Genomic DNA, 336107 nt, shown 5'->3' with positions numbered 1-336107 from the left:
CGTGCTCCTTCAATATGCCTATGATCTGTTCTTCGGAAAACCGGTTGCGCTTCATCTCTGGTCCTTCTCGTCGGGCCAGAGCCTACTTCAACCTGGATTAATTCACTGGGGCAACGTCACAATTTTTGGAAGTCATATGGTGGCTCCATTTTTAATAAATTGATGAATTGCGTGGAGTTAATCTTCACAGGTAAGGGATCTTCTAACTTTTTCAAAGTCGTCAATTGACATTCCTGGTGACACTTCCGGAACAGATATTTGCATAAGTCCAGTATCTTTTGTGAAGAGGAACATGTATTCATCCTCGTGGTTGGTGCGTACATATTCGGGCCCGGACAGAATTTCTAGGTTATTCAGACCAAGCCCCATCAATATTCCTGCGCGTATGCACGATCGCCCCTGATACCTTGCCTGTTTTGGATTCACCTCCACCAAAGTGCGCATAACACGATTTTTCCGGATGTGCCTTATGACGCGGCAACCAGGTACAGTCGACACATGCATATTTGTCTCGCGCGTGGTGAGTTCGCTCCAGTTCTTGGATAAGTCGTCTCGTGAACTAACAATCAAAATGTTTGCATCATCAATTCTAATTCCGGAGGGTGATTTATCTGGAATGGTCTTATAAATAATTTTTGGCGGATGAAATATGGAAATTACTTGGAATTCAAAATTTATCTCCGAGTCACTGTAAATTTCTAAATTGCTTAACACGGTGATTGTTTTTCTATTCGTGTTTTTATCTTTGGTGTACATATCATCTGGAGCGCGATTAATAGTATTTAGCCCGTTCTTGATGTCAAAAATAGCTGGGTATAGTTCCAAAATGGATTTTTCTTTTGAAAAGAAGGGGTAGCACTTAGATTTAGATTCGCCAGAATAAGCTAAATCTGGTACCAGAATGACCAAAGATAAGATAACTAGGAGCGGTTTAGCTAGCGCGTCAATGCGCACGAGGTAAAGGAGGTTATTCTGCAATGTCACCACTCCTTAACACAGAATTTTCCGTCCGCCATCGGTTCAAGGACTTGAACTGCTTGCCTTCAAATTTTTTTCGCATTTTTGATCATTTCGTCCTGCCCTCCACGGGGCGCTAAAGTCGATCAGCCACAGATCTTCGCCCGACTTCCAGTTGGCTACTAGGACCAGGCGATGGGTGTCTTTGTCGATGATGCGTTCCGCAGGTTCCTCGCCAAGGGAGGCCTAGCTGGCAAAGCCGACCGGCATGTGATTGTGTTGCCAAAACCGGAACTGGTTTAGCACAATCGGCGGAAGGAAGAACCAACCACTCGATGTCGGTTACCATCAGGTGCTTCTACATCGGCGAACGGCATTTCAATCAACAGACATGATCAACAGGTTTGATAAGAACAAAATTCTGCTTCACATTCTCGATTGTAGGTCGGGGGCTCTGATGAGCACGGGAGGCGATATTTAAGTTCTTCTGCGGCGTGAATCTGTTTTGGGTTTTTTATTCTGTTTGAATACGTATTTTGCGAGTAGTTCATTTTGTGCAATATGTCATTTTAACTTTGCCCGTCGGTTGATGCGTTTCTGCTGTGTGTGGGAGTTCAATGCCGGCCTACACAGGCGCTGATCGGAACCTTGCATCGCAGAAGCAGCCCCTCATTCCTTATCAGAGGTACAACTATTCAGTGTGTCGATTGCATTTAGCATACGACTTGTAAACCCGGAAAGTCGGTCATGCACTTGCGGTGTCTGAGGATGTCGTCGGTTCGGGTTTGGTGGGACTGCTTGAACAGCGGATCCGCACCGCGGGCCCTCTCGCGATTGATTGTCTGTCATCCGCAATTCCGAGTGCCGAGTGCGAGGCGGACAATATACTTGCAACGGTAAGCTGCCCCCCCTGTCGATGAGTTTGTAGGGCGAATTGGCATGATGCCGAACAACGGGGAGGAGGGGCTCATCTTGCCGTCTTTTGGCGTTCAAGGATTTCGAGCATCCGTTGGCGCGCTGCCGGCGGGAGATCGTCAGGAAGGTCGGCTTCGGTTGCCGGCGTGTCGCCGACCTGGATCAGCATGACCATCCCCATTGTGTAGTGCTGTGAACACTTGATGCCCCAAACGCCTTCCTGGGGCAGTGTTACCGTGATCTCTTCAAACGAACGTCGTTGCCCCTTCGGGGATCATGCCGTCGATGGTTGCCGCATTGTGGCCCGGAGATGCTGCGGCGAACCTGACAGTCTCTCCGGGCTGGACGAATATATAGTCGGGCTCGAACGGCATGGCGCCTGTCCGGTTGCGGTCTAGCATTTTCACTTCGTGGGTTTCGGCGAACGCCTGTGTCGCCAGAAGGACGAGAAGCAATGTCAGTCGCGTTGGCATGGGATGCTCCCTCAGGAGAGGCGTTGAAACGAGAAGACCGGGAGACCACCTGAGGGATGCGGAATGAGCTCGGCGTGAATGCGGAACACGTCTCGGACAAGGGCGGGCGTCAGCACCTCCGCCGGTGGCTCCAGGGCAATGCAACGGCCACTTTCCATGACCTGACGCCGATCGCAGCGTAGTGCGTGCTGCAGGTCATGAAGCGTGACCACGGTCGTCACCGCCAGGCTCGACGCAAGATCCGGAATTGCGAGCTGATGATGCACGTCGAGATGGTTTGTCGGTTTGTCCTGCCGCAGGATCTCGGGCCGCTGCGCATGGGCCCTGGCAATGTGCGCGGGCTGCCGTTCTCCGACGGAAAGCTTGGACCAGTCGCGCTTGGCCAAGCGGTCCACCGACACTGCGCCCAAGGCATTCGTCACGGCGAGGTCATCCTCGCAACTCCACCGGCGCAGCGAGCCCACCCAGGGGGTACGTCCGAGCTCCACCGCATCCCGTACCGTGATCCGCTCGCCCGTGTCGGAAGCCTGTTCGACGAGCGCGAGGCGTTGGGCGATTTCGCGCCGCCGCATCCGGGCCATCGACCGGCCCTGCAGGCGCACCTCACCTTCCGTAGGGGCGCGAAGGTAGGCCATCAGGCTGAGCAGCGTGGATTTTCAGGACCCATTGGGGCCGATCAGGCCCAGCGTTTCTCGTCGCTTCAGTCGAAGGTCGATAAAGGAGACAATCGATCGGTCCCGCGTAGCCCAGCTGACACCGGAGAACTCGAGTTCAGGACTGTCGTTCATCTCTGCCGCCCTCGGACCATGATCAGACCGAAGGCCGGTGCGCCGACCAGTGCCATGATAACCCCGATCGGCAGAACCTGACCGGGGATAACGATCCGCGAGACAACGTCGGACAGAACCAGGAACACCGCTCCGGCCAGCGTTTTCGCGGGGACAAGCCGGGTATGACGTGGGCCGACCAGGAGGCGCATCGCATGTGGAATGACCAGTCCCACGAAGCCGATCGCGCCGGCAATCGAGACAACGATTGCCGTCATGAAGGCAGCGGTCGCGATGAGGATGGCCTGCGCACGACGTACGTCGATGCGGAGCGAGGCGGCACTGTCAGAGCCGAACGTGAAGGTATCGAGCGTTCGCGCGTGCCAGAGGGATATCGCGATCCCGAGAAAGGCCATCGGCAGGGCCAGCTGTACATCTGGCCAGCGTACGTCGGAGAGGTTGCCGAGCAGCCAGAACATTATGCCGCGCGCCTGTTCCGCGCTGGCGGACTGAGCAATGATCAACGCCGTGAGAGCATTGAACATCTGCAATCCCGCAATGCCGGCGAGAATGATGATGCCGGTGCCCCGAACGCCGACCCCTCCGCAGGCCGCTTTCGCCACTACCGCAACAAGCGCGAAGGCGGCCAGCGCCCCGACAAATGCGCCTGCCGACATGCTGATGACGCCAGCTCCCACCCCCGCCAAGGTGACCGTGACAGCTCCGGTGTGCGCGCCGGTCGAGATACCTAGAAAGGTATGGCTCGGCCGGCGGATTGCGCAGCGGCGCCTGTAGGATCATCCGGACAGCGCAGCCCGGCTCCACCGCTGGCCGCGACAACGGCCCTGGGCAGGCGATAGTGCCAGATGACGCTGGCCTGAATGGGGTCGAGCGTCTGGTCGGAAAATCCGAGCTTTGCCGAAAGCACCTGGAGAACGGTCGAGAGCGGGATACGCGTTTCGCCAACAACCGTGGCAAGGAGAAGCGCAGCGGCCAGCAATGGGGTAGCCAGCCACAGCCATCTCACGGAGCGGATCGCTGCGCTGCCCGTCCTTGGGCGAGACCGTATCAGGACAGGGCTTGCGCCAACGCCTCAAGCGCGAATATGGAGCGCACCGACGGATCTATCGCGTTGGCGTCTATGACGATGATACGCCCTTCCTTCACGGCGTCCATTTCCCGCGTCAGAGGGTCGCTCGCGAGAAACGCCCGCTTGACCGCGATGTCATCGGCCGGCAAGCGGCGGCGTTCCATATCTGCCGCGACGATGAAGGCTGGGTCGGCGGTTGCAATCGTTTCCCAGCCCACTGTCGGCCATTCCTCGCGGGAGGTTACGGCGTTCGAGACACCCAGGGTGGAGAGCATCCAGCCGGGAACCGCATTGACGCCGGCGACATAGGGATCGATCGCGAGATCCGCGGACGAATACCAGAACACACCGGTGATGGGTGATCCGCACCGTATTCCCTTTTCATCCGCGCTCAATTGGCGGAACTTTGACACGTTTCTTTTAGGCGGGAGGGTGTTCGGAGAGGCAAGGGCCTTCATCTTCTGGTTGAAAAGGCTTGCGGGGATGCGCATTTCGCGATGCGCGTCAACTTCTGCCCGGCTGGCCTCGCGAGTATGAGGGGGGACGCGTCCAGTATCTCGCTGGCCCAAAAACTGTTCAGAAAAGAGAAACAAACCGATGCTGGGAAAGGCAGGAGTTGGAAGTCGTCCAAATTCACCAGCAAGAGCTCGCTGTGCCGGTAGATAAGGCGACTAGGAACGGCGTCGACAATACCGCGTTTCTATCTGGATTCACGGGAAAGTCAGGAAATATGCTTAAATGTCTTCAAATAATGGTCGGAGTGGCAGGATTTGAACCTGCGACCCCCTCGTCCCGAACGAGGTGCGCTACCAGGCTGCGCTACACTCCGACATTTTCAGAAAACCTGCCGTGTCGAGCGTCGCCGCCGCAGGCATTTCGTCTGTGTGGCGGGTTATTAGCACCATGATTTTGCGACTGCAAGCCCGACGTTGCCTCGAAATTGAATCAGCCTGTGGATGACAGGCGTTGTCGCCGGTAGGCGCTTGTTCGCGCCGTTGGGGAAGGTGGCCATGACAATGCCGTGCTTGCGTCTCCGATGGCTGCTGGCTATACAGGCGACCGCAAACGGTGGGGCGTCGCCAAGTGGTAAGGCAACGGTTTTTGGTACCGTCATGCGCAGGTTCGAATCCTGCCGCCCCAGCCAGTTTCCGAGCGCTGCCTCGGCCGGAGTTTCCACCGATGGCTTTGCCGGCATCGCGCCCTTAATTCCGTTTTATTGCGACATGAATTCGCTGTTGCAGATTTCCTGCTGCGATTGCAGGGGTTTTCTTTCATATTTAAATGAATATTTTCGGTAAATTGCGTAAATCTGCGGGTTTTTGATTTTCTGCGTCAGTATTCATTTTTTCGGGGATATCCTGGAACGCAGCGGCAGTGCGGCCTTCGGAGAGATTTTCGCGCGGGAATTTTGGGTCTCGCTTTTATGCATTTGATTTCAAAGGATTATTTTAATCTTCGTGCGATTGGCTGTTGTGGTTTGTTTTTTAAAAACCCTACGGAAGGGCTGGCAAAAATTAGTCGAATCTCAAGAAATATAGGGGACACTTGTTTTCGGAATTGAATAGAGGCCCCCCCAGATGTCGAAAACAGAAATTGAGCAAGTCGGGCGTCGCGTCTCCTTTGCCTGCATTACCGATGAAACCAGAGACTGCCTTCGCGCGCTCTGGCCTGTGGTGGAAGCGCATCTGGACGACATTTTGCGTCGCTTTTACAAGCACGTCATGTCCGAGCCTGCGTTGAAGAATCTGGTCGGCAGCCGACAAGCCTCGCTGGAGAGCGCGCAGAAAGCCCATTGGGGGCGTCTGTTTCACGCCGCGTTCGACCAGGAATATGTCGACAGCATCAACCGGATCGGGCGGGCTCACGTCCGTATCGGCCTCGAGCCGCGCTGGTACATCGCCGGCTATCAGTTTGTCCTGAACGAACTTGTCGCGATCGTGGTGCGAAAGTACCGCTTGTCGCCGAAGCGCCTGACGGTGACGATCCAGGCGATGAACCGTGCAGTCATGCTCGATCTCGACTATGCGATCTCTACCTATCAAGAGATTCTGATGGAGGCGCAGGAGAACCGGACCAAGACCCTGAAGGAAGCTGTCGACCGCTTCCAGGTCAAGGTGGATGGTGCGCTGCAGGCCGTCGGCAATACCGCCGATCAGGTCGGCGCCGGCGCCGGAAATCTGAAGGCTGTGGCAAACGCCGCGTCGGAGGAGGCCCTGTCCGCCTCTGCAGTGTCCGAGCAGACCAGTTGCAACGTCCAGACGGTTGCGGCCGCGGCCGAGGAGCTCGCCAGCTCGATCGTCGAGATCGCGCGTCAGATCTCCGGAGCTTCCGACGTTGCCCGCCGCGCCACCGGAATCACGGACAACGCCTCTTCCGAGGTCGGCCTGCTCTCGGTCACCGCCCAGAAGATCGGCGATGTGATCGGCCTGATCCAGGCGATTGCCGAGCAGACCAACCTGCTGGCGCTGAACGCCACCATCGAGGCGGCGCGCGCCGGCGAGGCGGGACGCGGTTTCGCCATCGTCGCGCAGGAGGTGAAGCAGCTGGCCGGCCAGACCTCCAAGGCAACCGAGGACATCGCCAAGCAGGTGTCGGAGGTGCAGGCCGCGACGACGCGCGCGGTTGCCACCATCGGGTCGATTGCCTCGACTGTGGGCGAGATCGACAGTCTTACCGCTGCAATTGCAGCCGCGGTCGAGGAGCAGGGTGCGGCGACGCGCGAGATCTCGATCAACGTGCAGCAGGCGGCCCAAGGAACCTCCACTCTCAACCGCAATGTCTCAAGTGTGAGCGATGCGATCGAGAAGACGGAGGGTGCGGCCACAAGTTTCCTTGTAGTCTCGTCCGACCTTCAGGGGCACGCCAAGTCCATCACTAAGGATATCCGCGACTTCTTCTCCGATATTCGACGGTTGCAGGGCGAGGACACGAAAGTGCACGTGGCCTGAGGCGATTGCCCGGGGCAGTCAGTTCGACAAAAAAAGACCACCCGCCGCGAGTATCGCGTGCGGGTGGCCGATCCTTCTGAATTTCCTCCCAAAAGCATCTACTGAAAACCCGTTGCCCGTCGAATGCGCAATTCCAGCGCTGCGTCGTCGGGCGATTCTGCTTCCCACAATTCTGGCGGCTTGCTCCGTGCCCAAAGCGATGACGGGCACCTTCCGCAAGCCCCCCGTTCCAGCCTCTTGTGCTGGTGGCGGGAAAAACGGGCCGGGGGAAATTCCCCGGCCCAGTTGGGTCACGTGTGAGCTGAAACCGAAAAGGCTTCCAAAGCTCGCCGTGCATCGAAACGGACGCCTCTCAACGAGGCCGGCCTCGACCTTGCCGTTCGATGGCACCTGTGCGGGGTTGGCCGAGCGGCCGACCCAAGAACGCGTCGTTCCTCCTGAAGGAGAAGGCAACAAACTGATTCATATGTCTTTTATGACTGCGGGGCCGGTCTCCCCGCGGTCGCATAGGCGCTTGTAGTCGATACCGATTGCAACAATTTCTTGTTATTCGGATGCAACACCAATTAGCGTTATCTGTCCGTGATTTTCTCAGCCTTGGGTGGAAGGGCGCATTTGGCAGGTGCGCCGCCCGACCGGGATGAGGCAACGTCGACCGGGTGTTCCAGGCTCGCGGCGAATTACGGGCGGCGGGGGGAAATAGCTTGGAAGACCGGCGAACCAGACGCGCGCAGGACGCGCCGTCGCGCTCTGAAACCGCTCGCAGTGGGCCGGTGCTCGATGTCGTCGTGCTTGGCGCTCCCCGGTTTGCCGTTGACGGAATTCCGGTCACCTTCCGCTCGCGCAAGGCCGAGGGGCTGCTGGCGCGCCTGTGCCTGTCGCCGGACGGCCACTTGCCGCGAGAAGCCGCAGCCAATCTGTTCTGGGAAGACAGTTCGGAGCACCACGCGCGGTCCTCGCTGCGTCAGACGCTGCTGATCCTCCGGCGCAATCTCGAAACCCTCGGTTTCGACGGACTGTCGAGCGACAAGCAGGCGATCGCCGTCGACCTGGCGCGGGTCAGAACGGACGTCGATGTCCTGCTCAAGCCGGGAGACAGGTTGCCTCCACGCCTGCTGCACGAGAGGCGGCTGTCCGAGCGGTTGTTCGAGGGAGGGGAGGTGCTGGCGGAACCGTTCACCGCATGGCTGCGGGTGCGGCGACAACAGTTGCACGACGAGTTGCGCGGCCTGCTGGAACCTCGCATCGCGGCGGTCGACGGCGACTTGAGTCGGGTCGAGGATGCGGCCCTCGCGCTTCTCAATCTGGATCCGACTCACGAACCGGCCTGCCGTGCCTTCATCAGGGCGCGTGCCGCGAACGGGGACTATGCGACGGCGCTTCGCGCCTACGAAGACCTCTGGAATGTCCTGGAGGAGGAATTCGACACCCAACCCTCCAGCGAGACCCAGGCGCTGATCGTCGAGATCAAGCTCGGGCGCTTCCCCGAACACTTCGATCTTGCGTCGGAGGCGACCGCCTCCGGGCAGCCGGGGTTCGCGGAGGCTCCCGCCGCCGCGCCTCTTCCTCCTGCGCGGCCGGCTGGCCGGTCTTCCGCCGGCCGTAGCGCTGACGGGCATCTTGTCGTGGTGGTCGATCCGGTGAGCGCGGTGATGCGCGCCGGCGGCGACGGACCGCTCGCGGAGATCTTCCGCTACGACCTCGTTGCCCGCCTCCTTCGCTTTCGCGAGTGGACGGTGATCGACACGGTGGATGACGAGTTGGAACGCTCGAGCATCCCTGTCTACCGCATCGGCGTCGCAGCCATGCGCGCCGAGGGCCGGGCTGCCTATACGGTGACCGTGAAGAACCACAGGACGGGCCACTATGTCTGGGGGCGGACTTCGGAAGTGCCTCTTGATGTCCTGATGTCGCGCCAGCTTTCGCTGCTCGGCGAGATCGCCATGGCCACCAATGCCCATATCTCGGCCGAGCGGCTTCAGGAACTGGCAAACCTGCCGGACGCGGAACTCGATGTTTACGACCGGCTGCTTCGCGGGCGCGGACTGCTGAATTCCATGCGTATCGAGGATTCGCTGCGTGCCGAGGCGGTCTTCAGCGCGTTGATCGAGGAACATCCGCGCTACGCTCCGGCTTACTCGGGCCTCGCCCAGGTTATCAATGCACGTCACCTGGTGTTTCCGGGCACGAGCTACTCCCATCGCTCGTTGGAGCGCGCGAGCGCACTTGCGGGAACCGCGCTCGGCCTCGATCCGTTCGATTGCCGCGCCCATTCCTGTTTTTCCTGGAGCGCCGCCTTGCAACGCCGGTTCGGCATTGCCGAACGCCATCACCGAAAGGCGCTCGATCTGAACGACAGCGACCCCTGGGTCGCATTGTCCGCTGCCTATGGCCTGGCCTGCAACGGGCATTCGGCGGAGGCGCTCAGCACCGCGCTTCGGGTGCGCGACCGCGGGCTTCCTTTTTCTCCGCTGCAGTGGAGCCTCTTCGCGGGAACTATGGTCTTGTGCGGGGAGGGAGCTGCGGCTGTGCGGGCCCAGGAAAAGGCGCATGGCGCCTGTCTCATCGGCGATGCCTGGCATCTGGCCGCGCTGGTCATGACGGGCGGCGTCGAGGGCGCGCGGCAGCAGGGGGAGCGCCTGTGCAAGCGTATCCGCGATCGATGGGTGCTGCCGAGCCGGCCGGAGAACGCGGATATCTTTCGTTGGATCGGAAACTGTCTTCCCATCGGTTCGCCCGAGGTCTGGGCGTCCCTGCGCGACAATCTCGCCCGGGCAGGCATCGTTCTTCCCGATGATCTCGCCCCAACGGATCCGCGGCAGCAGCCGTGAGGCGCCGCTTGGCGCCGGCGCGCCGCACCGGGGCGGTGCGTATGGTGAGAACTACCATTGCCTGAACGCTCTCAGGGCGGCGAATTGACGTTGGCATGTCAATTTTATTCGGGCTCTTCTGGCGTATACTTGCCTTCGCGCAAGCTGTTGGCCTTGCCGGGCGGCATGCCTTCTCGGGCACGATTTCGGGAGTTGGCTTGCGATCAGGGCATCGGCGCGCGGAGGAAACGCATGGCTTTATAGCCAAACTGGGAATTTCGGCTTCCGGGGTAATCCGGTAGAAACATGGATGGCTCGTCTCGAGACCCGCGCCAGGCGCTGGTCCTTGCTGACCGCACGAGAAAGCGGGCGTCCGCCGACAGGGGTGGTTTTTGAAGGGGATGACAGCGAACCGGCCCAAGGTCTTGCTGGTCGAGGACACACGTGCCCTCGCCGAGACCTATCGCGCCTATCTCGAGCCGCAGGACGTCGAGGTCCTGATCGCGCCTGACTGCGCCAGCGCCCTGGAGGCGGTCGAGGAGGCATGTCCTTCGGTCATCGTCATCGATGTCAACCTTCCCGACGGGAATGGCCTCGACCTGATGCGCGACATCAAGCGCCGCCGGGCGGCTTGTGAAGTTGTGCTCGTCACCGGTCAAGCGTCTGTCAAAATGGCCGTGGAGGCCATGCGCGAGGGGGCCTACGACTTTATCATGAAGCCGTTTTCCGCCGAGCGGCTGAGGGTCACCTTGCGCAATGCTCTCGACCGGGTGTGCATGGCTCACCGCATCGAGGAACTGGCTGCGGAGGCCGACGAAAGCGAGGAGCCGGACCGTCTGGCCGGCATGATCGGCCGTTCGCGCGCCATGCGCACCGTCTATCGCATCCTGCACAATGCCGCCCCCACCAACGCCACGATCTTCATCACCGGAGAGAGCGGAACGGGGAAGGAGCTGTGTGCCGCCGCGATCCATGGCATGAGCCGCAGGGCCAAGGGGCCGATGATCACGATCAATTGCGCGGCCATTCCGAAGGGAATGCTCGAAAGCGAGATCTTCGGCCATGGCCGCGGCGCTTTCACCGGTGCTGTGTCGGACAGGCTGGGAGCGATGTTGTCCGCCGACGGTGGGACGCTGTTTCTCGACGAGATTTGCGAGATGGACCTCGAGCTGCAGTCGAAGATGCTGCGCGTTCTCCAGGAGCGCTCGGTGCAGCGGGTGGGCGAGGATGCCGTGCGGCCGGTCGATGTGCGCATCGTCTGCGCCACCAACCGCAATCCCCAGGTCGAGGTCGAGGAAGGGCGTTTTCGCGAGGACCTTTTCTACCGCCTGCATGTGGTTCCGGTAGAGCTGCCTCCCTTGCGCGAACGTGAGGACGACGTACTGCTGATCGCGCGGGAGTTTCTGGCCGCCTTTTCGGCGGAGGATGACAAGCGGTTTCGCAGCTTCAGCGAAAGCTGCGAGCAGGCCCTGCTTGCCTGCGACTGGCCAGGCAACATCCGGCAGCTGCAAAACGCCATCCGCCGGGCCGTCGTCCTCAACGATGGCGAGGTCATGGATGAAACCATGCTGCCCGCCCTGGTCAGAGAGGCAGCGAGGGCCGTCGTCGCTCCGCTGGCCACCCTGCAGTCGGCCGGCGCGCCGCCCATCGTCGATGCGGAGCTGTCAGGCCTGTCCGCCCGGCATGCCATCGAACCGCTGGAAACGGTCATTCGCCGCACCATCGAACGCGCCATCGAGCAATGCGGTGGCAACATCCCACGCGCCGCCCAGGCGCTTCGGGTCAGTCCCTCGACGATCTATCGGCGTATCCAGATGTGGAGCGAGCGGGAGACCGGCGACGCACCGTCGTCCTGAGCCGACTGCCGGCGCGCGGCATGGTGATTACGACGAGCGACCGCATGGACTCGACTCGCGCGGTCCCTCATGTGTCCTCGGCTGCCGCGTCTTCCACTGCCTGCGCGTTCATCGCCTGGCGCTCGCGGACCATCACGCTCATCTGCGTCTGCAGATCTGGATCCCGGCGCAACAGTTCGCGGAAGTCGGAGCGCGTCAGCACCAGCAGATGACAATATCCGAGGGCGTGAACGTCCGCAGTCCGCAGCCCGCCAGTCAGGAGCGCGATCTCGCCGAAGACGTCGCCGCGGCCGAGGCGGATGCGCTGTTGCCCGGTGACCACCTCTACCGCGCCGGAGGAGATGAAATAGGCCGTGTCGCCGTGCTCCCCCTTGCGGATGATGGTCTCTCCGGGAACGGCAAAGCGCGGCTGCATCAGCTTCGAGATCGCGTGGACGCGCTCCGGCGAGAGATCGTGGAAGAGGGGGAGCTGGCCGGCAAGCTCCTCGGTATGCATGCCGAGGTCCAGCTTCGGACGGCGGTCGGCATGGGCGCGCTGATGGTGCGCGGTCTGTGCAAGATTGGAGAACAGCTCCGCGCCGATCAGGTTCTGCGAGAACAGCGTGCGGTATCCGTCCTCCTCGATGCGCAGGGCCGCCTTTTGCAGGAAACGCTGGTCGAGACTGTCGGCGTAGTCGGGATACTGGAGCCTGAGCGCCTCGAGCGCGGTCACGGTCGCTTCGCGCCGATGCAGCAGGATCTCCGTGAGGATCTCCGTCACACGGTGACCGAGCAGCGGCTCGATCTTCTCGCCGGTGAAGGCCAGCAACTCGTCGAGTACGATGCGTTTCAGCAGCAGCATCTCGTAGCGGTCGGCGAGCAGGCGGGCGAGCCAGCGGTCGTACATCAGACGCCGCTGGCACCATTGCGCCATCCGCATTGTCGCGGGGAAGGCGAGCGCGTCACGCGCGGCGCGGTTGTACTCGATGCGTCCGCCGGAGCGCGCGGCATCGCCGATCCGTCCGATCTTCGCGAGCATGACCTCCGCCGTGTGGCTTGAGGCGGTACGCTGGAGCAGGTGGCGCAGGACGATCTCGCGTTCCCGGTTCGACAGCGCGACCAGTCCGAGCGTGACCCGGTCTCTGTCGAGGATCTCGGCCGCGCCACTGGCCCCTTCCGCTTCGTTCGACAGGCGCTGGCGGTAGGGACGATCGACGTTTTCGGCGATCTCGGGAGCCATGCCATAGCTCTTGGCGGCACGAGAGATGCCCTCTCGCACCTCCGCCAGGGCGAGGGCGAGCACCTGAGAGCGCAGCGCCACGTCGATGGGGGCGAGCTTGTCGAGGCCGAAGATGCGGATGAGGGGTTTCAGTGTCGTGCCGTAGACGAGCAGCGTGAACAACACGAAACCGGTGGCAAGAACGGCGACGAAGCGCTGAACCTGCGGATCGATCGCCGCGTTCTCGGTGACGCCGAGCGCCAGCGTCAGGGTGATCGCGCCGCGCATGCCGCCCCACAGCATGACGGTCTTGAACGGTGTGCTCACCGGTTGCGACAGCTTCAACGCGGACATCAATGGCAACAGTCCGAAGAGCACGACGCCGCGTGCGACCAGCGCGGAGACGATGACGATGACAAGCAGACCGAGGTCCGACCAGCCGACATCGACCAGCAGTTTGGGGATCAGGATCGAGGCGAGCATGAAGATCAGCGACGAGGCCCAGAAGGCGATCTGGTTCCAGACGTCGTTGAGGTAAGTCCAGCCGTCGGGGCTCACACGCGTCGGTCCGACCAGATTGATGACGATGCCCGCAGCCACGACCGCGACGACACCGGAAACGCCTGCCACATGCTCGGCAAGCACATAGACGAGGTAGGGCAGCGCCACGCTCAACGTGACCTGCGCCAGGCGGAACTCGCGCACGACAGGCAGCAGGCGGACGAGCGTCTGGGCACCCAGATAGCCGAGTGTCAGGCCTCCGAGCAGGCTCCAGCCGAAGATTGACAATCCGTCGAGCACACTCGGCGTCTGGCCGCCAGTGAGAACGCCGAGCAGGATGACGAAAAGCGCGATCGCCGCCGCATCGTTGAGAAGGCTCTCACCCTCGACCAACCGCCCGAGGCGGGCCGGCGCGCCGATGTCGCGGAAGATGGCCACGACGGCGACGGGATCGGTCGTGGCGACGATGGAGCCGAGCAGCAGGCAGGCAACCAGGGAGAGACCGGCGAACGGGGCAAGGGCCGCGCCGATGAAGACTGTCGCCACCAGCACCGCCACCACCGCCATGGCGAAGATGACGCCTGCATCCTCCGCCATGCGCCGCACGTCGAGCGTCAGCGTGGTCTGGAACAGCAGCACCGGCAGGAACAGGTTCAAAATGCCGCTCGAGTTAAGCGGCAGATTGACGAAAACGCTCGCGATCTCGTTGAAAACGTCTGTGCGCGGCGTGTGGTAGAGCCAGGCCGAAGCAGCTCCGATGCCAACGCCGACCACGGCGAGAAGCACGGACGCCGCCAGCCCGAGACGTCGTGCAAGCGGTTCGATCAGCGATATGACGACAAGAAGGCCGGCTATGGCGGCGATGAAAAGTGGCGCTTGCATGGACCTCCTATCGGACCGCTCTGCGGCAAATCGATGGTGCGTCGGTCAAGCGTCGGCCCCTTTGCCTTGTGTCGTGGGCTTTCGGCGGGTGCGTTCCGAAAGCGCGATGCCGACCAGAACAAGGACGAGCGCCGCTGCGTGATAAAGATGGAATGGCTCGCCCAAAAGCCCCACCGCGAGCAGTGAAGAGAATATCGGAACGAGGTTGATAAAGACACCCGCACGTCCGGGCCCGATCAGTTCCACACCGCGCATGAAGAAGATCTGCGCGATGAAGGACGGAAAGATGGCGATATAGGCGACGATAAGCCAGCCCTTGGCGGTCGGCCATTGCACCGTGCCCTGGATGATCTCCGAAGCGACGACCGGAACCGACGAGATCGCCGCGACGACCGAGAGTGCGGCGAAGAACACCATCCCGGACACCGCCGGCCGGTTGCGCAGCAGGATCGCGTAGAGCGCGTAGAGCAGACAGGCGACGATCATCAGCCCGTCGCCCGGGTTGATCTGAAGGGCGGCGAGCCGGGCGAGATTGCCCTGGCTGGCGATCAGGGCGACGCCGGAAAGCGTGACCAGCGCTCCGACGATCTGCAGAACGCCGATGGGGGAGCGCAGGATGATGAAGGCCCCGATCAGGACGAAGACCGGCAGCGCGCCCTGGATGATGCCGAGATTGACCGCGGTCGTGCTGTGGGCAGCGACATAGAAAAGGGAGTTGAAGGCGGTGAAACCGCAAACACCCATCGCCACGATCATCGGCAGGTGACGCCGCAGCAAGGGCATCTCGGCGCGCAATTGCCGCCCATAGAGAACGAGCATCAGACCCGACACCGCTATCCAGCGCAGGAACACCACCGCAAGCGGCGAGACCTCGCCGATCACCAGCCGTCCCGCGACCGCGTTACCGCCCCAGAACAGCGTCGTGAGGAAGAGCAGCACGAGCGGCTGGGCGTAGAAGCGGGCGGTGAGGGACGTGCCTGACTGGGACATGGCGAATTGCGACCGGGTTTCTCGAGGAGGCGCAAGCGGATCGGCCGGCACCCCGGCGGTTCCAGGCCCTCGTCTTGGGGGATGCCCGCGCATCGGGCAACGTGAGGAGGAGGGGGCAGGCCGTGCGGCAGGTCCCCGGTTGCCATATCGTATGACCAATCGCCACGGGCGATGCAAGTCGGCCCGGTGTCTTGGCGCGCGTGATTTTTTCTCCTGTGGAGGAAGTCTTTTCGATTTGTGACGGATTGACCGGTAGGCGCTCTTTCTTCGATGATGCGCAAAACCGGATGCCGTGACCAATGGCATCCGCCGCGAAGCGCCCGGCGTTCGGCCGCGTGCCGCCTCGTACCCTTCACAAGGTTTCAGCAGACAGAGTCCCAGGAGCACGACGCATCATGGATCGCATCGAAATCGCCGGCCTGAAGATTGCCCCCGAATTGCGCGACTTCGTCGAGAAGGAGGCACTGCCGGGAACCGGCGTCGCAGCTGGTGACTTCTGGTCCGGGTTCGCGGACATTCTGCGCGACCTCGCGCCGGTGAACCGCGAGCTTCTTGCTCGCCGCGACGAGCTTCAGGCGAAGATCGACGACTGGCACCGTGCGCATCCCGGTCCTGTCGACCTAAAGGCCTACACCGCGTTCCTGCGCGAGATTGGTTATCTCGTGGAAGAGGGCGGCGACTTCGCCGTGACGACCGCCGATGTCGACCCGGAAATCTCCACGCTCGCAGGCCCGCAGCTCGTCGTTCCGATCACCAACGCCCGCTACGCGCTCAATGCGGCGAATGCGCGCTGGGGCTCGCTCTATGATGCGCTCTACGGCACGGATGCCATGGGCAGCCTGCCGAAGCCGGGCGGCTATGACGCCGCGCGCGGCGCAGAGGTGGTGGCCTATGCGCGCCAGGTTCTCGACGCGCGCGCCCCACTGTCCGGCTCCTGGGCGGAGGCCGCCGGGCTTTGCGTGCGTGACGGCACTCTTGTGGTCGCATCTTCCGCTGGCGGCGAGATGACGTTGAAGGACGCGGGCCAGTTCGCCGGCTATCGCGGCGATGCCGCCGCCCCCGACGCGGTGCTCCTCACCAAGAACGGCCTTCACCTGGAGATCGTGGTCGACCGCACGAGCCCGATCGGCAAGGCGGATGCCGCCGGCATCGCCGACGTGGTGCTGGAGGCGGCCGTCTCCACCATCATGGACTGCGAGGATTCCGTCGCCGCGGTTGATGCCGAGGACAAGGTCGTCGCCTATCGCAACTGGCTCGGCCTGCTGAAGGGCGATCTGTCCGCCAGTTTCGAGAAGGGCGGCAAGACGGTTACCCGGCGCATGGAAGGGGATCGGACCTACACCACCCCGCAAGGCGGCGCGCTCACCCTCCACGGCCGTTCGCTGATGCTTGTGCGCAACGTCGGTCACCTGATGACGACGCCGGCGGTTCTCGACGAGGATGGCGGGGAGATCCCAGAGGGCATTCTCGATGCCATGATGACGGCGCTGATCGCCAAGCACGACATCGGCAGCGGTGGCGCCAATGGCGGTGGCCTGCGCGCCAACTCGCGCGCGGGCTCGCTCTACATCGTCAAGCCGAAGATGCACGGGCCGGAGGAGGTCGCCTTCGCGCAGACGCTGTTCTCTCGCGTCGAGAAGGTGCTGGGCCTTGCCGCCAACACGCTCAAGATGGGCATCATGGACGAGGAGCGCCGCACCACGGTCAACCTCAAGGAGTGCATCCGCGCTGCATCCGCCCGCGTCTGCTTCATCAACACCGGCTTCCTCGACCGCACCGGAGACGAGATGCACACGTCGATGGAAGCTGGCCCGATGATTCGCAAGGGCGACATGAAGTCGGCTGCGTGGATCCAGGCCTATGAAAACTCGAATGTGGACGTGGGCCTCGAGTGCGGCCTGCCGGGGCACGCCCAGATCGGCAAGGGCATGTGGGCCATGCCCGATCTGATGCAGGCGATGCTGGAGCAGAAGATCGGCCATCCGAAGGCGGGCGCCACCACCGCCTGGGTGCCGTCGCCGACCGCCGCGACCCTTCATGCGCTGCACTATCATCTGGTCGATGTCGCCGCCCGGCAGAAGGAGCTGGCCACGCGCGGCCGCGCCAGCCTCGATGACATTCTCTCGATCCCGGTCGCCGAGCGGCCGAACTGGACGGCGGAAGAGATCCAGGCCGAGCTCGACAACAACGCCCAGGGCATCCTCGGCTACGTTGTGCGCTGGGTCGACCAGGGCGTCGGCTGTTCCAAGGTGCCGGACATCAACGATATCGGACTGATGGAGGACAGGGCGACGCTGCGCATTTCCTCGCAGCACATCGCCAACTGGCTGCGTCACGGTGTTTGCACTCAGGCGCAGGTCATGGAAACGATGAAGCGCATGGCGACCGTCGTCGACGGCCAGAACGCCGGAGACCCGCTCTATCGGCCGATGGCGAAGGACTATGACGCCTCCATTGCCTTCAAGGCGGCCTGCGATCTGGTGTTCAAGGGCACGAGCCAGCCGTCGGGCTACACCGAGCCGATCCTGCACGCCCGTCGTCTCGAGGTGAAGGCATCCGCGCGCGGCTGACTTTCGACCTTTCCGCCTCTGGTCCTGCCGCCCGCGCTCAGGCGCGGGTGGTGAAGGGGTGTGGGAAGCGCTCGGCGCGTCGCGGCAGGAGGGCGGAGAGCCGGGTCTGTTCCGTTTCGCTGTAGACGAAGCGCCAGCCCGACCTTGCGCCGTGCACCCAGCGCCGCTCGGCGCGCATCTCGAGCCCGTGCGCCAGAATCGCGATCCTGGCGTTGATGGCGAGTTTCGGAAGCTCGTCGGCCTCGATGCTGCACCCCGTCAGGCTCAGGTCGACAAGCGTGCCGGCGACCGGGCCGCGCATGGTCAGGACCATGACATCGGCTTCGCCTCTTGCACGCGGCGCACTGCGCCGTTCAGGCTTTTCGCCCTCGGATCGGCGGCGGGAATTCTCCTTGGAAAGTGGCGGTCGAAGCGGCTCGTCGGGTGATGTGCGGTTGCGTTCGAGAACCATCTGAATGAACGGACCGAAGTTGCTGCCCTGTGGGGGCTCTGCCATCTTCTCTCTCCCACCCGATAAGCGTGTCGACGAATCGTATCTTGCCAGAATTTCTGGGTTCTCTCGGAAATGAATGCAAGCCTTGGCGGGAACTCGCTCACGACATATCCGCGTCCGCCTGTCCGGTCGTTGCCGGGTGCCGCCATCCGCTTACGCGTTTACATGGTGCGTGCGGTGTCCCTCGCCAGGGGAGTCTTGAGCCGGACGCTCGCAGCGCCTGGATCACGCCGTCCGGCCCATCGGCAGGACGATGCGCGCCGAGAGCCCGCCCTCCGGCCTGTTGGACAACACCAGCGTGCCGCCGTGTGCGTGCACGATGGAGCGTGTGATCGACAGACCAAGCCCGATCCCTCCCGTTTCTTCCGAACGGGATTCCTCCAGCCGGACAAAGGGTTCGAACACGTCCTGAAGCCTGTCTTCCGGGATGCCTGGGCCATTGTCGAGGACTGTGATGGCGAGGGTGTCGGCGGTTGCCTCCAGCTTGATTTCAGTCCCCTTGCCGTAGCGCAGGGCGTTCTCGACAAGATTGCGCAGGGCGCGCTTGAGGCTAAGGGGGCGGAAGGACGAAACGATGCGTCGGCCCGGCTTTTCGAAGGAAACCGTCTGTCCGATATCGCGGTAGTCCTCGACGATGGCCTCCAGGAATTCGCCGAGGTCGATGCGGGCGACATCCTCGCGCGATGCTTCATCGCGTGCAAGCGCAAGCGTTGCCTCGACCATGCGTTGCATCTCGTCGAGTGTTTCGATCATCTTCTCGCGGTTCTCGTCGTCGTCGATGAACTCGGCGCGGATGCGCAAGGAGGTGATCGGGGTCCTGAGGTCGTGGCTGATCGCGCCAAGCATGCGGGTGCGGTCGCGCACGAAACGGGTCAGCCGGTCCTGCATGACGTTGAACGCGTGGATCGTGCCGCGAACTTCCGAGGGGCCGCGTTCGACGAGCGGATCGACGTCCTCCCCCCGCCCGAGTCGCTCGGCAGCCGCCGAGAGGTCGCGCAAGGGGCGCGTCAGCCGGCGCACGGTGAAGGCGATGACGAGAACGATGGCCGCGGCCATCAGGCCGGCGGTCACGAGAAGCGGCGTCAGTGTGTTGCGAGGCACGCGGAAACGGCTGACACCATTGAGCCAGCGCCCGTCGGAAAGCGACACCGACAGTGTGAGCAAGGTTGGCGCGTCCTTCCAGCGGTGATGGCGCTTTCCGCTCTTTTTCGGTGCATCCCTGTCAACATCGTCATCATCGGACTCACCGATCCGGTACATGCCCTTCGGGGGCATCGGCGGGCGTCGCACCACGTCGATCCTCACCTCGCGCCCGTCGCCGATTTCCTCGCTCAGCATTTCGGCCAGCCGCGTGTCGGTTTGGCGATCACCGCTGCGGGCAAGCGCCGGATCGCTGGAAACCCAGAACCGCAGGAAGGGGCTCGACACGGCCCCGAGAATGTCGTCGTGCATGTCGGGAGGCGAGGCGTCGATCCAGCGCACGAGCGAGCCCGTGCGCGACAGGATGACGTTGCGGGCAAGGTCCACCAGCGCGACGCGGCGCTCGTCGGTGAAGAGCCAGAGGGTGATGAGCTGCGCGCCGACGACGGCGATCAGCAGCAATGCGATAAGCTGGCCGGCCAGCGAGCGCGGCCAGAGGCGGAAGCGGGCGCGGGCGCTCATGCGGTGCTGTCCTCGACTTCAGCGGTGAATGTGTAGCCGCCGCCCCAGACGGTCTTGATCAGCTCCGGGGTCTTCGGATCTGCTTCGATCTTCCGCCGCAGCCGGCTGACCTGATTGTCGATCGACCTGTCGAAGACGCCGGGGCTGCGTCCGGAAGTGAGATCGAGAAGCTGGTCGCGCGACAGGACCATGCGGGGACGCTTCAGGAATGCCACGAGGAGCTGGAACTCGCCGGTGGAAAGCGGCACGGCGACGCCGTCCTCTCCGGTGAGCAGCCGCTTCGGCACGTCCAGTGTCCATCCGGCAAAGGCAAGTTGCTCCGCCTCCACCGGGTCGCGTTCCTTTGGCACCTGGGATGAGCGGCGCAGCACCGCGCGAACCCGTGCAAGCAGCTCGCGCGGATTGAAGGGCTTGGTCACGTAGTCATCTGCGCCGATCTCTAGGCCGATGATCCGGTCGGTTTCCTCCGCCATTGCAGTAAGCAGGATGACTGGCGTCGCCTCGCTCTCCATGAGATGGCGGCAGAGCGACAGGCCGTCCTCGCCGGGCATCATGATATCGAGCACGACAAGATCCACCGACGCCGCCTTGAGGAACTTGCGTGCCTGGGCGGCATTTTCCGCGACGGAGGCGCGCAGGCCATTCTTGCGCAGATAGCGCGCGAGCGATTCCCGGATGTCGCGATGGTCGTCGACGACGAGGATGTGGTGTCCGCTTTCGGTCATGTGTCTCGTATCCATAAGGCCTGCACCTTCTATCTATCGAGACCGCCGCCAGCTTGGAAATCCCAATTGTATCGAGGTGTAACGGAGCCGCGCAGGGCGACAGCTTGCGACACAACAGGGGCAATCCGGGCATAGTTCTGCGACAGGCGCCGCCTATCTCTTGCTCATCGATTTCACATTCGATGAGGAGTTTCGATATGAAAACCGTACGCAATCTGGCCCTCGTGGCGATCACCGCAGCCCTGACCGGCGCCTTCGCCATGCCCGCTTTCGCCGATCGTGACGGCAAGCGCAACGAGCAGGGCCAGGAGCGGTCCTGGATGCACAAGGGCGGGCATCACAACAAGGACGGCAAGCGCGGCTGGGGCAAGCGCCATGGTCACCACGGCCCGCAGCGCATGGGCATGATGATGACCTTCGCCGAGATTTTCGACACCGATGGCGACGGCAAGATCACCCAGGCTGAGATCGACGCCAAGCGCGAGGAACTCTTCAAGCTCGCCGACAAGGATGGCGACGGCCGCGTCACGCTCGAGGAATTCAGGGCAGCTTATGCCGAGGTCGTGGTCACGCCGCGCGTGCGGGCTTTCCAGCGCCTCGACCGCGACGGCGACGGCAAGGTCACCGAGGAGGAATACAACCGGCGTGCCGAGCGCATGCTGTCTCGCCTCGACCGGATGAACGAGCGTGATGACGACGAGGAGCGCGGCGACAAGCGCGGCCAGCGCTGGGGCAAGCGCAACGGCCCGGCCATGGAGCGCTTCGACACCGATGGTGACGGCAAGGTCACGTCTGATGAGGTTCGCGCCGCCCGTGCGGAGCGTTTCGCCAAGGCCGACGCCAATGGCGACAAGGTCCTGACGCTTGACGAGTTCTCCACGATCTGGCTGGAGCGCGCCGACGGTCGCATTGTCCGCATGTTCCAGTTCCTCGACCGCAACGGTGATCTCGCCGTGACCACGGACGAGGCGGAGCGCCCGACCAGGAACCTGGTGAGCCGCATGGACCGCAACGGCGACGGCGCGCTTTCCTTTGCCGACCGTCCGCGTGGCCGGCATGGCATGGGTATGGGCAAGGGCAGGCCGCACCATGGCATGCCGGGTGGACCGCGCATGCCGGGCGGCCCCGGTCAGCCGCCGGCGGCCGAGACCCGCTGACGCTTGCGGACAGCCACCTGTCCGGCAGTCGTCGCCGGAGCGGATTTCCGCTCCGGCGACGACGCGCGTCGGGGAGAGGGAAACCTTTGACGCCGCAACGTTTGCCGCTTGGCGCCGCCTTGGCGGCTGTCATAAAAAACATGAGGTGAAAAACGAGTTTTTCCTTGATTGTTACGGCCTCCTGATTCATATCTCCCCTTGCCCAAATTCGCACGTGCCCGTGGTCGTCCAACCGAAAGGTGGCAGCTGCTCATAGGGCCCGGATTATTCCGGAGAGAGCAGCAAAACGGACGGCTTAAAGCAACGACGTAAGAGGGCTTTTTTGGTCTCTGCCGGGTTTCCAAGTCCCGGGGTCACTGAAGAGGCACTTGTTACATCATTGCCCGCTGTGCGGTTCGGAAAACCCGATCCAATCCAAGGCATCAATCGCGGTACGGCCGTGCCATGGCATCATGCTGTGGTTTCGAGCCCGATCGCTCGCAAATGCAACGCGTGTTCTGTCCGTCTCCAAAGCGGACCGGCCGACGCCGTGCATTCGCGATCCTGTGACGCAGTTCGGAACGGGTGACTGACATGACCGAGCGCATTCGCAACTTTCTCCGCCAGCGACGAGACGACGAGCCTTGCGTCGTTGTTGACCTCGATATCGTGCACGACAACTATCTGGCCTTCGAGCGTGCCCTCCCGGATACGCGCGTGTTCTATGCCGTGAAGGCCAATCCCGAGCCGGAGATCCTTGAGCTCCTGGCGCGCCTGGGCTCGTCCTTCGACTGTGCCTCTGTCGCCGAGATCGAGATGGTCCTGGCGTCCGGCGCCGGCCCGGAGCGCATTTCCTTCGGCAACACCATCAAGAAGGAGCGCGATGTCGCGCGTGCCTTCGAGCTGGGCGTTCGCCTCTTTGCCGTCGACTGCGAGGCAGAGGTCGACAAGATCGCCCGCGCCGCCGCCGGTTCTCAGGTTTTCTGCCGCATTCTGTGCGACGGCGCCGGCGCCGACTGGCCGCTTTCGCGCAAGTTCGGCTGCGCGCCGGAGATGGCTCCGACCGTTCTCGAGCATGCTCATCGCTCGGGCCTGACCGCTCATGGCGTTTCCTTCCACGTCGGCTCCCAGCAGGCCAATGTGGATGCCTGGGACACGGCGCTCGCGTCGGCTGCCGGCATCTTCCGCGAGATGGCCGAGCGCGGCATCACGCTGTCCATGGTCAACCTCGGTGGCGGCTTCCCCGCACGCTACCTGAAGGATGTCCCTGGCGTGCCGCGGTACGGCGAGGCGATCCTGTGCGGCCTGTCGAAGCACTTCGGCAACCGCATTCCGCAGACGATCATCGAGCCCGGCCGTGGCCTGGTTGGCGATGCGGGCATGATCGAGGCCGAGGTGGTCCTGATCTCCAAGAAGTCCGCCAGCGAGGATGAGATCCGCTGGGTCTATCTCGACATTGGCAAGTTCAACGGCCTTGCGGAGACCATGGACGAGGCGATCCGCTATCCGATCCGCACGGACAAGGACGACGATCGCAAGACCCCTTGCGTGCTCGCCGGCCCGACCTGCGACAGCGTCGATGTGCTCTACGAGAAGACCCCCTATGAACTCCCGGTCAGCCTGTCCATTGGCGACAAGGTTCTGATCGAGGCCTGCGGCGCCTATACGACGACTTATTCTTCGGTCGCGTTCAACGGGTTCAAGCCGCTGCGCTCCTACGTCATCTGATTGACGCCATCATCCATCCATATCCAGCCGACCGGTCGCGAATGCGGCCGGTCGGCGCTATGTTCCCGATATGGCGGCGCCGTCGCGCGCCGCCGCAGCGAATTTCCACGACGAGAGGAAGCCCGCAATGACCGATGAGACGGCCACGGCCGCGAAAAAGCCCGCCAAGCGTGGCGCCAGCCGGAAGCCGGCGGCCGAGATCGCTTCCGGGCAGAGCCACCCTGTCTACGGAACCATTTCCGGCCCGATCGTCATGATCGGCTTCGGTTCGATCGGCCGCGGCACGCTGCCGCTGATCGAGCGGCATTTCAATTTCGACACCAAGCGCGTGACGATTGTCGATCCGGTTGATACCGACCGCGCTCTTGTCGACGAGCGCGGCTACCGCTTCGAGAAGGTCGCGATTACGCCGGAGAACTACCGCGAGGTGCTGTCACCGCTGCTCACGGAGGGCGAGGGCCAGGGCTTCTGCGTCAATCTCTCCGTCGACACATCGTCGCTCGACCTGATGAAGCTTTGCCGCGAACTCGGCGTGCTCTACATCGACACCGTCGTCGAGCCCTGGCTCGGCTTCTATTTCGACGAGAGTGCGGGCAACGAGGAGCGCACCAACTACGCGCTGCGCGAGACCGTGCGCCGCGAAAAGAAGAAGAACCCTGGCGGCACCACGGCCGTTTCCTGCTGTGGCGCAAACCCGGGAATGGTGTCCTGGTTCGTCAAGCAGGCGCTGGTCGACGTCGCCCGCGACACCGGGATCAAGTTCGAGGAGCCGACCAACCGCAAGGGCTGGGCGAAGCTCATGAAGAAGGTCGGCGTCAAGGGCGTGCACATCGCCGAGCGCGATACCCAGCGCGCCAAGAAGCCCAAGCCGATGGGCGCCTTCTGGAACACCTGGTCGGTCGAGGGGTTCCTCTCCGAAGGCTTCCAGCCTTCCGAGCTTGGCTGGGGCACCCATGAAACCTGGATGCCGAAGAACGCCCGCAGGCACAAGAAGGGCTGCAAGGCGGCGATCTATCTGGAGCAGCCGGGCGCCAACACCCGCGTGCGCACCTGGTGCCCGACGCCGGGCGCTCAGTATGGCTTCCTCGTCACGCACAATGAGTCGATCTCCATCGCCGACTATTTCACCGTGAAGGAAGACGGCAAGGTCAAGTATCGCCCGACCTGCCACTACGCCTACCATCCGGCGAACGATGCGGTGCTGTCGCTGCACGAGCTCTTCGGCGCGGCCGGCAAGGTTCAGGAGACGCTGCACGTCCTCACCGAGGACGAGATCATCGACGGCATCGACGAGCTTGGCGTGCTGCTCTACGGCCACGAGAAGAATGCCTATTGGTACGGCTCGCAGCTTTCCATTGAGGAGACGCGGGAAATCGCTCCCTATCAGAACGCCACCGGTCTGCAGGTGACGTCCGCCGTGCTCGCCGGCATGGTCTGGGCTCTGGAAAACCCGAAGGAAGGCATCGTCGAGGCGGACGAGATGGATTATCGCCGCTGCCTCGAGGTTCAGGGCCCCTACCTGGGGCCGGTCAAGGGATACTACACCGACTGGACCCCGCTTGACGGTCGTCCGGGGCTCTTCCCCGAAGACATCGACGAGAGCGATCCCTGGCAGTTCCGCAACATTCTGGTTCGCTGAAACGCGCCTGGATGAAACGAAGCGACCCCGGTGCAGGGCGCACCGGGGTCGGGTGGCGGCGCTTTCCTCCCGCAAGCCTGAGCCGGATCGGGTGACGGCAAGCAAGGGATGGAAGGCCTGCCAGGGTCTGGCAATTGGCCGGGGGGAACGGCTCGGCGCGATGCGCCACCTGACCCGTGAGCGACACTAGCGGAGTGGTCGGGCAATCCTGTGACCTCCGTCACGTATGGTGCGATCTTCGACCTGTTTTCACTTTTTATTCAATGTCTTACGTCGCGGAATCCGATGCGCGCGGGTTCCGCGCTCGACGCCGGCGCTGGGAGTGGCTACAAAGCCTCCGCGCCGCAATCGTCACGCGCGGCGCGTCAGGCGAGGAACCGAGCCAGATATGAAGCCGACCAATCCCGTATTCACCGGCCTGCCCACCACGATCTTCGAGACAATGTCGCGACTGGCCATGGCTCACGGCGCGATCAATCTCGGACAGGGCTTTCCGGATGTCGACGGTCCGGAAGACGTGCGCAGGATCGCGGCCGACTCATTGATCACCGGCCCCAACCAGTACCCGCCGATGCTGGGGCTGCCGGAGCTGCGACAGGCCGTTGCGCAGAGCAACAGCCGATTCTACGGGATCGACGTCGACTGGCAGAGCGAAGTGATGGTCACCTCCGGGGCGACCGAGGCGCTTGCCGACGTGCTCCTTGCGCTTCTGGAGCCGGGCGACGAAGTCATTCTCATCGAACCGCTTTACGACTGCTACCTGCCGCTGGTGAAGCGGGCGGGCGGCATTCCGGTGCGCCTGCGCGTCACCCCGCCGCAATGGCGGCTCGATCTGACGGCTCTCGAGAACGCCTTTACCGAAAACACCAAGGCGATCCTGCTCAACAACCCGATGAACCCGGCCGGCAAGGTCTTCGCCGAGGAGGAGCTCGCGGCGATCGCAAGACTGTGCAACGAGCACGGCGTCTATGCGATCTGCGACGAGGTCTACGAGCATCTGCTGTTCGACGGCCGTGTCCATCGCCCGCTGATGGCTTTCCCCGGTATGCGCGAGCGCAGCGTGCGCATTGGCTCTGCCGGCAAGACCTTCTCGCTGACCGGCTGGAAGGTCGGCTATGTGACGGCCGCGCCGAACCTGCTCGACCCGATTGCCAAGGCGCATCAGTTCGTCACCTTCACGACCCCGCCGAACCTGCAGCGCGCCGTTGCCTACGGTCTTGGCAAGGACGACAGCTATTTCGAGGACTTGGCCGGCTCGATGCAGGCCAAGCGCGACCGCATCCTGACCGGGCTTGCCGGCCTCGGTTTCGGTGTCCTTCCTTGCGAGGGCACCTATTTCGCGACCTGCGACGTGTCGACGCTCGGGCTCGAGGGCACCGACGTCGACATCTGCCGCCAGCTTGTGGAGGAGGCGGGCGTTGCCGCCGTTCCCGTCTCCGCCTTCTATGTCGCCGATGCGCCGACGAACTTCGTGCGCTTCTGCTTCTGCAAGCGCGACGAGGTGCTCGATGCCGCACTGGAGCGGCTGGGGACATGGGTCGAGGGACGCCGTCTGGCGGGCGTGTCCGCGCCTGCCGCCCGCGTCGCCGCCGGAGAGGACTGAGATGGAAAATCCCGTTCTGGTCGAGGTGCTGCGCGGCACTGCCGTCGAAAGTCGCCATCGCGGCACCGTCGCCGTGGTCGATGCAGCCGGCAAGATTATCACCGCCATTGGCGACGTATCGCGCCCCGTGTTCCCACGCTCGGCGGTGAAGGCCCTTCAGGCCTTACCGCTGGTGGAATCAGGGGCGGCGGACGCGCTCGATCTGAGCCCGGCGGAACTGGCGCTTGCCTGTTCGTCGCATAATGGCGAGGAGGTGCATGTCAATTCCGCGCGCGTGATGCTGGTCAAGGCCGGTCTGGACGAGGACGCGCTCGAGTGCGGCACGCACTGGCCGAAGCGGATGCAGGATGTCGCCCAATTGCACCGCGCCGACGTCTGCCCCTGCGCGCTACACAACAACTGCTCCGGCAAGCACGCCGGTTTTCTGGGACTCGCCCGTACGCTCGGCGTTGCCACCCGAGGCTACATCGAGCCGGATCATCCGGTGCAGATGGAGGCCCGTGCCGCCATGGAGGGCATGATCGGCATGTCGCTTTCCGACATGGCGCGCGGCACCGATGGCTGCTCTATCCCGACCTATGCCATGCCGCTCGACCGTCTGGCGCAAGGGTTCGCCTGTTTCGGCACCGGCGAGGGGCTCGAGCCGATCCGCGCCGATGCGACCGCCCGTCTTTATGACGCCTGCGTCGAGAATCCGTTCATGGTCGCCGGCACGGGGCGTTTCTGTTCGCAGGTGATGGGCGCATTGTCGGGCCGTGTCTTCGTCAAGACGGGCGCCGAAGGTGTGTTCATTGCCTCGATCCCGGAAAAGGGCCTGGGCGTTGCGCTCAAGTGCGAGGATGGCGCGACGCGTGCCTCCGAGACCATGATGGCTGCCGTCATCGAGGCGCTGATCGAGCTTGACGAGGACGAGAGCAAGGCGTTGGCGCCCTGGCTGCAGCCGAGGCTGGAGAACTGGAACGGCATACACGTGGGCGACGTGCGCCCCGTGCGCGAGGCTTTTCAGGGCATGCGCCGCGCTGCCGGATAGCCAAAGGCCTCAGCTCACGAGGTTTCCCGACAGCGACAGATGCGGGTAGGTCTTTGCGCATGCCTGCGTCAGGTCGTCGGTGACCGGGTCCTTCCAGCGATAGCCGACGACGCCGCCCGCGCTTGCACCCGAGATCAGATTGCTGGCGATGAGCGCGGGGCCGGCTTCCTCGACGACCGTGACCGCAATGCCCGTCGGGCAATCGCGGATTACGTTGGAGGTTGCCGCGACATCGCGCAGATACGGCCCCCAGCCCATGTGCAGTCCGATCCTCGCTGCCTTCTCGATGACATTGCCTGTCACTGCCGTATCGGCTTCCACGGCGATGCCGATGCCGAAGCCTTGCACCTCGGCAGGGTAGGGGCCTTCATTTGCAATATTGCGGATCACGTTGCCCGAGCAGGTGGCGAGCCGTCCACCGTCGAGAAAATTGGCTATGGAAATGCCGATGGCTCCGCCGTCGACGAGATTGTCGGCGATGACGGCGCCCTGGAAGGCGAATTCCGAGTAGATCGCCGTTTCGCCCGAACGCAGGCAGGAGTTGCCCTCGACAATGAGCGACGAACCGGAGTTCGAGCGGATCGCGGAGAAGGCGCAGTCGGCGACCCGGTTTCCGCGCACGATCACGCCATGGGCGCGGAAGACGTTGATGCCGTTCCCGTTCTGCCCTGTTCCTCCGTCGATGGCGGCGATCTTCTCGATCCGGTTCCCGGAAACGATGGTGCCGTCCTCGCCCTCGTTCCAGCGGTAGACGAGGATGCCGGCATTGCCGCAGTCGCGCACCAGGTTGTCGGTGATCGCGAGCCCCGTCGCCTCGATGGACCTGAGACCGGCCTGGCGCGCGCCCGAGATCGTGTTTGCATGGATGCGGCCCGACGTCCGGTCCAGGGCGATGCCAGCCTTGGCGCTGCCGGAAACCGTGCAGCCTGTCACCTCAAGGTCGCTTGCGTCGGCAAAATGCAGCAGGCCCGGCGTGTATTCGCCAAGCGCGCGGTTGCCGCCGTCGAAATGAATGCCCTCAAGGCCGATGGACTTGGCGCGTTCTCCGTAGATCAGATGTCCGCCGCCCTGATAGTCGAAACGGGTCTGTCCGGGCAGACCGACGAGCCGCGTGCCGGAGGGAAGGCGCAGGTTGGCGACCGCGTAGCGCCCGCCTGGCAGGAACAGGGCCCGGCCGCGTTTGGCGGCGGCATCGATTGCCCGCTGCAACAGTGCGCTCTGGTCGTCCGCAGCGCCGGGGCGCACGCCGAACTCGCCGGCGTCGATGGTTCCGCGAAGGTCCGCGATCCGCTGAGCCGCGGCCGGCTGGATCAGAAGCGTGGCGGTCGCTGCAAGCCCGCCGCCGAGCAGGGCTCGGCGGGTCATGGAATGCGCGACGGTTGACCTGTATCTTTTCTGGATCATGCACCTGTCCTTCACGGGACAGGCGCAATCCTCATGCCAGCATCGATGTCCCGTTTCGGGACGGCGTGCCTTAGCGGTTGTACCAGATGATGCGCTGAAGGGCAGCCTTGCGAAGCTGAGCCTCCGGCGGCAGCCGGTCGAACGGGCCGTCGTACTGCGAGATGGCATAGACGAGGGTGACGTTCTTCGTCCCCGCTGCCTGACAGATCGCCATGCCCCGCCACAGGTTGCGTCCATCGCGGCAGGAGCTGCGCGGCGTTCCGATCTCGTCGAAGGTCATGCCGATCCGCTCGCCGTTCGGGCCGGTCAGATGGTGGGTGACACCATGCACTTCACGGATCTTGCCGCCGTCTCCCTTGAAGATCTGGAGCACCTGGAAACCGTCGGAATTGAACGCGCCCATGGCCCATTCGGTTCGGTCTTCCGTTGCCGACTGAAAGCCTTCCGCCGTGAAGCCGGGCAGGGCCGCCTCGATCGCCTTCTTGGAGTAGGGCGTCTGCGCGTTAAGTCCGCCGGCGCCGCTTGCGGTGATCTGGACCAGCGTCACGTCGGAGGTGCGGGCAACCGTGATCGGTCCATCCATCTCCATCGTCGGGGAACAGGCCGCGAGCAGAAAGCTCGAGATGAGCGAAAGGGCCGCGACGGTTTTTTGAAGGGTCATGAAAACTCTCGGATCTTGCGTCAGGAGCTGCCCTCCGGCGCGCGAGGAGCGCGTGCGCTGCCGTGGGCGGGCGCTAAAGGGCGGGGCACGCGAGCGCTGCGGAGCGACGGTGATGGCATAGCATTCGCACCGGCGCTCGAAAAGGCCCAGTGTGGCAGGCGTCCCCGCCATTCGCTGTCGCCAGCCTGGTGCCGGACATCGGATCCCCAACATGCGCAGGGAGGTGTCTTTCTTGCGCGTTCAGGGCGGCTCTGGCGGATTTCAGGCAGTTTGCCTCATGTCGAAATCACCAAGGGGCGACAACCTTGGGTGTATTTGCTCGCTATTGCCCATTTTTTGGTTGCGACGATTGCCCGTAATTCGACATAAATAGACAAGGTAATGCAGGCAAAGCGGGAATCGGCCCGACGGTGGACGGTGCGGGGGCAGGAAGAGGCTCGGTCCTGTTCGCCTCCGGTCCCGAAGCCGCTGGCACGCTGCAGAAGTCCGCAGGGTGCTGCCCGCAAAAGTTGTTGCCGGCTGGTGAGACTCGAGCGAATCTGGCCGGGAAATGTGAGTTCTTCCGAGAGTAGACGTAGATTATACGTATTTAACGTTGTATCTTCTACTCTCTATCTCTTGGCCGGTAACGTGCCGTTTTCGGGTGGGAGGCGGGTCATCGGTGGGTGCGGTGCCTTTCCTGACGGAGCGTTGGGGCGCGATTGAACGCATGGCGGATCCGGGCGGCTGCAAAGAAGCTGTTCAGATTCTCGCCGTTAGCATGGCGGCTTCCGGCGCGTGACGGAAGGGCGCCTGGGTATGACGGAAAGGCGGAGACAGATGGCCGAACCGATGGAACTGCAGTCAAAGGCGCTGGCGATCGCGGAGGCCCAGTCGGCCAAGCATGTTCTCGACATCGTCGAAGCGCAGTTGCGCCGCATGGGGGCGACCCACATCCTGATCACGGGATTGCCGATGCCGAACCGGCCGATCAACGGCCTCGTGCACCGCTTCCGCTGGGCTGACGACCGTGCTGGCGGCATTGAGCGTTCCGAGCTCGACACGCATGACGGCGCGCTGATGCTTGGCCTGATGCGCAATCGTCCCTTCATCTGGGACGTGACCGCCGGAGAAACCAGCCATTCCGAGCTCTTTGCCTCGCTCGGCGGCGACACCCGTGTCGTCGTGGTGCCGGTGATGGAGGCTCAGCCCTTCCAGGCGCTCGTGCTGGGCGGCGGCGCCCATCTCGAGGGTGGCAAGATCGAGCTGGCCAATCTCGAGTTGATCTGCAACGCGGCCTTCCGCCGGCTGATCGAGCTTGGCGCGATCACCACGCAACGCCCGGGCGATCTCTCAGCCCGCGAGCGCCGGGTGCTCGAGCTGACCGCATTGGGCAATACTGCCAGCGACATTGCGGAGCTGCTCGACATTTCCCAGCGCACGGTTCACGCCCATCTGCAGAACGCTAGCGCCAAGCTCAACGCCTCGAACAAGACCCACACGGTCGTCGAGGCGCTGCGTTACGGTCAGATCCGCCTTTAGCGCGGCACTGGTCGTCCTGTTCCGGCCCGGCGCTTGCGTCGGGCCTTTTTCGTTGCGGTTGCTGCCGCAAGGGCATGCCTGCTTCCGTCTTTCACCCGGACAAAATCCCTTCTAGTCTGCAGGCCAACCATCCGGCTGTCGGCGCCCGCCGGCGACTACGGGAGCTTTCTCGCATCATGACAAACCCGGCAGTCTCGCCCTTCCGTCTCGCGATGGGCGGCTTCCTGTGCCTTGCGGCGGCCATGGGGATCGGTCGTTTCGTTCTCACACCGATCCTTCCCTATATGGCGGAGACGATACCGCTCACCGCCGCCCAGGGCGGTTTCGTCGCGTCCGCAAACTTCCTCGGCTATCTTCTGGGCGCGCTCGGCGCGACCGCCTTTCCCCGTCGCCATCTCCAGGCAGGCTTTGCTGTCGGCCTGGCCGGCAGCGTGCTGACGACCGGCATGATGGCGCTGGACGATGGCGTTGTCTTCCTTGCCGCGATCCGCTTCCTGGGTGGTCTGGCCAGCGCCGGCGTGCTGGTCTTTTCCTCGACCTTCGTGCTGGAGAACCTGGCCGCCGGCGGTAACGCGAAGCTTGGCGATGTGCATTTTGCCGGCGTCGGGATCGGTATTGCCCTCTCGGCGGTTGTCGTGGGCGGCCTTGCGCACGGAGGAGGGAACTGGCGCGGGCTGTGGGGGGGCTCGGGACTGCTCTCGCTCGCGCTTTGCTGCGGGGCATGGGTCTGTCTGGCGCCCGGCATGCGCGCGGAAGCGGAGGCCGCACGGGCTCCGGTCCCTGTGGGAGCGGATGCAGGCACGAAGCGCGGCTCCCATGCGCGCATTCCGCCGGCGCTGATGCGCATTGCGCTCGCCTACGGGCTCTTCGGCATCGGCTATGTCGTGACGGCGACCTTCCTGACAAGCATCCTGCGCGCCTCCGAGAGCCTTGCTCCGTTCGAAGCACCGGCCTGGGCCGCCGTCGGCCTTTCGGCAGCGATTTCGGTCTGGGTGTGGGGGCGTATTGCCGCTCGCATCGGCCTTGGTCGCGGGTTCGCGCTTGCCTGTGTTCTCGAGGCGATCGGTATCGCGGCAAGCGTGCTCGTTCCCGGCGTGGCGGGCCTTGCGATCGCCGCCATCCTGTTCGGCGGCACCTTCATGGGCATCACGTCGCTCGGCCTCGTCGAGGCGCGTCGCCTGTCCACCGGTGACCCGCGCCGCCTGCTTGGGGTCATGACCGCCTGCTTCGGCGTCGGCCAGATGGTGGGGCCGACGCTGGCCGGACTGATTGCCGATGCGACGGGCAGCTTCTACTGGCCTTCGCTCGGGGCGGCGGCGGTGCTTCTTCTCGCCGCGCTTCTCGTGGGGCCCTTCGCAGAACGCGCCTGAGGTTCCATCAAGGAAAAAGGCGGGCCGGATTTCTCCGCCCGCCTCTTCTTGTTGTTGTCCCGGTGCCGCGACCACGCTCAGCCGTGGGCGAAGTCCCAGTAAAGCTCTTTCGCGCGCGCCGCGATCGGGCCCGGCTGCATCTCCCGGTCCTCGATCCGCTTGACCGGCACCACCTTGTAGTAGTTGCCGGAGGAGAAGATCTCGTCGGCGTCCAGGAAGTCGCCATAGCCGAGCGTCCGCTCGTAGACGTCGACGCCGGCATCGCGCAGCAGCTTGATGGTGCGCTGGCGGGTGATGCCGTTCAGGAAGGTGCCGTTCCACGCCGGCGTATGCACCGCCCCGTCCTTGGCCATGAACACATTGGCCGTGGTCAGTTCCGCGACATTGCCGAGCATGTCGAGCACGATGGCATTGTCGAAGCCGCGCGACTTCGCCTCGACGATGGCGCGCGCGTTGTTCGGGTAGAGGCATCCGGCCTTGGCGTTGACGGGCATGGTCTCCAGCGTCGGCCGGCGGAACGGCGACAGCGTCAGGCTGATCGCCGTGTCCTTCGGCGCCATGCCGGCCTCGAACAGGCAAAGCGCGAAGCGCGTTCCCTCCGGATCGGCGGCGATGGTGCCGATGCCTTCGGTCTCGCCCCAGTACATCGGCTTGATGTAGACGGCGGCGTCGGAGGGGAACTTCTTCAGGCCTTCCCGAGCCAGCTCCATCATCTGCCCGACCTGCATCGTCGGCTTCAGGCCGAGAGCGCGGGCGGAATCGTTCACGCGCTGGCAGTGCAGGTCGAGATCCGGGGTCACGCCCTCGAATGCGCGCGCGCCGTCAAATACGCTGGAGCTCAGCCAGGCTGCATGGCTGCGGGTTCCCATGATCGGGGCGTTGCCCTCGATCCAGTCACCGTCGATCCAGTTCCAGGTCTGCGACCACTCGGCCATCTTCTTCTCCGATCCGTTGCGAGGTCATTTCGTGAAACGGATCGAACGCCCTTAGGCCGGCAAGGTCAAGCGTTTGCCCCCATCCGGTGGAAAAACGAATGGATTGTTTTTCAAGTCGCCTTGCATGGCTCTCACAGGGGCGTGAAACACCATACCGCGAGGAGAATTTTTCCTGCCCTTCCCTCGGCGGATCCGATGTCGCGCAAGCACGGCGGTTCTTCAAGGAAGGGCTCGGCTGGCGCGGGGCCTGCTTCGTCTGTAGGGGCGTTGCCGACGATGGGGGGCCATCCCGCGCCGTGACGGGCGATTTCACAAACAGGTGTTGGTTGCTGGCGGGACTGGGCCATTGACTTCGCGACTTGCGCGCGGTCACTCTGCGACGGTTTCCGGAAAACCGGCTTTCCCGCCAAGGACCTCTCATGTCGCATACCGCCGCCCGCCCGATCTCTGCCTATGTCTTCGACGCCTATGGAACGCTTTTCGACGTTCATGCCGCGGTGCGACGGCATGCGGGCGATCTTCCGCAGGCGCAGAGGCTGTCCGCGATCTGGCGCGAGAAGCAGCTCGAGTATTCCTGGACCCGGGCGCTGATGGGCCGCTATCTCGACTTCTGGGCGTTGACGGAACAGGCGCTCGATACGGCGATGTCGATCGTCGGCCACAGCGACGATGCGCTGCGGGCCCGGCTTCTGGAGGCCTACTGGAAGCTCGACTGTTATCAGGAGGTGCCGACCGTCCTCAAGCGGCTGAAGGATGACGGCCACCGGCTGGCGATCCTTTCGAACGGCTCGCCGGCGATGCTGGAAGCCGCCGTGAGCGCCGCCGGTATCGGCGATCTGCTTGACGAGGTCTTCTCGGTCGATCTGCTCAAGACCTACAAGACCAGTCAGGACGTCTATGAGATCGTCACCAATCACTTCCGGATTTATCCGGAGACGGTCTCCTTCCAGTCCTCGAACCGGTGGGACGTTGCCGGAGCGACAGCGTTCGGTTTCCGCACGGTATGGATCAACCGTGCAGGCGCGGCTGACGAATACGCCGACCTGCCGCCCGCCGCGGTGCTCAACGATCTGAACGGCCTGCTCGCGCTGGCCTGATCCGCTCCTCTGCCGACCACCCGTCCGCGCTGGCAGGCCGCGGTTGCCCGGTTCACTCTTCCGGTTCGGTCTCGAAGCGCAGCGGGAAGCCGTTGGCCTTGCCCGCGTCGGAGGCGCGCGAGGCCTTGGTCTCGGCGACGTCGCGCGGGAACACGGCAACGACGCAGACACCCTGCTGGTGCGCGGTGATCATGACGCGGGCCGCCTCGTCCTCGCTCATGCGGAACTCGGCCGCGAGCACGGCCACGACGAATTCGCGCGGCGTGAAATCATCGTTCAGCAGGAGAACCTTGTAGAGGCGCGGGCGCTCGACGCGGGTGCGCGCTTCCGGGTTCAGCGTGGTGGTGTTTCGGTCGCTCATGGCGGCGGCTCCGGAGCGGTGCGGCCTTCAGGGCGCGCGCGAACCGCTCGCTTCTTGCTGGAGGTGCCCGCGTCGGGCTCCCCGCGGTCTTCGGGTGCTGGAGGGGCCGGCCGTTCTGCGTGCGCAGGACGCCACCCACTCTTCGGGCAAGGCAATAGCACAGATCGGATTGGGGTGCATCCTGTCTTGCGCCGCAGCATCACCGCCAGCCCTTGCCAGACGTCCCGCGAATGACTAATTCCGCCCCATGCTCAAAGACACAGCCTCCCCAACGTCCGCCGCCCGTCCCGACGCCGCTTCCGAGAGCGCCGTTCCGCAGGCCCGCAAGCACCCGGTCACCCACGAGATCCACGGCATCTCGCGCGAGGACCCTTACGACTGGCTGCGCGCCGGCAACTGGCAGGAGGTCATGCGCGCACCGGAAACACTCGATCCGGAGATCCGTGCCTATCTCGAGGCGGAAAACGCCCATCTCGAAGCCGCCATGGCCGACACACAGGTCCTTCAGGACACGCTGTTTTCCGAGATGAAAGGCCGGATCAAGGAGGACGACAGCTCCGTTCCGATGCCTGACGGCCCCTTTGCCTACGGCATTTCCTACGTGGCCGGAGGCCAGCATCCGCGGCTGGTGCGCATCGAGCGCGACCGGCTCGGCGAGGATGCCAGCGCGGGTGCGGAAATCCTCATCGACGGTGACCGTGAGGCCGAGGGGAAAGCCTATTTCCGTCTTGCCGGCGCCATGCACGCGCCCGATCATGGCAGGCTCGCCTGGGCCTATGACGACAAGGGCTCGGAGTTCTTCACCCTGAAGATCCGCGACCTGAAGAGCGGTCGCGACCTCGACGACGTGATCGAGGACACCGGCGGCGGTGGCGTCTGGTCCGCCTGCGGACGTTATGTCTTCTATGTGCGGCTTGACGACAATCACCGGCCCTCGAAGCTGTTCCGCCACGAGATCGGCACGCCGACGAGCGAGGACGTTCTCGTCTACGAGGAGGCGGATGCGGGCTTCTTCATGGGTGTTGGCAAGACCCAGTCGGGCCGGTTCATCAGCATCGACATCCATGATCACGAAACGTCGGAAACCTGGCTGATTCCGTCCGACACGCCGACCGCCGAGCCGCGCCTGGTCGCTGCGCGCGAGACCGGCACGGAATACACGGTCGACGATGACGGTGCCGGCACGCTCTACATCCTGACCAATGCCGATGGCGCGGAGGACTTCCGCATCGCAACGGCCGCGGCCGAAGTTGTGCTGTCGAACCCGGGGCGCGATGCCTGGCAGGACCTGGTACCACACCGGAGCGGGCGGCTGATCCTGTCGCACACTGTGTACGCCAAGCACATGGTGCGGCTGGAGCGTGAGGACGGCCTGCCGCGCATCGTCGTCCGGCGCATTGCCGACGGCCTGGAACACGCCATTTCCTTCGACGAGGAGGCCTATTCGCTCGGTCTGTCGGATGGCTACGAGTTCAACACCAACCGCATCCGCTTTTCCTATTCGTCGATGACGACGCCGGCGCAGGTCTTCGACTACGACATGGAGACGCGCGAGCGAGCGCTGCGCAAGACCCAGGAAGTGCCCTCCGGCCATGACGCGGGCGACTATGTCACGCGCCGCATTCACGCGCCGGCCGCCGACGGCGAGACGGTTCCCGTGTCGCTCATCTACAGGAAGGACACGCCGCTCGATGGGTCGGCACCCTGCCTTCTCTATGGCTACGGCTCCTACGGCATTACCATTCCTGCGAGCTTCAACACCAATTGCCTCTCGCTGGTCGACCGCGGCTTTGTGTATGCCATTGCCCATGTGCGCGGCGGCAAGGACAAGGGGTTTCGCTGGTACAAGGACGGGCGACGGGCGCAGAAAGAAAATACCTTCAGGGATTTCATCACCGCCGCAAGGCATCTCGCCAGTGAGGGCTTCTCCTCTTCCGACCGGATCGTGGCGCAGGGTGGTTCCGCCGGCGGCATGCTGATGGGCGCGGTGGCCAACATGGCGCCGGAGGCCTTTGGCGGCATTATCGCGGAAGTGCCCTTCGTCGACGTGCTCAACACGATGCTCGACGAGACCCTGCCGCTGACCCCGCCGGAATGGCCGGAATGGGGCAATCCGCTCGCTTCGCTGGAGGACTACCGCACGATCGCGGCCTATTCGCCCTACGACAATGTCGCCGCGCAGGACTACCCGCCGATCCTTGCCGTTGGTGGCCTGACCGATCCGCGCGTCACCTACTGGGAGCCCGCCAAGTGGGTCGCCCGCCTGCGTGAGCTTCGCACCAACCAGGCGCCGCTCTACCTGAAGACCAACATGGAAGCCGGTCACGGCGGAGCCTCCGGCCGCTTCGACCGGCTGAAGGAAGTGGCCCTCGTCTATGCCTTCGCATTGAAGGTCGCGGGCCGGGCGGGCTGAAGAAGCAATCCACGATGGGCTCAGGCGCGTAGGAAAGGGAAGAGGCGGTGCGATGACGCCGCCTCTGTCCCTCAAGCGATCCGGGAGACCGTCGATGCCTGTTCTCGTCTTCTGCCAGGAAGCCGCGCGACGAAGCGTGCGCGCCTGGTTCGCCGTGCTTGCCGCGGTCTTCGTTCTCTCCCTGATCGCCGCGAGCGCCGCCTCGGCCGCCGGAGCCCGTCCGTTGGTTCTCGAGGAATTCTTCCAGGGTCGGACGGTGGGTGAAGGCGTGTTTGTCAGCGACTTTGCCGGCGTCAGGCGTCCCTTCACCGTGGTGACCCGGGGTACCTGGAACGCGAAGACCTTCACCCTGCGTCTGCGCGAGGATTTCCGCTACGCCGATGGCGAGCGGGACACGAAGGTCTGGTTCTTTCAAAAGGTCGCGGCCGACCGCTATATCGCCTCGCGGTCCGACGTGCTGACGCCGGTCAACATCCGCTCGGGCGGCTCTCGGCTACGCTTCGACTATCCTGCAACGGTCGAGACCGCCGACGGCCCCGTCGCGCTGCGGTTCTACGACACGCTGACGCAGGTCGACCGCAAGACGGTGCGAAACACGGCCAATGTGATGAAATACGGCTTCGTGATCGGAATGGTAGAGGTCACCTTCCACAAGCCGTGAGCCGGTATAACAAAGAAAGCGGGCGGAGCATGGCGCTCCGCCCGCTTTCCGGGTCCGGAATGTCCTCGTGCCATCCGCATGGGGCTCGCGGCTGGCACATCTCTCCGGATCCGGTTCACATCCGGGTGCCGGTCAGCTGGTGCTGCAGGTCTTGATGCCGAAGAGCGTATAGGCGGGGCACCAGCGAAAAAGCCCGGTCGCCAGCGGCACGACGCCGATGAAGCCGACCCATTTCCATGCGATATCCGCCGGGCCAAACAGTGCGAACGCGATCAGCGCCAGGCCGACCACGATCCTGAGAGCGCGGTCGACACCGCCGACATTGCTGGTAACGAGGGACATGATGGATCTCTTTCCTTGGCGAGGGCGTGACAACGCATAAGTGAATTCTATATTTCGAATATAATGATTAAATGAAATCATTTCAAGCGCATCGGTATTGGTGCGGAGGCGGCGAAAACAGTATGGACCCTTCGAAACCTGCCTCATGCGATAAGATTGCCGAAAGGGATGGGCGCTAGGCTGTCGCATGCGATTTCCCCCTTCTCCCGCCGCATTTTAGTTTGAAAAATGCCGGGAAGGCTCGTGAAAGCGCGGGATCACCTCATGAGGCGCCGGCACGCGGCCGGGCACCTTGCCCAACGAACAGACCAGAAGAGGCCACTATGCGAAACCGCCTGTCGAGGACGTCGACCGCCCTTTGTCTTGCCGTCGCCCTTGCCGCCGCGCAGGCCGTGCCGGCCAACGCCGGCATCCTGTCCGACCTGCTTTTCGCGCCGACCCATGACCCGGCCTATGTGCCCCAGACCTACGGCACCCAATACGACTGCAAGGCGATGTCGCAGAAATACGGGGCGCAGAACGTCTGGCGCGGCCTCATCGGCGGGCGCAAGCAGGTGGACCTTCGCGTGAGCCAGTATTCGCGCGAAGGCTGCTTCAAGACCCAGGCCGAGTGCCAGGCATTCCTCACCTATATGTCGGGCTACTTCCTGCAGGTGTTCACGCAGTCCTGCCGCAAGGGCGCGTGATCGCGCGCCTTCGGCAGGACTGCTTGGTAGATACGAAAAAGGCGGGACCCTTGGGTCCCGCCTTTTCTATCTGCGTGCTCCGGCTTTGCGTGCCGGGCGGACCTGATCAGGAGGCCTTCTGGAGCAGTTCCTCGACGTACTCCCAGTTGATCAGGTTGTCGACGAATGCCTCGAGGTACTTCGGGCGCGCGTTGCGGTAATCGATGTAGTAGGAGTGCTCCCACACATCGACGCCGAGCAGCGGCGCAGCGCCATGGACCAGCGGATTCTCGCCGTTCGGCGTCTTCATGATTTCCAGCTTGCCGTCCTTGAGGGCGAGCCAGGCCCAGCCGGAGCCGAACTGGCCGGCGCCGGCGGCGAGGAAGTCCTCACGGAACTTGGCATAGCCGCCGAGATCGGAATCGATCTTCGAGGCAACGGTGCCCGGAAGCTTGGTGCCGCCGCCATTCGGCTTCATCCACTTCCAGAAATGGATGTGGTTGAAGTGCTGCGCGGCGTTGTTGAAGAGGCCGGCGTTCTTGCCGAAGCTCTCCTTGATGACGTCCTCGAGAGACTTGCCCTCGAGACCCGATCCCTCGAGCAGCTTGTTGCCGTTGGTCACATAGGCCTGATGATGCTTGTCATGGTGATACTCGAGCGTCTCAGCCGACATGTAGGGGCCAAGCGCATCATAGGCGTAGGGAAGATCCGGGAGTTCAAAAGCCATAGTGACGTCCTCCGAGTAAGTCGGGCAGTTCGATGTGCAGGGCGAGCGCGGCTCGGCGGCCCGCAAGTGCGGCGGGCACGCGCAGCCGTTCACCTGCGCGAGTTAATTGAGATGACCCGTGCCGCGTGAGGCGGCTGGCGGGCCAGAGCGGCGACGCCGCGAGCGTGTGTCGCGGATGCCTGTCTCACAAGGGAAAATAGGCACCTGACCGGCAAACGGCAACGGGTGCCAGCGGAATTTCCCGTATGGATCGGCCGGGACGTCGCGGCGGCAAGGCACTCTCGCGTGAAATGGGGAGGCCTTGCAAAAACACAGCCGACGCCGGTGCTTGGAACAGCTTCAGTCGACAGCAGGGCAAAGACGCCAGGTTGACCCGGGCGCCCTTGCCAGGTCGCGTCAGTAGGTCATCATCGGGTCGAGCGACTTCGCCTGCTCCACCCATTTCTCGACCGCGCTTTCGCTCGGAAGCTGACGAACGAGCTTTTTCTCCTCGTTCACTTCCTTCATCTTGGCGGCCAGGTTCGCGGCGTTGCGGTGCTTCAGTTCCTTGACCGTGTCGACGCCCGCGGCTTCCAGCAGCTCGGAATATTCCTCGCCAACGCCGCTGATGCGCATCAGGTCGGCCATGTTCGCCCACTTCAGGATGCGCTTGTCATCGATGCCGGTTTCCTCGGCGAGTGCCTTGCGTCCCTTGGGATCCTTGGCCCGTTCCAGATAGGCTGCTGTGGTCTTGATCCCGATCGCGGTCAGCTTTTCCGCATAGACGGGGCCAATACCCTCAATCTCGTCGATGGAATAGGACATCTTCTTCTCCGTGGTGCCGGTCCTTGGACCATGATTGACGGACCTTCTGCGGATCGGCGCGCGTTGCCCCGGCGCGCCGCCGCTCCCTGCCTGTTCCTTGTTCGCCCGTGCCTAGACGATCTGGCCGAGGCCGGGAATTCCATCGATGACCTTGTCGACCAGCTCGTCGCCGGCGTGTTCGCGCGCCACTTTCACCAGTTCGCGCGTGACGGTCTGGATCTCGCCCATGTCGAGGCCGGCGCTGTTGAGCTTGTTGAGCGCGCCCATGGCGCCCATGGCTCCGCCAAACATGCCACCCAGCATGCCGCCGCCGCGCTCTTCCTCGGTGACGAGTGCCTCGGCGCCGGGCATGGCGGCAAGCACCTTGTCCACCTGCTCCTGCGGGCCGTCCTTCTTGAGGAAGTTGAGGATAATCGTGACGGCCTCACGCGCAACATCCTCGCTGATGCCGGCGGCCGAGGCGATGCGGCTGATGATTTCGTCCATTCGATCCTCCAGAATCAAGATATGAATTCGTGTATCTGACACCAGCGCGGGCCGATCCACAACAGCTATACACAACCCCTGCGGCACGTTACATGACAGGAGCGGCCGGCCGGAGCGGGCCGTGCGGAAGAAGTCCGGGCGCGTGCCGGGCTGTCGGGGCTGGAGTGCGATGCTGGAAGACGCGGGCAAGATCTTTATCGGCGGCTCTACGAAGCCGGAATACCTCACGCTCAAGCTGGCCAACCGGCACGGGCTGATCACGGGCGCCACCGGCACGGGCAAGACCGTATCGCTTCAGATCCTGGCCGAAGGCTTTTCCAGTGCCGGCGTTCCCGTCTTCTGCGCCGACGTGAAGGGCGACCTCTCCGGCATCGCGGCCGCCGGTGAGGAAAAGGACTTCCTTGAAAAGCGCGCCCGCCAGATCGGGTTCGAGGCCGATTATGTCTACGAGGACTTCCCGACGATCTTCTGGGACATCTTCGGCGAGAAGGGGCATCCGATCCGCGCGACGGTCTCCGAGATGGGGCCGCTGCTGCTGTCGCGCCTGATGGATCTCAACCCGACTCAGGAAGGTGTCCTCAACGTCGCTTTCGAGCTGGCCGACGACGAGGGCTTGCTGCTTCTCGATCTCAAGGACCTGCAATCGCTGCTCGCCCATGTGGCGGAGCGGGCTTCGGAACTGTCGCGGGTCTATGGCAATGTGTCCAAGGCCTCTGTCGGCGCGATCCAGCGCCAGCTTCTGGTGCTTGAGCGCCAGGGCGGAGAAGCGTTCTTCGGCGAGCCGGCGCTCGACATCCGCGACATGATGCGCACGACCCGCGATGGGCGCGGCGTCGTGTCGGTGCTGGCTGCCGACAAGCTGATGGGCGCGCCGCGCCTCTACGCGACATTCCTGCTCTGGCTGCTTTCCGAGCTCTTCGAGGAACTGCCCGAAGTGGGCGATCCCGAGAAGCCTCGCCTGGTCTTCTTCTTCGACGAGGCGCATCTGCTCTTCGACGAGGCGCCCAAGGCGCTGCTCGAGAAGGTCGAGCAGGTGGTTCGCCTGATCCGCTCCAAGGGCGTCGGCGTCTATTTTGTCACGCAGAATCCGCTCGATGTGCCCGAGACGGTGCTGTCCCAGCTCGGCAACCGCATCCAGCACGCGCTGCGCGCCTATACACCGCGCGAGCAGAAGGCGGTGAGGGCGGCGGCCGAGACGTTCCGTCCCAACCCGGATCTCGACACCAGCCAGGTCATCATGGAACTCGGTGTCGGCGAGGCTCTGGTCTCCACCCTGGAAGGCAAGGGCATCCCCTCCATCGTGCAGCGTACGCTGGTTCGCCCGCCGTCGTCGCGGCTTGGACCGATTGGCGACGCGGAGCGGCGCGAGATCCTTGCCGCGAGCCCGCTGGCGCATATCTACGACGATCCCATCGACCGGGTGTCGGCCTTCGAGGTGCTGCAGCGGCGGGCCGAGGAAGCCGCGCGGCTGGAAGAACGCCAGCAGATGCGCGAGGAACAGGAGGTTGCGCGTCGCGGGACGACGAAGCGCACCCGCTCCGGCTTCTCGATACCGGATTTCGGTCGCGACGACACACCCAAGCCTCGGCGCTCGCGTGCGCCCACGCGTCGCTCGCGCTCCGATTCCGTCGTCGAGACGGCAGCCAAGTCCGTTGCCCGTTCCGTCGGCTCGGCTCTCGGACGGGCGCTGGTTCGCGGTATCATGGGGTCCCTGAAACGCGGGTTTTGACAAGGGTGGGGAAAACGTGGGCAGCCGTGGGAGAGGGCATGGCTGTCTGCGCTCGCAATTGACGCTGCGTTCTGTAAGGCTTGTGTCCAAACGGATATAGCGACGCGATTTATCTTTTTAATACAATGGAAAAGCTACAATCATGAGTCATTGACTCATGTTTTTTGATCTTCTATCCGTGGCGCATCGCCGGTCCGACGGGCCGCGCGGAACCGCTCGGAATGACCTAGCCAGAGACGCAAGGCCACCTCCGTAAATCCTGCAATGCTAATCACGGAAACCGTGCGCGCATCCGGCGTGACGGCAGGGCTATCCTGTCGCTCGCCTGCCGGAGTGCCGCCCTGCGCCACCATGACCAGAAACGCTGACACAAGACGACACACCGCCCCCCGACGCGCCCGCACGAGCGGTGCGCGGTCCCGCTTCCTGCAGGCGACGGCTCTTTGCTCGCCGCTTCTTCTCGGTCTGCCGGCAATGGCGGACGAGGGTGCCAAATGGAGCGCGCATCTGGAAGTCGGCGGCAAGGTCGGCACCAAGACGGCCATTGGCGAGACCTCGCTCTTCGTGCCCCTGTTCCAGACCTTCGACAGGCTGATCTACACGGATATCCGTGGCGCCTTCGGCAAGCAGGGTTCGCAGGAGCTCAATGCCGGTCTCGGCATTCGCCAGATCATCGACAACCGGTGGATCCTTGGCGCCTACGGCTTCTTTGACTATCGCCGGTCCCAGTACAACAATCACTTCAAGCAGATCACGCTCGGTGCCGAGGCGATGACCGAAAGCCTGACGCTGCGCGCCAACGCCTATCTGCCGGTTGGCAAGACCCGCCAGACGCTCGCCTCCCATGACAGCGTCGCGGTCGGCTCGGGCGCGATCGCCGTGCGCGAGGGCCAGGAGCGGGCCATGCGCGGGTTTGACGCGGAAGCCGGCGCGCTTCTCAAGGGGCTCCAGCTCACCGCCGACGGCAAGGACCAGTTCTGGATCTACGGCGGCGGCTACGCTTTCTGGGAGGATCGCACGGAGACGGTCTGGGGGCCGCGCGTGCGCGCCGAGTACCGCATCGACGACGTGCTGTTCGAAGGCAGCCGCGTCAGCCTGCTTGCCGAGTACCAATATGACGAGCCCCGCGGCAACCAGGGCTTCTTCGGTGCGCGCCTGCGCCTGCCGCTGCAGCGTGTCTTCGGCGTCAACGGCGGCTCGAACCTGACGCCGCTGGAGATGCGGATGACGGAGACCGTGGTCCGCGACGTCGATGTGGTGACGCAGGCCGGCGCCTTTGGCGATGCCGTGACCGGGATCGATGCCGCCACCGGGACGGCCCTCGATAACCTCGAGATCCTCGATGCCTCGAGCGCGACGCTTGAGCAGGACATCGAGACCGCCGGTGCGGCCAAGCAGATCTTTGTCTATGGCGCGGGCGAGCGGATCGATGTGTCCGGCACGATCAGCCTCACGGCAAGCCAGCGTGTCGCGGGTGCCTTCAACGTGCGCAATCCGCTGACCGGCCGTACGATGCGCGTCGGCGACACCCGCATCAACGGCACGAGCACGACGACGGACATCTTCGAGATGGCCGAGGGCGCGCGCCTGACGGGCTTCACCCTGTCCGGCGGCCGGACGGCGGTCAATGCGGACGGAGCGAACAATGTCACGCTCGCCGACCTGACCATCACCGACGTTGGGTCGGGGGGCATCAACGTCGAGAACGCCTCCAACCTCACCATTTCCGGCGTCCGCTTCTCAAACGTCAGCTTCTCCGGCGCGGACGGCTTCAGCAACTTCAACCCGACCTCGACGGTCAAGGGCGTGGCCATCCGCCTCAACCGGGTTGATGGTGCGACGATCAGCGACGTGACCGCCGACACGGTCGGCATGGGCGTTTTCGCCAATGTTTCCGAGAATCTGGTGCTGACCAACGTCAACCTGTCGAACACGAGCAAGGAAGCGGTGGTCTTCCACTATGTCCACAACGCCGAGCTCGACGGCGTCAACATCGAGCGCACGGGCGCCGATGGCGTCGCCTTTGTCGCCTCGGGGGACATTGCCTACCGCAACTCCAGCCTGACCGGCCTCGGTGCGGTGACCAATGCCGGCAAGCGCAGCGGCATCAACATCAGCGGCTTCAGTGGCGACGGCTCGATCATCGTCGGTTCTGAATCGAACAAGGGCTATGCCTTCGAGAACCTGGTGATCGCGGGCGCCACCAACAGCGGCATGATGGTGCAGGAGGTGCGCGACTCCAGCTTCCGCAACATTGCCATCTCGGATGTGGATCTGATCGGCATCCAGCTCATGCAGATGCTCAATGCCTCGCAGAACCTGGAATTCGAGAACGTCACGATCGACAAGGCGGGCAATGCCGGCTTCTGGATGATGGGCGCCTTCAGCAATCTCAACGGCGGTATCACCACCACCGGCACCGACGTTCCCTGCGGCCGCTCGCCCTACATGGCGACCTCGCTGAACCAGGCGGCGGGTAACGTCTTCTCGGTGAACGGCACCGCGATTGACGGGGCGAATGTGTCCACCGCCTGCGTCGAGGCGAGCAACTTCTGAGCGTGTCGCCCTTCGGGGCGGCGCGACTTCCCCGCGGCCAGCGGCCTCCCGAACCTCTCGGGGGGCCGTTGGCGTGTCCGGCTTGCCTCCGAAGAAGAACTGTGGCCATCTTTGGCTCCCACAGCTTTGCGCCGTTCGCCGCGCAGGTTCGCAAAAATCACTCCGGAGCCTTCTTCCATGTCCGATCTCGACCGGGTTCTCTCCCGTATCGACGCCGACTTCGACGCCTCCCTCGACCGCCTGTTCGATCTGCTCAAGATCAAGAGCATCTCTACCGATCCCGCCTTCAAGCCGGATTGCCGGGCCGCCGCCGACTGGCTCGCCCGGGAGCTGACGGCGATCGGCATTCCCGCCGAGGTGCGCGACACGCACGGCCATCCGATGGTCGTCGGTCACCGCAAGGATGAGGGCAAGCCCGGCCCGCATGTGCTGTTCTACGGCCATTACGACGTGCAGCCGGTCGACCCGCTCGAGCTTTGGGAGCGCGATCCCTTCGAGCCGTCGATCGCCACCCGCGAGGACGGGTCCAAGGTCATCGTCGCGCGTGGCGCGGCGGACGACAAGGGCCAGCTCATGACCTTCGTCGAGGCGGCACGCGCCTGGATTGCCGAGACAGACGGCCTGCCGATTTCGGTCTCGATCCTGATCGAGGGCGAGGAGGAATCCGGTTCGCCCTCGCTCCATCCCTTCCTCGAGGCCAACAAGGACGAGCTGTCGCTCGACCTGGCCCTGGTCTGTGACACGGGCATGTGGGACCGCGAGACACCGGCCATCACCACCATGCTGCGTGGACTCGTCGGCGAGGAAATCACCGTCACGGCGGCGAACCGCGATCTGCATTCGGGCATGTACGGCGGCGCCGCGCTCAATCCGATTCACGCTCTGGTCAAGGTCCTCGACGGCCTGCACGACAAGGACGGCCGGGTGACGCTGCCGCATTTCTACGATGGGGTCATCGAGATGCCGGCGGACGTCACGGCGCTCTGGGACAAGCTCGGCTTCGACCATTCCACCTTCCTCGGTGGTGTCGGCCTGGAGACCCCGGCCGGTGAGACCGACCGCAAGGCTCTTGAGCAGATCTGGACGCGCCCGACCTGCGAGATCAACGGCATCTGGGGCGGCTACACAGGCGCAGGCTTCAAGACGGTGATCCCGTCCCAGGCCCATGCCAAGGTCTCGTTCCGCCTTGTCGGTGATCAGGACCCGGATCAGGTCCGGCTTGCCTTCCGCACCCATGTGCGCGAGCACCTGCCGGACGACTGCACGGTGAGTTTTTCCAAGCACGGCGGCGCGCCGGCGCTGCGCCTCGACTTCGACAGCCCTGCGCTCAACAAGGGCCGCAAGGCGCTGGCCGACGAATGGGGGCGCGAGGCGGCGCTGATCGGGTGCGGCGGTTCAATCCCGATCGTTGGCGACTTCAAGACCATGCTCGGCATGGATTCGCTGCTGATTGGCTTTGGCCTGGATGACGACAAGGTGCATTCGCCCAACGAGAAATACGACATGTCCAGCTACCACAAGGGCATCCGCTCCTGGGCCCGCGTGCTTGCCGAACTGGCAGAGGGCTGACCTGTGGCTGTATCTGTCTGCGTTTTCTGCGGTTCCAGCATGGGCCGGCTTCCGGTCTATGAGGAGATGGCGCGCGCGACCGGAGCGGCGATTGCCCGCACCGGTGGCCGCCTCGTCTACGGCGGAGCGAAGGTCGGGTTGATGGGGGCGGTCGCCGATGGCGCGCTCGCCGCCGGCGGCGAGGTCATCGGGGTGCTGCCCCGGGCCTTGCAGGAAAAGGAACTCGCTCACACCGGCCTTACGGAGCTGCACGTCGTCGGATCGATGCACGAGCGCAAGGCGAAGATGGCAGATCTTTCGGAGGCCTTCATCGCCCTGCCTGGCGGTGCCGGCACGCTGGAGGAACTGTTCGAGATCTGGACCTGGGGCCAGCTCGGCTATCATCGCAAGCCTTGCGGTTTCCTCAACGTCGCGGGCTTCTACGATGGCTTGCTGGCATTCCTCGACAAGCAACGGGACGAGGCCTTTGTCCGCGCCGAGATGCGCGACATGGTTCTGGTCGAGGAGAAGCCCGAGGCACTGCTTGCCGCCTTCGCCGCCTATGAGGCTCCGAAAACGCCCAAGTGGATCGAGCGTTCCGAAACATGAGATGCCGGGGGCGCCCCCGCGCGCCCCCGTTCACCTGTCTGCCCCGGTCATCATTGGGCGTCGGCGCGGATGAAATCCCGCGCAGTGGCGCTTTGACATCGCCCAGCCACCGGGCGGGCCTCGCCGGCATGGTGCCAATGCGGCGGGGAGGAATCCCGGTGCTAGTTCGGCAGGCAGGTAACGTCCCCGGCGCGGCCGGCGGGTGCGCCGCCGATGATCACATCCGCAGATCCGCCGCCGATGCAGCCTTCGCGTGGCGCCACCAGACGCACCGCCGGCTCGCCCTCGATTGAAACGCCGGCAACTGGTTCGAACATCCCCAGCGGGCAACTCGCCACATCCGAAAGCCGCAGGGCCGGCTTGCCGTTGATAATCACCGACGATGCTCCGCCGGTGGCACAGGTCGGCATCTGCTGCGCGCGTGCTGGAGGGGCAACAAGCGCGGCGACGAGGAGGAGAGGGCAGATCACAAGCATCTTCATGCGCCGAGTCTGCCCCAGCCGGGCCGCATGAACAATATCGCGATATGCCCGCCTGGCGAATCCGTGGTGAGCTTTGTTACTGCCCCGGGCGACCACTCTTCTTCGAGCGGCCGCGGCGGCGCTTTTCGTCCGCCGGATCCTCGTAGGACCCTGTGCCGATCTTGCCCCGCACCAGTGGTTTCGCGTCGTCCTCGGGGGCTCCGCCGGGTTTGGCCGGGAGGGGTCCCGAGGCAAGCGGCACTTCCGTCCGGCCAACGGTCATCTCGTCGAGCGTGTTCTTCCGCGCCTTTGACTTCGTCGGCATGTTGGCGCTTGCGCCGTACTTCTTGTCGCCCTTGTAGCCGCCTGTCTTGCCGTCCACGGCGGACTGGCGCGACAGCGGGTCGTCGGAGAGCGCCAGCTCCGTCTGCTGCAGGCGCTTGACCTCGTCGCGCAGGCGCGCGGCGGTCTCGAATTCGAGGTCGGCGGCCGCCTCGCGCATCTTCTTTTCCAGATCCTCGATGTGGGCCTTGAGGTTGTGGCCGACGAGATTGCCGTCCTCGGCGTAGCCGGCCTCGACCGTCACATGGTCCTGCTCGTAGACCGACTGCAGGATGTCACCGATGGTGCGGCGCACGCTCTCCGGCGTGATGCCATGCTCCACGTTGTAGGCTTCCTGCTTCTCCCGGCGGCGGTTGGTCTCGGCGATGGCGCGTTCCATCGAGCCGGTCTTGCGGTCGGCGTAGAGGATCACCTTGCCGTCGACGTTTCGCGCCGCACGGCCGATGGTCTGGATCAGCGAAGTCTCGGAACGCAGGAAGCCTTCCTTGTCGGCATCGAGAATGGCGACCAGCGCGCATTCGGGAATGTCGAGGCCCTCGCGCAAGAGGTTGATGCCGACCAGCACGTCGAAGGCGCCGAGGCGCAGGTCGCGGATGATCTCGATACGCTCCAGCGTGTCGATGTCGGAGTGCATGTAGCGCACGCGCACGCCGTTCTCGTGCAGATACTCGGTGAGATCCTCGGCCATGCGCTTGGTCAGCACGGTGACCAGCGTGCGGTAGCCCTTCGCCGCCATCTCGCGCACCTCGCCGAGCAGGTCGTCGACCTGAGATGTGGCGGGGCGAATGTCGATCGGCGGGTCGATGAGGCCGGTCGGGCGGATGACCTGCTCGGCGAAGACGCCGCCGGCCTCCTCCATCTCCCAGCCGCCCGGTGTCGCCGACACGCAGACGGTCTGGGGCCGCATCGCATCCCATTCCTCGAAACGCAGCGGCCGGTTGTCCATGCACGACGGCAGGCGGAAGCCATATTCCGCCAGCGTCGCCTTGCGGCGGAAGTCACCCCGGTACATGCCGCCAATCTGCGGAATGGTGACGTGGCTTTCGTCGGCGAAGACGATGGCATTGTCGGGCAGGTATTCGAACAGGGTGGGCGGCGGCTCGCCCGGCGCCCGCCCGGTGAGATAGCGCGAGTAGTTCTCGATGCCGGCGCAGGAGCCCGTCGCCTCGAGCATCTCCAGGTCGAACAGGGTGCGCTGTTCCAGCCGCTGCGCCTCGAGCAGCCGGCCGTGGGCGTTGAGCTCCTCAAGCCGCTGCTTCATCTCGCTCTTGATCGACTTGGCCGCCTGGGCAAGCGTCGGCTTGGGCGTCACGTAGTGCGAATTGGCGTAGACCTTGACCGACTTCATCTCGGCCTGCTTCTGGCCGGTGAGGGGATCGAACTCGGTGATCGTCTCGATCTCGTCGCCAAACAGCGACACGCGCCAGGCCCGGTCCTCGTAGTGGGCCGGGAAGATCTCCACCGTGTCGCCGCGAACGCGGAAGGTGCCGCGCTGGAAGGCGGCGTCATTGCGCTTGTATTGCAGTGCCACGAGATCGGCGAGCAACTGGCGCTGGTCGATGCGCTCTCCGACCTCCAGCGCGAAGGTCATGGCGGTGTATGTCTCGACCGAGCCGATACCGTAGATGCACGAGACCGAGGCGACGATGATCACGTCGTCGCGCTCGAGCAGCGCCCGGGTGGCCGAGTGGCGCATCCGGTCGATCTGCTCGTTCACCGAGCTTTCCTTCTCGATGTAGGTGTCCGTGCGCGGGACATAGGCCTCCGGCTGATAATAATCGTAGTAGGAGACGAAATACTCGACGGCGTTGTTGGGAAAGAAGCTCTTGAACTCGCCGTAGAGCTGGGCCGCCAGTGTCTTGTTGGGCGCCAGGATCAGCGCCGGGCGCTGGGTGCGGGCGATCACCTGCGCCATTGTGTAGGTCTTGCCCGAGCCGGTGACGCCAAGCAGCACCTGCGTCTTGTCCTGGGCCGACAGCCCCTCGACGAGATCGGCGATGGCGGTCGGCTGATCGCCCTTCGGCTCGTATTCAGAGACGAGCTTGATCTCCACGCCGCCTTCGGACTTCTCCGGCCGCGACGGGCGGTGCGGCACCCAGGCCTCGCCATTCTTGTGCAGCGGGTTGCCGCTCTCGATCAGCGCGGAAAGCGCCTCGACGGTGGCCGTGTGGCCGGTGGTGCCGTCGGACATCACCGGCGCGGCCGCCTTGCCCTTGCCTTTCCGCTTCTTCTTGTTCTCCGCGACCTGCTTGGCCAGCAGTGCTTCGGCCTCTTCAAGGCTCATGTCGAGCCCGGAGACCGGGTTCAGGCCGCCAGCGGCGCGCTCGCGCGGATCGCTGGTCGCCCCCATGGAGGTGCCACGCGCCGAGCGGGCGGGTTTCGCCGTCTTGCTCTTGCCGCCCGCGGGCTTCTGCGCTCCGGCCGCGGTGTCCTCCTCGATCTGCCGCGCCCAGTCGGACACGCCCCCGGAAAACGGCGCGCCCTCGAAAGCGGCCTGCGGTGCCTCGCCGAAGCCCGCAGGGCCGGCTTCGTCGCGGGCGTCGCGGGTCTCGGAATCAGGGGCGGAACGGGACGGGGAGGAGGGTCGCTTGGCCATGACCGCAATATGGTCCGAAACCCGGCGCGCGAAAACCCCGCGTTCCGCATTTGTCCGCCATAAAGGCGAGACATGCTGACAGCACGGTGTCAGGAGGAGGCTGATTGAAATTTTCCTCTTGACCTGGAGCGCGCTCCAGCTCCCAGGGTCCGAAGCTGGTTCCAACAGGAGACAGCTCCATGAGCGTCATTGAAGCGTTTTTCTCGGCCCTGACGGGCGGCGATGCGGAGAGGGTTCTGCCCTTCATCGCAGCGGACGCGACCATCGTCGGGGTTCGCGCGACATCCGATCCGCGCCTGCCGATCTACGGTACCTATCGCGGGCGGGAGGGGATGCGGGCCTTCCTTGGAGAGCTGCGCGCGGCCTTCGAAACGGAGGCTTTCGAGGTCGAGGACTTTCTGGAAAGCCCACAGCTCGGCTTCGCATCGGGGCACTTCCGGCACCGTGTTCGCCACACCGCACGCCTGTTCGTGTCCACTTGGGCCTTGCGAGCCAGGCTTTGCGACGGGAAGATCGAGCACTATCTGTTTTTCGAGGACACGGCCCGACTGGAAGCGGCCTTCGGGGTGTCGACGGCGGAGGCTGCGTGATGATGATCGGTGACCTTGCACAGCGGACCGGCCTGAGCGTCGATACCCTGCGCTACTACGAGAAGATCGGGCTCATTCCCGCGCCTCTGCGTGATTCTGGCGGGCGGCGGATCTACGACACGGCGATCCTCGGCTGGCTCGATTTCCTCGACCGGCTGAAGGCGACCGGGCTCGGCATGCGCGACCGACTGCGTTACGCGGACCTGCGCACCCACCCCGGCGTTGCCTCGGTGCGCGAACGCCGCGAGATGCTGGAGCGGCATCGCGAAAAGGTCGCGGCCGATCTGGACCGCCTGGGCGAAACGCTGAAGCTGCTCGATGACAAGGTTGATCTCTATCGCCGGATCGAGAGCGGAGAGGTCGATGACCCGGTCACGCCGCTCAGCGAGGCGCTGTCGTCCGCGGCAGGTCATCGGGGGAGGGCATCATGAGCGCCGCGCTGGATAAAGGGCGCGACCTCGCCGCGCGGTTGAACCCGGACCTCGAAGCCGTGCTCGCCGAGCGCTACGACGATCTGCTCCCGGGCTTCGCCGAGAGCCTGATCGAATGGGCCTACGGCCGCCACTATGCGCGCGGAGGACTCGATCTGAAGACACGCCAGCTTTGCACGGTAGCGGCGCTGACGGTTCTGGGTGGCCAGACGGGCCCGCAACTCAAGATCAACATCGAACACACGCTCGCCGCCGGCGCCAGCCGTACGGAGATCATCGAGGCGATCTGGCAGATGGCCGTCTACGGCGGCCTGCCCGCCGCCATCAACGGCCTCAACGCAGCCCAGGAAGTCTTTCAGGCCGTGGACCATGGCGGATAGACCGTCCGTCAATGTCCTGAAATGTGGCTCATGCGGATTGCCTTCTCCCGCTCACTCCTCCTGCTTGTGACCGTCTGAATGCCCCAGCGGGCGGTCAGGCCAGACGAGGTCGCGGACGCGTTGTTTCAAGTGTTTGGCGTCCGGGAAGCCGCCGTCGGTCTTGCGGTCCCAGACGGGCTGTCCGTCGCATGTGATGGTGAAGGTGCCGCCGGTCGCGGGAACGAGGGTGATGGAGCCGATCTCCTCCGAGAATGTCGACAGCAACTCCTGGGCCATCCACGCCGCGCGCAGCATCCAGCCGCACTGGCGGCAGTAGGTGATCGTCAGGGCGGGGCCGGGTGTCTCGGTCATGATGGGATAGGCTCACAAGAGGAAAAGGCCGGCGCGGGAACTCTCCGCGCCGGCTTTTGTCTATCATGTCCGGCGGATTACTGCGCTGAGGCGAGCGCCGTCTCGACCGCTGCCGCCAGCGTGCCGGTCGGCCGGCCGGCGAGGCGCGACAGCGTCCGGTCGTTGCTGAAGAGCGCGCCCTTCGCTGTTCCGGCATCGGAATCTGCGAGGATCGCGGCGAAGCCCTCCGGCAGGCCGACCTTTATGAGCAGGGCAGCATACTCGGCCTGCGACATGTCGTTGTAGACGACCGGCTTGCCGGACTGGCGGGCCACTTCCGCGGCGAGTTCCGCGCGGGTGAACGATGTATCGCCGGCCAGTTCGTAGACCGTCTGCGCTGTCGGCGGATCGCGCAGGACGCTGGCGGCGGCGGCCGCGTAGTCGGCGCGCAAGGCCGCGGAAATGCGTCCCTCTCCCGAGGCGCCGGCGATTGCGCCCAGCTCCGGGGCGGAGACGATGGCCGAATGGAAGTTCTCAAGGTACCAGCCGTTGCGCAGCATCGCGACCGGCACGGAAAGCTCCGCCAGCATGGTCTCCGTCGCGACGTGCTCTTCTGCGAGAGCGAGCGGGGACGTGTCGGCGCGGAGCAGGCTCGTGTAGGCGATGAAGCCGACGCCGGTCGCCTTCGCCGCCTCGATCACCGCCCGGTGCTGCGGCGTGCGCTTGCCGATCTCGCTTGAGGAAATGATGAGCAGCCTGTCGACCCCGGCGAGCGCCGTGCCGAGCGTTTCGGGCGCGTCATAGTCTCCGCGCACCACCTGGACGCCGCGTGCGGCAAGGTCTGCGACCTTCTCCGGCGAGCGGACGATGGCGCGGATGGAGGAGGGGGCTTCGGTCTCGAGCAGCGCATCTATGACATGGCGTCCGAGAGCGCCGCTGGCGCCGGTTACTGCGATCATGGAAAAGCTCCTTTCGGGCAACGTCGATACACCCCATATGAAGCAGGTACTTTCGATTTGTAAGTACGCACAAAAAGGTTAGTTTAAAAAGATGGCCTTCCTCCGGAACGTGCCACCGAAAGGAGACGCGGATGACGAAAGAGAACGCCGGGAAGACGGGAGCGCCCGCGCCTGGCTTCCAGGACGAAGCGCCTCTGCCGCTGTCGGAGCGGATGCGCCGGGGGGATCTGTTCAGCGTGGCTTGTCCCTCGCGCGAGGTTCTCAAGCATGCGACCAGCCGCTGGGGCGTGCTGGTTCTTCTCGGGTTGAGCGAGGGAACCTTCCGCTTCGCCGAACTCCGGCGCAAGGTCGGGGGCGTCAGCGAGAAGATGCTGTCGCAGACGCTGCAGCTGCTGGAAGCCGACGGGCTGGTCGCGCGCCGCTCCTATCCGGTGGTGCCGCCGCATGTCGAATACAGCCTCACGGAGCTCGGGTGCGAGGCGGGCGAGCGCGTGCGCGAACTTGCCGACTGGATCGAGGTCAACATGCCCCGCATCGCCGAGGCGCAGGCGCGCGTCCGGCCTTGCGAGGCGGCGGAGTGATGGGGGCAGGAGAGGGGATCGTCGCGGAGGGCGTTTGGGTTCGTGACAGGAGGGTCGGCCCGAACGGAGCCCACCGTTTCGCGCGCGAGTGGGCCTCGAAGGCGCTCGGGTCGACGGGCGCGCGAGGGCCTGCGCCGATCATTCTGTTTCATGAATCCCTTGGCTGTGTCGCGCTCTGGAAGAGCTTTCCGGAACGGCTCGCCATGGCAACGGGGCGGCGGATCATCGCCTTTGACCGGCTGGGGTTCGGCCGCTCGGATCCCTTGCATCATCGGCCCGGCTTCGACTTCATCGCCCGTGAGGGCCTCGATACGGTTCCGCTGCTGCAGGAGGCGTTCGGCTTCAGCCGCTTTGTCGCCTGCGGTCACAGCGTCGGCGGGGGCATGGCCGTGGAAACGGCGGCTCGGATGCGCGGCGCATGCGCCGCGCTGGTCACCATTGCCGCCCAGTCCTTTGTCGAGGAGCGCACGCTGAAGGGGGTGCGCGCGGCGGAGGCGGTGTTCCGAACGCCCGAGAGCCTCGCCCGGCTTGCGCGCCATCATGGCGACAAGGCCCGCTTCGTTGTCGAATTCTGGACCCGCACCTGGCTCGATCCGGCCTTCGCCGACTGGACACTGGATGCGGCTCTTGCGGAGGTGACCTGTCCGCTGCTCGCCATCCATGGCGTCGACGACGAGTACGGCTCACCCGCCCACGCCCGCCGCATTGCGGGCGCGCATGGGGAGCTGCTTTTGATGGCCGGGGCCGGACACATGCTGCATCGCATGCGCGAGGCCGAACTTGTCGCCGCCATCGCCGCGTTCCTGGCGCGTCTCGACGTCTGAGGGCCCGGCCCAAATCGCCCGAAAGATCCGCCGCCTTTGATCTCGCACCTCTCGAAAGTCAGCCTGCCGGGCCAAGCAGGGGTATATGACCGGACGCATGATTAATTCATTTGAATTGTTCATTCGGATGAATTACGAATTAGGCGTTCAACGTCTCCATGAGGATGTCATGAAACGCCGAGATTTTTTGGGACTGTCCGCGGCGGCCATGCTGAGCAATCTGCATTCGGCCAATGCCACCAGAGCAACCCCGACCACAAGTGAGGGTGCTGCGCCGCTGCACCTGGATGCGGCGCCACGTCTTTCGCTCGCCGAGCGTGACCGGCGATGGGGAACGGCACGTGAAATCATGAAGAAAGCCGGCGTCGAGGGGCTCATTGTCTATGGCGACAGAGAGTCCTCCGCTCCGGCCCCTTTCGCTCCCGACAGCTATTTTACCAATGATCGGCTGGGGTCCATTGTCGTCTTCAAGGGAGATGAGCCGCCGGTGGTGCTTGCGTTTGCTCCGATGGCCGTATCCGACCACATGCAAGCCCGCTTGCGTGGCGATCAGCAGTGGCTTGAGCCCGAGCAGATCTATGTGGGCAAGAGCGGCGCGCACCTGGTTTCGCTCCTGGATCGCATTGGCCTCACAGGGAAGGTCGGTGTGATCGGTCTGGAGCCCTATCCGCCCTTCTACTTCGACGGAGCCATTCCCTTCGGCATATGGAACGCAGTCCGAGAGGCGTTTCCCAAGGCCGAATTCAAGCCGGTATATCGCGAGTACTTTATGTTGACCGCGGCGCATAGCGCGGAGGAGCTGGCCCTCATTCGTCATGCCGCCGGGATCGGTGAAAAGATGTGCGAAGCGATGAGGGCCGCGACCAAGCCCGGCGTGAGTGAGGCTGATATCGTCGCCGCGACCACAGCCGAATGCCTGCGCAACGCCGGCTTTACCGCGGAGGTCCTTTTCGGGTCCGGACACGAGTTCATCGGCTGGGGACCGGCTCCCTGGACGTATCGCGCCCAACCACCCAGGGTGATCGAAGAAGGTGACGTGGTTCTTGCCGAGGTCTTCGCATTCTACGGCATGTACGAAACCCAGCACCAACCCGCGATAACGGTGGGAAGGGCGCATCCGGAGTTTGAACGCGCCGCGACCGTTGCCAGGGCCTGCTACGAGGAAGGGCTTCAGGCCCTGCGTCCCGGGCGCACATTCGGCGAAGTCGTGGACATCATGGAAGCGCCCTTGCTCGCCTCCGGCGGCTGGCATGTCCATCCGCTGATCCACAGCATCAATCCCTACGGGCCAATTGGCTTTGGATCGGCCCCTGGGCCGGAATCTCTGCCGGAAGCGTCGGCTTACGGTTCGATCGGGCGCCTTCCGACGACATGGCGCGACTTGCCGCTGCAGGAAGGCATGTCCTTCGCCTTTGAAACGAATTGCGCGTTTGGCAGGCATCTGGCAAATCTGGGTGGAACCGTTCTCGTTGGCGCCGATGGAGGCATTGAGCTCAATCAGAACTCGACCAACGTAATGAGAGCCGGTTGAAACAAGGCAGGCGCCTGACCGAATTCACGGTTGGGCGCTTTCCAATACATAAAAAGTCCAGACGATGAGCAGCAGGATCGAGAGCCAGAGCAAGTCTTCGGAAATTACACGCGCGAAACTGATTGATGCAGGACTAAAACTCTTTGCCGAGTTCGGCATGGACGGTGTGCGCACACGCACCCTGGCCGAAGCAGCGGGCGTCAATCAGGCCGCGATACCCTACCATTTTGGCGGCAAGGAAGGCGTTTACGCCGCCGTGCTCGAAGAAACCGCCAGGGAAATCGCGGATGGATTGGCCTCAACGGGCCTGCTGCAAATCTCCGCCGCAGAGATCGAAACGATGTCGCGGGCTCTGTGCCTGGAAAACCTGCGCGCCCTGATCCGCGCCTTCACGCTCCTGATCCTGTCGCCCGGCCGGTCGACCGATCGCACCATCTTGATCGTCAGGGAGCAGCTTCGGCCAACAGAAAACTTCGATCTCCTTTTCCGAAGCTTCATCGAGCCGATACACAAAGCCGTCAGCAGTATTGTTGCGCGACTGAACAACCATCGTGCGGACGATGGAATCATCATAATACGCGCGCATGCGATTATCGGTCAGGTTTTGGCATTTGCCGTTGCTCAACAGTCCTATCTGTTGCGATCGGGCAGCTCCGACATGTCGCTTGAGAACGTGGAAGAGATTGCAAACGTCATTTCCGAAATGGCTGTGATATCCGCAGGTTCCAGCGAAAACTGAGAGTGCCGACATCTCGTTGTCCGCAAGAGATCGCGCCCCCGCGGACTGGTCCTCCGAAACCGGCGCCGGGCGCGACTACGAGACCTTCAATCCGCTCTTTTACGCCGTCGACGTGGTGCTGCCGCTGGTCGATCTGGGACAGGAAGCGGCCTGGGCGCCGTCTCCGGCGCGCGGCGGATGGGGTGCTTTCACCCACACCGCCCAGAAGGTCTTCGTGATCCTGGGCTGGGTCGTCGCGGCGATCTTCGCCGGTGCGGTCACCGGCATCATCCGCCACGACGATTAAGGGGCGGGGCGCCGGGGAGGGATGTGACCTGGCCGCCCTCACTCCTCCTCGAAGGTCATTGCGGTGCCGTTCATGCAATAGCGCAGGCCGGTCGGCGGCGGGCCGTCGGGGAACACGTGGCCGAGGTGTCCGTCGCAGGTGGCGCAGCGGATTTCCGTGCGCACCATGCCGTGCGAGCGGTCGACGATCTCCGTGATCGCATCCGGCGTCACCGCCTCGAAGAAGCTCGGCCAGCCGCATCCGGCGTCGAACTTGGTGTCCGAGCGAAACAGCGGCGTGCCGCAGCCGGCGCAGGAATAGAGGCCGTTGGAGAAGGTGTTCCAGAAGGGGCCGGAAAAGGGCCGCTCGGTGCCGGCACGGCGCAGAACGTGGAATTGCTCGGGCGAAAGCTGCGCCTGCCATTCGGCTTCGCTCTTCTCGAGTTTCGGCTTGTTGGCAGCATCGGCCATGTCGAGCGTCCTCTTCGTCAAGGTGGGGGCGATCATCACAAATAGGAACGTATTTCCGCCCTCGCAATGGGGCGGCGCAAACTTCGGAAAAGCTTCGCGAAATGTGCCGATAATCGCTTGCCCGGGAAAGTGTGGCGGTTATATGTGAGGCGAATTTCTTAACCAGCGCGCCTTTACAAGGTCGTATCACGATCCTGTGCGCTCTCGTTGTGCGACCATTTTCCTGAGGAGGCCCATGCCGCTCCTAGGTTTCGAGGCGACTTTCATCGCCGTTCTGGCTCCGTTCGTGGCAGCTGCCGTCGCGCCGTTCCTGACGCGCGCCCTTGGCCACAACGCCGCCTGGCCACTGGCGCTGGTTCCGGCCGGCATCTTCCTCCATTTCGCGGGCCTGGCTCCCGAGGTCGCCGAAGGCGCCCGGTTCATGCCCGCGATATCCTGGGCACCCTACTACGGGGTGAACCTGTCGTTCCTGATCGATGGACTGTCGACGCTGTTCGCACTGCTCATCTCGGGCATCGGTACCTTCATCATTCTCTATGCGGGCGGCTATCTGAAGGGCCATCCGCATCAGGGGCGCTTCTTCTCCTTCCTGTTCCTGTTCATGGGCGCGATGCTCGGGCTGGTGCTCGGCAATGATCTGATCACGCTGTTCATCTTCTGGGAACTTACCTCGATCACCTCCTTCCTGCTGATCGGCTTCGATCATCTGCGCGCGGCCTCGCGCCGCGCCGCGCTGCAGGCGCTGGTGGTGACCGGCGGCGGCGGCCTTTCGCTGCTGGCGGGCTTCCTGCTGATCATCAACCTCACCGGCGAGACCTCGATGAGCGGCGTTCTCGCCTCCGGCGACATGCTGCGCGAGAACGGGCTCTATGCGCTGGTGCTGGTGCTGGTGCTCGGCGGCGCCTTCACCAAGTCGGCGCAGTTCCCGTTCCACTTCTGGCTGCCCAACGCCATGGAAGCGCCGACGCCCGTCTCCGCTTTCCTGCACTCCGCGACCATGGTGAAAGCCGGCGTCTATCTGCTGATGCGCATGCATCCGGTGCTTGGCGACACGATGCTCTGGACGACGATCCTGCCGTTGTTCGGCGGCGTGACGCTCATCATCGGCACGCTGCTCGCCATCCGCCAGACCGACCTGAAGCTGATGCTCGCCTACACGACAGTGGCCTCGCTCGGTCTGCTCGTCATGCTGACGGGCACGAGCTGGGACAAGGCAATCGAGGGCGCGGCGCTCTATCTGCTCGCCCACTCGCTGTTCAAGGGCGCGCTCTTCATGGTCGCCGGCACCGTCGACCATGAGGCCGGTACCCGCGACATCACCCGTCTCGGCGGCCTCAGAGGCGCCATGCCGGTGACCTTCGCCGCCGCCTGTCTCGCGGCGCTGTCGATGTGCGGCCTGCCGCCCTTCATCGGCTTCATCGCCAAGGAGTACATGTACGCTGGCACCTTCGAGGGCGCGGGCCTGCCGTCCACCGCGACGATGCTGATCACCGCCACCGCGGTGCTTGGCAACGCGATGATGCTGGTCATCGCCGCCGCTGTCGTCATCAAACCCTTCCTGGGGGCGAAGGTGGAGACGCCCAAGCATGCCCACGAAGGCCCGGTGCTGCTTTTCGCCGGCCCCGTCGTGCTGTCGCTCACGGGTCTTGCCGCCGCGCTGCTGGCCCATACGACGGGCGAGCTCTTCATTGCTCCGGTGGTGACCTCGATCCTTGGCGCGCCTTCCGGCGTGGTGCTGCACCTGGTGCCCGACCACATCGGCGCGCCGCTGATCCTGTCGCTGACGACGATTGCGCTCGGCGTGGTGCTCTATCTCTCGCTCGACCGGCTGCGGGCGGTCATCGCCGCCGTGCTTTCCGCCATCGGCTGGGGGCCGGACCGTGGGTTCGACCAGTTCATCGCCGGCATTGTCACACTGTCGACGCGCTTCACCCGGCTGGTTCAGGGCGGGCGCATGGACGTCTACATGACGCTGACGTTCCTGTTCGTGGCCGTGGCGCTGCTTGTGCCGCTGATCGCAACCGGAAACTGGCCGGCGGCGATCTCCATGCCGGGCTTCCGCTTCTACGAATGGGGCGTTCTGGCCATCGCCGCCTCGGGCCTCTATGCGGTGCTCATTGCCCGCACCCGCCTGACGGCCATCGTCTCGCTGGGCATCCAGGGCTTCGCGGTTGCGCTGATCTTCATGCTCTTCGGCGCGCCGGACCTGTCCTTCACCCAGTTCATGGTGGAGACGCTGTCGGTGGTGATCCTGGCCCTGGTCATGACCCGGCTCAACCTGCAGCCGCGCGACCATCGGCCGATGCTGCCGCGCGTCCTGCACGGCGTCATTGCCGCCGGTGTCGGCATCGGCTTCGCCGCGCTGCTGATCCGCATCACACAGATGCCGTTCGACCGCTCGCTGTCGGACTTCTTCGAGGCCTACAGCCGGACGATTGCCCACGGCCGCAACATCGTCAACGTGATCCTGGTCGACTTCCGCGGCTTCGATACCTTTGGCGAGATCTCGGTCGTGATGCTCGCCGGGCTTTGCGTGCTGGCGCTGATCCGCGTGCGGCCGAAACGGGAGCGCGCCTTCGCGCTCGACCGGGCGGCCGGCGACGAGGCGATTGAGAAGCACGAGGAGGCGCGCGTATGAGAACCGTCATCTTTCGCACCATCGCCCCCTATCTGGCGGCGCTGATGGTGCTCTTCTCGATCTTCGTGCTGTTGCGCGGCCATAACGAGCCTGGCGGCGGCTTCATCGGCGGCCTGATCGCCGCCTCGGCCTTCGCCATCTACGGCATCGCCTGTGGCGTGGCCGCGGTGCGGCGGGCGATCAGTTTTCACCCGATGAGCATTTCCGCCTCGGGTGTGTTTCTTGCCGGCATCTCCGGCCTGCCGTCGCTGTTCAGGGGGCAGCCCTTCATGACCAGCCAGTGGTGGTACGTGCAGGTGGCCGACGTGGAGGTGGCGCTGTCGACCCCGATGTTCTTCGACATCGGCGTCTATCTCGTCGTCGTCGGCTCGATCACGTCGATCGCGCTCGCGCTCGAGGAAAGGGAGAGCGACTGATGGAAGCCGCACTTTCGATCCTGATCGGCCTGTTCTTCACCGTCGCGGTCTATCTGCTGATGTCGCGTCAGCTGGTGCGCGTCCTGCTTGGCATCGCCATTCTCGGCAATGCGGTGAACCTGCTGATCTTCACCGCCGGGCGTCTTTTGCGGGAGGTTCCGCCGATCATTCCCGGGGACCAGATGGTTCCCGCCGAGACGATCGCCAACCCGCTGCCGCAGGCGCTGATCCTCACGGCCATCGTGATTTCCTTCTCCTTCTTCGCCTTCCTTCTGGTGCTGTCCTTCCGCGCCTACCAGGAGCTCGGCACGGATGACGCCAGCGAGATGCGCGTCGCCGAGCCGACCGGTGAAGCTTCGCCGCCGCAAGGGTACTGAGAATGGCAGCAACCGAACTCACCGTGGATATCTCCAATGCGATGAGCATGGAGCCGGTGGCCGCCGCCGACTGGCTGATGGTGGCCCCGCTCGTGCTCACCGCCATGGGTGGCGCGCTCTGCGTGATGACGCGCAAGAACACCAGGATCCAGCCGGCGATCGCCATCACCGTGCTGACGCTGCTGGTGGTTGTCTGCGCCAGCCTGCTCCTGCGGGTGCTCGATCATGGCGTTCTGACGATGGTCGCCGGCAACTGGCTCGCCCCCTTCGGCATCGCCTTCACCGTCGACGCGCTGGGCGCGACGCTTGCCCTGAGCGCCTCGGTTGTCGCGCTTTGCGCGGCCGTCTACGGCATCTCGGACGTGGATTCCTCCGGCCGGCGATACGGGTTCTATCCGTTCCTGATGCTGATGATGACGGGTGTCTGCGGGGCGTTCCTGACCGGCGACCTGTTCAACCTCTATGTCTGGTTCGAAGTGCTGCTGATTTCGTCCTTCGGCCTGATCGTGCTTGGCAATGAGCGCGCGCAGCTCGATGGCGCCGTCAAGTACGCGTTGCTCAACATCATCGCGACGACGTTGTTCCTGCTGGCGACGGGCCTGCTCTACGGCATCCTCGGCACGCTCAACATGGCCGACATCGCCATCAAGGCACGGGCCATCGGCACCAGCGGCCCGCTGATGACCGTCGCCGTTCTCTTCTTCCTGGCCTTTGCCATGAAGGCGGCGGCCTTCCCGGTGAACTTCTGGCTGCCGGCCTCCTACCACACGCCGCGCATCGTCGTGGCGGCGGTCTTCGCCGGCCTGCTCACCAAGGTCGGCGTCTATGCGCTGCTGCGCATCTTCGTGCTGCTGCTGCCGGACGCGCGCGTGGAGCTCGCCGATCTTATCGCGGTCGTCGCCATCGCCACCATGCTTACCGGCGTGCTTGGCGCGCTGGCGCAGACGGACCTGCGCCGGTTGCTTGGCTATCTGGTGATTTCCGGCATTGGCTCCATGCTCGCCGGTCTTGCCATCGGCACGGCGCCGGCGCTCTCGGGCGCGATCTTCTACGCCGTACATTCGATCGTGGTCATGACCGCGCTCTACATGGCGGCCGGCATGATGAACGCGCTCGGCGGTTCCTATTCGCTGCGTGAGCTCGGCGGTCTCTACCGGGTCAGCCCGGCTCTTGCCGCCGTGTTCCTGATGCTTGGCTTCGCGGTCTCGGGCCTGCCACCCTTCTCGGGCTTCTGGCCCAAGGTGATCCTCGTTGACGCCGCGTTGCGTGGCGGCCACGGCTGGATCGCCGCCGCCATTCTCGTGACCGGGCTGCTGACCACCATCGCCATCGGCCGGGTGTGGATCTATGCCTTCTGGCGCGGTGGCGCGGAAGGAACCGCAGACGGTACGGTGACCGCCTTCCATGTCCCCGAGCGGGGGGCGACGGCGGCCAATGTCTGGCTTCCGATCCTGCTGCTCCTGGCGATCGTCATCGTTCTGGGCGTCCAGCCCGAGCCGATGATGCAGCTTGCGGGCAAGGGCGCGGGAACGCTGATCGATCCCACCGGCTATATCCGTTCCGTCCTGGGAGTTGCAGCGCAATGACCGGTCTTTTCCTGATCAATCTGCTGATGGCGCTCGCCTGGGGCGCGGTGACCGGCAGCTTCTCCGTCGTCAACCTGGTGTTCGGCTTTGCCCTCGGCGCGCTCGCGCTCTACCTGATCCGCGAGCAGGTCGGCACCGTCAGATATGGCGAGCGCGTCTGGCGCGTCACCAGCCTGGCGCTTCTGTTCATCTATGAGCTTGTGCTTTCGGCGCTGCGTGTCGCGCGCATCGTCCTGTCGCCGAGCATGAACCTGAAGCCGGGCATCATCGCCTATCCGCTGACCGTCGACCGCGATTTCGAGATCACGATGCTTGCCAACCTGATCACGCTGACGCCGGGCACCCTGTCCGTCGACGTGTCCGAGGACCGCAAGGTCATCTACATCCATTGCATCGACGTGCCGGATCCGCAGGCGACGATCGACGACATCAAGAACGGGTTCGAGCGCAAGATTCTGGAGGCCTTCCGATGAGCAGTCTCGCGGCATTCTCCGGCCAGTTCCTCGATGCCTGCGTTGCGATCTCGCTGGCGGTGCTGACCGTGTCCTTCGCCCTGATCGTCGTGCGCATCGTGCGCGGGCCGACGCTGCCCGACAGGGTGGTTGCGCTCGACATGCTGGTCGCCGTCGGCATCGGCTTCATCGCCGCCATCGGCGTTCAGACCGACTATTATCTCTACCTCGACATTGCCATCGCGCTTGGACTGGTCGGGTTTCTGGCGACCGTCGCCTTCGCCCGTTTCGTGCTCAATCGCGGGCGCGCCAAGGACGCGACGATTGTCGACGAGGTCCGCGATACCGTCACCGAAAGGGAGGCTGGCCGATGAACCCGCTGTTCGAAATCGCCGTCGGTATCGTGCTGGTCGTCGGCTCGCTTTTCTCGCTGATCGCAGCCATCGGCCTGCTGCGGCTCAAGGATGTCTACATGCGCATGCATGCCGGCTCCAAGGCCGGCACGCTCGGCTCGGGACTGATGCTGATCGCGCTGGCGATCCATGCCCATGAGATCGACGTGGTGACCCGGGCGATTGCCGGCGTGGTCTTTTTCCTGCTGACCGCACCGGTGGCCGCCCATCTGCTCGCAAAAGCTGCGTTGGAGGTCGGTTACCGCCCCTGCGCGGATACGCATATCGATGAAATGCCGCGCGGCGAGGATTGACGCAGCGCCTTCATGGCACTGCTTTGCGGCAGTGCCATGAGCCATTTTCGTTTCTTGCCATGAATTCTTCGCAATCTGCTTGTGCAACCTGCGATGAAAACTAACACGTAGCGTTGATATCGCGCCGGAATGCGATTTCGTTCAATTGAAATCTGGAAGATTTCTCTTGTCGCCATTGAAGTGGCGATATATACGACTGCCATGCCTTTTGATCGGCAGAATCGTGGATGGAATCGTGGTTTTCGCAGTACTGCCACAGTACGCGGAGCCAATTTCCCGATCTTTTTTGTCGGTCTATTTCCTGTCTGTTCCGACATAACTGGTGGGTAGAAAATGACTGAGACAGTCGCCGACGACAACATCATTGACCTGACCGCCGATATCGTTTCGGCTTATGTGTCCAACAACACGGTCGCATCTGCCGATCTGGCAAGCCTTATCAACGAGGTTTACAACGCGCTGCACCGCACGAGCAGCGCGGCGGTCGAGCCTGAGCCGGAGCCGCTTCGCCCGGCAGTCGCGGTGAAGAAGTCGGTCACGCCCGACTACATCATCTGTCTCGAGGACGGCAAGAAGTTCAAGTCGCTGAAGCGTCACCTGCGTACGCACTACGACATGTCGCCGGAAGAATACCGCGAGAAGTGGGGCCTGCCGAGCGACTACCCGATGGTTGCTCCCAACTATGCGGCTGCCCGCTCGGAGCTGGCCAAGAAGATGGGTCTGGGCCAGCAGCGCAAGCGCGGCAAGTGATCCAGCAGGTCCCGGCCTTGGGGTAACCCGGCCGGAACACGATCGTCCAGAGAAGCCGTCGCGGCGCTGCCGCGACGGCTTCTCTGCGTTTTGACACAGGGGCGATCCGTGGCGTTCGCGCCCGCCACGGCGGCGGCTATCCGCCGTGAGGCTTTGGGTCGGTCACATTTTGCGTATGGCGTGCCAGGGCTTGTGCCTGTCGCAAGGCCACCAGGCGGTTGGCGTCGAACATCCACGACCCCGCGCGCCCGCGCTCCAGCTCGCGGCGCTCCTCCCTTGCCAGCCAGTCGAGCGTCGAGAGTGGATCCTTGTCGCCCGGATCTCCGCCGAGACGCGTGACGACGCGCCGATACAGCGCCCTTGCCGCCGCCGGCGAGGACGGCAGCGGCAATGGGCTGGCGTCTTTTCTTCCGGTCATGGTGGGCGGTTCCTTCTGTATCGCGGAAGGCTGGGGCAAGGCTGTGCCCCGGCACGGGACTGCGCGTGTCGCCCTCGGTTGCGGTTCCTGGAACAGACATCTTGGGCCCGTGCGTGCGGGCCGGGAATTTCCCGGCCGTGAGGCACGTCTGAGAGGCGGGCTACGGGGACTTATCCCCTTGCGCGAGAAATTCGCGTAATTGTATAGGAATATAAACCTAAGATTGTCTGGAGGGTGTGCAATGATTGGAGAGGGCCTGATCCTGGGCGGGGCATTGCCTGGACAGCCGGGAGCGCCGGCGGGTGGGGGGCGGCTTGTGAGGCCGCGTGGCGCGGGAACGATCATCGATGCCTATGTGATGTCGGCGTTCGATGTGGCGCGCGAGGATATCGAGCGGGCGAGCAGGGGGCCGGCCCATGTCGCGCTTGCCCGCCAGGTCGCGATGTATCTTCATCATGTGTTGCTGGGGCAGTCGCTGACGCAGGTCGCGGCGCGCTTCGGTCGCGACAGAACCACGGTCGCCCATGCCTGCCGGCTGGTGGAGGACCGCCGCGACGACGCAGCCTTCGACAGGCTTCTGGCGATACTTGAGGAAGGCATCGGAGCCAGCCTCGGCCACCTTCCTGCGCGCCGGGGGCATGCGTGATGGCGGACGGACTGTCGAGCGCGCGCTCGGGGGATGTTGGCGAGCGTGCGCTCGACCGGCTGCTTGGCAGGTTGCGGGCATCCGCCGGCTGGCGGCTCTCCCCCGAGGGCGCGAACCTGGCGCTCCACCCGCTCGAAGGCGGCGGCGGGCTTGCCTGCTCAAGGGCGCTGTTCGATCGGGCGGCGTCGGACGGGCTGGTCGAGCGCGCTGGGGCGGGGGTGCGGATCTCGGACCTGGGCCTTGCCCGTCTCGACCGGTTGCGGGGCGGGGCGGACGGCTTTCGCGTGCAACATCAGCTGCGGGGCACGCGCCGATTTGCAGAGCCCGGTGGCGCGGTCCTGATGGCCGAGGTCAACCTGGCCGAAAGCCCGCTCGCATGGCTGAGAACACGGCGCGGCCGTGATGGCCGCTCATTGATCGATGAGGCGCAGTTTGCCGCCGGAGAGCGCCTGCGGGCCGACCATGCCTTCGGCCAGATCGTGCCCGGTCTGGCGCGTCCGTCATGGGAGGGGATCGCCACCGGTCGGATCGATGGCGGGCGCGGCGCGGGGCGCGGCGGGGTCGCCGATCTCAGCGATCAGACTGTCGCCGCGCGCGAACGTGTGGAGCACGCGCTTCGCGCCGTCGGTCAGGAACTGACGCCGGTTCTTCTGGCGGTCTGTTGCGAGCTGAAGGGGCTGGAGCAGGTGGAAAAAGAGCGCGGCTGGCCGGCGCGCTCCGCCAAGATCATCCTGTCTCTGGCGCTGACGCGCCTTGCCCGCCACTACGGCTACGCCGAGCGGGCCTGACCTTGCGGCTGGCTCCCGCGCGCAGGCCCCCGAGGCTCAGGCGTGTGCCAGCGCGGCCCGGGCCTCCGCGCGGATGCGTTCGACCATCGACTTGAGGCCATTGGCGCGCTGCGGGGAGAGATGTTCCTTCAGGCCGATGCGGGCGAAGATTTCGTCGATGTCGGTTTCGGCGATTTCCGCGGCCGTCCGGCCCGAATAGGTGGCGAGCACGATGGCCACCAGCCCCTTGACGATATGGGCATCGCTGTCGCCCTGATAGACGAGAATCGGCGCGCTGTCGTTCCCGTTCTGGAGTGTCTTCGTGAGCCACACCTGCGACGCGCAGCCACGCACCTTGTTGGCATCGGTGCGTTCGCTCTCCGGGAATTCCGGCAGCATCCGGCCGAGCTCGATCACATAGCGATAGCGGTCGTCCCAGTCTTCGAGGAACTCGAAATTGTCGAGGATTTCGGAAAGGGGAGGGATCATCGTGCGCCGTTTGGTCAGGTGTCGGTTCGCGCTCTTATATAGAGGCAAGACAGCGTCTGGCAAACCGCGCGGGGACAGGGAAAAAGAAGACCCGCGGGCGAAAAGGGCAGCAATTCGCCCGCGGGGGCGGAGAACCCGCCAAGGGTTTGGCGCTTGCATCGGGACATGAGGCGCCGGCAAGTGCATGTCGGGTGAAGGATTTTTCTCCGCCCGGAAGATATCGGCCGCTTCTCCGTCAGCCCGAAAGGCCGGGCGGCGGGGAAGCGGCCGCAAGGGTCAGACCGGCCGGTCGCTGGCGCGGGGCTTGGGCCGGGGAAGCGCGACCGGGCCGTGCGGGACAAGCTGGTCCGGGGCCGCCGCGAGTGTGGTGGCCGGCGCGCCGGCCGGCTCGGTGTTGGCCGCGACCGGAACCAGCTTCCATTCGGGAGCAAGGTCCTCGGCCGTCAGCGTGTTGGTTCCGCCGGTGACCGTCGTATCCGGCGCGAGGCCGTCGCCGGTCTCCTCGTCGAGATAGTCATAGATCATGCGCGCGCTGACCCGGGCCTTGGCGCCGATGCGGGCGATGGCTTGGCCGCCGGTTTCGCAGGCGGCCGGGTTGCGGGTGCAAAAGCCGCTGAGGTCGCTGATCGTCGACTGTGCGGCGAAGAAGGCGTTGACCGGGTTGAGACCCGGCGTTTCCGTGCTTTCCGGTCCGGTGTCGATCGGCAGGATCAGGAGCACGAGCCCGATCCAGAAGGCCGACTTCAGAAGGAAGTACATGTTTGCTGCCCTTGATAACCTGTCACTGCGGAGGCGATCGCCGTTTCTCATTTGGCGGAACGGTCGTCGATCTCCGTCATGGCAGTCACTCTAGCACGCACCTTCCAACGCGCGGTTGAGCCAGCAGGCAGCATTTTCGGCAAATTAGAGTCGTGTTTTTCGAAAATTCGATTCAAATTTTATCTAAATTGTCGCAAGCCCGCGACGTCGGGGAAAAGTCGTGGAAATTCAGCGTATCCCCGTCTTCGGGCGCCCCGCGGCAGCGCCGCGTTTCACGCTTCCTTAAACCGTTCCTGTGACCATCGCGGCATGAAGTTTTCGATGGGCGGCAAGGGTGCCGACAGAACCGACATGACACCGGACCTTTCGCGCGGGCTGTCGTTCGCGCGCGGCTTTCTCGAAGGATTGGTGCACCCTCAGGTGGCCGGCGATGCGCTGGCCGGCCGACGTCACCGGCTGTTCATTCTCCGCCATCTGGCGCTCGGGGGGCTGGCGCTCGCGCTGCTGCCCCTTAGCCTTGCCTTCCATGGTGCGACGACACCGGCGCTGGCGCTGGCCTTCGCCTGGCTCACCGCCCACCTGCCGCTGGCCATGTATGTCTCGCGCACCGGCGAACTGGCGCGCGGTCAAGCGGTCTCGGCCGGGTTCTTCGCCCTCTTCATCGCCGCGCTTGCCGCCATGACCGGCGGGCTCGCCTCGCCGGTGCTTGCCTTCCTGGCGCTGGTGCCGCTGGAGGCGGTGCTGGCCGGGTCACGGCGCACGATCATGGCGCTGCTGGCTCTCGCGCTGGCGCTTCTCGCCGCCCTTGCCGTCTTCGCCGAAAGCGTGCCGGCTCTTGTCGGCCCTGCGCCCTCGGGCACGACGCTCGCCGCGATCGCCACCGCCGCCGCGCTTCTCTATGGAACGCTGCTGGCCCTGCGCGCCCGCGAGGAACTTGCCATGGAACGCCAGCGGGCGCAGGAAGCGGAAGCCCGGCACGAGCAGGTCGCAGCGCTTCGCGGCGACGCGGTGGCGGTGATTCTCTCCGGTGGCCGGCTCCAGTCGGTGACGCCCTCGGTGCGTGCGGTGCTGGGCCTGGGGCCGGTCGACATCCAGGGTGAGCGCTTCTTCGAACGGCTGCATGTCGCCGACCGCCCGCTCTACCTCAAGACCGTTTCCGACACATTGGCCGACGGCAGGCCGCGCACGCTGGAGCTGCGCCTGCGTCGGGGCAATGGCCGTCCGGGCGACCCGGGCCGTCCGGGTTACGGCTGGGTGGCGCTCGACTGCAACCCCGCGCCGGCGCCGGCCTTGCTGCCGCTGGCCGGTCTGCCCGCCGGGAGCAAGGCGCTTGTCTGTGCGCTGCGCGACATCGACGCGCGCAAGGTCGCGGAGGCCGAGCGCGACACGGCGCGCGCCGCCGCCGCGGACGCCTTGCAGGCACGCGCCCGCTTCCTTGCCACCGTCGGCGACGAGTTGCGCGCTCCGCTTTCCGCCATTCTCGGCTTTTCGGAGGTGATGCGGGCGATGCCGCGCGCCGGCCTCGACGAAGCCCGCATCGCCGACTACGCTGGCCTGATCCATCGTTCCGGCAGCCACCTGCTCGGATCTCTCGACGACATGCTGGAGATGGCGCGGCTGGAAGCGGGGGATGTCGCGCTTCATGCCGAAAGTTTCGACCTGCGCGCCTGCCTCGACGATTGCCGCCGCGCGCTGGAGCCGGACGCGGCCGCCCGTCGGCAGACCATCGCCACCGACATGCCGCTGCAGCTTGGCCCGGCGATTGCCGATCCGCGCGCCTGCCGGCAGATCGCGCTCAAGCTGATCTCGAATGCGCTCAAGTTCACGCCCGAGGGCGGCCGCGTCGTCGTCTTCGCCCGCAAGGGACCGGCCGGCCTCGTCTTCGGCGTTCGCGACACCGGCATCGGCATCGCTCCCGAGGACCGCGAGCGGGTCATGCAGCCCTTTGTCCGGCTGGCCGAGGCGGAGGAGCGCGAGGGCGCCGGCGTCGGCCTTGCCGTGGTCAATGCGCTGGCCGACCTGCACGGTGGCCATGTGGAGATTGAAAGCCGCCTTGGCGAGGGCGCCTGCATCTCCGTTCTGCTTCCCAATTTGCCGGAAGGCGCGATCCGGTCGCGTGGCACGGCGGCATGCGCGCCGCTGAAGGCGTCGACCACCACTGCGCGCGCCAATCGCGGCGCGCATCCGGGCGCGCGCCTTTCCGATGCCGCCGAAAGCGACGCCGGCAGGTCGTCCGCCGCCTGGAAGGACATCGCATGAGCGCGGAGCGCGGACGATGAGCCGATCCCGCAGGGGCGACGCCCCGAAGACCCCGAAGACGCAGGGACGACGCCCGGCGGGCGGCTCGGCGCGCGACGACGACCGTACGGGCATGGGCATGGGCTCGGGCATCGGCGCGGCGGCGCTTGACAATCCGGTGGCAGCCGGCGGAACGCTGGTGATGGCGCTGACCGCCTCGCTGATCGTCGCCAACGCCACCTTCTTCCAGACCACCCGCCATCAGGCCCCGCTGGTGCACACGCGTGACATGCCGGTATCGATGCAGGACGTGGGCCAGCAGACGCCGGACCCGACCGCGCTGCGCCGCCAGAAGCTGGTCCGCGAAGTGCAGATCGAACTGCGCCGCCTCGGCATGTATGAGGGAACGCTCGACGGGCTCGTCGGCCCTGCGACGGAGCGCGGCGTGCGCGCCTGGGAGCGCGCACGCGGCATTCCCGAAACAGGAGCCATCGACGACAGGCTGCTGGCCCGCCTGGCGATGGACGATGGGGTATCCGGCGGCGCGATCCCCGTGCCGCCGCTGCCGCCGCAGCAGGGGCAGTCGTCGTCGGCGGCTCCCGAAACCGCGCCGGCGACCCCGGCGTCCTCGGGACCGGGCGACATCGGCTCGCTGATCGCGGCAAGCGGCGGGGCCGCCGTGCCGCCGCAGAACCCGGCCGCCGTAAGCGCGGAGCGGGCGCGGATCTCGAAAGTGCAGGGGGCGCTTGCCGATCTCGGCTACGGCCCGATCACGGTGGACGGCTTCTTCGGCGAGCAGACCGCCAATGCCATCCGCCGCTTCGAACTCGACCGGGGCCTCGCGATCACCGGCGAGATCGGCCCGGTGCTCGAGCGCGAGCTGGACCGCGTGCGCAGAAGGTGACGCGGAGCGGGCGGGCCGCTAGGCTGCGTCCGCGCGAAAACCCGCCGCGATCCTCCGCGTGCGGCCAAACCGAACGGACCTTCTGTCATGCGACTGACCTCCGACTTCTGGGTCTCCGCGCTCGTGCGCCGATGCTACGGCGAGAATGCCTACGCCAGCGTTGCCGCGCGCGGCTCGCCGGAAGCCGGCGCCATCTACCTGATCGCCGACAGGCTGGACGGCACGCTCGACCTCTATGGTCCGGCCCCGCAGAGCTACTTCGACGAGACGACCGCCGGCGAGCGCCTGTTCGAGAAGCTGATCGCGCAGGGCGACAGGGAGGCGGTCGCGGCGCGCCTGGCGTCCGAGCGGCGGATGGATCCCGATATCTGGGTCGTGGAGATCGAGGACCGCGAGGCGCGGCTGTTCTGGGAAGTCGTGTCCGACAGCTGAGGGCGGGTACTGCCGAGATCAGATCGAAACTCTACGTTATTTCATTTTTTACGAGTCTAGAGAAATATGACGATTATCGGTGCGCGCCTGCTGCGTGTTTTAACGAGGTTTTCTCGGAGAAATACCACGATCTGCCGGATATCCGGCCGGGTGTCCGGTTGGTATCGCGGAAGCGGTGTCGGTTGCCCGTGCGCACGGGAGGCAAGGTAGCGGTCCGCTTTAGGGGCCCTGATGGAGAGCGGAATGTTCAAACGGATGAAGTCGAAGAGCGACGAACTCATTGAGGTTCTCGGGAATTTCTGCGGCGTTGGGCTGTGGGATGCGGTTCTCGTCAACGAGGATGCGCTTCATCCGAAGAGTAAGTGGACATGGACCAACGAGTTCCGCCGTCTTGTCGGCTACACCTCCGAGGCCGACTTCCCGAACAAGTGCGAGAGCTGGTCGGACAAGCTGCATCCCGATGATGTCGCGCCCACCTTTGCCGCCTTCGGCGGTGCGCTGAAGAAGGTTCCGGGCAAAAAGTCCTTTTACGACGTGACCTACCGGCTGAAGTGTGCGGATGGCGAGTATCGCTGGTTCCGCGCGACCGGCGGCATCGTGCATGACGCGAGCGGCAAGGCGATCCGTGCCTGTGGCTCGCTGGTCAATGTCCATGAGGCGACGCTTGCCGCCGAGACGTCCAAGCAGCGCGCCGAACTGCTCGCTCAGATGAGCTCCGAGTTCAATCGCCAGATGGACGCGCTGACCGGCACGCTCTCGGGAGCGGCGACCGAGCTGGAGGCGACCGCGCGCCAGCTCACCGACACGGCACAGCACACGTCCTCGCGCTCCGAGGCGGTGGTGCATGCCGCCGGCGAGGCGAGCGAGAATGTCGCCTCCGTCGCCGGCGCGGCCGAGGAACTCGGTCAGTCGGTTTCGGAAATCGGACGTCAGGTCCATCAGTCGGCAGCGCTGTCGAAGGGCGCCGTGCGCGAGGCGGAGACAACGGCTACAATCGTCTCTGAGCTGAGCACCGTTGCCGCCTCGATCGGTGGCGTCGTCGAGATGATTTCCGGCCTTGCCGCGCAAACCAACCTTCTGGCCCTCAACGCCACCATCGAGGCGGCCCGGGCCGGCGAGGCCGGCAAGGGCTTCGCGGTCGTCGCCGCCGAGGTGAAGCAGCTTGCCGACCAGACCGCGCGGGCGACCGCCGATATCTCGGACAAGGTTGCCGCGATCCAGTCCTCGACGGAACGGGCGGTCGACGTCATCGGCGGCATTTCGGAAACCATTCAGCGCATCGACGAGGCGTCCTCCTCGATCTCCTCCGCCGTCGAGCAGCAGACTGCCTCGACCCAGGAAATCGTCGGCGCGGTGGCGCGTGCCGCCGCCAGCGCCAGCGAGGTGACGTCGAACATCTCCGACGTCACCCGCGTCGCCAATGACACCGGCGCCGCCGCGGAGCAGGTGCTCTCCGCCTCGGGCGATCTGGCGGTGCAGGCGACGCAGCTGCGCAACCAGGTCGAGGACTTCGTCCGCAAGGTCGCAGCCGTCGCCTGAGGAGCGCGCGCCCCCGCGCTCGCGATCAAGGAAAAACACATCCGGCGGCGCCAGAAGGCGCCGCCGGATCCGTTTCAAGCGGGTGGTGAATGCTCATGTGCGACGGGGAGCGGGGCCCCGGCGGCTTCGGATCAAGGGGGCCCCGACGCGCTTGCGCTATTTCTGTGGGGGCGGGCGCTCCGTGCCCCAGTTCTTGTAGATGCGCGAAGGACGGGTCGGTTCTTCCTGGCCATAGCGGTTGCCGACGTCGCATCCCTTTTCGAGCTGCACGACCTCTGCGGCGAGTTTCTTCCAGGCGGAATTGGCGTCCCAGACCTTGTCATGAGAAGGGGTCTCGACCTCAAGCGAGTCGATGGCGTTGCGGTAGGACACCAGCCGGTAGCGCAGGGCCTGGCCGGCCCAGTCGATGTAGCGGCGGTTTTCCCAGACGCGCGCCTGGGCGCCGACAAGTTCCTCTTGCGAGGTGATGTCACGCCGGCCGAGCGCCCTGAGGCGCTCCTGGTCGGCCGCCATCACCCGTGTCGCCACTTCGCAGAAGGGAGGGACGAGATCGGCATCGCCGCGCGCGTCCGCGGCGACCTTGTCATAGCGCGCCTCGCTGGAGCGGTAGCGGTCCGAGCGCAGGTACTTGTAATAGAGGCCCGGGTCGGCGGTGCCGGTCTCCGGCAGGATCCGGGTTCGCATCAATTCGGTGCGAGAGCCCTCGATCCAGTCCTGTGTCGAGGGCGGGCGGATCAGCGTCCAGCCTCTTTCGCGCAACTCGCGCTCGTCGTCGGTGAGGTTGAACCGCGACACCGGTTCGCCGCGGTTGGCGGCAAGTTGCGCTCCGGCCTCCGGCATCAACAGGTCGTGAACGACGGACGGCGCGGCGCGGTCGAAGTCGCCCGTCGGGCGCTGGCAGCCGCCGGTCGCGGCACCAAGCGCCAGGGCCGCGAGGCCAAGTGCGAGCCGCTGCGCGCGGCGAGGCGCACGCGGTCGCAAGACGGCAGGGGCGGTGCGCGTGGCGGTGGTCACCCTTCAATCTTTCCCGTCCGGGCGCGTCCGGCCGCGGGGCTGCGGCGTGCGGGCCTCAAGCCCCCGAAAGCTCGGCTTCGGTCCTGTCGCGGGTCGTCAGTACGAAAAGCCCGGGTCGAGTTCCGCGCCGAGACGCGGGGCGCTTTCCTTGTTGCGCCCGATTCGTGCGGCCAGATCAAGGCCCGCGTCGCTTCCGTGGCGCTCCATGCGCACGCCGGGAAAGATCACGACCTCGCCCCGGCCCTCAGATCGCCGTGTTCCCGGGCGAAGCATGTTGCGCGCGGGACGACGGGAGAGATGGAAAATCAGAACTGTACCCATTGCATCCTCCATGAGTCTCGAAAGCCGGGCGGCAGGCCCGGGTTCCAACCCTGGCAGGTGACGAGGAACTATCTGCCGTTAGGTCAGTAGGAACGAGTCACGGTTAACAAGTCGCTAACGGTTTTGTGTCACTTTGAGGCAGTTGGCCGGGGCGTGCCCACCCGGCCGGCGTGTATGGCGTAACGTGGCACAAGCAAGCCCGGTCGTGTCGAAATCACCGAAGCATCCGGCCGCCGAAGGCGGCGAGCACTCCAGGAAGGCGATGGACGGCGTCGTGGATCTTCCCATGGAACCGGACGACGAGCGCAGGTCCCACCTTCTGCAGGCGGCGACGGAGCTCTATGTGTCTCGCTCTGGTCATGACCAGGGCGAGCAGCGCATCTATGTCGAGCTTTTCCGCCAGCTTCTGCCCGACACGCCGCCCGAGCTGCGGCTGTCGATTGCCGGTCTCGTCGCCAATTATCCGGAGACGCCCGTCGCCTGTCTCGAACAGCTTGTCGCCGACCCCAGCGTTCCCGTCGCAGCCCTTGCCCTTGCCAGCCCTAGGCCTCTGTCCGCCGTCGCCCTGATCGGTTGCGCCGCGCGCGGGCCGGAGCGCATTCGCGCCTGCGTCGCCCGCCGCGCCGAACTCGAGCCTTCCGTCGTCGTTGCGCTCATTCGCCACGCCGCGCCCGACACGGTCACCACCTTGCTGGCGCGCAAGGACGTGGCGCTCGACGAGGACGGGCTTGTCGCCGTGCTCGGCCGCGCCGACCTGCTGCCCGGCCTTGCCGCGCCGCTTGCGCGCCAGCATGTGCTGCCCGCGCGGCTGCTTTTCGCGCTGTTTCTCGATCTCGACGAGGGCGGGCGCATGGAAGCGCTCGCCGCGGCCGAAACCCGCGCCCTCGCGGATCTGGTGCGCAAGGGCGATCACTCCATTCTCAATGCCGCCTTCAAGCCGGCGGTGCTGAAGTCGCTGGTCGATGCCGCGCTTGCCGGCGGCGCGGCGGCCTTTGCCGCGCATCTGGCCTATGTGCTCGATCTGGACGGCGAGACGGCGGCGCGGATCGTCGAGGATCCGGGCGGCGAGGCGCTGATGGTGGCGCTCAAGGCGGTGGGCACCAGCGAGACGGAGACCGGGCGCATCGCCGTGCGCCTGCTCGGTCAGCGCCTGCGTCTCGACCGGCTGCGCCTGTTGCTGGCGCTGCACGACCGCATGACGCCGCGCGCCGCCTTCCACCTGATGCGCGGGCTCGCCGCCGGCGTCGCCGCCGCGCTCGAGGCGGAGGCGCGCGAGGCGGCCGCGGCCGCGCGCGAACAGTTTCGCGAGGCCGCCGGAGAGAGGACGGGAGAGCGGGCCGGCGCCCGCCATGTGTCGCTGTTCGAGGGGCAGCCGCGCAGCGAGGGCCGCGAGGCCGCGCGCACCGCTCCGCTGCAACCGGCGCGACGCGACCGCGACGCCGGCTAGCGGCGCGCGGCTAGCCGGGTGTGGCGCTTGCGCGTCTCACTCCACCGGCAGGGTCTTGCAACGCGCCTCTTCCATTGCCGTTCTCAGCAAGGTCTCGCGCGCCGGGTCGCCGTTGAACGCGCGCAGAAGCGCATAGCCGTAGCGCTCCTCCGTCTGGATCACGATCATGTCCTCGAGACCCACGGGCGGGTTCTCGCGCAGCATCGCCAGCTGCTCGGACGTGATGATCAGCACATCGAGGTGGCCGCCGTTGCCGGAGGTCCGGTCGTTGAGCGAGTAGATCGCCTCGCCCTTGGCGTTGAACAGGGCGAAGGACCAGAACGGCGGGGGCAGGGCGGCGGCGATCTCCACCGCGCCCTCGGCCAGGTCGAAGCGACAGGCTGCGTGCATCATCGCCGGATCGAGCATGGGCAGCGGCTCGGCGCCGGGCACGACCTTGGGCAGGAGATTGAAGCGCCCGTCAGGCCCGAAGGCGGCGATGCGCGCGTAGGCCGTCTGCGGCACCTGTGCCGGGATGCCCATGATCGCCGCCACATGAACAATGACGCCGAGCAGCAGCCCGGCGAGCAGGACGAGGCCGATGCGGGCCAGCGTCAGCCCGTCGGCGCGGTGGCGCCATGCGCTCCGGTGCGGCCGGGCGGACGTGTCGAGGCCGTTAGCGCTCACCGGCAGTCCCTCCGCTCGATCCGAGGCATCGGCACGTTGGCAAGGCCGGTGCCCGTCGTCAGCGGCGTGTCGTAGAGGCGCAGCGCCAGCACCAGACCGTCGGCGTCGCGCGCCGTCGGCAGCCAGTTGCCCGGCCGCGCGCGCGCCGCGGCGGTGACGGCGAAGGTGCCGTCCGGGCGGCGCAGGATCTGGCGGCTGTTGAGCCCGTGGCGCGGATGGCCCGAGCGCGGCAGGGCGAGACCGGCATCGAGCGCGGTCAGCGTCCACAGCCGCGCGGGAGCCGCCTGGCCGGAGACCTCGTAGTCACAGCCCGGATTGAGCGTTGCCCCGGTGCTGTCGTCGCGCGCCAGGAACAGCAGGCCTTCGCCGCTGGCCAGCGGCACGCGGCCGGTGCGCGCGTGGGTCGCCGCCGAATAGGGGTCGGCCTCCTCGGTGCCCTGGGTCGGCCGCGCCTCCCAGGCGCCGAGCTGCAGCCGGTCGAAGCCCGGCCCCCGCTCGACCGCGAGATAGGCGGTGAGGAACCCGCTCGAGACGCCGATGGCGAGGACGGCGAGAAGCGTGGCGAGGAAGCTCCGCCGCCGGGGCGACAGGATCGCGGGCAGGCGGTCCGGCGTCAGCCCGTCGGTCTCCGGATCGCGGTGAAGGGGCAGGGACGTCACCGGGCGAGGCTCGCCGGCTGGCCGGGGGCGGACGCCTCGGGCAGGGACGCGCGCTTGCCGATGGCGTCGAGCTGTGCGCCGATCTCCTGCAGCACCGCGATCGACGGTTCGCGCAGCAGGCGCGGGCGGTCACCGCCGCCGGCTCCCGCGCCGGCGACCAGAGCCGGATCGGCTGCGGCGGGCGCCGCGTCGACACCGGGCATTGGCCTCAACTCGATCCCGTTGTGGGCATATTCCATGATCGACTGCCAGGTCATTGCCGGCAGGCTGCCGCCGGTCATCCGTCCGGTGGAGGTGAAGTCGTCGTTGCCGAACCACACCGCCGCCGCGTAGTTGCCGGTATAGCCGACGAACCAGCCGTCGCGATAGGCCTGCGTCGTGCCGGTCTTGCCGGCCGCGGTGACGCCGGCCACCCGTGCCCGCCGGCCGGTGCCGTTCTCCACCACATTGACCAGTACCTGGTTCATCTGCTCGGCGTTTTCCTGCGGAATGACGCGCTCCGGCGCCGTGCGGTCGCGGGCGAAGTCGTAGATCACCTTGCCCTCGGAATCGCGGACCTCGAGGATCGCCGCCGGCGTCACCTTGTAGCCGCCGGTGGCGAAACTGGCGTAGGCGGTGGCCATGTCCAGCACCCGCACCTCGGCGACGCCGAGCGGCAGGGCGCGCGTGATCGGCAGCTCCGAGGTGATGCCCATGCGGTGGGCGTTCTCGACGATCTTGTCGCGCCCCAGCGACTGGGCAAGGCGCACCGGCACCGTGTTGATCGACTTGGTAAGCGCCGTGCGCAGCGTCACCGCGCCCGAGTAGCCGCGCGAGTAGTTGCGTGGGCTCCAGCCGCCGATGTTGATCGGCGCGTCCGGCACCACCGAGGCGGGCGTGTAGCCGTTCATGAAGGCGGTGATATAGACGAAGGGCTTGAAGGACGAGCCGGGCTGCCGCAGCGCGTCGACGGCGCGGTTGAACTGGCTGGCGCCATAATCCTTGCCGCCGACCATGGCGCGCACGGCCCCGGTTTGCGGAACGACGACGGCGACCGCGCCTTCCTCCACCCTGTAGCGTGCGCCGTGCTGGCGCAGACTGTCGAGCAGCGCGCGCTCCGTCTGGCGCTGCAGGCCCGGATCGAGCGTCGTGCGCACGGTGACGATGCGATCGGTGGCGAGACGCGGATGGGTACGGGCGAGTTGCTTGAGCTGGTCGAAGGCATAGTCGAGGAAATGGTCTGGCGAGCGTTCCTTGCTGCGGTCGACGGCGACCGCCGGGTTGCGCCTCGCGCCGATCACCTGCCCCTCGGTCATGAAGCCCGCCTGCACCATGTTGGTCAGCACGTCGTTGGCGCGCGCGCGCGCCGCCGGCAGGTTGATGTGGGGGGCGTATTTCGTCGGTGCCTTGAACAGGCCGGCGAGCATCGCCGCCTCGGCGAGGCTGAGCTCACGCACGTTCTTGCCGAAATAGAACTCCGAGGCGGCCGCCACGCCGAAGGTGCCGCCGCCCATATAGGCACGGTCGAGATACAGCTTCAGGATCTCGCGCTTGGAGAGGTTCATCTCCAGCCACAGCGCCAGGAAGGCTTCGTTGATCTTGCGCTCGAGCGTGCGCTCGTTGGACAGGAACAGGTTCTTGGCGAGCTGCTGGGTGAGCGATGAGCCGCCCTGCACGACGGTGCGCGCGCGCACGTTCTCGACCATGGCGCGGAACGTACCCATCACGTCGATGCCGAAATGCGAGAAGAAGCGCCGGTCCTCGGTGGCGAGCGTCGCCTTGATCAGATAGTCGGGAAGCTCCTCCAGCGGCACCGTGTCGTTGAGCAGGATGCCGCGGTGGCCGATCTCGTTGCCGAACCGGTCGAGGAAGGTGACGGAAAAATCCTCCGTCGTGCGCCAGTCGGCCCGCTCCGTCTGCTCGAAGGCGGGCTGGGCGAGCGTCAGCATGAGGATCAGGCCGAGCAACCCGAAGGTGGCGCCATCGGAGGCGAGTTCGGCGGCGACCCGGCGCGCGCCGCGCACCCGGAACCGCCGCAGCCAGGCCGAATAGCCCTCGCAGGCGATGCGAAGCGTGGTGAAGCCGCGCCACAGGATCGTGTCGAGCCAGGCGTCGAGCGACAGCAGCCGGGCACGAAGCCTCCCCCGCCGTCGCCCCTGAGGAACGGTCGGGCCGGCATGGTCATCGCCGGCCGCTCCTGCCGGCGCGGCCGTGTGCCGGGCCTGATCGTCGTGCGGGCCGCCGGATCGCTGGTTCACCTTGTCCGTCCGTTCTGCTATGGCGTGTCGTCCCGGCCTGCGTCGCGCGGCCGCGAAACATGCGACGATGCCAGCGCGCCCGCACCGGTCGGGGCGCGGCGACACCGATCCTGCCTCTTTTACTCCCGATCCGCCGGGTGTTTCAAGGAAAGCCGGACCGCGAGACGGATGGATGCCGACGATCCGGGACGGGCACGCCCGGGGCATCGAGGGAGACAGGAAAGACATGGGCGAACAGATTGACGAGAGCGGATCCCCGGCGGCGGACGAGCGCCCCTTCTGGCTGCGCAAGGGCCTCGACGAGCTGGACCCGGGCGAGTGGGAATCCCTGTGCGACGGCTGCGGCCGCTGCTGCCTCAACAAGCTCGAGGACTGGGACACCGGCGAGATCGTCTGGACCTCGCTCGCCTGCACGCTGTTCGACGATGGCAGCTGCCGCTGCCGGGACTACCCCAACCGGTTGGAGGTGGTGCCGGACTGCCTGCCGCTGACGCCGGAAACCGTGCCGGGACTGACCTGGCTGCCGCCCACCTGCGGCTACCGCCTCGTTGCCGAGGGGCGCGACCTCTACTGGTGGCACCCGCTCGTCTCCGGCGACCCGGACAGCGTCCACGCCGCCGGCATCTCCGTGCGCGGCCGCAGCTTCCCCGAGGACGGCATCGCGCTCGAGGAATACGAGCATTTCGTCGTCGACTGGCCGGCGGAAAATCCGATGGAGGACGGCGCACCGGAAGCGAAGACGCAGGCCGGCTTCATCGACTTCACGGCGAAGGGCTAGGCACGGCTTTCGCCTCCGAAGCCTTGTCCGCCGTCGCGGCGCGTTCCGACCGCCGGGCGTCTTCGGCGAAGACCACGTAATACTTGTAGATGTTGCCGACGTAGCGCACCGGCTCGCGGCTGACCCGCGCCCGCACGATCCATTCAACGTTGCCGAACCACTTGTCCGGATCGTAGCCCTTGTCGGCTGCCTCCTTGCGGAACCGCTCGAAGCGGCTCGGACCGGCGTTGTAGGCGGCGAGCGCGAAGAACGCCTGGTTGGGCGGATCGCCGGCGAGATCGGCGAAATAGGTGTCGGCGAGGAAGCGCAGGTACTTGGTGCCCGCCTCCACATTGCGGTCGGGGTCCTCGGCGACGCCGGTGATGGCGATGTTCGGATCGGCCGCGGTGGAGGGCTTGATCTGCATCAGTCCGACGGCGCCTGCCTTGCTGCGCAGGGACTGGTCCCAACGGCTTTCCTGGAACGACTGGGCCGAAACCAGCAGCCAGTCGACCAGATGCGCCTTGCCGTGCTTGACGAAGAGCGCGCGCGTGCTGTCGAAGCGACGGGCGCGATCAGGGTCGTCGAGCCGTGCCAGATAGGTGGCGTCCTTGAGGTATTTCTTCAGGATCATGTTGCCGATGAGCGTGCCCTTCCGGGCCGTGGCGACGAAGGCGTCGACCTCGGCCTTGAGCTTCGGTGTTCCCTTGCGCAAGGCGATCGAGATCGTGCCGCCCTCGCGCAGCGCTGCCTGGTCGTGCAGCGCCAGCCCACCGAGGACGCTGGCCCAGAAGGCGGCCTTGTGCGCGTCCATGACAATGAGGTCGATGCCGCCGGACAGCACCAGCTCGGCGAGATCCTCATCCTCCAGCGCGTCGTCGACCTCGACGATCTCGACCGGCGCGCGTCCGGACTTCGCTAGCCGCGTGTTGAGTGTCGTGAGACTGTCGAAATAGCTCGAGGAGCGGCGCACATGCACGCGCAGTCCGGACAGCGCTTCTGCCGAGGCGAGCGCGGGCATCTCCGCCCGGCTCACCGGGATCTCGCGCACGTCCTCATAGAGGGGATCGGAGAAGTCGACCAGTTCCCGCCGCGCCGGCGTTGCCGTCAGGTTGCCAAGGGCGATGTCGCCACGCCCCTCGGCCAGATCGGAGAACAGCCGCTCGCGCGGGGTCGGCAGAAAGACGATCTGATCGTTCGTCACCGCCTTGCCGTGGCGCTTGACGAGGAACTTGCCGAACTCGGCCATCATGTCGACGGTCGTGCCGCGCTGGGTGCCCTGGTCGATGAAATAGAAGGTACGCGAGAAGGGGACGAGCACGCGCAGGAAATTCCGCTCGGCGATTGCGTCGAAGTCGCCGGTGAAGGGCGCGCGCAGCGTCTGGGAGAGCGTGTCGGCAAGTGCTGGCTCCATCGCCCGCGCCGGGACGACGGCAAGCGCAAGCAGGGCTGCAAGGACAAGAAGGATGCGCGACAGGCGGGCGGGCAGGATCGGGAGCATGGCGACGGACCGTTCGTGGCGGCTGGAGGAAAAGTGCGCGAGTTTGCGCGTGACTCGCGCCTCCCGGCAAGAGGGAGCCGGCCCTTGCCGGCTCGGAAAGACAGGTCCGTGCGTCAGTCAAAAGAAAATAGGAAAATATTCTTGACAGCGTGACGCTGATCGACTAGGGTTGCTTCATGGTCGCAGAGGTGCGGCCGACGGGCGGTCGTTGACGTTGCCCGTGCGGCGGACGTTTTCGGAAAGGCTCTTCTCCCCTTGTGGAGGGACTTTCCGGACCGCTGATACGGAGTTTGAAGACCGCCGGCACAGCGTTTGCCGATGCAGACACAGAGTTCGAGAAAAGGCCTGGATCGCCCCTGCGGGGAGCTTGATCCGGGCCTTTTTTGTTTCGGGCGACGCCGGCCGGCATGTCGCGGAAACGAGGGGAGGGGGCATGTCGGGCACCACGCATGACGGGCCGGACGCCGCCGCCGCCGGGCGCACGCCGCCGGATGCGCCCCTGCGCAAGCGGGGGCGGCGAAAGCAGCCGGTGCATCTGTCGGCGCCGGCGTGGAAGGCGGCACGGCTTCTCTATGAGGACGGGGCGGCCGACTTCGACGCCATCGCGGAAAAGGTCGGGGTGACGCGGGCAACCGTGATCCGCCGGGCGAAGACCGAGGGCTGGGTGCGCCAGGGCGATCTTCGCGATCTGATCGACAGCGGCGACGCGCGCGGGCTGACCCGGATGGTGGCGCGGCTGACGGCGGCCTTCGAGGCGCAGATCCGCGCCGTCGAACTTCAGTTCAGGAAGGTCCGCGAGGATGCGGAGAACATGACTGAAATCGCCGATGCGGCAAGCGTCGAACGCAATGCCCGCACGCTCGGCAGCCTGGCCAAGACGCTCGACATCCTGATCGAGCTGAGAAGCGGGCTCTCGGGGCTCGAACCGCAGGAAAGGGACGAGGATGCACTCAGGCGAGAGCTTGCGCAGCGCCTTGATCGACTGCGCCGGAGCGGGCCGGCTGCCGGAGTTCCTGGCGGGACTCGGCCCGGCTGAACTGGGGTTTCTCCGCCACGACTGGGACCTGTGGGCGCATGCCCACCAGCGTCCGCCACCGGGCGACTGGCGGCTGTGGCTGCTGATGGGCGGGCGCGGCGCCGGCAAGACGCGGGCCGGCGCCGAATGGCTGCGGGCCTGCGTCAAGGCGGGCGCCGGACGCATCGCGCTCGTCGGCGAGACACTGCTCGACGCGCGCGAGGTGATGATCGAGGGCGTCTCGGGCCTGCTTGCCGTTCATCGCGAGCAGGAGCGGCCGCAATGGCTGCCCTCGCGCCGCAGGCTGGAGTGGCGCAACGGCGCGGTGGCGCAGGTGTTCTCCTCAGAGGATCCGGACGCTCTGCGCGGACCCCAGTTCGAGCTGGCCTGGTGCGATGAGCTGGCAAAATGGCGTCACCCGCAGGAAACCTGGGACATGCTGCAATTCGGCCTGCGGCTGGGCGCGCATCCGCGCCAGTTGGTGACGACGACGCCGCGGCCGATCCCGCTGCTGAAGCGGCTGGCGGGCGATCCGGCGACGCGCGTCGCGCGGGCGGCGACGGAGGCGAATGCGGCACATCTGGCCAAGGGCTTCGTTACCGCCGTGCGCGGCCGCTACGCCGGAACGCGGCTGGCGCGGCAGGAACTCGACGGCGAGATCGTCGACGAGCGTTCCGGCGCCATGTGGAGCCGCGACCGGCTGGAGGCGGCGCGCGCCGATGCGGCGCCGGGGCTGGTGCGGATCGTCGTCGCCGTCGACCCGCCGGCAAGTTCGGGGCGCAAGTCCGACGCCTGCGGCATCGTCGCCGCCGGGATCGATGCGGCTGGCATCGTCCATGTGCTGGCCGATGCCAGCGTTGCCGCCGCGACGCCGGCGCGCTGGGCCCGCGCCGCCGTCGCCCTGTGGCGGGAGCTGGAGGCGGACTGCCTGGTCGCCGAGGTCAACCAGGGCGGCGAGATGGTGGGCGCGGTGATCGCCGGCGTCGACGCCGGCGTGCCGGTGAAGCCTGTGCGGGCGCGGCGCGGCAAGTGGCTGAGGGCCGAGCCGGTCGCCATGCTCTACGACAAGGGACGCGTGCGCCATGTCGGGGCCTTCTGCGAACTCGAGGACGAGATGACGGACTTCACCAGCGAGGGGCTGTCGAACGGCCGCTCGCCCGACCGGCTCGACGCGCTGGTCTACGCCGTCCACGAACTGGCGCTGGGCACGCGCGGCGAGCCGCGCCTGCGCCACGTCTGAGTGGCGGAAGCTCAGGCTGAACTTCAGCAACTTGAATCGGTTTCGCAAGCGCCCGAGCATCGCGTCGGGCGGCGGAATCATTTTCTCGGCTTTTCAGGAAAAAGGATTCCCGATCATGGGCTTGCGATCCATGTTTGACTCGATCCTGCAGCGCCCGCGCGAGGCCAAGGCGTCACGCGCGGCGCCGCTGCTGGCGCTGCAGGGGACCGGCCGGCCGGTGTGGACGCCGCGCGACTACGCAGCGCTTGCCCGCGAGGGCTATGCGCGCAACCCGGTGGTCAACCGCTCGGTCAGGATGATCGCGGAAGCCGCCGCGAGCGTGACCTACACGCTCCACGAAGGCGAGCGGGAGCTGGACCGGCACCCGCTGCTGTCGCTGCTTGCCGCGCCCAATCCGGCGGCCTCCGGCGCGGCCTTCCTGGAGGAGGTCTACGGCCACCTGCTTGTCGCCGGCAACGCCTATGTCGAGGCCGTCTCCATCGACGGCACCCCGCGCGAGCTTCATGCGCTCCGGCCCGACCGGGTGCGCGTCGTGCCGGGGCGCGACGGCTGGCCGGAGGCTTTCGACTATACCGTCGCGGGGCGCACGGTGCGCTTCGCCGCCGTCGAGCCGGGTGGCCGGCCGCCGGTGCTGCATCTCAAGGTCTTCCATCCGCTCGACGACCACTACGGCTTCGCCCCCATCGAGGCGGCGCAGGTGAGCCTCGACCTGCACAACGCGGCCGGCGCCTGGAACAAGGCGCTGCTCGACAACGCCGCCCGCCCCTCCGGTGCGCTGGTCTATGGCGGCGGCGACGGAGCGAACCTCTCCGACGAGCAGTTCGAGCGGCTGAAGAAGGAACTGGAGGAGGGCTACCAGGGACCGCGCAACGCCGGCCGGCCGCTGCTGCTGGAGGGCGGGCTCGACTGGAAGCCGATGGGGCTGACGCCGCGCGACATGGACTTTATCGCCGCCAAGAACCAGGCGGCGCGCGAGATCGCGCTCGCCTTCGGCGTGCCGCCGATGCTGCTGGCGATCCCGGGCGACAACACCTACTCGAACTTCCAGGAGGCCAACCGCGCCTTCTGGCGCCAGACGGTGCTGCCGCTGGCCGCCCGCGTCGGCGAGGCCCTGGCCCGCTTCCTGACGCCGGCGGGCGAGGCGGGGCGGCACATGCCGCTGGTGCTGCGCCCGGATCTCGACCGGGTGGAGGCTCTGGCGGCCGAGCGCTCGGCGCTGTGGGAAAGGGTCGGGCGCGCTGCCTTCCTCACCACGGCGGAAAGGCGGATCGCCGTCGGCTACGGCCCCGCGCCTTCCGCCGACGACCCGCAGACCCTGCCCGCCGATGGCGGGGGGGAAGCGGAGGCCCGGGTATGATCGAGCCCCTCGGCCTTGCGCCCGCCGCCCGGCTGCTGGCCGGCGGTGGCGATCTCGCCCATCTGGTGCTGCTGCTGTGGGCGAGTTCCGCCTCCAGCCTGCTCGTCTGGGCGCTGCGCGAAATGGCCCGCGCCAACCGTCGGTTCGACGATTTCGTCGAGGCCATCGCGCGGCTCAACCGCATCTTCGCCGAGTTCGACGACTGACGGACGCGGCCTTTCCCTTCTGTCCACCGACAATCCGGAGACTGTCATGACGCGACCCGAAAGGGCCGGCGCGGCCGATCCCGCGCGCCCCAACCGTCCCGCTGAAATGCCGCCGGCGCCCCCTCGGCACCGGGCGGTCTTCGCCTGTTTCACGCACCGCCTCGGGGCGCTGATGCGACGTCTCGACCTGGACGCGACCGCATGAGCGCGGCATCCGCGCATGCGGGCGAGGGCACGCGCATTTCCGGCTATGCGAGCCTCTTCGGCGTGCCCGACGATGCCAGCGACGTGGTGGTGCGCGGTGCCTTTCGCCGCAGCCTCAACGAACGCGGCATCCAGGGCATCCGCATGCTCTGGCAGCATGATCCCGGCCGGCCCATCGGCATCTGGGACGAGGCGCGCGAGGACCGGCTGGGCCTGCGCATCACCGGGCGATTGCTCGCGGGAACGGCTACCGGGCGGGAGGCGGCGGTGCTTGTCGCCGCCGGCGCGCTCGACGGCCTGTCCATCGGCTTTCGCACCCGCTCCGCCCGCCGCGACCCGGCGACCGGCCTGCGCCGGATCTTCGACATCGACCTCTGGGAGGTGTCGCTCGTCACCTTCCCCTTGCACCCGGGCGCGCGCATCGACGTGCCCGGGCCCCGCCGGCCGGCCCCGACCGGCGTCCTTTCCTGAGCCCGCACACGGAGTGAACGACATGACCCGACACAGTGCATCCGCCGCGACCGGCGCCGGCGCCCGCATGGCGCCCGCCACCAAGGCAACCGACCCGCGCGACGACGGCGCCGACAGCCGCCCGCCGCGTGCGCCGGAAGCCAAGTCCGCGCCCGGGCGGGAGACAAAGGCGGCCACCGCGCAGGAGCCGTCGAGCCGCGAGATCGACGACATCCGCGCCACCTTCGCCGCCTTTCGCGAGGTCAACGACGAGCGGCTGTCGGAAATCGAGGCGCGCGGCGTATCCGATCCGCTGATGGGCGAGAAGCTCGCCCGCATCGATGCGGAGCTTGATCGCCAGCAGGCCCGGCTCGACCAGATGGCGCTGAAGGCCGCCCGCCCGGCGCGCGGCGGCCGCGAACACGGCGACGCCGGCTCGCCGGCGGCCACGGGCGAGCACCGCGCGGCTTTCGCCGCCTATATGCGCAAGGGCCAGGAGGAAGGCCTGCGCACGCTGGAGGCCAAGGCGCTTTCCGTCGGCTCCGACCCGGACGGCGGCTATCTGGTGCCCGACGAGACCGAGACGGCGATCCTGACGCGCATGGCCTCCGTCTCGCCGATCCGCGCCATCGCCGGCACCCGACAGGTGTCGGCGAGCGTCTTCAAGAAGCCCTTTTCGGTGGCCGGGCCGCAGGCGGGCTGGGCGGCGGAGGTGGCGGCGCGTCCGCAGACCGGCACGCCGACGCTTGCCGAACTCTCCTTCCCGACGATGGAGCTCTACGCCATGCCGGCCGCGACGCCTTCGCTGCTGGAGGATACGGCCGTCGACGTCGAGGCCTGGATCGCCGGCGAGGTGGAGCTGGCCTTCGCCGAACAGGAGGGCACGGCCTTCATCAACGGCGACGGGGTCAACCGTCCGCGCGGCTTTCTTGACTACCCCAAGGCGGCGGAGGCGGCCTGGAGCTGGGGCAAGCTCGGTACCGTGGCGACCGGTGTCAGCGCTGCCTTTCCGGCGAGCGATCCGGCCGACGTGCTTATCGATCTCGTCTACGCGCTGAAGAGCGGCTATCGCCAGAACGCCCGCTTCGTCATGAACCGCCGCACCCAGGCGGTGGTGCGCAAGATGAAGGACGCCGACGGCAATTACCTCTGGCAGCCGCCGGCAAGCCTCGGTGCTCCGGCGACGCTGATGAGCTTCCCGCTCACCGAGGCGGAGGACATGCCGGACATCGCCGGCGACGCGACGCCCATCGCCTTCGGCGATTTCCGGCGCGGCTATCTGGTCGTCGACCGCACCGGCTTGCGCATCCTGCGCGATCCCTATTCGGCCAAGCCCTATGTGCTCTTCTACACCACCAAGCGCGTCGGTGGCGGGGTGCAGGACTTCGACGCGATCAAGCTGCTGTCCTTCTCCGCCTGAGGCGGGAGCGGGGAGCGCTCCTGCAGCCCGCGGCCATGCTTCGGCTGGCCGCGGGCATGCCGGTCCCGCCCTTGCCCGACCTTCATCTTGCCAACCCAATCAAGGGAAACAATCGCATGACAGCACTTGTCACGAGGCCGCCGGCGGTGGAGCCGGTGACGCTGGCAGAAGCGCGCGCGCAGATGCGGGTGAGCGACGCGGGCGAGGATGCGCTGATCGAACGGCTAATCGCGGCGGCGCGCGCCCATGTCGAGCAGCTGACGCGGCGGGCGCTGATCTCGCAGAGCTGGCGGCTCTACCTCGACGACTGGCCGGCCGGGCGCATCGTGCATCTGCCCGTCGCGCCGGTCGTCTCCGTCGAGACAGTCATCGTCTACGACGACGACGGGCTGCCGGTGGTGCTCGATGACGGCGACGTCACGCTCGAGCGGGCCGGTGAGCCGCCGCGCCTGAAACTCGCTGCCGGCGCGCCAGCCGGTCTTCGCGGCTTCAACGGCATCGAGATCGACTTCACCGCGGGATACGGCGTGGCGGCGGGCGATGTGCCGGAGCCGCTGCGCCACGCGGTGCTCCTGCTCGCGGCCCACTGGTTCGACAACCGCGAGGCTTTTGCCGGTCTCGGGGGCGGGGAGGCCGCCGGCGCGCCGGCCGGGTTCATCGGCCTGCTTGCCGCCTATCGGCGGGTGCGGCTGTGATCGCCGCCGGCGCGCTGGACCGGCCAATGCGTCTCGAGCGCCCCGACAGGATCGAGGTCGGGGACGGCGAGGTGGCGATCCATTATGAGGACCTGGGGCCGGTCCACGTCCTGCTGGAGCCGGCGCGGCTTGCCGAACGTGAGCTTGCCGGAAGGCTTGACGGCACCGCGACCCATGCGGCGCGCTTGCGCCACCGCCCCGACATTCGCGGCGGCTGGCGGCTCGTCGACGACACGCGCGTCTTTCGCATTCTTGCGGTGGACGACGGCGCCAGGCGCAAGGGGCTTCTTACCTGCATGCTCGAGGAGGAGGGACGATGAGCGCCGCCGCGCTTCGCTCCGCCCTGGTCGCGACACTGGCCGCCGATCCCGGGATCCTGGCGCTTGCCGGCCCCTCCCGCGTTCACGATGGCGTGCCGCGCGGCGCGGCGCTGCCCTATCTGGCGGTCGGAGCGATCGAGACCCGTCTTCTCGTCGCCGATGCGGGCGAGGGCGAGGTTCACCGGGTCGAGATCCTTGCCTTCTCGCGCCGGCCGGCGCGCGGCGAGGTCGCCGGGCTGATCGTCGCCGCGCGCGATGCGCTTGCCGCCGGGACAGGGCTTGCCGCCCGTCTCGCCGGCCACCGTCTCGTCAATCTCGCGGGAAGCGAAATGACGAGCGAGCGGCAGGCGGACGGGCGGACCTGGCGCGCGCGGCTCCGGCTGCGCGTCGTTACCGAACCGGTTTGAAGACACAGACAAAGGACGGAGGACGTGTCATGGCCGCACAGGCGGGCAAGGACCTTTTGCTGAAATGCGATGCCGACGGGACCGGAAGCTTCGTCACCATGGCCGGCCTTCGCGCCCGCCGGATCGCGCTCAACCAGGCAAGTGTCGACGTTACCGATGCCGACAGCGCCGGGCGTTGGCGCGAGCTTCTGGCCGGTGGCGGAACCCGCTCGGCCAGCGTCTCCGGCGGCGGCATCTTCCGCGACGCGGCAGCGGACGAGACCGTGCGCGGGCTGTTCTTCGACGGCCTGATGCGAAACTGGCAGGTGGTGATCCCCGATTTCGGCACGATCACCGGGCCCTTCCAGATCGCAAGCCTCGACTACGCCGGCACCCATGATGGCGAAGTGACCTATGAGATCGCGCTGGAATCGGCCGGCGCGCTCGGCTTTTCGGGAGCATGACCATGGCCAACCGGCATCGCGGCGAGGTGGCGGCCGTTCTCGACGGTCGTCCGCGCACGCTGGTCCTCACCCTTGGCGCTCTCGCCGAGCTGGAGGACGCTTTCGGCGCTGAGGATCTCGCGGCGCTGGGTACGCGCTTCGAGACCGGGCGGCTCTCGGCGCGCGACCTGACGCGGATCCTGGGAGCGGGCCTGCGCGGCGCAGGCGAGGAGCTTGGCGACAGTGAGGTGTCGGCCATGCGGATCGACGGCGGCCTGCCGGCGATGGCGCGGCTGGCAGCGGAGCTTCTGCAGGCGACCTTCGGCGCTCCGCAGGAGGAAGGTGCGGTGCCGCCAAACCCTTGCGAGCCGCGGGCGGGGCACCGCTCGCGGGCGAACGAAGCGAAGCCGGCCGGCGCGCCTTCCCCTGGGGCGCGGTGATCCATCATTGCCTCGGCGTTCTGCGCTGGGCGCCTGAAACACTGTGGCGGGCGACGCCGCGCGAGGTCGCGCTGGCGGTCTCGCCAGTCGCTGGTGCCGGGCCTCTCGACAGGCACGCGCTTGCTGGGCTGATGCGCCGCTTTCCCGACCAGAACCACGGGACGACAACGATATGAGTGACACGGATGCGGACGGCGGACGCGGGTTTTTCGATGGGCTCGAGCAGGGGCGCGAGAGCGCGGCCGAGCTGGAGCGCGCCATGCAGCAGGTCGGCGCAAGCGCGCGGGGGATCTCCACGGCGCTGTCCAGCGGGCTGAAACAGGCGGTGGTCGACGGGCGCAAGCTCGACACAGTGTTCCGCTCGATTGCGCTGTCGCTGTCGCGGCGGGCGCTGACGGCGGCCCTTGCGCCGCTGGAAAAGGGCATCGCCAGCGGCATCGGCAGCCTGACCGACGGGCTTCTTTCGGGCGCATTCGGTGGCGGAGGATCGGGCGGGGTGATGCCCTTTGCCAAGGGGGGCGTGGTGGCGAGCCCCGGCTACTTCCCGGTTGGCGCGTCCGGAACGCTTGGACTGATGGGCGAGGCGGGGGCGGAGGCGATCCTGCCGCTTGCCCGCGATGCGAGCGGGCGGCTCGGCGTTTCGGCGGGGTCAGGCGGGGGAGGCGGCACCGGGCCGGCCATCGTCTTCAACATCGAGGCCCGCGACGCGGAGAGCTTCGCGCGCTCGCAGGCGCAGATCGAAACGATGGTAGCCCGCGCCGTCGGACGGGGACGGCGCGGGCTATAACGTCGGGCCTGAAGAGGAGGGGCTCAGGCGCCGGCGTATCAGGTTGCGGCGAGAAGCGCCGCGATCTGATCCTTGAGCGCGAGGCGCTTCTTCTTCATCTCCTCCAGCGCCTCGTCGGAGACGGGGGAGACGTCGGTCTCGGCGCGGTGAACCTCGCGATTCACCTCGTGGTATTCGTCGGCGAGCCGGGCGAAATGGGCATTGCCGAGCTTGAGCGAATGGAGTGCCTCGGTCTGATCCGGGAACTCTTCGTGCAACTCGTGCGGGACGTGGCTCATGTAGGTGTTTCCTCCGTTGTGAAGCGACATTGCCGCGTCGCCGGGCGGTGCGCCTTGAGGCAAATCAAACGATCGGAAAAACGTCCGGATCCGCGTACCCGGACCGGACTGCAGCAGGGAGGTGGCGATGGCGTCCTTCATCGAGGAACGCTTTCCGCTGGGCGTCGCCTTTGGCGCCAGCGGCGGGCCGGAATGGCGCACGGAGGTGGTGGCGCTCGCCTCGGGCGCCGAGCGGCGCAACGGGCGCTGGGCCCGCTCGCGGCGGCGCTATGACGCGGGCACGGGCGTGCGCTCGCTCGCGGACCTGCAGGCCGTCGCCGCCTTCTTCGAGCGTGCCAGGGGACGGCTGCACGGCTTTCGCTTTCGCGACCCCTTCGACAATTGCTCGCTGCCCGGCGGGGAGCCGACGGCCTTCGACTGCCGGATCGGCACTGGTGACGGCACGGCGACGGCTTTTCCCCTGATCCGGCCGGCGGGAGCGGACGCGCCGGCGCGGGCCATCGCGAAACCCGTCGGGGGAACGGTGCGTGTCGCGCTCGACGGGGTGGAGCTTGCCGAAGGAGCGGAATTCGCCTGCGATCCGGCAAGCGGTCTGGTCACGCTTCTCGGCGTTGCGCCGGGGGTGGACGTTGCGGTGACGGCGGGCTTTCGCTTCGACGTCCCGGTGCGCTTTGACACCGACCGGCTCGACATGAGCCTGACCCATTTCGAGGCGGGCCGGGTGCCGACGATCCCGCTCGTCGAGATCGATCCGGACGGCTGAGGGAGGAGGGAACATGAAAGACATCGATCCGCAGGTGCTCGCGCGCCTCGACGCACCGGTCGCCACCCGCGTCACCTGCTGGCGGCTGACGCGGCGCGACGGGGCCGTGTTCGGCTTCACCGATCATGACCGCGAGATCGCCTTCGGCGGCACCGTCTATCGTCCGGAACTCGGCTTCGAGGCGGGTGCGACAACGCTGGAGCCCGATTTCGCCGCCGGCAGCGCCGAGGTGGCGGGCATCCTCTCGTCCAGCGCGATCGGTGAAGCCGACCTCGCCGCCGGGCTGTGGGATGGCGGGCGCGTGGAGATCCACGCGGTCGACTGGCGCGCGCCCGACAACCGGGTGCTTCTGCGCCGGGCGACGATCGGCGAGGTCAGTCGGGCCGGAGGCGCGTTTCGCGCCGAGCTGCGCGGCCTCGCCCATCTTTTCGATGCGCCGCAGGGGCGCGTCTTCTCGCATCTGTGCGACGCCGATCTGGGCGATGGGCGCTGCCGCGCCGAGCTGTCCGGTGCCGGCATGGTCGCGACCGCGACGCTTTTGGAAGGCGGCGCCGCCGACCGGCCGGAGGTCACGGGTGTTGCGAGCGTCGAGGCCGACTGGTTCGCCGGCGGCAGGCTGGAGATCCTCGAGGGCGGGCTCGCCGGCGTGTCGGCGGAAATCGTCTCCGACCGCGAGGTGGGGGAGGTGCGTCGCCTGGCGCTGATGAGCCCGCTTGCCGGCCTGCCGCCGGCGGGAACCGCCGTGCGGCTCACCGCCGGCTGCGACAAGCGCTTTGCCACCTGCCGCGCGAAATTCTCCAATCATCTGAATTTCCAGGGTTTCCCGCACATGCCCGGCTCCGACCGGGCGCTGGCTTATCCAAGCCGCGGGGCGGCGGAAAACGACGGCGGCGTGCTGGTGCGCTGACGCGGTGGGGCGAGGGCGCCCCGGGGAGACCTCTCATGATCACACGCGACGACATCCTGCGCGAGGCGCGGGACTGGATCGGCACGCCCTATCGCCACCAGGCGAGCTGCAAGGGAGCAGGGGCGGATTGCCTTGGCCTGGTGCGCGGCGTCTGGCGGGCGTGCCTTGGAGAGGAGCCCGAGCCTCTGCCGCCCTACAGCCGTGACTGGGCGGAAGCGGGCGGCGCGGAGACGTTGCTGCTCGCCGCCCGGCGCCACATGCGCGAGGTGCCGGTGAAAGCCGCTGGCCCCGGTGACGTGCTGCTCTTCCGCTGGCGCGCCGGCGCGCCGGTCAAGCACGCCGGCATCCTCTGCACCGCGGACAGCTTCATTCATGCCTACGAGGGGCTTGCGGTTTCGCAAAGCCCGCTGGCGGGCGCATGGCGCAGACGCATCGTCGGCTGCTTTCTCTTTCCCGGAACAGACCCATGGCAACCCTGATCCTCGCCGCCGCCGGCAAATTCGCCGGCGCGGCCCTTTTCGGCGGCGCCGGCGCGATCCTCGGCCAGGCCGCGGGCGCCATCGCCGGCTCGCTGATCGATCAGCGGCTGTTTTCGACGAGCCGGACGGTGGAGGGCAACCGGCTCGGTGACCTCTCGGTCCAGTCATCGACGGAAGGGGCGGCACTGCCGAAGGTCTATGGCCGGGTAAGGCTCGCCGGGCAGATCATCTGGGCAACCCGCTTCGAGGAGGTGGTGCGCGAGGAAAGCGCCGGCGGCAAGGGCGGCGGCGGTGGCGGCACCACCACGGTGCGCAGCTACGACTACTACGCAAGCTTCGCTGTGGCGCTGTGCGAGGGACCGGTCTCGCGCGTCGGTGCGGTGTGGGCGGACGGCAAGCCGATGGACCTCGACGGCGTGACCTGGCGCGTCCACGAAGGCGCGGCCGATCAGCTTCCCGATCCGCTGATCGCCGCGCTCCAGGGCGAGGCGCCGGCCTATCGCAACACCGCCTACGTGGTCTTCGAGCGTCTGCCGCTGGCCATTTACGGCGACCGCCTGCCGCAGCTTTCCTTCGAGGTCATCCGCGCCGTCGAGCCGCTTGAGGAGATGGTGCGCGCCGTCACCGTCATTCCCGGCGCCGGAGAGTTCGTCTACCAGACGACGCCGGTCACCTGGACCGTGCGGCCGGGGGTTTCGGAAACGGCCAACCGCCACGTCACCCATGCGCCCTCCAACTGGGCCGCCTCGATGGATGAGCTGCAGGCGCTGTGTCCCAATCTCGAACGGGTGGCGCTGGTCGTTTCCTGGTTCGGCGAGAGCCTTGCCTGTCCCGATTGCACGATCCGTCCGAAGGTCGAGACGCACGGCCGGGTGACCTCCGGAGCGACATGGTCGGTTTCGGGCCTGTCCGGGGAAACGGCACAGGAGGTTTCGCGCCATGACGGGCGGCCCGCCTATGGCGGCACGCCGTCGGATGCGAGCGTCATCGCCGCAATCTCCGATCTGCGGGCGCGCGGTCTCCAGGTCGCGCTCTATCCCTTCCTGATGATGGATGTGCCCGCCGAAAACGGTCTCGTCGATCCCTATGGCGACGGAAACGGCCAGCAGCCCTACCCCTGGCGCGGCCGGATTACCGCGTCGAAGGCACCCGGCCAGCCGGGATCACCGGAAGCCACGGCGGCGATGGGAGCGGAGATCGCAGGGTTTGCAGGTTCCGCCGCACCGGCGCATTTTTCCTCCTCGGGCGGCGGTGTCACCTACGCCGGACCGGCGGAATGGAGCTACCGCCGCTTCATCCTTCATCACGCGGCGCTCGCCCGGGCGGCGGGCGGGGTCGATGCCTTCCTGATCGGCTCGGAGATGCGCGGGCTGACGCGGCTGCGCGACGACACCGGCGGCGCGCCCTTCGTCGGCGCGCTGAAACAGCTTGCCGGCGACGTCAGGGCCATGCTGCCGGAGACGGCGCTGACCTATGCCGCCGACTGGAGCGAATACGGCGCGCATCAGCCGGAGGAGGGCGAGCTACGCTTCCCCCTCGACCCGCTTTGGGCCGATCCGGCAATCGATGCGGTGGGGATCGATGCCTATTTCCCGCTCGCGGACCAGCGCGAGGGGGGCGACCCGGAGGGCAACCGCAACCCCTATGACCTGGCGTGCCTGGCCGCCCATGTCGCCGGCGGAGAGGACTTTGACTGGTACTATCTCAACGAGGCGGACCGGCGGGCGGGTATGCGCACGCCGATCTCGGACGGCGCCTACGGCAAGCCCTGGGTCTACCGCGCCAAGGATCTGGCGGGCTGGTGGGGCAACCCGCACCATGAGCGCGTCGGTGGGGTGGAACGCGTCGAGCCGACCTCCTGGGTGCCGGGGTCGAAACCGGTCTGGCTCACCGAACTGGGCGTGCCCGCGATCAGCCGTGGCGCCAACGAGCCGAATGTCTTCTTCGACGCCAAGTCCTCGGAAGCCGCATGGCCGCGGTTTTCCGACGGTGGACGCGACGACCTGATCCAGCGCCGGGCGCTGGAGGCGGTGATCGGCCGCTGGTCGGGCTGGCACCCGCAGGTGCAGGCCGGTGACAATCCGGTTTCGCCTGTCTATGGCGGGCCGATGGTCGATCCGGCGCATATCTTCCTGTGGAGCTGGGATGCACGACCGTACCCCGTCTTTCCCGGACAGACGGACCTTTGGGCCGACGGAGACAACTGGCGCGCCGGCCACTGGCTCAACGGCCGGTTCGGAGGCGTCTCGCTGAAGGGGCTGGTGCGCGCGCTCGCCGACGACTTTGCCATCCCGCAGGAGGCGCTCGCGGTCGGCGACATCGCGGGAACGCTGGACGGACTTGCCGTGGCCGGCCCAGTCGCCGCCCGCTCGGTGCTGGCGCCGCTTCTCCAGGCTCACGGCCTCGTCGCCGTTGATCTCGGCACGGCCATCGGGCTGCGTCCGGCCTGGTCGGAGCCGGTCGACAGTCTTGACGCGGAGACGGTCGTCGCCGGCTCGCGGGAGACGCCGGCGATTTCGACGGTGCGGGCGCAGGATGCCGACCTGCCGGCGGAGATCCGTCTTGCCGCCCGCGATCCGGCCCGCGACCACCGGCGTTACGTGGTCGCCTCGCGACGGCGCGAGGGGCTTGCAAGCCGTGTCGAGGAACTCGACCTTGGCGCGAGCCTCGACCCGGCGCTCGCGGCGACGCTCGCCGACCGGATGCTGATCCGCCAGTGGAGCGAGAGGGAGGAGGTAAGCCTCGCCCTGCCGCCCGGGAGGCTCGATATCGAACCTGGAGACGTGCTGACGCTGGCCGCCGACCCTCGTCTCGATGGCGCGGCGACACGGCAGATTCGCATCGTCTCGCTCGAGGACGGCGAAAGCCGGCGGGTGAACGGGCGCAGCGTGCGCGAACCCGTGCCCGTACGTGCAAGGATCCTGGGCGGTGAGGCGCGGCCGAGGACAGTCACGGCGACGACCGGCGCGCCCCAGGTGCTGGCTCTCGACCTGCCGCCGCTCCCCGGCGACAGCCAGCCGGAAGCGCCCCGCGTCGCCGCCTTCGCCAGTCCCTGGCCGGGTGCTTTTCAGATCTACCGGGCGCGGGCCGGCGTGCCGCTCGCCCCGCATGTGCTGGTCGAGACGCCGGCGCTGCTCGGCACGCTCGCGACCCCGCTTGCCGCGGGGCCGCTTGCCCGCTGGGATCGGGGCGGGACTGTCGAGGTCGAGATCTCGGGCGGCCTGCTTTCCTCCGTCAGCCCGGCAGAGGTTCTGGCCGGGGCGAACGCGCTGGCGGTGATCTCCCCGGACGGAGGTCTGGAGGTGCTGCAGTTCGCCGTTGCGGAGCTGGTCGCGCCGCGTCGATACCGGCTTTCCATGCTGCTGCGCGGGCTGCTTGGCACCGAAGCGGCCGCCGTTCGGGAGACGCCGGCGGGCGCCCGCATGGTGCTTCTCGACCAGAGCCTCGCGCCGCTCTCCCTGAAGCCCGACGAGATCGGCGTGCCCTTCGAGCTGGCACTGGTCCCGGCGGGCCGTCCGCTCGACGCGCCGGCCCGTGTCGACCTGCAGATCACCGCAGGCGCGCGCGGCCTGATGCCTTTCGCACCGGTGCATCTGAGCGCGCGGCGAGAGACGGGCGGCACGGTTCGCTTCGCCTGGATCCGCAGGACCCGGATCGGCGGCGACAGCTGGCGCGAGGGCGAGGTGCCGCTCGGCGAGGACCGGGAAGCCTATGTGGCCGAACTGCTCGCGCCGGGTGGTGAGGCGCTCGTCTCGCGCACGGTTGAAACGGCGGAGCTGGCACTGCTTCCCGAGGAGGAAATCTCCCTCTTCGGTACGCCGCAGGGCGCGTTCGAACTTCGTGTGCGGCAGGTCTCGGCTCTCGTCGGCCCGGGGGTTGCCGCGCGCGCGACCCTGTCCGTCTGAGCAGACGACTTTCGCGACAAGACGAGAAGATCACCAACAGCAGGGAGGAACGACATGCGCCTCAGCGACAGGGGAGCGGGGTTCATTGCCCGCCACGAGGGGTTCGTCGGCCATGCCTACCGCGACCCGGTCGGTGTGCTCACCATCGGCTACGGCTTCACCATGGCTTCGCGGGTTTTCGCGGATTATTGGCGAAGGCGGCACGGCCGGGCGCTCGCGGCGGGCGACCGGATCGACAAGACGGAGGCGCAAGGGCTGCTCGGGCGGATGGTCGAGGAGGAGTATGGCGCGGCGGTACGCGCGGCCTTCCCCGATCTGCCGCAACACCGCCATGACGCCTGCTGCTCGGTTGTCTACAACCTCGGCCCCCGCGCATTGGGCTGGCGCTGGGCCCGGGCACTGAAGGCGGGCGAGGTGGCGCAGGCGGCAGGGATCCTTGCGACGAACTACGCGACGGCGGGCGGCAAGCGGCTGCCCGGTCTCGTCCGTCGCCGCCGGGAGGAAGCCCGTCTGCTCGAGCATGGAGACTATGGCGCGGGAGGGGAGCTGTCGGTCGGTACGCGAAAGGCACCCTTGCCGCCGCCAAAGCCGCAGGAGCGGGCGGCGCGGCGGTCCGGCGGCGTGGCCGGGGCGTTGCTTGCAGCCGTTGCCGCCGCCGCCACCGTCCTTCACGACCGGCTGCAGGGGCTGCTCCTTCCCGGCCTTCTCCTTCTCTCGGTCCTCGCTGCGGGGCTTTTCGCCGTGCGCTTCCGGCAGGCGGCGAGGCAGGCGGTTGTGCGTCTCTTCCGCCGCATCTTCCCCCGACGCCCTTGAAAGGAGCCTGACATGCCTGGCTGGAAGACGTTTTTGCTGAATGCGCTTGCCGCGCTTGCGGTGGTCCTTCTCGAGGTCTTGAGAATGCTCGCCGGCATCGACTGGCAGGCGCATCTGCCCGGCGAGACGGCGGTCTGGGTGATCGTCGCCGTCAATGTGGCGAACATTCTGCTGCGCCACCTGACACAGGGGCCGGCCGGCTGGCGGGGACGGCGGCAATGAGCGGCCTTCTGGGCTTGCTCGCGGGGCCGCTGCTGGCGGCCATGGTCTCGCTGCTGGAAAAGCGAATCGATGCGCACACACGCGACAGGGATGTCTCGGCGGAACTGGCGGCGGAGGCGATCCGGGGAGAGATGGCGGCGCGCGCCGAGGCTCGCGCCGTGCTGATCGCGGAACAGGGACACCTCTTTTCCGCTGCCCGGATCGGGCGGCTTCTGTTCGTGCTGCCGCTCGGCCTGTGGTGGACGGCGGTTATCCTCGATTCGGTCTTCCGCTTCTCCTGGAACGTGGCGGCGCTGCCGCCGCCGCTCGACGACTGGGCGGGTGCGATCCTGCTGTCGCTGTTTCTGGTCGACGGGGTGAAGGGCGCGGTGCGGGCGGTGCGCCCGCCGGGAAAGCGGTGAGATGACGCCCCGATGCCGGACGTGCGGGTCATTCATGTGCTATTCAGGCTGGAAACGCTAGGAATCGCGCATGGTCGAAACCCGTCGCTCCCTTCTTCGCCGCCTGGTCGCCGTGCTCCTTGCCGGCACGCTGGGCAGTGTGCTTGTCGTCGCCGAGGCGCAGGCCGCGTGTCTCAGCCAGGGCGAGGCGCGCGCCGCCGTGCAAAACGGCGAGGCGCAGCCGCTTGGGCGTGTCGCCGGCGCCGTGGGCGGCGAGATCGTGCGCGCCGACCTGTGCCGCGAGGGCGGGCGGCTTGTCTATGTGCTGTCGGTGCTTTCCGGCGGCAGGGTGGCGAACCGCGTCGTCGACGCGCGCAGCGGCCAGGTTCTGAAGTGACGGGCAGGGGCAGGCAACGGGGCAAATGGAAACGATGAAGGCTCATGCGACTGCTTGTTGTTGAAGACGACCAGGATCTGAACCGCCAGCTCAAGGACGCTCTCGGCGAGGCCGGCTATGTGGTCGACACCGCGTTCGATGGCGAGGAGGGGCATTTCCTCGGCGATACCGAACCCTATGACGCGGTCGTGCTCGATCTCGGCCTGCCGGTGCTCGACGGGCTCAGCGTGCTTGAGCGCTGGCGCCGCGATGGACGCACCATGCCGGTGCTGATCCTGACCGCGCGTGACCGCTGGTCCGACAAGGTGGCGGGCATCGACGCCGGCGCTGACGACTATGTCGCCAAACCCTTTCACATGGAGGAGGTGGTCGCCCGCCTGCGCGCGCTGCTGCGCCGCGCTGCCGGACACGCCAGCAACGAGATCTCCGCCGGGACGCTGCGGCTCGATATTCGCGCCGGCAAGGTGACCCAGGACGGAGCGATGGTGAAACTCACCTCGCACGAGTTCCGCCTGCTCTCCTATCTGATGCACCACAAGGGCCGCGTGGTGTCCCGCACGGAGCTGATCGAGCATCTGTACGATCAGGACTTCGATCGGGATTCCAACACCATCGAGGTTTTCGTCGGACGCCTGCGCAAGAAGCTCGACGCCGACATGATCGAAACGGTGCGCGGTCTCGGCTACCGGCTGGGCGAGCCGGAGGCGTGAGCGCGAACACCGATCCGGCGGCACACGAAGACGCGCCGCCGGCGTCCGCCGTTCGTCGCGCGCCGAAATATGCGCTGTCCACCCGCCTCATTGCCGTCGCCGCCATCTGGTCGGTGATCGCGCTGCTTGTTGCCGGCTTCGTGCTCGTGGCGCTCTACCGCGAGGCGAGCGAGCGCGAGTTCGACGCCCGCCTCGACGTCTATCTCAAGGCGATTGTCGGCGAGATGGCGGGCGGCACGCCGGAAAAGCCGGCAAGCCCCGGGAACCTTGGCGAACCGCGGTTCGATCTGCCGGCCTCGGGCTGGTACTGGACGGTGATCGACGAGAAGACCGGCGAGGTGCGTTTCGCCTCGCAGTCGCTGTTCGGCGACAGGCTCGAGTTGCCGCCGCCTGACGCGGGCAACGTGACGCGGGCGACCATCGCCGGCCCGCGCGGCGCGGAATTGCGGGTGCTTCAGCGCACCATCATCTTCGGCGACAACGCGGCCTACCGGATCGCGGTTGCCGGCGCGGCCGAGGAACTGCGCGCCCGGGAGGCCGATTTCGCCGGCCAGACGGCATTGACGCTGCTGGTGCTTGGCCTCGGCCTGATCGGCGCGATCTTCCTGCAGGTGCGTGTCGGTCTGAGGCCGCTCGCCACGCTCGGCGCCTCGCTTGCCGCCGTGCGCCGGGGCGACGCGGAGAGGGTGGACGAGAACCTGCCGCCCGACATCAAGCCGCTGGCGCTCGAACTCAACGCGCTGGTGCGGTCCAATCGGGAGGTGGTGGAGCGCGCCCGCACGCACGTGGGCAATCTCGCGCATGCGCTGAAGACCCCGCTCAGCGTCATCCTCAACGAGGTGCGTGGCGAGCGCGCGCCCTTCGCCGCGAAGATCGGTGAGCAGGCGGAGGTGATGCGCACCCAGGTTTCGCATCATCTGGAGCGCGCCCGCATGGCCGCGCAACGCCGTGTGATCGGCGTTTCCACCGATGTCGAGCCTGTGCTTTCGCGCCTGGTTCGGGCGCTTCAGCGCATCCATCGGGGGCGCGACATCGAGATTTCCCTGGAGATCGATGGTGCCATCCGCTTTCGCGGCGAGGCGCAGGACCTGGAGGAGATGACCGGCAATCTCATCGACAATGCCTGCAAGTGGGCGGTGTCGAAGGTGGCCGTCACCGCCGTCCTGGCGGACGCGGGCGAGGGCGCGCGCAAGCTCACGGTGACGGTCTCCGACGACGGGCCGGGGCTTGGTCCCGACGAGATCGCCGATGCGCTGAAGCGCGGCAGGCGGCTTGACGAGACGGTGCCCGGTACCGGCCTCGGCCTCGCCATCGTCGTCGACCTCGCAGCGCTCTACGGCGGCGATCTGGTGCTTGCGCGGGGCGAGCGCGGCGGCCTCCGCGCCAGGCTGACGCTTCCCGCGCTTTAGGCGGAAAAGGCCATGGGATGTGGCGGTTCCGGACGCAGTTCGGCCACAAATTCATGGCCTTGATGACCAGGGCAGGCTGCACCTCCTGTCCGGTTCAACCCGCGCTCCCGCCGGAATTTTCGGTGGTCCCAGCGGTGTGGGAAAGGTGCGCGCGGGCGTTTTGTCTGCGATAGTTCGAAGGGGTGCCCACATTCGGAGCCAGCTTGCCGGGGGCACGGCAGCGGGAACCGAACGGGGCAACATGCGTTATGACTTGAGTGCGGTCGCGAGGCAGGATCGCCGCAACGGACGAGACGACGAGGTCACAACGGATGATGGGCAAGGGACGCGGCGCGGTGATCGCGCTCACGATCCTTCTCGGGGGATGCAGCACCGGCGGCACGATCGACACGGGCCCCGTGGTGGTTGGCGGCAGCCTGTTCGGCAGCGCCTTCAGCGCCGCGCCGGTTCCGCAATCGGAAGCGGATCTGGTGCTTGCGGATCTTCTGCGGTCCGACGCCGGCAGGGGGCTTTCCTCCGAGGACCGGCGCGCGGCGGCAACCGCATTGCGCGACGCGCTCGCCGCGAACCGCACCGGTGCGCGCATCGCATGGGAAAACCGCTCGAACGGCACCCATGGCCATGTGGTCACGGGTCCCAATTATCAGGTCAACAACATCGTCTGCCGCGATTACACCCATGTGATCCAGCAGGGCGAAAGCGAGAGCGAGCGCTCGATGCGCGGCTCCGCCTGCCGCGGCCGCGACGGAGCCTGGCAACCGATCACCTGAACCGCGTCGTCAGCCGGTGGAGGTGTCGGTGTCTGCCTTTTCCGGCGCGCCGTCATAGGCGGCAAGCGCCGGCGGCAGGCTCTGGATCACCGCGTTTCCGGCCGCCGGAAGACCGGCAAGAACGGCGCTGATCACATCCTCCCGAGAGGCGCCGAGCGCCTTGGCGCGCGCCGCGTGAAAGCCGATCCCGCTCTCCAGGCGCAGCGCCGCGAGGATGCCGAGATAGACAAGCTCGCCAGTGCGTGCGTCGAGCGACGATGCGCCTCCGAGTTTCTCGACCGCCTCCAGCCACGCTGCGGCATGGCCCTCGGCCTCGCGCGTGAAGGTCTGGAATGCGGTGCTGGGCAGGGTAGATTTGTCCATTGTCTTTCCTTCGGAAGGCCTGGGTGCCAAGTGCCAGTAAGCCCGGCCGCGCCGTGTCCGCACGGCGGCAAATCCCGATGTTTCGTCAAACGATTGCGGCTAATGGGATTGCCAATATTCGATTAAATCTTTTCTGGCAAAGTGGCGCCATGGAAAATCGACCTTCGAAGTTGAGCGATACGACATGCCGGACAGGCGCCACCTGACCGCAAAGATTCGCAGCTATCTCGACGAGCTGTCGCCCAGGGCCGTGCAAACGCTCCTGCGCAGCCTCGAGACGGCGCGCGACCGGGGATCGGAAGATCCAAACCTCGACCTGATCCTCGAGGCCTGCATGCGTGCGGCCCGCCATTCCGACTCGCTCATCTCCGAAATCGAGCCTCGCGACAATTGGTTGCAGCGCCTCTTCTTTTCGCCGGTCGAGGACCTGCTGGTGGACGCCGCGCTGTGCGGTCCCGAGCGTGGCCGCATCAAGCGCACGAGCCTTTCGCTGATCTGGGCCTGGCTGCAACGCGACGTGGCTCCGGACAAGGTCAGGGAGGCGCTGGACATTGCCCAGCGGTTGGAAACCGATCCCGAGGACATCGCAGCACTGGCCGAGGCCCTGCGCGAACATGTCGCCCCGACGGTACAGCAGCTCATCGACGGCGCCCACGCGACGGAGAAGGGCCGGCAGAAGCTCGCGATGCTCGTCGGCGGCGCGCGTGCCATGCGCGACCTTGAGGACGTCTTCGCCGCGTTCGCGTCACGGCCGTGGCTCGACGCCCTGCGCGAGAGCCTGCCGGAACGGCTGACCGAATGGGACTTCAAGGCGGACAGCCCGTCTCTGAAGCGCATCAAGTCGGTCACCGACCGCAATTCACGTTTCGCCTTCCTGGTCGCCGCCGTCGTTCTGCGCCGGGTCGAGGCACCGGAATCGATGATGTCGCTCGCCGCCGGACTTGCTGGATCCGTTTCCGTCAAGCGCATCGCCACCTCGGGCTATGCCGTCTTCGCCGAGGCCGCGCTCTCAGAGGTTGAGCGCTTCGCATTGATCGCCACCGGCGAATGCTCGAACACGGCGCTCGGCGAGGCGCTCAACGCCTATTGCCGGCTGGTCAGGGTCTTCGACAGGCAGTTCGAGTTCGAGGAAAAGCCGGAATGGCAAAAGCGTATCGCCGAGACGCGACGTGCGATGTCGGCGCTTGTCACACGCGAACTCGATGCGATGCTGGGCAATGTCCGCCGGCTGCTTTCCGTACCTGCGGTCGGCGAGAACGGTGAACCCATCCTCGATGCGGGTCTGATGGACGAGGCGTTGCGCGGCGTGATGCTGCTCAACAAGATGCGCGATTTCGCCGAGAGCCTCGCCGTCAACGAGATCACCGCGCGCAGCCGCCAGTCTCTGGAGCAGTCGCTCGAGTTCAAGACGCGTGCGCTTCTTTCGGGCCTCGCCGGTGCACAGGGACGCGCGCGCCGGGCGCATCAGGCGGCCGTCGATGCGGCGATAGAGCTGTGCGAAGCCTATTTCGGCAAGGACTACGCCGACCAGTTGCGCCGCAGCCGCCAGGCCGCTTTGGCGGTGAAGGCGAAGCCGGCACAAAAGGCCGCATCCTGAGGCGTTGATCCGGCCTCACATTCCGGGCACTGCCTGCCTTGAACGCGCGCGCGCTGGCGCGACCCCCTGTCACACCCCCCGGAATCCCTCGGTTTTCGTGACCGGTTTTGCTTGCGAATGCGCGCAAGTCACGGTCTATATGCGGCCATGGTGATTTGGATCGTATTCTCCGTCCTGACGGCACTTTCGGCGCTTGCGGTGCTTGTCCCGGTGACACGGGCACGCAAGCAGGCGGCCAGCGCGGCTGCCCATGACGCCGAGGTCTACAAGGCGCAGCTTGCGGAAGTCGACCGCGATCTGGACCGCGGGCTGGTTTCGCAGCAGGCCGCCGATGCCGCTCGGACCGAGATCGCGCGCCGGCTGATCGCCGCCAACCGCGAGGTCACGGCCGAAGGAGACAGCGCGAGCGTCGGCGATATGGCGCCGGCCACGTCCGCGCGTTTCAGGCTGCGGTTCGCTCAGGTCATCGCCATTCTGATCATTCCCGTTGCCGCGCTGCTGTTCTACCTGGAGGTCGGCTCGCCCGATCTGCCCGATCTGCCGTTGCAGGCGCGGCTCGAGGCCCCCGCAACCGGCCGCTCGCTGCCGGAACTTGTCGCGCGCGTCGAGCGCGAGTTGGCGAAGAACCCTTCCGATGGTCGTGGCTGGGACGTGCTGGCGCCGGTCTACATGCGGCTCGGTCGTGCCGAGGACGCCGCCGCTGCCTATGCCTCCGCGATCCGTCTGCTTGGCTCCGACGTGCGCCGCGAAACCGATATGGGCGAGGCGATGGTGATCGCCAACAGCGGCATTGTCGGCGCTGACGCGCGCGCTGCCTTCGAGCGGGCCGTGAAGCTCGATCCGACGGCGGTCAAGCCACGCTTCTTCCTGGCGCTGGCGCTCACCCAGGAAAACCGCTCGGACGACGCCATTTCCGCCTGGAAGGCGCTGTTGGCCGACGCCAGGGGCGGCGAGGCATGGGCCGAGGCGGTGCGTATCGAGCTATCCAAGTTGGGGGTCGAGGTGGAGACGCCGGGTGCTCCCGCAGTTGCCGGCGTGCCGGGTCCCGACAGGGAACAGGTCGCCGCCGCCGCCGCGATGAGCAACGAGGACCGCACGGCGATGATCCGTGGCATGGTCGATCAGCTCGACACCCGGTTGACGGACGAGGGCGGAACGCCGGAGGAATGGCTACGGCTGATCCGCGCGCTGTCCGTCCTCGGTGATGCCGAACGGCTTGGCGACACGGTGGCGCGGGCGCGTGTGGCGCTGAAGGACGACCCCGAGGCTGTGGCCGAGGTCGAGCGCGCGGCGCAGGAACTGGGCATCGGCGCGAATTGACCGGCGCGCCCCGGAAGTGGAGGCGCGACAACGACGCGAGGCGGGAATGACCCGAAAGCAAATGCGCATGACGATGATCGCGGCCGCAGGCGGCGTGCTTGCCGTTGCGGTCGGCCTGATCCTCTTTGCGCTCAACGATCAGATTGTCTTCTTCCAGAGCCCCAGCGACATCGTCGCGAAGTCGGTGCCGGAGGGGCAGCGCATCCGCCTGGGCGGTCTTGTCGAGGAAGGCAGTGTCGAGCGCAGCAAGAACGCCGAGGTGCGGTTTGCCGTGACAGACACGGTTGAACGCGTCAACGTCGTCTATGTCGGCCTGCTGCCTGACCTCTTCCGCGAGGGACAGGGCGTGGTGGCCGAGGGGCGGATGGAGCCGGACGGCGTCTTCCACGCCGACAACGTGCTGGCCAAGCACGACGAGACCTATATGCCCAAGGAAGTTGCCGACGCGCTCAAGGACAAGGGCGTCTGGCAGGGCAAGGAATAGGCGGCAGGAACGAACCGGGCGTGCCGCGTGCGCGCCGGCCCCTGCACAGCCGGTGTCGTCGTCCACGACGGGACCGCGGGAATGCCGAGAGAGGGAGACGCCAGGCATGATCGTCGAGATCGGACATTTTGCACTCATCCTGGCCTTCGTGCTGTCGATGGTGCAGTCCGTCGTGCCCGTGTGGGGCGCGATGACGCGCGACACGCGGCTGATGTCGGTGGCCCAGCCGGTCGCCGTCATGATGTTTCTGCTGGTCGGCATCTCCTTCGTGGCGCTGACCCATGCCTATCTGACATCCGATTTCTCGGTGTTGAACGTCATCGAGAATTCGCATTCGGCGAAGCCCCTGCTCTTCAAGCTCACGGGCGTCTGGGGCAACCACGAGGGGTCGGTGCTTCTGTGGGTGCTGATCCTGGTGCTTTTCGGCGCACTCGTCGCCGCCTTCGGCAGCAATATTCCCGCAGAGCTTCGTTCCGCCACGCTCGGCGTTCAAGGCTGGGTGACGGCCGCCTTCCTGTTGTTCGTGCTGGCGACGTCGAACCCGTTCACACGGGTCTCGCCCGCTCCGATGGAGGGACAGGACCTTAACCCGATCCTGCAGGACGTGGGGCTGGCGATCCATCCGCCACTCCTCTACATCGGCTATGTCGGCTTCTCCATCGTCTTCTCCTTTGCCATCGCCGCGCTGCTGCTTGGCCGGGTCGATGCCGCCTGGGCGCGCTGGGTGCGGCCGTGGACGCTGCTCGCCTGGATGTTCCTGACCCTCGGCATCGCCATGGGCTCCTACTGGGCCTACTACGAGCTCGGCTGGGGCGGATACTGGTTCTGGGATCCGGTCGAGAACGCCTCGTTCATGCCCTGGCTGACCGGCACCGCCTTGCTGCATTCGGCCATCGTCATGGAGAAGCGCGGGGCGCTGAAGGTCTGGACGGTGCTGCTTGCCATCCTCACCTTCTCGCTGTCGCTGCTCGGTACATTCCTTGTCCGCTCCGGCGTGCTGACGAGCGTGCATGCCTTCGCCACGGACCCGCTGCGCGGCAGTTTCATCCTCGGCATCCTCATTGTCTTCATCGGTGGTTCGCTGTCGCTCTATGCCTGGCGCGCGCCGATGCTCAGGCAGGGCGGGCTGTTTGCGCCGGTGAGCCGCGAGGGGGCGCTGGTGTTCAACAACCTGCTGCTGACGGTCGCCGCCGCAGCGGTTTTCGTCGGCACGCTCTATCCGCTGGCGCTCGAGGCGTTGACGGACGGCAAGATCTCCGTTGGCCCGCCGTTCTTCAACCTGACCTTCGGCCCGCTGATGGTGCCGCTGCTGATCGCCATTCCGTTCGGACCGCTGCTCGCCTGGAAGCGCGGCGATCTCGCCGGCGTGCTGGAGCGGCTGTACTGGGTGCTCGGCCTGGCCATCGCCACGACGCTTGTCATGGGCTGGCTGCAGGGTATCGATCACATGCTGGCCGCGCTCGGCTTCGGCCTCTCCGTCTGGGTGATCATGGGGGCGATCACCGAAATTCTGTCGCGGGCACGTTTCCGCCAGGTGGGCCTGTCGGTCGGCCTGTCCCGGCTCATCGGACTGCCGAGCTCGGCCTGGGGTACGACGCTCGGGCATGTCGGCATGGGGGTGACGCTGCTCGGCATTGTCGCCGTCTCCGCGCTGCAGCAGGAACGCGTCCTGACCGTTCATCCGGGCGAAAGCGTTGAAATCGGCGACTATGAGCTGACCTTCGGCGGGCTCGCCCGGCGCACCGGGCCGAACTACATCGACGACGTTGGTCATTTCGACATTGCACGCGGTGGCGTGAAGGTCGCCGAGGCCGATCCGGCCAAGCGCCTCTACACCGCGCGGCGCATGCCGACGACGGAGGCCGGCATCGTCACCTTCGGCTTGTCGCAGGTCTATATCTCCATCGGCGAAGTGCACGGCGACGGTTCGGCGGACGTGCGTGTCTTCTACAAGCCGCTGGTGACGCTGATCTGGATCGGCTGTCTGGTCATGGCTTTTGGAGCCGTGCTTTCGCTCGCCGACCGGCGCTTGCGCATCGGTGCGCCGAAGCCCGCCCGCCAGAAGCTGGTGGCGGCGGAATGAGCCCGCGTCCGAAGGAGAGGCCGATGTTGTCGCGTTTCGCTCCGCTGGTTGCCGTGTTCGTGCTCCTGCTGGCGACGGCGGGCCCGGCTTTCGCGGTCACCCCCGACGAAGTGCTCGACGATCCGAAGCTCGAGACCCGGGCCCGCGAGCTTTCCGCCGGCCTTCGCTGCATGGTCTGCCAGAACCAGTCGATCGACGACAGCGACGCGCCGCTCGCCAAGGATCTGCGTATCCTGGTGCGCGAGCGCATCGTTGCCGGTGACACCAACGAGGAAGTCGTCGACTTCCTCGTCGACCGCTATGGCGAGTTCGTGCTGCTGAAGCCGAGGATCGGCTGGAACACGATCCTGCTGTGGGCGTTGGCCCCGGCGACCCTGGTGATCGGCGCCATCGTGCTGCTGTTCGGCGCGCGCCGGCGGACACGCCAGATCGCCACCGCAGGCACGCCGCGCCTGTCGGAGGCGGAGCAGCTCGAGCTCGAGAAGATCCTCGAAGCGCAGGCGGGCGGGCGCGAGGGCAAGACCGGCACCGCGCGCTGAGACCGACACGACAGAGCTGCGACCGGGGGCGTCGCGCGCCCTTCGCGGCGGAAGAGAAACGCGAAGGGAGAGCAAGATGGCAAGTCCGGTCCGGCTGACGTTCAAGGGGCACGACGGGTCGGACCTGTCGGCGCGGCTCGACCTGCCGGCGGGACCGGTGCGCGCCTATGCTCTCTTTGCCCATTGTTTCACCTGTTCCAAGGACCTGACGGCGGCACGGCGTCTGGCCGAGGCATTGACCGGCGCGGGCATCGCTGTCCTGCGCTTCGACTTCACCGGGCTTGGCGGCTCGGGTGGCGATTTCGCCTCGACCAACTTCTCCTCCAATGTCGCCGACCTGCTGAAGGCTGCCGACCATCTGCGCGAACGTCACGAGGCACCGAAGCTGCTGATCGGCCATTCGCTGGGCGGGGCAGCGGTTCTGGCGGCGGCGCACGGCATTCCCGAGGCGGTCGCGGTCGCCACCATCGGCGCGCCGGCTGACGCGGAGCACGTTACCCGCAGCTTTCACGCGGATCTCGGCCGGATCCGGGAGGAGGGCAAGGCGACCGTTACGCTCGAAGGACGCGCATTCACCATCGAACGGCAGTTCCTGGAGGATGTCTCGGCGCAGAACCTGACCGACCGGATCGTGCATCTGCGCAAGGCGCTTCTCGTCCTGCATGCGCCGCGCGACGCGGTGGTGGGGATCGACAATGCCACCGGCATCTTCGTCGCCGCCCGTCATCCGAAGAGCTTCGTCTCGCTGGACAATGCCGACCATCTGCTTTCCGATCCGCGCGATGCAGCCTATGCGGCCGGCGTGATCGCCGCCTGGGCGGAGCGCTATCTGCAGAGCGAGCCCGCTCCGGCCGGCGAGGAGCCCGATCCGCAAGGCGTGCTGGTGTCGGAGACCGGACTTGGGCGCTATCAGGCGACGGCGAAGAGCGGTTCGCATCGCCTGATCGCCGACGAGCCGGAAGCGGTCGGCGGCCTCGACAGCGGCCCCTCGCCCTATGACTACCTGTCGGTTGCGCTCGGGGCCTGCACGGTGATGACGCTGCGCATGTACGCCGAGCACAAGGGGATCGCGGTCGGCCGGCTCTCGGCAAGGGTGATCCACGGCAAGGTGCATGCCAAGGATTGCGCCGATTGCTCGCAGGAGCAGAAGGCGCGCGGCGGCAAGGTCGATCGCTTCGAGCGTCGGATCCGGATCGAGGGCGAGGTGGACGACGCGACACGGGCGCGGCTGATCGAGATCGCCGACAAATGTCCGGTTCACCGCACGCTGGAGGCCGGCGCTGCCATCGTCACCCGCGAGGAAAGCGGAACGGATTGAGACGAAAGGCGGCTGGCCGCCGTCCGCTTTCCTTCAGACGCCGAGATAGGCTTCGCGCACCCGCTCGTCCGTGAGAAGCGCCTTTCCGGCGCCCTCCATGACGATCTCTCCGGTCTCGATGACATAGCCGCGGTTGGCGATGGAGAGCGCCGCGAAGGCGTTCTGCTCCACCAGGAAGACGGTGACGCCGTCCTCGTCGCGCAGCCGCGTCACGATCTCGAACACCTGGTCGACAAGCACCGGCGCCAGCCCCATGGACGGCTCGTCGAGAAGCAGCAGCTTCGGCTTGCTCATCAACGCGCGGCCGATGGCCAGCATCTGCTGCTGGCCGCCGGAGAGCCCGCCCGCCGCGTTGCGCCGGCGTTCCTTGAGAACAGGGAAGAGGTCGTAGACATGGGCAAGGTCGTCGGCGATTTCCGCATCCTTGCGCAGATAGGCCCCGAGGCGAAGATTGTCCTCGATTGCGAGCGGGGCGAATATCTGCCGCCCTTCGGGAACCTGGGCGATGCCTGTGGCGACACGGGCATGCGGCGAGAGGCGGGAGATGTCCTTGCCCTCGAAGCGGATCTCGCCGCCTGTTCTTGGCTGGACGCCGGAGAGCGTGCGCAGCAGCGTCGTCTTGCCCGCGCCGTTGCCGCCGACGAGCGCCACGATTTCGCCGGCGCGAACCTCGAGCGAGACGCCATGCAGCGCCTCGATGCGGCCGTAGGCCGAGCGCAGGCCGTTGACCGAGAGAAGCGGATCAGTCGAGCGCAAGGTTGGCCTCCCGCGTGCCGTGGGTTCCAAGATAGGCCTCGATGACCTTCGGGTTGCGGCGGATCTCCTCGCCGGTACCTTCCGCGAGCTGGCGGCCCTGGTCGAGGACGAGGATCCGGTCGGAAATTCGCATGACGAGCTTCATGTCATGCTCGACGAGCACGACAGCGACGCCCTCGTCGGCGATCCGGCGCACCAGCTTCTCGATTTCCTCGGTCTCCACCGGATTGCAGCCGGCCGCCGGCTCGTCAAGGAGCAGGACCTGAGGCTCGGCCGCAAGCGCGCGGGCGATTTCCAGGCGCTTCAGGGCGCCATAGGGCATGTTCGAGGCAAGCGTGTCGGCATAGTCCGTCAGTCCGACGCGGGCGAGCAGCCCGTCGGCGATAGCGGCGCTCTCCCGGTTCTGGCGTCCGGTCGAGGGCAGGGCGAAAAGATGGGCGAGCAGCCCGCGCTTCTCCTTCAGGTGGCGGCCGACCATGACGTTCTCCCGCGCGGTCATGCGGAAGAAGACCTGAAGATTCTGGAACGTGCGCGACATGCCGCGCTCGGCAAGCCGGTTGGGCGCAAGCGCGGTCACCTGTGCACCCGAGAGCGTGACCCGCCCCGTCTTCGGCTGGTAGACGCCCGAGACGAGGTTGAAGAGCGTGGTCTTGCCCGCGCCGTTTGGTCCTATGATCGACAGCACCTGGCCATCGTGGGCTGTGAAGGACACCCCGTCGACGGCCTTGACGCCACCGAAGGAGATGCCGATGCCGTCGACGGAAAGCCGTTCGGCCGCGACGTTTGCGTTCGTCATGTCCGCCTCCGCGATATGAGGGCGGCAAGGCCGGGAACGATGCCGCTGCGCAACACGATCATGATCACCATCATCAGCAAGCCGAGCATGATGTGCTCGTAGTCGTGGAGGCCGGTCAGGAGCTGCGGCAGCACCACGAGGATGGCCGCGCCGGCAACCGAGCCGAGCACCGATCCCATGCCGCCAAGTACCACCATCGTGACCAGTTCGATCGAATGCATGAAGTTGGCGCTGTCCGGCGTCACGAACCCGTTGACGAGGGCCAGCGCCGCACCGGCGACGGCCGCGTAGACAGCGGAGACGATGAAGACGATGAGCTTGGCCCTGGCGACATCGATGCCGGCCACGCGCGCGGCGACTTCGGAATCATGCAGCGCCCGCAAGGCCCGGCCCGTCGGACTTGCCACCAGGTTCACCGCGATCCAGGCCCCGATGACGAGCAGCCCGCCGGTTATCCAGTACCAGGTGTCCGCCCCGCGCACCCGCCAGCCGAACAGCGTCAGCCGGGTGACGGGCATGCCATCGGGACCGCCGGTAAGCCAGGCTTCGTTGGAAATCGCCATGGCGACGAGCATGCCGAAGCCGAGGGTCGCCACGGCGAGGTAGTGCCCCTTGAGGCGGAGGATCGGGCGCCCGACGAAGAAGGCGGTGGCGCCCGCGATAACCGCTCCGGCAAGGGCGGCGAGCAGCGGATGGAGGCCGAATTGCGCCGGCAGTACCGCCACGGCATAGGCGCCGATGCCGAAGAAGCCGGCGTGGCCGAGACTGACCTGTCCGGCGTAGCCCATCAGCAGGTTGAGCCCGATCACCGTCAGCGCCGAGATCCACACCAGCGCGGCGACCCGGAGATAGAAGTTGGAGGGAAGCGCGAAGGACAGCGCCACGACGACAAGCGCGATGAAGACCGGTACCGCGAGCCGGTTGGAAAGGATCTTGTCCAGCATCACACGCGCTCCACGCTGGCCCGGCCGAAGAGGCCTCCGGGCATGACGAAGAGAACCGCGAGGATGACGATGAAGGCGATTGCATCCTTGTAGGTCGACGAAAGGTAGCCTGCGCCGAGCGCCTCGAGAAGGCCCACGGTCAGCCCGCCAACGACCGCGCCAAGCGGATTGCCCATGCCGCCGAGCATGGCGGCGGCGAAGCCCTTGAGCGCCAGCAGCGTGCCGATGTCGTAGCTTGTCAGCGTGATCGGCGTGACCAGGATGCCGGCGACCGCGCCGATGCCGGCGGACACGACAAAGGAGAAGCCGACGACGAAGGAGGTGTTGATGCCGACGAGGCGGGCGGCGAGCCGGTTGGCGGCGGTGGCCAGCACTGCCTTGCCGAGCAGCGTGTGGTTGAAGAACGCCCACAGCGCCACGACGATCACGGCCGCGCCCCCGAGCACCCAGAAGCTCTGGGGCAGGATGGAGGCGCCGGCGAAGCGGATCGGTGCGTCGCCGGAAAAGGCGGGCAGGGAATGAAACTGCTTGTCGAACACCACCTGCGCGACGCCGCGCAAGAATATCGAGGCACCGATGGTGATGATGATCAGCGTCACCGGTGATGCGCCGCGCGCCGGCTCGATGGCGAGCCTGTGCAACAGCAGGCCGACGACCATGGCGACGATGACCGCGATCAGGCCCGCAACGGGCAGCGGTACGCCGGTGGCGGCGACGAAGACCGTTGTCATGCCGCCGAGCATCACGAATTCGCCCTGCGCGAAGTTCACGACCTCGGAAGCGTTGTAGATGATGGTGAAGCCGAGGGCGACCAGCGCGTAGACCGCGCCGACCGTCAGGCCGGAAATGCAGAATTGCAGGAACTCGGGCATGGGGCTCGGGCCTTGGGCGTCGTTATTGTCGGCGTGGCGTCATCGCCTTGCCGGTGGTCGTGCGGGTGTGATGCGTCGGCGCGGACGGGTTTCCCGGCATCCGCCCGCCGCCGCTGTGTGTCGCGGCGGCGGGCGGGGCGCTCGGGGGCGTCTCTTACTCGGCGAGGGCCCAGTCGCCGTCCTTGATCTCGAGCATGCGGAATGCCGTCAGGTCGAGACCGAGGTGATCCTCCGCCGACATGTTGACGACGCCGGCCGTGCCCATGAAGCCCGAGGTCTTCTCGATCTCGTCACGGATCGCCTTGGGATCCTCGGAGCCGGCACGCTTCATCGCCTCGACCAGAATCATCAGGCCGTCATAGGCGTGGCCGCCGAAGGTCGAGACCGGCTGGCCGGTGGAGGCCTCGTAGGTCGCCTTGTACTCGGTGACGACCGGCTTCTGGGCGTCGTCGTCCGGCAGCTTGTCAGCGACGAGAAGGGCGGAAGCGGGAAGCCGCACGCCGTTGGCCGCGTCACCGGCGAGGTCGATGAAGGACTTCGAGGCGACGCCGTGGCTCTGGTAAAGTGGCACCTCGATGCCGAGCTGGCGATAGTTGCGGGTCACGATCGCCGGCCCCTGGCCGAAGCCCGGGTTGACGACGGCCTGAAGGCCTTCGGCGTTCTTGATGTTGGTGAGCTGCGGCGTCATGTCGGAATCCTTGGGACCATAGGATTCGTCGGCCACGACCTCGATGCCGTAATCGCCGACCACCGCCATGCACTGCTCGCGCATCGACTTGCCGAAGCCGCCGGTGCCGGAGATCATGCCGATCTTGGTCATGCCGTGCGCCTTCAGGTCGGCGAAGATCTTTTCGCAGGCCATCTTGTCGGTGTGCGGGGTCTTGAAGGTGAACTCCTTCACCGGGTCGATGACCACGACCGCGCCGGCAAGCGAGATGAAGGGGATGCCGGCATCCTCGAACACCGGGATCATCGCCATTGTCGCGCCGGTGGTCGAACCGCCGACCACGGCGACCACGCCGTCGTCCTCGACAAGGCGGGTGGCGAAGGTGCGCGCCTTGTTGGCATCGCCGCCGTCGTCATAGACGACCAGCTCGAGGTCCTTGCCGTTCACGCCGCCGGCTTCGTTGATCTTCTTGACGTAGATCTCGAGCGTCTTGGCTTCCGGGTCGCCCAGGAAGGACGCCGGACCTGTCACGGACAGCGAGGCGCCGATCTTGATGTTCTCGGCCGCCGCCGGCGAGCCGGCGAAGATCGCAGCACCGGCCAGAAGCGCGGCGCCGCCAAGGATTTTTCCGTAAGTGCGCATGTGATTCCTCCCATTACAGTTCAAGGCAAGTGACCGGCCCCACCTCCATGGCGCCGGCGAACGCCAACCGGTCTATGCAGCGACCGGCCGACGCATGGCCGCCACGCGGAACCGGTTCGCGACGAACGCACTGTCGCACAGACAGGCGTTGCCGGCCGGGTTCGCTCCGGTGACGTGGTAGTCGGAGTAGGCGGCGGACTGGTTGACGAAGATGCCGCCGGTAAGATTGACGGAAAGGGCGACGCCGGCATCGGCGAAGGCATCGGCTGCCTTGTCGATCACGGCTTCGTCGGTGGCGTAGAGCGCCGCCGTGATCGCGCCATGCGTCCTGGCCGAGCCGGCCGCGCGGGCGATGGCATCGTCGACGCCGTCCGTCGCGATGATGAAGCTGATCGGACCGAAGCGCTCTTCCAGATAGGCGCTCTCGTCCCTGGCGTCGACGGCGAGAATGAGCGGCGTCGCCGAGCGCGCACCGTCCATGCCCTCGACCGGGGCGCTTTCGCGCAGCACCTTGCCGAGGCCGTGCGCGGCCGCGACACGCGCAAGGGTCGCTTCGCTTTGCACCGCGCCAAGCACGCCGGCGGCCCGTTGCGGATCGCCGAGGAGCTTGTCGACGGCGGTGGCGATGGCCTGCGCCACCTCGTCGAAAGTCTTGTGGCCGTCGTCGGTCTCGATGCCGTCGCGCGGAACGTAGATGTTTTGCGGCGCGGTGCACATCTGCCCCGAGTAGAGGGACAGCGAAAAGCCGATATTGCCGGTCATGCCGCGCAGGGTGTCGGTGCCGGTGACGACGATGGAATTGACGCCGGCCTCCTCGGTGTACACGAGCTTGCCCTTGGCATTCTCCCGCACCCAGGCGCCGAAGGCCGGGGAGCCGGTGAAGTCGATGATCGCCACGTCGGGATGGGTGACGAACTCCTTGGTGAGCGGCTTTTCGGCCGTATCGGCGGCAAGCTGCAGCACGTTCGGATCGAAGCCCGCCTCGACGAGGACCTCGCGGCCGATGCGCACCGTGAGCGCCAGCGGCAGGATCGCGGCCGGATGCGGCTTGACGATCACCGGGTTGCCGGTGGCAAGGCTCGCGAAGAGACCCGGATAGCTGTTCCAAGTCGGGAAGGTGGCGCAGCCGATGACCAGCGCCGGGCCGCGCGGAACGATGCGGAACACCTTGTCGAGCACAAGCGGCTCCTTCGGCCCCTGCGGCTTTTCCCAGCGCACGCTGCCCGGAATGCGGCTCATCTCGTCGTAGGCATAGGCAATCGCCTCGAGGCCGCGATCCTGGGCGTGGGGGCCGCCGGCCTGGAAGGCCATCATGAATGCCTGCCCGGAGGTGTGCATCACGGCGTTGGCGAAGAGGAAGCTCAGGGCATTGATCCGCGCAAGCATCTCCAGCAGAACGCCAGCGCGCGCCTCGGCCGAGGCCGAGCCCCAGCCCTTCATCGCCGTGCTGGCGGCCGCGACCGCCAGATCCGGCGTCGTCTCCGGGTAGCTCACGCCAAGATCGAGGCCATAGGGACTGATCTCATGGCCGACACGCTCGCCGGTCGATGGCTGGTCGATCTCGAACGGCTTGCCGAGAAGCGCCTTGAACGCCTCTTCCTGGTCGCCCTTGGCGGTTTCGCCATAAATCTTGCCGGAGGGCATTTCCGGGTAGGCGGACCAGTAGCCACGGCTGCGGATCGTCTCCACCGCCTTGTCGAGCGTTGCCTTGTGCTTGTCGAAGAATGCCGCCATTCCGGTCTCCCTGTCGCCCCGCCAAGGTTTGTCCGATCAAGCTTCGCCGGGCAGGCCTTCGCCCGCCGCCAGCGCGCCCGTCGCGGGGTCGTCTCTGGTCGTTGTCGCGTTTTCGGACGCGATTGACAGCGCCCATCTGACGATCATAATAATTTACCGACCGGTTGGTCAGTCAAGTTAAAAATCCACGTTTCGCCATTCGGTCCCTGGGCGGGTGAGGGCCTGGCCGGTGACGGCGAAACAATACGGATGGAACGAAAAGGGAGGTCTCATGGACCAGGCAGACACTGCCGCGCCGGTTCTCTCGACGCGGGACGGCGGCGTGCTCGTCGTCACGCTGAACCGGCCGGACAAGCTCAATTCCTTCAACGAGGCGATGCATGCGGCCCTGCGCGAGGCGCTTGACGTCGCCGAGGCCGACGCGGGCGTGCGCTGTGTGCTGCTGACGGGCGCCGGACGCGGCTTTTGCGCTGGACAGGATCTGTCCGATCGCGTCGTCGCGAACGACGGTCCGGCTCCCGACCTGACCAAGACCATCGAGGCCAACTACAATCCGCTGGTGCGTCGTCTGAAGGCGCTGCCGAAGCCGGTGATTTGCGCTGTGAACGGCGTTGCCGCAGGGGCCGGGGCCAACATCGCCCTTGCCTGCGACATCGTGCTGGCGGCCGAAAGCGCCAAGTTCATCCAGGCTTTCTCGAAAATCGGCCTGGTGCCGGACAGCGGTGGCACCTGGTCGCTGCCGCAGCTCGTCGGCCTTGCCCGCGCCAAGGCGCTCGCCATGCTCGCCACGCCCGTCCCGGCGAAACAGGCCGAGGATTGGGGCATGATCTGGCAGGCCGTTCCCGATGCCGAGCTCATGGAGCGGGCCATGGAACTCGCCACGGGGCTCGCCACCGCGCCGACCTATGGGCTCGGCCTGATCAAGCAGGCGATGGAGGCGGCAACCGTCAACGACCTGGACACGCAGCTCGACCTGGAGCGCGATCTCCAGGGGCGCGCCGGCCGCTCGCCCGACTACCGCGAGGGCGTGTCCGCCTTCATGGCGAAGCGGGCTCCGGCCTTTACTGGCTGCGCGCCGGACGACGGGGAGACGGGACGATGAGCGGTGGAACGATGGATGCGCGCGGCCTCGACCGCGACGCGCTGGCGCGTGCCTGCGCCGACGCCATGTGGGAAAACGACCGGGCGAGCCAGGGCCTCGGCATGGAAATCATCGAGGTCGGGCCGGGCCGCGCGGTTCTCGCCATGACCGTTGGCGAGACGATGGTCAACGGCCACGGCATCTGCCACGGCGGCTTCGTCTTCACGCTCGCGGATTCGGCCTTCGCCTTCGCCTGCAACAGTCACAACCAGAATACGGTCGCCAGCCATTGCTCGGTCAGCTTCCTGCGCCCCGGCCGGCTCGGCGAGCGGCTGGTGGCAACGGCTGTCGAGCGCTGGCGCGAGGGGCGCTCCGGCATCACCGATGTCACCGTGGTCAATGAAGCGGGGGAGACCGTGGCGGAGTTCCGCGGCAACTCACGCACGATTCGCGGCACGCTCCTGCCCGAGGGAGAGGCCGCAGCGGGAGGGCCGGCCGCCTGATCCGGCCGATATTTCACGAACAGAATATCCTTGCACGTTCCGGGAGGAAAACCATGCTTGACCTGTCGCCCAAGGCCGGCGATCTCGAACCCATCGAGACCGCTTCGCGCGACGAGATTTGCGCACTTCAGCTCGACCGGCTGAAGTGGTCTCTGCGCCACGCCTATGAAAACGTTGCCCACTACCGCAAGAGCTTCGATGACGCCGGAGTGCATCCGGACGATCTCAAGACGCTCACGGATCTGGCGAAGTTCCCCTTCACGCAGAAACAGACCCTGCGCGACAACTATCCCTTCGGCCTGTTTGCCGTGCCGCGCGAGGAAGTCTCGCGCGTCCATGCCTCCTCCGGCACGACCGGCAAGCCGACGGTGGTCGGCTACACGCGCAACGACATCCGCACCTGGTCGCAGGTGGTCGCCCGTTCGCTGCGGGCCGCCGGCGCCCGTCCGGGCATGATCTGTCATGTCGCCTACGGCTACGGCCTGTTCACCGGCGGCCTCGGGATCCACTACGGCGCCGAGGAACTCGGCATGACCGTCGTGCCGATCTCCGGCGGCATGACCGAGCGTCAGGTGACGCTGATCGAGGACTTCAAGCCCGACGTGATCATGGTGACACCGTCCTACATGCTGGCGATTCTCGATGAGTACAAGGCACGTGGCATCGATCCGCGCTCCTCGTCTCTCAAGATCGGCATCTTCGGCGCCGAGCCCTGGACCAACGCCATGCGTCAGGAAATCGAGCAGGCTTTCGACATGCATGCCGTCGATATCTACGGCCTGTCCGAGGTGATGGGGCCGGGTGTCGCCAACGAGTGCGTCGAAACCAAGGACGGACTCCACATCTGGGAGGATCACTTCTATCCGGAGGTGATCGACCCGGTGACGGGCGCGGTGCTGCCCGATGGGGAGGTGGGCGAGCTGGTCTTCACGTCGCTTACCAAGGAAGCGATGCCGGTCGTGCGCTACCGCACCCGCGACCTGACCCGCCTTATGCCGGGAACGGCCCGCTCAATGCGCCGCATGGAAAAGATCACCGGCCGGTCCGATGACATGATGATCGTGCGCGGTGTCAACGTCTTCCCGACACAGATCGAGGAGCAGCTGCTGCGCGTGGATGGCCTGTCGCCCCACTATCAGGTGGAATTGACACGCACCGGTCGCATGGACGAAATGACCGTCCATGTCGAGGCGCTCGCCTCGCACGCGGATGACGCGCATCGCGCCTCCGCCGCGGCGGAACTGCGCGCGCATCTGAAGAACGTCATTGGTGTCAGCGCCCGTATCCATGTCTCCGACCCGGAGACGATGGAGCGTTCGATGGGCAAGGCCCGGCGCGTCATCGACAATCGGCCCAAGGAAAGCTAGGGCAGCAACGAAACCGGCGCGATGGCGGGCGGAAGGCCCGTCGTCGCGCGAGAAACGGAGACGGCCATGGCTCGGCCGCGCGCTGACGACTACGACGAGAAGCGCAAGGCGATCCTGAAGACCTCGGCGGGACTCTTCGCCGAACATGGCTTCGATCGCGCGTCGATGAACCAGATTGCGCTTGCCTGCGGGGTTTCGAAGGCGCTGGTCTACCACTACTACGCCAACAAGGATGCTCTGCTTTTCGACATCATCCGCGACCACCTCGACGACCTGATCGGCGCGGTCGAGGATGCCGCGCCGAAGGATGGCGATGGCGAGGCGCGCCTGCGTGCCTATGTGAGCGCTCTGCTCGATGCCTATCGTGACGCCAACGCCGAGCACAAGATCCAGATCAACGAGATGAAACGCCTGCCGGCTGAGCAGCAGGAGGAACTGAAGGAGCGCGAGCGCGCATTGGTGAAGCAGTTCGCCGGAGCGCTCGTTGCCGCTGTGCCGTCACTGGGCAATGGTTCGACCTTGCTGATGCCGGTGACCATGAGCCTCTTCGGCATGATAAACTGGCACTATCTCTGGTTTCGCGAGGGAGGGCCGGTCAGTCGCGACGACTACGCGGGCATCGCCACACGGCTCATCCTCGATGGTGCGCGCAGCATCGCCGGGTAGCTCCCTTGCGTGCTGGCACGGCTTCTCCTTGAGCCGGGGCGAGGTTGACGCCATGATCGGCCGGCCGGCACGCCGGTCCGATCATCCCGCCACGACTTCCGAAAGGATGCCTTATGCTGCAACTCGACGAAACCGCGACACGCGAGGCTCTCGACTGGTCAGCCCTGATCGAGGCCCTGCGCGCGATGTTTCGCGACGGATGCGAGATGCCCGTCCGTCATCACCATGACTTCAAGGTGCCAGGAGAGGCTGACGGGACACTGCTGCTGATGCCGGCCTGGGTGCCGGGTCGCTACCTCGGGGTGAAGCTTGCGACGGTCATCCCCGGCAATGGCGCACGCGGGCTTCCCGCCGTGATGGCAAGCTACATGCTGTCCGATGCGACCACCGGGGAGATGCTGGCGCTCGTCGATGGTGGGGAACTGACCGCGCGGCGCACTGCCGCCGCCTCCGCGCTTGCAGCCGATTATCTCGCCCGACCGGGAGCGCGCCATCTGGTCATCGTCGGAACAGGCCGGCTTTCGACCAATCTCGCCGCCGCCCATGCCGCCGTTCGGCCGCTGTCGCGCATTTCCGTATGGGGGCGCGACCCCGAGAAGGCCGCCGCCGTCGCCGAGAAGATTTCCGAGGAACTCGATATCCTGACCAGGCCGGTGGAGGACCTGAAGAGCGCGGTTGCAACCGCCGACATCGTAAGCTGTGCAACCCTTTCGGAAGCTCCGGTCGTGCTCGGCGAGTGGCTGCCCAAGGGGTGCCATCTCGATCTCGTCGGCGCATTCAAGCCATCGATGCGCGAGAGCGATGACGAGGCTATCTCGCGGGCGCGCGTCTTCGTCGACACCCTTGCAGGGGCGACCAAGGAAGGCGGTGATATCGTCCAGGCGCTGGAATCGGGGGTGTTGTCGGAAGAGAAGATCGAGGGCGACTTGTTCGATCTCACCGGCGGACGGCTCGCTGTCCTGCGCGATGATGACGACATTACGCTCTTCAAGTCGGTTGGCGCGGCGCTCGAGGATCTCGCCGGAGCCATTCTCGCCTATGAGACCGCTGCGGGACACGGCGTTGGAAACGCCGAGGCGCCCGAAGCCCGACTGCCGCCGATCCCCTGATCGATCGACGACGGCATTTCGCAAGAAGAAGGGCAGGGCGGCATCGGCCGTCCTGCCCTTCTCCCGTTTTGGTGTTTGTGCGGTTAGCGGGGCGCGAACAGATCCTTGTGAAGACGGGGCTGCGCGCGCAGGTACTGCGGGGAGACACGAACCTGCGCGCCGAGGCGCGCCGCTGCATGCCACGGCCAGCGCGGGTCGTAGAGGATGCCGCGCGCGATACCGATCATGTCGGCGTCGCCGTTGCCCAGGATCGCTTCCGCATGCTCGGGTTCGGTGATCAGCCCGACGGCGATGACGGGCATGTCCACCGCCTGCCGGACAGCGCGGGCGAGCGGCACCTGATAGCCCGGGCCGATGGGGATCTTCTGCGCCGGATCGAGCCCGCCACTGGACACGTGGATCGCCGCACAGCCGCGCGCCTCCAGCGCCTTCGCAAAGGCGATGGTCTGCTCCGCGTTCCAGCCGCCGTCCGCCCAGTCACTGCCCGAGACGCGCACCGTCACCGGCCGGTCGGCGGGGAATGCCGCGCGCACCGCGTCGAACACTTCCAGCGGGAACCGCATCCGGTTTTCCAGGCTGCCACCGTAGTCATCCTCGCGTCGGTTGGAGAGCGGCGAGAGGAATTGGTGCAGCAGGTAGCCGTGGGCTGCGTGGATCTGGACAGCATCGATCCCGAGGCGCGCGGCGCGCCGTGCGCTGTCGGCAAAAGCCTCGCGCACTCGCTTCAGTCCCTCCGCGTCGAGCGGTGTGGACGCGGCAGTCCCCGGCAGGCGCGGTTCAGGGGAGGGGGCCTCCACCTGCCAGCCGTTGGCATGATCGGGCGCGAGCTGCCCCTCGCCACGCCAGGGGAGGTCGGTCGATGCCTTGCGCCCGGCATGGCCGAGCTGGATCGCCACAGGCATGTCCGACCAGCGGCGAACCGCTGAGAGAACCCGGCCCATGGCGGCTTCCGTCGCGTCGTTCCAAAGGCCGACGTCGGCAAAGCTGATACGGCCTTGCGGACAGACCGCGGTCGCCTCGATTGTCAGGATCCCGGCGCCCGACTGGGCAAGCTGGGACAGGTGGGCCAGGTGCCAGTCGTTCATCTCGCCGTTTTCGGCGCTGTACTGGCACATGGGAGCGATCACGATGCGGTTGGCGAGCGTGAGCCCGCCAACCGAGATCGGCTCAAAAAGCCTTGGCGTTGCCATGAGGTGCGTTACCAGCTCCCGGTGTTCGGCATCGTTTCCCAGGGCGCTGCCGGAGCCTTGGCTTCGCCGGCCTGGAGCAGCTCGACCGAGATGCCGTCCGGTGTCTTGACGAAGGCCATGTGGCCATCGCGCGGCGGGCGGTTGATCGTGACGCCAGCGTCCATCAGCGTCTGGCAGGTCGCGTAGATATCGTCCACCAGATAGGCGAGATGACCGAAGTTGCGGCCGCCCGAGTAGGTCTCCGCGGCGCTGCCGTCTTCCGCGGGCCAGTTGTAGGTGAGCTCGACTTCCGCCTTGGCCCGCTTGCCCTTCTCGGAAATATCTTCCGGCGTGGCCAGGAAGATCAGGGTGAAGCGGCCCTTTTCGCTCTCCATGCGCCGGGTCTCCTCGAGACCAAGCATGTTGAAGAAACGGATCGTCGCATCAGGGTCGGTGACGCGGATCATCGTGTGCAGGTACTGGGTGGTCATGCAGTTTTCCCTTCCTTCAGTGTCGTCATCAAGAGATCCGCGGTTATGCCGGCGGAGGCCGGGTTCTGGCCGGTGACCAGATTGCCGTCGCGGATCGCGAAAGGCTGGAAGTCGGGCGCCGATTCATGCCGGGCGCCGAGTTCCCTCAACCGACTTTCAAGCAGGAATGGCACCGCCTTGTCGAGGCCGACGGCTCGCTCCTCGCTGTCGGTGAAGGCCGCGACACGGCGGTCCGCAACGAACGGTGTGCCGTCTGCTTTGCGCGCACCGACCAGGCCGGCCGGACCGTGGCAGACCGCCGCGATGAACTTGCCGGCACTGTCCATCGTCTCGACGATACCGGCCAGCGCGGCGTTTTGCGGATAGTCGAACATCGTTCCGTGCCCGCCGGGCAGGAAAACAGCGTCAAAGTCGTTCGGGTCGAGTGCGTCGAATGCCGGTGTCTGCGAGACCTTGGCACGAAAGTCGTCGTCGGCCAGGTAGCGCTCGACGGAGGCATCGTTCTCGCCGGCAGGCTTGACGCTGCGCGGGTCGATTGGAACGGGGCCGCCTGCGATCGAGGCCAGCAGGACGTGGGCGCCACCGTCCTGGAAGGCATAATAGGGCGTCGTCAGTTCCTCCAGCCAGATGCCGGTCGGCTCGTCGGACGAGCCCATGGTCGATGCGGAGGTGGCGATCATGAGAATTCGAGGTGAGTGTCGCATTCGATCTCTCCTTGTGCTGCATCGGCATATGGTGGTGGAATGGCATGGAGCCACAGAAGGCAAATCGACAGCAGCCATAAAATATTTTATGGACTGCTCATGTCGATCCAGCATTTGAGAACCTTCGTCGAGGTCTACCGTCAGCGCTCCATCAGCGAGGCGGCGCGCGTTCTCGGCATGACCCAGCCCGCCGTCTCGCAGCATGTGGCCGCGCTGGAGGCCCAGCTCGCCCGCCCGCTGTTCGAGCGCCATGCCCGCGGTGTTCGCCCGACGATCATCGCCGAGGATCTCGCGGCGAACCTGGGCGATACGCTCAATGTCGCCGAGGCGGCGCTTGCCGGGGTCAAGGCGCGCTCGGCGCGGCTGTCGGGGACCGTCCACATCGCGGCCCCCTCCGATTACCTTGCGGAGAATATCGCGCCGTGTCTGGAAGCGCTGGTGACGGCAGGGCTCGACCTGCGCCTGCACATCGGCGGTCGCGAGGCGCTCTATGCGATGCTGTTGGAGGACCGTGTGCATCTGGCGCTGACAGCCTCGCGGCTGGAGGATCCGCGCCTCGCCTTCGAGCCGATCGGCGTGGAGAGGCTGCTCGCCGTGGCGGCTCCGGCGGTGGCCGCGCGCATCGCGGCTTGCGCCGATCTGGCGACCGCGCTTGGCGACACTGCCCATATCGCCTACGACCTCGACCGGCCGCTTCTGCGCGACTGGCTTTCGGTCAACGGCCTGTCGCTGCCCGGACGCGCGCCGGCGGTGACCGTTGCCGATCTGCGCGTCTTGCGGGCAATGCTGCTCAACAGGGTCGGCTGGACGGTGCTTCCCGACTATCTGACGATCGAGGAGCGCCGGGCAGGGCGTTTGGTCGTGATCCCCGCGCCGATCCGTTCTCCTGAAAACACCTTCCATCTTGTCTGGGAGAAGAGCGCTCTGCGCCACCCGCGCGTCGCCTTTGCCCGCGATGTGCTGCTGCGTGCGCTGTCGGTCCGGCGGGGATGAACGGCACCCCTGGCGCTAGGTGAACGCCCACCGCGCCAGAGTTGGTTCGATCTCGTCACGAAGCACGTCCTGCATCCAGTTGATCGGTGCGGACAGCTTCGAATGAAGCGGGGTGATCGCGGAAAACATCAGGCGAACGCGTGGCTTGAACGGCTTGATCACCGTTGCCTCCGACACGGTCGCCCGGGCCGAGAAAGGGTCCATGAGCGCGAGGCCTATGCCCTGCCGGACGAGGCTGCCGGCGGTTGCGGCGAAAAGGATCTCCGCGACGATGTTGGGAGCGATCTTGGCCCCGGAGAAGACGTCGTTGATCTGCGGGCGAATGCCGCCGCTCTGGCCGAGCACGATCAGCGACTCGTTCTTCAGATGTCGCGCCTGAACGACGTCATGGGTGGCAAGCGGGTGGTCCGCCGGCATCATGCAGACCGCGTCGACGCCGGTTTCGTGAATGATGCGCACGTCGGACGTGCCGCTGGGCAAGGTGCAGAAGCCGAGGTCGTGCTGGCCACGTCCGACCTGATCGGCGATCGCGATGGATGTGTCGGTGTGTATGCTGAAGGTCAGCTCTGGAAAACGGTGTTTTAGCGCCTTTACCACAACGGCAACGAAGCCTAGCGAAAGGAAGGGCGGAGCGGCGATGCGGATCAGCGCTTGCGGAAAACGGCGGATCTTCCGTGCCGCCTGCTCGACCTGGTGCAGGCCGAGGAAGACCCGTTCGACCTCCTCCATCAGGCGCAGGGCATCGTTGGTGGGGCGCAACTTCGGTCCGTTGCGCTCGAACAGCTTCAAGGAGAGCGAAAATTCGAGGTCGGCGATCAGCCGGCTGACCGCCGGTTGCGTGATCGACATCATCTGGGCGGCGGAGGTCATGCCGTTCGTTTGCATGACAGCGCGAAAAGCCTCGATTTGGCGGATGGTTATATGCGGTAGCTGATCGGTCGGGCCGGTTTCTTTCATAATTTCCACGCATGATTAAATGCCAAGGTGCAATTTGACATTATGATGATACGGCCCGACCCTCTGTCAACCACGGGGCTTTTGTCCCATGGCAAAATCACCAAGGGGACACTGAAGGAAAAGACGATGAGCACCATCGGCCGCCTGACCGCTATTTCTGCCCTCGCGATTGCGATGGCCTTGCCCGCGAGCGCTGAGACGCTGCGCCTTTCCACCCAGGCCAATGCGCCTCATCCGTGGCTCGACGCAGCAGAAGTGCTGCGCGAGGACATGCTCAAGGCGACGGACGGGCGCGTCGATATCCAGATCTTCAGCGGCGGCGCGCTTGGCAAGGACGCCACGGCGCTCGACGAGATGCGCATGGGCACTATCGACCTGCTGATCGGCGGAACGCAGGAGGCGACGCCCTTCTTCCCCGAGTACCAGCTCTTCAGCCTGAGCTACCTGTTCGCCAACGAGGAGGTGCTGCGCAAGGCGGTGGCTCCCGAGAGCGCTATCTCGGACTATTTCCAGAAGGTCTACGTGAAAGGCGGAACCGGCCTCAAGCTGCTCGCCCTGACGGGCGGCGGCGTGCGCAACCTCTCCAACAACACCCGTGCTGTCACCTCTATCAAGGACATTGCCGGAATGCGCATGCGCGTGCCTGGCTCGCGCATGGATGCGCTGATGTGGGAGACCTCGGGTGCGCTGCCGACCTCTCTTCCCTTCACCGAGCTCTATACCGGCATGCAGACCGGTGTGGTCGATGCATTCGAGAGCACCATCAGCGCCTATGTCGCCAACAAGCTCTATGAGGTCGCGCCCTATCACGCGCGCACCGAGCACCAGTTCATGGTGAGTCACATCACCATGAGCGAGGCGGCTTTCAACCGGCTGAGCGAGGACGACCAGGCGGCGCTGATGCGTGCGGCCGCGCATGCCTCGCAGGTCGCTATCGACGCCGGCATCAAATACGACCAGTCCCTGCTCGAGCCCTATGTCGCCGCGGGCCAGATCACGGTGACGGAGGTCGACAAGGCCCCGTTCATCGAGATCGTCAGGCCGCTTCACGATGAGGTCGCTGCCGACCTCGGCGTCACCGATCTGCTGGAACTGATCCGCAACATCGACTGATGGGCACGGCGAGGCGGCCGTAACTGGCCGCCTCGCCGCAAGGGGAGAAACAGTGTGCTTTCCAGGGTCAACTCAACAATTGAGAAAATTCTGACGACGGTCGGCGGGCTTCTGTTCGCGACCTTCATTGTCGTCATCCTGTTCCAGGTTTTCGCCCGGAACTTCATCGCCATGTCCTTCGTCTGGACGGATGAACTGGCGATGTTCTGCTTTATCTGGACGGTGTTCCTGGGGGCTGCGGTCGGCTACCGGCGCGGGCTCCACTACGTGGTGGAGATCTTTCCCGAGCATTTCGTCAGAACCAACGGCGTGCTGAAGCTGCTGGCCCTGGTGCTTGGCTTTCCGCTGATCTGGGTGCTGGCGACCAGCGGCTGGGATTACGCCCAGCTCGGCTGGCGGCGCTATTCCTTCTCCATCGGCTATCCGCTCTTCTACCAGAACATCTGCGTGGCGCTGAGCGGTGCGGTCATGATCCTCTTCACGGTCGAGATAGCGATCCGCGATCTGAAGGCCCTGCGGGCCGGCACCGTCATTCGCAGCGAGGTCGTGGAATGACCCCCATCATCGTCCTTCTCGGCAGCTTCCTCGCGTTGATTTCCCTGCGCGTGCCCATCGCCTTCGCCATTGGCGTCGCCTCGCTGCTGACCGTCCTGCTGCTCGGCCTGCCGCCGACGTCGGTGGTCAACCAGATGGTCTCCAACATCAACTCCTTCGCCCTACTTGCCGTTCCGTTCTTTCTGCTGCTCGGCCGGCTGATGAACGATAGCGGCATCACCGACCGGCTGATGACCTTCGCACAGACGATGGTGGGCCATATCCGCGGCGGGCTCGGCCACATCAATGTGCTGGTCAGCATGATGTTCGCCAGCATGTCGGGCTCGGCCGCCGCCGACACGGCGAGCGTCGGCGCGATCATGATCCCGGCGATGACAAAGGCCGGCTACCCCGCGCCCTTCGCGGTGGCTCTGACGGCGACGTCCTCGACGCTCGGCGTCATCATCCCGCCCTCGATCCTCTTCGTGATCTACGGTGCCTTCGGCAACATCTCGATCGCCGCGCTTTTCCTCGCCGGCCTGCTGCCGGGCGTCCTGATCGGCCTGACGCAGATGGGCTACACCTACTACGTCGCGACCCGCTACAACGTGGCCAACGCGGAGAAGGTGGACCTTTCTGGGAAGCTCAAGGCAGGTCGCCGCGCCGCGCCGGCCCTGCTCATTCCGATCATCATCCTGGGCGGCATCACCAGCGGCTTCTTCACCGCCACGGAGGCGGCCTCGGTTGCCGCCCTTGTTGGTCTGATACTGGCGGTGGTGCTTTACCGGACCGTCAAGGTCGGCCAGCTCTTCGAGCTTTTGTCTTCCACGGTCGTTGCCTATTCGCTGCCGATGTTCGCGGTTGCTGCCGCCGGCATCATGGGCTGGCTGATCGCCTACATGGGCATTGCCCGCGATGTCGCCGACTTCATCCTCTCGGTCTCCGACCAGCCGATCGCGGTTCTTGTGATGGTGATGATCTTCTGCCTGATCATCGGAACGGTGCTGAGCCCGATGACCGCGGTGATCATCTTCCTGCCGATCATCCAGGAACTGACGTCGATCGCCCATATCTCCGATATCCACATGGGGCTGGTGGTCTGCCTGTCGCTTGCCATGGGGCTCACCACGCCGCCCTACGGCATCTGCTTGCTGATCGCCGCCCAGATCGGAAATGTGCCCATGCCGCGCGCCTTCATGGCGGTGCTGCCGATCATCGGCCTGACGATCCTCGTCATCCTCGGCGTCGTCTTCCTGCCCGAGGTCTTCCTGTTCCTTCCCAAGACCTTCTTCCCGCAATCCTTCGCCCTCGCCGGCTGAGGATATCTGCCAGAATCGCGAGACAGAAATGAAAGTCGCCATCTTTGGTGGCGGGGCCATCGGCCTCGCCTACGCCGCCCTTTTGCTCAACGCCGGGCACGAGGTCCGGATCGCCACCCGCTCGTGCGGGACTGTTGGAGAAACCGCGCTTCGCGTAGAAGGCGCCGTCGCCTTCAGTGGCAGCGTGCACCACGCGCACAGCATCGGCGAGGCGGCGGACTGGGCCGACGTGCTGATCTGCACGCGCCGGGCACCGGGGGTGCAGGACCTGGTAGAGGCGTTGTTGCCGCACGTGCGTCCCTCCCAGACGCTGATTTTCAGCGCCGAGCTGTCCTTCAGTGCCTTTTACGCCCACCAGCGGTTCGCAGCCGCGGGCAGGGGGCTTCCCGTCGTGGCCTGGTCGACGACCGTGGCCACCGCGCAAAGGCGTCCCGACGGCCGCATCGTCTCCAGCACGCTGCGTGACCGGATCGACTACGCAACGGTCGGCGCGCGCACGCCCGACGACAGTGGCGAGATCTGCGAGGCCCTTTTCGGCAAGCGCTTTCATCGCCTGCCCGGGGCGCTCGCCGTTGCGCTCAGCAATCTCAACCCGCCGATCCATCTGGCAAACGGGCTCGCCAACCTGACCCGCATCGAAACGGGAGAGGACTGGGACAATTACGCCAATATCACGCCGGCGGTGGGACGGGTCATCGAGCGGCTCGATACGGAGCGGCTGGCGCTGGCCGAGCGCTTCGGGCTGAACGTGCGCAGCGTTTTCGAACACTATCTGCGCACCTTCCCCGGGATCTCGGCCGGCTCTGTCTCCGAGATGGCCTCGCAGGTCAGTGCGAAGGGACCGCGTACGCCCGGGCCGACATCGATCGACACCCGCTACCTCACCGAAGACATCCCCTTCGGACTGGTGCCGCTGGTCGAACTGGCCCGGCTCGCCGGTGTCCCGATGCCCCTGCACGAGGCTGGCATCGCCCTGGCGGGCGCTTATACGGGACGCGATTTCACGACGGAAAACACGATGCTGGCGAGCATTCGTGAAAGCTGGTCCGTCGAGCGGATGTCTGCTCTCTGACGCCTCGATACAACACAGCCGACAGGCTATCCAACGGGCGCATCGCAAGTCGGTGCGCCCGTTTTGCATTCGACATCAAGACATATCCACGAGAGGCGGTGTCCCCCAGCGTGAGGCAGCACCAGGCTGAGACATTCAGCGCGCGCAAGCGCCGCCTTGTCGGCGACACTGCCTGTGTCGCGAACACCGGCGCGGCGCAGGATCTGCATCGCGAGGCCGTACGCTGAAGAAATGCTTGGCGGGCCTGACGCTCGAAAACCGTCTGCTCAACAAAGCACGATCGCGAATGGGGGCGACGAAGAACGGGGTATCCTTCATCCGAGAAGCTGTAAATCGTCGGGGTTGTCTAGCGCTGGAACCACCAGCGTTGCCAGGAGAGCCTGAACAACGTGAGACCCGTCGATGCCTGCTTCGGCGGGTGCGCAAAACATCGCTCCGGCGCGTCCGCCTCCTCACGCGCGCCGCGATCATGCTCAACCGGTGCGGGGGCGAGCCAAGCCGCCCCGATCAGTCAGGGCGCTTGGGCTTGCGGCTCTTGTGTTTCGATGGTTTGCCGCGATCGGCCGCAGGGGCTTTGTGTTTGTTGGCCGGAGCGCCGTCCTTCTTGAATTTCGGCTTCGCCTGCCACGGCTTCCCGCGCATCTCACCGGCCGGGGCGATCATGATGCCTTTTTCAAGGCTGCCAGGCTGTTCGATCTGCTTCGCGTAGCTGGCGGCCTTGTCGGCGGAAATCTCGAAACGGGTTTCGGTATCGTCGATCTTGATCGCGCCGACATCACGTTTTGTCACGCCGCCAGCGTTACAGATCATCGGCAGCAAGAATTTCGGATCGGCGCGCTGCCGGCGCCCAAGCGAGATGGTGAACCAGACGCCGCCCTCCATGCTAGGGCCGCGGGGCTCGCGAACCGGCGCATGTTCGTCTGCGGAGCGACGCGCACGACTGGAATTCTTGCTTTGCAAGGCTTCATTGGGAAGCGGCAAGAGGTCCTCGGGAACGGGGTGAGTGGCCAGTTGCTGGCGAAGGAACGCCGCTGCAATGCGCTGCGGTCCGGCCCGCTCCAGCAACTCGGCCACAAAATCCGCTTCCAGCTCGTCAGGCGGCGCGGCCGAGGCGGCTGCATCGAGGATCTGCCGACGATAGCGCGCCTCGATCTCCGCAATGCCGGGTGCCGCGCGCACGGTCGCTGTCAGCTTGGCCAATGCAAGCACGCGCTGAGCAGCGCCTCGCCTGTTTTCCGGAACGATGAGCACGCAGATGCCCTTTCGTCCGGCGCGACCGGTCCGTCCGGAGCGGTGCAGCAGGGTTTCCGGGTTGCTTGGCAAGTCGGCGTGGACAACGAGGTCGAGGTTCGGAAGGTCGATGCCGCGCGCCGCGACATCGGTCGCCACGCAGACACGCGAGCGTCCGTCGCGCATGGATTGCAGCGCATTTGACCGCTCCGATTGCGCCATTTCACCCGAAAGCGAAACCACCGAGAAGCCGCGATTGACGAGGCGCGCCGTGAGATGGCGAACCGCTTCACGTGTGTGGCAGAACACCAGGGCGCTTTTGCTGTCGGACTCCAACAGCGCATTGATGATGGCGTGTTCCCGCTCGTCGCGCCGCACCAGCATCAGCTGATATTCGATGTCGGCATGCTGCTCGGTGGACGCGGTTGTCGCGACGCGCACCGCATTGGTCTGCACCGTCTTGGCCAGCTCGGCGATGCCGCGCCGTACGGTCGCCGAGAACAGCAGTGTCCGGCGGTCTTTTGGTGCCGCGCCGAGGATGAATTCCAGGTCGTCGCGAAACCCGAGGTCCAACATCTCGTCGGCTTCATCGAGCACCACCGCGCGAACGGCGCTGAGGTCCAGCGTCCCCCGCGTGATGTGATCGCGCAGGCGCCCAGGTGTGCCCACGACAAGATGAGCGCCACGTGCGAGTGCGCGGCGTTCGTTGCGGATGTCCATGCCGCCGACGCAGGTCGCGATCCTGATCTGCGCCGCCGCGTAGACCCAATCGAGTTCGCGCTGAACCTGAATGGCAAGTTCGCGCGTCGGAGCGATGATCAGGCCCAGCGGTGCGGCAGCTGCGTCAAAGCGCTCGGCACTACCAAGCAATGTCGGCGCGATCGCAATACCGAAGGCGACCGTTTTTCCCGAACCGGTCTGCGCGGATACGAGCAGATCGGCTTCGCCATACTCTTCATTCGTCATCGCCAACTGAACCGGAGTCAGCTGGCTATAGCCTTTGGCCATCAAGGCGGAAGAGAGGGCCGGATGTATGTCGGCGATCGGGGATGTGGAGGGGGAGTCGGTACTCAGCGTCATGGTCACCATCTTTGCGATGCCGCCAGATATCATAATGTGCGCGCTTTGGGCAGTGATAGTTTGCGGGCTTCCCCGCTACTTGGCGTGCGGGGCTGATGACGACACCACACATACGAACGACGCCACGGACACGCCAGCTGCAAGGCTGGCGGCCGATGGTTCGAATGCGGCCTCCCTTGATGCCAGCGGCGCGACGCAGGACGGTTTGCCGGCCGGCTCCCGGATCGCGGATGCGGTGAAAGGCCTCAACGCCGGCCTCGGCGAGATCGTGGCGCTGCTTGCGCGCGATCCCGTGTGGAAACACGCGGCGCTGGCCGATCTGGAATGGCTCGTCTATCCGCCCGGCACCTCAAATCAGTTGCTGACGCTGCGCGGCAAGGTGAAGGGCAGGGGCGGTCAGGACAGCGGCGTCACGGTACCGCTCGGCGTCGCCCTGTGGGCGAAGGTGTCGGAGGATGTCGACGCCAGGCTCAAGGCGCAGCAGGAGGCGGGAATCCCCTTTCGCATCGCACCCCGGGACTGGACGAGCGGCGAGATCCCCTGGGTCCTTGTCGTGTCCGGGCCGGAGGAGGTGCGCGAACGGCTGCACGCCAGACTTCGAAACGATTTGGGAGATCGTCTCAGGGTGTTTGGACCGCCCGTCGCCGGGGTGTCGCAATGACGGTGCTTGATTGGTCGGCAATTGAAATGGGAGCTTGCGGCAGGACGAGGCGCGCGGCGGTCGCAATTGCGTACCTGACAACCCTCAAGACGATGCATGCAGCTGGAGACGATTGAAATGCCGGATGAGATCTGGGTCGGCACTGTTGGCAGCAATTCTCAGCTTTTCGACAAGCTGGGCATTCGTGAAAAGCACTTTGGTCAGGACTGGGCGCCGCCGAAATTCGAGATGGGTACCCCGACAGAAGAACAAGCCAAGCGCTTCAATCGTCATGCGCGGGGTGAAAAACTCCGCCGGGATGAATTCGTCGAGGCGGCCTATGTGTTCGATCCGAAACGCTGGTCCCGGGTGAAGGACCTTTTTGCCGTCGACGGTTTTTTTTGCGTCAAGGGTAAGTTGGCTGAATTGCTCAAGCGATTCGATCTGGGCGACGGGGAGTTGGTGGAGTTTCCCATCTACGAAATGGACAAGACCACGCGACTCCCCGGCCCTTTCTACTTTCTCAATTTCGGATCACAGAAGGACTGCCTGCTGCCGGAAGAAAGCGAGAAACTCAGTCCAGGGCCGAAGAATCCGACGACCGGTTTTCGACGCTGGTGGGCAATAGAACCGAACAATGGGGACATTGTAGTATCGGCATCGGCATTAGATGGAGCTGACATTTGGATCGACCCCAAATTGAATTCGGTGATCTTCATGAGTGGTCCGCTGCATGACGCGATCGAGGCGGCCAAGCTTGGCATCGATTTCCGCTTTTCCAAGGCACGTATTGTCTAACCTGTATTCGGAGCGTTTCAGATGAGTAATTCTCGTTCCCCGTCAGCAGCTAACAGCTCATAGTCAGACACCGCACTCATTGGTCGCCAGTCCACTCTTTGGAGCCGTCGGCCTGCGGTAGAATGTCTGACATGGGGGCTCTGCTACCGCTTAGAGACAGCGTAGCGAAGGTCTGCTTCGAACCCGGATGACGGACGCTGTGTCCGGGCGCGGACGTCGGCTTTACGCAAATTTCGGTTCACCTATCGCCCCGCTCGCCTGGCATCCTGGTTTTTATGACCTTCTGAAGCAGTGCGACGAATTGACGTTTTTCATCTTCAGTGAGACCTGCCAGCCGCACCGCATTCTCTTCCTGCGCCGCCGCTATGGCCGGGCCCTGCAGTGCGCGGGCGTGCTCGGTCAGCCAGACGCGCTGAACCCGTCCGTCGTTCGCATCCTTCTTGCGGGCAACCAGACCATCTCTCTCCATACGCGCCAATGTGTTGGCCATTGTCGCTTGTTCGATGTCGAGCCGCTCGATGAGCTGCTTCTGGGTCAAACCGTCGGTCTCCCACAACTCCAGAAGCGCGGGGAAAGTGCCGGTGGTCAGACCCAGAGGCTTGATCCGCGCAGTTAGACCATGCGCGAAGATGCGCGCCATGTGGTTCGCGAGATACCCCGCTGACTGATTTTTCTCAAACGCCATGGAAGATTGATACCACTTGCATAGCTCGCTATTCAACTGATATATAGCTAGCTATTCATATTTCATCGGATCGAGGAATTTCGTCATGTCCAGAACCATCCATCCTATCGCCGGCGCCGTTGCGCTTCTTACGATCCTGTGTTTTTGGATCTCTACCGCCTTGTCCGAGGCATTTGCCGGAGAACAGGCTGTCACGACAGTCAAGACGTTGGTTCCTTACGGCTTTTTTATTCTTGTCCCTGCCCTGGTGGCCGCGGGCGGCTCGGGTTTCCAGTTGGGAAAACGAATGCGCGGTCCGTTGATCAACGCCAAGAAAAAACGGATGCCCTTCATTGCTGCCAATGGCATTCTGATCTTGATCCCCTCCGCGCTGTATCTGTCTTTCAAGGCGCAGGCGGGTGCATTCGATATGAGCTTCTATGTGGTGCAGGCGGTTGAGTTGATTGCAGGTGCCGTCAATATCATCTTGCTGGGACTTAACATGCGCGATGGACTGCGGTTGTCGCGCAGACGGACAGGACGTCCTGACGCAAGTGCCGGATAGGGCCTTTCATTGAGAGGCGATGCACCCAAACGGGCCTATTCTGATAGTCCCGTACGGCCGGCTCGCCCGCGCAACCGGCCTTGACGGGCACTGCGTCGAACGGCGGGTATTGGGCGCCAAGCTCTGGGGTGGGTAAACGTCCGACCTGGAGCGCGTTGCTGCTCCGCAGCTATCGCCATGCCCGGCAGGTCATCGAAGACTGGAAAAACGAGTACAATCTGAAATGACCACACACGAGCCTCGAAGGACTCACCCCGGACGATCGCAATCCGGGCGCGAAAGGCCTAAAACCAGAGCAGGGCTTATCAGCGCGGACAATCAGGGGAGCAGGTCAAGACGTTCGGAGATTCAGGGGTGAGTTTTGCCCAGAGCTGCCGTTTTTGCTTGGATTCGTGCCCGCCAAGCGCGCGGAAACCGCGCAGCTATCCGTTGGTAAACCCGAAAATGTAATTTGAAGGCAGGTGGTTGGCTGGGGAACCTGGATTCGAACCAGGACTAACGGAGTCAGAGTCCGTGGGTCTACCGTTAACCTATTCCCCAAAAGCCATGGAAACAGCGCATGACCGAAGGTCATAGAGAGTGGGCCGTGGCGGCCACCGCGTTTCCTTGGTGGGGTTTTTAGGAATCTCAGGCCGCGCTGTCAAGCCTCCTTGCGCAATCGTGATCCGGCCTGTGGATCTTTTTTTCGTCGAGGTGCCGAAGTTCCGTGACGTCGCCGGCGAATGACGGGGATCGTTGCGGGCGGAAAATATGATGGTAGACTGGGATTAACCCAACATAGGGGCCGGACGGCGCGGGAAGCGCCAACGGCGGGGTGACGGCCGGATTGGGTCGTCCGCGAGCAAGAGGCTTGCTCCTCCGCGAGGCCGGCCAGAGGCGCAATGGCGCCGGCGAGGAAAAGAAGTTGAGCGAATCGGGACCGACTGGGCCGGGCGACGGCCGGCCGGGGCCCGGTGCGATGCCGGTGAACGGCGGTCGAGGCAAGGGCCCGCGCCGCCGTTCCAGGAGAAAGCGCAGGCAATCCGCATCCGGTTCGGAAGCGATTGCGGCGCAGACGGAAGCCGCTTCGGTTTCCGGTTCGCGCCGGGACGGCACGATAGCGACATCCAATCCCGACGGCGAGGGCGGGAGCAGGAGAGGTGCGCGCCGGCTGCTCGCTGGCGGAGCCCCCCCTTGTCCGGGGGAAACGCGCCGCACGGAGGACGGGCCGTCCGGTCGCGAGACGCAATCACATCGACATGACGTGCCCGAGAAACCAGCCGCGTACACCGACGCTTTGCCGTGCGCACGGTCTGGCGGCGGTGCGGCAAGTGGGACGGCAAACGCTCAGCAGGACGAGGCCGCCCCGCGCGGCAACCGTAAGCGTGGCGGGCGCAAGCGGCATCGCCCGAACCGGGCCGAGCGGCGCGCCAGCGAGACCGGGCGGGCACCGGTGTCCGACCAGCGGGGCGGTTTTGCGGCCGACGAAACACGCGGCCGCCGGGCCCCAGGAGCCGGATCTCCGGGAGGGGCGGCGACAGGCTCCGGCATGCAGGGCGAGCCGGGCCGACGTGCGGCTGGCCCGCGCGGCAGCGCCCAGGGCAGCGGCCATGGCGCCTTGTCGCCACGCGGTCGCGCCGGCGGCGCAGAGCGTCCGGCCTTTCGCCGCGAGGACGAGGCTCTGCCCGAGCACCGGCGTCTCTATGCGGCGCTTGATCTTGGCACGAACAACTGCCGGCTTCTTGTCGCCAGACCCGAACAGCGCGGCTTTCGCGTCGTCGATGCCTTCTCGCGGATCGTCAGGCTGGGCGAGGGGCTTGGTCATACCAACCGGCTGTGCGAATCCGCCATGGACCGGGCGCTTGAAGCGCTGGCGTGTTGCCGCGACAAGCTGCTGGACAGGGGCGTTGAGCGTGCCCGGCTGATTGCAACGGAAGCCTGCCGTGCGGCCGAGAACGGCCCGCTTTTCATCGAGCGGGTGCGCCAGGAGACCGGCCTTTCGTTGGAGATTGCCACCCGGGAAACCGAGGCCCGGCTGGCGGTCGCCGGCTGTGCCTCGCTGGTCGATCCCGACGCCAACGGGGTCGTCCTGTTCGACATCGGCGGCGGTTCGTCCGAGATCGTCTGGCTTGACCTGCGCAACCGCTGCGGCGCGCGCGGCGTGGCGCTGACCCGGTTCATCCGTGCCTGGATCTCGCTTCCGGTGGGCGTGGTGAACCTTGCCGAGCGTCACGGCGGCCGCAATGTGTCGCCGGACGACTTTGAGGCGATGGTGGAGGATGCCCGCCACCATCTGGAGGATTTCTCCCTGGGCGAGGAGCTTTCGGCGGCGATCTGTGACGGCAGGGTTCACATGCTTGGAACCTCCGGCACCGTGACCACGCTTGCCGGCGTGCACTTCGGTCTCAAGCGCTACGACCGCCGCCGGGTCGATGGTGCCTGGATGGATTCCGAGGATGTGTCGGCTATGATTGAGCGGCTGCGCTCGATGCCCTATGAGGAGCGTTGCGACAACCCCTGCATCGGTGCCGACCGGGCGGACCTGGTGCTCGCCGGCTGCGCGATCCTCGAGGCGATCCGGCGTCGCTGGCCCTGCCAGCGCCTGCGTGTGGCGGACAGGGGCTTGCGCGAGGGAATGCTGATGGAGCTGATGGCGGCCGACAATGTCTGGCGGCGCAGCTCGGGGGCGCGCCACAGGGCGCGCGGAAGGAAAGACAGATGAGCACATCCGGCCGTGGCCGCGGCGATCGCGGCATGTTCGAGCGGGTCAAGACGGCCCGCCGACGGACCACGTCGTCTACGCGCTGGCTGCAACGGCAGCTCAACGACCCCTACGTCCGCCGCGCCAAGATCGATGGCTACCGCTCGCGCGCAGCCTACAAGATCCTGGAGATCGACGAGAAGCACAAGATCCTCAAGCCCGGCATGCGCATCGTCGACCTGGGCGCGGCTCCTGGCGGCTGGTGTCAGGTGGCGGCCACGGTCACCGGGTCCACCGACGAGGATCCGCTCATCGTGGGCATCGATTATCTGGAAGTCGAGGCCCTTCCCGGCGTGCGCCTGCTGCTCAAGGACTTTCTCGACGACGACGCGCCGGACGCGATCATGGCGGCGCTTGGCGGTCACGCGCCCGATCTCGTCATGTCCGACATGGCCGCGCCCACGACCGGCCATCGCCAGACCGACCACCTGAGAACCACCCACCTCTTCGAGGTGGCGGCAGAGTTCGCGCGCGAGACGCTGGCACCGGGCGGAGCCTTTCTGTCCAAGGTTTTCCGCGGCGGCACCGAGAATGAACTGCTGGCCACGCTGAAGCGTGACTACCAGACGGTGCAGCACATCAAGCCGCCGTCGAGCCGCAAGGAAAGCCCGGAGCTCTATGTGCTGGCCAAGGGGTTTCGCGGGCGAAAGGACTGACGCAAGCCCGTCGGGTGGGCGCACAGGCGGGCGAAGCGGGAGCAGCACCTGCGTCTTCCGCCCAGGGAGAGCAGGCGCTGCATCCGCCGTTCCCGTGATTCTCCCTTTCGCGTCGGACCTCCGGAGGGATGCGCGCATCCCGCGCGCCTGCCCGTGGCCGCCCCTGTGAGGCCGCACCGCGCAGAAGCTTGCTTTCACAGGACAACTTCGGGACGCGCCTTCGCAATTGCGGGAAATCGACATGCTGCATGCGCGAAGCGGCTTCCCATCCTGTCTCACGCATGTTATTGACCCGCGCCAACTTCTCCCATCTGAGACCGCCCTGCCGGAGGCTTCCTCGCTAGCCGGTTGGCCGTCCATTCCTGCAAAGGGGATTGGCACAATGTCAGCATTCTACCAGTCGATTCACGGCACCGAGGCGCTCACCTTCGATGACGTGTTGCTGATGCCCGGGCATTCGGAGGTTCTGCCTTCCGAGACCGACCTGCGCACACGCGTGACGCGCGGTCTGGAAGTCAACTTCCCCATCCTCTCCTCTGCCATGGACACGGTCACGGAATGGCGCCTCGCCATCGCGATGGCCCAGGCTGGCGGCATCGGCGTGATCCACCGCAACCTGACCATCGACCAGCAGGCCGAGCAGGTGCGCCAGGTGAAGAAGTTCGAATCCGGCATGGTGGTCAATCCGCTGGTGATCGGCCCGGATGCGACGCTGCAGGATGCGCTTGACCTGATGCAGCGGTTTTCGATCTCCGGCATTCCGGTTGTCGAGAATGGCGGCAAGGGCGGTCAGGTCGTAGGCCGGCTGGTCGGCATCCTCACCAACAGGGATGTGCGCTTCGCCTCGGATCCGGGCCAGCGCGTCGCCGAGCTGATGACCCACGAGAGGCTCGTCACGGTGGACGAGAGCGTCAGCCAGAGCGAGGCCAAGCGTCTCCTGCACCACCACCGCATCGAGAAGCTGCTCGTCGTCGACGAGAGCAACAAGTGCATCGGCCTGATCACCGTCAAGGACATGGAGAAGGCGCAGCTCAACCCGAACGCCTCCAAGGACGACCAGGGGCGCCTGCGTGTCGCCGCGGCCACGACCGTCGGGCCGGAGGGGTTTGAGCGGGCCGAGCGTCTGATCGATGCCGGCGTCGATCTGCTTGTCGTCGACACCGCCCATGGCCATTCCGAGCGCGTGCTGGAGATGGTACGGCGGGTGAAGTCCCAGTCCAACGCCGTTCAGGTGCTGGCAGGCAACGTTGCAACGGCCGACGGCACCCGCGCGCTCATCGATGCCGGGGCCGACGCGGTCAAGGTCGGCATCGGCCCGGGCTCGATCTGCACCACCCGCATCGTCGCCGGCGTCGGCGTTCCTCAGCTCACCGCGATCATGGAAGCCTGTTCGGTTGCCGAGAAGGATGGGGTTCCGATCGTCGCCGACGGCGGCATCAAGTACTCCGGCGATCTCGCCAAGGCGCTTGCCGGAGGCGCGTCGGCTGCGATGATCGGCTCGCTGCTGGCCGGCACGGACGAGAGCCCCGGCGAGGTCTATCTGCACCAGGGACGCTCGTACAAGTCCTACCGCGGCATGGGCTCGGTTGGCGCAATGGCGCGCGGTTCCGCCGACCGCTACTTCCAGGCGGAAGTGCGCGATGCCCTGAAGCTCGTCCCCGAGGGCATCGAGGGACAGGTGCCCTACAAGGGGCCGCTGGCCAGCGTGCTGCACCAGCTTGGCGGCGGCCTGCGGGCAGCCATGGGCTATGTCGGCGCGAAGACGATCACCGATTTCCAGGACAAGGCTCGCTTCGTCCGCATCTCCGGCGCCGCGCTGCGCGAAAGCCACGCCCATGACGTGACGATCACCCGCGAAAGCCCCAACTACCCCTCGAGCGTCTGAGGAGACGTGGCGGAGATACAATCTTCTCCGCCCACGACAAAACAACCAGCGCCCGGGAAGGGCGCTGGTTCTGGCGGAACATGGCTTCGTCCGTGAACGAGGTCATTGCGTGCACATCGCGCCTGAGCAGCCGCAGAACGGCTGGCGCGCCAGCGCCGAGGGTTAGTCTACCGGGCGAGGCTGTGGACGGCGCCGGCTGGACTTCTTGCTTTTCTGCGCCATCTCCAGGAGGCGATGGGCACAGGCAACCAGGATCTCCGGAGACTCCGTCTCGAGGTCCTGCGCAGCGTAAGCGAAATAGGCTTTCCAGGCTTGCAGTTCCTTGGCGGGATCAATCGTTCCTTCGAGCGTATCGTTCATGCTCTGCACCTCCGGTTTCACTCAGAAAACTGGAAGGAACGTTATGTAAACGTTATAAATTCCGGCCATTTTTGCACGCTTTGGTTGATTTTCGGTTGTATGCTGGCATTAATCACGAGGCGTTGCAATCAGTGGATGCTTATCCGGTTGGTATGCGCGTTATTTTTTCTTTTCCGGCAGAGAGGCGACTTCGGCGGCGCAGTGATTGGCAATGGCGCGCCTATCGGCTAAAGCAGCGGGAAGGGGATGCGCCAGCGACGGCTGGTCTTCCGCATTGCCCTTCGGATTTCGCGCGAGACGCGGATGCCGTGCCGGCAAGGACACCGGGCCGGGCACCGAGCTCTGTCGAGTTCGCGCATATTTGCATGATCGGGGACATGGAATGAAGGACGGAGGCCGTCTGGCCGCGGCAATCGAGATTCTCGGCGTTGTCGAGACACAGAGGCGACCGGTTCAGGACGCGCTGAAGGAGTGGGGGCACGGCCACCGCTTTGCCGGTTCCGGAGACCGGCTCGTCATCGCCAACCTCGTGTTCGATGCGTTGCGCCACCGCCTGTCGCTCGCCGCTCGCATGGGCGACGCGGATCCGCGCAGGCTGGTGCTTGCGACCTACGCCGGCGCCTGGGAATTTGGCATCGAGGGGCTGGAGAAGGCCTTCGAGGGCGACCGCTTCGCGCCCGAGCCGCTGTCCGACGCCGAGCGGACGCAGTTGCTTGCCGTGATGCCGGAGGATGCTGCGCCCAACGCCCGCGCCGATGTTCCCGACTGGCTCTGGCCCGAGTTCGAGGCTGCCTTCGGCGACGAGGCCGTCGCGGAAGGCCATGCGCTTGCCGAGCGCGCGCCGATTGATCTGCGTGTCAACCGGCTGAAGAACGACCGTGACAAGCTGACCCGCCGCCTGTCACATGTCGAACTCGGCCCGACGGCGACCTCGCCCGTGGGTCTTCGCATCGCACCGCCGCGCGGCAAGGTCCGCGCGCCGCATGTGCAGGCGGAGGAGGGGTTCCGGAAGGGCTGGTTCGAACTTCAGGACGAGGCGAGCCAGATTGCGTCTCTCGTCGCCGCCTCGGTGATGCCTGCCCAGGTGCTCGACTATTGCGCCGGAGGCGGCGGAAAGACGCTGGCGCTTGCCGGCGAACTCGAGAACCGCGGCCAGATCTATGCGCATGATGCGAGCAAGCTTCGGCTCGCTCCGATCTATGAGCGCCTGCAGCGCGCCGGCGCCCGCAACGTGCAGGTGCGCGATCCCGAGGCCGGTGGTCTTGAGGATCTCGAGGGCCGCATGGATCTTGTCTTCGTCGATGCGCCGTGCTCCGGGTCCGGCGTCTGGCGTCGCCGTCCGGATTCAAAGTGGCGCATCACCCCCAATGCACTTGCCGCGCGCCGGCAGGAGCAGGACGAGGTGCTGTCCGCCGCGCAGAGGTTCGTGCGTTCGGGCGGACATATGCTCTATGCGACCTGTTCGGTTCTGCCCTCGGAGAACGAAGAGCGTGTGCGCGCCTTTCTCGAGCGCGAGCCCGGCTTTGCCGCCGTCGACCTTTCCGCCCGTTGGGAGACGATCTTCGGCACCGAGGCGCCAAAGCCGCGGTTCTCGCGGGAAGGCTTCGCGACGCTGAGCCCGGCGCGGACGTCGACCGACGGCTTCTTCATCGCACTTCTGGAGCGGGGCGCCTGACGGCCCGTTCCAGTACATTACCAATTCTTAATTCCACCGACAGGCGCCTGTAAGGCGGCGTGCTCCATAAGGGATGGGCAAGCCGGCGACATCGCTTCCCCGCGTGACACGCCGGCACCAGGTTCCCGACCCGTCACGTGGAGACGAAACATGTCGAACATCCGTATCCCCCGCGCTTTTCGCCGCCTGCCGAGCCGCAAAGGCGTTGTCGCTGGCGCTCTCGCGCTCGGCTTGGCCGGCGCGCTGAGCGCTCAGACCGTCGTTCCCGGCCAGTTCGCCCTTGCCGATCCGGTGCGTGTCGATGCGCCGGCACCGGTGAACTTCGCGCCGGTCGTCGCCGCCGTGAAGCCGGCCGTCGTCAGTGTCCGCGTCGTCACCGACGAGACGCCGCAGATGATGTCCTCCCAGGGTGGCATTCCCGGCTTCGAGGATCTCCCGGACGGTCATCCGCTGAAGCGATTCTTCCGCCGCTTCGGGGGCGATCCCTCCGGCAACGGCGAGCAGCGCCAGCAGCCGCGCCGCCATGGCATGGCGCAGGGCTCCGGCTTCTTCATCACCGATGACGGCTATGTGGTTACCAACGAGCATGTTGTCGCCGATGGCAGCAAGTACACCGTTGTCGCCGATGACGGCACCGAGTACGACGCTCGCCTTGTCGGCGCCGACAAGCGCACCGACCTCGCCCTGCTGAAGATCGACGGCAAGAACGACTTCCCTTATGTGGAATTCGCCGATGACGCGCCGATGGTCGGCGAATGGGTTGTCGCCGTGGGCAATCCCTTCGGCCTTGGCGGGTCTGTGACCGCCGGCATTGTTTCGGCCCGTGGCCGCGACATCGGCGCCGGTCCCTATGACGACTTCATCCAGATCGACGCGCCGGTGAACCGGGGCAACTCGGGCGGTCCGGCCTTCAACGTCAAGGGCCAGGTCATCGGCATCAATGCGGCGATCTTTTCGCCCTCCGGCGGCAATGTCGGTATCGCTTTCGCGATCCCTGCCTCGACCGCTCGCGGCATTGTCGCCGACCTCAAGAACGACGGAACCGTCGTGCGCGGCTGGCTCGGCGTTCAGATCCAGCCGGTGACGAAGGACATCGCCGAGAGCATTGGTCTTGACCAGCCCAAGGGCGCGATCGTGGCCGAGGCCCAGGACGGAAGTCCGGCGCTCAAGGCTGGCGTGCGCACCGGTGATACGATCCTGTCCGTCGACGGCGAGAAGATCGACAGCCCGCGCGATCTGGCCCGCAAGATCGCCGGATATCCGCCGGAAACCGACGTCACCCTCGGCGTCTGGCGCGATGGGGCCAAGGAGACCGTCAAGGTCAAGCTCGGCACTCTTGAAGACAAGTCGACCGTCGCCTCGCTCAAGCCGACAGGCAAGGACACCGCCTTCGTCGACAGCCTCGGCATCGAGTTGGCAAGTGCCGCGAAGGTTGGGGCGGGCGACAAGGGCGTCGTCGTCACCGATGCGGTGGCCGATGGTCCGGCGGCCGAGAAGGGCCTCAAGCGCGGCGACGTGATCCTCGAAGTCGCCGGCAAATCGGTGAGCGAGCCGGGCGATGTTGCCAGTGCTGTGCTCGCGGCCAACGAGAACGGTCGCAAGGCGGTGCTCATGCGGGTGGAAAGCGACGGAGCGACGCGGTTCATCGCGGTGCCCGTCTCCAAGGGCTGATCCGTAGCACAACGCTCCGGCCCGCCTTCCGCCTCCCGAAAACGCGCCCGGGAGGCGGTCCCCGGCGGGCCGGTGACGGCCGGAGCTGACTGGGAAGGTCCGCAACCGCCGCAAGCCGGATCCGGTTGTCCCTGGCCCCGAAGCTCACGCTTCGGGGCCTTGTCGTTTCAGGCGAAGGTGCGTCCCGAACTTGGACCAGGGAGAGTTCCGATGCTATGCACGCCAGATGATGTTGCCGCCCGCCCGCGCGGGACGCAAAGCCCGGATGAGACGATGCGCATTCTGATTGTGGAGGACGATGTCGAGGCTGCCGGCTATCTCGCCAAGGCCTTGCGCGAGGCCGGCCATGTGGTCGATCACGCCGCCGATGGCGAAACGGGCTACGAACTGGCGACGACAGCGCCCTACGATGTTCTGGTGGTCGACCGGATGCTGCCGCGCCGCGACGGCCTTTCCGTGATCTCGGGGCTTCGGGCGGAGGGCTATCATACGCCCGTTCTGGTGCTCTCCGCGCTCGGTCAGGTCGATGATCGGGTGACGGGTCTGCGCGCCGGCGGTGACGACTATCTGCCGAAGCCCTATGCTTTTTCCGAGCTGCTCGCCCGTGTCGAGGCGCTCGGGCGGCGTCCGCGCCAGCAGGACGTGGAGACCGTCTACACGGTTGGCGACCTCACGCTCGACCGGCTGCGCCACACCGTGACACGCGCCGGCCGAGAAATTCCGCTGCAGCCGCGCGAGTTCAAGTTGCTCGAATACCTCATGCAGAACGCCGGCCAGGTGGTGACCCGCACCATGCTGCTTGAGCATGTGTGGGAGTATCATTTCGATCCGCAGACCAATGTCATCGACGTTCATATCTCGCGCCTGCGCGCCAAGATCGACAAGGACTTCGAGCGGCCGTTGCTGCATACCATCCGGGGCGCCGGCTACACGATCCGCGATGCCGGCCCGGCGGCCGCGTGAGCGGCAGGGACCCTGCCATGAGACAACTCTCTGCAACCGGACGTGTGTTCCGCACCACGGTCATCAGGCTGGCGCTGATCTATTTCATCGCCCTCACGCTCGCCTCCGGCGCGGTTCTGGTCTATCTGAGCCAGAACACCGCGATGGTGTTGCGCCAGCAGGCGGTCGAGACCATCGATGCGGAAATCTCCAGCCTCGCGGATCGCTACCGCATCGCCGGCATCCGGGGGCTGGTGGCAACCGTCGACGCCCGCTCCCGCCGCCCGGGCGCCAGTCTCTATCTTGTCGTCGATTTCGCCGCCAACCAGATCGCAGGCAACATCGAGAGCCTTGACGACCGGGTGCTGGCAAGTGCTGCCGGTGAGCTGCAGCAGGTCTCCTATGTTCCCATCGGCGATGGCGCCCGCCGCGAGGCGCTGGTGCGCGTGTTCGAGCTGCCCGGCGGGTTCCGCCTTCTGGTCGGGCGGGACCTCCAGGAGCAGATGCGGTTCCGCTCGCTCCTGTCGGAAGCGACGCGCTTCTGGCTCGTCGTCGTCGCCGTGCTTGGCATCGTCACTCTGGTTTTCGTCCGCCGCAGAGTCCTGAGGCGGATCGACGCGATGGCGGAAACCGGTCGTCGGATCATGGAGGGCGATCTTTCCGAGCGGCTTCCGGTGGAGGGATCGGGCGATGAGTTCGACCGGCTCGCCGTCGGCTTCAACGCCATGCTCGACCGCATCGAGGCGCTGATGCACGGTCTGAAGGACGTCTCCGACAACATCGCCCACGACCTCAAGACGCCGCTGACGCGCATGCGCAACCGCGTCGAGGAGGCGGTGCGCGGCGATGTCGGCGATCCGCTCGCCAGGGAGGCACTGAACCGGACGCTCGAGGATTGCGATGCCCTGATCCGCACCTTCGACGCGCTGCTGCGCATCGCCCGGCTCGAGGCCGGTTCAATGGGAGCCCAGTTCGAGCCGGTCGATCTCGGCGCACTGCTGGAGGAAGTCGGCGAACTCTACCAGCCGGTCGCCGAGGACGAGGGCGGGACGCTGGAAGTGCGTGCCGGCGAGAGGCTTTTCGCCGAGGCAAACCGCGAACTCATCGTCCAGGCGCTGATCAATCTTATCGAGAACGCCCTCAAATACGGACATTCGACCGACGCGGCGGGCGCGCGCATCGTTCTGGCCGCCGAACGCGAGGGCGACCAGGTGGCGCTGTCCGTGCGAGACTTTGGCAGCGGCATCGACGATGCCGACAAGGAGCGGGTGACGCACCGCTTCATCCGGCTGGAGGAAAGCCGCAACGCACCAGGCTCTGGCCTGGGGCTGAGCCTCGTCTCGGCGGTCGCCCATCTGCACAAGGGCACCCTCAGGCTCGAGGACGGAGACCCGGGGCTACGCGCGGTGCTGCGGCTTCCCGAGGGCGAGGCACCGGCTGCACCTCATTCGGCGGACGTCGCGGAGGGTACAGGAGGCGAGAGGGCAGGGGGCGACGATGCGCGCTCTCTTCCCGCGCCGGGCGTCTCGCGCTAAAGGGAGGCTGCGGAGCGCGAACGCGATCCGAAACGACAACAGGGCGCGGACACCGGTCCGCGCGGGGGGATGCGAGTGAGCGAGACACGGGACACGGCTTCGCGCGGCGGGCAGCGGAACGAGGCGGCGGACGCCAGCGGGCGGGCGCTGGCGCAGGTGATCGGCTGTGTGCCGGCGCCGGCCGATGCGGCTGCGGCCGAGGCGATCCTTGCCGATCTCGAGAGCGCTCTCGAGCGCACCGGAAGCACCTTCGGGGCGCAGACCCGCGCACGCGTCTCGGATTTTCTCGGCGGCGCCCTGTCGAACGCGCCCTATCTGCGCGATCTCGCTGCTTCGGCACCCGAGCGGCTGGCCGACATCCTCGAAAGCGTGCCCGCGGACCGGGTTGAACGCTTGATCGCGGCCACCCGCGATCTCGTCGCCGCCGACGAGGCCGCGCTGATGACGGGGCTGCGGGACCACAAGAAGGATCTGGCGCTGACGCTGGCACTCGCCGATATCGCCGGCGCGCTCGATCTGGACGCGGTGACGGCCGGTCTCAGTCGTTTCGCCGATGCCGCGCTCACCGCGGCGATCCGTTTCTGCCTTCGCGATCTTGAACGACGCGGCCGATTTACCCCGGTGAACCCGGCCGCGCCCGAGGAGGGCTCGGGGTTCACGGTCCTGGCGATGGGTAAATACGGCGCGCTCGAACTGAATTACTCCTCGGACATCGACCTGATCGTCCTCTACGACCCGGAGACCGCGCCCATTTCCGGCGATGCCGAGGCTCCGGTCGAGTTTGTCCGCGTGACCAAGCGCCTCGTCAAGTTGCTGAGCGATCGCACCGCCGACGGCTATGTCTTCCGCACCGACTTGCGGCTTCGCCCGGATCCGGGCGCGACGCCACTTGCCATGTCGATCCCCGCGGCGCTGGTCTACTACGAGAGCCTTGGCCAGAACTGGGAGCGCGCCGCGCTGATAAAGGCGCGTGCCTGTGCCGGCGACATCGCCTGCGGCGAGGCGTTCCTGCACGAGATCGAGCCCTTCATCTGGCGCAAGTATCTCGACTATGCCTCGATCGCGGACGTCCATTCCATCAAGCGTCAGATCCACATCCACAAGGGACACGGCGAGATCGCGGTCGCCGGGCACAACGTCAAGCTCGGACGCGGCGGCATCCGCGAGGTTGAGTTCTTCGCCCAGACCCAGCAGCTGATCGCCGGAGGTCGCATCAAGGCCCTGCGCGGCCGGCGCACGCTCGACATGCTCGTGACATTGTCCGAGCTGGACTGGATCGCGCCGGAAACCTGCAGCGAGCTGACCGAGGCCTACCGCTTCCTGCGCTCGGTCGAACACCGCATCCAGATGCTCAACGACGAGCAGACGCACATCCTGCCGGCCGATGACACCTCGCGCGCCCGCGTCGCGCGGCTGATGGGCTTCGACACGCTGGCAGACTTCGAGAACCGCCTGCGCGGTTACTTCCGCACCGTGCAGCGGCACTACTCGGCCCTTTTCGAGAACGAACCGGAGCTCGCCTCGGACCTTGGAAATCTGGTCTTCACGGGCGATGACGACGATCCCGACACGCTGGAGACTTTGTCGGGGCTCGGTTACAAGCGCCCGCGCGAGGCGGGCAAGATCATTCGCGCCTGGCATTTCGGCCGGTATCCGGCGGTGCGCTCGACACGCGCCCGCGAGCGGCTCACCGAGCTGCACCCGGCGCTCGTCGCCGCGCTTGCCTCCACCGACAATGCCGACCAGGCGCTTCTCGCCTTCGACGGCTTCCTGTCGAAGCTGCCGGCGGGTGTGCAGCTCTTCGCGTTGCTGCGCTCCAACCCGCAGTTGCTGCGCCTTCTGGCGACGGTGATGGGGTCCGCGCCGCGTCTGGCGGAACTCGTCTCGAAGCGGGTTCATGTCCTTGATGCGGTGATCGATCCGGCCTTCTTCGGCACGATGCCGACCTCGGCCGAATTCGAGGCGGGACTGAAGCGTACGCTCGATCTCGCCCGTTTCTACGAGGATGCGCTCGACCGCGCGCGCATCTTCGCGCAGGAGCAGCAGTTCCTGATCGGCCTGCGTCTGCTCACCGACACGATGACCGCGCATCAGGTGGGCGAGGCGCTTGCCCGACTGGCGGAGACGATCGTCGCCGGGCTTCTTCCTCATGTGGTCTCCCTGGTGGCTGAGAACCACGGACGGCTGCCGGGTGCCGAATGGGCGGTTCTGGCCATGGGCAAGCTCGGCGGGCGCGAGATGACGGCCTCGTCGGATCTCGATCTCATCCTGCTCTACGAACACCCCGAGGAGGTCACCCAGACGGACGGCGCGCGGCCGCTGCCCACCAGCCAGTATTTCATCCGCCTGACCCAGCGCCTGGTCTCGGCCCTTTCGGCGCCGACCGCCGAGGGGCAGCTTTACGAGGTCGACTTCCGCCTGCGGCCGTCCGGCAACGCCGGACCGCTGGCAACCCGCCTTTCGTCCTTCGAGGCCTATCAGTCGAGCGACGCCTGGACGTGGGAGCACATGGCATTGACCCGCGCCCGGGTGATTGCCTCGTCCTCGGAGGGGTTTGCTGCGCGCATCGGCGATTTCATCGAGGGCACGCTGTCGAAACAGCGCGATGCGAAAACGCTCGCCGGCGAAGTCGCGGCGATGCGGGGGCGTATCGAGGCGGACAAGGGCACGAAGGACATCTGGGAGATCAAGCAGGTCGCCGGCGGTCTGGTCGACATCGAGTTCATAGCCCAGTACCTCCAGCTCGCGCATGCGCACAAGGCGCCGGAAATACTGTCCCAGACGACCGAAACCGCTCTGGAACGCGCGCTCGAGGCCGGAGTCCTTAGCGCCGGCGACGCGGAGATCCTGTTGCCCGGCATTCGCCTCTATCATGCACTGACCCAGGTTCAGCGCCTTGCGCTCGAGGGGCGCTTCGATGCGGAGGCCGCTCCGAAGGGCGTGCGCCAGCTTCTCGCGCATGCCGGCGAGGCCCCCGATTTCGCCCATCTGGAGCTTCTCCTGCAGGAGCGCCAGGAGGCGGTGCGCCAGACTTTCGAGCGTCTGCTGGGCCCGGTCCGTGCGCCGGAAAAGAGCTGAGTCAGCGCGCCATCGCCGCTCACGCAATTGAAAAAAGGCCGCCGGATGTATCCGGCGGCCTTTCTCAATTGCTGTCTTCTCGCGCCTTTGCGAGGGGCTCAGGCGATCTGCCGGATCGCGGCCTTCGCCTTTTCCGCCGCATCGACGATCACCTCTTCGGGGACCTCCGGGCGGCCGATCGGGCGCGGCGCATGGAGCGGCAGGCGGACGGTGACGGCGGTGCCTTCGCCCACCTTGGAGCGGATGGTCATGGTGCCGCCATGCAGGCGCACCAGCGACTGGGCGATGGCCAGCCCCAGGCCGGATCCCTTGTGCGTCTTGGTGAACTGGTTCTCGACCTGGACGAAGGGCTTGGCGAGGCGGGCGATATCCGCATCCTTGATGCCGATGCCCGTGTCCTTGATGACGATCTCCACCGCTTCGTCCTTCTCCCGCGAGCGGTTGGCGGAAATCCGCACCTTGCCGCCGTCGGGGGTGAACTTCACGGCGTTGGAGAGCAGGTTCAGCAGCACCTGCTTCACCGCGCGGCGGTCGCCGGAGAGCGTCAGCCCCTCCGCGGTCTCGCTCTCCACGGCGATGCTCTTTTCGGCTGCCGTGGCGGAGATGATGCGGCTGACGTCGCTGACCATGGCGACAAGGTCGACCTCCTCGCGCTTCAGATCCATCCGGCCGGCCTCGATCTTCGACATGTCGAGAATGTCGTTGATCACGTTGAGCAGGTAGCGACCACTGTCATGAATGTCCGAGCAATACTCCGTGTACTTGTCGGAGCCCAGGGGGCCGAACATGCCCTTGTCCATGATCTCCGAGAAGCCGATGATCGCGTTCAGAGGTGTGCGCAGCTCGTGCGAGATATTGGCGAGGAATTCGGACTTGGCCTGGTTCGCTTCCTCGGCCTTGGTCTTTTCCTGCGAGTACTTCTCGGCCAACTCGACAAGCTGCTGGGCCTGCACCTCGAGTTTCTGGCGCGACTGGCGGAGGTCGGCGACGGTGGCCATCAGCCGCCGCTCGCTCTCCATCAGCTTTTCCTCATGGCGCTTCAGCGCGGTGATGTCGGTGCCGACCGAGACGAAGCCGCCGTCCTTGGTCCGCCGCTCGGAGATCTGCAGCCAGCGGCCGTCGGCGAGCTGTGCCTCGTAGCTGGAGGAGGGGTCCGAACCGTCGCTGCCGATGGTCGGGCTCGCCGAGACCACGGTCTGGCGCGCCGCGGACATGACGTCGGCATAGGCGGTGCCGGCCTTGATCGCCGACGTCGGCAGGTTGTGGAGCTTCTGGTAATTGGAATTGCACATCACCAGACGGTTTTCGGTGTCCCACAGGACGAAGGCTTCCGAGATCGTCTCGATGGCGTCGCGCAGGCGCAGGTCAGCGGTGCGGCTCTGCTCGGCGAGCTGACGCTGCTCGGTGATGTCGATGCAGATGCCGATCAGGTGCGGCTCGGAGAGGCCGGGCTCGCTCTGCACCTCGGCGCGTGCACGCAGCCACACCCAGTCGCCGTTGGCGTGGCGCATGCGGAACATACGGTCGACGGTCGTCTCGCCGGTTTCCAGCAGGCTTTCCGCCAGGTCGTAGAGGTCGATGTCGTCGGGATGGGTCAGCGCTGAAATCTCGGAAAAACCGAGGATGTCGTCGCGCGCTTTCATTCCGAGCATTTCGTAGAGGGATGCGGACCAGAAGATGCGTCCGCGCGACAGATCCCAGTCGAACAGGCCGCAGCGGCCGCGGTCGAGCGCGAGATCGATGCGTGCGCGCGTCGCGGCATAGATCTGGTCGGCCTGCTCGGCGCGGGTCGCCTGGGCGAAGAAGGCATAGATCAGCACGATCATGACGGAGGCGGTGCCGACGAAGAGCGTCACATTGGCCGAAACGCCAGTGCGCCACTCGGCGAAGATCATGTCCTTGTCCTGGATCAGCCCCACCATGCCGAGACGGCCGTTGAGGTGATGGACAGTCGCATAAGCTTCGGTGTCGCTACCGGAATCGATGGTCAGTACGCCGGCGCGGGCACCGAACACGGTGAGCGGCTGCCCGGCGCCGAGAAGCTCGGCGAGAAGACGTCCGTCGAGGTCGGAGCGCTGCGGCGCGGTGGCGACGATGCGGCCGTCGGCGTCGGCGACATAGATGCGGCGGCCGTCGCTGGTCGCGCGCGGCGGCAGGTTGTCGGCAAGGGCCGCCTGCAGCGCACTCTCGAAGCCCATCTCCGGCAGTTCGCCCTCGGCCGCGTCGAGGCGCGCCGTCAGCGTCGTGGCGATCATGGTGAGATCGTCGCGGGCGCGCTGGTCGGTCTCTTCATGGTCGTAGGAAAGGGTAAGGGCGCGGTAGGTCGCCAGCGTGGCGATGAAGACGATGCAGAGGATCGGAATGGCGCGACGGAAGAAGGGTTCCGCCGTCAGCAGGCGCTGATAGGCAGGCTGCGCGAGCAGTCGGATATGACCGGTCAGCGACTGCGTTTCGCGGTGTCGCCGAAGAATGTCCGCGAATCGACGCGCGGACGCTGAGCCTGCAAAGGCACGCGCCATGTTATTGGCCCCCGATGTGTCGATTAAGCCGCCAAACTGCACTCGAGCGCCGCTCGAATCGATTTCATTTGAATCGCATTCGCTTGATTTGTCCAGAGTCGGCCAAGAAAAATATGGTTAAGCAAAGATTAAGGCGAATTGCGGATTGCACAACTCTTGCGAGTCTCCGGCGCATATATTTGCGGGGGCGGATGCGCCGGAGACTCACCGCTTACTGAAGGCAGCGATCGACGATATCGCGCAGGTCGACGGAAAGGTCTTGCGCCTTCGCCAGCGCCTTGAGGCAGGTCTCGGCGCGTGTCCTGCGGTCCGGTTCCAGGGCGCGCCAGGAACGGAAGGCGGACATCAGCCGCGCCGCCGCCTGCGGGTTGCGCTTGTCGAGGTCCTGCACGAAGGCGGCGACGAAGGCGAAACCTTCGCCATCCACCCGGTTGAACTGGCTCTGGTTGCCTGTGGCAAAGGCACCGATCAGGGCACGCACCCGGTTGGGATTGCCAGCCGAGAAGCCAGGATGAGCGCACAGGGCCTTGACCCGGTCGAGGGTGTCGGCGGCCGGGGCGGTTGCCTGCACCATGAACCACTTGTCCATTGCCAGCGGTGTTGCGCGGTGGCGCTCCTCGAAGGCGGAGAGTGCTTCCTCATGCCCTGGCAGGTTGGCGTGGACCATCGTGGTCAGCGCGGCGAAGCGGTCCGTCATGTTGTCCGCGGCGCGGAACTGGGCGGCGACCAGTTCGGCGGCCTCGGGAACGGAGCCGTTGCCGAGATAGTCGAGAACCACGTTGCGCAGCGCGCGCCGGCCGGCGGCGGCTGCATCGGGCGAGAAGCCGCCGGAGGAGGCCATCTCGTTGTAGAGGCCGAGAAGCGCCGGGGTCAGCGCGTCGGAAAGGCTGCTTCGCAGCCAGGCGCGCGCCGCGCGTATCGCCTCCGGATCGATGTCACGGCCGATCTCGCGGGCAATGTCCGCCTCGCCCGGAAGTTGCAGGCACAGGGCGCGAAACGCTGGTTCGAGCGCCGCGTCGGTCGCATTGGCGCGGATCGCGGCCACAAGACTGCCATCGAGCACCGGCTCGCTCTGGCTGGCGATGGCAGCGGTTGCGGCGATCAGCGTCTTCGTCACCACCGTCTGCAAGGCCTCCCAGCGGTTGAACGGGTCGCTGTCGCGTGCCGACAGGAAGAGTTGATCGGTATCGGAAACGTCGCTTCTCAGGTTCACCGGGGCGGAGAAACCGCGAAGCAGCGAGGGGACGGGCTTTTCGGCGATGCCGGACAGCACGACCTCGTGGCGCTCGGCGACGATGTGGAGCACGTCGCCCGTCATCTCCGCGCCGGTCACGGTTTCGGGTGTCAGGTCGCGGCCGTCGCCGGCGACGAGGCCGAGCCGCAGCGGGATGTGCAGCGGTTGCTTGGCGGTCTGTCCAGGCGTCGGCGCGGTGCGCTGCTCGACGGCAAGCGTCAGCGTGCCGGCTGCGGCGTCATGGGTGCTGGAAACGGTTAGCGTCGGCGTGCCCGCCTGCTCGTACCACAGCGCGAACCGGGAGAGATCGCGACCGCTTGCCTCGGCGAAACAGGCGAGAAACGCCTCGATGGTCGTTGCCTCGCCGTCATGGCGGTCGAAATAGAGGTCCATGCCGTTACGGAAGGCGTCGTCGCCGACGACGGTCTTCAGCATGCGCACGACTTCCGACCCCTTCTCGTAGACGGTCGCGGTGTAGAAGTTGTTGATCTCATGGTAGAGGCGCGGGCGCACCGGATGGGCGAGCGGTCCCGCGTCCTCCGGGAACTGGTGCGACTTCAGCAGCCGGACGTCGGCGATGCGCTTGACCGCGCGCGAGCGCATGTCGGCGGAGAACTCCTGGTCGCGGAAGACCGTCAGGCCCTCTTTCAGGCAGAGCTGGAACCAGTCGCGGCAGGTGATCCTGTTGCCGGTCCAGTTATGGAAGTATTCGTGCGCGATTACCGCCTCGATGCCGGCATAGTCCTGGTCGGTCGCCGTGTCCGGGTTCGCCAGCACGTATTTGTCATTGAAGATGTTGAGGCCCTTGTTCTCCATCGCGCCCATGTTGAAGTCGGAGACGGCGACGATGTTGAACACGTCGAGATCGTAGACCCGCCCGAAGACCTCCTCGTCCCAGCGCATCGACCGCTTGAGACTGTCCATGGCCCAGCCGCAGGCATCCTGGTTGCCGTGCTCGACGAAGATGTTGAGCGCCACCTCGCGTCCGTCGGCGGCGGTGAAGGTATCGGGCATCACCGCGAGATCGCCGGCGACCATGGCGAAGAGATAGCTCGGCTTCGGGTGCGGGTCGTGCCAGACGGCGTAGTGCCGGTCGGTGCCCGGCACCGGGCCGGCGTCCACCGGATTGCCGTTGGCCAGAAGCACGGGTGCCTCGCTCGCCCGCGCCTCGATGCGCGTGGTGTAGAGCGCCAGGCAGTCCGGCCGGTCGAGGAAGTAGGTGATCCGGCGGAACCCTTCCGCCTCGCATTGCGTGCAATAGGTGCCGCTGGAGCGATAGAGGCCCATCAGCTTGGTGTTGGCGTCCGGATCGAGCCGGGTGTCGATGACGAGCGTGAAGGGGCCGTCCGGCACGCGGAAGATCTCCAGCCGGTCCGGCGTCACGACGTAATCGTCGCCGGCCAGCGCGCTGCCGTCGAGGGTGAGGCCGGTCAGCGCCAGCTCGTCGCCGTCGAGCACCAGCGGCGCGTCCGCGGGAGTGCCTTTGTTGCGGCGCACGGTCAGGCGGGCGGAGACCTTCGTCGCCTTCGGCGCGAGACGAATGTCGAGCTCGACCGTTTCGATCAGGAAGGCGGGCGGGCGGTAGTCCTCGAGACGGACGGGAGCGGTTGTTTCCGGGCGCATTGGCAGGTCCTCAAGGTCGGCGCGGTGGCCTCCGCGCGAAACAGGATGAAGGCGGCGAGGTCGTCTTGTCAGCAGATCTTGCGAGCCATCGAGACGAGTGTCCCGGTCAGATCGCTTTGCGGATCGGCAAGGGGAGCGATCACTGTGAAATGGTTGTCGTTTCCGCGGATGTCGAGCCTGGTGTCGACCCCGCCGCGTCCCCAGAGATCGGCGAAGACCCGCGACTGGCGGATGTACTCGCTGGACTCTCCGCCGCCGACGGCGGCCGTCAGGTGCAGGCCGACGGGCGGGGCGAGCGTCACCGGAGAGGCCTCGATCGCCTCCCTGCGATCAAGCCGCAGCTTCTCGTTGATCGAGGTGTCGAGCAACGGCTGCAGGTCGAAGAGGCCGGAGATGGAAAGGCCCGCCGGCACCAGACGCGGCGGCAGTCCGCGTGCGCCCCAGTCGGTGCCAAGCATCATGGCCGTGAGGTGACCGCCAGCGGAATGCCCATAGACAACGACGGGCTTGCGGTAGCGTTCCCATAGGTGGCCGACCAGGCGGCGCATCTCGCCGGTGATGTCGGCGACGCGCACATCCGGGCAGAGCGAGTAGTTGGCGACGGCGACGGGAATGCCATGCGCCACCGGGCCGCGCGCCATGTGCGAGAAGAAGCTGCGGTCGAGCGCCTGCCAGTAGCCGCCATGGATGAAGAGGCCGATAACGCCGGTCTCCGGCAGTCCGCCCTCGGGCAGGAAGACATCATAGGTGGTGCGCACCGAGAGCTCATAGGACACGCCGATCTCGCCGGCCGCGGTCTCGCGATAGGCGGCGGCGTCGCGGGCCCACCCCTCGATCAGCGTCGGATGCTCGGGCACCAGGGCCCGGTTGTTGTATTCAGCCTCATAGTCGGTCACGCAAAGATGCTCCCTTGTTGGACCCGTATTAGCCGGTGAGGGAAGGCGAGGACAAGAGAGCGGTGGGTCTGCCTTCTCCCGGTCGCACGCGGGCTCGCGTTTTGCCCGGATTCGGGATTAAGGTGCGAAAATCGAGACACCAGGGCGCAGAACCAGAAATCAGGCATGATCACCTCCTTGCGAAGATATGGGCGCGGACGCCTGCGCGGGATTTCCCTGACCGTTCTCGTCGGCATGGCGTTCGGCCTGCTGCTCACGCTGTCGATGAGCCTGGTGCTGGGGTTGGCCGTCTTCGCCAACGCCCGCAACACCTTCTCGCTTCTCAACGACAAGGCGATCTTGTCGACCAACGCGCTCGAGCGGCAGTTGCGCGACCATCTCGACCTGGCCTCGAGCGCCGTGGTCCATCTCAAGACCATGCTCGACGGGACCCCCGTCGGTCCCTCGGAGCAGGAGCGCCTGCGCCCGGTGCTGCTGGCCGCGATGAATGCCAATCCGGCCATCGACGTGCTTGTTGTCTCCGACGTTTCACACCGCGAGTTCGGTGTCTATCGGTCCAGCAGCGACAAGCTCTGGCCGTTCCAGCGCGACGACCTCCCGGAAGTGGCGCAGCGCTACATCCTGCCGAAGGTCTCGGCGACCTCGGCGGCAACCTGGGGTCCGCTGATCACATCCGGCGAGGTGACCTACGCGAATGTCACCGTGCCCATCGTCGAAAACGGGACGCTTACCGGCTACCTCACCGCCGCCGTCTCGCTGGAAGAGCTCGGCCGGACCGTCGCCCAGCTCGACGACGGCCCGGCTTCCACCGTCTTCATCATCGCCAACGGCGACGAGGTGATTGCCCACTCCGATCTCGACCGGCTTCCCGACTTCGAAGGGGCGGTTGCCAGGCTTCCGGCCAGCGTCACCTCCATCGGCGACCCGGTTCTCGCCGCTTTTGACGCGACGCCGACGCTCGACAATTTCAAGAAGGCAAATGCCGCCGGCATTCAGGTTCGTGAGTTCGATGTGAGCGGCGGTCCGGAATATCTGTCGATCACCAAGGTGATCGCCGGATACGGACCCGGCGTATGGACGGTCGGCCAGTATTTCGAGGCCTCGACCATCTCGCGAGAGATCCGCCGGCTGGTTGGTTCGGCGTCGGTCGGCCTTGCCTCGATCATCGTCGCCCTTGGCTTCGCCATCCTGCTCGCCCGGCGAACCGCCCGCCCGCTTGCCGAAATCGCCCGGCGCGCGGGCTTCGTCGGCAAGCTCGACTTCGACAGCGTTCAGCCGCTGCCGCGCAGCCGCATCCGCGAGCTCGATCAGGTCTATCAGTCGTTTAACGCGATGGTCGTCGGTCTCAAGGCGATGAACATCTACGTGCCTCGCTCACTGTTCAGCAAGCTGATGCGTCTCGGCGTTCATCAGGCGACGGCGAGCGAGCACGATGTCACGCTGGTCTTTACCGATATCGTCGGGTTTACTTCGCTGTCGGAAAACCTGAGCGCTGCGGAAACGGCCGCGCTTCTCAATGCACATTTTGCTCTTCTCGTCGCCGCCGTGGAGCGGGAGGCGGGGACGGTCGACAAGTTCATCGGCGATGGCATGCTGGCCTTCTGGGGCGCGCCAGACGCGCGGGCCGACCATGCGCCGGCGGCGTTGCGCGCCTGTCTGCGCATCGCCGAGGCCATGAAGGCGGCGAACCGCGAGGCGGAACGCCAGGGGCGTCCGGCGTTCAAGGTGCGCATTGGCCTGCACAGCGGCCGTGTTGTCGTTGGCAATGTCGGCGCGCTCGACCGCTGGAACTATACCGTCGTCGGCGATGCGGTGAACCTTTGCGAGAGGCTTCAGTCCCTGGGGCGTGAGGTTGCGCCGGAGGAAGAGACGGTCATCCTGGCAAGCGACGCCGCCATGTCGATGGTGGCCGTCGATGGTGTTTCGGCCCGCGCCCAGGCGGTCAGGCCCGACGCGCCGGCGCCGCTTGGGGTGCCGATCGGTTCCCACAGGTTGCGCGGGCGTTCCGGATCGGTGACCGTCTGGCAGGTCGAGACCTCGACGGACCCGGCATCGGTCGGCCTGTTTGACGAGACTGTGGAGCATCTGGGAAGAAGTGCCTAGTTGGTCAGGGAACGTTCATGCACTTGTGATGAGTGTCACATACCGGGTCACGTTGGCCGGGTAGTCGTTGTTGCGGGTGGGGATTTGCCCTGAATTGCCTTTTACGGCAGCTTGTCACACCTATGACGGCTCGGTTCTATTGCATCTGAGATCTCGCCGGGGGGAGGGCGTATCGCGTGAATGTGCTGTCGATCGATGGCTTGAGTGTCGATTTTAGGACCGGCGAGGGAACAACCCGCGCGGTGGACAACGTCTCCTTCGACGTGCCGCACAACCGTACCGTGGCTTTGGTTGGTGAATCCGGCTCCGGCAAGACGGTCATCTCCCAGACGATCATGGGGCTTCTGCCTCAAAGCGCGCATGTTGCCGGCGGTCGCGTGCTCTTCCGTGACAGCGCCTCCGCGGCGCCGGTCGACATTGCCTCGCTCGACCGCAAAGGGCCGGCGATGCGGGCCATTCGCGGCAATCGCATCGCCATCATCTTCCAGGAGCCGATGACCTCGCTCTCGCCGTTGCACACCATCGGCGACCAGATCGGCGAGGCGGCCGAGCTGCATCGCGGCGTCGGTGCCGCCGAGGCGCGTGAGCTGACCCGCGAGATGCTCCGCCTTGTGCGCTTTCCCGATCCCGAGAGGGGAGTGGATGCCTATCCGTTCGAGCTCTCCGGCGGCCTGCGCCAGCGCGCGATGATCGCCATGGCGATGATCTGCCATCCCGCACTTCTCATTGCCGATGAGCCGACGACCGCCCTTGACGTGACGATCCAGGCCGAGATCCTGAAGCTGATCAAGGATGTGCAGGCCGAGCTCAGCATGTCGGTGTTGTTGATCACCCATGATTTCGGCGTTGTCGCGAACATGGCCGACGATGTGGTGGTGATCTATCACGGGCGCATCATGGAGCGCGGCAGCGCCCGCGAGCTGTTTTCCAATCCGGGGCATCCTTATCTCAAGGCGCTGCTGAATGCCGTGCCGCGCTTTGCCATGGAGGCGGGAGAGCGGCTCGTGCCGATCCGGCCGATCGAGCCCCACGCCGTCGGTTCCCGCAAGGAAACGCCATGCCACGCCGTACAGGCCGACGCACCGCTGGTGACGCTCGACGGCGTGACCAAGAGCTTCAAGGGGCGCAAGGGAGGACTGTTCTCCGGTCCGCCGCGCGAGATCCTGGCGCTCGACAACGTCTCCTTCACCGTCCGGCGCGGAGAATGCCTCGGCCTTGTCGGCGAGAGCGGTTCTGGCAAGACGACCACCGCCAAGGCGATCCTGCGCGCGCTCGATATCGACTCCGGTTCCATCTCCTATGACACCGGCAAGGGCGGCTGCGACGTCGCCCGTCTGTCGGGTGCTGATCTTCTAGACTATCGCAGGCGCGTGCAGCTCATCTTTCAGGACCCCTTCTCCTCGCTCAATCCGCGCATGACGGTGAACGAGCTGCTGGCGGAGCCGCTGGTCATCCACAAGGTCGGTACCCCGACCGAGCGCGCCGAGCGGGTGCGCGAGCTGATGAGCCTCGTCGGCCTCGACCCGCGCTTCCTGCGCCGCTATCCGCACTCCTTCTCCGGCGGCCAGCGTCAGCGCATCGGCATTGCCCGTGCACTTGCGCTCAATCCCGAGTTCATCCTCTGCGACGAGCCGACCTCGGCGCTGGACGTATCGGTTCAGGCGCAGATCCTCAATCTGCTCAAGGACCTGAAGTCGGAGCTCGGGCTGACCTACCTCTTCGTCAGCCACAATCTGGCGGTTGTCGACTACATCGCCGACCGTGTCGCGGTGATGTGCCGCGGTCGTGTCGTCGAGATCGGCGCGACGCGCGACGTGGTCGACACTCCCCGGCATCCCTACACCAAGGCTCTTCTGTCCTCCGTGCCGGAGCCCGATCTCGACGCGCCGCTTGATTTCGCCGCGCTCGACGCCGGCCGCTCCTCGGAGCCCAGTTTCTGGCCCGAGCCCTACCGTCTGGAAGATGGCATGGTTCCCAGCCTCGTCGAGGTGGCGCCCGGTCATTATGTCTGCGCGCCCGGCCTGGCCGGCCGGGGCAGGGGCACGACGCCCCGGGAGGCTGCTCAATGACCGTCCATTCCCGCCCGTTCGGCATACTTGCTGCCGCCTTGCGCTCCTGTCTTGCCGGCGCTGCCCTTCTTGCAGTCAGCGGTATCGGCAGCGCCAGCGCTCTGGAACTGAAGGAGACGCCGAGCCTGGTTGATCGTGTCGGCGTTGACCTGCCGCCTGTCACCGAGCGTCTGCCGGAAGAACCGCTCATCGTTGATCCGTCCGTGCGCGGCCGGCAGATCGGCACGCCCGGCGGGCAGATCGACACGCTGATCGGCCGCTCCAAGGACGTGCGCCTCATCAATGTCTGGGGCTATGCCCGTCTGGTCGGCTACGACAGCGACCTGCAACTGCGTCCGGATCTTCTCAAGTCGTTCGAGAGCGAGGATGATCGCCGTTTCACGCTGCGCCTGCGTAAGGGGCACAAGTGGTCGGACGGAGCGCCCTTTACCTCCGAGGACATCCGCTTCTGGTATGAGGATGTCGCCCTCAATGAGAAGCTGCAGCCCTCCGGTTTGCCGCAATTCATGCTGGCCGGCGGCAAGCCGCCTGTCTTCGAGGTGCTGGACGAGACGACCGTCCGCTTTACCTGGGACGCGCCCAATCCGCTGTTCAAGCCGGAGCTGGCCAAGTCGCGTCCGCCCTTCATCTACCGTCCGGCGCACTATCTGAAGCAGTTCCACGCCCGCTATGGGGACATGGACGACATCGCGCAGCTCGCGGCGCGCAAGAAGCTGCGCAACTGGGCCGCGTTGTTCAACAAGATGGACGACATGTATGACGCCCGGAACCCGGATCTGCCGACGCTGCAGCCCTGGGTCCGTGTGGTCGACGACGGCGAGCGGCGGTTCGTGCTCGAGCGCAATCCCTACTATCACCGGGTCGATACGGCCGGGCAGCAACTGCCCTATGTCGACCGGGTGATCATGACGGTGGCCGACGGCAAGATCATTCCCGCCAAGACGCAGGCGGGCGAGGTCAACCTCCAGGCCCGCAACATCGGTTTCTCGGACATCACCATCCTCAAGCAGGGCGAGAAGGCGGGGCGCTTCGAGACCTACCTCTGGCCGATCAGCAAGGGCTCGCAGATCTCGCTGATCCCGAACCTGACGGTGAAGGATCCTGTCTGGCGGAAGCTGATGCGCGATGCGCGGTTCCGCCATGCGCTCTCGCTGGGGATCGACCGGGAGATGATCGACAAGGTGCTCTACCTAGGCTTCGGCTCTCCGGGAAATGACACGGTTCTGCCGATGAGCCCGCTGTTTCGCGCCGAATATCGCTCGCTCAACGCGGAATTCGATCCGAAGAAGGCCAACGCGCTGCTGGACGAGATCGGCCTGACCGAGCGGCGCGGCGACGGCGTGCGCCGACTGCCGGACGGCCGTCCGCTGGAAATCATCGTCGAGGCGGCCGGCGAAAGCCAGGAGGAGCTCGACGCCCTCGAACTCGTGGCAGAGACCTGGCGCGAGATCGGCGTGAAGCTGTTTCCCAAGCCGAGCCAACGCGACATCATCCGCGAGCGGGCGCTTTCGGGCCTGCTGGTGATGGCGGTCTGGTCTGGCTTCGAGAACGGCATTCCCACCTCGGAAATGCCGCCGGAGGACTTTGCGCCGGTGCGCAGCGACTTCCTGTCCTGGTCGGCCTGGGGCAACTGGTACGAGACCCAGGGCCAGACCGGCGAGAAGCCGGACTGGGAGCCGGCGGTGCAGTTGACCAGCCTCTATGACGACTGGCTTACCTCCACGTCCGAGGAAGAGCGCACCGAAATCTGGCACGAGATGCTCAGGATCCACGCCGAGCAGACCATCCACATCGGTCTTGTCTCGGAGGTGCGCCAGCCGGTTGTCGTGCGCGATCTCGGCAATGTGCCGGTCGAGGGGATCTACGGCTGGGACCCGGGCGCCCAGTTCGGCATTCACCGCATGGACGAATTCTACCTTAAATGAGCGTGCGCGGCAGTGGCCGCGGCTGGGAGACCGCTTGATGCTCACTTACATTCTGCGCCGGATCCTGACGATGATCCCGACGCTTCTGGTGATCAGCCTGCTGATATTCGTGATCATCGAGTTGCCGGCGGGCGATTACATCTCGAACCAGATCGCCGCCCTGCGGGCGACCGGCGAGAGCGCGTCCATCGCCAAGCTCGAGTTCCTGCGCAGCGAATACGCGCTCGACCGGCCCTTCTTCGAGCGCTACCTGATCTGGGTCGGCCTCTGGCAGGGGCCGCACGGCTTCGACGGCCTGATCCAGGGCAACTGGGGCTGGTCCTTCGAGTATGAGAAGCCGGTTTCCGATGTGGTCGGCCCGACCCTGCCGCTGACCATCGTGCTCAACGTCGCCACCATCCTCTTCGTCTATGTGGTGTCCTTTCCGATCGGCATCTATTCGGCCACGCGGCAGTATTCCTGGGGTGACTACGGTTTCACCCTTCTCGGTTATCTCGGTCTGGCGACGCCCAACTTCCTGCTCGGTCTGATCCTGCTCTATTTCGCCAACCTGTGGTTCGGGCTCTCCATCGGCGGCATGATGGATCCGAAGTACATCGGCGAGCCCTGGAGCGTTGCCAAGGCGCTTTCGATCCTCGCGCACCTCGTGGTGCCGACGGTTGTCATCGGCACCGCCGGGACGGCGGCGATGATCCGCCGACTGCGCGCCAACCTGCTCGACGAACTGCACAAGCAATATGTGACCACGGCCCGCGCCAAGGGGCTGGGCGAGGCTCGGCTGCTGACGAAATATCCCCTGCGCATGGCGCTGAACCCGTTCATCGCCGATATCGGCAATCTTATTCCCGCACTGGTCTCGGGCTCGGTCATCGTCTCGGTGGTTCTGAACCTGCCGACCGTCGGCCCGGTTCTGCTCAATGCGCTGCAGTCGCAGGACCAGTTCCTGTCCGGCTTCATCCTGCTCTTTGTCGCCCTGCTGACGCTCTTCGGCATGCTTGTCTCCGACCTGCTGCTGGCCGTGCTCGATCCACGCATCCGACTTGGCGGGAGGGCGGGATCATGAGCGCCAACGACACGCGGGACGCACCGCTGGAGCATTTCGTCGACGCCGAGCCGTTCAACCCGGCCGCCGCCAAGACGCTGACGCCCGAGCAGGAGCGCTACTTCCAGGCCTCGCAGTGGAAGATCATGTGGTGGAAGTTCCGCCGCCACCGGCTCGCCGTGTGGTCTGGTGCGATCCTCATCCTCTTCTATCTCTGCGTTCCCTTCGCCGAGGTGATCGCGCCCTACGCGCCCTCGGAACGGTCCAACAACCATCTCTACGCGCCGCCGCAGACGCTGCGCCTCTTCCATGACGGGGCCTTCGTCGGTCCGTTCGTCTACGGGCTGAAGGCCGACATCGATCTGGAGACGGTGCGCTGGGTCTATGAGGAAGATCGCACCGACGTTCAGCCGCTGCGGTTCTTCTGCCAGGGCTCGGCCTATCAGTTCTGGGGTCTGTTCGAGGCACGGTTCCATCTGGTCTGTCCGGCCGAAGGCGGCACCTTCTATCCCGTCGGCACCGATCGGCTCGGGCGCGATGTCTTCTCGGGTCTCGTCTACGGCGCGCGCCTGTCGCTCACGGTCGGTCTGATCGGCGTCACGATTTCCATCGTGCTCGGTCTCGTCCTGGGCGGCATCGCCGGCTATTTCGGCGGCTTTGTCGACAGTCTCATCCAGCGCGTGATCGAGATCCTGCGCTCCCTGCCGGAACTGCCGCTGTGGATGGCGCTTTCGGCGGCGCTTCCGGTCACCTGGTCGCCGGTGTGGATCTACCTGGGAATCACGGTCATTCTCGGTCTTCTCGACTGGCCGGGACTGGCGCGCGCGGTGCGCTCCAAGCTCCTGTCGCTGCGCGAGGAGGAATACGCCAAAGCCGCGCTGCTGATGGGGGCGACGCCCTCGCGCGTTATCCGCAAGCATCTTCTGCCCGGCTTCACCAGCCATGTCATTGCCTCGGCATCGCTGTCCATCCCGGCGATGATCCTCGGTGAAACGGCGCTCTCCTACCTCAACCTCGGCCTGCGCCGCCCCGCCGTTTCCTGGGGCGTTCTGCTGAACGAGGCCCAGGACATTTCCGTCGTTGTCGTCTACCCGTGGCTGATGGCACCGGTCGTGCCGATCATCATCGTCGTCCTCGCCTTCAACTTCCTCGGTGACGGTTTGCGTGACGCCGCCGACCCGTATAAGTGAGAGGGCTGACGCCCCATGCGGGCGGGACCGATCAAACCGGAGACGATGATGGCGAAGAATGCGACGACCGCGGACGGCTGGGACGAGGAATACCGGCGCGGGCGCTGGGCATTTCTGCGCGATCTTCCCGAGAGCGGGCGTTACGGCATCATCGGCATGTGGCTGGCGCTGAACGGCGCGCTCGACAGCGTGCTCGACATCGGCTGCGGCGAGGGGCTGCTCTATGAGCGCCTGAAGCCCATGGGCGTCGACCGCTACGTGGGTGTCGATCTGGCGCCGGCGGCTCTTGGCATTGCCGATGTCGACCCGCAGATCGCCTCGCTCAGGGTCGGTGACCTGCACACGTTCGCGGCCCAGCCCGGTGAGACCTTTTCCGCCGTCGTCTTCAACGAAGTGCTGCACTTCTCGGAGGATCCGGCGGCGGCGGTCGCCCGTTACGTTCCCTTCCTGTCGCCCGACGGCGTCATCGCCATCTCGATGTATTCGCCCAAGCGTCCCGAGTCGGGTGCGAATCGCCTGATCGGGCGCCTCTGGGAGGCGACCGACGGTGCCGACTGGGAGGTGCTCGACGACTGCCGTCTGACCTCCGACAAGAAGAACGTCACCTGGCGCCTGCGCCTGATCCGCCCGAAGGGCTGAGGCTCCCCCAAGCGGCCTGAGCACGTCCTCAGGCCGCTTCGGGCTGTCCTGATTCCAGCGGGCAACGCCGCCCCACCTGGTCCCGCCGCGTGGTCGGCAGCCTCCCCTGCATCCCACTCTCGACGGCCCGCGCGCCGGATAGCACCCGTTTCCGGACACGGACCTCGCCGCGCGCGGTGAGATCCGTGCGCGCCATCTGAAGTTACCTAGCGTAATTTTCGACTTTTAAAATGTAGTTCCCCGCCTGACATTCCGCGAGAATGTTGCGTTCCGGTCACACTCCTGAGGCGGCTTTCTTGGTTCTGCAAATATGCTGGATCGGGCGCGTTGTTTCTGTTCTGTAAGTATCCAAGGGTTCGAATCGCGAATATTGAAAGGTTTCTTTCATTTTGGGGTGCTGAAAGTAACGGCAAGTTCCGGTGAGGGGTTATTCTTTCTGTTTTGACGGTTTTAATGTTTTGGAGAGTTGGGCGCCGATGGCGCCGCCTTGGGGGCAGGAATGACGCAATTGGCTTTTGAAGTTGACGCAACGTGCAAGCCGCGCCGGCGGGGCATCCTCCTTCGTGCGTCTGTCGCGCTTCTTGCGTCTTGCGCGCTGCCGCTTTCTGTCGTGCCAAATGCCCTTGCGGGAGATCTCGTCTTTGATGACGGGTTGCCTAGCGGAGTGTCTGCGCCCGTGACGGCCGGTAATATCACCGTGGGCGAGGCCAACACGGGAACCGTGGTCACTGTCACCGCGCCCGGCTCGATGTCGGCGACCTACGACATCACGCTCGGAAAATCTGCCGGGTCATCAGGCGCCGTGGAAACCAACGGCACAGTGACGTTGAGCGCGAACCGGTTCTATATCGGTGAGCAGGGTGAGGGGACCCTGACCCTTGCCGACGGAGCCACGGTTACCGCGGCGGGTGAATCGGCGAAGTTCTATGTCGGCTATTGGGGCGGCAGCAAGGGAACGGTCAACCTCTCCGGGGCAAGTTCAAGCCTTTCCGCCCACGACCTCAACATCGGCTGGAGCGGGACGGGCGAGATGACGGTCCAGAGCGGTGCCGATGTCGTCATTGCCCAGGATCTGACGCTCGGCAAGAACGCCCACACAACGGGCACGCTGACCGTGACCGGCGCGGGATCGACGTTGCAGGCCAGCCGGATCTATGTCGACGAAGCCGGTTCAGGCGCCTTGAACATCATGGACGGCGCCACGGTAACGACCACCGGCGACGACAAGGTCTATGTCGGCTGGGCCTATTCGCCTGGCGAGGCCGGCAGGATCAACATTGACGGCGTCGGTTCGAAGTTGACCACCGGCAGCCTGAGCGTCGGCTGGAGCGGAGCCGCCATCCTGGCGATTTCCAACGGCGGTGTCGCAGAGGTGTCCGGTGACACGTTGTTCGGCAAGAACAACGTGCCTGCGACCTCGGTGAGCGCGACGATCACCGGCGATGGTTCCCTGCTCTCCACCGACCGACTGTTCATTGGCGAGAGTGGCAGTGCCACGGTCAGTGTGCTGGACGGCGGCAAGATCTCGGTCGCCAATATTGTCGACATCGGCGTGAAGGAAACCTCGACCAGCAGCCTGACGATCAGCGGCATCAACGCGACGAGCGGCAAGGTGTCGACGCTCGAGACCAGCCGGGTGGTCGTCGGGCGCAACGGCAAGGGGACGCTGGCGGTCGAGAATGGCGGTCTTGTTTATGCGACCGCCACCATCCATGTCGGCCTGGAGCAGGGAAGCACCGGCAGGCTCGAGGTGTCCGGGGCCGGCTCGAAGGTCAAGTCCGACAGCAGCCTCTACGTCGGCAATGACGGTTCGGGCGAGCTTTCAGTCTCCGCAGGCGGCCGCGTCGAAGTCAGGGACGACGTCTATTTCGGCTATCACTCGACCGGCAACACCGGCAAGGGCCTGGTGACCGGCGCGGGGTCGACGCTTTCGACGTCGGTCCTGGAGGTCGGCCGCGGCGGTACGGGCGAACTCACGGTCGAGAACGGCGGCACGGTCGAGGTCAGCTCCATTGACGGCATATTCGTCGGCAAGGAAAGCGGCAGCAATGGCACGCTGGCGATCAACGCGGGCGGCACGGTGAACGCCGGTTTCGTCCACGTCGGTCTCGATGCAGGCTCGAAGGGTGCCGTCGTCGTCGACGGCGCCGGCGCGCATCTCGACCTGGCGGGTGGCTCCATGAACGTCGGCGAGAGCGGGGAGGGCTCCCTGACCGTGTCGAATGGCGGCAAGGTGTCCGGAAAGCTCCTCGATATTGCATCGGCGGCCGGTTCCGTCGGCACCGTCGTCGTGACGGGCGACGGGTCGCAGTGGGTCGCGGCCACGAGTTCAAGCCTCGGCAACCTCGGCAAGGGCAGCATGACGCTTGCCGCCGGTGGCGTGGCCTCGATGGCGTCGGGTGCCGGCACGCTGACCATCGCCGATCAGGTCGGATCCGAGGGTACGCTGAACATTGGCGCGGCCTCGGGCGAGACGGCGGTTGCCGCCGGCACGCTCAATGCGGCGGCCGTCACGTTCGGTGCTGGTACCGGCAAGATCGTCTTCAATCACACCGATACGGCCTATGCCTTCGCGTCCGATATCTCGGGCGCCGGCAGCGTCGACGTTCTTGCCGGAACGACGCGGCTTGGCGGCACCAACACCTACACTGGAGCCACGACGGTCTCCGGGGGAACGCTGGCTGTCGACGGCTCCGTTTCCGGTGCGATTTCGGTTCTTTCCGGCGGCACGCTGGATGGCATCGGCTCCGTCAATCAGGTGACGCTGGTCTCCGGCGCGACTGTTGCCGCGAGCACGGCCAATGGCACGTTGAACGTCACCGGCAACCTGGACTTTGTCAGCGGCTCCACCTTTGCTGTCGGCATCTCGCCCGATGGCAAGTCTGGCGTTCTGGACGTGTCCGGCGTGGCCAAGCTCGACAACAACGCGTCCGTCTTCGTCAAGGCGGCATCGAACGCCAGCGCCACCCCGGCCTATGCCGACTACTCCACCTACACGATCTTGACCGCGGCTGATGTCGACGGGAAGTTCGGTTCCGTCTCCGACGACTTTGCCTTCCTGGACGCAGCACTTGGCTACACGGATACGACCGTCACGTTGACGCTGGAGCGCAACGACGTGAGCTTCGCAAGCCTTGGCAACACACAGAACGAGAAGGGTGTTGCCGGCGGGATCGAGAGCCTCGGCCCGTTCAATCCGCTCTACAGCGCCGTCCTTCGTCTGCCGACCGGAACATCGCCGACGGTCTTTGATCAGCTCACCAACGAAGACTCCGTCAGCGTCAACACCGTGGTTTTCCAGGGCGCCAGCTTCGTTCGTCAGACGGCCAATCAGCGCATGCGCGCTGCCTCGGGCGGCATTGGCCCGATGCCTGCTGTCGCCTTCCACGGCGCGGGGGCGGCTCCCCGTCAGGATGGCGGCGTCAGCGTCTGGGGGCAGGCCTACGGCGGCTGGGGACAAAGCGCCAAGACCTCTGAGAGCCAGGGCCTGAAGCACAGCACCGGCGGTCTGTTCGTCGGCGCCGATATGCTGGTGTTCGACACGTGGCGCGCCGGCGTGCTGGCCGGCTTCGGCCGCACGCATGTCACCGGCTCCGCCTCGGCTGCCGACATCGACACCTATACCGTCGGTGCCTACGCGGCGAACAGCTTCGGGCCGGTCAACGTGCATCTCGGCGCGTCCTACGGTCTGAGCGACATTTCGAGCGACCGCAGCGTTGTCTTCCCCGGGTTTACCGACCAGCTGTCGTCGCGGTACAATTCCAACGTTGCCCAGGCCTTCGCGGAAGTCGGATATGAATTCGACACGACTTTCGCCCGGTTCGAGCCGTTTGCCAGCCTCGAGGTCGCCTACCAGAGCACCGACGATTACGCCGAAACCGGAGGTGCGTCGGCGCTGAAGGTCAATTCATCGTGGCAGGTCCTTGGTGTGTCGACGCTGGGCATGCGGATGGAGCGTCAGTTCCTCGAGACGGAGGCAGTGACCGCGAGCCTCAACGGGTCGCTCGGCTGGCGTCACGCCCTGGGCAATCTGAACAATGTCTCGACGATGCGGTTTTCGGGTGGTGATGCGTTCAACGTGATCGGCACGCCGATGGACCGTGACAGCGCGCTGATCGAGGCTGGCGTCAAGTTCGAGTTCACCGAACAGGTCCAGATCGATCTGAGCTATCAGGGCGGTTTCGGCAACGTGGCGCAGGACAACGCCTTCAAGGCGCGCTTTACCGCCCGCTTCTGAAACGAAACGCCCCTTTGAAACGACAACGGCCGGAGACTTCGTCTCCGGCCGTTTCGCTTTGGTGACGTCGCCTGTCGGGCCTAGGCGCCCTTCGGCAGGAACTCGGCGACGCGGGCAAAGTGCGCGCCGGGATGGCGGGCCAGGATCGCAAGCGTCCTGTCGAGGAAGTCGAAGCTCGCATCGTCCTGCGCCAGATGGTGGGAGAGCAGGCCGAGCGGTTCGTGCGCATTGGTGCGGCGGCGGGCGAGCTGGTAGTCGAAGCGCAATCCCGCCGACGGCCAGCCGATGAAGCGGCGTCCCTTCTTCCATTTGATCATGTCGACATGGGTCTGCACATGCAGCCGGTCGCGCGGGTGGAACTGGGTGAAGGTGGAGATGGCGAGGAGACCGGCCTCGCCGATACGGGCGGTGATCTGCGGCGCGATCCGGTTCCACGGCGGTACCATGACGGGCACGAAACGTGTGCCGAAGAGTTGTCGCAGGCGCGCGCTGCCCGCCGCGATCTCGGCGATCGCCTCGTCCACGTCACGGCGACGGCCGAACTCCGCGGCCTTCTCGCCACGCGCCTTGTCCTGGAAGTTGCGGTGCTGGTAGCCGTGCTGCAGGACGCTGACGAAGGGTTCTGCGGCGAGCCGTTTTGCAAGCGCTGGCGTCGCGTCCTTCGGGATTACGGCGAGCGCCACCTCGATCTCATGGGCATTGGCGATGGCGACAAGCTGGTCAAGCGCATCACTCGGCTCCACCGCGTCGTCGTCGCGCCACCATATCGGCACGCTCATGCCGCGCTCGGCAAACCAGTCGAGGTGGCGGTTCAGCCCGTCGCGGAAGTCCTCGAAGCCGCTTCCACTCATGCCGCACGTTCCCCAAGCGCTGTGATCAGCCGGTCGGCTGCAGCCTCGGCACCGCCGAGGCGGACCGAGAAGCCGTCCTGGCGCGGAAGCTCCAGCGCCGCGTCGGCCGCGCCGGCAAGCTGCTCCGCCGTCAGCCCGGCTTCGGCCACGGCGACGGCGCGGCCGTGGCGCACCAGCGCCTCGGCGCGCTGCGCCTGTTCGGTCTCCCGGATCTGGGCGAAGGGGACGAGCACGCTGGGCACGCCGGCGCGCAGCACGTCGAGCACGGTGTTGTAGCCTGCCTGGCTGATGGAAAGCCGGGCGCGCGCCAGAAGCGAGGGGAAGTCCGCCCGGGCCCGCTCGACCACAATGCCATCTCCGGCCCGCGCGACGAGCCCGTCGAGCGTGGCGGCGTCGATGTCATGGCCGGCGAGCAGGCGCCAGCGACAGTCCTGCGCCCTGCGTGACAGGGCGCGCGCGTCGATGGCCCGTGCAAGCAGGTCCGCCCCCACCGCGCCGCCGCCGCAGGAGACGATCACCTCGTCCACGCCGTCGCCGTCCGGCGCCTCGGGCCGCGCACCGCTGGTGTCGACGAACCCCGTGTAGGACACGAGGTCGGCGATCTCCCTGGTAAAGGGAAAGCTGTCCTCCAGCCGTACGAAATCCGGGTCGGAATGGACGAGAACGAGGTCGTAGGCGGCCCGCGCCCGCGTTGCCATTTCCTGCTCCTTCCAGAGCTCCTGCTTGCGCACCAGAATGTCACGGATCGAGGCGGCGATCAGCGGAGGCCTTGCCGCCGCCGTCGCTGCGGCGAGGAGCGGTTCCATCTCGAAGGCGAAGGGGCGTCGGCCGAAGGGCCATGTCTCCGTCAGGAGCAGGTCGAAGTCACGGGCGGCGAAGGCGGCAAGCGTTGCCTCGCGTCGCGCCGCCTTCCAGGCGTCGTCGATCTCGCGCCCGTCCGGCGTCAGGAAGGCCTTGAAACGTGCGTCCCTGGCCCGTACCGGCGGCAGCTCGACCACGTCGAGGCCCGAGAGGTCGGCAAGCGGTGGCGGCGTGTTGCCGGAGGCGAGCGTCACCGCCACGCCGCGCGCGGCAAGTGCGCGACCGATTGCGGCGGCCCGCAGCAGATGTCCGGTGCCGAGAAGGTGCTGGACGTGGATGAAGGCGGAAAGGGTCATGGTGTCACCGGGTAGCGCGGGCCGCTTGAAGGCGCAAGGCGTCGCGCAGGAAGCCGTCGAGCCGTTTCGCGCCGGCCGCCAGCGTGTGATGTGCGCGGATATGGGCGCGCGCCGCATCGCCCATCGTCGTTGCGCGATCCGGGTGTTCCAGAAGCGTCGCGAGATTGGCCGCGAAGGCTGCCGCATCGCCTTCGCGGGAGAGCAGGCCGCTCGTGCCGTTGGCCACCACGTCGGGCACGCCGAAGGTGGCGCCGCCGACGATGGCAAGCCCGGCTGCCTGGGCTTCGAGGAAGACGAAGCCGAACGCCTCGCGCACCGCCGGCCACACGAGAATATCGTGACCGGCATAAAGCAACGGCATGGCGTCGGCGGCGATCTCGCCGGCGAAACGCGCCGGCAGGCTGGCAAAGAGCTTTTCCACCTGGCTCCGGCAGGGGCCGTCACCGGCAACGGTCAGCCGGTAGCGCGCCGGATCGATCCGGCGAAGCGCCTCGGCGAGCACAGTGTAGGAGGCCAGTTTCGCGCCCTCGCGCATCATGCCGACAGCAAGGAGACGCGGCGGGTCGCCGTCCCGGCGCGACGTGCGCGGCGTCTCCAGAAACGGGTCCGCGTTGAGAAACGGAGGGACAAGCGCCAGGCGCTCGTTGTCGACCACATCCTGAAGGCAAGCGAGATCGGCGCGGTGAAGCGCGCCCACCTGGTCGGCGCGGGCAAGGCCCGCGTCGGCGGCGGCAAAGCCATACGCCCAGTCGCCGGTCCGCCGCTTCGGCGCGCGGCTTGCCTCAAGCACCGCATAGGCCGCGCCGAAGCGCGTCGCGAGCGCCGGGCCGATCCAGTCGGGAGCCTTGTGGTAGAGATGATAGGTGAGGAACACATCCGGGCGGTAGCCCTCGGCGTGCCAGCGGTCGCCGACGCGCAGGGCCTCGGCCAGCGCCTCCGCCTCCAAGCCCTGCTGCATGGCGATGCCGCCGGTCCCGCGCCAGGAGCGGAAGCCGGTGGCGATGCGAACCTCGTGCCCGGCCGCCGCCAGCGCGGCGACGATCAGCCGCCCCATGGTGCGCTCTCCCGAGGGGGTCGGGTCGTCGAGCGGTTTCATCGGGGCGGTGAAGGCGATGCGCATGGCGCGTTACAGCACGGCCTTGAACCGCTCGGCAAGAAGATCGATGCCCGGGTCGGAGGAAAAGCGGGCGCGCACGTCATCGGCCGCCGCCTGTCCCAGCCGGTCGCGCCTCGACGGGTCCCGGGCGAGGCTCTCGAGCGCGGCGGCGAGTGTTGCCGGCTCCTCGGGAGGCACCAGAACGCCCGTCTCCCCGTCGCGGATCAGCTCCGGGATTGCCGAGACATTGGTGGCAAGGCAGCAAAGGCCCATGGCCTGCGCCTCCATCAGCACATTGGGCAGGCCGTCGCGATCGCCGGATCGGGCGATCTTCGAGGCGAGTACGAAGACGTCGGCGCGCTCGGCGGCGGCGATCACATCCTCGCGCGGGCGCGCGCCGTTCCAGGTGATGCGCCCGGCGATCCCGAGCCGCTCGGCCAGGGCCGTCAGGTCGCCGGCCTTCTCGCCGCCTCCGATATGCTCGAAGTGCCAGTCGAGATCGTCCGGCAGGCGGGCAAGGGCGGCAAGCACGTCGTCATACCCCTTCTTTTCGACCGCACGCCCGACCGAGAGGATGCGCACCGGCCGCCCCCGCGCGCCATCGTGCATCCGCGTCCTTGCCGCGCGTCGCGGAAACGGCGTGAAGTCGAGCCCGTGATAGACAAGCGTGATCTTCTCCGGCTCGGCCGCGAGCCCGCGCAGATGTTCGACGTTGACCCGGGTGCAGGTCACGCCCCAGGCGGCGTCGTCGAGCTTCACCTTGAGGTCCCAGTCCGGGCTCGTCCAGATGTCCTTGGCATGGGCCGAAAAGGACCAGCGCCGGCCCGAAAGATGCGCCGCGTAACGTGCCACCGAGCAAGGCGTGTGCAGGTAGTGGGTGTGGATCCAGCTCACGTCCTGCGGCAGTTCATGCGCCAGCACGCAGGCCTGTCCCCAGCGCCGCTGGCGGTTGGCGTTGTGCTCATGCGCGAAATCCGCCTCGTAGAGCGCACGCGCGGCGGCGTGGGTCGGTTGCGCCTCGGCCCAGCGGCGGGCGCGGGCGACACGCGCCGGGTCGTCCTTGATGTACTCGGGAAGATAGAGCACCTCGGCGCCGATCTGCCGGTGCACCTCGTGGATGAACGGATCGTAGGGCTTTCGCAGCGCCACGATGAGCTGGCCGACGCCGCGGCGCTCTAGCCCCAGGATCTCCTGGGCAATGAAGGTCTCGGACAGGCGCGGATAGCCTTTGACGACGACGGCGATGCGGGACATGTCGGGATATCCGGGTGTGTCGGGGTGCGTTGCGCGGGAAGGGCGCTCAGTGGGCCGGGATCATTCCCGGCGTGGCGCGCGGCGTGCGCGCGTCGAGTATCGCCTCCACGCGGTCGCCGATGGCCGTCAGTCCGTCGAGCAGATTGTCGATGCCCGCCGTCGATGGCGGCGCCAGCCAGGGCAGTTCGGCAAGCGCGTTGATCATCTTGCTCACGTCCGGATAGTCCTCGATGGGAAGAACCTTGAGCAGGCCGATCTTTTCGGCGCGGGTGGCGCGGATCGACTGCTCCCGGCGCGGCACCACGCGCGGCACCAGCAGCGTCGGCTTGTCGAACGACAGGATCTCGCAGAACGTGTTGTACCCACCCATGCCGACGATGGCGCGCGCACCCGCCATATAGGGCTCGATGGTCGGCAGGAAGCGCATGACGTGCACGTCGCGCAGGAGCTCCGCGCGGGACTGGAACTCCGCCGCCGCCGAGGCCGGCATGAAGGGGCCAAGCACGATCAGCGCGGGGAACAGCGGTTTGGTGCGCGCCTCATAGGCCCGCATCACCCAGTCGACCATCTCCACCCCGTCGCCGCCGCCGCCCGGCGTGACCAGGATATAGGGCTCGTCGTCGAAGGGCAGGGGCTCGGCGATGCGTGCGTCGGCCGGGATGGTGCGGCGCAGGTAGCCGGTGTTCAGCGCCTTGTCGTGCACGGACCTGGGCAAGTCCATGCCTTCGAGCGGGTTGTGCAGGTCGGGCGGACCGTAGATCCAGATCTCGTCATAGAGATCGCGCAGCGCTGGATCGACGTTCTTGCGGGTCCACTCCTCGCGCAGCACCGCCGGATCGTCCATGACGTCGCGCAGCCCGAGCACCAGTCGCGTGTTGCCCTGCCGCTTGAGCATTTCCAGCGTGCCGAGGATCTCGCCGCGCAGGCCGAGCGGCTCCTTGTCGACGATCAGGATGTCGGGGTCGAAGACCTTGGCCGTGTGCTCGATGATCGAGGAGCGGATGGCGAGGATGTGTTCGATGTTCAGTGACAGCGACAGCGGCGTGTATTCGCCGTTCCGCAGCTTGATGACGCCGGGGATGCGCACGAAGTCGACGCGCGAGCGGAACTCGAAACTGCCGATGATCGGCGAGCCGGACAGTATCAGGACCGACAGGTCCTGAAACCGCCGGGCCAGCGCATGGGCGATGGTGCTGCAGCGGCGCAGGTGTCCGAGCCCGAAGGAGTCGTGACTGTAGATCAGGATCTTCGGGGAGCTGTTGATCATGCAAGCCTGTCTCGTAAGCGCAACCGCATTCCACGAACGACCACGCACCCGAATTTTCATTCTGTCTAGCGGGCGCGTAAATGGGATGCAAGGCCCCGGCACGGTGGAGAAGGGTGCCATGCCCGGCAATTCGCTTTGGTTTTTGTTCGGTTGCCGCTTTCGGTGAACTGGTGCTTTGTGGCAGGAAGGTTATGATATGCCGATGAACGGGTGAAAGGGGATGTCGACCGATCTGGTCCCCGAGCAGGCGTTTTGCGGTTGTTGACGAATTCGGTTGTTGGCGAATAAGGCGCGAGAACGCGGCTCGTATGGAAAAAAGTCTTTTCAACTTTATCTGGCGCTACAGCAAGCGCCAGCAGATGGTGATCCTGCTCATCACCATCGTCTCCTATCCGGTTACCTATGTTCTGCTCGAACTGCCGAAGCTGATCGTCAACGACGCGATCCAGGGCGAGAATTTCCCGCGCGCTGTTTATGGCCTCGAGTTCGACCAGGTCTCCTATCTGGTGCTGCTCTGTTTCGCCTTTCTCGGCCTTGTCGTCCTGTCGAACGGCATCAAGCTGATCCTCAACGTCTTCAAGGGGCGACTCGGCGAGCGCATGCTGCGCCGCCTGCGCTTCGAGCTTTTCCAGCGGGTGCTGCGCTTCCGCTTGCCGCACTTCAAGAAGGTGAGTTCGGGCGAAATCATTCCGATGATCACCTCCGAGGTGGAGGACGTGGGAGGGTTCATCGGCGAGGCGATCGCCCTGCCGGCCTATCAGGGCGGCATGCTGGTGGTGCAGATCGGCTTCATCTTCATGCAGGATCCGCTGCTCGGGCTCGCGGCGATCTCCTCCTATCCGATGCAGGCCTATGTCATTCCCAAGCTGCAGCGCCGCGTCGTGCGCCTGTCGCGCGAGCGGGTCCGCAACACCCGCGTGATCGCCGACAAGGTGGGTGAGTCGATCGGCGGCATCTCCGAGATCCACGCCAATGACGCCTCTGCCTGGCATTCGGCCGACATCGCCGAGCGGCTCTATACCAACTATCTGATCCGCTTCAAGATTTTCAACTGGAAGTATTTCATAAAGTTCCTCAACAACTTCATGAACCAGTTGACGCCGTTCCTGTTCTACCTGATCGGCGGCTGGCTGGTGATCGAGGGCAATCTGTCCATCGGCGCGCTGCTGGCGGTGATCGCGGCCTACAAGGATCTGGCCGGCCCCTGGAAGGAGCTGCTGGCCTACTACCAGATGGTCGCCGACGTCGACGTGAAGTACCAGACCGTGGTGGAGAACTTCGATCCGGTCGACATCTACCCGGTGTCGCGTCTGGTTGACGATCAGGACGTGCGGCTCGAGGGCGATCTGGTGATGAAGAGCGTCAGCTTCTCCGGCGGTGCAGCCGGGCAGGAGGTGTTCGACGTCAGCTTCAAGGTCGCCGCCGGCGATCATGTCACGATCCTCGGCCCGGATGGATCGGGGCGCTCCGAGGTCCTCCAGCTCGCCGCCGGTCTGATCGGCGCGACGGGCGGTCGGGTGGAGATCGGCGGGCACAATCTCGACAACCTGTCGGAATCGGTGCTCGGCCGCCAGATCGCCTATGTGGGGCCGTCGGTGCATGTGTGGACCGGCACGCTGCGTGACAACATCTTCTACGGATTGCGCCACCGGCCACTGCGCCCGCCAGAGCGCGACAGCGCGGCGACGAGCGAGCACGACCGCCGTCTCGCCGAAGCCGATGCCACCGCCAATCCGGTGTATGATGTCGAGGCGTCCTGGGAGGATCTCGACCGGGTCGGCCTGGCAGACCTCGACGGGCTCGACGGACGCGCGCTCGAACTGATCGAGATGACGGGTCTTGCGCCGGATGTCTACCGCATGGGCCTGCAGGCGCCGATTGATCCGGAGCGCTGGCCGGACGTGGCGGAGAAGATCCTCGCCGTGCGTCGGGCGCTGGCCGACAAGGTTGAAAGTGACCCGACCCTTTCGGCCATGATCGAGCTGTGGCACGTCGATCAGTTCAACAACTCGGCCTCGGTGGCGGAAAATCTGCTGTTCGCGGCACCGGCCGACCCGAACGAGGGGCTTGCCTCGCTTGCCGCCGACCCGGATGTCGGGGCCGCGCTCAAGGAGACCGGGCTTGTCCCGCAGCTCGTCGCCATCGGCCGCAAGATCGCCGAGACCATGGTCGAGCTGTTCGCCAATGTCTCGGGCGATTCCGGCCTTCTGGGCGACTATTCCTTCATCACCCAGGATGAACTGCCGGAGTTCGAACGCATCACCCGCGCGGCCCGCATGGGCGACAGCGGCAAGGCCGGGCTGACGCCGGCCGACGAGGCCCGGCTCATCGGCCTTGCCTTCAAGCTGGTGCCGGCCCGTCACCGTCTCGGCCTGCTCGACGACGACCTGCGCGCCAAGATCGTCGCCGCCCGCGGGACCTTCCACAAGCGGCTGGCCCGGCGCGAGGGGCGTATCGTCCAATTCGACCCGGAGCGCTACATCGCTCCGATGTCGGTGGAGGACAACCTGCTGTTCGGCCGTCCGCGGGTCGACCGGCGCGACGCGCGCGAGCGCATCGAGAAGGTTATCCGCACACTTGTGGAGGAGATGGAGCTGCGTGTGCCGATCATTCGCGCCGGCCTCGATTTCCATGTCGGCGTCGCTGGTTCGCGCCTGTCGACCGGGCAGCGTCGCCGTGTCGCGCTGGTACGCGCGCTGATGAAGAACGCGCCGATCACCATCCTCGACGACACCGCGGCCAGCATGAGCGACGACGACAAGTCCATTCGCGCCATGCTGCGTGGCGAACTCGAGGGGCGCATGCTGCTCTTCGGCTCGTCGAATTTGATCGTGTCGGAGGAATTCGACCATAGTATCGTCATGAACCAGGGTCGCGTGCGCGGGGAGGAGGAGGACTGATGACCGCTTTCTTCGGCTCGCGTCCCTTGTCGGGAAAAACCTGGGCGGCCCACGGCACAAGATCGCCGGCGCTGCGCCCGAAGGAGGTAATGTGACCCTTGACGCGGAAGTCGATGCGTTGCGGCGCGTGCCGCTTTTCCGGGGCATCGATGCGACGAAGCTGAGGCTGCTGGCCTTCATCTCCGACCGCACCCGCTTCGCGGCTGGCGAGCGACTGTGCAATCAGGGAGAGGAGGGCGACAGCGCGTTCATCATCCTGGAGGGGGCGGCGGACATCCGCGTCGACACGCCGGACGGGGAGAAAACCGTTGCCAGGGTGGGGCGTCATTCCATTGTTGGCGAAATCGCGATCCTGTGCGACGTTCCGCGTACCGCCTCCGTGGTCGCCGCGGAGGAACTCGATGTCCTGACCGTCTCCAAGGACGATTTCCTTCGTTTGCTCAAGGAGTTTCCTGACATGTCGCTCGAGGTCATGCGCACGCTTGCGCAGCGTCTGGAACGGACCACACAGGATCTCGCGGCGCTCAAGGCGTCAGGCGAAGCGGCGTGAAGCGGGCAGGCGACGTGGCGGGAAGTTCCGGGCTGTCTCTCAAGATCTGGGGCGTACGCGGGTCCACGCCGACACCCGGAGAAGCGACGCTGCGCTATGGCGGCGAGACCACCTGCTTCGAGCTCAGGGCCGGCAGCGACCTGATCCTCGTCGATTGCGGCTCCGGCGCCCGGCTTCTCGGCTCGGCGCTAATGGCGGAGCCGCCCCGAGCGCTCGACCTGTTCTTCACTCACACCCATCTCGACCACATCTGCGGCCTTCCGTTCTTCAAGCCGGCCTATGACGAGCGTTTCCGCATCGATGCCTGGGCCGGTCATTTCGCCGACAAGTCGGGGCTGATGGACATCATCTGCCGGATCATGTCGCCGCCGATCTTCCCGGTCGCGGCCAAGCAGTTGAAGGCCGTGACCTTCCGCAATTTCAACGCCGGCGAGACCGTGGAGCGGACCGGCGAGATTGCCGTCACGACGGTGTCCCTCAATCACCCGGGCGGGGCCACCGGCTATCGCTTCGAACACGGTGGCAAGTCGATCTGCATCATCACCGACCACGAGCACGGCGTGCCTGAGCATGACCGGGCGGTGCGCCGCTTCGTCGAGGGCGCGGATGTGATGATCTACGACGCCATGTTCACCGACGCCGAATATCCGACCTATGCCGGCTGGGGGCATTCCACCTGGCAGAAATGCGTCGAACTCGCGCTGGATGCGGGTGTGCGCCAGCCGGTGCTGTTCCACCACGATCCGCGCCGCTCGGACGACGCGCTCGACGCCATCGCGCAAGAGGCGGTGAAACTCCACCCCGGCTTGCTGGTGGCCCGCGAGGGCATGGTGCTTACCCCCTGATACGGCGTCCGGTCCGGCCTCCGCGAAGCGTGACTTGCCGACGAGGTTCGGTCGTTGTCTGATGCCACGACGGCCATTTCGCGCCGGCGGAAAGGGAGGAGAGGCGACGTGGCCGCATCGCAGCCGCCTGCCGGGGCAGCCGGGCATGTCCCCGCGCGTGTCGCCGCCGAGATCCGCGCCCGCGAGGCCAGCGCCGAACGACTGATCGGCTGGATCCAGCTTGCGCTCGTCGTGTTCTTCGCCGCGCTCTATTCGCTCGCCCCGCGCGCCGAGGGCGGCAGCGGGTTCAACTTCGTGCCGCTGGCGCTCGGCGCCTATTTCCTTTTCACTCTCAGCCGCCTGGTGCTTTCCTACCGCATCGAGCTGCCGACCTGGTATCTGCTGCTGTCCATCGTCGTCGACGTGGCGCTGCTCTGCGGCCTGATCTTTTCCTTCCACATCCAGTACGCCCAACCCGCGAGCTTCTATCTGAAGGCGCCGACGGTGATGTATCTCTTCATCTTCATCGCCCTGCGCGCGTTGCGGTTCGATCCGCGTTTCGTGCTGGCGACCGGGCTGGTGGGCAGTCTCGGCTGGGCCGCGCTGGTCGGCTATGCGGTGCTGCCGGCGCTGTCGGAGATGCGTGTCACCCGCAATTACGTCGAATATCTCACCTCCAACGCCATCCTCGTCGGCGCGGAGCTGGACAAGGCCATCGTCATCGTTGGCGTGACGCTGCTGTTGGCGCTGGCGCTGCATCGCGGGCGGCAGGTTTTGGTCGCCGCCGTGCGCGAGGAGGCCGCCGCTTCCGATCTCAAGCGCTTCTTCTCGCCCGAGGTCGCCAGCTCGATCACCGACGCCGACGAGATGCTCGTCGCCGGGCGCGGCGAAGTGCGTGAAGTGGCGGTGCTCATGGTCGACATTCGCGGCTTCACCCGCATGGCGGCTGCCCTGCCGCCGGAAACGGTGATGGCGGTGCTGGCCTGCTATCAGGAGGACGTGTCGCGTGTGATCGCGCGCAACGGCGGGCGGGTCGACAAGTTCCTGGGCGATGGCGTGCTGGCGACCTTCGGCGCGGTCACGCCGAGCGAGACGGCCGCCGCCGATGCCCTGCGCGCGGGGCGCGAACTGCCCGCCACATTCGCCGGTCTCGCTCCCGCGCTAGCGCGGCTCGGCTGGCCGGAGGATCTGCGCGCCGGTGCCGCCGTCGCCGCCGGGCCGGTCACCGTCGGCGTCGTCGGGTCGGTCGACCGGCTCGAGTTCACGGTGATCGGCGATGCGGTGAACCGGGCGGCGAAACTCGAGGACGCCAACAAGGCGGAACGGACCACCGTGCTCACCGACGCGGAGACTTTTGCCAGGGCGGTGGCGCAGGGGCTCGATGCGGCCGGCGTCGAGCACAGGCCCGCCTGCACCGTCGCCGGCCTGGCGGGCCCTCGCGATCTCGTCGTCATCGCCTGACTGCGTATTCCCGCCAAGGCTTGACCGTCCCCTGTCCGTCTGTAACCTCTGCGGCTTCGGAGGAGGCTCGCGCCAAAGGTGCGGGCGCAACAACTTGGGAGTGAAAATGGAGCTTCGCGAAGGTCTTTCCGCCGTTGTCACCGGCGGTGCGTCCGGTCTCGGCGCGGCAACAGCGCGCCGACTGGCATCCGCCGGGGTCAGGGTCACGCTTTTCGACATGAACGTCGAGCAGGGCGAGGCGGTGGCCAGGGAAATCGGCGGCGCCTTCGTCGCGGTCGACGTGACCAGCGACGAGAGTGTGGAGAAGGGGTTCGCCACAGCCCGCGAGCACTTCGGCGTCGAGCGCATTCTCGTCAATTGCGCCGGTATTGCCCCGGGAGCCAAGACCACCTCGCGCGGTGAACCGCACTCGCTTGCGCTTTTCGAAAAGGTCATCGCCGTCAATCTGGTCGGCACCTTCCGCTGCATCGCCCATTCCTCGACGGGCATGAGCGGGCTGGAGCCGGTGACCGCCGACGGCGAGCGCGGCGTCATCGTTTCCACCGCCTCCGTCGCCGCCTTCGACGGTCAGGTCGGCCAGGCCGCCTACGCCGCCTCGAAGGGCGGCATCGCCTCGCTGACGCTGCCGGTCGCGCGCGACCTGTCGCGTTCCGGCATTCGCGTCGTCACCATTGCGCCCGGTCTGTTCGAGACGCCGATGCTTCTCGGCCTGCCGCAGGATGTGCAGGACTCCATCGGCCAGCAGATCCCGTTCCCCTCGCGGCTTGGCAAGCCGCAGGAGTATGCCGACCTCGTTGCCGCGATCTGCGAAAACGGCATGCTCAACGGCGAGACCATCCGTCTCGATGGCGCGATTCGCCTCGCGCCGCGCTAATCGCGCAAGACTGCGTTCGCAAGGCCGTCGCGGTGTCCATCGCGGCGGTTTCTTGTTTTTCACGCGGACATTTCATGGCGGTCATGCGCGCGCAGTGGCGCTTGCGTCGACCTCCTGCGAGGACTGCATAGCTGCCACAATTGATGTGTGATCCGGCTCCGATTTTTCTTGTCGCGTCGCGCGACGACGCGTAATTCTTCCGCAAATACATGCGTATTCCCGGAAAAGCTAAAGTGGATCAAAGCATCCCGTCCACGGCCGGTGCCGTGGTTTCGCCCGTGCCGGCGTCCGAGCGCCTGCCCGTGCTCGACGCCCTGCGCGGTCTCGCCGCGCTCGGCATTTTGTGGCGCAACATCTTCGTCTTCGGCCTGCCGACGGTCGCCTTCTCGCTGCCTGAGCAGTGGGGGTTGGCGATCGACTGGAACGTGACCACATGGCTGTTCGTCGTCATTTTCGTCGATGGCACCATGCGTGGCCTGTTCTCGATGCTGTTCGGCGCGACCGCGATCCTGATCATGGACCGCTACGAGCGCCGCCCGGGGGGGCTCTTCGCCGCCGATCTCTATTTTCGTCGCCTGATGTGGCTCGTCGCCTTTGGCCTTGTCCATGGCTACCTGCTGCTGTGGCCTTATGACGTTCTCTACGTCTACGGGCTTCTCGGCATGTTCCTCTTCGTCTTCCGCAATCTGCGCGGCCGCAGTCTGCTGATGATCGCGCTGGCGCTTTTCGTCGTGTCCTCGCTCAAGGACGGCACCGGCTGGAGCCTCGACCAGGCTTCCGTTGAGGCCTATGATTCCCAATTGTCCGCCGCGGCCGACACGCCTCAAGACACCGGCTCCGAGGTAGGGGCCGATGCCGGCGCGCAGGACCTGCCCGATATCGTCGCGGCCCCGCGCCCGGACACTGCCACCGGCGAGGCTGCCGGCGCCGATGCCGCGCAGGTCGACGAGGCCGAGCAGGCGGAGGAGGAGGAAGCGGCCCAGCAGATCCAGGAACTGGAGCGGCTCGCGCTTGCCGAGATGGACGAGCGGCTTGCCTCCTATCCCGACCTGCTGCGCACCATTGCGCTGGAGACCTTCCAGGAGCAGACGACGCTGTTCTTCTCCGATCATGTCCTCGATGTGGGGTCGATGATGTTCTTCGGCATGGCGCTTTTCCGCCTCGGCGGATTGTCCGGGCGCTGGCGCACGCGCACCTATCTGGCGATGGCGGTCGCCGGTCTTGGCGGCGGCGTTCTGCTCGGCTTCCTGATCCACGGCACGACGACGCTCGCCGCCTGGGAGGCCTATTCGATCGGTGACTGGGACGCCTATTTCTACAACGCCCGCCGCCTGCTGCTCTGCCTCGGTCTGATCGGCCTGTTCAATCTGGTGCTGCGGGCGAAGGCGGGGGCGACGCTGCTGCTGCCCTTCGTCGCCGTCGGGCGCATTCCGCTGACCATCTACGTCGGTCAGACGGTGATCTGCATCTTCCTGTTCTACGGGATCGGTTTCGGCCTGTTCGGCACCATGGAACACCATGAACTGCTGGGCGTCGCCTTCCTTATAAACCTGGCGCAGATTGTCTTCGCGCTACTGTGGCTGCGGTCCGGCCGACAGGGGCCGCTGGAGGCGCTGCTGCGCCTTCTGATCGCCGGTGGCAGACAGCACTGAACCGCAGGGGAGCCCAACGGAAAGGCGGCTCCCCGCGACTGCTGCAGGCCTTGCCCTTTCGTCGCGCTGATGCGCAGACTGGGCAAGGAAAGGGCGGGTGATGGTTTGTGACGGCGGAAATGCGCGCCTTCCTGGGCGCGCCGCAATGGCGGTACTGGCGCTTGTCCTCGGGTTTGCGGCGGCCGGTCGTGCGGATGCCGCCCGGGTGACGCGCGCCACCGCCGAACCTTCCGCGCCGCTCGCGCAAGGCCCGGTCTGCCCGCTTGCGCTCGTTCTGGCCATCGATGTGTCGTCGAGCGTCGACGCGCGCGAATTCGATCTCCAGATGCAGGGGCTTGCCCGCGCGTTTCGCGATCCTCGGGTCGGCGAGGCGATCCTGGCCAGTGGCGGGGTTCTGGTGACGGCCTTCGAGTGGTCGGGCCGCGCCCAGCATGTCACGCTTGCCGAATGGACGTGGCTGTCCTCGCAGGCCGGGATCGAGCGCTTTGCCGCCGGTCTTTCCGAAGCCCGCCGCACCCATACCAGCTACCCGACGGCGCTCGGCTATGCGCTCGGCCACGCGGCGATCCGTCTGCGCGGCGCGCCGCGTCCCTGCCTGCGCCAGGTGGTCGACATGTCCGGCGACGGGGTGAACAACGAGGGCTTTCCACCCGAGAGCGCCTATCGCGCCTTCGACTACCGGCGGATCACGGTCAACGGGCTGGTGGTGCGCGGCGCCGATCCCGATCCGGTCGTCTACTATCGCGAGAGGGTCATTCGCGGGTATGGGGCCTTTGTCGAGGTCGCCGACGGTTATGGCGATTATGCGAAGGCGATGGCGCGCAAGCTGCTGCGCGAGGTCTCCGGCAATGCCTTCGCCGGCGATGCGCGCGGGCGAACGCTGACCCGCAGGGACTAGCGGCAGCCGGTGTCGCCCGAGGAAACGGACACGCCGCCGCGCCCGCCGGAGCCGATGACGACGCCGCTCGAGCGGCAACCGTCGTCCGCAGCCGGTTCGGTCGCCTCTCCTGCCGCCTCTCCGGCCATGCACCTTTCGAAAGCCGAATCATAGGCGTCCTGCCAGGTGCGCTGCGCCGACCGACCGAGCGCATCGAGCGTCGCCAGTCCGGCGGCGGCCCGCGCTCCGCGCTCCGCGCCACGCGGGCTCCAGTCGCGTCCCGGTCGGCTGCGTCCGGCCAGGCCGCCGATCACCGCGCCGTCCATGCCGGCACCGGTCACGCCATCGGCCACGTCGGCGGCGAACCCGGGATCCCGTTCCGGGCGGTTGCGCGATGCGGCAAGGTTGGCCTGTTGCGCGGCGATCTGGCCGCAGGCAAGCGAGCGGTCGCCGTTCTCGTACAGACTGTCGGCCCGCGCGCCCGTCAGGGCTGCGCCCCCGGCAAGCAGGAGCGCGGCGAACATGGCGCTGCGTCTTGTGTTTCGGATGCGCGCTGGTGCCATTTTCCGTCTCCCTCGGTCGCCCTGTTCCGCCCGGCAGCCTAATCGACTCCGCCCTTCCGCGCGATTAACGTGTCCGGTGGTGAAACGTGGGGCTTCACAGAGGAAATATTTTAGGCTTAAAATAATTCCAGATCCGCCGCAGAGCGGAGCGGCAGGACGGACGGGGTCCTTCCATGCCGTGCCACGACAGTCACACCAGCCAGAAGCCGGCGCCCGCGCGGACATGATCCTGCGCCGGGCGTATCCGAGGGGAGAGTTCAAGAATGAAGCGTGCAGTGACGGCGGCCATCGCCGCGGCGGCATTTGGCCTTGGCGGCCTGAGTGCCCAGGCCGAGAGCCTGAAGATCGGTTTCCTCGCCACCCTGTCCGGTCCGCCGGCGGTTCTTGGCGAGCATATGCGGGACGGGTTCCTGCTCGGCGTCAAGCAGGCCGACGGTAAGCTCGGCGGCCTCGACACCGAGGTTCTCGTCGTCGACGACGAACTGAAGCCCGATGCGGCGCTGACCAAGGTGCGCGGCCTCATCGAGCGCGACAAGGTCGACATGATCGCCGGCATTGTGTTCTCCAACGTCATGATGGCGACCTACAAGCCGATCATCGAGAGCGAGACGATCTTCGTCGGCGGCAACGCCGGGCCCTCGCCGATCGCGGGCAAGGCCTGCTCGCCCTATTTCTTCACCGCCTCCTACCAGAACGACCAGAACCATGAGGCCATGGGCAAATATGCCCAGGACGCCGGCTACAAGCGCATGGTCGTGATGGCGCCGAACTATCAGGCGGGCAAGGATTCCATCGCCGGGTTCAAGCGCTACTTCAAGGGCGAGATCGTCGACGAGATGTACACCAAGCTTGGCCAGCTCGACTTCTCCTCCGAGCTGACCAAGATCGCCGCCGCCAAGCCCGACGCGGTCTTCGTCTTCATGCCGGGCGGCATGGGCGTCAATCTGGTGAAGCAGTATGCCCAGGCCGGGCTTACCGAGCAGGTGCCGTTCCTGTCCGCCTTCACCGTCGACGAGACGACGCTGCCGGCGACCAAGGACACGGCCGTCGGCATGCTCGCCGGTGCGCAGTGGGCGCCGAACATCGACAATGAGGCCAACAAGGCCTTCGTCGCCGCCTTCGAGAAGGAATACGGCTACGAGCCCTCGGTTTACGCTGCACAAGGCTATGACGCGGCCCGCCTCATCGACGGCGCGCTGAAGCAGGCCGGCGGCAAGGGTGACAAGGCGAAGCTGATGGCCGCCATGAAGGAAGCCCCGTTCGACAGCGTGCGCGGCGACTTCAAGTTCAACACCAACCACTTCCCGATCCAGGATGTGTACGTGGTGAAGGCGGTCAAGCGCGATGACGGCAAGTATGTCACGCAGACGGTCGAGAAGGTCTTCGACGACAAGGTCGACGCCTATGTCGACCAGTGCAAGATGAAGTGACCTGACGCCTCCGGCCCGCTCCCCCAAAGGGGCGGGCCGGTTGCCTTTCAGCCACATCCCTGGCCTGCCTGAGCGGCCGGGCCACATCACCTGCCCAACCCGCGAGGCCGGAGCGTTGAGCGCGACCCTTCTTGCCGTTCAGACATTGAACGGCCTGCAACTTGGCATTCTCCTTTTTCTGATCGCCGCCGGGCTGACGCTCGTCTTCGGTGTCATGGACTTCATCAATCTCGCCCACGGCGTGCAATACATGCTGGGCGCCTATCTGGCGGTCGCGGCCTATGCGATCACCGGCACCTTCTGGGGGGCGCTGGTTCTGGCGCTCATCGGCGCGCTGGCCTTCGGTCTGCTGCTCGAGGTCCTGGTGTTCCGGCATCTCTACGACCGAAGTCACCTCGACCAGGTGCTGGCCACCTTCGGCATCATCATTTTCCTCAATGAGGCGGTGCGGGCGGTCTGGGGATCGACGCCGCTCACCCTGCCGATGCCGGACCTGCTGTCGGGCTCCTTCGAGTTGATGGACGGGCTGCTCTATCCTGTCTATCGCATTGCCCTCATCGTCGCCGGCCTGGTGGTCGCGGTTCTGCTCTATGTGCTGGTCACTCACACCCGCGCCGGCATGCTGGTGCGCGCCGGAGCGACCAACGCTCCCATGGTCTCCGCGCTCGGCGTCGATATCCGCCGGCTTTTCATGCTGGTCTTCGGCTTCGGCACCATGCTCGCCGGCTTCGCCGGCATTCTCGCCGCTCCCATCCTGGTGGTGGAGCCGGGCATGGGCGACAGCCTGCTGATCCTCGCCTTCGTGGTGATCGTCATCGGCGGTATCGGCTCGATCCGAGGTGCCTTCCTTGCCGCGCTCATCGTCGGCCTCGTCGACACGCTGGGGCGGGGCTTTGCCACCGACATCGCCAAGCTGCTGCTTTCGCCCTCGGCCGCCAACGACGTCGGCCCGGCGATCGCCTCCATGCTCATCTACGTGCTGATGGCCGGCGTCCTCTTCTTCCGTCCGACGGGTCTGTTCCCCGTCCGCAACGGATGAGCGGACGATGACGCGCCACACCCCCCACAAGAAGCCGACCAATCGCTGATGACCGATCCCATCCCCGTTTCCGCTTCCCCACCGGCCGAGGCCGGGCCCGCCACCGCGCGCCGGGGCCGGGTGCCCGAACTGGTGCTCGCCCTCATCGTCTTCGTCGCCTTCGCGCTGCTGCCACCGGTGGCCGGCGCGCTCGACGACAGTTTCATCGTCTTCTTCGCCATCCGCGTCATGGTCTTCGCCATTGCCGCCGTCAGCCTGTCCCTGATCCTTGGCTTCGGCGCGATGGTCAGCTTCGGCCATGCCGCCTACCTCGGCATCGGCGCCTATTGCGTCGGCATCCTCGCCGAGAACGGCATCTGGGACGTCACCGTCTCGCTGCCGGTGACGCTTCTGGTCTCCGCGCTCTTTGCCGCCGTCACCGGCGCGATCAGCCTGAAGACGCGCGGCGTTTACTTCATCATGATCACGCTCGCCTTCGGCCAGATGGCCTATTACACGGCGACCTCGCTCTCCGCCTACGGCGGCGACGACGGGCTGACCATCTGGGGGCGGACCGAGATCCTCGGCTCCGACCTGCTCAATGATCGCACCACCTTCTACTACGTCGTGCTGGCCGTCCTGATCGGTTGCTATCTTGTCGCCCGCATGATCGTCGCCTCCCGCTTCGGGCGCGTGCTGCAGGGCGCCAAGCAGAGCGAGATGCGCCTGCGCGCCATCGGCATCGATCCCTACTGGTACCGGCTCGCCGCCTATGTCATCGCCGGCATGATGGCGGGCCTCGCCGGCGCGCTGCTTGCCAATGCGGCGGAGTTCGTCTCTCCCGCCTACATGTCCTGGCACCGGTCGGGCGAGCTGATCGTCATGGTGGTTCTCGGTGGCCTCGGGTCTCTCGTTGGCGCCATTCTCGGTGCCGCGAGCTATCTGGCGCTGGAGGAACTTCTGTCCCATGTCACCGAGCACTGGCGGCTGATCTTCGGCCCCTTCCTCGTTCTGGTCGTGCTGTTCGGCCGGGGCGGGCTGCTCGCGCTCATCCAGGGAGGGCGCAAGGATGACTGATCCGATCCTCAAGCTCGAGGACCTCACCAAGTCCTATGGCGCGCTCAAGGTCACCGATCACGTCTCCCTCGACGTGATGCCGGGCGAGATCCACGCCATCATCGGCCCGAACGGGGCCGGCAAGACGACGCTCATCGGCCAGATCTCCGGCGCGCTGCGCCCGGACGGCGGGCGCATCTCCTTCGACGGGCGCGACGTCACCGCCGATCCGTTCCACGCGCGTGCCCGCGCCGGTCTTGCGCGGTCATTCCAGATCACCGAGATCCTGCCCGACTTCACCGCGCGCGAGAATGTGGCGCTGGCGCTGCAGGCGCGGCAGGGGCATTCCTTCCGCTTCCTCGCCAATGTGGGCCGTGACCGGAAGCTCAATGCCCGCGCCGGCGCCATCCTTGCCGAACTGGGGCTGGCGCATCGCGCCGATCTCTCAGCCGGCATTCTGTCGCACGGCGAGAAGCGGGCGCTCGAACTTGCCATCGCCATGGCGCTCGAGCCGAAGCTTCTGCTGCTCGACGAGCCCATGGCCGGCACGGGGCGCGAGGAGACGGACCGCCTCGTGGAGGTGCTGAAGGCGCTCAAGGGCCGCTACGCCATGCTCCTTGTCGAGCACGACATGAGCGCTGTCTTCGCGCTTGCCGACCGCATTTCCGTGCTCGTCTACGGCCAGATCGTGGCCAGTGGCACACCGGAGGAGATCCGCAACAGCGCCCGCGTCCGCGAGGCCTATCTCGGCGAGGAGGGCGTGGCATGAGCGTGCTTCTGGAAATCGACGGCCTCGAGGCCTCCTATGGTGCGGCCAAGGTGCTTTTCGGCATGGGCTTCAGCGTGAACACCGGCGAGGTCGTCACGCTCATGGGCCGCAACGGCATGGGCAAGACAACCACCATCCGCACGCTCATGGGCATGATGAAGGCCTCCGCCGGCCGGGTCGTCTTCGACGGCACGGAGGTGACCGGGCGTCCCTCCTACCGCATAGCCCAGGCCGGGCTCGGGCTGGTGCCGGAGGGTCGGCAGATCTTTCCGACGCTGTCGGTGGAGGAGAACCTCATCGCCACCTCGGCGAACCGCTTCGCCACCGATCCGGGCTGGTCGCTGGAGCGCGTCTATGCCTTCTTCCCGCGCCTCAGGGAGCGGCGCTTGAACATGGGCAATCAGCTTTCCGGCGGCGAGCAGCAGATGCTTGCCATCGGCAGGGCGCTGATGACCAATCCCAAGCTCCTGATCCTCGACGAGGCAACGGAAGGGCTCGCACCGCTGGTCCGCGCCGAGATCTGGTCATGCCTGGAGCGGCTGAAAGGGGAGGGGCAGTCCATCCTCGTCGTCGACAAGAACGTCGACGCGCTGGAGGTGCTTGCCGACCGCCATGTGGTGGTTGAGAAGGGCACCGTCGCCTGGACCGGCACCTCCGCCGACCTCAGGGCCGATGCGAGCATCCGGGAGCGCTATCTCAGCGTGTGACCGGCGGCGGCGGGTTGCCCGTCGTTTTCTTGCGCGTCGTTGTGCGTGCGGTGAACGGCGGGGCCTTGCGGGCCCTTGGCGATATAGGCGGGGACCTGGTCAGCCTCCATGGGCGGGGAATAGAGAAAGCCCTGCACCAGATTGACATCGAGCTGCCTCAGCACGGCCAGTTCCTGCAGGGTCTCGACCCCCTCGACGATGCAGTCGAGCTGTCGGTCGCGCGACAGGTTGACCAGTGATCGGACGATGTCGCAGCTGGCCGGGTTGTGCTCGATGTTCATCACGAAGCTGCGGTCGATCTTGAGCTTGGTCAGCGGCAGCGCGTGCAGGCGCGACAGGCTTGAGTAGCCCGTACCGAAGTCGTCGAGGGCCACGCCGCATCCAATTTCGCGCAGGAAGTTCACCGAGTTCTGCACCTGCTGGGGGTCGAAGGCGAACGTGGTTTCCGTGATCTCCATGTCCAGGCGTCGGGGGTCGAATCCCGAGCGCCTGAGGATCCCTGCGACCTGCATCAGGTTCTCTGGCAGGGCAAGGTCATGGGCGGACAGGTTGAAGGACAGCCGCAGGTCGTCCGGCCAGGTGGCGGCGGCGGAAAGCGCCTGTTGCAGCAGCGTGCCGGTCAGGCGCGAGATGATGCCGGCGCGCTCCGCGATCGGGATGAATTCGGCTGGCGAGACAGGGCCGATGGTCGGGTTGTTCCAGCGCGCCAGCGCTTCGAAACCGACGGCTTTGTCGGTGCGAATATCGATGATGGGCTGGAAGGCGACACGCAATTCCTGATCGAGATCCGCTCCGCGCAGCATCTGCTCGACAAGCGACTCCCTGTGGATCATGGCGCTGTGCGCCTTCGAGAAGACGGTCGCGGCGCCGCGATGATGACGCTTGGAATGGTAGAGCGCATAATCGGCGCGGTTCATCAGCTCGGTTGGCGAGGGAACCTCTGGACCGCCGATGGCAAAGCCGATCGACCCGGAGACCTGCACCCGTGTCGAGGCGAGAGCCACCGGTTTGGCGAGCAGGTCGCAAAGCTCCTTGCCGAATTCCAGCAACGCTTCGGGACTTGTCTTCTTCTCGATCAGAAACGCGAATTCATCGCCCCCGAGCCTTGCGACAAACGCGGCTTTGCGGGAGCAGATGTTCCGCAGGCGGGTGCCGATCTCGCGCAGCAGCTTGTCGCCGATGGCGTGGCCGTAGGTGTCGTTCACCGGCTTGAATCCGTCGAGGTCGACGACGCCGACCGCGAAGGTCTCGTTGTCGGCCGCGGAGATCTCGAAGGTGCGCTCCAGCCTTGAAAAGAAGGCGCGCCGGTTCGGCAGATCCGTCAGGCTGTCGAGGTTCGCGAGCCGAAAATTCTCTTTGCTGAGCGCCAGCGCACGCGTCTTCGTTTCGACCATTTCCTTGAAATTATTATAGTTTATCGAGACGATGATGAGCATGGCAATGGTGACAAGCACCACGTTGAGCCCCGATGCGATGAAAGTTGGCTCCCCGGTCGACATAAAGAACGAGACGAACAGGGTGTTGACGATAAGCCCGACGATGATTGCCGCCGACCTCAGGTGCATGAGACAGAACACGCAGCTGACGATGGTGATCGCCATGAAGAAGCCGACATGGGCCTTGGTATAGGGCGTGCCATAGCCGTACAGGGTGAGAGACCAGGTGCTGAACGCGAGTGACAGCACGACCGCCAGATACAGCGTGCGTTGCAAGGCGGCTCGGGCGTCGGCAACCTCCGGCTCCTTGTCGCGTTGCTTCCACCAGGACACGATCCGAAAAATGCAGATCAGGCTGAGGGTGGCTGCGATATAGAGCGTCAACCAGACCGGGGCGTAGGGGAAGTGCGTGATTGAGAGGGCCCAGCAGTTCATCACCAGGATGATGTAAAGCAGCGGAACTTGTCGCGAGAAGGCCTTGTACTGCGCCTTCAGGAGGTCGGGATTGTCGGGGGGCGAGAACGACTTCAGGAGATATCGAAAAAACATGGCCATGAATTGTCCGGTGCGGGACCGGAACTCTCCCCCCAGTCCACGAAGAAACGGTCTTCTCGTTGTTCCGCGGCCATCTCGCAGTTGCCATCAGAGCAACACTTTGATGGGCTCGGCTGTGCTTTAACTTTAAAAAAAGCCAGCTCGAGGCTCTGCGTCAGAAGCCGCAGTCAGTCCATCAAAACTTTCAGTTCAATCAGATTAGCACAACTGATGCTTGGGCGGAGTTTGGAAATCTCCACTCTCTTGTGAAAAGTGCCATTGCCGCGCGCGCTGCCTCGGATCCGGATCGCGGGGCCTGGTCTTCGCCGCGGCAGAGGCATTCGCCCGTTTGCGGAAAAGAAAACGGGCGGCAACTGGGCCGCCCGTTCGCATTTTTCGTTCTGTGCACGCCTGCGGGCGGGCGAAACCGTCGCCTCAGTCGACGCGGCGCACCGCGCCCTCGGCGGCGGAGGTCGCCAGCAGCGCATAGGCCTTGAGGGCCGTGCTGATCTTGCGCGTGCGCTTCTCGACCGGCTTCCAGGCGTCGGCGCCCTTGGCGTCCATCGCCGCGCGGCGATGGGCCATCTCCTCGTCCGAAACGGCAAGGTGGATGGTGCGGCCGGGGATGTCGATCTCCAGACGGTCGCCTTCCTGGGCAAGGCCGATGGCGCCGCCTTCGGCGGCTTCCGGCGAGACATGGCCGATGGACAGGCCCGATGTGCCGCCCGAGAAGCGGCCGTCGGTGACCAGCGCGCACAGCTTGCCGAGGCCCTTCGACTTCAGGTAGCTGGTCGGATACAGCATTTCCTGCATGCCGGGCCCGCCGCGCGGTCCTTCGTAGCGGATCAGCACGACGTCGCCAGCCTCGACCTTGCCGGTCAGGATGCCGCTGACAGCGCTGTCCTGGCTCTCGAAGATGCGCACCCGCCCGGTGAATTTCAGGATCGAGTCATCGACGCCGGCGGTCTTCACGATGCAGCCGTCCAGCGCGATGTTGCCGTAGAGAACCGCAAGGCCGCCGTCTTGCGAATAGGCGTGCGCCTTGTCGCGGATGACGCCCGTCTCGCGGTCGTCGTCAACGCTGTCATAGCGGCAGTCCTGCGAGAAGGCGGTCTGAGAGGGAATGCCCGCCGGACCTGCGCGGAAGAACGCGTTGACGCTGTCGCTGTCGGTGCGCTTCACGTCCCACAATGCCAGCGCGTCGGCGAGACTCGCAGCATGCACCATCGGCAGCGAGGTATCGAGCAGGCCGGCGCGGTCGAGCTCGCCGAGGATGCCGAAGATGCCGCCGGCGCGGTGGACGTCCTCCATGTGCACATTCGAGACGGACGGGGCCACCTTGCAGAGCACGGGAACCTTGCGCGACAGCTTGTCGATGTCGGCCATGGTGAAGTCGATCTCGCCCTCGCGCGCGGAGGCGAGCAGGTGCAGAACCGTGTTGGTCGAGCCGCCCATGGCGATGTCGAGCGACATGGCGTTGTGGAACGCGGCGCGATTGGCGATGGAGCGCGGCAGCACGCTGGCGTCGTCCTGCTCGTAGTAGCGCCGGGCAATGTCGACGATCAGGTGGCCGGCCTCGATGAACAGCCGCTTGCGGTCGGCATGGGTGGCGAGCGTCGAGCCGTTGCCCGGCAGCGACAGGCCGAGAGCCTCGGTCAGGCAGTTCATCGAGTTGGCGGTGAACATGCCGGAGCAGGAGCCGCAGGTCGGACAGGCCGAACGCTCGATGGCCATGACGTCCTCGTCGGACATCTTGTCGTCGGCGGCGGCGACCATCGCGTCGACCAGGTCGAGCGCCCGCTCGGTGCCGTCGGCGAGCTTGACCTTGCCGGCTTCCATCGGGCCGCCAGAAACGAAGACCACCGGAATGTTGAGCCGCATGGCGGCCATCAGCATGCCCGGGGTGATCTTGTCGCAGTTGGAGATGCAGACCATGGCGTCGGCACAATGCGCGTTGACCATGTACTCGACGCTGTCGGCGATGATCTCGCGCGAGGGCAGCGAATAGAGCATGCCGTCGTGGCCCATGGCGATGCCGTCATCCACCGCGATGGTGTTGAATTCCTTGGCGACGCCGCCAGCCGCCTCGACCTCGCGGGCCACAAGCTGGCCGAGGTCCTTGAGGTGAACGTGCCCTGGCACGAACTGGGTAAAGGAGTTCACGATCGCGATGATCGGCTTGCCGAAATCGCCGTCCTTCATGCCCGTGGCGCGCCAAAGGCCGCGCGCGCCCGCCATGTTGCGTCCGTGGGTGCTGGTTCTCGACCGGTAAGTCGGCATTCTCGCCTCGGTGGTTCGTATGACAATTGATCCGCAAGACGAGGTACGAAATCAGGCGCGACGACGCAAGGAAATTACGTCTCGGGGCCGCGCCCGGACAGATGCCGGCAGATGTCGTGCGTCGGCCTCGGCCGCCACCGCGTCGTTTGGGATTGCCCTTCGCGAAAGGATCGGGAAAATTCTCGCGTTGCGGCGATTTGGGAACGGGGTGGGGACGATGGTTGGAAGAGAGGTTCTGGCGCGGCTTGCACGCCGGCTGCCGGTGTTCGGTCTTGGTCTCTGCATGGCGTTGGGTGTCCTGCTCTGCGTGCCCCTGCCGGCGTTCGCACTCGACGTTCGCAACGACATGGCGTTCGACAATGTCTGTGAGGGCAACTCGGCCGCGTCATGCTACATCCTCGCGGTGGGCGGGATCACGGCCGACACGCCGCGTGCTTTCCGCGCCTTTCTCGAGCGCGAGCAGCCCGAGGGCAACAAGGTGCTGCTCTACAGCGGCGGCGGCAACCTGCGCGCCGGTCTCGATCTCGGCTCGATCATCCGCCAGCACAATTACGAGACCGCCATCGGCAACTGGGTGGAGGAGGGTGCGTTCGGCCGCGTCGGGCAGCAGGGCTTTTGCATGAGCGCCTGCGCCTACACCTTCCTCGGAGGTGCTGTCCGGCGGATTGCGGAAGGCAACCGCCTCGGCTTCCACCGTTTCTTCGTGCCGAACCGGGAGGCGTGGGAAAAGGCCGGCCTGACGCAGGACGATGCGCTGGCGCAGGGGCAGACGGAATCGAGCCTGATCGTCGCCTATCTGGTCTACATGAACATCGACCCGCGCATCTTCGTGCTCGGCGTCACCGCCGGGCGCGACGAGATGTACGAGCCAGACCGGGCGACGCTGGAGGAATTCGATCTCGTCTCGCCCGACGGCTTCGCGCCCTTCTATCTGGAACCTTACAAGTCCGGCATCGTCGCGGCGGCGAAGCGCCTCGGCCGCACGCGGCTTTACGACGAGCTGACCCAGGTCACCGCCTACTGCCGGCGTGGCGAGCCGCATCTCCTGGTTTCCTCCGACATCTCGCTGCCCGATGAATTGCCCGATCCGGGCGACCTTCTTCTCAGCGGCGCGGACGGCCAGGTGCAGCGGATTCGCGTGCCGCGCGATCGCATGCGGGTCCGCTCGGGCAAATCGGTGGAATTCCGACTCGATCGGGAGACGGGAACGCGGGTCGCCGGCGCGGCCGCTTTCGGGGTCAGCGTCTTCCTCGGGCAGTCGGCGGGCGGCGAGCTGCGCGGCACGGTGCCCCTGGTTGAGGGAGACCGCAGGATGCTCGACGCCGCCTTTCGCTTCTGCATCGACCGGTAGTCGCGGCAATCTCGGGCCGAGGGGCGGAATTTCAAGGCGCGCACGAGAGAGTTTTGCGAGCGCTGCCCGCCAACGAGCATCGCCGTCGGCCTCCGCGCCTTCTGCGGCAAACGGGACGGCGGCTCTTGAGCCGCGGACACGATGCGGGACAGGCCAACAGCGTCCCTCTCGTGTTCTCGAAGGCTGCGCTTGAGGGGGCGGATCGCCGGTTCGAGCTGAAGAGGATCACGAACCTCCTTGCCGGCGACCGGCGCAAGCGTGCCTTGGAATGCGCGCGGCCTTTCCACTGACTGCGGGGTCGTTCGCTGCTTTGCCGAGAGTTGACGGCCTCTCGCCCGCCTCACCGGATCTCGTAGGGCACCAGCCGGCGGTGGTCGCTGTCGATGGAGATCGCGCGGTTGAGTGGCGGCACCGAGCGCTGGGCGCAGGTGAGCCGCTCGCAGATGCGGCAGGAGATGCCGATGGGCTCGAATGCCGCGTCGCGGGCAAGGTCGAGCCCGTCGCAATAGACGATGTCGCGCGCATGCGCGATCTCGGCGCCGAGCGCGATGGCATAATGCAGCACCGGCCCGCCATAGCCGCCCGACTTCTTCACCACATGCGCGGCCAGCGAGATGTAGCGCGAGCCGTCCGGCGTTTCGGCAAGCTGGCGGATGATCGTTCCGTGGCTTTCAAAGGCGCGGTGCACGTTCCACAGCGGGCAGGCGGCGCCGAAGCGTGCGAACTGCAGCTTGGTGGCCGAGTGGCGCTTGGTGATGTTGCCGGCGCGATCGACGCGGGCGAAGAAGAAGGGGATGCCCTTCAGGCGCGGGCGCTGCATGGTCGAGAGCCGGTGGGCGACCTGTTCGAGGCTGGCGCCGAAGCGGTCGGCGACGAGATCAAGGTCGTGTCGCGTTTCCTGGGCGGCCTTGAGGAAGGTCCGGTAAGGCAGCACCAGCGCTCCGGCGAAGGCATTGGCAAGACCGATGCGCGCCACATGCACCGCGTCATCCGTCTGGAACTTGGCCTTCGCCAGCACGCCGTCGATGATGGCGCGCGCCTCGAGGAGCGCGATCTGGTGGGCGAGCTGGAAGACGATGGTCGATTCCGGCAGCGCCTCGTTCAGCGACAATCGCTTGCCGCGCGCGTCGAAGGTGCGGATCTCGCCCGCATCCGCCTCGTGGCGGTGGCGCGTCACCGAAATGCCGTGGCGCGTTTCCAGATGCTCGACCAGGTCGCGGGCGAAGACGCGCCCCGTCGGCGTCAGCCGGCTGTTCAGGTCCTCCGCGGCGACATCGAGCTCGTGGATGTAGTTGTTTTCGAAATGGAAGAAATCCCGCACTTCCTCATAAGGGGTCGGGCGTGCCAGCGTCTCGTCGCGCGCCAGCGTGTCGTCGAGCATTGCAAGCTGCTCGCTCATCTGCCGGTAAGCCTGGTGCAGGCGCACCATGGCATGGGCGAAATCCGGCGCATTCTGGCTGACCATCTTGAAGTCCTGAAGCCCCGGCCTGCCGCCGGCGAAGACCGGATCGGCGAAGACCTCGCGCAGCGCCGCGATCAGTCTGTCGTCGTCATCGACGGAAAGAGAGCCGAGGTCGAGGCCGAAATGTTCGGACAGGGACAACAGCACCGGCGCGGAAACTGGCCGTTGATTGTTTTCCAATTGGTTGACATAGCTTGTCGACAGGCCGAGCCTTTCGGCAAAATCACGCTGGGTGAGGCTCGCCGCCTCGCGCAAGGATCGGATCTGGCGGCCGATGAAGAGCTTCTTCATAATGGGGTCCCGGTTCCGAGGCGCGAGGCGTCGGGTTTGCAAATTTGCAAATGCAAATTTGCAAACAGATTAAGTTCGCCTTGCGGCTTTTTCAACTCTCCCGTCCGGCCCCTAAAACGGGTAGCCAGACGGGAAGGCAGCGGCCGCCGCGTTGTCGGCGGTCTGGAATATGGACTAACAGGAGAAACTGCCATCATGTTCACCACCGTGACCTCGTGGACGTCGGAGCGGCCGCTGGCGCGCACGCTCATCGTCGCCTTCGCCGGTTCGCTGCTTCTGACCGTGTCCGCCAAGGTCAGTGTGCCCTTCTTCCCGGTGCCGATGACGCTGCAGACCCTTGCGGTGCTGGTGCTCGGCTTCACCCTTGGCCCGCGTCTCGGCGCGGCAAGCGTGCTGATGTATCTGGCCGAAGGCGCGACCGGCCTTCCGGTGTTCACCGGAACCCCGGAAAAGGGCGTCGGCCTTGCCTATATGGCCGGCCCGACCGGCGGCTTCCTGCTCGGCTTCGTGGCTTCGGCCTGGCTCGCCGGCTGGTTCGCCATGAAGGGCTGGACGCAGGGCATCCTGCGCGCCGTCACCGCCTCGGTCCTTGCCCAGGCGATTGTCTTCGTCCCGGGCCTGATCTGGCTCGCCACGCTGCTCGGCTCGGTCGAGAAGGCGCTGGTCTTCGGCCTTTATCCGTTCCTGCTTGCCGGTCTTGTGAAGTCGGTTCTGGCCGCTGCCATTGTTGTCGCCGGCCAGCGTCTGAGCCCGCGCGGCTGACGTTCGAAAGTCGGCCTCGGCCCGTCTCCGGCATCTGGCCGGCGGCGGGCCGGGCCACCTCCGCCGGCTCCGGGCCGGTGTGAATGACGGTGGCGGCGCATGCGCCGCGCCGCGACACCAGCGCGCCGCCTGCCGTCCGGACGGTGGACCCGCGTCCGCCGTTGCCCGCATGCCGCGCAACCGCGTATCCGGCTCGCCTTCAGGGCGGCAGAGGGGCGGCGCAGGGTGGCGACGACGGGCCATCGCTCCGCCTGGATCAGACAGGTGCGAAGCTTGACAGCCGGCGCGACGACAAAGCCGGCGCGCAGATACAGACGACGCGAAAGCGAAGACACGAACAACGAGAAAATCCAGTCGGCCGAACGCCGGTCACGCATCACAGGAGCCGCCCGTGCAGGAGATCTTGCAGGAACTGGAAACCCGCCGTGCCGCCGCGCGCCTGGCTGGCGGCACCCGCCGCATCGAGGCCCAGCACGCCAAGGGCAAGCTGACGGCGCGCGAGCGCGTCGAAATCTTCCTCGACGAGGGCTCCTTCGAGGAGTTCGACATGTTCGTCACCCACCGCTGCGTGGATTTCGGCATGCAGGACACCACGATGCCCGGCGACGGCGTGATCACCGGCTGGGGCACGGTCAACGGCCGCATGGTCTATGTCTTTTCGCAGGACTTCACCGTCTTCGGCGGTTCCCTGTCCGAGACCCATGCCCAGAAGATCTGCAAGATCATGGATATGGCGGTGAAGAACGGCGCCCCCGTGATCGGCCTCAACGACAGCGGCGGTGCGCGCATCCAGGAGGGCGTCGCCTCTCTCGGCGGCTATGCGGACGTCTTCCAGCGCAACATCATGGCGTCCGGCGTCGTGCCGCAGATCTCGATGATCATGGGTCCCTGCGCCGGCGGCGCGGTCTATTCGCCGGCGATCACCGATTTCATCTTCATGGTGCGCGACACCTCCTACATGTTCGTCACCGGCCCGGATGTGGTGAAGACGGTGACCAACGAGGTGGTCACGGCGGAGGAGCTTGGCGGCGCCAAGACCCACACCAGCAAGTCCTCGGTCGCCGATGGCGCTTTCGACAACGACGTGGAAGCGCTGGTCGCCCTGCGCCGCTTCATCGATTTCCTGCCGTCCAACAACCGGGAGAAGCCGCCGGTTCGTCCGTTCTTCGATGACCCGGCGCGCGTCGACATGTCGCTCGATACGTTGATTCCCGACAATCCGAACAAGCCCTACGACATGAAGGAGCTGATCACGAAGGTCGCCGACGAGGGCGATTTCTTCGAGATCCAGCAGGCCTATGCCGGCAACATCGTCACCGGCTTCATTCGCATCGAGGGGCAGACGGTCGGCGTCGTCGCCAACCAGCCAATGGTGCTGGCCGGCGTGCTCGACATCAATTCCTCGCGCAAGGCGGCCCGCTTCGTCCGCTTCTGCGACTGTTTCAATATCCCGATCCTGACCTTCGTCGACGTTCCCGGCTTCCTGCCGGGCACCACGCAGGAATACGGCGGCGTCATCAAGCACGGCGCCAAGCTGCTGTTCGCCTATGGCGAGGCGACGGTGCCCAAGGTCACGGTGATCACCCGCAAGGCCTATGGCGGCGCCTATGACGTGATGGCCTCCAAGCACATTCGCGGCGACATCAACTACGCATGGCCGACGGCCGAGATCGCGGTGATGGGTGCCAAGGGCGCGACCGAGATCCTCTACCGCTCCGAGCTTGGTGATCCGGAGAAGATCGCCGCGCGCACGAAGGAATACGAGGACCGCTTCGCCAATCCGTTCGTGGCGGCGGAAAAGGGCTTCATCGACGACGTGATCATGCCGCATTCGACGCGCCGCCGCGTCGCCCGCGCCTTTGCCACCTTGCGCAACAAGGACATCCAGAATCCCTGGAAGAAGCACGACAACATTCCGCTGTGACGACGCCAGGAACGGGACCTTTTCAATGATCAAGAAAATCCTCATCGCCAACCGCGGCGAGATCGCCTGCCGGGTCATCAAGACGGCGAAGAAGATGGGCATCGCCACGGTCGCGGTCTATTCCGACGCCGACAGGGATGCACTGCATGTGAAGATGGCCGACGAGGCGATCCACATCGGCCCGCCGCCGGCCAACCAGTCCTACATCGTCCTCGACAAGATCCTGGAGGCGGTCCGCGCCTGTGGCGCGGACGCCGTGCATCCGGGCTACGGCTTCCTGTCGGAGCGCGCCGAATTCGCCGATGCGCTGGCGAAGGCGGGGGTCGCCTTCATCGGCCCTCCGGCCTCCGCCATCGAGGCGATGGGGGACAAGATCACCTCCAAGAAGCTGGCGGCGGAAGCCGGCGTTTCCACCGTGCCGGGCTACATGGGCCTGATCGCCGATGCCGACGAGGCGGTGAAGATCGCCGCCGAGGTCGGGTATCCGGTGATGATCAAGGCGTCCGCCGGCGGCGGCGGCAAGGGCATGCGCATCGCCTGGAACGAGGCGGAGACGCGCGAGGGCTTCCAGTCGTCGAAGAACGAGGCGGCAAGCTCCTTCGGCGATGACCGCATCTTCATCGAGAAGTTCGTCACCCAGCCGCGCCACATCGAGATCCAGGTGCTCGCCGACAGCCACGGCAACACCATCTATCTGGGCGAGCGCGAATGCTCGATCCAGCGCCGCAACCAGAAGGTCATCGAGGAGGCGCCGTCGCCCTTCCTCGACGAGGCGACGCGCCGCGCCATGGGCGAGCAGGCCGTGGCGCTGGCCAAGGCGGTGAACTACGCCTCCGCCGGCACGGTCGAGTTCATCGTCGACGGCGAGCGCAACTTCTACTTCCTGGAGATGAACACCCGCCTTCAGGTGGAGCATCCCGTCACCGAGCTGATCACCGGCATCGACCTTGTCGAACAGATGATCCGGGTCGCCGCCGGCGAGACGCTTTCGATCTCGCAGGACGACGTCAGGCTGAACGGCTGGGCGATGGAAAGCCGCCTCTATGCCGAGGATCCGTACCGCAACTTCCTGCCCTCCATCGGCCGGCTCACCCGCTATCGGCCGCCGAGCGAAGGCATGCGTGCCGACGGCACCGTGGTGCGCAACGACACGGGCGTCTTCGAGGGCGGCGAGATCTCGATGTTCTACGACCCGATGATCGCCAAGCTGTGCACCTGGGCGCCCGAGCGCATCGCCGCCGTCGATGCGATGTCGGAGGCCCTCGACCGCTTCGAGGTGGAGGGTATCGGCCACAATCTGCCGTTCCTGGCCGCCGTCATGCAGCACCCGCGGTTCCGCTCGGGGGCGATCACCACCGCCTTTATCGCCGAGGAATATCCCGACGGCTTCCAGGGCGTCGAGCTGCCGGCTGCGGACATGGAGCGCCTCGTGGCGCTTGCGGCCGCCTGCAACCATCTCTCCGAGACCCGCGCCACGCAGATCTCCGGGGCCATGGACAACCATCGCCGCGTTGTCGGGCCGGACTGGACCATCGTCGTCGCCGGCGCCGAGTATCCGGTTGCGGTGACGCCGGAGACGGGGACGGGCATGTACCGCGTCGCTGCGCGCGAGGCCGATCAGGGGCACGCGCTTTCGGGCGAGATCCTCGTCTCGCTCGATGGCTGGAAGCCGGGCATGCGCCTGATCGAGGCGGAAGTCGGCGGCCGGGCGCTGGCGGTCAAGGTCGAGCAGACCTTCCACGGCTACCGCTTGCGTCAGCGCGGCGCCGATGTGACGCTCGCCTGCCTGACGCCGCGCCAGGCCGAGATGGCGCGGCTGATGCCCGAGAAGGTGGCGGCGGACACCTCGAAGATGCTGCTGTGCCCGATGCCGGGTCTCGTCGTTTCCATTTCGGTGGAGGAGGGCCAGACCGTCGAGGCGGGACAGACGCTTGCCACCGTCGAGGCGATGAAGATGGAGAACGTGCTCAAGGCGGAGCGCAAGGGCGTGGTCAAAGTGATCGCCGCCAAGCCCGGCGACAGCCTCGCCGTCGACGAGCTGATCATGGAATTCGAATGATGTTGGCGCGGGTCAAGCGAGAAGCCGGGATCATGGCGTCAGTGCTCGCCCGGTGGCTCGGCACATCGTTGGCTACATCGGAGGCGTGAGATTATGACCAAGACGACCGTTCGCGACTGGATGGACCTGGCGTCGAAGGAGCTCAAGGGCCGCGATCCGCAGGAGCTCGTCTGGAACACGCCGGAGGGCATTCCGGTCAAGCCGCTGTACACGGCGGAGGATCTCGACGGCATCGGCCATCTGGGTACGCTGCCGGGCTTCGAGCCGTTCCTGCGCGGCCCGCGCGCCACCATGTACGCGGGTCGGCCCTGGACCATTCGCCAGTACGCCGGCTTCTCCACCGCCGAGGCCTCCAACGCCTTCTACCGCAAGGCACTCGCCGCCGGGCAGAAGGGGCTTTCGGTCGCCTTCGACCTTGCCACCCATCGCGGCTACGACAGCGACCATCCGCGCGTCGAGGGCGATGTCGGCAAGGCTGGCGTGGCCATCGACTCGGTCGAGGACATGAAGATCCTCTTCGACGGCATTCCGCTCAAGGAGATGTCCGTCTCCATGACCATGAACGGCGCCGTGATCCCGGTGCTGGCGAGCTTCATCGTCGCCGGCGAGGAGCAGGGCGCGAGCCGGGCCGAGCTCTCCGGCACGATCCAGAACGACATTCTCAAGGAGTTCATGGTCCGCAACACCTACATCTACCCGCCTGAGCCCTCGATGCGGATCATCGCCGACATCATCGAGTACACGGCGAAGGAGATGCCGCGGTTCAACTCCATCTCGATCTCCGGCTACCACATGCAGGAGGCCGGGGCGACGCTGGTGCAGGAACTGGCCTTCACGCTGGCGGACGGGCGCGAATATGTCCGCGCCGCGCTCGCCAAGGGTCTTGATGTCGATGCCTTCGCCGGCCGGCTGTCGTTCTTCTTCTGCATCGGCATGAACTTCTTCATGGAGGCGGCGAAGCTGCGCGCCGCGCGCCTGTTGTGGTCGCGCATCATGACCGAGTTCGAGCCGAAGAAGCCGCAGTCGAAGATGCTGCGCACCCACTGTCAGACGTCGGGCGTGTCGCTCGCGGAGCAGGACCCCTACAACAACATCGTGCGCACCGCCTTCGAGGCGATGTCGGCGGTGCTTGGCGGCACCCAGTCGCTGCACACCAACTCCTTCGACGAGGCGATTGCCCTGCCGACGGAGTTTTCCGCGCGCATCGCCCGCAACACCCAGCTCATCCTCAACCACGAGACCGGGGTCACCAACGTCGTCGATCCGCTCGCCGGTTCCTACTATGTGGAGAGCCTGACCGACGAACTCGCCACCCGCGCCTGGGAGCTGATCGAGAAGATCGAGGCCGAGGGCGGCATGACGGCGGCCGTCGAGAAGGGCATTCCCAAGCAGATGATCGAGGAGGCGGCCACCCGCCGCCAGGCGGCCGTCGACAAGGGCGACGAGGTCATCGTCGGCATCAACAAGTACCGGCTCGAGGACGAGGACAAGCTCGACATCCTCGACATCGACAACGCCGCGGTGCGCGAGAGCCAGGTCCGCCGGCTGGAGAAGATCCGCCGCAGCCGCGATTCCGACCGGGTGGCGGAGACGCTCGCGGCGCTGACGAAGACGGCCGAGACGGGTGAGGGCAACATCCTGGAATGCGCTGTCGAGGCGGCGCGCGCACGCGCCACCGTCGGCGAGATTTCCGATTGCCTGCGCTCGGTTTTCGGCGACCACGCCGCCGTTCCCAAGGTCGTTCGCAACATTTACGCGGGCGAATACAAGGACGAGCCGGAGTACAAGACCCTTGTCACCCGCCTGTCCGATCTGGCCGCCGAACTCGGCGAGAAGCCGCGCATCATGGTCGCCAAGCTCGGCCAGGACGGCCATGACCGGGGTGCCAAGGTGATTGCCTCGGCCTTTGGCGACGTCGGCTTCGAGGTGCTCGCCGGCCCGCTGTTCCAGACCCCCGACGAGGCTGCGGAGGCCGCCATCGCCGCCAAGGTCCATGTCGTCGGCGTGTCGTCGCTCGCCGCCGGCCACAAGACGCTGATGCCGCAGCTCGTCAAGGCGCTCGAGAAGCGCGGTGCAGGTCATGTCATCGTTGTGTGCGGTGGCGTCATTCCGCGTCAGGATTACGATTTCCTGCGCGAGGCTGGCGTCTCCGCGATCTTCGGCCCGGGCTCGAATGTCCTCGACGCGGCACGTACGGTGCTCGACCTCATCGCGGGTCGACGCCGCAACGTCGCCTGAGGCGATCGCCCGGAGCCGAGGCCGGGCCCCGGCAGGAGGAGCCAGGGCCCGGCCCGCTTTTCAGACCGGTCCGGTTTGGCAGGCCCGACCGGATTGGCAGGAATAACCAGAGGGGAGGGGGAGTGCGGCCAAGCCGCGCTCCCTTATCTTTTTGCAACACCGGCGGCCGATGCTGGCGACAAGGGCGCGAAGCAGCCCGCCCACCCTGTCGGTCGAGCCTCGCCGTTGCTCGAGGCTTGATATCAGTAGATCCGGACGCGTGCCGTGATCGGGTCCCCGCGATAGCGCACAGTGCCGATGAACTCGCCCGTTTCGGTCAGTGTCCGGGGCGTGCAGCCTATTCGGCCGGCAACTGCTCGGCTGCAACGTCCGCGCCCGTCTCCATTGCCTCGTTCGTTGCAATCACGTCTGCCGGAGCAGCGAAACGGGCGAAGGTGGCTTCCCTGCTTCGTGTGCCGCACATGGCATGCAGGTGATCGTCGCCAAGCGCCGTCACCTGTCGCGCCACCTCGGCGACGGTCTCGCGCAGCCATTGATGCGCCGGGTCGGCGTCGTCGCGACCGTGCCAGATCAGCGCGACGGTGAAATCGGGAAGCTCCACCGGCGGCTCGAAGATCTCGAGCCCCAGAAGCTCTGCCTTGGCGAGCGCGATACGCGCCGGCAGGCAGGCAACGAGGTCCACCTGTGCCGCCGCATAGGGGGCGAAGATGAACTGCGGCAGGGTCAGCAGGACGCGCCGGCGCAGGCCCTTCGCCGCCAGCGCCCGGTCGACGACGCCGCCCGCGCCGCCGCGCGGGGCGACAACCACATGCTCGGCCGCCAGAAACTGGTCGAGCGTCGGCCCCTGCGGCCCGAAGCGCCCGCGCCGGGCAACGCCCACCAGACGGTCGGTGTAGAGCGTGCGCGAGCGATGTCGCGCCTCCAGGTCGTTGCCGACGCCGACGGCCAGGTCGATCTCGCCGTCGTCGAGCATCGGCGTCATGCCCGAGGGGCGCGTTCCCATGATGTGCATGTCGAGCCGGGGGGCGTCGCGTCGCAGCCGCTCGATCAGGTCGACCAGAAGCACCGCCATGGAATTGTCGGTCATGGCGATGCGTACGATCCGGTCGATCTGCTCGGGAGCGAAGTCGAGCGCCGGCGCCAGCGCCTGCTCTATCCGCCTGAGCGCGTCGTTGAGAAGGGGCGCCAGCGTCTGGGCACGCGCCGTCGGCTCCATGCCGCGCCCCGAGCGCACGAAGAGTTCGTCGTCGAAAAGCGCGCGCAGCCGGGCGAGCGCGTTGGACATGGCCGGCTGGGTCAGCCCGACCCGCCGCGCCGCGCGCGTCACGTTGCGCTCGCTGATCAGGGCGTCGAAAGCGACGAGGAGATTGAGATCGACCGAAGAGATATTCATGGCATCAATGTTTCCGGATATCCAAAATCAATTGGACCTTGGGTGAAGCGTGCCCCACCTAGAAGTACGTTGCAAACGCTCAAGGTCCGCGCCTCCTGTAAAAGGCAACCGCGGACCGATTGGGTTTCAGGAGGGACATATGGTCCAGTTGACCGTCAATGGCGAGAACCGCTCGCTCGATATAGATCCCGAAACGCCGCTTCTGTGGGTTCTCAGGGACGAGTTGCAGATGACCGGCACCAAGTTCGGCTGCGGCATCGCCGCTTGCGGGGCCTGCACCGTGCACATGGACGGCATGCCGATCCGCTCCTGCCAGACGCAGGTGGGTGACGTCGAAGGCACATCGATCACCACCATCGAGGGCGTCTCCGGCAAGGCGGCCGAGGCCGTCCAGTCGGCCTGGCGCGAGCTCGACGTGCCGCAGTGCGGCTACTGCCAGTCCGGCCAGATCCTCGCGGCCACCGCGCTTCTTCAGGACACGCCGAAACCGAGCGACGAGGACATCGACGCGGCGATGAGCGGCAATGTCTGTCGCTGCGCCACCTATCCCCGCATCCGCGCCGCGATCCACCGCGCGGCAGAGACGATGGAGGGCTGAGCCGATGTTCAAGATGATCGATCATATGTCCGAAAGCGCGCCGCGTCCCTCGCGCCGCTCCTTCCTTCAGATGTCGGCGATTGCCGCCGGCGGCCTCGTCATCGGCCTCGGCGCGCCGGCACGCGTGGCCGTCGCCGGGGCCTCGGGCGAAGCTGCCGCCGGCGACATGTTCACGCCGTTCGTGCGCATCTCGCCGGACGGTCTCGTCACGGTGCTGAACAAGCATCTCGACATGGGACAGGGCAATGCCACCGGGCTTGCCACGCTTGTCGCCGACGAGCTGGACGCGCGCCATGACCAGATGCGGGCCGAGTTCGCGCCCGCCGAGGTGGACAAGTACAAGAACCTCGCCTTCGGCATGCAGGGCACCGGCGGCTCCACCGCGATCGCCAACTCCTTCATGCAGTACCGCGAGGCGGGCGCCACGGCGCGGGCCATGCTCGTTGCCGCCGCAGCAGCGGAATGGGGCGTTCCCGCCTCCGAAATCGTGGTGAGGGAGGGCACGCTCTCCCACGCTTCCGGCAAGTCGGCCGGCTTCGGCGATCTGGCGGAGAAGGCGGCGGCGATGCCGGTGCCGGAGACGGTCGCGGTGAAAACCCCGGACCGCTGGGTCTTCATCGGCAAGTCCTTCCCGCGCCTCGACGTTCCCAACAAGACCGTCGGCGCTCCGCGTACCTATGGCATGGATGTCCAGCGCGAGAACATGCTGGTCGCCGTGCTCGAGCGGCCCCATGCGTTCGGCGCCAGGGTCAAGTCGGTCGATGCCGCCGAGGCGCGCAAGGTTCCCGGCGTTGTCGATGTCATCGAGGTGCCCGACCACGGCGTTGCGGTGCTGGCGACCTCGACCTGGCCGGCGATCAAGGCGCGCGGCCTGCTCGAAATCGAGTGGGACGAGACGGGCGCCGAGACGCGCTCAAGCGACACGCTCTTTGACGCGTATCGCAAGCTCGCCGCTTCCGACGGCCCCGTCTTCCGCGACGATGGCGATGTCGCCGCGATACTGGCCGCCGGCGACGTGGTGGAGGAGACCTTCGAGTTCCCCTATCTCGCCCACGGCATGATGGAGCCGATGGTGTTGACCATCCATGTCGACGGCGACAAGGCGGACCTCTGGTATCCCTCCCAGTTCCAGACGGTGGATCAGGGCACGGCGGCCAAGGTGCTGGGCCTGAAGCCTGAGAACGTCGCCATCCATACGCTTTATGCGGGCGGCTCCTTCGGCCGGCGCACCTCGCCGGATGCGCGCCACATCGTCGAGCTGGCGACCATCGCCAGGATCTGGGGCAAGTCCCAGCCGATCAAGCTGGTCTACACCCGCGAGGACGACACCCGCGCCGGCTACTACCGGCCGATGGGCGTGCACAGGGTTCGCGCCAGCCTCGACGGCGACGGCAATATCGCCGGCTGGCACCACCGCATCGTCCAGCAGTCGCTCATGGCAGGCACCTTCATGGAGGCCTTTGCCGTCAAGGACGGCATTGACGTCACCTCGATCGAGGGCGTCGAGGACTTCAGCTACAAGACGGCGAACTTCAAGGGGGAGCTGCATTCGCCGAAGGTCGGCGTGCCGGTGCTGTGGTGGCGCTCGGTCGGCCACACCCAGACCGCCTATGTGGTGGAAGGGATGATCGACCGGCTCGCCCATGCGGCCAAGGCCGATCCGGTGGAGTTCCGCCGTCGGCACCTCTCCGCGCCCACGGGCAACGAGGAGCATGACGCGATCAACCGTCGCAAGCTTGCCGTGCTCGACAAGGTGGCGGACATGGCCGGCTGGTCCGGATCGAAGGCGGGCGACCGCTTCCGCGGGGTCGCCGTCCACAAATCCTTCGGCACCTATGTCGCGGAGATCGCGGAACTGTCGAAGGCGGAAGACGGCACCTTCAAGGTGGAGAAGGTCTGGTGTGCGGTCGACTGCGGTGTCGCGGTCAACCCGGACAACGTCAAGGCGCAGATGGAGGGCGGCATCGGCTACGGCCTTGGCGCGATCCTCTACGACGAGATCACGCTCACCGACGGCCATGTCGACCAGCAGAACTTCGACACCTACCTGCCGATCCGCATGGACGCCATGCCGGCGGTCGAGGTCGAGGTCATCGCCTCCGCCGAAGCGCCGACGGGGGCGGGAGAGCCCGGCACGCCGCCGGTCGGCCCGGCGGTCGCCAACGCCATTCTCGCCGCCAACGGCGTGTTGCCGGTGGTGCTGCCGCTGACCAAGGCGGGCCTGGTCTGATCGTCAGGGCCCGAGCCCGCCTGGCGACTGCGCAACCGGTTCCGCATCCCGCGGGGCCGGTTGCGCTTCGTCGCGGCGGGCGGGGCGCGGCCCATTTTATGTGATCGGCCGATTTCCTTTTTGCATTTCCCTCCGCCGCATCCCTGTCGGATCCTCCAGGCTTCGCGCTTTGGCGGGGAGGGGAGATGCCGACTTTCACCATGAACCGGGTTCCGCGCATCGTCTGCGGCCCGCGCACGAGCGCGGGTCTCGGCGCGCTCGTCTCGGGGCTCGCCGGGGAGGGGGCCTGCGTGCTTCTCGTCGCCGACGCCGGCCTCGGCCCGCTCGGCCTGACGCCGCGCATCGCCGGCATCATGAAGGAGGCGGGCCACCGGGTCGTCACCTACGACCGGATCATGAGCGATCCCAAGGAGGAACGGGTCGAGGAGGCGATGGCGCTCGCCCGCGACCGCGAGGCCGGTGTCGTCGTGGCGCTGGGCGGCGGCTCGGCGCTCGATGCCGGCAAGCTTGCCGCCGCCGCGCTTGGTGCGCCGGATGCGCTTTCCAGCTACCGGCTCGCCGCCCGGCCGCTGCCGTTGTCGCGCCTGCCGCTGGTCTGCGTGCCCACCACCGCCGGCACGGGCTCGGAGACGACCGCCGTCTCCATCGTCTCCGACGCGCTGGGCGTCAAATACTGGTACTGGGGCGAGGCGCTGAAGCCCGATGTCGCCCTGCTCGACGCCGAGCTCACCACCGGGCTTCCCGCGCCGCTCACCGCCGCCTGTGGGCTCGACGCCATCGTCCATGCCATGGAGGCGGCGACGAACCGGGCCGCCTTCGCGGAAAACAGCGCCACCTGCTGCTCGGCGATCGCCCTTGCCGTTGCCCATCTGGAGAAGGCGGTGGCCGAGCCGGACGATCTCGCCGCGCGCGGAGCGCTGCTGCTTGCCGCTGCGCGCGCCGGCACCGGCATCGACAATTGCGGCACCGGCATTGCCCATATGATCGCCCATGCGCTGGCGAGCCTGCTGCCGATCCATCACGGGCGGGCGGTGGCGCTTGGCATGGCCGCCTCTCTGGCCTGGTCGATGGAGGGGCAGGAGGCGGCCTACAAGGACGTCGCCCAGGCCTTCGGCTGCGCCCACTATGGCGAACTGCCGATGGCGTTTTCCGGTCTGGTGCGCCGGCTCGGCATCTCGCTGCATCTTCCCGCCGACATCAACCGCCTGTCGCCGGAGCGTCTCGCCGCGCAGATGGCGCGGCCCGAGAACGCCCCGATGCGCCTTGCCAGCCTGCGTGCGGTGACGGACGAGGACCTGCTCCTCATCGCCGAACGGGTACTGAATGCCTGATGCCGGGTTCGGCGATGCGGTTCCGCCGGGGTGCAACTGGCGCTTTGCTTCCGCCGAAAGCCGGCGTAGCCTCAAGGCTCGAAACCTGAGCCAGCCGCCACGCACCGGACGCCCGATGACGAGCCAGCCTGCCCCTATCGACCGTCGACGCCTGCCGCTCAACTCCTTGCGCGCCTTCGAGGCGGCGGCGCGGCAGATGAGCTTCACCCGCGCCGCCGAGGGGCTTGGCGTCACCCAGTCCGCCATCAGCCGCCACATTCTCAACCTGGAGGAACTCATCGGCGCGCGCGTGTTCGAGCGCCGCGGTTCGGCGCTCGCGCTGACAAGGGCCGGGCAGGACCTGCTGCTCGCCGTGATACCGGCCCTCGACGGCCTCCAGACCGGGCTCAACGCGGTGTGCGGCATCGACCGGGGCGGCACGTTGCGCCTTGCCCTGCCGCCGTCCTTCGCCTGCCGCATGGCCGCCCCCATCATCGAGACCTGCCGCGCCGAGGGCGGCGTCGCCATCGAGATCGACACGCCTTACGTCCTCGACAGTCTCGACCACACGGCGCATGACGCGGCGGTGGTGTTTTCCCGTCCCCGGGTCACCGACCAGGTCATGGACCTGCTGTGGATGGAGGAGCTGACGCTGCTGTGCCGGCCCGATGCCGCCGCCCGGGTGGCGGGTGCGGGCCTTGCCGAGGCGCTGCGCGTCGAAACGGTCCTGCATGTGCGCAACGAGGGTGGCCGCCACACCGCCTGGGCGGAGTTCCTGCGCGCCGCCGGCGTGTCTCGGCCGCTGCCGCAGGGCATTGTCTTTGACACCGCCCATATGGCGCTGGACTTCGCCGCCCGCGAGGGCGGTCTCGTCGTTGCCGACAAGCGCCTTGCCGCGCGCGATCTCACCGACGGTCGCCTCGCCGCGCCCTTCGACCTCTCGACTCCGTCCGGCTTCGGCTATTTCATGCTGTTCCGGCCGGACGATCTCCAGCGCGAGGCGGTGCGGATCTTCCGCCGTCGGCTGCTTACCGAGTTCGCCGTCGCCGAGCCGGCGCGCACCGGCTGGAACGAACGCACGGAAGGCGCGGCTTGAGCCGAGCGGAACGGGAGGGGCGCGGCGGCAGGCGCAACTTCGAACCAACTGAAACAGGGGGCCCGACGCGGGACCCGGGGGAGCTTTGACGTTGCAGAGATATTCCGCCTTGTCGCTGGTGCGCCACGCGCTTTCCGGCCATCGAAACTGGCAGCCCGCCTGGCGCAAGCCCAAGCCGAAACCCGCCTATGACGTGATCATCGTCGGTGGCGGCGGCCATGGCCTGTCCACCGCCTACTATCTTGCGAAGGAGCACGGCATCGCCAATGTCGCGGTGCTGGAGAAGGGCTGGCTCGGCTCCGGCAACATCGGCCGCAACACGACCATCGTGCGCTCCAACTACATGCTGCCGCAGAACAACCGCTTCTACGAGTGGTCGATGAAGCTGTGGGAGGGCCTGTCGCAGGACCTCAACTACAACGTCATGTTCTCCCAGCGCGGCGTGCTCAATCTCGCCCACACCCCGTCGCAGATCGACGACTATGCCCGGCGCGGCAACTCCATGCGTCTGCAGGGCATCGACGCGGAGCTTCTGTCGCGCGAGGAGGTCGCCGCCCGTGTGCCCGGCCTCGATGTGTCGCCCAACGCCCGCTTTCCCGTACTCGGCGGCCTCCTGCAGCCGCGCGCCGGCACCGCGCGACACGATGCGGTCGCCTGGGGCTATGCCCGCGCCGCCGACGCGCGCGGCGTCGACATCATCGAGAACTGCGAGGTCACCGGCTTCATCGAGGAGGGCGGGCGCATCGTTGGCGTCACCACCTCGCGCGGCGAGATCCGCGCCGGCAAGGTCGCCGTCGCCGTTGCCGGGAGCACGTCGGAGGTCATGCGCAAGGCCGGCGTCTCGCATCTGCCGATCGAGAGCCATGTGCTCCAGGCCTTCGTCACCGAGCCGGTGAAGCCGATCCTCGACAGCGTCGTCACCTTCGGCGCCGGCCACCTCTACATGTCCCAGTCCGACAAGGGCGGCTTGGTCTTCGGCGGTGACATCGACAAGTACAATTCCTATGCCCAGCGCGGAAACCTGCCGGTGGTGGAACACGTCATGGCCGAGGCGGTGGCCATGCTGCCCTTCGTCTCGCGCCTGCGCCTGCTGCGGAGCTGGGGCGGCATCATGGACATGAGCATGGACGGCAGCCCGATCATCGCGACCGGCCCGCGCGACGGGCTCTACCTCAACTGCGGCTGGTGCTATGGCGGCTTCAAGGCGACGCCCGCCTCCGGCTGGTGCTTCGCCTGGACCATCGCGAAGGACGCGCCGCACGAGCTCAACGCCGCCTTCACCCTCGACCGGTTCCGCCGGGGCGCCTCGATTGACGAGCGCGGCGCCGGCCCGGTTCCGAAGATGCACTGAAAGGACGCCCGCCATGCGTATTGATTGTCCCTGTTGCGGGCTGCGCGACGTCGCCGAATTCTCCTACGGCGGCGACGGAACGCTTACCCGTCCCGATCTCTCCGTGACCGAGGCCGAGCCCTTCGCCGCCTATGTCTACGACCGCGAGAACCCGCGCGGCCCGCACACGGAGCTCTGGCACCACATATCCGGTTGTCGCCACTGGCTGCGCGTTGTCCGCGACACGGCCACTCACGAGATCCTGTCCGTCGAGCCCGCCGGTCGCGCCGCGCTCTTCGCCGCCGAACTGGAGAGGCGCGCATGAGCGGCTTTCGTCTGAAAAAGGGCGGCAGTCATGTCGACCGCACGCGCCCGCTCGCCTTCCGCTTCGACGGCAACCGGCTTGAGGGCTATGCCGGCGATACGCTCGCCTCGGCGTTGCTGGCGACAGGGCGCAAGCTCGTCGGCCGCTCGTTCAAGTACCATCGGCCGCGCGGCGTCATGAGCGCCGGCCCGGAGGAGGCCAACGCGCTGGTCGAGCTGCGCTCGGGCGCGCGCCAGGAGCCCAACACCCGCGCAACGATGGCCGAGCTCTTCGACGGACTGGAGGCGAAAAGCCAGAATCGCTGGCCGAGCCTCGCCTTCGACGCCATGGCGATCAACAACAAGCTGGCGCCGCTCTTCGCCGCGGGCTTCTACTACAAGACCTTCATGGAGGCCGGGCAGACCGGCTGGCACATCGCCGAGCGCGTCATTCGCCGGGCCGCCGGGCTTGGACATGGCACCCACTTCCCCGATCCCGACCGCTACGAGAAGCGCAACGCCTTTTGCGACGTGCTCGTGGTTGGCGGCGGTCCGGCCGGCCTGATGGCGGCAAAGGCGGCGGCGGCAAGCGGGCTGAGCGTCATGCTCGCCGACGAGAACGCTTGTCTCGGCGGACGGGTCCATGAAGACGGGGCGAGGCTCGACGGGCTGTCCGCCTCCGCCTGGGTCGAGCTGACGCTGGGCGAACTTGCCACGGCCGGCGTGCGCCTGCTGCCGCGCACCACCGTCCACGGCTATTACGACGGCAACGTGCTGGCCGCCGTCGAGCGGGTCTCGGACCACCTGCGCGAGCCGCCGGTGTTTCAGCCGCGCCAGCGCCACTGGGTGATCCATGCCCGCCGCGTCGTGCTGGCAACCGGGGCGATCGAGCGTCCGCTGGTGTTTTCCGGCAATGACAAGCCGGGCGTCATGCTGGCCTCGTCCGGGCTTGCCTATGCCAGGCGCTACGGGGTTTCCGTCGGTCGCTCGGTGATCCTCTTTTCCAATAACGACGGCGGTGTGCGCACCGCGCTCGCTCTCGCGGAGCTTGGTGTTCCGGTCAAGGCCGTGGTCGATTGCCGGCGCGGTGTCGGCGGCGATCTCGCCGAGGAGCTCGGCGAACGCGGCATCCGGCTCGAGACCGGGGCGGTGGTCGTCGGCACGCGCGGCCACACGGTGCTGGCCGGCGTCGACATTCGCGGCTTCGACCCGGTGAGCGGCACGCTCGGCGTCAACGCCATGCGGCCGGCCTGCGACACGCTGCTCGTCGCCGGCGGATGGACACCGAGCGTGCATCTCGCCAGCCAGGCGGGCAGCCCGCCCGTCTTCGACACGGCGCTTCAGTCCTTTCTGCCCGGAACCCCGCGTGAGGCCTGGACCGCCTGCGGTGCCTGCGCCGGGCAACTGGATCTTGCGGCGGCGCTGGAAAGCGGGGCCCGGGCCGGGCAGGTCACGGCCCGGGCCTGCGGCGCTGCGGTTTCCTCCGCGCCGGTGCTTCCCGTGCTTGAGGGCGCGGCGGGCGCCGAACTGCCGTTCCCGCTCTTCGAGGTGCCCGCCGTCGGCCGGCAGAAGCGCTTCGTCGATCTGCAGCACGATGTGACTGCCGACGATGTGGCGCTTGCCGACCGCGAGGGCTTTTCCTCCGTCGAGCACGTCAAGCGCTACACCACGCTCGGCATGGCGGCCGATCAGGGAAAGACGTCCAACGTCAACGCCATCGCCCTGCTGGCGAAGGCGCGGGGTCTGTCGATGGCGGATGTCGGCACCACCCGCTTTCGGCCGCCCTACACCCCGGTCGCCATCGGCGCCATCGCCGCGCGTGAGGCCGGCGCCCACCTGCAGCCGCTGCGGCTGACGCCGATACACGATTGGCATGTGGAGCACGGGGCGCAGATGATGGCTGCCGGTCTGTGGATGCGGCCGCGTGCCTACATCGCCCCGGGCGAAACGCTCGAGGATGCCTATGTCCGCGAGGCGCGCGCGGTGCGCGCCGGCGTCGGCCTCGTTGATGTCTCGACCTTGGGCAAGATCGACGTCCAGGGGCCGGACGCGGCTGTCTTCCTCGACCGACTGTATGCCAACGGCTTCGCCAGGCTTCCCGTCGGCAAGGCCCGTTACGGGGTGATGCTGCGCGAGGATGGCATCATGTTTGACGATGGCACCGCCTGGCGGCTGGACGAGACCCGCTTCCTGGTGACCACGACGACCGCCAACGCCGGCGCCGTGCTTGCCCATATGGAGCACTATCTGGACGTCGTCTGGCCGGAGCTGCGCGTTCACGTCACCTCGGTGACCGACCGGTTCGCGGCTCTTGCCATTGCCGGCCCGTCCTCACGCGCGGTGCTGCAGCGGGCGCTCTCCAAGGGCGATGTCTCGCCCGATGCCTGTCCCCACATGGGGCTGACGCGCGGGCGCATCGCCGGCGTGGACGTGCGCATCGCCCGGCTCTCCTTCTCTGGCGAGCTTGCCTATGAGGTCTATTGCGACTGGACGGACGGGCTTGCGGTCTGGGAAGCGCTGCTGGAGGCCGGCGCGCCGGAACGAATCGTTCCCTACGGGCTGGAGGCGCTCGGCACGCTGAGGATCGAGAAGGGCCATATCACCGGAGCCGAGATGGACGGGCGAACGACGCTTTCCGATGTCGGTCTCGGCAAGATGGCCTCTCGTCGCAAACCCTACGTCGGCTCCGCCATGCTGGCGCGCCCTGGGCTCTCGGACCCCGAGCGCGAGGTGCTTGTCGGCCTTGTCGCGGTGGAGGGAGACAAGATCCGGGCGGGCAGCCACTTGACCAGCCCGGGAGAAGGGGCGAGTCTCGGGCACGTGACCGCCACGACCTTCTCGCCTGTTATGGGCACGCAGATCGCGTTGGCCCTTCTTTCCGGTGGAAACAGCCGCACGGGCGATGAACTCGACGCCGTCTATCCCCTCAAGGGGATCTCGGTTCGGGTGCGGGTGGTTCATCCCTGTTTCCACGACCCCGAGGGGAGCAGAATGCATGTCTGACGCCACCTTCGACAGCAACACCGTAGCCGCGGCTGGCAATGTGACCGGCGATCCCGCCCCGCCGCTTCCAGATGCCGGCCAGCCGGCAGGCCAGGACGAGGTCCACGGCGGGCCGCTGGTGGCTGGCGAGACCGGTGGCGCCAGTGGCCTGCGCCTTGGCCTGGCGCCGCTGGAGACCGGTGCGATTGTCGAGATCGGCGCATGGCCGAACCGGCTTGAGGACGTATGCACCCGCCTCGGCGCGCTTGCCGGCACCGACCTGCCGGGGCGCCCCGGCAGGTTCGCCGAGGGCGAGGCCGCGCTCTTCTGCTGGGTTGCCTTCGGCCGCTTCCTGTGGCTCTCGTCGGATGCCGGCGATGTCGCCCGGCTGGACGAGGCTTTCGGGACCGACGAGGCGTCGGTCGTCGACCTGTCCAGTGCCCGTCACGCGGTTCGCGTTTCGGGTGAGGACGCCATCGCGGTTCTCAACAAGGCGGTCGCCATCGATTTCTCGATGGCCTCCTTCCCGCCGGGATCGCTGGCGCAGTCCGTCATCCACCAGATGCCGGTCGTTCTCCTGCGCCGCAGCAAGGAGGCGTTCGACCTTCTCTGCCCGGCGAGCTTCGAGGCAAGCTTCCTGGAATGGTTGCGCGATGCCGCGCTGGAATTCGGCTATCGGGTCGGCGAGCCCGAGCGGATCGTCTGACGGATCCGGCGGGGCGGGGATAACCCCGTTCCGCCGGGCTTTCGGGACTGCGGAAAAAGACGAGGCCGGTTGCGGACAATCTCCGCAACCGGCCTCTCAGTTTTTCGAAATCCTGTCGCGCGTTTCGCACGAAATGCACGATCTTGCGCAAGATCGGCTCAGCCTGGCGTCAGTCCGCGCAGCCGCTCGGAACGCCGCCGCAGCAGCTCCAGCACCGTCAGCAGTGCGATCGAGATCGCCACCATCAGCGAGGCGACGGCCAGGATCGTTGGCGAGATTTGCTCGCGCAGTCCCGTAAACATCTGCCAGGGCAGGGTTTTCTGACCGGCCGAGCCCAGGAACAGAACCACCACCACTTCGTCGAACGAGGTGATGAAGGCGAAGAGCGCGCCCGAGACGACGCCGGGAATGATCAGCGGCATCTGCACCTTGAAGAAGGTGGTCACCGGGTTGGCGCCAAGGCTCGCCGCCGCCCGGGTCAGACTTCGGTCGAAGCCGACGAGCGTCGCCGTCACCGTGATGATGACGAAGGGCGTGCCGAGGGCGGCGTGGGCAAGCACCACGCCGATGTAGGTTCCCTGCAGTCCGATGCGCGAATAGAAGAAATACATGCCCGCCGCCGAGATGATCAGCGGCACGATCATCGGCGAGATCAGCACCGCCATGATCGCCGAGCGGAAGGGCACATGACTCTGCGACAGGCCGATGGCCGCCAGCGTGCCGAGGCCGGTCGCCAGCAGCGTCGCCACCGGCGCGATCGACAGCGAGTTCCACATCGCCTGCTGCCAGTCCGGGTTGGTGAAGAAGTCTTCGTAGTGCTTCAGCGAGTAACCCGCCGGATCAAGCGCCAGCATCGCCTTGGTGAAGGTGAAGAAGTTCTCCGCGTTGAACGATAGCGGCACGATCACCATGATCGGGAAGATCAGGAAAAAGAAGATCAGGCCGCAGATAAAACGGAAACTGTAGTACCAGGCGCGTTGGCCGGTAGAGGCATAGGCAGGAAGAGAGGACATTTTCTTCTTGGGCCTCCTCAGCCGAGCTTGACGTTATCGATGCCGACGATCTTGTCGTAGACATAGAAGAGCAGCATCACCGCGGCGAGCAGGATCACGCCCAGCGCCGCCGCCAGACCCCAGTTGAGCGAACTGGAAATGTGGTAGGCAATGCGGTTCGAGATGAAGATGCCGCTGGTTCCGCCCACCAGTTCCGGCGTGATGTAGTAGCCGATCGACAGGATGAAGACGAGGATCGCGCCGGCGCCGATGCCAGGCACGGTCTGCGGGAAATATACCCGCCAGAAAGCGGTCCAGTCGGTGGCCCCCAGGCTCTTGGCCGCGCGAACGTAGGTGGGCGAGATCGTCTTCATCACCGAGTAGAGCGGCAGGATCATGAAGGGCAGCAGGATGTGCGTCATCGCGATGATCGTGCCGGTCTGGTTGTTGATCATCACCAGCCGGTTGGCGTCGCTGATCAATCCGATCCAGACAAGGAAGTCGTTGATCACGCCCTGCTGCTGAAGCAGCACCTTCCAGGCCGACGTGCGGACCAGCAGCGATGTCCAGAATGGCAGAAGAACGAGGATCATCAACAGGTTGGCCGAGCGCGCGGGCAGCGACGATAGCAGGTAGGCGACCGGATAGCCGAGCAGCAGGCACGACAGCATGATGGACAGCGACAGGAACAGCGTGCGGGCGAAGAGGAAGAGGTAGATCCGCTCACTCTCGGGCTTCAGCTCGATGCCGTCGGCCGTCATCTGCATGTCGGCGGCGTTGAGGAAGTAGCCCGGCGTGATCCGCGGCGAGTAGCGCTTCAGCAGCGACCAGGTGGCGACATCGCCCCAGTCCTTGTCGATGTCGATGAACTGCTCCGCATAGGGCTTGTCCGCGTCCATGCGCTCGACGCGGCGGCCCGTCTTGCGGAACAGGCTCGACATGCCGGAGGCTTCGTAGTTGAGGCGCGAGCCAAGCCGTGTATGGGTCTTTTCCTCGGTGGCGACCAGGAGGTCGTCACGCATGGCCTGGAAAACCGGTTCGCCGGGAATCTTGCCGGAGGCCGGATCCCAGGACGCGAGCGCCTTCACCGTCTTCGGCAAGGTGTCGGCGACGATGCCGTTTTCCACCGAGCGGAACAGCATGTCCGCGATCGGTGCGGCGAAGCTGACGAGAATGAACAGGAGCAACGGCGCGATCAGCATCAGCGAGCGCAGCTTCTCCCGCCTGAGCGCCTTGGCGAGGCTCACCTTGAGCGGGATCCCGTCGCGGGTCGTAAGCACCTGTGGTTCGGCCGATGTGTCGCTTGCCATTCCTGCCGTCTCTGCCTGCCGTCTTGGATCATGTGACCCCGTTTCCCGGGGCCGGGAGCGTGCGTGCCGGCCGGACGGAGGGGCCGGCGGCGGCGCGCGGGCAAGGTCGTGTGAGACCCTCGTCCGCGCGCGGATCAAGAGCGGCGGGCCCCCGTGAGGGCACCCGCCGTCCTGTTGTCAGCCGATCAGCTGGCGAGCCAGGCCTGGAACTTGGCGTCCAGGTCGTCGCGATAGTCCGCCCACCACTCGTAGTTGTAGAGGAAGGTGTTGGTCGCGTTGGCCGGGTCGGTCGGCATGTGCGGCGCCATCTCGATGCCGAGCTCGGCGTGCTTGCCGACGAGCGGGGCCGACGACTTGCGGGCCGGACCGTAGGAGATGTACTTCGCCTGATCGGCAAGGCGCTGTGTGTCGGTCGCGAACTTCAGGAAGTCCATGACCATCTGCTTGCGGTCGTCCGGCAGGCCGGCGGGAACGATCCAGCCGTCAAGGTCGAACACCTGGGCGTCCCAGAGCATCTTGACCGGCTGCTTCTGCTCCTCGATCACCGAGAACAGGCGGCCGTTGTAGGTGGAGCCCATCACGACCTCGCCATCGGCGAGAAGCTGGGGCGTCTCGGCGCCAGCCGACCACCACACGACCTGATCCTTGATCGTGCCGAGCTTGGCGAGCGCGCGGCTCACGCCGTCTTCGGTCTCCAGCACATCATAGACGTCTTCCTTGGCGACGCCGTCGCACAGGAGGGCCCATTCCATGTTGTTGATCGGACGCTTCTCGAGCGAGCGCTTGCCGGGGAAGTTCTCGAGATCGAAGACGTCGCAGATGCTGGTCGGCTCCTTGCCGTTCCAGGCGGCGACGTCGGAGCGGTAGCCGAAGGTCGTCGAGTAGACGATCTGCGGAATGAAGCAGTCGGAAACGAGCAGGTCGCCGAAGTCTTCGCTGGCCGGCGTGCCGTCGGGCGCATTGGCCAGAACCTTGTCCGGATCGATCTCCATGGCGAGACCTTCATCGCACAGGCGGATGGCATCGGAGGCCACCACGTCGACGAGATCCCAGGTGACGTTGCCCGCCTCGTTCATGGCGCGCAGCTTGGCGACCGCCTCGTTGGAGGACTCGTCCCAGATGAAGTTGATGTCGGGGTGCGCCTTGGCGTAGGGCTCGACATAGGCCTTCAGCTGCGAGTTCTGGTAGGCGCCGCCCCAGGAGACGACGGTGAAGTCTTTGGCGCTGGCGCCGGCCGTCAGGAGCACGGTGGCAACGCCCGCGAAAAGGGCTTTCTTGAAGATCATGGAGTTTTTCTCCTCGCTTTCAGAGTGTTCGCCCGGGTCCACCCGGGAACAGGGCGGCGGTCGCACAAGGGACCGCCGCAAGCTTGCGGCACGGGCCGGGCGCGGGTTGAGCCGCGCCGGGTCCGGCCGAAGTCGTCAGGCGACCGGGTCGAGCGCCTTGCAATCGTTCGCCGCCCAGCCGATCTCGACCATCTGGCCGGCCTTGAGATCGCGCTTCTCGCCGCGGTTTCGGACCTTGACCACAAAGTCCTTGTTGTCGGCGACGGTCATGCGGACGCGGATGTGATCGCCGAGATAGATCATCTCCTCGATCCGGCCCTTGACCAGATTGTCCATCTGCTCGTGGGTGTCGAACTCGACGCGCTCGGGACGCAGCGAGATGGTGGTGCGCGACCCCACGCCGCCGATGTTGACCGCCTCGGCCTTCAACTGCGTGCCGTCGTCGAGCTGCACATCGCAGGAGTGCCCCTCGATCGCCGTTACCGTGCCGGAGAGCTTGTTGTTCTCGCCGATGAACTGCGCCACGAAGGAGTTCTGCGGGTTCTCGTAAAGCTCGTCCGGCTGCGAGAGCTGCTGGATGACGCCGTCGTTGAACACCGCGACCCGGTCCGACATCGTCAGCGCCTCGGTCTGGTCGTGCGTGACATAGACGATCGAGACGCCGATGCTCTCGTGGATGTGCTTGATCTCGTACTGCATCTGCTCGCGCAGCTGCTTGTCGAGCGCACCCAGTGGTTCATCCATCAGGACGAGTTCCGGCTCGAACACCAGCGCACGGGCAACGGCGACGCGCTGCTGCTGGCCGCCCGAAAGCTGCGCCGGTCGGCGTGATCCGAAGGCGCCAAGCTCGACCATCTCGAGTGCGCGCTTGACCTTCTCTTCCTGCTCGGCGCGGTTCATGCCGCGAACCTGAAGCGGGAACGCAAGGTTCTCCGCGACCGTCATATGCGGGAAAAGCGCGTAGTTCTGGAAGACCATGCCGATCCCGCGCTTGTGCGGCGGGACGTTGTTGATCGGGCTGTCGTTCAGGAAGATCTCGCCGTGGGTCGCCGGCTCGAAGCCCGCAAGCATCATCAGGCAGGTGGTCTTTCCTGAGCCGGAAGGGCCGAGCATGGTGAGGAACTCGCCCGGGGGCATGTCAAGGTTCAGATTTTTGACGACGAGCGTCTCGCCGTCATAGCTCTTCTGGACGTTCTCGTAACGGACGGATGCGCCCCGTGCTTCTGTCATCTGCACCCCTAAAACAAATTGACACAAAGGGGCAGGCATTCGCTCCAGCTTCTGGAGCGATTGACGCATGTCCCCCTCTGCGAACTCTTTTGGTTCGCTTTATTACCCTGTCGGTGGACTTAGATAAGCAAAATATGAATCACATGGAAAGGGGGTATTCGAAAAAAATATAGGAAAGTCATGCCGAATGGCCTGATTCCGCACCCGGAATCCCTGCCGTTTTCACGGGTCGATTTGCCATCAATTCGGCCTCTTCACGCTTTTTGCGTGAAGAGGATCGTCTAATCTTGCTGATATATAGATTACGCTGCGTTGGAATGAAGCGTTCTACACATTGCTGTCGGGAAATTCTGATTTGCGTCTCGACATGAATGCAATGAGTGCTTCGTCTATCGAAGTATCGAGCGGGGGTGCTTCATAGGACGCAAGCATCTGTTTCCACTTGCGATTCGCCCGCCAGGCGGCGTCAAGACCGCCGTCGGCGCTCCATTGTTCGAAGGAGTTGTTATCGGCGATCTCGGACCGGAAGAAGGCGCTCTCGAAATTGCGTTGCGTATGTGCCGCGCCGAGGAAGTGACCGCCCGGTCCGACCTCGGCAAGCGCATCCATCGCCTGCGCTTCGTCCGAAAGATCGATTCCTTTCGCCAGCACATGCATCATTCCGAGCTGGTCGGCGTCCATGACGAATTTCTCGTAGGACGAGCACAGGCCGCCCTCGAGCCAGCCGGCAGCGTGCAGGCAGAAATTCACGCCGGAAATCAGCGTCGCCAGAATGGTCTGCGCCGACTCCTGCGCCGACTGTGCATCCGGCGTCTTGGAGGCGGTGAAGGAGCCTCCGGAGCGGAATGGAAGCCCCGAGCGTCGCGCCAGCTTGGCGGCGCCGTTGAGCAGCAGGCTGCCCTCCGGCGAGCCGAAGGTGGGGGCGCCCGACTGCATGGAGATCGAGGAGACGAAAGCACCGAAGACCACCGGCGCGCCGGGGCGCACAAGCTGTGTCAGCGCGCATCCCGCCAGTGCCTCGGCCAGCACCTGCGACAGGGTCCCGGCCACCGTGACCGGGCTCATCGCGCCTGCGAGAATGAAGGGCGAGACGATGCAGGCCTGGTTGGCGGCCGCATAGACCTTGAGTGCGCCGAGCATGGTCGCGTCGAAGACCAGCGGCGAGTTGGCGTTGATGAGCTGGATCATCACGCAATTCTGGTCGACGAACTCCTTGCCGAAGACGATTTCGGCCATGGCGACGGAATCGCGTGCCCGCTCGGGGGCGGTGACCGAGCCCATGAACGGCTTGTCGGAATACTTCAGATGCGCATGGACCATGTCGAAATGCCGCTTGTTGACCGGCAGGTCGACAGGCTCGCAGACCGTTCCGCCCGAATGATGCAGATACGGGGACGCGTAGGTCAGCTTTACGAAATTGCGGAAATCCTCGATCGTGCCGTAGCGTCGGCCGCGGTCCAGATCCGTGACAAAGGGCGGGCCGTAGACCGGCGCGAAGACCGTGTTGTTGCCGCCGATCTCCACCGAACGGGCCGGGTTGCGCGCGTGCTGTGTGAACTGCGCCGGGGCGGTCTTCAGCAACGCGCGCAGCATGCCCCGGGGAAAGCGCACCCGCTCGCCGGAGACATCGGCGCCCGCCTTGCGCCAGATCTCCAGCGTTTCGGGATCGTCGCGAAACTCCAGGCCGATTTCCTCAAGCAGACGGTCGGCGTTGGCCTCGATCAGCTCCGCCCCTTCGTCGCTCAGGATGTCGTAGACCGGGATGTTGCGCGTGATGTAGGGCACGGAGCCCGCCTTTTGCGATCCGCGGCGTTTCTCGGTGCGTGCCGCCCGGCCTCGGCGCGACGTGCGGGTGTCCTCATGTTCGCTCATGCCCTGCAAGTCCTTTGTCGTCACTGCGCTGTCGCCGTGCCGCGCCGCCCGGCAGACCTGCAGGGCACGGCACGGAGTGCGTCCGCGTCACTGTGCGCCGAGGCATGCAGCCTCTGCGGCGCGAAAGCGGCGTCGGATTCTCTAAAAGCGTCATGGCAGCGGCGAGGACAGGTGCGCGCGGCGCGCCAGGGTTACTGGGCGCGGCAGCCAAGCTGCGAGGAGTCGCAGTCTTCCTGGTTCATGATCACGGAGACGAGCGGATACTTGAAGTCGTCATTGTCCTCGTCATTGGCTGCGTCGATGATCGAAGCCGTGACGAAACCGACGAGGCCGTTGCTGGCACCGGCGCGGTAAATCGCCTTGCGCGTTTCGTTTTCCGCCCCGGCATTGGCAAAGCCCGTCTTGTAGCCGGGCGCGTTGCAACGCACGGAGACCGGGCGCGAGGCGTAGCCGTAGTTGGGCACCTTGACCTGCGCCGGCGTGCGGAATTTTGCCGAGTAGCCATCGCTTTCGAGGGTGCAGTCGGCGCCGGTCATCTCTTCCTTGATGCCCGTGCCGCTGTCCTTGTGCAGCGTGTAGCGATAGCTGCGCACGGTGATGAACTCCGTGCCGCGAAGCTTGGGAATGTTCTGTCCCTGTGCACGTGCCTCCGCCAGCACGTCGCCATGCGCGGCGGCCGGGTTCGTTGGCTGGTAGTTGACGCTCATGGCAATCGGCTTGGCAGTCTGGCAGGCGGCAAGCCCGGCCATCGACGCGATCAGGACAGTTCGGCGCAGCATCATTCTTCTCGTCTCCCTCAACCCAAAATTGCCGATAGTGAAGATCAAACAGCCTGTCAACAACGGGGGGCACCAATGCCAGCTCGCCGGAGCCGGCATTTTGGTGCGCCCGTGTCGTCGCGGTGATGTCACCATGACGCAATCAGGCCACTGGACGGTCTGTTCTGTGGCGATACTGACCGGCGAGAGGGCGGTCCGCCGCGCCGTGTCCATGCGAGAAAGGTGAAAGATGTCAGCGTTTCCGGAAAGGGCACAGATCGTTATCGTCGGCCTGGGCGGTATTGTCGGCGCGTCGATCGCGCATCATCTCATCGAACGCGGCTGGACCGACGTCGTGGGCATCGACAAGTCCGGCATTCCCACCGACATCGGCTCGACGGCGCATGCCTCCGACTTCTGCTACACGACCAGCCACGACTACCTGTCCGTCTGGACGACGCAGTACTCGATCGATTTTTTTGAGAAGATGGGCCACTACGCCCGCGTCGGCGGCCTCGAGGTGGCGCGTACCGGCGATGATGCCTGGATGGAGGAGATCCGGCGCAAGGTCACATCCGGCAAGGCATTCGGCACCAATGTCCGTCACGTCACGCCCGCCGAGATCAAGGCACTCTTTCCGCTGATCGAGGAGGATCAGGTTCAGGGCGGCATGTTCGACCCCGACGCGGGCCTCGTCATCCCGCGCTCGCAGACGGTGGCCGGCAAGCTCGTCGATGAGGCCGAGAAGACCGGCAAGCTCAAGTCCTTCGCCAACACGCCGGCGCAATCTCTGGTGGTGGAAGACGGGCGCATCAGCGGCGTCGTCACCCATCGCGGCACGATCCGTGCAGATCATGTGATCATCTGCGCCGGCCTGTGGGGCCGCCTCATCGCCGAAATGGTCGGCGAGGACCTGCCGGTGATGCCGGTCGACCATCCGTTGACCTTCTTCGGCCCCTTCAACGCGTTCGAGGGCACCGGCAAGGACATCGGTTATCCGCTCCTGCGCGACCAGGGCAACTCCGCCTACATGCGCGACACCGGCGATCCGAAGACCGCCGAGGGCGGCCAGATCGAATGGGGCTACTACGAGCCGAACCATCCGCGCATGTGCCATCCGCGCGACCTGCAGGAGAAGCACGAGGCCCGCCTTTCGCCATCGCAGCGCGATCTCGAGATGGAGCAGATCATCGAGCCGCTCGAGCGCGCCATGGAGCTGACGCCCATCCTCGGCGAGCTTGGCTACAACGAAGGCCATTCCTTCAACGGACTGCTGCAGGTTTCCGCCGCCGGGGGCGCGTCCTGCGGTGAATCGCAGAAGGTCCGCGGGCTGTGGTACTGCATCGCCATCTGGGTGAAGGACGGCCCCGGCTACGGCAAGCTCATTGCCGACTGGATCACCGACGGCCGCACCGAGATCGATCATGCCTCGATCGACTATGCGCGCTTCTATCCGCATCAGCTGAGCGAAGGGTTCATCGAGGGGCGCTGCTACGAGGCGGCCCAGAAGATCTATTTCCCCGCCATACACCCGCGCGAACCCTATGCCACGGGCCGCAACATCAAGCGCTCGCCCTTCCACGCGCGCGAGGTCGAGCTTGGCGGACACTTCATGGAGCTCGGCGGCTGGGAGCGCGCCCACGGCTACGCCGCCAACGAGCCCCTGCTCGAAAAATACGGCGACCGCGTGCCGATGCGCGAGAACGAGTGGGACAGCCGCCACTTCTGGCGCGTGTCGAATGCCGAACATCTGGCGATGAGCGAGGACTGCGGCCTCATCAACCTGTCGCACTTCTACATGTTCGAGGTCGAGGGGCCGGACCATGTCGCGCTGATGGAGTGGCTCTGCGCGGCCAGGATCGGCGGCGACGGCAACATCGGCAAGGGCATCTACACCCATTTCCTCGATGACGAGGGGATGGTCCGTGCCGACCTGACGGTGTTCCGCATGGCCGACCGCTGCCGCGTCATCGACGGTGCCGACGCCGGCCCGCGCGACTACCACTATGTCAAGCGCGTCGCCCGGGACAAGGGCTTCGACGTCACGGTCACCGACGTCAGCGAGGCGTTCATCACCATCGGCATCTGGGGGCCGAACGCGCGCGCGAACCTGAAGCAGGCCGTCTCCGATCCCGATGCGCTCGATCCTGAAAACTTCCCCTTCGCGGCGCTCCGGCAGATCGAGATCGCCGGCAGGAAGGTCATGGCCCTGCGGCTCTCCTATGTAGGCGAGCAGGGCTGGGAGCTGCACATGGCCTATGAGGACGGGCTTACCGTCTGGGACGCGCTGCGCGCGCTCGGCGTCACGGCCGTCGGGGTCGAGACCTACGCGAACTCGCGGCGCCTGGAAAAATCCCTGCGTCTGCAGAACGCCGATCTTCTGACCCAGTACAACCTCTATGAGGCGGATCTCGCCCGCCCGAAGGTCAAGGAGGCGGATTTCCGCGGCAAGGCGAGGCACCTGGAATACCGGGCGCGGGTGCACCAGCCGGCAATGCTGTGCACCCTGGTGATGACCGACAACGTCGATGCGAGTGGCACGGCGCGCTATCCGGTCGGCACGCTGCCGGTGATCGATCCCGAAACGGGAAAGACGCTGGTCGATGAACTCGGCCGGCTTTCCTACACGACGTCCATCGCCTACGGCCCGACCATCGGCAAGAATATCGCGCTCGCCTACCTGCCGCACGAGCATGCCGAGGTCGGGCGCAAGCTGAATGTGGAGTATTTCTCGCAGACCTTCCCGGTCGAGGTGGCCGCCGTCGGCTACGCGCCGCTTTACGATCCGCAGAACCTGAAACCGCGCAGTTGAGGGCACGGCGGGGATGGGGACCATGGGCGTGGCCCGGTGCATCTGCTGTCGTCCCGACTGGCAAGCCTCTCCGGCGTCACCCCGGGTCGCGCTGCGCCTGCCCGGGGGGACAGCAGAATGGGACGCCAGGGGCGTTGCAGGAACACTATGGTCCGCGGCGGTCCGCACCGCCACGGCATACAGAAACACACGCCATGACGGCAACAAGGCAAGACCATGAGCAAGCTCGAAGAACTCCTCGCGCAAAATGGCACGCTGCTCGCCGACGGCGCGACCGGCACCAACCTGTTCGACATGGGCCTGACCTCCGGTGATCCGCCGGAGGAATGGAACGTCACCGAGCCGGACAAGATCCGCACCCTGCACCGCAAGTTCGTGGAAGCCGGCGCCGACATCATCCTCACCAACACCTTCGGCGCCAACCGCCACCGGCTGAAGCTGCATAAGCTGGAGGGCCGGGTGCACGAGCTGAACGCCGCCGCAGCCGGTCTGGCGCGCGACATCGCAGACAGCGCCGGACGCCCGGTGATCGTCGGCGGGTCCATCGGCCCGACGGGGGAACTGTTCGTGCCGCTCGGCGCGCTCACCCACGAAGACGCGGTCGCGGCTTTCACCGAGCAGGCACAAGGGCTGAAGGACGGTGGCGCGGATGTACTCTGGATCGAGACGATGTCGGCGGCGGAGGAAATGCGCGCCGCCGCCGAAGCGGCCGTATCCGCCGGCATGCCCTTCGTCGTGACGGCGAGCTTCGACACGGCCGGGCGCACCATGATGGGTCTCGGACCGGCCGCCCTCGGTGCCCTCACCGGCGACTTCGCCTGCACTCCCGTCGCCTATGGCTCCAATTGCGGCGTGGGCGCTTCCGACCTGCTTGCCGCGATCCTCGAGATCACCGCGGCCTACCCGCAGGCAGTCGTCGTCGCCAAGGCCAATTGCGGCATTCCGGTCATTCGCGGCGATGAGGTGGTCTATACCGGCACGCCGGAGCTGATGGGGGACTATGCGCGGCTTGCGGTCGACGCGGGCGCGCGCATCATCGGCGGCTGCTGCGGCACCTCCTACACCCATCTTGCCGCCATGCGCGCGGCGCTCGACGTACACGAAAAGGGCGCGCGCCCGAGCGTGGCGGAAATCGTCGCCCGCCTCGGCCCGCTCGTCTCCCCGCCGGCGGCTCTTCAGCCGGTGGGCGAAGAGGGGGACGGCGGCAGCCGGAGAAGGCGGCGGAGAAGCTAGGATAATTTTCTCTATATTTCTCGCAACCAGAGCGCGATAATGCAACGTTTCGTGGCGGGGTTCACCGAAGACTGGGTGATACACGCAAACTGTTCTGGGGGAGCTGCGGTGGGGTGGAGAGGAACGATGCGGTCGCTGACCGCAGCCGCGCGAGCAGCCGAACGCGAGTCCATGCGTCGGCAAAAGGAACGGCACAAGCAGCGGGTTTTTTCCGATGCAGTTTCGGCGGTTGAGGATTGGGAAGATCTTATTGAGCGCCTAACCAGTGTTCATGTGTTTGAGCGATCCACGGTTGACTGGCAGCGACTTGCGACCTTGCCGCCTCCCGTCGAACCCGTTTTCTCGAACGAGCATTTGGATCGTGCGGAGAACGCACTCAGAGTATTCAGGCCTCGATTTTATCATTTCTTCAAAGGGGGCTCGAAACGTCTGCAGGCAAGACTGGTCTCGAATTTCGAGGTTGCGGCACAGGTGGATCAAGAGGCTTATGAACAAGCACTTCAGAAATATTCGAAGGATTTGGCCGATTGGCAAGTCGAAAATGATTTTGCCAAGATGGCAGTATCTGGTGAAGTCGAGACACTGAAAAAAATTCTCGAGGAGCTTACGTCACTCACTCGGATTGAATTTCTAGGAGAGCAAATTGATTATAATATAAATACAGGTTTTATTCAAGCGAATCTGTATGTTAACGATAAGGATGTGGTTCCAAATTTTCGGCGTAAAGTCCTATCGAGTGGGCGACTTTCGGAAAGTCGTATGCCGGATGCGCAACGTAATGAAATATATCAAGATCATGTTTGTGGTGCTGCGTTAAGAGTTTCGGGTGAGTTGTTTTCGTCTGTTCCGGTTGATGAGATTTTAGTAAATTGCATGGCGCAAGCCGTAAACAAGTCAAACGGGCGCATGGAGCGTGTTCCTATTCTGTCTGTCCACTTTGTTCGCGAAACGTTTTGCAGTCTTAAAATGGATACGCTTGATCCTTCAGAGGCCATGCAGAATTTTCGGCATGTGATGGCCTTTTCACGCTCGAAGGGCTTTTCCACCATCACCCCTCTGGAAGTATAAATCTGACAATGTTGCCTCTTTTCGATGAGGCCGTCGCCGAGCGTGCAGGTCCGCGTCTGCTATCGCGGGCGCGCTGGTCCGGGGGCCAAGAGCGGGAGCGCTTGTGTTCTGGCAGCCGGAGAAGGCGGCGGAGAAGCTAGACGGCTCTGAGCACCGTCTCCATCAATTCTGCCACCGGCCGACTTCCGTCGACGCGCAGCACGGGGATGGATTGCTGTGCGAGCCAGGCTTCGTGGCGGGCGCGGTTGCGGCCTGAAAACTCCGGCTCATCGTAGCGCGAGGCCCAGTCGGCGAAGGCGGTGTGGATCTCGTGCATGTCACCGCCGGGGCGGATGCGTTCGCCGTGGCGTTGACGCTCGCGCTCCATCAGGCGGGCCATGCGGACCGGTGTCGGCGTGGTGACGAAGACGATGAGGCCGGCCGTCTCGATCAGCGGATCGCCCCAGCCGTCGAAGGAGCCGGTCAGCACCCAGTCTCCCGCGCCGAGCGCCCCGGCAATCAGCGGAATGCGCTCAAGTGGCGGACGTTTGCGGGAATAGGGCGGGTCGGTCGGCAGCCAGTAGAAATCGTCGACATCGGCATGGGGGATGCCAAGACGCTGCGCGAGCCGCTGGCCGAGCGTGGTGACACCGGCGCAGGAGGCGCCGGTGATGTAGATGCGAATTGCGTCGGTCATGCCGGTTCAATAGCCAAATTGGCGGCGCGCTGCCAGAGCGTGGTGTCGGCCTCCTCAAAGGCTCTGCAGCCAGGGCAGAAAGCCATCGAGGAAGCGGGTCGTCGCGGGCATGAAGTGACTGCCGTGATGGTACATCGGATCGAGTGCGGTGACGATCATCGTACCGTTCGTCGTTACCTTGTCCTCATAGAGAACGGAGCCTTTTCCGGCGACGTCGATCAGGCTGGTCGCGCCCGCGGGTACGTCGAAATGGCCGTGGTGATGCCAGGTCGCATCGGTCAGGGTGATATGTCCGAAGAGCGGATGATCGGGCGCAACCGCTTCAAGGCCGAGGCTCCCACCTTCCTTCCACCACCAGAAGTTCGTTGGCGTATCGTGCCAGACGACGCCAGGAAGCCAGGACGGCTGGCCGGTCGAGCCCATGGCGATGATGGTGCCGCCGCCGGCGAGGTAGTCGGCGATCTGCTCCCGACAGGGGATGAGCTGGGAGGGGTCCGTGCGGCAGGACACCAGCACCAGCTCGCGCGTCGAGAGGTCGATGCGGGCAAGGTCGCGAATGTAGACGACCTCGTCGAACCGCTCGCGGTAGCGCGGTTCGTGGATCGTGCGATGATGGTAGTAGGTTCCGCTGTCGAGAACCGTGATCCTGGCCATGTCTCAGAACTCCGTTGCCGCCCAGCGGCACAACTGGGGGACGATGCGGGCGGTGGTGTCGGAGGAGCCGGCGTACATCCAAAGGTCATTGCCGGCGTGCATGAGAACACGTCCGCCGCGCGGGCGCTCGTAGACCCAGTCGCAGGGCACCCGCGACGGACCCAGGCCGTGCAGCGTGACGGCACCTTCCGGCGGCGGATTGTGGCCACGGGCGTAGAAGCCGGCGACGCCGCGCCGGTAGGTGAGTTCACGCGGATCGACGCCTTCGAACACCGGATGCGCCGCGACCCGATGCACTTCCAGCGTTTCCAGCGTCACCTCGGGCAGGACCTGGAAGGTGTGGAACTCTGGCAGCATCGGCCAGGCGACATGGCCGTTGAAGACCAGCGTGCCGCCACCGTCGAGGAAGGCCGTGATCCTGTCCGTCAGCGTGCCGAAGAAACGCTGGTCGAGGTGGGCAGGAACGAGCAGCGCGCGATAGCGGGAAAGATCGGCCTCGGCGAGCGCGTAGTGGTCGATCTGGTCGAGATCGTCGACGAAGCCGGAGATGTCCGGCAGGTCGCCGCCGGCGCCTTTGATGGGCTTCAGGAAAAGGCAGGAGGCCATGGCATGCTCCGAAGTGGCCCGGCCGGCAGGGACGCCGGCCGGGTGCGGGGTCAGTTCTTGGTCACTTCCTTGAAATTGTAGAAGAAACCGGACGGGTGCACCTGGTAGCCGTCAACCGCGGCGCTGGAGGCAGCGACGTAGACCTTGTGCACCAGCGGGATGATCGGGGCGTCGTCCTGAAGGATCTGCTGCGCCTTCTCGTAGGTGGCGAAGGCCTCCGGTCCCGCGTCCTGGGTGCGGCCCTTGTCGACCAGCGCGTCGAACTCGGGGTTGGACCAGAACTGGTAGTTCAGCCCGGCGCCGGAGTGGAACTGAGACTTCAGGTGGAGGTCCGGATGACCGGTCATCTCCGGGGTCCAGAACACGACCGACACGTCGTAATCGCCCTGTTTCACCAGGTCGAGCATACCCTCCCAGGTGTACATCTTGACGTCCGTGTCGATGCCCTGCTGCTGGAGCAGGATCGCCATCGCCTCGGTGATCGTCGGCATTTCGGCGCGGCTGGAATAGCTCAGGATGCGAAGCGTCAGCGGCTGGCCGTCCTTCATCCACTTGCCGTCGGTCTTTTCGTAGCCTGCCTCGCGCAGCAGGGCGGCTGCGGCCTCGGGATCGACCTTGTAGGGCTCGACCTTCTCGCTCGACCAGGGGAAGGAGGAGGGGAAGAAGGTCCAGGCCGGCTTGCCGACGCCGTCCAGCGCACCCTTGACGATCAATTGGCGGTCGACGAGCAGGTTCACCGCCTTGCGAATGCGCACGTCGTTGAGAACGCTCTTCTGGCCGGCGTTGAATGCGCCATAGTAGAGACCGGCACTCTCGTTCTGGTAGACCTTGAACGTCTTGTCCCGGGACAGGCGGGCGACGTCCGAGGGCAGCAGGTGGACGACAAAGTCGACCTCGCCCGTCTCCAGCGCCAGCGCGCGGGCGTTGTGGTCGGGAATGTAGCGGTACTCGATGCTCTTCAGCGCCGGCGCCGCGCCCCAGTATCCGTCGAAGCGCTCGACGATGGTGCGGTCCTGCTTGCGGTAGTCGACGAACTTCCAGGGGCCGGTGCCGACCGGCTTCACGAATGCGCCGGCCGCGTCGAAGGATGCCTTGCCGTAGATGCCGGCAATGGCGTCGGTGAGCTGGTTGGGCAGGGCCGCGAAGGGCTCGGAGGTCTCGATCTCGAGGGCGAGCGGGCCGGCGGCGGTCATCGACTTGATGTTGAGCAGGTCGGCGGCATAGGGCAGCAGCGCGATCACGCGCTCGAGCGAGAACTTTGCCGCCTCGGCGTCGAAGGGGGCGCCGTCGTGGAAGGTCACGCCCTCGCGCAGGGTGAAGCGCCAGGTGGTCGGCGACACGCGCTCCCAGGAGGTGGCCAGCCCGGGGATGAGCTTCATGTCGAAGTCGAGCTTGACCAGCGTGTCGAGGATCTCGCTCTCGTTGAAGAAACGGCTGCGGCGCGGCTTCATGGACAGCGGCAACGCCTCCCACATGGTGGCGACGACGAGCGTGTCGGACGGAGTTTCGGCGGCCTGCGGTGCGCCCGGCGCGAGCAGGGTTGCGGTGGCCAGGGCGGCAAGCGCGAACTTGCGCAGCCGGGCAAGGCGAAGGGTCATGTCAGCTCCTTGTGGTCAGGTAGTTGGTGCGGCCGTCGCGCAACCGGTCTCCCAGAGCATCGCCGAGGAGATTGATGAGAATGACGAAGGCCATGATGGTGAGGCCCGGCACCAGCACGAGCCTTGGATGTTCGCGAAGATGGTTGCGCGCCTCGGCGATCATGCGGCCCCATTCGGGAGCGCCGGGTTCGACGCCGAGGCCGAGGAAGCTCAGTCCGGCGAAGGACAGGATCACCCAGGACATGGAATAGCTGCCCATCGCGAAGAGTGGGCCGAGGATGTTCGGCAGGAGGTGGCGGCGGATGACCTCCAGACGCGGCACGCCGAGCGCTTCGGCGGCCATCACGTATGTCTTGGCGCGCTCGACCATGGTGACGTTGCGCACGAGCCGGGCGTATTCCGTCCAGTGGACTGCGGCGAGTGCGATGATCACGGCCTGGAGCCCCAGCCCCAGCACGCCGGCAATCACCATGGCAATGGCCAACGCCGGCAGCACGGAAAAGCCCTCGCACAGGCGCATCAGCACCCGGTCCGGCATGCCGCCGAAATAGCCGCTGAAGGCGCCGGCCAGTGTTCCGAAGGAGGCGGCGGCGAGGACGACCGCGAGCGCCGACAAGGTGGTGAGCCGTGCGCCGTAGAGCAGGCGCGACAGCATGCAGCGGCCCATGGCGTCGGTGCCGAGCGGATAGTCGAGGCCAGGCGGCGCCAGCCGGTTCATGATGTCGGCGTGATAGGGATCGTGGGGGGCAAGCAGCGGACCGGCCAGCACGAAGGCAAGGAGCAGGGCGACGCAAACGGCAAGGCCGGTGCCATGGCGCGCGGCTGCGCGTGCGACAGGCCCGCGTCTATTGGCGACCGGGGCATGGCAGGGCATCACACCACCTCCCGCACGCGCGGATCGTAGACGGCGATGATGTAGTCGACCGCGAGATTGACGATCACATAGCCGCAGGCGACGACGAGGAAGCACGCCTGGATGACCGGGTAGTCGCGCGCGAGCAGCGCCTCGACCATCATCCGCCCGATGCCGGGCCAGCCGAACAGGGTCTCGACGATGATCATGCCGTCGAAGATGCGTGCCAACTGCATGCCGGTCAGCGTCAGCACGGCGGGAAAGACATTGGGCGCGGCATGGGTCAGCAGCACGCGCGCCGGCGACAGGCCCTTTGAGCGGGCTGTGCGGACATAGGGCTGCGACAGTTCCTCCAGCAGGCAGCCGCGGACATAGCGCGCCAGGATGCCGGAGATCGACGTGGCGATGGCGATCGCCGGCAGCACGATATGCGCGGGCGAGCCGTAGCCGGTGCTCGGCAGCCAACCGAGCGTGAGAGCGAAGAAGAGCGCCAGAAGCAGCGCATACCAGAAATTAGGGATCGACATGCCGACGACCGCGAAGGCAGCCAGCGCCCGGTCGAGAAGACTGCCGGGAAAGGCGGCGCAGAGCGCGCCAACGGGAAGCGAGATGGCAAGCGCCAGGCCGAGGGCGGCGAGCGCAAGTTGCAGCGATGCAGCGACACGCAGCTTGAGGTCGGCGAGCACCGGTTCGCCCGTCACCAGTGATACGCCGAAATCTCCGGACAGGAGATGGCCGAGCCAGCGCAGATACTGCAGGGGAAGCGGTGCGTCGAGGCCGTTCTCCGCGGCGAACCGCGCCACCGCCTGCGGGCTCGGCAATGTGCCATCCATCTGCGACATCAGCAGGATCTCCGCGAAGTCGCCCGGAAGCAGGCGTAGCAGCGCGAAGCCCGCGACCGAGATCGCTAGAAGCAGGAGCCCGGCCGAGACGAGCCGAATGAGCAGGAGGCGTGCCATGGCGTGGTGCGAAAGGGACGATCTGTCGGAGAAAACTTGAGCGCAGAGTTCAAGATTTAAGCCGAAATGTCCATGCTCTCGGGCACTAAAACAGGAGTTTCACCCTCATAAAATGACGAAGGATGCGGGATTCCACAGGCGTTTGCCGCCCAGGGTTGAGCGGGCACGTGCCGTCCTGTGCAGCAGGTTGAAATGGGCGAGGGGCCGTCCTTGCGGATTCGCCCTTACCCCCGGCGCCGTCGTCGGCGCCGTCCACCGTCGTCGGGTTCCGTCTCGCCGCCCTCGGCAAGAGCGCGTCCCGGCACGGGAAGGGCGACGACCTGCGACAGGCGCGGGAAGCGGTCGACCTTGTTGGGGATCGCCATGGCGTTGACAAAGTGCTCCTGGAAGCGTGGTTCGAGCGCGGTCTCGATCTTCTCGATCTCGCGCACGACCCGTTCGATCACCCGCCGCTCGCCGCGGTTGACGAGCGCCATGCGCGCGCCCGTTCCCGCGGCATTGCCGACGCTCGCGACTTCGGCGAGATCGCAATCGGGGATCAAGCCGAGGATCATGGCGTATTTCGTGTCGATGTAGCTGCCAAAGGCGCCGGCGAGGCGGATGCGGGCGATCTCCGGATTGCCGAGCTTGTCCGAGAGCAGCTGGATACCGGCATAAAGCGCTGCCTTGGCAAGCTGGATGGCGCGGATGTCGCGCTGGCCGATGGCCAGTTCGATGCCCTCCGCCGCGATCACATAGGCGAAGGTGCGCCCCTGGCGGATGATGCGTGGGCTTTTCTCCGCCAGCGTTCCGTCGATAAGCCCGTCCTCGGTGATGACGCCGGCGAGGAACAGTTCGGCCACCGCCTCGATGATGCCCGAGCCGCAGATGCCGGTGACGCCGACCTGGTCCTTTTTCCCGGCGAACTCCGGGTCGTCGGACCATTCGTCGAGGCCGATGACCTTGAAGCGCGGCTCGAGGGTCACCGGATCGATGCGGATGCGTTCGATGGCGCCCGGGGCGGCGCGTTGGCCGCAGGAGATCTCGGCGCCCTCGAAGGCCGGGCCGGTCGGCGAGCTTGCCGCCAGCAGCCGGTCCCGATTGCCGAGGACGATCTCCGCGTTGGTGCCGATGTCGACGACAAGGGTGATCGCATCGGCCTCGAAGGGGCGGGTGGAGAGCGTCGCGGCGGCGGCGTCCGCGCCCACGTGGCCGGCGATGCAGGGAAGCATGTAGACCCGCGCGCCCGGGTTTAGCTCAAGCCCGAGCGCATCGGCCCGCTGGTGCACCGCGCCCGACACGGCAAGCGCGAAGGGCGCGCCGCCAAGCTCGGTGGGGTCGATGCCGAGGAAGAGGTGGTGCATGATCGGATTGCCGACGACGACCGCGTCGAGCACATCCGCGCGGCTCGCGCCCACGTCCGCCACGAGCTTGGCGACCAGCGCGTCGACGGCGGCGCGCACGGTGGCGACGAGATCCGGCAGGCGCTCCGGGTTCATCTGCACGTAGGACACCCGCGACATCAGGTCTTCGCCGAAGCGGATCTGCGGGTTGGAGGTGCCGGCCGAGGTAACCGTGCGCCCGGTTGCGAGATCGCACAGATGGGCGGCAATCGTGGTCGAGCCGATGTCGACGGCGAGTCCGTAGACGGTTGTCTTCTCGCCTGGCCACAGGGCTGTGACGAGGGGCGGATGGCCACCGTCTTGCCAGATGGCGGCGGTGACGTGCCAGTTGCCCTTGCGCAGGATCACCTGAACGCGGGCAAGGAGCGGTGCGTCGAGCGAGAGGCCGGAAAGTCCCGTTTCGCGGGCCAGAACAGAAAGCAGCCGGTCAGCATCGCCGAGCGGCTGGTCCATGTCGGGTTCGTCGATGGTGACGGCAACGAGACGAATGGTGCTGTCGGGCGCGAGCTTGACGGTTTCCGCGCGCTTGCGCACCACCTGGCGGTTGGTCTGGGCATCGACCGGCACGTCGACCACCATGTCACCCAGGATCGTTGCCTGACAGGAGAGCCGCCGGTCGGCAGCGAGCTGGCGCAGCGAGGCATAGCGTGCCTCCGCCTCCGTGACCGGGCCGAGGTGGTCGGCGCTGCTCGACAGCTTCTCCTTGGCGAAACGTCCTTCGGAAACGGAAACCTGGCAGCGGCCGCAGATGCCCCGCCCGCCGCAGACGGACTCCACATAGACGCCGAGCGCGCGCGCGGCATCCAGCAATGGCGTGCCGAGAGGGAACGTGCCCCGCCTGCCGCTCGGCTGGAAGACGACGCGCGCCGTTCCGACGCCGTCCGCTGCCACCTGATCCTGAGCTGTCATTCCGTCCGCCATGTCCCTCACCGCATCCGCGATGCTCACTCCCGCCTGGCGCTCCCGTCCGTCGACGTGCGGGACCGCCCGGAGCCGCCGCTACAGCTGTGCGCGCCGGCGCCCTTCGCGCCCGCCCCGTCGACCGCCGGATGCGGCGCCGGTAGAGGCGGAGGCCGCGCCGTCGGCCCCCGGCTTGTGGTCGCGGTAGGTCATGATCCACTCGCCGCAATTCGGATCCGCACCGGTGAGCACATTGGCCCCGCGTACGGCTTCCATCTCTTGCGGCCGGCAGGGGTTCATGATGGCGCTGGTCATGCCGGCGGCGATCACCATCGGGATGAAGGCGGCGTTGATGCCGTGCCGATGCGGCAGGCCGAAGGAGATGTTGGACAGGCCGCAGGTGGTGTTGACCTTGAGTTCCTCGCGCAGGCGGCGCAGCAGGTGGAACACCTGCTGCCCGGCGGTTCCCATGGCCCCGATGGGCATCACCAGCGGGTCGACGACGATGTCATGGGCGGGGATGCCGTAGTCGGCGGCGTGTTGCACGATCCGGCGCGCCACCTCGAAGCGCACATCCGGGTCTTCCGAAATGCCGGTTTCGTCGTTGGAGATGGCAACCACCGGCACATTGTACTTCTTGATCAGCGGCAGGATCGCCTCGAGCTTTTCCAGTTCGCCCGTGACCGAATTCACGAGCGGCCGCCCCTTGGCGACCCTGAGACCGGCCTCGATCGCCGCCGTCACCGAACTGTCGATGGAAAGCGGCAGGTCGGTGAGGCCCTGAACGATCTCCAGTGTCTTGACCATCAGCGGCGGCTCGGTCTCGTTCGGATTGACCGCAGTGACGCCGGCATTCACGTCGAGCATGGTCGCTCCGGCGGCAACCTGGGCCAGCACGTCCTTCTCGACGGTGGAGAAGTCCCCGGCGATCATCTCGGCGGCCAGCTTCTTGCGTCCGGTGGGGTTGATGCGTTCGCCGATGACGCAGAAGGGCTGGTCGAAGCCGATGATGGCCTCGCGGGTGGCCGAGGCGACAAGGGTCCGGGTCATTGGGCGATCTCCGCGGAAAGGGACGTCGACGCACAGGGCTGAAATGGCCAGCTGCCGCGCGTGCGCAGCCATTCGGCCGTTTTTGTCAGGCCACCGAAGGGAAAGACGTGGATCTGGGCAAGACGGCAGTCGGGCCGGCTCCTGATGCGCGCCTCAAGCGGGCGAACCATCGTCTCGGGATCGTAGCCCGACAGCATCGACACGACCGCGCCGCCGCGCTTCTTCAGGAAGGAGAGCGAGTTCTCGACACCCGCAAAGGCCGCGTATTTGACCAGTGTCGTCATCTTCGCCGGGCCGGCGATGCCGATGTGGACCGGAAAGCGGTTGCCCCAGCCCGCGATCTCGTCGAGCCAGAGATTGACCCGCTGCGGATCGAAACCGAACTGGGTGACGATGCGGAATTCCGCGTCGGAACCGGCGGCGATCTCGTGCTTGCGCATGAGGAAGGCGCGGATCGTCTCGGGCGGAATGTCGGGGGCGCCTTCCGGATGGCCGGCGACGGCGATCCGGCGGATGCCGCAGCGATCAAAGAGCCCGGTTTCCAGCAGGGAGACGGAGGAGGCGAGCGGGCCGGGCGAGGGGGCCTCGCCGGCGATCGCCAGAACTTCGGTGACACCGGCCTCTTCGGTCAACCTGCGGATGCGCGTCTCGAAGGCGGCAAGGCTCGGGTAACGTCGCGCCGCCATATGCGGCACGGCGATGAGACGGCGGTCGCGAAGCAGCCGCGCCGCCCGCACGATGTCGTCCTCGCCGACGGAGCCGAGGTCGGTGAGATAGACCCGCGTGCCGACGGGCGCGAGGTCGAGAAGCTCCGGCTTGTCGACCACCTGGCGCGGCGACATTTCGGTCGAGGCGGCGAAGCGCCCCTGCATGGTCAGTCGGCTATCCGGCATGTCAGGCGTCCGCGCTGTCTTGGGTGGAAGGTGTGGCTCCGGTCGTCTCGCGGCCCTCGGCGGCGACAAGACCGGCGAGCCGGTCCCCGGGGTAGAGCGCAAGAATGTCCAGCAGAGCGGCATCTGCCTCGCTCTCGAGGTCGTCGCCGACCGTTACCGGATCGGCTCGCCGCCATTCGGCGAGATAGGCGTCGCTGTCTTTCGCCCCGACGCGCATGGCGCAGCGGTCAATGGCCTGGATGAAGCGTTCGGGGAGCTCGCGCCGGGCGGACTTCCGTCCCGCGCGCACGATCACCTGAGCTGGAATATCCCTCCAGAATACAAGGACTTTCTGCGCCATGAAGTCGCTCCGCGCCGCGCGTCTCCGCGTCCGTTTCTGCGATCATGATGCCTGTCGTCGGCCAAATCATCGGTGCACACACGACACTGGAAATCCTGAAAACGACAGGGTAGGGCGCGCGTTCTTCTTGGCGGTCAAGTATCGGGCGGGTGCGAGCTTGTATCCGGGCGCGCGGGGCTGAGAAAAACGCACCGTTTTGATGTGCGAACGCCCCGGAAACGGTGTTTCCGGGGCGTTGGTCGCCTGGTGACAGGGGGCGGGCAGTTTCAGCCGCCCGCCTTCCAGCGAGCATGGACGCCGGCGACGTCGCCGGAGCAGAGTGCGCGCATCTCGCTCCTGATGCGCTCCAGCGGCCAGTCCCACCATGCCATCTCCAGCAGCATGGCGATCTCTTCCTCGCCGAAGCGCTTGCGGACCTCGCGGGCCGGGTTGCCGGCCACGACGCTGTAGGGGGCGACGTCCCTGGTGACGAGCGCGCGCGCGCCGATCATCGCACCATCGCCGATCCGTATGCCGGGCATGATCATCGCTTCCGCACCGATCCACACGTCGTTGCCGACGACCGTGTCGCCTGCCGGCAGATAGCCACTCTCCGCCTCGGCAAAGGCTGGCTCCTCCGACATGAAGAAGAACGGAAAGGTCGAGATCCAGTCGTTGCGGTGGCCCTGGTTGCCGGCCATGACGAAGGCGGCGCCGGTGCCGATGGAGCAGAAGCTGCCAATGACGAGCCGGTCAACGTCGTCACGGTCCGGCATCAGGTAGCGGGCGCAGTCATCGAACGAATGGCCGTGGTAGTAGCCGGAATAGTAGCTGTAGCGCCCGACGGTGATGTTCGGGTTGGTGACCTGCTCGCTGAGCAGCTTGCCCTTGAAGGGCGTTTCGAAATGGTTGGTCATGCTGCTTGTCCCTGCAAAGTCGCGCATGCGTTCTAGCCAGGAACAAACGACCGGGGCAAGGGCGGGAGGGCAACACTGGCGGCGGTTCCGGCCGTCCGGCCCTGCTCAGGAGGCAAAGCGCGAGATCGTCGTCGCCAGCATTCCGTAGCCGGTGGGGCGGTGCGCGAAGGCGAGGCCGATACGCTCGGCTGCCCGGCGCGCCCGCTCCAGGAGTTCCGCGTCCGCCACCTGCTCGAGATAGAGCAGGCGGGTGTAGTTGCCGAAATAGGCGTCGCGCAGTTCAGGGTGCGTATCGAGGCCAAGCGGGCGGATGACCAGGCTCTCGAAATGGCGAGCGAGGAAGTCGGTGAGATAGAAGGTCCCCGGCTCCGCGTCGGCCTCCGTCGCGAAGACGTCGAGACCGGCGAAGAAGGCATAGCAATGGGCGCCCTCGATGCGTTCCACCGCCTCCTCGGCCAGCACCTTGTCGAGGAGGCCGCCGGTGCCGCAGTCGCCGTAGCCGACGAGGATGTAGCGATAGCTGTGGCGCGCGGTGTGGATGGCGCGGCGCACCGCCTCGGGGATCTTTTCCGGGCGGTTATGAAGCTGCGCCGGCAGGCATTGCAGGTCCACATGGGAGAGCCCGTCGGCGCGTGTGATGGCGAGGATCTCGTTGGCCAGCGCCCCGCAGGCGATAACGAGCACCCGCTCGCGCAGGAGCGCGGGCGGTGCAGCTCTGGAACTGTCCGCTCGCCTGCCCATGGCGGGGCCTCAGCCGGCGCGCGCCGCCAGTTGGTTGTGCCGGCGGGCGATCAGGTCCTTGGCCATCTCCACGGTCACCGCGGCATCACGGCCATAAGCATCGGCCCCGACCGCCTGGCCGAATTCCTCGTTGAGCGGCGCGCCGCCGACCATGACGATGTAGTCGTCGCGGATGCCCTTCTCGACCATCGCGTCGATGACCACCTTCATGTAGGGCATCGTGGTGGTCAGCAGGGCCGACATGCCGAGAATGTCCGGCTTGTGCTCCTCGAGCGCCGCCAGATAGGCCTCGACCGGATTGTTGATGCCGATGTCGATCACCTCGAAGCCGGCGCCCTCCATCATCATCGAGACGAGGTTCTTGCCGATGTCGTGGATGTCGCCCTTGACGGTGCCGATCACCATCTTGCCGACCTTGGGTGCGCCGGTCTCGGCCAGAAGCGGCCGCAGGATCGACATGCCGGCCTTCATCGCGTTGGCCGACATGAGCACTTCCGGAACGAAGAGAATGCCATCGCGGAAGTCGACGCCGACGATGCGCATGCCCTCGACGAGCGCCTTCGTCAGGATGTCGTAGGGCGTCCAGCTTCGTGCCAGCAGGATGTTGACCGCTTCCGCGATTTCGTCCTTGAGGCCATCGTAGAGATCATCGTGCATCTGTTCGACGAGTTCCTCGTCGGACAGCGCGCTGAGATCGAGTTCGTCTTCCCCGGACATCCGCTGCTCCACTTCATCGAAGGGTGGCCATCTGCTCCTTCAAGTACTGTGGGATGCGTTGCTCCGCGTCGATATCTCCAATGCGACATGCGCGGTCGCCTGTGCGACAGGGAGCGGGGCGGGATGCCGGGTGCGGGCCTCCCGTCCCGATTTTCCTAGAAAAGTCCCTCGATGTGTCCGGCCTCGTCAAGGCGGATGTGGTTGGCGGCGGGAACCCGGGGCAGGCCCGGCATGGTCATGATCTCTCCGCAGATCGCGACGATGAAACCGGCGCCGGCCGACAGCCGTACCTCGCGCACGGGCACGACGTGCCCCTCCGGCGCACCGCGAAGAGCGGGGTCGGTGGAGAAGGAATACTGGGTCTTGGCCATGCACACCGGCAGGTGGCCGAAACCGTCGGCCTCCCATTTCGCGAGCTGGTCGAGGACCGACTTGTCGGCGGCCACCTCGCCGGCGCGGTAGATGCGCCTGGCCACCGCCTCGATCTTCGCGAAGAGCGGCATGTCGTCGGGATAGAGCGGAGCGAAACGGGCTTCGCCCGCGTCGATGACCTCCACCACCTTGCGCGCCAGATCCTCCGTGCCGAGCGATCCCTGCGCCCAGTGCCGGCAGGTGATCGCCTCCACGCCCTGGGTCTGCGCGTAGGTCTTCACGGCGGCGACCTCGGCTTCCGTGTCGGTGACGAAGTGGTTGATCGCAACCACCACCGGCATGCCGAACAGGCGCAGGTTCTCGATGTGGCGTCCGAGGTTGACCGCGCCGCGCGTCAGCGCCTCGACGTCCTCCTTGGCCAGATCCTCGCGGGCGACGCCACCGTTCATCTTGAGCGCGCGGATGGTCGCGACGATGACGACCGCATCCGGCGACAAGCCGGCCTTGCGGCACTTGATGTCGAAGAACTTCTCCGCACCGAGATCCGCCCCGAACCCGGCCTCGGTGACCACGTAGTCGGAAAGTTTCAGAGCCGTCTTCGTGGCGATCACCGAATTGCAGCCATGGGCGATGTTGGCGAAAGGCCCGCCATGGACGAAGGCGGGATTGTTTTCCAGCGTCTGCACCAGGTTCGGCTGCATCGCCTCCTTGAGCAAAACGGTCATGGCGCCGTCGGCCTCGAGATCGCGCGCGGTCACCGCCGTGCGATCGCGGCGGTAGCCGATGACGATGTCGCCGAGGCGGCGCTGCAGGTCGGCGAGGTCGGAGGCAAGGCAGAGGATCGCCATGATCTCCGAGGCGACGGTGATGTCGAAGCCGGATTCGCGCGCGAAGCCGTTGGACACGCCGCCGAGCGAGGTGACGATCTGGCGCAGCGCCCGGTCGTTCATGTCCATCACCCGCCGCCAGGTAATCCGGCGGGTGTCGATCTCCAGCGCGTTGCCCCAGTAGATGTGATTGTCGATCAGCGCGGCGAGAAGGTTGTGCGCCGAGGTGATGGCGTGGAAGTCGCCGGTGAAGTGGAGGTTGATGTCCTCCATCGGAACCACCTGGGCACGGCCGCCGCCGGCAGCCCCGCCCTTCATGCCGAAGCAGGGGCCGAGCGAGGGTTCGCGCAGGCAGATCGCCGCCTTCTTGCCGATGCGATTGAGCCCGTCACCGAGGCCGACCGTCGTCGTGGTCTTGCCTTCTCCGGCCGGCGTCGGATTGATCGCCGTGACCAGGATGAGCTTGCCCTCGGGCCGTCCGGCGAGCCCGGCGATGAAATCGGCGCGCACCTTCGCCTTTGTCGCGCCATAGCTGTCGAGCGCGTCGGCGGGAATGTCGAGCCGGGCGCCGATCTCGGTGATCGGCTGCATCTTCGCGGCGCGGGCAATCTCGATGTCGCTGGCCATTCACGCGTCTCCCGTCACGACCTCGGTGTCGTCGCGCCCGCCCCATTCCGTCCAGGATCCGTCATAGACGGCCGACTGGGGCTGTCCGGTCACGGCCAGCGCCAGCGACAGGATGGCGGCGGTCACGCCGGATCCGCAGGTGGTCGTGATCGGCTTCGAGCGGTCGATGCCGGCCGCGGCGAAGGCGGCGGCGAGCTCTTCGGCGGGCTTGAGCCGTCCGTCGGCGATGACCTCGCTCGAGGGCAGGCTGCGGGCGCCCGGCATGTGCCCGCTGCGCAGGCCGGCACGCGGCTCCGGATCGGTGCCGATGAAGCGTCCGCGCGGGCGTGCGTCGAGAACCTGCTGCCCGGCGGCCAGCGCGCGGGCAACCTTGTCGGTGTCGGCCAGAAGCGAATTGTCGAGCCGCGCCGTGAAGTGCCGCTCGCCGCGCGGACCGGGGTGGCCCTCTTCGGTCTCGCGCCCTTCCGCCGTCCACTTCGGCAGGCCGCCGTCGAGCACGAAGACCTGCTCGACACCCATGGCGCGGAACATCCACCACACCCGCGCGGCCGAATAGAGCCCCATGCCGTCGTAAACGACGATGGTCTGCCCGTCGCCGATGCCAAGCCGCCGCATCATCGAGGAAAAGATATGCGCCGGCGGCAGCATGTGCGGCAGGTCGCTCTTCGGGTCGCTGATGGCGTTCACGTCGAAGAAGACGGCGCCGGGAATGTGCCCCGAGGCGTATTCCGGCTTTGCGTCCGGCTGGAGCAGGGGCGGCAGCCAGGCGTTGACCACGACGAGATCGGGCGAGGCGAGCTTCTCGGCAAGCCAGTCGGTGGAGACAAGCGGGGAAGTGGACATGAACGCTCCTGGTGCAAGGGGCAGAAAACGGCGGTCGGAAAGAGGCCTCAGTCGGCGAGCTGGATGCGCACGCGCCGGTTCTGGCGCCCCTTCTTCTCGACCTTGGTGACGACGATCGGGCCAATCTCGGAGGTGCGCGTCACATGGGTGCCGCCGCAGGGCTGGAGATCGACGTCGCCGATGCGCACGAGGCGCACCCGGCCCGATCCCATCGGCGGCTTGACGCTCATGGTCTTGACCATCTCGGGCTTGGCAAGAAGCTCCTCGTCGGTGATCCAGTCCGTGGTGACCGCGTGGTCGGCAGCGGAAATCTCGTTCACCCGCGCGGCGACCTCTTCCTTCTCCATCGGGAACTCCGGAAGATCGAAGTCGAGACGGCCGTCGCCTTCGCCGATCTGTCCGCCCGTCACCGGATAGGGCAGCACGACGGACAACAGATGCAGGGCGGTGTGCACCCGCATCAGCTTGTAGCGGCGCGCCCAGTCGAGATGCAGGACGATCTTGTCGCCAACGGCGGGAAGCGCCTGGCCTTCCGCCGGCACATGAACGATCTGCGTGCGGTCCTCGCCATAGACCGCCGTGGCGATGGTGATCCTGCTGCCATCGGCAAGCTCCATCTCGCCGCTGTCGCCCGGCTGACCGCCGCCCGTCGCGTAGAAGACCGTGCGGTCGAGCAGGATGGCACCGCGATCAGTGATCGCGGTGACTTCCGCCTCGCAGCTGCGCAGATAGGCGTCGTCGCGAAAGAGCAGGTCGGTCATGGAAGAAGGGATCCCTGAGTGATTCCGTGAAGGCGCCCAGCCTAGCCGATCGCTGCCGGCAATCAACCGGGGCAAGCGCCGTCGCGCGGCTCCCGCAACGTCACAGGATGGGGGAGAAGAGGCGCGCCGCCTGGGCGACGAAACGGAATGCGAGCGAGCGCCTGTCGAGGTCTTCCGGCGTGGTCTCGACCGCATTGGCGAAGTCGCGCTCGAGCATCTTCGCGATGTTCGAGATGGTGCGCTGATGGGTGAACCAGAGCGTGATCTCGAAGTTGATGCGGAAGGAGCGGGCATCGAAATTGACTGTGCCGACGCTCGCCAGCGTATCGTCGACCAGAACGACCTTCTGATGCAGGAAGCCGGCGCGGTAGCGATAGACCTTGATGCCGTGCTCGGTCATGTCGTCGGCATGGGCGTAGCTCGCCAGCCAGACAAGCCTGTGGTCGGCTTTCTCGGGAAGTAGGATGCGCACGTCGACGCCGCGCATCGCGGCAGCGAGCAGGGAGGTCTGCATCGCCTGTTCCGGCACGAAATAGGGGCTGACGATCCAGAGCCGCTCGCGGGCGCGGGCGATCACCTCGGAAAAGGCGACGGAACAGTCTTCCAGCGTATCGGCCGGACCTGTCGGCATGACCAGGACGGGCTCGTCGCCGTGCCGCTCGAGCTGTTTTGGAAAGTGGAGGTGGATCGGGCTTCCGGTGGCCCAGTGCCAATCCTCGCTGAACGACAGCGCACAGGCCACCGCCGACGGCCCCGACACGCGCACATGGGTGTCGCGCCAATGACCGAATGCCTTGTCGCGGCCGAGGTATTCGTCGCCGACATTGTGTCCGCCGACCCAGGCATCGATGCCGTCGACAACGACGATCTTGCGGTGGTTGCGGTAGTTGAGGCGCATCGGCCCGGTGACGCGCAACCACTTGTGTCGCTGATTGAAGCCGGCGACCTCGACCCCGGCCTCTTCCAGTCGGCGAATGTAGCGGTTGCTCAGGCTCTTGCTGCCGACATCGTCATAGAGCAGGTGAACCACGACGCCGGCCTGTGCGCGTTCGATCAAGGCATCGGCGAGCGCCGTGCCGATGCGGTCGTCGCGAACGATGAAGAACTGCACCAGCACCTGGTGTCTGGCGCGGGAGATGCCTTCGATAATGGAGGCGAACGTTGCCTCGCCGTCGATCAGCAGGTCGACCTTGTTGCCGCCGAGAAACGGGATCTGGGCGATATGGGTGAGCACCGGCCAGCTCGTGCTGGTGCTGGCATCGGAGACATGCAGCTCCTGAGCCCGGGCGGCGCGTGTCGCCCGGCCGGCGTATTCCCGTACCTCCGCATAGTCCTCGAACCGCTTCCAGCCGAAGACGAGATAGAGGAAAGCCGTCGGAAAGGGCAGGAACAGCAGCGACAGCAGCCAGGCAATGGAGCCTTGCGCTGTGCGCGAATACAGAACCTCCCGCACCGCGCAGACCGCGGCGAGCGCATAGAGCGCCAGGGTCAGCGCTGCTATGATTTCCAGATTGGCGACGATGGTCTCGAAGAGGCCAACGTCATGCACCACGGTCTGCTCCAAGGCGTCAGGCGTCCTCGTAAGGGGGCCGGATCTCGCTGCGCCGCTCGATCCAGGAAGGAACCGGAAGGCCCTTCTCGCGCAGGAACTCCGGGTTGAAAAGCTTCGACTGATATCGCGTACCGTAGTCGCAGAGAATTGTCACGATGGTATGGCCCGGTCCCATCTCGCGGGCCATGCGGATCGCTCCGGCGATGTTGATCCCGGACGAGCCGCCAAGGCACAGTCCCTCGTTCTCCAGCAGGTCGAAGACGATCGCGACGGCGTCCTCGTCCGGGATCTGGAACGGCATGTCGACGGGCGCGTCCACGAGGTTCGCTGTAATGCGTCCCTGGCCTATCCCTTCGGTGATCGAGGATCCTTCCGCCTTGAGTTCGCCGTGTGCGTAATAGTTGTAGAGTGCCGCGCCCATCGGATCGGCGAGGCCGATCTTGATGTTCTTGTTGCGCTCCTTCAGCGCCATGCCGACGCCGGCCAGCGTGCCGCCCGAGCCGACGGCGCAGATGAAGCCGTCGACCTTGCCGTCGGTCTGCTCGAAGATTTCCGGGCCCGTCGTCTCGATATGGGCCTGGCGGTTGGCGACATTGTCGAACTGGTTGGCCCAGATCGCGCCGTGCGGCTCGCTGCGGGCCAGCTCGGCGGCGAGGCGGCCGGAGAGCTTCACGTAGTTGTTGGGGTTCTTGTAGGGGGCGGCGGGAACCTCGACGAGCTCCGCGCCAGCGAGCCGGAGCATGTCCTTTTTCTCCTGGCTCTGCGTCTCGGGGATGACGATCACCGAGCGATAGCCGAGCGCATTGCCCACCAGGGCCAGGCCGATGCCGGTGTTGCCGGCGGTTCCCTCGACGATGACGCCGCCGGGCCTCAGTTCGCCCCGGGCAACCGCATCCTTGATGATGTAGAGCGCGGCGCGGTCCTTGACCGACTGGCCCGGGTTCATGAACTCGGCCTTGCCATAGATCTCGCAGCCGGTCATCTGCGAAGCGCGGTTCAGCCGGATGAGCGGCGTCGAGCCGATCGCTTCGATCACGGAGTTCCTGATATCCATGTGTCTTTTCGTTCCGGTTGTGGGGAATGGGAGCAGGCTAGACGCGGTCTCGAGAAGGGTAGGCGCGTGCCCGAAGGGCTTCAAGGCGCATGCCACCAAATCCGCCGTGGGTGTCGAAAATCATTCTCTTCGGTGGGCGCGGGGCGAAACGGATCTTGCGCGAAAGCCGCCGTACTCGTGCGAATTTTGATTGCGTCGGGCTGATCCAGATATGGCGAAGCCCCGTAACACAGGCTAAGAAAGCCTCAAATGCGCTTGGCGGGAGAGGCGGTCAGGACGCGGGACGACACGTCCCAAGCGTCGCCAGCGGCCCTGCCTGGCGCGGTCGCACGGGCTTCCGACGCCGGAAGGCCGAGGCGGCACGCCGGAACCGCCAGACTGGGAGCGCATGTCAGCGAAGGTGTCGATGGGAATGGACGAAAGACAGCAACTCTTCGATGCGCTGCTGGCGGCCTATGTCGCGGGAACGCTCGCTGAGCCCGCGCGCCTTCTTGTCCGCTCTCACCTTGACCTGTCTCCCGACAACCGCGGTTTCGTGCGCGACCTGGAGACGGCCGGTGGGCGGATGCTGGATGATATCGCGCCGATGGCTCTGTCGGATCGCGACGGCATGCTGGCCTCGATCCTCAGTCTCCCGCCTGCTCCCGCCGCTGCGCCGGGCGACCTGCTGATTGCGGAGCCGACCCGGCTTCCTGCTCCGCTCCACGATTTTATCGGCCGCGATGTCGAGGCCCTGCCCTGGAAAACCCGCCTGCCGGGATTTCGCGAGTATCGCGTCGCGGAGGAGGATGGCTGCGTCGCCAGCCTTTTGTGGATTCGCGCCGGCCAGGCGATGCCCACGCACACCCATCACGGCACCGAGCTGACGCTGGTGCTTGAGGGGGGCTTCAGCGATCTCGACGGTCATTTCGTACGCGGTGACGTCGCTTATGCTGACGACGACGTGGATCACCGACCGATTGCCGACGAGGGCGAGGATTGTCTCTGCTTCGCCGTCACAGAGGGTAGCCTGCGGCTGACAGGGCCGGTCGGGCGTTTCTTTGCTCCCTTCATTCGCGGCTGATCCCCGGAGCCTGCTTGCTTGCTCTGAAATCACGCCATGCGGGCAAACCTTTTGCGCGCGCTTGCGTATTGTCTGCAAGAGCCTTTGTCTGGCCACCGGATAGGATGCCGGGCCGGGGCGTCAACTCTTCGGAAGGAGACGACCATGATGACAGGCGCTGCTCGACGACGCGCAGCGACGCCGGCCGACGGTGTCGCCTGGATCACCGGAGCAAGTTCGGGCATTGGCGCGGCGCTCGCCAGGTTGCTGGCGGCGCAGGGGTGGAAGGTGGCGATCAGCGCGCGTTCTCACGACCGGTTGCTGGAGATCGAGCAGCAGGGGCAGGCGCACGTCGGCGTGATCCGGGCGTTTCCCTGCGATGTCACCGATGCCGCAGCGGTGGCGGCGACGGTCAGGGAGATTGAGACGGCATTCGGACCGATCGCGCTCGGTGTGCTCAATGCCGGCGTATATCTGCCCGTTGACGGCACGGATCCCGACCTCGACGCCTTCCACACGTCCTTTGCGGTCAACCTGGGCGGCACGGCCAATGCCCTTGTGCCGCTGATCGCGGCGATGAAGCCACGCGGCAAGGGGCAGATCGCCATCACCGCGTCCGTCGCCGGCTACCGGGGGCTTCCCACATCCGCAGCCTACGGCGCGACAAAGGCCGGGCTTATCAACCTTGCCGAGGCCATGCGGTTTGATCTCGACCGTCTGGGCATCACGCTTCAGGTGATCTCGCCCGGGTTTGTCGACACGCCGGCGACGAAGGGCAACCCCTTTCCGATGCCGGACCTCATGGATGTGGAGGACGCCGCGCAGGCCTATGCGAAGGGGTTGAACCAGCCGGAAAGGTTCGAGATCGCTTTCCCCGCAAGCTTCACGTGGAAGCTCAAGCTGATGCGCCTGCTGCCCGACTTCCTCTATTTCCCGCTTGTGGCCCGCACGACCGGCTGGTCGAAGCGCGGACGATCCTGAAACAGCTTACGACGCATCCCTTTGGCACTCCTGCTCCCGCAGCGCCGTTGACAGTGCAGCCTGTGCGGTCTCGTCGAGGGGGAAGCGCCACATGAGCGCGATCGCTGCGAGCTTCAGCAGCACCGGGACCACCGCGTAGAGCGCAACCAGAACACCAAGGCCTTCTGGCCCGGCGCCTCCGCTTTCGAAACCGGCGAGGTCGAGAAGGGGAAAGGCGACGCCGACCGCAAGGGCGAGCGACAGCTTGGTGGCAAGACCCCAGAGCGCGAAATAGAGCCCCGACCGGCGCGCTCCCGAGGAGAGCCGGTCGACATCGATGACATCCGCCTGGATCGAGGCCGGCAACGCCAGGTCGGCACCGAGCGCGATGCCGGTCAAGACGCATATCGCGGAAAAGGCGAGAAGGTCGCCGGGGCCGAGCATGGGCACCAGGATGAAGATCGCGCAGGCGCCGAGCATGGCGAGGGACCACGCCTTGTGCTTGCCGGTGCGCCGCGACACCGCCAGCCAGATTGGCACGCCCGCGATCCCGCACAGGAAATAGAGGAAGAGAAAGGCGCCCTGAAGGTCGGGCCGCTCGAGAACCCTCGCGACGAAGAAGAGAAAAAGCGTTGCTGGAAGGCCGTTTGCGAAGCCGTTGACGACAAAGGCTGCCAGCAGGCGCAGGAACGGCTTGTTCTCCCGGATGTGGCGCAGTCCCTCGCGGAAGCGGGGCGGCCGGCGCGTCGCCTCGGCCGGTTCGGGCAGGCGTGCCACGGCGACGAGCGACAGACCGGGTAGGCCGACGGCGACGAGCAGGCCGAGCGTGCCGAGCGCTTCGGGCGTGCCGCCAAGCCGCATCCCGTCGAACAGCGCCGGCAAGGACACTGCGACCAGCGTTCCGGCAAGTACCATCCCTTCCCGCGCGGCGGCGATGCGGCTGCGCTCGTGGTAGCTCTCGGCCAGTTCCGCGCCCCAGGCGGAATAGGGGATGACGGTGGCGGTGTAGCCAAGTGATAACGCCAGACCCCAGCCCGCCAGATAGAGCCCACCTGCTCCCGGCGGCGGCGTCAGGATCATCCACGCGGAAACGGCGGCTGGGACGGAGCCGAGGAGCAACCAGCCGCGCCGGCGTCCCAGCGGTGGAGAGAAACGGTCGCAAAGAAGCCCGACGATCGGGTCCGACAGGGCGTCGAACAGGCGCACGCCAAGCAGGATGACGCCGACGAGGCCGAGCGACAAGCCGACGGTGCCGGCGTAGAAGCTCGGCAGGATGACGTAGAGCGGAAGCGTGAGCGCTGCGAGCGGCAGCGCCGGCCCGGCGTAGGCGGCGAGGGCGCCGCGCGTGAGGCCGCCATTCGTTGAGCGGCTCATCGGCAGCGGCAAAGGCTGGATGCCGACGCCCTTGGCGTCGGCTGCTTGCAAGATACGGTCGTAGAGCGTGCTGTCATGACCTCCTTACGTCAGGAGGGCTTCACATAGATCATCTGCCGCACGTCGATGTTGCCGGACCGGAAGCCCGCCTCGCAGTAATGGAAGTAGAACTCCCAAAGCCGCTTGAAGCGATCGTCGAAGCCGAGCTGGCGGATGCGCGGCCAGGCGGACCAGAAGCGGTGCCGCCAGACCTCCAGGGTGCGCGCGTAGTCGACACCGAAGATCTTCTGGGCCGCGAGCGTCAGCCCCGTTCGCTCGCCGAGCTCGGTGAGCCGCCCCGGCGGTGGCAGCATGCCTCCGGGAAAGACGTGGCGCTGGATGAAGTCCGGCGTGCGGCGGTAATCCTCGAAATACTGGTCCTGGATGGTGATGATCTGCAGACCGGCGCGGCCGCCCGTCTTCAGGCATTCGGCCACCTTGCCGAAATAGGTTTGCCAGTATTTTTCGCCAACCGCCTCGAACATCTCGATGGAGGCGATCCGGTCGTACTGGCTTGTTTCATCGCGATAGTCCTGCAGCTTCACCGTCACTCTGTCGGCCAGGCCGCCCTCGTGGATGCGCTTGCAGGTGAAGTCGAACTGTTCGCGCGAGATGGTGAGCGCGGTGACATTGGCGCCGATCTCGCGGGCGGCGAACTCGGCGAACCCGCCCCAGCCGCAGCCGATTTCCAGAACGCTGTGCCCCGGGCGGATATCGGCCTCCTCGGCGAGGGAGGCATACTTGCGCCGCTGCGCCTGCTCCAGATCGTTGACCCCGCCGTCAAACAGTCCCGAGGAATAGGTCATCGAGGGGTCGAGCCATTCACGGTAGAAGGCGTTGCCAAGGTCGTAATGGGCGGAAATGTTGCGCCGGGATCCGGAGCGCGTGTTGCGGTTCAGCCAGTGACGCAGCCGCGTCACCATGCGGAATACCGGGCTGCCACGCAGCATGTCGATGGTTGCATCGCGGTTGTGGCAGAAGAGCTCCAGAAACGTGGTGACGTCGGTGCTTGTCCATTCCCCGGCCATATAGGCCTCGCCCACGCCGACGTCGGCGCCGCTTATCAGGCGTTTGATGAAGCTCCAGGAATGGATGGTCACATCCGCGTTCGGACCGGGTTCTGCTCCTGTGATGAGGAAGCGCCGGCCTTCCGGCGTCTCGATGGCAAGCGACCCGACGCGCAGCTGAAGCGCCACCCGAAGACCGAGGCGGGCAAGGCGTGGCAGTCCGGCGAGTGCCGTGCGGGCATTGTCCTGCGTAAGAGAGATTGCAGTCGACATGATCAGACCTCGTCAAGAAGGCACGTCTGGCGTGGGCAGCGGTCAGCTTCGCGAGGGGTGCGCGGGACCGCGATGACGCTTCGACGGTGAGTGGAACGGCGCTCCTTTCAACCAAAGCTTGAGGGCCTCCCAGTGGATGCCTCCTATTACTTTGAGTGTCATGAACGGAATTTTCAAGCAGAGCGCGCATAGGGCGGCGCTGGTCAGCGGGCGCCGGCGACCGGCGAAACTGGCTGCAAGGAGAGGGCCTTCGCCATCAATCTCCAGGATCCGGATACGGACCGCGTCGCCTGGGGGCAGGACGCGGAACCGGTAGGTCTGGGCCATGTCGACGAACGGCGAGACATAGAACAGCTTGGCACGAACCTGGCGGATCCCCTCGGGGCCTGCCTCGCCGGCGGCGACCGGGGCGACATAGGTGTGCAAGTCGCCGAAGGTGTTTCGCACCTCGTAGATCACGGCCATGGTTCGCCCGTCGCCGTCGAGGGCGAAGTAGACCGAGATCGGATTGAACACATAGCCAAATACGCGAGGATAGGTGAGCAGAAGCACCCTTGCCGCCCGCTCGCGCAGGCCCTGGGCGGCAAGGAGACCATCAACATGCGCGCGCAGCGGCGAGCCGTCGCGCGGGCCGTGGTCGCGCTGCCGGAACGAGACGAGATTTGCCCGGTCGACGGAGAAGAAGCGCGATTGCCGGCCCGCCTCGTCCAGCCGGTCGAGATCGACCAGCACCGAGAATACCCGGTAGGAGAAGCGGTGGCCGAAGGGCTTCATCCGCTGGTGCATGACGAGGCCCGGATACAGAGATGCTGCGGCGGCGGGTGGTGGGCCGTTCATCTCCATTGTCGTCGGGGGGCGTCCTGTGTTCACGGTCTGCCTTACTCGGCCGCCTCGGCCGGTTGTGCCCGGCCGTCGTGGTCGACGCGCCAGGGAATGTCACAGCCGATGGCGCGAGCCACGTCGAGACCTGCCCTCAGGCCATCCTCGTGAAAGCCGTAGCCGCACCATGCGCCACAGAACCATATATGGTTCTCTCCCTGGATCTGGTCGAGGGCGCGCTGGGCGGCCATGGCGTCACGGGTGAACTGGGGATGGTCGTACGTATAGGTGCCGAAGACGAGATCCGCGCGTGGGGCTTCCGGCGGATTGAGGCTGACGAAGAGGGGCTTGTCCGCGGGAAGGTTCTGAAGCCTGTTCATCCAGTAACTCACCGACACGTCGCGGCTGTCTGCTCCCGGGGCGCTGGAGGCAAGATAGTTCCAGGACGCCCAGACGCGCTTGCGCCTCGGCATCAGCGCCGGGTCGCGGTGCAGGTAGACGCGGTTGGAGCGATAGGGCACGGCCGAAAGGATGTTGCGCTCCTCCGGGGTTGCGTCGATCAGCATGGCGAGCGTCTGGTCCGTGTGGGAGGCCATCACGACCCGGTCGAACACGTCTTCGTTGCCCGAGGCGTCGACGACATGCACCTTGCCGGCGGCGCGCCACACCCGTTTCACTTCGGTGCCCAGGCGTAGCCGGTTGCCCAGCGGCTGGACAAGCCGCTCCACGTAGGAGCGAGATCCGCCGGAGACCGTGCGCCAGACGGGGCGGTCAGTATGGACCAGCCGGTGGTTCTCGAAGAAGGCGACGAGCGTTTCCGCCGGGAACGCGAGCATTTCCGCCGGCGGTGTCGACCAAATGGCGGCTCCCATCGGCAGAAGGTAGTTGCGGGCGAAACCCTGTGAGAAGCGGCGCCAGCCGAGATAGTCGGCCAGCGACAGGCCGGCGAGATGGCCGGCGGCGCGATCGGCAAGGCACTGCCGGTTGAAGCGCAGCACCTCGCGCAGCATCCAGTGAAAGCGCGGGGAGAAAATGTTGCGACGCTGGCCGAAGACGGTATTCAGGTTGCAGCCGGACCACTCGCAGGCCCCCCCGTCGAGCGACAGGGCGAAACTCATGTCGCTGGCCTCGCTCGCCACCCCCAGGTGCTCGAGAAGTGCGGTGAAGTTCGGATAGGTCAGCTCGTTGTAGACGATGAATCCGGTGTCGACGGAAAGGGGGGTGCCGTCATAGTCGATGTCGACGGTGGCGCTGTGCCCGCCCGGACGGTTGCGCCGTTCGTAGAGCGTCACGTCATAGCGCTCGGCGAGCGCCCAGGCGGCGCTGTTCCCGGCAATGCCCGATCCGATGACGGCAATGCGCATGCTGGCTTCCCTCCGGTTTTTTGTTTTCGCTATTCTGCGGTTTTCAGGGTTTCGAACGCATCAAGCGCGCGTTGCCGCGCCTTGCCGTGATCGACGATGGGTCGGGGGTAGGTCTCCCCCAGACGAACGCCCGCGCTTTCAAGCACCTCCGCGGGTGCCTCATGCGGGCGGAAAAGAAATTTGTTCGGCAGGGCTGCGAGCTCCGGCACCCATTTGCGGGTGTAGTGGCCCTCGGGGTCGAATTTCTCCCCCTGTCCGGTCGGGTTGAAGATGCGGAAGTAGGGAGCTGCATCGGCACCGGATCCGGCCACCCATTGCCAGCTCGCAGGATTGCTGGCGGGGTCGGCGTCGACCAGCGTGTCCCAGAACCAGGCCTCGCCCTCGCGCCAATCGAGCAGCAGGTGCTTGACCAGGAAGGAGGCGGCGACCATGCGCACGCGGTTGTGCATGTAGCCCGTGTGCCAGAGTTCGCGAAGGCCCGCGTCGACCAGCGGATAGCCGGTCCGCCCCCGCGTCCAGGCGGCGAATGCACCCGCATCCCGCTTCCACGGGAAGCCGTCGAAGCGGGGCTGGAAGTTCTGCCTGTCGAGTGTGGGGAAATGGAAGAGCAGATGATAGGAGAACTCGCGCCAGCCGAGTTCTGCCTGGAATTTCGCAAGCGCCGTCCTGGTGTTGGGCTCCCCGGCCGTTTCGGCATGAAAGGCGGCGGCGTGCCAGATCCGTCGCGGGGAAATTTCGCCGAAGCGCAGATGCGGCGAAAGACGCGACGTCGTTGCCTTGCCCGGCGCATCGCGATGCTCCGCGTAGCCGGAAAGCCGGATGTCGAGGAAATCGGAAAGCCGGGCCTTTGCGCCGTCCTCGCCCGGGGTCCATGTCTCGCGCAATCCACCGGCCCAGTCGGGGGCGCAAGGCAGGAGGTTCCAGGCGCCCAGCTCGTCGGAGTGCGGCACGGATACGGGCACGGAACTTCCCGAGCGCTCGTCGCATGCGCGCGGGCGCGCGGGCTCTCCTCGGGCAACAAGGGCCTTGAAGAACGGGGTGAACACCTTGTAGGGGGCTCCCGCCTTGGTTGCGACCTCCCAGGGCTCGACCAGGAGCGCGCCGTTGAAGCTCTCCGCGGACAGCCCGTCCGCGCGCAAGGTGCTCTTGAGCGCCGCGTCCAGGCGGATCGCTGCGGCCTCGTAGCGGCGGTTCCACACGATGCCGCTGGCCCCGGCCTCACGGGCAAGCCGGGGAACCTCGTCGAGCGCGCCGCCTTGCCGCAAAACCAGCGGAACATTTATCCGCGTCAGTCGCTCGGCAAGCGCTGAGAGGGAATGGTGTAGCCACCAGCGCGAGGCTCCGCCGAAGGGGCGCACGCCCTCGGACACCTCGTCGAGGAGATAGAATCCGATCACCGGCCGGCCATCCGAAAGGGCGGCGGCGAGAGCCGGATTGTCATCCGTCCGCAGGTCGTCGCGAAACCAGACAAGAAGCGGCGAGGAGGTATCGGGTGAAGGCATGCGTGACGGGATCCGGGTGCGATTGTTTCTACCCGGTGATACGGTCGTTTGCCTTTGATGGATTAGTGGTTTTTGCGTTCACGTGAATGTGAGAGCCAAGGTGTTCGGCAGCCAGGAGTGCCGACGCGGTGCGAAGCCGGAAAACGACGTGCCATGAAAAACGCCGCCGCCCCGGGGGCGGCGACGGATATCTGCGCACCAAACCGGTTCGTCAGGCGCGGAACGGCTCTGTGATCCAGTTCCAGGCGACGACGACACTATCCGCCGCGAAGTTCAGGCTGGCGACGATCCTCGACCAGACCGTGTGGCCGAAGGTTGCGATGCGCATCATCGTGGACTGCTCCTCGCGGGGCTTTTCCTCGATGAACTGGATCTCCGTCTGAAGCTCGGGATCGTTGACCACGCGGCGGGTCACGACGAGGCGTGCATCGGGCGCGACGCGGGACTGGTCTGCCTTGGCGACGGTCGTGGCGACCGAGTCGGGATCGGCCAGCGCCCGCACCACGACGGCGCGGCCGTCGGGGAGAAGATGCGTCTCGTTGTGGGCGACCTCGCTGTCGTAGATCACCTCGCCATAGTCGTCGATAAGCTCGACCCACACGGCCTTGCGTCCGTCGCGCTCGACCTCGCCGACCCAGATGGCATAGGAATTCTCGTCGTTGGCTGCGGCCCCGCCGGGCGTGCCAAGCGTCACGGCCAGCCGATCCTCGGGAATGAGGAAGGTCTCCCGGTCGCCCTTGGCGGAGGCGGCATCCGTTGAAAAATCGGCAACCTGCGCCGCAACACCCGCCGCGCGGGTTGATGTCTCGCTCGTTTGCGCGAGAGCGGGCAGTGCGGCGAGCCCGGACGCCAGGATCGCTGCTATGGCGATGCGCGACGTCGTCCTTGCGATGTCAAACATTCTCGCCTCCCAAGGCAGGGCGGTCCGGAGGTCTTTGCGTCCGTAATCGCCGGGAACTCATGTCGTTAAGATTTGGTTACTCCGTCGGAACATTCCAATCTCGACAGGGATGATGCTCCACGAAATCCTCTGACGGAACCGTAACGCGCATCACAAAACGGATGGTCTTTACGTAACGTTCCGTTAGGAAGTGCCGCGCTCAGGGTATTAACGCCATGAAAAGGCGAAAGTTCCACGGCAGGCGAAAATGTGTCGCAGGTGAGGCAAAAATGTGTTTGGAGGGCGATCACAAAGTCGTGAACCCGTCTATATCGAGTTGCCTGTTGCCCGTTTCACCCGCGTCTGGTGCCCGCAGCCGTCCGTGGAGGCGCTGGGCAAGGCCGATGCGGCTTGCGGAAATGGCCTGCGACGGACGCCCGTGCGGGCGAGGGTCTGGCGGGGGCATGTCGCGAGGCAGGGGAGATGCCGGCGCGGATCGCGCCGCGCCGGCTGTCATCGACAAGGCTTTGAGATCAGCTGCCGGCCTTGGCGTTCGGGAAGAAGAGCTGCTCGCCGTCGACCTTGTAGTCGGCGATGACCTTCTGGCCCGCGTCGGAGATCACCCAGTCGACGAAGGTCTGGCCGAGGTCGGCCTTCACGTTGGGGTGCTTTTCCTTGTTCACCAGAATGATGCCGTACTGGTTGAACATCTTGTCGTCGCCCTGGACGGCGATCTTGTAGTCGCCCTTGTTGCCGAAGGAGATCCAGGTGGCACGGTCGGTCATCACATAGGCGCCCATGCCGGTACCGGTGTTGAGCGTCGCTCCCATGCCGGAGCCGGTCTCGCGGTACCAGTCGCCAGAGGCCTTGGATACGTCGACATCGGCTGCCTTCCACAGACGCAGTTCCGCCTTGTGGGTGCCGCTGTCGTCGCCGCGCGAGGCGAACGGCGCCTTGCTCTCGGCAATCTTCTTGAGGGCGGCGGTCACGTCGCTGGAGCCGGCGACGCCGGCCGGGTCGGACGCCGGGCCGACGATGACGAAGTCGTTGTACATCACGTCAAAGCGCTTCACGCCGTCGCCGGCGGCGACGAATTTCTCCTCGGCCGGCTTGGCGTGGACGAACAGCACGTCACCGTCGCCATTGGCCGCGTTCTTGATCGCCTGGCCGGTGCCTACGGCGACGACGCGAACCTCGATGCCGGTCTTTTCCGTGAACTTCGGCAGCATGAAGTCGAACAGGCCGGAGTTCTGCGTCGAGGTGGTGGACTGCACGACGATGAACTTGTCCTCGGCCTGGGCCGGAGCGGCAAGGCTGGCGGCAACGATCGCGGTGGCGGCGAGTGCAAGGAAATGGCGTCTGAACATCTGGACTATCCTTCGTTTCGGGTTGCTTGGGCTGCAGGAGGATCGAGGACCAGTCGGCCTTCGAGCCAGGCGCGCGCAGCGGGGCTGCGCGGCGAAGTGAGCACGCGCTCGGCCGGGCCGGTCTCGACCAGCCGGCCGCCGTGCAGGAAGGCGACGTCGTCGCCCAGGCGCCGGGCCTGGCCGACGTCGTGGGTGATCATGGCGACGGTGACGCCGCGTGCGCGCGCGCCACGCACCAGGTCCTCGATGGCAAGCGTTGACGCCGGATCGAGGCTCGCCGTCGGCTCATCGAGAAGCAGGAGTTGAGGGTCGCAGGCGAGCGCGCGCACCACCGCCAGCCGCTGTTGCTCGCCTCCCGAGAGCACGCGGGCTGGCTGGCGCGCGAGCTCGGAGAGGTTGGCCTGCTCAAGCGCCTGGCGAATGCGCTCCGCCCGTTCCCGACCACGAATGCCGCGAACAGCGAGCGCAAAGGCAAGATTGGCCATGACCGAGCGGCGCAGCATGACCGGGCGCTGGAACACCATGGCCTGCGCGTCGCGGGCAGCGCGGTCGAGCGGTCGTCCGCGCCACGCGATCTCGCCGGAGGTCGGTGCGATCAGCCCGTGAACGAGACGCAGAAGCAGGCTTTTTCCCGCGCCATTGGCTCCCATGATCATGGTTGTGCGACCGGCGGCGATGCTCAGGTCGACGTTGTCGACGAGCGTTCGAGTGCCGGCGCGAAAGGCGAGGTCCCGGGTTTCCAGCAAAGCTGGGTCGGATGGCGTCGTTGTCTGGCCGTGTGCGCCGGGGATCCTGTGCAGGCTTGCCTCAGGCATAGGCGGACCTCGCGGCGGAGGCCTTTAGCGCCATCACCAGCGCGTTGACCGCGACGGCAATGGCAAGCAGCACTACGCCGAGCGCCAGCGCCAGCTCGAGATTGCCCTTCGAGGTTTCCAGCGCGATCGTGGTCGTCATGACGCGGGTGACATGGTTGATGTTGCCGCCGACGATGATCACGGCGCCGACCTCGGCGACGGCGCGCCCGAAACCGGCGAGCGCCACTGTGATCAGTGCATAGCGCGCGTCCCATAGAAGCGCCGTGACACGGCTCGCCGGGCCAACGCCGAGCGAGGCGAACTGTTCGGCGTACTCCCCGTAGAGATCTTCCACGACCTGCCGGGTCAGCGCGGCGACGATCGGCGTGACCAGGATCGTCTGGGCGATGACCATCGCTGTTGGCGTGTAGAGCAGACGGAGAAAGCCGAAGGGGCCAGCCGCCGACAGGCAGAGGTAGACAAGGAGGCCGACGACGACAGGCGGCAGGCCCATCAGGGAATTGAGCAGGACGGTGAGCGTTCCCCGGCCAGGAAAGCGAAAGGCACCGACGCAGGCCCCAAACGGCAGCCCGATCAGGCAGGAGATCGCGACAGCCGTGAGCGTCACGCGCAACGACAGCGCGATGATCTCAATGAGATCCGCGTCGCCGGCAAGGATCAGTCCGATGGCTTCTGCCAGCACGGACGCAAAGCTATCCATTTGTGCGTTTTCTCCCTCTATCGGGAAGAATTACACCATTTGGCAGGATTTTCCATAACGCTCGCGCGCCCGACACGCAGCTTCTGATCAATCTTGACGGAAAGTCGCGGAGTTAAGCGGGCTGAACCGGTCATGACCGGCAAGTCGTTGTTGGAGATCTTGTGAATGAATTGTACAAAATGACATAAAAAACATAAAAAAACATTCTTTGGACGGGCGGTAGGCTCAAACCTGCGGAAATGCCCGCAGAAGCTCGGGCGCGGCCAGGGCCGCGACTGGCGGGGAAAAGATATTGCCCTGAACGAGGGTGCAGCCGAGGGAGCGCAGGATCTCGCGCTGGCGTTCTGTCTCGACCCCTTCCGCGATCGCGCGCACGCCGAGACGATTGGCCAGGTCGAGGATTGTCCGTACGATCTCGCGACAGCGCGGGTCGTCGTCAAGCTGCTGGATCAGGCGCGGCGAGATCTTGAAACTGTCGAAGGACAGCGCGCTCAGGCGGCTGAAATTGGCGTATCCGGCACCGAAGTCGTCGATGACGATGGCGACTCCGGCGTCTCGCAGGGCGGTCAGTATCCGCACGGCGTCTTCGTTGGTTTCGAACACGCTGGTTTCCGTCAACTCGATCTCCAGGCGCGTTGGCGGAAATTCGGCCTGGCTCAGGGTGTTGAGGATGCGGCTGGCGCAATGCCGGTCCGCCAGTTCCGCTGGCGACAGATTGAAGGACAGGCGTGCCGCCGTCGGCCATGACAGCGCGTCGTGGCAGGCGCGGCGCAGCAGTCGGTCGGTCATGACGCGAATGCGCCCGAGACTCTCGGCGAGCTTGACGAAAATGTCCGGCCCGATGGGGCCGTGTTTCGGGCTGGTCCAGCGGGCCAGCGCCTCCAGCGAGACGACCCCGTTCCTCTGCGTGTCGAACACCGGCTGGTAATCGAGGTAGATCTCGTCAGCGTCGAGCGCGATGAGGAAGTGTTCCTCGATCTCCTTTTGCTCACGCATGCTTGCCTCGAGCTTCGCGTCGAACAACCGCACTGGCTGGTCCTGGCCATGCTTGGCGGCATACATCGCCATATCGGCCTTGCGGATGGTTTCGCGCAGCGTCTCGGCGTGGTCAGGATAGAGGCTGACGCCAATGCTCACGCCAAGGCCGATCTCGCTGCCGTCTTCCTGTAGCGTTATCGGCTCGGTGATGGCCGCATGAAGCGTTCCTGCGGTCGCGGCGGGGTCGTCGAAGTGGGCTCGGTCGGCGATGACCAGAAACTCGTCGCCGCCAAGTCGGACCACGGTCTCTTGCGGAAAGGCCGTGGTGAGACGCTGCGCCATGCCGATCAGCAGGTCGTCGCCGGCTGCGTGGCCAAGCAGGTCGTTGAGGCTCTTGAAGCCGTCGAGATCGATGCTGAAAACCGCAAGGCGCGGCTGGGCGTTCGCGCGCTGGCTGTCGATGTCGTGAATGAACTGGGCGAGTTGGCGGCGGTTCGCCAGCCCGGTGAGTACGTCATGCTCGGCAAGCCACGCGGCACGTTTTTCAGCTTCAACGCGTCGGTGCAGTTCGCCCTTGAGGCGGGCGTGATGCCTGATGCTGTAGAGGAACCCGAGGATGCCGATGATGGAAATTGCCAAGAAGGCTTCGTCGACTTCAAAGGTCTCATGAGCCTTGGCAAATGCGATAGCAGCCTCGAACGCGTCCAGGTAAACGAGGATGGACCAGATTCCGATGCCACTCGCAACGACAAGTACCGGTTCGGCAAACCGTTGCCAAAGTTGTGCTATCTGCGGTGGCATGTCGATTTCCCCAGTGGCCCCAAGAAATAACAATGTTCAATGCCAATAAATTATGATTGCCCATCGAATTTGCATAGGAAGGGAAAATACGAGCGTTTATGAGAAATCCCGCCGCTCAATGTTTCGCAGCAGCGGTGGGAGAATTTATTTGTCGAATAAAAACAAGCGTCAGGACAAATTCCAAAGGGGAAGGGGGCAAGCATGGCAGGCGGCGCCGATTGGCCCCGCTGAGGAGAGCCTTGATGTTTCTTACATTGTTTCTGTCAGATTAACAATATTGCCACGATTACGCCAATTGTACGAAGACCGTGCCTGTCCCAGGTTTTAGCGGCAAGGCCGGCAAGGAGGCCGGCGCTTGCGTGGCGAGCGGATGCCAGGCGCAATCGGGGACTTATGATGGAGCTTCACACAAAGACCGGAACCGGGCAGTTCGATATGATGGCCGCGCCGATGCGCGTCGGTCGCGTAGTTCTGGCCGTTCGCGATCTGGCGGCAATGACCGACTTTTACCGCAAGGTGCTCGGGCTTGCCGTTCTTGCGCGCGATGATGAAACCGTGCGGCTGGGAGTTGGCGATTCTGTGCTTCTGGAGCTGCGCGGCGATCCTTCTCTTGCCGCGTCGAGCCCGCGCGAGGCCGGTCTCTTTCATACCGCCTTCTTGCTGCCGACGCGCGCCGATCTCGGCTGCTGGCTGCGCTTCGCGCTGCAGACGGGCCTAAGGATCGACGGGGCGTCGGATCACATCGTCAGCGAAGCGCTCTACCTTGCCGATCCCGAGGGCAACGGCATCGAGATCTACACCGATCGCCCGGCCGAGGTCTGGTGGCGTGCGGATAGCACGGTGACCATGTCCACCGATCCGCTCGACGCGGAAGGCCTGATCGCTGCTGGAGCAGAGCGGACCTGGTCCGGCATGCCGCAAGGAAGCATCGTCGGTCATGTTCACCTGCGCGTCGGCGACACAGATCTGGCTGAGGGCTTCTATCGCGACGTGATCGGCTTTGACCTTTCGGCGCGCTATCCTGGCGGCAGCTTCTTCGGCTCCGGCGGTTATCATCACCAGCTTGCCGGCAATGTCTGGAACAGCCGGGGGGCGGGCACGCGCACGCCGGGGCGCACCGGTCTCGCGTCGTTGGAGCTCATCGTTCTTTCGAAGGAGGATCGCGACCGGATCTCCGCGACTGCACGCGCCGGGGGGATTTTCGTCGATGATTCGGGTGACGTGCTGACGCTTCGGGATCCCTGGGGAACGGAAATCGTTCTGCGCGGGGCTTGATGCACGGATCGGTAGACATCCGTCGGAGCCAGTTCCGGCGGATGCCATCTCCCCGATTGCATGCTTGCGACGGGCGAGAGGTCACACAACCGCATACGCTGCGAAGCGCCGCCTTGCGGAAAATCTCGATGTAAGGAAAAGAAGAAGAGTGGCTCCCCGGGCCGGATTCGAACCAGCGACCAAGCGGTTAACAGCCGCTTGCTCTACCACTGAGCTACCGGGGATCACTGAACCGCAGTGCGGTGCACCGCGTCGGTGAGGGGCATATAGCAAAGCCCATGCGCATTTGCCAAGTATTTTGTCATGATTTTTCCACAGGCACCAGTGCGGGGAGGGGATCTGGCGCCGAATGCCGGGCGGTCCGGCGAGCTTGTTGGCGGCCTCGCGCCGCGCTATGAAGGACGACCGGTCCTTATCCGACGGACAAAGTCCGAGGGAGAGGTGAAAGTCGGAATACGGTGGGGGACGACCCAAGTCGGGGTCCCGAATCCGTAGCTGCCCCCGCAACTGTGAGCGGCGAGCCATCCTGCGCGTACCACTGGGCGAACGGCCCGGGAAGGGCAGGGACATGGCCGCGACCCGCGAGCCAGGAGACGAGCCGGAGATCCCGGGAGCCCGCATCCGCCCTGTGGCGCGCGGCCCCGGCCCGAAACGTCACGGCCGTCGGGTGGACGGCAGGAGGCTGCAATGAAGAGATTCGATCCCGGCCGTCGTCTGCGCGGCCGTACACGCCTGTCACCGCATTGCCCGCGCGTGGCCGGAAACTAATGCCCTTCAGGACTGTTCTCGTGACCGGCGGTGCGCGCTCTGGCAAGAGCGCCTACGCGGAGGGGCTCGTTCGCGCCAGCGGCCGCGAGCGTGTCTACGTGGCGACCTGTGTCGCCGGCGACGGCGAGATGCGCGAGCGCGTCGCACGCCACCGCGACCAGCGCGGCGAAGGCTGGCTGACGCTGGAGGAGCCTCGCGATATCGCCGGCGTCATCGCCGCCGAGAGCCGGCCCGGGCGGGCGCTGCTGGTCGACTGCCTGACGCTCTGGCTTTCGAACGTCCTTTTCGCCGAAGCGGATCCCGCCGCCGAGACCCGGCGGCTGCGTGCCGCGATTGCCGCTGCAGCCGGGCCGGTGGTGCTCGTCACCAACGAGGTCGGCTCCGGTATCGTTCCCGACAATGCGCTTGCCCGCCGCTTTCGCGACGAGCAGGGACGCCTCAACCGTCTGATCGCGGAAGCGGCCGAGGCCGCGGTGCTGGTAGCCGCCGGCCTGCCGCTTGTCCTCAAGCCCAATTCCGCCCAACCGGAGATCACCTTATGAGCACTTCCCAGCCCCCGCAGCGTACCGGCAAGATCCCGGCCACGATCGTCACCGGCTTCCTTGGGGCCGGCAAGACGACGCTGCTCTCCAATCTCTTGCGCGAGGCGAAGGGCAAGAGGATCGCGCTCATCGTCAATGAGTTCGGCGACATGGGCTTTGACGGCTCGCTGGTCGACGGCTGCGCCGACCCGACCTGCGCGGCCGACGAGGTGGTCGAACTGACCAATGGCTGCATCTGCTGCACGGTCGCCGACGACTTCCTGCCGACGATGGAAATGCTGATCAACCGCGAGGACGCGCCCGAGCACATCGTCATCGAGACGTCGGGCCTGGCTCTGCCTCAGCCGCTGGTGCGCGCTTTTTCCTGGCCGAGCGTGAAGACGCGGGTCACGGTCGATGCCGTGGTGACCGTTGTCGACGCGGCCGCCGTTGCCGAGGGGCGTGTTGTCGGCGACGAGGCGGCCCTTGCCGCGCAGCGCGCCGCCGACGAGGCGCTGGACCACGAAAGCCCGGTGGAGGAACTTTTCGAGGACCAGCTCGTCTGCGCCGACCTCGTCGTGCTCAACAAGGCCGATCTTGTCGACGCGGAGGGGCTTGCCCGTGTGCGCGCCGAGGTCGCCTCACGCGTGCGCCCTGCCGTTGAGATCGTCACGGCGGAGAAGGGGGTGCTCGCCGCCGACGTGCTCCTTGGCCGCATGAGTGCCTCCGAGGAGGACATGACCGGGCGCGAGGGGCATCACGAGAGCCATCACCATCACGACGACGGGGATCACGATCATGATCATGACGATGATCACGATCACCACCATCATCATCACGATCATGACCATGATGAATTCGAGAGCCATGTGGTGACGCTCGCGGCGTTCGCGTCGTTGAAGGACCTTGAGGCGCGCGTCGGCGCGGCGATGGCGGTTCCCGGCGTGCTGCGGATCAAGGGCGCGGCGGAAATATCCGGCAAGGCGGCACCGGCGATGGTGCAGGCGGTCGGCCCCCGCGTGGAAGCATGGTTCGCCCGCGACAGCCGCGCGCCGGGCCGGCTCGTGGTGATCGGGCTCGCCGGTTTCGACCTCGCCCGCGTGGAGGGGCTTCTCGCCAGCGCGCAGGCCGCCTGATCAGGCGAAAGAGCGGGCGGGAAAACGGAACCACAAGGGGAGGCGGCATGCACATTCTTGCCGGACGCAGCGGACGCATCGACCAGGGCGACGAGGCGGTCGATCTCGGCCAGAGCCCGGCGGACGTGATTGTCCTGTCTGCGGCCGACACAGAGCTCGCCTCTCTGGCGGCGGCGAAGCAGCGGCTTGGCGAGACCGTATCTTCGCTGCGACTTGCCAACATGATGGCGCTTTCCCATCCGTATTCGGTGGACCTTTACGCCGAGGACACGGTCGCGGGCTCTCGCCTCGTGATCCTTCGGCTGCTCGGCGGGGCGGAGTACTGGCCCTACGGCGTCGAAAGGCTGACGGAGGTCGCGCGCGGCGCGGGCATCGGGCTTGCCGTGATGCCGGGGGACGACCGCTGGGACGCGGATCTTGCCGCGCGTTCGACCCTCGATGTGGCGACCGTGGAATGCCTCTGGCGCTATCTCGCCGAGGGCGGGGCGGAGAACCAGGAAAACTTCCTGCGGTTCTGCGGGCATCTGCTCGATCAGACGGCGGAGCCCGATCCGCCCCGCGCGCTGCCGCGCGCCGGCATCTTCCTGCCCGACGTCGCGCGTCCCTCGCTTGCCGATCTCCGCTCGCTGTGGAGCGATCCGGATGCGCCCGTTGCCGCCATTGTCTTCTACCGCGCGCTCGTTCAGAGCGCGGCGACCGCGCCGGTGGAGGCGCTTGTCGCGGCGCTGCGGGCGCGCGGGCTCAACCCTCTTCCGGTTTTCGTCGCATCCCTGAAGGAGGCGGAGTCCGCTTCCGTGCTCGCCGCGCTCTTCGACGCGGCGCCGCCGGCGGTGGTCCTGAACGCCACCGCCTTCGCCGTGTCGAAGGCCGGGGCGCGCCACCGCCCGACGCCGCTCGACGCGCCGGGCGCGCCGGTGCTCCAGGTGGTCTTCTCGTCGTCCTCGCAGGAGGGCTGGCGCGATGCGGATCAGGGGCTTTCGATCCGCGACCTTGCCATGCACGTGGTCATGCCCGAGGTGGACGGGCGCATCCTGACGCGGGCTGTCTCCTTCAAGGAGGAAGCACCGCGCGACGCGCGCACCCAGTCGACGACCATGCGTTTCGTTCCCAAGGCGGACCGCGTCGATTTCGTTGCCGAACAGGCCGCCCGTATTGCCCGGCTGGCGCGAAAGCCGGCCTCGGAGCGGAAGGTGGCGCTCATCCTTGCCAACTATCCGAACAAGGATGGCCGGCTCGCAAATGGCGTCGGACTCGATACGCCCGCGTCCTGCGCCGATCTTCTCAGCGCGCTTGCCGGAGCGGGATACGCGGTCGCCAGCCCCGCACGCGATTCCTCCGCGCTCATGGCCGCGATCAGTGAAGGGCCGACCAACGCGCTGGAGGACCGGCGGGCCCGACACGGCGGCGCCGCGCTGGCGCTTTCCGACTACCGGGCGCATTTCGGGCGCTTGCCGAAGGCGGTGCGCGAGACCGTCGCCGCCCGCTGGGGAGCGCCGGAGGACGATCCCCATGTCGAGAACGGAGCCTTCCGCCTCGCGGTCACCCATTTCGGCAATGCTGTCGTCGGCATCCAGCCAGCGCGCGGCTACAACATCGACCCGAAGGCGACCTATCACGATCCTGATCTGGTGCCCCCGCACCACTATTTCGCCTTCTACATCTGGTTGCGCGAGATCTTCGGCGTCGATGCCGTCGTCCACCTCGGCAAGCATGGCAATCTCGAGTGGCTGCCCGGCAAGGCGCTGGCGTTGTCGGAGGCCTGTTATCCCGAAGCCGTGCTCGGGCCGGTGCCGAACGTCTATCCCTTCATCGTCAACGATCCAGGCGAAGGCGCGCAGGCCAAGAGGCGGACCTCGGCCGTCATCGTCGACCACCTGACGCCGCCGCTGGCGCGGGCCGAAAGCCATGGCGTCGCCGCCGAGCTGGAGGTCCTGCTCGACGAGTATTATCTGGCGCAGGGCGTCGACCCGCGGCGGCTCAAGGCACTGACGCGGGATATCCTCGAAACGGCGACGCGGCACGGGCTGGACCGCGACATCGGCCTCGACGGCAGCATGGACGAGGAAACGCGGCTGGCCCGCCTCGACGCCCATCTCTGCGATCTCAAGGAACTGCAGATCCGCGACGGGCTGCATGTGCTGGGGGCCGCGCCCAAGGGCGACCTGCTGACGGCGCTGCTTGTTGCGCTCACGCGCGTGCCACGCGGGACGGGCGCGGAAAACGAGGGACTGACGCGGGCGCTCGCACGGGATCTGGGGCTTGGCGACTTCGATCCGCTTTCCTGTGACTACGAGACCGTCTGGGAAGGCTCGCGGCCGGCGGCGCTGGAGGCTGTCTCGGCCTCCCCCTGGCGCAGCGCCGGCGATACGGTGGAGCGTCTCGAATTGCTTGCCCACGATCTTGTGGCGAAGGCAGGGATCCCCGTCGGTATGCCTGCAACCGCTGCCGTTCTGGGTGAGATCGCCACGACGATCCGCCCGGCGGTGGAGGCCTCGGGTCCGGCGGAAACAGACGCCGTGCTTGATGCGCTCGCCGGACGGTTCGTGCCGCCCGGCCCCTCCGGCGCACCGACGCGCGGGCGGCCCGACGTGCTGCCGACCGGTCGCAATTTCTACTCCGTCGACGTGCGCGCCGTGCCGACGGAAACCTCCTGGCGGATTGGCGCGGAGAGCGCCGCCCGCCTTGTCGAGCGTCACTTTCAGGACGAGGGCGAATACCCCGCCGCCGTCGTGCTCACCTGCTGGGGCACGGCCAATATGCGTACCGGCGGAGACGATGTTGCCCAGGCACTGGCGCTGATCGGCACGCGGCCGAAATGGGAGCCCGGCTCCGGTCGGGTGACCGGCTTCGACATCCTGTCGCTTGGCGAACTCGGTCGTCCGCGCGTCGACGTGACCCTGCGGATATCGGGGTTCTTCCGCGACGCTTTCCCGCACCAGATCGACCTGTTCCAGTCGGCGGTTGCCGCCATCGCCGACCTTGAGGAACCCGACGACGCCAATCCACTCGCCGCCCGCGCCCGAACCGAGGCCGAAAGGCTCGAGGCCGACGGCGTCGATGCGCGCGAGGCGCGTCGTCGCGCGCGCTTCCGGGTCTTCGGGTCCAAGCCCGGCGCCTATGGCGCGGGCCTTCAGGCACTGGTGGATGAAGGGATATGGGAGGAACGCTCGGACTTCGCCGATGCCTTCCTGGCCTGGGGGTCTTTTGCTTATGGCGGGGGCGCTAAGGGCGAGGATGCGCGCGCGGCCTTCGAGGCACGGCTTTCCAGCGTGGACGCAGTCCTGCACAATCAGGACAACCGCGAGCACGACCTGCTCGACAGCGACGACTACTACCAGTTCGAGGGGGGGCTTTCCGCGACCGTGGAGACGCTGAAGGGCGTGGCGCCGAAGGTCTATCACAACGATCATTCCCGCCCCGAAAGGCCGGCGATCCGCACTCTCGCCGAGGAGATCGGCCGGGTGGTGCGTGGGCGCGCGGCCAATCCGAAGTGGATCGCCGGCGTCATGCGCCATGGCTACAAGGGCGCTTTCGAGATCGCCGCGACGGTTGACTATCTCTTCGCCTTTTCAGCGACGACCAACGCGGTGGGCGATCACCATTTCGACCAGCTCTACGAAGCCTATCTGGACGACGCGGAGGTCCGCGCCTTCCTTGAGGAAAACAATCCGAAGGCGCTTGCCGAGATCGAGGCGCGGTTCCGCGAGGCGGTCGAACGCGGCCTCTGGCGACCGCGCCGCAACTCGACGCGCGCCGCATTCGACATCGAACAGGGAGAAACAACGCGATGAGCGACAAGAAGTCCGAGATGAGCGAAGAGGAACTGAACGCCCGTCACGCCGAAAAGATGCGCAAGAAGAAGGCGGCACGCGACAAGATCATGGCCACCAAGACGATCGAGAAGGGGCTTCTCATCGTCCATACCGGCAAGGGCAAGGGCAAGTCGACGGCTGGCTTCGGCATGGTCTTCCGTTCTCTCGGCCATGGCCACAAGGTGGGCGTCGTGCAGTTCGTGAAAGGGCGCATCGAGACGGGCGAACGCATGGCGCTGGACCGCTTCGCTGACCTGGTGACGATCAAGCGCATGGGCGAGGGCTTTACCTGGGAAACCCAGGACCGCCAGCGCGATATCGACGCTGCGCGGGCCGCGTGGGACGCGGCCAAGGACATGATCCGCTCGCGCGACTATCGGTTGATCCTTTGCGATGAACTCAACATCGTCCTGCGCTACGACTATCTGCCGATCGACGAGGTGGTGGCCTTCCTGCGCGACGAGAAGCCGGAGGACGTGCATGTCGTCATCACCGGCCGCAACGCCAAGGACGAACTGATCGAGATCGCCGATCTGGTCACCGAGATGACCCAGATCAAGCATCCCTTCCGCTCGGGTGTGAAGCCCCAGGAGGGGATCGAGTTCTGATCGGAGAGCCCGCGGCCCATGCCGTGGCTGTCCGACGTCGGAGCGACGAAGTTCCGCTTGCTGGAGGCGTGGTCTGGCACTGGTTGTGCGTTTTGGCGCATTGTTGTTGAAGGCGCGTGCCGTCTCGAGCGCGACGTGAGAATGTGGAACAGGGAGTGTCAGGGCCGGAATGAAGTTGTTTGATGCAAGGTTGAGGCGCGCCTCCCCGTCGCACGAGACTCTGGTGCGCCGCTACGAGCTCTTTCGCACGGTGGTGGAGTTCCTTGCCGCGTTGACCTTCATTGTCGGCAGCGTACTGTTCTTCTACGACAGCCTGCAGGTCGCGGGGACATGGTTTTTCGTGATCGGCTCGGTCCTCTTCGCGGTGCGCCCGACGATCCGCCTTGCGCTGGAGCTTCATCTTGCGCGTCTGCCGGTTCCCAAGGAGTTCAGGCCCTACGGGGCAGACAGGGAGACCACGGCATGAATGCTGCCCGGCGTGTTCCGGCGCTGATGATCCAGGGCACCGGATCGAATGTCGGCAAGAGCCTGATTGTCGCCGGCCTTTGTCGTCTGCTCACCGATCGCGGTCTCGTCGTGCGCCCGTTCAAGCCGCAGAACATGTCGAACAACGCGGCCGTGACGGCAGATGGCGGAGAGATCGGACGCGCGCAGGCGCTGCAGGCGATGGCTGCGCGCGTGCCGGCGAGTGTGCACATGAACCCCGTCCTGCTGAAGCCGGAGACGGATGTCGGCGCACAGGTCATTGTTCAGGGCAGACGCGCCGGCACAATGCGCGCGCGCGAGTACGGGAGCCGCAAGGCCGAGCTTCTGCCAAGGGTCCTCGAAAGTTTCGAAATCACGGGCCTGAACGCCGATCTTGTGCTGGTCGAGGGAGCGGGAAGTCCGGCGGAAATCAACCTGCGCGCCGGCGATATCGCCAACATGGGCTTTGCGGAGGCCGCCGACTTGCCGGTGGCGCTGTGCGGCGATATCGACCGGGGCGGCGTCATTGCCTCGCTGGTCGGCACCCACGCGATCCTTCCCGAGGCCGAGCAGCGCCGCATCAAGGCCTTTTTCGTCAACCGCTTTCGCGGGGATGTCTCGCTCTTCGACGAAGGGGTGCGAGAGATCGCCGCGCGCACGGGCTGGCAATCGCTGGGTGTGGTGCCCTGGTTTGCCGATGCGCGCCGGCTCCCGGCCGAGGACGCGCTGGGGCTCGAGGACGGCGAGGGCGCAGGGCCGGTGAGGATAGCGGTTCCGGTCATCAGTCGGATTGCCAATTTCGATGACCTCGATCCCTTGCGCATGGAAGCCGATGTGTCGCTGACGCTGGTTCAGCCGGGTGAACCGCTGCCGGGAGACGCAAGTCTGGTCCTGCTGCCGGGAAGCAAATCGACGATGGGCGATCTTGCGTTTTTTCGCGCGCAGGGCTGGGATATCGACCTTGCCGCCCATGTCCGCCGCGGCGGGCGGGTGCTCGGCATTTGCGGTGGCTATCAGATGCTTGGGCGCACCATCGCCGATCCCGATGGTCTCGAGGGGCCTCCCGGCACGGTGGAGGGGTTGGGGCTGCTCGACGTGAAGACGGTGCTTTCGCCCGACAAGCGGCTTGTCGAGGTCGAGGGACGCGACCGTTCGAGCGGCGAGGCGTTGTCCGGCTACGAAATCCATCTCGGCCGGACCGAAGGACCGGACGCCTTGCGCCCGTTCGCCGATATCGGCGCGCGCGGCGACCACCTGCGCCATGCCGATGGCGCCCGTTCGCCCGATGGCCGGGTGACGGGAACCTATGTGCACGGGCTCTTCGGGTCCGACGGCTTTCGTGCCGCCTTTCTCGCCGGACTCGGCGTGGCCTCCGGGCTCGCCTATGCGCAAACCGTGGAAACGACGCTCGACGGGCTGGCCGCGCATCTTGCCGATGCGCTCGACATCGAGGCGTTGCTGGCGATCGCACGGTCGCGCTGAGGCGTCGTCTTCCTCAGAGATAGACGTGAGCGATTGCGACAAGTCCGACGACAACCGCCTGAACCGCCATGGCCCAACGATAGGCCGCGAGCGCGCGGGAAATGTCGGATGCGTCGAGTTCCCGGCGGCCTTGCGGGTTCATGTAGGGATCATCGACCTTGTAGCCGGGATAGGCGCGAGGTCCGGTGAGTGCGACGCCGAGCACCGAGGCCATGGCTGCCTCGGGCCATCCCGCGTTGGGCGAACGGTGGCTGGGCGCGTCGCGCCGCATGTCGGACAGCGTCCGCCCAATGCCGCCGCCGAAGACAGGGGCGCTCAGCGCGAGGAACAGGCCGCACAGGCGCGAGGCGGGCAGGTTGACGAGATCGTCAAAGCGCGCCGACGCCCAGCCGAAGGCGCCGTGCCGCTCCGTCTTGTGGCCGATCATGGAATCGGCCGTGTTCACCGCCTTGTAGGCAATGAGGCCGGGAAGACCGAGCAACAGGAACCAGAACGCCGGGGCGGTCACGCCATCGGCGGCGTTTTCCGCGCAGGACTCGATGGCCGCCCGCGACACGCCCGATTCGTCGAGTTGCTCGGGATCCCGACCGACGATCATCGCGACTGCCTTGCGCCCGCCGGCCAGACCCTCGCGGGCGAGACCGTCCCGGACCGCCGCGACATGCTGGTGCAGGCTCTTTTGCGCCAGAAATACGGCGGCGATGGCAACGATACCGATGCGGCCATAGGGCAGGCCGCGCAGGATGACCTCCAGCAGAACGCCAACCAGAAGCGAGCAGAAGACGAGACCTGCGAGAAACAGAGTGCCGTAGAGCTTGCGCTGCTTTGCCGTCAGGTCCGGCGTGTTGAAGTCCTGGTCGGCGATTTCGACGATCTTGCCGAAAAGCACCACCGGGTGCGGGATGCGTCGCCACAGCGCCGGCGGGTCGCCGATGAGGGCGTCGACGAAAAGCGCCAGCAGGAGCAGCAGGGCGGCGTCGCCGAAGATCAGCATGGTCAGCTTTCCGCCATGGCCGCCTTGAGCGCGGCGTCGAGCCGTGCGAGCTTCTCCACGCCGCCGGGCAGGCCGATCCTGAGCCAGGTCGGAGCATAGTCGAAGCGGCGCGTCCAGATGCGCTGACGTGCCAGCGCTTCGTGTAGGCGCGCCGCGTCGCGCGTCCCGGCAAGGACAAAGAGCGGTGTGCCGCCAAAAACGCTGACCCCACGCGCCTGAAGCACAAGCGTCAGGTCGCCGACCTCGTCGGCAAGGCGCGCCTGCATCGCGTTCTGCCAGGCTCGGTCCGAGAGGGCGCGGGTGCCGACCTCCAGCGCCGGCCCTGAGACGGCCCAGCTCTCCAGCAGCGTCTCCAGCCGGTCGGAGATGTCTCTTGGCGCTGCGGCAAAACCGAGGCGCAGGCCGGCAAGCCCATAGAACTTGCCGAACGACCGCAGCACCACGGCCGGTACGCCGGCGAGATGTGGCAGCAGGCTTGCGCCGGGCATACAGTCCGCGAAGGCCTCGTCGACGACGAGAATACCGCCACGCGCGGCCAGTCGTTCCGCCTGATGGCGCAGGCTTTGGACATCGGTGAGCCGGCCATCGGGATTGTTCGGATTGACGATGACCAGGACGCGGACATCTCCGTCGAGATCCGTGTGGGGCGAGGTGATCTCGCGCACCACCCGTCCCGCGCGCCGCCAGACATCGCCGTGGCTGCCATAGGTGGGGCCGACGATGGCCACCGCCCCCTCGGGCAGCACCAGTGGCAGAAGCGAGATCAGCGCCTGAGTACCAGGCGCTGCGACCGTGCGGAGTTCCTTCGGAACGCCATAGGCACCGCGCGCCGCCTCAAGCAGCCGCGTCCGCGCGCCTTCCGTCGGGAGCACCTGCCAGACATGGCTGTCGCCCGGCAACTCGACCGGATAGGCATGCGGATTGATCCCGGTCGAAAGGTCGAGCCAGTCGGAAAGGATACCGCCATGGCGAGCCATGGCCGCGCCGAGGTCTCCGCCGTGCTTCATCGCCGACCGCTCCCCTTGTGTCGCTTTCGCGCCTCGCCCGTGCGACGACGCCTGAGCGGTTGACGGTATCGCCCGCCCGCCCGCAAGCCAAGGCTTGGCGACATTTGCAGGCCCACGAAATGGTGGAGAGTGCCGCCGCAGGTTGCGGGGGACACCGGTGCGTCACATTGGGCGGGCTTGATCGAGATCACTGTCGACATGCCGCTGCCCGTGCTACCGAGGAGGTGGGGCATGGCACATGTATGTGTTTGACACTGCCGGAGGTTGATATGACGGACCCGCTCAAGACCCGTTCCTCGAAAAAGGGTGGGGTGACGGAAATCCCGCGCTCGCCGTCCGCGCCGACGCGAAAAGCGGCGGGTGTTGACAGACCCGCTGTCGCGCCGCAGGAGCCCGAGAAAAGCGTGCCGCCCGCCGGCACGCAGCCTCTGCTCGGTTGCCCCGCCGACAATCTCGACGCCTATCGGGTGATGGATAAGGCAACCCATGCCGCGATCGCGCAGCTGACGCTCGGCATTGCGCCTTCGGCTCTTGCCGCTGCCTACACCGACTGGGCGACACATCTTGCCACCTCGCCGGGCAAGCAGGCGGAACTCATGCAGAAGGCCTGTCGCAAGTGGATGCGGCTTGCGGGCTTCATGGGCAGCGGTCTGGACGCGGATGGGCATGGTCTCTGCATCGAGCCGTTGCCGCAGGACCATCGCTTCCGGGGCGAGGCGTGGCAGCGCTTCCCCTTCAACGTCATGTATCAGTCGTTTCTGCTGCAGCAGCAATGGTGGCACAATGTCACCACCGGTATCAGCGGCGTCACGCCCAGGCACGAGCAGATCGTCACCTTCCTGGTGCGCCAGATCCTCGACACGCTTTCGCCTTCGAATTCCGCCCTCACCAATCCTGAGGTGATGCAGACGACGGTGCGGGAAGGGGGCACGAACCTCTGGCGTGGCATGCAGAACTTCGCCGAGGACGCGGCCCGCTATGTTTCGGGAGAGCGCCCCGCGGAGCTGGAGAACTTCAAGCTGGGTCGCGATCTTGCGACCTCGAAGGGCAAGGTCGTCTACCGCAATCGCCTGATCGAACTGATCCAGTATGAGCCGACGACGGAAAAGGTTCGACCCGAGCCGCTGCTGATCGTGCCGGCCTGGATCATGAAGTATTATATTCTCGACCTTTCGCCGAAGAACTCGCTGGTAAGCTATCTCACCGGGCAGGGGTTCACGGTGTTCATGGTCTCCTGGCTCAATCCTGACGAGGAGGATCGTGAGCTCGGTATGGACGACTACCGCAAGCTTGGCGTGATGGCCGCGCTCGACGCCATCGGCGCCATTACCGGTGCGGAAAAAATCCACGGCCTTGGTTATTGCCTGGGGGGCACGATGCTCTCGATTGCCGCCGCAGCGATGGCGCGCGACAACGACGAGCGCTTCGCCAGCCTGTCGTTCCTTGCGGCCCAGACCGATTTCACCGAGGCTGGCGAACTGACCCTCTTCATCAGCGAGAGCCAGGTGTCCTTCCTGGAAGACATGATGTGGGCGCAGGGTTACCTGTCGACGGAACAGATGGGCGGGGCATTTCGCCTGCTGCGGTCCGTCGACCTGATCTGGTCGCGCAACGTTCATGACTATCTGATGGGCCAGCGGATGCGCATGTTCGATCTGCTTGCCTGGAACGCGGACGGCACCCGGCTGCCGTACCGGATGCACTCGCAGTACCTGCGCGAACTCTTCCTCAACAACGACCTCGCCGATGGACGTTATCAGGTGGACGGCCGCCCGGTCGTCGTTTCCGACATTCGCGCGCCAATCCTTGCTGTCGGCACGGAAGAGGACCATGTGGCGCCCTGGAAATCGGTGTTCAAGTTCCACCAGTTGGCGGACACCGACGTGACCTTCATCCTCACCAATGGCGGTCACAACGCCGGTATCGTGTCGGAGCCGGGGCACAAGGGACGGCACTTCCGCATGGCGACGACCGCCCATGACGCGCGCTTCCGCGACGCCGACACCTGGGTCGCGGAGACAGACACGCAGGACGGCTCCTGGTGGCCGGCGCTGTCCGCCTGGCTCGGTGCGCTTTCGGGCGACGCCGTGGCGCCGCCGCCGATGGGGGGCGAGGGGCCTTTCGCGCCGATCTGTGATGCGCCGGGAACCTACGTACTCAAACCGTAGGGGCCCGCGCCGGGCGCGAAACCGATCAACTGCAAGGGGAAGGGTGGAGGCCTCGCCCGGAATCGAACCGGGGTGCACGGATTTGCAATCCGCTGCGTCACCACTCCGCCACGAGGCCACGGCGTTTCGTATCAATCACTTGGTGGTTGGTGTCAAGCGAAGTTAGACACTTCGTCCGTTGCGCTAGACAGTTTTCGTTCACCGCGCGTTCTCAAAGGCCTGCTGCCCTTGTTTTTTCCACAGGGCGCACATTGCCTTCGCGCGGTGTGTACCCACGGCTTGCGTCTTGTCGAGCAGCGCGCGGTCTTCTCCCCTCAAGATTCCTGGCCAATTCTTTCCCTGCTCTTGGAGGGGTGGAGGCGCGGTTTGAGCGCGGACACAGTGGAAAAGTGCCGCTTTCAGCGCTCTGAAGAGCGATTAACATATTGTGAAATATATGCATGAGAGTGATTTATTGAGATTCGGCAATGCCGATTCAAGTGATCGCTCCGTGTCTTCCTGATATACATGGTAATATTTAAATTTCGAAGTTTTACTTGTTTTTACCTAAGGTAATTTTGACGTCTCATGTGAGATAGAATAGACGTTAGCTGTTGGATCGTGTTCTTCTTTGGAGGTTATTTGATATCTTCAGAAGTTTGAAGTCTACGATTTGGAATTGGCTGCAGGGGCACACGGCATGCGTGAACGGCGTTCTTCGAACGAAAACGGACAGGAACAGACTGGGGCGCCGGCAGCCGGACCCAAGCGGTCCAGTGTGTCACGCAGCCGAAGGGCGCCCCTCCTGCTCGGCACCGCGCTGCTTGTGACGCTTGGAGCCAGCGCGGCCTTTGCCGACGGCGGCAATGGCGGCCTGGGCGGCTATACGTCTTCGCGGCCCACGAGCCCCGGCGGCACGGGCGGAACCGTGACGACCCCGGCCGGCAATGGCGGGCCGGCCGTCGGCAACAGCTTTGCCGGCGGCAGTGGCGGCGGCGGCGGCGGTGCCGGCGGACAAGCTGGTGGTGCCGGCGGCAGCCCGGTGACGTTTGGCGGCGGCGGAGGCGACGGAGGTATCGGTGGTGCCCACGGGCAGGTGGCCGGCGGTGACGCGACCATCAACGCAGCCGCGACCGGCGGCGCTGGTGGTGACGGACAAGACGGCAAGACCAATGCAAGCCTGGGTCTTGTCAACTCTGGTGGCGGCGGCGGTGGCGGCGAGGGCGGTTTCGGCGTCTTCGTCAATGGCGCAGGCACGCTGACGGTCACGGCCGACGTCTCGGGTGGTGTCGGCGGCGCAGGCGGTGATAGCCCCCCGGGTATTGAATTCCCGGAAGACCAGGGCTTTGCCGGCGGCGGCGGTGATGGCGGCGTTGGCATCTTCGCCGGTGTTTCGGGCGTGACTGTCAACATCGCTGTCTCCCAAACCGTCACAGGTGGCGCGGGCGGCGCCGGCGGCACAGGTCGGGGCGGAGCGGCCGCGTCAGGCGACGGTGGCGCGGGCGTTCAGGGCGATGATCTCATCCTTGTCAACAACGGCACGATTTCTGGCGGCGACAGAGGCGGGGCTGTCGGCAGCACCGCCCTCGGCGGCTCGGGCATCAAGGGCTCGAACCTGACCATCACCAACAACGGCACGATCACGGGTGGCCGGATCGGCGACGGCATCGGCATTGAGATCGGCAACGCCCATGCGATCGAGTTCACCGGCGGGACCAACAGCCTCACGCTCGGTGCGACGAGCACGATCAACGGCGACATTTCCCTCGGCGGGGATGTGACGCTGGCCCAGTCCTCCAGCATCACCCTCGGCAACGTCCTCAGCGGCACCGGCAATCTGGTCAAGACCGGAACAGGAACGGTGACGCTGACCGGCACCAACACCTATGCCGGCAGCACGACAATCAAGGAGGGCGCCCTCTCCGTTTCCTCCGACGCCAATCTCGGCGCCGGGGCGATCACGCTCGACGGCGGCAGCCTCGACGTGACCGCGAGTGCGACCATCGACAATGCGTTCGTCTGGTCGGGGAGCAACACGGGCGGGATCAATACCGGCACCAACTCCGTGACGCTGAGCGGCGCCATTTCGGGCACCGGTCCCTTCACCAAGACCGGTGCCGGCACGCTGACGCTCACCGGCAACAACACCTCCTCCGGCACCACGATCGTCATGGCCGGTACCCTGTCGGTCGCGGGCAGCGCCAATCTCGGCAGCGGCACCGTGGTCATCGACGGAGCCACGCTTGCGATCACCGGCGCAACGACCCTGGCCAACGAGATCCGGATCGTGGACACCGCGGGCACGATCGCGAACACCAATGCGGTGACGCTGAGCGGGAGCATTGCCGTCTCGGGCAACCTGGTCAAGACCGGCTCGGGCACATTGACCCTCACCGGCGCCAACGCCATCAACACCATCACATCGGTGAACGGCGGCACGCTGTCGGTTGGCACCAGCGCCAACCTGGGCACCGGAGGCCTGGTGCTCGATGGCGGCCAGCTTGCCATCACCGGCAACATCGCGAACTTCAGCAACGCCTTCTCGATTGGCGCCGGCGGCGGCACGATCGACGTCAGCGGTACACAAGTGACGCTGGCAGGTTCCTTTTCGGGGGGCGGCGACGTCACCAAGACCGGTGCCGGCACGCTGATCCTGAGCGGTTCCGGCGTGGTCAGGAGCGGCCACACGACGGTTTCCGCCGGCACGCTGTCCATCACCAACAACAACAATCTCAGCACGGGCGGGCTGACGCTCGACGGCGCCACGCTTGAGGTCACCGGCAGCGACGTGACCGTCAGCCGCAACATGACGATGGGCGCGGGGTCCGGCACGATCCGGACAGCCAATTCGGTGACGCTCTCCGGCACCATCTCGGGCTCGGGCAATCTCACCAAGACCGGCGCCGGCACGCTCACCCTTTCGGGCAACAACAGCTATTCCGGCGCCACGACGGTCAGCGCTGGTACGCTGGCGGTCACCGACGGCAGCAACCTCGGTGCAGGCGGGCTTACGCTCGACGGCAGTACGCTCCAGGTCGCCGGCAGCGGCGTCACACTCGCCAACGGCGTGACGCTCGGCGCCGGCTCGGCCACGATCCAGACTGACAACGCAGCGACGCTCTCAGGTGTGCTTGGAGGCTCCGGCGCTCTCGTCAAGACGGGCGTCGGTACATTGACCCTGTCGGGCACCAACACCTATGCCGGCGGCACGACCATCAACTCGTCTGCCCTTTATGTCTCCTCCGACGCCAATCTCGGCGCTGCAAGCGGCGGCATCACGCTGGCCGGTGGCGCGTTGTCGGTGCAAGGCACGACCTTCACCAGCACGGCGCGCGATCTTGCCATCTCGTCAAGTTCGACGATCGACATCAGCGACAGCGCCCTCAACCTCTCCCTCTCCGGCGCCATCACGGGGAGCGGTTCGCTGCAGAAGGTCGGCACGGGCAAGCTCAGCATCAACGGGGACGGCTCCGCGTTCAACGGCTTCCTGACCGTGCTGCAGGGAACGCTCGGCGGGTCGGGCTCGATCGGCGGCCTGGTCAGGATCCAGAACGGGGCAAAACTGTCGGCCGGCAACAGCCCCGGAACGCTGACCTTCGGCAATACGCTCATTCTGATGGCAAGTTCGACCTCCGAGTTCGAACTGGGCACGGCAGGCGTCGTCGGCGGGCCGACCAACGACCTCGTCCGGGTCACCAACAACCTGACGCTTGGCGGCACGCTGAACGCCACGGTCGGATCGGCCGGCTACTACCAGCTGTTCCAGTATGGCGGCTCGCTGTCGGGCAGCTATTCCACCGTCAATGTGACGGGCATTGCCGGCGCCACCGGAACGGTGCAGACCGGCATCGCGAACAAGGTCAATCTCTTCGTCGCGGGAACCGGCCAGGTGCTGCAGTTCTGGGACGGCGCGGACGCGGCCGGGAACGGGACGGTCGACGGCGGAGCGGGCACCTGGTCGACGACCGGAACGAACTGGACCGGCGCGCCGGGCGCGGCCGAGATCAACGGCAGCTTCGCGAACTCGGTCGCAGTCTTTGGCGGCACGGCCGGCGTGGTCACGGTCGACGGCACGCAGAACTTCGACACGCTGCAGTTCAAGACCGACGGCTATACGCTGTCCGGCGGCACGCTCAACATCGCTCCCGCCTCGGGCACGACCGGCACGATCAATGTCGATGCGGGTGTCTCGACCGAGATCGGCTCGCAGATTGCCGGGGCCGGCGACCTGGAGAAGGTCGGGGCGGGAACGCTCGTCCTGTCGGGAAACAGCGCCCATTCCGGCAGCACGACGGTCTCCGCTGGCACGCTGTCGATCACCAATGGCCTCAACCTCGGCACGGGCGGTCTGACGCTCGACGGCGGTGCGCTCAGTGTCACCGGCAGCAGCGTGACACTCAACTCCGCCATGACGATCGGCGCGAACTCCGGCACGGTCCAGACGGCCAATGCCCTGAGGCTGAGCGGCATCATCTCGGGCTCGGGCAATCTCACCAAGACCGGTGCCGGCACGCTGACGCTCTCGGGCAGCAACACTTATGCCGGCAACACGATCCTGACGGCTGGCACCCTGTCGGTCGCAAGCGACGGCAATCTCGGCGCCGGCGCGATTGCCTTCGAGACGGCGACGCTCGAGCTGACCAACTCCGCCACGATCGACAACGCGATCGTTCTGAACACGAGCGGCACCGGCACGATTGACACGCAGGGCAATGCGGTCACCGCATCGGGCAACATCTCGGGTGCCGGCGCGCTCGTGAAGACCGGCACCGGCTCGCTCACCCTTGCGGGAACCAGCACCCACACAGGCACCACGACGGTCAAGGTGGGCACGCTGTCGATCACCGATGGCTCCAATCTCGGCACGGGCGGTCTGACGCTCGATGGCGGCACGCTCGGTGTCACCGGCAGCGGTGTCACGCTCGCCGGCAGCACGACGATCGGCGCGGGCTCGGGCACGATCCAGACGGCCAATGCGGTGACGCTCTCCGGCTCCGTCCTGGGTTCGGGCAATCTCACCAAGACCGGCGCCGGCACGCTCACCCTTTCGGGCAGCAATACCTATTCCGGCACCACCACGGTCTCCGCTGGCACGCTGTCGATTGCCGATGGCTCCAATCTCGGCGCGGGCGGGCTGACGCTCGACGGCGGCACGCTCAGTGTCACCGGAAGCGGCGTGACGCTTGCGACCGACATGACGATCGGCGCGGGCTCGGGCACGCTCCAGACGGCCAATATGCTGACGCTCTCCGGCGCCCTCACGGGCACCGGCAATCTCACCAAGACCGGTGCTGGCACGCTGCGTTACAACGGCGATGGCTCAGCCTTCACCGGCACGACGACCGTGGCCGCCGGCACGCTTGGCGGAACGGGCCGGTTCGGCGGCGATGTGACACTGGCCTCGGGGGCAACCCTTGCCGCCGGCAACAGCCCTGGCACGATGACCATCGACGGCGACCTGACCTTGCAGGCGGGCTCCGTCTCGGCCTTCGAGCTGGGCGCAGCCGGCACCGTGGGCGGGGCGTCGAACGACCTCATCAAGGTGGGCGGCAACCTGACGCTCGCCGGCACGCTCAACGCGACGGCGGGCTCCTCGGGCTATTACCAGCTCTATCAGTATGGCGGTACGCTGTCGGGCAGCTATGACACGGTCAACGTGACCGGCGCGACGAACGCCGCCGGCACGGTGCAGACCGGCATCTCCGGCCAGGTCAACATGGTGGTGCTTTCCGACGGGCAGGTGCTGCAGTTCTGGGACGGCCTCGACGCAACCGGCAACGGCACGGTCGATGGCGGCGACGGGATCTGGTCAACGACCGGCACGAACTGGACCGGCGCGCCCGGCGAGGCCGATATCAACGGTGCCTCCGTCGGCTCGGTCGCGGTCTTCGCGGGCACGGCCGGCACGGTCACGGTCGACGGCACCCAGTCGGTCGACACGATCCAGTTCAAGACCGACGGCTATACGCTGTCCGGCGGCACGCTCGACCTTGCGCCCGCTTCCGGCACGACCGCGTTCCTCAATGTCGACGCATCCCTCAGCGCCACCATCGAGTCCACGATCACGGCCGGTGCGGGGATCGGGTTCGCCAAGACCGGCATGGGCAATCTCGTCCTCTCGGCTGACAATTCCGGCTTTGCCGGCGACGTGAACGTGTCCTCGGGCGTGCTTCTCGTCAACGGCACCCTCGGCACTGGCACCAACCGCTTCGATGTCGGTGGCGGCCCGGACATGGCCGGGCTGGGTGGTGCCGGCACTGTCGCGGGTGACGTCCATGTCGCCGCGCGGGGTGCCATCGCCGGCTATGGCGGCACGCCGACCGCCCCCCAGACCGCGACGCTGACGATCACCGGCGATCTCGATATGGCCAGCACCGGCGCGCTCCACGCTTTGGTGGACTTCGACAACAACACCAACTCCCAGATCAAGGTCAATGGTACGGCGACCCTGGGTGGAACCGTCAATGTCACCACCGCCGGCACGGTGCCCAATCGCTCGACCGTCACGATCCTGACCGCCGATGGCGGACGCACCGGCGAGTTCGACAGCGTCACCGACAATTACGCCTTCCTCGATGCCGCGCTGAGCTACACGGCGACCACGGTCGACCTGACGCTGACGCGCAACGACGTCATCATGTCCGACGTTGCAAGGACCCCGAACCAGATGGCGGTGGCCAAGTCGCTCGAAGGCACGCCGAACACCAATCCGCTGGTCCAGCAGATCATGGGCCTTTCGGGCGACGGTGCCCGTGATGCCTTTGGCGGGCTTTCGGGCGAGGGGATCGCCACCATGCAGGGCGGCATGACGCAGGACGCCAACCTGGTCGGCATGACGATTGCCACCCGCGTCAGCCAGGCCTTCGACGAAGGCAGCTCGGCGCCCCCTCCCGGGGTCCAGATCGCCACCCATGGCGCACCCGACGGGCTCGGCGGCGACGCCTACACGCTGTGGATGCGCGCCTACGGCCTGCTCGGGTCGACGGATGCCACGGCGGCAACCGCAAGCGTCGACCGTTCGGCCGCTGGCGCCATGTTCGGCGCCGACACACAGCTGGGCATGGCCCGCGTCGGCGCCTTCATCGGCTACCAGTCGTCGGAATACGAGGTTGACGCGCTGAGGTCCTCCAGCCAGGCCAACAGCTACCAGATCGGCGCCTATGCGGGCACGCAGCTTGGAGCGGTTCGCCTGTCGGGCGGCGCCGGCTATACCTGGCACGACATCGACACGACCCGCAACGTGACGATCGGCGCGCTGAGCGAGCGGCTCACGGGCAAGACAAACGCCGGAACGGCCCAGGTCTTCGGCGAGATCGGCTATGTCTTCCGTCTCGAGGGGCAGGCCAACTGGCTGCAGCTCGAGCCCTTCGCCGGGCTGAACTACGTCTCCACGACCCTTGACGGCTACGGCGAAAACGGCGGCGCCTCGGCGCTGACGGTCAGCAGCTCGACCAATGACGTGACCTTCACCACGCTGGGTGTCAGGACCTCGTCGGAGTTCGCCCTGCCCGGCGAGGGCCGCATGGCCCGGGTCTCGGCCATGGCCGGCTGGCGGCACGGCTTTGGCGACCTGACGCCGACCACCACCAACCGGATCGCTGGCGGCGCGGCCTTCACCGCTGAGGGCGCGCCGATCGCTGAGGATGTCGCCGTGCTCGGCGCCGGCCTGTCGCTCGACATCACCGACAACGCCAGGCTCGGCATCGACTATTCCGGACAGTTCGGGGACAGGGCTGCCGAGCACACCGGATCCGCGCGCTTCAGCCTCCGGTTCTGAGGACACGGACGGTCCTGCAAGCCTCCGCGCCGTCCCGGCCAGCCGGCGGCGCTCCGAAAACGAAGCCTCCGGCGTCACGGCGCCGGGGGCTTTTTGTCAGATGGCCATGGAGCGGATCAGCGGCCCTTGAGAGAGAGCAAGACGGCTTCGCCAGGCCGGACGACCAGAGCGGTCCGGCCCGAGCGGCATGGCGCCTGTCCGGTTGCGGTTCAGAAATCTCACTTCGCGGGTTTCGGCGAACGCCTGCGTGGCCAGAAGGATGAGAAGCAGTGTCAGGCGCGTCAGCATGGCCCGCGCCGTCAGGTCATGCCCGTTCAGGCCGCTCACTCAGTCGGCCGACCTGAACGGGCATTGGCGACCTGCGGTTTGCGCAAACCCGACTTCGCCGGCCCAATCACGCGTCAGGTCGCCGACGCCGATTTCGCGTGCAGGTTACCAATAGCGGGGAACATCGTCTCGGTTCGCAGCGTCTCCCCAGTAGAGCGAGGGAAGCACCTTGGAGAGATAGGTGAACTCCGTGTAGCAGTGTTCAAGCAGGCCGAGACCGATCGCGTCGGGCACTTCGTGCCCGGTATCGGCTGCATCCTGGCCGAGGATGAAGCGGCTCCGGAGCACCGCTCCGTAGCTGGTGTCGCGCACGACATGCACCATCTGACCGTCTTTCGGGTCACCATTTCCATCTAGGGCCACATCGTCGCCAAAGCCGATGCGACCGTAGACCGCTGCCGAAACATGGCCGGCCTCGAGTGCCTTTCGGTAGGCCGATGGAGAGAAAACCTCGTCGGGCTTGTGAAACTTGATGACGGCGGCGACGGGAGGAATGTCACCCAGTGATTCAACCGCGCGGATAGTCGCGCCGACATAGCTCTTGCCCTTCTGCCAGTGCCGATCCCAACCACGATGCTCTACGTGGTCAAGAGGATGCCACCAGTTCAGATGCCTGGTGGTATCGAATTCGGAAAACCACCAGTCAAGCATGCGTCCCTTGCAGCCATGCAGGTCCGTGCGAACAGCAACGGCCAGCGCGCCGCTTTCGAGCCGGCTGATGCCCGTCTCGAGACGCATGGGTGCGGGGTCCAAAAGTTCGTCGATATAGGCGATGCCCGCCCGGGAGAAATCTGTAGCGACAGTCATGTCCATTCCTTTGTCATAGCCCTAATAAGGAAACGTTGAACGTTTCCTTATTAGGGCTTATGCCCGGCATCAGGGTTTGTCAAACGGAGCTTTCCTTGCCGACGTCCGCATCCAAGCAGCCAAGAGCACGGGGTCGCCCCCGGGTGCCGGAAGAGGTCTTGCGCGAGAAGGTTCTCGAAGCGGCCTCGCAGCTGGCGCTGGCCAACGGCTATTCGTCGATGACGATGGAGGCGGTGGCTCAGCACGCTGGCGTCGCCAAGAAGACGGTCTATCGCGTTGCCGCCAACCGACAGCAGTTGATGGGCCTTATTGTCTCTAACTGGACTGACACCGTCGTTCCGGCATTTCGTGTCGATGCCACGGATCTCGAAGGTGCAAGGCGGATCCTCGAAGACATCCTCGTGACCATCGGCGAACGCGTGCTGACGGCGGAAGCCGTTGGCCTGTTCCGTCTTCTTGTCGAGGATGTGCCGGCGCGTGAGGAATTTCTCGCGATTTATGATCGCAACGGCATAGAGCGATCTCGCAACCTGTTGGCCGACTGGCTGTCGCGCCAGAGGACGGGCGGCGTCATCGATATTGCCGATCCTGCAATGGCAGCGGACCTCATCCTTTCGATGGTCGTTGCCGAGCCTCTGCGTCGTATCGCCATCGGCATCGCTCCGCCTCAACCGAACTGGGACATCCGTCCGCGCATCCGCGCAGCCCTTGACCTTCTGCGGTTGGAGGAGGCAGAGCAGTCGCGCGCCCCCGGACAATAGTCTGCTCCAGGCGCACGGCCTGATCGACGCGACAGCAATGGCGACCTGGGGGCAAAAGGCCAGCCGCTGTCCGGCCGCGCCTTGCTATGAGGCGTGTTGCCTCGCAATTGGGCTTGATCCGACCCGGCGGCGCGGATATCGCGGCAAGACGGCTTTCTTGCCGCGATGCCCTCCCGCCATCTTGAATGGATCTTCTCATGTCGCAATCCGTTTCGCTGTCTCTCGACGAAGCCCATACGCTTGCCGTCGAGGCGCTTGTGGCGAGCAGGACCTCACCGGAGGTCGCGGCGTGCGTCGCGCGCGCACTCGTTGCCTCGGAGGCCGATGGCCAGACCGGTCATGGCCTGTCGCGCATTCCCTCTTATGCGGTGCAGTCGCGCTCGGGGAAGGTCGACGGCTTTGCCCTGCCGGTCGCCGAGCGGGTGGCGCCGGGCGTCTTGCGTGTCGATGCCGGTTTCGGCTTTGCCTACCCCTCGTTCGAGCTCGTTTGCAACCGGCTGCCGGAGATTGTCGCGCAGACCGGGCTTGGCATTGCCGCCATCGCCCGTTCGCATCATTTCGGCCAGGCGGGGGCCCATTGCGAGCGGCTGGCTGAAAAAGGGCTGGTCGCCTTCGTCTTCGGCAACGCCCCCAAGGCCATCGCCCCCTGGGGTGGCAAGCGGCCGCTGTTTGGTACCAATCCGATTGCCTTTGCCGCTCCGGGCGGGCACGGCCGACCGGCTCTCGTCATCGATCTTGCCGTGTCGCGGGTGTCGCGCGGCAAGATCATGACCGCGCAGAAGCGGGGGCAGCCGATCCCTGAAGGCTGGGTGCTCGACCGCAACGGCCAGCCGACGACCGACGCCAACGAGGGAATGGTCGGAACGATGATTCCCATCGGTGAGGCGAAGGGAGCGGCGCTGGCGATGATGGTTGAGGTCATGTCGGCGGCACTCGTCGGCGCAAGTCTCGCCTTTGAGGCGTCGAGCCTGTTTTCGGGCGAGGGGCCCGCGCCCGACCTGGGGCAGACGGTGCTGGCCATCGATCCGGATCCCGTCTCGAGCGGCGCGTTCGCCGAGCGTATGACGACGCTTCTGGACGCTGTCGAGGCGGAGGAGGGGGCTCGTATCCCCGGCGCGCGTCGCCTTGCCGCCCGCGAGCAGGCGAAGAGGGTGGGGCTCTCCATCCCTGTCTCGGTTCATACCGAAATCATGGACATCGTAGCCGGGCGCGTCTGAGGCGCCCGTCGTCTACTTGCCGAATTCACGCTCGAAGAAGATGCCGGCCTTCGATTCCCCATCGGCGCCGACCTCTCCGCGCAGCTTGAGCGACTTGGTCACGTCGATGTCGACGGTGACACGGCTCGATTCACCGGATGTGCCCTGCTTTACGCCAAGGTAGATGTTGTCGCTGAGGTATTTGCCGACCGCGAGCGAGGGCGAGCCGTCGCCGCTGGTGTCGATGTCGATCATGTCGACGCCGAGGGACTTGCGCAGCGAGCCGAGAGGCCCGTCGGAGCTTCCGCCGGTCAGCGCCAGAACCGACGCGCCGAGCTGGGCGATCTGCACCGGCGAGAGCTGGCTCATGGAGCGGCCGAAAAGGAACTGGGCAAGCACTTCGTCCTGCGGCAGTTGCGGTGACGAGGTGAAGGCGACATTCGGCCTCTGCGCGGGACCACTGACGGTGATCGTCACGGTTCCGGCTGAAGTCTGCGAGGTGGCGAGGAAATCGAGGCGCGGATCCAGCGAGCCCGAGAAGGTCACGATGCCGCGGTCGAATACCACCCGGCGCGTCAGGACGTTGAGGATACCACGCCGCATGTCGAAGGAGCCGACCGCCTGGGGGTTCGCGGTGGTGCCGACGATGCGCAGGGTTCCACCCATTTCCGCATCGAGGCCGCGTCCGCGCACGAAGATCCGGCCTGGGGCCGTGACGGTGACGTCGAGTGAGATCGGCTTGCCGCCTCCGCCGGAATCGCCCCCGCCTTCTCCCTGAAGGGCGAGGTCCTGAGCGCGCACCGATGCCGGTGCGTTGATGTGCGTCACGGTGAGCGGGTCGATGGCGCCCGGTAGGCTGCTGGGGATCGAGATATCCGCTCGCGCCAGTTTGACGGTTCCCGAAAGCAGCGCGGAGCGTCCGACATCAGCCAGCGGGCCGGAGAGTTTCAGATCCGCGTCGACCGTGGCCTGTACGATCCGCCCGTCGGTGTAGGAGGCGCTGGCGAGCGTCACCGACAGGTCTGCTGGCATGGCACCATCCAGCCCGATCCGGCCGTTGACCGAAAGGGACCCTCCGGCCGCAACCCCGGCCTTCAGGGCGTTGATCGCCACGCCTGCATTGTCGATGGCCACGTTGCCGGAGAAGTTCTGCAGCGTCAGCCCGGACGAAAGCTGGGTCAGCCGCACGTCGCGTGGTGTCAGCGATATGGCGTAGCGCGGTGCGGTCAGTGCGCCTGAAACCGTGCCGGACAAGGCGAGCGCGCCTTCTCCGGAAAAGCCGGAAAGGATGAGTTTCTGGCGTGCGGTCGCAAGCGGGACTGTTCCCGAGAGGTTGATCGACAGGCTGCCGGGCGTTCCAAGTGTGACGGGGCCGGTGGCGACGAGGCTGAGCCCTTCCGAGCCTGAAACCTGCGTTGTCTGGGTGATGCGGTTGCCGCGCATCTGGCCGGTCGAGGAAACGGCGAGCGGATCAATGCCGTTGGCGCGAAGCTGTGCGGCCGAAAGCCCGGAAAGGGCAATCCGCCAGTCAACGGCCGGGTCCGAGGCGGCCCCGCCGACGGTGACGACGCCGGAGGCCGTGCCCGCGATGCCGAAGCCGGGGGCGAAGGCATTGGCCAGCGCGAGCGGTACCGAGGCGATATCAGCCTTGATGTCCAGTCGGTCGGCGGCGGTGCCGGAAATTGTCAGCCGGCCATCGCCAAGGCGCAGGCCAAGTGTTTCGATGCGGGTTTCCTTGCCCGCCGACACGATGCGGGCAGGCTCAGCAAGGCGGGTCGCCAGGCCGAGGTAACGTCCGTCGAGACTGTCGAGCGCGACGGTGAAACCATCGTCGGTGGGAGTGATGTGGGCAGTCAGGGCGACGCCGTCGGCCCTCTCGCCGCTGGCGAGGCGGGCGTCCAGCGTAACGTCGGTCGTTGCACCTTGCGTGCTCGCAGTCAGGTCAAGTGTCGCGATGTCCTGCCCGCCGGCCGTTATCTTTCCGGCGCGGGCCTTGCCGCGCAGGGTGGGCGTGGTGAAGGGTGTTGTGGCGGTGGCCTCGGCCGAGAGCGTTCCGATCGTCGCGCCGGCCGCTGCGATGTCGTGTCCCGACAGGGTCAGCCGCGCAACGGGGGAGCCATCGTCCAGCGAGAGCGTGGCCTTGCCTTCGAGCGCGCCGGCTAGTTCCGTCAGAGCCAGGGCGGAAAAGGCTGAAAGGTCCGGGGCGTCGATGTCGATCTCGCCGGACAGGGTGCCGGTCGGATCGGAAAGGTCGGCAAGCTTGAAGTTGCCCGTGACGTTACTGTCGCCCGACGCGAGCCGGAGAGTGCGGGCAGCGATGCCGTCGCCATCTGGAACGATTGAGACCGTGCCCTCGACCGGGTAGCCGTCGACGGTCGCCGACAGGTCGAGGTCGGCGGACAGAGCGCCGGGGCTGGTCGAGACGTCCGCGGCGAGCGTGAGGTTCTGCACCGGCTTGCCGCTCAGGGTCAGCGCGTCGGCCTTCGCGGTGGCGGAAACGTCGGGTCCGGCGGTCGCGCCCTTTGCGGTTCCGGAGATGACGAGACCTCCGCCGACACGCGGATCAAGCATGGCGAGGTCGCTGGCGGACAGGGTGAAGGACGTGTCGAGATCGTCCGGCGACACGGTGCCCCTGGCCTCGACGGTGACCGGGCGTGTCGTCACCTTGAAGTTCTCGATCTCGGCGCTGCTTGCGGCAAGATCCACAGACGCCCGGGCTGAGACCGTCACGGGGCCGGCGAAGGGATCCGCGCCCTCCATACGGGGATCCAACCGGCCGATCCGGGCTTCGAGAGCCAGTGGCAGCGGCTCGGCCAGGTCGGTTGTGTCGAGTGCCTGGCCCGAAACGGTGGTCGTCAGATCCGAGATGCGCGCCTCGGTGGTTTCGAGAGAGATGGCATCAAGTTTCACGGACCAGTCGAGCGCTGCGAGCGGTCCCTTCGCGGCGAGGTCCAAGCGGGTCTTGCCGAGCGTGACGCGCCGCTCCGGCAGTTCCAGCGCAATCATCGCGCCCTCGCCGGCGGAGACGGTGGCGTCGGCGGTCAGGTCGGCGACGGTGTCCTCGCCACTGCCGGTGAGCGTGCCTCCAAAGTGGGCGGAGAGCGTGTCGGTCGTGATCTCTCCGTTCACCGAGCGCGGGGTGAAGTCGTCCGCGATCTCCGCGGTAACGTCGAGCTGCGTCCTGCCCATCAGCAACGCTTCGGCGATGGGCGGAGCGAGCGGTGCCACCTCACCGGAAAGCTGCGCGACGAGCCGGCGCCCTGTCGACGTCGCCGCCATCGCGGCGGTGCCGGCGATCTCCGTCTTGCCATCCAGAGCCAGCGCAAGCTCGGACTTCCAGTCGTCGAGCGGTCCGTCGCCCTTGAGGGTGAAGTCGACCGCCGGCAGGCCTTCGATGTCGAGCAGCCGTGCAGTCAGTCCGCCGCGCGGCTCCCTGGCGGTGATCTCGAAGGTGAGCGTGTCGGCCTGCGGAGCGAAGCGCAGCCGCGCGTTGATCTCGCCTTCGGTGCCATCGCGGCGGGCGATCATCGCGTTGAGTTCAGCAGACTGCGGATCGGCGGTGATGCGTGCGTTTGCCTGGGCGGCGAGCTTGACGGCCAGTCCGGCGACGGCCTCGCCGAGGATGATCTCCGGGATCTCGGCCTGGGCGAGCCTCATCGCTGGCAAGCCAGGCAATCCGCCTCCGCCACTTTTGGCCGAGGCGTCGGCGGGCTCTGTCGATGCTTCCGGCAGTCGGGCGAGATAGAGTCTCTCGATGCGGGCACGGTCGACGACGATCCGTCGGCTGAGCAGTGCCGAGGGTTGCCAGTCGAGAGCGAGGCCGTCGAGCGTCAGATAGACGCCGGCTGCATCGCCGACCTCCACATGCGCGATGCGCGTATCAAGGCCCCAGCTGACGGCCAGGCCGGAGACCTTCAACTGCAGGTCCGGGCCGGAAGCGAAATAGGTGATGAGGCGCTCGGCTCCAACCCGACCCACCGATGTCTGGAGCGCGGCGAGCGCTCCGAGCGCCACCAGCGCAACGACGAGTATGACGCCGACGGCGACACGCAGCAGCACGCCCGTCGTGGCTAGCAGGAGGCGGAAGGGGCGGTTCACCGTCACGGTCGTCCTCTGGTCGCTGCCCGATGCAGCGAATTGAATCCTGTTTCAGTCACTTGTCGGCGATCGTTGAAGCCAAATCATGGCATGCGCCGCCGCCGGACTGAATCGATGTGTGAAGTTCTTGATTCTGAATCGGAATTTCAAGAACTCCAGTGAAACCCCTGACCGGACTCGAACTTTCGCTGTCGCCGACCAGGGCGCATGCGGTGGTCGAGGGTCTGGGAGGGCATGTTGTCGCCTGCGTTCCACCTTTGCCCTAGGTTGGCGGAAAAGGCGTTTTGCATCAGGTGTTTGAGAAAAGGTTCGGAATCGGATCCTTGCCTGCTGCTCGACGGAGGGAAATGGCCGGGTTGCCGGCCCTCAGAAAGCCTGGCTCAGGCCGACGTAGATCGCGAACTTCGGGTCGTCCTTTTCCGGCTGGAGCGGCACGGCAACATCGAAGCGGAGCGGACCGACGGGTGTGAAGTAGCGGATGCCCGCGCCGACGCCGACCTTCAGGCCGTCGGTGAAATCGGGGTACATGGCGTCGTAGCTGTTGCCCGCGTCCACGAAGCCGACGAGGCCGATGGTTTCGGTGATCTTGGTGCGCAGTTCCGCCGAGGCCTCGACGAAGCTGCGTCCGCCCGTGACCTCGCCGTTGAGGCGCGGGCCGACGTTCCGGTAGGCGTAGCCTCGGATCGAGCCGCCGCCACCGGAGAAGTAGCGTCTTGCCGCCGGCACGTCCCGGACCGAGGGGGCGATGATGCTGCCCACGCCAAGCCGCCCGGCGAGCACGAACCGACCGGCGTCGTCGATGGCCTGATAGGTCGAGACCTGCGCCTTGGTGAACAGCATGAAGTGCTTGTTCAGCGCATCATAGGCAGGCTCGGCGAAGATCAGGGCGTTGATGCCCTTCGTCGGATTGAGCAGGTCGTCGCGGGTGTCATAGGTGATCTGCCCGATAACGCCGCCCAGCAGATATTCGTTGTCGCCGAAGACGTCCTGCTCGTTGGCATACTGGATCTCTCCGCCGATGCGCACCGAAAGGGCATCGCTGAGTTCGCGCGTCACGAAGGCATCCGCGGTGATGTTGCGGCTGCGATAGGCGTCGGGAATTTCCTGGCGCGCGCCGAGGCTTGTCGTGAAGGTCGTCAACGGGCCGAAGGCCCCTGGCTTCTCGAAGGCGATGCGCGCTGAATACTCGAGATCGTCGAGGGCGTTGTCGCCAAGCCGCCCGACCGCCCCCTCGATCGAAAGCAGCTCTCCGCGGCCAAAGAGGTTCCGTCGGCGCCAGTAGGATTCGACACCGAAGCCCTCAGAACTCGACCAGTTGGCACCGGCGCCGATGACGTTGCGCTTGCGCTCTGAGACCTCGATGGTCATCGGCAGCGATCCATCGGGGCCGACTTCGTCGCCGGCGACGATAAGCACCGACGAGAAGATGCCGAGTTCGGTGAGCCGCTTGCGCGCGCGCTCTATCTCGGCCGGATCGTATTGCGCGCCCTCAGGCAGCATCGCCTGGGAGATGATGAAGTCCGGATCCGTAACCCGCGCACCGGTGACCGTGACCGTGCCGAATCGCGCCTTCGGTCCGGGGCTTGCGGTCAGCTCCACGTCGAGACGACTGGTCTTGTGATCGGCGACGATCTTGCGGCGCTCGATGCGGGCAAAGGCATAGCCCGAATTCTGGAGGTCGCGCAGGATCCGCGCTTCGGCGCGCAACACCCGCTCGGATCTCGCCGTCTCTCCCTGGACGAGATCGTAAGAGGACGGGGCGTCGAGAGCCGGGGCCTGGTTGCCGAGCGCGTCCACCGAAACGTCGCCGAACGTGAAGAGCGGTCCCGGATCGACGGTGATGTGAACCGGCACCGGCCGGGGCCCGGGCAGGGAGGGCATTCTAAGGGCCGCCTCGAGCGTCAGTCCGGCAAGTCTGATGTCGACGGTGCCGCCGTAGTAGCCGGCCATGTAGAGCCGGCCGACCAGGCGCTCCAGATCCGAGTTCGCGCGTGCGATCAGCCCTGCCTCGCCCGAGGGCGGTTCCTCGGCCTTGGAGACCAGCTCGGATGCTTCGGCCAGCGCGGTGTTGAGATCGTCGTCGCCCTTGACGTCGAGGGTGACCGTATAAGGAAAGGGATCGGAGACCGCGAGGCCCTGCTGCTCGTCGGACTTGCCGAAAGGAAGCCAGCCGAACAGGTCGAGCGCATTTGCCGGAAGCGGCGCAAGGCACAGCATCACCGCCGCCGCACCCGCCAGCACGAGACGCGTGTCGCCCCTGCTGCCGGCGGTCCTGCCTGCACGACCGTTCAAGCCGGTCGGCCCGATGTCCTCGCAAATACGCACGAGATCTGCCGAATGTCCTCTACGCCGGCCTCTCAGAAAAAAGGAGGCCCCGTCATCATGTTAGCCGCGATTGGTTGACCGGTTGTGAACCTGCACGCAATCACCTGAAGCGGTATGCCACGAAACGCGGAGAATGACGAATCCCGGTGTCCTCGCCGCAGTTGTCCGGCGAAGATATCCGGTTGAGATTGCGCATTCTGGCTGGGTGCAATCGATGGATATCCAGTTTCTCTGTGCATTTGCGTGACGCCTGCGCCACAGCATCGGCGTAATCGGGAGTTGCCGGGGAAGCCTGACCGATTTTTCTCAAAACCTTTCTATTTGATTTACCCTTCTGTCCAAGGATGTTGCCGAAAGACAACATGCGTTTGAGTCGCTCTCGCCGTGTCGCTTCGTGCTTGGACAGGCCATTCTGCAAGTGCTAACAGGACATGGCGGTTTGGGTGGATGGCATGGGGTCGGCACGCTGATCTGCTTGGTAGGAACTTGAATGCGCTTTTTGATTCCAGTTCTCCTGTCCTCAGTTCTTGCTGCCTGCGGCGGTCTTCCGGGTCAGGGGCCTTCGGCGATCACCATTTCGTCGGAAGACATCGAGGGCGACGCGGTCCGTTCGGATTACGTCCTGCTGTCTCTTGATCGCCAGGCCGTCGAAACCGTTTCGAACCACCGTCCGGCTCTTTTCTCCAAGCAGTTCTCCAAGGTTCCGGGCCGTGGGCATTCGACCCGCATCGGCATCGGCGACCGATTGGTCGTCTCCATCTGGGAAGCAGCCGCGGACGGGCTGTTCTCGACATCCGAAGGCAAGCAGGTTTCCGTGCCCGCCGTCGTCGACGAGAGCGGCTATATCTTCATGCCCTACGCTGGGCGCATTCATGCCGCCGACCAGAGCGTCGAGGGTTTGCGCGTTGCCATCCAGGAGCGTCTCAAGGGCAAGGCGATCGAGCCGCAGGTTCTTGTCTCCGTCGAAGGCAATGAGAGCAGTGGCGTGGTCGTGGTCGGCGACGTCATGAAGCCGGGTCAGTACACCATGTCGGTGCGTGGCATGCGCCTGCTCGAGGCGGTCGCCAAGGCAGGCGGTTCACGCGAGGCGACTTATGAGACGGTGGTAACCGTCAAGCGCGGCCGTGCCTCGGGCGAGGCGCGGATGGTCGACCTTATCGAATATCCGGAAAACAACATCTGGCTGTCGCCCGGCGACAACATCCTGGTCACCCACAAGCCGCGTACATTCTCCGCCTTCGGTGCGGTGCAGACGACGCAGCTGGTTCCGTTCAAGACGGAGTCGGTGACCCTGGCCGAAGGGCTTGCCCAAGTCGGTGGCCTCAAGGACTTCTTCGCCGACGCGAGCGGTATTTTCCTGTTCCGCTTCGAGGATCGTAACCTCGTTCGCAAGCTCAGGGGCGATGTCGTCAACAAGTTGCCGCAGGCGCGCATCCCGGTTGTCTACAAGTTGAACTTGCGTGAGGCGGGCGCGTTCTTCCTTGCCCGCTCGTTCGAGATGCGCGACAAGGATATCATCTACGTTGCGAACCATCCGACGGCAGAGTTCGGCAAGTTCCTGCAGATCATCGGGCCGCTCCTGTCGAATGTGTCCACCGTGAATGCCCTGACCACCGCCGACTGACCGTCCGGGCCGGCCTCGGCCCGGATTCAAGGGCGAGCGGGAAGGGATCCTGACGACACATGCAACCCCAGATCGAAGTTCGCACTGTCCTGTTCCTGCAAGGGCCTCCGTCGGACTTTCCGCGCGTCGTCGCCGACGCGCTCGCCGCGCGCGGTCACCGGACGCTGCGGATCAACTTCAGCCTCTCCGACTGGGTTCTCTGGCACGACACGCGCTGCAGCAGCTTTCGCGGGCGTCTGGCCGATTGGCCGGAGTTCCTGGAGACGTTCCTGAGGGAGCACGGCGTCACCCACATCGTCTGCTATCAGGACCGGTTCCCCTATCATTCGGCGGCGCTGGAGGTGGCGCGCCGGCTGGGGGTGGCGGTGATAGCCTATGAGAATGGCTATCTGCGCCCGGACTGGATCACCGCCGAGCTCGACGGAATGTCGGTGCGTTCGCGCTTTCCGTCCGATCCCGCCCAGATACACGCGGCGGCGGCCTCGCTTGCTCCGGTCGACATAAAGCTGCGCTATCCGCATCCGTTCTGGCTGGAAGCTGTCCACGAAGTGGTGTTTCACGTCGTGAACGCCTTGGATTTCCTTGTCTTCCGGAACTTCGACCAGGACAAGTTCTATCACCCGATCTTCGAGTACCTCTCGATGATCCCCCGTCTGGTGCTGGGCAAGAGGCGCGACCGGCTCGCCAACGTCCTGATCGAGGACCTGATCGAATCGGGTGCTCCCTATTTCGTCTTTCCGTTGCAACTCCAGAGCGATTACCAGTTGCGCTACAATGCGCCGTTCGGGCATCTCTCTGAAGCGCTGGACAAGGTGATCTCCTCCTTTGCCGCGCATGCGCATGAGGCCGCGCGGCTTGTCGTCAAGATCCATCCGATGGATCAGGGCATCGAGCCATGGCGTCGGATCGTGCGCAATCTCGCCCGCCGGCACGGGGTGAAGCGGCGGGTGCATGTGGTCGACGGCGGCCACCTTGTAACGCTGCTCCAGCACACCGCCGGCGCGCTGATGGTCAACAGCACCACCGGTCTGCACGCAGTCCGCCTGAGATGCCCGGTCAAGGTGCTCGGCATTGCCGTCTACGATATGCCCGGGCTGACCTGCCAACTGTCGCTGGACCGGTTCTGGCGAACCCCTCAGGTCCCTGAGGTCGAGACCTGCGACGCGGTTCAGCGGCTGATGGCGCATTCCATCCAGGTGCAGGGCAACTTTTATACGCGCGAGGGCAAGACCGCCGCCGCTGCGGAACTTGCACGCCGGATCGAGGAAGGGACCATCAATCTTCCCGGCGCCAACGAAGTGCCCGCACCCCGTATTGAGCGGGCGCGAAGCCTGGGCATTCCCGTCGATTTCGAGGGCGAGATGGCGGCGCGTGGTCGCACCGGCCTGTGGCGCCGGGCGTGGCGCGGATGAGCAGGGCGCCCGAACCCGCCGGCCTGGTCGACGGCAGCGATATGCGAAGCAGCGCCTTGCGCAGCGGCGACCGGCAAAGGCACTACCTCTTCCTTCAGGGGCCTTTGTCCGCGCTTTACCGGCGCATCGGCGCCGAGCTTGCCCGAGCCGGACACCGCGTCTCGCGGATCAACTTCTGCGCGGGTGACTGGCTCGACTGGCCCGGTGCCACGGCGCGCTCCTATCGCGGCCCCTATTCCGCCTGGCCGGATCACATCGCCGATCTTCTCGACCGCGAGGGGGTGACCGACCTCGTGCTGCACGGCGATACGCGCCCCTACCATCGCGAGGCGGTGCTGGCGGCACAGGCGCGTGGCCTTGCCGTGCATGTCAGCGAACTTGGCCTGTTGCGCCCGGGCTTCATGACGCTGGAGCGCGGCGGGCTTGTGACGCTGAGCCGCTTTCCCGTCGATCCGCAGAGCGTGCGGGCCATTGCGAACCAGGCTGAACCGGTTGATCTGTCGCCACGCTTTCCCGGGTCCTTCACTCTGGAAGCCTGGCAGGACGTCACCTACCACCTCGCCAATGTCCTGCTGTCCTTTCGCTATCCCCACCACCGCCGCCACACGCCGCAGGCCCCGCTTGCCGACTACGCCTGCTGGGCTCGACGGTTGCTAGGGTCTTCCGCGCGCAAGGCGGCAGCCGAAAAGGCGGAGCGGGCGCATCTCCGCAGGGCGCGGCCGTTTTTCCTGCTGCCGCTTCAGGTCGAGGGCGACTATCAGGTCCGCGTCCATTCGCCATTCGGGACCATGCGGCAGGCGCTGGAGCACATCCTCGCATCCTTCGCCACGCATGCGCCTGCTCATGTCGACCTTCTCGTGAAGACTCACCCGCTCGACAATGGTGCAAGCGACTGGCGAGCCGTGATCGCCAGTTCCAGTGCGGGGCGCGCGCTCGGCGAACGGGTCGTCCTGTTGGATGGCGGAAGGCTCGATACGCTGCTTGCAAGGGCACAGGGCGTTGTAACCGTCAATTCGACGGCGGGCCTCGAGGCGCTGCGCGCCGGTGTGCCGGTCAAGGCATTGGCACCGGCGCTCTACGACATGCCCGGCCTGACCCATCAGGGTGGGCTCGACGGCTTCTGGCAGGCACCGAAGCCGGCGGAGCCGGAACTGGTCGTCGCCTTCGTGACAGCCCTCGCAGCAACCACGCAGGTGCGCGGGTCCATTCACAACCGGGAGGGCCTTGGCGTCGCGGTTCGCGAAATCACGTCACGGCTTCTCGAGCCTGCGTTTCCAGAACCTGTCTGGATGAGCGAGGCGCCGCCGCCACGGCTTGCCGTCGCGCGCATACTCGGTGTGCCGCTGTGAGCCGGGGCGCCTTCTTCCAAAAGAGCGGGACAAGGATCCTCGAGCCGAAGCTTCACCCCCAACGCGGGCTGATCGCGGCCGCCCTGTCAGGTCTCGGGGAAAACACCGCTGCGTCGATTGTCGTGGGGATCGACAGCGCGACACATGCCCGGGCCGTCGGGGTCGCGCGTGCGACCGGCTACGGTTTGTTTCTCGCCGATGTGGTGCCGGTTCCAGCCCTTCCCGCGCCGTTCGACCCGCAAACGGTCCTGTTGCTTCTGCAGCCCGTCTTGCCGGACGTTCTGGAACAGACGCCATCCGGCGATGTCGCCAGCCTGTTTGCTGCTGGCGATCGTGGCGATGACCGGCAGGAGCGCGAGGCCTGCGCGGTTCCGCCCGAGTGCCCGCTTGGGCAAGCGGTGGCGGAACGGCTCTCCGCGCTTGGCGTTCCTGCCGGCGAACTGGATGTGGCCGCGGCCGTTGCCGGGGCGGTTCTCTGGCCGTGCCCCTATGGCCGGGGCGAGGGGCTTGCCGGAGCGATGGCAACTGCTCTTCTCGATACGCTTGCAAGGCGCGATGCGGCGCTGGACGGTGGCCCCTTCTTTGCCTTCGGCGTGCGCCGTTGGAACAGGGAGGCGGTTGCGGCCGCCTTCCGCCGGTCCGGTGGGGCAGTCACGTTCTGTCAGGACGCGCGCAGCGCCATCGGACAGGCGCGGGCCGTGAACGGCCGCGTGCTTGGCTGGGCCGGGCGGGTTGCGCTGCAAGATGAGGCCCTCGCGGATGCCGATGGCGTTTCGCTCTGGCGGATAGAGGACGGTTTCCTGCGGTCGGTCGGTCTCGGGGCGGGGCTTGCGCGCGGCGCGTCCTACGCGTTCGACCCGGAGGGGATCTACTTCGATGCCACGCGCGAAAGCCGGCTGGAACGCCTGATCGCGGGAACGCGGCTGACGGAGGCGGAGAGATGCCGGGCGCGCCGGCTGCGCGAAATGCTCTGCCTCTCCGGTCTGACCAAATACAACACCGCCGTGGATCGTACCCACACAACGGTCCGTCCGACGGACCGGCCGGTCCTCCTGGTGCCCGGTCAGGTGGCGGATGATGCCGGCGTGCGCCTGTCGCGCTCCGATGTCATCGATTGCGCAAACTGCGCCAACATCAATCTGGAGCTCTTGCGCCAGGTCCGGGCACGCAATCCGCGCGCGCATATCCTCTACAAGCCGCATCCGGACGTGGAGGCGGGATTGAGGGCGGGGCGGATCGCGCCGGAGGCTCTGGCCGGACTGGCGGATGCTGTGGTGACGGGCGTTTCCCTGCCATCCCTTCTGCCCGCCGTCGACCGGGTGGAAACATTCTCCTCGCTTGCGGGGTTCGAGGCGTTGCTGCGTGGCGTGCCGGTGAGCGTTTACGGGATGCCCTTCTATGCCGGCTGGGGGTTGACGCAGGATCTTACAGAAGCCCCCAGGCGGAGAAAGGGCATAGAGCTCGAGGCGCTCGTTCACGCCGCCTATGTCGCCTATCCGTTCTGCGTCGACCCGCTGACCCTGCTGCCTTGTCCGCCCGAGTTTCTGGCCGAACGGCTGGTGCATCTTCGGGCAAGCCGGAGGCACAGGCTCGTTCAGGAGCTGAGGCAGAAGATTTCATGGCTGGGGCGCAGGCTCGGGCTTTGATCCGCCGACCGATCCGGGGTACGCGTCAATCCTTGCGCCGGGCGCTCTCCACGAGGGAGCCGAAGCCGACGTTGTCGGCTCGGATCGCGGCGAGCTCTTCGGCGGTGACGGCAACCGCGCGCTCAATCTGCTCAGGCGTGTGTTCACTGGTGATGAAAAAGCGGATTCGCGCCGATTTCTCCGCAACGGCGGGGAAGATGATCGGCAGCGCGTTTACCCCCCGCTTGAGAAGGCGGTTCGAGAGCGCGGCGGCGCCGATGGAATCTCCGACGATGACCGGCACGACGCTGAGCCCGGCGCTGGGGCCGGTATCGAGCCCAGCGGCGCGCGCCTTTTCCAGGAAGAGCCGGCCATTGTCCGCAAGCCGCGCCACGCGCTCCGGCTCGCGGATCATGATGCGGCAACAGGCGGTGGCCGCCGCCGCCAGAACCGGCGACAGGCCGACGGAAAACACGAACCCGGGCGCGCTCGCCCGCAGGTAGTCGCAAAGCGCCTTGGAGCCTGCGATATAGCCGCCGCAGGAGGCAAGCGTCTTCGACAGCGTGCCCATCCACATCTCGACGGAATTCGGATCAACGCCGAAATGCTCTGCCAGTCCGCGCCCGGACTTGCCGAGAACCCCAAGTGCATGGGCTTCGTCGACCATCAGCCAGCAGTCGAAATTGCTCTTGAGAGAGAGCAGGCGCGGCAGGTCCGGGAAATCTCCGTCCATGCTGTAGATGCCCTCGACCACGATCAGGACATGCTCGTACTTGTGTCTGTGACGCACGAGCATGGCTTCCAGGGCGTCAAGGTCGCCATGGGGGAAAGTCAGGCGCGTGGCATGGGACAGGCGCGCGCCCTCGCTGACCGAATTGTGGATCAGCGCGTCGACAATGACCAGGTCGTTGCTGCCCATCAGATGGCCGATGGTGGTCACGTTCGTGGCGTGCCCGCTCACCATGACGACCGCATCCTCGGTGCCATAAAGCTCGGCGAGCGCGTTTTCGAGTTCGCGGTGTACCGGACGTTCGCCCGCGACGACACGGCTCGCGGAGGCGCTGGTGCCATAGTCGGTGAGCGCTTTTTCGGCGGCCGCGCGCACTTCCGGGTGCCCGTTGAGCCCAAGGTAGTTGTAGGAGGAGAAATTGTCGTGCACCGCGCCGTCGATCGTCGTCGTTGGCCCGGCGATGCCGTCGTGAGAGCGGAAGAACGGGTTCTCCAGGCCGATCATGTCGGCCGCCGCCCGGTGCATGCGCAATTGGCGCAGCTGCGGCAACTGGGAAAAGTCGAAGGCGCGTACGGGCGCGGAGGCAAACGACGGGGCGTCGGCGGGTGCGCCGGCTTCGGGGCGACGCTCGCGTGCCGCCTTGTGCCCGGCGCGAAGCGATTTTACGAGCGCCTTGCGGTTGCTCTGGTCCGGCTTCGCGCCGGCTGGAAGGTCATCGCTCACGGTGTCTCCTTGGGCCGGACTGCGGGCCGCGTTGTCGCCAGCTCGCCGGAGCGGATCATAGCAGCGACTTGACGCCGCTGGTGCGTTCCTCGACGCGGGCCGCGACGTCCTCGAACGCCGCGCGGTCGGTCAACGAGGCCTCGTCCAGGTGCTGGCTCGCAGAGGCCCGCACCTCTGCCGATAGCGCCGGACTGGTCTCGCCCGATATCGCCTGATCGGCGATGCGGCCGGCCATGTCGGCAAGGGTGGCGCCATTGGCAAGCGACATCAGCGGAATGTCGATGCCGAACTGGCGCTCCGCCGCCATGCGCAGCTCAAGCGCCATCAGCGAATCCATGCCGATGTCGGCAAGCGGGCGCGCCGCATCGATCTCGTTTTCCGCGATCCTGAGAATGCGGCCGATCTCGACGGCAAGAAGCGCTGCGATCTTTTCCACCGCACCGGCCCGGTCGAGTCCGGAAACGAGGGCTGCGAGATCGACCGCGCCGCCACCGCCCGGACCGTCTTCATCACCCGCTCCGATGCCGAGGCGTTCCGCGTAGGGCATCGAAAGAAGCGCGAGATCGCGACGGGCACCCTTCCAGTCAATACGCGCATAGGCGGTGACAGGATCGCCTATCTCCGCCTCGGAAAGCGCCATCAGCCGCGCCAGTCCGTCGAGGGCCTCATCGGCTGAAAGGGCGTGACGACCGAGCTTGCGGGCCAGGAGGTCGCCGACGTCGGTGTTGCGCGTGAGATAACCGGCATCCGAGATCGCGCCCCAGGCAACCGCCAGCCCAGGCAGGCCTTCCGCCCGGCGACACGCCGCCAGTCCCTCGAGATAGCCGTTGGCGGCGACGTAGTTCGCCTGGCCCGGATTTCCGATGAAGGTCGTAGCGGACGAATAGAGCACGAAATGACGCAAGGGATCGCCTCGCGTCAGCTTGTCGAGCAGCTGCGCGCCGCGAATCTTCGGGGCCAGCGTTGCCTCGAGTTCGTGACGCTGCATGTTGGCGATCAGAGCGTCATTGATCACCATCGCCGCATGAAAAACGCCGGTGACCGGGCCTTCCTCGGCACGCAGGGTCTCAAGCGTCGCGGCAAGGGCGGTCTCGTCGGTGATGTCGCAGGCGCACGCTATGACGCGCACGCCCCGCTCTTCCAGCTCGGCGAACAGTCCGGCCGTCTCCGCGTCCGGCTTGCCGCGCCGCGACAGCACGGCGATCCGCTGCGCGCCCATGTCCGCGAGCCGGCGCACCAGCGCCGCGCCGAAGCCACCGAAGCCGCCGGCAACCACCTGAAGGCCTGAAAGCCGGGTCGGAGCGATATGTTCCTGCGCGCGCGCACCGGCCTTTGCTATCCGGGGAGGGCGGATGACGATCTTGCCGATGTGGCCTGCCTGCTGCATCAGCCGGAAGGCGTCGACGGCTGCATCCGCCTCGAACACACGGTAGGGAAGGGGCGTCAGCGTGCCGGTGGCGAAGAGCTGCATGAGTGTATCGAGCAAGCGTCCGGCAAGCTCTGGCTGATGGATCAGCAACTGGTCGGCATCGATGCCGAAGTAGCTGAGGTTGCGCCGGAACGGTCGCAGACCCAGCCGGCTGTTCTCGTAGTAGTCACGCTTGCCGAGTTCGAGGAACCGGCCGAAGGGCTTCAACACCTCGAGGCTGCGTTCCATCGCCTCGCCCGAAAGCGAGTTCAGCACGACCTCGATGCCCTCGCCACCTGTCAGACGCAGGACCTCGTCGGAGAACGCGAGCGAGCGGCTGTCGAGAACGTGATCCGCGCCGAGCATCTCGAGAAGCGCCCGCTTTTCCGCAGACCCGGCAGTGGCGATCACCGTTGCGCCGAGGTGGCGGGCGATCTGGATAGCCGCGAGGCCGACGCCGCCTGCACCGCCGTGGATGAGCACGCGTTCGCCGGCGCGCAGGCGCGCCAGCTCCACCAGTGCGTACCAGCTTGTCAGGAAGGTCACCGGGATGGTCGCGGCCGCATCCGCCGGCGTGCCCTCGGGAGCCGGCGCACAGCCGCGCTCGGAGACTGTGACATGGCTCGAGAAGCAGGCCGGGGCGAAGGCGATGACCCGCTCTCCGGGCTTGAAGCGCGTGGCCTTGGGTCCTGTCGCGATGATCCGTCCGCAGCATTCCATTCCCAGCGTCGGACCGGCGAAGCCATCTTCCAGCGCTTCCTCGGGAAGCAGGCCGAGCGCCCACATCACGTCACGGAAATTGAGGCCGCTCGCCTCCACCTCGATCTCGACCTCGTCGCCGGCAAGCGGCGGCAGGTCGACAGTCTGCCATGCAAGTCGATCAAGCGCGCCCTGGCGGGTGATATCGAGGCGGCGAGCCTTGCGCGGCCGGGAGCGGCTTTCGTCCTCGATGTCAGGAAGAGCAGGCGCGCGCTGCGCGCGCAGGCCGAACCTTTGCCCCATCCGCAGTACGATCTCGCGCTCTCCGCCGGGATGCTCGAGCGCTTCGGCGATCTCGTCTGCAAGGCGCGCCGCGCCGACGGCGGTGGCATCATCCGGCTGCGGGTCGACAAGGCGCGTGTTCGTCTCCGGGTACTCGTTCATGACCACCCGGCCGAATGCCCACATGCCGGCGGCGACAGGGTCCGTGCCTCCGGTCGAGCGCTCCGCCACGGCTCCGCCCGGCGCGACGATCACATGCAGGCCGGCATTGCCGCTACGGCCTTTCAATGTCTGCATGATCGACCAGAGCTGATGCGATACCTGCAGCGACGCGTCGTCAAACACCCGCGTATCCGGCAGATGCACGACGCCGTCGGCCGAAGCCGAGGCAAGCCCGGCATTCTGCGACCAGGCGGAGGCGTCGTCGCCGTCGATGTGCCAGACGCCGGCAACGAGCCGGGTCGAGGTGCCTGGAATGGCGATGTGGCCGGCGATGCCGCGTGCGGCCAGCGCCAGACGCAGCGGTTCCGCCTGCGAAGGATCACCTTGGGAGCAAAGAAGGACGAGATGGCGGGACAGCTCCGCGTCCGGTTCCAGCGCGCCCGTCGTGCTGCTGACGCCGCCGTTTGCCGTCTGGCCTGCATCTGAGTGCGGCGGTGCTTTCGCGGTCACGAAGACCGCGCTTTCCTCGGTACCGGACAGGATGGTTTCGCTGACCTCGCGCAGTCCCGCGGAGGCGAGCAGGGATGCAAGGGACCTTGCACGGCGTCCCGTGGGACCTTGCCACCAGTCGTAGCCTATGCCTGCCAGGAGCGTTTCGCGCAGGCTTTCGACCGGCTCGAAAGCCGCGACAAGGCCGTCATGCGTCAGCAAGTGGCCTAGGCCTGCCAGGGTCTCCCGCGTCAGCGTGGACAGCGCATCGAGCACGATTGCAACATCGAAGGGGCCGGCGCGCTCGAGGCGGGCGTCGCCAAACTCGGTAAATTCCGTATCGGGCCGGCCGCGCCAATTGCGCTTGAGGCGCGCAAGTGCGGCCTCGCTTGCATCCGCCACCACAAGCCGGCTCCGGCCAGGATCAAGGGCGAGGCTCAACGCCTCCGCCTCATGCGGATGATGCCCCCCGGCAAGGAGTATCCGCAACGGACGATCTTTCGGCCAGGCTTCGACCAGTTCGAGCATCAGGCGGCGAGCGGCACGGGCAAGCGCGCGCGCCCGCAATCCGTCGCGGCGCACGGCCTCGAGCAGGGCTGGCGAGAGCGCGGCATTCGCGCTTTCTGGCAACCCTTCCCGCAGCAGGCGCGGCAGAAGCGTGAGGAGGCGGGCAAGGATCGTCGTCTCGGCCACCTGGCGGCCCGCTTCGGCAACGAGCGTCTCGACGAGCGCCAGGGGGGCAAGGCCGTCGGCCGGATCGCTCAGCCGCCAGTCGGTGCTGTCGCCTTCTCCGGCACGGGCAAGGTCGTGCTGTGCAAGCTCCTGAAGCAGGCGCTCCGCGAGCGGACGGGCGCTCGCCGCGAGCGTTCCCTCGGCTACGGCTTGCTCCGTCGACACCGGTCCGGCCCCGAGGACCGTGAAAAGCGCATGGTGCGCGACGGCGCGGGCGAGGGCGTCGAGAAGGAGCGCCTCGTCGGAAGGCTCTTCTGCCGCGTCATCGGTGGCAAGGAGATCGAGAGATGCGGCCAGCGCGGCAATATCGGGCATTGGCGACGGCGCGTCGGGCGACAGGCGCAAGCCCGACAACGGCGCGAGAAGCTTTGCTTCCAGCCGATAGACGAGGGCATCCGTTTCCTCGTCTGCGAGATGAAACCGCACGGCCTTGAAGCGCGCCGAGCGGATCCTTGCAACCCATCGGTCGTCGGCATCGAAATAATCGAAACTGGCAAGGATCGAGCGCGCGCTTGCCCGTTCTATGGCGATCTCCGCCCGGACGGGCGCCGCGTCGGTGCGCATCAACTCCAGGCGTCCGATGCGGACGGGCAGAAAGCCCTGTTCGGGGGCGGCTCCGGACTCGGCCGCGAGCAGCGCGAAGAGCCCGTGGAAGCCGGCATCCGCAAGCATGGGGTCGAGCGAGAAGGGTGGCTCGCCTTCCGGCCGGTCCAGCAGCGGCTCGAGGTCGATGCGCGCCCTGCCGGGCCCGAGCAACCGCACGCCCGTTGCACGGCGAAACGCCGGGCCATAGCCGAGGCCATGGGCTTGCGTCAGCTCGTAGAGGCGGGCGTGGTCGATGGTGCCGTCTTCGGTGATCTCCTGCGGCGGCACGGGGGCGTTGCCATCATCAGCAAGCGTGCGGTAGTCGCATTTCACGAAGAGCGACCAATCGCCGCCCGACAAACGCGGGCGCGCCAGGATCTCGATCACCCGGTCATCGGGCGAAAGCCGCACCAGCGTTTCCTGGCTCTTGCCTGCATCGAGCACCAGCGGGCGCAGGATCTCGACATTGCACAGCTCGACGCGCGTGCTGTCGCTCCAGTCGAGCGCAGCAGAGAGCGCCATCTCCAGATAGCCCGCTGCCGGGAACACCACCGTATCCTCGACCTTGTGATCGGCCAGGAAAGGAAACAGCTCCGCATCGATGACGTTGAACCATTCGGCGCTCTCGGGGCGCAGGCGCTTTCCAAGAAGCGGCGAGACGCGAGGACACCCGGCGATGCGCTCGTCTGTCGGTTCGACCCGGCATGTCACCGGTTGCCAGGGATAGGAGGGCAGGTCCGGCAGATGGGACCCGGTCGGGCCGACGAAGCGGTCGAGATCGGCCGGCGCGCCATGGGCGACAATGCGGGCGGCTATGGCGTCGATCGTCTCGCAAGGGCCTTCGGCCGTGCGCGGCTGGTCGAGTGTTCCGACCACGATGGCGGAATGCCCCTCGGTGCGCAGCGTGTCGCGAAGATAGGTAGAGAGGATCGGCTTCGGGCCGATTTCGACAACCAGGTCGATTCCTGCCTCGCCAAGCCGGCGCGTTGCATCGGCGAAGCGGACGGGCTGGCGCACGTTCCTCCACCAATAGACCGCGTCAGGCGCGATGGTTCCGCCGTCGGTGTCGACCGAGGAGAAGAAGGGGATGCGCGCGTCGTGCAACTGCACCTGTGCGAGGGCGGCGCGCAGGGGTGCCTCGATGGGGTCGACCAGCGCGCTGTGGAACGGATAGGCGATATTGAGCTTGCGCACCGCCCATCGGTTCTTGCGGGCGATGCGGGCGAAGGCATCGATGCTGTCCGTTGGACCCGAGATCGTGACGCTGCGCGGCGAATTGATCGCGGAGATCTCCAGCCCCGGCAGCGACGACCCGGCAAGTGCCGCGCGCGCCTCGTCTTCCGCCAACAGCAATGCCGCCATGCCGCCGAGGTCGCGCACCATTTCCTGCTGCGTCGAACGGGCGTGGATGACGCGCGTCGCCGTTTCCAGGTCGAGCATGCCCGAACACCAGGCGGCTGCCACCTCGCCGACACTGTGGCCGAGCACCGCGTCTGGCTCTATGCCGCGATGCGACAGGGCGGCGACGAGAGCGACCTGGATGGCGAAGAGAAGCGGCTGCGCCACTTCCGTGCGCTCGATTTCCGTGTCGAGCGTGGGAGAGAACAGCATGGTTGCGAGCGACCAGCCCGAAAGGGGCGTGAAGTGGTCGTCGACTTCCTTGAAGGCGGTGGCGAACGGCGCATCGTCGTTGAAGGCGCTCCGGCCCATTCCGACCCACTGCGCGCCATTGCCGGAAAACGCGAAGGCGACGCCACGCATCCGCGTGCCGGCGCGCCCGGCCACGGCCAGCGCATGGCTCTCGTCGCGCGCGAAAGCCTGTAGCGCGTCGATCTTTTCAGCGCTCGCACCAAGAACAACCAGCCGGTGCTCATGGATGTCCCGCAGCCGCGCGGAGGCGTCGATGAGTGTTCCGCTTGCCGAAAGATCCTGCTCCAGACGCTCGGCGAAACGACCGGCAAGCGCCTTCAGGGCGGCCTCAGAGCGCGCCGAAATGACGAGAGGAGCGTTGTCGCGAACACTCGAGGCCGGCGCTTCCGGCGCGCCATCCATATCCGCGATCACCGCATGGGCGTTCGTGCCGCCGAAGCCGAAGGAGTTGATGCCCGCAAGCCTTGGCCGCTCGCCCCGGGGAGGGAGTGCAAGTGCATTGGCGGCGACCTGCAGGTTGAGCCCGTCGAAATCGATGTGCGGATTGGGCGTGTCGAAATGCAGCGAGCGCGGCAGCCGGTCGTGCTTCAGCGCCAGGATCGACTTCAGCACGCCGACGAGCCCGGACACCGGCTCAAGGTGGCCGACGTTCGTCTTCACCGAGCCGATGGGAAGGGCCGTGCGGCGGCGCTGGCCGATTACGGAGCCAAGGGCATTCGCCTCGGCGGGGTCGCCGACCTGCGTGCCCGTGCCATGCGCCTCGATGAAGGCCAGGTCGTCGGGCGAAAGATCGAGGTCATTGTAGATCGAGGACAGAAGATCTGCCTGAGCCCGCGAGGAAGGAAGCGACAGGCCGGTCGTGCGCCCGTCCGAATTCGTGCCGGTGGCGACGATGCGCGCCCGCGCCCGGTCCGGCGACAAGGTTCCCTCGCGCTGGAGAACCAGCGCGACAGCGCCTTCCGAGCGGACATACCCGTCTCCCGAGGCGTCGAAAGCGCGGCACAGACCCTGCGGCGACAGCATGGAGGCGCGCGCGAAGCCAATGAAGGAGAAGGGGCTCAGCAGCAGGTTGACGCCGGCGACGATGGCGGTATCGATCTGCCCTGTTTCGATGGCGCTGACGGCCTGATGCAGCGCCACCATCGAGGACGAGCAGGCGGTGTCGACGGTAAAGCTCGGTCCGGTCAGGTCGAAGAAATAGGAAATGCGATTCGAGACGATGGAGAGGGTGTTGCCCGTCATCGTCTGCATGTCGGTGGCCGGCAGGTCGAACAACAGCCGCTGGTGATAATCGAGTGCGGACGCGCCCACATAGACGCCGGTCTTTGTGCCGGCGAGGTCGGAAGCGCGCAGGCCCGAGGTCTCGATTGCTTCCCAAACCACCTGAAGGAGGAGCCGCTGCTGCGGATCGATCTGAGCCGCCTCGCGTGGCGAGATCCCGAAGAACGCGGCATCGAATCCGTAAACATCCTCCACCTGTCCTGCAGCGAACGTGAAGCTGCGGCCGGGCGTGCCCGGACGAGGGTGGTGGAAGGCTGCCGTATCGAACCTGTCGGCACCGATCCGGGTGACGCTGCACCGCCCTTCGTCGAGCAGAGACCAGAAGGCATCTGCCGTGCTGGCGCCAGGCAGGCGGGCGGCGTATCCGGAAATGATGGTGCTATGCGCGCGTAGTGGCATTCAGTCGATCTTCTTTTGCGCCGCCCGGTAGGACGCGGCTTTTTCAGATGTTGGTTCCGGGCATGGGAGGATACGGCTTCACAGAGAGGCCCCGCCCATAATGCAACTTGTTGCGTGACCTGCGCCACATCGCCGTCGCGGAAGATTCGAGCGTTTCCACAGACCTTCTATCCTAGACCCCGCCACTATAACAGAGATGGTCCGTCTCAAAACGTCGAGAATGTGACCTTGCGTTAAATACGGAGGCCTATCACTCACCCGAGTGACTTTCCGTCGCATTCCTGCTCATCAGGTGACGCTCCCAGGCGAGGGCATGTCTCGCGATTCCGGCAAGGTCATCATACGCGGGACGCCATGCGAGAGCGGTGCGAATTGCCGTGCTGTCGGCCACGACGCGGGCGAGATCGCCCTCCCTGCGGCCTTCGAGGGCGACCGGGAAGTCAGTGCCCGATTCGGCTTTCACGGCGGCGATCATTTCCAGCACCGAATAGCCTCGGCCATAGCCGCAATTCAGTGTGAAGTTCTCCCGTGCGGCGCGCAGCTTTTGCAAGGCTAGATAGTGGGCCTCGACAAGGTCGCTCACATGGATGAAATCGCGTTCGGCCGTGCCGTCCCGCGTGGGATAGTCGGTGCCGAAGACGGCCATGCCGTTCCGTTTCCCGAGGGCCGCCTCGCAGGCAACCTTCAGAAGATGCGTCGCGCCGCGTGTGGAGTGGCCGGTGCGCCCGGCCGGATCGGCTCCCGCGACGTTGAAGTAGCGCAGGATCGCGTGGTGCAGCCCGCTCGCGGCGGAAACGTCGGCCAGGATCTCTTCGATCATCAGCTTCGAGCGCCCATAGGGCGTTGCCGGCAGCAGGGCTGCGTCCTCTCCAACGAGTTCACCGCCTGGATCCGCATAGACGGCGGCCGTTGACGAAAAGATGAAGGTCTCGACGCCGGCGGCGAGGCAGTTTTCGAGAAGTCCGAGCGTGGTGCAGGTGTTGTTGCGGTAGTACTTCAGCGGCTCGGCGATGGATTCCGGCACCACGACCGACCCGGCGAAGTGAATCACGGCATCGATTGGAGCAGACGCCCGGGCCTCGGCGAAGGCCTCCGTCGAGCCTGCGTCGCCTTTCACGAAGACGGCCCGGCCCGGGATCGACCAGGCATGTCCCGTGCTCAGATTGTCGAGGATGATCACCTCCTCGCCGGCGTCCAGCAACCGCCACGCCATGTGGCTGCCGATGTAACCGGCGCCGCCAGTGATCAGAACGGCCAAGCCCTTCTCCCCTCGTGTCTTCCGACCCCCGCAGGAGACGCGCGCTGGCGATGCTTTCGCCCTCCCGGCTCGTATTAGCGGGTTGACAAACGGGTGGCAAGCGAACAGGAACGCAGGCGTCGGGCCTCGCTGGCGCGCAGCCTGCGCCGTGTGACGGACCCGTGACAATCTGGCGGTTTTCCGGGCGCTCCGAAGGTCTTGAGCGATCTTCCGAAGCCGGTGGCGCGGGCTCCTGCTGGAGGGAGGGCTCGGGACCGGATGCAAGGGCATCCGCTCAGGTTTCCTGACAGGACACAGGAGCTCGCATGCGTATCGCGATGATTGGCACCGGCTATGTCGGACTGGTGTCGGGTGTCTGCTTCTCGGAATTCGGATTCGACGTGACCTGTGTCGACATCGACGCGGGCAAGATCGAGCGGCTGAATGGCGGTGAGGTGCCGATCTATGAGCCCGGCCTCGATGCGATGATCGAGCGGAACCTCTCGGCCGGTCGTCTTGCCTTCACCACGGATTTCGATGCGGCCGTCAAGGCGGCGGACGTCGTGTTCGTCGCCGTCGGAACACCCTCGCGTCGCGGAGACGGCGAGGCGGATCTCACCTATGTTTTCGCCGCTGCCCGCCAGATCGCTGCCGCGATGAACCCCGGCACGGTGGTGGTCATCAAGTCGACCGTTGTCGTCGGCACCTGCCGAAAGGTGGCCGAGATCATCCGCGAGGAGCGCCCGGGCGTCGATTTCTCCATCGCCTCCAACCCGGAGTTCCTGCGCGAGGGATCGGCAATCGAGGACTTCATGCGCCCGGACCGGGTCGTCGTCGGAGCCGAGGACGAGCACGCCGAGACGGCGATGCGGCGTCTCTATCGTCCGCTCTACCTGCGCGAGACGCCGGTTCTGGTGTCGACGCTGGAGAATGCGGAGCTGACGAAATACGCCGCAAATGCCTTCCTGGCGCTCAAGATCACCTTCATCAACGAGATTGCCAATCTGTGCGAGCAGGTCGGCGCGGATGTGCAGAAGGTGGCAAGCGGCATCGGTCTCGACAAGCGCATCGGCGGCAAGTTCCTGCATGCCGGGCCGGGCTTCGGCGGATCGTGTTTCCCCAAGGATACCACCGCGCTCGCCGCCACCGGACAGCGGCACGGCACGCCGCTGCGCCTCGTCGAGACGACTATTTCCGTCAACGAGAGCCGCAAGCACGAGATGGCGCAGCGCGTTCTTGCTGCCCTGGGACCCGAGCCGAAAGGCAAGCGGGTCGGCATTCTCGGCATCGCCTTCAAGCCCAACACGGACGACGTTCGCGACGCACCGTCGCTGGTCATCGTGCCCGAGCTCCAGGCTGCAGGCGTCGAGGTCGTTGCCCACGATCCGGAGGCCCGTGTTCAGGCGGAGCCGTTGTTGCCGGGTCTCGAATGGCGCGACAATCCGTATGACGTCGCCGATGGCGTCGACGTGCTTGCGGTCGTGACCGAGTGGAACGTCTATCGGGGCCTGTCGCTGAAGGATCTTGCCAGGCGCATGCGCGGGCGTGAGATCATCGACATGCGCAACATCTGGCAGGCTGGCGACGTCATCGACGCGGGTCTCGACTATCAGGGGATCGGCAAGCCAGCGGGTCGCTGAGACAGCGGGCGCGGAACGCGAGGGGGAACGGCATGGCCGTCACGCAGGACATGAAACGCCTCGCCGATCTGTGCGTGGCAGCCGGCGAGGTGATCCTCCCGCTGTTCAGAAATGGTGTCGAGGTCGAACGCAAGGCAGACGAAAGCCCTGTGACGGAGGCCGACCGACGCGCGGAAGCGGTCATTCTCGACGGCTTGTCCCGTGATTTTCCAGATATCTGCATCGTGGCGGAAGAGGCGATGGCCGCGGGCGACGACCCCGTCGTCGCGCGCCGCTTCTTCCTGGTCGATCCGCTCGACGGAACCCGGGAGTTTGTCTCCGGGCGCGGTGAGTTCACCGTCAATATCGCCCTGATCGAAGACGGGATCCCTGTTCTAGGCGCGGTCTTCGCCCCTGTCACCGGCGCGCTTTTCGTCGGCGCGCGCGGGGAGGGCTCCTTTGAGGTTGTCGCCGGCGACTGGCGTGCGATCCATGCCCGCATCGCTGCTCCGCAGGCGCCGGTCGCCCTGGCCAGCCGTTCTCATTCCGACCCCGAGACGGACAGCCTGCTCGAGGCGCTGCCCATTGGCGGCTGCATCAGCATCGGGTCCTCGTTGAAGTTCTGCCTCGTCGCGCGCGGTGAGGCGGATTTCTATCCCCGCTTCGGGCGGACGATGGAGTGGGATACGGCCGCGGGCCATGCGGTGCTTGCCGCCGCCGGCGGCCAGGTCGTCGGCCTGGACGGCGGCGCCTTCCTCTATGGCAAGCGCGGGCGGGAAGGCCTCGCCGATTTTGCCAACCCGGGGTTCCTGGCCGGTGGCGATCCGGCGCTTCTCGCGCGCGCCGCCGACCTTTGCCGGTCCTCCACGCCATCGTGAGGTCGCCTTCGACCGAGATTTTTTAACGTCTGCCCTTTGTCGGCAATCCTGTTTCTCGTGCTTCCCCCTGGCGACGCTTATCTCGTGAAGACATTGATTGCCGGACCTCTCGCGCGCCATCGCGCCGGCCGGCCTCAAGTCGCGAGGAGCGTGCCGTGTCCAACAGAAAGAGCCAGCTGCATCGTCTCGAGGCGGAGTCGATCGAGATCATCCGTGAAGTCGTGGCCGAGATGTCCCACCCGGTGATGCTCTACTCGATCGGCAAGGACTCGAGCGTCATGCTCCACCTTGCGCGCAAGGCGTTCTACCCGGCGCCACCGCCCTTTCCGCTGCTGCACGTCGACACGACCTGGAAGTTCCGAGAGATGATCAGGTTCCGCGACCGCATGGCGGCGGAGGCCGGGATGGAGCTTATCACCCACACCAACCTGCAGGGGAAGCAAGAGGGGGTGAACCCCTTTGACCACGGCTCCTCCTACTACACCCAGGTGATGAAGACCGAGGCGCTGAAGCAGGCGCTCGACACGCACGGCTTCGATGCGGCCTTCGGCGGCGCGCGCCGGGACGAGGAGAAGTCACGCTCGAAGGAGCGTGTGTTCTCGTTCCGCAACGCCGCGCACGGCTGGGACCCGAAGAACCAGCGCCCCGAGCTGTGGTCGATCTTCAACACGAGGGTCAAGGCGGGCGAAAGCCTGCGGGTCTTCCCGCTCTCCAACTGGACCGAGCTCGACATCTGGCAGTACATCCGCGCCGAGAGCATTCCCATCGTTCCCCTGTATTTCGCCGCGGAGCGACCGGTCGTGCACCGCGATGGCCAGCTCATCATGGTCGATGACGACCGCTTGCCGCTGCGCCCGGATGAGACGCCGGAGATGCGGCGCGTGCGGTTTCGTACGCTCGGTTGCTATCCGCTGACCTCGGCCATCGAATCCAATGCCGACACGCTCGACGACATTGTCACCGAGATGCTGATTGCCCGCACCTCCGAGCGCTCGGGCCGGTTGATCGACCATGACGACGCCGCGTCGATGGAAAAGAAGAAGCGCGAAGGCTATTTCTGAGGATGACAGTCATGACCCAGGCCGTGCCCGCCACGTCTTCGTCGGCGGATGCTCCGCTCGTTCCGCCGCAGGCGCGGACAGGCGTCGATCTTCTTGCCGATCACGATCAGAAAGGGCTCTTGCGCTTTCTGACATGCGGCAGTGTCGATGACGGGAAGTCGACTTTGATCGGGCGCTTGCTGCACGACACCAAGCGCGTCTTCGAGGACCAGGTCGCGGCCCTGTCGCGCGATTCCCGCAAGTTCGGGACCCAGGGCGACGCGCTCGATCTCGCCCTTCTCGTCGACGGGCTGGAAGCGGAGCGCGAGCAGGGCATCACCATCGATGTCGCCTACCGGTTCTTCGCCACCGAGGCGCGCAAGTTCATCGTCGCCGACACGCCCGGGCATGAACAGTACACGCGCAACATGGCGACCGGTGCATCGACCTCGGATCTGGCGATCATCCTGATCGATGCGCGCAAGGGCGTCCTGCAGCAGACCCGGCGCCATTCCTTCATCGTGTCCCTGCTTGGCATTCGCCATGTCGTGGTGGCGGTAAACAAGATGGATCTCGTCGGCAATTCTGCGGAAGTCTTCGATACGATCGCGACCGAATACCGGGCCTTCGCCGGTGGCTTTGGCTTCGAGAGCCTGCAGGTGATCCCCATGTCCGCCCTGACAGGTGACAACGTCTCCGCGCCGAGCATGGCCATGCCGTGGTACGAGGGGCCTTCGCTGCTGGGGCATCTGGAGAATGTCGAAGTCAACGCCGATGCAGCCTCGGGCCCGTTCCGGATGCCGGTTCAGTGGGTGAACCGGCCCAATCTGGATTTTCGCGGTTATGCCGGCACCATTGTCAGCGGCTCTGTCCGTCCTGGTGACAGCGTTGCCGTGGCCGGCTCCGGGCGCATGGCCACCGTCTCGCGCATCGCCGCCATGGGGGGCGACCTGGAGGAAGCTGTCGCGGGCGACGCGGTGACGCTCACCTTCGCCGAGGAGATCGACGTTTCGCGCGGCGATGTGCTGTGCCCGCCGGACTTGCGGCCGGAGGTGGCGGATCGGCTTGGCGCGCATGTCATCTGGATGGGCGACGAGCCGCTGATGCCCGGCCGCCGTTATGTCCTCAAGGCGGGCAGGCGGGCGACCTCGGCGCGGGTGACCCGCATCGTCCACGGGATCGATGTCAACACGCTGAAGGAGGATCCGGCCGATAGCCTGTCGCTCAACGAGATCGGCTTTTGCGAGCTGTCACTTGCCGCACCGGTTGCCTTCGACCCTTATGAGGTCAGCCGCGACATGGGGGCCTTTGTCCTCATCGATCCGCTCTCCAACCAGACGGTCGGAGCGGGGATGATCTGGCGCAGCCTGCGCAAGGCGGACAACATCCACCGTCAGGCCTTCGATGTGGACCGGGCGGCGCGCGCCGAACTTGCCGGCCAGACGCCGCGGGTGCTCTGGTTCACGGGATTGTCGGGCGCGGGCAAGTCGACGGTTGCCAATCTGGTCGAGCAGAAGCTCCACGAGCGCGGCCGTCTGACCTTCCTGCTCGATGGCGACAATGTCCGGCATGGGCTCAATCGGGATCTCGGCTTCTCCGAGGAGGATCGGGTCGAGAATATCCGGCGGGTCGGCGAGGTCGCGAAGCTCTTCACCGAGGCTGGTCTGATTGTGCTGGTGTCCTTCATCTCGCCGTTCCGCTCGGACCGGAAGATGGCCCGCGATCTGTTCAGTGACGGCGAGTTCGTCGAGATCCATGTCGACACGCCGCTCGCGGTTGCCGAGACGCGCGATCCAAAGGGGCTCTATCGCAAGGCGCGCGCCGGCGAGATCCGGGATTTCACCGGCATCGACAGTCCCTACGAGGCGCCCGAGGAGGCCGAACTCGTGCTCGATACGGTTTCCCGCTCTGCCGAGCAACTCGCGGCCGATGTCATCAGGTATTTGGGATTGTAAGGTTTTTCGCTGCAATCTTGTTTCTTCGTGACCGTTTTGCACGCAAAACAGCCGTTTGCTGCGTCTCGAGCCGTCTCTTGCCCAAGTAATGAGCGCGGATTGAAAGTGCTTGATCCTTGAGCATGTGCAAGGCAGTCTCACTGGCGAAAGACAAGAAGCCAGTGGGGAAAATCATGCGTCGACTGCTTTCATTTGCGCTCGCGTTCAGCCTTGCGGCTCCGGCGGCGATGGCCGAGACGGACGTAAAGTTCACACTTGACTGGAAGTTCGAGGGGCCGGCCGCGCCCTTTTTCATCGCGCTGGATAAGGGCTATTTCGCCCAGGAAGGCGTCAACGTCACCATCGACACCGGAGCGGGCTCGCGCGAGTCGATCCCGCGCGTTGCGACCGGCGCCTACCAGATGGGCTTCGGCGACATCAACGCCTTGATCAAGCTCATCGACGAGCAGCCGGACCTCAAGGTCAAGGCCGTGATGATGGCCTACGAGCGCCCGCCGATCGCCATCATCGGCCGTGTCAGCCAAGGCGTGACGGGAGACCCGAAGTCGCTTGAAGGCAAGACGCTCGGCGCTCCGCCGCCGGACGCCGCCTTCGGCCAGTGGCCGGCCTTCGCCGAGGTCGCCGGTCTCGATACCTCGACGATCACCATCGAGAACGTCGGCTTTCCTGTCCGTGAGCCCATGCTCGCGCAGGGGCAGGTCGATGCGATCTTCGGTTACTCCTTTTCATCCGTCCTGAACCTCAAGGCCCAGGGCATTCCGGCGGACGACATCTCCACGATCCTGATGCCCGAGCACGGGCTCGACATCTACGGCAACGTCGTGATGGTCAACACCGACTTCGCCAAGGAACACCCGGACGCGGTCAAGGGCGTGGTCCGCGCGCTGGTGCGTGGCTATCTCGACGCCATCGCCGATCCCGCCGCCGCCATCCCGCATGTGCTTGAGCGCAACGGCGTGCTCGACGAGGCGACCGAGGTCGAGCGGCTGCAGATGGCCGTGGACGGCTCCATCGCGACGCCCGCGGTCAAGGCCAACGGCTTTGGCGGCGTCGACATGGACAAGCTCGCCAAGTCGATGGAATTCCTGAAGATCTCCATGGGTGTGAGCGACACGCCGCCGGCCCCTGAGCGTGTCTTCGATGCGTCCTTCCTGCCGCCGGTCGAGGAGCGGATGGTCAAGTAAGCCCCTCTAGAGAAGCCCCTTGCTGGCCCACGGGGGCCGGCAAGGGGTCGTGTCATCCTTTCCTCAACGCTTCGGGGGCGCGCCTTGACCGGTTTCGTTGATCTTCGCGACATCCGCCTTGCCTATGGGCCGGGTGGAGATGGAACACTTGCTCTCGACGGCCTGACAATGGCCGTGCAGAAGGGCGAATTCGCCGCCGTCGTCGGCCCTTCCGGCTGCGGCAAGTCCACCTTGATGAAACTGGCGACCGGCCTGATCCGTCCCCAGGCCGGCACGGTGGAGGTTGCAGGTCGTGAGGTGAACGGCCCGGTCTCCGTCGCCGGCATGGCCTTCCAGAATCCCTCGATGCTGCCCTGGCGGACAACCTTGCAGAACGTCATGCTGCCGCTTGAGATCGTCGAGCCGCACCGCCGGCGGCTCTCCGCCGAACGTGCCGCCTATGTTGAGAGGGCGGAGGGACTGCTGGAGATGGTCGGGCTCAAGGGCTTCGGGGAGAAATATCCCTGGCAGCTCTCCGGCGGTATGCAGCAGCGGGCCAATCTCTGCCGGGCGCTCGTTCATGAACCGCAGTTGCTGATGCTCGATGAGCCCTTCGGAGCGCTGGATGCCTTCACCCGCGAGGAACTGTGGCAGGTGATCCGCGACCTGCATGCGGAGAAAGGCTTCACGGTGATTCTTGTCACCCATGATTTGCGCGAGGCGGTGTTCCTCGCCAACCGCGTCTTCGTCATGAGCGCGCGTCCGGGCAAGCTGATCGTCGAGCAGCAGGTCGACTTTCCCAGGCCCCGGCCCATCGACCTGATCTATGAGGCGGATTTCAACGACATCGTGCACGAGTTGCGCGGTCATATCGCGCAGGCGAGGGCAGCCGCATGATCAGCGAAAACACCTGGCTGAGGGCCGCTCCCTGGCTTTGGACCATTGGCCTCTTCCTGCTATGGGAGTTTGCGGTGCGCCTGTTCGGCATCGCCATCTTCATCCTGCCCGCGCCGAGTGATATCTGGGTGGCCACCGTCAGGTACTGGCCGGTGATCTGGAAGGATTCGCTGCAGACGCTCTTCACCACGACCCTCGGCTTTCTGCTTGCGGTCGTTGGCGGTCTGGCGCTCGGGCTCGCCATCGGCTGGAGCCGGGCGATCTATGCCGGCCTCTATCCGCTGATGATCGGGTTCAACTCGGTGCCGAAGGTCGCGGTTGTGCCGATCCTTGTGATCTGGTTCGGCATCGGCACGGTGCCGGCGGTGCTCACCGCCTTCTTGATCGCATTTTTCCCCATCGTGGTGAATGTCGCAACGGGTCTGGCCACGATCGAGCCGGAGATGGAGGACGTCCTGCGTGCGCTCGGCGCCAAGAAGATGGACATCATGCTCAAGGTCGGTATCCCGCGCTCGATGCCCTATTTCTTCGGCTCTCTCAAGGTGGCGATCACGCTCGCCTTCGTCGGGTCGGTCATCTCGGAGACGGTCGCCGCCAACGCCGGCCTCGGCCACATGATGCTCGCCGCACAGTCTCAATTCAACGTGCCGCTGGTCTGGGCCGGTCTGATGGCACTCGCCGTGCTCGGCATCGCCATGTACGCGATCATGGCATGGCTCGAGATGCGCATGACCGGATGGGCGCATCGCTCCGGCCAGCAGTAAGGCTTCCGGCGCGGGTGAGTTCCCGCGCCGGACACTTCATCCTTGCACTGCGCGCGAGGATGGGGAACAACCCTTTGGTGCCCGGCTCGGAGCGTCCGGCCCTGGACGGTCGCTCGCCATTTGGCGCCGGCGGAAAGCGATACCGAGCCCGGAGGGTACCGATGCGCAGCGAGACCATGCTTCTTGCCGACCTCGAGACGGCGGCCGAGCGCTGGCGCGACTGGCTTTTCACCAAAGCACTGCCGCTGTGGACGCAGGCAGGACGCGATCCGGCGTCGGGAGCGTTCATCGAGGCCATTTCTCTCGACGGAGCCGGTCTTGTCGACAAGCCGCGTCGCGGCCGCGTGCAGCCTCGCCAGATCTATTCTGTTCTCGAGGGAGGGCGGCTCGGCTGGGACGGTCCATGGCGGGCCGCCGCCTTGCAGGCGCTTGACTGGTATCTGGCGTCTTTCGTGTTGCCGGACGACAGCTTCGCGGATCTGGTCGCGCCGGACGGGAAGGTCCTCGACCCCGCGTTCGATCTCTACAATCAGGCCTTCGGACTGTTCAGCCTGGCCAACGCCGCGCGCGCCTTTCCCGAGCAGCGGGCGCGGTTCGAGACTGTCGCCCGTACCTGCCTTGCGCGCCTGGAAGAAACCTATCGTCATCCGCAGGCAGGTTTCGAGGAGGCGGTTCCGCCCGTCGAGCCACTGCGTGCGAACCCGCACATGCACCTGCTGGAGGCCGCTCTTGCCTGGGAGGAGGTTGGCGGCGGTGAGGTGTGGAGCACGCTGTCGGACGAAATCATGGAACTCGCCCTGTCGCGCCTGATCGATGGGTCGACCGGGGTGCTGCACGAGTTCTTCGATCACGACTGGCAAATCATGCCCGACGATAGCGGTCGTCAGATCGAGCCAGGTCACCAGTTCGAGTGGGCCTGGCTGGCGCTCCGCTGGGCGCGGTTGCGCGGGCGCGCCGATGCGGCAATTGCCGCGCGCCGTCTCTTTGCCCTTGGTCTCGATCGGGGCATCTGCCCGACGCGCAAGGTCGCGGTTCTGGAGATAAACGCCGATTTCTCGCCGCGCCAGCCGGTGGCGCGCCTTTGGGCGCAGACGGAGTGGATCAAGGCGGCAATTGAGCTGGCCGACTGGTCGAGCGGTGTTGAGCGGGCCTATTATCTGTCGAGCGCGCTCGATGGCGTTGCCGCGCTCGAGCGTTTCGTCGAGGGGGTGAGCGACGGTCTCTGGCTCGACAAATACGAGGCGGATGGCACGTTCGTGGCCGAGCCAGCTCCAGCAAGCTCCTTCTACCACATCGTTTGCGGGATCTCGGTGTTGATGCAGGGCATTGCGTCGCGCGACCGCGCGGCCTGAAACAAGCCGCGCCACCACAGCTATTCCGCAGCCTGTGCCGCGCAGCGTGGCGCCGCCGGTGCGATATGCATGCCGAGCCGTTGCAGCAGATCGGCGTCCTTCCAGGCGGCCGGGTTCTCCGTGGTCAACAACACGTCGCCAACGAAAATCGAATTCGCTCCGGCAAGGAAGCAGAGCGCCTGAAGCTCGTCGCTCATGCGGCTGCGTCCGGCCGAGAGGCGGACGACGCTTTGCGGCATGAGAACGCGCGCAAGCGCCACCGTGCGCACCAGCGCGAACGGGTCGACAGGCTGGGCGCGGGCGGCGACCGGCGTGTTGCCGATCTCGTTCCACAGGTTGATGGGCACGCTCTGCGGGTGAGCGGGCAGTGTCGCAAGGGTGACCAGCATGGAGATGCGGTCGTCTTCGTTCTCGCCCATGCCGAGAATGCCGCCGCAACAGACCTTCAGGCCGCCCTTGCGCACATGCGCCAGCGTTTCCAGCCGGTCGCCCATGCTCCGGGTGGTGGCGATTTCCGGGTAATAGTCGGGAGAGGTATCGATGTTGTGGTTGTAGAAATCCAGCCCCGACGTCTTCAGGCGCGCCACCTGAGCGGGCGAAAGCATGCCGAGCGTCATGCAGGTTTCGAGCCCGAGCTCGCGAACGCCGGCAACCATGTCGCACAGCGCATCCATGTCGCGGTCTTTCGGGCTGCGCCAGGCAGCTCCCATGCAGAATCGCTGCGCTCCCGCTGCCTTCGCCCGCCGAGCTGCGGCGAGAACATCCTCGGTGTCCATGAGCTTTGTCGCCTTGACGCCGGTGTCGTGATGAGCGCTTTGCGAGCAATAGCCGCAATCCTCCGGACACCCTCCGGTCTTGATGCTGAGAAGGCTTGCCGTTTCGATTGCCAGCGGGTCGAAATGGCTGCGGTGAACGCTCTGAGCCGCGTATAGCAGGTCGGGCAGGGGGCGGGCGTGGATCGCCCGCGCCTCGTCCATCGTCCAGTCGGTGCGGAGCCTGGTGCCGCTCATCGTGCCCGGCTCCGGTGAAGCCGGTCACGTCCTGAAAGAAGCGCTGCGGCCAGCGCGATCTTCATCAGGTCGCCGAGAACGAATGGCGTAAAGCCCGCCGCCAGTAACCCGCCTGCCGGAACATAAAGCCTGAGCCAGGCGAGGCCGAGCGCGTAGATGACGGCAAGGCCGGTGAGCATCGCCGCGATGCGCCCTGCGGTCCCGCATCCGCGGGCGAGCCAGCCGGTGAGGCCGGCGGCCGCGAGATACCCGGCGAGATAGCCGCCCGTCGGGCCCGCCATATAGGCGAGGCCGATGCCGCGTTCCGGCGACCCGGAAAAGACCGGCAACCCCATCGCCCCCGCGCCGAGATGGACCATCATCGCCGCCAGTCCGACGCGGGGGCCGAGCGCGGTCGCGACAAGCAGGACCGCCAGTGTGTGCAGGGTCATCGGCACGGGCCAGAACGGGATCTGAATCTTCGCGCTGAGGGTGATAAGTGCCGCTGCCGCAAGGACGACGGTAACGCTGCGCCAGAGCTCGGTGGTGGCGGGGGCCGTGCGGATGTGTGACGACATGCATGCTCCTTCATAGATAGAATGCGAATCTATCTATAATTAAGTATCTGGAGGTGCCGTCTTGCAATGATATTATAGATAATTATCCGGAAATCGCATAAGCTTCTCTGATGTCTCCATTTTTTGTGCGTACAGGCCGGCGCCCGATCCAGCTTACGTGGCGTGCCAGCGTTGTGCAGGCGGTGTCGATCTGCCCCTTTTTCAAGGCGTTCAGGATCGAGCGGTGTTCGTGGTCGGTGCGCGTTTCCCAGTCCGAGCGCCATGCGGCAAAGAGGAAGCGTGCGCTTGCCGCGTGCAGGTCGTCGATGGTCTTCATCAGGCGGGGCATGTCGCAGGGGGCGAGAATGGTTCGATGGAATCGCCGGTTCGCCGCTTCCCAATCGCGCACGTTGGTTGCCTGGTCGGCGGCGCGCGTCGCTTCTTCCGCTTGCTCGAAGATGGTCCTCGTCAGGTGCGGAGCAGCATGCCGGAGGGCGAGGGCTTCGAGTGCTGCCCGCATTTCGGCGACTTCGCGCAGTTCGGCCATGTCGAATGTGGTCACGCGCACGCCGCGTCGGGGGAGGCTCTCGGCCAGCCCTTGTGATTCGAGTTGGCGGAACGCCTCTCTCACGGGGACGTGGCTGGCGCCGAACTCCTCGGCGATGTGGTCCTGCCGCAGTCGTGCGCCGGGCTCTAGGAGGCCTGAGATGATGCGGTCTGCCAGGATCCTCGCGATCCGCGCTGCCTGGGTTTCTTCGGTTTGGCTGGTCATGAAATTATAGATAATTTCCCCAAGGTCTGTTGTCGAACGGAATTCCACGCCGGCTCTGGTTGGCTGTGGCGCGTGCGCTTGCGGGATGCCGTGAGGTTCCTATCTCTCGTTTTGCAGTGCGATATTTTAAGTCTCATAATTTGATAATTGTGAAAAACGAAAATGAAAAAAATACCACCCCGACACGTCCTCTGAGATGTAGGTTCGAATGGATGCAATTGATTTAATCATCTGATATTTATGTTTAAAATGAAATATCATTGCGATTTAGGCGTGGGTTAAGCCAGCTTTCTGGTGATCTCGGGATGCGGTGTTTTGCGCATCCTGTTTATTGACAAATAGCGCAATATGAGATTTTTGATTTTTGCGGCACCGACGTGCCGTCCATGTCTTGGGGAGGAAATCATGAATAAGACGTACCGCGCCGCGCTTGCGGCTTCTCTGGTCGTGCTCGCTGCCGCCGGCACGCCGGCCTCCGCGGCCACCATCAAGTTCAGCTATCCTGTCGCGCAGGACAGCACGATGGGGCAGACGGTCAGCAAGTTCGCCGAACTGGTCGAGCAGAAGACGGGCGGGGCCGTGACGGTTCGCCAGTTCCCGCAGGCACAGATCGGCAACGAGATCCAGTCGATCTCCTCCGCCCAGGGGGGCATCGTCGAGATGGCTGTCACCACGACGGCGGGCCTCGCCGCGATGGTCCCGGAGTTCAATGTTTTCAATCTGCCGTTCATGTTCGACAGCTACGCGCAGCTCGACAAGGTGTCGCGCAGCCCGGTGGCGGAGAAGATCCTGGCGAAGATGGAGCCGAACAATCTCGTCGGCCTGTGCTTCTGGGACTACGGCTTCCGCAACATCACCAACAACAAGCACCCGGTGAAGACGCTTGCCGACGTCAAGGGTCTGCGCATCCGCACGATCCAGAACAGCGTCTACATCGACTCGCTCTCGGCTTTGGGCATCAATCCGACGCCGCTTCCCTTCCCGGAGACCTTCACGGCGCTGGAGACCGGCGCAATCGACGGCAACGAGATCGCCAACGATGTGACCCGGTCCACCTCCTTCTACGAGGTTCAGGACTACCTGACCGAGACGAAGCACTTCACCACCATCTCCGTGGTCTATGCGAGCAAGGGGTTCTGGGACGGGCTCAAGCCTGAGGAGCAGGACGCGGTTCGCGCCGCCTGCGCCGAAAGCTCGGTCTTCAATCGCGACATCATCAACGCGACCAGCGGCGAGACGCTGGCGTTCCTGAAGGAAAAGGGCATGGAGATCGACGAGATCACCCCCGAGCACCTGCAGGAATTCCGCGATGCGGTCCGTCCGGTCGTGGAGAAGGTGTCCTCCGGCCTCGACCAGGAGGTCGTCAAGGAGTTCCAGGCCGAGATCGAGGCCTCTAAGGGCTCCAACTGATCCTCATCAAGTGATCGTCTCCTTCGCCCCGCCGGCTCGATTGTGTCCGGCGGGGCGTTGCGGGACTTGCAAGACAAGGGCGGGAGAAGACTTTGCTGCTTGAAGACAAGATCGCGATCGTCACCGGTGGAGGCAATGTCGAGGGTATCGGCTTTGCCGCGGCGCGTGCCTTCGTCGCCCAGGGCGCGAAGGTGGTCGTCGTCGATCATGACGCGGCGGGCGTGCGCGCCGCCGAGGAACGCCTCGGTGCGAACGCCCTGGGCATCGCTGCCGACCTCACCGACGAGACCGCCTGCCGGAATGTGTTCGATACCGTTCGCGACCGGTTCGGCCGGCTCGACATCCTGCTGAACAACGCCGGCATCACCCAACCGCGAAAGGTCGCGGAAATCACGCGCGCGGACTACGACGCGGTGATGGACATCAACTTGCGCGGCACGCTGACGATGACGCAGGGCGCGCTGACGATGATGGAGGCGGGCGCCTCGATCATCTGCATCGCCTCCATCGCCGCGCAGCGCGGCGGCGGGCTGATGGGCGGGCCGCACTACGCGGCCTCCAAGGGCGCGATACTCGCCCTGGTGAAATCCGTCGCACGCGAGATCTCCCCCAAGGGGATCCGGATCAACGCCGTCAATCCCGGTGTAATCATGTCCAGCATGACGCGCGGCTTCTATGACGACGACCTGACCGCCAAAGTCATGCCCACCATTCCTCTCGGCCGCTTCGGCGTGCCGGACGATGTGGCCAACACCTGTGTGTTCCTGGCTTCCGGCATGTCGTCCTACATCACCGGCTCCGCCATCGACGTGAACGGCGGCATGCACATGAACTGACGGCGACGCCGGCAGGTGCCGCCGCCCGCTTTTTTCACACACAACATCAGGAGAATTCGATGAGCGAACCCGTCGTTCCGGTCGTGACCCGCGCCAATGCGCTTGATGGCAACACCGGACAGTCCGGCGACTGCGTGCGCCGCTCGGGCGTCAGCCCGCAGCATACGCCCGCGACCAAGATCTGGTTCGGCCAGGTATCCAACGAGCCCGGCTTCCGCTCCCCGCCGCATCACCATGGCGAGGCGGAAACCGGCGGATATGTGCTCGCAGGGCATGGCCGCATCTACTTCGGTGAAGGCTATCGGGAGTTCGTTGACATGATGCCGGGCGACTTCGTTTTCGTGCCGCCGCACATGCCGCATGTGGAAGTCAACATGAGCATCACCGAGCCCCTGGTCTGGCTGACCTGCAGGACCCCGGACAACATCGTGGTCAACCTGCCCGATGTCGATGACAGCGAGCTTGAGGGATACCGCCGTCCGGCGTGATCCGAACGTCATGGCGCGTCGCGGACGGGGCGGCGCGCGCATGCCGGCAAACTCCGGAGGGGGGAAGATGTCCAAGGCGATCGAATTCTATTTCCGACTGCTCAAGTGGTTCATGGTGCTGTGTCTGGCCGGCATGGTCGTGCTGGTCTTCGGCAATGTGGTGCTGCGATACGTGTTCAACTCGGGCATCACGGAGTCCGAGGAGTTCTCGCGCTGGCTCTTCGTGTGGCTGGTGTTTGTCGGCTCCATCGTGGTGCTGCGTGAAAACGGGCATCTCGGCCTCGACTTCATCGTCAACAGCCTTCCAAGGACGTTGCGGCGTCTTTGCCTCGGGCTCGCCCACGTCCTGATGATCTACGCGACCTGGCTGATTGTCGCCGGCACCTACACGCAGGTTCTGCTCAACCGGCACACCTACGCGCCCGCGACAGGGCTTTCCATGTCGCTGCTCTTCGGCATCGGCATCGTCTTTGGCGTCTCCGCCGGCTTCATCCTGCTCTGGCGGCTCTATCTCATCGTTATCGGCCGGCTCGACCGGGTCGAGAGTGTGGATGAGGAACTGCAGGCGCTTCGCGAAAGCGGGGTGAAGTGAGATGACCATCGCCATTTTTCTCGCCAGCCTTCTCGGCAGCATGGCCATCGGCATGCCGATCGGCTACGCGCTGATCATGACCGGCATCGCGCTGATGTGGCAGCAGGGGTTCTTCGACCCCCAGATCATCGCGCAGAACATGCTCAATGGCGCCGACAGCTTTCCGCTGATGGCGGTTCCCTTCTTCATGCTTGCCGGCGAAGTGATGAACGCCGGCGGCCTGTCCCGGCGCATCGTCAATCTCTCGGTTGCCGCTGTGGGGCATGTGCGCGGCGGGCTCGGCTATGTCGCGATTCTGGCCGCGCTCGTACTGGCCAGCCTTTCAGGGTCCGCCGCCGCCGATGCCGCCGCCCTGTCTGCGATCCTCGTGCCGATGATGATCAAGGCCGGCCACGATTCCGGTCGCTCCGCCGGGCTTATTGCCTCGGCCGGCATTTCCGCGCTGGTGATCCCGCCGTCGATCGGCTTCATCCTGCTCGGTGTCGTCGGCAATATCTCCATCACCCGCATCTTCATCGCCGGCATCGTGCCGGGGCTGATCATGGCGCTGGCGCTCACGCTGACCTGGTTTCTTGTTTCGAAGCGCGAGGAGACGGTGACGATGGAGAAGGTTCCCTTCTCCAAGGTTCTGCGCGAGGCCTGGGCAGGCATCTGGGCGCTGATGCTTCCCGTCATTATTCTCGTCGGCCTGCGGTTCGGCGTCTTCACGCCGACGGAGGCTGGTGTGATCGCCGCCGTCTACGCGCTTTTCGTCTCCATGGTGATCTACCGCGAACTCAAGATCTCGCAGCTCTACGACGTGCTGCTGGGCGCGGCCAAGACGACCTCCATGGTGATGTTTCTCGTCGCCGCCGCGCTGGTCTCGAGCTGGATGATCACCATCGCCGGTCTGACGGCGCAGATTTCCGCTCTTGTCGCGCCCTTTGCCGACAATCCGCTGCTGCTGATGTCGGTCATCGTGCTGCTGGTTCTGGTCGTCGGCTGCGCCATGGACATGGTGCCGATCATCCTGATCCTGGTTCCGGTGCTGATGCCGGCGGTGAAGACAGCGGGCATCGACCCGGTCTATTTCGCGGTTGTCTTCATGATCGCGACGGCCATCGGCCTGCTCACGCCTCCGATCGGCAGCGTGCTCAATGTGGTGGCCGGCGTCTCGCGGGTGCCGCTCGGGCGCGTCATCAAGGGGGTCGGGCCGTTCATCCTCGCCCAGATCGCCGTTCTTGTCCTGCTGCTGCTGTTCCCGGATATCGTTATCGTTCCTGCGGAACTGATCTCGGGAAAGTAGAGGGAGAGGCCCATGTCGAAAGCGGATGATGGCGGTGAGGGCAAGATGACCAGCCTCGACAAGATGCTGGCCGTCCTCAACGGGTTCGACGAGGACAACCTGATGATCGACGTCGCCCGCGCCGCCGAACTTTCCGGTTCGTCGCGCGCGAGCGCCTATCGCTACCTGCAATCGCTGACGCGTTCGGGACTTCTGACGCCGGCCAGTGGCGGCTCCTACGTCATCGGCTCGCGGGTGATAGAGCTGGAGATGCTCAAGCGGGAGAACGACCCGCTGCTGCGTTCGGCCCATCACCTGATCCGCTACTACGCGGACTGCATCGGCATCAACATCATGCTTTGCAGCTACTACGGCGACAAGGTTCTCTGCGCCGACTACGCCTGGACCGATCACAGCATTCCCGAGATCTACAAGCCCGGTCGCTCCATGCCGATCTTCAAGGGCGCGATGGCGAAGGTCATCCTCGCCAACCTGTCGCCCTCGCAGCTCAGGAGCATCCACTCGTGGAATGCGGAGAAGATCCGCGACAGCGGGTTGGGGGACACGATCGAGGCGTTCCTGGCGCGCATGGCCGAAATCCGCAACGCCGGCGTGACCATGTCGCAGTCGGAGGTGTTCGAGGGGTTGGTGGGCATTGCCGCCCCTGTCCGCGACAGCGAGGAGCGGGTCCTTGGAAGCGTGGTCTTCGTCCTCTCCGTCGAGAGGCTGGCTGCGGCGAACACCGGAGAGCTGTCGCAGGAGATCCGCAACATCGCGGCGGAAATCGAACACGGCATGGCGCGGACGAACCGCTTTGCCGCAACGACGCCGGTCGCGGCCGCACGGCCACGGCGGGTGCCGGTCTATCGCGGATAGGCCGCAAATCCATCGAGTTCAAAGGGAGGATGAAGGCATGGGCGAGGTTCGCCTCTACATGTTTCAGACGGGTACGCTCAAGTGCAAGTACCACGATATCTATCTGAACGAGGGCGAAGGACGCGATTGGGAGATCCCGGTTCCCTTCTATGTGGTCGATCATCCGCGCGGCCTGATCGTCATCGACGGCGGCACGCCGGTTGAATGCGCCACCGACCCGCATGGCCACTGGGGCGCGACAGCCGACTTCTTTGTTCCCGTTCTCGATGAGAAGGACGGTTGCGTCGCGCAGATGCAGGCCGCCGGCCTCGACACCTCGCGTGTCACGCATGTGGTGCTGTCCCATCTGCATCTCGATCACGTCGGAGCCGTCGGCCGGTTTCCCGGTGCGCGGCACGTCGTGCAGCGCACGGAGATGGACTACGCCCGCAGCCCCGACTGGTTCCAGGTTGGGGCCTACATCCAGAGCGACATCAACCGCGCTGGCGTCGACTGGTTCTTCCTCGAGGACAGCTGGGGAGACTTCTACGACCTGCTCGGCGACGGCACGATCACGCTGATCCGTTCGCCCGGCCACACGGTCGGTCACCAGTCCATTCTCGTGAAGACCGCGCGCCAGAACGTGCTTCTGGCGGTGGATGCCGCCGATACGCTCGATCACTGGGAGGAGAAGGCGCTTCCCGGCGCGCTCCATTCCGCCGTCGATGCGGTGCGTTCGGTGCGCAAGCTGCGCGCGGTTCAGGAAAACACCGGAGCCCTCGTGGTGGCCGGCCACGATCCCGAACAATGGGCGGCGATGAAGCGCGCGCCCGAGTATTATTGAGGAGATCCCGTCATGAAACTCTTGCGCTATGGCCCTTTGGGGCAGGAACGTCCCGGTCTCGTTGACGACAAGGGACGGTTGCACGATCTGTCCGCGCATGTTCCCGACATCGGCGGGGCGGTGCTCTCGCCCGAGGGGCTGGAGGCACTCGCGGCGATCGACCCCGCGACACTGCCGCTCGTCGAGGGCAATCCGCGCCTCGGTGCCTGCGTCTCGGGCGTCGGCAAGTTTCTGTGCATCGGTCTCAACTATGCCGATCATGCAAAGGAAACGGGAAAGGAGCCGCCGGAGGAGCCGGTGCTCTTCGCCAAGGCCGTTTCGGCGATCTGCGGCCCCAATGACGATATCGAGATCCCACGCGGCTCCGACCGGACCGACTGGGAGGTCGAGCTTGGTGTCGTGATCGGCTCACGGGCAAAGTATGTGTCTGAGGCCGATGCGCTCGAGCATGTCGCGGGCTATTGCGTCATCAACGACCTTTCCGAGCGGCGGTTCCAGTCGGAGCGCGGAGGCCAGTGGACCAAGGGCAAGGGGCACGACACCTTCGGCCCGATCGGGCCCTGGCTGGTCACCCGCGACGAGATCGCCGATGTCCAGAACCTCGACCTTTGGCTCGATGTCGACGGTGAGCGCCGCCAGACCGGCAATACCCGAACCATGATCTTCGGAGTGGCGCACATCGTCAGCTATCTGTCGCAGTTCATGACGTTGCTGCCCGGCGATGTGATTTCCTCTGGCACACCTCCCGGCGTCGGCCTTGGGATGAAGCCGCCCACCTTCCTCCGGGAGGGGCAGAAAGTGAGCCTGGGCATTTCCGGACTTGGCGAACAGCATCAGACGATGGTGCAGGCATGAGCACAGCGGCCGAGTGGCGCGCGCGGCTGACCGACCTGTCGGGAAAGACGGCCATCGTCACCGGCGGCGCACGCGGGCAGGGCGAGGCGGAGGTCCGCCTGCTGGCCGAATGCGGCGCACAGGTTCTCGTGTGCGATGTTCTCGAGGAGGAGGGGCAGGCGCTTGCCGCTGAACTCGGCGAGGCCGTGCGCTTTCGCCTGCTCGACGTGACCGACGCCTCCGCCTGGGAAGATGCTGTCGATGCTGCAGGCGACTGGACGGGGCGTCTCGATATCCTCGTCAACAACGCAGGCATCATCAACCGCACGCTGATCTCGGCAACCGAGCCGGCGGCCTGGCGACGGCTGATCGATGTCAACCTGACAGGCGCTTTTCTCGGCATCCGCGCCTGCGCCCCGCTGATGGCGGAAACCGGCGGCAGCATCGTCAATATCTCGTCGAACTCGGCCTTCTCGGGACATTCCGACCCGGCCTATACGGCGAGCAAATGGGGCTTGCGGGGCTTGACGCGGTCGGCGGCGATGGAATTCGCCGACAAGGGCATCCGCGTCAATGCGGTGTGCCCGGGTCTAATCGTCACCGGGCTCAACCGGAACTCGCCGCACCTCAAGCCGATGATCGACCTGACGCCGGCCGGGCGCTCCGGGGAGGCGGAGGAGGTGGCGCAGCTGGTGCTTTATCTTGCCAGCGACGCCTCGCGGTTCGTGACGGGCGAGGATTTCGTCATCGATGGCGGGTTCACCGCAGGAGCCGCCTACCGGCGGGTCGCCGTGGAGACCGGCATTCTGGGTTGAAATTCCAGGCATGCCTCCGGCGCCCATGACGACAAAAAAAAAGCCCCCGGCGGTTCGCACCGTCGGGGGCTTTTGCATATCTCGTGGCCGTCAGTACAGCAGGCTCGGAATGAACATGCTGATCGCTGGAATGTAGGTCAGCAGGATCAGCGCCACGACCATGAGCAGGATCGTCGGCAGGGCCGCCCTGAACACCTGCGACAGGGTCATGTCGGCAATTCCCATGGCGACGAACAGGTTTAGTCCGACCGGCGGCGTCAGCATGCCGACCGACAGGTTGACCAGCATGATCACGCCGAAATGCACCGGATCGACGCCAAGCTGGGCGGCGATCGGCTGCATCAGCGGTCCAAGGATGATGATCGCCGAGGCGCTGTCGAGGAAACATCCCGCGACCAGCAGGATCAGGTTGAGCAGAAGCAGGATCACAAAGGCTGAATCCGTGCTCGCAAGCACCTGCTGCGCGAGCTGGCCGGGCGTGCCGGAAATCGCGAGTAGCCATGAGAAGGCCGCAGCGCCGGCAGTGATCAGCAGAAGCGGACCCGACAGAAGGCCGGTGTTGCGCAGGATCTCCAGCGTGTCCTTGAGGCTGATCGAACGATAGATGACGGCACCGATGAACCAGCCGTAGAGGCAGGCGGTGGCGGCAGATTCCGTCGGAGTGAAGACGCCCGTGTAGATGCCGCCGAGCAGGATCACCGGAAGGCCGAGGCCCCAGGCCGAGCGCTTGAACGCCGTCCAGACCGTCTGGAATGTCGGAAAGGCGTCGCGCGGATAGCCCTTGTAGTAGGCGTAGATGCTGCTGTAGGCGATGAGCAGTCCGCCGATCAGAACGGCGGGCAGCAGCCCTGCGGCGAAGAGCTTGCCGACCGAAGTGCTGGTGACCGAACCATAGATGATGAGCGCGATCGACGGCGGAACGATGGGGCCGAGCGTGCCGGCAGTGGTGATCAGGCCGATCGCGAAGAAGCGGTCATAACCGGCCGCGACCATTGCTGGAAACATGATCGTGCCAATGGCGATCACGGTCGCGGGGCTCGATCCCGAGATCGAGCCGAACAGCAGGCAGGCGACCACGGTTGCCGCGGCAAGTCCGCCCGGCAACCAGCCGATCACCGCGCGGGCGAGATCGATCAGCCGCCCGGACAGGCCGCCGATGCGCATGAGCTCGGCAGCCAGGATGAAGAACGGGATCGACATCAGGGAGAAGTTGTTCATCCCCGAGAACATGCGCATGGGGACGACGACGGGATCGATTCCGCCGAAGAAGTAGAGCGCTGCCGTAACCGCCAGCGCCAGCGATGCGAAGATCGGCAGCCCGAAGAGGAGCAGGCCGAAGAATACCGGGACGAGTGCCGCGACCATGTGTTCTCAATCCCTCAGGCGTTCTTGATGTTTGTTTCAGGCGGCTTGTATTCGCCGTTTCTCACAAGGCTTTGCAGGATCAGCAGATACCGCATGAGCATCATCGCCCCGGAAACGGGGATCACGAGATAGACGAGCCCGACAGGGATGCGCATGGCGGGCGAGAGCTGCCCCATGTTCATCGTGTTCAGGTACAGGCGCGCGCCGTAGTAGATCAGCACGCCCGAAAAGATCATGCCCAGAAGGGCTGCAACATAGTGCAGCCCCCTGGCCATGCGTGGGCCGACGAAAGCATAGAGTGCGACGACGCTGATGTGCGCCGCATATCGCACGCCCATGCTGGCGGTGAGGAAGCTCATCGTGATGAGTGAGTAGAGGATGAGCTCCTCGGACCAGTACAGCGAGTTGTTGAAGATGTAGCGGGCTACGACCTGGGCGATTGCGACGACTGTCGCGGTCAGCATCAGGAGCGTCACCAGCCCGCCCTCAACGCGGTCAATGATCCTGTTGAGTGTCTCGAGCATGTTCGCCGACCCTGTTCTCGGATCAGCCCTTGGCCGCGGCCAGGGCCTTGTCCATGATCTCCGGCGTCACCTTGGAGCGGAACTCCTCGTAGATCGGCTTGGAGGCCTCGATGAAGGCGGCGCGGCCTTCCGGGGTCAGCTCGATGATCTCGATCTGGCCCTTGATCTCCTCGAGGATCTTGGCCTCGTCCTCGGCGGTCAGCTCGCGGGAATAGTCGCGGGCAACGACGAAGGCGTCTTCCATGACCTTCTTCAGGTCATCCGGCATGCCGTCCCAGGTGGCCTTGTTCACCACGGCCGCATAGGTGTGGTAGGCGTGGTTGGTCATGGTCATGTACTTCAGCACTTCGTAGAAGCGCATGGAGTAGATGTTGGCGAGCGGGTTTTCCTGCCCCTCGACCACGCCCTGTTGCAGACCGTTGTAAACCTCGGTGTAGGCCATCGCGGTCGGGTTCGCGCCATAGGCGCGGTAGGTCGCCAGGATCGTCGGTGCCTGCAGCGTACGCATCTTGATGCCCTGCAGGTCCTCCGGCTTGGTGATCGGGCGAACGTTGTTGGTCATGTGGCGGAAGCCGGCGCCCCAAAGGTTGACACCGTGCAGGTTGTTCGCCTCGAGCGTGTCGAGGAGCGAGCGACCGACCTCGCCGTCGAGGACGCGCTTCATCGCGGCGTCATCGGCCATCAGGAAGGGCAGGTCGAAGAGATACATCTTCTCCTGGAAATTGGCGAGATTGCCCGTCGGCGGGATGGCGATATGGGCAACGCCCATCTGCACCTGCTCGATGATCTCGACGTCGCCGCCGAGCTGAGCGGCCGGCCGGACGTTGATCTCGATGCGGCCGCCCGAGTTCTTCTCGACTTCTTCCTTGAACTTCACCGCGGCGCGGGCGTTCGGGGTGCTCTCGGTCAGGACGTGCGCGAAGGTCAGCGTGTAGTCGGCGGCAAAGGCCGATCCCGAGACGAGCATGGCGGCCGCGGCCACCAGCGAAACCTTGAGTTTGCGGAAAGACATGTCAGTTCCTCTCTGTTTTTATATGTAACGGATCGTCAGCTCCGAAGAGGCGGTTTGCCCAGGCGCTGGGATCCGGTTCCGATCGCGGCCTCGATGGCCCGGGCCACTGCGATCAGGCGCTCCTCCTGCATTGGCGGAGCGATCAGTTGCAGGCCCACCGGCATGCCGTTGGCATCGAGCCCGGCCGGCAGTGTGAGCGCGCACCATCCGAAGAGATTGACGATGGCCGTGTTGCGCAGGGCCATCATGTTGGCGTGGCGGTAGACGTCCATGTCGGCGAGGTCGTCGAGCCGGGGAGGACTGATCGCCACGGTCGCGGTGACCAGAACGTCGACCTCGTCGAAGACCGAGAGCGCCTGGCGGCCGCAGGCGGCAAGCACCGCGCGCCGACGCAGATACTCAGTCGCCGGCATGCTGTCGGCGCCTTCGATCCGCAGCCGCACGACCGGATCGAGCGTCGCGATCCGCTCGGGGAAACGTGCGTCGAGAAGGGTTCGAAGCTCCGGCGCGGCGAGGCCGCCCTTGGCGAAGATGTCGAGAACCTCGGCGACGCCGGGCAGTTCGACGGCGACCGCCGAACGGCACTTCGGGGAAAATTCCGCCAGTGTCCTGGAGAAGACCGAGGACACCGAAGGATCAATGTCTTCGTTGAAGGGCCTGTCCGGAAGGCCGATGCGCAGCGTGGCGAGATCGACCGGCGCGATGTCCTCGCGGTTGCGTTCCATGAAGGCGGGGTCAAGGGCGGCGAAGGCGAAGGCCAGATCCGCGACCGAGCGGCAGAGCAGGCCCGGCGTATCGAGAGAGGGCGACAGCGGGAAGATGCCGTCGAGCGACCAGCGCCCGTGTGTCGTCTTGAGGCCGACCTGTCCGGTTACCGAGGCGGGGATGCGGACAGAGCCGGCGGTATCGGTGCCGAAGGCGACAAGGGCCGATCCTTGCGCGAGCGAGACGCCGGCGCCCGAGCTTGAACCGCCGGGTGCGCGGGGGGCGTCGACCGACCAGGGATTGACCGGTGCGCCCCAATGGGCGTTGGTCCCGAGGCCGCCGAAGGCGCATTCGACCGTATGTGTCTTGCCGGTGACCACGCCGAGCTGGGAGCGCATCCGCGAGACAAGCGGTCCGGGGCGCTGCCATTCGGCGGGAAGCGCCTGTGCCATGCCGGCGAAGACCGGGTAGCCGGGGACGCCGAACAGGTCCTTGACCGAAACCGGGATGCCCTGCAGCGGGCCAAGGTCCATTCCCGAGGCGAAGGCCGCGTCGGCGACGCCGGCCTGCCGGGCGGCGAGGCCATCATCGATGGTCTTGTAGGCGTTCAGCCGCGCCTCGGTTGCCTCGCGGGCCGAAACGGCCGCTGTATGCAGGGCGGCGGCGGTGATGCCGCCTTCTCTCAGGTCTCCGGCAATCTGGCGCAGAGACCGCTCCTCACTCGACATTGGACCTCCTCTCGTCCGCACGGCGGAATTGGCGGACCACGATTGGAGGACGTTATCAGCAGCCGACCGAATTTCCAGACGGCGTTCGCAAAAACCGCACGCCGCCACGATTTGGCCGAATACGTCCCTGAGGATGTCGAGCCTTGGTAAAACGGCGTATCCTCTTCAATCATATTATTGAATAAAAAAGAGAAAAACCTGCTTTTGAGGTGGCGCAAACGCGCCCTTACGCATGGTTCACGTTGCGTCTGATTGTGATTGCGTTGCCAAAAATGCAAAGCCGTGATCTCAGAAGCGCACCACAACGGCTTTCAAAAAACGGAATAATCTCCCTGTTGCAAACAGGGAGAACTGCATGACTGGCAAGCTTGAAAGCCGGCTCAAGGAGATGGGAATCGTCCTGCCGCGTCCGCCGAAGCCGATCGCCAACTACATTCCGGGCGTCGTTGTGGGGAACATCCTCTATCTGTCCGGGACGCTCGGCACCCAGCCGGATGAAAACGACAATGACATCATGCCGATCAGCGGCAAGCTCGGGTCCGACCTCACCGTCGAGGAGGGGTATCGCTCCGCCCGCCTGATGGCGATCAACCATCTTGCCCTGATGAAGGCGGCGCTCGGCGGCGACCTCGACCGCGTCAAGCGGATCGTGAAGATGGTCGGCTATGTGAATTCCGCGCCGGGCTTCACCGAGGCCCATCTGGTGCTGAACGGTGCTTCCGATCTCTACGTCGAACTTCTGGGTGAGGAGAACGGCAAGCACGCGCGCGCCGCGCTTTTCCAGCATGAGCTGGGCCTCGACGCGCCCGTCGAGGCGGAACTGACGGTCGAGATCTACGCCTGATCGACCCAGTGGCGAAGGCGCGCGCGGGTCAGTATATCCTCGTCGCGCGCCTGCCAGGCGGGGAAGCCGGCAACGGCGCCGTGAAGAAACGTCTCGGCCGACTGCGGCAGCTGCCGGTCGCGCCGGATCGCTGCTGATATGTGGCGGTGCTGGAAGTCCGGGCAATCGAGGTTCACCGGCACCAGCGTGCCGGCCTCGAGTTCCGCCTGCACGGCTTGCGCCGGCACGAACAGTATGGCCGAGGCCTGCATCGCATAGGCGATGAGAAACTGGAGCTGGTTCGAGACGATCACCGGCTTGACCATCTGCCCGAGTTTTTTCCAGGTCCGCACGAGAAGCTGATGAATGCCGAAGCTCTCGTCGGGCAGCACATAGCTGTAGCTGGCCACCTCCTGGAGGCTGACCGGCGCGCCCTGCGCGAGCGGGTGGCCTGGTGGCACGAAGGCCATGAGCGGTTGCCGCCACTGGCCGAGCGGCTCGATCACCGGATGGGTGAAGTGATCGTAGACGAAGCCGATATGGCAATCGTACTGCTCCAGCGCCTCGAACACCCGGTCGCGGCTTCGGATGAGAACCCGGAAGCGGACGCCGGGGTTTTCGGCGGTGAAGGCTGTGATGCAATGGGCCAGGAAGGCGCGTGTGACGCCCTCGACCGTTGCGATGGTCACCCGGCCGGTGCGCATGCCCTGCAGGTCCGTCAGGTCGCTTTCCAGATAGTCGAGCCTTGCGAAGATTTCCGTCAGCCTGTCTCGCAGTAGCAGGCCGGCCTCGGTCAACTGGACGCCGTTCGAGCGCCGCTCGAGCAGCTCGGCGCCGAGTTCCCGCTCCAGGTTGGCGATCTGGCGGCTGAGAGCCGAGGGCGCCAGATGGAGGCGGTCGGCCGCCTGCCGGATCGAATGGCAGCGCGTGATCTCCAGAAAATAGCGACCCGCCTTGAGATTGATCACGCGCCCTTGCCCCTTGCCGCCTGTGTGAGAGCCCTGTTCTAGGACGCGGGCTCACCTTGCCGCAATGCACTTGCCACTGACTGTCGCGCGATTGACCGGCTCAGGCTTTGCTGCGATCTTTCGAGTCATATGCAATCGCCCGGATGGGGTCTTGAAAAGGAACGATTCCCGGGTGCGACAGGACGATCAGGGACAGACGGCCTCGGCTGGCGCAGTCGTTTCACAGCTCACAGGCGATATGCCAGGCATCGATGATCCGGCACGCGCGCGCGTCGGCTTGTGCTCCGTGTCGCTCGACAGCGCGGGCACACAGGCCGCGATGCAGCCCTGGATCGGGATGGAATGCTACCAGCTCGGCTCCGGCCGGCGGCTCGGGCAGATGGACATTGTCGACGTCGGCGGTCGGCAGGTCGTGCGCGAGCGCCAGGACGTCGCGGTGCAGAAGGTGGGCGTGACGCCGCGCGATCTGTGCACCATCTCCTGCTGCACCCATCATCCTTCCTTCCGCTTCTCCGATCACTGCGCCGGCAACGCCGACACCGTCTTCTTCATGCCGGAGAACACCGAGTTCGACCTCTATGTTCCGGACGGAACCCAGACGGCCTATGTCAGTCTCAGTCAGGAGGCATTCCTGGCCGCCGCGCGGGTTCTCGATCCCGCCGGATGGGAGCGGCCGGAAGGCGGTGTGATGCAGCTGCGAAGCGCGGGCATATCCCGGTTCAGCGACACGGTGGCGCTTTGGTTTGATGCGGTGAGCGCCGCACAGGAGCGCAAGGAAACCGTGGACCCGCGCATCATGCACGATCTTCTGCTTCAGATGGTCCTGCAGGCGGTGAGCGCGCCGGCGTCGGGCGAGGGATGGCGGCCGAGCGCGGGGACCCGGGCCAGGGCGCTGCGTGTCGGCCGAATGGCGCGCGAGTACGTCGAAGACCGCCTCGATGCAGATGTTCTACCCACCGTCGTCGACATCTGCCGGTCCATCGGCGTATCCGAGCGCGCGCTGCAATACGCATTCCGCGAGTACGTCGGCATGGCGCCTGTCGCCTATCTACGCAACTGCCGGATCAATCGCGTCCGCGAGACGTTGCGCGTCGCCGACCGGCGAAACACGACGGTTACAGAGGTGGCGATGCGCTTCGGCTTTCTGCACCTGGGGCGGTTTTCCAGCGACTACAAGCGCTTGTTTGGCGAGACGCCATCAGCGACGCTCGCCACCTGATTTCAATCTCCGCAAGGACCACAATAGGCGAGGCATGCCTGATTTTGCGGGTATCGGATAGTCGCCTCGTTTTCTCGTTTCTAGGGTTGCCGCCACGATTGGCGAACCGGGCGGAGGGACCTCCGCTCGGCACGCGCGTCGCCATCCCGGCAAATAGTGAGCCCAGAAGCGAGAAGCATGAAGTCTTTGCGAGATACGTCCCCTGCCGTGTGCGATTCCATAAGGATCGGTCGGAGCCTGGTAGCGTCGTGCTGGCGGAGCGCCTCGGCGGCGATGCTGGCGACCACGGCGCTTGCCGGAGGCTGGCTCATTGCCCCGGGTGGCGCGCGCGCGGCCGACGTTTCGATCAATTCCAACGAGACCGTCAATGGGCTCACGGGCGGCACGTTGGGCGATCCCTTGGTGGCGGACGTCCTCCTGGTCGGCGAGAGCGCGGTTGGCACGCTTTTGATCGAGCAGGGAGGCACGGTCGAAAGCAGCTCGGCTGGCATCGGCCAGTTGCCTGCGGGCAAGGGCGCGGTGACGATCACTGGCGACGGCTCCACCTTTTCCAGCACGGGCGACCTGAGCATCGGCAAATCGGGAGCAGGCAGCCTGACCATCTCCGACAGCGGTGTGGTGACGGCTGGTGGCGCAACGGTCATCGCCAGGGATGCCGGCTCGAGCGGCACGCTCAACATTGGCGCGGCCGAGGGTGACACGGCTGTCGCGGCCGGCACGCTGAACGTTGACACGGTGACCTTCGGAGCCGGTGTCGGCACAATCGTCTTCAACCACACGGATACGGATCGTGTGTTTGCCGCCGATATGGTCGCCGGCGCCGGCAGCAGCCGTATCCGACATCTGTCGGGCACGACGACCTTGACTGGCACGAGCGGGGTCAGCGGCGCCGTCACGGTGACGGGAGGTACGCTGGCGATTGCAAGCAGCGGCACGCTCACGAGCGGGAGCGGAAACATCGATGGGCCGACCGGGGCGGAGGCGACGCTGAAGCTGTCGGGCGCAAACGCCGGCTGGACCATCAGCGGCGCCCTCAATGTCGGCCTTGCGGCCAGCGGCACGCTGCTGGTCGAGACCGGAGCGAAAGTCGAGAACGCCAGCGGAACGCTCGGCCTCATGTCCGGCTCGCATGGAACGGCCACTGTCACCGGGCCGGGGGCGCACTGGAAGAATAACGGCGATCTCAGCGTCGGATATTCCGGTACCGGCACCATGACCGTGTCCGACGGTGGTCTGGTGGAGAACAAGACCGGCGTCATAGGCACGTTCGCAACCGACGTCAGCACGGTCACCGTCACCGGCGCGTC

Annotated in this window: 277 protein-coding genes, 5 tRNA genes, 2 pseudogenes and 1 riboswitch (1 of these 285 only partly in view); of the genes and pseudogenes, 169 read left to right on the top strand and 115 right to left on the bottom strand. The window is 65.8% G+C overall.

Features of this window, described 5'->3' with window-relative positions:
- Positions 1 to 177 precede the first annotated feature (177 nt).
- From ACSLUQ_RS10375 to ACSLUQ_RS10350, 6 genes and pseudogenes are all read right to left on the bottom strand, one after another.
- A complete protein-coding gene (locus ACSLUQ_RS10375) occupies positions 178 to 978 on the bottom strand; it encodes a hypothetical protein (RefSeq protein ID WP_461808451.1) in 801 nt (266 codons plus the stop codon).
- A gap of 1139 nt (positions 979 to 2117) precedes the next feature.
- Entirely contained in the window at positions 2118 to 2345 is a 228-nt protein-coding gene (locus tag ACSLUQ_RS10370) for a plastocyanin/azurin family copper-binding protein (RefSeq protein WP_461808450.1), read from the bottom strand.
- An 11-nt stretch (positions 2346 to 2356) separates the two neighbouring features.
- Entirely contained in the window at positions 2357 to 2992 is a 636-nt protein-coding gene (locus ACSLUQ_RS10365) for an ABC transporter ATP-binding protein (protein WP_461808493.1), read from the bottom strand.
- Positions 2993 to 3129: 137 nt separating this feature from the next.
- Positions 3130 to 4181: pseudogene (locus tag ACSLUQ_RS10360) on the bottom strand (FecCD family ABC transporter permease).
- The gene (locus ACSLUQ_RS10355; protein ID WP_461808449.1) at positions 4181 to 4693 is read right to left on the bottom strand and encodes an ABC transporter substrate-binding protein; all 513 of its coding nucleotides are present in this window, start codon (positions 4691 to 4693) and stop codon (positions 4181 to 4183) included. Before ACSLUQ_RS10355 ends, ACSLUQ_RS10360 begins: the two are co-directional and overlap by 1 nt.
- A 261-nt stretch (positions 4694 to 4954) precedes the next feature.
- Positions 4955 to 5031, bottom strand: a tRNA-Pro gene (locus ACSLUQ_RS10350).
- Positions 5032 to 5271: 240 nt separating this feature from the next.
- On the opposite strand from ACSLUQ_RS10350, the gene ACSLUQ_RS10345 reads away from it, so the two are divergent.
- From ACSLUQ_RS10345 to ACSLUQ_RS10330, 4 genes are all read left to right on the top strand, one after another.
- Positions 5272 to 5346 (top strand) — tRNA-Gln (locus ACSLUQ_RS10345).
- Positions 5347 to 5779: 433 nt separating this feature from the next.
- The gene (locus tag ACSLUQ_RS10340) at positions 5780 to 7150 is read left to right on the top strand and encodes a protoglobin domain-containing protein (protein ID WP_417773761.1); all 1371 of its coding nucleotides are present in this window, start codon (positions 5780 to 5782) and stop codon (positions 7148 to 7150) included.
- A 704-nt stretch (positions 7151 to 7854) separates the two neighbouring features.
- On the top strand, positions 7855 to 9981 hold the full coding sequence (locus ACSLUQ_RS10335) for an AfsR/SARP family transcriptional regulator (protein ID WP_461808448.1): 2127 nt from the start codon (positions 7855 to 7857) through the stop codon (positions 9979 to 9981).
- A gap of 380 nt (positions 9982 to 10361) precedes the next feature.
- A complete protein-coding gene (locus ACSLUQ_RS10330; protein ID WP_461808447.1) occupies positions 10362 to 11816 on the top strand; it encodes a sigma-54-dependent transcriptional regulator in 1455 nt (484 codons plus the stop codon).
- A 67-nt stretch (positions 11817 to 11883) separates the two neighbouring features.
- Here the strand turns inward: ACSLUQ_RS10330 and ACSLUQ_RS10325 are convergent, their stop codons facing one another.
- Together ACSLUQ_RS10325 and ACSLUQ_RS10320 are read right to left on the bottom strand one after the other, a co-directional pair.
- Positions 11884 to 14397 (bottom strand): cation:proton antiporter, encoded by a 2514-nt coding sequence (locus ACSLUQ_RS10325; RefSeq protein ID WP_417773758.1) that lies wholly within the window; start codon positions 14395 to 14397, stop codon positions 11884 to 11886.
- A gap of 45 nt (positions 14398 to 14442) precedes the next feature.
- Positions 14443 to 15387 carry a DMT family transporter gene (locus ACSLUQ_RS10320; RefSeq protein ID WP_417773757.1) on the bottom strand — a complete coding sequence of 315 codons (945 nt, stop codon included), beginning with the start codon at positions 15385 to 15387 and terminating at the stop codon, positions 14443 to 14445.
- A gap of 392 nt (positions 15388 to 15779) precedes the next feature.
- Here ACSLUQ_RS10320 and ACSLUQ_RS10315 point away from each other — a divergent pair, with 392 nt between their 5' ends.
- Positions 15780 to 17957, top strand: coding sequence for a malate synthase G (locus ACSLUQ_RS10315; RefSeq protein ID WP_461808492.1), 2178 nt, complete (start codon positions 15780 to 15782; stop codon positions 17955 to 17957).
- Between the two features lie 37 nt (positions 17958 to 17994).
- Here ACSLUQ_RS10315 and ACSLUQ_RS10310 read toward each other — a convergent pair whose 3' ends face one another.
- The 3 genes from ACSLUQ_RS10310 to ACSLUQ_RS10300 form a co-directional block, all read right to left on the bottom strand.
- The gene (locus ACSLUQ_RS10310) at positions 17995 to 18453 is read right to left on the bottom strand and encodes a PilZ domain-containing protein (RefSeq protein ID WP_417773756.1); all 459 of its coding nucleotides are present in this window, start codon (positions 18451 to 18453) and stop codon (positions 17995 to 17997) included.
- Between the two features lie 222 nt (positions 18454 to 18675).
- Positions 18676 to 20112, bottom strand: a complete 1437-nt coding sequence (locus ACSLUQ_RS10305; protein WP_461808446.1) for an ATP-binding protein — start codon at positions 20110 to 20112, stop codon at positions 18676 to 18678.
- Positions 20109 to 20837 carry a response regulator gene (locus ACSLUQ_RS10300; RefSeq protein WP_417773754.1) on the bottom strand — a complete coding sequence of 243 codons (729 nt, stop codon included), beginning with the start codon at positions 20835 to 20837 and terminating at the stop codon, positions 20109 to 20111. Before ACSLUQ_RS10300 ends, ACSLUQ_RS10305 begins: the two co-directional genes overlap by 4 nt.
- 197 nt (positions 20838 to 21034) lie before the next feature.
- Here ACSLUQ_RS10300 and ACSLUQ_RS10295 point away from each other — a divergent pair, with 197 nt between their 5' ends.
- From ACSLUQ_RS10295 to ACSLUQ_RS10275, 5 genes are all read left to right on the top strand, one after another.
- Positions 21035 to 21994, top strand: a complete 960-nt coding sequence (locus ACSLUQ_RS10295) for an EF-hand domain-containing protein (RefSeq protein WP_417773753.1) — start codon at positions 21035 to 21037, stop codon at positions 21992 to 21994.
- A 573-nt stretch (positions 21995 to 22567) separates the two neighbouring features.
- Positions 22568 to 23701 (top strand): type III PLP-dependent enzyme, encoded by a 1134-nt coding sequence (locus ACSLUQ_RS10290; RefSeq protein WP_461808445.1) that lies wholly within the window; start codon positions 22568 to 22570, stop codon positions 23699 to 23701.
- A 253-nt stretch (positions 23702 to 23954) separates the two neighbouring features.
- Positions 23955 to 25340 (top strand): homospermidine synthase, encoded by a 1386-nt coding sequence (locus ACSLUQ_RS10285; RefSeq protein WP_417773838.1) that lies wholly within the window; start codon positions 23955 to 23957, stop codon positions 25338 to 25340.
- A gap of 388 nt (positions 25341 to 25728) precedes the next feature.
- Complete coding sequence (locus ACSLUQ_RS10280) at positions 25729 to 26943, top strand: aminotransferase (RefSeq protein WP_417773751.1); 1215 nt, start codon at positions 25729 to 25731, stop codon at positions 26941 to 26943.
- A gap of 1 nt (position 26944) precedes the next feature.
- Positions 26945 to 27973: an asparaginase gene (locus ACSLUQ_RS10275; protein WP_461808444.1), complete on the top strand. Its 1029-nt coding sequence runs from the start codon at positions 26945 to 26947 to the stop codon at positions 27971 to 27973.
- A 9-nt stretch (positions 27974 to 27982) separates the two neighbouring features.
- On the opposite strand, the gene ACSLUQ_RS10270 is transcribed toward ACSLUQ_RS10275, so the two are convergent.
- Complete coding sequence (locus ACSLUQ_RS10270) at positions 27983 to 29377, bottom strand: TIGR03808 family TAT-translocated repetitive protein (protein WP_461808443.1); 1395 nt, start codon at positions 29375 to 29377, stop codon at positions 27983 to 27985.
- A gap of 70 nt (positions 29378 to 29447) precedes the next feature.
- Positions 29448 to 30038, bottom strand: a complete 591-nt coding sequence (locus tag ACSLUQ_RS10265; protein WP_461808442.1) for a DUF1131 family protein — start codon at positions 30036 to 30038, stop codon at positions 29448 to 29450.
- 819 nt (positions 30039 to 30857) lie between these two features.
- Here ACSLUQ_RS10265 and ACSLUQ_RS10260 point away from each other — a divergent pair.
- Both ACSLUQ_RS10260 and ACSLUQ_RS10255 read left to right on the top strand, forming a co-directional pair.
- On the top strand, positions 30858 to 31559 hold the full coding sequence (locus ACSLUQ_RS10260; protein WP_417773747.1) for a helix-turn-helix transcriptional regulator: 702 nt from the start codon (positions 30858 to 30860) through the stop codon (positions 31557 to 31559).
- A 176-nt stretch (positions 31560 to 31735) separates the two neighbouring features.
- Positions 31736 to 32929 carry a YbfB/YjiJ family MFS transporter gene (locus tag ACSLUQ_RS10255; RefSeq protein WP_461808441.1) on the top strand — a complete coding sequence of 398 codons (1194 nt, stop codon included), beginning with the start codon at positions 31736 to 31738 and terminating at the stop codon, positions 32927 to 32929.
- 77 nt (positions 32930 to 33006) lie between these two features.
- On the opposite strand, the gene ACSLUQ_RS10250 is transcribed toward ACSLUQ_RS10255, so the two are convergent.
- Positions 33007 to 33864 (bottom strand): branched-chain amino acid aminotransferase, encoded by an 858-nt coding sequence (locus ACSLUQ_RS10250; protein ID WP_417773745.1) that lies wholly within the window; start codon positions 33862 to 33864, stop codon positions 33007 to 33009.
- A 419-nt stretch (positions 33865 to 34283) separates the two neighbouring features.
- On the opposite strand from ACSLUQ_RS10250, the gene ACSLUQ_RS10245 reads away from it, so the two are divergent.
- Positions 34284 to 34961, top strand: coding sequence for a haloacid dehalogenase type II (locus ACSLUQ_RS10245; RefSeq protein ID WP_417773744.1), 678 nt, complete (start codon positions 34284 to 34286; stop codon positions 34959 to 34961).
- A gap of 52 nt (positions 34962 to 35013) precedes the next feature.
- Here the strand turns inward: ACSLUQ_RS10245 and clpS are convergent, their stop codons facing one another.
- Positions 35014 to 35322, bottom strand: a complete 309-nt coding sequence (gene clpS, locus ACSLUQ_RS10240; RefSeq protein WP_417773743.1) for an ATP-dependent Clp protease adapter ClpS — start codon at positions 35320 to 35322, stop codon at positions 35014 to 35016.
- A 247-nt stretch (positions 35323 to 35569) separates the two neighbouring features.
- Between clpS and ACSLUQ_RS10235 the strand changes: the two genes are divergently transcribed.
- Together ACSLUQ_RS10235 and ACSLUQ_RS10230 are read left to right on the top strand one after the other, a co-directional pair.
- The gene (locus tag ACSLUQ_RS10235) at positions 35570 to 37735 is read left to right on the top strand and encodes a S9 family peptidase (RefSeq protein ID WP_461808440.1); all 2166 of its coding nucleotides are present in this window, start codon (positions 35570 to 35572) and stop codon (positions 37733 to 37735) included.
- A 94-nt stretch (positions 37736 to 37829) separates the two neighbouring features.
- Entirely contained in the window at positions 37830 to 38396 is a 567-nt protein-coding gene (locus ACSLUQ_RS10230; RefSeq protein WP_461808439.1) for a DUF3833 family protein, read from the top strand.
- A gap of 132 nt (positions 38397 to 38528) precedes the next feature.
- Here the strand turns inward: ACSLUQ_RS10230 and ACSLUQ_RS10225 are convergent, their stop codons facing one another.
- Positions 38529 to 38738 (bottom strand): YgaP family membrane protein, encoded by a 210-nt coding sequence (locus ACSLUQ_RS10225; RefSeq protein ID WP_461808438.1) that lies wholly within the window; start codon positions 38736 to 38738, stop codon positions 38529 to 38531.
- A 323-nt stretch (positions 38739 to 39061) separates the two neighbouring features.
- Between ACSLUQ_RS10225 and ACSLUQ_RS10220 the strand changes: the two genes are divergently transcribed.
- A complete protein-coding gene (locus tag ACSLUQ_RS10220; RefSeq protein WP_417773739.1) occupies positions 39062 to 39424 on the top strand; it encodes a hypothetical protein in 363 nt (120 codons plus the stop codon).
- A 106-nt stretch (positions 39425 to 39530) separates the two neighbouring features.
- On the opposite strand, the gene ACSLUQ_RS10215 is transcribed toward ACSLUQ_RS10220, so the two are convergent.
- From ACSLUQ_RS10215 to ACSLUQ_RS10205, 3 genes are all read right to left on the bottom strand, one after another.
- On the bottom strand, positions 39531 to 40130 hold the full coding sequence (locus ACSLUQ_RS10215; protein WP_417773738.1) for a superoxide dismutase: 600 nt from the start codon (positions 40128 to 40130) through the stop codon (positions 39531 to 39533).
- Positions 40131 to 40526: 396 nt separating this feature from the next.
- A complete protein-coding gene (locus ACSLUQ_RS10210; RefSeq protein WP_417773737.1) occupies positions 40527 to 40934 on the bottom strand; it encodes a DUF4332 domain-containing protein in 408 nt (135 codons plus the stop codon).
- A 111-nt stretch (positions 40935 to 41045) separates the two neighbouring features.
- Positions 41046 to 41420 (bottom strand): DUF2267 domain-containing protein, encoded by a 375-nt coding sequence (locus ACSLUQ_RS10205; RefSeq protein ID WP_417773736.1) that lies wholly within the window; start codon positions 41418 to 41420, stop codon positions 41046 to 41048.
- A gap of 169 nt (positions 41421 to 41589) precedes the next feature.
- Between ACSLUQ_RS10205 and ACSLUQ_RS10200 the strand changes: the two genes are divergently transcribed.
- The 4 genes from ACSLUQ_RS10200 (at position 41590) to ACSLUQ_RS10185 (ending at position 47862) form a co-directional block, all read left to right on the top strand.
- Positions 41590 to 43149: a helicase HerA-like domain-containing protein gene (locus ACSLUQ_RS10200; protein WP_417773837.1), complete on the top strand. Its 1560-nt coding sequence runs from the start codon at positions 41590 to 41592 to the stop codon at positions 43147 to 43149.
- Between the two features lie 474 nt (positions 43150 to 43623).
- On the top strand, positions 43624 to 45705 hold the full coding sequence (locus tag ACSLUQ_RS10195; protein WP_461808437.1) for an inverse autotransporter beta domain-containing protein: 2082 nt from the start codon (positions 43624 to 43626) through the stop codon (positions 45703 to 45705).
- A 177-nt stretch (positions 45706 to 45882) separates the two neighbouring features.
- Positions 45883 to 47274, top strand: a complete 1392-nt coding sequence (locus ACSLUQ_RS10190; protein WP_417773734.1) for a dipeptidase — start codon at positions 45883 to 45885, stop codon at positions 47272 to 47274.
- A 3-nt stretch (positions 47275 to 47277) separates the two neighbouring features.
- Positions 47278 to 47862 (top strand): LOG family protein, encoded by a 585-nt coding sequence (locus ACSLUQ_RS10185; RefSeq protein ID WP_417773733.1) that lies wholly within the window; start codon positions 47278 to 47280, stop codon positions 47860 to 47862.
- A 161-nt stretch (positions 47863 to 48023) separates the two neighbouring features.
- On the opposite strand, the gene ACSLUQ_RS10180 is transcribed toward ACSLUQ_RS10185, so the two are convergent.
- Both ACSLUQ_RS10180 and uvrB read right to left on the bottom strand, forming a co-directional pair.
- Positions 48024 to 48344 carry a PAAR domain-containing protein gene (locus ACSLUQ_RS10180; RefSeq protein ID WP_461808436.1) on the bottom strand — a complete coding sequence of 107 codons (321 nt, stop codon included), beginning with the start codon at positions 48342 to 48344 and terminating at the stop codon, positions 48024 to 48026.
- 76 nt (positions 48345 to 48420) lie between these two features.
- Positions 48421 to 51261, bottom strand: coding sequence for an excinuclease ABC subunit UvrB (gene uvrB / locus ACSLUQ_RS10175; protein WP_461808435.1), 2841 nt, complete (start codon positions 51259 to 51261; stop codon positions 48421 to 48423).
- A gap of 179 nt (positions 51262 to 51440) precedes the next feature.
- On the opposite strand from uvrB, the gene ACSLUQ_RS10170 reads away from it, so the two are divergent.
- Genes ACSLUQ_RS10170 through ACSLUQ_RS10160 form a run of 3 tightly spaced genes read left to right on the top strand, consistent with a single transcriptional unit; the run spans position 51441 to position 52662 of the window.
- Positions 51441 to 51851 carry a nuclear transport factor 2 family protein gene (locus ACSLUQ_RS10170; RefSeq protein ID WP_461808434.1) on the top strand — a complete coding sequence of 137 codons (411 nt, stop codon included), beginning with the start codon at positions 51441 to 51443 and terminating at the stop codon, positions 51849 to 51851.
- Complete coding sequence (locus ACSLUQ_RS10165; RefSeq protein WP_461808433.1) at positions 51851 to 52282, top strand: MerR family transcriptional regulator; 432 nt, start codon at positions 51851 to 51853, stop codon at positions 52280 to 52282. The genes ACSLUQ_RS10170 and ACSLUQ_RS10165 overlap by 1 nt, the downstream gene beginning before the upstream one ends.
- Positions 52279 to 52662 (top strand): carboxymuconolactone decarboxylase family protein, encoded by a 384-nt coding sequence (locus tag ACSLUQ_RS10160; protein WP_461808432.1) that lies wholly within the window; start codon positions 52279 to 52281, stop codon positions 52660 to 52662. The genes ACSLUQ_RS10165 and ACSLUQ_RS10160 overlap by 4 nt, the downstream gene beginning before the upstream one ends.
- Before the next feature lie 51 nt (positions 52663 to 52713).
- Here ACSLUQ_RS10160 and ACSLUQ_RS10155 read toward each other — a convergent pair whose 3' ends face one another.
- Positions 52714 to 53013 carry an Rdx family protein gene (locus ACSLUQ_RS10155; protein WP_417773727.1) on the bottom strand — a complete coding sequence of 100 codons (300 nt, stop codon included), beginning with the start codon at positions 53011 to 53013 and terminating at the stop codon, positions 52714 to 52716.
- 77 nt (positions 53014 to 53090) lie between these two features.
- Positions 53091 to 53951, bottom strand: coding sequence for an SDR family oxidoreductase (locus ACSLUQ_RS10150; RefSeq protein ID WP_461808431.1), 861 nt, complete (start codon positions 53949 to 53951; stop codon positions 53091 to 53093).
- Between the two features lie 131 nt (positions 53952 to 54082).
- Between ACSLUQ_RS10150 and ACSLUQ_RS10145 the strand changes: the two genes are divergently transcribed.
- From ACSLUQ_RS10145 to ACSLUQ_RS10125, 5 genes are all read left to right on the top strand, one after another.
- Positions 54083 to 54532, top strand: a complete 450-nt coding sequence (locus ACSLUQ_RS10145) for a winged helix-turn-helix transcriptional regulator (RefSeq protein ID WP_461808430.1) — start codon at positions 54083 to 54085, stop codon at positions 54530 to 54532.
- The gene (locus ACSLUQ_RS10140) at positions 54532 to 55356 is read left to right on the top strand and encodes an alpha/beta fold hydrolase (RefSeq protein WP_461808491.1); all 825 of its coding nucleotides are present in this window, start codon (positions 54532 to 54534) and stop codon (positions 55354 to 55356) included. The genes ACSLUQ_RS10145 and ACSLUQ_RS10140 overlap by 1 nt, the downstream gene beginning before the upstream one ends.
- 85 nt (positions 55357 to 55441) lie before the next feature.
- Positions 55442 to 56887 carry a M24 family metallopeptidase gene (locus ACSLUQ_RS10135; protein WP_461808429.1) on the top strand — a complete coding sequence of 482 codons (1446 nt, stop codon included), beginning with the start codon at positions 55442 to 55444 and terminating at the stop codon, positions 56885 to 56887.
- Positions 56888 to 56951: 64 nt separating this feature from the next.
- The gene (locus ACSLUQ_RS10130; RefSeq protein ID WP_461808428.1) at positions 56952 to 57626 is read left to right on the top strand and encodes a CerR family C-terminal domain-containing protein; all 675 of its coding nucleotides are present in this window, start codon (positions 56952 to 56954) and stop codon (positions 57624 to 57626) included.
- A 16-nt stretch (positions 57627 to 57642) separates the two neighbouring features.
- Positions 57643 to 57912: a hypothetical protein gene (locus tag ACSLUQ_RS10125; RefSeq protein WP_417773721.1), complete on the top strand. Its 270-nt coding sequence runs from the start codon at positions 57643 to 57645 to the stop codon at positions 57910 to 57912.
- 38 nt (positions 57913 to 57950) lie between these two features.
- On the opposite strand, the gene msrB is transcribed toward ACSLUQ_RS10125, so the two are convergent.
- The gene (msrB, locus tag ACSLUQ_RS10120; RefSeq protein ID WP_461808427.1) at positions 57951 to 58361 is read right to left on the bottom strand and encodes a peptide-methionine (R)-S-oxide reductase MsrB; all 411 of its coding nucleotides are present in this window, start codon (positions 58359 to 58361) and stop codon (positions 57951 to 57953) included.
- A gap of 235 nt (positions 58362 to 58596) precedes the next feature.
- On the opposite strand from msrB, the gene ACSLUQ_RS10115 reads away from it, so the two are divergent.
- From ACSLUQ_RS10115 to ACSLUQ_RS10080, 8 genes are all read left to right on the top strand, one after another.
- Entirely contained in the window at positions 58597 to 60999 is a 2403-nt protein-coding gene (locus tag ACSLUQ_RS10115) for a putative monovalent cation/H+ antiporter subunit A (protein ID WP_417773719.1), read from the top strand.
- The gene (locus ACSLUQ_RS10110) at positions 60996 to 61415 is read left to right on the top strand and encodes a Na+/H+ antiporter subunit B (protein ID WP_417773718.1); all 420 of its coding nucleotides are present in this window, start codon (positions 60996 to 60998) and stop codon (positions 61413 to 61415) included. The genes ACSLUQ_RS10115 and ACSLUQ_RS10110 overlap by 4 nt, the downstream gene beginning before the upstream one ends.
- Entirely contained in the window at positions 61415 to 61792 is a 378-nt protein-coding gene (locus ACSLUQ_RS10105; RefSeq protein WP_417773717.1) for a Na+/H+ antiporter subunit C, read from the top strand. Before ACSLUQ_RS10110 ends, ACSLUQ_RS10105 begins: the two co-directional genes overlap by 1 nt.
- A 2-nt stretch (positions 61793 to 61794) precedes the next feature.
- Entirely contained in the window at positions 61795 to 63378 is a 1584-nt protein-coding gene (locus ACSLUQ_RS10100) for a Na+/H+ antiporter subunit D (protein ID WP_417773716.1), read from the top strand.
- Complete coding sequence (locus ACSLUQ_RS10095) at positions 63375 to 63851, top strand: Na+/H+ antiporter subunit E (RefSeq protein ID WP_417773715.1); 477 nt, start codon at positions 63375 to 63377, stop codon at positions 63849 to 63851. The genes ACSLUQ_RS10100 and ACSLUQ_RS10095 overlap by 4 nt, the downstream gene beginning before the upstream one ends.
- Positions 63848 to 64204: a cation:proton antiporter gene (locus ACSLUQ_RS10090; protein WP_417773714.1), complete on the top strand. Its 357-nt coding sequence runs from the start codon at positions 63848 to 63850 to the stop codon at positions 64202 to 64204. The genes ACSLUQ_RS10095 and ACSLUQ_RS10090 overlap by 4 nt, the downstream gene beginning before the upstream one ends.
- The gene (gene mnhG, locus ACSLUQ_RS10085; protein WP_417773713.1) at positions 64201 to 64536 is read left to right on the top strand and encodes a monovalent cation/H(+) antiporter subunit G; all 336 of its coding nucleotides are present in this window, start codon (positions 64201 to 64203) and stop codon (positions 64534 to 64536) included. The genes ACSLUQ_RS10090 and mnhG overlap by 4 nt, the downstream gene beginning before the upstream one ends.
- Positions 64537 to 64869: 333 nt before the next feature.
- The gene (locus ACSLUQ_RS10080) at positions 64870 to 65286 is read left to right on the top strand and encodes a Ros/MucR family transcriptional regulator (RefSeq protein ID WP_417773712.1); all 417 of its coding nucleotides are present in this window, start codon (positions 64870 to 64872) and stop codon (positions 65284 to 65286) included.
- Between the two features lie 136 nt (positions 65287 to 65422).
- Here the strand turns inward: ACSLUQ_RS10080 and ACSLUQ_RS10075 are convergent, their stop codons facing one another.
- Positions 65423 to 65704 (bottom strand): hypothetical protein, encoded by a 282-nt coding sequence (locus ACSLUQ_RS10075; protein WP_461808426.1) that lies wholly within the window; start codon positions 65702 to 65704, stop codon positions 65423 to 65425.
- Positions 65705 to 65945: 241 nt separating this feature from the next.
- Between ACSLUQ_RS10075 and ACSLUQ_RS10070 the strand changes: the two genes are divergently transcribed.
- Both ACSLUQ_RS10070 and ACSLUQ_RS10065 read left to right on the top strand, forming a co-directional pair.
- Entirely contained in the window at positions 65946 to 66350 is a 405-nt protein-coding gene (locus ACSLUQ_RS10070; protein WP_417773710.1) for a helix-turn-helix domain-containing protein, read from the top strand.
- The gene (locus ACSLUQ_RS10065; RefSeq protein ID WP_461808425.1) at positions 66350 to 67138 is read left to right on the top strand and encodes a DUF6456 domain-containing protein; all 789 of its coding nucleotides are present in this window, start codon (positions 66350 to 66352) and stop codon (positions 67136 to 67138) included. Before ACSLUQ_RS10070 ends, ACSLUQ_RS10065 begins: the two co-directional genes overlap by 1 nt.
- 36 nt (positions 67139 to 67174) lie before the next feature.
- Here ACSLUQ_RS10065 and ACSLUQ_RS10060 read toward each other — a convergent pair whose 3' ends face one another.
- On the bottom strand, positions 67175 to 67606 hold the full coding sequence (locus ACSLUQ_RS10060; protein WP_417773708.1) for a SufE family protein: 432 nt from the start codon (positions 67604 to 67606) through the stop codon (positions 67175 to 67177).
- A 276-nt stretch (positions 67607 to 67882) separates the two neighbouring features.
- Complete coding sequence (locus tag ACSLUQ_RS10055) at positions 67883 to 68365, bottom strand: DUF5330 domain-containing protein (protein ID WP_417773707.1); 483 nt, start codon at positions 68363 to 68365, stop codon at positions 67883 to 67885.
- A gap of 309 nt (positions 68366 to 68674) precedes the next feature.
- Here ACSLUQ_RS10055 and ACSLUQ_RS10050 point away from each other — a divergent pair, with 309 nt between their 5' ends.
- From ACSLUQ_RS10050 to ACSLUQ_RS10035, 4 genes are all read left to right on the top strand, one after another.
- A complete protein-coding gene (locus ACSLUQ_RS10050; protein ID WP_461808424.1) occupies positions 68675 to 70624 on the top strand; it encodes a PAS domain-containing sensor histidine kinase in 1950 nt (649 codons plus the stop codon).
- A gap of 16 nt (positions 70625 to 70640) precedes the next feature.
- Complete coding sequence (locus ACSLUQ_RS10045; protein ID WP_461808423.1) at positions 70641 to 71507, top strand: peptidoglycan-binding domain-containing protein; 867 nt, start codon at positions 70641 to 70643, stop codon at positions 71505 to 71507.
- Positions 71508 to 71594: 87 nt separating this feature from the next.
- Positions 71595 to 71939: a DUF1491 family protein gene (locus ACSLUQ_RS10040; protein WP_417773704.1), complete on the top strand. Its 345-nt coding sequence runs from the start codon at positions 71595 to 71597 to the stop codon at positions 71937 to 71939.
- Between the two features lie 243 nt (positions 71940 to 72182).
- Entirely contained in the window at positions 72183 to 73478 is a 1296-nt protein-coding gene (locus ACSLUQ_RS10035; protein ID WP_461808422.1) for a methyl-accepting chemotaxis protein, read from the top strand.
- 156 nt (positions 73479 to 73634) lie between these two features.
- Here ACSLUQ_RS10035 and ACSLUQ_RS10030 read toward each other — a convergent pair whose 3' ends face one another.
- Entirely contained in the window at positions 73635 to 74492 is an 858-nt protein-coding gene (locus tag ACSLUQ_RS10030) for a hypothetical protein (RefSeq protein WP_461808421.1), read from the bottom strand.
- Positions 74493 to 74588: 96 nt separating this feature from the next.
- The gene (locus ACSLUQ_RS10025) at positions 74589 to 74813 is read right to left on the bottom strand and encodes a hypothetical protein (RefSeq protein WP_417773701.1); all 225 of its coding nucleotides are present in this window, start codon (positions 74811 to 74813) and stop codon (positions 74589 to 74591) included.
- A gap of 205 nt (positions 74814 to 75018) precedes the next feature.
- Here ACSLUQ_RS10025 and ACSLUQ_RS10020 point away from each other — a divergent pair, with 205 nt between their 5' ends.
- Positions 75019 to 76260, top strand: a complete 1242-nt coding sequence (locus ACSLUQ_RS10020) for a DUF2336 domain-containing protein (protein WP_461808420.1) — start codon at positions 75019 to 75021, stop codon at positions 76258 to 76260.
- 36 nt (positions 76261 to 76296) lie between these two features.
- Here the strand turns inward: ACSLUQ_RS10020 and ACSLUQ_RS10015 are convergent, their stop codons facing one another.
- The 3 genes from ACSLUQ_RS10015 to ACSLUQ_RS10005 are packed head-to-tail and all read right to left on the bottom strand — an operon-like array spanning position 76297 to position 79690.
- Entirely contained in the window at positions 76297 to 76926 is a 630-nt protein-coding gene (locus ACSLUQ_RS10015) for a DUF1254 domain-containing protein (protein ID WP_461808419.1), read from the bottom strand.
- Complete coding sequence (locus tag ACSLUQ_RS10010; RefSeq protein WP_417774315.1) at positions 76923 to 77585, bottom strand: DUF1214 domain-containing protein; 663 nt, start codon at positions 77583 to 77585, stop codon at positions 76923 to 76925. The genes ACSLUQ_RS10015 and ACSLUQ_RS10010 overlap by 4 nt, the downstream gene beginning before the upstream one ends.
- The gene (locus tag ACSLUQ_RS10005; protein ID WP_461808490.1) at positions 77582 to 79690 is read right to left on the bottom strand and encodes a transglycosylase domain-containing protein; all 2109 of its coding nucleotides are present in this window, start codon (positions 79688 to 79690) and stop codon (positions 77582 to 77584) included. The genes ACSLUQ_RS10010 and ACSLUQ_RS10005 overlap by 4 nt, the downstream gene beginning before the upstream one ends.
- A 358-nt stretch (positions 79691 to 80048) precedes the next feature.
- Between ACSLUQ_RS10005 and ACSLUQ_RS10000 the strand changes: the two genes are divergently transcribed.
- Positions 80049 to 80600, top strand: a complete 552-nt coding sequence (locus ACSLUQ_RS10000) for a YcgN family cysteine cluster protein (protein ID WP_417774317.1) — start codon at positions 80049 to 80051, stop codon at positions 80598 to 80600.
- Here the strand turns inward: ACSLUQ_RS10000 and ACSLUQ_RS09995 are convergent.
- On the bottom strand, positions 80584 to 82080 hold the full coding sequence (locus ACSLUQ_RS09995; RefSeq protein WP_461808418.1) for an MltF family protein: 1497 nt from the start codon (positions 82078 to 82080) through the stop codon (positions 80584 to 80586). The two genes, ACSLUQ_RS10000 and ACSLUQ_RS09995, sit on opposite strands and share 17 nt — an antisense overlap.
- Before the next feature lie 433 nt (positions 82081 to 82513).
- Here ACSLUQ_RS09995 and ACSLUQ_RS09990 point away from each other — a divergent pair, with 433 nt between their 5' ends.
- The 14 genes from ACSLUQ_RS09990 (at position 82514) to ACSLUQ_RS09925 (ending at position 91043) form a co-directional block, all read left to right on the top strand.
- Positions 82514 to 83116: a hypothetical protein gene (locus ACSLUQ_RS09990; RefSeq protein ID WP_461808417.1), complete on the top strand. Its 603-nt coding sequence runs from the start codon at positions 82514 to 82516 to the stop codon at positions 83114 to 83116.
- Positions 83025 to 84335 carry a DNA-packaging protein gene (locus tag ACSLUQ_RS09985; RefSeq protein ID WP_461808416.1) on the top strand — a complete coding sequence of 437 codons (1311 nt, stop codon included), beginning with the start codon at positions 83025 to 83027 and terminating at the stop codon, positions 84333 to 84335. Before ACSLUQ_RS09990 ends, ACSLUQ_RS09985 begins: the two co-directional genes overlap by 92 nt.
- A 130-nt stretch (positions 84336 to 84465) precedes the next feature.
- Entirely contained in the window at positions 84466 to 85692 is a 1227-nt protein-coding gene (locus tag ACSLUQ_RS09980) for a phage portal protein (protein ID WP_461808415.1), read from the top strand.
- Positions 85689 to 85898 carry a hypothetical protein gene (locus ACSLUQ_RS09975; protein WP_417774322.1) on the top strand — a complete coding sequence of 70 codons (210 nt, stop codon included), beginning with the start codon at positions 85689 to 85691 and terminating at the stop codon, positions 85896 to 85898. The genes ACSLUQ_RS09980 and ACSLUQ_RS09975 overlap by 4 nt, the downstream gene beginning before the upstream one ends.
- A 46-nt stretch (positions 85899 to 85944) precedes the next feature.
- Complete coding sequence (locus ACSLUQ_RS09970) at positions 85945 to 86103, top strand: hypothetical protein (RefSeq protein WP_417774323.1); 159 nt, start codon at positions 85945 to 85947, stop codon at positions 86101 to 86103.
- Positions 86100 to 86573: an HK97 family phage prohead protease gene (locus tag ACSLUQ_RS09965; RefSeq protein WP_461808414.1), complete on the top strand. Its 474-nt coding sequence runs from the start codon at positions 86100 to 86102 to the stop codon at positions 86571 to 86573. Before ACSLUQ_RS09970 ends, ACSLUQ_RS09965 begins: the two co-directional genes overlap by 4 nt.
- Positions 86574 to 86595: 22 nt before the next feature.
- On the top strand, positions 86596 to 87972 hold the full coding sequence (locus ACSLUQ_RS09960; RefSeq protein ID WP_461808413.1) for a phage major capsid protein: 1377 nt from the start codon (positions 86596 to 86598) through the stop codon (positions 87970 to 87972).
- A gap of 116 nt (positions 87973 to 88088) precedes the next feature.
- Positions 88089 to 88667: a head-tail connector protein gene (locus ACSLUQ_RS09955; protein ID WP_461808412.1), complete on the top strand. Its 579-nt coding sequence runs from the start codon at positions 88089 to 88091 to the stop codon at positions 88665 to 88667.
- Positions 88664 to 88987, top strand: a complete 324-nt coding sequence (locus ACSLUQ_RS09950) for a head-tail adaptor protein (protein WP_461808411.1) — start codon at positions 88664 to 88666, stop codon at positions 88985 to 88987. Before ACSLUQ_RS09955 ends, ACSLUQ_RS09950 begins: the two co-directional genes overlap by 4 nt.
- Positions 88984 to 89394 (top strand): DUF3168 domain-containing protein, encoded by a 411-nt coding sequence (locus ACSLUQ_RS09945; RefSeq protein WP_417774328.1) that lies wholly within the window; start codon positions 88984 to 88986, stop codon positions 89392 to 89394. Before ACSLUQ_RS09950 ends, ACSLUQ_RS09945 begins: the two co-directional genes overlap by 4 nt.
- 29 nt (positions 89395 to 89423) lie before the next feature.
- The gene (locus ACSLUQ_RS09940; protein ID WP_417774329.1) at positions 89424 to 89837 is read left to right on the top strand and encodes a phage major tail protein, TP901-1 family; all 414 of its coding nucleotides are present in this window, start codon (positions 89424 to 89426) and stop codon (positions 89835 to 89837) included.
- Between the two features lie 2 nt (positions 89838 to 89839).
- Complete coding sequence (locus ACSLUQ_RS09935) at positions 89840 to 90256, top strand: gene transfer agent family protein (protein ID WP_417774330.1); 417 nt, start codon at positions 89840 to 89842, stop codon at positions 90254 to 90256.
- The gene (locus tag ACSLUQ_RS09930) at positions 90253 to 90432 is read left to right on the top strand and encodes a rcc01693 family protein (RefSeq protein WP_417774331.1); all 180 of its coding nucleotides are present in this window, start codon (positions 90253 to 90255) and stop codon (positions 90430 to 90432) included. Before ACSLUQ_RS09935 ends, ACSLUQ_RS09930 begins: the two co-directional genes overlap by 4 nt.
- The gene (locus ACSLUQ_RS09925) at positions 90429 to 91043 is read left to right on the top strand and encodes a phage tail tape measure protein (protein ID WP_461808410.1); all 615 of its coding nucleotides are present in this window, start codon (positions 90429 to 90431) and stop codon (positions 91041 to 91043) included. Before ACSLUQ_RS09930 ends, ACSLUQ_RS09925 begins: the two co-directional genes overlap by 4 nt.
- Before the next feature lie 38 nt (positions 91044 to 91081).
- On the opposite strand, the gene ACSLUQ_RS09920 is transcribed toward ACSLUQ_RS09925, so the two are convergent.
- Positions 91082 to 91321, bottom strand: a complete 240-nt coding sequence (locus ACSLUQ_RS09920; protein WP_461808409.1) for a YdcH family protein — start codon at positions 91319 to 91321, stop codon at positions 91082 to 91084.
- A 127-nt stretch (positions 91322 to 91448) separates the two neighbouring features.
- On the opposite strand from ACSLUQ_RS09920, the gene ACSLUQ_RS09915 reads away from it, so the two are divergent.
- The 11 genes from ACSLUQ_RS09915 (at position 91449) to ACSLUQ_RS09865 (ending at position 102076) form a co-directional block, all read left to right on the top strand.
- Positions 91449 to 92084, top strand: a complete 636-nt coding sequence (locus tag ACSLUQ_RS09915; protein ID WP_461808408.1) for a phage distal tail protein, Rcc01695 family — start codon at positions 91449 to 91451, stop codon at positions 92082 to 92084.
- A gap of 13 nt (positions 92085 to 92097) precedes the next feature.
- On the top strand, positions 92098 to 92991 hold the full coding sequence (locus tag ACSLUQ_RS09910; protein ID WP_461808407.1) for a DUF2163 domain-containing protein: 894 nt from the start codon (positions 92098 to 92100) through the stop codon (positions 92989 to 92991).
- Between the two features lie 35 nt (positions 92992 to 93026).
- The gene (locus ACSLUQ_RS09905) at positions 93027 to 93470 is read left to right on the top strand and encodes an NlpC/P60 family protein (protein ID WP_417774336.1); all 444 of its coding nucleotides are present in this window, start codon (positions 93027 to 93029) and stop codon (positions 93468 to 93470) included.
- Complete coding sequence (locus ACSLUQ_RS09900; RefSeq protein ID WP_461808406.1) at positions 93458 to 97375, top strand: baseplate multidomain protein megatron; 3918 nt, start codon at positions 93458 to 93460, stop codon at positions 97373 to 97375. Before ACSLUQ_RS09905 ends, ACSLUQ_RS09900 begins: the two co-directional genes overlap by 13 nt.
- A 54-nt stretch (positions 97376 to 97429) precedes the next feature.
- Positions 97430 to 98188, top strand: a complete 759-nt coding sequence (locus ACSLUQ_RS09895) for a lysozyme (protein WP_461808405.1) — start codon at positions 97430 to 97432, stop codon at positions 98186 to 98188.
- A 12-nt stretch (positions 98189 to 98200) separates the two neighbouring features.
- Positions 98201 to 98410, top strand: a complete 210-nt coding sequence (locus ACSLUQ_RS09890; protein ID WP_417774339.1) for a hypothetical protein — start codon at positions 98201 to 98203, stop codon at positions 98408 to 98410.
- Positions 98407 to 98811, top strand: a complete 405-nt coding sequence (locus ACSLUQ_RS09885; RefSeq protein WP_417774340.1) for a hypothetical protein — start codon at positions 98407 to 98409, stop codon at positions 98809 to 98811. The genes ACSLUQ_RS09890 and ACSLUQ_RS09885 overlap by 4 nt, the downstream gene beginning before the upstream one ends.
- Before the next feature lie 70 nt (positions 98812 to 98881).
- Entirely contained in the window at positions 98882 to 99187 is a 306-nt protein-coding gene (locus tag ACSLUQ_RS09880; protein ID WP_417774341.1) for a PepSY domain-containing protein, read from the top strand.
- Positions 99188 to 99231: 44 nt separating this feature from the next.
- The gene (locus ACSLUQ_RS09875) at positions 99232 to 99897 is read left to right on the top strand and encodes a response regulator transcription factor (protein ID WP_417774342.1); all 666 of its coding nucleotides are present in this window, start codon (positions 99232 to 99234) and stop codon (positions 99895 to 99897) included.
- The gene (locus ACSLUQ_RS09870; RefSeq protein ID WP_417774343.1) at positions 99894 to 101306 is read left to right on the top strand and encodes an ATP-binding protein; all 1413 of its coding nucleotides are present in this window, start codon (positions 99894 to 99896) and stop codon (positions 101304 to 101306) included. Before ACSLUQ_RS09875 ends, ACSLUQ_RS09870 begins: the two co-directional genes overlap by 4 nt.
- Positions 101307 to 101617: 311 nt before the next feature.
- Positions 101618 to 102076 (top strand): RT0821/Lpp0805 family surface protein, encoded by a 459-nt coding sequence (locus ACSLUQ_RS09865; RefSeq protein WP_417774344.1) that lies wholly within the window; start codon positions 101618 to 101620, stop codon positions 102074 to 102076.
- A 9-nt stretch (positions 102077 to 102085) separates the two neighbouring features.
- Here ACSLUQ_RS09865 and ACSLUQ_RS09860 read toward each other — a convergent pair whose 3' ends face one another.
- Complete coding sequence (locus tag ACSLUQ_RS09860) at positions 102086 to 102439, bottom strand: carboxymuconolactone decarboxylase family protein (RefSeq protein ID WP_417774345.1); 354 nt, start codon at positions 102437 to 102439, stop codon at positions 102086 to 102088.
- Between the two features lie 184 nt (positions 102440 to 102623).
- Between ACSLUQ_RS09860 and ACSLUQ_RS09855 the strand changes: the two genes are divergently transcribed.
- The 6 genes from ACSLUQ_RS09855 to ACSLUQ_RS09830 all read left to right on the top strand — a co-directional run bounded on the left by ACSLUQ_RS09855 (position 102624) and on the right by ACSLUQ_RS09830 (position 109780).
- Positions 102624 to 104036: a hypothetical protein gene (locus tag ACSLUQ_RS09855; RefSeq protein ID WP_417774346.1), complete on the top strand. Its 1413-nt coding sequence runs from the start codon at positions 102624 to 102626 to the stop codon at positions 104034 to 104036.
- A 147-nt stretch (positions 104037 to 104183) separates the two neighbouring features.
- Complete coding sequence (ccmI, locus tag ACSLUQ_RS09850; protein WP_461808404.1) at positions 104184 to 105356, top strand: c-type cytochrome biogenesis protein CcmI; 1173 nt, start codon at positions 104184 to 104186, stop codon at positions 105354 to 105356.
- A gap of 46 nt (positions 105357 to 105402) precedes the next feature.
- Positions 105403 to 105840 (top strand): cytochrome c maturation protein CcmE, encoded by a 438-nt coding sequence (ccmE, locus tag ACSLUQ_RS09845; RefSeq protein ID WP_417774348.1) that lies wholly within the window; start codon positions 105403 to 105405, stop codon positions 105838 to 105840.
- 106 nt (positions 105841 to 105946) lie between these two features.
- Positions 105947 to 107923: a heme lyase CcmF/NrfE family subunit gene (locus ACSLUQ_RS09840; protein WP_461808403.1), complete on the top strand. Its 1977-nt coding sequence runs from the start codon at positions 105947 to 105949 to the stop codon at positions 107921 to 107923.
- A gap of 23 nt (positions 107924 to 107946) precedes the next feature.
- Complete coding sequence (locus ACSLUQ_RS09835; protein ID WP_417774350.1) at positions 107947 to 108462, top strand: cytochrome c-type biogenesis protein; 516 nt, start codon at positions 107947 to 107949, stop codon at positions 108460 to 108462.
- A 76-nt stretch (positions 108463 to 108538) separates the two neighbouring features.
- Positions 108539 to 109780 (top strand): bifunctional alpha/beta hydrolase/OsmC family protein, encoded by a 1242-nt coding sequence (locus ACSLUQ_RS09830; protein ID WP_461808402.1) that lies wholly within the window; start codon positions 108539 to 108541, stop codon positions 109778 to 109780.
- 33 nt (positions 109781 to 109813) lie between these two features.
- On the opposite strand, the gene ACSLUQ_RS09825 is transcribed toward ACSLUQ_RS09830, so the two are convergent.
- From ACSLUQ_RS09825 to paaN, 6 genes are all read right to left on the bottom strand, one after another.
- Entirely contained in the window at positions 109814 to 110536 is a 723-nt protein-coding gene (locus ACSLUQ_RS09825; RefSeq protein WP_417774352.1) for an ABC transporter ATP-binding protein, read from the bottom strand.
- On the bottom strand, positions 110523 to 111332 hold the full coding sequence (locus ACSLUQ_RS09820; protein WP_461808401.1) for an ABC transporter ATP-binding protein: 810 nt from the start codon (positions 111330 to 111332) through the stop codon (positions 110523 to 110525). Before ACSLUQ_RS09820 ends, ACSLUQ_RS09825 begins: the two co-directional genes overlap by 14 nt.
- Positions 111329 to 112276, bottom strand: a complete 948-nt coding sequence (locus tag ACSLUQ_RS09815) for a branched-chain amino acid ABC transporter permease (RefSeq protein ID WP_417774354.1) — start codon at positions 112274 to 112276, stop codon at positions 111329 to 111331. Before ACSLUQ_RS09815 ends, ACSLUQ_RS09820 begins: the two co-directional genes overlap by 4 nt.
- Positions 112276 to 113148 carry a branched-chain amino acid ABC transporter permease gene (locus ACSLUQ_RS09810; RefSeq protein ID WP_461808400.1) on the bottom strand — a complete coding sequence of 291 codons (873 nt, stop codon included), beginning with the start codon at positions 113146 to 113148 and terminating at the stop codon, positions 112276 to 112278. The genes ACSLUQ_RS09815 and ACSLUQ_RS09810 overlap by 1 nt, the downstream gene beginning before the upstream one ends.
- A 154-nt stretch (positions 113149 to 113302) precedes the next feature.
- Positions 113303 to 114457, bottom strand: coding sequence for an ABC transporter substrate-binding protein (locus ACSLUQ_RS09805; protein ID WP_461808399.1), 1155 nt, complete (start codon positions 114455 to 114457; stop codon positions 113303 to 113305).
- Positions 114458 to 114529: 72 nt separating this feature from the next.
- Positions 114530 to 116191, bottom strand: coding sequence for a phenylacetic acid degradation protein PaaN (gene paaN / locus ACSLUQ_RS09800; protein ID WP_461808398.1), 1662 nt, complete (start codon positions 116189 to 116191; stop codon positions 114530 to 114532).
- 271 nt (positions 116192 to 116462) lie between these two features.
- On the opposite strand from paaN, the gene paaG reads away from it, so the two are divergent.
- From paaG to lhpI, 5 genes are all read left to right on the top strand, one after another.
- Positions 116463 to 117293 carry a 2-(1,2-epoxy-1,2-dihydrophenyl)acetyl-CoA isomerase PaaG gene (gene paaG, locus ACSLUQ_RS09795; protein WP_461808397.1) on the top strand — a complete coding sequence of 277 codons (831 nt, stop codon included), beginning with the start codon at positions 116463 to 116465 and terminating at the stop codon, positions 117291 to 117293.
- Positions 117290 to 117775, top strand: a complete 486-nt coding sequence (gene paaI / locus ACSLUQ_RS09790; protein ID WP_417774359.1) for a hydroxyphenylacetyl-CoA thioesterase PaaI — start codon at positions 117290 to 117292, stop codon at positions 117773 to 117775. Before paaG ends, paaI begins: the two co-directional genes overlap by 4 nt.
- A 53-nt stretch (positions 117776 to 117828) precedes the next feature.
- Positions 117829 to 119142, top strand: a complete 1314-nt coding sequence (gene paaK, locus ACSLUQ_RS09785) for a phenylacetate--CoA ligase PaaK (RefSeq protein ID WP_417774360.1) — start codon at positions 117829 to 117831, stop codon at positions 119140 to 119142.
- Between the two features lie 66 nt (positions 119143 to 119208).
- The gene (locus ACSLUQ_RS09780; RefSeq protein WP_417774361.1) at positions 119209 to 119808 is read left to right on the top strand and encodes a TetR/AcrR family transcriptional regulator; all 600 of its coding nucleotides are present in this window, start codon (positions 119209 to 119211) and stop codon (positions 119806 to 119808) included.
- Positions 119809 to 119921: 113 nt separating this feature from the next.
- Positions 119922 to 120917, top strand: coding sequence for a bifunctional Delta(1)-pyrroline-2-carboxylate/Delta(1)-piperideine-2-carboxylate reductase (gene lhpI, locus ACSLUQ_RS09775; protein WP_417774362.1), 996 nt, complete (start codon positions 119922 to 119924; stop codon positions 120915 to 120917).
- Positions 120918 to 121000: 83 nt separating this feature from the next.
- Here the strand turns inward: lhpI and ACSLUQ_RS09770 are convergent, their stop codons facing one another.
- From ACSLUQ_RS09770 to ACSLUQ_RS09760, 3 genes are read right to left on the bottom strand one after another with little or no spacing between them, the layout of a single operon-like run.
- Positions 121001 to 122107: an NADH:flavin oxidoreductase/NADH oxidase gene (locus ACSLUQ_RS09770; RefSeq protein ID WP_461808396.1), complete on the bottom strand. Its 1107-nt coding sequence runs from the start codon at positions 122105 to 122107 to the stop codon at positions 121001 to 121003.
- 8 nt (positions 122108 to 122115) lie between these two features.
- Entirely contained in the window at positions 122116 to 122577 is a 462-nt protein-coding gene (locus ACSLUQ_RS09765; protein ID WP_417774364.1) for a VOC family protein, read from the bottom strand.
- Positions 122574 to 123281: a type 1 glutamine amidotransferase domain-containing protein gene (locus tag ACSLUQ_RS09760; protein WP_461808395.1), complete on the bottom strand. Its 708-nt coding sequence runs from the start codon at positions 123279 to 123281 to the stop codon at positions 122574 to 122576. The genes ACSLUQ_RS09765 and ACSLUQ_RS09760 overlap by 4 nt, the downstream gene beginning before the upstream one ends.
- A gap of 99 nt (positions 123282 to 123380) precedes the next feature.
- Here ACSLUQ_RS09760 and ACSLUQ_RS09755 point away from each other — a divergent pair, with 99 nt between their 5' ends.
- Positions 123381 to 124274 (top strand): LysR family transcriptional regulator, encoded by an 894-nt coding sequence (locus ACSLUQ_RS09755; protein ID WP_461808394.1) that lies wholly within the window; start codon positions 123381 to 123383, stop codon positions 124272 to 124274.
- Between the two features lie 15 nt (positions 124275 to 124289).
- On the opposite strand, the gene ACSLUQ_RS09750 is transcribed toward ACSLUQ_RS09755, so the two are convergent.
- Positions 124290 to 125231: a LysR substrate-binding domain-containing protein gene (locus ACSLUQ_RS09750; protein ID WP_461808393.1), complete on the bottom strand. Its 942-nt coding sequence runs from the start codon at positions 125229 to 125231 to the stop codon at positions 124290 to 124292.
- A gap of 126 nt (positions 125232 to 125357) precedes the next feature.
- Between ACSLUQ_RS09750 and ACSLUQ_RS09745 the strand changes: the two genes are divergently transcribed.
- The 5 genes and pseudogenes from ACSLUQ_RS09745 to ACSLUQ_RS09725 all read left to right on the top strand — a co-directional run.
- A complete protein-coding gene (locus ACSLUQ_RS09745; protein ID WP_461808392.1) occupies positions 125358 to 126344 on the top strand; it encodes a TRAP transporter substrate-binding protein in 987 nt (328 codons plus the stop codon).
- Positions 126345 to 126398: 54 nt separating this feature from the next.
- Complete coding sequence (locus ACSLUQ_RS09740) at positions 126399 to 126899, top strand: TRAP transporter small permease (RefSeq protein WP_417774369.1); 501 nt, start codon at positions 126399 to 126401, stop codon at positions 126897 to 126899.
- Positions 126896 to 128197, top strand: coding sequence for a TRAP transporter large permease (locus tag ACSLUQ_RS09735; protein WP_417774370.1), 1302 nt, complete (start codon positions 126896 to 126898; stop codon positions 128195 to 128197). The genes ACSLUQ_RS09740 and ACSLUQ_RS09735 overlap by 4 nt, the downstream gene beginning before the upstream one ends.
- A gap of 28 nt (positions 128198 to 128225) precedes the next feature.
- Positions 128226 to 129269, top strand: a complete 1044-nt coding sequence (locus ACSLUQ_RS09730) for an NAD/NADP octopine/nopaline dehydrogenase family protein (protein WP_461808391.1) — start codon at positions 128226 to 128228, stop codon at positions 129267 to 129269.
- A gap of 128 nt (positions 129270 to 129397) precedes the next feature.
- A pseudogene (locus tag ACSLUQ_RS09725) lies at positions 129398 to 129598 on the top strand (IS3 family transposase); the annotation flags it as partial.
- Positions 129599 to 129776: 178 nt separating this feature from the next.
- Here the strand turns inward: ACSLUQ_RS09725 and ACSLUQ_RS09720 are convergent.
- Positions 129777 to 131579: a DEAD/DEAH box helicase gene (locus tag ACSLUQ_RS09720; protein ID WP_461808390.1), complete on the bottom strand. Its 1803-nt coding sequence runs from the start codon at positions 131577 to 131579 to the stop codon at positions 129777 to 129779.
- On the opposite strand from ACSLUQ_RS09720, the gene ACSLUQ_RS09715 reads away from it, so the two are divergent.
- Both ACSLUQ_RS09715 and ACSLUQ_RS09710 read left to right on the top strand, forming a co-directional pair.
- Positions 131578 to 132240: a toxin-activating lysine-acyltransferase gene (locus tag ACSLUQ_RS09715; protein ID WP_461808389.1), complete on the top strand. Its 663-nt coding sequence runs from the start codon at positions 131578 to 131580 to the stop codon at positions 132238 to 132240. The genes ACSLUQ_RS09720 and ACSLUQ_RS09715 overlap by 2 nt on opposite strands.
- Positions 132241 to 132336: 96 nt before the next feature.
- A complete protein-coding gene (locus ACSLUQ_RS09710; protein WP_461808388.1) occupies positions 132337 to 133017 on the top strand; it encodes an imm11 family protein in 681 nt (226 codons plus the stop codon).
- Positions 133018 to 133255: 238 nt separating this feature from the next.
- Here the strand turns inward: ACSLUQ_RS09710 and ACSLUQ_RS09705 are convergent, their stop codons facing one another.
- Entirely contained in the window at positions 133256 to 133702 is a 447-nt protein-coding gene (locus tag ACSLUQ_RS09705) for a MarR family winged helix-turn-helix transcriptional regulator (protein WP_461808387.1), read from the bottom strand.
- A gap of 85 nt (positions 133703 to 133787) precedes the next feature.
- Here ACSLUQ_RS09705 and ACSLUQ_RS09700 point away from each other — a divergent pair, with 85 nt between their 5' ends.
- Positions 133788 to 134246: a hypothetical protein gene (locus ACSLUQ_RS09700; RefSeq protein ID WP_461808386.1), complete on the top strand. Its 459-nt coding sequence runs from the start codon at positions 133788 to 133790 to the stop codon at positions 134244 to 134246.
- Between the two features lie 466 nt (positions 134247 to 134712).
- Here the strand turns inward: ACSLUQ_RS09700 and ACSLUQ_RS09695 are convergent.
- A tRNA-Gln gene (locus ACSLUQ_RS09695) sits at positions 134713 to 134786 on the bottom strand.
- Positions 134787 to 135204: 418 nt separating this feature from the next.
- Between ACSLUQ_RS09695 and ACSLUQ_RS09690 the strand changes: the two genes are divergently transcribed.
- The 3 genes from ACSLUQ_RS09690 (at position 135205) to guaB (ending at position 139527) form a co-directional block, all read left to right on the top strand.
- The gene (locus ACSLUQ_RS09690) at positions 135205 to 136947 is read left to right on the top strand and encodes a Ppx/GppA phosphatase family protein (RefSeq protein WP_461808489.1); all 1743 of its coding nucleotides are present in this window, start codon (positions 135205 to 135207) and stop codon (positions 136945 to 136947) included.
- Positions 136944 to 137642, top strand: coding sequence for an RlmE family RNA methyltransferase (locus ACSLUQ_RS09685; protein WP_417773942.1), 699 nt, complete (start codon positions 136944 to 136946; stop codon positions 137640 to 137642). The genes ACSLUQ_RS09690 and ACSLUQ_RS09685 overlap by 4 nt, the downstream gene beginning before the upstream one ends.
- 382 nt (positions 137643 to 138024) lie before the next feature.
- A complete protein-coding gene (gene guaB, locus ACSLUQ_RS09680; protein ID WP_461808385.1) occupies positions 138025 to 139527 on the top strand; it encodes an IMP dehydrogenase in 1503 nt (500 codons plus the stop codon).
- A 162-nt stretch (positions 139528 to 139689) separates the two neighbouring features.
- On the opposite strand, the gene ACSLUQ_RS09675 is transcribed toward guaB, so the two are convergent.
- Positions 139690 to 139887: a hypothetical protein gene (locus ACSLUQ_RS09675; RefSeq protein ID WP_417773940.1), complete on the bottom strand. Its 198-nt coding sequence runs from the start codon at positions 139885 to 139887 to the stop codon at positions 139690 to 139692.
- 382 nt (positions 139888 to 140269) lie between these two features.
- Here ACSLUQ_RS09675 and ACSLUQ_RS09670 point away from each other — a divergent pair, with 382 nt between their 5' ends.
- The 5 genes from ACSLUQ_RS09670 (at position 140270) to ACSLUQ_RS09650 (ending at position 148788) form a co-directional block, all read left to right on the top strand.
- Positions 140270 to 141562 (top strand): RsmB/NOP family class I SAM-dependent RNA methyltransferase, encoded by a 1293-nt coding sequence (locus ACSLUQ_RS09670; RefSeq protein WP_417773939.1) that lies wholly within the window; start codon positions 140270 to 140272, stop codon positions 141560 to 141562.
- Positions 141563 to 141712: 150 nt separating this feature from the next.
- Entirely contained in the window at positions 141713 to 143233 is a 1521-nt protein-coding gene (locus ACSLUQ_RS09665; protein WP_417773938.1) for a Do family serine endopeptidase, read from the top strand.
- Positions 143234 to 143506: 273 nt separating this feature from the next.
- Entirely contained in the window at positions 143507 to 144196 is a 690-nt protein-coding gene (locus tag ACSLUQ_RS09660; RefSeq protein ID WP_417773937.1) for a response regulator transcription factor, read from the top strand.
- 17 nt (positions 144197 to 144213) lie between these two features.
- Entirely contained in the window at positions 144214 to 145710 is a 1497-nt protein-coding gene (locus tag ACSLUQ_RS09655) for a sensor histidine kinase (protein ID WP_461808384.1), read from the top strand.
- Positions 145711 to 145785: 75 nt separating this feature from the next.
- Positions 145786 to 148788 carry a bifunctional [glutamine synthetase] adenylyltransferase/[glutamine synthetase]-adenylyl-L-tyrosine phosphorylase gene (locus ACSLUQ_RS09650; protein WP_461808383.1) on the top strand — a complete coding sequence of 1001 codons (3003 nt, stop codon included), beginning with the start codon at positions 145786 to 145788 and terminating at the stop codon, positions 148786 to 148788.
- A 98-nt stretch (positions 148789 to 148886) separates the two neighbouring features.
- Here ACSLUQ_RS09650 and ACSLUQ_RS09645 read toward each other — a convergent pair whose 3' ends face one another.
- From ACSLUQ_RS09645 to ACSLUQ_RS09635, 3 genes are all read right to left on the bottom strand, one after another.
- Entirely contained in the window at positions 148887 to 151307 is a 2421-nt protein-coding gene (locus ACSLUQ_RS09645) for a PAS domain-containing sensor histidine kinase (protein ID WP_417773934.1), read from the bottom strand.
- Between the two features lie 211 nt (positions 151308 to 151518).
- Complete coding sequence (pepN, locus tag ACSLUQ_RS09640) at positions 151519 to 154164, bottom strand: aminopeptidase N (RefSeq protein ID WP_461808382.1); 2646 nt, start codon at positions 154162 to 154164, stop codon at positions 151519 to 151521.
- A 68-nt stretch (positions 154165 to 154232) separates the two neighbouring features.
- A complete protein-coding gene (locus ACSLUQ_RS09635; protein WP_461808381.1) occupies positions 154233 to 155060 on the bottom strand; it encodes an alpha/beta hydrolase in 828 nt (275 codons plus the stop codon).
- Positions 155061 to 155225: 165 nt separating this feature from the next.
- Between ACSLUQ_RS09635 and ACSLUQ_RS09630 the strand changes: the two genes are divergently transcribed.
- The 7 genes from ACSLUQ_RS09630 (at position 155226) to ACSLUQ_RS09600 (ending at position 168265) form a co-directional block, all read left to right on the top strand.
- Positions 155226 to 157163: an adenylate/guanylate cyclase domain-containing protein gene (locus ACSLUQ_RS09630; RefSeq protein ID WP_461808380.1), complete on the top strand. Its 1938-nt coding sequence runs from the start codon at positions 155226 to 155228 to the stop codon at positions 157161 to 157163.
- A 176-nt stretch (positions 157164 to 157339) separates the two neighbouring features.
- Positions 157340 to 159232, top strand: a complete 1893-nt coding sequence (locus ACSLUQ_RS09625; protein ID WP_417773930.1) for an ABC transporter ATP-binding protein — start codon at positions 157340 to 157342, stop codon at positions 159230 to 159232.
- The gene (locus ACSLUQ_RS09620) at positions 159229 to 161157 is read left to right on the top strand and encodes an ABC transporter substrate-binding protein (RefSeq protein ID WP_461808379.1); all 1929 of its coding nucleotides are present in this window, start codon (positions 159229 to 159231) and stop codon (positions 161155 to 161157) included. Before ACSLUQ_RS09625 ends, ACSLUQ_RS09620 begins: the two co-directional genes overlap by 4 nt.
- Positions 161158 to 161194: 37 nt before the next feature.
- On the top strand, positions 161195 to 162220 hold the full coding sequence (locus ACSLUQ_RS09615; RefSeq protein WP_417773928.1) for an ABC transporter permease: 1026 nt from the start codon (positions 161195 to 161197) through the stop codon (positions 162218 to 162220).
- Positions 162217 to 163389: an ABC transporter permease gene (locus ACSLUQ_RS09610; protein WP_461808378.1), complete on the top strand. Its 1173-nt coding sequence runs from the start codon at positions 162217 to 162219 to the stop codon at positions 163387 to 163389. Before ACSLUQ_RS09615 ends, ACSLUQ_RS09610 begins: the two co-directional genes overlap by 4 nt.
- Before the next feature lie 48 nt (positions 163390 to 163437).
- A complete protein-coding gene (locus ACSLUQ_RS09605) occupies positions 163438 to 164028 on the top strand; it encodes a class I SAM-dependent methyltransferase (RefSeq protein ID WP_417773926.1) in 591 nt (196 codons plus the stop codon).
- 676 nt (positions 164029 to 164704) lie between these two features.
- The gene (locus ACSLUQ_RS09600) at positions 164705 to 168265 is read left to right on the top strand and encodes an autotransporter domain-containing protein (protein ID WP_461808377.1); all 3561 of its coding nucleotides are present in this window, start codon (positions 164705 to 164707) and stop codon (positions 168263 to 168265) included.
- An 80-nt stretch (positions 168266 to 168345) separates the two neighbouring features.
- Here ACSLUQ_RS09600 and ACSLUQ_RS09595 read toward each other — a convergent pair whose 3' ends face one another.
- Genes ACSLUQ_RS09595 through ACSLUQ_RS09575 form a run of 5 tightly spaced genes read right to left on the bottom strand, consistent with a single transcriptional unit; the run spans position 168346 to position 173890 of the window.
- A complete protein-coding gene (locus tag ACSLUQ_RS09595) occupies positions 168346 to 169116 on the bottom strand; it encodes a polysaccharide deacetylase family protein (RefSeq protein ID WP_461808376.1) in 771 nt (256 codons plus the stop codon).
- Positions 169113 to 170273, bottom strand: a complete 1161-nt coding sequence (locus tag ACSLUQ_RS09590; RefSeq protein WP_461808375.1) for a glycosyltransferase family protein — start codon at positions 170271 to 170273, stop codon at positions 169113 to 169115. Before ACSLUQ_RS09590 ends, ACSLUQ_RS09595 begins: the two co-directional genes overlap by 4 nt.
- Before the next feature lie 4 nt (positions 170274 to 170277).
- A complete protein-coding gene (locus tag ACSLUQ_RS09585) occupies positions 170278 to 171393 on the bottom strand; it encodes a glycosyltransferase family 4 protein (RefSeq protein WP_461808374.1) in 1116 nt (371 codons plus the stop codon).
- 6 nt (positions 171394 to 171399) lie between these two features.
- Positions 171400 to 172623, bottom strand: a complete 1224-nt coding sequence (locus ACSLUQ_RS09580; RefSeq protein ID WP_461808373.1) for a glycosyltransferase family 4 protein — start codon at positions 172621 to 172623, stop codon at positions 171400 to 171402.
- A gap of 46 nt (positions 172624 to 172669) precedes the next feature.
- A complete protein-coding gene (locus ACSLUQ_RS09575) occupies positions 172670 to 173890 on the bottom strand; it encodes a glycosyltransferase family protein (protein WP_417773920.1) in 1221 nt (406 codons plus the stop codon).
- A 308-nt stretch (positions 173891 to 174198) separates the two neighbouring features.
- Between ACSLUQ_RS09575 and ACSLUQ_RS09570 the strand changes: the two genes are divergently transcribed.
- The 7 genes from ACSLUQ_RS09570 (at position 174199) to ACSLUQ_RS09540 (ending at position 183049) form a co-directional block, all read left to right on the top strand.
- Positions 174199 to 176790 carry an ABC transporter transmembrane domain-containing protein gene (locus tag ACSLUQ_RS09570; RefSeq protein ID WP_461808372.1) on the top strand — a complete coding sequence of 864 codons (2592 nt, stop codon included), beginning with the start codon at positions 174199 to 174201 and terminating at the stop codon, positions 176788 to 176790.
- A 91-nt stretch (positions 176791 to 176881) separates the two neighbouring features.
- A complete protein-coding gene (locus ACSLUQ_RS09565) occupies positions 176882 to 177340 on the top strand; it encodes a cyclic nucleotide-binding domain-containing protein (protein WP_461808371.1) in 459 nt (152 codons plus the stop codon).
- The gene (locus tag ACSLUQ_RS09560; protein WP_417773917.1) at positions 177337 to 178185 is read left to right on the top strand and encodes an MBL fold metallo-hydrolase; all 849 of its coding nucleotides are present in this window, start codon (positions 177337 to 177339) and stop codon (positions 178183 to 178185) included. Before ACSLUQ_RS09565 ends, ACSLUQ_RS09560 begins: the two co-directional genes overlap by 4 nt.
- 108 nt (positions 178186 to 178293) lie before the next feature.
- The gene (locus ACSLUQ_RS09555) at positions 178294 to 179625 is read left to right on the top strand and encodes an adenylate/guanylate cyclase domain-containing protein (RefSeq protein WP_461808370.1); all 1332 of its coding nucleotides are present in this window, start codon (positions 178294 to 178296) and stop codon (positions 179623 to 179625) included.
- A gap of 106 nt (positions 179626 to 179731) precedes the next feature.
- Positions 179732 to 180499, top strand: coding sequence for an SDR family NAD(P)-dependent oxidoreductase (locus ACSLUQ_RS09550; RefSeq protein ID WP_417773915.1), 768 nt, complete (start codon positions 179732 to 179734; stop codon positions 180497 to 180499).
- Between the two features lie 233 nt (positions 180500 to 180732).
- Complete coding sequence (locus tag ACSLUQ_RS09545) at positions 180733 to 182151, top strand: DUF418 domain-containing protein (protein WP_417773914.1); 1419 nt, start codon at positions 180733 to 180735, stop codon at positions 182149 to 182151.
- A 145-nt stretch (positions 182152 to 182296) separates the two neighbouring features.
- Positions 182297 to 183049, top strand: a complete 753-nt coding sequence (locus ACSLUQ_RS09540; RefSeq protein ID WP_461808369.1) for a DUF1194 domain-containing protein — start codon at positions 182297 to 182299, stop codon at positions 183047 to 183049.
- Here ACSLUQ_RS09540 and ACSLUQ_RS09535 read toward each other — a convergent pair.
- A complete protein-coding gene (locus ACSLUQ_RS09535; RefSeq protein WP_461808368.1) occupies positions 183046 to 183591 on the bottom strand; it encodes a hypothetical protein in 546 nt (181 codons plus the stop codon). The two genes, ACSLUQ_RS09540 and ACSLUQ_RS09535, sit on opposite strands and share 4 nt — an antisense overlap.
- Positions 183592 to 183854: 263 nt before the next feature.
- On the opposite strand from ACSLUQ_RS09535, the gene ACSLUQ_RS09530 reads away from it, so the two are divergent.
- The 5 genes from ACSLUQ_RS09530 (at position 183855) to ACSLUQ_RS09510 (ending at position 188571) form a co-directional block, all read left to right on the top strand.
- Entirely contained in the window at positions 183855 to 185021 is a 1167-nt protein-coding gene (locus ACSLUQ_RS09530) for an ABC transporter substrate-binding protein (RefSeq protein WP_417773911.1), read from the top strand.
- A gap of 115 nt (positions 185022 to 185136) precedes the next feature.
- Complete coding sequence (locus ACSLUQ_RS09525) at positions 185137 to 186060, top strand: branched-chain amino acid ABC transporter permease (RefSeq protein ID WP_417773910.1); 924 nt, start codon at positions 185137 to 185139, stop codon at positions 186058 to 186060.
- A 48-nt stretch (positions 186061 to 186108) separates the two neighbouring features.
- A complete protein-coding gene (locus ACSLUQ_RS09520; RefSeq protein ID WP_417773909.1) occupies positions 186109 to 187116 on the top strand; it encodes a branched-chain amino acid ABC transporter permease in 1008 nt (335 codons plus the stop codon).
- A complete protein-coding gene (locus tag ACSLUQ_RS09515) occupies positions 187109 to 187864 on the top strand; it encodes an ABC transporter ATP-binding protein (protein WP_417773908.1) in 756 nt (251 codons plus the stop codon). Before ACSLUQ_RS09520 ends, ACSLUQ_RS09515 begins: the two co-directional genes overlap by 8 nt.
- Positions 187861 to 188571 (top strand): ABC transporter ATP-binding protein, encoded by a 711-nt coding sequence (locus ACSLUQ_RS09510; protein ID WP_417773907.1) that lies wholly within the window; start codon positions 187861 to 187863, stop codon positions 188569 to 188571. The genes ACSLUQ_RS09515 and ACSLUQ_RS09510 overlap by 4 nt, the downstream gene beginning before the upstream one ends.
- Here the strand turns inward: ACSLUQ_RS09510 and ACSLUQ_RS09505 are convergent.
- Both ACSLUQ_RS09505 and ilvD read right to left on the bottom strand, forming a co-directional pair.
- Positions 188556 to 190562 (bottom strand): putative bifunctional diguanylate cyclase/phosphodiesterase, encoded by a 2007-nt coding sequence (locus tag ACSLUQ_RS09505; protein WP_461808367.1) that lies wholly within the window; start codon positions 190560 to 190562, stop codon positions 188556 to 188558. The two genes, ACSLUQ_RS09510 and ACSLUQ_RS09505, sit on opposite strands and share 16 nt — an antisense overlap.
- A 414-nt stretch (positions 190563 to 190976) precedes the next feature.
- On the bottom strand, positions 190977 to 192821 hold the full coding sequence (gene ilvD, locus ACSLUQ_RS09500; protein WP_417773905.1) for a dihydroxy-acid dehydratase: 1845 nt from the start codon (positions 192819 to 192821) through the stop codon (positions 190977 to 190979).
- 217 nt (positions 192822 to 193038) lie between these two features.
- Between ilvD and ACSLUQ_RS09495 the strand changes: the two genes are divergently transcribed.
- A complete protein-coding gene (locus tag ACSLUQ_RS09495) occupies positions 193039 to 194172 on the top strand; it encodes a COG3904 family protein (RefSeq protein ID WP_417773904.1) in 1134 nt (377 codons plus the stop codon).
- 340 nt (positions 194173 to 194512) lie between these two features.
- Here ACSLUQ_RS09495 and ACSLUQ_RS09490 read toward each other — a convergent pair whose 3' ends face one another.
- Positions 194513 to 195925: a helix-turn-helix domain-containing protein gene (locus ACSLUQ_RS09490; RefSeq protein WP_417773903.1), complete on the bottom strand. Its 1413-nt coding sequence runs from the start codon at positions 195923 to 195925 to the stop codon at positions 194513 to 194515.
- Between the two features lie 195 nt (positions 195926 to 196120).
- Here ACSLUQ_RS09490 and ACSLUQ_RS09485 point away from each other — a divergent pair, with 195 nt between their 5' ends.
- From ACSLUQ_RS09485 to scpA, 4 genes are all read left to right on the top strand, one after another.
- Positions 196121 to 196687 carry a biotin transporter BioY gene (locus tag ACSLUQ_RS09485; protein WP_417773902.1) on the top strand — a complete coding sequence of 189 codons (567 nt, stop codon included), beginning with the start codon at positions 196121 to 196123 and terminating at the stop codon, positions 196685 to 196687.
- A gap of 391 nt (positions 196688 to 197078) precedes the next feature.
- The gene (locus tag ACSLUQ_RS09480) at positions 197079 to 198611 is read left to right on the top strand and encodes an acyl-CoA carboxylase subunit beta (protein WP_461808366.1); all 1533 of its coding nucleotides are present in this window, start codon (positions 197079 to 197081) and stop codon (positions 198609 to 198611) included.
- 25 nt (positions 198612 to 198636) lie between these two features.
- Positions 198637 to 200670: an acetyl-CoA carboxylase biotin carboxylase subunit gene (locus tag ACSLUQ_RS09475; protein WP_461808365.1), complete on the top strand. Its 2034-nt coding sequence runs from the start codon at positions 198637 to 198639 to the stop codon at positions 200668 to 200670.
- Positions 200671 to 200763: 93 nt separating this feature from the next.
- A complete protein-coding gene (scpA, locus tag ACSLUQ_RS09470; RefSeq protein ID WP_417773899.1) occupies positions 200764 to 202908 on the top strand; it encodes a methylmalonyl-CoA mutase in 2145 nt (714 codons plus the stop codon).
- A gap of 337 nt (positions 202909 to 203245) precedes the next feature.
- Here the strand turns inward: scpA and ACSLUQ_RS09465 are convergent, their stop codons facing one another.
- Positions 203246 to 204301: a LysR family transcriptional regulator gene (locus ACSLUQ_RS09465; RefSeq protein ID WP_461808364.1), complete on the bottom strand. Its 1056-nt coding sequence runs from the start codon at positions 204299 to 204301 to the stop codon at positions 203246 to 203248.
- 139 nt (positions 204302 to 204440) lie between these two features.
- On the opposite strand from ACSLUQ_RS09465, the gene ACSLUQ_RS09460 reads away from it, so the two are divergent.
- From ACSLUQ_RS09460 to ACSLUQ_RS09425, 8 genes are all read left to right on the top strand, one after another.
- A complete protein-coding gene (locus tag ACSLUQ_RS09460; RefSeq protein ID WP_417773895.1) occupies positions 204441 to 204899 on the top strand; it encodes a (2Fe-2S)-binding protein in 459 nt (152 codons plus the stop codon).
- A gap of 4 nt (positions 204900 to 204903) precedes the next feature.
- A complete protein-coding gene (locus ACSLUQ_RS09455) occupies positions 204904 to 207129 on the top strand; it encodes a xanthine dehydrogenase family protein molybdopterin-binding subunit (RefSeq protein ID WP_461808363.1) in 2226 nt (741 codons plus the stop codon).
- 185 nt (positions 207130 to 207314) lie between these two features.
- Positions 207315 to 208460, top strand: coding sequence for an iron-containing alcohol dehydrogenase (locus ACSLUQ_RS09450; protein WP_461808362.1), 1146 nt, complete (start codon positions 207315 to 207317; stop codon positions 208458 to 208460).
- Positions 208453 to 209535 carry a LysR substrate-binding domain-containing protein gene (locus ACSLUQ_RS09445; protein WP_461808361.1) on the top strand — a complete coding sequence of 361 codons (1083 nt, stop codon included), beginning with the start codon at positions 208453 to 208455 and terminating at the stop codon, positions 209533 to 209535. The genes ACSLUQ_RS09450 and ACSLUQ_RS09445 overlap by 8 nt, the downstream gene beginning before the upstream one ends.
- A 91-nt stretch (positions 209536 to 209626) precedes the next feature.
- Positions 209627 to 210886 (top strand): sarcosine oxidase subunit beta family protein, encoded by a 1260-nt coding sequence (locus ACSLUQ_RS09440; protein WP_461808360.1) that lies wholly within the window; start codon positions 209627 to 209629, stop codon positions 210884 to 210886.
- A 13-nt stretch (positions 210887 to 210899) separates the two neighbouring features.
- Positions 210900 to 211190, top strand: a complete 291-nt coding sequence (locus ACSLUQ_RS09435) for a sarcosine oxidase subunit delta (protein WP_417773890.1) — start codon at positions 210900 to 210902, stop codon at positions 211188 to 211190.
- Positions 211187 to 214171, top strand: a complete 2985-nt coding sequence (locus ACSLUQ_RS09430) for a sarcosine oxidase subunit alpha family protein (RefSeq protein WP_461808359.1) — start codon at positions 211187 to 211189, stop codon at positions 214169 to 214171. Before ACSLUQ_RS09435 ends, ACSLUQ_RS09430 begins: the two co-directional genes overlap by 4 nt.
- Complete coding sequence (locus ACSLUQ_RS09425; protein WP_461808358.1) at positions 214164 to 214856, top strand: sarcosine oxidase subunit gamma; 693 nt, start codon at positions 214164 to 214166, stop codon at positions 214854 to 214856. The genes ACSLUQ_RS09430 and ACSLUQ_RS09425 overlap by 8 nt, the downstream gene beginning before the upstream one ends.
- A gap of 158 nt (positions 214857 to 215014) precedes the next feature.
- Here the strand turns inward: ACSLUQ_RS09425 and ACSLUQ_RS09420 are convergent, their stop codons facing one another.
- From ACSLUQ_RS09420 to ACSLUQ_RS09395, 6 genes are all read right to left on the bottom strand, one after another.
- Positions 215015 to 215869 (bottom strand): ABC transporter permease, encoded by an 855-nt coding sequence (locus tag ACSLUQ_RS09420; protein WP_461808357.1) that lies wholly within the window; start codon positions 215867 to 215869, stop codon positions 215015 to 215017.
- A gap of 17 nt (positions 215870 to 215886) precedes the next feature.
- Entirely contained in the window at positions 215887 to 217158 is a 1272-nt protein-coding gene (locus tag ACSLUQ_RS09415) for an ABC transporter permease (RefSeq protein WP_417773886.1), read from the bottom strand.
- Positions 217159 to 217343: 185 nt separating this feature from the next.
- A complete protein-coding gene (locus ACSLUQ_RS09410) occupies positions 217344 to 218444 on the bottom strand; it encodes an extracellular solute-binding protein (protein WP_461808356.1) in 1101 nt (366 codons plus the stop codon).
- Positions 218445 to 218579: 135 nt separating this feature from the next.
- A complete protein-coding gene (locus ACSLUQ_RS09405; protein WP_417773884.1) occupies positions 218580 to 219674 on the bottom strand; it encodes an ABC transporter ATP-binding protein in 1095 nt (364 codons plus the stop codon).
- 327 nt (positions 219675 to 220001) lie between these two features.
- Positions 220002 to 221546: a trimethylamine methyltransferase family protein gene (locus ACSLUQ_RS09400; protein WP_461808355.1), complete on the bottom strand. Its 1545-nt coding sequence runs from the start codon at positions 221544 to 221546 to the stop codon at positions 220002 to 220004.
- A 191-nt stretch (positions 221547 to 221737) separates the two neighbouring features.
- Positions 221738 to 222328: a hypothetical protein gene (locus ACSLUQ_RS09395; RefSeq protein ID WP_461808354.1), complete on the bottom strand. Its 591-nt coding sequence runs from the start codon at positions 222326 to 222328 to the stop codon at positions 221738 to 221740.
- Positions 222329 to 222554: 226 nt separating this feature from the next.
- On the opposite strand from ACSLUQ_RS09395, the gene ACSLUQ_RS09390 reads away from it, so the two are divergent.
- The 3 genes from ACSLUQ_RS09390 to ACSLUQ_RS09380 all read left to right on the top strand — a co-directional run bounded on the left by ACSLUQ_RS09390 (position 222555) and on the right by ACSLUQ_RS09380 (position 227417).
- Entirely contained in the window at positions 222555 to 225116 is a 2562-nt protein-coding gene (locus ACSLUQ_RS09390) for a GcvT family protein (RefSeq protein WP_461808353.1), read from the top strand.
- A gap of 216 nt (positions 225117 to 225332) precedes the next feature.
- Complete coding sequence (bmt, locus tag ACSLUQ_RS09385; RefSeq protein ID WP_461808352.1) at positions 225333 to 226349, top strand: betaine--homocysteine S-methyltransferase; 1017 nt, start codon at positions 225333 to 225335, stop codon at positions 226347 to 226349.
- A gap of 126 nt (positions 226350 to 226475) precedes the next feature.
- Entirely contained in the window at positions 226476 to 227417 is a 942-nt protein-coding gene (locus ACSLUQ_RS09380; protein WP_461808351.1) for a hypothetical protein, read from the top strand.
- Positions 227418 to 227553: 136 nt separating this feature from the next.
- Here the strand turns inward: ACSLUQ_RS09380 and ACSLUQ_RS09375 are convergent, their stop codons facing one another.
- The 18 genes from ACSLUQ_RS09375 to ACSLUQ_RS09290 all read right to left on the bottom strand — a co-directional run bounded on the left by ACSLUQ_RS09375 (position 227554) and on the right by ACSLUQ_RS09290 (position 245718).
- On the bottom strand, positions 227554 to 228093 hold the full coding sequence (locus tag ACSLUQ_RS09375) for a P-loop NTPase family protein (protein ID WP_461808350.1): 540 nt from the start codon (positions 228091 to 228093) through the stop codon (positions 227554 to 227556).
- Positions 228094 to 228147: 54 nt separating this feature from the next.
- Entirely contained in the window at positions 228148 to 228747 is a 600-nt protein-coding gene (locus ACSLUQ_RS09370; protein WP_461808349.1) for a hypothetical protein, read from the bottom strand.
- Positions 228748 to 228750: 3 nt separating this feature from the next.
- A complete protein-coding gene (locus ACSLUQ_RS09365; RefSeq protein ID WP_461808348.1) occupies positions 228751 to 229353 on the bottom strand; it encodes a hypothetical protein in 603 nt (200 codons plus the stop codon).
- Positions 229354 to 229403: 50 nt separating this feature from the next.
- Entirely contained in the window at positions 229404 to 230951 is a 1548-nt protein-coding gene (locus ACSLUQ_RS09360) for an ABC transporter substrate-binding protein (RefSeq protein ID WP_461808347.1), read from the bottom strand.
- Position 230952: 1 nt separating this feature from the next.
- On the bottom strand, positions 230953 to 231825 hold the full coding sequence (locus ACSLUQ_RS09355; RefSeq protein WP_417773874.1) for an ABC transporter permease: 873 nt from the start codon (positions 231823 to 231825) through the stop codon (positions 230953 to 230955).
- A complete protein-coding gene (locus tag ACSLUQ_RS09350) occupies positions 231825 to 232763 on the bottom strand; it encodes an ABC transporter permease (protein WP_417773873.1) in 939 nt (312 codons plus the stop codon). Before ACSLUQ_RS09350 ends, ACSLUQ_RS09355 begins: the two co-directional genes overlap by 1 nt.
- Positions 232764 to 232987: 224 nt before the next feature.
- Entirely contained in the window at positions 232988 to 235054 is a 2067-nt protein-coding gene (locus ACSLUQ_RS09345; protein WP_461808346.1) for an ASKHA domain-containing protein, read from the bottom strand.
- A gap of 90 nt (positions 235055 to 235144) precedes the next feature.
- Complete coding sequence (locus ACSLUQ_RS09340; protein ID WP_417773871.1) at positions 235145 to 236095, bottom strand: methyltetrahydrofolate cobalamin methyltransferase; 951 nt, start codon at positions 236093 to 236095, stop codon at positions 235145 to 235147.
- Positions 236092 to 236988 carry a methylenetetrahydrofolate reductase gene (locus ACSLUQ_RS09335; protein WP_461808345.1) on the bottom strand — a complete coding sequence of 299 codons (897 nt, stop codon included), beginning with the start codon at positions 236986 to 236988 and terminating at the stop codon, positions 236092 to 236094. Before ACSLUQ_RS09335 ends, ACSLUQ_RS09340 begins: the two co-directional genes overlap by 4 nt.
- Position 236989: 1 nt before the next feature.
- A complete protein-coding gene (locus ACSLUQ_RS09330) occupies positions 236990 to 237328 on the bottom strand; it encodes a virulence factor (RefSeq protein WP_461808344.1) in 339 nt (112 codons plus the stop codon).
- A gap of 266 nt (positions 237329 to 237594) precedes the next feature.
- The gene (gene catB / locus ACSLUQ_RS09325) at positions 237595 to 238224 is read right to left on the bottom strand and encodes a type B chloramphenicol O-acetyltransferase (protein ID WP_417773868.1); all 630 of its coding nucleotides are present in this window, start codon (positions 238222 to 238224) and stop codon (positions 237595 to 237597) included.
- Positions 238225 to 238329: 105 nt separating this feature from the next.
- Positions 238330 to 238965 (bottom strand): DUF1638 domain-containing protein, encoded by a 636-nt coding sequence (locus ACSLUQ_RS09320; RefSeq protein ID WP_461808343.1) that lies wholly within the window; start codon positions 238963 to 238965, stop codon positions 238330 to 238332.
- Positions 238966 to 238974: 9 nt separating this feature from the next.
- Positions 238975 to 239682: a corrinoid protein gene (locus ACSLUQ_RS09315; protein ID WP_417773866.1), complete on the bottom strand. Its 708-nt coding sequence runs from the start codon at positions 239680 to 239682 to the stop codon at positions 238975 to 238977.
- 155 nt (positions 239683 to 239837) lie between these two features.
- On the bottom strand, positions 239838 to 241508 hold the full coding sequence (locus ACSLUQ_RS09310) for a formate--tetrahydrofolate ligase (protein ID WP_461808342.1): 1671 nt from the start codon (positions 241506 to 241508) through the stop codon (positions 239838 to 239840).
- On the bottom strand, positions 241509 to 242351 hold the full coding sequence (gene sseA, locus ACSLUQ_RS09305) for a 3-mercaptopyruvate sulfurtransferase (RefSeq protein WP_417773864.1): 843 nt from the start codon (positions 242349 to 242351) through the stop codon (positions 241509 to 241511).
- A gap of 47 nt (positions 242352 to 242398) precedes the next feature.
- Entirely contained in the window at positions 242399 to 243112 is a 714-nt protein-coding gene (locus tag ACSLUQ_RS09300) for an alanyl-tRNA editing protein (protein WP_417773863.1), read from the bottom strand.
- A gap of 100 nt (positions 243113 to 243212) precedes the next feature.
- Complete coding sequence (cls, locus tag ACSLUQ_RS09295) at positions 243213 to 244676, bottom strand: cardiolipin synthase (RefSeq protein WP_461808341.1); 1464 nt, start codon at positions 244674 to 244676, stop codon at positions 243213 to 243215.
- A 4-nt stretch (positions 244677 to 244680) separates the two neighbouring features.
- The gene (locus ACSLUQ_RS09290) at positions 244681 to 245718 is read right to left on the bottom strand and encodes a cysteine synthase A (protein ID WP_417773861.1); all 1038 of its coding nucleotides are present in this window, start codon (positions 245716 to 245718) and stop codon (positions 244681 to 244683) included.
- 412 nt (positions 245719 to 246130) lie between these two features.
- Between ACSLUQ_RS09290 and ACSLUQ_RS09285 the strand changes: the two genes are divergently transcribed.
- Both ACSLUQ_RS09285 and ACSLUQ_RS09280 read left to right on the top strand, forming a co-directional pair.
- On the top strand, positions 246131 to 246781 hold the full coding sequence (locus ACSLUQ_RS09285; RefSeq protein ID WP_461808340.1) for a ChrR family anti-sigma-E factor: 651 nt from the start codon (positions 246131 to 246133) through the stop codon (positions 246779 to 246781).
- Between the two features lie 144 nt (positions 246782 to 246925).
- On the top strand, positions 246926 to 247741 hold the full coding sequence (locus ACSLUQ_RS09280; RefSeq protein WP_461808339.1) for an SDR family NAD(P)-dependent oxidoreductase: 816 nt from the start codon (positions 246926 to 246928) through the stop codon (positions 247739 to 247741).
- A gap of 6 nt (positions 247742 to 247747) precedes the next feature.
- On the opposite strand, the gene ACSLUQ_RS09275 is transcribed toward ACSLUQ_RS09280, so the two are convergent.
- The 10 genes from ACSLUQ_RS09275 to ACSLUQ_RS09230 form a co-directional block, all read right to left on the bottom strand.
- Positions 247748 to 249145 carry an MFS transporter gene (locus tag ACSLUQ_RS09275; RefSeq protein WP_461808338.1) on the bottom strand — a complete coding sequence of 466 codons (1398 nt, stop codon included), beginning with the start codon at positions 249143 to 249145 and terminating at the stop codon, positions 247748 to 247750.
- Positions 249146 to 249183: 38 nt separating this feature from the next.
- Positions 249184 to 250413 (bottom strand): class I SAM-dependent methyltransferase, encoded by a 1230-nt coding sequence (locus ACSLUQ_RS09270; protein ID WP_461808337.1) that lies wholly within the window; start codon positions 250411 to 250413, stop codon positions 249184 to 249186.
- Positions 250414 to 250455: 42 nt separating this feature from the next.
- Complete coding sequence (locus ACSLUQ_RS09265) at positions 250456 to 251256, bottom strand: DUF1365 domain-containing protein (RefSeq protein ID WP_461808336.1); 801 nt, start codon at positions 251254 to 251256, stop codon at positions 250456 to 250458.
- A 35-nt stretch (positions 251257 to 251291) separates the two neighbouring features.
- On the bottom strand, positions 251292 to 252596 hold the full coding sequence (locus ACSLUQ_RS09260) for an NAD(P)/FAD-dependent oxidoreductase (protein WP_417773856.1): 1305 nt from the start codon (positions 252594 to 252596) through the stop codon (positions 251292 to 251294).
- A gap of 29 nt (positions 252597 to 252625) precedes the next feature.
- Positions 252626 to 254098 carry a cryptochrome/photolyase family protein gene (locus tag ACSLUQ_RS09255; protein ID WP_461808335.1) on the bottom strand — a complete coding sequence of 491 codons (1473 nt, stop codon included), beginning with the start codon at positions 254096 to 254098 and terminating at the stop codon, positions 252626 to 252628.
- 211 nt (positions 254099 to 254309) lie between these two features.
- Positions 254310 to 254999, bottom strand: a complete 690-nt coding sequence (locus tag ACSLUQ_RS09250) for a hypothetical protein (protein ID WP_461808334.1) — start codon at positions 254997 to 254999, stop codon at positions 254310 to 254312.
- A 512-nt stretch (positions 255000 to 255511) separates the two neighbouring features.
- Entirely contained in the window at positions 255512 to 256345 is an 834-nt protein-coding gene (locus ACSLUQ_RS09245) for an ABC transporter substrate-binding protein (RefSeq protein WP_417773853.1), read from the bottom strand.
- A 5-nt stretch (positions 256346 to 256350) separates the two neighbouring features.
- On the bottom strand, positions 256351 to 257160 hold the full coding sequence (locus ACSLUQ_RS09240) for an ABC transporter ATP-binding protein (RefSeq protein WP_461808333.1): 810 nt from the start codon (positions 257158 to 257160) through the stop codon (positions 256351 to 256353).
- Positions 257153 to 257860, bottom strand: a complete 708-nt coding sequence (locus tag ACSLUQ_RS09235; RefSeq protein ID WP_417773851.1) for an ABC transporter permease — start codon at positions 257858 to 257860, stop codon at positions 257153 to 257155. The genes ACSLUQ_RS09240 and ACSLUQ_RS09235 overlap by 8 nt, the downstream gene beginning before the upstream one ends.
- Before the next feature lie 225 nt (positions 257861 to 258085).
- Positions 258086 to 259672 (bottom strand): putative bifunctional diguanylate cyclase/phosphodiesterase, encoded by a 1587-nt coding sequence (locus ACSLUQ_RS09230; protein WP_461808332.1) that lies wholly within the window; start codon positions 259670 to 259672, stop codon positions 258086 to 258088.
- 363 nt (positions 259673 to 260035) lie between these two features.
- On the opposite strand from ACSLUQ_RS09230, the gene ACSLUQ_RS09225 reads away from it, so the two are divergent.
- On the top strand, positions 260036 to 260914 hold the full coding sequence (locus ACSLUQ_RS09225; protein WP_461808331.1) for a VOC family protein: 879 nt from the start codon (positions 260036 to 260038) through the stop codon (positions 260912 to 260914).
- Between the two features lie 149 nt (positions 260915 to 261063).
- Here ACSLUQ_RS09225 and ACSLUQ_RS09220 read toward each other — a convergent pair.
- Positions 261064 to 261138, bottom strand: a tRNA-Asn gene (locus ACSLUQ_RS09220).
- Positions 261139 to 261303: 165 nt separating this feature from the next.
- Positions 261304 to 261531, top strand: a riboswitch (cobalamin riboswitch).
- Between the two features lie 150 nt (positions 261532 to 261681).
- Here ACSLUQ_RS09220 and cobU point away from each other — a divergent pair.
- The 6 genes from cobU (at position 261682) to ACSLUQ_RS09190 (ending at position 269706) form a co-directional block, all read left to right on the top strand.
- Positions 261682 to 262224, top strand: coding sequence for a bifunctional adenosylcobinamide kinase/adenosylcobinamide-phosphate guanylyltransferase (cobU, locus tag ACSLUQ_RS09215; protein ID WP_461808330.1), 543 nt, complete (start codon positions 261682 to 261684; stop codon positions 262222 to 262224).
- Positions 262221 to 263339: a cobalamin biosynthesis protein CobW gene (cobW, locus tag ACSLUQ_RS09210; protein WP_461808329.1), complete on the top strand. Its 1119-nt coding sequence runs from the start codon at positions 262221 to 262223 to the stop codon at positions 263337 to 263339. The genes cobU and cobW overlap by 4 nt, the downstream gene beginning before the upstream one ends.
- A gap of 47 nt (positions 263340 to 263386) precedes the next feature.
- On the top strand, positions 263387 to 267130 hold the full coding sequence (gene cobN / locus ACSLUQ_RS09205) for a cobaltochelatase subunit CobN (protein ID WP_461808328.1): 3744 nt from the start codon (positions 263387 to 263389) through the stop codon (positions 267128 to 267130).
- Complete coding sequence (cobO, locus tag ACSLUQ_RS09200) at positions 267127 to 267759, top strand: cob(I)yrinic acid a,c-diamide adenosyltransferase (RefSeq protein ID WP_417773845.1); 633 nt, start codon at positions 267127 to 267129, stop codon at positions 267757 to 267759. Before cobN ends, cobO begins: the two co-directional genes overlap by 4 nt.
- A gap of 169 nt (positions 267760 to 267928) precedes the next feature.
- The gene (locus ACSLUQ_RS09195) at positions 267929 to 268225 is read left to right on the top strand and encodes a YrhK family protein (protein ID WP_417773844.1); all 297 of its coding nucleotides are present in this window, start codon (positions 267929 to 267931) and stop codon (positions 268223 to 268225) included.
- Positions 268222 to 269706 (top strand): cobyric acid synthase, encoded by a 1485-nt coding sequence (locus ACSLUQ_RS09190; RefSeq protein ID WP_461808327.1) that lies wholly within the window; start codon positions 268222 to 268224, stop codon positions 269704 to 269706. Before ACSLUQ_RS09195 ends, ACSLUQ_RS09190 begins: the two co-directional genes overlap by 4 nt.
- Before the next feature lie 13 nt (positions 269707 to 269719).
- Here the strand turns inward: ACSLUQ_RS09190 and cbiB are convergent, their stop codons facing one another.
- Together cbiB and cobD are read right to left on the bottom strand one after the other, a co-directional pair.
- Complete coding sequence (cbiB, locus tag ACSLUQ_RS09185; RefSeq protein WP_461808326.1) at positions 269720 to 270700, bottom strand: adenosylcobinamide-phosphate synthase CbiB; 981 nt, start codon at positions 270698 to 270700, stop codon at positions 269720 to 269722.
- Positions 270701 to 270702: 2 nt separating this feature from the next.
- The gene (cobD, locus tag ACSLUQ_RS09180) at positions 270703 to 271707 is read right to left on the bottom strand and encodes a threonine-phosphate decarboxylase CobD (RefSeq protein ID WP_461808325.1); all 1005 of its coding nucleotides are present in this window, start codon (positions 271705 to 271707) and stop codon (positions 270703 to 270705) included.
- A 269-nt stretch (positions 271708 to 271976) separates the two neighbouring features.
- On the opposite strand from cobD, the gene ACSLUQ_RS09175 reads away from it, so the two are divergent.
- Entirely contained in the window at positions 271977 to 273875 is a 1899-nt protein-coding gene (locus ACSLUQ_RS09175) for a PHA/PHB synthase family protein (RefSeq protein WP_461808324.1), read from the top strand.
- A 44-nt stretch (positions 273876 to 273919) separates the two neighbouring features.
- Here ACSLUQ_RS09175 and ACSLUQ_RS09170 read toward each other — a convergent pair.
- Positions 273920 to 273993, bottom strand: a tRNA-Cys gene (locus tag ACSLUQ_RS09170).
- A 639-nt stretch (positions 273994 to 274632) separates the two neighbouring features.
- Between ACSLUQ_RS09170 and ACSLUQ_RS09165 the strand changes: the two genes are divergently transcribed.
- Positions 274633 to 281631: an autotransporter-associated beta strand repeat-containing protein gene (locus ACSLUQ_RS09165; RefSeq protein WP_461808323.1), complete on the top strand. Its 6999-nt coding sequence runs from the start codon at positions 274633 to 274635 to the stop codon at positions 281629 to 281631.
- A gap of 96 nt (positions 281632 to 281727) precedes the next feature.
- On the opposite strand, the gene ACSLUQ_RS09160 is transcribed toward ACSLUQ_RS09165, so the two are convergent.
- The gene (locus tag ACSLUQ_RS09160) at positions 281728 to 281958 is read right to left on the bottom strand and encodes a hypothetical protein (protein ID WP_461808322.1); all 231 of its coding nucleotides are present in this window, start codon (positions 281956 to 281958) and stop codon (positions 281728 to 281730) included.
- A 105-nt stretch (positions 281959 to 282063) separates the two neighbouring features.
- The gene (locus ACSLUQ_RS09155; RefSeq protein ID WP_417772570.1) at positions 282064 to 282765 is read right to left on the bottom strand and encodes a DAPG hydrolase family protein; all 702 of its coding nucleotides are present in this window, start codon (positions 282763 to 282765) and stop codon (positions 282064 to 282066) included.
- Positions 282766 to 282800: 35 nt separating this feature from the next.
- Between ACSLUQ_RS09155 and ACSLUQ_RS09150 the strand changes: the two genes are divergently transcribed.
- Both ACSLUQ_RS09150 and ACSLUQ_RS09145 read left to right on the top strand, forming a co-directional pair.
- Positions 282801 to 283526: a TetR/AcrR family transcriptional regulator gene (locus ACSLUQ_RS09150; protein ID WP_461808321.1), complete on the top strand. Its 726-nt coding sequence runs from the start codon at positions 282801 to 282803 to the stop codon at positions 283524 to 283526.
- 197 nt (positions 283527 to 283723) lie between these two features.
- Complete coding sequence (locus tag ACSLUQ_RS09145; protein ID WP_461808320.1) at positions 283724 to 284743, top strand: Ldh family oxidoreductase; 1020 nt, start codon at positions 283724 to 283726, stop codon at positions 284741 to 284743.
- A 12-nt stretch (positions 284744 to 284755) separates the two neighbouring features.
- Here the strand turns inward: ACSLUQ_RS09145 and ACSLUQ_RS09140 are convergent, their stop codons facing one another.
- Together ACSLUQ_RS09140 and ACSLUQ_RS09135 are read right to left on the bottom strand one after the other, a co-directional pair.
- Complete coding sequence (locus ACSLUQ_RS09140; protein WP_461808319.1) at positions 284756 to 288826, bottom strand: translocation/assembly module TamB domain-containing protein; 4071 nt, start codon at positions 288824 to 288826, stop codon at positions 284756 to 284758.
- Between the two features lie 360 nt (positions 288827 to 289186).
- Entirely contained in the window at positions 289187 to 291145 is a 1959-nt protein-coding gene (locus ACSLUQ_RS09135; RefSeq protein WP_461808318.1) for an autotransporter assembly complex protein TamA, read from the bottom strand.
- Between the two features lie 490 nt (positions 291146 to 291635).
- On the opposite strand from ACSLUQ_RS09135, the gene ACSLUQ_RS09130 reads away from it, so the two are divergent.
- Genes ACSLUQ_RS09130 through ACSLUQ_RS09115 form a run of 4 tightly spaced genes read left to right on the top strand, consistent with a single transcriptional unit; the run spans position 291636 to position 297176 of the window.
- The gene (locus ACSLUQ_RS09130; RefSeq protein WP_417772575.1) at positions 291636 to 292769 is read left to right on the top strand and encodes a polysaccharide biosynthesis/export family protein; all 1134 of its coding nucleotides are present in this window, start codon (positions 291636 to 291638) and stop codon (positions 292767 to 292769) included.
- Positions 292770 to 292828: 59 nt separating this feature from the next.
- Positions 292829 to 294181, top strand: a complete 1353-nt coding sequence (locus tag ACSLUQ_RS09125) for a capsule biosynthesis protein (protein ID WP_461808317.1) — start codon at positions 292829 to 292831, stop codon at positions 294179 to 294181.
- Complete coding sequence (locus ACSLUQ_RS09120) at positions 294178 to 295530, top strand: capsule biosynthesis protein (protein ID WP_461808316.1); 1353 nt, start codon at positions 294178 to 294180, stop codon at positions 295528 to 295530. Before ACSLUQ_RS09125 ends, ACSLUQ_RS09120 begins: the two co-directional genes overlap by 4 nt.
- A complete protein-coding gene (locus ACSLUQ_RS09115; RefSeq protein WP_461808315.1) occupies positions 295527 to 297176 on the top strand; it encodes a capsular polysaccharide export protein, LipB/KpsS family in 1650 nt (549 codons plus the stop codon). The genes ACSLUQ_RS09120 and ACSLUQ_RS09115 overlap by 4 nt, the downstream gene beginning before the upstream one ends.
- Positions 297177 to 297201: 25 nt before the next feature.
- On the opposite strand, the gene ACSLUQ_RS09110 is transcribed toward ACSLUQ_RS09115, so the two are convergent.
- The 3 genes from ACSLUQ_RS09110 to galE form a co-directional block, all read right to left on the bottom strand.
- Positions 297202 to 298608 (bottom strand): aminotransferase class I/II-fold pyridoxal phosphate-dependent enzyme, encoded by a 1407-nt coding sequence (locus ACSLUQ_RS09110; RefSeq protein WP_461808314.1) that lies wholly within the window; start codon positions 298606 to 298608, stop codon positions 297202 to 297204.
- A 55-nt stretch (positions 298609 to 298663) separates the two neighbouring features.
- On the bottom strand, positions 298664 to 306295 hold the full coding sequence (locus tag ACSLUQ_RS09105) for an SDR family NAD(P)-dependent oxidoreductase (protein ID WP_461808313.1): 7632 nt from the start codon (positions 306293 to 306295) through the stop codon (positions 298664 to 298666).
- A gap of 250 nt (positions 306296 to 306545) precedes the next feature.
- Complete coding sequence (gene galE / locus ACSLUQ_RS09100) at positions 306546 to 307553, bottom strand: UDP-glucose 4-epimerase GalE (RefSeq protein ID WP_461808312.1); 1008 nt, start codon at positions 307551 to 307553, stop codon at positions 306546 to 306548.
- A 305-nt stretch (positions 307554 to 307858) separates the two neighbouring features.
- Here galE and ACSLUQ_RS09095 point away from each other — a divergent pair, with 305 nt between their 5' ends.
- From ACSLUQ_RS09095 to ACSLUQ_RS09060, 8 genes are all read left to right on the top strand, one after another.
- The gene (locus ACSLUQ_RS09095; protein WP_417772582.1) at positions 307859 to 309172 is read left to right on the top strand and encodes a UDP-glucose dehydrogenase family protein; all 1314 of its coding nucleotides are present in this window, start codon (positions 307859 to 307861) and stop codon (positions 309170 to 309172) included.
- A gap of 32 nt (positions 309173 to 309204) precedes the next feature.
- Positions 309205 to 310029 (top strand): 3'(2'),5'-bisphosphate nucleotidase CysQ, encoded by an 825-nt coding sequence (gene cysQ, locus ACSLUQ_RS09090; protein WP_461808311.1) that lies wholly within the window; start codon positions 309205 to 309207, stop codon positions 310027 to 310029.
- 92 nt (positions 310030 to 310121) lie between these two features.
- The gene (gene cysD / locus ACSLUQ_RS09085) at positions 310122 to 311090 is read left to right on the top strand and encodes a sulfate adenylyltransferase subunit CysD (protein ID WP_461808488.1); all 969 of its coding nucleotides are present in this window, start codon (positions 310122 to 310124) and stop codon (positions 311088 to 311090) included.
- An 11-nt stretch (positions 311091 to 311101) separates the two neighbouring features.
- The gene (gene cysN / locus ACSLUQ_RS09080; protein ID WP_461808310.1) at positions 311102 to 313024 is read left to right on the top strand and encodes a sulfate adenylyltransferase subunit CysN; all 1923 of its coding nucleotides are present in this window, start codon (positions 311102 to 311104) and stop codon (positions 313022 to 313024) included.
- Between the two features lie 173 nt (positions 313025 to 313197).
- Entirely contained in the window at positions 313198 to 314208 is a 1011-nt protein-coding gene (locus tag ACSLUQ_RS09075) for an ABC transporter substrate-binding protein (RefSeq protein WP_417772585.1), read from the top strand.
- Between the two features lie 84 nt (positions 314209 to 314292).
- A complete protein-coding gene (locus ACSLUQ_RS09070; RefSeq protein ID WP_461808309.1) occupies positions 314293 to 315084 on the top strand; it encodes an ABC transporter ATP-binding protein in 792 nt (263 codons plus the stop codon).
- Positions 315081 to 315848, top strand: coding sequence for an ABC transporter permease (locus ACSLUQ_RS09065; RefSeq protein ID WP_417772587.1), 768 nt, complete (start codon positions 315081 to 315083; stop codon positions 315846 to 315848). Before ACSLUQ_RS09070 ends, ACSLUQ_RS09065 begins: the two co-directional genes overlap by 4 nt.
- 161 nt (positions 315849 to 316009) lie before the next feature.
- Positions 316010 to 317200 carry an AGE family epimerase/isomerase gene (locus ACSLUQ_RS09060; RefSeq protein WP_461808308.1) on the top strand — a complete coding sequence of 397 codons (1191 nt, stop codon included), beginning with the start codon at positions 316010 to 316012 and terminating at the stop codon, positions 317198 to 317200.
- Between the two features lie 20 nt (positions 317201 to 317220).
- Here the strand turns inward: ACSLUQ_RS09060 and bioB are convergent, their stop codons facing one another.
- From bioB to ACSLUQ_RS09045, 3 genes are all read right to left on the bottom strand, one after another.
- Entirely contained in the window at positions 317221 to 318210 is a 990-nt protein-coding gene (gene bioB, locus ACSLUQ_RS09055) for a biotin synthase BioB (RefSeq protein WP_461808307.1), read from the bottom strand.
- Entirely contained in the window at positions 318207 to 318767 is a 561-nt protein-coding gene (locus ACSLUQ_RS09050; RefSeq protein WP_417772590.1) for a biotin transporter BioY, read from the bottom strand. Before ACSLUQ_RS09050 ends, bioB begins: the two co-directional genes overlap by 4 nt.
- A gap of 82 nt (positions 318768 to 318849) precedes the next feature.
- The gene (locus ACSLUQ_RS09045) at positions 318850 to 319518 is read right to left on the bottom strand and encodes a GntR family transcriptional regulator (RefSeq protein ID WP_461808487.1); all 669 of its coding nucleotides are present in this window, start codon (positions 319516 to 319518) and stop codon (positions 318850 to 318852) included.
- A gap of 405 nt (positions 319519 to 319923) precedes the next feature.
- On the opposite strand from ACSLUQ_RS09045, the gene dctP reads away from it, so the two are divergent.
- The 9 genes from dctP (at position 319924) to ACSLUQ_RS09000 (ending at position 327456) form a co-directional block, all read left to right on the top strand.
- The gene (gene dctP, locus ACSLUQ_RS09040) at positions 319924 to 320928 is read left to right on the top strand and encodes a TRAP transporter substrate-binding protein DctP (protein ID WP_417772592.1); all 1005 of its coding nucleotides are present in this window, start codon (positions 319924 to 319926) and stop codon (positions 320926 to 320928) included.
- A gap of 92 nt (positions 320929 to 321020) precedes the next feature.
- Entirely contained in the window at positions 321021 to 321764 is a 744-nt protein-coding gene (locus ACSLUQ_RS09035; protein ID WP_461808306.1) for an SDR family NAD(P)-dependent oxidoreductase, read from the top strand.
- Positions 321765 to 321823: 59 nt separating this feature from the next.
- Positions 321824 to 322252 carry a cupin domain-containing protein gene (locus ACSLUQ_RS09030; RefSeq protein ID WP_417772594.1) on the top strand — a complete coding sequence of 143 codons (429 nt, stop codon included), beginning with the start codon at positions 321824 to 321826 and terminating at the stop codon, positions 322250 to 322252.
- A 67-nt stretch (positions 322253 to 322319) separates the two neighbouring features.
- Entirely contained in the window at positions 322320 to 322844 is a 525-nt protein-coding gene (locus ACSLUQ_RS09025; protein WP_461808305.1) for a TRAP transporter small permease, read from the top strand.
- Between the two features lies 1 nt (position 322845).
- Complete coding sequence (locus tag ACSLUQ_RS09020; RefSeq protein ID WP_417772596.1) at positions 322846 to 324129, top strand: TRAP transporter large permease; 1284 nt, start codon at positions 322846 to 322848, stop codon at positions 324127 to 324129.
- Positions 324130 to 324141: 12 nt separating this feature from the next.
- Positions 324142 to 324984 carry an IclR family transcriptional regulator gene (locus ACSLUQ_RS09015; RefSeq protein ID WP_417772597.1) on the top strand — a complete coding sequence of 281 codons (843 nt, stop codon included), beginning with the start codon at positions 324142 to 324144 and terminating at the stop codon, positions 324982 to 324984.
- 37 nt (positions 324985 to 325021) lie between these two features.
- Positions 325022 to 325807: an AttM family quorum-quenching N-acyl homoserine lactonase gene (gene attM / locus ACSLUQ_RS09010; RefSeq protein WP_461808304.1), complete on the top strand. Its 786-nt coding sequence runs from the start codon at positions 325022 to 325024 to the stop codon at positions 325805 to 325807.
- Positions 325808 to 325819: 12 nt separating this feature from the next.
- A complete protein-coding gene (locus ACSLUQ_RS09005) occupies positions 325820 to 326662 on the top strand; it encodes a fumarylacetoacetate hydrolase family protein (RefSeq protein WP_461808303.1) in 843 nt (280 codons plus the stop codon).
- Positions 326659 to 327456, top strand: a complete 798-nt coding sequence (locus ACSLUQ_RS09000; RefSeq protein ID WP_417772600.1) for an SDR family NAD(P)-dependent oxidoreductase — start codon at positions 326659 to 326661, stop codon at positions 327454 to 327456. Before ACSLUQ_RS09005 ends, ACSLUQ_RS09000 begins: the two co-directional genes overlap by 4 nt.
- 90 nt (positions 327457 to 327546) lie before the next feature.
- Here the strand turns inward: ACSLUQ_RS09000 and ACSLUQ_RS08995 are convergent, their stop codons facing one another.
- From ACSLUQ_RS08995 to ACSLUQ_RS08980, 4 genes are read right to left on the bottom strand one after another with little or no spacing between them, the layout of a single operon-like run.
- Positions 327547 to 328821 (bottom strand): TRAP transporter large permease, encoded by a 1275-nt coding sequence (locus tag ACSLUQ_RS08995; protein ID WP_417772601.1) that lies wholly within the window; start codon positions 328819 to 328821, stop codon positions 327547 to 327549.
- A 14-nt stretch (positions 328822 to 328835) separates the two neighbouring features.
- Complete coding sequence (locus tag ACSLUQ_RS08990) at positions 328836 to 329345, bottom strand: TRAP transporter small permease (protein WP_417772602.1); 510 nt, start codon at positions 329343 to 329345, stop codon at positions 328836 to 328838.
- A gap of 22 nt (positions 329346 to 329367) precedes the next feature.
- The gene (locus tag ACSLUQ_RS08985) at positions 329368 to 330357 is read right to left on the bottom strand and encodes a TRAP transporter substrate-binding protein (protein WP_417772603.1); all 990 of its coding nucleotides are present in this window, start codon (positions 330355 to 330357) and stop codon (positions 329368 to 329370) included.
- A 35-nt stretch (positions 330358 to 330392) separates the two neighbouring features.
- Entirely contained in the window at positions 330393 to 331790 is a 1398-nt protein-coding gene (locus ACSLUQ_RS08980; RefSeq protein WP_461808302.1) for an amidase, read from the bottom strand.
- A 355-nt stretch (positions 331791 to 332145) separates the two neighbouring features.
- Between ACSLUQ_RS08980 and ACSLUQ_RS08975 the strand changes: the two genes are divergently transcribed.
- Entirely contained in the window at positions 332146 to 332634 is a 489-nt protein-coding gene (locus ACSLUQ_RS08975; RefSeq protein ID WP_417772605.1) for a RidA family protein, read from the top strand.
- Here the strand turns inward: ACSLUQ_RS08975 and ACSLUQ_RS08970 are convergent.
- Complete coding sequence (locus ACSLUQ_RS08970) at positions 332625 to 333581, bottom strand: LysR family transcriptional regulator (RefSeq protein WP_417772606.1); 957 nt, start codon at positions 333579 to 333581, stop codon at positions 332625 to 332627. The genes ACSLUQ_RS08975 and ACSLUQ_RS08970 overlap by 10 nt on opposite strands.
- 151 nt (positions 333582 to 333732) lie before the next feature.
- Here ACSLUQ_RS08970 and ACSLUQ_RS08965 point away from each other — a divergent pair, with 151 nt between their 5' ends.
- The gene (locus ACSLUQ_RS08965) at positions 333733 to 334800 is read left to right on the top strand and encodes a helix-turn-helix domain-containing protein (RefSeq protein ID WP_461808301.1); all 1068 of its coding nucleotides are present in this window, start codon (positions 333733 to 333735) and stop codon (positions 334798 to 334800) included.
- 273 nt (positions 334801 to 335073) lie between these two features.
- Positions 335074 to 336107: the beginning of an autotransporter outer membrane beta-barrel domain-containing protein gene (locus tag ACSLUQ_RS08960; RefSeq protein ID WP_461808300.1), read on the top strand. The gene runs 2560 nt beyond the window's last position; 1034 of the gene's 3594 nt are visible here — the first part of the coding sequence; the start codon lies at positions 335074 to 335076; the stop codon falls past the right edge of the window.

This window comes from Stappia sp. ICDLI1TA098 (assembly GCF_054880955.1).
The sequence above is the reverse complement of the archived record's forward strand: the minus strand, read 5'-3'. Positions and strand labels throughout refer to the sequence as shown.

Coding starts and splice junctions, on each gene's coding strand:
- ACSLUQ_RS09000 (WP_417772600.1), top strand. CDS start 326,659: ATGAGCACAGCGGCCGAGTGGCGCGCGCGGCTGACCGACCTGTCGGGA.
- ilvD (WP_417773905.1), bottom strand. CDS start 192,821: ATGCCGACTTACCGGTCGAGAACCAGCACCCACGGACGCAACATGGCG.
- ACSLUQ_RS09450 (WP_461808362.1), top strand. CDS start 207,315: ATGCCGACTTTCACCATGAACCGGGTTCCGCGCATCGTCTGCGGCCCG.
- ACSLUQ_RS09420 (WP_461808357.1), bottom strand. CDS start 215,869: ATGTCCTCTCTTCCTGCCTATGCCTCTACCGGCCAACGCGCCTGGTAC.
- ACSLUQ_RS10140 (WP_461808491.1), top strand. CDS start 54,532: ATGGGGGCAGGAGAGGGGATCGTCGCGGAGGGCGTTTGGGTTCGTGAC.
- cobU (WP_461808330.1), top strand. CDS start 261,682: ATGCCCTTCAGGACTGTTCTCGTGACCGGCGGTGCGCGCTCTGGCAAG.
- bioB (WP_461808307.1), bottom strand. CDS start 318,210: ATGAGCGGCACCAGGCTCCGCACCGACTGGACGATGGACGAGGCGCGG.
- ACSLUQ_RS10205 (WP_417773736.1), bottom strand. CDS start 41,420: ATGGACGAAATCATCAGCCGCATCGCCTCGGCCGCCGGCATCAGCGAG.
- ACSLUQ_RS09745 (WP_461808392.1), top strand. CDS start 125,358: ATGAGCACCATCGGCCGCCTGACCGCTATTTCTGCCCTCGCGATTGCG.
- ACSLUQ_RS09290 (WP_417773861.1), bottom strand. CDS start 245,718: ATGGATATCAGGAACTCCGTGATCGAAGCGATCGGCTCGACGCCGCTC.
- ACSLUQ_RS09250 (WP_461808334.1), bottom strand. CDS start 254,999: ATGTTTGACATCGCAAGGACGACGTCGCGCATCGCCATAGCAGCGATC.
- ACSLUQ_RS09455 (WP_461808363.1), top strand. CDS start 204,904: ATGTTCAAGATGATCGATCATATGTCCGAAAGCGCGCCGCGTCCCTCG.
- mnhG (WP_417773713.1), top strand. CDS start 64,201: ATGAACCCGCTGTTCGAAATCGCCGTCGGTATCGTGCTGGTCGTCGGC.
- ACSLUQ_RS09145 (WP_461808320.1), top strand. CDS start 283,724: ATGTCGCAATCCGTTTCGCTGTCTCTCGACGAAGCCCATACGCTTGCC.
- ACSLUQ_RS09645 (WP_417773934.1), bottom strand. CDS start 151,307: ATGGCGCGTGCCTTTGCAGGCTCAGCGTCCGCGCGTCGATTCGCGGAC.
- ACSLUQ_RS09330 (WP_461808344.1), bottom strand. CDS start 237,328: ATGGCGCAGAAAGTCCTTGTATTCTGGAGGGATATTCCAGCTCAGGTG.
- ACSLUQ_RS10105 (WP_417773717.1), top strand. CDS start 61,415: ATGGAAGCCGCACTTTCGATCCTGATCGGCCTGTTCTTCACCGTCGCG.
- ACSLUQ_RS09520 (WP_417773909.1), top strand. CDS start 186,109: ATGACCGATCCCATCCCCGTTTCCGCTTCCCCACCGGCCGAGGCCGGG.
- ACSLUQ_RS10040 (WP_417773704.1), top strand. CDS start 71,595: ATGCGACTGACCTCCGACTTCTGGGTCTCCGCGCTCGTGCGCCGATGC.
- ACSLUQ_RS09910 (WP_461808407.1), top strand. CDS start 92,098: ATGAAAGACATCGATCCGCAGGTGCTCGCGCGCCTCGACGCACCGGTC.
- ACSLUQ_RS09540 (WP_461808369.1), top strand. CDS start 182,297: ATGGCGGTACTGGCGCTTGTCCTCGGGTTTGCGGCGGCCGGTCGTGCG.
- ACSLUQ_RS10305 (WP_461808446.1), bottom strand. CDS start 20,112: ATGAGCGCCCGCGCCCGCTTCCGCCTCTGGCCGCGCTCGCTGGCCGGC.
- ACSLUQ_RS09965 (WP_461808414.1), top strand. CDS start 86,100: ATGAGCGCGGCATCCGCGCATGCGGGCGAGGGCACGCGCATTTCCGGC.
- uvrB (WP_461808435.1), bottom strand. CDS start 51,261: ATGGCCAAGCGACCCTCCTCCCCGTCCCGTTCCGCCCCTGATTCCGAG.
- ACSLUQ_RS09195 (WP_417773844.1), top strand. CDS start 267,929: ATGAAGTTGTTTGATGCAAGGTTGAGGCGCGCCTCCCCGTCGCACGAG.
- ACSLUQ_RS09655 (WP_461808384.1), top strand. CDS start 144,214: ATGAGACAACTCTCTGCAACCGGACGTGTGTTCCGCACCACGGTCATC.
- ACSLUQ_RS09755 (WP_461808394.1), top strand. CDS start 123,381: ATGTCGATCCAGCATTTGAGAACCTTCGTCGAGGTCTACCGTCAGCGC.
- ACSLUQ_RS09390 (WP_461808353.1), top strand. CDS start 222,555: ATGTCAGCGTTTCCGGAAAGGGCACAGATCGTTATCGTCGGCCTGGGC.
- ACSLUQ_RS09345 (WP_461808346.1), bottom strand. CDS start 235,054: ATGACAGCTCAGGATCAGGTGGCAGCGGACGGCGTCGGAACGGCGCGC.
- cysQ (WP_461808311.1), top strand. CDS start 309,205: ATGGCCGTCACGCAGGACATGAAACGCCTCGCCGATCTGTGCGTGGCA.
- ACSLUQ_RS10180 (WP_461808436.1), bottom strand. CDS start 48,344: ATGAAGATGCTTGTGATCTGCCCTCTCCTCCTCGTCGCCGCGCTTGTT.
- ACSLUQ_RS09550 (WP_417773915.1), top strand. CDS start 179,732: ATGGAGCTTCGCGAAGGTCTTTCCGCCGTTGTCACCGGCGGTGCGTCC.
- ACSLUQ_RS09900 (WP_461808406.1), top strand. CDS start 93,458: ATGGCAACCCTGATCCTCGCCGCCGCCGGCAAATTCGCCGGCGCGGCC.
- ACSLUQ_RS10210 (WP_417773737.1), bottom strand. CDS start 40,934: ATGTCCTATTCCATCGACGAGATTGAGGGTATTGGCCCCGTCTATGCG.
- ACSLUQ_RS09355 (WP_417773874.1), bottom strand. CDS start 231,825: ATGCCCTGCCATGCCCCGGTCGCCAATAGACGCGGGCCTGTCGCACGC.
- ACSLUQ_RS09030 (WP_417772594.1), top strand. CDS start 321,824: ATGAGCGAACCCGTCGTTCCGGTCGTGACCCGCGCCAATGCGCTTGAT.
- ACSLUQ_RS09685 (WP_417773942.1), top strand. CDS start 136,944: ATGAGCACATCCGGCCGTGGCCGCGGCGATCGCGGCATGTTCGAGCGG.
- ACSLUQ_RS09175 (WP_461808324.1), top strand. CDS start 271,977: ATGACGGACCCGCTCAAGACCCGTTCCTCGAAAAAGGGTGGGGTGACG.
- ACSLUQ_RS09665 (WP_417773938.1), top strand. CDS start 141,713: ATGTCGAACATCCGTATCCCCCGCGCTTTTCGCCGCCTGCCGAGCCGC.
- ACSLUQ_RS09285 (WP_461808340.1), top strand. CDS start 246,131: ATGGACGAAAGACAGCAACTCTTCGATGCGCTGCTGGCGGCCTATGTC.
- ACSLUQ_RS09430 (WP_461808359.1), top strand. CDS start 211,187: ATGAGCGGCTTTCGTCTGAAAAAGGGCGGCAGTCATGTCGACCGCACG.
- ACSLUQ_RS09975 (WP_417774322.1), top strand. CDS start 85,689: ATGATCGAGCCCCTCGGCCTTGCGCCCGCCGCCCGGCTGCTGGCCGGC.
- ACSLUQ_RS10245 (WP_417773744.1), top strand. CDS start 34,284: ATGTCGCATACCGCCGCCCGCCCGATCTCTGCCTATGTCTTCGACGCC.
- ACSLUQ_RS10145 (WP_461808430.1), top strand. CDS start 54,083: ATGACGAAAGAGAACGCCGGGAAGACGGGAGCGCCCGCGCCTGGCTTC.
- ACSLUQ_RS10275 (WP_461808444.1), top strand. CDS start 26,945: ATGGAAAATCCCGTTCTGGTCGAGGTGCTGCGCGGCACTGCCGTCGAA.
- ACSLUQ_RS09125 (WP_461808317.1), top strand. CDS start 292,829: ATGCAACCCCAGATCGAAGTTCGCACTGTCCTGTTCCTGCAAGGGCCT.
- ACSLUQ_RS09935 (WP_417774330.1), top strand. CDS start 89,840: ATGGCCAACCGGCATCGCGGCGAGGTGGCGGCCGTTCTCGACGGTCGT.
- ACSLUQ_RS10290 (WP_461808445.1), top strand. CDS start 22,568: ATGACCGAGCGCATTCGCAACTTTCTCCGCCAGCGACGAGACGACGAG.
- ACSLUQ_RS09730 (WP_461808391.1), top strand. CDS start 128,226: ATGAAAGTCGCCATCTTTGGTGGCGGGGCCATCGGCCTCGCCTACGCC.
- ACSLUQ_RS09780 (WP_417774361.1), top strand. CDS start 119,209: ATGGCTCGGCCGCGCGCTGACGACTACGACGAGAAGCGCAAGGCGATC.
- ACSLUQ_RS09510 (WP_417773907.1), top strand. CDS start 187,861: ATGAGCGTGCTTCTGGAAATCGACGGCCTCGAGGCCTCCTATGGTGCG.
- lhpI (WP_417774362.1), top strand. CDS start 119,922: ATGCTGCAACTCGACGAAACCGCGACACGCGAGGCTCTCGACTGGTCA.
- ACSLUQ_RS10065 (WP_461808425.1), top strand. CDS start 66,350: ATGGCGGACGGACTGTCGAGCGCGCGCTCGGGGGATGTTGGCGAGCGT.
- paaG (WP_461808397.1), top strand. CDS start 116,463: ATGGACCAGGCAGACACTGCCGCGCCGGTTCTCTCGACGCGGGACGGC.
- ACSLUQ_RS09245 (WP_417773853.1), bottom strand. CDS start 256,345: ATGTTCAGACGCCATTTCCTTGCACTCGCCGCCACCGCGATCGTTGCC.
- ACSLUQ_RS09920 (WP_461808409.1), bottom strand. CDS start 91,321: ATGAGCCACGTCCCGCACGAGTTGCACGAAGAGTTCCCGGATCAGACC.
- ACSLUQ_RS09360 (WP_461808347.1), bottom strand. CDS start 230,951: ATGACCCTTCGCCTTGCCCGGCTGCGCAAGTTCGCGCTTGCCGCCCTG.
- ACSLUQ_RS08985 (WP_417772603.1), bottom strand. CDS start 330,357: ATGTCTTTCCGCAAACTCAAGGTTTCGCTGGTGGCCGCGGCCGCCATG.
- ACSLUQ_RS09495 (WP_417773904.1), top strand. CDS start 193,039: ATGGTTGGAAGAGAGGTTCTGGCGCGGCTTGCACGCCGGCTGCCGGTG.
- ACSLUQ_RS09120 (WP_461808316.1), top strand. CDS start 294,178: ATGAGCAGGGCGCCCGAACCCGCCGGCCTGGTCGACGGCAGCGATATG.
- ACSLUQ_RS09940 (WP_417774329.1), top strand. CDS start 89,424: ATGGCCGCACAGGCGGGCAAGGACCTTTTGCTGAAATGCGATGCCGAC.
- ACSLUQ_RS09955 (WP_461808412.1), top strand. CDS start 88,089: ATGACAGCACTTGTCACGAGGCCGCCGGCGGTGGAGCCGGTGACGCTG.
- ACSLUQ_RS10225 (WP_461808438.1), bottom strand. CDS start 38,738: ATGTCCCTCGTTACCAGCAATGTCGGCGGTGTCGACCGCGCTCTCAGG.
- ACSLUQ_RS09890 (WP_417774339.1), top strand. CDS start 98,201: ATGCCTGGCTGGAAGACGTTTTTGCTGAATGCGCTTGCCGCGCTTGCG.
- sseA (WP_417773864.1), bottom strand. CDS start 242,351: ATGTCCACTTCCCCGCTTGTCTCCACCGACTGGCTTGCCGAGAAGCTC.
- cysN (WP_461808310.1), top strand. CDS start 311,102: ATGACCCAGGCCGTGCCCGCCACGTCTTCGTCGGCGGATGCTCCGCTC.
- ACSLUQ_RS10170 (WP_461808434.1), top strand. CDS start 51,441: ATGAGCGTCATTGAAGCGTTTTTCTCGGCCCTGACGGGCGGCGATGCG.
- ACSLUQ_RS09400 (WP_461808355.1), bottom strand. CDS start 221,546: ATGAGCGAACATGAGGACACCCGCACGTCGCGCCGAGGCCGGGCGGCA.
- ACSLUQ_RS09460 (WP_417773895.1), top strand. CDS start 204,441: ATGGTCCAGTTGACCGTCAATGGCGAGAACCGCTCGCTCGATATAGAT.
- ccmI (WP_461808404.1), top strand. CDS start 104,184: ATGGTGATTTGGATCGTATTCTCCGTCCTGACGGCACTTTCGGCGCTT.
- ACSLUQ_RS09350 (WP_417773873.1), bottom strand. CDS start 232,763: ATGGCACGCCTCCTGCTCATTCGGCTCGTCTCGGCCGGGCTCCTGCTT.
- ACSLUQ_RS09960 (WP_461808413.1), top strand. CDS start 86,596: ATGACCCGACACAGTGCATCCGCCGCGACCGGCGCCGGCGCCCGCATG.
- ACSLUQ_RS09915 (WP_461808408.1), top strand. CDS start 91,449: ATGGCGTCCTTCATCGAGGAACGCTTTCCGCTGGGCGTCGCCTTTGGC.
- ACSLUQ_RS09720 (WP_461808390.1), bottom strand. CDS start 131,579: ATGACGCTGAGTACCGACTCCCCCTCCACATCCCCGATCGCCGACATA.
- ACSLUQ_RS09380 (WP_461808351.1), top strand. CDS start 226,476: ATGCGGTCGCTGACCGCAGCCGCGCGAGCAGCCGAACGCGAGTCCATG.
- ACSLUQ_RS09620 (WP_461808379.1), top strand. CDS start 159,229: ATGACCGTCCATTCCCGCCCGTTCGGCATACTTGCTGCCGCCTTGCGC.
- ACSLUQ_RS09280 (WP_461808339.1), top strand. CDS start 246,926: ATGATGACAGGCGCTGCTCGACGACGCGCAGCGACGCCGGCCGACGGT.
- ACSLUQ_RS10045 (WP_461808423.1), top strand. CDS start 70,641: ATGAGCCGATCCCGCAGGGGCGACGCCCCGAAGACCCCGAAGACGCAG.
- ACSLUQ_RS09025 (WP_461808305.1), top strand. CDS start 322,320: ATGTCCAAGGCGATCGAATTCTATTTCCGACTGCTCAAGTGGTTCATG.
- ACSLUQ_RS09505 (WP_461808367.1), bottom strand. CDS start 190,562: ATGGCCATGTTTTTTCGATATCTCCTGAAGTCGTTCTCGCCCCCCGAC.
- ACSLUQ_RS08975 (WP_417772605.1), top strand. CDS start 332,146: ATGACTGGCAAGCTTGAAAGCCGGCTCAAGGAGATGGGAATCGTCCTG.
- ACSLUQ_RS09270 (WP_461808337.1), bottom strand. CDS start 250,413: ATGTCGACTGCAATCTCTCTTACGCAGGACAATGCCCGCACGGCACTC.
- ACSLUQ_RS10285 (WP_417773838.1), top strand. CDS start 23,955: ATGATCGGCTTCGGTTCGATCGGCCGCGGCACGCTGCCGCTGATCGAG.
- ACSLUQ_RS10165 (WP_461808433.1), top strand. CDS start 51,851: ATGATGATCGGTGACCTTGCACAGCGGACCGGCCTGAGCGTCGATACC.
- ACSLUQ_RS09190 (WP_461808327.1), top strand. CDS start 268,222: ATGAATGCTGCCCGGCGTGTTCCGGCGCTGATGATCCAGGGCACCGGA.
- ACSLUQ_RS09320 (WP_461808343.1), bottom strand. CDS start 238,965: ATGGGCAGGCGAGCGGACAGTTCCAGAGCTGCACCGCCCGCGCTCCTG.
- ACSLUQ_RS10330 (WP_461808447.1), top strand. CDS start 10,362: ATGACAGCGAACCGGCCCAAGGTCTTGCTGGTCGAGGACACACGTGCC.
- ACSLUQ_RS10260 (WP_417773747.1), top strand. CDS start 30,858: ATGGCCGAACCGATGGAACTGCAGTCAAAGGCGCTGGCGATCGCGGAG.
- ACSLUQ_RS10355 (WP_461808449.1), bottom strand. CDS start 4,693: ATGCGCATCCCCGCAAGCCTTTTCAACCAGAAGATGAAGGCCCTTGCC.
- ACSLUQ_RS10075 (WP_461808426.1), bottom strand. CDS start 65,704: ATGACCGGAAGAAAAGACGCCAGCCCATTGCCGCTGCCGTCCTCGCCG.
- ACSLUQ_RS09005 (WP_461808303.1), top strand. CDS start 325,820: ATGAAACTCTTGCGCTATGGCCCTTTGGGGCAGGAACGTCCCGGTCTC.
- ACSLUQ_RS09990 (WP_461808417.1), top strand. CDS start 82,514: ATGTCGGGCACCACGCATGACGGGCCGGACGCCGCCGCCGCCGGGCGC.
- ACSLUQ_RS10080 (WP_417773712.1), top strand. CDS start 64,870: ATGACTGAGACAGTCGCCGACGACAACATCATTGACCTGACCGCCGAT.
- ACSLUQ_RS09715 (WP_461808389.1), top strand. CDS start 131,578: ATGGTCACCATCTTTGCGATGCCGCCAGATATCATAATGTGCGCGCTT.
- ACSLUQ_RS09595 (WP_461808376.1), bottom strand. CDS start 169,116: ATGAGTGGAAGCGGCTTCGAGGACTTCCGCGACGGGCTGAACCGCCAC.
- ACSLUQ_RS10060 (WP_417773708.1), bottom strand. CDS start 67,606: ATGATCCCTCCCCTTTCCGAAATCCTCGACAATTTCGAGTTCCTCGAA.
- cobN (WP_461808328.1), top strand. CDS start 263,387: ATGCACATTCTTGCCGGACGCAGCGGACGCATCGACCAGGGCGACGAG.
- ACSLUQ_RS09260 (WP_417773856.1), bottom strand. CDS start 252,596: ATGCGCATTGCCGTCATCGGATCGGGCATTGCCGGGAACAGCGCCGCC.
- ACSLUQ_RS10370 (WP_461808450.1), bottom strand. CDS start 2,345: ATGCCAACGCGACTGACATTGCTTCTCGTCCTTCTGGCGACACAGGCG.
- ACSLUQ_RS09880 (WP_417774341.1), top strand. CDS start 98,882: ATGGTCGAAACCCGTCGCTCCCTTCTTCGCCGCCTGGTCGCCGTGCTC.
- ACSLUQ_RS09465 (WP_461808364.1), bottom strand. CDS start 204,301: ATGAATATCTCTTCGGTCGATCTCAATCTCCTCGTCGCTTTCGACGCC.
- ACSLUQ_RS09660 (WP_417773937.1), top strand. CDS start 143,507: ATGCGCATTCTGATTGTGGAGGACGATGTCGAGGCTGCCGGCTATCTC.
- ACSLUQ_RS09065 (WP_417772587.1), top strand. CDS start 315,081: ATGATCAGCGAAAACACCTGGCTGAGGGCCGCTCCCTGGCTTTGGACC.
- ACSLUQ_RS09925 (WP_461808410.1), top strand. CDS start 90,429: ATGAGTGACACGGATGCGGACGGCGGACGCGGGTTTTTCGATGGGCTC.
- ACSLUQ_RS10300 (WP_417773754.1), bottom strand. CDS start 20,837: ATGACCGAAAGCGGACACCACATCCTCGTCGTCGACGACCATCGCGAC.
- ACSLUQ_RS09675 (WP_417773940.1), bottom strand. CDS start 139,887: ATGAACGATACGCTCGAAGGAACGATTGATCCCGCCAAGGAACTGCAA.
- ACSLUQ_RS09395 (WP_461808354.1), bottom strand. CDS start 222,328: ATGATGCTGCGCCGAACTGTCCTGATCGCGTCGATGGCCGGGCTTGCC.
- catB (WP_417773868.1), bottom strand. CDS start 238,224: ATGACCAACCATTTCGAAACGCCCTTCAAGGGCAAGCTGCTCAGCGAG.
- ACSLUQ_RS09155 (WP_417772570.1), bottom strand. CDS start 282,765: ATGACTGTCGCTACAGATTTCTCCCGGGCGGGCATCGCCTATATCGAC.
- ACSLUQ_RS10155 (WP_417773727.1), bottom strand. CDS start 53,013: ATGACCGAGACACCCGGCCCCGCCCTGACGATCACCTACTGCCGCCAG.
- ACSLUQ_RS10230 (WP_461808439.1), top strand. CDS start 37,830: ATGCCTGTTCTCGTCTTCTGCCAGGAAGCCGCGCGACGAAGCGTGCGC.
- ACSLUQ_RS09630 (WP_461808380.1), top strand. CDS start 155,226: ATGATCACCTCCTTGCGAAGATATGGGCGCGGACGCCTGCGCGGGATT.
- clpS (WP_417773743.1), bottom strand. CDS start 35,322: ATGAGCGACCGAAACACCACCACGCTGAACCCGGAAGCGCGCACCCGC.
- ACSLUQ_RS09475 (WP_461808365.1), top strand. CDS start 198,637: ATGATCAAGAAAATCCTCATCGCCAACCGCGGCGAGATCGCCTGCCGG.
- paaI (WP_417774359.1), top strand. CDS start 117,290: ATGAGCGGTGGAACGATGGATGCGCGCGGCCTCGACCGCGACGCGCTG.
- ACSLUQ_RS09405 (WP_417773884.1), bottom strand. CDS start 219,674: ATGACAGAAGCACGGGGCGCATCCGTCCGTTACGAGAACGTCCAGAAG.
- ACSLUQ_RS10000 (WP_417774317.1), top strand. CDS start 80,049: ATGGGCGAACAGATTGACGAGAGCGGATCCCCGGCGGCGGACGAGCGC.
- ACSLUQ_RS09735 (WP_417774370.1), top strand. CDS start 126,896: ATGACCCCCATCATCGTCCTTCTCGGCAGCTTCCTCGCGTTGATTTCC.
- ACSLUQ_RS10280 (WP_417773751.1), top strand. CDS start 25,729: ATGAAGCCGACCAATCCCGTATTCACCGGCCTGCCCACCACGATCTTC.
- dctP (WP_417772592.1), top strand. CDS start 319,924: ATGAATAAGACGTACCGCGCCGCGCTTGCGGCTTCTCTGGTCGTGCTC.
- ACSLUQ_RS09410 (WP_461808356.1), bottom strand. CDS start 218,444: ATGATCTTCAAGAAAGCCCTTTTCGCGGGCGTTGCCACCGTGCTCCTG.
- ACSLUQ_RS09255 (WP_461808335.1), bottom strand. CDS start 254,098: ATGCCTTCACCCGATACCTCCTCGCCGCTTCTTGTCTGGTTTCGCGAC.
- ACSLUQ_RS09415 (WP_417773886.1), bottom strand. CDS start 217,158: ATGGCAAGCGACACATCGGCCGAACCACAGGTGCTTACGACCCGCGAC.
- ACSLUQ_RS10220 (WP_417773739.1), top strand. CDS start 39,062: ATGCGAAACCGCCTGTCGAGGACGTCGACCGCCCTTTGTCTTGCCGTC.
- ACSLUQ_RS09885 (WP_417774340.1), top strand. CDS start 98,407: ATGAGCGGCCTTCTGGGCTTGCTCGCGGGGCCGCTGCTGGCGGCCATG.
- ACSLUQ_RS09425 (WP_461808358.1), top strand. CDS start 214,164: ATGTCTGACGCCACCTTCGACAGCAACACCGTAGCCGCGGCTGGCAAT.
- ACSLUQ_RS10340 (WP_417773761.1), top strand. CDS start 5,780: ATGTCGAAAACAGAAATTGAGCAAGTCGGGCGTCGCGTCTCCTTTGCC.
- ACSLUQ_RS09705 (WP_461808387.1), bottom strand. CDS start 133,702: ATGGCGTTTGAGAAAAATCAGTCAGCGGGGTATCTCGCGAACCACATG.
- ACSLUQ_RS09515 (WP_417773908.1), top strand. CDS start 187,109: ATGACTGATCCGATCCTCAAGCTCGAGGACCTCACCAAGTCCTATGGC.
- guaB (WP_461808385.1), top strand. CDS start 138,025: ATGTCAGCATTCTACCAGTCGATTCACGGCACCGAGGCGCTCACCTTC.
- ACSLUQ_RS09605 (WP_417773926.1), top strand. CDS start 163,438: ATGGCGAAGAATGCGACGACCGCGGACGGCTGGGACGAGGAATACCGG.
- ACSLUQ_RS10035 (WP_461808422.1), top strand. CDS start 72,183: ATGTTCAAACGGATGAAGTCGAAGAGCGACGAACTCATTGAGGTTCTC.
- ACSLUQ_RS09020 (WP_417772596.1), top strand. CDS start 322,846: ATGACCATCGCCATTTTTCTCGCCAGCCTTCTCGGCAGCATGGCCATC.
- ACSLUQ_RS09765 (WP_417774364.1), bottom strand. CDS start 122,577: ATGACCACCCAGTACCTGCACACGATGATCCGCGTCACCGACCCTGAT.
- ACSLUQ_RS09760 (WP_461808395.1), bottom strand. CDS start 123,281: ATGCGACACTCACCTCGAATTCTCATGATCGCCACCTCCGCATCGACC.
- cobD (WP_461808325.1), bottom strand. CDS start 271,707: ATGAAGCACGGCGGAGACCTCGGCGCGGCCATGGCTCGCCATGGCGGT.
- ACSLUQ_RS09985 (WP_461808416.1), top strand. CDS start 83,025: ATGCACTCAGGCGAGAGCTTGCGCAGCGCCTTGATCGACTGCGCCGGA.
- ACSLUQ_RS09590 (WP_461808375.1), bottom strand. CDS start 170,273: ATGACCCTTTCCGCCTTCATCCACGTCCAGCACCTTCTCGGCACCGGA.
- ACSLUQ_RS09865 (WP_417774344.1), top strand. CDS start 101,618: ATGATGGGCAAGGGACGCGGCGCGGTGATCGCGCTCACGATCCTTCTC.
- ACSLUQ_RS10050 (WP_461808424.1), top strand. CDS start 68,675: ATGAAGTTTTCGATGGGCGGCAAGGGTGCCGACAGAACCGACATGACA.
- ACSLUQ_RS09835 (WP_417774350.1), top strand. CDS start 107,947: ATGTTGTCGCGTTTCGCTCCGCTGGTTGCCGTGTTCGTGCTCCTGCTG.
- ACSLUQ_RS10295 (WP_417773753.1), top strand. CDS start 21,035: ATGAAAACCGTACGCAATCTGGCCCTCGTGGCGATCACCGCAGCCCTG.
- pepN (WP_461808382.1), bottom strand. CDS start 154,164: ATGCGCCCGGAAACAACCGCTCCCGTCCGTCTCGAGGACTACCGCCCG.
- ACSLUQ_RS09820 (WP_461808401.1), bottom strand. CDS start 111,332: ATGACGAACGCAAACGTCGCGGCCGAACGGCTTTCCGTCGACGGCATC.
- ACSLUQ_RS10250 (WP_417773745.1), bottom strand. CDS start 33,864: ATGGCCGAGTGGTCGCAGACCTGGAACTGGATCGACGGTGACTGGATC.
- ACSLUQ_RS09015 (WP_417772597.1), top strand. CDS start 324,142: ATGTCGAAAGCGGATGATGGCGGTGAGGGCAAGATGACCAGCCTCGAC.
- attM (WP_461808304.1), top strand. CDS start 325,022: ATGGGCGAGGTTCGCCTCTACATGTTTCAGACGGGTACGCTCAAGTGC.
- ACSLUQ_RS09225 (WP_461808331.1), top strand. CDS start 260,036: ATGGAGCTTCACACAAAGACCGGAACCGGGCAGTTCGATATGATGGCC.
- ACSLUQ_RS09585 (WP_461808374.1), bottom strand. CDS start 171,393: ATGCGCATCGCCTTCACCGCCCCGATGAAACCGCTCGACGACCCGACC.
- ACSLUQ_RS09265 (WP_461808336.1), bottom strand. CDS start 251,256: ATGGAGATGAACGGCCCACCACCCGCCGCCGCAGCATCTCTGTATCCG.
- ACSLUQ_RS08980 (WP_461808302.1), bottom strand. CDS start 331,790: ATGTCGAGTGAGGAGCGGTCTCTGCGCCAGATTGCCGGAGACCTGAGA.
- ACSLUQ_RS09435 (WP_417773890.1), top strand. CDS start 210,900: ATGCGTATTGATTGTCCCTGTTGCGGGCTGCGCGACGTCGCCGAATTC.
- ACSLUQ_RS10025 (WP_417773701.1), bottom strand. CDS start 74,813: ATGGGTACAGTTCTGATTTTCCATCTCTCCCGTCGTCCCGCGCGCAAC.
- ACSLUQ_RS09860 (WP_417774345.1), bottom strand. CDS start 102,439: ATGGACAAATCTACCCTGCCCAGCACCGCATTCCAGACCTTCACGCGC.
- ACSLUQ_RS10090 (WP_417773714.1), top strand. CDS start 63,848: ATGAGCAGTCTCGCGGCATTCTCCGGCCAGTTCCTCGATGCCTGCGTT.
- ACSLUQ_RS09670 (WP_417773939.1), top strand. CDS start 140,270: ATGAAGGACGGAGGCCGTCTGGCCGCGGCAATCGAGATTCTCGGCGTT.
- ACSLUQ_RS09105 (WP_461808313.1), bottom strand. CDS start 306,295: ATGCCACTACGCGCGCATAGCACCATCATTTCCGGATACGCCGCCCGC.
- ACSLUQ_RS10320 (WP_417773757.1), bottom strand. CDS start 15,387: ATGTCCCAGTCAGGCACGTCCCTCACCGCCCGCTTCTACGCCCAGCCG.
- ACSLUQ_RS10115 (WP_417773719.1), top strand. CDS start 58,597: ATGCCGCTCCTAGGTTTCGAGGCGACTTTCATCGCCGTTCTGGCTCCG.
- ACSLUQ_RS10055 (WP_417773707.1), bottom strand. CDS start 68,365: ATGTACTTCCTTCTGAAGTCGGCCTTCTGGATCGGGCTCGTGCTCCTG.
- ACSLUQ_RS09240 (WP_461808333.1), bottom strand. CDS start 257,160: ATGCCTGAGGCAAGCCTGCACAGGATCCCCGGCGCACACGGCCAGACA.
- scpA (WP_417773899.1), top strand. CDS start 200,764: ATGACCAAGACGACCGTTCGCGACTGGATGGACCTGGCGTCGAAGGAG.
- ACSLUQ_RS09045 (WP_461808487.1), bottom strand. CDS start 319,518: ATGACCAGCCAAACCGAAGAAACCCAGGCAGCGCGGATCGCGAGGATC.
- ACSLUQ_RS09300 (WP_417773863.1), bottom strand. CDS start 243,112: ATGACCGACCTGCTCTTTCGCGACGACGCCTATCTGCGCAGCTGCGAG.
- ACSLUQ_RS10215 (WP_417773738.1), bottom strand. CDS start 40,130: ATGGCTTTTGAACTCCCGGATCTTCCCTACGCCTATGATGCGCTTGGC.
- ACSLUQ_RS10270 (WP_461808443.1), bottom strand. CDS start 29,377: ATGATCCAGAAAAGATACAGGTCAACCGTCGCGCATTCCATGACCCGC.
- ACSLUQ_RS09340 (WP_417773871.1), bottom strand. CDS start 236,095: ATGACCCGGACCCTTGTCGCCTCGGCCACCCGCGAGGCCATCATCGGC.
- paaK (WP_417774360.1), top strand. CDS start 117,829: ATGCTTGACCTGTCGCCCAAGGCCGGCGATCTCGAACCCATCGAGACC.
- ACSLUQ_RS09995 (WP_461808418.1), bottom strand. CDS start 82,080: ATGCTCCCGATCCTGCCCGCCCGCCTGTCGCGCATCCTTCTTGTCCTT.
- ACSLUQ_RS10255 (WP_461808441.1), top strand. CDS start 31,736: ATGACAAACCCGGCAGTCTCGCCCTTCCGTCTCGCGATGGGCGGCTTC.
- ACSLUQ_RS09970 (WP_417774323.1), top strand. CDS start 85,945: ATGACGCGACCCGAAAGGGCCGGCGCGGCCGATCCCGCGCGCCCCAAC.
- ACSLUQ_RS09130 (WP_417772575.1), top strand. CDS start 291,636: ATGCGCTTTTTGATTCCAGTTCTCCTGTCCTCAGTTCTTGCTGCCTGC.
- ACSLUQ_RS10235 (WP_461808440.1), top strand. CDS start 35,570: ATGCTCAAAGACACAGCCTCCCCAACGTCCGCCGCCCGTCCCGACGCC.
- ACSLUQ_RS10070 (WP_417773710.1), top strand. CDS start 65,946: ATGATTGGAGAGGGCCTGATCCTGGGCGGGGCATTGCCTGGACAGCCG.
- bmt (WP_461808352.1), top strand. CDS start 225,333: ATGAGCAAGCTCGAAGAACTCCTCGCGCAAAATGGCACGCTGCTCGCC.
- ACSLUQ_RS09095 (WP_417772582.1), top strand. CDS start 307,859: ATGCGTATCGCGATGATTGGCACCGGCTATGTCGGACTGGTGTCGGGT.
- ACSLUQ_RS09575 (WP_417773920.1), bottom strand. CDS start 173,890: ATGATCAACAGCTCCCCGAAGATCCTGATCTACAGTCACGACTCCTTC.
- ACSLUQ_RS09610 (WP_461808378.1), top strand. CDS start 162,217: ATGAGCGCCAACGACACGCGGGACGCACCGCTGGAGCATTTCGTCGAC.
- ACSLUQ_RS09375 (WP_461808350.1), bottom strand. CDS start 228,093: ATGACCGACGCAATTCGCATCTACATCACCGGCGCCTCCTGCGCCGGT.
- ACSLUQ_RS10265 (WP_461808442.1), bottom strand. CDS start 30,038: ATGACCCTTCAAAAAACCGTCGCGGCCCTTTCGCTCATCTCGAGCTTT.
- ACSLUQ_RS08995 (WP_417772601.1), bottom strand. CDS start 328,821: ATGGTCGCGGCACTCGTCCCGGTATTCTTCGGCCTGCTCCTCTTCGGG.
- ccmE (WP_417774348.1), top strand. CDS start 105,403: ATGACCCGAAAGCAAATGCGCATGACGATGATCGCGGCCGCAGGCGGC.
- ACSLUQ_RS10310 (WP_417773756.1), bottom strand. CDS start 18,453: ATGGCAGAGCCCCCACAGGGCAGCAACTTCGGTCCGTTCATTCAGATG.
- ACSLUQ_RS09535 (WP_461808368.1), bottom strand. CDS start 183,591: ATGGCACCAGCGCGCATCCGAAACACAAGACGCAGCGCCATGTTCGCC.
- ACSLUQ_RS10195 (WP_461808437.1), top strand. CDS start 43,624: ATGGCGGACGAGGGTGCCAAATGGAGCGCGCATCTGGAAGTCGGCGGC.
- ACSLUQ_RS09690 (WP_461808489.1), top strand. CDS start 135,205: ATGCCGGTGAACGGCGGTCGAGGCAAGGGCCCGCGCCGCCGTTCCAGG.
- ACSLUQ_RS09075 (WP_417772585.1), top strand. CDS start 313,198: ATGCGTCGACTGCTTTCATTTGCGCTCGCGTTCAGCCTTGCGGCTCCG.
- cbiB (WP_461808326.1), bottom strand. CDS start 270,700: ATGCTGATCTTCGGCGACGCCGCCCTGCTGCTCCTGCTGGCGCTTTTC.
- ACSLUQ_RS09700 (WP_461808386.1), top strand. CDS start 133,788: ATGTCCAGAACCATCCATCCTATCGCCGGCGCCGTTGCGCTTCTTACG.
- ACSLUQ_RS09365 (WP_461808348.1), bottom strand. CDS start 229,353: ATGGCCTCCTGCCTTTTCCTGAAGCCCATCAAAGGCGCCGGCGGCGAC.
- ACSLUQ_RS09485 (WP_417773902.1), top strand. CDS start 196,121: ATGTTCACCACCGTGACCTCGTGGACGTCGGAGCGGCCGCTGGCGCGC.
- ACSLUQ_RS09905 (WP_417774336.1), top strand. CDS start 93,027: ATGATCACACGCGACGACATCCTGCGCGAGGCGCGGGACTGGATCGGC.
- ACSLUQ_RS09490 (WP_417773903.1), bottom strand. CDS start 195,925: ATGAAGAAGCTCTTCATCGGCCGCCAGATCCGATCCTTGCGCGAGGCG.
- ACSLUQ_RS10325 (WP_417773758.1), bottom strand. CDS start 14,397: ATGCAAGCGCCACTTTTCATCGCCGCCATAGCCGGCCTTCTTGTCGTC.
- ACSLUQ_RS10200 (WP_417773837.1), top strand. CDS start 41,590: ATGCTGGAAGACGCGGGCAAGATCTTTATCGGCGGCTCTACGAAGCCG.
- ACSLUQ_RS09315 (WP_417773866.1), bottom strand. CDS start 239,682: ATGTCCGGGGAAGACGAACTCGATCTCAGCGCGCTGTCCGACGAGGAA.
- ACSLUQ_RS09615 (WP_417773928.1), top strand. CDS start 161,195: ATGCTCACTTACATTCTGCGCCGGATCCTGACGATGATCCCGACGCTT.
- ACSLUQ_RS09895 (WP_461808405.1), top strand. CDS start 97,430: ATGCGCCTCAGCGACAGGGGAGCGGGGTTCATTGCCCGCCACGAGGGG.
- ACSLUQ_RS10150 (WP_461808431.1), bottom strand. CDS start 53,951: ATGATCGCAGTAACCGGCGCCAGCGGCGCTCTCGGACGCCATGTCATA.
- ACSLUQ_RS09945 (WP_417774328.1), top strand. CDS start 88,984: ATGAGCGCCGCCGCGCTTCGCTCCGCCCTGGTCGCGACACTGGCCGCC.
- ACSLUQ_RS09770 (WP_461808396.1), bottom strand. CDS start 122,107: ATGGCAACGCCAAGGCTTTTTGAGCCGATCTCGGTTGGCGGGCTCACG.
- ACSLUQ_RS09980 (WP_461808415.1), top strand. CDS start 84,466: ATGTTTGACTCGATCCTGCAGCGCCCGCGCGAGGCCAAGGCGTCACGC.
- ACSLUQ_RS09815 (WP_417774354.1), bottom strand. CDS start 112,276: ATGCTGGACAAGATCCTTTCCAACCGGCTCGCGGTACCGGTCTTCATC.
- ACSLUQ_RS09370 (WP_461808349.1), bottom strand. CDS start 228,747: ATGGCCAGGATCACGGTTCTCGACAGCGGAACCTACTACCATCATCGC.
- ACSLUQ_RS10100 (WP_417773716.1), top strand. CDS start 61,795: ATGGCAGCAACCGAACTCACCGTGGATATCTCCAATGCGATGAGCATG.
- cobO (WP_417773845.1), top strand. CDS start 267,127: ATGAGCGACAAGAAGTCCGAGATGAGCGAAGAGGAACTGAACGCCCGT.
- ACSLUQ_RS10160 (WP_461808432.1), top strand. CDS start 52,279: ATGAGCGCCGCGCTGGATAAAGGGCGCGACCTCGCCGCGCGGTTGAAC.
- ACSLUQ_RS10110 (WP_417773718.1), top strand. CDS start 60,996: ATGAGAACCGTCATCTTTCGCACCATCGCCCCCTATCTGGCGGCGCTG.
- ACSLUQ_RS09050 (WP_417772590.1), bottom strand. CDS start 318,767: ATGTCGTCACACATCCGCACGGCCCCCGCCACCACCGAGCTCTGGCGC.
- ACSLUQ_RS10095 (WP_417773715.1), top strand. CDS start 63,375: ATGACCGGTCTTTTCCTGATCAATCTGCTGATGGCGCTCGCCTGGGGC.
- ACSLUQ_RS09875 (WP_417774342.1), top strand. CDS start 99,232: ATGCGACTGCTTGTTGTTGAAGACGACCAGGATCTGAACCGCCAGCTC.
- ACSLUQ_RS09445 (WP_461808361.1), top strand. CDS start 208,453: ATGCCTGATGCCGGGTTCGGCGATGCGGTTCCGCCGGGGTGCAACTGG.
- ACSLUQ_RS09530 (WP_417773911.1), top strand. CDS start 183,855: ATGAAGCGTGCAGTGACGGCGGCCATCGCCGCGGCGGCATTTGGCCTT.
- ACSLUQ_RS09840 (WP_461808403.1), top strand. CDS start 105,947: ATGATCGTCGAGATCGGACATTTTGCACTCATCCTGGCCTTCGTGCTG.
- ACSLUQ_RS09805 (WP_461808399.1), bottom strand. CDS start 114,457: ATGCGCACTTACGGAAAAATCCTTGGCGGCGCCGCGCTTCTGGCCGGT.
- cobW (WP_461808329.1), top strand. CDS start 262,221: ATGAGCACTTCCCAGCCCCCGCAGCGTACCGGCAAGATCCCGGCCACG.
- ACSLUQ_RS09060 (WP_461808308.1), top strand. CDS start 316,010: ATGCGCAGCGAGACCATGCTTCTTGCCGACCTCGAGACGGCGGCCGAG.
- ACSLUQ_RS09750 (WP_461808393.1), bottom strand. CDS start 125,231: ATGAAAGAAACCGGCCCGACCGATCAGCTACCGCATATAACCATCCGC.
- msrB (WP_461808427.1), bottom strand. CDS start 58,361: ATGGCCGATGCTGCCAACAAGCCGAAACTCGAGAAGAGCGAAGCCGAA.
- ACSLUQ_RS08990 (WP_417772602.1), bottom strand. CDS start 329,345: ATGCTCGAGACACTCAACAGGATCATTGACCGCGTTGAGGGCGGGCTG.
- ACSLUQ_RS09710 (WP_461808388.1), top strand. CDS start 132,337: ATGCAGCTGGAGACGATTGAAATGCCGGATGAGATCTGGGTCGGCACT.
- ACSLUQ_RS10190 (WP_417773734.1), top strand. CDS start 45,883: ATGTCCGATCTCGACCGGGTTCTCTCCCGTATCGACGCCGACTTCGAC.
- ACSLUQ_RS09830 (WP_461808402.1), top strand. CDS start 108,539: ATGGCAAGTCCGGTCCGGCTGACGTTCAAGGGGCACGACGGGTCGGAC.
- ACSLUQ_RS10135 (WP_461808429.1), top strand. CDS start 55,442: ATGACCGGACGCATGATTAATTCATTTGAATTGTTCATTCGGATGAAT.
- ACSLUQ_RS09310 (WP_461808342.1), bottom strand. CDS start 241,508: ATGGCCAGCGACATCGAGATTGCCCGCGCCGCGAAGATGCAGCCGATC.
- ACSLUQ_RS09855 (WP_417774346.1), top strand. CDS start 102,624: ATGCCGGACAGGCGCCACCTGACCGCAAAGATTCGCAGCTATCTCGAC.
- ACSLUQ_RS09335 (WP_461808345.1), bottom strand. CDS start 236,988: ATGCCGGATAGCCGACTGACCATGCAGGGGCGCTTCGCCGCCTCGACC.
- ACSLUQ_RS09580 (WP_461808373.1), bottom strand. CDS start 172,623: ATGTCCCGCATCGCCGTCGTCGTCAAAGGCTATCCGCGCCTGTCCGAG.
- ACSLUQ_RS09570 (WP_461808372.1), top strand. CDS start 174,199: ATGGAAAAAAGTCTTTTCAACTTTATCTGGCGCTACAGCAAGCGCCAG.
- ACSLUQ_RS09810 (WP_461808400.1), bottom strand. CDS start 113,148: ATGCCCGAGTTCCTGCAATTCTGCATTTCCGGCCTGACGGTCGGCGCG.
- ACSLUQ_RS09235 (WP_417773851.1), bottom strand. CDS start 257,860: ATGGATAGCTTTGCGTCCGTGCTGGCAGAAGCCATCGGACTGATCCTT.
- ACSLUQ_RS10130 (WP_461808428.1), top strand. CDS start 56,952: ATGAGCAGCAGGATCGAGAGCCAGAGCAAGTCTTCGGAAATTACACGC.
- paaN (WP_461808398.1), bottom strand. CDS start 116,191: ATGGCGGCATTCTTCGACAAGCACAAGGCAACGCTCGACAAGGCGGTG.